The organism is Cryobacterium sp. TMT1-66-1 (genome assembly GCF_004403435.1).
Taxonomy (GTDB): domain Bacteria; phylum Actinomycetota; class Actinomycetes; order Actinomycetales; family Microbacteriaceae; genus Cryobacterium; species Cryobacterium flavum.
This window is the reverse complement of the sequence record NZ_SOGP01000006.1, coordinates 56,411-514,231: the sequence shown is the minus strand read 5'-3', so window position 1 is coordinate 514,231 and position 457,821 is coordinate 56,411. Positions and strand designations below refer to the sequence as shown.

At 64.9% G+C, this 457,821-nt stretch carries 434 protein-coding genes, 10 tRNA genes, 8 pseudogenes and 1 riboswitch (2 of these 453 only partly in view); of the genes and pseudogenes, 289 read left to right on the top strand and 163 right to left on the bottom strand.

The window, feature by feature from the left end; translation table 11 throughout:
• Together E3T29_RS04940 and E3T29_RS04935 are read right to left on the bottom strand one after the other, a co-directional pair.
• On the bottom strand, positions 1-456 hold the 5' portion of the coding sequence (locus E3T29_RS04940) for a phosphoadenylyl-sulfate reductase (protein WP_134344359.1). 330 nt of this gene lie to the left of the window's left edge; 456 of the gene's 786 nt are visible here — the first part of the coding sequence; its start codon is at positions 454-456; its stop codon lies off the left edge, out of view.
• Positions 453-2,186, bottom strand: coding sequence for a nitrite/sulfite reductase (locus tag E3T29_RS04935; protein WP_134344461.1), 1,734 nt, complete (start codon positions 2,184-2,186; stop codon positions 453-455). Before E3T29_RS04935 ends, E3T29_RS04940 begins: the two co-directional genes overlap by 4 nt.
• 236 nt (positions 2,187-2,422) lie before the next feature.
• On the opposite strand from E3T29_RS04935, the gene ftsY reads away from it, so the two are divergent.
• Together ftsY and E3T29_RS04925 are read left to right on the top strand one after the other, a co-directional pair.
• On the top strand, positions 2,423-3,298 hold the full coding sequence (gene ftsY / locus E3T29_RS04930) for a signal recognition particle-docking protein FtsY (RefSeq protein WP_092341210.1): 876 nt from the start codon (positions 2,423-2,425) through the stop codon (positions 3,296-3,298).
• A gap of 22 nt (positions 3,299-3,320) precedes the next feature.
• Complete coding sequence (locus E3T29_RS04925; RefSeq protein WP_134344357.1) at positions 3,321-3,824, top strand: DUF2004 domain-containing protein; 504 nt, start codon at positions 3,321-3,323, stop codon at positions 3,822-3,824.
• Between the two features lie 192 nt (positions 3,825-4,016).
• Here the strand turns inward: E3T29_RS04925 and E3T29_RS04920 are convergent, their stop codons facing one another.
• Positions 4,017-5,471 carry an MFS transporter gene (locus tag E3T29_RS04920; protein WP_134344355.1) on the bottom strand — a complete coding sequence of 485 codons (1,455 nt, stop codon included), beginning with the start codon at positions 5,469-5,471 and terminating at the stop codon, positions 4,017-4,019.
• Between E3T29_RS04920 and E3T29_RS04915 the strand changes: the two genes are divergently transcribed.
• From E3T29_RS04915 to E3T29_RS04900, 4 genes are all read left to right on the top strand, one after another.
• On the top strand, positions 5,455-5,724 hold the full coding sequence (locus E3T29_RS04915; protein ID WP_134344353.1) for a hypothetical protein: 270 nt from the start codon (positions 5,455-5,457) through the stop codon (positions 5,722-5,724). The genes E3T29_RS04920 and E3T29_RS04915 overlap by 17 nt on opposite strands.
• Positions 5,725-5,731: 7 nt before the next feature.
• Positions 5,732-7,321 carry a signal recognition particle protein gene (ffh, locus tag E3T29_RS04910; protein ID WP_134344351.1) on the top strand — a complete coding sequence of 530 codons (1,590 nt, stop codon included), beginning with the start codon at positions 5,732-5,734 and terminating at the stop codon, positions 7,319-7,321.
• A gap of 158 nt (positions 7,322-7,479) precedes the next feature.
• Positions 7,480-8,277: an LLM class F420-dependent oxidoreductase gene (locus tag E3T29_RS04905; protein WP_134344349.1), complete on the top strand. Its 798-nt coding sequence runs from the start codon at positions 7,480-7,482 to the stop codon at positions 8,275-8,277.
• 157 nt (positions 8,278-8,434) lie between these two features.
• Entirely contained in the window at positions 8,435-8,650 is a 216-nt protein-coding gene (locus tag E3T29_RS04900) for a hypothetical protein (RefSeq protein ID WP_198417712.1), read from the top strand.
• A gap of 145 nt (positions 8,651-8,795) precedes the next feature.
• Here the strand turns inward: E3T29_RS04900 and E3T29_RS04895 are convergent, their stop codons facing one another.
• The 4 genes and pseudogenes from E3T29_RS04895 to E3T29_RS04885 form a co-directional block, all read right to left on the bottom strand.
• Positions 8,796-9,383: an NmrA family NAD(P)-binding protein gene (locus tag E3T29_RS04895; RefSeq protein WP_134344347.1), complete on the bottom strand. Its 588-nt coding sequence runs from the start codon at positions 9,381-9,383 to the stop codon at positions 8,796-8,798.
• A gap of 51 nt (positions 9,384-9,434) precedes the next feature.
• A complete protein-coding gene (locus E3T29_RS20110; RefSeq protein ID WP_241987650.1) occupies positions 9,435-9,665 on the bottom strand; it encodes a DUF3253 domain-containing protein in 231 nt (76 codons plus the stop codon).
• Between the two features lie 39 nt (positions 9,666-9,704).
• Positions 9,705-9,839: pseudogene (locus E3T29_RS20105) on the bottom strand (DUF2256 domain-containing protein); the annotation flags it as partial.
• Position 9,840: 1 nt separating this feature from the next.
• Complete coding sequence (locus tag E3T29_RS04885) at positions 9,841-10,977, bottom strand: glutamate--cysteine ligase (RefSeq protein WP_134344343.1); 1,137 nt, start codon at positions 10,975-10,977, stop codon at positions 9,841-9,843.
• Between the two features lie 201 nt (positions 10,978-11,178).
• Between E3T29_RS04885 and rpsP the strand changes: the two genes are divergently transcribed.
• Genes rpsP through rimM form a run of 3 tightly spaced genes read left to right on the top strand, consistent with a single transcriptional unit; the run spans position 11,179 to position 12,472 of the window.
• Positions 11,179-11,583 carry a 30S ribosomal protein S16 gene (gene rpsP / locus E3T29_RS04880; protein ID WP_092341199.1) on the top strand — a complete coding sequence of 135 codons (405 nt, stop codon included), beginning with the start codon at positions 11,179-11,181 and terminating at the stop codon, positions 11,581-11,583.
• A 3-nt stretch (positions 11,584-11,586) separates the two neighbouring features.
• Positions 11,587-11,823 carry an RNA-binding protein gene (locus E3T29_RS04875; RefSeq protein ID WP_092108900.1) on the top strand — a complete coding sequence of 79 codons (237 nt, stop codon included), beginning with the start codon at positions 11,587-11,589 and terminating at the stop codon, positions 11,821-11,823.
• A gap of 4 nt (positions 11,824-11,827) precedes the next feature.
• The gene (gene rimM, locus E3T29_RS04870) at positions 11,828-12,472 is read left to right on the top strand and encodes a ribosome maturation factor RimM (RefSeq protein WP_241987638.1); all 645 of its coding nucleotides are present in this window, start codon (positions 11,828-11,830) and stop codon (positions 12,470-12,472) included.
• Positions 12,473-12,547: 75 nt separating this feature from the next.
• Here the strand turns inward: rimM and E3T29_RS04865 are convergent, their stop codons facing one another.
• From E3T29_RS04865 to nirB, 3 genes are read right to left on the bottom strand one after another with little or no spacing between them, the layout of a single operon-like run.
• On the bottom strand, positions 12,548-13,744 hold the full coding sequence (locus E3T29_RS04865; RefSeq protein WP_134344339.1) for a uroporphyrinogen-III synthase: 1,197 nt from the start codon (positions 13,742-13,744) through the stop codon (positions 12,548-12,550).
• Positions 13,744-14,583, bottom strand: coding sequence for a uroporphyrinogen-III C-methyltransferase (gene cobA / locus E3T29_RS04860; protein WP_134344337.1), 840 nt, complete (start codon positions 14,581-14,583; stop codon positions 13,744-13,746). Before cobA ends, E3T29_RS04865 begins: the two co-directional genes overlap by 1 nt.
• A 4-nt stretch (positions 14,584-14,587) precedes the next feature.
• Positions 14,588-17,227: a nitrite reductase large subunit NirB gene (gene nirB / locus E3T29_RS04855; protein WP_134344335.1), complete on the bottom strand. Its 2,640-nt coding sequence runs from the start codon at positions 17,225-17,227 to the stop codon at positions 14,588-14,590.
• 290 nt (positions 17,228-17,517) lie between these two features.
• On the opposite strand from nirB, the gene nirD reads away from it, so the two are divergent.
• The 9 genes from nirD to E3T29_RS04810 all read left to right on the top strand — a co-directional run bounded on the left by nirD (position 17,518) and on the right by E3T29_RS04810 (position 23,930).
• Positions 17,518-17,904 carry a nitrite reductase small subunit NirD gene (nirD, locus tag E3T29_RS04850; RefSeq protein ID WP_092341194.1) on the top strand — a complete coding sequence of 129 codons (387 nt, stop codon included), beginning with the start codon at positions 17,518-17,520 and terminating at the stop codon, positions 17,902-17,904.
• Complete coding sequence (locus tag E3T29_RS04845) at positions 17,901-18,698, top strand: sirohydrochlorin chelatase (RefSeq protein WP_134344333.1); 798 nt, start codon at positions 17,901-17,903, stop codon at positions 18,696-18,698. The genes nirD and E3T29_RS04845 overlap by 4 nt, the downstream gene beginning before the upstream one ends.
• Before the next feature lie 9 nt (positions 18,699-18,707).
• Positions 18,708-19,433 (top strand): tRNA (guanosine(37)-N1)-methyltransferase TrmD, encoded by a 726-nt coding sequence (gene trmD / locus E3T29_RS04840; RefSeq protein ID WP_092341192.1) that lies wholly within the window; start codon positions 18,708-18,710, stop codon positions 19,431-19,433.
• 66 nt (positions 19,434-19,499) lie between these two features.
• Positions 19,500-20,036 carry a hypothetical protein gene (locus E3T29_RS04835; RefSeq protein WP_134344331.1) on the top strand — a complete coding sequence of 179 codons (537 nt, stop codon included), beginning with the start codon at positions 19,500-19,502 and terminating at the stop codon, positions 20,034-20,036.
• 174 nt (positions 20,037-20,210) lie between these two features.
• Positions 20,211-20,552, top strand: coding sequence for a 50S ribosomal protein L19 (gene rplS, locus E3T29_RS04830; RefSeq protein ID WP_092341190.1), 342 nt, complete (start codon positions 20,211-20,213; stop codon positions 20,550-20,552).
• Positions 20,553-20,632: 80 nt separating this feature from the next.
• Entirely contained in the window at positions 20,633-21,415 is a 783-nt protein-coding gene (gene lepB / locus E3T29_RS04825) for a signal peptidase I (RefSeq protein ID WP_134344329.1), read from the top strand.
• Positions 21,415-22,059: a ribonuclease HII gene (locus tag E3T29_RS04820; RefSeq protein WP_134344327.1), complete on the top strand. Its 645-nt coding sequence runs from the start codon at positions 21,415-21,417 to the stop codon at positions 22,057-22,059. The genes lepB and E3T29_RS04820 overlap by 1 nt, the downstream gene beginning before the upstream one ends.
• A 12-nt stretch (positions 22,060-22,071) precedes the next feature.
• Positions 22,072-22,395 carry a DUF2469 family protein gene (locus E3T29_RS04815; RefSeq protein WP_022886464.1) on the top strand — a complete coding sequence of 108 codons (324 nt, stop codon included), beginning with the start codon at positions 22,072-22,074 and terminating at the stop codon, positions 22,393-22,395.
• Between the two features lie 62 nt (positions 22,396-22,457).
• Positions 22,458-23,930, top strand: coding sequence for a glyceraldehyde-3-phosphate dehydrogenase (locus E3T29_RS04810; protein WP_134344326.1), 1,473 nt, complete (start codon positions 22,458-22,460; stop codon positions 23,928-23,930).
• Between the two features lie 38 nt (positions 23,931-23,968).
• On the opposite strand, the gene E3T29_RS04805 is transcribed toward E3T29_RS04810, so the two are convergent.
• Positions 23,969-24,412 carry a nitroreductase family deazaflavin-dependent oxidoreductase gene (locus E3T29_RS04805; RefSeq protein ID WP_134344324.1) on the bottom strand — a complete coding sequence of 148 codons (444 nt, stop codon included), beginning with the start codon at positions 24,410-24,412 and terminating at the stop codon, positions 23,969-23,971.
• Positions 24,413-24,451: 39 nt separating this feature from the next.
• On the opposite strand from E3T29_RS04805, the gene E3T29_RS04800 reads away from it, so the two are divergent.
• The 4 genes from E3T29_RS04800 to dprA all read left to right on the top strand — a co-directional run bounded on the left by E3T29_RS04800 (position 24,452) and on the right by dprA (position 28,916).
• Positions 24,452-25,591 carry an alcohol dehydrogenase catalytic domain-containing protein gene (locus tag E3T29_RS04800; RefSeq protein ID WP_134344322.1) on the top strand — a complete coding sequence of 380 codons (1,140 nt, stop codon included), beginning with the start codon at positions 24,452-24,454 and terminating at the stop codon, positions 25,589-25,591.
• A gap of 102 nt (positions 25,592-25,693) precedes the next feature.
• Positions 25,694-26,050, top strand: a complete 357-nt coding sequence (locus tag E3T29_RS04795; protein ID WP_134344320.1) for a YraN family protein — start codon at positions 25,694-25,696, stop codon at positions 26,048-26,050.
• Positions 26,050-27,585, top strand: coding sequence for a YifB family Mg chelatase-like AAA ATPase (locus E3T29_RS04790; RefSeq protein ID WP_134344318.1), 1,536 nt, complete (start codon positions 26,050-26,052; stop codon positions 27,583-27,585). The genes E3T29_RS04795 and E3T29_RS04790 overlap by 1 nt, the downstream gene beginning before the upstream one ends.
• The gene (dprA, locus tag E3T29_RS04785; RefSeq protein WP_134344316.1) at positions 27,582-28,916 is read left to right on the top strand and encodes a DNA-processing protein DprA; all 1,335 of its coding nucleotides are present in this window, start codon (positions 27,582-27,584) and stop codon (positions 28,914-28,916) included. Before E3T29_RS04790 ends, dprA begins: the two co-directional genes overlap by 4 nt.
• Before the next feature lie 3 nt (positions 28,917-28,919).
• On the opposite strand, the gene E3T29_RS04780 is transcribed toward dprA, so the two are convergent.
• A complete protein-coding gene (locus E3T29_RS04780; protein WP_134344314.1) occupies positions 28,920-30,407 on the bottom strand; it encodes a pyridoxal-dependent decarboxylase in 1,488 nt (495 codons plus the stop codon).
• A 121-nt stretch (positions 30,408-30,528) separates the two neighbouring features.
• Here E3T29_RS04780 and E3T29_RS04775 point away from each other — a divergent pair, with 121 nt between their 5' ends.
• The 3 genes from E3T29_RS04775 to E3T29_RS04765 are packed head-to-tail and all read left to right on the top strand — an operon-like array spanning position 30,529 to position 33,774.
• Positions 30,529-31,851 carry a beta-propeller fold lactonase family protein gene (locus E3T29_RS04775; protein ID WP_134344312.1) on the top strand — a complete coding sequence of 441 codons (1,323 nt, stop codon included), beginning with the start codon at positions 30,529-30,531 and terminating at the stop codon, positions 31,849-31,851.
• Between the two features lie 50 nt (positions 31,852-31,901).
• Positions 31,902-32,825, top strand: coding sequence for a phosphodiesterase (locus tag E3T29_RS04770; protein WP_134344310.1), 924 nt, complete (start codon positions 31,902-31,904; stop codon positions 32,823-32,825).
• A gap of 13 nt (positions 32,826-32,838) precedes the next feature.
• Positions 32,839-33,774: a tyrosine recombinase XerC gene (locus E3T29_RS04765; RefSeq protein ID WP_241987637.1), complete on the top strand. Its 936-nt coding sequence runs from the start codon at positions 32,839-32,841 to the stop codon at positions 33,772-33,774.
• A 19-nt stretch (positions 33,775-33,793) separates the two neighbouring features.
• Here the strand turns inward: E3T29_RS04765 and E3T29_RS04760 are convergent, their stop codons facing one another.
• On the bottom strand, positions 33,794-34,327 hold the full coding sequence (locus tag E3T29_RS04760) for a M23 family metallopeptidase (protein WP_134344306.1): 534 nt from the start codon (positions 34,325-34,327) through the stop codon (positions 33,794-33,796).
• Positions 34,328-34,652: 325 nt separating this feature from the next.
• Between E3T29_RS04760 and rpsB the strand changes: the two genes are divergently transcribed.
• From rpsB to E3T29_RS04715, 9 genes are all read left to right on the top strand, one after another.
• Positions 34,653-35,597, top strand: a complete 945-nt coding sequence (gene rpsB / locus E3T29_RS04755; protein WP_092341176.1) for a 30S ribosomal protein S2 — start codon at positions 34,653-34,655, stop codon at positions 35,595-35,597.
• A 10-nt stretch (positions 35,598-35,607) separates the two neighbouring features.
• Positions 35,608-36,435 carry a translation elongation factor Ts gene (gene tsf, locus E3T29_RS04750; protein WP_092341175.1) on the top strand — a complete coding sequence of 276 codons (828 nt, stop codon included), beginning with the start codon at positions 35,608-35,610 and terminating at the stop codon, positions 36,433-36,435.
• A 124-nt stretch (positions 36,436-36,559) separates the two neighbouring features.
• Entirely contained in the window at positions 36,560-37,315 is a 756-nt protein-coding gene (gene pyrH, locus E3T29_RS04745; RefSeq protein WP_092341174.1) for a UMP kinase, read from the top strand.
• A gap of 30 nt (positions 37,316-37,345) precedes the next feature.
• Positions 37,346-37,900, top strand: a complete 555-nt coding sequence (gene frr, locus E3T29_RS04740; protein WP_092108831.1) for a ribosome recycling factor — start codon at positions 37,346-37,348, stop codon at positions 37,898-37,900.
• 9 nt (positions 37,901-37,909) lie between these two features.
• Positions 37,910-38,923: a phosphatidate cytidylyltransferase gene (locus E3T29_RS04735; protein ID WP_104088228.1), complete on the top strand. Its 1,014-nt coding sequence runs from the start codon at positions 37,910-37,912 to the stop codon at positions 38,921-38,923.
• Positions 38,924-38,970: 47 nt separating this feature from the next.
• Positions 38,971-39,714 carry a DivIVA domain-containing protein gene (locus E3T29_RS04730; protein WP_134344304.1) on the top strand — a complete coding sequence of 248 codons (744 nt, stop codon included), beginning with the start codon at positions 38,971-38,973 and terminating at the stop codon, positions 39,712-39,714.
• 129 nt (positions 39,715-39,843) lie between these two features.
• Complete coding sequence (locus E3T29_RS20100; protein ID WP_241987636.1) at positions 39,844-40,431, top strand: lytic transglycosylase domain-containing protein; 588 nt, start codon at positions 39,844-39,846, stop codon at positions 40,429-40,431.
• A 50-nt stretch (positions 40,432-40,481) separates the two neighbouring features.
• Positions 40,482-40,787 (top strand): hypothetical protein, encoded by a 306-nt coding sequence (locus E3T29_RS04720; protein ID WP_092341171.1) that lies wholly within the window; start codon positions 40,482-40,484, stop codon positions 40,785-40,787.
• Entirely contained in the window at positions 40,784-41,545 is a 762-nt protein-coding gene (locus E3T29_RS04715; RefSeq protein WP_134344302.1) for an alpha/beta hydrolase, read from the top strand. The genes E3T29_RS04720 and E3T29_RS04715 overlap by 4 nt, the downstream gene beginning before the upstream one ends.
• 16 nt (positions 41,546-41,561) lie before the next feature.
• On the opposite strand, the gene E3T29_RS04710 is transcribed toward E3T29_RS04715, so the two are convergent.
• Both E3T29_RS04710 and E3T29_RS04705 read right to left on the bottom strand, forming a co-directional pair.
• Positions 41,562-42,611, bottom strand: a complete 1,050-nt coding sequence (locus E3T29_RS04710) for an AI-2E family transporter (RefSeq protein ID WP_092341169.1) — start codon at positions 42,609-42,611, stop codon at positions 41,562-41,564.
• Between the two features lie 23 nt (positions 42,612-42,634).
• Positions 42,635-44,242 carry a hypothetical protein gene (locus tag E3T29_RS04705; RefSeq protein WP_134344300.1) on the bottom strand — a complete coding sequence of 536 codons (1,608 nt, stop codon included), beginning with the start codon at positions 44,240-44,242 and terminating at the stop codon, positions 42,635-42,637.
• A 258-nt stretch (positions 44,243-44,500) separates the two neighbouring features.
• On the opposite strand from E3T29_RS04705, the gene E3T29_RS04700 reads away from it, so the two are divergent.
• Together E3T29_RS04700 and E3T29_RS04695 are read left to right on the top strand one after the other, a co-directional pair.
• Positions 44,501-46,342 carry a hypothetical protein gene (locus E3T29_RS04700; RefSeq protein ID WP_134344298.1) on the top strand — a complete coding sequence of 614 codons (1,842 nt, stop codon included), beginning with the start codon at positions 44,501-44,503 and terminating at the stop codon, positions 46,340-46,342.
• Positions 46,339-47,331: a tetratricopeptide repeat protein gene (locus tag E3T29_RS04695; protein ID WP_134344296.1), complete on the top strand. Its 993-nt coding sequence runs from the start codon at positions 46,339-46,341 to the stop codon at positions 47,329-47,331. The genes E3T29_RS04700 and E3T29_RS04695 overlap by 4 nt, the downstream gene beginning before the upstream one ends.
• A gap of 77 nt (positions 47,332-47,408) precedes the next feature.
• Here the strand turns inward: E3T29_RS04695 and glgB are convergent, their stop codons facing one another.
• On the bottom strand, positions 47,409-49,781 hold the full coding sequence (gene glgB, locus E3T29_RS04690) for a 1,4-alpha-glucan branching protein GlgB (RefSeq protein ID WP_194088704.1): 2,373 nt from the start codon (positions 49,779-49,781) through the stop codon (positions 47,409-47,411).
• Positions 49,778-51,883, bottom strand: coding sequence for an alpha-1,4-glucan--maltose-1-phosphate maltosyltransferase (locus E3T29_RS04685; RefSeq protein WP_370449111.1), 2,106 nt, complete (start codon positions 51,881-51,883; stop codon positions 49,778-49,780). Before E3T29_RS04685 ends, glgB begins: the two co-directional genes overlap by 4 nt.
• 115 nt (positions 51,884-51,998) lie before the next feature.
• On the opposite strand from E3T29_RS04685, the gene glgP reads away from it, so the two are divergent.
• Positions 51,999-54,566 carry an alpha-glucan family phosphorylase gene (gene glgP, locus E3T29_RS04680; RefSeq protein WP_134344292.1) on the top strand — a complete coding sequence of 856 codons (2,568 nt, stop codon included), beginning with the start codon at positions 51,999-52,001 and terminating at the stop codon, positions 54,564-54,566.
• A gap of 4 nt (positions 54,567-54,570) precedes the next feature.
• Here glgP and glgX (E3T29_RS04675) read toward each other — a convergent pair whose 3' ends face one another.
• Positions 54,571-56,649, bottom strand: coding sequence for a glycogen debranching protein GlgX (gene glgX / locus E3T29_RS04675; protein WP_134344291.1), 2,079 nt, complete (start codon positions 56,647-56,649; stop codon positions 54,571-54,573).
• A 100-nt stretch (positions 56,650-56,749) separates the two neighbouring features.
• Between glgX (E3T29_RS04675) and E3T29_RS04670 the strand changes: the two genes are divergently transcribed.
• The 8 genes from E3T29_RS04670 to E3T29_RS04635 all read left to right on the top strand — a co-directional run bounded on the left by E3T29_RS04670 (position 56,750) and on the right by E3T29_RS04635 (position 66,224).
• Positions 56,750-57,943 carry a cysteine desulfurase family protein gene (locus E3T29_RS04670; RefSeq protein ID WP_134344289.1) on the top strand — a complete coding sequence of 398 codons (1,194 nt, stop codon included), beginning with the start codon at positions 56,750-56,752 and terminating at the stop codon, positions 57,941-57,943.
• Between the two features lie 37 nt (positions 57,944-57,980).
• Positions 57,981-59,171: a tRNA 2-thiouridine(34) synthase MnmA gene (gene mnmA, locus E3T29_RS04665; protein ID WP_194088703.1), complete on the top strand. Its 1,191-nt coding sequence runs from the start codon at positions 57,981-57,983 to the stop codon at positions 59,169-59,171.
• The gene (gene ligA / locus E3T29_RS04660; RefSeq protein WP_134344287.1) at positions 59,164-61,431 is read left to right on the top strand and encodes an NAD-dependent DNA ligase LigA; all 2,268 of its coding nucleotides are present in this window, start codon (positions 59,164-59,166) and stop codon (positions 61,429-61,431) included. Before mnmA ends, ligA begins: the two co-directional genes overlap by 8 nt.
• A gap of 68 nt (positions 61,432-61,499) precedes the next feature.
• Positions 61,500-61,796, top strand: a complete 297-nt coding sequence (gatC, locus tag E3T29_RS04655) for an Asp-tRNA(Asn)/Glu-tRNA(Gln) amidotransferase subunit GatC (protein WP_092341157.1) — start codon at positions 61,500-61,502, stop codon at positions 61,794-61,796.
• 2 nt (positions 61,797-61,798) lie between these two features.
• Positions 61,799-63,346, top strand: coding sequence for an Asp-tRNA(Asn)/Glu-tRNA(Gln) amidotransferase subunit GatA (gene gatA / locus E3T29_RS04650; RefSeq protein WP_134344286.1), 1,548 nt, complete (start codon positions 61,799-61,801; stop codon positions 63,344-63,346).
• Positions 63,343-64,848, top strand: a complete 1,506-nt coding sequence (gene gatB, locus E3T29_RS04645) for an Asp-tRNA(Asn)/Glu-tRNA(Gln) amidotransferase subunit GatB (RefSeq protein WP_134344284.1) — start codon at positions 63,343-63,345, stop codon at positions 64,846-64,848. Before gatA ends, gatB begins: the two co-directional genes overlap by 4 nt.
• Before the next feature lie 3 nt (positions 64,849-64,851).
• Positions 64,852-65,118 (top strand): hypothetical protein, encoded by a 267-nt coding sequence (locus E3T29_RS04640; RefSeq protein WP_134344282.1) that lies wholly within the window; start codon positions 64,852-64,854, stop codon positions 65,116-65,118.
• Positions 65,115-66,224, top strand: a complete 1,110-nt coding sequence (locus E3T29_RS04635) for a VIT1/CCC1 transporter family protein (RefSeq protein WP_241987635.1) — start codon at positions 65,115-65,117, stop codon at positions 66,222-66,224. The genes E3T29_RS04640 and E3T29_RS04635 overlap by 4 nt, the downstream gene beginning before the upstream one ends.
• Here the strand turns inward: E3T29_RS04635 and E3T29_RS04630 are convergent.
• Both E3T29_RS04630 and E3T29_RS04625 read right to left on the bottom strand, forming a co-directional pair.
• A complete protein-coding gene (locus E3T29_RS04630) occupies positions 66,221-67,015 on the bottom strand; it encodes a cache domain-containing protein (RefSeq protein WP_134344280.1) in 795 nt (264 codons plus the stop codon). The two genes, E3T29_RS04635 and E3T29_RS04630, sit on opposite strands and share 4 nt — an antisense overlap.
• Positions 67,012-67,833, bottom strand: a complete 822-nt coding sequence (locus E3T29_RS04625) for a FadR/GntR family transcriptional regulator (RefSeq protein WP_134344279.1) — start codon at positions 67,831-67,833, stop codon at positions 67,012-67,014. The genes E3T29_RS04630 and E3T29_RS04625 overlap by 4 nt, the downstream gene beginning before the upstream one ends.
• A gap of 119 nt (positions 67,834-67,952) precedes the next feature.
• On the opposite strand from E3T29_RS04625, the gene E3T29_RS04620 reads away from it, so the two are divergent.
• Genes E3T29_RS04620 through E3T29_RS04595 form a run of 6 tightly spaced genes read left to right on the top strand, consistent with a single transcriptional unit; the run spans position 67,953 to position 73,609 of the window.
• Positions 67,953-68,999 (top strand): ABC transporter ATP-binding protein, encoded by a 1,047-nt coding sequence (locus tag E3T29_RS04620; RefSeq protein WP_134344277.1) that lies wholly within the window; start codon positions 67,953-67,955, stop codon positions 68,997-68,999.
• 39 nt (positions 69,000-69,038) lie between these two features.
• On the top strand, positions 69,039-70,238 hold the full coding sequence (locus tag E3T29_RS04615; protein WP_134344275.1) for an ABC transporter substrate-binding protein: 1,200 nt from the start codon (positions 69,039-69,041) through the stop codon (positions 70,236-70,238).
• A 33-nt stretch (positions 70,239-70,271) separates the two neighbouring features.
• Positions 70,272-71,198 carry an ABC transporter permease gene (locus E3T29_RS04610; protein ID WP_134344273.1) on the top strand — a complete coding sequence of 309 codons (927 nt, stop codon included), beginning with the start codon at positions 70,272-70,274 and terminating at the stop codon, positions 71,196-71,198.
• 10 nt (positions 71,199-71,208) lie between these two features.
• A complete protein-coding gene (locus E3T29_RS04605; RefSeq protein ID WP_134344271.1) occupies positions 71,209-72,009 on the top strand; it encodes an ABC transporter permease in 801 nt (266 codons plus the stop codon).
• A 33-nt stretch (positions 72,010-72,042) separates the two neighbouring features.
• On the top strand, positions 72,043-73,257 hold the full coding sequence (dinB, locus tag E3T29_RS04600; protein WP_134344270.1) for a DNA polymerase IV: 1,215 nt from the start codon (positions 72,043-72,045) through the stop codon (positions 73,255-73,257).
• 25 nt (positions 73,258-73,282) lie between these two features.
• Positions 73,283-73,609 carry a hypothetical protein gene (locus tag E3T29_RS04595; protein ID WP_105036459.1) on the top strand — a complete coding sequence of 109 codons (327 nt, stop codon included), beginning with the start codon at positions 73,283-73,285 and terminating at the stop codon, positions 73,607-73,609.
• 57 nt (positions 73,610-73,666) lie between these two features.
• Here the strand turns inward: E3T29_RS04595 and E3T29_RS04590 are convergent, their stop codons facing one another.
• The gene (locus E3T29_RS04590; RefSeq protein WP_134344268.1) at positions 73,667-73,954 is read right to left on the bottom strand and encodes a hypothetical protein; all 288 of its coding nucleotides are present in this window, start codon (positions 73,952-73,954) and stop codon (positions 73,667-73,669) included.
• A 43-nt stretch (positions 73,955-73,997) separates the two neighbouring features.
• Positions 73,998-74,107, top strand: a riboswitch (TPP riboswitch).
• Between the two features lie 32 nt (positions 74,108-74,139).
• On the opposite strand from E3T29_RS04590, the gene E3T29_RS04585 reads away from it, so the two are divergent.
• The 5 genes from E3T29_RS04585 to E3T29_RS04565 are packed head-to-tail and all read left to right on the top strand — an operon-like array spanning position 74,140 to position 77,945.
• A complete protein-coding gene (locus E3T29_RS04585) occupies positions 74,140-74,793 on the top strand; it encodes an ECF transporter S component (RefSeq protein WP_134344266.1) in 654 nt (217 codons plus the stop codon).
• 4 nt (positions 74,794-74,797) lie between these two features.
• Complete coding sequence (locus tag E3T29_RS04580) at positions 74,798-76,321, top strand: ABC transporter ATP-binding protein (protein ID WP_134344265.1); 1,524 nt, start codon at positions 74,798-74,800, stop codon at positions 76,319-76,321.
• A gap of 5 nt (positions 76,322-76,326) precedes the next feature.
• Positions 76,327-77,112, top strand: a complete 786-nt coding sequence (locus E3T29_RS04575; RefSeq protein WP_174776400.1) for an energy-coupling factor transporter transmembrane component T — start codon at positions 76,327-76,329, stop codon at positions 77,110-77,112.
• Entirely contained in the window at positions 77,105-77,674 is a 570-nt protein-coding gene (locus E3T29_RS04570) for an AAA family ATPase (protein ID WP_241987634.1), read from the top strand. Before E3T29_RS04575 ends, E3T29_RS04570 begins: the two co-directional genes overlap by 8 nt.
• 10 nt (positions 77,675-77,684) lie before the next feature.
• Positions 77,685-77,945, top strand: a complete 261-nt coding sequence (locus E3T29_RS04565; protein WP_092341140.1) for a hypothetical protein — start codon at positions 77,685-77,687, stop codon at positions 77,943-77,945.
• Positions 77,946-77,947: 2 nt separating this feature from the next.
• Here the strand turns inward: E3T29_RS04565 and E3T29_RS04560 are convergent, their stop codons facing one another.
• The 4 genes from E3T29_RS04560 to orn form a co-directional block, all read right to left on the bottom strand.
• Positions 77,948-79,237: a hypothetical protein gene (locus E3T29_RS04560; RefSeq protein WP_134344259.1), complete on the bottom strand. Its 1,290-nt coding sequence runs from the start codon at positions 79,235-79,237 to the stop codon at positions 77,948-77,950.
• Positions 79,238-79,261: 24 nt separating this feature from the next.
• Complete coding sequence (locus E3T29_RS04555) at positions 79,262-79,612, bottom strand: metallopeptidase family protein (protein WP_134344258.1); 351 nt, start codon at positions 79,610-79,612, stop codon at positions 79,262-79,264.
• Positions 79,613-79,651: 39 nt separating this feature from the next.
• Positions 79,652-79,727 (bottom strand) — tRNA-His (locus tag E3T29_RS04550).
• A 43-nt stretch (positions 79,728-79,770) separates the two neighbouring features.
• Positions 79,771-80,445 (bottom strand): oligoribonuclease, encoded by a 675-nt coding sequence (gene orn / locus E3T29_RS04545; protein WP_092341137.1) that lies wholly within the window; start codon positions 80,443-80,445, stop codon positions 79,771-79,773.
• A 124-nt stretch (positions 80,446-80,569) separates the two neighbouring features.
• Between orn and E3T29_RS04540 the strand changes: the two genes are divergently transcribed.
• Positions 80,570-80,788, top strand: a complete 219-nt coding sequence (locus E3T29_RS04540) for a thioredoxin (RefSeq protein WP_240607393.1) — start codon at positions 80,570-80,572, stop codon at positions 80,786-80,788.
• Positions 80,789-80,804: 16 nt separating this feature from the next.
• On the opposite strand, the gene E3T29_RS04535 is transcribed toward E3T29_RS04540, so the two are convergent.
• Positions 80,805-81,563, bottom strand: coding sequence for a FadR/GntR family transcriptional regulator (locus tag E3T29_RS04535; RefSeq protein ID WP_134344256.1), 759 nt, complete (start codon positions 81,561-81,563; stop codon positions 80,805-80,807).
• A 221-nt stretch (positions 81,564-81,784) separates the two neighbouring features.
• On the opposite strand from E3T29_RS04535, the gene E3T29_RS04530 reads away from it, so the two are divergent.
• From E3T29_RS04530 to E3T29_RS04510, 5 genes are read left to right on the top strand one after another with little or no spacing between them, the layout of a single operon-like run.
• A complete protein-coding gene (locus E3T29_RS04530) occupies positions 81,785-83,296 on the top strand; it encodes an ABC transporter substrate-binding protein (protein WP_134344254.1) in 1,512 nt (503 codons plus the stop codon).
• Between the two features lie 57 nt (positions 83,297-83,353).
• Positions 83,354-84,301: an ABC transporter permease gene (locus tag E3T29_RS04525; protein ID WP_134344252.1), complete on the top strand. Its 948-nt coding sequence runs from the start codon at positions 83,354-83,356 to the stop codon at positions 84,299-84,301.
• A complete protein-coding gene (locus E3T29_RS04520; RefSeq protein WP_134344250.1) occupies positions 84,298-85,158 on the top strand; it encodes an ABC transporter permease in 861 nt (286 codons plus the stop codon). Before E3T29_RS04525 ends, E3T29_RS04520 begins: the two co-directional genes overlap by 4 nt.
• Positions 85,155-86,924, top strand: coding sequence for an ABC transporter ATP-binding protein (locus tag E3T29_RS04515; protein ID WP_134344249.1), 1,770 nt, complete (start codon positions 85,155-85,157; stop codon positions 86,922-86,924). The genes E3T29_RS04520 and E3T29_RS04515 overlap by 4 nt, the downstream gene beginning before the upstream one ends.
• Before the next feature lie 27 nt (positions 86,925-86,951).
• Positions 86,952-88,385: an amidase gene (locus E3T29_RS04510; protein ID WP_134344247.1), complete on the top strand. Its 1,434-nt coding sequence runs from the start codon at positions 86,952-86,954 to the stop codon at positions 88,383-88,385.
• A 38-nt stretch (positions 88,386-88,423) separates the two neighbouring features.
• Here the strand turns inward: E3T29_RS04510 and E3T29_RS04505 are convergent, their stop codons facing one another.
• From E3T29_RS04505 to E3T29_RS04470, 8 genes are all read right to left on the bottom strand, one after another.
• Entirely contained in the window at positions 88,424-89,212 is a 789-nt protein-coding gene (locus E3T29_RS04505; RefSeq protein WP_134344245.1) for an IclR family transcriptional regulator, read from the bottom strand.
• A 122-nt stretch (positions 89,213-89,334) separates the two neighbouring features.
• Positions 89,335-89,796: an RbsD/FucU family protein gene (locus tag E3T29_RS04500; protein ID WP_134344244.1), complete on the bottom strand. Its 462-nt coding sequence runs from the start codon at positions 89,794-89,796 to the stop codon at positions 89,335-89,337.
• Between the two features lie 11 nt (positions 89,797-89,807).
• Positions 89,808-90,566: an SDR family NAD(P)-dependent oxidoreductase gene (locus E3T29_RS04495; protein WP_134344242.1), complete on the bottom strand. Its 759-nt coding sequence runs from the start codon at positions 90,564-90,566 to the stop codon at positions 89,808-89,810.
• Between the two features lie 38 nt (positions 90,567-90,604).
• Positions 90,605-91,537, bottom strand: coding sequence for a carbohydrate ABC transporter permease (locus tag E3T29_RS04490; RefSeq protein WP_134344240.1), 933 nt, complete (start codon positions 91,535-91,537; stop codon positions 90,605-90,607).
• Complete coding sequence (locus tag E3T29_RS04485) at positions 91,534-92,370, bottom strand: carbohydrate ABC transporter permease (RefSeq protein WP_166792321.1); 837 nt, start codon at positions 92,368-92,370, stop codon at positions 91,534-91,536. The genes E3T29_RS04490 and E3T29_RS04485 overlap by 4 nt, the downstream gene beginning before the upstream one ends.
• Positions 92,371-92,495: 125 nt before the next feature.
• Positions 92,496-93,785: an ABC transporter substrate-binding protein gene (locus E3T29_RS04480; protein WP_134344237.1), complete on the bottom strand. Its 1,290-nt coding sequence runs from the start codon at positions 93,783-93,785 to the stop codon at positions 92,496-92,498.
• Positions 93,786-94,030: 245 nt separating this feature from the next.
• Positions 94,031-94,804, bottom strand: coding sequence for an SDR family NAD(P)-dependent oxidoreductase (locus E3T29_RS04475; protein WP_134344235.1), 774 nt, complete (start codon positions 94,802-94,804; stop codon positions 94,031-94,033).
• Between the two features lie 20 nt (positions 94,805-94,824).
• A complete protein-coding gene (locus E3T29_RS04470) occupies positions 94,825-96,273 on the bottom strand; it encodes an aldehyde dehydrogenase family protein (protein ID WP_241987633.1) in 1,449 nt (482 codons plus the stop codon).
• A 135-nt stretch (positions 96,274-96,408) separates the two neighbouring features.
• Between E3T29_RS04470 and E3T29_RS04465 the strand changes: the two genes are divergently transcribed.
• From E3T29_RS04465 to E3T29_RS04445, 5 genes are all read left to right on the top strand, one after another.
• The gene (locus E3T29_RS04465) at positions 96,409-97,539 is read left to right on the top strand and encodes a 3-isopropylmalate dehydrogenase (RefSeq protein WP_134344234.1); all 1,131 of its coding nucleotides are present in this window, start codon (positions 96,409-96,411) and stop codon (positions 97,537-97,539) included.
• Positions 97,540-97,608: 69 nt separating this feature from the next.
• A tRNA-Arg gene (locus E3T29_RS04460) sits at positions 97,609-97,681 on the top strand.
• Positions 97,682-97,882: 201 nt separating this feature from the next.
• Complete coding sequence (locus tag E3T29_RS04455) at positions 97,883-98,578, top strand: tyrosine-type recombinase/integrase (protein WP_241987632.1); 696 nt, start codon at positions 97,883-97,885, stop codon at positions 98,576-98,578.
• Between the two features lie 267 nt (positions 98,579-98,845).
• A complete protein-coding gene (locus E3T29_RS04450) occupies positions 98,846-99,124 on the top strand; it encodes a putative quinol monooxygenase (protein ID WP_134344230.1) in 279 nt (92 codons plus the stop codon).
• 233 nt (positions 99,125-99,357) lie between these two features.
• Positions 99,358-100,161 (top strand): LysM domain-containing protein, encoded by an 804-nt coding sequence (locus E3T29_RS04445; RefSeq protein ID WP_134344229.1) that lies wholly within the window; start codon positions 99,358-99,360, stop codon positions 100,159-100,161.
• 420 nt (positions 100,162-100,581) lie between these two features.
• Here the strand turns inward: E3T29_RS04445 and katG are convergent, their stop codons facing one another.
• The 4 genes from katG to E3T29_RS04425 form a co-directional block, all read right to left on the bottom strand.
• A complete protein-coding gene (katG, locus tag E3T29_RS04440) occupies positions 100,582-102,894 on the bottom strand; it encodes a catalase/peroxidase HPI (protein ID WP_134344227.1) in 2,313 nt (770 codons plus the stop codon).
• 526 nt (positions 102,895-103,420) lie between these two features.
• Positions 103,421-104,260, bottom strand: coding sequence for an aminoglycoside phosphotransferase family protein (locus E3T29_RS04435; protein ID WP_134344226.1), 840 nt, complete (start codon positions 104,258-104,260; stop codon positions 103,421-103,423).
• A 752-nt stretch (positions 104,261-105,012) separates the two neighbouring features.
• Entirely contained in the window at positions 105,013-105,237 is a 225-nt protein-coding gene (locus tag E3T29_RS04430) for a hypothetical protein (RefSeq protein ID WP_134344225.1), read from the bottom strand.
• Positions 105,238-106,006: 769 nt separating this feature from the next.
• Positions 106,007-106,414: an SRPBCC family protein gene (locus tag E3T29_RS04425; protein ID WP_134344223.1), complete on the bottom strand. Its 408-nt coding sequence runs from the start codon at positions 106,412-106,414 to the stop codon at positions 106,007-106,009.
• Between the two features lie 297 nt (positions 106,415-106,711).
• On the opposite strand from E3T29_RS04425, the gene E3T29_RS04420 reads away from it, so the two are divergent.
• Entirely contained in the window at positions 106,712-107,212 is a 501-nt protein-coding gene (locus tag E3T29_RS04420) for an RES family NAD+ phosphorylase (RefSeq protein ID WP_370449109.1), read from the top strand.
• 312 nt (positions 107,213-107,524) lie between these two features.
• Here E3T29_RS04420 and E3T29_RS04415 read toward each other — a convergent pair whose 3' ends face one another.
• Positions 107,525-107,917, bottom strand: a complete 393-nt coding sequence (locus E3T29_RS04415; protein ID WP_134344221.1) for a VOC family protein — start codon at positions 107,915-107,917, stop codon at positions 107,525-107,527.
• A gap of 126 nt (positions 107,918-108,043) precedes the next feature.
• Between E3T29_RS04415 and E3T29_RS19565 the strand changes: the two genes are divergently transcribed.
• Together E3T29_RS19565 and E3T29_RS04410 are read left to right on the top strand one after the other, a co-directional pair.
• The gene (locus tag E3T29_RS19565; RefSeq protein WP_166789886.1) at positions 108,044-108,202 is read left to right on the top strand and encodes a hypothetical protein; all 159 of its coding nucleotides are present in this window, start codon (positions 108,044-108,046) and stop codon (positions 108,200-108,202) included.
• A 243-nt stretch (positions 108,203-108,445) separates the two neighbouring features.
• Positions 108,446-108,925 (top strand): GNAT family N-acetyltransferase, encoded by a 480-nt coding sequence (locus E3T29_RS04410; RefSeq protein ID WP_166792320.1) that lies wholly within the window; start codon positions 108,446-108,448, stop codon positions 108,923-108,925.
• Positions 108,926-109,045: 120 nt separating this feature from the next.
• On the opposite strand, the gene E3T29_RS04405 is transcribed toward E3T29_RS04410, so the two are convergent.
• The gene (locus tag E3T29_RS04405) at positions 109,046-109,510 is read right to left on the bottom strand and encodes a 2'-5' RNA ligase family protein (protein ID WP_134344217.1); all 465 of its coding nucleotides are present in this window, start codon (positions 109,508-109,510) and stop codon (positions 109,046-109,048) included.
• 432 nt (positions 109,511-109,942) lie between these two features.
• Between E3T29_RS04405 and E3T29_RS04400 the strand changes: the two genes are divergently transcribed.
• The gene (locus tag E3T29_RS04400; RefSeq protein ID WP_134344216.1) at positions 109,943-110,365 is read left to right on the top strand and encodes a hypothetical protein; all 423 of its coding nucleotides are present in this window, start codon (positions 109,943-109,945) and stop codon (positions 110,363-110,365) included.
• A 161-nt stretch (positions 110,366-110,526) separates the two neighbouring features.
• Positions 110,527-110,781 carry a hypothetical protein gene (locus E3T29_RS19560; protein ID WP_166792319.1) on the top strand — a complete coding sequence of 85 codons (255 nt, stop codon included), beginning with the start codon at positions 110,527-110,529 and terminating at the stop codon, positions 110,779-110,781.
• Here E3T29_RS19560 and E3T29_RS04390 read toward each other — a convergent pair.
• The 5 genes and pseudogenes from E3T29_RS04390 to E3T29_RS04365 form a co-directional block, all read right to left on the bottom strand.
• Positions 110,741-111,220: a hypothetical protein gene (locus E3T29_RS04390; protein ID WP_134344212.1), complete on the bottom strand. Its 480-nt coding sequence runs from the start codon at positions 111,218-111,220 to the stop codon at positions 110,741-110,743. The two genes, E3T29_RS19560 and E3T29_RS04390, sit on opposite strands and share 41 nt — an antisense overlap.
• 825 nt (positions 111,221-112,045) lie before the next feature.
• Positions 112,046-113,443, bottom strand: coding sequence for a S8 family peptidase (locus E3T29_RS04380; RefSeq protein WP_198417711.1), 1,398 nt, complete (start codon positions 113,441-113,443; stop codon positions 112,046-112,048).
• Between the two features lie 199 nt (positions 113,444-113,642).
• Complete coding sequence (locus E3T29_RS04375) at positions 113,643-114,026, bottom strand: hypothetical protein (protein WP_134344209.1); 384 nt, start codon at positions 114,024-114,026, stop codon at positions 113,643-113,645.
• Positions 114,027-114,337: 311 nt separating this feature from the next.
• Positions 114,338-114,982 carry a phosphotransferase gene (locus E3T29_RS04370; RefSeq protein ID WP_241987631.1) on the bottom strand — a complete coding sequence of 215 codons (645 nt, stop codon included), beginning with the start codon at positions 114,980-114,982 and terminating at the stop codon, positions 114,338-114,340.
• 250 nt (positions 114,983-115,232) lie between these two features.
• Positions 115,233-115,649, bottom strand: a pseudogene (locus E3T29_RS04365) (bifunctional 5,10-methylene-tetrahydrofolate dehydrogenase/5,10-methylene-tetrahydrofolate cyclohydrolase); the annotation flags it as partial.
• Positions 115,650-115,893: 244 nt separating this feature from the next.
• On the opposite strand from E3T29_RS04365, the gene E3T29_RS04360 reads away from it, so the two are divergent.
• Positions 115,894-116,307, top strand: a complete 414-nt coding sequence (locus E3T29_RS04360) for a hypothetical protein (protein WP_134344204.1) — start codon at positions 115,894-115,896, stop codon at positions 116,305-116,307.
• A 306-nt stretch (positions 116,308-116,613) separates the two neighbouring features.
• Positions 116,614-116,850 carry a DUF4440 domain-containing protein gene (locus tag E3T29_RS20645; protein WP_370449108.1) on the top strand — a complete coding sequence of 79 codons (237 nt, stop codon included), beginning with the start codon at positions 116,614-116,616 and terminating at the stop codon, positions 116,848-116,850.
• Positions 116,851-117,323: 473 nt separating this feature from the next.
• On the opposite strand, the gene E3T29_RS04355 is transcribed toward E3T29_RS20645, so the two are convergent.
• Entirely contained in the window at positions 117,324-117,560 is a 237-nt protein-coding gene (locus E3T29_RS04355; protein ID WP_134344202.1) for a hypothetical protein, read from the bottom strand.
• 79 nt (positions 117,561-117,639) lie between these two features.
• Positions 117,640-118,422: an aminoglycoside adenylyltransferase domain-containing protein gene (locus E3T29_RS04350; protein ID WP_241987630.1), complete on the bottom strand. Its 783-nt coding sequence runs from the start codon at positions 118,420-118,422 to the stop codon at positions 117,640-117,642.
• A 320-nt stretch (positions 118,423-118,742) separates the two neighbouring features.
• On the opposite strand from E3T29_RS04350, the gene E3T29_RS04345 reads away from it, so the two are divergent.
• Positions 118,743-119,111 carry a cupin domain-containing protein gene (locus E3T29_RS04345; protein WP_166792318.1) on the top strand — a complete coding sequence of 123 codons (369 nt, stop codon included), beginning with the start codon at positions 118,743-118,745 and terminating at the stop codon, positions 119,109-119,111.
• 669 nt (positions 119,112-119,780) lie between these two features.
• Here the strand turns inward: E3T29_RS04345 and E3T29_RS04340 are convergent.
• Complete coding sequence (locus E3T29_RS04340) at positions 119,781-121,067, bottom strand: IS256 family transposase (RefSeq protein ID WP_134344199.1); 1,287 nt, start codon at positions 121,065-121,067, stop codon at positions 119,781-119,783.
• A 300-nt stretch (positions 121,068-121,367) separates the two neighbouring features.
• Between E3T29_RS04340 and E3T29_RS04335 the strand changes: the two genes are divergently transcribed.
• From E3T29_RS04335 to E3T29_RS04320, 4 genes are all read left to right on the top strand, one after another.
• The gene (locus E3T29_RS04335) at positions 121,368-122,285 is read left to right on the top strand and encodes a hypothetical protein (RefSeq protein WP_241987629.1); all 918 of its coding nucleotides are present in this window, start codon (positions 121,368-121,370) and stop codon (positions 122,283-122,285) included.
• Positions 122,286-122,383: 98 nt separating this feature from the next.
• The gene (locus E3T29_RS04330) at positions 122,384-122,968 is read left to right on the top strand and encodes a recombinase family protein (RefSeq protein ID WP_134344195.1); all 585 of its coding nucleotides are present in this window, start codon (positions 122,384-122,386) and stop codon (positions 122,966-122,968) included.
• Positions 122,969-123,107: 139 nt separating this feature from the next.
• Complete coding sequence (locus tag E3T29_RS20640; protein WP_166792317.1) at positions 123,108-123,665, top strand: HXXEE domain-containing protein; 558 nt, start codon at positions 123,108-123,110, stop codon at positions 123,663-123,665.
• 329 nt (positions 123,666-123,994) lie between these two features.
• Positions 123,995-124,720: a tyrosine-protein phosphatase gene (locus tag E3T29_RS04320; RefSeq protein ID WP_134344194.1), complete on the top strand. Its 726-nt coding sequence runs from the start codon at positions 123,995-123,997 to the stop codon at positions 124,718-124,720.
• 25 nt (positions 124,721-124,745) lie between these two features.
• On the opposite strand, the gene E3T29_RS20635 is transcribed toward E3T29_RS04320, so the two are convergent.
• Positions 124,746-125,318: a GNAT family N-acetyltransferase gene (locus E3T29_RS20635; protein WP_166792316.1), complete on the bottom strand. Its 573-nt coding sequence runs from the start codon at positions 125,316-125,318 to the stop codon at positions 124,746-124,748.
• A gap of 431 nt (positions 125,319-125,749) precedes the next feature.
• Between E3T29_RS20635 and E3T29_RS04310 the strand changes: the two genes are divergently transcribed.
• Entirely contained in the window at positions 125,750-125,986 is a 237-nt protein-coding gene (locus E3T29_RS04310; protein ID WP_134344190.1) for a hypothetical protein, read from the top strand.
• A 452-nt stretch (positions 125,987-126,438) separates the two neighbouring features.
• Here E3T29_RS04310 and E3T29_RS04305 read toward each other — a convergent pair whose 3' ends face one another.
• Positions 126,439-127,650, bottom strand: coding sequence for an FAD-binding domain-containing protein (locus tag E3T29_RS04305; RefSeq protein WP_134344188.1), 1,212 nt, complete (start codon positions 127,648-127,650; stop codon positions 126,439-126,441).
• A gap of 130 nt (positions 127,651-127,780) precedes the next feature.
• On the opposite strand from E3T29_RS04305, the gene E3T29_RS04300 reads away from it, so the two are divergent.
• A complete protein-coding gene (locus E3T29_RS04300; protein WP_134344186.1) occupies positions 127,781-128,161 on the top strand; it encodes a nuclear transport factor 2 family protein in 381 nt (126 codons plus the stop codon).
• 112 nt (positions 128,162-128,273) lie between these two features.
• On the opposite strand, the gene E3T29_RS20630 is transcribed toward E3T29_RS04300, so the two are convergent.
• Positions 128,274-128,876: a hypothetical protein gene (locus E3T29_RS20630; protein WP_370449116.1), complete on the bottom strand. Its 603-nt coding sequence runs from the start codon at positions 128,874-128,876 to the stop codon at positions 128,274-128,276.
• Positions 128,877-128,982: 106 nt separating this feature from the next.
• Entirely contained in the window at positions 128,983-129,348 is a 366-nt protein-coding gene (locus tag E3T29_RS20625) for an LD-carboxypeptidase (RefSeq protein WP_370449107.1), read from the bottom strand.
• 89 nt (positions 129,349-129,437) lie between these two features.
• On the opposite strand from E3T29_RS20625, the gene E3T29_RS04290 reads away from it, so the two are divergent.
• Positions 129,438-129,944 (top strand): GNAT family N-acetyltransferase, encoded by a 507-nt coding sequence (locus tag E3T29_RS04290; protein ID WP_134344184.1) that lies wholly within the window; start codon positions 129,438-129,440, stop codon positions 129,942-129,944.
• A 124-nt stretch (positions 129,945-130,068) separates the two neighbouring features.
• Here E3T29_RS04290 and E3T29_RS20095 read toward each other — a convergent pair whose 3' ends face one another.
• The 3 genes from E3T29_RS20095 to E3T29_RS04275 form a co-directional block, all read right to left on the bottom strand.
• Positions 130,069-130,845 carry a GNAT family N-acetyltransferase gene (locus E3T29_RS20095; protein WP_241987628.1) on the bottom strand — a complete coding sequence of 259 codons (777 nt, stop codon included), beginning with the start codon at positions 130,843-130,845 and terminating at the stop codon, positions 130,069-130,071.
• 204 nt (positions 130,846-131,049) lie between these two features.
• The gene (locus tag E3T29_RS04280; protein ID WP_134344183.1) at positions 131,050-131,499 is read right to left on the bottom strand and encodes a cytotoxic translational repressor of toxin-antitoxin stability system; all 450 of its coding nucleotides are present in this window, start codon (positions 131,497-131,499) and stop codon (positions 131,050-131,052) included.
• Positions 131,492-131,911 (bottom strand): hypothetical protein, encoded by a 420-nt coding sequence (locus tag E3T29_RS04275; RefSeq protein WP_092342633.1) that lies wholly within the window; start codon positions 131,909-131,911, stop codon positions 131,492-131,494. The genes E3T29_RS04280 and E3T29_RS04275 overlap by 8 nt, the downstream gene beginning before the upstream one ends.
• A gap of 257 nt (positions 131,912-132,168) precedes the next feature.
• Between E3T29_RS04275 and E3T29_RS04270 the strand changes: the two genes are divergently transcribed.
• Both E3T29_RS04270 and E3T29_RS04265 read left to right on the top strand, forming a co-directional pair.
• Positions 132,169-132,507: a PadR family transcriptional regulator gene (locus tag E3T29_RS04270; RefSeq protein ID WP_134344181.1), complete on the top strand. Its 339-nt coding sequence runs from the start codon at positions 132,169-132,171 to the stop codon at positions 132,505-132,507.
• Positions 132,504-133,121 (top strand): hypothetical protein, encoded by a 618-nt coding sequence (locus tag E3T29_RS04265; protein WP_134344179.1) that lies wholly within the window; start codon positions 132,504-132,506, stop codon positions 133,119-133,121. The genes E3T29_RS04270 and E3T29_RS04265 overlap by 4 nt, the downstream gene beginning before the upstream one ends.
• A gap of 195 nt (positions 133,122-133,316) precedes the next feature.
• Here the strand turns inward: E3T29_RS04265 and E3T29_RS04260 are convergent, their stop codons facing one another.
• Positions 133,317-133,583 (bottom strand): type II toxin-antitoxin system RelE/ParE family toxin, encoded by a 267-nt coding sequence (locus E3T29_RS04260; RefSeq protein ID WP_134344178.1) that lies wholly within the window; start codon positions 133,581-133,583, stop codon positions 133,317-133,319.
• Positions 133,580-133,798 (bottom strand): TraY domain-containing protein, encoded by a 219-nt coding sequence (locus E3T29_RS04255; protein ID WP_092448772.1) that lies wholly within the window; start codon positions 133,796-133,798, stop codon positions 133,580-133,582. Before E3T29_RS04255 ends, E3T29_RS04260 begins: the two co-directional genes overlap by 4 nt.
• 114 nt (positions 133,799-133,912) lie before the next feature.
• On the opposite strand from E3T29_RS04255, the gene E3T29_RS04250 reads away from it, so the two are divergent.
• Together E3T29_RS04250 and E3T29_RS04245 are read left to right on the top strand one after the other, a co-directional pair.
• Complete coding sequence (locus E3T29_RS04250; RefSeq protein WP_134344177.1) at positions 133,913-134,383, top strand: GNAT family N-acetyltransferase; 471 nt, start codon at positions 133,913-133,915, stop codon at positions 134,381-134,383.
• A gap of 254 nt (positions 134,384-134,637) precedes the next feature.
• Positions 134,638-135,123 carry a hypothetical protein gene (locus tag E3T29_RS04245; RefSeq protein ID WP_241987627.1) on the top strand — a complete coding sequence of 162 codons (486 nt, stop codon included), beginning with the start codon at positions 134,638-134,640 and terminating at the stop codon, positions 135,121-135,123.
• A 386-nt stretch (positions 135,124-135,509) separates the two neighbouring features.
• On the opposite strand, the gene E3T29_RS04240 is transcribed toward E3T29_RS04245, so the two are convergent.
• A complete protein-coding gene (locus tag E3T29_RS04240) occupies positions 135,510-136,304 on the bottom strand; it encodes a class I SAM-dependent methyltransferase (RefSeq protein WP_134344176.1) in 795 nt (264 codons plus the stop codon).
• Positions 136,305-136,428: 124 nt separating this feature from the next.
• Between E3T29_RS04240 and E3T29_RS20620 the strand changes: the two are divergent.
• Both E3T29_RS20620 and E3T29_RS20090 read left to right on the top strand, forming a co-directional pair.
• A pseudogene (locus E3T29_RS20620) lies at positions 136,429-136,671 on the top strand (helix-turn-helix domain-containing protein); the annotation flags it as partial.
• 84 nt (positions 136,672-136,755) lie between these two features.
• Positions 136,756-137,223 (top strand): hypothetical protein, encoded by a 468-nt coding sequence (locus E3T29_RS20090; RefSeq protein ID WP_241987626.1) that lies wholly within the window; start codon positions 136,756-136,758, stop codon positions 137,221-137,223.
• Positions 137,224-137,420: 197 nt separating this feature from the next.
• Here the strand turns inward: E3T29_RS20090 and E3T29_RS04230 are convergent, their stop codons facing one another.
• The 4 genes from E3T29_RS04230 to E3T29_RS04215 form a co-directional block, all read right to left on the bottom strand.
• Positions 137,421-138,053 carry a hypothetical protein gene (locus E3T29_RS04230; protein ID WP_134344174.1) on the bottom strand — a complete coding sequence of 211 codons (633 nt, stop codon included), beginning with the start codon at positions 138,051-138,053 and terminating at the stop codon, positions 137,421-137,423.
• Positions 138,054-138,081: 28 nt separating this feature from the next.
• Positions 138,082-138,576, bottom strand: a complete 495-nt coding sequence (locus tag E3T29_RS04225) for a helix-turn-helix domain-containing protein (protein ID WP_134344173.1) — start codon at positions 138,574-138,576, stop codon at positions 138,082-138,084.
• A gap of 285 nt (positions 138,577-138,861) precedes the next feature.
• Positions 138,862-139,428, bottom strand: a complete 567-nt coding sequence (locus E3T29_RS04220) for a DUF4913 domain-containing protein (protein WP_241987625.1) — start codon at positions 139,426-139,428, stop codon at positions 138,862-138,864.
• Positions 139,429-139,435: 7 nt separating this feature from the next.
• Positions 139,436-139,861 carry a single-stranded DNA-binding protein gene (locus tag E3T29_RS04215; RefSeq protein ID WP_134344172.1) on the bottom strand — a complete coding sequence of 142 codons (426 nt, stop codon included), beginning with the start codon at positions 139,859-139,861 and terminating at the stop codon, positions 139,436-139,438.
• Positions 139,862-140,037: 176 nt separating this feature from the next.
• On the opposite strand from E3T29_RS04215, the gene E3T29_RS04210 reads away from it, so the two are divergent.
• The 6 genes from E3T29_RS04210 (at position 140,038) to E3T29_RS04185 (ending at position 144,625) form a co-directional block, all read left to right on the top strand.
• Positions 140,038-140,751 carry a VOC family protein gene (locus E3T29_RS04210; protein WP_370449106.1) on the top strand — a complete coding sequence of 238 codons (714 nt, stop codon included), beginning with the start codon at positions 140,038-140,040 and terminating at the stop codon, positions 140,749-140,751.
• Between the two features lie 194 nt (positions 140,752-140,945).
• A complete protein-coding gene (locus E3T29_RS04205; RefSeq protein WP_241987624.1) occupies positions 140,946-141,479 on the top strand; it encodes a hypothetical protein in 534 nt (177 codons plus the stop codon).
• A gap of 7 nt (positions 141,480-141,486) precedes the next feature.
• A complete protein-coding gene (locus E3T29_RS04200; protein ID WP_134344170.1) occupies positions 141,487-141,951 on the top strand; it encodes an ImmA/IrrE family metallo-endopeptidase in 465 nt (154 codons plus the stop codon).
• Positions 141,948-142,952 carry a DUF6545 domain-containing protein gene (locus E3T29_RS04195; RefSeq protein ID WP_134344169.1) on the top strand — a complete coding sequence of 335 codons (1,005 nt, stop codon included), beginning with the start codon at positions 141,948-141,950 and terminating at the stop codon, positions 142,950-142,952. The genes E3T29_RS04200 and E3T29_RS04195 overlap by 4 nt, the downstream gene beginning before the upstream one ends.
• Complete coding sequence (locus E3T29_RS04190) at positions 142,949-144,100, top strand: S9 family peptidase (protein WP_134344168.1); 1,152 nt, start codon at positions 142,949-142,951, stop codon at positions 144,098-144,100. The genes E3T29_RS04195 and E3T29_RS04190 overlap by 4 nt, the downstream gene beginning before the upstream one ends.
• Positions 144,101-144,175: 75 nt before the next feature.
• Positions 144,176-144,625, top strand: coding sequence for a hypothetical protein (locus E3T29_RS04185; protein WP_134344167.1), 450 nt, complete (start codon positions 144,176-144,178; stop codon positions 144,623-144,625).
• A gap of 133 nt (positions 144,626-144,758) precedes the next feature.
• Here E3T29_RS04185 and E3T29_RS04180 read toward each other — a convergent pair.
• Positions 144,759-146,150, bottom strand: a pseudogene (locus E3T29_RS04180) (IS3 family transposase).
• A 350-nt stretch (positions 146,151-146,500) separates the two neighbouring features.
• Here E3T29_RS04180 and E3T29_RS04175 point away from each other — a divergent pair.
• Together E3T29_RS04175 and E3T29_RS04170 are read left to right on the top strand one after the other, a co-directional pair.
• Positions 146,501-148,057, top strand: coding sequence for a DNA/RNA helicase domain-containing protein (locus tag E3T29_RS04175; protein WP_134344166.1), 1,557 nt, complete (start codon positions 146,501-146,503; stop codon positions 148,055-148,057).
• Positions 148,058-148,227: 170 nt separating this feature from the next.
• On the top strand, positions 148,228-149,529 hold the full coding sequence (locus tag E3T29_RS04170; protein WP_241987623.1) for a DUF1524 domain-containing protein: 1,302 nt from the start codon (positions 148,228-148,230) through the stop codon (positions 149,527-149,529).
• A gap of 4 nt (positions 149,530-149,533) precedes the next feature.
• Here the strand turns inward: E3T29_RS04170 and E3T29_RS04165 are convergent, their stop codons facing one another.
• On the bottom strand, positions 149,534-149,734 hold the full coding sequence (locus tag E3T29_RS04165) for a hypothetical protein (RefSeq protein WP_134344165.1): 201 nt from the start codon (positions 149,732-149,734) through the stop codon (positions 149,534-149,536).
• Positions 149,735-150,138: 404 nt separating this feature from the next.
• On the opposite strand from E3T29_RS04165, the gene E3T29_RS19550 reads away from it, so the two are divergent.
• Both E3T29_RS19550 and E3T29_RS04160 read left to right on the top strand, forming a co-directional pair.
• A complete protein-coding gene (locus E3T29_RS19550; protein ID WP_166792314.1) occupies positions 150,139-150,279 on the top strand; it encodes a hypothetical protein in 141 nt (46 codons plus the stop codon).
• A 179-nt stretch (positions 150,280-150,458) separates the two neighbouring features.
• The gene (locus tag E3T29_RS04160; RefSeq protein ID WP_166792313.1) at positions 150,459-151,148 is read left to right on the top strand and encodes a thermonuclease family protein; all 690 of its coding nucleotides are present in this window, start codon (positions 150,459-150,461) and stop codon (positions 151,146-151,148) included.
• A gap of 1,054 nt (positions 151,149-152,202) precedes the next feature.
• Here the strand turns inward: E3T29_RS04160 and E3T29_RS04155 are convergent.
• A complete protein-coding gene (locus E3T29_RS04155) occupies positions 152,203-152,610 on the bottom strand; it encodes a nuclear transport factor 2 family protein (protein WP_241987622.1) in 408 nt (135 codons plus the stop codon).
• Positions 152,607-154,181 carry a cytosine permease gene (locus tag E3T29_RS04150; RefSeq protein WP_134344163.1) on the bottom strand — a complete coding sequence of 525 codons (1,575 nt, stop codon included), beginning with the start codon at positions 154,179-154,181 and terminating at the stop codon, positions 152,607-152,609. The genes E3T29_RS04155 and E3T29_RS04150 overlap by 4 nt, the downstream gene beginning before the upstream one ends.
• A 94-nt stretch (positions 154,182-154,275) precedes the next feature.
• Between E3T29_RS04150 and E3T29_RS04145 the strand changes: the two genes are divergently transcribed.
• The 4 genes from E3T29_RS04145 to E3T29_RS19545 all read left to right on the top strand — a co-directional run bounded on the left by E3T29_RS04145 (position 154,276) and on the right by E3T29_RS19545 (position 157,006).
• Positions 154,276-154,944: a cyclase family protein gene (locus E3T29_RS04145; RefSeq protein ID WP_134344162.1), complete on the top strand. Its 669-nt coding sequence runs from the start codon at positions 154,276-154,278 to the stop codon at positions 154,942-154,944.
• 67 nt (positions 154,945-155,011) lie between these two features.
• Positions 155,012-155,950 (top strand): agmatinase, encoded by a 939-nt coding sequence (gene speB, locus E3T29_RS04140; protein ID WP_134344161.1) that lies wholly within the window; start codon positions 155,012-155,014, stop codon positions 155,948-155,950.
• Between the two features lie 106 nt (positions 155,951-156,056).
• Complete coding sequence (locus E3T29_RS04135; protein WP_104088339.1) at positions 156,057-156,641, top strand: cupin domain-containing protein; 585 nt, start codon at positions 156,057-156,059, stop codon at positions 156,639-156,641.
• Positions 156,642-156,856: 215 nt separating this feature from the next.
• On the top strand, positions 156,857-157,006 hold the full coding sequence (locus tag E3T29_RS19545) for a hypothetical protein (protein WP_166792312.1): 150 nt from the start codon (positions 156,857-156,859) through the stop codon (positions 157,004-157,006).
• A gap of 43 nt (positions 157,007-157,049) precedes the next feature.
• On the opposite strand, the gene E3T29_RS04130 is transcribed toward E3T29_RS19545, so the two are convergent.
• Positions 157,050-158,144: an SDR family oxidoreductase gene (locus tag E3T29_RS04130; RefSeq protein WP_134344160.1), complete on the bottom strand. Its 1,095-nt coding sequence runs from the start codon at positions 158,142-158,144 to the stop codon at positions 157,050-157,052.
• Positions 158,145-158,362: 218 nt separating this feature from the next.
• Between E3T29_RS04130 and E3T29_RS04125 the strand changes: the two genes are divergently transcribed.
• The 6 genes from E3T29_RS04125 to E3T29_RS04100 all read left to right on the top strand — a co-directional run bounded on the left by E3T29_RS04125 (position 158,363) and on the right by E3T29_RS04100 (position 163,943).
• Positions 158,363-158,992 (top strand): bifunctional 2-polyprenyl-6-hydroxyphenol methylase/3-demethylubiquinol 3-O-methyltransferase UbiG, encoded by a 630-nt coding sequence (locus E3T29_RS04125; protein ID WP_241987621.1) that lies wholly within the window; start codon positions 158,363-158,365, stop codon positions 158,990-158,992.
• Between the two features lie 196 nt (positions 158,993-159,188).
• Entirely contained in the window at positions 159,189-159,575 is a 387-nt protein-coding gene (locus tag E3T29_RS04120; protein ID WP_174776395.1) for a sulfate permease, read from the top strand.
• Positions 159,576-159,986: 411 nt separating this feature from the next.
• Positions 159,987-160,697: an Ltp family lipoprotein gene (locus E3T29_RS04115; RefSeq protein ID WP_134344159.1), complete on the top strand. Its 711-nt coding sequence runs from the start codon at positions 159,987-159,989 to the stop codon at positions 160,695-160,697.
• A 109-nt stretch (positions 160,698-160,806) separates the two neighbouring features.
• Complete coding sequence (locus E3T29_RS20615) at positions 160,807-161,463, top strand: DUF2510 domain-containing protein (protein ID WP_134344158.1); 657 nt, start codon at positions 160,807-160,809, stop codon at positions 161,461-161,463.
• A 975-nt stretch (positions 161,464-162,438) separates the two neighbouring features.
• The gene (locus tag E3T29_RS04105) at positions 162,439-162,705 is read left to right on the top strand and encodes a hypothetical protein (RefSeq protein ID WP_134344157.1); all 267 of its coding nucleotides are present in this window, start codon (positions 162,439-162,441) and stop codon (positions 162,703-162,705) included.
• An 8-nt stretch (positions 162,706-162,713) separates the two neighbouring features.
• On the top strand, positions 162,714-163,943 hold the full coding sequence (locus tag E3T29_RS04100; RefSeq protein WP_134344156.1) for a hypothetical protein: 1,230 nt from the start codon (positions 162,714-162,716) through the stop codon (positions 163,941-163,943).
• A 494-nt stretch (positions 163,944-164,437) separates the two neighbouring features.
• Here the strand turns inward: E3T29_RS04100 and E3T29_RS04095 are convergent, their stop codons facing one another.
• Together E3T29_RS04095 and E3T29_RS04090 are read right to left on the bottom strand one after the other, a co-directional pair.
• A complete protein-coding gene (locus E3T29_RS04095) occupies positions 164,438-166,003 on the bottom strand; it encodes an HNH endonuclease signature motif containing protein (RefSeq protein WP_134344155.1) in 1,566 nt (521 codons plus the stop codon).
• Between the two features lie 548 nt (positions 166,004-166,551).
• On the bottom strand, positions 166,552-166,971 hold the full coding sequence (locus E3T29_RS04090; RefSeq protein ID WP_134344154.1) for a hypothetical protein: 420 nt from the start codon (positions 166,969-166,971) through the stop codon (positions 166,552-166,554).
• Positions 166,972-167,183: 212 nt separating this feature from the next.
• Here E3T29_RS04090 and nadE point away from each other — a divergent pair, with 212 nt between their 5' ends.
• On the top strand, positions 167,184-168,005 hold the full coding sequence (gene nadE / locus E3T29_RS04085; protein WP_134344153.1) for an ammonia-dependent NAD(+) synthetase: 822 nt from the start codon (positions 167,184-167,186) through the stop codon (positions 168,003-168,005).
• A gap of 66 nt (positions 168,006-168,071) precedes the next feature.
• On the opposite strand, the gene E3T29_RS04080 is transcribed toward nadE, so the two are convergent.
• A complete protein-coding gene (locus E3T29_RS04080; protein WP_134344152.1) occupies positions 168,072-168,821 on the bottom strand; it encodes a hypothetical protein in 750 nt (249 codons plus the stop codon).
• 83 nt (positions 168,822-168,904) lie between these two features.
• Positions 168,905-169,183 carry a DNA mismatch repair protein gene (locus E3T29_RS04075; protein ID WP_134344151.1) on the bottom strand — a complete coding sequence of 93 codons (279 nt, stop codon included), beginning with the start codon at positions 169,181-169,183 and terminating at the stop codon, positions 168,905-168,907.
• 155 nt (positions 169,184-169,338) lie between these two features.
• Here E3T29_RS04075 and msrA point away from each other — a divergent pair, with 155 nt between their 5' ends.
• From msrA to E3T29_RS04040, 7 genes are all read left to right on the top strand, one after another.
• Entirely contained in the window at positions 169,339-169,863 is a 525-nt protein-coding gene (gene msrA / locus E3T29_RS04070; protein ID WP_134344150.1) for a peptide-methionine (S)-S-oxide reductase MsrA, read from the top strand.
• Between the two features lie 207 nt (positions 169,864-170,070).
• On the top strand, positions 170,071-170,601 hold the full coding sequence (gene ssb / locus E3T29_RS04065; protein WP_134344149.1) for a single-stranded DNA-binding protein: 531 nt from the start codon (positions 170,071-170,073) through the stop codon (positions 170,599-170,601).
• 71 nt (positions 170,602-170,672) lie between these two features.
• On the top strand, positions 170,673-171,185 hold the full coding sequence (locus E3T29_RS04060; RefSeq protein WP_241987620.1) for a hypothetical protein: 513 nt from the start codon (positions 170,673-170,675) through the stop codon (positions 171,183-171,185).
• A 5-nt stretch (positions 171,186-171,190) separates the two neighbouring features.
• The gene (gene ettA / locus E3T29_RS04055; protein ID WP_092339894.1) at positions 171,191-172,873 is read left to right on the top strand and encodes an energy-dependent translational throttle protein EttA; all 1,683 of its coding nucleotides are present in this window, start codon (positions 171,191-171,193) and stop codon (positions 172,871-172,873) included.
• 20 nt (positions 172,874-172,893) lie between these two features.
• Positions 172,894-173,364, top strand: coding sequence for a thioesterase family protein (locus tag E3T29_RS04050; protein ID WP_134344147.1), 471 nt, complete (start codon positions 172,894-172,896; stop codon positions 173,362-173,364).
• Positions 173,365-173,456: 92 nt separating this feature from the next.
• The gene (locus tag E3T29_RS04045; protein ID WP_092339896.1) at positions 173,457-173,966 is read left to right on the top strand and encodes a sigma-70 family RNA polymerase sigma factor; all 510 of its coding nucleotides are present in this window, start codon (positions 173,457-173,459) and stop codon (positions 173,964-173,966) included.
• Positions 173,963-174,667 carry a zf-HC2 domain-containing protein gene (locus tag E3T29_RS04040; protein ID WP_134344146.1) on the top strand — a complete coding sequence of 235 codons (705 nt, stop codon included), beginning with the start codon at positions 173,963-173,965 and terminating at the stop codon, positions 174,665-174,667. The genes E3T29_RS04045 and E3T29_RS04040 overlap by 4 nt, the downstream gene beginning before the upstream one ends.
• 5 nt (positions 174,668-174,672) lie before the next feature.
• On the opposite strand, the gene E3T29_RS04035 is transcribed toward E3T29_RS04040, so the two are convergent.
• Complete coding sequence (locus tag E3T29_RS04035; RefSeq protein ID WP_134344145.1) at positions 174,673-175,548, bottom strand: acyl-CoA thioesterase II; 876 nt, start codon at positions 175,546-175,548, stop codon at positions 174,673-174,675.
• A gap of 68 nt (positions 175,549-175,616) precedes the next feature.
• Between E3T29_RS04035 and E3T29_RS04030 the strand changes: the two genes are divergently transcribed.
• Positions 175,617-176,294 carry a hypothetical protein gene (locus tag E3T29_RS04030; protein WP_134344144.1) on the top strand — a complete coding sequence of 226 codons (678 nt, stop codon included), beginning with the start codon at positions 175,617-175,619 and terminating at the stop codon, positions 176,292-176,294.
• Here the strand turns inward: E3T29_RS04030 and E3T29_RS04025 are convergent.
• Positions 176,284-177,867 carry a PucR family transcriptional regulator gene (locus E3T29_RS04025; protein WP_134344143.1) on the bottom strand — a complete coding sequence of 528 codons (1,584 nt, stop codon included), beginning with the start codon at positions 177,865-177,867 and terminating at the stop codon, positions 176,284-176,286. The two genes, E3T29_RS04030 and E3T29_RS04025, sit on opposite strands and share 11 nt — an antisense overlap.
• A gap of 138 nt (positions 177,868-178,005) precedes the next feature.
• Between E3T29_RS04025 and gabT the strand changes: the two genes are divergently transcribed.
• From gabT to E3T29_RS03985, 8 genes are all read left to right on the top strand, one after another.
• On the top strand, positions 178,006-179,385 hold the full coding sequence (gabT, locus tag E3T29_RS04020; protein WP_134344142.1) for a 4-aminobutyrate--2-oxoglutarate transaminase: 1,380 nt from the start codon (positions 178,006-178,008) through the stop codon (positions 179,383-179,385).
• Positions 179,382-180,869 (top strand): NAD-dependent succinate-semialdehyde dehydrogenase, encoded by a 1,488-nt coding sequence (locus tag E3T29_RS04015; RefSeq protein WP_134344141.1) that lies wholly within the window; start codon positions 179,382-179,384, stop codon positions 180,867-180,869. The genes gabT and E3T29_RS04015 overlap by 4 nt, the downstream gene beginning before the upstream one ends.
• 23 nt (positions 180,870-180,892) lie before the next feature.
• Positions 180,893-182,260, top strand: a complete 1,368-nt coding sequence (locus E3T29_RS04010; protein WP_134344140.1) for an NAD(P)/FAD-dependent oxidoreductase — start codon at positions 180,893-180,895, stop codon at positions 182,258-182,260.
• On the top strand, positions 182,257-183,129 hold the full coding sequence (locus tag E3T29_RS04005) for a universal stress protein (RefSeq protein WP_134344139.1): 873 nt from the start codon (positions 182,257-182,259) through the stop codon (positions 183,127-183,129). The genes E3T29_RS04010 and E3T29_RS04005 overlap by 4 nt, the downstream gene beginning before the upstream one ends.
• A gap of 7 nt (positions 183,130-183,136) precedes the next feature.
• Positions 183,137-184,687, top strand: coding sequence for an APC family permease (locus E3T29_RS04000; protein WP_134344138.1), 1,551 nt, complete (start codon positions 183,137-183,139; stop codon positions 184,685-184,687).
• Positions 184,688-184,850: 163 nt separating this feature from the next.
• The gene (locus tag E3T29_RS03995) at positions 184,851-185,498 is read left to right on the top strand and encodes an FMN-dependent NADH-azoreductase (RefSeq protein WP_134344137.1); all 648 of its coding nucleotides are present in this window, start codon (positions 184,851-184,853) and stop codon (positions 185,496-185,498) included.
• Between the two features lie 220 nt (positions 185,499-185,718).
• Positions 185,719-187,530, top strand: coding sequence for an HNH endonuclease signature motif containing protein (locus E3T29_RS03990; protein ID WP_134344136.1), 1,812 nt, complete (start codon positions 185,719-185,721; stop codon positions 187,528-187,530).
• 135 nt (positions 187,531-187,665) lie between these two features.
• Positions 187,666-188,655, top strand: a complete 990-nt coding sequence (locus tag E3T29_RS03985; protein WP_134344135.1) for an NAD-dependent epimerase/dehydratase family protein — start codon at positions 187,666-187,668, stop codon at positions 188,653-188,655.
• A gap of 499 nt (positions 188,656-189,154) precedes the next feature.
• Here the strand turns inward: E3T29_RS03985 and E3T29_RS03975 are convergent, their stop codons facing one another.
• Positions 189,155-189,340: a hypothetical protein gene (locus tag E3T29_RS03975; RefSeq protein ID WP_134344134.1), complete on the bottom strand. Its 186-nt coding sequence runs from the start codon at positions 189,338-189,340 to the stop codon at positions 189,155-189,157.
• Positions 189,341-189,454: 114 nt separating this feature from the next.
• Positions 189,455-189,928: a hypothetical protein gene (locus E3T29_RS03970; RefSeq protein ID WP_134344133.1), complete on the bottom strand. Its 474-nt coding sequence runs from the start codon at positions 189,926-189,928 to the stop codon at positions 189,455-189,457.
• A 195-nt stretch (positions 189,929-190,123) separates the two neighbouring features.
• On the opposite strand from E3T29_RS03970, the gene E3T29_RS03965 reads away from it, so the two are divergent.
• Positions 190,124-190,765, top strand: a complete 642-nt coding sequence (locus tag E3T29_RS03965) for a DNA-3-methyladenine glycosylase (RefSeq protein WP_134344132.1) — start codon at positions 190,124-190,126, stop codon at positions 190,763-190,765.
• Between the two features lie 12 nt (positions 190,766-190,777).
• Here E3T29_RS03965 and E3T29_RS03960 read toward each other — a convergent pair whose 3' ends face one another.
• From E3T29_RS03960 to E3T29_RS03940, 5 genes are all read right to left on the bottom strand, one after another.
• Positions 190,778-191,356, bottom strand: coding sequence for a DUF488 family protein (locus E3T29_RS03960; protein ID WP_241987619.1), 579 nt, complete (start codon positions 191,354-191,356; stop codon positions 190,778-190,780).
• 48 nt (positions 191,357-191,404) lie between these two features.
• The gene (locus E3T29_RS03955) at positions 191,405-191,875 is read right to left on the bottom strand and encodes a DUF1772 domain-containing protein (protein ID WP_134344131.1); all 471 of its coding nucleotides are present in this window, start codon (positions 191,873-191,875) and stop codon (positions 191,405-191,407) included.
• Positions 191,876-191,956: 81 nt separating this feature from the next.
• Positions 191,957-192,148: a hypothetical protein gene (locus E3T29_RS03950; protein ID WP_134344130.1), complete on the bottom strand. Its 192-nt coding sequence runs from the start codon at positions 192,146-192,148 to the stop codon at positions 191,957-191,959.
• Positions 192,149-192,221: 73 nt separating this feature from the next.
• Complete coding sequence (locus tag E3T29_RS03945; RefSeq protein ID WP_134344129.1) at positions 192,222-193,265, bottom strand: LLM class flavin-dependent oxidoreductase; 1,044 nt, start codon at positions 193,263-193,265, stop codon at positions 192,222-192,224.
• A 17-nt stretch (positions 193,266-193,282) separates the two neighbouring features.
• Positions 193,283-193,945, bottom strand: a complete 663-nt coding sequence (locus E3T29_RS03940; RefSeq protein ID WP_241987618.1) for an NADPH-dependent F420 reductase — start codon at positions 193,943-193,945, stop codon at positions 193,283-193,285.
• Between the two features lie 109 nt (positions 193,946-194,054).
• Between E3T29_RS03940 and E3T29_RS03935 the strand changes: the two genes are divergently transcribed.
• On the top strand, positions 194,055-194,585 hold the full coding sequence (locus tag E3T29_RS03935; RefSeq protein WP_134344127.1) for a MarR family winged helix-turn-helix transcriptional regulator: 531 nt from the start codon (positions 194,055-194,057) through the stop codon (positions 194,583-194,585).
• Here E3T29_RS03935 and E3T29_RS03930 read toward each other — a convergent pair.
• From E3T29_RS03930 to pepN, 5 genes are all read right to left on the bottom strand, one after another.
• Entirely contained in the window at positions 194,563-195,540 is a 978-nt protein-coding gene (locus tag E3T29_RS03930) for an epimerase (protein ID WP_134344126.1), read from the bottom strand. The two genes, E3T29_RS03935 and E3T29_RS03930, sit on opposite strands and share 23 nt — an antisense overlap.
• 3 nt (positions 195,541-195,543) lie before the next feature.
• Complete coding sequence (locus E3T29_RS03925) at positions 195,544-196,011, bottom strand: GNAT family N-acetyltransferase (protein WP_241987617.1); 468 nt, start codon at positions 196,009-196,011, stop codon at positions 195,544-195,546.
• Between the two features lie 164 nt (positions 196,012-196,175).
• Complete coding sequence (locus E3T29_RS03920) at positions 196,176-196,583, bottom strand: globin (protein WP_370449115.1); 408 nt, start codon at positions 196,581-196,583, stop codon at positions 196,176-196,178.
• Positions 196,584-196,676: 93 nt separating this feature from the next.
• Positions 196,677-197,813 (bottom strand): mechanosensitive ion channel family protein, encoded by a 1,137-nt coding sequence (locus E3T29_RS03915; RefSeq protein ID WP_134344125.1) that lies wholly within the window; start codon positions 197,811-197,813, stop codon positions 196,677-196,679.
• Between the two features lie 226 nt (positions 197,814-198,039).
• The gene (gene pepN, locus E3T29_RS03910; RefSeq protein ID WP_134344124.1) at positions 198,040-200,583 is read right to left on the bottom strand and encodes an aminopeptidase N; all 2,544 of its coding nucleotides are present in this window, start codon (positions 200,581-200,583) and stop codon (positions 198,040-198,042) included.
• Between the two features lie 90 nt (positions 200,584-200,673).
• Here pepN and E3T29_RS03905 point away from each other — a divergent pair, with 90 nt between their 5' ends.
• The 4 genes from E3T29_RS03905 to E3T29_RS03890 all read left to right on the top strand — a co-directional run bounded on the left by E3T29_RS03905 (position 200,674) and on the right by E3T29_RS03890 (position 205,462).
• Positions 200,674-201,732 carry a DUF2332 domain-containing protein gene (locus E3T29_RS03905; protein WP_134344123.1) on the top strand — a complete coding sequence of 353 codons (1,059 nt, stop codon included), beginning with the start codon at positions 200,674-200,676 and terminating at the stop codon, positions 201,730-201,732.
• Positions 201,733-201,736: 4 nt separating this feature from the next.
• Complete coding sequence (locus E3T29_RS03900) at positions 201,737-202,414, top strand: metalloregulator ArsR/SmtB family transcription factor (RefSeq protein ID WP_134344122.1); 678 nt, start codon at positions 201,737-201,739, stop codon at positions 202,412-202,414.
• A gap of 71 nt (positions 202,415-202,485) precedes the next feature.
• The gene (locus E3T29_RS03895) at positions 202,486-202,848 is read left to right on the top strand and encodes a DUF2249 domain-containing protein (protein WP_134344121.1); all 363 of its coding nucleotides are present in this window, start codon (positions 202,486-202,488) and stop codon (positions 202,846-202,848) included.
• Between the two features lie 469 nt (positions 202,849-203,317).
• Complete coding sequence (locus E3T29_RS03890) at positions 203,318-205,462, top strand: multicopper oxidase domain-containing protein (protein ID WP_370449114.1); 2,145 nt, start codon at positions 203,318-203,320, stop codon at positions 205,460-205,462.
• A gap of 89 nt (positions 205,463-205,551) precedes the next feature.
• On the opposite strand, the gene E3T29_RS03885 is transcribed toward E3T29_RS03890, so the two are convergent.
• Complete coding sequence (locus E3T29_RS03885; RefSeq protein WP_134344119.1) at positions 205,552-207,108, bottom strand: ATP-binding protein; 1,557 nt, start codon at positions 207,106-207,108, stop codon at positions 205,552-205,554.
• A gap of 33 nt (positions 207,109-207,141) precedes the next feature.
• On the bottom strand, positions 207,142-207,789 hold the full coding sequence (locus tag E3T29_RS03880) for a hypothetical protein (RefSeq protein ID WP_134344118.1): 648 nt from the start codon (positions 207,787-207,789) through the stop codon (positions 207,142-207,144).
• A gap of 131 nt (positions 207,790-207,920) precedes the next feature.
• Here E3T29_RS03880 and E3T29_RS03875 point away from each other — a divergent pair, with 131 nt between their 5' ends.
• Together E3T29_RS03875 and E3T29_RS03870 are read left to right on the top strand one after the other, a co-directional pair.
• Positions 207,921-208,157 (top strand): YlcI/YnfO family protein, encoded by a 237-nt coding sequence (locus E3T29_RS03875; RefSeq protein WP_092339929.1) that lies wholly within the window; start codon positions 207,921-207,923, stop codon positions 208,155-208,157.
• 2 nt (positions 208,158-208,159) lie between these two features.
• Positions 208,160-208,459 (top strand): type II toxin-antitoxin system PemK/MazF family toxin, encoded by a 300-nt coding sequence (locus E3T29_RS03870; protein ID WP_134344430.1) that lies wholly within the window; start codon positions 208,160-208,162, stop codon positions 208,457-208,459.
• On the opposite strand, the gene E3T29_RS03865 is transcribed toward E3T29_RS03870, so the two are convergent.
• On the bottom strand, positions 208,460-210,007 hold the full coding sequence (locus tag E3T29_RS03865) for an SDR family NAD(P)-dependent oxidoreductase (RefSeq protein WP_134344117.1): 1,548 nt from the start codon (positions 210,005-210,007) through the stop codon (positions 208,460-208,462). It lies immediately after the preceding gene.
• Positions 210,008-210,097: 90 nt separating this feature from the next.
• On the bottom strand, positions 210,098-211,672 hold the full coding sequence (locus E3T29_RS03860; protein WP_134344116.1) for an MFS transporter: 1,575 nt from the start codon (positions 211,670-211,672) through the stop codon (positions 210,098-210,100).
• Positions 211,673-211,833: 161 nt separating this feature from the next.
• Here E3T29_RS03860 and E3T29_RS03855 point away from each other — a divergent pair, with 161 nt between their 5' ends.
• From E3T29_RS03855 to E3T29_RS03800, 12 genes are all read left to right on the top strand, one after another.
• On the top strand, positions 211,834-212,454 hold the full coding sequence (locus E3T29_RS03855; RefSeq protein WP_134344115.1) for a DsbA family protein: 621 nt from the start codon (positions 211,834-211,836) through the stop codon (positions 212,452-212,454).
• A gap of 9 nt (positions 212,455-212,463) precedes the next feature.
• The gene (locus tag E3T29_RS03850) at positions 212,464-212,955 is read left to right on the top strand and encodes a ribose-5-phosphate isomerase (protein ID WP_134344114.1); all 492 of its coding nucleotides are present in this window, start codon (positions 212,464-212,466) and stop codon (positions 212,953-212,955) included.
• 6 nt (positions 212,956-212,961) lie between these two features.
• Positions 212,962-213,945, top strand: coding sequence for an Fpg/Nei family DNA glycosylase (locus E3T29_RS03845; RefSeq protein WP_134344113.1), 984 nt, complete (start codon positions 212,962-212,964; stop codon positions 213,943-213,945).
• 47 nt (positions 213,946-213,992) lie between these two features.
• A complete protein-coding gene (locus E3T29_RS03840) occupies positions 213,993-215,585 on the top strand; it encodes a multicopper oxidase family protein (RefSeq protein WP_134344112.1) in 1,593 nt (530 codons plus the stop codon).
• Between the two features lie 153 nt (positions 215,586-215,738).
• Positions 215,739-215,930: a Flp family type IVb pilin gene (locus E3T29_RS03835; protein ID WP_092339937.1), complete on the top strand. Its 192-nt coding sequence runs from the start codon at positions 215,739-215,741 to the stop codon at positions 215,928-215,930.
• 112 nt (positions 215,931-216,042) lie between these two features.
• The gene (locus E3T29_RS03830; RefSeq protein ID WP_241983125.1) at positions 216,043-216,444 is read left to right on the top strand and encodes a TadE/TadG family type IV pilus assembly protein; all 402 of its coding nucleotides are present in this window, start codon (positions 216,043-216,045) and stop codon (positions 216,442-216,444) included.
• A 38-nt stretch (positions 216,445-216,482) separates the two neighbouring features.
• Entirely contained in the window at positions 216,483-217,451 is a 969-nt protein-coding gene (locus E3T29_RS03825) for a pilus assembly protein TadG-related protein (RefSeq protein ID WP_134344111.1), read from the top strand.
• Between the two features lie 8 nt (positions 217,452-217,459).
• Complete coding sequence (locus E3T29_RS03820; RefSeq protein WP_134344110.1) at positions 217,460-218,185, top strand: Flp pilus assembly protein CpaB; 726 nt, start codon at positions 217,460-217,462, stop codon at positions 218,183-218,185.
• A complete protein-coding gene (locus E3T29_RS03815; RefSeq protein ID WP_134344109.1) occupies positions 218,182-219,117 on the top strand; it encodes an AAA family ATPase in 936 nt (311 codons plus the stop codon). Before E3T29_RS03820 ends, E3T29_RS03815 begins: the two co-directional genes overlap by 4 nt.
• Positions 219,114-220,568 carry a CpaF family protein gene (locus tag E3T29_RS03810; protein WP_198417710.1) on the top strand — a complete coding sequence of 485 codons (1,455 nt, stop codon included), beginning with the start codon at positions 219,114-219,116 and terminating at the stop codon, positions 220,566-220,568. Before E3T29_RS03815 ends, E3T29_RS03810 begins: the two co-directional genes overlap by 4 nt.
• Positions 220,565-221,521, top strand: a complete 957-nt coding sequence (locus E3T29_RS03805; RefSeq protein ID WP_134344108.1) for a type II secretion system F family protein — start codon at positions 220,565-220,567, stop codon at positions 221,519-221,521. Before E3T29_RS03810 ends, E3T29_RS03805 begins: the two co-directional genes overlap by 4 nt.
• A 10-nt stretch (positions 221,522-221,531) precedes the next feature.
• Positions 221,532-222,410 (top strand): type II secretion system F family protein, encoded by an 879-nt coding sequence (locus E3T29_RS03800; RefSeq protein ID WP_134344107.1) that lies wholly within the window; start codon positions 221,532-221,534, stop codon positions 222,408-222,410.
• Positions 222,411-222,614: 204 nt separating this feature from the next.
• On the opposite strand, the gene E3T29_RS03795 is transcribed toward E3T29_RS03800, so the two are convergent.
• Positions 222,615-222,685 (bottom strand) — tRNA-Gly (locus tag E3T29_RS03795).
• A 183-nt stretch (positions 222,686-222,868) separates the two neighbouring features.
• On the opposite strand from E3T29_RS03795, the gene E3T29_RS03790 reads away from it, so the two are divergent.
• The 5 genes from E3T29_RS03790 (at position 222,869) to clpX (ending at position 227,282) form a co-directional block, all read left to right on the top strand.
• Positions 222,869-222,942, top strand: a tRNA-Pro gene (locus tag E3T29_RS03790).
• Between the two features lie 43 nt (positions 222,943-222,985).
• On the top strand, positions 222,986-224,392 hold the full coding sequence (gene tig / locus E3T29_RS03785) for a trigger factor (protein WP_166792310.1): 1,407 nt from the start codon (positions 222,986-222,988) through the stop codon (positions 224,390-224,392).
• A 165-nt stretch (positions 224,393-224,557) separates the two neighbouring features.
• Positions 224,558-225,160 carry an ATP-dependent Clp protease proteolytic subunit gene (locus tag E3T29_RS03780; RefSeq protein WP_092339946.1) on the top strand — a complete coding sequence of 201 codons (603 nt, stop codon included), beginning with the start codon at positions 224,558-224,560 and terminating at the stop codon, positions 225,158-225,160.
• A 27-nt stretch (positions 225,161-225,187) separates the two neighbouring features.
• Positions 225,188-225,871, top strand: coding sequence for an ATP-dependent Clp protease proteolytic subunit (locus tag E3T29_RS03775; RefSeq protein ID WP_092339947.1), 684 nt, complete (start codon positions 225,188-225,190; stop codon positions 225,869-225,871).
• Between the two features lie 133 nt (positions 225,872-226,004).
• The gene (clpX, locus tag E3T29_RS03770; RefSeq protein WP_134344106.1) at positions 226,005-227,282 is read left to right on the top strand and encodes an ATP-dependent Clp protease ATP-binding subunit ClpX; all 1,278 of its coding nucleotides are present in this window, start codon (positions 226,005-226,007) and stop codon (positions 227,280-227,282) included.
• 115 nt (positions 227,283-227,397) lie between these two features.
• Here the strand turns inward: clpX and E3T29_RS03765 are convergent, their stop codons facing one another.
• Together E3T29_RS03765 and E3T29_RS03760 are read right to left on the bottom strand one after the other, a co-directional pair.
• On the bottom strand, positions 227,398-228,162 hold the full coding sequence (locus E3T29_RS03765; RefSeq protein WP_134344105.1) for a hypothetical protein: 765 nt from the start codon (positions 228,160-228,162) through the stop codon (positions 227,398-227,400).
• A 143-nt stretch (positions 228,163-228,305) separates the two neighbouring features.
• Positions 228,306-230,369 (bottom strand): M3 family metallopeptidase, encoded by a 2,064-nt coding sequence (locus E3T29_RS03760; protein WP_134344104.1) that lies wholly within the window; start codon positions 230,367-230,369, stop codon positions 228,306-228,308.
• A gap of 62 nt (positions 230,370-230,431) precedes the next feature.
• On the opposite strand from E3T29_RS03760, the gene E3T29_RS03755 reads away from it, so the two are divergent.
• The gene (locus tag E3T29_RS03755) at positions 230,432-231,265 is read left to right on the top strand and encodes a methyltransferase domain-containing protein (protein ID WP_134344103.1); all 834 of its coding nucleotides are present in this window, start codon (positions 230,432-230,434) and stop codon (positions 231,263-231,265) included.
• 14 nt (positions 231,266-231,279) lie between these two features.
• Here the strand turns inward: E3T29_RS03755 and E3T29_RS03750 are convergent, their stop codons facing one another.
• From E3T29_RS03750 to E3T29_RS03710, 9 genes are all read right to left on the bottom strand, one after another.
• The gene (locus E3T29_RS03750) at positions 231,280-231,636 is read right to left on the bottom strand and encodes a GntR family transcriptional regulator (protein WP_134344102.1); all 357 of its coding nucleotides are present in this window, start codon (positions 231,634-231,636) and stop codon (positions 231,280-231,282) included.
• 10 nt (positions 231,637-231,646) lie between these two features.
• Positions 231,647-232,303: a hypothetical protein gene (locus tag E3T29_RS03745; protein WP_134344101.1), complete on the bottom strand. Its 657-nt coding sequence runs from the start codon at positions 232,301-232,303 to the stop codon at positions 231,647-231,649.
• A 78-nt stretch (positions 232,304-232,381) separates the two neighbouring features.
• The gene (locus E3T29_RS03740; RefSeq protein ID WP_092339953.1) at positions 232,382-232,651 is read right to left on the bottom strand and encodes a hypothetical protein; all 270 of its coding nucleotides are present in this window, start codon (positions 232,649-232,651) and stop codon (positions 232,382-232,384) included.
• 3 nt (positions 232,652-232,654) lie between these two features.
• Positions 232,655-233,101 carry a GNAT family N-acetyltransferase gene (locus E3T29_RS03735; protein ID WP_134344100.1) on the bottom strand — a complete coding sequence of 149 codons (447 nt, stop codon included), beginning with the start codon at positions 233,099-233,101 and terminating at the stop codon, positions 232,655-232,657.
• Positions 233,102-233,109: 8 nt separating this feature from the next.
• Positions 233,110-235,719 (bottom strand): valine--tRNA ligase, encoded by a 2,610-nt coding sequence (gene valS / locus E3T29_RS03730; protein ID WP_134344099.1) that lies wholly within the window; start codon positions 235,717-235,719, stop codon positions 233,110-233,112.
• 122 nt (positions 235,720-235,841) lie between these two features.
• A complete protein-coding gene (locus E3T29_RS03725) occupies positions 235,842-237,530 on the bottom strand; it encodes an ABC transporter ATP-binding protein (RefSeq protein ID WP_198417709.1) in 1,689 nt (562 codons plus the stop codon).
• Complete coding sequence (locus E3T29_RS19970) at positions 237,527-238,405, bottom strand: ABC transporter permease (RefSeq protein ID WP_092339957.1); 879 nt, start codon at positions 238,403-238,405, stop codon at positions 237,527-237,529. Before E3T29_RS19970 ends, E3T29_RS03725 begins: the two co-directional genes overlap by 4 nt.
• A complete protein-coding gene (locus E3T29_RS03715) occupies positions 238,402-239,343 on the bottom strand; it encodes an ABC transporter permease (RefSeq protein ID WP_134344424.1) in 942 nt (313 codons plus the stop codon). The genes E3T29_RS19970 and E3T29_RS03715 overlap by 4 nt, the downstream gene beginning before the upstream one ends.
• Before the next feature lie 80 nt (positions 239,344-239,423).
• Positions 239,424-241,082 carry an ABC transporter substrate-binding protein gene (locus E3T29_RS03710; protein ID WP_134344097.1) on the bottom strand — a complete coding sequence of 553 codons (1,659 nt, stop codon included), beginning with the start codon at positions 241,080-241,082 and terminating at the stop codon, positions 239,424-239,426.
• Between the two features lie 392 nt (positions 241,083-241,474).
• Here E3T29_RS03710 and ileS point away from each other — a divergent pair, with 392 nt between their 5' ends.
• The 4 genes from ileS (at position 241,475) to ndk (ending at position 247,185) form a co-directional block, all read left to right on the top strand.
• The gene (ileS, locus tag E3T29_RS03705) at positions 241,475-244,882 is read left to right on the top strand and encodes an isoleucine--tRNA ligase (protein ID WP_134344422.1); all 3,408 of its coding nucleotides are present in this window, start codon (positions 241,475-241,477) and stop codon (positions 244,880-244,882) included.
• A gap of 70 nt (positions 244,883-244,952) precedes the next feature.
• Positions 244,953-246,323, top strand: coding sequence for a folylpolyglutamate synthase/dihydrofolate synthase family protein (locus tag E3T29_RS03700; protein ID WP_134344420.1), 1,371 nt, complete (start codon positions 244,953-244,955; stop codon positions 246,321-246,323).
• Positions 246,320-246,766, top strand: coding sequence for a DUF4233 domain-containing protein (locus tag E3T29_RS03695; RefSeq protein WP_241987615.1), 447 nt, complete (start codon positions 246,320-246,322; stop codon positions 246,764-246,766). Before E3T29_RS03700 ends, E3T29_RS03695 begins: the two co-directional genes overlap by 4 nt.
• Complete coding sequence (gene ndk, locus E3T29_RS03690) at positions 246,763-247,185, top strand: nucleoside-diphosphate kinase (protein ID WP_134344095.1); 423 nt, start codon at positions 246,763-246,765, stop codon at positions 247,183-247,185. Before E3T29_RS03695 ends, ndk begins: the two co-directional genes overlap by 4 nt.
• Before the next feature lie 59 nt (positions 247,186-247,244).
• On the opposite strand, the gene E3T29_RS03685 is transcribed toward ndk, so the two are convergent.
• A complete protein-coding gene (locus tag E3T29_RS03685; protein WP_241987614.1) occupies positions 247,245-247,844 on the bottom strand; it encodes a vitamin K epoxide reductase family protein in 600 nt (199 codons plus the stop codon).
• Between the two features lie 339 nt (positions 247,845-248,183).
• Between E3T29_RS03685 and E3T29_RS03680 the strand changes: the two genes are divergently transcribed.
• The 4 genes from E3T29_RS03680 (at position 248,184) to E3T29_RS03665 (ending at position 254,399) form a co-directional block, all read left to right on the top strand.
• The gene (locus E3T29_RS03680; protein ID WP_134344418.1) at positions 248,184-251,093 is read left to right on the top strand and encodes an Rne/Rng family ribonuclease; all 2,910 of its coding nucleotides are present in this window, start codon (positions 248,184-248,186) and stop codon (positions 251,091-251,093) included.
• A gap of 88 nt (positions 251,094-251,181) precedes the next feature.
• Positions 251,182-252,159 carry a permease gene (locus E3T29_RS03675; RefSeq protein WP_241983127.1) on the top strand — a complete coding sequence of 326 codons (978 nt, stop codon included), beginning with the start codon at positions 251,182-251,184 and terminating at the stop codon, positions 252,157-252,159.
• Entirely contained in the window at positions 252,149-252,922 is a 774-nt protein-coding gene (locus E3T29_RS03670; protein WP_134344093.1) for a TIGR03943 family protein, read from the top strand. Before E3T29_RS03675 ends, E3T29_RS03670 begins: the two co-directional genes overlap by 11 nt.
• Positions 252,912-254,399, top strand: a complete 1,488-nt coding sequence (locus E3T29_RS03665; protein ID WP_134344092.1) for a hypothetical protein — start codon at positions 252,912-252,914, stop codon at positions 254,397-254,399. The genes E3T29_RS03670 and E3T29_RS03665 overlap by 11 nt, the downstream gene beginning before the upstream one ends.
• Before the next feature lie 6 nt (positions 254,400-254,405).
• On the opposite strand, the gene E3T29_RS03660 is transcribed toward E3T29_RS03665, so the two are convergent.
• Complete coding sequence (locus E3T29_RS03660; RefSeq protein ID WP_134344091.1) at positions 254,406-254,678, bottom strand: DUF4031 domain-containing protein; 273 nt, start codon at positions 254,676-254,678, stop codon at positions 254,406-254,408.
• Between the two features lie 249 nt (positions 254,679-254,927).
• On the opposite strand from E3T29_RS03660, the gene rplU reads away from it, so the two are divergent.
• The 14 genes from rplU to E3T29_RS03590 all read left to right on the top strand — a co-directional run bounded on the left by rplU (position 254,928) and on the right by E3T29_RS03590 (position 264,519).
• Entirely contained in the window at positions 254,928-255,236 is a 309-nt protein-coding gene (gene rplU / locus E3T29_RS03655) for a 50S ribosomal protein L21 (RefSeq protein WP_092339967.1), read from the top strand.
• 18 nt (positions 255,237-255,254) lie between these two features.
• Positions 255,255-255,512 (top strand): 50S ribosomal protein L27, encoded by a 258-nt coding sequence (gene rpmA, locus E3T29_RS03650; protein ID WP_035836705.1) that lies wholly within the window; start codon positions 255,255-255,257, stop codon positions 255,510-255,512.
• 158 nt (positions 255,513-255,670) lie between these two features.
• The gene (gene obgE / locus E3T29_RS03645) at positions 255,671-257,332 is read left to right on the top strand and encodes a GTPase ObgE (protein ID WP_134344090.1); all 1,662 of its coding nucleotides are present in this window, start codon (positions 255,671-255,673) and stop codon (positions 257,330-257,332) included.
• Positions 257,329-258,135 (top strand): glutamate 5-kinase, encoded by an 807-nt coding sequence (proB, locus tag E3T29_RS03640; protein WP_134344089.1) that lies wholly within the window; start codon positions 257,329-257,331, stop codon positions 258,133-258,135. The genes obgE and proB (E3T29_RS03640) overlap by 4 nt, the downstream gene beginning before the upstream one ends.
• Before the next feature lie 154 nt (positions 258,136-258,289).
• Complete coding sequence (gene proB / locus E3T29_RS03635) at positions 258,290-259,096, top strand: glutamate 5-kinase (RefSeq protein WP_092339970.1); 807 nt, start codon at positions 258,290-258,292, stop codon at positions 259,094-259,096.
• Between the two features lie 44 nt (positions 259,097-259,140).
• A complete protein-coding gene (locus E3T29_RS03630) occupies positions 259,141-260,409 on the top strand; it encodes a glutamate-5-semialdehyde dehydrogenase (protein WP_134344088.1) in 1,269 nt (422 codons plus the stop codon).
• A gap of 131 nt (positions 260,410-260,540) precedes the next feature.
• Positions 260,541-260,756: a hypothetical protein gene (locus tag E3T29_RS03625; RefSeq protein ID WP_134344087.1), complete on the top strand. Its 216-nt coding sequence runs from the start codon at positions 260,541-260,543 to the stop codon at positions 260,754-260,756.
• Positions 260,757-260,771: 15 nt separating this feature from the next.
• Positions 260,772-261,365 (top strand): nicotinate-nucleotide adenylyltransferase, encoded by a 594-nt coding sequence (nadD, locus tag E3T29_RS03620; protein ID WP_255409998.1) that lies wholly within the window; start codon positions 260,772-260,774, stop codon positions 261,363-261,365.
• Complete coding sequence (locus tag E3T29_RS03615; RefSeq protein ID WP_134344086.1) at positions 261,362-262,450, top strand: hypothetical protein; 1,089 nt, start codon at positions 261,362-261,364, stop codon at positions 262,448-262,450. Before nadD ends, E3T29_RS03615 begins: the two co-directional genes overlap by 4 nt.
• 118 nt (positions 262,451-262,568) lie before the next feature.
• Complete coding sequence (rsfS, locus tag E3T29_RS03610; protein WP_092339974.1) at positions 262,569-262,982, top strand: ribosome silencing factor; 414 nt, start codon at positions 262,569-262,571, stop codon at positions 262,980-262,982.
• Positions 262,983-263,055: 73 nt separating this feature from the next.
• Positions 263,056-263,131: transfer RNA gene (locus tag E3T29_RS03605), tRNA-Ala, on the top strand.
• Between the two features lie 192 nt (positions 263,132-263,323).
• Positions 263,324-263,665 (top strand): Lsr2 family protein, encoded by a 342-nt coding sequence (locus tag E3T29_RS03600; protein WP_092339975.1) that lies wholly within the window; start codon positions 263,324-263,326, stop codon positions 263,663-263,665.
• Between the two features lie 98 nt (positions 263,666-263,763).
• Entirely contained in the window at positions 263,764-264,084 is a 321-nt protein-coding gene (locus tag E3T29_RS03595) for a YchJ family protein (RefSeq protein ID WP_370449103.1), read from the top strand.
• 99 nt (positions 264,085-264,183) lie between these two features.
• The gene (locus tag E3T29_RS03590; protein WP_134344085.1) at positions 264,184-264,519 is read left to right on the top strand and encodes a TIGR02611 family protein; all 336 of its coding nucleotides are present in this window, start codon (positions 264,184-264,186) and stop codon (positions 264,517-264,519) included.
• A gap of 17 nt (positions 264,520-264,536) precedes the next feature.
• On the opposite strand, the gene E3T29_RS03585 is transcribed toward E3T29_RS03590, so the two are convergent.
• A complete protein-coding gene (locus E3T29_RS03585; RefSeq protein WP_104090451.1) occupies positions 264,537-264,917 on the bottom strand; it encodes a hypothetical protein in 381 nt (126 codons plus the stop codon).
• A gap of 179 nt (positions 264,918-265,096) precedes the next feature.
• Between E3T29_RS03585 and E3T29_RS03580 the strand changes: the two genes are divergently transcribed.
• The 7 genes from E3T29_RS03580 to E3T29_RS03550 all read left to right on the top strand — a co-directional run bounded on the left by E3T29_RS03580 (position 265,097) and on the right by E3T29_RS03550 (position 275,130).
• Positions 265,097-266,131, top strand: a complete 1,035-nt coding sequence (locus E3T29_RS03580; protein ID WP_134344084.1) for an LLM class flavin-dependent oxidoreductase — start codon at positions 265,097-265,099, stop codon at positions 266,129-266,131.
• Between the two features lie 143 nt (positions 266,132-266,274).
• The gene (gene glgX, locus E3T29_RS03575; protein WP_134344083.1) at positions 266,275-268,461 is read left to right on the top strand and encodes a glycogen debranching protein GlgX; all 2,187 of its coding nucleotides are present in this window, start codon (positions 266,275-266,277) and stop codon (positions 268,459-268,461) included.
• A 10-nt stretch (positions 268,462-268,471) separates the two neighbouring features.
• Entirely contained in the window at positions 268,472-270,859 is a 2,388-nt protein-coding gene (gene treY / locus E3T29_RS03570) for a malto-oligosyltrehalose synthase (protein ID WP_241987613.1), read from the top strand.
• On the top strand, positions 270,856-272,610 hold the full coding sequence (gene treZ, locus E3T29_RS03565; protein ID WP_134344082.1) for a malto-oligosyltrehalose trehalohydrolase: 1,755 nt from the start codon (positions 270,856-270,858) through the stop codon (positions 272,608-272,610). The genes treY and treZ overlap by 4 nt, the downstream gene beginning before the upstream one ends.
• Before the next feature lie 58 nt (positions 272,611-272,668).
• The gene (locus E3T29_RS03560) at positions 272,669-273,190 is read left to right on the top strand and encodes a hypothetical protein (RefSeq protein WP_134344081.1); all 522 of its coding nucleotides are present in this window, start codon (positions 272,669-272,671) and stop codon (positions 273,188-273,190) included.
• The gene (locus tag E3T29_RS03555) at positions 273,187-273,933 is read left to right on the top strand and encodes an enoyl-CoA hydratase/isomerase family protein (protein WP_134344080.1); all 747 of its coding nucleotides are present in this window, start codon (positions 273,187-273,189) and stop codon (positions 273,931-273,933) included. Before E3T29_RS03560 ends, E3T29_RS03555 begins: the two co-directional genes overlap by 4 nt.
• Positions 273,934-274,134: 201 nt before the next feature.
• The gene (locus E3T29_RS03550; RefSeq protein ID WP_134344079.1) at positions 274,135-275,130 is read left to right on the top strand and encodes a hypothetical protein; all 996 of its coding nucleotides are present in this window, start codon (positions 274,135-274,137) and stop codon (positions 275,128-275,130) included.
• Between the two features lie 121 nt (positions 275,131-275,251).
• Here E3T29_RS03550 and E3T29_RS03545 read toward each other — a convergent pair whose 3' ends face one another.
• The 6 genes from E3T29_RS03545 to E3T29_RS03520 all read right to left on the bottom strand — a co-directional run bounded on the left by E3T29_RS03545 (position 275,252) and on the right by E3T29_RS03520 (position 282,007).
• Complete coding sequence (locus E3T29_RS03545; protein WP_134344078.1) at positions 275,252-276,646, bottom strand: DUF2079 domain-containing protein; 1,395 nt, start codon at positions 276,644-276,646, stop codon at positions 275,252-275,254.
• A gap of 400 nt (positions 276,647-277,046) precedes the next feature.
• Positions 277,047-278,471: a dihydrolipoamide acetyltransferase family protein gene (locus tag E3T29_RS03540; protein WP_134344077.1), complete on the bottom strand. Its 1,425-nt coding sequence runs from the start codon at positions 278,469-278,471 to the stop codon at positions 277,047-277,049.
• Positions 278,471-279,490, bottom strand: a complete 1,020-nt coding sequence (locus E3T29_RS03535; protein WP_134344076.1) for an alpha-ketoacid dehydrogenase subunit beta — start codon at positions 279,488-279,490, stop codon at positions 278,471-278,473. The genes E3T29_RS03540 and E3T29_RS03535 overlap by 1 nt, the downstream gene beginning before the upstream one ends.
• Positions 279,487-280,629 (bottom strand): pyruvate dehydrogenase (acetyl-transferring) E1 component subunit alpha, encoded by a 1,143-nt coding sequence (gene pdhA, locus E3T29_RS03530; RefSeq protein ID WP_134344075.1) that lies wholly within the window; start codon positions 280,627-280,629, stop codon positions 279,487-279,489. Before pdhA ends, E3T29_RS03535 begins: the two co-directional genes overlap by 4 nt.
• Before the next feature lie 109 nt (positions 280,630-280,738).
• On the bottom strand, positions 280,739-281,227 hold the full coding sequence (locus E3T29_RS03525) for an Lrp/AsnC family transcriptional regulator (RefSeq protein ID WP_134344074.1): 489 nt from the start codon (positions 281,225-281,227) through the stop codon (positions 280,739-280,741).
• 6 nt (positions 281,228-281,233) lie between these two features.
• On the bottom strand, positions 281,234-282,007 hold the full coding sequence (locus E3T29_RS03520) for an oxygenase MpaB family protein (protein WP_134344073.1): 774 nt from the start codon (positions 282,005-282,007) through the stop codon (positions 281,234-281,236).
• 218 nt (positions 282,008-282,225) lie between these two features.
• Between E3T29_RS03520 and E3T29_RS03515 the strand changes: the two genes are divergently transcribed.
• Entirely contained in the window at positions 282,226-282,786 is a 561-nt protein-coding gene (locus E3T29_RS03515; protein WP_092339990.1) for a YceI family protein, read from the top strand.
• Between the two features lie 50 nt (positions 282,787-282,836).
• Here E3T29_RS03515 and E3T29_RS03510 read toward each other — a convergent pair whose 3' ends face one another.
• A complete protein-coding gene (locus tag E3T29_RS03510; protein WP_134344072.1) occupies positions 282,837-283,691 on the bottom strand; it encodes a phosphotransferase family protein in 855 nt (284 codons plus the stop codon).
• Between the two features lie 208 nt (positions 283,692-283,899).
• Positions 283,900-284,190 (bottom strand): DUF4287 domain-containing protein, encoded by a 291-nt coding sequence (locus E3T29_RS03505; protein ID WP_134344071.1) that lies wholly within the window; start codon positions 284,188-284,190, stop codon positions 283,900-283,902.
• A gap of 127 nt (positions 284,191-284,317) precedes the next feature.
• Between E3T29_RS03505 and E3T29_RS03500 the strand changes: the two genes are divergently transcribed.
• The 4 genes from E3T29_RS03500 (at position 284,318) to E3T29_RS03485 (ending at position 288,480) form a co-directional block, all read left to right on the top strand.
• On the top strand, positions 284,318-284,905 hold the full coding sequence (locus E3T29_RS03500) for a DinB family protein (protein WP_134344070.1): 588 nt from the start codon (positions 284,318-284,320) through the stop codon (positions 284,903-284,905).
• Between the two features lie 149 nt (positions 284,906-285,054).
• On the top strand, positions 285,055-286,089 hold the full coding sequence (locus E3T29_RS03495) for a nitronate monooxygenase family protein (RefSeq protein ID WP_241987612.1): 1,035 nt from the start codon (positions 285,055-285,057) through the stop codon (positions 286,087-286,089).
• A 175-nt stretch (positions 286,090-286,264) separates the two neighbouring features.
• Positions 286,265-287,740: an amino acid ABC transporter substrate-binding protein/permease gene (locus E3T29_RS03490; RefSeq protein ID WP_241987611.1), complete on the top strand. Its 1,476-nt coding sequence runs from the start codon at positions 286,265-286,267 to the stop codon at positions 287,738-287,740.
• Positions 287,737-288,480, top strand: coding sequence for an amino acid ABC transporter ATP-binding protein (locus E3T29_RS03485; RefSeq protein WP_134344068.1), 744 nt, complete (start codon positions 287,737-287,739; stop codon positions 288,478-288,480). The genes E3T29_RS03490 and E3T29_RS03485 overlap by 4 nt, the downstream gene beginning before the upstream one ends.
• Before the next feature lie 131 nt (positions 288,481-288,611).
• Here the strand turns inward: E3T29_RS03485 and E3T29_RS03480 are convergent, their stop codons facing one another.
• The 5 genes from E3T29_RS03480 to E3T29_RS03460 all read right to left on the bottom strand — a co-directional run bounded on the left by E3T29_RS03480 (position 288,612) and on the right by E3T29_RS03460 (position 293,284).
• Positions 288,612-289,655 (bottom strand): aromatic acid exporter family protein, encoded by a 1,044-nt coding sequence (locus tag E3T29_RS03480; RefSeq protein WP_134344067.1) that lies wholly within the window; start codon positions 289,653-289,655, stop codon positions 288,612-288,614.
• A 47-nt stretch (positions 289,656-289,702) separates the two neighbouring features.
• Positions 289,703-289,975, bottom strand: coding sequence for a DNA glycosylase AlkZ-like family protein (locus E3T29_RS03475; RefSeq protein ID WP_134344066.1), 273 nt, complete (start codon positions 289,973-289,975; stop codon positions 289,703-289,705).
• Between the two features lie 163 nt (positions 289,976-290,138).
• On the bottom strand, positions 290,139-291,743 hold the full coding sequence (locus E3T29_RS03470) for a tripartite tricarboxylate transporter permease (protein ID WP_134344065.1): 1,605 nt from the start codon (positions 291,741-291,743) through the stop codon (positions 290,139-290,141).
• Positions 291,744-292,283 (bottom strand): tripartite tricarboxylate transporter TctB family protein, encoded by a 540-nt coding sequence (locus E3T29_RS03465; protein WP_134344064.1) that lies wholly within the window; start codon positions 292,281-292,283, stop codon positions 291,744-291,746.
• Positions 292,284-292,285: 2 nt separating this feature from the next.
• A complete protein-coding gene (locus E3T29_RS03460) occupies positions 292,286-293,284 on the bottom strand; it encodes a tripartite tricarboxylate transporter substrate binding protein (protein ID WP_134344411.1) in 999 nt (332 codons plus the stop codon).
• 180 nt (positions 293,285-293,464) lie between these two features.
• On the opposite strand from E3T29_RS03460, the gene E3T29_RS03455 reads away from it, so the two are divergent.
• Entirely contained in the window at positions 293,465-295,141 is a 1,677-nt protein-coding gene (locus E3T29_RS03455; RefSeq protein WP_134344063.1) for an ATP-binding protein, read from the top strand.
• Positions 295,134-295,820: a response regulator gene (locus E3T29_RS03450; protein ID WP_166789792.1), complete on the top strand. Its 687-nt coding sequence runs from the start codon at positions 295,134-295,136 to the stop codon at positions 295,818-295,820. Before E3T29_RS03455 ends, E3T29_RS03450 begins: the two co-directional genes overlap by 8 nt.
• A gap of 14 nt (positions 295,821-295,834) precedes the next feature.
• Here the strand turns inward: E3T29_RS03450 and sepH are convergent, their stop codons facing one another.
• The gene (gene sepH, locus E3T29_RS03445; protein WP_134344061.1) at positions 295,835-296,968 is read right to left on the bottom strand and encodes a septation protein SepH; all 1,134 of its coding nucleotides are present in this window, start codon (positions 296,966-296,968) and stop codon (positions 295,835-295,837) included.
• A 200-nt stretch (positions 296,969-297,168) separates the two neighbouring features.
• Between sepH and E3T29_RS03440 the strand changes: the two genes are divergently transcribed.
• Positions 297,169-297,462 carry a DUF4193 domain-containing protein gene (locus E3T29_RS03440; RefSeq protein ID WP_092112645.1) on the top strand — a complete coding sequence of 98 codons (294 nt, stop codon included), beginning with the start codon at positions 297,169-297,171 and terminating at the stop codon, positions 297,460-297,462.
• A 9-nt stretch (positions 297,463-297,471) separates the two neighbouring features.
• Here E3T29_RS03440 and E3T29_RS03435 read toward each other — a convergent pair whose 3' ends face one another.
• The gene (locus E3T29_RS03435; protein ID WP_092340004.1) at positions 297,472-297,924 is read right to left on the bottom strand and encodes a DUF3093 domain-containing protein; all 453 of its coding nucleotides are present in this window, start codon (positions 297,922-297,924) and stop codon (positions 297,472-297,474) included.
• 38 nt (positions 297,925-297,962) lie between these two features.
• Between E3T29_RS03435 and dut the strand changes: the two genes are divergently transcribed.
• From dut to dxs, 5 genes are all read left to right on the top strand, one after another.
• Positions 297,963-298,460 (top strand): dUTP diphosphatase, encoded by a 498-nt coding sequence (gene dut / locus E3T29_RS03430; RefSeq protein ID WP_134344060.1) that lies wholly within the window; start codon positions 297,963-297,965, stop codon positions 298,458-298,460.
• 35 nt (positions 298,461-298,495) lie between these two features.
• Positions 298,496-299,086 carry a DUF3710 domain-containing protein gene (locus E3T29_RS03425; RefSeq protein ID WP_134344409.1) on the top strand — a complete coding sequence of 197 codons (591 nt, stop codon included), beginning with the start codon at positions 298,496-298,498 and terminating at the stop codon, positions 299,084-299,086.
• A gap of 18 nt (positions 299,087-299,104) precedes the next feature.
• On the top strand, positions 299,105-299,923 hold the full coding sequence (locus E3T29_RS03420) for a DUF3159 domain-containing protein (protein WP_134344059.1): 819 nt from the start codon (positions 299,105-299,107) through the stop codon (positions 299,921-299,923).
• A 209-nt stretch (positions 299,924-300,132) separates the two neighbouring features.
• Positions 300,133-302,979 (top strand): aconitate hydratase, encoded by a 2,847-nt coding sequence (locus E3T29_RS03415; protein WP_134344058.1) that lies wholly within the window; start codon positions 300,133-300,135, stop codon positions 302,977-302,979.
• Positions 302,980-303,109: 130 nt separating this feature from the next.
• On the top strand, positions 303,110-305,059 hold the full coding sequence (gene dxs / locus E3T29_RS03410) for a 1-deoxy-D-xylulose-5-phosphate synthase (protein ID WP_134344057.1): 1,950 nt from the start codon (positions 303,110-303,112) through the stop codon (positions 305,057-305,059).
• Between the two features lie 138 nt (positions 305,060-305,197).
• On the opposite strand, the gene E3T29_RS03405 is transcribed toward dxs, so the two are convergent.
• The 4 genes from E3T29_RS03405 to E3T29_RS03390 all read right to left on the bottom strand — a co-directional run bounded on the left by E3T29_RS03405 (position 305,198) and on the right by E3T29_RS03390 (position 310,482).
• Complete coding sequence (locus tag E3T29_RS03405) at positions 305,198-307,363, bottom strand: 3-hydroxyacyl-CoA dehydrogenase NAD-binding domain-containing protein (protein ID WP_134344056.1); 2,166 nt, start codon at positions 307,361-307,363, stop codon at positions 305,198-305,200.
• Positions 307,360-308,565, bottom strand: a complete 1,206-nt coding sequence (locus tag E3T29_RS03400; protein ID WP_104090423.1) for a thiolase family protein — start codon at positions 308,563-308,565, stop codon at positions 307,360-307,362. Before E3T29_RS03400 ends, E3T29_RS03405 begins: the two co-directional genes overlap by 4 nt.
• Positions 308,566-308,675: 110 nt before the next feature.
• Entirely contained in the window at positions 308,676-309,899 is a 1,224-nt protein-coding gene (locus E3T29_RS03395) for an HRDC domain-containing protein (RefSeq protein WP_134344055.1), read from the bottom strand.
• Positions 309,892-310,482 (bottom strand): DUF3000 domain-containing protein, encoded by a 591-nt coding sequence (locus tag E3T29_RS03390; RefSeq protein WP_092340012.1) that lies wholly within the window; start codon positions 310,480-310,482, stop codon positions 309,892-309,894. Before E3T29_RS03390 ends, E3T29_RS03395 begins: the two co-directional genes overlap by 8 nt.
• A gap of 64 nt (positions 310,483-310,546) precedes the next feature.
• Here E3T29_RS03390 and E3T29_RS03385 point away from each other — a divergent pair, with 64 nt between their 5' ends.
• The gene (locus E3T29_RS03385; protein ID WP_134344054.1) at positions 310,547-311,758 is read left to right on the top strand and encodes a S9 family peptidase; all 1,212 of its coding nucleotides are present in this window, start codon (positions 310,547-310,549) and stop codon (positions 311,756-311,758) included.
• A 3-nt stretch (positions 311,759-311,761) separates the two neighbouring features.
• Here the strand turns inward: E3T29_RS03385 and E3T29_RS03380 are convergent, their stop codons facing one another.
• Together E3T29_RS03380 and E3T29_RS03375 are read right to left on the bottom strand one after the other, a co-directional pair.
• Entirely contained in the window at positions 311,762-312,190 is a 429-nt protein-coding gene (locus tag E3T29_RS03380) for a SufE family protein (RefSeq protein ID WP_241987609.1), read from the bottom strand.
• The gene (locus tag E3T29_RS03375; RefSeq protein ID WP_134344052.1) at positions 312,187-313,092 is read right to left on the bottom strand and encodes a sulfurtransferase; all 906 of its coding nucleotides are present in this window, start codon (positions 313,090-313,092) and stop codon (positions 312,187-312,189) included. Before E3T29_RS03375 ends, E3T29_RS03380 begins: the two co-directional genes overlap by 4 nt.
• A gap of 134 nt (positions 313,093-313,226) precedes the next feature.
• On the opposite strand from E3T29_RS03375, the gene zapE reads away from it, so the two are divergent.
• Positions 313,227-314,279 (top strand): cell division protein ZapE, encoded by a 1,053-nt coding sequence (gene zapE, locus E3T29_RS03370; protein WP_134344051.1) that lies wholly within the window; start codon positions 313,227-313,229, stop codon positions 314,277-314,279.
• Between the two features lie 156 nt (positions 314,280-314,435).
• A complete protein-coding gene (locus tag E3T29_RS03365; protein WP_134344050.1) occupies positions 314,436-315,662 on the top strand; it encodes an ammonium transporter in 1,227 nt (408 codons plus the stop codon).
• 125 nt (positions 315,663-315,787) lie between these two features.
• Here E3T29_RS03365 and E3T29_RS03360 read toward each other — a convergent pair whose 3' ends face one another.
• Positions 315,788-316,969 carry a MarP family serine protease gene (locus E3T29_RS03360; protein ID WP_134344049.1) on the bottom strand — a complete coding sequence of 394 codons (1,182 nt, stop codon included), beginning with the start codon at positions 316,967-316,969 and terminating at the stop codon, positions 315,788-315,790.
• A 166-nt stretch (positions 316,970-317,135) separates the two neighbouring features.
• On the opposite strand from E3T29_RS03360, the gene E3T29_RS03355 reads away from it, so the two are divergent.
• Positions 317,136-317,867: a YqjF family protein gene (locus tag E3T29_RS03355; RefSeq protein ID WP_092340019.1), complete on the top strand. Its 732-nt coding sequence runs from the start codon at positions 317,136-317,138 to the stop codon at positions 317,865-317,867.
• Positions 317,868-317,887: 20 nt separating this feature from the next.
• Here E3T29_RS03355 and E3T29_RS03350 read toward each other — a convergent pair whose 3' ends face one another.
• From E3T29_RS03350 to E3T29_RS03340, 3 genes are all read right to left on the bottom strand, one after another.
• The gene (locus E3T29_RS03350) at positions 317,888-318,532 is read right to left on the bottom strand and encodes an SDR family oxidoreductase (RefSeq protein ID WP_134344048.1); all 645 of its coding nucleotides are present in this window, start codon (positions 318,530-318,532) and stop codon (positions 317,888-317,890) included.
• Positions 318,533-318,568: 36 nt separating this feature from the next.
• Positions 318,569-319,282, bottom strand: coding sequence for a M50 family metallopeptidase (locus E3T29_RS03345; protein WP_134344047.1), 714 nt, complete (start codon positions 319,280-319,282; stop codon positions 318,569-318,571).
• Between the two features lie 96 nt (positions 319,283-319,378).
• A tRNA-Val gene (locus E3T29_RS03340) sits at positions 319,379-319,454 on the bottom strand.
• A gap of 442 nt (positions 319,455-319,896) precedes the next feature.
• On the opposite strand from E3T29_RS03340, the gene E3T29_RS03335 reads away from it, so the two are divergent.
• The 16 genes from E3T29_RS03335 to E3T29_RS03260 all read left to right on the top strand — a co-directional run bounded on the left by E3T29_RS03335 (position 319,897) and on the right by E3T29_RS03260 (position 334,348).
• Positions 319,897-319,968: transfer RNA gene (locus E3T29_RS03335), tRNA-Gly, on the top strand.
• 73 nt (positions 319,969-320,041) lie between these two features.
• Positions 320,042-320,115 (top strand) — tRNA-Cys (locus E3T29_RS03330).
• Positions 320,116-320,175: 60 nt separating this feature from the next.
• A tRNA-Val gene (locus tag E3T29_RS03325) sits at positions 320,176-320,247 on the top strand.
• 202 nt (positions 320,248-320,449) lie between these two features.
• Complete coding sequence (thrS, locus tag E3T29_RS03320; RefSeq protein WP_241987646.1) at positions 320,450-322,435, top strand: threonine--tRNA ligase; 1,986 nt, start codon at positions 320,450-320,452, stop codon at positions 322,433-322,435.
• A 1-nt stretch (position 322,436) separates the two neighbouring features.
• On the top strand, positions 322,437-323,054 hold the full coding sequence (locus E3T29_RS03315) for an HIT domain-containing protein (RefSeq protein WP_370449101.1): 618 nt from the start codon (positions 322,437-322,439) through the stop codon (positions 323,052-323,054).
• A gap of 102 nt (positions 323,055-323,156) precedes the next feature.
• Complete coding sequence (gene pdxS, locus E3T29_RS03310; RefSeq protein WP_134344045.1) at positions 323,157-324,059, top strand: pyridoxal 5'-phosphate synthase lyase subunit PdxS; 903 nt, start codon at positions 323,157-323,159, stop codon at positions 324,057-324,059.
• A gap of 26 nt (positions 324,060-324,085) precedes the next feature.
• Positions 324,086-324,712, top strand: coding sequence for a pyridoxal 5'-phosphate synthase glutaminase subunit PdxT (gene pdxT, locus E3T29_RS03305; RefSeq protein WP_134344405.1), 627 nt, complete (start codon positions 324,086-324,088; stop codon positions 324,710-324,712).
• A 74-nt stretch (positions 324,713-324,786) separates the two neighbouring features.
• Positions 324,787-325,341: a DUF1697 domain-containing protein gene (locus tag E3T29_RS03300; RefSeq protein WP_092340025.1), complete on the top strand. Its 555-nt coding sequence runs from the start codon at positions 324,787-324,789 to the stop codon at positions 325,339-325,341.
• 75 nt (positions 325,342-325,416) lie between these two features.
• A complete protein-coding gene (locus E3T29_RS03295; RefSeq protein WP_092340026.1) occupies positions 325,417-326,181 on the top strand; it encodes a YebC/PmpR family DNA-binding transcriptional regulator in 765 nt (254 codons plus the stop codon).
• A gap of 4 nt (positions 326,182-326,185) precedes the next feature.
• Positions 326,186-326,812, top strand: coding sequence for a crossover junction endodeoxyribonuclease RuvC (ruvC, locus tag E3T29_RS03290; RefSeq protein ID WP_092340027.1), 627 nt, complete (start codon positions 326,186-326,188; stop codon positions 326,810-326,812).
• Complete coding sequence (ruvA, locus tag E3T29_RS03285) at positions 326,809-327,474, top strand: Holliday junction branch migration protein RuvA (protein WP_134344044.1); 666 nt, start codon at positions 326,809-326,811, stop codon at positions 327,472-327,474. The genes ruvC and ruvA overlap by 4 nt, the downstream gene beginning before the upstream one ends.
• On the top strand, positions 327,471-328,535 hold the full coding sequence (gene ruvB, locus E3T29_RS03280) for a Holliday junction branch migration DNA helicase RuvB (protein WP_092340029.1): 1,065 nt from the start codon (positions 327,471-327,473) through the stop codon (positions 328,533-328,535). Before ruvA ends, ruvB begins: the two co-directional genes overlap by 4 nt.
• 105 nt (positions 328,536-328,640) lie before the next feature.
• Complete coding sequence (gene yajC / locus E3T29_RS03275) at positions 328,641-329,027, top strand: preprotein translocase subunit YajC (protein WP_092340030.1); 387 nt, start codon at positions 328,641-328,643, stop codon at positions 329,025-329,027.
• A 149-nt stretch (positions 329,028-329,176) separates the two neighbouring features.
• Entirely contained in the window at positions 329,177-330,898 is a 1,722-nt protein-coding gene (gene secD, locus E3T29_RS03270) for a protein translocase subunit SecD (protein ID WP_134344043.1), read from the top strand.
• On the top strand, positions 330,898-331,911 hold the full coding sequence (gene secF / locus E3T29_RS03265) for a protein translocase subunit SecF (protein ID WP_134344042.1): 1,014 nt from the start codon (positions 330,898-330,900) through the stop codon (positions 331,909-331,911). Before secD ends, secF begins: the two co-directional genes overlap by 1 nt.
• 181 nt (positions 331,912-332,092) lie before the next feature.
• Positions 332,093-334,348 carry a bifunctional (p)ppGpp synthetase/guanosine-3',5'-bis(diphosphate) 3'-pyrophosphohydrolase gene (locus tag E3T29_RS03260; RefSeq protein WP_134344041.1) on the top strand — a complete coding sequence of 752 codons (2,256 nt, stop codon included), beginning with the start codon at positions 332,093-332,095 and terminating at the stop codon, positions 334,346-334,348.
• Here E3T29_RS03260 and E3T29_RS03255 read toward each other — a convergent pair.
• The 3 genes from E3T29_RS03255 to E3T29_RS03245 all read right to left on the bottom strand — a co-directional run bounded on the left by E3T29_RS03255 (position 334,345) and on the right by E3T29_RS03245 (position 337,220).
• Positions 334,345-334,959 (bottom strand): type IV toxin-antitoxin system AbiEi family antitoxin, encoded by a 615-nt coding sequence (locus E3T29_RS03255; protein WP_134344040.1) that lies wholly within the window; start codon positions 334,957-334,959, stop codon positions 334,345-334,347. The two genes, E3T29_RS03260 and E3T29_RS03255, sit on opposite strands and share 4 nt — an antisense overlap.
• A 116-nt stretch (positions 334,960-335,075) precedes the next feature.
• Positions 335,076-336,308, bottom strand: coding sequence for a DUF349 domain-containing protein (locus E3T29_RS03250; RefSeq protein WP_134344039.1), 1,233 nt, complete (start codon positions 336,306-336,308; stop codon positions 335,076-335,078).
• Positions 336,309-336,419: 111 nt separating this feature from the next.
• Positions 336,420-337,220: a peptidylprolyl isomerase gene (locus E3T29_RS03245; RefSeq protein WP_134344038.1), complete on the bottom strand. Its 801-nt coding sequence runs from the start codon at positions 337,218-337,220 to the stop codon at positions 336,420-336,422.
• Positions 337,221-337,326: 106 nt separating this feature from the next.
• Here E3T29_RS03245 and E3T29_RS03240 point away from each other — a divergent pair, with 106 nt between their 5' ends.
• The 11 genes from E3T29_RS03240 to aroB all read left to right on the top strand — a co-directional run bounded on the left by E3T29_RS03240 (position 337,327) and on the right by aroB (position 348,751).
• On the top strand, positions 337,327-338,667 hold the full coding sequence (locus tag E3T29_RS03240) for a replication-associated recombination protein A (protein WP_134344037.1): 1,341 nt from the start codon (positions 337,327-337,329) through the stop codon (positions 338,665-338,667).
• A 343-nt stretch (positions 338,668-339,010) separates the two neighbouring features.
• Complete coding sequence (gene rpsD, locus E3T29_RS03235; protein WP_092107727.1) at positions 339,011-339,640, top strand: 30S ribosomal protein S4; 630 nt, start codon at positions 339,011-339,013, stop codon at positions 339,638-339,640.
• A 98-nt stretch (positions 339,641-339,738) separates the two neighbouring features.
• A complete protein-coding gene (locus E3T29_RS03230) occupies positions 339,739-340,110 on the top strand; it encodes a DUF948 domain-containing protein (RefSeq protein WP_104090539.1) in 372 nt (123 codons plus the stop codon).
• An 83-nt stretch (positions 340,111-340,193) separates the two neighbouring features.
• Positions 340,194-340,427 carry a hypothetical protein gene (locus E3T29_RS03225; RefSeq protein WP_092340039.1) on the top strand — a complete coding sequence of 78 codons (234 nt, stop codon included), beginning with the start codon at positions 340,194-340,196 and terminating at the stop codon, positions 340,425-340,427.
• 71 nt (positions 340,428-340,498) lie between these two features.
• Positions 340,499-343,153: an alanine--tRNA ligase gene (gene alaS / locus E3T29_RS03220; protein WP_134344036.1), complete on the top strand. Its 2,655-nt coding sequence runs from the start codon at positions 340,499-340,501 to the stop codon at positions 343,151-343,153.
• 2 nt (positions 343,154-343,155) lie between these two features.
• Positions 343,156-343,626, top strand: coding sequence for a Holliday junction resolvase RuvX (gene ruvX, locus E3T29_RS03215; protein WP_092340041.1), 471 nt, complete (start codon positions 343,156-343,158; stop codon positions 343,624-343,626).
• A gap of 2 nt (positions 343,627-343,628) precedes the next feature.
• On the top strand, positions 343,629-345,011 hold the full coding sequence (gene mltG / locus E3T29_RS03210; RefSeq protein WP_241987608.1) for an endolytic transglycosylase MltG: 1,383 nt from the start codon (positions 343,629-343,631) through the stop codon (positions 345,009-345,011).
• Complete coding sequence (locus E3T29_RS03205; protein ID WP_134344035.1) at positions 345,004-345,897, top strand: shikimate dehydrogenase; 894 nt, start codon at positions 345,004-345,006, stop codon at positions 345,895-345,897. The genes mltG and E3T29_RS03205 overlap by 8 nt, the downstream gene beginning before the upstream one ends.
• A gap of 5 nt (positions 345,898-345,902) precedes the next feature.
• Positions 345,903-347,111, top strand: coding sequence for a chorismate synthase (gene aroC / locus E3T29_RS03200; protein WP_104090399.1), 1,209 nt, complete (start codon positions 345,903-345,905; stop codon positions 347,109-347,111).
• A gap of 19 nt (positions 347,112-347,130) precedes the next feature.
• Complete coding sequence (locus E3T29_RS03195) at positions 347,131-347,652, top strand: shikimate kinase (protein ID WP_174776393.1); 522 nt, start codon at positions 347,131-347,133, stop codon at positions 347,650-347,652.
• A complete protein-coding gene (gene aroB, locus E3T29_RS03190) occupies positions 347,645-348,751 on the top strand; it encodes a 3-dehydroquinate synthase (protein ID WP_370449100.1) in 1,107 nt (368 codons plus the stop codon). The genes E3T29_RS03195 and aroB overlap by 8 nt, the downstream gene beginning before the upstream one ends.
• A gap of 104 nt (positions 348,752-348,855) precedes the next feature.
• On the opposite strand, the pseudogene E3T29_RS03185 reads toward aroB, so the two are convergent.
• The 6 genes and pseudogenes from E3T29_RS03185 to E3T29_RS03155 form a co-directional block, all read right to left on the bottom strand.
• A pseudogene (locus E3T29_RS03185) lies at positions 348,856-349,251 on the bottom strand (DUF779 domain-containing protein); the annotation flags it as partial.
• A gap of 115 nt (positions 349,252-349,366) precedes the next feature.
• Positions 349,367-350,890, bottom strand: coding sequence for an aldehyde dehydrogenase family protein (locus E3T29_RS03180; protein WP_092340045.1), 1,524 nt, complete (start codon positions 350,888-350,890; stop codon positions 349,367-349,369).
• Positions 350,891-351,039: 149 nt separating this feature from the next.
• A pseudogene (locus tag E3T29_RS03175) lies at positions 351,040-351,207 on the bottom strand (aldehyde dehydrogenase family protein); the annotation flags it as partial.
• Between the two features lie 267 nt (positions 351,208-351,474).
• A complete protein-coding gene (locus tag E3T29_RS03170) occupies positions 351,475-352,869 on the bottom strand; it encodes a GAF domain-containing protein (RefSeq protein ID WP_134344033.1) in 1,395 nt (464 codons plus the stop codon).
• Positions 352,870-353,461: 592 nt separating this feature from the next.
• Positions 353,462-354,039 (bottom strand): annotated as a pseudogene (locus tag E3T29_RS20080) (Tn3 family transposase); the annotation flags it as partial.
• A gap of 189 nt (positions 354,040-354,228) precedes the next feature.
• Complete coding sequence (locus E3T29_RS03155; RefSeq protein ID WP_134344032.1) at positions 354,229-354,819, bottom strand: TetR/AcrR family transcriptional regulator; 591 nt, start codon at positions 354,817-354,819, stop codon at positions 354,229-354,231.
• Between the two features lie 71 nt (positions 354,820-354,890).
• Here E3T29_RS03155 and E3T29_RS03150 point away from each other — a divergent pair, with 71 nt between their 5' ends.
• Both E3T29_RS03150 and E3T29_RS03145 read left to right on the top strand, forming a co-directional pair.
• Positions 354,891-355,247 carry a DsrE family protein gene (locus E3T29_RS03150; protein ID WP_092340050.1) on the top strand — a complete coding sequence of 119 codons (357 nt, stop codon included), beginning with the start codon at positions 354,891-354,893 and terminating at the stop codon, positions 355,245-355,247.
• A 43-nt stretch (positions 355,248-355,290) separates the two neighbouring features.
• Positions 355,291-355,584 (top strand): putative quinol monooxygenase, encoded by a 294-nt coding sequence (locus E3T29_RS03145; RefSeq protein WP_134344031.1) that lies wholly within the window; start codon positions 355,291-355,293, stop codon positions 355,582-355,584.
• A 315-nt stretch (positions 355,585-355,899) separates the two neighbouring features.
• Here the strand turns inward: E3T29_RS03145 and E3T29_RS03140 are convergent, their stop codons facing one another.
• From E3T29_RS03140 to E3T29_RS03120, 5 genes are all read right to left on the bottom strand, one after another.
• The gene (locus tag E3T29_RS03140) at positions 355,900-356,862 is read right to left on the bottom strand and encodes a RimK family alpha-L-glutamate ligase (protein ID WP_134344030.1); all 963 of its coding nucleotides are present in this window, start codon (positions 356,860-356,862) and stop codon (positions 355,900-355,902) included.
• 76 nt (positions 356,863-356,938) lie between these two features.
• The gene (locus E3T29_RS03135) at positions 356,939-358,519 is read right to left on the bottom strand and encodes an AbgT family transporter (protein WP_134344029.1); all 1,581 of its coding nucleotides are present in this window, start codon (positions 358,517-358,519) and stop codon (positions 356,939-356,941) included.
• Positions 358,520-358,558: 39 nt separating this feature from the next.
• Positions 358,559-359,887, bottom strand: a complete 1,329-nt coding sequence (locus E3T29_RS03130) for a M20 family metallopeptidase (RefSeq protein WP_134344028.1) — start codon at positions 359,885-359,887, stop codon at positions 358,559-358,561.
• Positions 359,888-360,020: 133 nt separating this feature from the next.
• Entirely contained in the window at positions 360,021-360,524 is a 504-nt protein-coding gene (locus E3T29_RS03125; protein WP_134344027.1) for an SRPBCC family protein, read from the bottom strand.
• A 22-nt stretch (positions 360,525-360,546) separates the two neighbouring features.
• Complete coding sequence (locus tag E3T29_RS03120) at positions 360,547-361,284, bottom strand: hypothetical protein (protein WP_134344026.1); 738 nt, start codon at positions 361,282-361,284, stop codon at positions 360,547-360,549.
• A 569-nt stretch (positions 361,285-361,853) separates the two neighbouring features.
• Here E3T29_RS03120 and E3T29_RS03115 point away from each other — a divergent pair.
• From E3T29_RS03115 to pyk, 34 genes are all read left to right on the top strand, one after another.
• Positions 361,854-362,258, top strand: a complete 405-nt coding sequence (locus E3T29_RS03115) for a hypothetical protein (RefSeq protein ID WP_092340057.1) — start codon at positions 361,854-361,856, stop codon at positions 362,256-362,258.
• A 42-nt stretch (positions 362,259-362,300) separates the two neighbouring features.
• The gene (locus tag E3T29_RS03110; protein ID WP_092340058.1) at positions 362,301-362,735 is read left to right on the top strand and encodes a type II 3-dehydroquinate dehydratase; all 435 of its coding nucleotides are present in this window, start codon (positions 362,301-362,303) and stop codon (positions 362,733-362,735) included.
• A gap of 106 nt (positions 362,736-362,841) precedes the next feature.
• Entirely contained in the window at positions 362,842-363,405 is a 564-nt protein-coding gene (gene efp / locus E3T29_RS03105) for an elongation factor P (protein WP_092107753.1), read from the top strand.
• Positions 363,402-363,821 (top strand): transcription antitermination factor NusB, encoded by a 420-nt coding sequence (gene nusB, locus E3T29_RS03100; RefSeq protein ID WP_092107754.1) that lies wholly within the window; start codon positions 363,402-363,404, stop codon positions 363,819-363,821. The genes efp and nusB overlap by 4 nt, the downstream gene beginning before the upstream one ends.
• 58 nt (positions 363,822-363,879) lie before the next feature.
• Positions 363,880-364,878 carry a thioredoxin domain-containing protein gene (locus tag E3T29_RS03095; RefSeq protein ID WP_134344025.1) on the top strand — a complete coding sequence of 333 codons (999 nt, stop codon included), beginning with the start codon at positions 363,880-363,882 and terminating at the stop codon, positions 364,876-364,878.
• Between the two features lie 114 nt (positions 364,879-364,992).
• Positions 364,993-365,535 carry a bifunctional pyr operon transcriptional regulator/uracil phosphoribosyltransferase PyrR gene (pyrR, locus tag E3T29_RS03090; protein ID WP_134344024.1) on the top strand — a complete coding sequence of 181 codons (543 nt, stop codon included), beginning with the start codon at positions 364,993-364,995 and terminating at the stop codon, positions 365,533-365,535.
• Positions 365,532-366,494 (top strand): aspartate carbamoyltransferase catalytic subunit, encoded by a 963-nt coding sequence (locus E3T29_RS03085; RefSeq protein WP_092340062.1) that lies wholly within the window; start codon positions 365,532-365,534, stop codon positions 366,492-366,494. The genes pyrR and E3T29_RS03085 overlap by 4 nt, the downstream gene beginning before the upstream one ends.
• Entirely contained in the window at positions 366,484-367,836 is a 1,353-nt protein-coding gene (locus E3T29_RS03080) for a dihydroorotase (protein ID WP_092340063.1), read from the top strand. The genes E3T29_RS03085 and E3T29_RS03080 overlap by 11 nt, the downstream gene beginning before the upstream one ends.
• Positions 367,829-368,374 carry a hypothetical protein gene (locus E3T29_RS03075; protein WP_134344023.1) on the top strand — a complete coding sequence of 182 codons (546 nt, stop codon included), beginning with the start codon at positions 367,829-367,831 and terminating at the stop codon, positions 368,372-368,374. Before E3T29_RS03080 ends, E3T29_RS03075 begins: the two co-directional genes overlap by 8 nt.
• 136 nt (positions 368,375-368,510) lie before the next feature.
• Positions 368,511-369,668: a glutamine-hydrolyzing carbamoyl-phosphate synthase small subunit gene (gene carA / locus E3T29_RS03070; protein ID WP_134344393.1), complete on the top strand. Its 1,158-nt coding sequence runs from the start codon at positions 368,511-368,513 to the stop codon at positions 369,666-369,668.
• Positions 369,668-372,955, top strand: a complete 3,288-nt coding sequence (gene carB, locus E3T29_RS03065) for a carbamoyl-phosphate synthase large subunit (protein ID WP_134344022.1) — start codon at positions 369,668-369,670, stop codon at positions 372,953-372,955. The genes carA and carB overlap by 1 nt, the downstream gene beginning before the upstream one ends.
• 14 nt (positions 372,956-372,969) lie before the next feature.
• On the top strand, positions 372,970-373,860 hold the full coding sequence (pyrF, locus tag E3T29_RS03060) for an orotidine-5'-phosphate decarboxylase (RefSeq protein ID WP_255575032.1): 891 nt from the start codon (positions 372,970-372,972) through the stop codon (positions 373,858-373,860).
• Complete coding sequence (gmk, locus tag E3T29_RS03055; RefSeq protein ID WP_134344020.1) at positions 373,853-374,773, top strand: guanylate kinase; 921 nt, start codon at positions 373,853-373,855, stop codon at positions 374,771-374,773. Before pyrF ends, gmk begins: the two co-directional genes overlap by 8 nt.
• Positions 374,774-374,887: 114 nt before the next feature.
• The gene (gene rpoZ, locus E3T29_RS03050; RefSeq protein WP_092107764.1) at positions 374,888-375,148 is read left to right on the top strand and encodes a DNA-directed RNA polymerase subunit omega; all 261 of its coding nucleotides are present in this window, start codon (positions 374,888-374,890) and stop codon (positions 375,146-375,148) included.
• A gap of 24 nt (positions 375,149-375,172) precedes the next feature.
• The gene (coaBC, locus tag E3T29_RS03045; protein WP_134344019.1) at positions 375,173-376,399 is read left to right on the top strand and encodes a bifunctional phosphopantothenoylcysteine decarboxylase/phosphopantothenate--cysteine ligase CoaBC; all 1,227 of its coding nucleotides are present in this window, start codon (positions 375,173-375,175) and stop codon (positions 376,397-376,399) included.
• A gap of 43 nt (positions 376,400-376,442) precedes the next feature.
• A complete protein-coding gene (gene metK / locus E3T29_RS03040; RefSeq protein ID WP_134344018.1) occupies positions 376,443-377,636 on the top strand; it encodes a methionine adenosyltransferase in 1,194 nt (397 codons plus the stop codon).
• A gap of 13 nt (positions 377,637-377,649) precedes the next feature.
• Positions 377,650-379,677 carry a primosomal protein N' gene (locus E3T29_RS03035; protein ID WP_134344017.1) on the top strand — a complete coding sequence of 676 codons (2,028 nt, stop codon included), beginning with the start codon at positions 377,650-377,652 and terminating at the stop codon, positions 379,675-379,677.
• On the top strand, positions 379,678-380,595 hold the full coding sequence (gene fmt, locus E3T29_RS03030; protein WP_134344016.1) for a methionyl-tRNA formyltransferase: 918 nt from the start codon (positions 379,678-379,680) through the stop codon (positions 380,593-380,595).
• Positions 380,592-382,031 carry an RsmB/NOP family class I SAM-dependent RNA methyltransferase gene (locus E3T29_RS03025; protein ID WP_134344015.1) on the top strand — a complete coding sequence of 480 codons (1,440 nt, stop codon included), beginning with the start codon at positions 380,592-380,594 and terminating at the stop codon, positions 382,029-382,031. Before fmt ends, E3T29_RS03025 begins: the two co-directional genes overlap by 4 nt.
• Before the next feature lie 184 nt (positions 382,032-382,215).
• Positions 382,216-382,899, top strand: coding sequence for a ribulose-phosphate 3-epimerase (gene rpe / locus E3T29_RS03020; RefSeq protein WP_092340072.1), 684 nt, complete (start codon positions 382,216-382,218; stop codon positions 382,897-382,899).
• Entirely contained in the window at positions 382,896-383,159 is a 264-nt protein-coding gene (locus E3T29_RS03015) for a phosphoribosyl-ATP diphosphatase (protein ID WP_092340073.1), read from the top strand. The genes rpe and E3T29_RS03015 overlap by 4 nt, the downstream gene beginning before the upstream one ends.
• A 71-nt stretch (positions 383,160-383,230) precedes the next feature.
• Positions 383,231-384,070 carry an ATP phosphoribosyltransferase gene (hisG, locus tag E3T29_RS03010; protein ID WP_134344014.1) on the top strand — a complete coding sequence of 280 codons (840 nt, stop codon included), beginning with the start codon at positions 383,231-383,233 and terminating at the stop codon, positions 384,068-384,070.
• Positions 384,071-384,094: 24 nt separating this feature from the next.
• Complete coding sequence (hisF, locus tag E3T29_RS03005) at positions 384,095-384,856, top strand: imidazole glycerol phosphate synthase subunit HisF (RefSeq protein ID WP_104090381.1); 762 nt, start codon at positions 384,095-384,097, stop codon at positions 384,854-384,856.
• Positions 384,856-385,221, top strand: a complete 366-nt coding sequence (gene hisI, locus E3T29_RS03000) for a phosphoribosyl-AMP cyclohydrolase (protein ID WP_104090379.1) — start codon at positions 384,856-384,858, stop codon at positions 385,219-385,221. Before hisF ends, hisI begins: the two co-directional genes overlap by 1 nt.
• On the top strand, positions 385,218-386,774 hold the full coding sequence (locus E3T29_RS02995; protein WP_134344013.1) for an anthranilate synthase component I: 1,557 nt from the start codon (positions 385,218-385,220) through the stop codon (positions 386,772-386,774). Before hisI ends, E3T29_RS02995 begins: the two co-directional genes overlap by 4 nt.
• Entirely contained in the window at positions 386,774-387,460 is a 687-nt protein-coding gene (locus E3T29_RS02990) for a Trp biosynthesis-associated membrane protein (protein ID WP_092340078.1), read from the top strand. Before E3T29_RS02995 ends, E3T29_RS02990 begins: the two co-directional genes overlap by 1 nt.
• Before the next feature lie 75 nt (positions 387,461-387,535).
• Complete coding sequence (locus E3T29_RS02985; RefSeq protein ID WP_092340079.1) at positions 387,536-387,757, top strand: DUF6704 family protein; 222 nt, start codon at positions 387,536-387,538, stop codon at positions 387,755-387,757.
• Positions 387,758-387,776: 19 nt separating this feature from the next.
• Positions 387,777-388,547, top strand: a complete 771-nt coding sequence (gene trpC / locus E3T29_RS02980) for an indole-3-glycerol phosphate synthase TrpC (protein ID WP_134344012.1) — start codon at positions 387,777-387,779, stop codon at positions 388,545-388,547.
• On the top strand, positions 388,548-389,774 hold the full coding sequence (trpB, locus tag E3T29_RS02975) for a tryptophan synthase subunit beta (protein ID WP_134344011.1): 1,227 nt from the start codon (positions 388,548-388,550) through the stop codon (positions 389,772-389,774).
• Entirely contained in the window at positions 389,771-390,619 is an 849-nt protein-coding gene (gene trpA, locus E3T29_RS02970; RefSeq protein WP_134344010.1) for a tryptophan synthase subunit alpha, read from the top strand. Before trpB ends, trpA begins: the two co-directional genes overlap by 4 nt.
• 105 nt (positions 390,620-390,724) lie before the next feature.
• Positions 390,725-391,714, top strand: coding sequence for a prolipoprotein diacylglyceryl transferase (gene lgt, locus E3T29_RS02965; RefSeq protein WP_241987643.1), 990 nt, complete (start codon positions 390,725-390,727; stop codon positions 391,712-391,714).
• A gap of 150 nt (positions 391,715-391,864) precedes the next feature.
• On the top strand, positions 391,865-396,442 hold the full coding sequence (gene gltB / locus E3T29_RS02960) for a glutamate synthase large subunit (protein ID WP_134344008.1): 4,578 nt from the start codon (positions 391,865-391,867) through the stop codon (positions 396,440-396,442).
• Complete coding sequence (locus E3T29_RS02955; RefSeq protein WP_134344007.1) at positions 396,435-397,892, top strand: glutamate synthase subunit beta; 1,458 nt, start codon at positions 396,435-396,437, stop codon at positions 397,890-397,892. The genes gltB and E3T29_RS02955 overlap by 8 nt, the downstream gene beginning before the upstream one ends.
• 66 nt (positions 397,893-397,958) lie before the next feature.
• Positions 397,959-399,404 (top strand): pyruvate kinase, encoded by a 1,446-nt coding sequence (gene pyk / locus E3T29_RS02950; protein WP_134344006.1) that lies wholly within the window; start codon positions 397,959-397,961, stop codon positions 399,402-399,404.
• A 168-nt stretch (positions 399,405-399,572) separates the two neighbouring features.
• Here pyk and E3T29_RS02945 read toward each other — a convergent pair.
• A tRNA-Leu gene (locus E3T29_RS02945) sits at positions 399,573-399,658 on the bottom strand.
• 38 nt (positions 399,659-399,696) lie between these two features.
• On the opposite strand from E3T29_RS02945, the gene E3T29_RS02940 reads away from it, so the two are divergent.
• On the top strand, positions 399,697-400,302 hold the full coding sequence (locus E3T29_RS02940) for an ANTAR domain-containing response regulator (RefSeq protein WP_035879545.1): 606 nt from the start codon (positions 399,697-399,699) through the stop codon (positions 400,300-400,302).
• A 116-nt stretch (positions 400,303-400,418) separates the two neighbouring features.
• Entirely contained in the window at positions 400,419-403,925 is a 3,507-nt protein-coding gene (locus E3T29_RS02935) for a bifunctional RecB family nuclease/DEAD/DEAH box helicase (protein WP_134344005.1), read from the top strand.
• On the opposite strand, the gene E3T29_RS02930 is transcribed toward E3T29_RS02935, so the two are convergent.
• On the bottom strand, positions 403,922-404,347 hold the full coding sequence (locus E3T29_RS02930) for a hotdog fold thioesterase (RefSeq protein ID WP_134344004.1): 426 nt from the start codon (positions 404,345-404,347) through the stop codon (positions 403,922-403,924). The two genes, E3T29_RS02935 and E3T29_RS02930, sit on opposite strands and share 4 nt — an antisense overlap.
• 53 nt (positions 404,348-404,400) lie before the next feature.
• On the opposite strand from E3T29_RS02930, the gene polA reads away from it, so the two are divergent.
• From polA to uvrB, 6 genes are all read left to right on the top strand, one after another.
• Positions 404,401-407,073, top strand: coding sequence for a DNA polymerase I (polA, locus tag E3T29_RS02925; protein WP_134344003.1), 2,673 nt, complete (start codon positions 404,401-404,403; stop codon positions 407,071-407,073).
• A gap of 74 nt (positions 407,074-407,147) precedes the next feature.
• A complete protein-coding gene (locus E3T29_RS02920; protein ID WP_134344002.1) occupies positions 407,148-408,824 on the top strand; it encodes a DUF885 domain-containing protein in 1,677 nt (558 codons plus the stop codon).
• 207 nt (positions 408,825-409,031) lie between these two features.
• Positions 409,032-410,486 (top strand): 30S ribosomal protein S1, encoded by a 1,455-nt coding sequence (gene rpsA / locus E3T29_RS02915; protein ID WP_092107815.1) that lies wholly within the window; start codon positions 409,032-409,034, stop codon positions 410,484-410,486.
• Positions 410,487-410,792: 306 nt separating this feature from the next.
• Positions 410,793-413,090 carry a response regulator gene (locus E3T29_RS02910; protein WP_134344001.1) on the top strand — a complete coding sequence of 766 codons (2,298 nt, stop codon included), beginning with the start codon at positions 410,793-410,795 and terminating at the stop codon, positions 413,088-413,090.
• A 48-nt stretch (positions 413,091-413,138) separates the two neighbouring features.
• Positions 413,139-413,804, top strand: a complete 666-nt coding sequence (gene coaE / locus E3T29_RS02905; RefSeq protein ID WP_134344000.1) for a dephospho-CoA kinase — start codon at positions 413,139-413,141, stop codon at positions 413,802-413,804.
• A gap of 29 nt (positions 413,805-413,833) precedes the next feature.
• The gene (uvrB, locus tag E3T29_RS02900; RefSeq protein ID WP_134343999.1) at positions 413,834-415,897 is read left to right on the top strand and encodes an excinuclease ABC subunit UvrB; all 2,064 of its coding nucleotides are present in this window, start codon (positions 413,834-413,836) and stop codon (positions 415,895-415,897) included.
• Positions 415,898-416,004: 107 nt separating this feature from the next.
• Here the strand turns inward: uvrB and E3T29_RS02895 are convergent, their stop codons facing one another.
• Genes E3T29_RS02895 through E3T29_RS02885 form a run of 3 tightly spaced genes read right to left on the bottom strand, consistent with a single transcriptional unit; the run spans position 416,005 to position 420,178 of the window.
• Positions 416,005-418,848: an FtsX-like permease family protein gene (locus tag E3T29_RS02895; RefSeq protein WP_134343998.1), complete on the bottom strand. Its 2,844-nt coding sequence runs from the start codon at positions 418,846-418,848 to the stop codon at positions 416,005-416,007.
• Positions 418,845-419,573 carry an ABC transporter ATP-binding protein gene (locus tag E3T29_RS02890; RefSeq protein ID WP_134343997.1) on the bottom strand — a complete coding sequence of 243 codons (729 nt, stop codon included), beginning with the start codon at positions 419,571-419,573 and terminating at the stop codon, positions 418,845-418,847. Before E3T29_RS02890 ends, E3T29_RS02895 begins: the two co-directional genes overlap by 4 nt.
• A complete protein-coding gene (locus E3T29_RS02885) occupies positions 419,570-420,178 on the bottom strand; it encodes a PadR family transcriptional regulator (RefSeq protein ID WP_134343996.1) in 609 nt (202 codons plus the stop codon). Before E3T29_RS02885 ends, E3T29_RS02890 begins: the two co-directional genes overlap by 4 nt.
• A gap of 205 nt (positions 420,179-420,383) precedes the next feature.
• Here E3T29_RS02885 and uvrA point away from each other — a divergent pair, with 205 nt between their 5' ends.
• From uvrA to E3T29_RS02835, 10 genes are all read left to right on the top strand, one after another.
• Entirely contained in the window at positions 420,384-423,251 is a 2,868-nt protein-coding gene (uvrA, locus tag E3T29_RS02880; protein WP_134343995.1) for an excinuclease ABC subunit UvrA, read from the top strand.
• A 14-nt stretch (positions 423,252-423,265) separates the two neighbouring features.
• Positions 423,266-425,158 carry an excinuclease ABC subunit UvrC gene (uvrC, locus tag E3T29_RS02875; protein ID WP_134343994.1) on the top strand — a complete coding sequence of 631 codons (1,893 nt, stop codon included), beginning with the start codon at positions 423,266-423,268 and terminating at the stop codon, positions 425,156-425,158.
• Between the two features lie 88 nt (positions 425,159-425,246).
• Positions 425,247-426,122: an RNase adapter RapZ gene (rapZ, locus tag E3T29_RS02870; protein ID WP_092340098.1), complete on the top strand. Its 876-nt coding sequence runs from the start codon at positions 425,247-425,249 to the stop codon at positions 426,120-426,122.
• Positions 426,123-426,203: 81 nt separating this feature from the next.
• The gene (whiA, locus tag E3T29_RS02865; protein ID WP_104090362.1) at positions 426,204-427,193 is read left to right on the top strand and encodes a DNA-binding protein WhiA; all 990 of its coding nucleotides are present in this window, start codon (positions 426,204-426,206) and stop codon (positions 427,191-427,193) included.
• A 124-nt stretch (positions 427,194-427,317) separates the two neighbouring features.
• Complete coding sequence (locus E3T29_RS02860; RefSeq protein ID WP_104090360.1) at positions 427,318-427,944, top strand: superoxide dismutase; 627 nt, start codon at positions 427,318-427,320, stop codon at positions 427,942-427,944.
• Between the two features lie 111 nt (positions 427,945-428,055).
• Positions 428,056-429,063: a type I glyceraldehyde-3-phosphate dehydrogenase gene (gene gap, locus E3T29_RS02855; protein ID WP_134343993.1), complete on the top strand. Its 1,008-nt coding sequence runs from the start codon at positions 428,056-428,058 to the stop codon at positions 429,061-429,063.
• A gap of 10 nt (positions 429,064-429,073) precedes the next feature.
• Positions 429,074-430,288: a phosphoglycerate kinase gene (gene pgk, locus E3T29_RS02850; protein ID WP_134343992.1), complete on the top strand. Its 1,215-nt coding sequence runs from the start codon at positions 429,074-429,076 to the stop codon at positions 430,286-430,288.
• Positions 430,279-431,079, top strand: a complete 801-nt coding sequence (gene tpiA / locus E3T29_RS02845; RefSeq protein WP_174774984.1) for a triose-phosphate isomerase — start codon at positions 430,279-430,281, stop codon at positions 431,077-431,079. The genes pgk and tpiA overlap by 10 nt, the downstream gene beginning before the upstream one ends.
• 127 nt (positions 431,080-431,206) lie before the next feature.
• The gene (secG, locus tag E3T29_RS02840) at positions 431,207-431,458 is read left to right on the top strand and encodes a preprotein translocase subunit SecG (RefSeq protein WP_092340102.1); all 252 of its coding nucleotides are present in this window, start codon (positions 431,207-431,209) and stop codon (positions 431,456-431,458) included.
• A 142-nt stretch (positions 431,459-431,600) separates the two neighbouring features.
• The gene (locus E3T29_RS02835; RefSeq protein ID WP_092107849.1) at positions 431,601-431,969 is read left to right on the top strand and encodes an RNA polymerase-binding protein RbpA; all 369 of its coding nucleotides are present in this window, start codon (positions 431,601-431,603) and stop codon (positions 431,967-431,969) included.
• Between the two features lie 63 nt (positions 431,970-432,032).
• On the opposite strand, the gene pgl is transcribed toward E3T29_RS02835, so the two are convergent.
• From pgl to tkt, 6 genes are all read right to left on the bottom strand, one after another.
• Positions 432,033-432,824, bottom strand: a complete 792-nt coding sequence (pgl, locus tag E3T29_RS02830; protein ID WP_134344391.1) for a 6-phosphogluconolactonase — start codon at positions 432,822-432,824, stop codon at positions 432,033-432,035.
• Between the two features lie 2 nt (positions 432,825-432,826).
• Positions 432,827-433,789 (bottom strand): glucose-6-phosphate dehydrogenase assembly protein OpcA, encoded by a 963-nt coding sequence (locus E3T29_RS02825; protein ID WP_134343991.1) that lies wholly within the window; start codon positions 433,787-433,789, stop codon positions 432,827-432,829.
• Positions 433,786-435,327: a glucose-6-phosphate dehydrogenase gene (gene zwf, locus E3T29_RS02820; protein ID WP_134343990.1), complete on the bottom strand. Its 1,542-nt coding sequence runs from the start codon at positions 435,325-435,327 to the stop codon at positions 433,786-433,788. Before zwf ends, E3T29_RS02825 begins: the two co-directional genes overlap by 4 nt.
• A gap of 109 nt (positions 435,328-435,436) precedes the next feature.
• Positions 435,437-437,038: a glucose-6-phosphate isomerase gene (locus E3T29_RS02815; RefSeq protein ID WP_134343989.1), complete on the bottom strand. Its 1,602-nt coding sequence runs from the start codon at positions 437,036-437,038 to the stop codon at positions 435,437-435,439.
• The gene (tal, locus tag E3T29_RS02810; protein WP_134343988.1) at positions 437,038-438,180 is read right to left on the bottom strand and encodes a transaldolase; all 1,143 of its coding nucleotides are present in this window, start codon (positions 438,178-438,180) and stop codon (positions 437,038-437,040) included. The genes E3T29_RS02815 and tal overlap by 1 nt, the downstream gene beginning before the upstream one ends.
• Before the next feature lie 74 nt (positions 438,181-438,254).
• Positions 438,255-440,348, bottom strand: a complete 2,094-nt coding sequence (gene tkt, locus E3T29_RS02805; protein ID WP_134343987.1) for a transketolase — start codon at positions 440,346-440,348, stop codon at positions 438,255-438,257.
• 340 nt (positions 440,349-440,688) lie between these two features.
• On the opposite strand from tkt, the gene E3T29_RS02800 reads away from it, so the two are divergent.
• Positions 440,689-441,609, top strand: coding sequence for a heme o synthase (locus E3T29_RS02800; RefSeq protein WP_104090348.1), 921 nt, complete (start codon positions 440,689-440,691; stop codon positions 441,607-441,609).
• Positions 441,610-441,615: 6 nt separating this feature from the next.
• On the opposite strand, the gene E3T29_RS02795 is transcribed toward E3T29_RS02800, so the two are convergent.
• On the bottom strand, positions 441,616-442,203 hold the full coding sequence (locus E3T29_RS02795; protein ID WP_134343986.1) for a hypothetical protein: 588 nt from the start codon (positions 442,201-442,203) through the stop codon (positions 441,616-441,618).
• Positions 442,204-442,420: 217 nt separating this feature from the next.
• Complete coding sequence (locus E3T29_RS02790) at positions 442,421-443,359, bottom strand: heme A synthase (protein ID WP_241987607.1); 939 nt, start codon at positions 443,357-443,359, stop codon at positions 442,421-442,423.
• A 291-nt stretch (positions 443,360-443,650) separates the two neighbouring features.
• On the opposite strand from E3T29_RS02790, the gene sufB reads away from it, so the two are divergent.
• Genes sufB through E3T29_RS02765 form a run of 5 tightly spaced genes read left to right on the top strand, consistent with a single transcriptional unit; the run spans position 443,651 to position 447,805 of the window.
• Positions 443,651-445,069, top strand: a complete 1,419-nt coding sequence (gene sufB / locus E3T29_RS02785; protein WP_092340111.1) for a Fe-S cluster assembly protein SufB — start codon at positions 443,651-443,653, stop codon at positions 445,067-445,069.
• Positions 445,070-446,317, top strand: coding sequence for a Fe-S cluster assembly protein SufD (gene sufD / locus E3T29_RS02780; protein WP_134343984.1), 1,248 nt, complete (start codon positions 445,070-445,072; stop codon positions 446,315-446,317).
• Positions 446,318-446,319: 2 nt separating this feature from the next.
• Entirely contained in the window at positions 446,320-446,646 is a 327-nt protein-coding gene (locus tag E3T29_RS02775) for a non-heme iron oxygenase ferredoxin subunit (protein WP_092340113.1), read from the top strand.
• Positions 446,647-446,706: 60 nt separating this feature from the next.
• Positions 446,707-447,471, top strand: coding sequence for a Fe-S cluster assembly ATPase SufC (sufC, locus tag E3T29_RS02770; RefSeq protein WP_134343983.1), 765 nt, complete (start codon positions 446,707-446,709; stop codon positions 447,469-447,471).
• A 4-nt stretch (positions 447,472-447,475) separates the two neighbouring features.
• Positions 447,476-447,805, top strand: a complete 330-nt coding sequence (locus E3T29_RS02765) for a metal-sulfur cluster assembly factor (protein WP_092107875.1) — start codon at positions 447,476-447,478, stop codon at positions 447,803-447,805.
• 56 nt (positions 447,806-447,861) lie between these two features.
• Here the strand turns inward: E3T29_RS02765 and E3T29_RS20610 are convergent, their stop codons facing one another.
• The 3 genes and pseudogenes from E3T29_RS20610 to E3T29_RS02755 all read right to left on the bottom strand — a co-directional run.
• Positions 447,862-448,629, bottom strand: coding sequence for a hypothetical protein (locus E3T29_RS20610; RefSeq protein WP_370449098.1), 768 nt, complete (start codon positions 448,627-448,629; stop codon positions 447,862-447,864).
• A 9-nt stretch (positions 448,630-448,638) separates the two neighbouring features.
• Positions 448,639-449,514 (bottom strand): AAA family ATPase, encoded by an 876-nt coding sequence (locus E3T29_RS20605; RefSeq protein ID WP_241987605.1) that lies wholly within the window; start codon positions 449,512-449,514, stop codon positions 448,639-448,641.
• Positions 449,511-450,938 (bottom strand): annotated as a pseudogene (locus tag E3T29_RS02755) (3' terminal RNA ribose 2'-O-methyltransferase Hen1); the annotation flags it as partial. The pseudogene E3T29_RS02755 and the gene E3T29_RS20605, both read right to left, overlap by 4 nt.
• A 62-nt stretch (positions 450,939-451,000) precedes the next feature.
• On the opposite strand from E3T29_RS02755, the gene E3T29_RS19540 reads away from it, so the two are divergent.
• From E3T29_RS19540 to E3T29_RS02740, 4 genes are all read left to right on the top strand, one after another.
• Positions 451,001-451,150: a hypothetical protein gene (locus tag E3T29_RS19540; protein WP_166789797.1), complete on the top strand. Its 150-nt coding sequence runs from the start codon at positions 451,001-451,003 to the stop codon at positions 451,148-451,150.
• 218 nt (positions 451,151-451,368) lie between these two features.
• Complete coding sequence (locus E3T29_RS02750) at positions 451,369-451,998, top strand: TetR/AcrR family transcriptional regulator (RefSeq protein WP_134343981.1); 630 nt, start codon at positions 451,369-451,371, stop codon at positions 451,996-451,998.
• A gap of 107 nt (positions 451,999-452,105) precedes the next feature.
• Positions 452,106-453,704 carry an ABC-F family ATP-binding cassette domain-containing protein gene (locus E3T29_RS02745; protein ID WP_092340119.1) on the top strand — a complete coding sequence of 533 codons (1,599 nt, stop codon included), beginning with the start codon at positions 452,106-452,108 and terminating at the stop codon, positions 453,702-453,704.
• Positions 453,705-453,762: 58 nt separating this feature from the next.
• Positions 453,763-455,004, top strand: a complete 1,242-nt coding sequence (locus E3T29_RS02740) for a glycosyltransferase (protein ID WP_241987604.1) — start codon at positions 453,763-453,765, stop codon at positions 455,002-455,004.
• 6 nt (positions 455,005-455,010) lie between these two features.
• On the opposite strand, the gene E3T29_RS02735 is transcribed toward E3T29_RS02740, so the two are convergent.
• Genes E3T29_RS02735 through E3T29_RS02725 form a run of 3 tightly spaced genes read right to left on the bottom strand, consistent with a single transcriptional unit; the run spans position 455,011 to position 456,418 of the window.
• The gene (locus tag E3T29_RS02735) at positions 455,011-455,859 is read right to left on the bottom strand and encodes an SURF1 family protein (RefSeq protein WP_134343979.1); all 849 of its coding nucleotides are present in this window, start codon (positions 455,857-455,859) and stop codon (positions 455,011-455,013) included.
• Entirely contained in the window at positions 455,856-456,095 is a 240-nt protein-coding gene (locus E3T29_RS02730; RefSeq protein WP_092340122.1) for a hypothetical protein, read from the bottom strand. The genes E3T29_RS02735 and E3T29_RS02730 overlap by 4 nt, the downstream gene beginning before the upstream one ends.
• Positions 456,096-456,124: 29 nt before the next feature.
• Positions 456,125-456,418, bottom strand: a complete 294-nt coding sequence (locus tag E3T29_RS02725; protein ID WP_092340123.1) for a DUF3099 domain-containing protein — start codon at positions 456,416-456,418, stop codon at positions 456,125-456,127.
• Between the two features lie 169 nt (positions 456,419-456,587).
• Here E3T29_RS02725 and fabG point away from each other — a divergent pair, with 169 nt between their 5' ends.
• Positions 456,588-457,298: a 3-oxoacyl-ACP reductase FabG gene (gene fabG, locus E3T29_RS02720; RefSeq protein WP_092340124.1), complete on the top strand. Its 711-nt coding sequence runs from the start codon at positions 456,588-456,590 to the stop codon at positions 457,296-457,298.
• Positions 457,299-457,326: 28 nt separating this feature from the next.
• Here fabG and serB read toward each other — a convergent pair whose 3' ends face one another.
• A protein-coding gene (serB, locus tag E3T29_RS02715; protein ID WP_241987603.1) for a phosphoserine phosphatase SerB crosses the window boundary here: on the bottom strand, positions 457,327-457,821 show its 3' portion. Its footprint extends 159 nt past the window's final position; the window shows 495 of its 654 coding nt (coding positions 160-654); its start codon lies off the right edge, out of view; the stop codon is at positions 457,327-457,329.

The following is a 457,821-nucleotide window of genomic DNA, read 5'->3' as shown; positions in this document are numbered from 1 at the left end:
GCGCATCGCGCAGCAGGCGTTGGGGTCGCGGGCGAACAATTCGGCGCCGTGCAGGGCATCCTGCTCCGGCACGGTCGTGAGCGGCAGTACGTCAACGACGGTGACCGGCAGGGCGGCGGCGACCGCGTCGCGGGTTTCATAGGTTTCAGCGAAGTGGTAGCCGGTGTCGAGAAAGAGCACGTCGACGCCCGGCAGCTGCTTCGACACGATCTCGGGCAGCACGGCGTCGGCCATGGAGCAGGCGACAGCCACGGAGTCGGCGCCGAAATTGCGGGCGACCCAGGCGACGACCTCGGCGGCGGTGGCCTCGCGGCCGTTGGCTGTTGCGGCGGCAGCGAGTTCGGCCGAGCCGGCTTCGGCCAAGGCCTCCAGCTCGACGGCCGGGCGGCGCGCGGGAAGTTCGCGTGCCGGCGCAGCGGATGCCGCGGCGCGCGCGTTCAGGTTGATGGCGCTCATTTGAGCTCCTCCTCGTCGGCGCGGTGCGCCCACTGGGCAAAAGTTTCGTCCGTGCTGCGGGCATCCAGAAAACGACGCACGAGGCGTTCGACGTAGTCGGCCAGGTCCTCCGCGGTGACCTTGAGGCCGCGTACAGTGCGACCGAGGCCGGCTTCGTCCCGATCCACCGAGGCGAGTCCGCCGCCGAGGTGCACCTGGAAGCCGGGGGTGGAGCCGCCGTTGCCATCCGGCAGCAGCTGTCCCTTGAGCCCGATGTCCGCGATCTGGATGCGGGCGCAGGAGTTGGGGCATCCGTTCACGTGCAGGGTGATCGGGTGCGGGGCGTCGATTCCGGCGAGCCGCTTTTCCAGCTCGAGAATGGCATCCGTTGCGGACTGCTTGGTCTCGACGATGGCGAGCTTGCAAAATTCAATGCCGGTGCAGGCGACGGTAGAGCGGCGGAACAGGCTCGGGCGGGCCGAGAGGCCGATCTCGTCGAGCGCCGCGATCAGCGGTTCGACGTGCTGTTCAGCGACGTCGAGCACCACGATTTTCTGGTGCGGCGTGGTGCGCAGCCGGGTCGAGCCATGGGCTTCGAGCAGGTCGGCGAGCTTCGTGAGGGTCTGGCCGGAGACACGGCCGACAAACGGCGCGACGCCGATGTAAAAGCGGCCGTCCTTCTGCTTGTGCACGCCGATGTGGTCGCCCTGAGTCTTGGGGCGGGGCGCGGCGGGGCCGTCAGGCAGGGTGTAGCCGAGATATTCGTCTTCGAGAATGCGACGGAATTTCTCGGTTCCCCACTCGGCCAGCAGAAACTTGAGGCGTGCCTTGCCGCGCAGGCGGCGGTAGCCGTAGTCCCGAAAAATGGAGGCGACGCCCCGCCAAACCTCGGACACCTTGTCTTCGGCGACGAACGCGCCGAGGCGTTCGGCCAGGCGCGGGGTGGTGCTGAGCGCGCCGCCGACCCAGAGGTCGTAGCCGATACCGAGTTCGGGGTGTTCGACGGCGACCAGGCCGATGTCGTTGATCTCGTGTACGACGTCCTGGCTGGGGTGGCCGGTGATGGCCGTCTTGAACTTGCGCGGCAGGTTGGCGAATTCGTCGGTGCCGAGGTACTTGCGGGCGAGCTCGTTGATCGACTCGGTGGGGTCGATCAGCTCGTCGGCGGCGATGCCGGCCACGGGGGAGCCGAGGAACACGCGCGGCACGTCGCCGCAGGCCTGGGTGGTTTCGAGGCCGACGGCTTCGAGGCGGCGCCAGATTTCGGGCATGTCCTCGATCTGGATCCAGTGCAGCTGAATGTTCTGGCGGTCGGTGATGTCGGCGGTATCGCGTCCGAAGTCGCGCGAGACCTCGCCGATGACCCGAGTCTGCTCGGTGGTGAGTTGGCCGCCGTCGATGCGCACGCGGAGCATGAAGTAGCGGTCTTCGAGTTCCTCCGGTTCGAGAGTGGCAGTCTTACCGCCGTCAATGCCGGGCTTCCGCTGGGTGTACAGGCCCCACCAGCGAAAACGGCCGTGCAGGTCGGTGCCGTCGATGGAGTCGAAACCCTGCTTGGAGTAAATCTGTTCGATGCGTCCTCGCACGGCGAGGCCATTGTCGACTTGCTTCCAGACCTCGTTGCCGTTGAGCGGTTCGGTGCCGTCGATCTTCCACTGGCCGTTCGGGCGCGTTGAGGGCCGTGGCGGGCGGGCTGCGGGCAGCTTGGTCGCTGTTGGTGCATTGCCGGCCCCGGCTGCAACGGTGGGCACCGTCTCGGTTTCGTTCGGCACGTCGACTCCCTCGGTTTGCGGTGCCGCCTCGGTATTTTGGGATCCGAAGCAACGACGTCAACGCTACTGCGCCGCACGAATACGGGGCAGGGAGCCGGTCACGTGCTGTCACACACTGTCACGCGGCGTCACACAGGTTGCGCGGAACGTTTCGCGCGCTAGCCGGGCAGCCGATCGCCGCGCGCAAGCCGTCGCCGTCCCCGTAGGCTAGGGACATGGCTGAACGCACCCCCTGGTCCCTCTCCGGCGCACTGCGCGGAATGTTCGCGAAGAAGACCATCGACGCCGACACCTGGGAAGACCTCGAGGATGCCCTGCTGCAGGCCGACTTCGGCCCGAATGTCACCGAAGCTGTCATCGCAGACTTGCGCGCCAAGGTCGCCAAGTACCACACGACAGACCCGACAGATCTCCAGCGGATGCTTCGCGAAGGCATCGAAGAGCGGCTCTCGGTTCTCGACTCCACCCTGACGCTCTCCGAGCGCCCCGCCATCGTGCTGGTCGTCGGGGTGAACGGCGTGGGCAAAACCACCACGATCGGCAAGTTCGCCAAGTTTCTGGGCACCTACGGTCGCAGCGTCGTGATCGGGGCCGCCGACACGTTCCGCGCCGGCGCGGTCGAGCAGCTGTCGACCTGGGCCGAACGCGCCGGTGCGCAAATCGTCAAGCCGCAGATGACCGGGCAGGATCCGGCATCCGTCGCCTTTCAAACCGTCGAGAAGGCGAAGAATGAGGGCATCGAAATCGTGCTCATCGACACCGCCGGGCGGTTGCAGACCAAGGGCGGCCTGATGGACGAGCTCACCAAGATTCGCCGCGTCGTCGAGAAGCAGGGCTCGATCGCCGAGGTGCTGCTCGTGCTCGACGCCACGACCGGTCAGAACGGACTCGCCCAGGCCGAGGCGTTCATCGAACATGCCGGAGTGACCGGGCTCGTGCTGACCAAGCTTGACGGCTCAGCCCGCGGCGGCTTCGTGCTGGCCGTGCAGGAGAAAACGGGCATCCCGATCAAACTCGTCGGGCAGGGTGAGGGCATCAACGACCTCACCGGGTTCACCCCGCACGTCTTCGCGCAGAAACTCGTCGGCTGATGGACAATATTAAGGGAGCGATATGAGCATCGAACACGATTTCTTCGGAATTCTCGGCGACGAAGACGAGGGCGAGGTCTACTGGTCGGAGTCGGCCGAACTCGGTGACCAGAGCGTCGAAATCGATCTCAATTCGCCCGATGAAGAATCGGTGACCGCCGAGGCTCTTGATATTGCCGCAGCCATGATCGGCGCCATGGAGGACCTCGACTCGCAGGTGCGCGAGTCCCTGGTAGCCGACCTGTCGGCTGAGGTGTCGGTGACCAGCCAATACATCGCCGAGCAGCTCGACGAGATGGACCAGGAGGCGATTGAGAACGCCATCATCTGGGATTCCGGCGACCAGCAGATCGACTTTCTGCGCTCACTGCGCCTGCAGCGCATCGGCTTTCATCCGCACCACAACGGCAGCGAGGCGCACTTCGCGGTGCTCGAGTACGCCATCAGCCCCGACGACACCGACGGCCTGCTGGTCGTGACGATCGACGTGCACGGCGACACGGTTCTGGTAGCCCTCGACAGCTGACCCTGCACGAGGTGCTTTATAGCCGGGTGCTTTATAGCCGGGTGCTTTATAGCCGGGTGCTTTATGGCCGGGTGCTTTATGGCCGGGTCCTTCAGGGACGGGGCCCGGGCCCGGTCCCTGGGCCCAGCTTATAAACTGGGCCCGTGGCTGGAAGGTGGGCCCGGAGCCCCGGAGCCCCGGAGCCCCGGACGGCTACCCCAGGTGCACCGCAGACCCCGCGCCGAGCAGGTCCTCCTTGCGCGGGCGCACCAGGAAGAACGCAATCGGCGCCGCCGCGAAGATGATGATGGCCGCCCACAGGAAGGCGGACTGGTATCCGCTCACGAAGGCGCCGAGTTGCACGGCCTGTGACGGTTCCTTATCGACCAGATACGAGCTGACGGCTGCGGTGTACAGCGCGGTGAACAGGGCCGTTCCGAGCGATCCGCCGATCTGCTGCATGGCCGTCACGGCCGCGCTGGCAGCCCCGGCGTCGTGGTCGGCGATTCCCGACAGTGCCACGTTCTGCAGTGGCACGAAGATCATCGCGAGGCCGGTACCGAGCAGAATAAGCCCGGGCAGCACCTCGAACGCATAGTTGCCGCCCACCGTGATCTGCGTCATCCAGACCAGCCCGGCGGCGCCGACGACCGGTCCGACCGTCATCGGAATGCGCACTCCGGTGCTGGCCAGAAACTTCGACAGCACGCCGGCACCGATCATGATCGTGACGGTCATCGGCAGCGAAGCCAGACCGGACTGAATGGGTGTGTACCCCAGCACGATCTGAAAGTAGAGCGTGAGAAAGAGCAGCCCGCCGAGCAGCGCCGCGCCCGAGAGCAGCGCGGTGAGAAAGGCGCCGCCGCGCACCTTGTTCGCCATAATGCGAAGCGGCAGCAGCGGATGATTGCTCCGACTTTCCACCAGCACGAACAGTCCCAGCAGCACCAGTCCCAGCGGGAGGCAGACGAGCACGGGCCACGTGCCCCAACCGTTCTCAGCCTGTGCGAAGCCGAAAACCAGGGATCCCAGGCCGAGTGCCACGAGAACAGCCCCCGGCAGGTCGTACCGCGTGTTGCCGTGCGCTTTGCTCTCGCCAATGACCGGGATCGCGGCCGCGATGGCCACGATGGCGATCGGTACGTTCACGTAGAGGCACCAGCGCCAGCTCGCATACTCGGTCAGCACGCCGCCGAGAATGAGGCCGACGGCCGCGCCGCCGCCGGCGATTGCGCCATAGACGGCGAATGCCTTGATGCGGTCCTTGCCGCCGGGAAAGTTCACCGTGAGCAGGGCGAGCGACGCCGGTGCGAGCAGCGCGGCGAATAGTCCCTGCAGACCGCGGGCGGCGAGTAGCTCCCAGGTGCTCTGGGCGGCACCGCCGAGGGCGGAGGCGATGGCGAACCCGGCCATGCCCACGATGAAGGAGCGCTTGCGCCCCCAGAAGTCGGCGATGCGCCCGCCGAGCAGCAGAAGGGCGCCGAACACGAGCGAGTACAGGGTGACGACCCAGGTGCGGTCGCCGTCGCTCGTGCCGAGCGCTTCCTGCGCTTGGGGGAGCGCGATATTCACGATCGTGCCATCGAGCACCACGGTGAGCTGGGCGAGCGCCACGATGGCGAGCAGCAGCCACTTTCGGGGGTGGGGCGCGGTGGCCCTCGAAGTCATGCTCGGCTATCGCGACGAGCAGGTGCGCCGCATCCGCTTGGCGCAGGAGGCGGGACGGGTCGACGCTGCGTGGGACCCGGTTGAGCTCATGACGCTCATCTTCGGTATCGCCTCGGCCTGGGTGCACGAGCCTGGCGCTTCCCCGGCCCCCGGCGGCATTCCCGACCCGGCAGCCATGGCGGGCCGCCGCACCAACGTCATCCGCGCGGTCGAGCGCCTGATCGCACCGAGTGCAATTCGGCCGATAAACTGACACCATCATGGCAACTTTTGGAAACCTCTCAGATCGTCTTGCCGAGACGTTCAAAAACCTCCGCACCAAGGGCAAGCTCAGCGCAGCGGATGTCGATGGCACAGTCCGCGAGATCCGTCGCGCCCTGCTCGACGCCGACGTGGCCCTCGAGGTCGTCAAGGACTTCACCGGCAAGGTGCGCGAACGCGCCCTCGGCGACGAGGTCAGCAAGGCCCTGAACCCGGCCCAGCAGGTCGTGCAGATCGTCAACGACGAGCTCATCACGATTCTCGGTGGCCAGCAGCGTCGGCTCGAATTCGCCAAGAAGCCGCCGACCATCATCATGCTCGCGGGCCTGCAGGGTGCCGGTAAGACTACCCTCGCCGGCAAGCTCGCCAAGTGGCTCGCCAAAGACGGCCACACCCCGCTGCTCGTCGCCGCCGACCTGCAACGCCCCAACGCCGTCACGCAGCTGGAAGTCGTCGCGAAGCAGGCCGGCGTCGCCGTGTACGCGCCTGAGCCCGGCAACGGCGTCGGTGACCCGGTCAAGGTGGCCCGCGACGGCGTGAAGTACGCCCTGCAGAAGGTGCACGACGTGGTCATCGTGGACACCGCGGGACGCCTCGGCGTCGACGCCGAGCTCATGAAGCAGGCCGCAAATATCCGCAAGGCGATCGATCCCGACGAGGTGCTCTTCGTCATCGACGCCATGATCGGCCAGGACGCCGTCGCCACGGCGAAGGCCTTCCAGGACGGTGTCGACTTCACCGGTGTCGTGCTGACCAAGCTCGACGGTGACGCCCGCGGTGGCGCGGCCCTCTCGGTCGCGTCGCTCACCGGCCGCCCGATCATGTTCGCCTCGACCGGTGAGGGACTCGACGACTTCGAGCCGTTCCACCCCGACCGCATGGCCGGTCGTATCCTCGACCTCGGTGACATCCTCACCCTGATCGAGCAGGCACAGGGCGCGTTCGACGAGGACGAGGCCCGCAAGGTCGCCGAGAAATTCGCGACCGACACCTTCACCCTCGACGACTTCCTTGGCCAGATGCAGCAGCTGCGCAACATGGGTTCGATCAAGAAGATGATGAGCATGCTCCCCGGCGCCGGCGCCATGAAGGCGCAGCTCGAAAACTTCGACGAGCGCGAGATCGTGCGCACCGAGGCCATCATCCAGTCGATGACCAAGCTCGAGCGCACCACGCCGAAGCTGCTCAACGGCTCCCGCCGCCTGCGCATCGCGCGCGGATCGGGCTCGAGCGTCACCGAGGTCAACCAGCTCGTGCAGCGCTTCGAGCAGGCCGCCAAGATGATGAAAACCGTCGCCAAGGGCGGCATGCCCAACATTCCCGGAATGGGCCCGATCCCCGGCGCCGGCTACGGCGGCAAGCCCAAGCAGGTGGCCAAGAAGAAGGGCTCCAAGTCGGGCAACCCGGCCAAACGGGCCGCCGAGAACGCCGCGATCGCCTCGGGCGTCAAGCCGACCGGAGAATCCGTCAAAGCGGATGCCGTCGGTTCCGGCTTCGGCCTCGGCTCCGGCGCCCAGCCCGGCAAGGGTAAAGCAGGCGGACCGACCGAAGAGGAAATGGCCGCGCTTCAGAAAATGCTCGGCCGGTAGTAGCATCCGCTCGTGGACGGGGCCCAGGCCCCGTCCACGAGCCCAGCTTATAAACTGGGCCCGTGGCCATAGGGTGGGCCCGCGAAAGGCTGGGAACCCGCGCTGAATTCGGCGCCGGGCGTCGCGACCAGCACTGGGCCCGGTCCTAGGCTTGAACCATGACTTCGACGACGAACCAGACGAACCGCAGCATGCGCTTGGGCGTACAGATCGCCCCGCAGCACGCCCAGTACTCCAAAATTCGTGACACGCTCACTGAAGTGGAGGCGCTCGGCGCCGACATCGCCTTCAACTGGGACCACTTCTTTCCGCTCACCGGCGAACCCGACGGCCTGCACTTCGAATCATGGACCATCCTTGCCGCCTGGGCCGAGCAGACCACGACCCTCGAATTCGGTGCCCTGGTCAACTGCAACAGCTATCGCAACGCCGACCTGCAGGCGGACATGGCCCGCACGATCGACCACATCAGCGGCGGACGCTTCATCTTCGGTACCGGCGCCGGCTGGTTCGAACGCGACTACCAGGAGTACGGCTACGAGTTCGGCACCCCAGGCACCCGCCTGAACGCGCTCGACGACAGCCTGAACCGCATCGAGGCTCGCTGGGCCAAGCTCAACCCATTGCCCACCCGTGATATCCCGGTGCTCATCGGCGGTGGCGGCGAGAAGAAAACCCTCCGCATCGTCGCCCAGCACGCCGACATCTGGCACTCGTTCTCGAACCCCGAAGTGCTCGAGCACAAGCTCGGCGTGCTCGGCGCCTGGTGCGACGAGGTCGGCCGCGATATCAGCGAAATCGAGATCTCCACGGAACTGCGGGGGCGCACGGTGGAAGACGCCAACACGCTCTATGACCTCGGCACCCGCCTGTTCACGGTCGGCATCACCGGCCCCGACTACGATCTCGGCCCGGCGACCGACTGGCTGGCCTGGCGCGACAGCAAGAACGCCTGATTCGACTCGGCCCAGAAGCTGGACCAACGTCGGGCGTTGTAGGTTCGCCACCAGTAAAGCGGTCGGAGCGCGTGAGCGACAGCGGACGCCCCGTGCCGGCGGGAAGTCTTTGCCCTCGTCGAACGTTATCCGTGTAGGTCAGCCAATTGAATCCGCCGTGCGACAGGCGGCGGCGCGTCGTCCCTCTGCAAACGATCCCGGTGACCCGGAGGCTACCAGGGGCGCGATTCTCAAGGTCGTCGATGCACAGAAGCCGCCACTGCGCATCTTCTTCGGCAAGGCGCCCCTGGGCATCGCGACGAAGGACTACGAGTCACGACTGGCCACGTGGAACGAATGGCAGCCGGTGTCGATTGAGGCACACGGTGCCTGAGTCTCCAGGACCACCGCGCACTCAACGGTGAGCTGGCGGAACCTTCAAGCGCAGGAAATTTTCCCAGCCGCAGCGGGTGAATCAGCAAACTCCGCGTGCGGTTCCAGGACATTCCGCGACGAAACGAGGGCCAGAGTCGGGATTGTCAGGTGGTGGGCAGGGCGGCTGTCGTCTGTGCGGGATTCCAGACCGCGCGCTCGCGGTGGGCGATTTCGGCGAAGCGAATGGGCTCCCGGCCAAGGACCCCGCGCACCGTGTCGGTCAGCTCGCCCGCCATGCCGAGGCGGGCGGTGGTGTAGATCGCGGCAGTGAATAAAACCATTCCCCACGGCATGCCGAGGGTGCGGCGTGCGTGTTGGAGGTATCGCATGATGCCGGTCTGTGCATAGCGAATGGGGCGGCCGAGTTCGTCCGTCAAGATCTGGGCAACCTGCTGGTAGGTGAGGGCTTCACTCCCCGTCACCGTGTCGGCGGTGTCGGTGTCGGCGTGGGACGATGGGGCGAGCAGGGCGGCCGCGGCGATCGCGCCGATGTCTTCCAGATCGACGAATGCGGTCGCGCCCCGCCCGGCCGGAACCATGATCTCGTCGCGATCACGGATGTCGGTCAGGTGGGTGGTGGAGAGGTTCTGGTGGAAGAACGAGGCGCGAACGAACGTCCACGCGACCCTCGATGTGCGAAGCCAGGTTTCGATGGCGGCATGCGGTACGACCAGGATTGGATCGTTCGCCATTCGAAAACGTCTCGTCGTGCTTCCCTACCCAAATGTTATCCGTCGTGATCGCTAGCGCACCCGCCGTAGCCGAATCGGGCCTTTCGCTGTCGACGGGTCGACCACGGCGCCGCCTTGGGTGATCTGCAGTTCACCGCGGGAGACCATGCGGCGGGCGGCTCGCCTGGCCGGTTCCATGAGATCGCGCCATTCCTCATTGCCGACAGCCTTCGCCGCGTCGGACGGACAGATCGTGGCGGCCTGTGCCCGGGCAGTGAGCAGGGTCGTAATCGATTCTTCCAACCGCAGATCGGTCGCGGTGACCCCGCGGTTACGGCATGAGTCCGAACAGTATTTCACCGAATCCCAGTCGCGCGCCCACTTCACGCGCCACTCGATCCGGCGGCCACACGACGCGCAGGTCTTCTCCGGGACGCGATCCGCAGGGGTCGAATCGGCCCGTTGATGGTGCACCATTCTAGCGGCCCAGCCCCTCGGCCAGCTCGTGGCTGAGCGCCGCAACGACCGCGGGCAGGCTGCCGCCGTGGGTGGCAGCCACGGCGAGCTGCCGCTGGTAGCTGCCGCCGTCGTCGACGATGCGGTGGAGGCCGAGCAGCTCCGGCAGGCAGCCGAGGCGCTCCGCGGTGGGGGAGAGCGTCTCGATGAGGCGACGCACGTCATCCGTTACCAGGCATTCGGCGCCCATTGCATCGAGGATGATCTCGGCGCCCAGCCCATAGCGGGCCGCCCGCCACTTGTTCTCACGCACGAACCACGGCTGCATGCGCGGTACGTCTTCGCCTTGGTCGAGGCGGGTGGACATCCACTCGACCAGGCACTGGATGAACGCGGCGATCGCGGCGAGTTCCACGGCGGTGGAGACTCCATCGCAGACGCGCACCTCGATCGTGCCCCAGCGCGGTGACGGGCGAATATCCCAGCGCACCTCGGTGACGTCCTCGATGATGCCGGTCACCGCCATGTCGTCGACGTAACGCTCCCAGGCGTCCCAGTCGGGCAGGTCCCACGGCAGGCCGGCGGTTGGAAGCTGCTGGAACATGAGCGAGCGATTGCTCGCGTAGCCGGTGTCGACGCCGGCCCAGAACGGGCTCGATGCGCTGAGCGCCTGCAGGTGCGGCACGTAGGTGAGCAGGCCGTGCATGATCGGAATCACTTTGGCCTTGTCCTCGATGCCGACGTGCACGTGAATGCCCCAGATCATCATGTTGCGCCCCCACCACTGCGTGCGGTCGATGAGCTTGTGATAGCGAGCCTTGTCGGTGATGGTCTGGTCAAACCACTGCGCAAACGGATGCGAGCCGCTACAGATCACGTCCACCTCGCGACCTTCCAGAACGCGACGTACCTCACCGAGCTGGCCGGCGACATCCGCTACCGCGTGGCCGACGGTGTCGTGCACGCCGGACACCAGCTCGACCGTGTTGAGCAGCAGCTCACCGGTGATCGTGGGGTGGGCCGAACCGTCGGGACCGCGCAGGGCATCGAGCACCTGGTCGGCGATATTTGCCAGATCGCCGGTCTCGCGGTCGACGAGGGCGACCTCCCACTCGATGCCCACGGTCGAGCGGGCGGATCGGGCGAAGTCGAGTGGCACGGGTGCTCCTTGGGTGGACCGGTGACGGCCGTTGAGGTTCGATTATCACAATGACAGCAATCTCTGACACAATGATTAGTCGCGATCCGTTGTGCCCGACCCTCTATCTCGGTGCAACGTGATCCTATAGAGCTTATGCCGAGTGTGCCCCCACGCTCACGGCCCAAGGTTCGCCAAACAACGAATTAACACTGGAGAATTGTGGCTGTCAAAATCCGTCTGAAGCGCATGGGCAAGATCCGTGCACCGTACTACCGCATTGTCGTTGCCGACGCGCGCACCAAGCGCGACGGTCGTGTCATCGAAGAAATCGGCATCTACCACCCCACGGAGGAGCCCTCTGTCATCGAGGTCAAGTCCGAGCGTGCGCAGTACTGGCTCAGCGTCGGCGCTCAGCCGACCGAGCAGGTTGCTGCACTCCTCAAGCTCACGGGCGACTGGGGCATCTTCAAGGGCGACAAGAACGCCAAGAGCACCGTCAAGGTGAAGGAACCGAAGGCTGCTTTCGTCGCTGACGAGAAGAAGAAGCCGGTTCTCAAGCCCAAGGCTGAGAAGCCGGTCGCCAAGGCCCCCGAGGTCGCTGCAGAAGCAACCGAAGAGGCGTAACTGTTGCTTGCTCCCGCGCTCGAACACCTTGTCAAGGGGATCGTTGATCACCCGGACGATGTGCACGTTGCAGAAAAGAATTCTGCAAGAGGCGAGGTGCTCGAGGTTCGTGTGAACCCCGAGGATCTCGGCCGGGTCATTGGTCGTGCGGGTCGCACCGCCAAGGCCCTGCGCACCCTCGTTGCAGCTCTGGCCGATGGTCGACGCGTTCGCGTCGACGTCGTCGACACCGATTTCTAGTTCAGTGAACGACGCAACTGTGGACGACAGCGAGAAGGACCGCACCCAGCAGTTACGGGTGGGGCGCCTGACCAAGGCTCACGGCCTCAAGGGAGCAATCAAGCTCGAACTGTTCACGGATGACCCGGGACGACGTTTCGTCCCGGGCGCCGTGTTCACCCTGCAGGTTCCGACCGGCTCGGCCTGGCACGGCAAGACGATCGAACTCGTCGAGCTCCGCTGGTATAACCAGCACGCGGTCGGTTTTTTCAAGGATGTCGTCGATCGCAGCGCGGCGGAAACGCTCGCGAAGGCGATCCTCTGGATCGACGCGGACGTCGCCGAGCAGTCGGATGAAGAAGACGCCTGGTACGACCACCAGCTGGTCGGCCTCGCCGTCATGCGTGACGGTGTGCGCATCGGCACCATCGGTCGCCTCGAGCACATGCCCGCGCAAGACTTGTTGATCGTGAAAACGCCCACCGGCGACGTCATGGTCCCTTTCGTGAAGGCCATCGTGCCGAGCGTCGACGTGAAAAACGGCGTAGTCACGATCACGCCGCCGCCCGGGCTGCTCGAAGAGCTGCCCGAGGACCCGACTGACGCTGAGCCTACTCTTGAAACTGACTCTGACACGGATGCCGCGGCATCCGCTCTTAAGACAGACTAAGACTCAGACCGCACCCCTGCCGGACTGTACCGATGTGTTTCACACGGGAACAGCCCGGCATCTGTGCGTCCTGGGCTAGACGTTGAGGCGGTAGCCGCGCTTGACCACCGTCGCGACCAGCCCGGGAATGCCGAGCGTCTGCCGCAGCCGGCTGAGCGAGACCTCCATGGCATGGTCGTCGGAGTCGCCGGCCAGGGCCAGCGTGAGGTCCTCACGGGAGACGACCGCCCCGCGTGCCCGCACGAGCGCCCGCAGAATGGCGAGGGCCGTCGGCGGCAGCTGCACACGTTCCTCGCCGACCTGCACGAGCGAACCGCGCAGCTGCACGAGCCCGTTCTGGGTCTCGACCCGCTCGATCATGTTCTGCTCGAGGTGTTCGCAGACCAGCCGAATTAGCGCGCCCATGCGAAAACGGGTCGGCTGAATGGGTGCGATCCCCGCGGCGATCAGCGGGGCACTGGTCACCGGGCCGACCGCTGCCGCGCAGACCTGGGTCTGCAGCGCCTTGAGTAGCTCGGGGTAGACCTCCATGCCTTCCGCCGCGGTGAACAGCGCGTGCACGGCCGGCGCACTCGTAAACGTGACGCAGTCCAGCTGGCGGGCACAGATTGCCTCGACCAGTTTGTACACCCGCTCGTCGGTGTCGTCGACGGCGATCCACCGGTACGGCGCGACGACGAGCACGCGCTCGTGCACCGCGCGCAGCCGGTCGAGCTGCTGTTCGTCGGTGGCTCCGTGCACCTGGATTCCGATCGTGAGCCCGGGCGGGTACTCGGCCAGAACCTTGTCAACGAGCGAGGCCGTCGTCTCCGAATCGCTCATCCCGGAGTCACCCAGCCCGGTCGCCCGAATGCCGCCACGCGCTTTCGGCCCGCGCACCAGGATGGTCGTCTCGGCCAGGGCGTCGGTCAGGTCGGAGCCGAGACCATCGGCCTCGGCCACCTCGAACCAGCGGCGCACTCCGTAACCGGTGGTCGCGAGCAGAATATCGGGCCGCGCGGCGATCATGGTGCGGGTGTCATCGAGCAGCGGGCCGTCCTGCTGCGAGTGCGCGATGCGCAGGGTCGGCGCGTGCACAACGCGCGCACCGCGCCGCTCAAAGGCGTCGATCAGGTCGCTGGAGCGCCGATCACTCGTCACGCCGATACGAAAGCCCTCAAGTTGGTTCGGCTGCAGAAACGGTGCCGCGACCTCGATCGGCTCGACGGCACCCGGCAGGCGCGCGTGGTGCGCGTACAGATCGGGTGCGGGCACATCGTTCGTTTCCGTCATCAGTCGGTGCCCGCAAACTCGGCCGCTCGGGCCACGAGGTCCTCGGCGGCGGCGTCGCCGCTGTAGGCGAGGCGTACGACCTCGCCGACGACCAGCACGGCGGGGCTGCGCACGCCGGCGGCAGCGGCATCGGCCAGCACCGCCGACAGTGTGCTCACGGTGGTGCGCTGGGTGGCGCTGAACCCGCGTTCAATAATGGCCACGGGCATCTCGGCCGACATGCCGTGCCGGAGCAGCCCCTGACTGAGGGTCGGCAGGGTGCCGACGCCCATGAGTACCACGATGGTGCTGCCGAGCAGGGTGAGTCCTTCGAGTTCGTTGTCGGTGAGTGGTGCGTGGCCGCTGATCACGGTGAAGGCGTGGCTGATGCCGCGGTGGGTCAGCGGGATTCCGGCCGCGGCCGGCACCGCAAGCGCACTCGTGACGCCGGAGATGACGGTGACGGCGATGCCATTGCGGTGGCAGGCGAGCACTTCTTCACTCCCGCGACCGAAGACATAGGGGTCGCCGCCCTTGAGCCGCACGACGCGTTTGCCGGCGAGGGCATGCTCGACCATGAGTTCTTCGATTCCGGTCTGCGAGACCGGGTGGCTGCCGGCGCGTTTGCCGACGTCGATGAGCGTCGCCTGGGGTGCGAGGGAGGCGAGGTCGTCGCTCGGCGCGAGGCGGTCGAACAACACGACATCCGCTTGCGCGAGGGCGGTCACCGCGGCCACGGTCAGCAGTTCAGCGGCACCGGGGCCGCCACCCACCAGGGTGACGGGACCGGTGGTCACTGGGCCGGCGGCTACTGAACTGGAGCTGACTGACCCAGCCGTACGGGAACTCTGGGCTGTCATTTGCCTACTCTTTTCGAACGGGAATGCGGCTTCCACTTAGGAGAACAGTACTCGACGAGGCCCGTTCGGCCGGAGTCGCCGGCCTTATTTGGTCACGCTCCGTAACGAGCGCGATGCTCGGGTCGGGTTCGGCCGGAGCGTTCACGAAGGAACGAAACCGGCGCAGTCGTTCCGGGTCGGCGAGCGTCGCCGCCCACTCGTCTTCGTAGTTGTCGACGTGGGCGAGCATGGCCTGCTCGAGCTCCTCGGCCAGTCCAAGCGAGTCGTTGATGACGACGTCGCGCACGTGCTCGAGGCCGCCCTCGAGGTCCTCCATCCAGCGGGCGGTGCGCTGCATCCGATCGGCCGTGCGAATGTAGTACATCATGTAGCGGTCGATGTACTTGATCAGGGTTTCTTCGTCGAGGTCGGTCGCGAGCAGCTGCCCGTGCGCCGGCTGAAAACCGCCGTTGCCGCCGACGTACATGTTCCAGCCGTTGTCGCTCGCGATAATGCCGACGTCCTTGGCCCGGGCTTCGGCGCACTCGCGGGCGCAGCCCGACACCCCGAACTTGAACTTGTGCGGCGCGCGCAGGCCGCGATAGCGCAATTCGAGCCGAATCGCGAGGCCGACGGCATCCTGCACGCCGAACCGGCACCAGGTGGAGCCGACGCAGGACTTCACGTTGCGCAGCGCTTTGCCGTAGGCCTGCCCCGACTCGAAGCCAGCGTCCACCAAAATGCGCCAGATGTCGGGCAGCTGTTCCAGCCGGGCGCCGAACAGGTCGATGCGCTGTCCGCCCGTGATCTTGGTATAGAGGTCGAAGTCGAGCGCGACCTGGGCGATCACGGCCAGTTTGGTCGGGGTGATCTCGCCACCCGGAATGCGGGGGACCACCGAGTAGGTGCCGTCCTTCTGCATGTTGGCCATGGCGCGGTCGTTGGTGTCCTGCAGGGTGCCGCGGCCGGCATCAAGAATGTAGGAGGTGTTCTGGCTGGCCAGGATGGAGCCGACGGCTGGCTTGCAGACATCACAGCCACGACCAGTGCCGAAGCGGGAGAAGATCTCGTCGCTCGACGTGAGCCCCAGCACCCGCACCGATTCGAACAGCTCTTGGCGGCTCAGCTCGAAGTGCTCGCACAGGGCGTGCGAGACCGTTTGACCGGATGCCGTCAGCTCGGCCTCAAGGATCTTCTTGACCAGCGGCACGCACGAACCGCACTGGGTGCCGGCCCGCGTGCAGACCTTGAGCGCGCCGAGCTCGGTACAGGCATCGGTGTGGTCGTCGCCGCGAACGGCATTTCGCACCGCGCCGGCCGAGACCATGTTGCAGGAGCAGACCAGGGCGTCGTCGGGCAGTTCGTCGCCAGCCGGGGCCTCGGCGCCGGCGGCTGAGAGGTAGGCGGCGGGCTCGCTGCTGAGCTGTCGGCCCACCATCGGGCGGAGTGCCGAGTAGGGCGTGGCGTCACCGACGAAGATGCCGCCGAGCAGGATTTGGGCGTCGTCGGTCATGACAAGCTTTTGGTACAGCCCACGGGCCGGGTCGGCGTAGACGATTTCCAGCGAGCCGGGCGTCGTCGCGAGGGCGTCGCCGAAGCTCGCGACGTCGACGCCGGACAGCTTGAGCTTGGTGGCATCGTCGACGGTCGTGAACTCGGCGATGCCGCCGAGCAGACGGTCGGCGACGACCTCGGCCATGGCGTTGGCCGGGGCGACGAGGCCCACGCAGCGATCGTTCCAGCTGGCGACCTCGCCGATCGCCCAGATGCCCGGGTCGCTGGTGCGGCAGTCGTTGCCGATCGTGACGCCGCCGCGGGTGCCCACGGTGAGCCCGGCATCGCGGGCCAGTTCGTCGCGAGGCGAGATGCCGATCGCGTAGACGACCATGTCGGCGGCGATGTCGCGGCCGTCGCCGAGCTGCAGGCCGGTCACGGCGGTGTTGTCGTCGTTGGTGAGGATGGTGCGGGCGCGGGTGCCGAGGTGCAGTTCGATGCCCTGGGCAACGATGAGCCGGCCGAGCGACTGTCCGCCGCCCTCGTCGAGCTGGGCGGACATGAGCCAGCCGCCGGAGTGCACGATGGCCGATTCGGCGCCGAGCTTGTGCAGTCCGCCGGCCGCTTCGAGGCCGAGCAGACCGCCGCCGGCCACGACGACCTTGGGGGTGCGGCCGAGTGAGGCGGTCAGAGCGGCGAGTTCGTCGACGAGGGCGTCGACGTCGTCGAGGGTGCGGTACACCCGAATATGTTCGCGGCCGGGCAGCTCCGGTACGGGGGCACTGGAACCGGTGGCGAGCACGAGGTCGTCGTACTGCAGCACCGCGCCGGTCGACGTCGTGACTGTGCGGGCGAGCCGGTCGATGCTTGTGGCCCGTTCGTTGATGCGCAGCGCGATGCGTTCGCTGTTCCACGGGGCCGTGGGCTCGAGGGTGAGGTCGATCAGGCCGGCCAGGCGCTGGCTCAGCGCGACCCGGTCGTAGGGTCGGTGGTTTTCTTCGGCCAGCACGGTGATCGAGAGGGCGTGCTCGGTGTCGCGGGAGTGCAGCGCGTCGGTGAGGCGGTGCGCGGCCGGGCCGCCGCCGATAACGATGACGCGGCGCGGGGCGTCTGGATCGGCGCTGGCGGCATCCGCTGGGGTCGTCGATGTGACGGCGTGCGTCGAATCCATAGCGGGAGCCGCAGGGTCTGGGGCAGAATACGCGGAGGCGGTTTCACGAGAAGCTGGCATCAGCATCCTTTCAAAGCGGGGCGATCATGAGCGTAGTTCGGGGCAGTTTCACCCTCGTGTCGCACGTGTGTCCCGTACTGGTCGAAAGCCCCACAGTGCGGCGTTCCCGCTGTGAGGCGGGTTTCACTCGGGGGAAACATAGGGGGCGACTAGCCGAAATATGGCTCGCCTACCGTGGTACCAACGCACAAACGCGACAACCCCCGATAGAAACTCCCTGGGAGCGCACCATGACGATGACCGACATGACAACGACCATGACCCGCCCCACAGTGGTCTGGGAGCGCGCCTGCGCCGTGACCGATCTGGAACCCAGCTGGGGCGAAGCCGCACTGATCCGCATGAAGCAGATCGCCTTATTTCTGCTCTCGCCCACCGAGATCTACGCCGTCGACCACCGCGACCCGCACACCGAGGCCAACGTCATGGCCCGCGGCATCGTCGGGTCCAAGGGAGACCGCCCCACCATCGCTTCACCGCTGCACAAAGAGGTCTACGACCTCGGTACCGGCGAATGCTTCACCAACCCGACCCTCGTGCTGAACACCTACGAGACCCGCATTGTCGGCGGCTATATCGAGGTCGCGGTCGAGACTGAACTACTCGCTGCGGCATGACCCTGCTTGGGGAACGGCGCGACACTGAACGGCGCAGCACCTTCGGGCGCCGCGCTGCGATCAGCACGCCGCTGCCCGCCGCGCTCGTCGCCATCTCGCACGGCACCAACTCGCCTGACGGCCAGGCGGCCATCGCCGCTCTCGTCTCGGCCGTCTCCCTCGCCCGCCCCGATCTAGCTGTGACCGGGGGTTTCGTTGATGTGCAGCAACCGGATGTCGCGGCGAGCCTTGGCGCGGTACGCCCGGACTGCGCCGCTGTCGTAGTGCCCCTGCTGCTCTCGGCCGGGTACCACGTCCACGTCGACCTGCAACGTGAAACCAGTGCGCACGACCGCGTGACGACGGTGTCGCGCGCGCTCGGCCCGGACGACCGACTCATCGACGTGCTGGTGCAGCGCCTTCTGGCCGACGGGTTCGACAGGCGGGTACGCGGCCAGGAGATCGTGCTCGCCGCCGCCGGCTCGAGCGATTCCCGCGCAGTGCACGACTGCCGCACGGTCGGCGGCCTGCTGGAACAGCGCCTCGGCGTGCGCGTCACCGTGGGCTTTCTCTCGGCCGCAACGCCGCGACTGGCCTGCGCCGTCACCGGGGCCCGGCTCCGGAGCGCCAACGTCACCGTCAGCACCTATCTCGTGGCTCCCGGATTCTTCTTCGACCTGACCCGCGCCCAGAGCGTCGGCGCCGACCTGGTCACCGCTCCGCTGCTCCTGCCGGGGGAATCCGCCCCCGCTCCGTTGGTTGATCTGGTTCTCGACCGATACCTCGAGGCGAAAGAGAGCGCCGGACTCTTCTAGAATTTGACCATGCGCATCGATATTGTCACCATTTTTCCCGAATTCTTCGATGTGCTCGATCTGTCTCTGCTCGGCAAGGCCCGGCAGAGCGGACTGATTGATCTGGGCGTGCACAATCTGCGCGACTCCACCATTGACCGGCACCACTCGGTCGATGACACCCCCTACGGCGGCGGTGCCGGAATGGTCATGAAGGCGGAGCCGTGGGGCGCGGCCCTGGACGCCATTCTCGGTTCCGATGCGCCCGCTGCTGCGCCCGCTGCACAGGCCGAGGGCGGCCCCATCCTCATCTTTCCCTCACCGGCGGGCGACCAGTTCACCCAGGCGATGGCCCGCGAGCTGTCCCTCGAGCAGCACCTCGTCTTCGGCTGCGGCCGCTACGAGGGCATCGACCAGCGTGTGGTCGACCACTACTCACAGCGCGGCCGGGTGCGCCTGGTCAGCCTCGGCGACTACGTGCTCAACGGGGGAGAGGTCGCCGTCATGGCCATGATCGAAGCGATCGGCAGGCTCATTCCCGGTGTCGTCGGCAATCCCGCGAGCCTCGTCGAGGAATCCCACGAAGACGGCCTGCTCGAATACCCGAGTTACACCAAGCCGGCCAGCTGGCGCGGCCTCGAAGTGCCGCCGGTGTTGCTCAGCGGCAACCACGGCGCCATCAGCACCTGGCGGCGCCAGCAGCAGATCGAACGCACCGAACGGGTGCGCCCCGATCTATTGCCGCGCACAATCTAGAGCACAACCTTCTGCCTCCAGCGAACGCCAAGGTTAGTGTCAGTCCCCGTCGATAAACTTGGGGTCGTGATCATCCGCCGTGCCTTCTACCACTGGCAATTTCTTGCCGCCGGAGCCCTGCCGCTCTGGCTTCTCGTCGGTTCCGCCATATTTGGCTCCGGTGCCTGGGCGGTCCTGGGCATCTTCTTCGGAGCCGTTCTGATCGGCCTCGGGCTACTGCTGGTGGCACTCGTCATCTACGCGCGCAAAGAGGTCCGCGAAACCCGGGCGGTCTCCTACGCCGATGTCGGCGTGCTTGCACTCTGGCACCTGCTCATCATCGCAATTCCCTTTTCAACGGATGCCGCCGGCTGGCTCAGTGTGCTCGTCATCATCGGCGGGCTGGCCGTGTTCTGGTTCGCCGTCTGGGAGCTGTTCGCCGCTGCCCGGCGTCGCATGCGCGCCATGGTCGACCTGGTGGAACAGCAGGCGCGCGGGCAGTCTGCGCAGGGCCGGTCTGCGCCGGCCGGGCCGCAGCATCCACTGCCCGGCCGCGGCGCGCCCTTCGGACGACCCGGCACCCCCGAGACCATCATCATCGAAGAAAAGCGCGACCGGCCCTAACCTGCCCGCCCCGCTTTGCAGTGCGCGTCAGTTCATGGCAGAATAGGCGATTGTGCCGCTGCAGGACTCTGCCACAGGGGAACCTGCTTTGTGCGGCGCACATCCTTATACTGATTGCTTCGAATGAAGCACCTAGCGTAGTCGACCTGTGGCGGGTACAGAGAGCGAAACAACATGCATATTCTCGACGCGGTAGACGCCCCATCGCTGAAGACAGATCTTCCTGACTTCCGTGCCGGCGACACCGTCAAGGTTCACGTCAACATTATTGAGGGAACCCGCTCTCGTATCCAGGTCTTCCAGGGAGTCGTCATCGGCCGCTCCGGCGAAGGCGTGCGCGAAACGTTCTGCGTTCGCAAGGTCAGCTTTCAGATCGGCGTCGAGCGTACCTTCCCGGTGCACTCCCCGGTCATCGACCACATCGAGATCGTGACCCGCGGCGATGTTCGTCGCGCGAAGCTGTACTACCTGCGCGACCTGCGTGGCAAGAAGGCCAAGATCAAGGAAAAGCGCTAACTTTCGCGCCTACTAAGATCCAACCGGATTCTTCACTGAGCTCCCCATCACCTAAACTGATGGGGAGCTCAGGCGGTTAAATGACAGATGAAGTGCTCGCCTCCAGGTCCGATCATCGGGTGACAGGGTCGAAGAAGTCTCGCAGTAAGAAGGCGTCCAGCAAGAAGCGCAGCGTCTTACTGTTCATCCGCGACCTCCTGATCATTTTCGTGGTCGCACTGCTCATCTCCTTCCTGATCAAGACCTTCCTGATCCGGTCGTTCTATATCCCCTCCGGGTCGATGGAGAACACCTTGCAGATCAACGACCGCATCATCGTGAACCAGCTCGAACCGGAGCTGATTCCGATCACTCGCGGCGACGTCATCGTGTTCAAGGATCCGGGCGGATGGTTGCTGCCCCAGGCGGACGTGGTGCAAAACCCGATCGTGGCCGGCGCCGACTGGCTGCTCTCGGTCGTTGGACTCTCAGCTCCCGACAGCAATGATCACCTCATCAAACGCGTCATCGGGCTGCCCGGCGACCACGTCGTGTGCTGTAACGCCCTCGGCCAGATGAGCGTCAACGATGTTCCCCTCGACGAGTCGGCCTACGTGCTGCTGCCGGCCGGCGAGACCACGGTGTCCAAGGACGACTTCGACGTCACCATCCCGGCGGACTCGCTCTGGATGATGGGCGACAACCGCTACAACTCCAAGGACTCCCGCTACAACGGTGACACCGCCGGCAAGGGCTACGTCCCCATCGAAAACGTGGTCGGTCGTGCCCTCGTCGTGAGCTGGCCGCTGGCCCGCTGGGCCTGGCTGGATGACTACCCCGATGTGTTCCGCGAGGTGGAACAAGCCGACAAAGGCTCCGAGTAGTGGCCGTGTCCGACCCCACCCTCGAGGTGGAGTTCGACCTGCTGCGCACCGGCGCCAGCTTCGTGATCGGCTGTGACGAGGTGGGCCGCGGCGCTCTCGCCGGGCCAGTGGCCGTAGGATTTGCCGCGGTGAACGCATCCGTTCTGGCCATGCCGGTGGGACTACGCGATTCCAAGATGCTCAGCGAACCGCGCCGGGAACTTCTCGCCCCCCTCGCCTCGCAGTGGGCGACGCACTCGGCCGTCGGGCTCGCCTCGGCCGCCGAGGTCGATGAACTCGGCATCATCGCCTGCCTCGGGCTGGCCGGTAAGCGTGCCCTGTCCGATCTATACCTGCAGGGTGTCGATGTGGCCGGCAGCATCGTGCTGCTCGATGGCAGCGACGACTGGCTGAACAAGGCCCTGGCCACCCCGTTGAGCGTCGTGACCCGCATCAAAGCCGACCGGGATTGCGGGTCGGTGGCGGCGGCATCCGTTATTGCTAAGGTGCACCGCGACCGTCTGATGATCGCCGCACACGATGGCGCTCCCGGCTACGGCTGGGCGTCGAACAAGGGCTACGGCAGCGCGGCACACATGAGCGCGATCGACCTGCTCGGGCCGAGCCCTCTACACCGAAAATCGTGGCTCAAAATCTCAGCGTAAGATGAGATCACCATGGAAGAAGACGAATTCGAGGACTACGACCGCGAGGTCGAGTTGGCCCTGTACCGGGAATATCGAGACGTCGTTGGTCAGTTCCAGTACGTCGTCGAAACCGAACGACGCTTCTACCTCGCGAACGAGGTCGAACTGGTGCGCCGTGACACGGAACACGATTTCTACTTCGAACTGACCATGAAGGACGTCTGGGTCTGGGACGTCTACCGCTCGGATCGATTCGTGAAATCGGTGCGTGTGCTGACCTTCAAGGACGTCAACGTGGAAGAGCTCGCGTCGAAAGACTTCGAACTTCCCAAGGAACTTGCGCTCGACGAGTGAGGAATGACTCCGGGGCCTCGGGTGGCCGGACAGGACCGACGAAGGTTTAGGAAGGCAACCCTGTGATCCAGGACGCTGATCGTGCCCGTGCTCTGTGGAGCAACCGCGAGGCTCTCGCCGAGGCGATGATTCCTCTGATCGGGCGCCTCTACCGGGACAACACCGTGGTGACGAGCGTCTACGGACGCGGTCTGGTCAACAAATCGGTCGTTGGTCTGCTCAAAGCACATCGCTTCGCCCGTCACATAGCGGATGTCGAGCTTCCGCTCGAAGAGACCCTCCCCATTTTGCAGGCCATCGACGGCCTCAATCTGGGGGCTGCGTCGATCGACCTCGCGCGCCTCGCGCTCGGTTTTCGCGAGCAAAACAGCCGAGTCACCCTGGAAGAATACCTCCGCGCTGAACTCGCCGACGTCGTCGGCCAGCACGGACTCGACGGTCGCACCAGCACCGACGTTGTGCTCTACGGTTTCGGCCGTATCGGGCGCCTGCTCGCGCGCATCCTGATCGAACACGCCGGCGGCGGGCAGGGCCTGCGCCTGCGCGCGATCGTCGTGCGCCGCGGTTCGGCCAACGACCTGGTCAAGCGGGCCAGCCTGCTGCGCCGCGACTCGGTGCACGGCCCGTTCGAGGGCACGATCACCATCGACGAAGAGAACAACACCATCCTCGCCAACGGCACACTCATCCAGGTGATCTACTCCGGCGACCCGGCCAGCGTCGACTACACCCAGTACGGCATCCACGATGCCATCGTCGTTGACAACACCGGCAAGTGGCGCGACGAAGAGGGCCTCTCCCAGCACCTGAAATGCCCCGGCGTTGCCCGGGTGCTGCTCACCGCGCCGGGCAAAGGCGCGCTCAAGAACATCGTGCACGGCATCAACCACGGGGACATTCTGCCGACCGACCGCATCATCACCGCGGCGTCCTGCACCACGAACGCGATCACCCCGGTCCTGAAGGCCGTCAACGATCGCTACGGAATCATCGACGGCCACGTCGAAACCGTGCACTCGTTCACGAATGACCAGAACCTCATCGACAACTTCCACTCCGGTGACCGTCGGGGCCGTTCAGCCGCGCTCAACATGGTGATCACCGAGACCGGTGCCGCCAAGGCCGTGGCCAAGGCCCTGCCGGAGCTGGCCGGTAAGCTCACCGGCAACGCGATCCGCGTTCCCACGCCCGACGTGTCGATGGCTATCCTCAACCTGAACCTGGCCAGCGCGACCGATAAGGAGGAGCTCAACACCTACCTGCGCACGATGTCGCTGCACTCCTCGCTGCACCGCCAGATCGACTTCATCGACTCGCCCGAGGTGGTCTCGAGCGACTTCCTCGGCTCGCGTCGCGCTGGCATCGTCGATGGCTTGGCCACGATCGTCACCGACCAGAAGGCCGTACTCTACGTCTGGTACGACAACGAATACGGCTACAGCTGCCAGGTGATTCGGGTGCTCGAGGAGATGTCCGGCGTGCACGCGCCGATCTTCCCGCCCATCCTGGTCGAGGCGCTCGAGCCGGTCGCCTAATGCTCTGAGTCGGACGGGGCCCAGGCCCCGTCCGTATTTTAGGGGCGGGGGTCGCAGATGACCACGGGGATGTCGCGGTCGGTTTTCGTCTGGTACTTCCGATAACCGGCGTAGGCGGCGACGATGCGCGGCCACAGCTCGGCTTTCTCGGTGGATGTCGCGGTGCGCGCCCGAAACGGCCGCGTCACTCCGCGAATGGTGAGCTCTACATCGGGCTGGGCCACGAGATTGCTGTACCAGAACGGATGCCGGTCGTCGCCGCCCTTGGACGCCACGAGCACATACCTTCCGCCCTCGTGCACCGGTGCTGTCAGCATCGTCGATCGACGCTGCCCGCTCGTGCGGCCGATCGTGTGCAGCTCGACGGCGGCCATGGTACCGATAGTCCAGCCGAGGCGTCCGCCGGAGACGAAAAGCAGCATCCGGTGTACGCCGTTCATCGCGCGCATGCCCAGATCGGTCAGCCGGTTGCCCACAGTCATAAGCCCAGCGTACGTCGCGTCGGGCGTTAGGTTGGAACAATGACTCCAGCAACGATGCTCAGTACGATTCTTCGCGAAGCCGGCACCTCGCGCCCCTATGCACAGAGCCGACCGCTGACGCTCGAACGGATTCCGGTGCCGACGCCGCGGACCGGCGAGGTGCTTGTGCGCATCGAACGCGCCAGCCTGTGCCACTCCGACCTTTCGGTCATCGATGGGTCGCGCCTACGCCCGCTGCCGATGGCGCTCGGCCACGAGGCCGCCGGCACAGTGACGGCACTCGGCGACGGCGTCGACGATCTGGCCATCGGCGACCGGGTCGTGCTGGTCTTCGTGCCGAGCTGCGGTGCCTGTCGGGCCTGCCTGGCTGGGCGCCCGGCGCTGTGCCACCGCGGCGCCGAGGCCAACGGATCCGGCGACCTGTTGCACGGACCGGCCGTGCTGATCGGCGGCGAGGGCGAACGCGTCAACCACCACCTGGGGGTCTCGGCGTTCTCGCAGTACGCGGTCGTCGCCCGCGAATCGGTCGTGCCGATCGACCAGGATGTTCCGTTCGACATCGCCGCCATGTTCGGCTGCGCGGCCCTCACCGGCATCGGCGCCGTGCTCAATACCGGCGCCCTCACGTCCGGCCAGTCTGTGATCGTGTTCGGACTCGGCGCGGTCGGTCTGATGGCTGTCATGGCCGCCGCCCAGGTGGCCGGCAGCACCGTCATCGCGATCGATCCGCTGCCCGAAAAGCAGGCGCTGGCCATCCGCTGCGGCGCCGACCATGCCGGCTCGCCCGACCAGGCGGGCGAACTGGTGCGTGAATACGCGGGCGATGGCGTCGACCTCGCCATCGAGGCCGTCGGCAGTGCCCGGGTGATGGAGGCGAGCCTCGCCCTGCTCACCCGGGGCGGCGCGCTCGTCTCGGTGGGCCTGCCGCACCCCGAGCAGACCATCACCACCCCGGCGTTGCAGTTCGCCGGGCTGGGCCGCCGGCTGCTCGGCTCGTACATGGGCGACTCCGTGCCCAGCCGCGACGTCCCGGCCTACCTGCAGCTGTGGCGGGACGGCAAACTGCCGGTCGAACTGCTGCACACCGACACCCGACCGCTCACTGACCTCAACGAGAGCCTCGACGCGCTCGTTGCCGGCGACGTCGTGCGCCGCCTGTTCGTCATGCACGACGAATAGCCTCTCCTCCACAGGGGCCCGGGCCGCGCGACTGTCCACGAATGTGGCGGCGGCCCACCCTCGGCCACACGTGAGCGCGCACTCTGGTGTTCGGAGGCACTCGTGGCGCGCAAGGACGAACTCGGCAAACTCGGCGAAGAGCAGGCCGCGCTTTTTCTTCAGGGTGCCGGCTACACCATCCTCACCCGCAACTGGCGGTGTGCGGAGGGAGAGATCGACCTCGTCGTACAGCGCGGCGCGGCCGTGGTCTTCGTCGAGGTGAAGACGCGCAGTAGCGTGCGCTTCGGGCATCCGTTTGAGGCGATCACCGTGAAAAAGCTGGCCCGGATGCGCCGACTCGCAGCCGTCTGGTGCGTGGCGGCCGAGCGCTGGCCGCGCCAGATTCGGCTCGACGTCATCGCTGTGATCGCGCCGAGGGGCCGTGAACCGGTCATCGAACACCTCGAGGGTGTGTTCTGATGGGAATCGCCCGCACCCACGCCGTCGCGATGCTCGGCCTGACCGGAGCACTCGTCGAGGTCGAGGCCGACATCTCCGCGCAACTACCGGGCATGATTCTGATCGGTCTGCCCGATGCCGCCCTGGCGCAGGCGACTCAGCGGGTGCGCGCCGCGGCGGCCAACAGCGGATGCCCCCTCACCGTTCACCGTCTCACCATCAATCTGTCGCCGGCCGCGTTGCCCAAACACGGCGCCGGCTTCGACCTCGCGATCGCGTTGGCCTGCCTGGCGGCTGACAGCACCGTTTCGGGCGAATCGGTCGGTAAGGTCGTGCATTTCGGCGAACTCGCCCTCGATGGTCGGCTGCGGCCGACGCCGGGCATTCTTCCCGGGGTGATGACGGCCGCCCGCCTCGGTCACACCACTGTGATGGTGCCGATCGGCAACGAGGCCGAGGCCCGACTCGTGCCCGATGTTCGGGTGATCGGTGTCACGTCGCTGCGCGATGCGGCGATCTTTCACGGCGCCCAACTGCCCCCGATACCGGTTGAGCCGATTCTGGCCGCAACAGTGCCGACCGATCTGGTTGCCGAGCCCGACCTGGCCGACGTGATCGGCAACGACGACGCCATTTTGGCCCTGCAGATTGCCGCCGCCGGCGGGCATCACGTGTTTCTGCTCGGCCCGCCCGGAGCCGGAAAGACAATGCTTGCGGCCCGCCTGCCCGGGCTGTTGCCTGACCTCGACCCGGCGAGCTCGCTCGAGGTCAGCTCGCTGCGCTCGCTCAGCGGCCTGGGACTGGGCGACACCCTGATTACTCGGCCGCCGTGGGAAGCACCCCATCACACCGCGACAGCCGCCGCCATGGTGGGCGGTGGCAACGGGCAGATTCGGCCGGGGGCCGCGTCGCAGGCCTCGCACGGCGTTCTGTTCCTCGACGAGGCTCCCGAATTCGCCTCACCGGTGCTTGACGCCCTGCGTCAGCCGCTGGAATCCGGCTGGATCAGCATTCACCGGGCCAATGCCGTCGCGCACTTTCCCGCCCGGTTTCAACTGGTCATGGCGGCCAACCCGTGCCCGTGCGGGCAGTATGGCGCTGGCGATCTGAGCTGCACCTGCCCGCCGAACGCCCGCCGCCGCTACCTCGCCCGCATCTCCGGGCCGTTGCTTGACCGCATCGACATTCAACTCAACGTCAAACGAATCACCGCCGCCCAGCTGCGCCTCGCCGCGGGCACCCAGCGGATGACGAGTGCCACCGCCCGAGAGCGGGTGGTCACCGCGCGGGCTGCCGCGGCCGAGCGGCTTCGCAGCACCGCCTGGAGGCTGAACTCCCAAGTTCCGGGCCCCTGGCTGCGCGGCGCGGCAGTGCGCCTGGCCCCGAGCACCACCGCCGGCCTCGACCGCGCGCTTGAACGTGGCGGAATCACCATGCGCGGCTACGACCGGGTGCTGCGCATCGCGTGGACCCTGGCCGACTACGACGGTCTCACCATTCCCGGCCCTGACCAGGTCGGCCAAGCCCTCTACCTACGCAAAGGAATTTCATCATGACGCTGTTCGGGCTCGACGAAACCCGGGTGAGTCAGCTCACTGCGGGCGTACGCCGTGGAATGCCGGTTGACGCTGGCGACAACGCTGACTCCGCCGCGGCCGGCGAGGTCTTCGCCCGCGCGGCCTGGTCGGGCATTGCCGAACCCGGTGACGGTACGGCGGGCTTGCTCGTGGCGAGCCTTGGCGCGAGCGTGGCCCTGACCGCCATTCTCGAGTCGTGGAGCCCGGTGCGCATCGGCGCGCTCGTGCGAGACGCGCTCGGCGAAGACCCGGACGGGCCCGATCTCGTCTTTGCGGCCGGTCCCAGCGCCGATCCCACCGAAGCGGATGCTCACACCAGCGCCGAGCTGGAGCTGGCCCTCGACGCGGGGCTGCAGCGCTGGCGGCCGCGGCTCAACTCGGGTGACGTCATCCGCTCGCTGCAGCAAGCGGCCCGTGTCGATGCCCGGTTGCTGCTGGCCACGGATGCCCTGTGGCCGTCTTCGCTCGGCGACCTCGAACAGCATGCGCCGCTCGCGTTGTGGTGGCGCGGCGTACCCGGCGCCCTGGCCGCGCTGCCTAACTCGATCGCGCTGGTCGGGGCGCGGGCGGCCACCGGCTATGGCGAGCACATCGCCATGGAAGCCTCGGCCGGGTTGGTCGACCGCGGTTTCGCGGTCGTCTCCGGTGCCGCCTATGGCATCGACGGCATGGCCCACCGGGCCGCACTGGCCAGCGACGGCGTGACCGTGGCCTTTCTGGCCGGGGGAGTCGACCGGTTCTACCCGAGTGGCCACGACTCCCTGCTCACCCGAATCGTCGCCTCCGGGGCGGTTGTCTCCGAGCTGCCCTGCGGCGCCGCACCCACGAAGTGGCGCTTTCTGCAGAGAAACCGGTTGATTGCTGCGGCGAGCGCGGCGACGGTCGTACTGGAGGCGGGCTGGCGGTCGGGCTCCCTCAACACGGCCGGTCATGCCTCCGCGCTGGGTCGGCCGCTCGGCGCCGTACCGGGTCCCATCACGAGCCCCACCTCGGCCGGCTGCCACCGTCTCATTCGCGAGTTCGCCGCGGTCTGCGTGACCAGCCCGACGGAGATGGCCGAGCTCGTCGGGGAGCGGTCGATCCAGGTGCCCCTCGACTTTGCTGTCACCGATGCCGGGCCGGGCCCGATACCGCGCACGAGCGACCAGATCCGCGTGTTCGATGCCCTGAGCGGGCGCTCGCCGCGCACGGTCGCCGACCTGTCCCGTCGGGCCGGGCTGTCAAGCGCGGCAGTGCGCGGTGCCCTCGGCGGGCTCGATCTCGACGGGGCTGCCCAGGAGCGGGAGGCCGGCTGGGTGCGGCGGGCCTAGGGCTCAGTCTTGATCGTCGGTCGCGTGGGGAGTGCTCGCTGCTGTCGGCCGGGGCGGGATCGCCTTCGCGTCGGCTGATCGTGCAGGGTCAACATCCACTGCCGCGCAGGCCCGCGCCACTGCGGCGAGGGACAGCGCGACGTCCGCGGCATCCGTCGACCAGTTGCTCACCGAGATGCGCAGGATGTCCCGGTCGTGCCAGCGCGACCCCGACATCCAGGCCGAACCGTCGGCAATGAGTTGCTGGGTCACCCGTCGGGTGCGATCGTCGCTGCCGAAGCTCACGCACACCTGCGTGAACACGACCTCGTTGAGCACCTCAACGCCCGGAATGACCCGAAGGCCGTCGGCCAGGGCCCTTGCGTTCGCGGCGAGACCGTCGACCAGAGCAATCGTGCCGGCGCGGCCGAGGGATCGAAGCGCCGCCCAGACCGGAACGCCCCGTGCCCGACGGGATAATTCGGGCACCTTCTCGAACGGGTCGCCGGGGCTGCGGTGTTCGCCTGCAGCGTCCGCGGCGATGAGGTAGCTGGTGTGCACGCCGAAGACCCGGCGCACCACCTCGGGCCGCGACACGATCGCCACCCCGCAGTCGTAGGGAACGTTGAGGGTTTTGTGGGCGTCGGTGGCCCAGGAATCAGCCCGTTCCAGACCGGTCAGCTGGTCGCGAGACCGCGGACTGGCCGCCGCCCACAGGCCGAACGCGCCGTCGACGTGCACCCAGGCTCCGTGCCGGCGGGCCACGTCGATCGCCGCACCCATCGGGTCAGACGCTCCGGAATGCACGTTGCCGGCCTGAAGGCAGACGATCGCCGGGCCGGAGCTGGCATTCAGTAGCTCGGCGAGGGCGTCGGGCCGTAACCGCCCCTCAGCGTCGACATCCACCACGATCGGCGCCCCGAGACCGAGGTAGCGCAGCGTGAGATCGATGACCTCGTGACGCTCGACGCCCACAAAGACCCGCACCCGGGGAGCGCCCGTCAGGCCGTCCCGGTCGATTTCCCACCCGGCCTGCTCGAGTACCCACTGTCGACCGGCGGCGAGACCGACGAAATTGGCCATGGTCGCGCCCGTTGTGAATCCGACATCCGCTCCCGGCGGTAGCCCCAGCAGGTCGAGGAGCCAGCCGCCGGCGGTCTCCTCGAGCACGGCGGTCGCGGGCGTGGCGAAGCGCATTCCGGCATTCTGATCCCATGCGGTGACCAGCCAATCGGCGGCGAGGGCCGCCGGCAGGGTTCCGCCAATGACCCAGCCGAAGAACCGGCCGGACGGCATCGCCATCAGGCCGGGTTCGGCAAACGAAGCGAGTTCATCGATGACGTCAGCCGCAGGGGTCGGGGCCGGGGGCAGCGGGCCAGCCGACAGCGCGGCCAGGGTATCGGCGTCGACGCGGGGGCCGACCGGGCGGGAAGGAAGCGACGCAAGCCAGGCCTGGGCGTGCAGCAGCGCACGATCCAGAGCCTCGAAATAGGCGTCCGGCTGGGCAGACATGGTGCCATGATAGCGCGCCCATGCGCCCTTGTCGCCGGTCGGTGACGGGGCTACTGTAACCCGCAACATCGCCAATTGCCCCACCCTGTCGACTGTCAGAATTTTCAGAGAAGTGGATGTCATGAGCGCACCAGTAGCCGTCCAACGTCGAGGCCTCGGCTTCGCACTCACCGTTCTCACCGTTGGAGCGGCCGTCTTGGCCTCCACTCCGGCGGCGCTCGCAAACCCCGCGGCCAGCGCGCCCCGCACGATGAGCCAGCCGACCGCGATTCAGCCCGCAGCCAGCCAGTTGACCGCAACGCCGATTCCCACCATCAGCGGAATACCGCAGGCTGGTCGGCGGCTGACCGCCTCCCCGGGCACCTGGAAACCGGCACCGGTAACGCTGTCCTACCGCTGGAAGGTGAATGGTGTGGCGGTTCCGGGCGCCACGGCATCCACTTTCACGCCCTCCAACACCCAGGTGGGCAAGCGCGTCACCGTGACCGTCACCGGCACCAAGATCGGGTATCAGACGGTCTCGAAGACGAGCGCGTCGACCAAGACCGTCGCTCCGGCCACGATCGCCGTCGGTGCCAATCCGCGCGAGCTCGTCGTGACGAAAAACGGCCGCTGGGCGTACGTCGCCAACGCCGGCGCGCGTACGGTCTCGGTGATCGACACGGCCACCGGCACAGTCGTCGCCACCATTCCGCTGGGCGGCACCCCCCGAGCTCTCGCAGTGTCGACCAACCAGAAACAGGTGTTCGTGAGCACCTGCAGCGACGAAAAGATCTACGCCCTGAACATTGCCACAAACACGGTCGCCTACTCCTTCCAGGCCGGCGCCTGCGGTGACCTCGTGGCCACCCCCGACGGCAAATCGCTCTACGTCGGCGGTTCGGACTCACTGTTCGATATCACTGTGGCGACCATCGCCACCCGCTCGCTCGCCGAGCCGATCTTCACCGGTGCCCCGGTAGGTGAACTCACTCCGAGCGCTGATCGAAAGAAGGTCTACCTGAGCAACGGCGACGACTACGGCGTGCTGATCATCGACACGGCCGCGCCCCAGGGACCGCTCGGGGAGTTCAACACCTCGCACCCGCCGATCGCGTCGGCACCGTCACCCGACGGTAAGACGGTCTACGCCAGCCTCGGACGCGACCTGCTCACCGGGCCGTCCAATGCCGTGGAAGTCATAGACACCGCCACGAATCGGGTGCGGGCCAGCATCGCCATCACCGCCCCCGGCGCCCTGACGGTGAGTCCGGACGGAACGAAACTCTACGTGCTGTCGACCGAGAACAACACCATCGTCACGATCAGTACCGCCACCAACCGGGTGCTCAGTCGCATCCCGGTCGGGCATACCCCGACGAGCCTCGTGGTCACCCCCGACGGCAGCAAGGTGGGCATCACCAATTACGACGACAACACGGTGTCGGTGCTGCCGGTGTTCTGACTCGGCTGTCGGTGGCTGCCCGTAGTCTGAAGACCGACGAAAGGTGATTCATGGCAGCCGTGCAGCTGGGTCAGTACGCGCCCGCCGAGAAAATTCTGGTGCATGTCAGTGACACCCATTTTCTGGGCGACGGCGCGGCGCTCTACGGAGCCGTCGACACCGACCAGACCGTGCATCGTGCCTTCGAGCAGCTGCACCGCTCGGGCATTCGCCCCGACGCGTTCATCCTCACCGGTGACGTGGCCGATCGCGGCGAAGCGGATGCCTACCGCCGCATTCGCGGCATCGTTGAGGCTGCAGCCGCGCAATGGGGGGCGGCGATCGTCTGGGTGATGGGAAACCACGATCAGCGCGAACCGTTTCGTACCGAGCTTCTCGGCGAGACGCAGTTGGGCGGCGTTGGGGAGCCCGTCGATCAGGCCCCCGTCGATCAAGTGCACGACCTCGATGGCCTGCGCATCATCGTCCTCGACACGAGCGTTCCGGGCTATCACCACGGTGAGATCACCGATGCCCAGCTCGAATGGCTGCGCGCGGTTCTGTCAACGCCGTCCCCGCGCGGGTCGATTCTGGCCCTGCACCACCCGCCGATACCCACCCCGTTGCCATTGATGAGCGTGCTCGAACTGCAGGACCAGCCGCGACTGGCCGCCGTACTGGTGGGCAGTGATGTGCGGGCCATCCTCGGCGGGCACCTGCACTATTCCACCCAGGGTCTGTTCGCCGGTATCCCGGTATCGGTCGCGGCTGCGACCTGCTACACGATGGACCTCGGCGCCCCCGACCGTGAACTCACCGGGGTGAACGGCGCTCAGACGCTCAACCTCGTGCACGTCTACACCGACCAGATCACGCACTCCCAGCTGCCGATCGGAGAGTTCGTCGCCGTCACGCACTTTCCTGCTGCCTATGTCGATCAGCTGGCTGTGCTCACCCCCGAAGGCCGCCGGGAGGCCTTTTCTCGCCAGCAGTGAAGGGAACCACACGGTGCAGCTGAACAACGACATCGACGAGTTTCTGCGCTACCTCAGCGCTGAGCGCGGCTACTCGGTGCACACGCTGCGGGCCTACCGCACCGACCTGAACCAACTGGCCGGGTTTGCCGGCGACCGGGGCGTCGAGGCATCCGCTGACCTCAGTCTCGAACTGCTGCGGGAATGGCTCTGGGCTGCCACCCAGGCCGGCCTGGCCCGGGCCACCCTGGCTCGCCGGTCGGCGTCGGCGCGCAGCTTCACCGCGTGGCTGGCGCGCAGCCATGACGACAGCGCCGACCCGGCGGCCCGCCTGCGCTCGCCGAAGCCGGGGCGCACCCTGCCGCGGGTCATCACCCACACCCAGATGACCGATCTGCTCGATCTCTTGGCGGCGCGCGCCAGTGGTGGAGAGGCGCTCGCACTGCGCGATCTCGCGATTGTCGAGCTGCTCTACGCCTCGGCGCTGCGCGTCTCCGAGCTCGTGGGTCTCGATCTGCCCGACGTTGACCTGGATCGGCTGACCGTGCGGGTCACCGGCAAGGGCGCCAAGGAACGCGTGGTTCCGTTCGGGGTGCCGGCAAAACGCGCCCTCGTTGAGTACCTGCGCCAAGCCCGGCCGGCGCTGCTCGCACAAGCTGGAGCGCCGCCCAACAGCGCGACGGCACCCAATGCCGTCGCGTTGCTCCTGGGCCGCACAGGCCGGCGACTCGGCGTGCGCGGGGTCTATCGCCTCGTTGCTGCCCTCCTCGACGCAATCGGCGGCACCGGCCCGGCCGGACCGCACGCCCTGCGCCACACCGCTGCCACCCACCTGCTCGACGGCGGAGCCGACCTGCGCGCCGTACAGGAACTGCTCGGTCACGTCAGCCTCGGTACCACCCAGATCTACACCCACGTCTCGGCTGAACGCCTCAAAGCCAGCTACGGACTCGCCCACCCCCGCGCCTGACCGCATGACCCAGTCGCGGTCATGGCACGGCGGGCAACAACACCGCGCGCGGCACATTTCCCAGGAAGAGTAGTGGCGACACGTACCAGCCGTGCTGACGAACACCGAAGTGCAGACACCCGGGCGGGCAATGACCGCCGCTCGCGACGATGCCGATCAGCTGCCCGGCCCGAACATGATCGCCCACAGCGACTACGGCGTCCACCGGCTCGACCGTCGTGATCACATCGTTCGGCTGCATGATCGACAGCACCGACCGATCGACGACTCGGCCCGCGAAGGACACCACGCCGTCGTGGGCAGCAAACACCTTCTCGTTCGCCGCGGCCGCCAGATCGATCCCGCGATGGCCGCCCGCATACTGTGATTCCGGCGCCACAAACCCACGGATCAACCGGTGGGGTTCCGCGAGCGGCCAACGCCAGTCATCCGTTGTGGTCGCTGCGGCTGACGACGAAGTCCCGGCTGACACGGCGTCCGACGCCGGCCCAGCACCAAACACGACGATCACAGTAACGAGAGCGGATGCCGCCAGCGCGCGCAGATTCTGCATGCCCCCACCCTGCCGCCGGGCTCGGGCAACCGCCGGGCCTCGGCTGCATCGGTGTACATCTCCAGAGGTCAGGTCCGGTGGAGGAGCCGGTCACACGGCACGGTCGCCCGAGCGCTCCCGTCGGTGATACGCTATCCCCAGCAGCGCTTTGTGCGCTGACTACGCGTGCCTATTTGGCCGCCATGTCCAATCGGTCCCGTCTCACGAGTAACCAGCGTGAACAGGGCGGACATGTGCCGGGCACCAGGAGTGATGATCGACCGATCATCGCACAAACCGATTGGTGGGGCCTCTCGAGGCCTGCATCAGAACAGGAGTACGGCACATGGCCGTCGTAACAATCCGCCAGCTGCTCGACAGCGGCGTGCACTTCGGGCACCAGACCCGCCGTTGGAACCCGAAGATGAAGCGCTTCATCTTCACCGAGCGTTCCGGCATCTACATCATCGACCTGCAGCAGTCGCTCGGTTTCGTTGACAAGGCCTATGACTTCGTCAAGGAGACGGTTGCCCACGGCGGCACCATTCTCTTCGTCGGCACCAAGAAGCAGGCCCAGGAATCCATCTCGGAGCAGGCGCAGCGCGTGGGCCAGCCCTACGTCAACCAGCGTTGGCTCGGTGGACTTCTCACCAACTTCCAGACCGTTTCCAAGCGTCTGGCCCGTATGAAAGAACTCGAAGAGCTCGACTTCGAAGACACCGCCAAGAGCGGTTTCACGAAGAAGGAAATGCTCATCAAGAAGCGCGAGCTCGTCAAGCTGCACAAGAGCCTCGGCGGAATCCGCAACCTCACGAAGACCCCGTCTGCCCTGTGGGTTGTCGACACCAACAAGGAGCACCTCGCCATTGACGAGGCGCGCAAGCTTGGCATCCCGGTTATCGCCATCCTCGACACCAACTGCGACCCCGACGACGTGCAGTACCCGATCCCGGGCAACGACGACGCCATTCGCTCCGTTGGGCTGCTGACCCGCATCATCGCGGACGCCGCAGCCGAGGGCCTGATCCAGCGCCACGCCAAGCCGGAGGCCGAAGTTGAGCCCCTCGCCGCGTGGGAAGCTGAACTGCTCCAGGCGTCCGACGTCGAGACCACCCCCGCGCAGTCCTCTGCGGAGACCGAGAAGGTTGCCGACGCTACCGTCGTGGCCGACGAGGCCGTCGTTGCAGAGCCCACCATCGCCGATGCAGTCGCCGACGCCGACGTTGCCGCCGTTCTGGCTGCCGTCGCTCCGGTTGCCGACGAGACCGTCCCAACCGACGAGACCAAGTAAGGAACCCGGTATGGCAAACTTCACACTCGAAAACGTCAAGGCTCTTCGCGAGAACCTCGGCACCGGAATGGTCGACACCAAGAATGCCCTCGTTGAAGCTGACGGCGACATGGACAAGGCCATCGAGATCCTGCGTCTCAAGGGGGCCAAGGGCAACGCCAAGCGCGCTGACCGTTCCACCTCTGAGGGACTCGTCGCCGCCAAGGAAATCGGCACGACCGCGTACATGATCGAACTCGCCTGCGAGACCGACTTCGTCGCTAAGGGCGACAAGTTCGTCGTTCTGGCCGACAAGGTTCTCGACGCGATCGCCGCCGCTGGCGCGACCACGGTCGAGGCCGGACTGGCAGCATCCGCTGGAACCCAGACCGTTGCCGAGCTCATCGACGGCGAAGCCGCAATCATCGGCGAGAAGTTCGAACTTCGCCGTGTTGCGGCCGTCACCGGCGAGTCGTTCTCGATCTACCTGCACAAGACCAGCAAGGACCTGCCCCCGCAGGTCGGCGTTGTTCTGGGCTTCTCCGGCACCGATGTGGAGACCGCGCGCAGCGTGGCCCAGCACATATCGTTCGCCAACCCCGAGTACCTCGCAGCGAGCGACGTTCCGGCCGATCTGGTGGAGACTGAGCGCAAGATCGTCACCGAGATCTCGAAGAACGAGGGCAAGCCGGAAGCGGCACTGCCCAAGATCGTTGAGGGACGCGTCAAGGCGTACCTCAAGCAGGTCGCCCTGCTCGAACAGGACTACGCCAAGGACAACAAGGTGTCCGTTGCGAAGGTTCTGGACGATGCAAAACTGACCGTGTCGGGCTTCGCCCGGTTCAAGGTCGGCGCCTAACAATAAATGTCGGAGGTCGGATTGCGAAAGCAATCCGGCCTCCGTTTGTGTGTGTGCCCCCGCTGGGGGACGCGCGTGCACTTGGTAGTTTGGTAACACCCCCTCTCGGAAGGCCCCGCACGACATGACTGACACGGCCAGCTCGCCCACGACCCACACCAGCCCGACCGCGGTCGTCAAGAAACGACGGGTGCTCCTCAAACTCTCCGGTGAGGCCTTCGGCGGTGGCGCCGTCGGCGTCAATCCGGATGTCGTCAGCTCGTTGGCCCGTGAAATCGCCGAGGGCGCCAAGCAGGTCGAGGTGGCCATCGTGGTCGGCGGCGGAAACTTCTTTCGCGGTGCCGAGCTCTCCCAGCGCGGCATGGACCGCGGCCGCGCCGACTACATGGGTATGCTCGGCACTGTCATGAACGCCCTGGCCCTGCAGGACTTTCTCGAACAGGCCGGCGCCGAAACGCGCGTACAGTCTGCCATCTCGATGACCCAGGTGGCCGAGCAGTACATTCCGCGGCGCGCCGAACGCCACCTGGAGAAGGGCCGCGTCGTCATCTTCGGTGCCGGCGCCGGACTGCCCTACTTCTCCACCGACACCGTCGCCGCGCAGCGCGCCCTCGAAATCGACGCCGACGTCGTGCTGGTGGCCAAGAACGGCGTTGACGGCGTTTATTCCGACGACCCCCGCACCAACCCCGACGCCCAAAAGATTCACCACATCACCTATCTGGAAGCCCTGCAGCGCGGCCTCAAAGTGGTCGACTCCACCGCCTTCAGCCTGTGCATGGACAACCACATGCCCATGCAGGTCTTCGGCATGGCGCCGGAGGGCAACGTGACCGCAGCCATCCTCGGCACCGATCTGGGCACTCGCGTCTCCAACTAGAATTGTTCCACCACCAATAAAGGAGTCACCGTGATCGCGGATGTTCTTTCCGACGCCACTGCGCGCATGAACCGGGCCCTCGAGGCCGCCAAAGACGACTTTGGTACCGTGCGCACCGGGCGAGCCAACCCGCAAATGTTCGCGAAAATTCTGGTGAGCTACTACGGCACCCTGACGCCGCTCGAACAGCTCGCGTCGCTGCAGAACCAGGAAGCACGCACCATGCTGATCGGCCCGTATGACAAGGCAGCGCTGCGCGACATCGAAATCGCCATTCGCGACACCCCGAACCTGGGTGCCAACGTCGGCAACGACGGCACCACCATCCGGGCCACCCTCCCCGAACTCACCACGGAACGCCGCAAGGAGTTCGTGAAGATCGTCAAGGCCAAAGCAGAGGATGCCCGCATCTCGGTGCGCAACATTCGCCGCAAGGCCAAGGATGAACTCGACGCCCTCAAGAGCGAGGTCGGCGACGACGAGGTCGGTCGTGCCGAGAAGGAACTCGAGCTGATCACCAAGAGCCACGTGGACGGCATCGACGACGCCTTCAAGCGCAAGGAAGCCGAACTCCTCGAGATCTAGGAGCTTCAGATGACCGAGAAACCGGAGAATGACCAGCCGCACAAACGCGGTCGCGGCGTCAGTCGCGCCGAGTTCCGGGCGCAAGTGAAAACCACGCGCGCTGATTTCGAACGCCAGGTGCAAACCACCAAGGCCGATTTTGAACGCCAGGTGCAGGCCACACGGGCTCAACTCGACCAGGCCAACGAACGCATCGAAGCGCGTACTGGGCGCAACCTCATTCTGGCCATCCTGATCGGACTGGTGCTCGGCGGCTCCATGCTGGTGAGCCTCATCATCATCAAACAGCTCTTCATGATCTTCGCCGTCGTGATCGTCGGTTTCTGTGCGTTCGAGCTGGCCCAGGCCCTGCGGCATGCCGGACGCAACGTTCCGCGCATCCCCGTGATCATCTCGGCCATCGCGATCGTTCCGGCCGCGTTCTATGGCGGGGCAACCGGCCAATGGCTGGTCATGCTCGGCGGCATCGTGCTGATCGGCCTGTGGCGTCTGGCACTGCTGGTCATTCCGTCACATCGCGCCTCGGCCCGATCCATCGTTGGCGACGTGGGCGGCGGCATCCTGATTCAGGTCTACGTGGTCTTTCTCGCGAGTTTCGCCGTGCTGCTCGTGGCCCAGGACCACGGACAGTGGTGGACGCTCGCCTTTCTGATCTTGGTTATCTCTGCCGACACGGGAGCCTACGTCAGCGGCCTCAACTTCGGCAAGCACCCGATGGCACCGTCGATCAGCCCCAAGAAGACCTGGGAAGGCTTCATCGGGGCCGGCCTGATCTGCATGATCGCCGGTGTGCTGCTGTCGATCTTCATGCTCCAGCAGCCGTGGTGGTTCGGACTGGTGTTCGGCGCTGTCATTCTGCTCACCGCCACCTTCGGCGACCTGGCCGAATCACTGATCAAGCGCGACCTCGGTATCAAAGACATGAGCTCGTGGCTGCCAGGGCACGGCGGCTTTCTGGACCGGCTCGACTCGATCCTGCCGTCGGCCGCTGCCGCCTACGCGCTTTACCTGGTCTTTGCATGAGCCGGGGCGATTCTTTTCCCACGAACTTCGTACGAGACAATGAGGCTATGAGCACCATATTTCCCCGAGTGGGCAAGAAGTCTCTCGGCTACAACGTCTCCCAGGTCGACGCGTTCCTGGCCGCAGCCCGACGCGCGTACGACCAGCCTGACCACCCGGGCGACGACCTCGATGCCGATACTGGTGTCGTGGAGTCCGTCGACGAGATCGCCACCGGCACCGAGACTGCCGACACCGAGACCGTCACCACGCCGCCGCCGACCACGGACGACGAAGCCGGCGCCGCCGACGGGACCGAGGCCATCCACGCGATTGTCGCGGAGAAGGCCGAGGCGGAAGCTGCCCGCACCGTTGCAGCATTGACGGCCGAGGGGATCCGTCACACCGCCTTCGCCATGCACAAGGGCGGATACTCACCCGAACACGTCGACGCGGCGCTGGAGCGGCTCGAAGACGCCTTCGCGGCTCGGGAACGCGATCAGGCGACGCACGACCGGGGCGAGCAGGCCTGGATGGCTGACGCCGAGGGCACCGCCGACGTGATCGTGGCCCGACTCAGCCGCACCCCCGGGCACCGTTTCACCCGCACCAGCGTGCTCGCGGTCGGCTATAAACGAGTGGATGTCGACCGCCTCGCGAACAAATTGGTGAAGTATTTTCAAGACGGTCGCGAGCTCACCGTTGACGAGGTTCGCACCGCCGTTTTTCGCCCTGAACGGGGCGGATACCGGGAAGCGCAGGTGGACCTCGTGCTCGACAGCGTCGTCGACGTCATGCTCGCGGTCCGCTGATTTGACCGCCGTTACTTGGTCGTTACCTAATTTGTCAGCTAAGGTCGTGTACTAATGGGTAGGCATCTGCAAGTTATCGACACTGTCCCGGCCGCGGCCCGGCCGAAAGTTCGTCGAACCCGACGCCGGGTGAAGCCCGCGCACTTCATGTTCGGCTTCACCGCCGCCTGTGCCTTCGTTCTCGTCACCGTGGTCGACCCCTACTCCGGCGCTACGGCGTCACCGTATTTTCAGATAGCCGGCAGCACGACCGATACTGGGCCGGCCCAGGCCGTTCTCGTCGCCGGCAGCTACGCGAACACCATCACCCGCGACGGCTATGCCGTTACCGAGAAGCCCAAACCGGTGCCCGTCGTCGTCGCGGTCGAAAAGAAAACGCAGAGCTTCACCGCCCCATCTGCCGCCGTGCCCGATCCCGGCTCGGCCCAGGCCTACGCCTACGACGCCGTTGCCGCTCGCGGCTGGGGCGAAGACCAGTACAACTGCCTCGTCTCGCTCTGGCAGAAGGAATCTGGCTGGCGCGTCAACGCCCAGAACGGTTCGAGCGGAGCCTATGGGATTCCGCAGGCGCTCCCCGGCTCCAAAATGGCCACGGCGGGCGAGGACTGGGCCACCAATGCCGGAACGCAGATCGAATGGGGCCTGGGTTACATCACCGGGCGCTACGGCACCCCCTGCGGCGCGTGGGCGAAGTCGCAGGCCTCGGGCTGGTACTAGCCGCACTTCGGCTGTCGAGCGGCGCCAGGTGCGCACTTTAGACTGGAATCATGGCGCGCAGCAATCGACCCCGAGGCCGCAAAGCCCAGCAGCCGGTCGACGACGACGAAGCCGTTGACCTGAATCATCTGCTCGCGGGGTGGCGGCGCAGTGAGGTGCGGCGGGACGGCCTTTGGCACGTGCAGCCGGTTCCCGCCAAGCAGGCGGTCAAAACGTATCTGTGCCCGGGATGCACCCAGGGAATCCTTCCCGGCACCGCTCATATCGTCACCTGGCGCGGGGATGGAGTGCTCGGCGACAACGCCGACCTCTCCAACCGGCGGCACTGGCACACCCACTGTTGGAAGATCAAATGACCCGCGAAAGTTCAGGAGAACCCGTGCCGGTTGATATTCGTGGTGGCATCGAACTGCCCGCCACCATCGAACACATCGAGCTGCGCACCAGCGACGGCCTCACCCTGGTGGGCGAGCTGGCGACCCCGGTGGATCGTGCGCCGGTAGCGACACTCGTGACGCTGCATCCGCTGCCCACCGCCGGCGGCTTCATGGACTCGCACATTCTGCGAAAGGCCGCCAACCGGCTGCCAGCCCTGGCCGATCTGGCCGTGCTGCGCTTCAACACCCGCGGCACGTCATCGCCGCGCGGCACCAGCGAAGGTGATTTCGGTCATGGCCTCACCGAACGGGCCGATGTCGCCGCGGCAATGACTTTCGTCGCCGAACGCCACCTTCCCAATCCCTGGCTGGTCGGCTGGTCCTTCGGCACCGAACTGGCCCTCAAGTACGGCCTGGAGCACCCCATCCGCGGGGCCATCCTGCTGTCACCGCCGCTGCACCGCACGACCAACGAAGAGCTGGCAGCGTGGGCCGGCAACGAACGCGAACTGGTCGCGCTGATCCCCGAGTTCGACGACTACCTGCGACCGGATGCCGCCCGCCTGCGGTTCGCCAGCGTGCCCGGTATGCGTCTGGTCGCCGTCGAGGGTGGCAAGCACCTCTGGGTGGGCGAGAATCTGACCCGTCGGGTGCTCACCGAGATCGTCGCCACCATCACCCCCGGCGCACTGCCGTTGCCGACCGAGTGGCCCGCGCCGCCGCCCGCTGCCTCCTGAGGCAGGTCGTCGGGCGTCAGAGCTCGTTCTGGCGGGGGATGACGACCTGTTTGACGATCATGATGACCGAAGCGGCCACCGGGATCGCGATCAGGGCACCGAGAATGCCGAGCAGGCTGCCGCCGGCCAGAGCCGCGATCACGACGACCGCGCCCGGCACAGAGACGGCCCGGTTCATGATGTTGGGGCTGAGTACGTATGCCTCGACCTGCATATAGATGAGGTAGTAGATCGCCGCGGCCAGCGCGGTCTGCGGAGAACTGCCGATCTCGGGAATCAGGCAGGTCAGCACGATGATGACCGAACCGGAGATCGTACCGACCAGCGGAATCAGCGACAGCAGGAAGGCGATGAACGCCAGCAGCGCCGGGAACGGCGCGCCGATGATCGACAGAAAGATGAAGCTCAGCACGCCATTGACCGAGGCCAACGCCGCCTGGCCGACGATGTAGCGGCCGACGGCCGTGGTGATCTGTTCGCTGATGTCGGTGAACCGTTCCCGCTTGGACGCGGGAACCAGCTGGTAGGTGGCGCGTTTCATGTTGTTCAGCGAGGCCGTGAAGTAGAGCGTGAGAATCAGGATGATGAGCCCGCCGAACAGGCCGTTCACGAAGGCCAACCCCGACTGCACGACCGTCGCCGTGATGTTGGTGAGGTTTCCGCCGAGAAAATTAGTGATCGTCTTGGTGATCTCGGTGATGTCGAGACCGGGGAACTGCTTCTGCAGATCGCTCAGGAAAGTTGAGCTGTTCACGGCCGTGACGAGCTCCGGAATAAGCTTGGACAGCTTGGAGACCTGGTCGACGATGATTGGCACGATCGCAAAGATCACGCCGGTGAGTACGCCGAGGACGCCCGCGACGACGATGAGAATGGCCGCCCAGCGCGGGAACTTCTTCTTCTCCAGCCAGGAGACCGCCGGGTCGAGGCCGAGCGCAATGAACAGCGCGGCCCCGACATAGATGATGATCGTCTGCAGGGTGATCACCGAGGTGATGATCAGCAGGCCCAGGCCTACGCCCAGGGTTCCGACGAGTCCGAATCGAAAGGCGTTCTGAATTTTCACGTGTCGTCTCCAGGAGTAGGGAATTACTCGGCTGCGACCCGTTCTGCCTGGGTCAAAACGCTGCGTAGGCTTTCAAAATAACCGGCAACGGCGTCGCGCTCAATCCTAATCTGGGACAACCGGTCTTCGGCGTCGGCAACGAGGGTACGTGAGCGTGTCGTGGCGTCGGTGACGAGCGCGGTTGCCGTGGTGTGGGCGTCGCTGAGAATGCGCGCGGCGCTCTCTTCGGCCAGTTCCTTGTTGGCCTTGGCCTCTTCGCGAGCGCCAGCATCGAGCTGGTCGTTGAGCGTGCGCAGTTCCGCGGTACGCTCGGTCGTCTCGGTGAGCTGTTTGGCGGCATCGAGCTGGAACTTCTGCGCCTGCGCCACGGCTTCCTGGTGCCGGGCGAGGTGCTCCTGCTCGGCCTCGTCACGGCGGGCCTTCAGCTCCACGTCGAAGTCGGCTCGCGCCTGGTCGATCTCCCGGGCCAGACGGCTAGCTTCGTGCTCGCCCTTCTTGCGCGTGGCGGTGAGCTGGTTCTCCAGATCGATGCGGGCCTGCTCGGCCTCGGCCTCGGCGTCGATGCGGGCCTGCTGGTTCTCGCGGGCCAGGTCGGCGGCGGCCTGCTCCACCTCGGCGGCGAGGGCCGCGCGGCCCTGTTCGATCTCGCGGGACAGACCGGCACGCTTGCGATCAAGTTCGCGGGCCAGATCGGTCTGAGCCTGCTCGCGTTCGACCTCGGTCACTGCGTGTGCCTGTTCGATCTCGCGGGCCAGGTCGATGCGCCCCTGTTCGATCTCGGCGGCGAGCAGGGTGCGCGCCTGGTCGGCGTCGTGGGCGCCAGCCAGTCGGGCGAGCTCGGACTCCCGAGCCAGATCGACCCTGGCCTGGTCGGTCTCGGCGGCCAGATCGACGCGGGCCTGCTCGGTTTCGCGCTGCAGGTCAGCCCGCTGCTGGTCGAGTTCCAGGGCTACTTCGGCGCGGGTGAGTTCGGTCTCGTTTGTCAGACCGGCCGCGATCTCGCGGGCTTCGGTGGCTTCACGCTGAGCGACCACGCGTACTTCTGCCGCTTCACGATCGGCTTCAGAGCGGATGGCCGCAACCTCACGCTTGACCGTGGCACGGGCTTCCGCAGCCTCGGTGGCGACAGCGCCCCGAATCAGGGAGGCATCGCGAACCGCATCCTGAACGATCTGGGCCTGGTCGTCCTGGGCACGGGCGCGCACATCATCCGCTTCGACCCTGACGTCATCGAGCACCCGACGCGCCTTGACGGCGGCATCGGACAGGGTGCGTTCGGCCTGCTCGAGGGCATTGTGACGGAGCAGCTGCACCTCGTCAGTGGTAGCGGCCCGAAGCTTTTCGGCGTCGATATCGGCCTGGGCAATGACGCGAGTGGACTGCTCTTCGGCGACGCGAAGGGTGTTCTCCAACTTGGTTCCAAGTCCGGAGAAGGTGGGGCTTCCAACCTCTTCGATCTCGGCGTTGAGATCGTCGATGCGCGCCGCCAGGCGTTTGACCTCGCGGCCGGCCTCGGCGTTCTGGGTGTTGGCTTGAATCAGTTCGCGACGCAGCGACTGGATAGCCTTGGCCACCTCGTCCTTGTCGTAGCCGCGAAATACCTGGGTGAAATCAGCTTCGTCGTCAGACACTTTTACTCCTTACAGATGGGCCCCGGCCCTCGATGGATCATGCATGACGGGGAACGCCCCCAATTTTAGTGTCTCGCCGCCGTCGCGAATACCCGATCATCGGCTGGCCGGGCCTCGGCTGCTATTAGGCACCTTTCAGGTGAACGCAGTAACGTAGAAAGTCCGTGTCTGAGGACTTTCAGTCACGTGAGTCAGCCAGAGTGACTGAACAGTACCAACCAGACTGTACCGACCAGCTCAAATGCTGAAGGGTGATACGTGCGTTTTGTTCTTGCCATTGCGGCCTTCGTTCTTGCTGCCGTGATGATCGTTCTCGGCATCGCACAGCGCACGATCCTGCTCGAGCCCGCTTTCACGTCCCTGAGCTCGACCGTCACCGGAACGGCGAAGTACACCGTGATCGACCCGAGCGCCCTCGCAGCCTCTTCGGGCAGCCAGACCATCAACGTGCGCGGAGACGGGCCCATCTTCGTGGCCTACGGGCGGTCGGAAGACGTCGCTGCCTGGATCGGTGACGACTCATTTGCCACCGTCGGCCTGAGCGAGAAAACCGGTGAGCTCACCTCCACCATCACTGCGGCGGTCACGCCCGACGATTCTGAGGGGGCCACGGGCGGTAGCGCAGGGACGGACGCCGCCACAACGGATGCCGCCGCCGCGATCATGAATCCGGCCGGTTCCGACCTCTGGCTCGACGAATACTCCGGCACGAACTCCGTGACCACCACGCTGACCTTGCCTGAAGGTATTTCGGTGATCGTCGCATCGGACGGAATCGAACCGGCACCCGCCAGCGTCCGTTTGTCCTGGGCGTCCGACAATTCCACGCCGTGGGCGGGCCCGCTGCTGGCCGGTGGTGCCTTGCTGCTGTTGGCCGGCCTGGTGTTGTACCTACTGGCCCTGCTGCATCTGCGTCGATCCCGTCGTCCGCGCCGCAATGTTCCGCGCGGTCCGCGTATGCCCAAGTTGCCGCGCGCGCCGCGTCCGAAGGCGATCAAGGCCAGTCAGATCACGTCACGGCGAGGAATCGCTCGCCGTGTCGCCATCCTTCCCATGATCGTGGTTTCCGGTCTGGCGTTGAGTGGCTGTTCGGCAGATCTGTGGCCCGATTTCAGCACGGCCAACACCGCCACAGCGACCCCAACGCCGACGCCCCAGTCCACCGATTCCGTCGAAGCTGCCGCCGAGCTGCCACCGCCCGCCGTGACCGTCTCCCAGCTTGAGACGATCATGAGCGAAATTTCGCTGCTCACTGCGGATGCCGATGCGAACCTGAATACCGAGACCCTCGCCACGCGATTCACCGGTCCGGCGCTGGAACAACGACTGGCCAACTACAAGATTCGCGCCGTGGATCCGGCCGTGGCGCCGCTCGTCGCTCTGGCGGGTGCTCCGCTCACCTTCACCTTGCCGCAGCAGACGAATTCCTGGCCGCGGGTGGTCATGACCGTCATCCAGGATGAAAACGACCCCAGCATTCCGACGATGGCGGTCATCCTCAAGCAGGAATCGCCGCGCACGAACTATCAAGTGGACTACCTGTTCGCGCTGGAACAGTCGGCGCACGTTCCCAAGGTGGCTCCGGCCATCGTCGGTGCTCCGGCCATCGCTCCCGACAACAAGTTGCTGTTGCTGCCGCCGAATGAATTGGCCGCCGCGTACGCCGACATCCTGGTGCAGGGCGAAGCCAGCCCCTCCTTCGGGCTGTTCGAGAGCGAGGGCGATAATTTCCGGGTGCAGGTCGCCGACCTGAATGCGGCCAAGATCGCCGCCCTGCCGTCGACCGCGTCGATCGAGTTCGCGGCTGCCGCGGGCAGCGATGAAGCCGTCGCCCTCGCGACCAACGACTCGGGCAGCATCGTGGCGGTCAGCATGACCGAGACCGAAACGGTCAAGCCGGTGGATGCCGGTGCCACCGTGGGTCCGGCGGCCGATGCCCTCGCCACGAAGGCGCTCTCCGGCATCACCACCACGGCCAAGGGCTTCTCGAACACCTATCGCGACCAGCTGTTGTTCTATGTGCCCACGGCCGGTTCGAGCGACAAAATCGTGCTTCTGGGCTTTGCCCAGGGCCTCATCACATCGGCGGAGCTTCCATGACGAATATGCCCCCTTCCGGATCGAACCTGCGCGGAGCGGTCGACCTCTCCTCGCTCGTGAACCGTGCCCCGACGGGCGCGCCCCCGGTGTCCACGAACGGGGCGCCCGTGACCGGTGCACCCGTGGGGGGAGCGCCGGCGCCGTCCGGCCCCGTCATGGTTCCTAGTCTCGTCATCGACGGCACGGACGCCAATTTCGGTGAGCTGCTCGAGCTCTCGTCCCGCGTTCCCGTGATCGTCGGGCTGTGGGCATCCCGCAGCGAGCCTTCGACCCAGCTCCTGGCGGTGCTCGAGAAGCTCATCACCGGCCTCGACGGCCGGTTCGTGCTGGCCCGCGTTGACATTGACGCGAATCCGCAACTCGCTCAGGCTTTCCAGGCCCAGACGGTGCCCACGGTCGCCGCCGTCATCACCGGTCAGCCGGTACAGCTCTTCAACGGCCCGCTCGGCGAGGAGCAGATCGCGGAGCTGCTCGTTCGGGTGCTCGAGCTCGCCGCCCAGCAGGGCGTGACCGGCACGGCCGAGGCCGCCGACGCGAACGCCGGCACCGAGCCGGCCGTTGCCGTCGATGAGCCGCTGCCACCGCACCACCTGGAGGCGTACACCGCCATCGAGGCCGGCGACTACGCCACCGCCCAGAGCGAATACCGCACTGCACTGGCGCAGAACCCGAACGACACGATGGCCGTTGCCGGGCTGGCCCAGGTTAGCCTGCTGGCGCGGCTGCAGGGCAAGACCATCGACCAGATTCGCAATGGGGCGGCCTCCGCTCCCGACGATCTCGACGCTCAACTTCTGGTCGCCGACCTCGATCTGTCCGGCGGCCACATCGAGGACGCTTTCGATCGGTTGCTCGGCCTCTTTCCGGCCCAGCCAGCCCCCGGGCGCAACGCCATCCGCGAGCGCATCCTCGAGCTGTTCGAGGTCGTCGGCCAGGACGATCCCCGCGTCCCCCCGACACGCTCGCGCCTCACCGCCCTCCTCTACTAACTTTCCATTTCGCGAGAGCGCAAAAAGTGCCCATTTGACTAGGTCAAATGGGCACTTTTTGCGCTCTCGCGGGATAGTTAGCGGCGGAGGCGCAACCAGAGACCGGCCAGAGGCGGCAGGGTCACGGTCGCCGAGGCCGGACGACCGGCCCAGGGGTCGTTATACGCCTCCACACTGCCCTGATTTCCCACACCGGAGCCGCCGAAGTCGCCGGCATCCGTGTTGAGGATTTCCTCCCACTGCCCGGCGAACGGAAGGCCGACCCGGTAGTCGGTGTGCGGCTGGCCGGCGAAGTTGAAGAAGCAGGCGACCGGAACGCCGTGGTTGTCCCAGCGCAGAAACGACACGACGTTCTGGCTGGCAGCGCCGCCGTCGAGCAGTTCGAAGCCGCCCGGGTCGTTGTCCCGGCTCCACAGGCTCGCGTTGTCGCGGTAGACCCGGTTGAGCTGGCCGACGAGATTGAACAGGCCGCGGTGTGCCGGCTGGTCGAGCATCCACCAGTCCAATCCGCGCTCTTCGCTCCACTCCGAACGCTGACCGAACTCGCTGCCCATGAACAATAGCTGCTTGCCGGGGTGCGCCCACATGAACGCGAGGTAGGCGCGCACATTGGCGAGTTGCTGCCAGGAATCACCGGGCATCTTGGAGACCAGGGCGCCCTTGCCGTGCACGACCTCGTCGTGGCTGATCGGCAGCAGGAAGTTCTCGCTAAAGGCGTAGATGAACGAGAACGTGATGTCGTTGTGATGGTAGGAGCGGTACATCGGGTCGACCTGCATATACTCGAGCGAGTCGTGCATCCAGCCCATGTTCCACTTGAACCCGAAACCGAGGCCGCCACCGCTGGTCGGCGCCGTCACTCCGCCCCAGTTGGTGGATTCCTCGGCGATCATGATCGTGCCCGGATTGCGCTTGTACGCCGTCGCGGTGATCTCCTGCAGCAGGCTGATCGCCTCAAGGTTCTCGTTGCCGCCGTACTGGTTCGGCTCCCACTGGCCGTCTTCGCGCGAATAGTCGAGGTAGAGCATGGAGGCGACGGCGTCGACGCGCAAGGCGTCGATGTGGAATTCTTCGAGCCAGTACAGCGCGTTGGCGACGAGGAAGTTGCGCACCTGCATCTGCCCGAAGTCAAAAATGTAGGTGCCCCAGTCCAGCTGCTCACCGCGACGCGGGTCGGGGTGCTCGTACAGGGCCTGGCCGTCGAACCGGGCCAGGGCGAAGTCGTCCTTGGGAAAGTGACCGGGCACCCAGTCCATGATCACGCCGATGCCGGCCTGGTGCAGCCGGTCGATCAGGTAGCGCAGGTCGTCGGGGGAGCCGAACCGGCTGGTCGGTGCGTAATAGCCGCTGACCTGGTAGCCCCAGGAACCGCCAAACGGATGCTCCGCCAGGGGCATGAATTCCACGTGCGTGAAGCTCAGTTCCTGCAGGTAACCGACGAGCTCATCGGCCAGGTCTCGGTAGCCGAGGCCGGGGCGCCAAGAGCCGACGTGCATCTCGTAGACACTCATGGCCTGGTTGTGCGGATCGTTGGCCTTGCGATTGAAGAGCCAGGCGTCATCCGCCCACTCGTAGTGGGACTCTGTGACGACCGACGCGGTCTGCGGTGGTACCTCGGCGAGACGGGCCATCGGATCGGCCTTTTCCACCCAGGCGCCGGACTGCGCAAGCAGCTGAAACTTGTAGTTGGTGCCGAGTTCGAGGCCCGGAATGAACAGCTCCCAGACGCCGGTGCTTCCCATGTTGCGCATGGCGTGGGTCACGCCGCTCCACCCGTTGAAGTCGCCGATCACCCGTGCGGCGCGGGCGTGCGGCGCCCACACCGCGAACGACGTGCCGGTCGATGACGCCGTGATGCCCTGGTGCTGACGGTGGTGGGCGCCCAAAACGTCCCAGAGGCGCTCGTGGCGGCCTTCACCGATGAGGTGCAGGTCCAGCTCGCCGAGGGTCGGGATGAATCGGTACGGGTCATCGCAGATCCAGGTGGGGGCGTCCTCGTAGCGGGCCTCGATCGTGTAGTCGCTGAGTCCGAGGGTGCTTTCGCCCTGCCAGATGCCGTGCGCGAGGTGCGCCAGCTCCACGTGGGAGCCGTTGGCGAGAATGGCGAAGACCTCGGTTGCAAGCGGGCGTAGGGCGCGAATGATCACGAGCGGGTCGGAGACGCCAGTCTGGTGGGCGAGGTGCTGGCCGAGAATTTCGTGGGGGTTGTAGTAGCTACCGGCGGCGACGGCCTCCAAGATGTGATCGTCGATCGCAGCCGGCTCGGGCGGGGCGACGTGCTTTTTCACAGACGGTGTCTTCGGGGACTGAGCCTTCTTAGCGTCGATTTTCTTTCCCTGACCCTTCTTGTCCGTGGACTTGTTCTTCTTCTTCTTCTTCTTCTTCTTCTTCTTCTTCTTCTTCTTCTTCTTCTTCTTCTTCTTCTTGTGTTTCTTCTTGCTGTCGCTCATGCGCGGCCCTGGCCAGGATCGTGGGGAGTGACGTGCAGAATGTGCACCGGTTCGGTGAAAGCATCGAGCCGCACGAAGTTATCGGCCGACCAGGTCCAGGTGGCACCCGAGACGAGGTCGTGCACGTCGAAGGTGTCGCCGCGCGCAATGCCGAACCGAGTCACGTCGAGGTGCACCACGGTCTGGCGCACCGAGTGCGGGTCGACGTTGGCGACGATGAGGAGGGCATCCGCTTGGCCGGTGCCGGTGAACGCCGCGTCGAGGTACTTGCTGTAGACGAGGATCGAATCGTCGTCGCTCGAGTGGATGTCGAGGTTGCGCAGCTGGCCGAGCGCCGGATGCTCGGAGCGGATGCGGTTCAGCAGCGTGAGGTACGGCGCAAGGGACTTACCGAGCTCCTCGGCCTTGCTCCAGTCACGCGGCCGGTACTCGTACTTCTCGTTGTCGATGCTCTCTTCGGCGCCCGGCCGTGCGACGTTCTCGAACAGATCGAAACCGGCGTAGACCCCCCAGCTCGGCGCCGCCGTCGCGGCCAGTGCCGCTCGAATCTTGAAGGCGGCCGGCCCGCCGAATTGCAGGTATTCGGTGAGAATATCGGGGGTGTTCACGAACAGGTTCGGGCGCAGAAAGTCGGGGGTGTCGGTGGCGAGGCCGTCGAAGAACTCCTCGAGCTCGATCTTCGTGTTGCGCCAGGTGAAGTAGGTGTACGACTGCTGGAAGCCGACCTTGCCGAGCGCCTGCATGAGGGCCGGGCGAGTGAACGCTTCGGCCAGAAACACCACGTCGGGGTCGGCCTGGTTGACTTCGGCGAGCAGCCATTCCCAGAAGTCGAGCGGCTTGGTGTGCGGGTTGTCCACCCGAAAGATACGCACGCCCAGGCTGATCCAGTAGCGCAGCAGGCGCAGCGCCTCGGCGCGGATGCCGTCCGGATCATTGTCGAAATTGATCGGGTAGATATCCTGATATTTTTTCGGCGGGTTTTCGGCGTAGGCGATGCTGCCGTCGGGCAGCGTCGTGAACCACTCCGGGTGCTCCGTGACCCAGGGATGGTCGGGGGAAGCCTGCAGCGCAAAGTCGAGGGCGACCTCGATGCCGAGGGAGGCGGCCTTCTGCAGAAAGAACGTGAAGTCGGCCACCGTGCCGAGGTCTGGGTGGATGGCGTCGTGGCCGCCGTCTTTCGAGCCGATCGCCCAGGGCGAGCCCGGATCGCCGGGGGCGACCTCGAGCGAATTATTCGGTCCCTTGCGAAAGGCCTGCCCGATCGGGTGAATCGGCGGAAGGTAGAGCACGTCGAAGCCCATGGCGGCCACGGCGGGCAGTCGCTTGGCTGCGGTGCGGAACGTTCCGCTTTTCCAGCTGCCGTCGGCGCGCCGCACGGCGCCCTCCGAGCGTGGAAAGAATTCGTACCAGGAGCCGACCCCGGCTCTGGCCCGTTCGACGATAATCGTGCGCTCGGCCGAGAGTGAGGCCAGTCCGGCGAGGGGGTGGGCACTGATGGCCTGCAGGAGGGCGGCATCTGCCACGGCGAGAAAACGCTCGGTGGCCGGCTTACCGGTGTCGGCGAGGGTCTTCGCGGCCGCTTGAAACAGACGGCGGGCGGCGAGCGGGCGGGCTTTGTCGACGCCGGCCTGGGTGAGGAGTTCGCCGCCGATGGTGAACATGAGTTCTACGTCAATGCCGGCCGGTATCTTGATCGCGGCATTGTGTTCCCAGGTGGCGAAGTCGTCGGCGTAGGCGCGCACCCGATAGGTCCAGTGGCCGGCAGCGCCGAGTTGGGCCTCGGTGCCGTAGCGGTCGGTGCCGTCGGCCTGCAACGCCATCGGATGCCGCGTGGTGCTGCCGTCGGGCGCCGTCAGCTGCAGATCGACGCCGATGAGGTCGTGTCCCTCACGAAAAGCGGTCGCGCCAAACGGCACCACTTCGCCCACGAAGGCGCGGGCCGGCCAGAGGTTGTCCTTCAGCTGGGGAGACAGGTCGAGAACGGGGATTCGACCAACGGATGCGGCGGCGCGGCTTCCCGCAGCCGCGCCCGCAGACACGCTCGCGGGGGCGCTGCTCGATGCTGTCGGCAGGATCGTTTCTTTTGCTGCTGTCTTGGCCACACCACGACCGTAGCGTGAAAGCGTGGCAATGGCTTCCGCGTTCTGCCCTCCTGGCGTGCGCGCGGTGAATTTGGCTGTTACGTGTTGGACACGTGGCACCCCTAAGGTTGACCTCGTGAAGGCCATCCGCAAATTTACCGTCCGTGCCGTTCTCCCCGAGCCGCTCGCTGCCCTGGAGGAGCTCGCCGGCAATCTCCGCTGGTCGTGGCATGAGCCCACGCGGCAACTATTCGAGCACATTGCCCCCGAGCTCTGGCGCGAGATCGGCACCGACCCGGTCGCGCTGCTCGGTGCCGTCGACCCGCGTCGCCTCGACGATCTCGCGCAGGATCACGACTACGTCGCCGAGGTCAACGCCACCCGCGACGGGCTGCGCGACTATCTCGAGCAGCCACGCTGGTACCAGGGGCTCGAGGGCGAGAAGCCGGCTGCCATCGCCTACTTCTCACCGGAGTTCGGCATCGCCGCTGCCCTGCCGCAGTATTCGGGGGGCCTCGGCATTCTCGCCGGTGACCACCTGAAGAGCGCTTCGGACCTTGGCCTGCCTTTGGTTGGCGTCGGCCTGTTCTATCGTGCCGGCTACTTCAGCCAGGCCATCTCTCCTGACGGCTGGCAGATGGAAAGCTATCCGCTGCTCGACCCCGACGGGCTTCCGCTCGCCGTGCTGCGCCGGGCCGACGGCTCTGCCGTACAGGTGTCGCTCGCGCTGCCCGACGACCGCACCCTGCATGCCCGGATCTGGCAGGCCAAGGTGGGCCGAGTGCGTTTGCTGTTGCTCGACGCCGACATTCCGGAGAACGCCGACGACCTGCGCCTGGTCACCGACCGCCTGTATGGCGGCGGCGGCGAACACCGCCTGCTGCAGGAACTGCTGCTGGGCATCGGCGGTGCTCGCGCGGTGAAACTGTGGAGCTCGCTGCACGGACTGCCGGAGCCCGAAGTGTTCCACACCAACGAGGGTCACGCCGGTTTCCTCGGCCTCGAGCGCATCTCCAGCCTGATCGGCGAGGGCCTCAGCTTTCAGGAAGCTCTGCAGGTGGCCCGCGCCGGCACCGTTTTCACCACCCACACTCCGGTCGCCGCCGGCATCGACCGCTTCGAGCGGTCGCTCGTGCGACGCTACTTCGGCACCGACCTGCTGCCCGGCGTCGATGTGGAAGATCTGCTCGCGCTCGGCGCTGAGAGCTACGCCGGCGGTTCCAACGACGTGTTCAACATGGCCATCATGGGCCTGCGGCTCGGCCAGCACGCCAACGGTGTCTCGACCCTGCACGGCGAGGTCAGCCGACGCATGTTCAACGGCCTGTGGCCTGGCTTTGATTCAGCGGATGTTCCGATCACGTCGATCACGAATGGCGTGCACGCGCAGAGCTGGACCGACCCGGCGCTGAAGAGCCTCGCCCACACTAAGCTCGGCACGAGCGACACCACGACGGCCAACTGGGCCTCGGCAGATGTCTCCAACCAGGACCTGTGGTCGGTGCGCGGTCAGATGCGCCTGCAATTCGTGGAGGATGCCCGCCGCCGACTGCTGAACGCCTGGCGCGACCAGAACCCAGGCGGCATCCCCCCGACCTGGATCAATCGTGTCTTCGACCCGAATGTGCTGACCATCGGGTTCGCCCGCCGTGTTCCCACCTACAAGCGGCTCACCCTGATGTTGCACGACCCTGAACGTTTGCGCGCCCTGCTGCTGCACCCGGAGCATCCGATTCAGATCGTCATCGCCGGCAAGTCACACCCCGCCGACGAAGAGGGCAAACGCCTGATCCAGAAGATCGTGCAGTTCGCGGCCGACCCGGCCCTGCGCACGCGCATCGCTTTTCTGCCCGACTACAACATCGCCATGGCCCAGCTGATGTACCCGGGAACGGATGTTTGGCTCAACAATCCGCTCCGTCCGCTCGAGGCCTGCGGAACGAGCGGCATGAAGGCTGCCCTCAACGGTGCCCTCAATCTGTCGATCCTCGACGGCTGGTGGCCCGAATACTATGACGGCAAGAACGGCTGGGCGATTCCGTCGGCCGATTCGGCCGGCGACTCCGCTGAACGCGACCGGCTCGAAGCCGAAGCGCTCTACGACCTGATCGAGCATCAGGTCGCCCCGACGTTCTACGAACGGAACGCCGATGACGTGCCCGAACGGTGGGTCTCGAATATTCGGCACACCCTCGCCACCCTCTCGCCGGCACTGTCCGCCGACCGTATGGTCAGCGAGTACGTGCAGCGGCTGTATCGCCCGGCCGGACACTACGAAGGGCTGATGTCGGCCAACAACTACCGCGCGGCCCGCGAACTGGCCGCGTGGAAGGGCCGGATCGTGTCGGCCTGGCCGCAGGTCGCGGTAACCCACGTGGAATCGGGCGGTGTCTCGTCGGTGCCCGAAGTGGGCGACGACCTGCACCTGCGCGCACACGTGCAGCTCGGCGGACTGGCGGCAGAGGACGTGACCGTCGAGGTCGTCTACGGCAAGAGCCTGGGCACCGACGAGCTGCGCGACGTGGCCATTCAGGCGCTCGAACCGGCACCGCTGAAAGAAGCATCGACCGGCGGCGCCACCCTGTTCACCGGAACGGTCGAACTCGACCGGGCCGGAGCCTTCGGGTATACCGTGCGTGTCGTTCCCCGCAATGACCTGCTGATCAGCCCGGCCGAAATGGGTCTGGTCGCCGTCGCGAACTAGCCGGTCAGACGCGCGGCGTGCGGCGCGGAACGAACGCCCCGTGCGCCCGCATCAGCTGCATCGACGCACCGGACACGAACAGGGCAGTGCCGGGCGCGTGCTCGATCACCGAGTCGCGCAGGTCGTCGTGACCGGAATCCCAGAGCAGTGTGTAGGCATCCACTCCCTCGTGCGCTGGCAGGGTGACCGTCTCGTCCTGCTCGCGGGCGTTCACCACGAGCAAAATGCGGTTGAAGGCTTCGTGTTCGGGGGTGGACGCTGCCATGTACTGCAGGGTGCGCTCGGTCGGCGAGTTCCAGGCCTCCCCGGTGAGCGCTTCGCCGGCGATGTTGTACCAGTCCAGCTGGCTGGCGCTCGGCGTCGTCTCGCCGAACCGACCGAAGTGCACGGGGCGCAGGGCCGGGTTTTCTCGGCGCAACTGCAGAAGGCGGCGGGTGACCCGGTGCAGGTCCTGCTGCCAGTCGTCGAAGTCCCAGTTGAGCCAGGTCAGCTCGCTGTCCTGGCAGTAGGCGTTGTTGTTGCCGCGTTGGCTGCGGCCGAACTCGTCGCCGGCGGTCAGCATGGGAATGCCGGCCGAGAGCAGTAGTGTGCCGAGCAGGTTGCGCATGGCCTTCCGCCTGGTGGCCAGAATGGCCACGTCGCGGGTCGGACCCTCGACGCCGTGGTTATAGGAGCTGTTGTTGTCGGTGCCGTCACGGTTCGATTCGCCGTTGCCGAGGTTGTGCTTCGTATCGTAGGCGGTGAGATCGGCGAGGGTGAACCCGTCGTGCGCGGTGATGAAGTTGAGCGAGGCGAGCGGGCTGCGAGCCTCAGAGAAGGTGTTCGACGACCCGGCGACGCGGGTCGCAAAGCGTCCGATTCCGCTGCCGGCCGAGCCGGTCAGACGCAGACTCTTCATGTCGGAGAGCCAGAAGTCGCGCATCCGGTCGCGGTAGCGGTCGTTCCACTCTGTCCACCCGGGCGGAAAATTGCCGGTCTGCCAGCCGCCCTGCCCGACATCCCACGGTTCGGCGATGAGTTTGACACCCGCCAGCTCCGGGTCGTCGCGAATCTCGGTGAGCAGCGGATGCTGCGGGTCGTAGACCACGCCGGCGTCCCGGCCGAGCGTAGCGGCCAGGTCGAAGCGGAACCCGTCGACCTGCACCTCGTTGGCCCAGTAGCGCAGCGAATCGAGCACGAGGCGCTTCGGCACGTCGTGGCTGAAATTGACCGTGTTGCCGCACCCGGTCACGTCGATGTACGCGCCGGATTCGTCCTGGCGGTAGTAGGCCGCGTTGTCGATGCCGCGCAGGCTCGTGACCGGGCCGTTGCGACCCTCCTCGGCGGTGTGGTTGTAGACCACGTCCAAGATGACTTCGAGCCCGGCCTCGTGCAGCAGCTTGACCATGCCCTTGAACTCGCGCAGCACAGCGGCCGGACCGGCCGACTGCGCTGCCTGGGTGGCGTAGTCGGCGTGCGGCGAAAAAAAGTTGAGGGTGTTGTAACCCCAGTAGTTGATTAGGCCCTGTTTGATGAGACGCTGCTCCGACACGAACGCCTGCACCGGCAACAGCTCGACCGCGGTCACGCCGAGGTCTTTTAGGTAGGCGATGGTCGATTCGTGGGCGAGCCCGGCATAGGTGCCGCGCAGGACGGCCGGCACCAGCGGGTTGAGCCGGCTGACGCCGCGCACGTGCGCCTCATAGACCACCGTGTGGTCGAGGGCGACTTTCGGTTTTGTGGAGCCGTTCCAGTCGAAATAGTCATCGACCACCGAGGACTGCCAAAGTCCGGCCCCGACCCGCACCAGACCACGAGAATACGGTTCGATCAGGGTTTTCTCCGGGTGAAACGAGTTCTTCGAGCTGGCCGGGCCGGAGACGCGGATACCGTAGCGGCGCCCAGGGGACAGCGTGCGCGATTTGCCGGACCACACGCCGTGCACGTCCTTGGTCATCGGCACGCTCTTGACGATCCAGTTCGGGTCGGTGTCGTCGAACAGACACAGGTCCATGGCGTCGGCGTGTTCGGCCCACACCCGTAGTTCGCCGCCGGCGCTGGTTAGTCGCACACCGAGGTTGCGCAGGGGATCGGTGGAACTCATGGGTTCAAGAATAATCAGTGTGCGGGAAGCTGACGACCACCGGCATCCGCTCGACGGTAAATTTGGGGTGCGTAAAATTTGGGGGCGTAAAATAGGCGGCATGGTTGTCTATTTGGACCATGCGGCGACCACGCCCATGCTCCCCGCCGCTATTGCCGCCTATGCCGAAGCGATGGGTGTCGTCGGTAACCCCGCTTCGGTGCACAGCCAGGGGCAGAATGCCAAGCGGATGCTCGAAGAGTCGCGCGAAATCGTGGCCGCCAGCCTCGGCTGCGACCCGATCGAGGTTGTTTTCACCGGCAGCGGCACCGAGGCCATCAACCTCGGAATCAAGGGGCTGTACTGGGCGCGCGCCCCGCGCCGGCGCATTCTGGTGCCCGGCGGCGAACACCACGCCACCCTCGACACCGTCGAGTGGCTCGCCGAGCATGACGGGGCCGTGATCGAGTGGATTCCGCTCGACGACCAGGGCCGCGTCGACCTCGCCGCGCTCAAGGCGGCTATTGCCCGGGACCCGCTTGATATTGCGCTGGTCAGCGTGATCATGGCCAACAATGAGGTCGGCACCATCGAACCCGTCGCCGAGGTGGCGGCGCTCGCCGCGGTGCACGGCATTCCGGTGCACGTCGACGCCGTTGCGGCGTACGGCTATATCCCGGTGGATTTTCGCGCTTTGGCTGCCGTCGGCGTTTCGGCGTTGAGCGTTTCGGCGCACAAGGTCGGCGGACCGGTCGGTATCGGCGCTCTCGTGCTCGGTCGCGCCACCACCGTCGAACCGCTCATCCACGGTGGCGGACAGCAGCGCAAGGTGCGCAGCGGCACGCAGGATGTCGCGGCAGCGGTGTCGTTCGCGGTGGCGGCATCCGCTCTGTCGGCTGAGCTGTCTGCGGCTGCCGGCGGCGAAACCGCGCGCCTGGCAGCCCTGCGCGACAGGGTGATCGCAGGCGTGGCGCGGGTCGCACCCGATGCTGTGCTCAACGGCGACCCGATCATTCGGCTGCCGGGTAACGCGCACTTCAGTTTTGCCGGCTGCGAGGGCGACTCGCTGCTGTTTCTGCTCGACGCCGCCGGGGTGTCGGTGTCGACCGGGTCGGCCTGCCAGGCCGGGGTGCCCGAACCCTCGCACGTGCTGCGGGCGATGGGGCGCAACGAGATCGAATCCCGCGGTGCCCTGCGGATCACCCTCGGCCACACGTCGACCGATGCCGACGTCGACGCGCTGCTCGCGGCGTTGCCGACCGCGCACGCCCAGGCGCTCCGGGCCGGAATGGCCGATCGGGTGCCCGGGCGCTGATCTTGGCCGTGTCAGATACTCCGCGTACACTCGTTGGGTGAAGGTTTTAGCAGCAATGAGTGGCGGTGTTGATTCCGCCGTCGCAGCCGCGCGCGCGGTCGAAGCGGGGCACGAGGTGGTCGGCGTGCATCTCGCACTGAGCCGAATGCCGGGCACGTTGCGCACCGGCAGTCGCGGCTGTTGTACCGTCGAAGACTCGATGGATGCCCAGCGCGCCGCCAACATCATGGGCATCCCCTACTACGTCTGGGACTTCTCCGAACGGTTCAAGCTCGACGTCGTCGACGACTTTATCGCCGAATACGCCGCCGGCCGTACCCCGAACCCGTGCATGCGCTGCAACGAAAAGATCAAATTTGCCGCCCTGCTCGAAAAGGCCATGGCCCTCGGCTTCGACGCCGTCTGCACCGGCCACTACGCGAGCATTCTGACGGATGCCGATGGCAACAAGGAGCTGCACCGCGCGGCCGCCTGGGCTAAAGACCAGTCCTACGTGCTCGGCGTGCTCACCGCTGACCAGATTAACCACTCCATGTTTCCGCTCGGCGCCACGCCGACCAAGGCCGAGGTGCGCAAAGAAGCGGCCGAACGCGGCTTCTCGGTGGCGAACAAGCCCGACTCCTACGACATCTGCTTTATTCCAGACGGCGACACCAAGGGCTGGCTCGGCGAACGCGTCGCCCCGGTAACCGGCGACATCCTCGACCGGGAGGGCAACACCCTCGGGCAGCACGACGGCGCCGTCGCGTTTACGGTCGGCCAGCGCAAGGGCCTCTCCATTGGCACTCCGGCCGCCGACGGCAAGCCGCGCTTCGTGCTCGAGGTGCGCCCGATCACCAACACGGTCGTCGTCGGTCCGAAGGAGGCGCTCGCCATCAAGGAGATCGCCGGCAACAAGTACACCTGGGCCGGGCTCGCCCCCGAGCATCCAGAGGTGGAATTCGCCTGTCATGTGCAGATTCGCGCCCACGCCGACCCGGAACCTGCCGTAGCCCAGGTCGTTTCAACCGCCGCCGTCACCGGCGTCGACGGCACGGTCGAATTGCGCATCATTCCGAACCAGCCGCTCGCCGGCGTCGCCCCCGGGCAGACCGCCGTCGTCTACGTCGGCACCCGGGTACTCGGCCAATGCACCATCGATCGCACGGTCAGCGCCGTACCGATTTCATCAGGCAGTTCCGTCTCAGCACCTACCGCTTCGGCCAGCCCCGTCCCGGTCAATGTCTGAGTCCGTCGTCGACACCACCCCTGACGACCTCGTCGCCGCAGCCGCCGAGGCTGCCGACATCACCACCCGCGTACTCGCCGCCCGGGACGCCTACTACGGGCAGGACACGGTCGTCATCTCCGACGCCGACTACGACCTGCTCGTGCGGCGCCTCGGCGAGCTGGAGCGGCTGCACCCCGAGCTGCAGAGCCAAGACAGCCCCACTCAGACCGTCGGAGGCCGCGCCGAGGTCACACTGTTCGACCCGGTCACCCACGCCGAACGGATGCTCAGCCTCGACAACGTCTTCTCCCTCGACGAGTTCGACGCCTGGGCGCGCAAGGCCGCTGAGAATTCGGGCCGCGCGGTGCACTATCTGTGCGAGCTCAAGATCGACGGCCTCGCGATCAATCTGCGCTACGCCGATGGAGTGCTCGTCTCCGCGGCCACCCGCGGTGACGGGGTCGTCGGCGAAGACGTCACCGAGAACATAGACCTTGTGCCCGGCATCCCGTCTCGCCTGGCCGGCACCGGGCATCCGTCGTTGATGGAGGTGCGTGGCGAGGTGTTCTTTCCCACTGCCGCCTTCGACGAGCTGAATGCCGCACAGTCCGCAGCGGGCGAGCGAGTGTTCGCGAATGCCCGCAACGCGGCGGCCGGGTCGCTGCGCCAGAAGGCGGCCGGCAAGAACACCGACCAACTGCGCCTCATGAAGGCCCGCCTGGGGCGGCTGCGCATGCTCGTGCACGGCATCGGTGCCTGGGAGAACCCGCCCGTCAGCACGCAATCCGAGGTCTACGGCCTGCTCGACCGGTGGGGACTGCCGACCAGCAGCTACTTCAAGGTGGTCGAGTCGGTTGCCGAGGCTGCCGAGTTCATCGAGTACTACGGAGCCCACCGCGGCAGCGTGGTGCACGAACTCGACGGCATCGTCATCAAGATCGACGAACTGGCCCTGCACGCCGAACTCGGCGCCACCAATCGGGCCCCACGCTGGGCGATCGCCTACAAGTACCCGCCAGAGCAGGTCAACACGAAACTGCTCGACATTATCGTCAGTGTCGGCCGCACCGGCCGGGCGACCCCTTTCGCCGTGATGGAAAAGGTGCTCGTGGCCGGCAGTGAGGTGCGCCAGGCCACCCTGCACAACCAGGACGTCGTGAAGGCCAAGGGCGTGCTGATCGGCGACACGATCGTGCTGCGCAAGGCTGGCGACGTCATTCCCGAGGTGCTCGGCCCGGTCGTCGAGCTGCGCGACGGCACCGAACGCGAATTCGTCATGCCCCTGAACTGCCCGGAATGCGGCACTCCGCTGGCCCCGGCGAAGGAGGGCGATATCGATTTGCGCTGCCCGAACGCGCGCAGCTGCCCGGCCCAGGTACGCGGCCGGGTCGAGCACATCGGCAGTCGCGGTGGTCTCGACATCGAGGTTCTCGGCGAGGTTGCCGCCTCCGCGCTGACCCAGCCGATTGTGCCGGCCGACCCGCCGCTGCCCACCGAGGCGGGCCTGTTCGACCTCAAGCTGGCGGACCTGCTGCCGATCCAGATGATCGTGCGCGACGCCGAAACCGGGCTGCCCAAGGAAGACGACGACGGGGCGGCGAAAATTCGCATGCCGTTCTCGCGTAACCCGACCCCGGCCGAGAAAAAGACCGGCCTGACCGGCCTGCAGCCATCGTCGAGCGCGCTCAAGCTGGTCGCCGAGATCGAGAAGGCCAAGACCAAGCCGCTGTGGCGAATCCTGGTGAGCCTGAACATCCGTCACGTCGGGCCGGTTGCCGCCCGCGCACTGGCCAACCATTTCGGCAGTCTTGATGCCATTCGCGCCGCCAGCCGCGAGGAACTCGCCGAGGTCGACGGTGTCGGCGGCATCATCGCCGATGCGGTGCTGGCCTGGTTTCTGGTGGACTGGCACGTTGATATCGTGACGCAGTGGGCTGCGGCCGGCGTGCAGTTTGCCACGCCGGGGCATCCAGGGCCGGGCGCGGCCGAGGCCGCCGGGGGAGTGCTGGCCGGGCTCACCGTCGTAGCTACCGGCTCCCTCGAGGGTTTCACCCGGGAGGGCGCCCAGGAGGCGATCATCGCGGCCGGCGGCAAGAGCGCCTCGAGCGTGTCGAAGAACACCGACTTCGTTGCAGCCGGTCCCGGCGCCGGCTCGAAGCTCGGCAAGGCCGAGGCACTGGGCCTGCGCATTCTGGGCGCCGAGGAGTTTCGCATTCTCGTGACCGAGGGCCCGGCCGGGCTGCCGGCTGCGCCCGTGCCAGACGCGCCGCTCGCCTGAGGCGCGCAAAGGGGGATCAGTGGGGTTCGAATAGAATTGACTCATCGATCACAAGTGTTTGGAGTTCCATGTCTGAAATCACGGCCGAGCAGGTTGCCCATTTGGCATACCTTGCTCGGATCGACCTCAGCCCCCTCGAGATCACCAATCTCACCCACGACCTCGGCCAGATCGTCGACTCGATCGCCAAGGTCTCTGAGGTAGCCACCGCTGACACCCCGGCCACGAGCCACCCGATGCCGCTGACCAACGTCTACCGTGAAGACGTCGTCGTGCCATCACTGACCGTCGAGCAGGCCCTGTCCGGCGCCCCCGACCGCGCCGGTGACAAATTCCGCGTGCCCGCCATTCTGGACGAGGAGTAACCATGACCTATCTCACCAAGCTCTCCGCCGCAGCGCTCAGCGAGCTGCTGGTCAGCAAGCAGGTCAGCGCCGTCGAAGCGACCAGCGCGCACCTCGACCACATCACGGCCGTCGACACCGACCTGCACGCCTTTCTGCACGTGGCGGGCGAGGCCGCCCTGGCGACCGCTGCCCAGATTGACGCCCGCCGCGCTGCCGGCGAGGTGCTGAACCCGCTCGCCGGGGTTCCGATCGCGATCAAAGACGTGCTGGCCACCCAAGACATGCCCACCACCGCCGGGTCGAAAATTCTTGAAGGCTGGGTTCCGCCCTACGACGCGACCGTCGTTGCCCGCCTGCGTGCGGCCGGCCTCGTGCCGCTCGGCAAGACCAACATGGACGAATTTGCCATGGGGTCCTCCACCGAACACTCCGCCTACGGAATTACTCGCAACCCCTGGGACCGCGACCGTATCCCCGGTGGCTCCGGTGGCGGCTCGGCCGCGGCCGTCGCTTCTTTCCAGGCGCCGCTCGCCCTCGGCAGCGACACCGGCGGATCCATCCGCCAGCCCGCCGCCGTCACCGGCTCGGTCGGCGTCAAGCCCACCTACGGCGGAGTCTCCCGCTACGGGGCGATCGCCCTGGCCTCCAGCCTCGACCAGGTCGGCCCGGTCTCCCGCACGGTCTATGACGCTGCCCTGCTGCACGACGTCATCGGCGGCCACGACCCCCTCGACTCCACCTCGCTGACCGACAGCTGGCCGTCGATGGCCGCCGCCGCGCGCGACGGTCTCAAGGACGGCGCCCTCACGGGCGTGCGCATCGGCGTCATCAAGGAACTCTCCGGCGACGGATTCCAGGCTGGCGTCACCCAGCGCTTCAACGAAACCCTCGCGCTGCTCGTCGCCGCTGGCGCCGAGATCATCGAGGTCTCCGCACCGAACTTCGAGTATGCCGTCGCGGCGTATTACCTGATTCTGCCCGCCGAAGCGTCGAGTAACCTGGCCCGCTTCGACTCGGTGCGATTCGGCATCCGCGTCAACCCGGAAAGCGGTTCGCTCACGAGCGAGCACGTGATGAGCGCCACCCGAGAAGCCGGTTTCGGTCCCGAAGTCAAGCGCCGTATCATCCTCGGCACCTACGCCCTGAGCGCCGGTTACTACGACGCGTACTATGGCAGCGCGCAGAAGGTGCGCACGCTCATTCAGCGTGACTTTGCCGCCGCGTTCAGCCAGGTCGACGTTCTGATGTCGCCGAGCGCCCCAACCACGGCGTTCAAGTTTGGTGAGAAGCTCGCCGACCCGATGGCCATGTACATCAACGACGTGACCACCATCCCGGCGAACCTGGCTGGTGTGCCCGGAATGAGCATCCCGATCGGGCTCGCGCCCGAAGACGGCCTGCCCGTCGGCCTGCAGATCATGGCCCCCGCCAAAGCGGATGCCCGCCTCTACACCGTCGGCGCCGCGATCGAGCAGCTGCTCGAAGCGAGCTGGGGGCACACCATGCTCAGCCAGGCTCCAGCCCTGACCCCGACCGAAATGTTTGCCAGCGAAGAGGGAGCCGTCTGATGAAGGCTGAATTGATGGACTTCGATAAGGCACTCGAACTGTTCGAGCCGGTACTCGGCTTCGAGGTGCACGTCGAACTCAACACCAAGACCAAGATGTTCTGCGGCTGCGCCAACGAGTTCGGCTCCGGCGCCAACACGAACACCTGCCCGACCTGCCTCGGCCTGCCCGGCGGACTGCCGCAGGTGAACAAGAAGGCGCTGGAATCCAGCATCCGTTTGGGGCTGGCTTTGGGGTGTGAGATCGCCGAACACTCGCGGTTCGCCCGCAAGAACTACTTCTACCCCGACACGGCGAAGAACTTTCAGACCAGCCAGTACGACGACCCGATCTGCCACGACGGATCGATCACGATCGAACTCGAGAGCGGCCGCCTGGTCACCGTCGAGATCGAACGTGCGCACATGGAAGACGACGCCGGCAAGCTCACCCACATGGGTGGCGCGACCGGACGCATCCAGGGCGCCGACTACTCGCTCGTCGACTATAACCGTGGCGGTGTGCCGCTGGTCGAGATTGTCACCCAGATGATCGAGGGCGCCGAACACGACGCCCCCGAGATCGGCAAGACCTACGTCGCCGCCATCCGCGAGATCGCCAAGGCGCTCGGCGTCTCCAACGCTCGCATGGAAGAGGGCAACGTGCGTTGCGACGCCAACGTCTCCCTGCGCCCGCGCGGGTCGAACGTGCTCGGCACCCGCACCGAGACCAAGAACGTCAACTCCCTGAGAAGCGTCGAGCGCGCGGTGCGCTACGAAATCCAGCGTCAGGCGGCCGTGCTTTCCGGCGGAGGCACCATTACGCAGGAGACCCGGCACTGGCACGAGGACACCGGAATCACGAGCGCCGGTCGGCCTAAGAGCGACGCCGACGACTACCGGTACTTTCCGGAGCCCGACCTGCTGCCGATGGCACCGTCGCGCGAATGGGTCGAAGAGCTGCGACTGACCCTGCCCGAACCGCCCGCGGCCCGTCGCAAGCGCTTGCAGGCGGCCTGGGGTTTTGTGAACCTCGAGTTCCAGGACGTCGTGAACTCCGACCTGCTCGACGCGGTCGAGGCGACCGTCGCCGCCGGGGCATCCGCACAGGCAGCGCGCAAGTGGTGGACCGGCGAAATCGCCCGGCTCGCCAACGTGGCCGGCGTCGCCGCCGACTCGCTCGTAACGCCGGTGCAGCTCGCCGCGCTCATCGCACTGGTCGAAGCCGGAAGCCTCACCGACCGCCTGGCCCGCCAGGTGCTCGAGGGCGTCATCGCCGGCGAAGGAACCCCGGCCGAGGTCGTCGAAAGCCGGGGACTGGCCGTGGTCTCCGACGACGGCGCGCTCATCGTGGCGATCGACGCCGCACTGCTCGGCCAGCCCGACGTGCTCGCCAAGATTCGTGACGGCAAGGTGCAGGCCGCCGGCGCCGTCATCGGCGCCGTTATGAAGGCCATGCGCGGGCAAGCGGATGCCGCGCGCGTGCGCGAACTCGTGCTCGAACGCGCCGCCGCAATCGAGTAGCCGGTGACAACTCAGGCTTTCGGAGTGGGCGTGCAGGTCGTGGTGCACCTCGACCGCACCCGCTTTCCCGACTCCCTCATCGACGACCCGATCGGCGTGATCGTCGCGCCGGGGGAGTCGGAGGGCTCCGGGCTCTACGCACCGACCGTGCAGCGCGAGAAGTTCTGGGTCGTGGCCTTCGAGGAGCCGTTCGTCGGCCTCGACGGATCGGGTCCGCACGACTCCGCGCGCATTCCGCAGAGCTTCCTGGAAGCGGCGCCGGAGGCGTGAACGTGATTGCTCCGGAGCAGGACGGACGCGCGCCGTCGACCCGCGACATCCGTCGGTGGCGGCAATACCTCGCCGACGAACAGGCCGAGGCCGCGGTCTACCGCGACCTCGCCAATCGTCGCGCCGGCGAAGAGCGGCAAATTCTGCTCGCCCTCGCCGACGCCGAAGGCCGGCACGAAGAACACTGGCGGAACCTGCTCGGCAGCGACGTCGGTTCACCGCGGCGCGGTGCTTTGCGCACCCGATTTCTCGGTCTGCTGGCCCGCCGGTTCGGTTCGGTGTTCGTGCTGGCCCTCGCCCAGCGGGCCGAGGGACGCTCGCCCTATCAAGCGGATGCCGACGCGACCAGCGCCATGGCCGCCGACGAAACCGTGCACGAAGAGGTCGTGCGCGGTCTCGCCGCCCGCGGCCGCAAACGCCTCTCCGGCACCTTTCGGGCCGCCGTGTTCGGCGTCAACGACGGGCTGGTGAGTAACCTCGCCCTCGTGCTCGGCATCGGCGCCACCGGTGTGCCGGCCGCGACCATTCTGTTCACCGGCATTGCCGGGCTGCTGGCCGGGGCGCTGTCGATGGGGGCCGGCGAATACGTCTCGGTGCGGTCCCAGCGAGAACTGCTCGAGGCATCCAGCCCCGCGGCTCCCGCCAAGAGCGTGCTCTCCCACCTCGACCTCGCCGCCAACGAGCTGACCCTGGTCTATCGCGCCCGTGGCATGTCCGAGGAGGAAGCTGAAACCTACGCCCGCGGCGTGCTGGCCACCGCGTACGCGGCAACCGGACCGATTGCCGCGGTCACCAAAGCGGCGCCGGAGCCCGACGAGCACGAGGCCATCGGAACGGGCACCGGCGCCGCCCTGTCGAGCTTCTGCTTCTTCGCCTCCGGCGCACTGCTGCCGGTGCTGCCCTACCTGTTCGGCCTGAGCGGCTACGCGGCCATCATCGTCGCGACTGTACTGGTGGGCGTGGCCCTGCTGGCCACCGGGGCTGTCGTGGGGCTGCTCTCCGGTGGTCCGCCGCTGAAACGAGCGTTGCGGCAGCTCGTCATCGGCCTCGGCGCGGCCGCCGTCACGTACCTGCTCGGGCTGGTGTTCGGCACCTCGATCGGCTAGCTCGGCGCCGGCCCGGCCACGATGGCCAGTCCGGTCTGTCCGCACCACTGGAACGTATGACCGGCCGGCAGGCCTGGTGCCCCGCCGGACTGGTCGTTGAGGTGTTCCGATAGACCGGGCAGGCGCAGCAGCGCGCCGGTCGCGAGGTGAGTGTCGGTCGAGACCACCACCCGGCCACTGGAGTTGATGACCGTGACCGAGACGCCGTCTGCGCCGAGGCGCGGTATGAGGCCGCGTTCGATCTCGTCGACCGAGAGGTCGATGCCGACGACCCCGATCAGCTCGGCGGCTCGATACACCGGAAGCGTCAGAGTGAGTGTGTACTCATCCGTGCACAGGTAGTCGACGTAGGGGCCGGTAATGTGTCGGCGTCCCGTCTGTTCCGCAACCCGCCACCATTCCAGCGCGGTGTAGTCCCGAAAACTCTCATCGAGAGGGTCTTCGACCGTTTCCAGATGGCGGATGCCGGTGGCGGGCAGCCCCGACACGGCCGGGTTCTGGCCGCCCAGCCACCAGGCCAGGTGCCAGCCCAGAAAGTTCGGCGCGGACACAAAACCGGCTCCGATGACGCACCCCTCGGAGTTAGTGAACTCGCGGCGCACCAGAGATTCCATCAGGGGATCCAGGTCGGCCCGGTCGGCGATACGATCCGGCCGCGCGGCATAGCGTTCCACCAGATCTGCCCAGTGTTCCAGCCGAGCGAAGACCGGGTCGAAGACGGCGGCAACGGATGGAAAACCGGCCGCGGTCTGCGGCCCATCGTGCTCGGGAGTGAGCGTTTCGGGCGTCATGCGGGTGCGCCCGTGGGAAGTACCGCGGTGGTGCTCACTGTCGCTGTGCTGTCGGTCATCGTTGACCTGCCCTTCAGTTCCAGGAGTGATTTCGCCTCGATCAGCCACTCGATGGACTCGATGATCTGCGTCACGGTCAGCTGTCGGGCGCGAGCGCCGTCCTCGGCGATGAGCGCCGCGACCGTCGCGCGCTGCACGGCGCGGCAGCGTTCGCGGCGGCTCGCGTCCCGCAGGCTGAGCCAGAGCAGGGAACCGAACTCGGCCTGCAGACGCAATTCTTCGCGCACGAGCCGGGCGGATTGGCTGAGCGCGGCCACCTCGAGACGGAAGGTACCCTGACCGCGGCGCGCGGCATCCGCTGTGCCGGCATCGGCGCGGTCGAGGATACGCTCGAGGTTCTCGATATCGGCCGCGCTGGCCCGGTCGGCGGCGAGCTCGGCAGCGAGACCTGCGATCGCGGAGTAATGCACGCCCAGGTCGCGAACCTGCACCCGGGACCAAGCCACCAGGCGTTCATCCTGCAGGTCGGTCGCACCCCGGCCGGCGAACGTGACGAAACTGCCGCCATCGCGGCCGCGCTTGGTGTGCACGAGCTTGTTCCGGCGCAGAATTTCCAGGGCTTCGCGGGCGGTGACCGTGGCGACGCCCAGCTGGCGGGCCAGCTCGGCCTCACTCGGCAGGCGTTCGCCGTCGTGCAGCACCCCGAGCACAATCGCATCGGTCAGCCGCTGCAACACCAGCTCGGCCCGGCCAGCGCCGTCAAGCGGGGCGAAAATGGCCGCGCGCGTTCCCGATCCGGCTCGGATGGACTGCGGCATCGGCGGCTCATTTCAGGTTGTGACACGACCGTAACATCCCGGCGCACATTTATGACATCTAACTCCATATGATTAGCCTGTGAGTGAGCAGGGAGTCGTTGAATGAGTGAGGAGATCTCGTGACCGGTGCGCAGCCCGCCATCCGCTTGACCGGCCTGACCAAGTGTTTCGGCAGTGTCAACGCCGTCGACGGGGTCGAACTGGACATTGTCGAGGGTGAATTCTTCTCCATGCTGGGCCCGTCGGGGTCGGGGAAGACCACCGTTCTGCGCCTGATCGCCGGTTTCGAGCAGCCGACCAGCGGAACGATTTCGCTGCTCGGGCAGGACGTCACCGACCGGGCGCCGTTCGACCGCGACGTGAACACGGTGTTTCAGGACTACGCGTTGTTTCCGCACATGAGCGTGCTCGACAACGTGGCCTACGGGTTGCGGGTGCGCGGCGTCGCCAAGCGCGCCAGGCACGAACAGGCCCGGCAAGCCCTCGATACCGTGCGTTTGGGCAGTTTCGCCGATCGAAAGCCCAGCCAGCTCTCCGGCGGGCAGCGCCAGCGGGTGGCCCTGGCCCGGGCTACCGTCGTGCAGCCCAAGGTGCTGCTGCTCGACGAACCACTCGGCGCGCTCGACCTCAAACTGCGCGAGCAGATGCAGGTCGAGCTCAAGGAATTGCAGCGCAACCTCGGCATCACGTTCATCTTCGTCACCCACGACCAGCAGGAAGCCCTGACGCTCAGCGACCGCATCGCCGTGTTCAACGAGGGCAAAATCGAACAGCTCGGCACCCCGGCCGAGATCTACGAGCGCCCAGCTTCACCGTTCGTCGCGGCGTTCGTGGGCACCTCCAACATTTTCGATGACACCGTGTCGCAGACGATTCTCGGTCGCGCTGGCACGCACTCGGTGCGCCCGGAGAAGATCAGCGTGACCACCGAGAACCGGCCGCTTTCAGCCGATCGAACGGCCGCCGGCGTTCTCGCCGAGGTGATCTATGTCGGCAGCAGCACCCAGCTCATCGTCGACCTCGACGCCGGCACGCGGGTCGTCGTGCTCGAACAGAACGATGCGCACCGCGTGGCGACCAACGGGCGCGGCGCACGCGTCACCGTCGGCTGGAACGACTCCGACATCGTCACCCTCGCCCCACCAGTACTCACTTCCCACCCCTGACCGCACATCCCTGACCGCACCTCACGAATGGAGAAAGTCATGAAACGCAGTTCTACCCGTACCCGCTTCACCGCTGGCGCCCTCAGCGGCGTCGCGATCGTGTCGGTTGCCCTTCTTCTCACCGCCTGCGGTACCAGCCAGGGCGGCGGCACCGCTGCGCCGACCGAGGCTCAGGCCGAGCTCGGCGAGATGGAAGGCAGCGTCTCGCTGCTGGCCTGGCCCGGCTACGTCGAAGACGGCAGCAACGATCCAACGGTCGACTGGGTCAGCGCCTTCGAAGAGAAGACCGGCTGCACGGTCACCAGCAAGACCTACGGCACCTCCGACGAAGCCTTCAGCCTCATGAAGACCGGTGACTACGACGTCGTCGCGGCCTCCGGTGATGCCTCCCTGCGGCTTGTCGCCGCGGGGGACGTGGCCCCGGTCAACACCGACCTCATTCCCAACTACGCGGGCATCTTCGACTTTCTGAAGATGCAGTCCTGGAACAGCGTCGACGGTGTCTCCTACGGCATTCCGCACGGCTATGGTGCCAACCTGCTCATGTACAACACGGAGGTCGTGACCCCGGCACCCACGTCGTGGAATGTCGTCTTCGACAAGTCGTCCGACTACAAGGGTGCGGTGACCGCCTACGATTCGCCGATTTCGATAGCGGATGCCGCGGTCTACCTCATGGCTCACCAGCCGGAACTGGGAATTAAGAACCCGTACGCGCTCGACGAAACGCAGCTGGCGGCATCCGTTGAGCTGTTCAAGAACCAGCGCATTAACGTGGGCGAATACTGGTCGGACTACCTCAAGGAGGTGCAGGCCTTCGAAACCGGCGACACCGTGGTCGGTACCACCTGGCAGGTCATTCGTAACTCGCTCGCTGAGGGTACCCCGGCCGAAGTCGTGCTGCCCGAGGAAGGCGCGACCGGCTGGTCGGACACCTGGATGATCGCCGCAGGCGCGAAGAGCCCCAACTGCGCCTACGCCTGGCTGGACTACATCGCGAGCCCCGAAGCCAACGCGCAAGCCACCGAGTACTTCGGTGAGGCACCGTCCAACGCCGGAGCCTGCGACTTCACGGTCAACCCCAACCACTGTGCCAGCTACCACGCCGGCGACGCCGACTACGCGGCGCAGATCTGGTACTGGTCGACACCGATCGCGGAGTGCCTCGACGGGCGCACCGACGTGCAGTGCACCGATTACTCCGACTGGACCACCGCCTGGCAAGAAATCAAGGGCTAATCCGCCTGCTCGAGTCAGACAGAAGGAAGAATCATGACGGTTGACGCTCCCGCGCCACCCACCCGCCGGGCGGTGGTGCCCCAGCACCGTCGCACCATCGCCCGGCGGGGCTCGGTCTTTCTCAGCCGGCACCCACGACTGCGGCTGTCACTGCTGCTGAGTGCCCCCCTATTCTGGCTCGGCCTGGTCTACGTCGCGGCCCTCGCCGCACTGCTGATCACCGCCCTGTGGACGGTGGACTCGTTCACCGGGCAGATTTCGCAAACCTGGACCCTCGACAACATCGTGGCGGTGCTCACCGGTTCGCTTTACCAAACCGTCACGCTGCGCACGGTCGGCGTGGCGCTGCTGGTCACGATCATCGACATTGTGGTCGCGCTTCCAATCGCGTTCTACATGGCCAAGGTGGCGAGCCCTAGCGCCCAGCGGATTCTTGTGATCGCCATTCTGATGCCGCTCTGGGCGAGCTACCTGGTGAAGGCGTACGCCTGGCGATCGGTGCTCTCCCAGGGTGGAATTTTCGAATGGCTGGTGTCGCCGTTTGGCGGGCACAGTCCCGGTTACGGTCTGCCGGCAACGATCATCACCCTGTCCTACCTGTGGTTGCCGTACGTCATTCTGCCGATCTATGCGGGACTGGAGCGGGTGCCGGATTCACTGCTGGAGGCATCCGGTGATCTTGGCGGGGGTACCTGGGCGACGCTGCGCCTGGTAGTACTGCCCATGATCTGGCCGGCGATCATTGCCGGGTCGATCTTCAGTTTCTCGCTGTCGCTCGGTGACTACATCACCGTAAATATCGTCGGCGGGGCCAACCAGATGCTCGGCAACCTCGTCTACACCAACGTGGGGGCCGCGAACAACCTGCCGCTCGCGGCCGCGATCGCGCTCATTCCCATTTTGATCATCTTCGCCTACCTCGCCGCCGTGCGGCGCACGGGCGCACTCAACAACCTGTAGGAGCCCTGCCATGCGTCTGAGTCGCCCCGCCCGTGGTCTGCTCGCGGCCATCACGGCCGTGGTGCTGGCCCTTATCTATCTGCCCTTGCTCGTGGTCTTCGTGAACTCCTTCAGCACCAGCCAGAACCTCACCTGGCCGCCGCCGGGCTTCACCTTGGAATGGTGGGCCAAGGCGTTTCAGAGCGACGGTGCCCTTGACGCGGTGCTGACCAGCCTGCAAGTGGCCCTGGCCTCGACGGCGGTGGCGCTCGTGCTCGGCACGCTCATCTCGCTCGGGCTGCAACGCTTCGAATTCTTCGGCCGGGATGCCATCAGCCTGCTGGTCATCCTGCCTATCGCGCTGCCCGGCATCGTCACCGGCATCGCCCTGAACAATGCCTTCCGTACCGGACTCGGCGTGCAACTGTCGATTCTGACGCTCATCATCGCCCACGCCACGTTTTGTATCGTGACCGTGTTCAACAACGTGATCGCCCGGCTGCGGCGCCTCGGCACGAGCCTCGAAGATGCCTCGTCGGATCTCGGCGCCGGAATCTGGACCACGTTTCGCCTGGTAACCTTTCCCCAGTTGCGGTCAGCCCTGTTCGCCGGCGGCCTGCTCGCCTTCGCCCTGAGCTTTGACGAGATCATCGTGACGACGTTCACCGCCGGATCGAGTGTGAAGACCCTGCCGTTGTGGATTCTGGACAACCTGTTCCGGCCCAACCAGGCGCCGGTCGTCAATGTCATCGCCGTGGTGCTCGTGCTGGTTTCGATCATTCCCATCTACTTCGCGCAGCGCATTGCCGGCGCCGAAAAGGTTGTGCGCTAGCCGTTCGTGACCGGAACGGGTTAGGGTTTTTCGGTGGGCAGACAGGACGGCAGTGGGCGGCAGATTTCGGCGGACGACGTCGATGACCGTTCAGCGACGGTGCTGCACGTTGACCTCGATGCGTTCTTCGTGTCGGTCGAGCTGCTGTCGCACCCCGAATACGTACGCCTGCCGGTGATCGTGGGCCACCGCGGGGGTCGGTCGGTCGTCACGGCGGCCAACTATATTGCGCGGCGCTACGGCGTGAACTCAGCGATGCCGATGGCACTCGCCCTGCGGCAGTGCCCGAACGCGATCGTGCTCGAGCCGCACATGGGCCTCTACCGGGACTATTCCACCCGGGTGATGAGCATTTTCGACGACGTCACCCCGCTCGTGGAACGGCTTGGTATCGACGAAGCCTTCCTCGACGTGGCCGGCGCAACCAATCTGTTCGGCTCCCCGGCCGTGATCGGCGAACTCATCCGCGCGCGGGTGCTCGCCGAGACCGGGCTGGTCTGCTCCGTCGGCGCGGCATCGACCAAGTTCGTCGCGAAGCTTGCCTCCGGCCTGTCCAAACCCAACGGGCTGCTCGTCGTTCCGGCCGACGAAACGATCGAGTTCCTGCATCCGCTGCCCGTGACGGCCCTGTGGGGCGTGGGGGCGGCCACCGAGCAGACCCTGACCCGCCTCGGTCTGAAACTCATCGGCGACATCGCGCACGCGCCGCTGGACGTGCTGAAAAGGACGCTGGGGGAGGCATCCGGTCACAAGTTGTTCGAGCTGTCCTGGGGGCGTGACCCGCGTTCGGTGACGCTCGAGCGGGAGGAGAAGAGCGTTGGCCACGAGGTCACGTTTGAGCACGACGTGACCGACATTGACCGACTGCGCAGCGAGTTGCTGCGGCAGTGTGACCTCGTTGCGGCACGGCTGCGGAGGGGCGATCTGGTGGCCAGGCGCGTGTCACTCAAGCTGCGCTACACCGATTTCAGCACGGTTACCCGTTCGCGCACCCTCGCCGAGCCCAGCAATGTCGGGCGGCGCATCTACGAGGAGGCCGTGGCCGCGTTCGACCTACTGGCCGCGTCGGGCATCCGCGTGCGCCTGATCGGGGTGCGGGCCGAGCAGCTGGGTACGGCGTCGGGATCGGTGGGGCTGTGGGATCCCGACGAGGATTGGCGGGGCGCCGAGCTGGCGGTCGACTCCGTGACCGAGCGATTCGGGGCGGGAATCGTGCGTCCGGCCTCGTTCTTCAAGCCTCGCCCATAAGGCACGAGTCGGCTACCCTGTTGGAATGACCAGCCTTCCGGAAAAACTCGCAGAAACGTTCCGTTCCGCCGGTGTGAAATCGGCCTACGGTGACCCCGTGCAAATCGACGGCGTCACCCTCGTACCCGTTGCGCTCACCTATTACGGCTTCGGCGGCGGCGACGCCGGTGAGGGCGGTGCCGGATCGGGCGGAGGTGGGGGCGGAGTGTCGCTGCCGATCGGCGCCTACGTGAAGTCGGGCGGTACCGCCCGATTCGAGCCGAATGTCATCGCGCTGCTCGCCGTCGGCGTGCCGTTCCTGCTCGTGGCCGGCCGCGCCCTGGCCCGGGTGATCCGGGCCCTGAAGAAGTAGCCGCCCCCGGCTGATGTTGCCCGTGGACGGGGCCCAGACCCCGTCCACGGGCCCAGTTTATAGACTGGGCCCGTGGTTATAAGGTGGGCCCGGGCGACTGCCGCGCGGCTTGCGCGCAGAGCGGGAGCGGCGCGGCCAGCGCGGCCGACGCGCGAACCGACCCGCGAACCCGCCCTGCGTGAACCGACGGCGCAGCCAGCGTGGCAGCCGACGCCGCAGCCAAGCCGGAAAGTGCCACGGGCCGCTCACCGGCAGGCCCGCAGCGATACGACGGCGGCGCAGAATGAAGCGGCGCATCAATACGAGGTATAGCGCTGCCAGCACGAGCAGAATGCCGATGCTCATCTCGTGGTCCCCATGCCACAAGTCTAAGCGGGGCACTAGAATTGAACACGATCACGGGAGTCCGGTACACCGGGCTGAGAGGAAGCTGACCAAGCTTCGACCGTCGAACCTGATCTGGATCATGCCAGCGCAGGGAGGCTTCTCGATCCCGTGCCCTGTATTCACCTACGGAAAGGGCACGAACAGTGCACGCTACAACGACATCATTCAATCAGTCCAGCCGCGACGCATCGACGGCGAAAAAGCCGCGCAACTTTCGCTGGCGCGTCGTCGACATCGTCGTCGCGAGCGTCATTGGCGTTGCGAGCGGCGTCATCTTCTGGGCCTGGGGCCTCGCCTGGTCGCCGCTCAGCGCGATCCTCACGTTCACGCCCGGCCTCGAAGGCCTGTTGGCCGGCGGCTGGTTGTTTGCCGGAGTGCTCGGCGGCCTCATCATTCGCAAGCCCGGTGCGGCCCTCTACACCGAGGTCATCGCGGCCGTCGTATCGATGCTGATCGGCACCCAGTGGGGCTTCTCCACGCTCATCTGGGGCATCGTCGAGGGCCTCGGCGCGGAGATCGTGCTGGCCCTGTTCTTGTACGCCAACTGGCGTCTCGGCGTCGCCCTCCTCGCCGGCGCCGGCGCCGGCGTGGCCGTTGGGCTGCTCGACACGACCGTCAGCTATGCGGCACTGGATATCGGTTTCAAGGCCGTCTACTTCGTATCCGCTGTCGTATCGGGCACTGTGCTCGCCGGGCTGTTGTCCTGGCTTGCCGTGCGCGGCCTGGCCCGCACCGGCGCGCTCAGCCGATTCGCCGCCGGCCGGGAAGGTTCGCGCGCACCCGCCGCGATCAGTTAAGCGGATGCCAGCCCCTCGGTCGCACGCGTCCGCTCCCGGCCCGCAGATTCGGCCCGTGCAGATCGAAGCCCGAGGCTGGGGCTGGCGCCATGCCGGACGTCACAACCAAGCGGTGTCGAGGCTCGACCTGCGGATCGAGCCCGGCGAACGGGTCTTGCTGCTCGGGGCCAGCGGCGCTGGCAAGAGCACCCTGGTGCACGCGTTGGCCGGAGTGCTCGGCGCCGCCGAGGACGGCGACGAGACGGGCAGCCTGCTCATTGACGGCAGGCGCGCGGCCGCGGCCCGGGGTCGGGTCGGACTCGTGCTGCAGGACCCGGACTCCCAGGTGGTACTCGCCCGGGTCGGCGACGACGTGGCGTTCGGCTGCGAGAACCTGGCTGTTCCGCGGGCAGAGATCTGGCCGCGCGTGCGGCGTGCCCTTGCCGAGGTCGGTCTGAACCTGCCGCTCGACCATCCCACGTCGAGCCTGAGTGGCGGCCAGAAACAGCGCCTGGCCCTGGCCGGTGTGCTCGCCATGCAGCCCGGACTGCTGCTGCTTGACGAACCGACCGCGAACCTCGACCCGGTCGGGGTCATCGAGGTGCGTGACGCCGTCGTGCGCTCCCTCGACCATTCCGGGGCCACCTTCGTCGTCATCGAACACCGCGTTGAGGTCTGGCAGGACGTCGTCGACCGCGTCATCGTGCTCGACCCGGCCGGCGGTGCGCTGGCCGACGGGCCGACGCGCGAGATTCTCGCCATCCAGGGCGAGCGACTGGCTCAAGCCGGCGTCTGGGTGCCAGCCCTGCCACCCCGGTTTCCGGTGCGGCACCCGATCAGCAATCCTCAGAGCCTGTTGCGGGCCGAGGGACTCGCGGTCGGGCGTGTTCCGTTTGGCCGACGCGCGGCATCCGTCGTCGCTGACGGAATCACCCTCTCCGTCGACGCCGGCACGGCCACCGTCGTGACCGGGCCGAACGGCGCCGGCAAGTCCACCCTCGCCCTGACCCTGGCCGGTCTGTTGAAACCGGCCGGCGGAACGGTGCGCGCGAGCGACAGCCTGGCGGCTGGCATCCCGGCTGAGCCGCACCGGTGGCGCTCCCGGCAGCTGCTCACCCGCATCGGTGCCGTCTTCCAAGACCCCGAGCACCAGTTTCTGGCCGCCACGGTGCGCGGCGACCTGACTATCGGCCCGCACGCCCTCGGACTGAGCCCGGCTGAGCAGACCAGCCGCGTCGACGAGCTCATGCACCGGCTGCGGCTCGACCACCTCGCCGACGCCAACCCGTTCACCCTGTCCGGCGGCGAAAAGAGACGGATGTCCGTCGCCACCGTTCTCGCCACCCGCCCTCGCCTGCTCGTGCTCGATGAGCCGACGTTCGGGCAGGATTCCCGTACCTGGCAGGAACTTGTGGGCCTGCTCGCCGAGCTGCTCGACGAAGGCACCGCAATCGTTGCGGTCACCCACGACGCCCAGTTCGTCAGCGCTCTCGCAGATGAGGAGTATCGACTCGGCACGCCGATCACTCTGGGGGTGGCCAAGCCGTGAGCCTGATGACCCCCAGCATCCGCCCCAGCGTGGTTGCCCGCCTCAACCCGGTGGCCAAGCTCGCCGTTGCCCTCATCGTGAGCTGTGCACTGCTGCTGTCGATCGACTGGGTGTCGGCGGGCGTGGCCCTGCTGCTCGAGGCCGTGCTACTCGCCTGGTGCGGCCTGAGCGCCCGCCAATTCTGGCTGCGCACGGCGCCGGTCTGGATCGCAGCGCCCATGGCATCGATCACGACGATTCTTTACGGTGAAGACTCCGGCGCGCTGCTCTGGCAGTTCGGCTTCATCTCGGTGACCGAGGGCTCCGCCCAGCTGGGTCTGGCCATCGGGCTGAGAGTACTCGCGATCGGCCTGCCCGGCATCGTTCTGCTCGCCACGACCGACCCGACCGATCTCGCCGACGGCCTGGCCCAGGTACTGCGCCTGCCAGCTCGGTTCGTACTCGGCGGACTGGCTGGGCTGCGACTCGTGGGCATGTTCATCGACGACTGGCATTCGCTCGGACTTGCGCGGCGAGCCCGCGGGGTCGGCGATGGCGGCGGTCTGCGCGGCGCCGCCCGCCGGTTCTTCGGCCCGGCCTTCTCCCTGCTCGTCATCTCGGTGCGACGCGGCAGCAAACTGGCCACGGCCATGGAAGCCCGCGGCTTCGGCAGCGACGAGCCCCGTACCTGGGCCAGGCCATCGCGCGTTCGGGCAGCGGATGCCGCTCTCGTCGCCACTGGATTCGCCATCGCCGGCATCGCCATCGGCGTCGCGGTGTGGGCAGAGACCTGGAGCTTTATTCTTGCCTGAAGCCAGCCCCAATATCAACTCGTTGCTGGCACCGCTGCTGCGAGCCCTGGCCGCGGCCGGACCGAACCCGGTCGTGCTCATCGACGGACCGAGCGGCGCCGGCAAGAGTACCCTCGCTGACGCTCTCGTGGCCCACTGGCCGGGCGCGAACACGCCGCAGCTGGTGCGGATGGACGACATCTACCCAGGCTGGGACGGCCTCGACGCGGCGGTCGAGCACCTGCACCGGTGCATTCTCCATCCCCGATACAGTGGTAGCCCCGCGGCCTGGCAGCGTTACGACTGGGCCGTGAACGAGCCGGCGGAGTGGCATCCGCTTGACGCCGCCCGACCGCTGATCGTGGAGGGCTGCGGAACCCTCGCCGCCCGGCACGAAGCGCTCAGCGACGTGCGTGTCTGGTTTGCGGCGGACGACGAGTTGCGCAAACGGCGCGCGCTGGGTCGCGACGGCGAAGCCTTTCGAAGCCACTGGGACCAGTGGCAGCAGGAATGGGTCAGCTACCTCGCGCGGGAAACGCCCGAGATTCGGGCAACGGTTCGCCTCCAGGCCACACGGGACTAGATTGGGTTCCATGAGCCCAGACAGTGACACCCCGACCCTGTACATCGCCGAGTTCATCGACGGGCCGCTTGAGGGTCAGATCGATTCCCGCGCGCTCGTGCGTGGAAAACACGCGCCCCGCATCAGCATGGTTGCCGCCGTCGGCGGCCTCGAGTCGGTGTTCTGGTACGACGAGGTCGACGAACGTGACGTGAGCGGGCAACTCCGCGTACGGTACGCCTTCGACCAGGGCGACAGCGACCCCATCGACACCGAGGTTGAGCCGCTGTAGAACTACTGGTCGAGCAGGGCCGTGATCATCACGATCGGATGCAGCAGCCGCCAGCCCGGCCCCGGGTCGGCGATGCCCTGGTCCAGTTTCAGCGCCGCCGAGAGTTTCTCCCCGGCAACGGTGAGCCGCACCTGGCCCACGTTCGCGCCGGTGCGGGCCGTGGCGAAGTCCTTGAGCTCGACCGTTGCGGCCTCGGGAGTCGCGGCCTGCCAGGCGTAGCGGGTGCGCGACACCCCGACCACGGCCGAGGCCTCATCGCCCCACGCCGATTCGAACGTGGCATAGGCATCGCCGGCGGCCAGAACCGGCAGCGGCCCCACGCCAGCCCGCGCGCTCGCCATGAGGGCGGTCAGGTCTGCCGTGAGCGCATCATAGGTCGGCTCACCGATAAACGCACCGGAGAACGTGAAACTTGAGGCGCCGTCACTGACCGTGGCGGTGAACAGAAAACAGACCCCGGCGGCATCCGTATAGCTGCGCGAAACGCCCGTGATGCCCTCCTCGGGCAAGTACGACGTCGTATTCTGCACTCCGCGACGGTTCGCCAAAGCGGTTGCAGGACTGGCCAGCATCGAAGACACGATCGGGTCGGTCGCGGCCAGGCCGGCGAGGTGGGCCAGATCAGTGGCGGTTCCGGCGCTCGCATCGTGCAGCCCGGTGGCGTCGACGACGGCGGTGCCGGTCAGCCCGTTGTCGGACAGCCAGGCGTTGGCAGCCACCACGTAGGCGTCGACCGAACCGAACGCCCAGCGGGCCACGGTATCGGCGTGATTGTTGCTCGATCCGAGCAGCAGCGCCTGCAGTAGCTCGAGTTCGGTCCACTGCTCGTCGGCGAAGACAGCGACCGAGCGCGCTCCGGCCTTGTCGTAGTCGAGGTAGCTCTGAAAATCGGCGGCCGTGAGCGTCACGATCGGGCCAGACTCGCCCGCCACAATCGGTTTCGCGTCGAGAACGACGAGGGCGGTCACCACTTTGGCAATGGAGGCCATGGGAAGCGCCTCGGCCGTGCCCGCGACCGCGATCGGTGCCGAAGGTTGCGAACCCTCCGCGCTGGTTGACGTCGTGCCGGATGCGTCGCTGGTCGTGGCGGCGAGCACGGTGATTGCGCTCGCGCCGTTGGCGGGAAGCACCGGGGGAGTGGGTGCCGTGGCCGTGACGGCGGGCGTGACCATGGTGGCGGTGACCGGTGGCAGGGGCCCCAGCAGCGTCGCGGGGCCGTAGACGCCGATGCCGAGGATCACCACGGTTCCGACCAGAATGCCAACGAGACGGCCGGGACGGAAGGAGCTCATTCTTCAAGGCTAGACCGCTCGGAGTCAGCCCCAGCCGAGTTCGTGCAGCCTGTCGTCATCAATGCCATAGAAATGGGCGATTTCATGCACCAGGGTGATGTGAATTTCATCGTGCAGGTCGTCCAGGGTTTCGCAGATCGCCAACAGCGGCTCACGATACAGCACAATACGATCGGGCATCTCACCAAAGCCGTACTGGCCGCGCTCGGTGAGGGCGACCCCGTCATACAGGCCCAGGATGTCGAGGCTGCCGTCTTCGGGACGGTCTTCGACCACGAAGATCACGTTGTCGAGCCCGTCGACCATGTCGTCGGGCAGAAGATCGAGTTCGTCAACGACGAGGCGCTCGAATTCGGACGCGTCAAGTTGTAACATCGCGGCCTGCCTTCGACGCCCGACAAGCCAGTGTTTCATTGGGGTGAGTAACGGGGATTGAACCCGCGACCTCCTGGACCACAACCAGGCGCTCTGCCAACTGAGCTATACCCACCATGCGTCCCCACGATTTCACGCGGGGCAACTCAGCAATCCTATTACACCTCGGAGGCGAATAAGTGCACAACTTCGGCCGCGTGCGACTTGGCCTCGTCACTGGTCGGGCCAGGGTCGGCCACGAACACCGTCTGACGGTAGTACGCGAGCTCGCGAATTGATTCAAGAATGTCGGCGAGGGCGCGGTGGCCCCCGTCTTTCGCCGGGGCGTTGAAGTACACCCGCGGGTACCAGCGTCGGGCGAGCTCCTTGATTGAGGACACGTCGACGTTGCGGTAGTGCAGCTGGTTGTCAAGGCGCGGCATGTAGCGGGTGAGGAAGGCCCGGTCGGTGCCAATGGAGTTGCCGGCCAGCGGGGCCTTTTGCTCGGACGGGATGAACTTCAAGACATATTCGAGAACCTGGAACTCGGCCTCGGCGGCGCTGACGCCGCCCGGAATCTCGGTGATCAGACCAGAGGAGGTGTGCATATTGCGCACGAAGTCGCCCATGTTTTCGAGGGCGGAGTCATTGGGCTTGATTATGATGTCAAGGCCGGGGTCAAGCACATTGAGGTCGTAGTCGGTGATGACGACGGCAATCTCGACGAGTTCGTCGCGGTCCAGGTCGAGCCCGGTCATCTCGCAATCGATCCAAACCAGTCGGTCGGGGCTTTTCGACGTCGGGGAGGTCGCGGGGGATGTTGTCGGTGCTGTACCAGTCGTGCTGTTCGTCATGCGTCGAGTCTACCGGTGGCCTGCGACAGGGCCTGTAAACTTGAGGGCTACCGATGTTCAACGCACCACCTGCGAGGCCCTGATGGAATTCACACTGTATTCGTCGTCATTTTGCGAACCGTGCATGCAAACGCGCGCGGTTCTCGCCGAGGCGAAACGGCTGGTTCCCGGCGCGACGGTGCGCGAGATCGACGTGGCCGGTGAACCCGAGCAGGCCGAGGCGCTGCTCATTCGCAACACTCCCACGGTCATCATCACCAACGGTGCCGGTGCCGAGGTTTTTCGTGCGGCGGGTGTTCCCACCCTCGCGCAGGTGCTCGTCGCGGCCGCCAAAGCGCTCTGACGTTTACGGCTCTGGGTCACGCTCCCGCTACGCCGCCCTGCACTGCCCGGCCCAACGGAGAGATGACATCGCCGTAGTACTCGATCACGAATGACCGCGCCAGCCGTCCGGCCGTGGGCCCGTCGCCCGCGGAGATCGCGGCCAGAATTTCCCGGTCGTGGGCCAGCGACAATTCCATCTTGGCCGCCGAGTCGGGTGAACGATCGAGTCCGCCGGTGACCATGTCGATGAGCGCTCCGCGGGTTGCCTCCCCGCAGATCTGCATGAGCTGGTTGTCACTGGCGGCCCACACGCTGGCGTGGAACGCGACATCCGCTCGGCTGAAGGCGACCGGACCGTGCGCGATCTCTGCCTGCATGGCGTCTACGGCGGCGCGCATCGCCTCCAGCTGCTCCTCGGTGCGGTGCTGCGCGGCCAGGGTGCAGGCGGCGTCCTCCAGCATGATGCGAAACTCCACGAGCTCCGACAGTGCGATGGTTTCCAGGCGCACCAGACGGTTCACGGTCTTGGTGAGAATGGCCGGAGACGCTTGCAGAACCTCGGGTCCGCGCGGGTCGCCGGGCCGCGAGCGCACCAGCCCTGTGCTCTCGAGTACGCGCAGCGCCTCCCGGATGGTCGACCGGCTGACTTCGAAGGTGAGCATCAGCTCGCGCTCGCTTGGCAGGCGATCGCCGGGGCGGAGGTCGCGTGTGCTGATGGCTGACTCGATCTGCTCGACGACGCGTTCGTAGGCTTTGACAGTTTTCACGGCGGTAAATGCGGCTTTGTGAGTCATTGGCACTCCCTCGAGGTTGCGACCGGCGTCATAGAACTGGCGCCAATTGAAGCGGTGTCAATATCGGGGTCGATCTTGACGATCTGAGATCTACATGTAAAGCTGACTTTGGTACAGAGTGTACTGGTCTGACCATGTATTTCTCCGGTATGGACAGCACATTTCCACAGTATTTCTGGCCGCTCATTTTCGGGCCAGCCGAACCAGAGGGGCACGTTCGAATGAGGGCACACACCCGGCGAAGCCTGTTCGCCAGCATTGCCACGGTCATGGTTGCGTCGATGGCCCTGGTCGGTTGTTCCACCGGTTCGACGACCGCCGAGGGGGAGCCGGACACATCGTTGACCGTTGGTCTGCTGGCCACGCCCGGCAACCTCGACTACACCACGACCGCCGGTGCCGCCATTCCACAAGCACTGCTCTACAACGTCTACGAGGGACTGGTGAAACTCGACAACGACGGCACCATCATCCCCTTGCTCGCCACATCCTGGACCGTCAGCGACGACGGCCTGGTCTATGACTTTCTGCTGCACGAGGGCGTGACCTTTTCCGACGGGTCGCCGTTCACGGCCGAGAGCGTCAAGTTCAGCCTGGAACGGGTCAAGGACAACTGGACCGCCAACGGGCCGGCCTACCTTGATCCGATCGCCAGCATCGAGGCCGTCAGCGACACCGAGGCGCGCATCACCCTGTCAAAGCCGAGCAACAGCTGGCTCTTCAATATGAGTGGTCCGGTCGGCACGATGTTCACCGAATCCGGAATCGCTGACCTGGCCACCGCCCCGGTGGGCACCGGGCCGTACACGGTCAGCTCGTTCAAAACCGGGGACAGCCTCGTGCTTGCCGCCAACACCGACTACTGGGGCGAGGCCCCCTATATGACCGACGTCACCCTGCGTTACTTCACCGACGCAACAGCGCAGACCAATGCCCTGCTGAGCGGAGACATCAACCTCATCTCGGGCATCTCGCAGTTTCAGCTGGTCGACCAGTTCAAGGCCAACGCCGACTTCCAGGTGCTCGAGGGCGCCAGCACGGGCGAGGTTACCCTGTCGATGAACAACGCGAGCGACGCATTCAGTGACGTTCGGGTGCGGCAGGCGGTCATGTATGCGATCGACCGTCAGGCCGTCATGGACACGGCGAACAGCGGTTACGGCCTGCTGATCGGCTCCATGGTGCCGCCGACCGACCCCTGGTACGACAAGAGCCTGGCCGATCTGTACCCCTACGACCCCGAGAAAGCCACCGAACTGCTCGACGAAGCCGGAGTCAGCGACCTGACTGTGGCCTTCAAGATTCCCAACCTTCCGTACGCCGTGGCCGGGGCGCAGGTCGTCAAGGACCAACTCGCCAAGGTGGGCATCACCGCCAACGTGACGGCCCTCGAATTTCCCGCCGTGTGGCTCGATGACGTCTTCTCGGGCCACGACTACGACATGTCGCTCATCATGCACAGTGAACCTCGTGACGTGACCGTCTTCGCCGCGCCCACCTACTACGCGGGGTACAACTCGCCCGAGGTGATGACCAAATTTGCCGAAGCGGATGCCGCCGACCCGGCCACCTACATCGAACTGATGAAGGAGGCCACGACCAGCATGGCTGAGGAAGCCGCCGCTGATTGGCTCTATCTGCAGCCGGCCATCTCCCTCGCCGACGCTGACCTGCTCGGGGTGCCCAAGAACACGCCGAGCCTCGCGCTGGACCTGTCGACCATCGCACGATAGGGCGAGGTTGCCGGAACGCGTACGGTTGGTGTTCCAAGAAACAGTCAGAGGAAAGTTATGGTTCTTGTGGTTCTGCGCCGCATCAGCGTGTTCGCCACCACGGTCGTCGTGGCCTCAATCGTGACGTTCCTGATGCTGTCAATTCTGCCCGGCAACGCCGCACGCATCGCCCTGGGCGTGCAGGCGAGTGAAGCGGATGTTGCAGCGCAAGCCACACTCATGGGTCTCGACCGCCCCGCGATCGTGCGCTACCTGGACTGGTTCGGCCACGTGCTCATCGGCGACTTCGGCACCTCCACTGTGTCGCGTCAGCCGATCGGGCCCGAAATAACGGATGCCCTCGGCATCACCGTGATCCTGGTGCTGACCAGCGTCGTGCTCGCCCTGCTGTTTGCGATCCCGTTCGGAATCCTGACCGCAGTCAGGCAGCGAAAGCCCGACGGAGCGATTCTCTCCGGCATCAGCCAGATCGGCGTCGCCGTGCCGGGGTTTCTGGCCGGGATGCTGCTCGTCACCGTCTTCGCCGTGACGCTCCGCTGGCTACCGGCGGGCGGCTGGGTCGACCCCGGCGAGGACGTCGGCGGATTCCTCGAGCACCTGATCCTCCCCGCGATCGCCCTCGGCAGTGTGCAGGGCGCCGTGCTCAGCCGCTACGTGCGCTCATCCGTTTTGGAGGTCATGCGGGAAGACTTCATCCGCACCGCCAGGGCCAAAGGCCTCGGCGCGGGGCGGGCACTGTTTCGGCACGGGCTGCGGAACGCTGCCGTTCCGGTGATGACCGTGCTCGGCCTGCAGATCGCCACCCTTTTGGTCGGCGCCGTCGTGATCGAGCGGGTGTTCAGCATTCCCGGCCTCGGCAGCCTGCTGCTCGACAAGGTCGCCCTGCGCGACCTGCCCGCAGTGCAGGGCATCGTGCTCGTACTGGTCGTGTTCGTGCTGGCGCTGAACTTTCTGGTCGACCTCGCCTTCACGCTGATCGATCCCCGACTCCGGAGCGCCACATGACCGTCATCAAGCCAAGGACGCCGACGCGACGTGCTGCCGGTCACAGCGGCCGAGCCACGCTCTGGGTCGGACTCGTACTCATCGGCCTCGTCGTGCTGGCCGCCGTCGTCTCGGCTTTCTGGACCCCGTTCGACCCGGAAGGGGTCTTCTCCGATTCCATCCTGCGCCCGCCCGGCGCCGAACATCTGCTGGGCACCGACAGTTTCGGGCGAGACGTCTTCAGCTCCATTCTGCGCGGCGCACAGATCTCACTGCTCGTGGGCACCGTCGCGGTCGGGATCGCGGCCGTGCTCGGCGTGCCGTTCGGCATCGTGGCCGGCATGAATCCCGGCCGACTCGACCAGTTCATGATGCGCGGCAACGACATCTCGCTCGCCTTCCCGGCCCTGCTGCTCGCAATCATCTTCGGTGCCATCTTCGGCGCTGGTACCGTCACGGCCATGGTGGCCCTCGGCATCGGCACGGCACCGGCGTTCGCCCTGATCGCCCGCAGCGGCACCATGCAGATCATGAGCCGCGAATACGTGCAGGCCGCCCGCGCCTCGGGCAAGAGCGGCCTCTTCATCGGCATGCGGCACATTCTGCCCAATATCAGCGGCATGCTCATCGTGCAGGCGTCGGTCTCCTTCGGCATCGCCGTTCTCGCCGAAGCCGCCCTCTCCTATTTGGGGCTCGGCACGCCGCCGCCGACCCCGTCGTGGGGCCGCATGCTGCAGGATGCCCAGGGTTATCTGTTCATTGAACCGCTGCTCATCGTCTGGCCGGGAATCGCCATCGCCATCGCGGTGCTCGGCTTCAACCTGCTCGGGGATGGCCTCCGCGATCGCTTCGACCCCAGAATGCAGGTGAATCGATGACCGTGCCTACCCTCAGCGTGAACGACCTCCGGGTTGCTTCGCCATTCGCCGAGCTGCTGCACGGCGTCAGCTTCGATATCTCCGCCGGCGAACGGGTCGGCCTGATCGGGGAATCTGGGTCGGGAAAGTCGCTCACCGCGACCTCCGTTATGGGGCTGCTGCCGGAAACCCTCACGGCCACCGGCACGATCCGGCTGAACGGGGTCGACGCCGACCTGCTCACCGCGCCCGAACGCCGCCTGAACCAATTGCGCGGCACCACCATGGCCATGGTTTTTCAGGAACCGATGACCGCCCTGAACCCGCTCATGCGGGTCGGCACCCAGGTTGCCGAGATTATGACGGTGCACCATACCGAAACCGGGCGGCGCCAGGCTCGGCAGCGGGCCGTTGAGCTTCTGGCCCTGGTCAAACTACCCAACCCTGCCGAGGCGGCACTCGCCTTTCCGCACCAGCTCTCCGGCGGGCAACGCCAACGGGTGATGCTGGCGATGGCCATGGCCAACGACCCGCTTTTGTTGCTCTGCGACGAACCGACCACGGCCCTCGACGTCACGGTGCAGGCCGAGGTTCTGAAGCTCATCGGCAACCTCGTCACCGAGCGCGGCACCGCGCTGCTGCTGATCACCCACGACATCGCCGTGGTCGCCGACGTCTGCCAGCGGGTGCTCGTGATGTACCGGGGCGAGATCGTCGAAGACGGGCCGGTGGGGCGTGTGTTGACCGCGCCGCAGCATCCGTACACACAGAAACTGATCGCGGCCTCCGACCTCTCCTCGGTCGACGATCGCGGCCGCCTGCACACCATGTCGATGCCGGTCGTCGGCAGGCCACCCGCGGCAGTATCCGCGCCCCGCCAGATTCACACGGATGCCGCCGCCGCGGTAATCCGGCCGCCGCACCGCGCCGCCCACCAGCGCCTCGAGCCGGGCGGCCCGCCGGTGATCTTCAACGAGGTGACCGGTGCGTCCGCCATCTCGGTGCGCAACCTCAGCCGGCAGTACCGACGACGCGGCGGCGGACTGTTCGCACCGGCACCCATCGTGCATGGTCTGCGCGACGTGTCCTTCGACGTGGCCGAGGGTCAGCGGTTCGGCATCGTGGGGGAGTCCGGCTCCGGCAAATCCACCCTCATGCGCATCCTCTGCGCCCTCGACCAACCGACGACCGGCACGGTCGACGTGCTCGGGCAACCCATCGCGGGCGCCTCCGAACGGCACCTGCGCGACTTTCGCAGCCAGGTGCAGATCGTGTTCCAGGACCCGATGGGGTCCCTCGATCCGCGCATGAAGGTGCGTGACATCGTCGCCGAACCCCTGCGCAATGTCAATCGGGCCGAGGCCCTCGCCCGGGTCGAAGCCCAGCTCAATGCGGTCGGGCTCGACGCCGACGTGATGCACCGGCATCCGCACCAGTTCTCCGGCGGCCAGCGGCAACGCATCTCCATTGCACGGGCCCTCATCACCAGGCCCCGGGTTTTGGTGGCCGACGAGGCGGTCAGCGCCCTCGACGTATCGGTGCGCGCCCAGGTACTGAACCTGCTCGCCGACCTGGTCGATGAATATCAGCTCACTCTCGTGTTCGTCTCGCACGACCTCGGCGTCATCCGCCACCTCTGCGACACCGTAGCTGTCATCTCCGACGGACGCATCGTCGAATGCGGGCCCACCGCCGATGTCTACGACGGTCCGCTGCACCCGTACACGCGCCAACTGGTCAGCGCTACGCCGTCCATGGACGAGCTGGCCCGCCGCGTCGCCCCCTGAAGCCGCACCTGACCCATTGGAGATGCCATGATCGAGACCGCGCCCATCGAATGCCTGCCGGCGACCGAGCTCGTAGCGCGCTACCGCAGCGGCGGCCTCTCCCCGGTGGAGGTGACGCTTGCGGTACTCGACAAAGCCGAGCGACTGCAGCCCGAGTTGAACTGCTTTTGGGGCCTCGATCGGATCGGAGCGCTCGATGCGGCCGCGGCCAGCGAACGGCGGTGGGCGGCTGGGCATCCGCTCGGCACCATCGACGGCGTACCCACCAGTATCAAGGAAAATGTGGCCGTGCGCGGTTTCAGCCAGCCGTCCGGCACCGCCGCCAAGTTCGACGCCGTCGTCGCGACCGAAGACGGGCCGAGCGCCGCACGCATCCGCGAGGCCGGCGGGGTCATCTTCGGCGTCACGGTCATGCCCGACTACGGCATGCTCTCCTCCGGCGTGTCGAGCCTGCACGGAATCACCCGCAGCCCCTGGAACCCGGCCTGGACCGTCGGCGGATCGAGCGCTGGCGCGGGCGCTGCTGCCGCCGCCGGAATCGGTCCGCTACACACCGGCTCCGACATCGGCGGCTCCCTGCGACTGCCGGCCACCTGGCTGGGGCTCGTGACCCTGAAACCGAGTTTCGGCCGTATCGCTGTTGACCCGCCGTACATGGGCCGGGTGGCCGGGCCGCTGACCAGAACAGTGGATGACGCCGCCCTGCTCATGGGCGTGCTCACCAAGCCAGACCCGCGCGACTACACCAGTCTCGGCGAGCAGAACCTGGACTGGACCGACGTGCACTGCGGCGGCGACGGGGTCGCGGGACTGCGGGTCGGGTACCACCTGGCCGGCGGAGCGGGTATGGCGACCGACCCGGAAGTGGCGGCATCCGTTTTGCAGGCGGTGGAACGCTTCGCAGCGGCCGGCGCGATCGTGGAGGAGATCGCCCCGCCGATGACCGAGAAGTACCTCGCCGACCTCGACCTGTTTCTGCGGGTGCGTTCCCTCGCCGACTATGAGGTGCTCCAACCGGCCCGGCAGGCGATGGTTCTCGACTTCATTCGGGACTGGGTGCTGGGTGGCGCTGGCGTGTCGGGCACCGAGGTGGTGCGGTGTTACCAGAGCATTCAGGACCTGCGCGCGGCGACCGTCGCGGCCACGGCGCCGTATGACGTCGTGCTGTCGCCGGTGTCACCGGTCGCCGCGTTTCCGGCGGAGTGGCCAATGCCGACCAATGATGCGGCCACCTCGCTCGACCACATCGCGTTTACCGCGCCGTACAACTTCTCGGAGCAGCCGGCCAGCTCGGTGAACTGCGGGTTCACGGCCGACGGTCGTCCGATCGGGCTGCACATTGCCGGGCGCCGGTTCGAAGATCTGGCGGTTCTGCGGGCCACCCACTGGTACGAGCAGGCGCGTCCGGCGGCGGCCAAACCGGTCTGGCCGTTTCATACCGTGGGTCAGCTGGCGCGCTAAGCGTTCGGCGGGCCTCGAGCAGCCCCCGCCCACGTGGACTACTCGTCGGTCAGGGGCTCGTCGCTGGCCTCGTGGTTCCCACCGGGCGGGCGCCACCCGAGTTCCATGGAGATTGTTGTTGTTGTCGCCAGTAGTTCTGGCAGCAGCTCTCTGAGCTGAGTCAGATCCGCCTTGTTCTTGAACGCCGTGACGGAAATGCCTCCAACGACGGCGTTCGCGTGGTCCCAGACCGGCGCTGCGATGCAATTGGTGAAGGATTCAAACTCGCCGTCGTCCGTTGCCCAACCCTGCTCCCGCACGGTTGCCAATAGAGCCAGGAAATCCTTCTTGGCGGTGATGGTGGTCGGGGTGAACTTCTCAAAGGTCGCTTGAGCGATGATGGCGTCACGCCGTTCGGGCGGGAGGTTGGCCAGTGTTGCCTTACTCACGCCTGCGGTGTGAATGACGACGAAATCGCCAATCCGCGTGTTGAGACTGATGGCCTGCGCCGGTTCGATCTTGTCGACGTAGATGATGTGGTCGCCTTGCGGGACGGCGAATTGGATGGTGTGACCGAGCCGATCGCCCAGTGCAACAATGTGCGGATGAACGACGCTGCGCAGATCGAATTGGTCGAGGGCACGTTGTGCGAGTCCTGCCAATCGAAAGCCCACGCCGTACCGCCCGAGTTCATCACGGCGCACGAAACCGCCCGCGGTCAGGGTTTGCACTAAACGCAGCGCCGTGGTGCGATGAACACCCATTTCCGCAGCGACCTCTTTGAGTTCACGTGGGCGCACGCTGCAGAATTCGAGAATTTCGATAGCGCGCCTGACTGTTTGGCTCATCCGTCCATCTCCCGATTCAACTCCGCCGACAGCCCGGAACACTGATGGCTATTGCCTTCACCGGGCGTGCCCGGTGCGGGTACGACGATCGTGTCGCTCCATCTCATGTTACCGATTCACCGTCACCGCGTCGGTGCCCCTGTTTCGGGCCGCCACCGGGGAGTCGATCCCAGTACGCCCACCGTCAGGAGCACGTTCGCGAACCGTCGGACGTCGCCGGTGACGATGCACAGGGCCAGGTCGGGTGATCGCGCAACAGTGTAGAACGCGAAGCGATCCACGAAATCGGCGGTGACCATCCCCGCGATGGTTTCGACGACCTCGTCCTGCACCTGGCTCGGAATGGCGTCGGGCGCCGGACGAATCATGGTGATTTTCTCCACCGGGATCGACTCTAGAATCAGGCATAGGACATCGGGAACGGTGGGCACTCCCGCCTCCAGATTGAGGTGGACCGTCTTGGCGTTGGGACCGACGGCCGTGCGCGCCGGATAATGCCCGTCCGTGATCAGCACGGTTGATCCGTGGCCTGCTCCAGCCAGCGCGCCAAGAATCTGTGGATGAATAAGTCGCGACGTGATCATCAGGCCGTCGCCTAGGCGAAGTATGCTCCGCCGTTGATGTTCACGGTCGTGCCAGTCACGAACGCCGACAGCTCAGACGCGAGCCAAAGAGCTGGACCAGCCACATCCGCTGGAATGCCGGCGCGCTGCAGCGGAATTGTGCTGAGGGTGACCCGTTTCGATTCCGCGGTCGTGAACGTGTCGTGGAAGGGGGTCGCCTCGATGAAGCCGGGGGCCAGTGCGTTGACAGTGATGTTCCGTGGCGCCACTTCCTTGGCTAATCCGCGGGTGAATCCGAACATGGCTGCCTTGGACGCTGCATAAGCCGTTGCGCCGCTGTGTGCACCGTTGATTCCGGCGAGAGAGGCGACGTTGATGATGCGTCCGCCATCTCGGATGAACGGCATCGCGTAGTGGGTGGCCAGAAATGTGCTGTCGAGGTTGGTTGCCATGACCGTTCGCCACAGTTCGAAGCTCATCTCGCCAATGCTGGAACGCTGGACGAGACCGCCGACATTATTCACGAGAATATCGAGGCCACCCAGATCGCGATTAATTAAACCGAGTGCTGCCTGCACCGCGCTTTCATCGGTTGCCTCGAGGCCGACGGCCACGAGCGGCGAGCCGGTCGCTGCCTCGATCCGGTTGACGAAATCATCGTCTGGCGCGTGCGTACGGTATGTTACGGCGATTCGGGCACCGGAATCGGCAAACTGTAGGGCGATCTCTCGACCGATTCCGACACCCCCACCGGTGATCAGGGCGGTCTTGTTTTCGAGAAGCTGCGTCATAGTGTTCCTTTTGTCTGTTGGTTGGAAAATGTGGGTGGCTATTTCATGCCGCTCATCGCGACGCCCTTGACGAGGTACCGCTGCAGGGTGATGAACAGAATGATCGTCGGAATCATGCTGATCATGGTCGCGGCGTTGATCAGGTTCCACTGGTTGAACTCGCCCCCGGCAAAGTTGACGAGTCCAACAGTGACGGTATACATCGACTCGTTCTGGGCCACGAGCATCGGCCAGAGAAAGGTGTTCCAGGTGAACATGAACTTGATGATGATGAACACCACGATTGCTGGCGCCACCATCGGTGTGATGATCCGGATCAGAATTCGTAGGTCGCTCGCACCGTCAACCCGGGCCGCCTCGACATAGCTGTAGGGAATACCCTCCATGAATTGGCGCAGAAGGTAGAGTCCGAGAACAGTGAACAGATCGGGAAAGGCCAACCCGACATAGGTGTTGGTCAGGCCTGCGCCGGAGATCATCAGGTACATCGGAATCACGAGTGCTTCCTGCGGAACCATGAACAGCGCGAGCACCACGAGAAACAGCGGTTCTTTGAATGGAAAGGTGAAGTAGGCGAAGGCATATGCTCCGAGGAGCGCGATAACCAAGCTCGTGACGATTCCGATCCCGGTGACCACGAACGAGTTGACGATGTATCGACCGAAGTCGTATTGCGCGAAGAGCTGCACGTAATTGCTGAAATTGAAGAAGTTGTCCGGCAGCCACTTCACCGGGAGCTGAAGGATCTCCTCGGGAGCCTTGAGCGATGACAGGGCCACCCAGGCCAGAGGCAGGAGCATGATGAGGCTGCCGAGGAGCAGGGCCACAAAGAGCCCGACTTGTTTGATGGATCCGGTGGTGCGGCGCCGAGGCCGACGGCGAGCCGTGACGGCGCGCTGGTCTGTGCCGGCACCAGTGCTGCGCCGTTCTGTGGTCGGAGAAGCGGATGCGGGATCGATCTGGGTGGTCACTCTGAGATGTCCTTCGTGAAGACCTTGCGGATGATGCCGGTGACGAGCACGAGGAAGACGAACAGCACGACAACGTAGACGGCCGACTCACCCCAACGATCGAGACGAAAGGCGAGCTCGTAAATTTCCATCACCATGGACCGGCTGGAGCCGACCGGCCCACCGCTCGTCGCTACGAAAGGAAGTTCGAACAGCTTTAACGCATTCATCACCTCAACGCTCGCGACCAGGACCAGCTGCCGGTTGAGCAGTGGCAGGGTCACGGACCACAGCAATCTGATGGGTCCCGCGCCATCCAGGCGGGCTGCTTCGTAGTACGAACGATCAATCGCGTTCAACCCGGCAAGCAGAATGATGACGTTGAATCCAAGCCGTGCCCACACATACATGACGGCGAGGGAGGGGATAGATTGGGCTTCTGACGTGAGCCATTCCTGCCCGGAAATACCCAGACCGCCCAGGATGTCGTTTGCCAGGCCGTAGGCGGGATTGAAGATCCACAGCCAGACGAAGGCGACGGCGGTGAGGGAGGCGACGACCGGAGCAAAGTAGAGCGCGCGCACCAGGCTTGCTCCCCTCGTGATCGTCAGGGCGTTGAAACCCAACGCGACGACGAGCGAGAGGACTATTCCGATCGGTACCGTCAGAAATGTGAAGTAGACGGTGTTCCCGGCTGCGTTGAGAAAACGATCACTCGTGAGGACGGACGTGTAATTGTCCAGCCAGATGAAATCGCGCCGGCCGATAACCGACCAGTCGTAGAAGCTGATCAAAATGTTGTAACCGAGCGGGATGATGAACAACAAGACGACGAAGAAGAGAGTCGGCGCCAAGAAAGCATAGGCACGGATAGTACTTCGACGTGACTTGGCTGATCTTGACTTCACCGCTGGACGGGTCGAAGGCGGTGCCACGGAGGGTTCTGTCGTGGGGGAGATCGTCGTGACCACGACGCACCCTACCGCTCGCCGCGTTCCAGAAGTGAATCCACCTCGGCTACGGCACCGTCGAGGCTCTCTCGCACGTCGGCCCCCTGCAGAGCGGCTTCGATGGCGGCTCCGATCGTCACGGCGATCTGGTTTGTGTACGGGGCATCGTAGGTCGGGCCGGCGCCCTCACTGATCTGTCTTTCGACCGCATTGAAATCACTGCGCTCCGTCACCCACGGGTCGGAGAAATTTTCAGTCCACACCGGCATGTAGCCCTCGAGTTGGGCGAGCTCCAGGTCGAGCTCCGGATCGGAGACTGTGCGCATCCAGTCCCAGGCGATGTCTTTGTTGGGGCTGTTGTCGTTGACCATCCAGGCCCAGTTGAAGAGCAGGCTCACCTGCGGGTAGCCTGCTTCACCATCCGGATAGGGAACGACGGCAAAGTTCACCTGCGGCGCATTTTGTTCCAGCCAGCCCTCGTACCACCCTTCGCGAAAGGTCATGGACGAGAGCCCCTGGGCGAAGGTGTCGTCCGGCACGCCGAGTTCAAGGCTGGACACCTGATCCTTCTCAACGAGGTCTTGCATGTACTGAATTCCGGCGACGGTCTCATCGCTGTTGAGGAAGCCTTCTGCGGTTGACTGGTCCTCGGCATAGAGGCGGCCTCCAAAAGCGTGAATGTACGGGAGGGCTTTGTCAACGATTCCGGTCGGGTTGCCCGAATAACGCAGCGCCATGCCGTTGCGTGTGACCTTGTCGCCGTCCCGGATGGCCAGCGCCTGCGCATACTCGCGCAGTTCCTCAAAAGTCTGGGGCGGATCGGCCGGGTCCAGCCCTACCTCGACGAACTGGTTCTGGTTGTAGTAGAGCTGCATGCCCAAGTCGGTGCTGACTGGGTAGCCGTGCCAGGCTCCGTCGATCTGAAAGTTCTTGCTCGTGACGGGAGTGAGCTTGTCGTCCCACAGCGTTTGAAGGTCGTCGGGGGCTTCGGCGGCGATGCCCAGGGCGCCGCCGTAGTACGACACTTGCCCCATGAAAATATCGGGTGCGTCCCGTCCGCTGGCAAAGCCAGCGTTATACCGGGCCTCGTACTGTCCGTAGGGGATATCGACGTACTCGACGGTCACGTTCGGGTACTTCTTCTCAAAGTCGGCGACGTTGTCCTGGTAAAAGGACGTCGTCTTGCGCCACTGGTCCTGAGGGTTCCATACCCGAATCGTGGCCTCCCGCTCTGCATCGGCCGGCGCGGGAGTGCACGCCGTCATCGACACCGCGATAAGCGCCGTGGCCACTGCTGTCGCTATCCGCTTGTTCCGCATAAGTCCTCCTTGACTTATTCAGGAGTGAGCGTTCGTCGCACACCCTGTGCAACATTCGCACATGTAAGAAAAATAGTGGATGTGCTGGCGCCTGTCAATAGAGGGACGCGAAGTCACGAATGCCTCAACGCCGCTGTGGCGAGGCTTTCGGCGCGAACAATCCCCCTGTGCCGGCCGCAGTGCGGCACAGCCCGCCTCCACGGGCGCACTGATTCGGGTGGCCGTGCGTCAGCCGCCCCGAGCGGCTAGCTGTTCGGCGGGTCGAAGCGGCCGTCGACCGCGGTCCAGCCGCCGTCGACGGTGAGCACCGACCCGGTGACAAACCGCGACGCGTCCGAGGCGAGGTAGACCACGGCACCGGCGAGCTCGCTCGGGGTCGACCAGCGGCCGAGAGCGCTCTTGGCGGCGTAGGCGTTGTACCAGCCGGGATTGTTCTTGATCTGCGCCGTCAGCGGGGTTTCCACGACGCCGGGGGAGATTGCGTTGACTCGAACACCGGCCGGCCCGTATTCGGCGGCCGCCGTGCGCAACAGCTGCACCAGCCCGGCCTTGGTCGCGGCGTAGACGCCCTGGCCGGGCTCAACCGTGACCGCCCGAATGGAGGCGAAGCCAATGATGCTGCCGCCGTTGTTAGCGGCCATGGCCGGCGCAAAGGCCTGAATGAGCACGAAAGCGGCCCGCAGGTTGAGATTCACCACGCGGTCGAATTCGTCGAGGGTGTAGTCCGCGATGCGTTTGCGCACGTTGGTCGCGGCCGTGAAGACGAGTGCGGCGAGATCCGGCAGGTCGCCGGCAACGGCCCGCACGGCCGCCTGGTCGAGCACGTCAACCTGCAGCGAGGTCGCTCCGGCACCGAGCCCGGAAGCGGTGGCCGCCGCGCTGGCCGTATCGCGGTCGGCACAGATGACCGTGGCTCCGTGGGCGTGCAGGGCGCGGGCGCTCTCCCGGCCGATGCCGCTGCCGGCCCCGATCACGAGAACGCGGCGACCGGAAAACTGGAACAGTTGGGTGTAGTCCACGGTATTTCTTTCTGAATGGGTTACGGGCGGATCATGGCCATGCGGGTCACGGTGAACTCCTCGATGGCAAACCGGGGACCTTCCCGGCCCGTGCCGGAATCCTTCACGCCGCCGTAGGGCATGATGTCGGAGCGAAATCCGGGGATCTCGTTGACTACGACGCCGCCGACATCGAGCTCATTGATGGCGCGAAACGCTCGCTGCAGTGAACTCGTGTAGATCGCGGCCTGCAGGCCGTAACGCGAGCGGTTGACCAGCTCGATCGCCGACCCGAGGTCGGAGACGCGCTGCAGAATGACGACCGGTCCAAAGATTTCCTCGCACCAGGCCTGGGCCTCCGGCGGAACGTCGGCCAGCACGGTCGGCGCAATGCTGCGCTCGACCAGATGGCCGCCGGCCAGAACCCGGGCCCCACCGGCCCGGGCGGCGGCGATCCAGGCCAGAATGCGCCGGGTGGCGGCCTCGTTGATGACCGGCGCCACCCGCGTGCTGTCATCGCGCGGGTCGCCGACGCTCACCTCGGGGAGGCGGGCCAGCAGCATCCGCTCGAATTCGTCGGCGATCGCATCGTGCACGAGAATGCGCTGCACCGAGATGCAGGCCTGGCCGTTGGCGTAGAAGCCGCCGCGAATCACCGCGTCGACGGCTTTCTCGACGTCGGCGTCGCTCGCGACGATCAGGGCGGTATTGGCGCCCAGCTCCAACACGACCTTTCGTGGTGCAGCCGAGCGCGCTATCTGGTGCCCGACGGCGGCGGAACCGGTGAAGGAGACCACCGCCACCCGGGGGTCACGCACGAGCGCGTCACCGACGTCGATGCCCCCGGTGACGAGCTGAACGGCAGCGGGCGACACCCCGTGTTCGCGCAGCACGCCGCGAATCAGATCGACCGCCCACAGCGTAGACAGCGGAGTGTTCGGCGCCGGCTTGATGATGATCGGGCAGCCGGCCGCGATCGCGGGGGCCAGCTTGTGGCTGGCCAGCAGTAGTGGATAGTTGAAACCGGTGATGCCCACGACGATGCCAGCGGGCCGGCGCGTCCAGTATCCGATCATGCCCACACCGCTCGGCTGCAGGTCAAGGGGCACGGTTTCACCGTGCTGGTGGGCGACTTCCTCGGCACTGGCCGACCAAGTGGTGAGGGCGCGGGCCACCTCCGTGCGGCAGTCCACGAGCGGTTTCCCGGTCTCCAGCACGAGCAGCTGCTCGAACTGTGCCGTCTGCTCGGCGAGGGCGTCGTGAATGCCGACCAGCAGGGTACGACGGATGCCGGTGCTCAGCCCGGCCAGTTCCGCGCGTACCGAGGCGGCGGCATCCACTGCAAGCGAGGCTTGCGCCACGGTACCGACCGGCGACTGCGCCACCGGGGAACCGTCGAACGGGAACACGATTTCCGCCTGCTCGGGGCAGTCCAGCCAGCGCTCGCCGATGGGGAGCCCGGCCGGGTAGGGAATCGAGAACAAAGTCACGGGACCGCTTTCTGTCATTCACAGGGGGACGTGCTGGTCTTTCTACTGGTCTGACCAGTAACCTAACTAGAGTATCGAGCGCCGATCCTCAGGTCAATGACCTGCCGCGGCACTCATTTATCCAGGAGGAGAAGGATGACCAGCACAGCGAGAGTCCACCGGCTGGCCGTGATTCGCGGTGACGGCATCGGGCCCGAAGTCATCGACGCCTCCCTCGATGTGCTCGCGGCAGCGGAGTCGATGTTCGGTTTCAGCACGGAAGTCACCGAGATCTCAGCTGGCGCCCGGCATTACCTGGCGACCGGCGAACTCTGGACTCCGGCCTTGCAGGCGCAGCTGCGCAGCCACGACGCCATTCTGTTCGGCGCGATGGGCGACCCCGCCGTCGCGCCCGGCATTCTGGAACGCGGTTTCATCCTCGAGATGCGCCGCACCTTTCAGCAGGCCGTGAATCTGCGCCCGATCAAGCTCTATCCCGGTGTGGCCACGCCCATCGCCGGCCTCACCCCGGAGCGCTGCGACCTCGTGATCGTGCGCGAGAACACCGAGGGCTCCTACGTGGGGCGCGGGTCGACGGTGCACGCGGGAACTCCGAACGCCGTCGCCGTGCAGGAATCCGTCAATACCCGCATGGGCGTTGAACGTGTGGTCGAGTTCGCGTTTCGTCTGGCCGAGCGGCGGGGTGGCACACTGACCCTGTGCCACAAGAAGAACATTCTGGTCGAGGCCGGCACCCTCTGGCAGTCGACAGTCGACGAGCTGAGTGCGCGTTTTCCCACCGTTCCCGTGGACTACGTGCACGTCGACGCCTTCTGCTTCTACCTGCCGACGGCCCCGGAACGCTTCAACGTGGTCGTGACCGACAATTTATTTGGGGACATTATCACCGACCTGGGCGCGGCCATCCAGGGCGGCTTGGGAGTCGCCGCGAGCGCGAATCTAAACCTCGATGGCTCTGGCCCGAGCATGTTCGAGGCGATTCACGGCTCCGCGCCCGACATCGCCGGCCGAGGCTGGGCGAACCCGGTGGGGGCGATACTCTCGACCGCGATGTGCCTTGCCCACCTCGGCGAGGGCGACGCTGCGCGGGCCATCGAGGCCGCCGCCGTGCACGTTCTGGCCCAGCTGCCGGCGACCGCCGGGCCGGGTATGGGCTTTTCGACCGCCGAACTGGGCCGGGAGATCGCGTCACTCCTGCAGAGCGGCGCGCCCGTTTCCGCCGTTCCGGGCTATTCCGTCATGGACGACCTGGCCGCCCTGCGCTGAGCTGAGCGGATGCGTTGAGCGTTGCGTTGACCTGACCACGTCCGGTGGCCTGTAACCTTGTACAGTCCCGCCCCCGTAGCTCAGTGGATAGAGCACCGGCCTTCTAATCCGATTGTCGTAGGTTCGATTCCTACCGGGGGCACCGAAAACATCGTCTGACCAAGGTTTCTTGTCCTCACTGAAGGGGCAAGACTTGATTCACTCAACGTTTATTCAACGTTTATTCCGCGGCGCCCGACCCCTGTGGGTGCTCGGAAAGAAGGTACGCGACCCAGTTCGATTCACCTGGTGTGACCTTGGGCACCTACGGGTTATGGATGCTACAAATCTCTCGGGGCTCGGTTTGGAGCCCGTACTCACGACGAGCGAGCTCGCCAAGTATCTCGGTCTGCACGTGCAGGCGATTTACGACCTGCGTACCGATGGCCGCGGCCCATCCGGCATTCGCGTCGGACGGGAGATTCGCTACCGCGTCTCCGATGTTCTTCGGTGGCTGGACGGTCTTCACGAGCCCGTACCGTCCATGGGCGGCCGCGGGGGGCGAGCGCTGATCGAGGTGATGCTCGGCACGGCGACGCGCATCGGGGAGACGCTGGCGCTTCGAAAGTGCGACACAGATATGACCGCCGACCCGCCTTGGGTGCACATCCGCGGAACGCTCGTCGTGCAAAGTGGCGCCGGCGTGATTCGTCCGGCGCATCCCAAAACGCATGAGTCGAACCGGGTCGTCGCCGTGCCGCAATTCGCGGCAGAGGTAATACGACGACGTATAAGACTGATCGAGGCGGAGGACGGGGAACATCTGCTGTTCTTCACGCGGAACGGCAAGCCACTCGCGCCGCACAACGTCCGGCGCACATTCCGCGAGATTCTCCGGAACGCTGGCCTCGAAGGCATGGGGATCACCCCCCACGCCTTCCGCCGAACGGGGCGACGCTGCTCGCCAACGAACTGGGTTTGCAGGCGGCGGCCGATGTACTCGGACACACCTCGACGTCGACGACAAAGGCGCACTACGCGGAGCCTGACCGCGCCGTAAAATCCGAGCCGGCGACGGTGCTGCAGCGGCTCGCTCCGCCTTCGTAAAGAATCCCTTGATCCTCTATAGGCCAGCGTCGAACGTTTCGTCCTCCGGGAGATTGAAACGACTCTCCTGTGGTGGGAGCCTGGCTGCGATCACACGAAATAGGCGTGAACTCCTGGGCGGTCACAAGAGAACGCTCTACGGGCCAGCGGAGGTGGCCGGAGATCCGATCCGATACCCGTCGCGGCATTGGTTGGCCTTTGGCGCTGCGAGAATGGCGCTATGGAAAGTGTGCGATTGACTGGTCAACTCCTGTGCGACGACCTCGGCGAAGCTGCGATCGTTGTGCAGTACCTTCCCGTCCACTTGGGGCTGACCCGCGCCGAAAACGGATGCATTTCGTTCAACGTGACGCCCACCCACGATCCGGTCGTCTGGCAGGTCGATGAGCGCTTTCGGGATACCGCGTCGTTCCACACTCACCAACAACGAGTCTCATCCAGTGAATGGGGTCGGGCGACCTCCGGTATTGAGCGTCGCTACACCATCACGGGGATTTAGCTAAAGACAGTTGGGGCACGGACCGGCGCCTCTGCGGGATGTGCTTGTGTTTTTTTTGTTGAAGAGAGGCGGCGTTCTTTCACCGCAGATGGCCTTACCGCCATCCCGCAAGGGGAACCGCTTACGGGACGGTTCATAGCGATCGGTGCGTCGAGCTACTTCGTTGGTCGAGACCGCGGCGGGACCGGCGATGGGGCCGACTGCCATACTGGGTTCGGTGGGGAGGGGACCTGATGCCACGACTGACGACATCCGTTCTGGGGAGCATCACTTTGGTGCTCGGGCTGGTGGCATGCTCGCCCCCGACGACCGAGACTCCACCGGTTGACACCGCTGTCCATAGTGTTGCGCCGGCCCTGTCCGACGACACAGCCGACGTCGTCATCCCCGACGGTGTCATCGGCACGGCCGAGCTCACGTCGGCCTCGGGGGATAACACCATCTCCGGAACCGTCGTGGTCACTGCGGGAGGCGGCGGGTTCGACGTTGCGCTGAAGGACTTCAACTCGGACGTTCCCGGAGGCGTGCAACTGTTCTTCAGTCCCTGGTCGGACACCACGACCTGCCTGGCCGACATGTACAACTTCTCGTTCGGCAACCTCTCCACGGACGCCGATCAGCCCGGGCTGAGCCTGGGCGACAGGGACTTCTCCCGGGGCGACCCCAGCTACTACCTGACCGCCGTCATCACCGCGAGCACCCCGGCCACGACCGATCCTGACGGCTGCGTGCTCACTCCCCGGGCGGTTGGCACGATCACCTGGGACGTACCGGACACCCGCCCCGGGCTACTCGCCGTCGATACAGGCGCTCGGTTCGGCGCTGGCGGCGCCACCGCAACAGCCGGTGGTTCTCCCATCTCCTATCGCGCGGTCGCCGGCGACACGCTCAACGACATCGCCGACCGCTTCGGTATCACGCTCGACGACCTCGGCTTCCTCAACCCCCTCACCAGCCGCCAGCTCCAGGCCGGCGACGAGCTGAACCTCCGGGAGGCGCTGCGCGGCGGCGCCTCGGTCCCGCCGCCCTCGGGCTAAACGCCGATCCAAGGCATACACCGCGGTCGTCCCTTATGACGAACCCCTACCGGTCACGCGCATTCCTCAGCGGGACATGACCCCGGAAGGCTCAGGCCTTACGAGCCGCCACAGAGAACATCAGCGGCACCCTCTCGTGACCCGAGGCCAAAGCAAATCCGGCCGGCGTCTCTACGAGTGGGGGCAACGGCTTCCAGGGCATAGCGGCCCGCCCACCCTCGCAGGCCGTCGAGGTGCGAGTGTGGTCGACCACGTGCTGCCCGCGGAGGTTCCTTGGCCGTCCCCAGCCTGATCAATCCGTGCAACGTTCGGCTCGCGGCCTCAAGCGTCGTTCGGTCAAGGCCTCGACGGCGTGGAGGCTCAGCGCGTGACCGCGCCGTGCCTCCACGCCGTCAGCTCGCCAGGACGCGACCTCCGGGGTCAGGCGGCCATCGCCCCGTAACGCTTGTGGCCATTGACGTCGTAGCGGTCAAGCATCATGACCTTCGACCAGACGCGGATGAATTCGCGGACGAACCGCTCTTGCCCGTCGCTGCCCGCGTAGGCGTCGGCGATCGACCGCAGTTGCGCGTTCGAGCCGAATACCAGGTCATTCCGGGAGGCCCTCCAGCGAGCCTCGCCGGTCGCCTGAACCCGACCAGTGAAGGTCATCGCGGTCTCGTCGTCCTTCGTCCAGATGAGGTCGGTGTCGGTCAGATTCACGAGGAAGTCGGTCGTCAGTGCTCCGACGTGATCCGTGAGCACACCCACGTCGGACCCGTCCCAGTTGCTGCCGAGCACGCGGAGCCCGGCGTGCAGCACGGTCCACTCCGGTGCGGTGAGAGTGAACAGGTTCGCCTTGTCGAGGAATGCCGCCTCGGGCGCGACGCCCGGAGCAAACTCTTCGAAGCGCTCGGACACGAAGTTGCGGAACCCGTCCGCAATGGGTCGCAGCCACTCGAACATCTCGATGTCGGTCAACTCCTGCGTCGTGTCGACACGGCCTGGCGTAAACGGCACGCTGGCGTCAGATCCTGCCGCCCGTGCCGCCTGCTCCACGGCGGCGCTGCCGGCGAGGACGATGAGGTCGGCGAGAGATACCTTCCGTCCGCCCGACGTCGCCGTGAAAGCCGCCTGCACGTTCCGCAGCGCGTCGATGACTGGGACGGTGCGTCGGTTGACCGCCCAGTCTTTCTGCGGCGACAAGGCCAGGCGGGCACCGTTCGCCCCTCCGCGCTTGTCGCTGTCGCGGTAGGTCGAGGCGGCGGAGAACGCCGTGTAGACGAGGTCGGACACGGACAGCCCGGTCGCGAGGACGGCTTCCTTGAGCGCTGCCACGTCGGCCTCGTCGAGTGAGTATCCTGCTGCGTCCGGGAGCGGGTCCTGCCAGAGCAGGTCGTCGGCGATGGTGACCTCCGGGCCGAGGTACCGGTGCTTCGGCCCCATGTCGCGGTGCGTGAGCTTGTACCAGGCCTTCGAGAACGCGAGGGTGAACAGATCGAAGTCGGCCAGGAAACGCTCGCATATGGCCCGATACTCCGGGTCGACCTTGAGTGCGATGTCCGAGGTCATCATCATGAGCGGGTTCATCTGACCGGGTACGTGGGCGTCCGGAGTCTTCGGCGCCTCCGAGTCAGTCGGTGTCCACTGCAGCGCGCCGGCCGGGCTTTTCGTCTGCTCGTAGTCGTACGCGAACAGGTTCTCGAGGTAGGTGTTGTCCCACTGTGTCGGGTTCGGAGTCCAGCTGCCCTCGATGCCGTTGGTCGAAGTGTGCTCGGCACTGCCGGTACCCACCGGGTTGTGCCAACCGAGCCCCATCGACTCGATCGGGGCTTTCTCGGGTGATGGTCCGATGTCGGATGCGGGTACCTGGCCGTGGCTCTTACCGAACGCGTGGCCACCGGCGATCAATGCCACCGTTTCCTCGTCGTTCATCGCCATCCGCGTGAACGTGATGCGAATGTCGCGTGCTGAGCCCAGCGGGTCGCCGTTCGAATAGGGCCCCTCAGGGTTGACGTAGATGAGCGCCTGGTGCGACGCGGCCAGGGGGCTCTGCAAGTCGTAGCCCGCGTCGCCGTTCTGACCATGCCAGCGTTCGTCGCGGCTCACCATCTCGTCAGGGCTCGCGACCGCGTGCGGGTTCCAGACCTCCGGGCCCCACCAGGTGCCGTCGTCCGGTTCCCACGCATCGAGGCGTCCACCACCGAAGCCGTACGTCGGCAGGCCCATCAACTCGAGGGAGCAGTTGCCGGTCAAGACCATCAGGTCGGCCCACGACAGAGCGTTGCCGTACTGGTGCTTGATCGGCTGTAGGAGTCGTCGTGATTTGTCGGTGTTGCCGTTGTCCCACCAGCTTCCGATTGGTGCGAACCGCTGCATCGCGGTGCCCGCTCCGCCACGGCCGTCGGCAATTCGGTACGTGCCGGCGGCATGCCACGCCATTCGGATCATCTGTGGACCGTAGTTGCCGTAGTCCGCCGGCCACCAGTCGACCGATGTGGTGAGCAGTCGCTTGATGTCCGACTTGAGCGTCGTGAGGTCGATCGTGGCGAAAGCCGCCGCGTAGTCGAAGTCCGCGCCGAGCGGGTCGGCGTCTACGCCGTTCCGGTGGAGAAGCTCAACCCGGAGACGCTGCGGGTACCAACTGTCCAGGGTCGGCGACTGACCGAAGGTGCCACCGAGGTGGTCGCCACCTGCTGGCAGCGCACCGCTCATGTGGAAACTGCATGTGTTGGTCTGGTCGTCAGTGCTCATTGATGCTCCCTGTGTGCTTTAGCTGGATGAGAAACGGTGTCGTCGGGGTCACAATTTAACGATTAGCCGCCGCATCGCAGCGGCGTCAATCTGTGGTGCAGCGATGCTTCGACGCTGCTGTGAGGCGGTGCGTCGCGGGCTGCCGACGTGACGGGAAGCCCGATAGAGAGATCGTATTCCCGCAAGGTGTGCGTGGCATGCCAAGAAAGTGACTGACTTCTAGACGGCGGTGGTGCGGTGGCCGAGCGCACGACGGCCAAACCAAATAAAGCCCTGCGCCGATTGCTGCGGTGCGGGCGGTGCGAAGCCCGGTGAAACCGACGCCGGAGGATGGGGCTGTCGAGAGCTTGATTTCCGCGAATCGTGTTCCCCTCGCGGTGACCTGGGAGCACCCCCGCCAGAGGCTCCTAGTGGGGAACGCTGAGCGGGCGGCAGCATCCCTCTCGCTACTGGGCTGGTGGTGCGCAAAGATCGCCACCAATCGTCGACAGCGCTCGGGGTCGGTAGTGAGGCCATTGTCCAGGACTCACAGCCAATAGTCCACGCTGCGGTACAACACCCATTTCCCTGCCCGTTCGCGGTCGAGTTGTGCCTCACGGGCGACGGTTTCGAAGTGGAACAGGATTTCATCATCATCGTTCATCTCGTCCAGCCGAGTCCACAGGATCCGGGCGAGGTCGTATTCGATGTCGCCCCGAAGAAGTACGGGGTCCACGGCCAGCCACGGCTCTCGTCTTCCGGCGAGGATCTGGTCGAAGTGGAGGTCCCCGTTCACAGCGTCATTGCGAGGGGTGGCTCTCAGATCCTGGGCGATTTTGAGCGTCTGGGCAAGGATCGTTCGGTCGAAGGGTTTGACGAGCCGTTCCCAGTCAGCCTCGAGCATCCCGGCGCGAGCTTCAACCACATCTGCGGTGGATGGCACGTCGGAATCGTTGGCGGGAACGGCCAGTCTCCGCATGAGACGTGCGATCACGGGCACCGCGTCTATCAAGGGGGCGCTTGCGAGAGTTTCCGTGGTCTCAAGTCGTTCCAGAAGCATTGCGCCAGCATCGGAATCGTGCTCGAACAGCAGGACTGTTCCGCGTCCGTCCCCGAAGCGGAGCGCGTCGATCTCGAGCTGGAAACTGGAATGAGGCGGAGTCAGTCGCAAGGGGAGCAGGACCCCGTCACGAGTCACCGTCAGAGCGATCGCATTCGAGCCATGGAGCGCGCTGCCATCCGGTCGCAGACGCCAATCAGCGCACTTGTCTGCAATGCGGCCAGGGAGCGAATCAAGCCATTCCGTCCCGTCGCTCCACCAACGTGGCATCTCTCGAAAGGACTGAGGGATTTCGATCTCGTGTTCAGGCCGGGCCGAATCTCTCATCCCCCGAGCGTAATCAACCACACCTCGCCTCGGGCCGCACGTCCAGCGGGTCCCTAGAGTGAGGAAACACGGTCCCTTTCCGGAGCGCGACACGTGTTGGACCATCTGTGTGCAGCGCCCGCAAGCCGAACCCCCTGCGGGACGGCGCACTCGCTTCCCGTTATTGCTATCGTGATGACCCCGCCGCCTGGGTCGGATACACGCCCAGCGACACCAGGTTCGTGGTGCCGTTGGACATGCTCAGCTCCATCCAGGGGTAGTGCACTTCTGGGATGATACCCATTCGGACGGCGGCGCCGTCCCCGGGCGCGCTTCGCATCCATCGCCTCGGGGCTGCGCCCGCGGAGCTTGCCGGTGCTCGGCGGTATCGGATCGTATGGTTCTGATACCACTGATTCAATCTCGAGAAACGAATCGGTGCCCCACTAATTGGTAGCCAAGCGATCCGGGCTCCGACATGTCCCACGCGGCTTCCTGAAGTAACACAGAGAAGAGCGAGAAGGCTCTCCTTCGAAGAGAACCTGGACTAGGATCGTCAGCCGCCGATTCAAGTAGCACTTCGTAGTACGACTGAAACTCGCGTTGAGTGATCAGAACATTCGCAGCAGGGCCGGGTTTTGCTGCCTCCACCATGACAGTCTCTGCAGCCCCGTCAGTGCTGAAGATGGGCGGGTCGAACCCCTCGAGATACGCGAAGAGTTCATCGAGTAAGGCCGATGCTTCGTCGACTCGCTTAGACATAGTCCTCTACCTTAGGTGCGGCTGATGTAGGACGTCACGATCACCCAATCGCTCGTTCGCACAGATAAACGATTCTGGTAGGTCTTTTGCAGGGCGCCGTTGTTCCAGATCTGAATGGAGGCCGTGTAGAGATAGGTCTTGTTGGAGGATTGCTTGGTTGCGCTCGACGGGGATCCGAAGCCACCCCGTCGGCCGTTCGTGAGGTGGCGGATGTCCTCGGACTGTTCCGCCGGCACCGTGAAGAAGTACTACGCCCGGTCCGGGTACACCTGCAGCTCGGCGGTGAAGGTCAGGCCGGATTCCGGCCGGGGCGTCGTCCCCATCGGGGTCTCCATTCTGTGCGGGGCCGGGTCTACACCGGCAGCTCGGTGGTGGGCGCATGGGGCGCCGACGGAATGATGCCGAGCGGGATGACGAACCATCATCGAAGGTCGCGTAAACCGCAGCCGCGAACGACTGCAAATGGAATCGCTGCGGCAAAAGAGACCACTCCGACCAAGCGGAAGACCGGATCTCCTGCGAACAAACCGAGAGCCAATCCCGAAAGTCACAGGGCGGCCGCGATCGCGGGAAAGAGTCCGGATTGCTGGCGTCTGCTCACACGGTCGACAGTGGCGCTTCACGACGTCTTGTCCAGAGACTGCCCCGCAAGAGGGACCTCCAACGCGACGAATTCGCGGCCTCTCCACTCGATCGCCAAGGGCGCCGATGCTGTGTCACATGGGAACCGTCACCGGGACGCTGGGTGCCGGATCGGCGGGTGCGCGACTAGATGCGGTCGTGAAGTGGCTATTTGCCTGAGTCAGAGATCGCCGCAAAACTCCCTTGTCGCCTCAATAGGGTGCAGCTCGGAACTGGCGGCGAGCAAATCACCAACCGTGAGTTGGCTAAGAGCGTTGGCTCCGCCCACCAATCACCAACGAGCCCGATAAGCATTCGGCCCCACCGTTACGGCGATCGGCCCTCGAATTCGGTTTCGCGTGATCGAATCCTGAGGGTGGTGCGCTACTCTCCGTATTCTGAGCGGCGCTGCAGTCGATCAAGTCTCAATCCTGGGACACTTTGAAAAGCGCCGGCAAGAACGCGAGAGACGGCTCCACGGTGAGTGATGATATGGGTGACCTCAGTCATTTGCTCAGTGACCGGCACGAGTTTCCACGTTCCCGTTTCATGGGCTTGAAATCCGTCGAGACGCCAGATGATTTGGCCGCGGGAGACCTCGTCGTAGGTAATCGTGGGGGAACCAGGCAGTTTGGCTCGTATCGAGTATTCCTTCTCAGCGACCGCAGTTGGATCGTCTGTTGTGACAGAGAGGATCGCGGGATTCCACTCCGGTAGTCGCCGAATATCGGCGAGAATGTTCGCAATCGTTGTGCTTGTTGCTTTGATCATGCGAATACCTGTGTATTCCATGGTCGCTCCGTATTCTTGCCTGAAAAGCAGGTGCTGTAAGAAAGGATGCGCGCGCTCCCCAGCCACAGCCTATGTGCCCAGCACACCGGGTCGCTCACGCCCGTCTTGGCCCATTCACTTGCAGAGAGCACCGCCCGCAAGCCGGACGACCAGCGCGACAGAGACGAGGCCAAACCACTCGGCGGCGGACCGCGCCGATGCCGTGTCACTGGGGAACGGTCAACGGGACGGTCCATGGCGATCTGTGCGTCGGGTAGCGTCGGAAGGGACCGGTCGGGACGTTCTGGGGAGTGATTAGTGTCGGGTGAACCCTTGGTGGAACAGGTGGGTGATGTCTGGTCCTGCGTATCCGGATCGTTCTATCGCGCCGTACCCCCTGCGTATCAAGACGCAGCGCTTCTTGGTTCGCGTCTGGCCGGCAGGTACTCGGAACCGAATCAACGGACTCTGTACCTGAGCTCATCTCCTGAGGGAGTCGACGCGGCAATGATCGCCCATGCTCAGGGTCGTGTCGACGAGCTCGTCTTGCTCAAATTTCACGTGGAGGCCCATAACATTGTCGATCTCCGAGACCCGGCCATACTCCTGGTGGCCGGTGTCAAACTTGCAGACGCAGTCGCGCCTTGGCAGGACATTGTGAAAAACGGCGGCGAGCCCGCGTCGTGGAAGGTTCGCCGACGGCTAGAGGGTCTCGGAGCGAATGGCCTCATCGATCCTTCTCGCAAGCGCCCTGGCCGTTGGCATCTCACGCTATTCAGGTGGAATTCTGCGGATGCCCCACGCGTGGCTCTCGACTGACCTCCCGAGTTCCACCTCGACGCCGAGCGTTAGGGGAACGTCCACCAAGACACCCGAGCCTGCGATCACTGACGCTGGTCCTGTTCCCAAAACATATCCGCTAGAGGAAAATGACTCTGTCAAGCTGATGCAGCAACCGTGTGACACGATCGGTCAAAGGGACTCTATGCCATGATCTGCGCGGCCGATAGCGTTGTCCGGTCCGGCTGATCGGCCGTCCAGCGACAGAGTCGCTGGTTTCACTCGTGCGTGCCCTTGGTTGAGCGTCCGGTCCTATCCCCGCACGCTCAACCAAGGCGGTGCTGCTCCTTCTCAGGCCGGCGGCGCAAAGAACTCTAGCGGCAGCCCGTCGGGATCGCGGAAGGACAGGCCTGACCCGTATCCGGCGTCCTTGATCGTGTCGTGGCTGACGCCGAGCTGGTCCAGGCGTTTCTCCCAAAGCTCCAGCTCGGACCGGTCCGCGACGCCGAATGCGACGTGATCCAAGCCCGCACGGCGCTCGCTGAACGGCGTCGTCACGTCCGAGTCGGGGAACTGGTGCAGACCGACGAGGGTGCCGCTCACCATCCAGACGACGTGGCGGAAGGGCCCGGTGTCCTCATCGAGCACTGGCTGGTCCGCGAACAACTCCGTGTACCAGGGGACGCTCACCTCAAGGTCTCGTACCGTGAGCGCCACATGGGCGATGGGTGGGAAAATCGTCATCGATGGTTCCTCCTGGATTCCAATAAGCACGATCGTTCGTGCGTACATCAACCCTACGATCGTTCGTCTCGCAACCGTCGAGGGGATCGGCGGGCTCTCGATCGCGAGACTGGCCGACGCCGTGGGATGAGCAAGAGCGTCCTGTTCGGCCACTTCGGCTCAAAGGAGGAGCTGCAGCTCGCGACCGTCGAGGAGGCGGACGCACTTTTCGCCACCCAGGTGATCGAGCCAGCGACGACCGCGTCCACGGCCCACGAGCGGCTGCACCTGCTGGTAGATCCGTAAGCGCGCCAAGCTCCCCGCATCGAAGCGCTTGGTTGATTCGTGCCCCCTGTCTTCTCGGACTCTTCACGCCAGCGGCCTGCCCCCGTTGATGTGGATCCTCATGGAAGCGCTTCTTCGGAGGGAAAACCAATGGCGTGCAGGGTCCTGATCGTATTACAACGGCCCCACGCCCGTTCCGCAAGACGAACCCCCTGCGGGCGTGGATAGGCTGGTGCGATGCTATTCCGGACCGAACACCTTTCGGTGCGTCAGTTTCGCCGCGACGACCTCAACGACTTCTCAGACCTCTGCGCGGACCCGAACGTGATGCGATTTGTCGGGGACAGGACCGTCCTCAGCCGCCCCGAAGTATCGCAGTGGATCGAAATCTGCGAGCGAAAGTACGTCGATCGCGGTTACGGCACCTCGGCCGTCTTCGACGCGCGATCTGGCGAGTTTGTAGGCTACTGTGGCGTGATTCGAGCGCCGGATCGAGACTTCGATGAACTCACGTATGTCTTGCATCAGAAGGCTTGGGGCAACGGTTATGCAACGGAAATCGGGATCGGCATGCTCGACCACGTGTTTCGCATCTCATCACTGGGCTCCATCTCGGCGACGATCGAGCTGGAGAACGAGGTCTCCAAGCGCGTCGCGGCGAAGTTGGGGATGATTGAGCTGCCATTCGATACCGAAGACGTGAGTCATTGGAAGATTACACGCGAGCAGAACTGCGCTCGATAGCTCTATTGAGTCCCCTGGCGGGCGACCCTGTTCACTGTGTCGGTCGACCAAGCCCTATCGGAGCAGTTCTCGCGTCAAGCAAAGTCCGAGCTCGGAAGCGAGAAAGTTATCCATCGACCCTTATCCGAGAAGCCTAAAGTTGGCACGGATAATCGGTTGGGTCAGCATCTCAACGATTGCTAACTCCTGCAAGATGAACACCTCACCGGACCGGACAGCTCTTTCATTGTTGCCGGTGATGTGTGGCCGATAGCCTTCGCCACTGTATTGCGGCTCCTTCGCTACCCAGCCGAGCGGCATCAAGGCCTCGGTCAGCCGCGAGTGTGCCTCCAAGAGTGATGCGATTGGACGAATCAGGCCAACAGCTATTTCCCCGTTTGCGCCGAATCCTCCCTGCCCCGTGACCTCGGCGAGTAAGGGCTCCGTTGACTCCGACACCGCTGCCACAACCTGCCAGAGCGCCGCCAGGTCAATATTCACGAGGAACGGCGGTAGGACAGTCAAGTGAAGCGGAAATCGCGACACCGGGAAGCTATCGCCCACAGTGAGTGCTTCCAAGGGCGCAACGATCACTAGATGTGTCATGTCATCCACCGTAATGACTTATCGCCATCGCCCTGGACGCACGCAAGGGGGACGTCGACCACGACAGATCGGGGGCCAAACCATCTGGCGCCCGAGTGCGCCGACGTTGTGTCACAGGGGAACCTTGAGCGGACGTCAGAGTCCGGACGGGATGTTGGTTCCCTGGTGGAATACGAGTCGCGGCTTGCCGTCGACGATCTTCCAAACCGAGCAACGTCGCGTCCAATTGGGCCCCACCTAGAGGCAGTAGGTCAAGAGGAACACTGCGTCGGCAAGTTCCACAACGTCCTGCTCAGTCATCTGAAACGACTCGAGATGGAACGACGCCTCTGGTTTGGCGAACCCCTCTCTGTCAACCTTGTATAGGGCACCGGGATCGTCCCGAATAGTGTCGTAGAGGTCGGGGAAGAGTTTTCCTTGACGAATGCAAATATGGCAGATCTCAGCTCGACCGGGCAGGCTGTAGGGATGGAAGATGTCCCCGATCCCCAGGTTCCCGAGCGTGCTCGGCGGCGGACCTATAAGGCCAAGTACAAACGCGACTTTCTGACCGAGTACGACAGCCTCGATCGGCAGGGCCGCGGCGCGCGGCTCCGCCGAGAAAAGCTGTATACCTCCTTGGTTGGCAAGTGGCGTGATCAGCGCGACAAGGGAGTTCTGGTGGCGTTGGCACGGCCGGCGGGCGCGCCACCCGCCAGCATCGCGGAGAAGGACGCGGCCCGGCTGCGGAAAGAGAATCTGCGACTGTCGGGCGAGTTGGATACGGCGAGGCAGGTGATCGCGATCCAGGGAAAACTCTCGGCTCTGTTGGATCAACTCTCAACCAACAGCAGCGCGACGAGCACCGAGAAATAATCGACGCCACCGTCACCGAGCTCGTCCCCCTCGTCGGCATGCGAAACGCGTGCCTGGCCGTGGGACGGTCGCGGGCGACGCACTACCGTCACCACCCCCGCTCGCCGCGGCCCCGGTCTTCGCCGCGGCCCCGGTCTTCGCCGCGGCCCCGGCCGGAGCCGATGAAGCAACCGCGCGCGCTGACCGAGCCTGAGCGTGCCGCTGTTCTGGAGGTGCTGCGGTCGGACCGGTTCGTGGACAAGGCTCCGGCAGAGATCCAGGCGATTCTCCTCGACGAGGGCACCTACCTGTGCTCGGTAGCGACGATGTATCGCCTGTTGCGGGCCTACGGTGAGACCGGGGAGCGGCGTGCTCAGGCCGAGCACCCGGCACGCGTCACGCCCGAAACCTGGCATCGGAGACCAACATCGGCATAGTCACAATGTCGGCATAACACGACCAGACTTTCGAGGGCCCGGTGGCCAGGAGTTCGGGTTTGACCTTCGCCGGAGGCGTCGCCAGACGTCTGCGTTCGCGGGTCTGCCCGGCAGCCCACGCGATCCGATACATGGTCGACATTGACCCGTGATACCGGTCCTCGTCGAGCTCACGAGCCCAGGTCTGACAGATCGACAAATCCGCATACTGCGCCGAGTTGATCACCGCCAACACGCCTGCCCGTTCGTCCTCAGACAGCGTCGACGGCGGTTTGGCCCGCTCGGCCTGGGCCACCGGGTTCGTCTTTGGTGCCGGCGGATTCGCCCGCCGGTAATGGGTGGCCCGGGACCGGCCGGTCAACGCGCACGCCATCACCGCGGTGACCGACGGGGCGATCAACGCGGTGAACGCCCCATCCAGAATCGTCGCGCCGCTCACCGCCGGTTCCTCGTCTGCGGGTGGCTCTCGTCGTCGCTCAACGAGAGCAGCTCCAAGAGCCTGTGCGCTTTTCCGATCACGTCCAGCGGTGCTTGGGTCTGTTCCAACTGCCGGGCCAGGCGCTTGTTCTCGGCCTCGGACTTCACCAACTTGGCCGACGCTGACGAGTCCTTCGACCGGGGTTACGGTTCGCCGGCCGCCGCCGCATCCCGGGCCCTGGCCCACTCGGCAACCTGGGTCTGATGGATCCCCTCACGCCGCAGCACTGCGGACTTCCCCCATGAGGAGCCGCCTCGCACTAGACCAAAACACCTTCCCGGTACTCCGCGGTGAAGGACTGCCGAGTCAGCTTCGGTGCCGGATCAACACCATCGACCAGCGATGGTTCTGGGGCTTGTGGATTCAACATGATTATGTCCGATCCCCGCCCTCTCAAAAGGTCACCCCTCAACGAACGGGGTGTCTCATCTCAGCCTGACAGAGAGGGAGAACATGCGATTGGGTCCAATCACTTGACGTGGTCGCCAGGTAGGAGTCCCAGGCAGAGGTCACATTGTCGCCGAGTTTCAACGTGAACGGGTTACTGGTTCGAGCCCAGTGATAGCCGCCCCATGAGTGATTGGCACTCGCCGCTGTGGCGCCGAACACCAAACTGAGAAGAGCCGCAATGACGGCTAGTTGAGTCCGCGGACGTGGTGTACGACGAGCCCGTTGTTGAGCGTGGCGTCGTGAACTGTCAGTCAATTCTGGAGACGGCGCTCGGCAACGAGAAGCGGGTGTGGTCCGGGCTCTCGCCCCGACCACACCCGCTGACCGTCTTCTAGGTCAGAAGCCGCTGATGTTGAGCCGTCCGCCGGTGACCGTTTTGCCGCTGAGGGAGGCCGTCGGGACGACCGAGCTCAGGATCGCGCTCTTGATCTGCGCCGCTGTCGCACCGGGGTGCGTGGAGGCGTAGAGGGCGGCCGCGCCCGTGACGTGTGGCGTGGCCATTGAGGTGCCGTTGTAGGACGAGTAGGTGTTGAAGGCGGTCGTCGACCAGACACCGACTCCGGGGGCGCCGAGGTCGACGGTCGTGGCGCCGTACTGGCTGAAGGACGCCAGCGCCCCATTGCGGTCGATGGCGGCGACTGCGATGACGTTGGCGACGTCGTAGTTGGACGGGTAGGACGCCGTCGTGTCGTTGTTCGTGCCGCTGTTGCCGGCGGCCGCGACGAACAGGATGTTCGCGGTGTTGGCGCGCGTGATGGCGGCGAGCAGGGTCTGGGAGAAGGCGCCGCCGCCCCAGCTGTTGTTGGTCGCCACGATGTTCAGGCCGTGGCGGGTCTTGAGGTCGGTGAAGTAATCGACCGACTTGACCGCGTCGGCCAGGGATCCGCCCTGGCGGCCGAGGAACTTGCCGCTGATCAGGGTCACGTCCCAGTTCATGCCGGCTACGCCTTGCCCGTTGTTGGCCTTGGCACCGATGGTCCCGGACACGTGCGTGCCGTGGTCGTCGAGCGAGCCGCTGGAGCCACCGTCATAGATGGTGTTGTCGCTGTTGGCGAAGTCCCAGCCGTTGACGTCGTCGACATAGCCGTTGCCGTCGTTGTCCACGCCGTCCGCCGCGGTCTCGTAGGGGTTGGTCCAGACCTGCCCGGAGAGCTCGGGGTGGGTGTACTGGATGCCCTCGTCGATGATCCCGACGTAGACGCTCTTCGACCCCGTGTGGCCGGCGGTCCAGGCCTCGGCGGCCTGGCTGCCGTAGGCGTTGGCGGGGGTCGATGCGTCGCCGTACATGCCCCAGAGGTCCTGGGAGGTATTAGTGCTGGTGAAGATGGGGTCGGTGGCGGTGGCCTGGTGGGTCATGACGTAGTTCGGCTCGGCGTAGGCGACGGCGGGGTCACTCTTCAGCTGCGCGATCGCCTGGTTCAGGTTCTTGCCCTGCGGCAGACGGACGAGCTCGACCTCGGTGCGGTCGGCGGCCGCGGCGACGATCCGCTCGGCGAAGTGGGCCGAGGCTTGCCCGCGGGCACGCTCGCGCTGGTCGGCGGAGGCGCCGGCCACGTAGCCGACGACGAGCTCGCCGGGGACTGCGGCAGCAGCGGTACCGTTGGCTTGTGGGGCGGGAGCGGCCGAAGCGGGCGTGCTATGGGCCAGTCCGGTCATGCCGATCAGGATCGCCGACGAGGCAGCCGCTGCGGTGAAGAGCTTGAGACGCATCTGTTCCGAAAATCTTTTAAGCATGAAAAATCCTTTTCCTTGTGGGTAGTGGATTGCCAAGTAGTCACCAATGACTTTGCCCATATTGAGCGTTCAACACAGGCGCAATTGAAAGGTATGACTTGCCGCAGATGATCACACGTCGGCTCATGAGGGGACTGCGCTTCGCGGGCTGCTGTGATACAGCCCAATGTTCAGCCTTGGGGGTCAGTGGCACCGCCCTCTACTTCCTGCCGCGCCTCCACGCGATGCCCGAGCCCAGCCTCGCCGTCCTATCCGCCCTGGGCAGCGCGCCACCCAGATACGACTTCCCCGACCCGGTGAACCCTTGGAAGACGACGTTCTGCTGCCGGCCCACGAAGGGCAGGTGCCGAGCAGGGCCAGGAGCTGCCGGTTCAGGGTCGCACTCGTCGAGCAAGTCGATGCGGCGCAGGTCAGCGTTCGGGTAACGCAGCCCCGCCCGCCGGATCAGACCCGCGACCGTGGAGTCCGTGAACGACGAGTAGACGTCATCCACCGCCAACCGGACGCGGTCCTCGAACGGCAACCCGATGCTGAGCGTCTCGTCGTGGGCGTCGATCGCCTCCAGTAGCTCGCCGGCGTTCATCTCGCGGAGGTTCCGTTGGTCTCCCCGTCCAGCCGGCTCATCACTTCCCGCCCGGGTAGTAGGCGCTGCCCGTTTCTACCGCCAGCGGACAGAGCTGTTTCGCCGAACACGGCGCCGCAGCCTGGGGTGAGGAATCTACCTCTGAGCCGCGTCGGCGCACCGAAGGAAGTAGCAGCCGGTGTTCGGCGCCCGTGATCAGAGTCACAACGGATTGATCAACCATGGCCCAAGATTAGACGGCATCGTAGACGCGGAGGCAGCCCGCGAACTGGTCCGCGGAGAAACGGCTAAAGGGTCTGAAAAACCCGTAGCTACAGGCTCGCGCTCATTTCGAGAAGTCGGGCGCGATCGCGTCGGTAGAGTGCGGCGTGTTCGATGAAGTCATTGCGACCTGTGTCGGCGGCACGTTGATCCGTGAAAATGGCCAGATCCTCCATTTGATCCGCTGCCGTAAGGAGGACGGCGGCCTGGTCGAAGTCATATCCGTAGGAACGAATGAGTGCATCGAGCCGACCGGGGCGAGCATCCTCTCCTGGAACGTCATGGTCTGTGTACTCGCCGAGCGGTACGAGCCGATATGCGAGGTAAGCGAGATCCCAAATCCGAGGCCCCGGAGAAGCCATGTCGACGTCGATAAGTCCCGTGATGTGCCCGTCTTGGAAGACCATGTTGTAGGGAGCGACGTCGTTCAGGCACACCACCTCGATTGGCTCGTGCGCCGGCAGCTGCCACGTGGCGGCCCGGTGTGCGAGTGGCGCGTCGGCGTCATGTACCCGTCGGAGCAAAGACCCAGTCTCGTGCAGCATCGTCGGCGACCAGATCCAGCTTGGCATTGGGTAGTTGCCGACGATTCCAGGGAGGTAGGAGAGCACTTCGCGGCCCTGCTCGTCCAGGCCGAAGGGCTCGGGTACTTCCGTCACTCCCGCCGCGCGGAGTGTGGTCAGAAGTTGATGCACCGCGGGAGTCCGTAGTCCTGCTGGGCGGTGAACCGTGTCGCCTACCCGCACGACCGTGCTTGAGTTTCCCCCGGCTAACACCTCTTCATCCATCCTTCCAACCTAAAGGCTGTAAGCGGAACCCTCAGCGGGGCTCTCCTGGGAATCAGGATGCTGCATGCTGGCAACGCAGGACTCGGCGGTTCACTCGCCCGTTTGAGGACCCGTTCATGGCTCCCAGAAGGAGTCTTGTGAAAGCTGGCTCAACAGCTCAGCCGGTGCTTCGGGCGGCATCGAGAGTCTGATCGAGTAGAACCGCGATTGTCATTGGGCCCACGCCGCCCGGTACGGGCGTGATGTGTCTGGCTCGCGACGCTGCGCCCGCGAACTCGACGTCTCCAACGTTGCCGGGGTTGTACCCAGCATCGATAACGACTGCGTCTGGCTTCATCCAGGCTCCACGGATGAGTTCCGGTCGTCCCACTGCGGCGATCACAATATCCGCGTCGCGAACTGCATCTGCGAGCTCTCTTGTCTTCGAGTGGCAGAACGTCACCGTCGCATCGCGGGCAAGGAGGAGCATCCCAACCGGCCGGCCAAGGATGAGGCTTCGCCCAACCACGACCGTCTTGACGCCGGCAAGGGCGACGTCATACCGGTCAAGGAGCCTAAGAATTCCGCCGGGGGTGGCCGAGTGGAATCCGCCTTATCCGACCCCTCTACGGGACGCCGAGTTTTCTAGCGATGTTGAGCCGCCGCACCACGACCGCTCCGCTCGTGGCGCTGGAGGTTCCGGAGCTTGGCGCTCGTCCGCCTTGGTTAAAAGCGTCTTTGGACCCGTGGAGTTGGCCACCCGGCCTGAGCGGTAACGAGTTGTCATCATACGGCTCTGTAGTGCTTCATTCTGCGCGCCGAAATGCCACACTCGTGACATGACTTCCCATATTCGGTTGAAAAGTCGCCTCGGATTACTGTTTCCCGCGGTGGCCATTGTGGTCGTTACTTGGCTCGTATTCTGGATGGCGCAAGGATTCCCCACGGCGTGCAACCTCATGGGTCCCTGCTCTGGCCGCGATGTGCGGGTGGCGCCGGCTCTGCTTTTCGGCGGGATGATGCTTGCACCGTTGGCGGCGGTGATTCTCATGTCCGTCGTTCGCTCACCGGTGGGTTGGCTCGTTCGACTGTCCTACATCGCCCTCGTGCTGCTCGCGGTTGTCGGGTACGTCGTCATCAGCTTCAGTGGAGGGTTCGGCGTTGATGCGGCATTCCTCGCTGGTCTCCTCGGAACGTTCGGGACGGCACTGCTCGCCTATGTGGGAATCACTGCCCTTCGACGCGAGACTTGAGTAGTTAAGCTTCCAAGCCGGGACCAGGCTGGTAAGCCCTGTATTTGCAACGGCATCGTGCGGGGCCCCTGCGGATTCCCGGCGCTACGCGGCGCGCCATCCGTGATGGCGGATTAGTGCCGAACTGCGACGTTGAACAGCTCGGACCATGCTTCGCCGAATGGATTGCAGCCCAAACGAAGCGAGATTCGAAGACCGCCCATAGGGAAACGCTAAACGACGCCGAGTATGTCTTCTAGCACCTGCGGGTTGGTCCCCTCGGTACAGGCCGGCGGCGGCCGCCGCTGCTGCTGTTAGACAGGGCACATGAACATAGATCCTGCGACGGTGGTGAATATCGAACGAGCGAGACTTCGCGCGCTCGTCGAACGCGACATGGTCGTTGCGGAGCGCCTCCATGCACCCGATTACCAACTTGTGACGCCCAACGGGTCCACACGGAAAAAAAATCGGCTTATCTCAGCGACGTGGAATCGAAGCGACTCGAGTACCTCGTATTCGAGCCCGAGTCAGAAATCTCCGTCAGATCGTCTGGAAAGCTGACGATTCTGAAGTACATCGCACGAATAGTTCTCAGCGTCGGCACCGCCGATGAGCTTGAATTCCGCGCTTGGCACACGGATGTTTACGAGTATCAAGATGGCCATTGGATGGCCATTGGATGGTCGTCTGGTCGCAGGCCACCACAATCGTTCCATAGGGAAGCAGGCTGCGTTCCGATGCCCGTAGAGGAACCCTGTACGGCACTCAGCCGAGGAGTCGCTGCCTGACGACGCGGGGCCACTTTTCCAAGCCATTCTTCTCTTCCGTCGCGACTTTGTCTCGCAACGCCGGTCCCCATCGCCCTTCGGCCATCACAATGAAACCGAGACGCGCGTAATACGGTGCGTTCCAAGGGACGTCACGAAAAGTGGTCAGAGTTACCGCGTCATATTTCTCTGCACAGCACACTCACTTGCAACATCGAGGAGCCCCGCCCCAACACCTTGACGCGCACTCGGAGGATGCACTGTGATCTATTCGACATGCATGGCAACGTCAAGTGATTCGATCAGTAAATAGGCAATCACCGAATCGTCGTCAGCTACCGTCACCCACGCTCCTTCTCGAGCGAGAAAGTCCTCGAACGTTGAGGCGCTGACCGGATCATCGTCAGTGACGCTGTCCATGCCAACTGTTCGAAACGCTTGTCCCGCTTCGCGCTCAATCTCCCGGATCGCGGCGAAATCGTTGACAGTTTCAAGTCGGTGCATGACCTCATCCTGACACCCAGCGAAGCGACTGTGCGACGGGGCAGCACCCAGAGGCGGAACGACTTGCGAACACTCCGAGCTAAGGCTTGCGTGAGCGGCTGTCGGCTTCGGCCACTGCCACGCATTTGTCCAGCAGGTTGAGGGCTGCGCGTTCATCCGCCGCGGTGAACGATTCGTTTATCCCAGTTCGTGACGCGACTGCTCGCGAAAGCAACTCGACGTACTCTGGCCAGCGTTGCGCCGCGAATGTTCCACTCGCCGACTTCGAAATGATATTTCCGGTTTCGAGCGTCGCGACGAGGCGTGCCGGACCAAGCGCGATCCAGCGCAGAGTCACAGCGTCAACGGGATCTCCATCAGGACGTGGCGAGAGTTGAGCCCGCGCCCCAGCTCCGAGGGGTCGCCAGTAGTCACGGAGGTTCTGCCGCGAAAACGCTCGCACGCCTTCCTCGACGCGGGGGAAGCGCCGGGTCGAGGGTGACCAGGCGATGGCACCGGCGGTGCCGACGAAACCCTCGATGCCCGATTCGACTTCTCGCCACGTGACCCAACTGAGCCGCGCTCCGGGTGCCTGCTCGTCGAGTTCGCCGTCGATAACCTGCGGGGCGACCCCGATCCGTTCCGGCCCCGCATCCAACTGCTGTTCGGTCAGGTGAACACCGTCGATCGGTCCTTCCGAAATCGTAGATCGATGCAGGTCACCAAGCACGACGAGTTCGTCGTGCCTGAGCGAACGTCGCGTGACCAGCACGAGGTCGATGTCGCTGATTCCTTCCCACCAGTCGCCGACGACGGCAGACCCGATGACGATGACACGGTCGAGCAGACCCGGCGCAATCCGCACGTGTTCTCTGACGAACACGGTCACACGGTTTCGCAGCGCCCCTGGGAGAAGAGCATCATCAGCCATGCCTGCCATAGTGCCAGCCCGGACGTGTCTTTGCTACACGACCGGGTACCTGCTCGTAACTCGGCGCCCGTAGGCCGAAGGCTCACCGGTTATCGACCGCGACTTCAAAGTCGATGCGCGGCGACCTTGACTCCGAAAGCGAAGTCCGCGATGCTCGGTGACACGTCCAAGTGGTCTCATGCTCCTGTCAACGACGTGGTCCCATATCGCTGGCAACCGACATCTGGGCAGAGATCCTGAACTTCATAACCTCCAAAGCGGCTGGGGAAATCATGAAAACAATTGTGAAGAAGAGTTTTTCGTCCCCGGATGAGACGAAGAAGCCTTTCGCCAAGGGAACCATTGAGTCGGTAACCATCGGCGGTCTCGACCTGGCCCGGGAGACGCTCGAGCCGGGGTGGAAATGGTCGGAACACGTCAAGCCAGTCGTGAACACTGAGACCTGCCAGAAATACCATGTGAAGTACTTTCTCTCCGGGCGGCAAATGGTGCTCATGGACGATGGTACAGAACTGGAGTCTGGTCCAGGCGACCTCGCAATCATCCAGCCGGGCCACGATGCATGGGTTGTGGGAGATGAACCGAATGTACTCCTCGAGCTTTCCGGAGCAACAAAGCCCTCCGAACTTTCCGGTGGATGAACCGGCCCGAGTTCTGCGGAATAACCACCCATCGCGGTCCCTGCAAATCTCCATCGAGTCGGCTTTGATGCGCTCATGCCCAAGTCCCCCCGCCGACGACTTCGTCCGTCATCGCCGCGAGCCGCGCGGTGCGTTCCAATTCGGCCGCTTACACGGCCATCACATAGCGACGCGCGGTCTTCCGATCCACACTCGCTCGCTCCGCGACGACGCGCAGTTCGACCGCGTCGAGCCAGCCTCGCAACACTTCCCTGGTCTCTTTCACACTGACCCCCCTGAATCCCAACGTCAATGACCTCCCCGTCGAAATATCTGACGCGAAGATCAAACAAGCGGACCGAGGACCCGCCGGCAAGGCTTCCCGGGTGGTCCCATAACTGGCCATTCAGGTGATCCCATGAACCTGGCAGAAAGCCGCCTACAGCGGTCCCAATTCATGGCAAACGACAGTGGACCGCCGCGCCTGGGAAGATCAGAAAACGCCGTTTCCGAACTCAATCGGAACAGAGGTTGAGAGCGCCCGCAAGCGGCACCGTGTACGGGACGTCCTCACGGTCCCACGGCTACGCCACACCAGCCTGGCCATGATCCGTTGCAGTCTTCTGCTGACTCAGGCTGCGGGTTGCGACGCGGGGAGTGTCTCGTTAACGGTGTTTCCGGCGTTTTTCATTAGTAGGATTCTGCGTTCGGCCAGCGGTCGTGGAAGGTGATGGCGAACGCGTTGAGAGCTGGTTTCCAGCGCATCGTCCAACGAGCTCGGCCCTCACCGGTGGGGTCGAGACTTCGAGTGACTAGATACAAGCATTTTAGAGCGGCTTGCTCGGTGGGGAAATGTCCTCGAGCACGCACCGCCCGCCGATACCGTGCATTGAGCGACTCGATCGCATTGGTGGAGCAGATCACCTGACGAATCTCGGGATCGTAGGACAAGAACGGGGTGAACTCTTCCCATGCCGACTCCCATAACCGGATGATCGCACCGTATTTCTTCCCCCAGATCTCGGTCAGATCATCCAACGCCGCCCGTGCCGCGTCAACAGTCGGAGCGGTATAAATCGGTTTCACCGCTCGTTTCAGCGCATCCCAATCCTTCTTCGACGCGAGCTTAAACGTGTTCCGAATGAGGTGAATGATGCACGTCTGCACCGTCGTCAACGGCCACACGTTCCCGACAACGTCCGGCAATCCTTTCAACCCGTCACAGACCAGGAAGAACGTGTCGGTGACACCACGGTTCTTGATGTCGGTCAGGACAGACATCCAGAACTTGGCGCCCTCACCGCCGGTGCCGGCCCACAATCCGAGAATGTCCTTGTCCCCGTCCAAGGTCACGCCGATGGCCGCGTAGATGGGCCGGTTGGCGACCTGCCCATCACGGATCTTCACCACGATCGCATCAATGAAGATCGCCGCGTAGACGCCGTTCAACGGGCGGGACTGCCACGTCTGCATCTCCTCGATCACCTTGTCCGTGATGCGGGAGATGGTCTCTTTGGAGACCTGCGCGCCGTAGATCTGGTTGAAGTGTGCGCTGATCTCGCCAGTCGTGAGGCCACGGGCATACAACGACAGCACGATCTCATCGACGCCAGTCAAACGTCGCTGTCGTTTCGGCACGATCACCGGAGTGAACGAGCCGTCCCGGTCACGAGGCACCTGAATGGTCACCGGCCCCGTCGACGGGCTGATCACCGTTTTGGGCCGCGTCCCGTTGCGCACGTTGCTGTCATCACGCTCGTCCGGCGCACGGTTCTTTTCATGGCCGAGATGATCGGTCATTTCCTCATTCAGCGCCGCCTCAAGAAATGTTTTCGTGAACTGGCCCAACAGCCCATCAGGACCGTCCAGAGCCAGGCCCTGCTCCTTCGCCAGGCGCACCCATTCCCTCGCCGCCACCGCCTCACGGGTCGGCTCAGATTTCGTTTTCTTCGTCACAGCATCAAGTGTCGTCATCACGGCACCTTTCCCGCCAGACCCACGTCCAGCGCGTCAGGCCGGAAACACCGTTTAAGAGACAGTCCCGACGCGACAGGTAAGGGACTGGCGTGCACAGGCCTAATCGGTGAAGCCTTGCAATACCCGGTACGGTGCGAGCGAGTAAGCCGGGCAGTTGCGTCTAGGGGGAATGGGTGTATGCCGGAAGAATTCGAGTGGGTGCCCGACATTGGGCGGGGTGAGTGGCTTCGCCCTCTGGAAGCTGAGCCGTTTGGCAGCATCCTGTCAATTGTTCCTCGTGGTTTCGAGGCGTACGCGCGCGTGTTTCATCCTGTCGATCGCGATGGCCCGCGTGATACGAAGACGTGGCAGGGTGTCGATGCCGCGACGTACTTCGAGGGTGTCGATGACGTCGAGGCGTCGCTTGAGAGGGAGCGCAGCACGTGGGCACAATCTGCGGCTTCGTTCCGCACGACCATGCACGCCGAGGCACAGTACGCGCGGCTGTTGCGGCGAGATTATGGCACTGCCGACGGCGCGATCGGGGCAGATGGTTGGCGCTATGGAGACACGTTTGAGGGTTGTCGTGATGCAGCCTCGTTGACGACGGCATCCACTGTTCTTGCCCGTCACACCACGACTCCGGATGCGGGTATCGCCGCGATCTGGGAGGGGTGGGGCGGTCTGGTGAGCTCGGCAGGGATTGCACACTTCGGGCCCGAATCGAGCGACGACGCGTCCGCCCGCAATGCCGAAGAGGATGCAGCGCATATCGCTGATCCGACGCTTCGGGAGCGACTTTTCACGGCCGCCCGGCAGGGGATCGCCGGGGCGCGTTCCGTCATCGACGCTCTTCCTGGCCGTGCCCGCCCAGAGCCGGAACCAGGCTCAGGCGTGCTCACTCTTGAAGCCGCAGCCGGGCCACGTTTCGACCTACACGGAGGCACTGGACGGCACTACGTTCTGTTCGAGGCCGGCGCTAACACCTTCGCGGATGCTGCGTGGCCCGGGCGTGCGCCTTGGGTCGACGGCGTGATGTGGGCGCAATCGCGAAGCATCCTGTGGCCTGACGATCATTCCTGGGTGCTCGCCACCGAAATCGACTTTGACTCGACGCTCGTTGCCGGGACGACGGCGCTCATCCGTGAGCTCGTGCGGACTCCGGGTCTCGAGGTCCTCCCGGTCCGAACCGACGCCGACCTGACGGGGGATGGCGACGTACTCAATCGCCCCGAGTAACGTCGCAGCCCGGAGTGCTGCGCCGAACGCCGCCGGCAAGCCGGACCCCGACTGCGACGATTATTGACCCGCTCACCGCAAAGCGGAACAGTTTCGCCATGAATGGATTCCTAATTGGATACGCATGCGTTTCCACAGATGAACAAGATCTCACCGCCCAACAAAATGCCCTAGAACGATTGGGCGTTAGATCGTCACTGATCTATACCGATCATGGTCTGACCGGAACGAACCGAGCTCGGCCCGGGCTCCGCGAAGCTTTGGCCGCCTGCCGTGCTGGAGACACCCTCGTCGTCGCCAAACTCGACAGACTCGCACGGTCGCTCAGGGATGCGAAAGACATCATTGACGAGCTGACAGCCAAAGACGTCAAGCTGAGTATCGGCGGATCGGTGCATGATCCGAACGATCCGGTCGGGCGCCTCCTCTTCAACGTCCTGGCGATGGTCGCCGAATTCGAGTCGAATCTGATCCGCGCCAGAACGCGCGAAGGAATGCAGGTGGCCAAAGCGAAAGGGCATCTTCGCGGTAGGCAGCCCAAACTGTCGGTGCCACAGCGGAAACACTTGATCGAAGTCCACAACGCCGGCCTTCACTCCAGCGCGGAACTTGCGGAACTCTTCAACGTCGCGCGGTCGACCGTTTACCGCACTATCCAACGTCAGTTCGAATCTAGCCTTTGAGAAGGGCATCGATTGAAATCTCGTTGCCGGACTATCTAGTCCGGCAACGGGAACCCCTTGCGGGGCTCCGAACGGGCACGAAATTTGCGCCGGCACTGCAAGCAAAAGTTCGGGTGGCGGGGGCCGCTATGATTTCGTTGTGTCGATCGAGCCAACTGGAACCCGGATCGCTGCGGTGGCACTCTTCGCCGCTTGGCTTGTGCACGATGTCGAGGAAGTGTTTACCTTCCCGGCCACGTCTAGGCTGCTCGCCGCACGTCTGGGCAGCGACCGGGTGGTCGTTTCTCCGGCGCAATCTGTACTCGCCATCGCGGTCATGGGAGTGCTGGTTGGCGCGGCCTGTGTTCGCGGCGCACGCTCCCAAGGAAAATCACGTCTCTACCGAGCGGTGTTAGGCGGATTGGAAGCTCATGTGGTCACGCACGTCGCGACTTCGGTCTCCTTCAAGAGCTACACAGCGGGTCTCATCACGGCGCCGTTGGTGATGTTGCCCGGGGCACGAGTAGCGCGGGCTCAACTCCGTCGAAGCGGCTCACCGCTGTCGTTGTCTGACACCGTGCGTGGCGGGGTGCTTCTGTTCGCCGCGGCACTAGGTTCACATGTCATTTCGCACCTCGTCCTCGGAGCAGGCTACCCGCGGGTAAGAAACCCGCATACGTTGCACAGCTACCTTCGGCGTATGCCAAACCTCCGCTGACGACTTTTCGACGCACTTGCTCGAGACTGTAGGAGCCAACGGGGCAGGGACGAGCGCGCGTCAGCGGGCATTCGGAGCGAGAGCGTCGTGCGGGCGTCAGAGTCACGCGCACGACGGAGGATGCGCGCGCAAACTTCCCGATGATGGGAAGGGACAACGAGCACATGCAAACGCCGCAATCATGGCTATTTCGCCTAACGGCCGGCAAGAGAATTGCAAGCCCGCAAGAGGAACCCCCCCCTGCGGGACGACTCCCACTGCCCCTGAATGACTGAATACCTCGGGATTCGACTGCCGGCCGAATGCTCTTCGGCAACTAGATTGGCACGATGCGAAACCTCAACTGGAACGGCTACTTCAACGCCCGCGATCTCGGTGGCCTACCCACACCGCTGTCGACCACGGGATCGACAGTCTTCAAGCGCGTAGCTCGGGGCCCGCGTCGGGAAATGCTCACTGATTCGGGTTGGGCTGAAGCACGCCAGTGGGGGCTATCGACAGTGGTGGATCTGCGCTGCATGCATGAGGTTGGAGGTCGAGAGGGTGACCCCGTGATCGACAACTTCACACACTCCAGCCTGGTGATAGTGAGCGCACCGACTGAGGATCAGGATAACCCCGCGTTCCGTGAAGTTTGCTTTCCGATTCTTGATTCGCCCGAATACTGGCGACACAACTGGCGAATACTCCCAAATCTGGTCCGTGAAACGATGCAAGCTATCGCGAACGCTGAAACGGGGGTGCTCATCCATTGCAGTGCAGGCCGTGATCGCACCGGGATGATTAGCGCTCTGCTCCTGGGCAACGCGGGCGTCTCGCCCGATGATGTGGCAGGCGACTATGCGGAATCGGTGCGAGCAATGGCCGGCGCGAAAACCCACGCACCAACCCATGATCGGCAGGCATCGTGGTCGGTCACGGAAGCCGACCAATGGATTGCCGAGACTGCTTCGATCGTTCGGGAGGCGGCAGCTAACACCGACGCTGTTTTCGACACCATTGGCCTTTCGCAGGACGAACGAAGCCGTCTGCGCGAGCTACTGACGGAGGCGTGAAAATACAACCCGATAGCCGAACGCTCTACCGGGCGTCGTTTCGTGTGTGAATCAGAACCAGCCCAGGTTTCCCATTTGGCGCGTCCGGTCCATGTCCCAAGCTGCGGTATCTCATTCGCAGGTAGAGCCGCAGCGCTGGCGTTTCAAAGTCTGTCGTCTGAAGCCAGTGCGTCTGGGCATTGGATCCATTCATGAGCGATTCAAGGAGCACGGCCCCCAGGCCACGACGCCCGGCCGCCGGATGTACGGCAAGCAGCAATACAGCAAACGATTCGTCGATCAGAGCCGCGGAATCAGGGCCAAGTCTATGGCGGAGTTGCTGCGACCAAACGTCCGTTTCGGATTCCCACGACCACGGATGGCCATAGGCGAATCCAACAAGATTCCCACTGACCAGGACACCCACTCCAACGACGTCATTCCGTTGACGCGCATACCCATAAAGCCGAGCAAATGAATGTGCGACCTCCGGGGCCTCGCTCAGTGGTGGCAGGCGAGAAGCCGATGCATACAACTCCTCGATTACTTCGACTCTCGGCAGGTTTGCCAAATCTGGGTATGTCCGGATTTCGATGTCTGAACGTTCAGAGGAAATCATTCTTCTATCCCACCACAGCCATGGCCGTTGCCCGTAAGCCGAACGTTTAACGGGTCTCGAGTAGATCGACCGCGGGTACAGAACGACGCGCGCTGGTGGGGCACTCGTCATTGCAATGGTGGCAACTGATGCCCCGGCCATGGCGTCTACCCACTCGGTTTCCTCCGCATCCTCGACCGTAGTCACGACTCATGCGACTTCAGCTGTGGCCTCGGCTGCGACGGCCATTCGGTCTGCGCGGGATCTTGGGCCGTTCTGGGCTCAGGCCGAAAGACTGATTGGCGGCTTCTCTGGGTCTCTAATCGCTTCCGCGACTAGCCCGTGGGCGGCGGCGGCCGCATGGCGGCCTACCTCGGTAGTGTGAGCCAAGAGAAGCGCGACAAGGCAGGGAATTTCGCCTACTGATGAATACAAAACTGAAGGAGAACACCGTGACCGAAAGACGGGAAGGTCAGGCCAAGCGGCCAAGCGGCCGTCAGATCGTGGGCTGGGTCGCGATCGTGTTCTGCGGGTTGCTGGCCTTCGTTAATGCCGCCACGATCGCGTCCAGTGATGGGATGCGCGCGTTTCTGATCGTCGCCGACGTCGTGCTTATTGGAATCTTGGTTACCCTTCTGGGCCGCTGGTTCTTCAAACGCGAGAACCCTGCGGGTCCGAAGGGGCGCTGACGACCCTTCCTATTTTTGAAGAGGGGCAGCACACATGGGCTGCCCCTCTATTGGGTCTATCCACAGGTAGGTGTCGCGCTCCGCTCCGCGGCACTCGATTTGCGCAGTGGGCCCATTCTTGCCTCGGACGCTGACCGCCACTAACCCAATGAAGGTCAGTCTTGCTGCCCATCCCGCAAGCGTAACCCTTGAGGGGTCTGCTGCACGGTTAAGTGACAGTAGCCGAAATCCCCCTGAAAACATTGGTGACAGGGCATTTCGTCGACGATGTGAGGTAATCACGAGACTCTCCGCGTGCTCCTCCAATGTGGGTACGGCGTTGTGAAATACATCGCAGTATTGACTGAACCGACTAGTAAGCAGTTACCGACGCTCTGGGCATTGTGCCGCGTGATGTGTCCGGCGGATGCTCGACTCTGCTGATCGTGTCGCCCTGTGTCAGGGTCCCGGGTCTACAAGCCCTGCTGGCGCAGCAGTTCAGGAATCCGCTCGCGGAAAGGGAAGAACCCGCGCGCGGCGTAGGGCCAAGCGAGCGCGTCCCAGCGCCGCCTGACGATCGTGACCGTTACTCCCTCCGAGGCGAGAGCGGCGCCGAGCGTCAGCATCCGTTTCTGCACCGGGCCTACCGGTGCGTTCGGCATAACCACCGTATCGAGGCGTTCGGACTCCGCCCACTTCAGAACCGTGGAGGGGAGCGCGTCGGGTAGCACTCTCGCCGGTCGCCCGAGGGCGTCTAAGGCCCGCTTGGCAGCGTCATCGAGGGCTGATGCCGTGAATCGACGCACTGCATCCGAGGCGCCGGAGGGCGAGCGCTCGTCGGGATCGGTGGATCCGGCGATAGCCACGAGTCGGCTGTTCGAATCCAACCAGGAAAGCTCGGCGCGCAGGCTTGCCGCGTCCAGATCCTCTTCGTGCAGCAACAGCCCCACTCGGGCGCCCAATGGGGTGGACTCGGCGGGAGCAATCGGTGCCCGCGTTGGCAGTGGCTCTTCGATGATCGCTCGTGCCGACGTGGCGAGTCCCGATGGCGAGAACCGGCCCTCGGTGTAGCGAGAAATGTTCGATGCCGTCGCGAGGTAGGTCTTTCCGGCGGTCTGAAGCCCGGCAACCCACCGCCAGGAGAGCGTGTTGGAGGCGGCATCGCCATCAAGAAGGTGTCGGTAGAAGAAGTCCGCACCGAGTTGCCACGGCAGGCCGAGCGTGAAGATCCAGATGCTCGCAAACCACATGCGGGTGTGGTTGTGCAGGTATCCGGTGTCCACAAGCTCACGCACCCACGCATCCATCGCATCAATGCCGGTGTGCCCAGCGATAGCTTCGCGGTAACCTCCGGAGCGTGTGTCACTCGCGAGCCCGAGCTCGGCCACATCGCGGCGATACCGTCGCCACACCTCGGGATTCTGCTCGAGCCATCCCTTCCAGTACGTCCGCCAGAAGACTTCCTGCACAAATTTCTCGCATGCACCGAACCGATGCCGTTCAAGCACAGCCGAAACCACTTCGCGCTCGGTCAGGAGTCTGTGGCGGAGGTACGGAGAGAGACCGGAGACGTTTTCACGGGAGGGTCCAGTGTCGTGATTGCGGTCTCGCGTGTAATCCAACCCTGCATGAGGGACGAACAGGCCGAGGGTTTCGAGGCCGGCAGCTCGGGTAGGAGTGAACATCCCTCTCATCATGCACCATGTGAATTTGAGAAGGTCCCGGTCGGCCCCCTGGGGCAACGTTAAACGGCGCCGAGTATGTCAATCACCCGCGGCACAGGCTGGCGGTCGCCGTTGCTGTTAGACAGGACTTATGAACATCGATCCTGCGACCGTGGTGAATATCGAGCGAGAGAGACTTCGCGCGCTCGTCGAACGCGACATGGCCGTTGCGGAGCGCCTCCATGCGCCCGATTACCAACTTGTGACGCCCAACGGATCCACACGGACAAAATCGACCTATCTCGGCGACGTGGAATCGAAGCGACTCGAGTACCTCGTGTTCGAGGCCGAATCAGAAATCTCCGTTAAATCGTCGGGGAACCTTATGATTCTGAGATACATCGCACGAATAGTCCTCAGCGTCGGCATAGCCGATGAGCTTGAATTCCGCGCCTGGCACACTGATGTTTACGAGCATCAAGATGGCCATTGGATGGTCTGCTGGTCGCAGGCCACCACAATCGCCCCATAGTGCAGCAGCCTGCGGGCCAGTGCCCGAAAGGCGAACCCTGTGCCGGACGACAACAAGGTTGGAGTCGCCACCATCAGTTGCGGCCGACGGCTAGAAACGTAGTGCGTTGACTTCAGCTGTAGTCGGCGCTGACTTTGCGGGCTATGCCGTCGAGCCGGATCGTGTTGCCGTGCGGGACGATCCACTGCGGTCTGGTGTGTCCGAATGGCACTCCAACGCAGATCACGGATCCGGAGTTATATCGCGCGACTTGCTCGATGATGGTGTCGCGCTGAACTGCGCGCAGTCGAGCGCGCTCGTTCGCTAACGGGACGGCTGAATTCAGTTCGCTGACGGGTGGCCGGGCGACGAGAACACCGGCGACGGCATCGAGAACTCCTCGCTCGCCCAGGGCCCGCACCCAACGCTTCACGGTGTCGGTATTTGGGAGTTCCTCGCTCGTTTCGAGCAAGAGAATCGCTCCGTCCAGGTCGGTGACGTCGGGCATCCGGTTGGCGAGAGCGATTTGATCTATGACTTCGATGCATCCACCCCACGTCGGACCTTCGGCCACAGTGTTTGCGCCCGCCCATGCCCACGGTTCGGTCGGTTCACGAATACCGAATTCCCTCAGGGCGCGGCGATCCGTCCACGAGACGCCGAAGTCTTCGGACTCGCCCGGATCGGTGAGGTCGATAATGCCTCCGTCAAGAAGCGCCGCACGAAGTGAAGCCACATGCACGTCATCGACATGCGGGCCTGGTCCGAGGTGAACTTGTGTTGAGCCACCGTAGTAGCTGGGCACCCCGAGGTTCCAGAGAAGGTTGTGCAGGTTCGTGTTGTCACTGTATCCGAGGAACGGTTTGGGGTTTGAGGTTTGAGGTTTGAGGTTTGAGGTTTGAGGCAAGGATGTCGGTGTCGATATGTGGGATGACGGTTATCTGATCATCCCCTCCGATCGTTGCCAGAACCGCCCGAATACTCGGATCAGCGAACGCCGCCTCAATATCGGCAGCTCGCGCCTCGGCGCTCGCACCGAGCTGCCGTGTCGTTGGATACTCAACCGGCACAAGCCCAGTGACTTCTGTGAGGCGTCGCATCGCCTGCTCGTGAACGTCCTCCGACACCGCCGGAGCCGCGAACGCCGGGGATAGGATCGCGACTCGATCGCCGACAGTGGCTTTGGGGACGTTCGTGAATGTGCGCATCCAGTCATTGAATCAGAGGAGCGGGTCGCCGCGCACGTTCATAACGCCCGCTAAAAAGAACGACCTGCGGGCGTGGATAGGCTGGTCCGATGTTATTCCAGACCGAACATCTATCGGTGCGTCAGTTTCGCCGCGACGACCTCAACGACTTCTCAGACCTCTGCGCGGACCCGAACGTGATGCGATTTGTCGGGGACGGGACCGTCCTCAGCCGCCCCGAAGTATCGCAGTGGATCGAAATCTGCGAGCGAAAGTACGTCGATCGCGGTTACGGTACCTCGGCCGTCTTCGACGCGCGATCTGGCGAGTTTGTAGGCTACTGTGGCGTGATTCGAGCGCCGGATCGAGACTTCGATGAACTCACGTATGTCTTGCATCAGAAGGCTTGGGGCAACGGTTATGCAACGGAAGTCGGGATCGGCATGCTCGACCACGTGTTTCGCATCTCATCACTGGGCTCGATCTCGGCGACGATCGAGACGGAGAACGAGGTCTCCAAACGCGTCGCGGCGAAGTTGGGGGTGATTGAACTGCCATTCGATTCCGATGACGTGAGTTATTGGAGGATTACACGCGAGCAGAACTGCGCTCGATAGCTCTATTGAGTCCCCTGACGTGCAACCCTGTTCACGGTGTCGGTCGACCAACCCTCTACGCGGGATCGCTTCCCTGGACAAGCCCAGCTCTCATCGCAGGTTCAGGTGCTGAGACGGCGTGGGGCTACCGTCCGGTCACGGAGTAGCGGCGTTCGATTTCTGAAGACGCGTGGCCCCACGCACTGCCGGCGCCCCGTTCCCGGTGAGCCTCGAAGGCGGCTGCATCCTCGAAGCGCTCCTCGACCTGCCATATCAGCGGATTGTTCGTCGTCGTGACGATAAAGGATCGGCATCCCGGTTCATCGCGGGTCAGGGAAAGATACAGTGGCAGGTGATCCCGCACAGTGGCCATCTGGTCCTCGGTGTGGCAAACAAGCTGCCCGGTCAGGCGCACCTCAGAGCCGAGTAGGTTCTTTTTCATCTTGTAGTTGGTCAGCTGCACGCCGGCCTTCACTGGGTGCTGTTCTGCCTCGACGGTGAATCCGTAGCGTTCGAAGAACGGGCGGGCTGTAACGCTGACGTCGGCCGTTAGCGCTGCCATGTGCGCCTTACGCGCGTGAGCCTCCACGTAGCCGATCAGCTGTCGCGCTACCCCTTGTCTCTGATGTCGCGGGGCGACGAACAGCATGTCGATGTACCCCGCAGGGTTCACGTCAGAGAAACCGGCCGGTGCGCCATCGATGGTCGCCACGTAACTGTTCCGCGCCTGCATAGCCGCATGCCAGGTGGACAGGTCGCGATCTTCTGGCCGAGCCCAGGCTTGAATCTGCTCCGGCGAATAGTCGGCGGCAGCGGTCTCTGTCACCGCGGCAAGAAATATTGCCAATGTGCCTGCGGCATCCGCATGACCGTACGGACGAATGGCAACGGCCTGCGTATCCCTGCTTTTGTCCAATTCCACAGAACTAGCATCTCACCGCGACCGGTCACAACTTTGCAGCTCCTGCGGTGCCCGTAAGACGGACCTCTTACGGGACGCTCAACACGGTGAACCAGTCGGCGTCCGGCGTCTCTGCAGATCAGCAAAATCAGGCCATAGAGAGTCGCTGCCACCAGCACGGTGACCCTTCCCGAAGCCTCATCCGTCCAGTAGCTGTCGAATCACTCACGAACTGCGTTGATGCCCGTAGCGCTCCGCCATCTTCTCGGAGAGCAGCTGCGCTGCTTCCGCCGCGGTGAGTGCCAGGCTCTCACTTTCCTCAACGCCGAGTTCGTTGAGCGCCCGAACAAGATACAGCGGTAATGGCTCCCTCTGGGTCACGGTTTCGGGTGCCCCGCGGGTCGGCAACTTCTTCTCACGAACATAGGCCCAGAACGCCTCAGCGTCAACGGCGAGCTGGGTTCGCAGAATGTGGTTCCACATCCCGGCAGAGTACGTCGACCTGTCGACGGGTCTGGAGATTCGAGTGCGGAGGATCTGCCCGTCCCAGAGCGCCAACTCATAGGTGCGGTGATGCCTGACAGGCTGTCCTGACGCGCCGCGTACGAGCTGCCACTTCTCCGCCACGCAGAAATCGTCGTGGTCCTCGCGGGTCGCGGCCGGGTACTTACTCACCGCCGCGCTCAAGCCATTCGAGGAGCTGCTCGTCGGTTGAAAGTTTGATGAGCTGCACGAGTGCCCAGTTGCCGGCGTGATTCGGAGCACGGTCCAGTCGGTCGTCCCAGTCTTCGGCGTACTCACGAAGCGACAGAGCGAGGTCAGCGAGTGCGCCGTCAACATCCGTACCCTCAGACACGAAGGGGCGACCATCCATCAACGCAATCGTGCGGTCATCTTCCCGAGTGACGCGAACGCGCGGCGATACAGTTCGAGAGAAGTATGCCCGGAGTCGATCCACCGGCATGACCGCAGAGAGCTGACCATCGCGCTGCACGGTGACGGTTCGCCCGCGCGCGGTCGCATCGAACACCTCCTTGAGATGCGAGCGCGCGTCTGTAAAGGACCTGTAATCGGCGACGAGTGGCATTTCAACCTTCCTGCGCAGGTGAACCCGCGCGTGCAAACGTACACTGAGTACGTCATGTACATGATATCTCGGTGTCACCTCGAATGGCTACCTCGGCCACGAACTCACCGCAACTGCACCCGTCCATATCGACCCAATGGATGCACACGTACCCGTAAGCCGAACCCCCTACGGGCGCAATCCCCTATTGCGGCCACGACTGCTGTCCGCAGCGGTCCAGTTGATCTAACCTTGCATTACCCGGTATGGTGCTATGCATGGGTATACCCGAAGATAAAGTCCTAACGAACCTGCGGAAGGGCGTCCTGGAATTCTGCCTGCTCGCGCTGCTGCGTGAAGGGGAGTGGTACGGGCTGGACATCGCTCGCCGCCTCAGCGAGCGAGGACTCCTGGCCGGCGAAGGTACGGTCTACCCGCTTCTGTCCCGCCTTCGCCGGTCGGGCTTGGTCACCACTGAGTGGAGTGAATCCGACGCTGGTCGCCCCCGACGGTATTACACCCTGACCGATCTCGGCCGCGACAATCTGCGGGCGTTCTCGGAGGTTTGGGGTCCGTTCCGAAGCACGGTCGACAACATCTTGGAGACGAAGTCATGAACCTGAAGACCAGCTCACGCGCAACGCAGGACAGGCGGTACTTAGCTCAACTGGCAAAAGAGCTGGCGAGCGTTCCCAAGAAGTACCGTACGGAAGTCCTCGACGGCATTCGAACCCACATCAGCGACGCTCTGGAGCGCGGCGATGTGGGCGTAGCCGCTATCCTCGACCAACTCGGCACACCATCCGTCGTGGCCGCCCAGGCCATGCATGACCTCGATGAGGAATCGGGTCGATTCGCGCATCCGACCTCCTCGACCCGAGGTCGCAAACTGCAGGTGTGGTCGTTCGCCGTCGCACTGCTCGTGGTCCTCTTGGGAGGCTTCTTCTCAGCTCAGCCGAGTCTGACGGTCCCCATTTTGCTGTCCGCCCTTCCCCCGCTGGCGCTGACACTTGTTCCCCTGCTCACTCGCGGGCCACGCTGGCTGCTCGTATCGGCCATTTGCGCCACTGCCCTGACGGCGTTTCTCGTGACCGCAGGAGTCCTGAGTATCGCGATGAACAGCTTCGCCTTCCCCCTCACGCTCTTCCTCATCCCGACACAGACCATGGCAGTGTTCTATCTTCCGATGCTCGTATTGGCGATCATCCCGCTGTTCCTGCGCCGTCCATAGAGTTTGCGACCCGATCTGAGAGCCGAACAGCAGTGGCCCGACCACTCACAAACGACATACGAGCGCACCGGCCCTGAACCCAACGGACGTGAGAGGAATCCTTGCTCCCCGCCCACGAGCCGAACGCTCTGCGGGACACGTCTCGTTTCGCTGGCCATATCGCACTTGGTGCGTCGAGCGGCGCTGCTGATGTGTTTAGAGCCTGTTGTAGACCTCGCGACGATGTGCAACCTCGACAATGAGGATGAGGATTTGATCGTCGTCAATATTTGTGAGGATTCGGTAATCGCCGACCCGGTAACGCCAGAATTCTTCGTTGACGAGCTTTTTACCGAGCTGGCGCGGATTGTCTAGTACGGAAAGCTTCTGCTCAAGAAAATCACGAATCCGTTTCGCGGCGGCCGAGTCGAGTTTCCTGACCTGTTTTGCAGCTCTCGGGGTGAATCTGATCGTGTAGCTCACACAGGCCAGACCACATCGGCGAGGTCAATGGCGTCGTCGTTGGACTGAGTGAATTCCTCGAGCGCATCCTTGGCCAAGAGATAGTCTTCGTTCTCGTCCAGATACTGGGTCAATGCTTCGGTCGCATAAAACGTTTTCGACCGCCCAGTGCGCTCCGACAGATATTGCAGGCGATGATCCGTTTCATCGTCAACGCGGAGATTGATTTGCGGCATATGGAATCCCTCCTCAGAGTGCTATACAAATATAGCATCAGATGGGTCGCATACATCGGAACTGCTGCGACCAGGAATCGCTGGCCGGCGACACTTGTCTGGAAGAATTGACGGATGACTGTGACCCTTCAGCGAATCCTCACCAGCGAGTTCCCAGCGTGGTTGGACCGCAGCTGTACCGAATACGTCGGTGATTTGGTTACCCAGGGTGGATCGTACGAGGAAGCTCAACGCATCGCGGTCGAGAGCATGGCTCGTTCGTTCCCGGATGGTTCTCCGTGCCCCGGCAATGACGTCTTTCACGTCCTGAACGAGGCGGGTGAGGCAGTGGGATACCTGTGGATCGGACAGGATATCAGCGCCGATCCAGGGGCGTGGTGGGTCTGGGACGTCGTCATCAACGCTGACCAGCGCGGTCAGGGTTTCGGACGAGCTGCAATGCTCCTTGGCGAGGAATACGCACGCTCACAAGGTGCGCATTCTCTCGGCCTCAGTGTCTTCGGATTCAACAGCGGCGCCCGGGGGCTCTACAACTCCCTTGGATACGAAACAACCTCGGTGAAGATGCTCAAGAAGCTCATCTGAGCCTTCCGAAAGAGACAGCGAGCCGCATGACTCCAACTGCCACTTTTGTACTGGTCACCCTCGGCGTGATGGCCATGCGCTTCGCCATTGCCGGTGGGCTTCGCCGCAGAGCAAGGGCCCGAGACAAGCGCCCGTTAACGGAACGGTTATCGGGACGCCTCACCATTCCGATAGGGATTGGTTACCTTCGACTCCGACTGGTGAAGGAGTACCCTTGCTTCGTGTGCCGACGTGAGGGAGATGAGACGAGAGTCTTGCATCTTAACGTCGGAGGTTCGACCCGCGCCGAACTGCGGACGAAACTGGGCTCACACGGCGTCTTGCTCAACGCGTACGCCGACATGCTGCTCGATCACACGGTCTTCGATCCGCGCGCCCAGGAGGAGATCAAGATCATCGAGCGCAATGTAGGTGAGCTCGGTCTGCGCACCGGGGCGACGCTACTGGAGGTCTTCGCTGTGGCCCGTGAACGAGGATTTGCGCTCTGCCCCCCAGACACCGGCCCGTATCTCCGGCTCGCAATGGCCTCGCAGGCAAACGCGCCTGATTCGGTTCTGTCCGCGGGCAGGTCACCGGTGGGCGCGCTCAAGGTCGCCTCGGCACCATTCAGCGACGACGTGGCGTATCCGAAAGGTTTCTATCTACGCGTCGTCGACGGCCAGCAGTGGCTGCGTGGGTTCCGCTGCGACCATGAGTACCTATTTTCGCCGGAGGACAGGTTCGCACTCCAGCCGTTGTAGATGGGAGCAGCGGGTGCGAAGGGACTGCGTCGTCCAGGTTCGTATCGCGAGCTAGTGAGCCGTTCGCAAGCCGAACGACGTGCGCGACAGGTCTCGGGCCAAACAGTCCTGCGGTCGAGTACCCCGGCTCTGTGTCGCAGGGGAACCCCCTACGGGAAAGAAGAACAGAGCATGCGGCCACCGCTCACCGTCGTCCCGAAGGATCCCTCACCACACATCGCGTCGGTGAGGACCGACGTCCCTGAACGTGCGATTCCGCAGTAACGCTCAAACCGTTCCTGGCATTCGACGTTGGGTCAGTCGACTCAGCTTCCCCGGCCCTGAGGATCGGCATCCGCTGGGGGCGGTGCGCCCAAGAAATAGGCCTCGCCGACGACGATTGCGGTTCACTTCACCCGGCAGATGATCTCGCCGTGGAGAATTGAGAACCAGCCGTCATCGTCTGTTGCCCATTTCGTCCATGCCTTGCTGATTTCTTGCAGCTCCATCTGGGTGGCAAGGCCGGAACCGGTGATTTGACGGGCGATCGCTGAATTCACGATGCGGTCAGCCCACACTCCTCCCCACCAGGCACGCTCGGCCGGGGTGGAATAGCACCAGGTGCTTGAAGTGGCCGTGACGTCTGCGAGCCCGGCAGCGTGAGCCCATCTCAATAGCTGGCGACCGGAATCGGGTTCGCCGCCGTTGGCACGGGCGGCGGTTCGGTATAGATCGAGCCAGGTATCAAGTTCGGGGATCCGCGGCCACCAGCAGAATCCGCTGTAGTCGCTGTCGCGCACTGCCACGATGCCACCGGGCCGAGTGACGCGAGCCATCTCGCGCAGAGCCAGCACGGGGTCGGCGATGTGCTGCAATACCTGATGTGCGTGAGTGACATCGAAGCTCCCGTCGTCGAACTCGAGGGCATGAATGTCCGCGACCCGGAAGTCGATGTTGGACGTGCCGCGCTCCGCCGCAGTTGCCCGGGTGAGCTGTACCTCGTTGGGCCCGATCTCAGTTGCAGTGACCTCCGCGACGAGCCCCGCAAGATCCGCGGTAATCGTGCCCGGACCCGCGCCAACATCGAGCAGGCGATCGGTGGGCCGCAGCAGCGGAAGCAAATACGCCGCGGAATTCTCGGCAGTGCGCGAACGATGTGACCGCAATACGGATTCGTGATAGCCGTGTGTGTAAACCGTCACCGGAGCTCCTTCAGATCGTGGATTCTTTCGTTTTCAAGCCTCCACGGTACGGTGGCGGGTGGGAAGACCGTAATCTTCCTAGGAGCCCTGCACCCACCTGCTGGCGGGGCGGATTCTGAGGAGGATGCCTGTGCCCAACGCGCTTGGTGATTTCCTTCGGGCCCGACGCGCTGACGCCAGTCTGGAGTCCCCGACCGTCTGCGGCGGGAGCCGACGACGTGTCACCGGCCTGCGGCGAGAAGAGGTCTCCACCGCTGCGGGGATCAGCGTTGATTACTACACGCGTCTCGAGCAAGGCCGCGAAAACCACCCCAGCGACGCCGTCTTGGACGCCCTAGCCCGAGCACTCCTCCTAGCGCCCGACGCCACAGAACACCTCTACCGTCTTCGCGGAGCGAACCCTGCACCAGCACGAAACCCGCATGGGGATGAAGGATTGCTCGCCGAGCGCATGGCAACCTTGGTTGAGGCAGTCCGACCCAACCCCGCGTATGTCCTAGACCGGCTGAGCAACATGCTCGCGGCGAACCCAGAAGGACTGGCCCTCTATGACGGCTTCGCAGACGTCTCACCCCAACAGCGGAACACCTGCCGGTATCTGATGACCAACCCTCTCGCGCGCGAGATTTTCCTCGAGTGGGAAGAGATCGCACGTGGGGCCGTCGCCCACCTGCGGGCTGCCAACGCCGATAACCTGCACGACCCTCGGCTTCAGGCTCTCGTTGCGGAGTTGCGTGAGGAAAGTGCGCTGTTCGAGGAATGGTGGAGCGAGCACATCGTCGAGCGACGGCGCACCTCAATCAAGCACATTCGCGCGACGGACGGCTACACCATCGCTCGACGATACGAAGTGCTCCATCTCCCCGAAGATAGGCTCCGCATGACCCTCTGGCTACCGGGGACCTCAGAGGTGCCCTAGCAAAACGCCCAGGCTCGTTGTCCGCGAGAGGGACCCCTCCGGGGCGCGGGTGCTAGCGGGTTTAGGCCTGTGTGTCGAGCCGGACATTGACGCGGCCTCCAAGCGTCCATCAGTTTTGGCTACATGGATCGCTTTGAGTCCGGGCGGTCGCAGGCGGGCGGGGCACCTAGATGAATGTCGATCTCGATCGCTCATTCCTAGGCGAGTGTGAACCAGGCGATCGCGCCGATGTACCCCACGAGAGTAATGAGCGCTAACCGGGTTGGCGTGCTGAACGGGTTGTGTCTGCTGAAGCCGAAAAACGAGTTCGCGTTCAGGAGGTGCAGGAACAGCCCCCCGCAGAGCACACCCACATACACCGTCGGTCGAGCGGTGAGGAGGACGACGACGGCGAAGAAGATGTACTCGATGACGAAGGCCGCTCTCGGGTGCTGCCATAGTCCGAATCCGAGCTTGCGGTCTTTGCCACCGAAGCCAAGTACAGGAAGGTCGTGCATGTGCACCACGAGATCGAGGACCCAGTGCGAGATGGCGGCGACCCAAAACAGCACCCCAACTAGGACGCTGTTGTAGAGAAGAGCGACGATCGCGGCGGGCACGAGCGTGAACAGGTTGCCGAGCACCAACGAGTGGGAGAACGGGTAGGAGTCGAATCGAATGGAACGTTGCAGTGGGTCGTTCCGGCCAACCGTGACGCGTTCGCGGCCTATGAGGACGAGGACGGGCCACACTAGGTCCGGCCAGGCCACGCCGACAGCGATCGGGATCACCGGCGAGTCCGGCACGAGCGTAACCAACACTGCAGCAGCTGCGTAGTGACCGATGTACATGGAATTCCGTCGCGGGCGCGAAAACGGGTCAGTCGTTTGCAGCGGCCCGCGAAGGGAGCGAAAGGGGATATTTCGCATCCAACCGTGGGTCGATGACGATTCGGAAGAGAAAGCCGAAGAGTAACCGGACTCCAGCCCAGTAGGCAGGAATAATGAACCATCCGAGCCACGAGATCGTCCCGGTGAGGGCCAGAACGATTGTCGCGAAGGTAACCAGGATTCCCACGCCTTGGAATAGATAGGTGAACGCGTGCGTGATGGAATCACGGCGGGCTTGCTGCGCGCTCTTGCGAGCATCTAACTGTTCCACCGCCTCGCCGAAGCCGATGCTTTCAACGCTCACAAATAGGGCTCTGACAGGTACCTCGAGCGCATTCGCAATCAGAGCGACCGTATCCAAACTGGCATCGCTACCTGCTTCCACGCGTTGGATCGTTCGCCCCGCGACCCCGCTCTCCATCGCCAACCGCTCCTGAGTCCATCCGCGGGCCCGACGGAGTTCACCGATGTGTGTCTTGTTCATGCTCTCAACCTAGGAGACAACCCGGCCGCCTTGCCACGACACCAGCACGACAATCCGACGACAGCGTCAGACATAGTGGAACACCCTCAAGTTCGAGGCCCCTATATTCGTGCCCGGAAGCCGGACGCTGAGCGGGCACGTCCGCACGGATACTGGAATCTGCGGGTCACGAGCCCGAGGGTGTCGCGTTTGCCCCGCCCTTTGAATAGTCGCGCTCAGGTGCGTCAACTGCGACAACGAAGCAGGTCCTTTTGCGCCCTTCGCAAGAGCCAAGGCTTGGCGATATCAACTAGATTCAGCGCGAGAGTAGAACGATGCCTCGCCATTGCGGCGACGCGCGACATCGTCGACGACGAACTGCACGAAGTCCTCGTCGCGATCGACAATGACAACGTCCTCGACGGCGTCGGCGGGCGCTTCGCCTGGCCATGACGTCTGCCGAGTCGAACGATCCCGCTCCAGCCGCGTCCCCGAGATCGCGACCCATTCGCGAAGTCGCTGGCGGGCATCCGCGAAGTCTCGGTGCCAGCCGAGCGGGGCTGAGCCGTGCTGGTCGGGGTCGTAGGCGCCGAGCCAGTGCAGGTGCAGTACGGAGAGTTCCCAGACGAGTTCGGGGTGTCGATGCCAGAACGGCGGCACGACGGATGCGGGCAGCCCGTAGGTGCGTCGCAGCCAGTTCACCCAGCGGTTAAGTTCGATCCATTCAGTTTCGGCGTCGTCGGCGCTGAGGAGGTTCCAATTGATCGGATGCGGCGGCTCCGCAGTGAGCGGCCCGTCGAGATCTTCCAACGAGCTTGCTCCGAACGCGTCGTCGTGTTCACCGGATGCCCACTCGACCAAGGACTCTGCCATCGCTGCTTCAGCACCCCGAGCTGGCGTGAGCAGCTTCCGTCTCGCTGACGATTGCCGTCTGCGTTGCCGCAGCGTCCTGTTCGCTGCCCTGAGCCGAGCGATTGGTTCTAGTGACATGGCCGATCTTCTTGGCGACGAACTCTTCGCGTTGGATGGTTTCGCCGTCGCGTTCGACCTGGAAGGTGCGCACGTACCCTTCGGCGACGAAGCTGTCGCCTTTGGCGAATCGGGTGAGAGCCCGTTCGGCGGTGGCGCGGTAGGCGACGAGGTCGTGGAACGTCGGCTCGAGCGCGGTGAAGCTGCCGCTGTATTCGTGACGGAAGTGCGGCTGGCCGATGCGCACGTAGAAGCGGGTGTCGCCGTTCTCTGTGACCGACTGCTGAGTGTCGGAAGCGATGAAACCGGACAGCGATTGCTGGGTGTGAAATGCCATGGGACTTGACCTCCTGTGATGTGGGCGGATCATCGTGAGCCGCATTCACCAGGAGGTGCGTAGCGCGCTCCATGCCGGATTGCGCCGAGGCGGTTGGTTGAGAGATATTCATGCCGTCTGGTGTTGAGTATTTCCCGCGCATAGGCTTGGGCCCCATGGCGCTCCGACTGGTTCAGGTGAATTTCAAAGCTTGGGATGACGTGGCGCTCGGCCAGTTCTGGGCAGAGGCGCTCGGTTGGGGCGTGTCGAGCGAAGGACCGGGCGTGACCAACGTCGAACCCCACGGACTTGTCGTGCCGGACCCGGCCGCGGTCTGCATCGATGTCGTCTCCGTCCCAGATCCCGAGACGGTGAGCTACCGTGCACACCTCGATTTCGCCAGCACCTCACTCACTCACCAGGCCCAAATGGTGACGCGCCTGAAAGAGTTGGGCGCAACATCCGCTGATATTGGTCAAGGTGACGTGCCATGGACAGTTCTGGCAGACCCGGAGGGCAACGTATTCTGCGTCCTGGAGCCTCGGGCGATGTATGCCGACAACGGGCCGATTGCCGCTGTGGTTGTCAGCTGTGCGGATCCGCGGGCGATGGCACGATTCTGGAACGAGGCGCTGGACTGGACCCTGCATGAGGTGACCGACGATGTAGCTCGGCTGCGGTCGACTGCGGGTGTCGGTCCGTATCTGGAGTTCGTTCGCGTACCGGACATCACCGTCTGGACCCGCGTCCATCTCGACCTGCGACCGTACCTCCGTGACGACCAGGCAGCCGAGGTGGCCCGGTTGCGGACTCTGGGCGCGGCCGATGCTGACATTGGGCAGGGTGAGGTGCCGTGGGTGGTTCTCACCGACCCCGAGGGCAACGAGTTCTGCGTTCTCACGCCAGGCTGACGCAGGTAGCGGATGTCCGTAGCCCGGTCGCGAGACCCGCTGCACGTTCGGGAGGGTGGGCGCCACCTCGAACGTTGGGGCACGTCGTCGTTCAGTCGATTTATGCCTTTCGCGAGTCACGAGTCGGCGTAAGCATCCGCTCGTCGCCTTAGTCCGTCTCGTCAAGTGCGTTGAGAGCGAGGCGTGGCTCGGGATTGTTGTCCCTCAAGTACTTCAGCGCACGAGTCCAAGGAAGCCACCTGTTCGACGAGAGCACGACAGCCGCGGAGGATCTCGCGAAGCGCCTGCGCCTGCTGCTAGACGTTGCTGGGGCCGAGACGGGCGGCGAGCCAACGTTCGCCCAGATCGCCGCGTTCCTCGAATCGCGCGGCACGAACCTGTCACGTTCACGCTGGACCGACATCATCAACGGCCACCGGTACGTTCAAGACCGCGCGTTGTTCGAAGGCCTCGCTGCCTACTTCGACGTTGACCCCGCCTTCCTCGCTGCCTACTTCGACGTTGACCCCGCCTTCCTCGCCGGCTCGGAGGGCGCCGAAACCCCGGCGAAGGTCAGCGCCCAGCTCGATCTCGTGCGGGCCATGCGTGCAGCCCGAGTCAAGTCCTACGCGGCACGTACACTGGGAGACATCTGTCCCAACGCTTTACGGGCGATCAGCAAATTTTTGGATGCGGGAGTCGCGCAGAGGCCGCCAGATAAAACTCCACCCGCGTCCGGAGGGAATTGAGACGGCAGTGAACAACACAGTGAGTGTGGCTACAGCCGTCGACGAACTCGCATTGGGCGAGACCTTCACCTTTGACGAGCTCGTTGTGGCAGTGGAGCGCAACCGGGGACGACGACTGCGAATAGTCGAACTTGCCGAACTCGGGGTTGACGATGGTCTGTGCGCAGTCTGGCTCGGAGCGGATCATCAAGACCTGATTCTCCACGCACACAGCGACTCAGTTCTGCATCGGCAGCAGTTTGTGCTGCACGAGCTGGCCCACATCATTCTCGGTCACAATTTCGACGAAGAAGGCCAAGCCGTCGACTTCTTGCTGCCCGACATCCCTAAAGAAACACGACTGCGATTGCTCAGGCGTCAAAACCTAGATACGGCCGAAGAAGTTGACGCCGAAACCCTAGCCGACATCTTCGCCGCAGCAATCAGACGGTCAACGAGAAACTCCTCTCGATTCGCGGAGATTTTCGGATGATTCCCCTCCTCGTCTCCGCCCTCATGTGGCTGCTCGTCGCCAGCCTGCTGATCCTGCGCCGCGGTCACGCCGAGCGCAACATCAGCTACGCGGCAGTCACGATCGCCATCGCCATGACTCTCAATACCGACCAGGTCTATCGCCCGCTCGACCGGCTCGCTGGCGGCACCAATATCGCAACCCTCCCGGCCGACCTCGCACTCATGATTGGCGTGTTCTTTCTCGGCCGCGGCGTGTTGAAAGCCTCCGAACAGCAGTCGTGGGCAGAGCGGTTCGCGCTCGGCCGAATCGTACTCACGGCTGCAATCATCGGCGCCGTAGGCTCGTTCCTCTTCATCGATGGCGGCACCACCACGACCAACTTCATGCTCGACCTGGGCGACCAGCCCAGTGCCGGCACGTACTCCATGATCCAATTCACGTACTACGCCATCGTTTTATCTGCGATGGCCGGGCTCGCAGCCCGACAAGTTCGCAAAAGCGCAGGCGTGCAGCGGATGCCGCCGACGTCCCTCCTCGCCGGGAGCACCCTCGGCGTTCTGTTGAGCCTCGTCGTCATCACCATGGACATCGCGCACCTGGCCGGTGACCTCACTCTGATGAGAACCGTTGCCGTGGCCTATGGACCCCTGCACTTGATGACCTTCGTGTTGTTGTGCTTGGGCTTCGCCGGCCAGCCCGCCGCCCGCGCTCTGCAGGCGCGATCACGCGATCGGACAACGCGGATGCTTGTCTCAGAGCTCCAGCCGCTCTGGGCAGCGGCCACCGCGGCACGACCGGGCATCAGCCAAAACACGCGCGGTGCAACTGGCGCTGACCCCGAGACACTGCTGCACCGCCAGATCGTTGAAATTCGCGACGCCATCATCGATGCACGAGTGTCGTTTCAGGTCGATGATCGAGACCGGCACCTCATCGAGCGCGCCGAACGTCACCTACTGGGCGGCGGATCGATTACGACGGCGCCGGTTGCATCACGGCCAGTGCCGCAGAAACGATGAAAGTTATTTGGGCGTTGGCCGGCGCGGCGATCGCGGCAGGCGTGGGGCTCGGCGGACTCGGCCTGGTGATCGCGAGGCGGCTGACTGCACCTGTCAGCGGGCGAAAGTTCGATCTCACCATTCGAGGCGTGGACAGCTCGGGGGAGCGACCCATCGTCATTCTTGATCGCACGCCGCGCACCGCCGCGCCCGGCGACTACTGCCTCATCCTCGAGAACGCCGGCTGGGTCAAACTCGCGCCCGGAGTCGAGGACCGCGGGCCGAGTCTCGTCGGCCGCGAGGTCGTGGGGGAATCGTGGCCAGCCGTAGCTGTCGGCCAGCGAGCATCCTGGAGCGGCATCTATTTCCAGAGCCCCGCCGATGCCGGCCTCAAGTCATTGGACATCGAAATCCAAACGGATGTCGGCCCTGCGCCCGCCTGGCTCGTCACGCCCCAAGGTCCCCCTTCGACTACTTGGGCCATCCACATCCACGGGCTTGGCAGCACTCGCGCCGGAACACTGCGTGGCGTGCAAGTCGCCTCGGAAGCCGGGCTGACGTCGCTGGTCGTGACGTATCGGAACGACGGGGAAGGTCCCCGAGTCGGGTCCGGCAGATCCGAACTTGGCGCCGCCGAGGTCGACGACGCGCGTGCGGCCGTTGAGTACGCCCGCGAGAACGGCGCCCGCAGCGTCGTCCTCTTCGGTTGGTCGATGGGCGCGGCCATCGCGCTGCAGCTCGCCGCAGACCCCAGGCTTCGCGGCAGCGTTACGGGGCTTGTGCTCGATTCGCCCATCCTTGACTGGGTCGCCACACTGAAGGCGAACTGCGCGCGTGCGCACCTGCCCGCGTGGACCGGCGCGTTGGCCGTGGCGTGGCTCGACTTGCGACCGCTCACGCGACTGGCTGGACTCACCGACCCTGTCAGGATGAACACTTTCGACTGGATCGCTCGCGCCGACGAGCTCACAGTGCCGACCCTCATCCTGCACGGAACCCGAGACTCGTCGTCGCCGTTCTGCCTCTCCACCAACTTCACGGCGCTGCGCCCAAACCTTATTGACCTCGAGCGATTCGATGCAGATCATACGATGACTTGGAACTCGGATTCTGCGCATTGGCGGGCAGTTGTTTCTTCGTGGCTCGCGTTGGACATAGCTTCTCTGTAGAGATGCAGAAATGAAAGTGGGCGCGCGACGAATTGAAGCGGCTTACCCGATGGCGTGCTGTTTGAGAGGATTGGCGTGGAGACTTCAGCTGGTTTCGATACCCTGACGCTGTTGGTGTCTGTCGTGGTGGGGCTGGTGAGCGGCGTTATCGGAGCCGTCATTGGTGCGGTCACGCAGCGCCACCTAGCACTTCAGCATCGCCGGAACAACGCGCAGGATGCTCTGTGGAATTATCAGCGCACCATGAATGATCGGGCAGCGAGCTTGTTTGAAGACGCAGACGCCGACGAGTCAACAGTCGTGTTTGTAAGTGCGCATCCATCCGATCTGGCAAAGGCTCGTGAGGACGCATACAAGTACCGCGAATTTCTGCCCAAGGACGGACAATCGCTGATTGGCGAGAACAGAGTCGTCCGGGACGATCGAGACGGGCCTTCTGCGACTGGCGAGGCGACAGACTGGGCGCGACGCGCGAAACAACTTGAGAAAATACTGAAGGAAGTGTTCGGCCGTGACAAGAGATGACTGACGATTGTGCGACTAAGTTCGACGCAACGAAGGATCCGATTTCATCAGCCAAATCTGGAGTGGGTTCGAGCCCGACAGAATCCACCTTGCCCCAGCGTAATTTGTCAAGGTGAATGAGGCCAGTGGGAGTTTAGGCGGCTAGTTCGAGCCCGTCATTCTCGGTGGGTTTGTCGGCTGGTTTGTTGATCCATGCCGTCGCGGGAATGGTCAGAATCTTTGGTGCGTGGCTGGTGCTGAATCGCTCGGGGAAGCGTGCTCGGACAGCGTCCAGCGTCGCTGCTCGTTCGATGGCCTTCGACTCGGCGAGGCCGTAGTGCACGTCGGCGGGCGTATTGAGGCCGATCCCGGAATGGCGATGCACGTGGTTGTAGCCATCGACGAACGAGGCCATGAACGTCTTCGCGTCGGCGAGGGAGCCGGGGAAACGTCGGAGCGAATTTGAGGGTCTTGAACCACGCCTCGCTGTAGGGATTATCGTTACTCACCCGCGGCCTCGAATGCGACTTGGTGACCTCCAGATCCGACAACAACGCCGCGACCGTCTTGGACGTCATCGACGTGCCGCGGTCGGCGTGAACGACCTGCGGGACCCCATGAATACCGAAGATTTCCTTCATCATCTCCACCGCCAGCTCGCCCGATTCCGACGCGTGAACATACGCGCCGACGATGTAGCGGGAGTAAATATCGATCATCGCGTAAGCATCGAAGTACTTCCCCTTGACCGGGCCAGCGAGTTTCGTAATATCCCAGCTGAGTACCTGGCCTGGTCCGGTGGCGATCAATTCGGGGATCGCCCGTGCCAGATGGCGTGCCAGTCGGCGACGGTCCTTGACCTGCAGATTCTCGTTCAACACCCGATACATCGTTGAAATGGAGCACAAGTAGGTGCCCGCGTCGAGCAGCTGGGCGTAGATCTGAATCGGCGGCAGATCCACAAACGAGTCCGAATTGACGACGGCGAGAATCTGCCGGCGGTCGGCATCATCGATCCGGTTCGCCGGGATCGGCGCCGGCCCGGCCACCGGGATGCGCGGTTTCCTGGTGGCGGTCGCTCGGGGTATCCCGACCAGGTCGGCCGCGACGCGAGTCGAGATCCCTCGGCTGGCCAGTTCGCGGTAGGCGGTCATTACGGCAACGCGCACGGTGTTTCGTCCCGCGAGCTCTTCGAAAGACTTTCGAGTAGCTCGTGCATTTTTGACATGATCTCCAACGCCACCCCCGTCGTCTCCAGACGCTGCTCGGTCTTGCTCAACTGGCGACGCAACCGGGCGATTTCCGCTTGCTCCGGCGTTAACCGGCCAATCTTCTCACCGGGTTTCTTCCCCGCAAGAACACCGGCGTCACGCAGCTTTCGCCACTCCGTGATCTGCGAGGAGTACAACCCTTCAGTGCGCAGATACGCGCCACCCTCATGGTCCTTGATCGCCGCGTCATACGCAGCCAAATAGGCTAGCTTCTGCGCCGAGTTGAACGACCTTCTCTAGGTCGGGCCACCAGCTCGCGGTCCGGAACTACTCATATAACTATCGTCGCGCACGGCGATCAAAGACGGACTGGACATGGAGATGATTCCTGATTCTCGCCCTACGTCAAACGGCGGACTTGCTCTGAGCTACTGGCCCCAACTCACCCTGACGGTAATGATGGGAAGAGGCTTGAGGCTGTGTGACCCTAACCCTGACTGACGTCCTTCCGAGGACTGTCTTTTACGTGATCTGTCCGCGGTCTCAAGGCTGCTCAAGGTGCGCTGGCCAGGCGGACATGACTTTATAGGAGCCTGCAGCGAATTCCCATTACCGTCTTGTCTGCCCACCTGGCCAACGTGCCCATCATTTACCCAGATGGACGCGAAGGAAAGGCAATTTCATCATGGCAACAGAGATACCGAATGTCATCGTCGGCGTCGACGCGACATTCAACAAATCGGTGTGCCTCGATCTGGAGTCCTACCTGATTCGGATGCTCGCCGGCGACGGCTTCTACCGCGTGCTGAACCGCAACGATGGAATCACCGAGGCAGACTACTACGATCGCGGCCGGTACCGCGAGACCTTCCGCGAGGTGTTCGACGAGCTCCGGCGTGACGGAGTCTTCACCCGCAGCATCCCCGAGATCGAGAACAGCGACCTTTTCAAGCTGTCACCGTTCAAGGCACTCTCCCAGGACCAGGCCGTCGCTGTCGACGGTATCCTCGAGGGACTCTTCCAAGATCTCGAGGCAGGCACCGACAGCACGATCGTCGTGCAGGGTGACCCGGGAACCGGGAAGACCGTGGTCGCCATCTACCTGCTCAAGCTACTCGTCGACATTGCGGCCTCGACTCCCGGTGAACACGTGGACAGCGACTCCCTGTTCTCCGAGTTCTTCGTGCCGGGGTATCGGGAACTGCTCACGGACATCCGGATTGGTCTGGTGGTGCCGCAGCAGTCCCTGCGTGAGTCGATCAAGAAGGTGTTCCGCAAGACGCCGGGGCTGCGGCCGGAGATGGTCATGACCGCGTTCGAGGTCGGGTTCGCCGAGGAAGACTTCGACCTGCTCATCGTCGATGAATCGCACCGGCTAAACCAACGAGCCAATCAGCCCTCGGGCGTTCAGAACAAGAACTTCAGTGTGATCACCCAGAAGCTCTTCGGGAGTGACGACAAGACGAAGACCCAGCTCGATTGGATCACCGCGAAGAGCAAGCATCAGATCTTCCTGCTGGACGCGGCGCAGAGCGTGCGCCCGGCCGATGTGCCTCCCGAGTTGTTGACCGGTCTCGTGCGCCAGGCGAAACTCTCGAGGCGTCACCATCCGTTGATGTCGCAGATGCGGGTTCAGGCCGGTTCGGATTATGTCGCTTGCGTCAGGCGCATTCTCGATACGACGACGACCAGTACGTTGCCGCCTGCGGAGTTGTTCGAGGGCTATGACTTTCGGATGTTTGACAGCGTCTCGGAAATGCGGGCGGAGATCCGTCGAAAGGATGCCGCGGTCGGGCTCTCGCGCCTGCTCGCCGGGTACGCGTGGGCATGGAAGACCAAGACCGACAAGACCCTTTACGACATTGAGATCGACGGCTGTCAGCTGCGGTGGAACAGCACGCAGACCGACTGGATCGCGTCGCCGAAGTCGGTGGACGAAGTCGGCTCGATCCACACCGTGCAGGGGTACGACCTCAACTATGCGGGTGTGATCATCGGCCCGGACCTTCGCTTCGATCCCGTCGCAGGGAAGCTGGTCATCGATCGAGGGTCGTACTTCGACAAGAAGGGCAAGGAGAACAATCCGGTCCTGGGCAAGACGTACACCGACGACGACCTCCTGCGGTTCATCACCAACATCTACGCTGTACTGCTCACCCGCGGCATCCGGGGGACCTACGTGTTCGTCTGCGACCCCGCGCTTCGCGCCTATCTGCGGGGATTCATACCGATCGCTGTGTAGCTGGTCCCGATTCCGCGCGGTTGACAGGAGTCGGTACGGGAAACGTCGCTGGAGCGGTCTAGTTCCCCGTTCTGGGGTGTTCGCCCGGTCTCCGACCAATCCCTGCCTCCAGTAGATTTGAGGCATTCGCGTCTGCACTCCAAGCTGAGTGCGGTGAAATGGGGGATCAGATGATGAAATTTAGCAAGAAGAAACCGGAGCCGGCGAAGCCTCTCATCGACAGGCCGTCGACCGCCGAGAAGAAGGCGTCCAAGCCGACTTTCAGCACTTGGATCCTCCGCGGGTTGGTCGCTTTCTTCGCTCTGATGTACGCCATCCTCGGTGGATTCCCCGCAATTCTCATCATTCTGGGAATGGCGGCTCTGGTGACGGGCGTGTACGCGCTCTCTGGTCGCCGCCCGTGGGCATCCGTATCAGCACACAAGACAACTGCGATCGCGGTGGCGGCCAGCCTTGTCTTCTTCATCTCCGGTGGGGTCGCTGCTGCGGCGCCAGGTGCAGGGGAAACTGCCTTGGCTGGGCAGCCGACCGCTAGCGCGACGCCGAGCGCAACCCCCACCGCAAGCCCAACCCCAACACCCGGCCCGGAATTCTCCGAGGAAGCGCCGGTCGACCCCGCGACGGTCACTGCGGCAACTGAGGGCACATCGGTCGTGGTCGTCGATACCACCTCCACCGACACCACGGCACTAACGCTCCTCGCAACCATCCCCGTCAAGGGAAAGGCCGCGAAGACCGGCTACGAGCGCACCGGCATGTTCGGCTCCGCCTGGATCGACGTGGACCGAAACGGATGCGACACCCGAAACGATATCCTTACTCGGGACTTGAACCCCACCACCAAGTCGGGCACCTGCCGGGTGATGACCGGTTACCTCGTCTCGCCATACACGGACATGTCAATCGCCTTCGTTCGCGGTCAGGACACGTCAGCTCTCGTGCAGATCGACCACGTCGTGGCTCTGTCAAATGCATGGCAGACGGGCGCTCAGCAGCTCACTCAGGCTCAGCGCGTTTCTCTGGCCAACGATCCCCTCAATCTGCTCGCGGTCGACGGCCGCTCCAACGCCCAGAAGGGCGACGGCGACACCGCAACCTGGTTGCCCTCGAACAAGGCAATCCGCTGCAGCTATGTTGCCCGTCAGGTGTCCGTCAAGGCAACATATGGTCTGTGGGTGACTCAGGCTGAGCACGACGCTATGACCCGCGTCCTCGGCTCTTGCACTGGTGAAATGGCACTGACCTCCTCGTTCACGCCTGCGCCAGCTCCGGTTGTTGTCGCCCCTCCTGCGCCGGCTCCTGTCGTCGTGGCCCCTGAACCGGCCCCGGCCCCTGCGCCGGCACCAGTCGACGTCTACTACGAGAACTGCGATGCTGTGCGCGCTGCGGGAGCGGCCCCGATCTCCGAGGGATCGCCGGGTTTCCAGCGCAAGTTTGACCGCGACAAGGACGGCATCGGCTGCGACGCCTAACGAATTAGCGGCTGACCAGGTGAGTGTGTGGCAGGTCCCGGAGCCCGACGTTCTGTGCGATGTTGGCGGGCACCTGCAGATCGTCGAGCTCGAAGCGGATGCCCGCCATCTGCACGGCCGTCGGTGCCGTGGGCTCGCCGATGACCGTCGGCAGATTTAGAGACGCCGGCGTCCAGGCGAGCCCCGGGACGGGCTCGGGCTGCACAGGAATTGCTGGTGGGGTGGAGACCAATGGTCAGACAACCAAAGAGTGGAACCACAAGGCCCTGCAGCCATAGCCTCAGTTGCACCCACGAAGGAAATCGACGCGGGCTCTCGGAGCGGCACCAACGACCAGTTAGTGAGACCTGGGCGCCCTTCGCGACGCTAGCGTAGTGACCGACGAGGAGTTTGCGGCGAAGAAGGCCGAGATATTAGGAGGGCCTGCGGTCGTCCCACCGAATCGCCGAACTGGCGGCGATGCCCCGCCCCGCAGGAAGAAGCCGCTCATGCCGCGTAGGAGAAATGCGATCTTTCAAACGAGTTGGTACATTCAACGGCATACTCGGGGTTGATGACCAACGTGGTGTCGATACGACCGCTGTTGTGCCACACAAACTTGGGGGACAAATGAAGACAGCACCATCCTTATCGCCAGACCACCTTCCCCGTTCGGCGCGACTCGTTGTTGCCGGCTTCGTCGCTGCAGCTCTCGTCGTGGAGGCCGGCGTCGTTTCGAGCGCGCCCGCGCTGGCTGCCGAAGTCGATTAGGCTGTCGTGGTGCGGGTTGTCGACGGGGACACTCTGGTCGTGAAGTTGAAGGGAAAGCAGACACGCGTTCGGCTTCTCAACGTGGACACTCCCGAAACGAAAGACCCGAATGAGCCGGTGGATGCCTCGGCCCGGAGGCATCCGCGTACCTGACCAGACTGCTGCCCAAAGGCGCGCAGGTGACTCTGAAATATGACAAAGCTCGTTACGACCGTTACGACCGTTACGACCGTTACGACCGTTACGACCGTTACGACCGTTACGACCGTTACGACCGTTACGACCGTTACGACCGTTACGACCGATACGACCGATACGGTCGCACGCTCGCCGCCGTCTTCACCGATGACAAGAAGTTCGCTAGTGAAGAGATCGCCCGGAGAGGTCTGGGCATGGCGGTCAAGTTCGGTGACAACGTCGCCTATTTCAAGACCGTTAAGGCGGCACAGGCACAGGCACAGGCACAGGCGAAGGCGAAGAAGAAGGTCCGTGGGCTGTATTCGGAAACGATCGAGTGCGCCGTTCCAGCCCAGGTTGCAGCGCTGAAAGGGCAGACGGCTGCTGTCAAGGGCGCAGACAGTGCGACTGCCGCTTCCGCTGACGTGTCGGCGCTGGTGGCTCGTTCCGCCGAGATAATCGCGGGCATCACGGCGCCTGAGCGGTTGATTGATCTCGACGAACCACCCATTTCCATAGCCATCCTGCTCAAGACTCCAAATCTGAATCACTCAAAGTCCCTCCGTAGCTTCAACAAGAGCGCCGTCTCGCTCAAAAAGAAACTGACTTCTGTCGAGACGGCCGCGCTGGCCCGCGAAGCTGCGGTCGTCAAGAAAGCGGCTGACGATGATGCGCGCGCTGCGGCAGAGTAGCGAGCTGCTTCGGCCCCCGCTCCGGGAGCCCTCCGCCGTCCTCGGGGAGCGTCGATAAGTACACGGGGTGTCGGGCCTATGCTCCTAACGGCACGTCAATCGACGACAAGGGACGCCCGTACACCAAGATTCCGTGCTAGCTGGGTCAGGGAATCTTCAAGACCGTCTGCCGTCGGGTGACGCCCTGCAGGCGCCCCCTTCTCAGAAAAGCGACGCTGGTTGCCATCGCTTAGGAGCACTGGGGAATGAAGTGCTTGCGGAGCTTTTTGCGGCGGTAGTCCCTGTGGCATTGCAGCAGACGGTGTCAGAGATGATGATCTTGTGAGCAACGGCGGAGATGCAGCCTTCGAGTTCGTGATGATCTCGGATTCCCCCGACGCGCGGTTGTTCGTGGAGCTTTCCAGCTATGGGGTAGACCTCAGTGAGGCCGGAACTTGGGGGATGGGTGCCACCAAAACAGGCAGCCCGGCTCGCTTCATTTGTCCTCGGTTCGAGTCCAGGTACGCCAGCACTAAAAGGCGCAGGATTTCGCGGCGAAATCAACTATCGCCCACCCTGTGGAGTAGGCCCCAAACGGGCTACTCACGGCTGCTCTGGTGCACCTGTTGCGTATGGACGCGATGATGCTCAATTAGGACAACCGCACTCGGCATGAGGCGGTCCCGGGCGCAGACGCGCTTCCGTGGTGGGGGCGGCCGAACTCGGCAGGTCACTTCGGTCGGTTCCAGCCGCAACGCGGCGCAGGCAATGTCGGCCTGCCCGCGGGCGCCGTCGGCGACTCGCTGACAGCGAATTCGCCGCTCACGGCGCTTGCGCAAGCGTGGCTCGAGGACGTGGTGGCGGTCATGCTAGGACTTATCCCCGCAGATCTCTACGGAGGGATTTCCCAACTTCGCCGAATGGTCAGGAGCTGTAGCTGTGACGTCGACGATCAGGCTCAGAGCGGTGGTCGATGGGCGAGGGTCCAGCCCGGCCACCGCCCACGCTGGCGAGCATGCTCCAGATGGCGAAACCAGGCCCGCTGGCGGCGCGTGTGACGATCGCGGTGGGCCGTTTAGGCGGCATTGTTGGTGTGCACGGACAGGTGCTCGTGGATACCGAGCCAGATTCCGCCTGTGAGTGAAAGCACGATCGTCTCCGACTCCTGACTTGTCGATCGTTCGCCCGCGACCTCGGAGACTGTCTCGACATCGTGGGTGAACACGGCGACGGAGCCAACCAGCTGAATGCGGCGGTTCGTAGACGTGCATGAGATGACCGTGAATCCGTCTGATTCCCATTCCAGCCAGAGCTGCTCATACTCTTTCCGCGACTCCAGGCGCTGCCCGACGTTGTAGAACAGGAAGGTTGCCTGCGGGCTGAACCGGGCGAAATAGGCGTCACGGCGGTGATGGCCGAAGTCCTCGATGATATGGTCTGCTGCGGCCAGAGCATCCGCTGTCAGTCCTTCGTCTGTGGTCACGTTGCGGATCCGACTCGGCGTGCTGCGACCCTGGCGGCGGTGGACGAGTGGTCGGTTTCGATGGCAGGGATGGTCGAGTCTCTGGTTGGTACGCCGCGTGCGCCTTGTTCTCCGAAAACGTATCGGGGTTCGGGGAAGATCCACAGTGCGCCGAGGTATAGAGCAGCCGCCGAGATCACGGCGATAGCGAGGCTGAGATCGACTCCGCCGCCCAGATTGATGAAGGGTCCGACGATGATGGGCGGGTAGTTCGCGAAGAGGAGTCCGAGGGCAGCGGCTCCGATCCAGGCGACCATTCCGCGCCAGTTGACCCCGCTGTTGAACCAGTAGGCTCCGCCGATTTCACCGCGGTTGAAAACCTGGAGATCGCGCGGGCGAAAGCTGCCTCGGCGCACGATGTAGCCGATGGCCATGATGACCATCCACGGGGTGGTCGTGACGATGATGGCCCCGACGAAAGCGTTCACGGCGCCGAGCAGGTCGAAGAAGATGCGGCCGGTCAGGATGAAGAGGAAGGCGACGATCCCGATACCGATGGTGGCCTGGGCGCGGGTGAACCTGGGAAAGACGGAGGAGAAGTCGAGACCTGTGCCGTAGAGCGAGGTCGTTCCCGTCGACAGTCCGCCGATGAAGGCCACTCCCATGAGGAGCACCGCGTACCAGATGGGTGATGCCTGGATGAGGGCGACGACGTAGTCGCTCTCTCCGGCGACGATCGTTGCGGTCGCCACGCCGAAGAGGAAGGGAATGAGAGTGAGGGACTGGCCGATCAGTGTTGCGCCGAGGATCTTGCGCGGCGGGGTGGTGCGGGGGATGTAGCGGGACCAATCTCCGAGGAATGCCCCGAATGAGATGGGGTTGGAAGCCACGATGAGGGCGGCTGCGACAAAGGTCGGCCAGAACGAGCCGAGCGCAAAGGCCGAGGGTCCGGGATCGTAGGAGCTGTCAAACAGACCGTTGAAGGCGACGATAGCCAGAAGGATAAGGATGGTGTTGGCGATGACCGCGGTCTTGTTCACGAGCAGCATGAACTGATATCCGAACACCACAACGACGATGACGATCACGCCGATCACTCCGTAGACCAGAGTGCGAAGTCCGATTGAGTCCGGTAGACCTCCAAGCCGGGTGAGTGCACCCACGAGTGCGTCGCCACTGACCCACACTGAGATGGAGTAGAAGGCGATGGCGGTGAGAAGGGAGAGGAACGATCCGACCACTCGCCCACGCACGCCGAAGAATGCAGCGGATGACACCGCATTGTTGGTCCCAGTTTTCGGGCCGAACAGGCCCATGGGCATCAGGAACAACGTGCCGACCAACACACCGCAGATCGTTGCGAGTACGGCTTGCCAGAAGGAAAGGCCGAGGACGATCGGGAAGGTGCCGAGCAGCACGGTGGCGAACGTGTTCGCGCCGCCAAACTGGATGCGGAGGAGGTCGAGCCAGGTCGAGGTGCGGTCGGCGTCGGGTATGGTGTCGACGCCGAGGGTTTCCACTTCGGTGATTTTTGGCCGAGCGTTTAGCTCGATAGCTGGCGAGGGGTGATGAACGCCATTGTTGTCACTCATGGGTTTGCCTTTGACTCGTGGTGGGGGCCGGCGAGGACCGCAGGATTTGATTGACACTAGCGGGATGTTGCCTCCTGTGCAATAGTTTTTGACTATGAAGACAAACAGGGTCGTTGATCTCTCACTCGTGGTGAACGCAGACACCCAGGTCTATCCGGGAGATCCTGTGCCACGGTTTGACCCGCACAGCACGATCGATCGCGACGGCTTCAACCTGCTCTCGGTGTCCATGGGGTCACAAACGGGCACGCACGTTGACGCTCCGTACCACTTTGATGATGCGGCCAAGAAACTCGATGAGTTGCCGCTGGACCGGTTCGTCGGCACAGGTGTACTCGTGGACGCCCGTGCCGCGGGCGCTCGCGGTCGCATCACGTGGTCGTACTTCAAGCCCGTCGAGGCGCAACTTCTGCCGGGAGTTATCGTGCTTCTCCACACGGGATGGAGCGAGCACTACGGGTCACCGACGTACTTCGACAATCCATTCCTCGACGCCGATGCCTGCGCCAAACTCATTGCCCTGGGTATCCGCACCTTCGGGATCGACGCGATAAACATCGATGAGACACCGGACTCTACCCATCACGGTGAGGGCTTTCCCGTGCATCACCTCATTGCAGACGTTGACGGCGTGATCTGCGAGAACCTTACGAATCTTGCGTCGGTCGACTTCGATGCGCCCTTCATCTCCCTGCTGCCCATCGCCTTCGAGGCGGCGGATGGGGCGCCCGTGCGTGCTGTCGCGCTGCAACTTACGTCCTAGCCGGGCACTCCCTGCCACCACCGGGTCGCAAATCACTCTTCCACCGATTCCCTCCAAGAAAGCTCCCATGAACACTCCGATCGGCCCATCCGACGCCAGTATTTCACCCCGTTATGCCGGCATCGCCACCTTCGCCCGACTTCCCCGCATCGAAGACGTGCCCAACGCAGATATAGCGGTGGTCGGTGTGCCGTTTGACAGCGGGGTCAGTTACCGCCCGGGAGCCCGCTTTGGCCCAGCCCACGTCCGCGAGGCCTCCCGGCTTCTCCGGCCTTACAACCCCGTGCAGGATGTCGAGCCGTTCTCCACCCAGCAGGTCGTCGACGCAGGAGACATTGCGGCGAACCCCTTCAATATCGACGAAGCAGTCGCGCAGATTGAGGCAGCGGCAACCCGTCTCGGCGCCGGCGGAACACGACTGCTAACGATTGGAGGGGATCACACCATCGCCCTTCCCCTGCTGCGGGCGGTCACCAAGGTGACGGGTCCGGTCGCGGTGCTGCACTTCGACGCTCACCTCGACACGTGGGACACCTACTTCGGCGCACCGGTGACCCACGGCACGCCCTTTCGCCGCGCATCTGAGGAAGGCTTGATCGACCTCGAAGCCAGCCTCCACATCGGCATTCGTGGCCCGCTCTACAGCCGCAAGGACCTCACCGATGATGCCAGACTGGGCTTCGCCGTTATTGCCGCCCACGAAGTAGAGACCGAAGGTGTTGCCGGAGTAGTCAAGCGGATGCTGGCCCGCCTCGGCAACCGCCCGGTATACGTGTCCGTGGATATCGACGTTCTCGACCCCGCTCACGCTCCCGGAACTGGCACCCCGGAAGCGGGCGGGCTGACAAGCAGAGAATTGCTGGCCATCATCCGCGCACTGAGCGCCGTGCGGATCGTCGGAGCCGACGTCGTCGAAGTCGCCCCCGCCTACGACCATGCGCAGATCACGGCCGTTGCCGCCTCGCATGTCGCCTACGAAATCCTTTCGGCCATGACACCGCGCTAAGACCGGCACTCGGCGACACCGGCCGTGCGCATGGCGGGGAGCGGCGAGAGATCGCGAGATACTGGGAAACACTCCCACCTCAGGGCGTCAAGAAAGGCAAGGAACTGTGCGAGCACTCAACCCGGCACCATCGGGCGCACCGCTTGCGATCGGAGCGAAACTCCGGGCAACGCGGCTAGCTCAGGCCTTGACGATCGCGGACGTAGCCGCGGCAAGTAACCTGAGCACCGGCTTTATCAGCAGAGTCGAACGAGACGAGACCTCGCCCAGCGTGTCCTCGCTCGTGGCACTGTGCCAGGTGCTTTCCCTGCAACTCGGCTCGCTGTTCGAGGTGCCCGATAACGAGGTCATAGCCCTCGCCGATGCGGCACTCATCAACATGGGTGGGCAAGGCGCGATCGAAAAGCTGCTCACCCCACGGGGAGAGTCTCGGGTGCAAGTACTCCGCTCGACCCTCGCACCCGGCGCCTCAGGCGGAGATGAGCTTTACACGATCAACTGCGATGTCGAGGTGTTGCACGTGTTATCAGGGAGCCTCGTCCTTCGGCTGGTCGGCGGCGATGTTGAGCTATCGGCGGGGGACACGATGACCGTCGCGGGGCGCCAACCCCACTCCTGGGACAACCGCAGTGGGGGACAAACCGAGCTTCTCTGGACCATCGTTCCGGCCGCATGGAGCGGCTCGTCCTGATTGATCAGGTCTCCGTGCGGTACGAAATGTCGACGGACCTAGTTGTGCGCGGGCTGGTGCCAGAGAGCGGGGGAGCGATGCAGCACAGTGTGCTGAGTCTGCGCCAGTCGCGCGCCCGCTACGGAACGGTCGTCGGCTGGATCGTTCGCGTTCGGACGTAGCGGGTTCAGGGCATGATCCGGGTGATCTGCCAGGTATGTGCCTATAGTGGCGTCATGAATCCAGACGCCAGCGAGAAGCCAAACGGTTCCACCAAAGTCGATGACGAGAAGAAGGCACAGGCCGAGTCGCTCCCGGACGGCTCGCAGAGTGACGGTACGGCCGGGAGCGATAACGACACTGCTTCGGGCGGACCAGCGGACTGAGCCGCACGTGCTGTCCCCGCACCCGGACAGCACGAAACCTTTCTCAGATGGAAGCGTCTGGGATGAGTTTCTCGGCCCGGTAGCGGTCGAACAGCGACGCGAACGAGTCGACCGTGCGGTGGTGCGGTGTGAAGCCGGCGAGGCGGCTTTTGGTGATGTCGGTGAAGACTTCGATGTTGCGGCCGAGGTCGGCATCGGTGTGCCACCACGACGCGATGCGCCCCAGGTCGGGCTCGACCAGGCCGTGCTCCCTTGCTATATCTGCCCAGACCGGTTCCATGCCGGCCATCTGTACGTCGAGTGTGCGCGGCTCGTCAACGAATCCTTCTGGTTCGACGCCGAAGTAGGCGGCAATCTTCGGCCACATCGCACGCCAGCGGAAGACGTCGCCGTTGACCACGTTGAACGCTTCGTTGGCGCCGGCATCTGTTGTTGCGGCCCAGACCATCTGTTCGGCGAGGATCGTGGCATCCGTCATGTCGGTGACGCTGTTCCACTGCGTCTCGCTGCCGGGAAACACGAACGGGATCCCTAGGTGCTTGCACAGGGAAGCCTGGGCGGCGAGGGTGAGACCCATGTTCATGAGGTTGCCGACCGCGTGGCCGATCACGGTGTGGGAGCGGTGCACTGGCCAGGTGAATCCTTGGCGAGCGGATGCCGCGAAGAGCTCGTCCTCCTGCGCGTAGTAGAAGTTGGCCACGTCGAGGCGTGGTTCGTCCTCGCTGAACGGGGTATCGGGCATGGTGCCCTGCCCGTACGCCTCGAACGGGCCGAGGTAGTGCTTGAGCCCGGTGACGAGGGCGACATGGCGAACGGGAGCATGCGCGAGCGCGGAGAGGAGGTCGCGCACCATGCCGGCGTTCACCTCGATGTTGAGCTCCTCTGTGGCCTGGAGAGACCACGCCGTGAAGAACACCTGCTCGGGAATCTCGTCGGCCAGCGCTCGCTTCAGGTCGGCGGGGGAGCGCAGGTCGGCTTGGATCCACCGCACGCCGGGCAGGTCACGGCCGACGCGGCGTGCCAAGGCGAGCACCGTCCAGCCCTCGGCGGAGAGCTGGTCGACGACGGCGGATCCGGTGATGCCGGACGCTCCCACGACGAGGGCGGTGCGGGAGTGGGGCTGGGTTGAGGTAGTCATTACTGGGTGCAACCACCGGGGGTGGAGGGTATTCCGCTCCTGTGAGTTACCGAAACACGGAAACCAGCGCGGTACCACTCCTGGCGTGGTGGATTGCGGATCGGGCGGCGAATCCTGTAGTTGACCAGGCGTGAGCCCTTGGGTCTGGCCGATCCACTCGATGATTGTCATTTGCCGTGGCGGGCCAGTGCGGGCCGCTTGTATGGAAAGCTCGGAGGGTGAAGCCCAACCTTCAGTTCGCGACGTATGCCGCCAAGATGCGACAGCACATCATCGATGGGACTGATCTGGAGGTCGACGCACGGTTCGTAGACATGCTCGCTCGCCGCGGCTCGACGATCCTCGACATCGGCTGTGGGCATGGATCGGCCGTGAACGGACTGCGTGCTCGAGGACACGCCGCCTTCGGGATCGACCCCACGCGCGAGGTATTGGGCGTGGCGTTCGATAACTTCGACTCAGACTGGTTCCGAGAACTCGGGGTGGAGGGGCTGTCGCCGGAACGACTTGCTCGGGTGGGAATTCCAGACACCTATGACGTGGTCCTGATGGCGGGAAACGTTGCGGCGTTTCTCTCAGGCGACGCACTGCGTCATGCTTTCGCCCAGGTGAGCGCAGTACTCAAACCCGGCGGGATTTTCGTTGTGGGAACGTCGAGCCATAGTCGCGGCGGTCCGCACGACCAAGACGATGCTCGTGGCGGAACTGGCCTTCGGCTCATGCATCGGTTCTCGGATTGGCACCTTGGCCAGTATTCACCCGATTCCGCATGGTCCGTCAGCGTGTACACGGCACCCGGCGAATCGACCCGGTCAGAGATTCCCGATGGGATCTTCGTTTTGAAATAGGAGGGGTGTCTCCCGTTTAGCCGGTCGGGGACGCGCGGGGGAGCATCCGCTCTGAAATGTGCGCGTCACTTTCACCTACGGGCAGCCGGTTCTACAGTGTTTCTAGGCAACCTCTTTTACGCGCGGTCGCTCGTTGCGATGGCATGACTTTCAGTCCTTTCAGGTTCTTGTTGCCGAACATCTGAAAGGCCGCGCCATGTGCGAATTCATCCTGGCCGCCACCGCCCGCAGCTACCTCTTCCTGCGCCGGTTCATGCCGACCGCTCTTGTGATCGACGCGATCAACACGCGGCGCGGGCTGAAGTGGGGCGTGCCGGCGATGCTGCTCGCCTTTCCGTATGCGGTTGGTGCCATCTACTGCCGAGCACAGGTCGAAGCCGGCGGCCCCGGATGGCTTAACCTGATCGTGCTGTTGTGTCTCTGGAATACCCTGAAGCTTCTTCTGATCGGGCCGATCAGCCTGCTGAAGTTGATAGCGGTACGCGTTCGTGAAGCTCTGGCGCGGCGTCACCTGACGCGGGCGCTGACCGCTGACAGCATTGATCGCTTTGATAAACCGCTGCTCGCGTCGAGGCGTGGCTGACAACACGTCTGGACCGGGATGCAACCTATTGGCACGGTGTGGGGCCGCCACTCGCTTCGATCGGGTTCGACGTGCTCGCTTGTCGAGCCAACCTGCCCTTGAGAGACTTCTCCGCGACGGGGCGCTCCTAGGAAGGCTCCGGTTTCGGATTTCGGGCCAACTACTTCATCGACGCCGACGGCACTCACCTGAATCTGATTGAGAATCCAAGCCGACGTGAATGCTCTGCCTCACGGACAACGGGCACTCAGCTCCCGCCGGAATGTCGGTGCATGTGTGAGGAAGAGATGATTCGGCTGCCGGCCGCCACGCCGGGTAGGCGGCCTCAGAATCGGAGTATATGCGTCTTCACGAGCTTCCAGCCCGAACTGGGGCATAACGGCCGACCGCTCGCAGCGGTCAAGATGAGTCATGACTGATTCACAGCTTCCGTCGAACGGCCCCGATAATACGACGGACCCACTTCCATCCACCCCGGCGTCGGCTCAGTCAACGCAGAGCGCGACGAAACCGAAAAGGTCCTGGTATAAGAAGAAGCGTTTTCTGATCCCAATTGCGGCCTTTCTCATCATCGGCTGGCTCGGGTCATTGGGAGGTGACAACCCCGACCTGGTCGGATCAGCGAAGCCAACCGCGACCGCGACCGAAGCACCGTTGACGGCGGCGGAGATTGCTGAAGAAGAAGCTGCCGTCGCGGCACAAGCGGAAAAGGACGCTGCCGATGCCGCCGAGAAAGTCGCCCAGGAGGCTGCCGCCGCCGAAGCTGCTGCTGCAGAAGCTGCAGCTGTTGCAGAAGCTGCCGCTGCCGCTGCAGCCGAAGAAGCCGCCCGTGGCACCGTTTCGCAGCAGAATGCCCTCCGGTCCGGCGCAAGTTACCTCGACTACAGTGCGTTCTCTCGCTCGGGATTAGTCGGGCAGCTTGAATTCGAAGGCTTCTCCACGGAAGACGCGACCTGGGCTGTCGACCGCGTGATCGTGGATTGGAACGTACAGGCGGCGGCATCAGCTAAGAGCTACCTCGAATACACGTCCTTCTCCCGTTCCGGCCTCGTGGACCAGCTTGTCTTCGAAGGATTCACAGCAGAACAAGCTGAGTACGGCGTGAGCCAGACGGGACTGTAGCCAGAGCTGCCGTTTGTGTGTCCAGTATGTGGCGGACAATCGCAACGGGGTCCTAGAGGAATAACCGGACGTCCATTCAAATGCAGGCGAATCATCCGCGTGCCACACTATGGCAAGAACTAGCGGGGGAGGCATGGCCAAACAGATTTCTGACCAACCATCAGCAGGATGGTATGTGACACCAGACGACGACACTGTCCTCCGGTATTGGAACGGGCACACGTGGACGTCTGAGGAACGCTCCATTGACCAACGATCAAAACGAACTATTCGACAAGCCGACAAAGCAGCGGCGAAAACGTTGGCGGCGGAAGCGGCTGCCCGAGCACGTGAACTTGCAGCGGCCATAGCTGTGGAGGCACAGAAGTCGGCTGCGGCTGCGTCCATTCTTGCTGCCGAAGTTGCGGCAGAAACGCAAGCACAACCCGACCGAATGATGATCGTACCCGTCACCGTCACCGTCCCCGCTATGCCCGCACCGTCAGTCGCCGCTGAGCCCGCACAGCCAGATGTCGTTGTCACATCGAATGAAGTAGCCTTAGCCCCAGCAGGGCATGACAGAACGTCTGGCGAGTTGGATGCTGGTTGGCATCCGGACCCGATGGGTGCGCTGCAGCTGCGTTGGTGGGACGGCGCCAGGTGGACTAACGAAACGATGGCTCTGCCTGCCCCAGGTGTTCCCGTCACCGCTGCTGCGCCGATGACACACGGGAGAGCGATAGCGCGTGACAACGGTCCCAATGAGCCCGACCAGGTTGCCAGATAGTACGTTTCACAATTTGATCTGAGCCCTAAAGCTGTTGCGAAACGCGGCGGACACGGCTCGGGTACTAAACTTCATGGTCCAACTTGATGCGGCTGAGATTTTGGCATTTCACCTTCTGGGGTTCTCTCGTACTGGCCTTTCTGCTCGCGCTTATTGCTGCACCGCTCGCGTACTCCTTCTTCGTATTCCTACCGCTTCTTGGGTGGTTTTGGTTGCATGGGCAGATGGCATGCCGCGCATGCGGGAAAATCTTGGCGTTCACACGATTGAACGGCGGAATGGATGTGTGCACAAAATGCCATCATCCGACGGACAAAGCACTCCATGAGGGCGCCGCGTAACGGTTTCACGGCAGCTTTAGCTACCCACCCCGCCGCATCACTAACATAGGTCTACGACTGGACACTCAAATAACTAACCAAGAGTCGCGCGTCACAAACGTTGCACCGCCGACGACACAGGCGTACATCGGCAAGTTCCCGAGTCCTGCGGGAAACTGGGCGTTAGGTTTTGGCATCGCCGGATTCGTTCTGTCGCTCATTCCGCTAGGGGTATTAGTCACCATCCCCGCGATCGTTCTCGGGATACGCGCGCTCCGAAAGAAGGGTGTGCGCAAAACCTGGGCGATCGTCGCCCTTTCACTGAGCGCAGCCGGATGGTTTGTCTCAATCGCCTTGTTTATGTCGTTTTTTCCGGGCTAGGGAGCTAGTCCAGTCGGCCAGTTGGTTTATCAACGGTGCTCAGGCCCGTCTGAAACTAGATCCGTCCGTTCGTCCCGTCCGTGTGCAACCACGGCGCCATAGTTCTTCCCTTGGATGCACCTACTCCTGAAGCAGGCACCGCTCGCCATCACTGGCAGGCACATCGACGGGGCGGTGATCGTCTCGAGTCGCGGCTGACAGCAGGTCTCGACCGGCGCACCTCCTGGTAGCGGCATGAGTGGTTCACACACGTCCGCGCACAGGAGGCTTCATTATGACGATTCCGCAGGAGCAGTTCGACGATCTGCTCAGCCGCGCCGCCTTGGCTGCGCTGTTCTACTATCCGGAGGTCGCTGTCGACGGCGACGGCCCCAACCTGCAGAACGACATCGCTTACTGCCTGGAGCCCGTCGCCGGGATCGCGGATGATGACGCCGAGCGGCTCCGCGTCGCGGTCGGGCGTGTGATCACCAACCCGACGGCGCATCGCTCTGAACTGCTTGCGTTGGTCATCGAGCTGGCTCCGCTGCCTGCCGAGTAGTCGCGATCATGAACGACCCATCTGAGGAAGCCGCCGGCGCGCAAAAATCGCTGGCGGAGCATCCGTTTGCTGATGACGAGGCGGAGAGGCGGCGCCAGTATGTGGCGGCCAATCGCGACCGGATCCGCGAGCTGAATCGGCTCTGGCGGTCGGAACATCTCGACCGGGCCCGGGAGCTGAATCGGGATTCGATGCGTCGGGCCGCGGCTCGCCGGCATCGGGAGGCGGAGGTACGGGCGCGGGGGAGGGAGCGTGCGAAGCGCTGGCGGCTGGAGCACCCGGAGCGCCGGCGTGAGTATCAGCAGCGCTGGGTGGCGGAGAATCGCGAGAAGGTGCGCGAGTACTACAGCCGCTATTACGAGGCTCATCGCGACGAGGTCAAGGCGCGGGCTGCGGCCCGGCGGGATGCGGCCCCGGAGCGCACGAAGCAGATAACCCGGCAGTGGGCCGAGCGCAACACGGCGCGCCGGGCCGAGCTGCAGCGCAACCGGCGCAGCGATCCGGAGATCTACCAGTCCGAGCTGGAGGCCAACGCCGCAGCGAGACGCCTGAAGCGCAGCCTGAGTCGAGCCCGCCTCCCGCCAAAGCTTCTGCACGCGACTACTGCGGCCGAGCGCCGGGCCAACGAGCGCGAGGCCGACGCCTATTTCAGTGACTCGTCACGGCCCGAACATCTCCGGCAGTTCACGGTGTTCGCGGAGTCGCTCACCGAGCACATGCTCAAGAACGGTGCCGGCATGCGCGATTTCGCCGAAGCCTACGTGGAAACTAGAGCACGCATGGGGCTCCCGCCGGTTCCGGTGGAGACCATCGTCTACGCCCGCGCGGTCGAATTCGTCACAGAGCGGATGCGCCGGGTCGACCTCCTGACCGGCCGCGACGTCGCAGCGGCCGTTCGCGCCACGAAGGCCATGGTTCGGCGCGAAGAGCGGCAGCAGCAGTTCGAGCGACTCATAAGAACAGTCGTGACCCATGCGAACCGCAACAGTGCAAGGTTTCGCGTCGACGCGGAGATGGATAACCAGGCTAGGACTCATCGGGGAAAGCCTCGTGTGCCCGTCGAGTCACTGGTCGTGCAGCTCGCGATGCAGGAGGTTATTGGGCGCGTGCCCACGAACAGGCTGACAATCGAGGATGCTCGGAGTGTTGCCCGCGTCGCGCAGCAGCGCGTTGCGATGTCATTTCAAGCTCGTGCGGACGCGGTAGACGAACGGATTCACCGACCGTCCGTCGGGTAACTGGCCTTTGGCTTGCCACCCCTGGAGATGTGCATATTTCGCGATCTCTCTGGTCGCCTGCCCAGATCGGTCAAGCGCGGTCGCGACCGTTGTGCCGAAGCACGACCAGGAGTTCGGCTCGCGTTCGGTATCGTATGTCGAATGGTTGGGTCTGGGACCAAACATGGGGACTTGATGCGCGCACGTTTATTCAACGTTTATTGCGTCGAGACCAGCCGAGATGGGCCTAGGTAATGCGATAGAATTGCAATAGGTATCACAGGGAACTCCTGATCAGATCGAGATCGGACGAGTTCAGTCTAGGTTTTGCAATGAGAGTCGCTCGGCCAAAAAGGGTCTGCCGCAATCCGATTGTCGTAGGTTCGATTCCTACCGGGGGCACCACGCCTGCGTGACTGCAGTGAGTAATGCAGAAGGCCACGACTCGCTGTTTTGCTCAAGGCGAGCCCGGTCGGAGTCAAAGATGAACAGAATTCCGGCCGCGCTTGATGGTCTTACGTGCGCCAGGGTGGTTCGGGGCTGGTGGTGTTGGCGCGGTGGCTGTGGGCGGGGCGCCAGGTTTGGGTGGGGTCCCAGAGCAGGGGCCCGCGTACTTGGGGCCTGCCGGTGATCATGCGGATTTTCCATCCGCTGGTGTCGATGGTGTGGTGGTGGAACCAGCAGAGGAGGACGCCGTTGTCGATGTCGGTGCGGCCGTGTTGTTGCCAGGGGATGACGTGGTGGGTTTCGGTCCAGCGGGCGGGGATGGTGCAGCCGGGGATGATGCAGCCTCCGTCGCGGGCGGTGATGGCGGCGCGTTGTTTGGGGGTGAAGCAGCGGACTGTGTCGCCGAGGTAGAGCACGTCGCCGGTGTCGCCGACGATGACTTTCTGGGCGCCGCCGGAGCAGATGGTCTCTTTTACCCGGCGCAGGCTGATGGGCGCTTCGACGCCGTCGATCCAGCCGACGCCGCGGCCTGCGTTGAGGTCGGTGGCGTTGACGTGGATCATGACGGTGGGGGCGGCGCCGCCCATGGTGGGGGTTTTGGGGTCGCGCGCGGCGGCTTGGAAGACGTCGCGGAGGATGTCGGCGCGTTTCTCGCCCGCGGTGCGGCGGTCCCCGTCGAAGCGGGTGTCGCCGTTGAACGGGTCGGAACTGAACGGGTCGGCGCTGAACCGCTCGCTCTCCGTGTCGCTGTCATCGAGGCCGTCCAGCTCGGCGTTGCTGGCGCCGTCTGTACTGCCGTCAAGGGTCTCGGTGGGCACGAACATGGGGGTGCGTGAGCGGGCGGATAGGTAGGTGTCGAAGAGGGTGTCCATGATGCCGCGCAGTTCCGGGGTGACCTCGGCCCGCAGCGGGTAGAGCCCGTTGCGCAGCAGCCCGAACGTCAGCGTGCTCTTGGCCTCGGTCACGTCCCAACTGGGGGCGGTGCCGTCGGGGTCGAGGCGGGCCTGCCATTCCATCGCCTGCGCCCGGAGCACGTCGGGCGCGAAGCGGATGCCCGCCCCGGGGAGCCCGGCGGTTTCCGGGGTGATGGCTCCGGTGGCGGTGGCGACGAGGGCGCGCTCAACCCGGTCGAGGTCATCCGGTAGGACCTTTCCCTGTAACGCGGTGAGGGTGCTGGCGATGATCTCGGCCGATTCCACCCCGAGTTCCCCGCTGGTCAGGCCGTCGGCGATGACCGGGTACCGCGCCGGGACGGGCAGACCCAGCGGGGTACGTTCCACCGCGGCCTCACCGAGTTTCAGGCGACGTTTGGCTTCGCGGCCCGAGATGCCGGCGAGTTGGGTGATGAACTCGACCCGGTTGCGGCATCCGTTTCGGTACGCCAGCGACCCGTTGCCCAGGTCGGTTTCGGCGCGCACACCGATGTCGGTGGTGGCGCGTAGCCTGGTCCCATCGACCTTGCGGCCGAGCCCCTCCAACGCCGCGAGAACCGCAACAGCTTCAGCATCGTCGAGGTGACCGAACCGCACATCGTCAAACGCTGCCGCCAGAATGGCACCGGCCTGAGCCACCGCTTCAACGCGAGAACCCTGCGGCATCGAGCCGGCTGTGGCGGGCGGAGCGGTGAGGGTCATGGCGTCGGTGCCTCCTTCACCCACAATTATAGACCAAATCGCCCCTAAAGGCGAGAGAATCTCAATAATATATAGATGAGACTTCAAAAGTTTCTTCTCATCCGCGAGAGCGAGTGAACGGATACTTCAGCAGTCCTGAAACAACCGTTCACCCGCTTTCGAGAACAGTCCGGGCGGCGCAGACGGTTCTGCCACGCGGTCTCCGCATGGCCTCCATCGAGGCGCTCAGAGATACCCGCCCCGTCAAAGAGTTCGGGGTTGGAGGCTCGCAGAGCATCTGCGCTATGGACGGGCTCGGCCGCGAGCACCAGCGCGACAATCTGGACATCCGTCGCAACGAACGTGCTCGTGGAGCTGAATCTGAAGATGAGATTCGGCTCGCCTCCGTCTGGCTCTTCGGCGTACACCCGATCCAGACGTACGACGGTGCTCGACGCGCGGGCGCCTCCGTCGCGCGCAAGCGGGGCTGGCAGAATGTCGGTGACGACGAAGGCTGCCGTGCCGAGCACGGCACCGTCGTTATCGATCGCCTTCTGAAACTTGGGTTGTCAATCGGTGGTGATGTAATCGGAATTCGCCGCAAACCACTCGGCCGGGGCAATGCTGTAGTTGTCGAGCCGACTGCTGTCCAGAACCTCTTCGGTGAGAATGCGCAGGGCGGCCGGCAAGGCTTCCCTGGCGTCGTCCTCGGTGAAGCCGAATTCGGCCAGGGTCTCGAAGTCGGTCTTGGTGGAGTCGTAGACGGCTGCCTCAGCGGTGGGGCTGATCGTGGTGTGGCAGTAGGTGCCGAACTCGTCGGTCACGTCTTCCAGGCCGACCACGTCGCCGTAGTCCAGGGCGAGTTCGGAACTGCAGCCTGCGCGTGCGGCGGCAGTCGGCTGCGCGGTCTGCTCAGCAGGTGTGGCATCCGTTTCGTCGTTCGTGACGGCGGCGCACCCCCCGAGTCCGGCCAAGAGAATACCGGACACAGCGATTGCCAGTGCAGACCGGCTGATTCCGCGAACCGTTCTGCCCGATCGTGCTTCGCTGAACTCCTCGTGCATGCTGTACTTATTATTGCGTCCCCCCGAGCGGTCTTTGTCCTACCGTACGAGAAGATTTCGCCACGATTCGCCGGTACCCCGGTGCTGATCTCGAGGCAGGCCGCAGCGCAAATTCTCGAGGATTGCTAGATTCAAGTATGCGAGAACTTCAGGCGCGAATCATCGCGGAACTCAACGTCTCACCCACCATCGACCCGGCCGCCGAAGTACGCCGCCGGGTGAAATTCCTCAAGGAATATCTCAAGCACACGGGTGCCCAGGGGCTCGTGCTCGGCATCAGCGGCGGCCAAGACTCTACCTTGGCCGGTCGGCTGTCTGCACTGGCCGTCGACGAACTCACCGCAGAGGGGCATCCGGCCACTTTTGTCGCCGTGCGCCTGCCCTACGCGGTGCAGCGTGACGAAGCGGATGCCCAACTCGCGTTGGAATTCATCCGCCCGCCCTCGCAGGCCACCTTCAATATTGAGCTCGCCGTTGACGGGTTCGAGAGCGAATTTTTGGCGAGCCTCGACGTGGCCATGACCGACTTCACCAAGGGCAACGTCAAGGCCCGCTCCCGCATGATCGCCCAGTATGCGGTGGCCGGCCAGCTCAGCCTGCTCGTGGTCGGAACCGACCATGCGGCAGAGGCCGTCACCGGCTTCTTCACCAAGTACGGCGATGGCGGCACCGACATTCTGCCGCTCACCGGACTCACCAAGCGCCAGGGCCGCGCCCTGCTGATGGAGCTGGGTGCGCCCGAACAGCTCTATCTGAAGGACCCCACCGCTGACCTGCTCGACCACACTCCCGGCCAGACCGACGAGGCCAATCTCGGTCTGCAGTACGAGCACATCGACGATTTCCTGGAGGGTCAGCCCGTCGACGACGAGGTGGCCGAAGCCATCGAGGCGCGCTACCTCAGCACCGAGCACAAGCGGCGGGTGCCGGCCTCACTGTTTGATGAGTGGTGGCAATAGGCCGAACTTAAGAAACGAGCCGGTCAGCGCTGGGAAGCGCCGACCGGCACGTTTTTTGTGTCGCGACTACAGGGTCGGGGCCGCCGAGGTACGCGTGAGCGGGTCGGTGCCGCGAACCTCGAGCTTGTTGACGTCGTCGAGCAGACGCTGGGTTTCCGCCCCGGCGTCCGACGCGGATGCCGGCGTGCGATTGACAGCTGCCGGGGTGAGCGGCGCGACCCGCACGGGCGCCGGTGCCGAATCGGCGGCGTTGTACTGGTCGTGGTGCTGCTGCGCCACCCACGCTTCCTGTTCGGCGAGCAGGCTCTTCTCGGTGGAGGAATTCTGCGACTTCCAGCGATCGAGATCCCCCTGGAAGATCTTGCGGGCGCGAGCCGGCCTGTTCTGCCACTCGACCAGGCGGTCACGGAACTCGACCAGGGCCGGTTCCAACTGGTAGCCGAAGGTAGCTGAGGTGCGCTTGAGCTCGTAGAGCTCGTGAGCAGCCCAGTTGGCGGCAATTCCCGATCCGCGAATCGGCAGCAACCGCACCTGAATGTCGGCTTGGCCGACCGCCCGGTCGCTCATGACCTGCTCCTGCGGTGTCAGCGAATTCCAGACGGATGCCTCGGTCGCGGCATCGACGAGGGTCGCGATCGCGGCTACTTTGATCTCGCGATCTCGCTGGGTGATGAGCCGTTTGACGGCCCCGCGCGAGATCAACGCGGCCAGCACGCTGGCAATGACGATTGCGCCGATGAACACGACCGCGGTAAAAACCATCGGTTGGGTGCTCACGTCGGTAAACCAGGCTACGAAGTTATTCCACCATTCCATGTGCTGGATTTTATCCGCGCCGACCCCTGTTTTCGGGGATCAGACGCGGCGTGCCCCCAACCCACTCTCTGGAACACGTAGCCTCAGCACCGGAAGCAGTCCACAGCATCGTCGATGCGACAGAACACACCGAGTTCGCGCGTGCGGGTCGCGAAGACGACGCGCCTGGCGCTGTACCGGTCGCCGTCAGCGCCGCTGGCATCAGCACCGCCTTTATCGGCACTGGCCTCGCGTTCGATATAGCCGACGACAGCGCCGACCGGGTCGACGATGCGCCACAGCCCGTCGCGCACGAGGACGAACCGGAGGCCACGTACTGCTGGAAATGCTGAGTGAGTAACGGGTGCGATGAGAGTGGTCATGAGTGCTCCTTACGTACTGGTTCAGCGGTAACCCGGCCGGCCGCGGGTGTTTCTCTTACCGTATGGGCGACCACCGACATGCGCTTTCGGCGAACAGACGGCCAGAGTGCCGGATCAACCTGTGGCTGCGGCGGGGGACGAGATAGGGTGGACAGGTGCAAACTTTTGTGGTCGCAGGTGGATGTTTCTGGTGTCTCGATGCTGTTTATCGGGTGCTACGTGGAGTGAGCGACGTGGTGTCGGGGTATACCGGCGGCTCGACCGCCAACCCCAGCTACGAAGCGGTCTGCACCGGGCGCACCGGGCATGCCGAAGCCGTTGCCGTGACCTTCGACCCCGACGTCATTCCGGCCAGCGTCATTCTTGACGTGTTCTTCACGTTGCATGACCCCACCCAGCTCAACCGTCAGGGCAACGATGTCGGAACCCAGTACCGGTCGGCCATGTTCTACACCGACGACGCGCAGAAGCAACTGTTTGAAACGGCCCGCGACCGGGCGACCGAATGGTGGGGCTCCGGCATCACGACCACGATCGAGCCGCTCGGCGACTACCACGAGGCCGAGGACTACCACCAGGACTTCTTCAACAAGAACCCCGGGCAGGGCTACTGCATGGCCGTCGCCGTGCCGAAGGTCAACAAGATCCGCAAGTCGTACTCCCAATACCTGGTCAGCTAGCCTCTCCTCCCCAATCGGTGAATAGCTGAATTCTCCACGGATTTCCGCGGTTTCAGTCGGGTCGTCGTTCCGGGCGGCACACTCACTGTGTGCGACCCGGGTTCAACGAAGACTGGCACGAGTTGTTGTTCCCGGGTCGTGTGCGCCGGCGGTTCGCTTGGCGCCGCGAGTGTGCGTGTTCACGCGATCACCGTGCCGGAAGAAACCATGAGCGACAGCATCACAATATCCGGCGTTATTGGCACCGTTCCCCACCTGACCTTCGGCAAGAACGGGACCCCGATCACCTCCTTTCGGCTGGCCTCCCGCCAGAGCCACCGTGACAAGGCCAAAGACGAATGGATCGTCGACGAAAGCTGCTGGTATTCCGTCACGACCTTTCGACAGCTGGCCACGAATGCGGGAAAATCGCTCAGCAAGGGCGAGCACGTCGTCGTCACCGGACGGCTGGTCATTCGCCAATGGAACAACGCCGAAAAATCTGGGACGTCCGTTGAGATCATTGCTGATTCTGTCGGCCACGACCTCGCCTGGTACACCACGACGCCGGTGCGCAGCGGGGTACCGGCCCGTGACGCCGCGGACCAGACCGAGCCGGAACCGGTCGAATCCTTCGCATCGGCCGAATCGGCCACGGCATATGAGACCGATCCTGGCCCCATCGACCGGTCCGGAGACGGGTTTGTCCCCGTCGACACCGATGCCGATCAGGACGCGTATGCCCGTTTAGACTCGTAGCATCGTCCACGCGCGTGGACCGGGGGAGGCAGTTCGTGAGCGTGGCACAATCAGCACGGCAGAATATGACCGTGAGCACAGCACGGTGGTCTGCACGCCGCCCGCGGTACACACTGGCAGTGGTTGGGGCCGTGCTGCTGGTCGGAGTCAGCCTGACCGCGTGCACCGGTGCCCCGGCCGAACCCCCGACCAGCGGCACGGCGCCGGCCAGCTCCTCAGCGCCGGAGCCGTCGGCAACTCCGGTGCCCGACCCGGTCCTGCTGCCCGACGGCACCGCGTCCGAGAACCTCGTCTACTTCAACTTTCTCGCTGCCGCTGTCACCAAGGTCAACCCCAGCGCTGACGGGCGCGCCTACATCGACGCGCTCGTGGCCGGTGGGTTCGACCGAGCGGCCATGGAAGTGTCCTTCGATCGAACCCAGGCCGACCTGGCCGCCGACTCGATCCAGTTCTCGGTGCGATTCAATGGCGAATGCCTGATTGGGCAGATCGGGCCGGCCAGTGACGGTTTCCACAGCGTGGTCGCACCGATTCTGTCTACTGGTTTGTGTCTCGTCGGGTCCACCCGGCAAATAGACTGGTAAATATTATGGCCGAATTTATTTACTCAATGGTCCGCGCTCGCAAGGCGATCGGCGAAAAGCTGATTCTTGACGACGTCACCATGTCCTTTTTTCCCGGTGCCAAGATCGGTGTGGTCGGCCCGAACGGTGCCGGAAAGTCCACGATCCTCAAGATCATGGCGGGCCTGGACACCCCCAGCAACGGTGAGGCGAGACTCTCGCCGGGCTACACCGTCGGCATCCTCATGCAGGAACCGCAGCTCGACGAGAGCAAGACCGTGCTGGAGAACGTTCAGGAAGGCGTCGGCCCGATCAAGGCCAAGGTCGATCGCTTCAATGAGATCAGCCTCGCCCTCGGCGAACCCGACGCCGACTTCGATACCCTCCTCGCCGAAATGGGCGTGCTGCAGGAAGCTATCGATGCAGCCGATGCCTGGGACCTCGACTCCCAGCTCGAACAGGCCATGGATGCCCTGCGCACCCCGCCGGGCGACTCCGAGGTCTCCAACCTCTCCGGTGGTGAGAAGCGCCGGGTGGCGCTGACCAAGCTGCTGCTGCAGAAGCCCGACCTGCTCCTTCTCGACGAGCCCACTAACCACCTCGACGCCGAGAGCGTGCTTTGGCTCGAGCAGCACCTCGCCAAGTACCCGGGCGCCGTGCTCGCCGTCACTCACGACCGGTACTTCCTCGACCACGTTGCTGAGTGGATCGCCGAGATCGACCGCGGACACCTGTACCCGTACGAGGGCAACTACTCGACCTACCTCGAGAAGAAGCAGGAGCGTCTGCTCGTGCAGGGCAAGAAAGACGCGAAGCTGTCACGTCGTCTCGCCGACGAGCTTGAGTGGGTGCGTTCCAACGCCAAGGGCCGTCAGGTGAAGTCGAAGGCCCGCCTGGCCCGCTACGAAGAGATGGTCACCGCCGCCGAAAGCACCCGCAAGCTCGACTTCGAAGAAATCGTGATTCCGGTCGGCCCGCGCCTCGGCGCGCAGGTCATCGATGCGAGCAAGTTGGAGAAGGGCTTCGACGGGCGCATGCTCATCGAGAATCTCAGCTTCACGCTGCCGCGCAACGGTATCGTCGGCATCATCGGCCCGAACGGCGTAGGAAAGACCACCCTGTTCAAGACCATCGTCGGCAAGGAACCGCTCGACGGCGGCGAACTGCGAATCGGTGAGACGGTGGATATCTCCTACGTCGACCAGGACCGCGGCGGCATCGACCCGAACAAAACCCTGTGGGAGGTCGTCTCTGACGGCCAGGACTACATCCAGGTCGGCAAGACCGAGATACCCTCGCGCGCCTACGTATCGACCTTCGGTTTCAAGGGCCCCGACCAGCAGAAGAAGGCCGGTGTGCTCTCCGGTGGTGAGCGCAACCGCCTGAACCTGGCGCTCACCCTCAAGCAGGGCGGCAACCTGCTGCTCCTCGACGAGCCCACTAACGACCTCGACGTCGAAACGCTCGGTTCGCTCGAGAACGCGCTGCTCGAATTTCCCGGTTGCGCCGTGGTGATCACTCACGACCGGTGGTTCCTCGACCGGGTGGCCACGCACATCCTCTCGTACGAAGGCACCGACGACAACCCGGCCAACTGGTACTGGTTCGAGGGCAACTTCGAGTCGTATGAACAGAACAAGATCGAGCGGCTCGGACCGGATGCGGCCAAGCCGCATCGTTCCGCCTACCGCAAGCTCACCCGCGACTAACAAAAAAATAGGGAGACCGTGTGAAGCTGCACGTACCGATTCGCCTGCGGTGGTCCGACCTCGACGCGTACGGTCACGTCAACAATTCTGAGATGCTGCGCCTGCTCGAGGAGGCGCGCATCCTGGCTTTCTGGGTGACCGAAGACGACGGTGCGATCGGCGCGAGCACGGCCGTGCTCGATGGACGCCCGGGTGCGGCAACGCTCACGCTGATCGCACGGCAGGAGATCGAGTATCTGGCGCCCGTGCCGTACCTGCGTCAGCCGCTGGACGTGCGACTCTGGCTGGGCAAACTCGGCGGCGCCAGCCTCGACGTCTGCTACGAGGTGTGCAGCCCCGACGGCGTGACAACCGAGATTCTGTACGCGCGGGCGAACACCACGATTGTGCTCGTTGATGCGGCGAGCGAACGCCCCCGCCGCATCAACGACACCGAACGCGCCGCGTGGACTCCGTACCTCGACGCGCCGATCGAGTTCGCCCGACGCTGACAATTCCCCGACTGAGCGGCCCGAGTTGCCGCGAAACCGGGTAGTACTGAACCGAACACGCGTCCGTCGCGTGTTAAGCCGGGGAGGTAGTCATGGCTGATGAGCGTGCCGAACTTCTGCAAGCCCTGCACGACGAACACGCGCCGCTCCTGTGGCGCTATGTTGTGCGGTTGACGCACGATCCGGCCTTTGCCGACGACGTCGTGCAGGAGACGCTCCTGCGTGCCTGGCGACGCCCCCGCCTGCTCGACCAGACCGAGGTGTCAGCTCGGGCCTGGCTGTTCACGGTGGCCCGCAACCTGGTGATCGACGATCGCCGCTCGGCCAGGGCCCGCCACGAGATCCCCACCGATCAGCTGCCCGAGGTACCCACCGACGACCAGACCGATGCCCTGCTCGACGCTTGGCTGGTCGCGGATGCCCTGCACGATCTCTCACCCGACCACCGGGCGGTCATTGTCTGCGCGTACTATCGAGGCCAGTCCGTGGCTGAGACCGCGCGGGACCTGGTCATTCCCGAAGGCACCGTGAAGTCCAGGCTGCACTACGGCCTGCGAGCCCTGCGGCTCGCACTGCAAGAGCGGGGAGTGACGGAGCGATGAACACTCCAGCAGATCTGTACGCCGACTGGGACGGCGCCTACGTGCTCGGCGCCCTGTCACCGGCCGACCGCCGGGACTACGAACGTCACCTCAACGACTGTGTCGCCTGCAGCCAGGCGGTCGCTCATCTCGTGGGTCTTCCGGGGCTGCTGGCCCAGGTGCCGCTCGTTCAGGCCCTGCAACTGGACCAGCCCGTTGATTCCCGAGCGGATGCTGCCCCCTCCGCCACCCTGCTGCCTCGCCTGGTTCAGGCGGCCAGGGCGCACACCCGGCGCGCCCGCCTGCTCGCCGCTGGCGCGGTCGTGGCGGCCGCCGCGATCGCGGCATCCGCTGCCCTCGTCCTGCCGGGCTGGCTCGATCAGCCCGGCCAGAGCATCACCGAACCCGCCGTCGCCATGACCTCCGTGGTTCCCAGCCCGCTCACGGCCTCGTTTCGCCTGACCGGCGAGGAGTGGGGCACGCGCATCGACGCGAACTGCAGCTACGCGCGCGGCGGCGACGATTTCGGCGCTCAGCCCTACGCCCTGTTCGTGACCGACCGGGACGGCCAGGAGACCATCGTGGCCAGCTGGATCTCCGGACCCGGCAGCACCATCAGCGCGGCCGGTACCACGAGCGTGTCCGAAAACGACATCGCCAGCGTGGATATTCGGTGGATGCCCGACGAGAAGGTGCTGCTCGAATCCAAACCCAGCTGGTAGCGCTGCTACTCGAGAACGATGGGCACGCGCAGCATGCCCTCCTGCGCTACGGTAGCCAGGAGCACGCCGTCGCGGCTGAAGATGCTGCCCGTGGCCAGGCCGCGGCCACCCTGCGCGCTCGGTGAATCCTGCACGTAGAGCAGCCACTCGTCGACCCGACCGAACCGGTGCCACCACATGGCGTGATCCAGGCTGGCAACTTTGAGACCGGGAGTCGCCCAGGCCACTCCGTGCCGGCGCATGATCGGTTCCATGATCGAGTAATCGCTCGCGTAGGCCAGGGCTGCGCGGTGCAGGTCGGGGTCGTCGGGCAGCGGCAGGAACGTCTTCATCCACACGGCCTGGCGCGAGGTGTGCTCACCGTTGACCTTGAGAAAGATTGGCGAGGGAACGTGCCGCATGTCGAAGGGCCGCTCGTTGGCCCAATAACGCGCTACCGAGTGGTCGATGTGGGCTAGCGCTTCGGATGCCGTCGTCAGGCTTTCCGGATCGGGGATATCTTTCGGCATCTCCAGGTGATGCTCCAAGCCCTCATCGGCGTCCTGGAAGGAGGCGATCATCGACAGGATCGGCACGCCGTCTTGATAGCACTGCGTGCGGCGGGTGGAGAAGGAGCGGCCGTCGTGAATGCGTTCGACCGAAAAAGTAATCGGCTCGTTGACATCACCGGGGCGCAGAAAGTAGCCGTGCATCGAGTGCACGTGGCGTTCGTCGGGCACGGTGCGCATCGCAGCGACGAGGGACTGGGCCAGCACCTGCCCGCCGAACACGCGGCCGAGCGGCATCCACTGGGACGGCCCGGTGAAGATGTCCTCGCTGGTGCGTGCACCGGTGTCGGTGAGATCGAGGACGGCCAGAAGGCTTTCCGTGGGCTTGTGCATGCTGTCTCCTCGGGCAAGTTCGCGTTCGCGGCATGCGGTCGTGGCGCATCTTGGTAGTTTAGAAGATGATGAGCCAGTCATTCACTCTTACCGATTCCCAGTCCCTCAGCGATCTGATCGTGTTTCTCTCACGCTCCGGCCGCGTTCTCGACGGTTCCGTGCGCCTCATGGCGTCCGACGGCGTTCTGGCGGTGTACACCGCCATTTTCTATCCGCGCGGTCTGCTCGACGCGAGCCCGACCGTGCTCGGCCTGCGCACCTTCGCCCTGACCGAGCCGGTCGACCTCGACAAGGTCGTGCCGGTGCGGTCGCTGCTGGAACGCCTCAAACGCCTGGAGTCCACCGCGCGCGACCTGAGCCTCCCGGTTATCGTGTCCGTCCCGCTCGAGGTGAACACCGTGACCTGGGCCGGCATCTCCCCGCCGAAGGGCGGCTGGGAACCACACGGCCAGACTCCGGCGTCGCACCTCGAAGCCGCCGCTCGGGAGGGCATCGACGAGGTTGCCGCCGCCGTGCCGGAAGGCACCGGCGAGCTGATCGTGGAACGCGTGCGCTCCGAAGTGTGGGGCCGTCAGGTTGACGGGCTCGAATTCGTACCGACCGGGGCCGGTTTCGCGGCGTTCAGCCTGGGCTTTCTCTCCGATGACGAACCCGTGCAGCTGTTCGAGTCGGGCCTGTGGACCCGCCTCAGCACGAGTCGCGGCCATGTTCTGGTGCGGCGCAAGCCGTGGACGCTCACGGCCTGACCGGCTCCACAACGGCAGCGTCGGTGGCGAGCAGGGCCGCCCAGACATCCGCTCGAGCCGGAAACGACCCCAGGTCGCGGGCGAGCAGCTGCTCAGCCTGTTGAACGCGGGTGCGCACCGTGTGGCGGTGTACCCCGAGCTGCGCGGCGGCCTCACCGAAGTGTCCGTTGCACACGAGCCACGCCCGCACGGTAGCCAGCAGCTCGCTGCCGTGTGCCCGATCGTGCGCCATCACCGGCGCGAGGGTGGCGAGGCCGACCTCGCGGGCATCCGTTCTGGCCAGCAGGGCCAGCACGCCCTGCCGGGCGACGATACTGAAATCGGTCACGCCCGGTGCGCTCTCCCGTGCCCGGGCCAGCGCCTGATGGGCCTGATCGAGGGCGCGAGGTAGCTGGCGGTAGCCCGTCGGCTCCGACAGGCCTGCGTGCAGTTCGAACAGTGCGCACAGATTTAAGAGGATGCCGTTGGCCGCGCGGTCGAGACACAGCACCACGGTGTCGTCTTGGCGGGCGAAGAAGAGCTGCCCGGGGGAATCGTCGACGCGTAGTTCCAGGTACTCGGTGATCGCATCCCGGCGAACGGCCGGCACATCCACGACGGCGACGAGCACCGGTGGGTCAGGGAGCGCGCCCCACATTTGTCTGGAGATCTGGTCGACCAGGGTCTGGTCCCCGGCGAGCAGGGTGTTCAGCAGGCCGGAGCGCAGCAGCCCCTGGGCACGATCCAGGGCATTGTTCTGCTCGAGGGCGAGACCGGCCAGGGCAATCACGCTCGTCACCACCTCAGTGCTGGCCTGGTCCAGGGCGAGTGCGCCGCCGAGGGCGAGTACACCGCGCAGGTGGTCGTGGCCGCCGAGGGTCTGCAGGGTAAGGGTTTCACCGCCAGCGTCAACAGTGCTGCTGGACCGCTGACCGCGGGCGAGCAGTCGCCGGGCTTCCTGCTGCACAGTGGCGAGGGCTGTGGGGGCCGCGGCGAACGTGGCGCGGGGAAACACCCGATCCAGGGTTCCGCTCGCATCGAACAGGGCCACCCAATGGCCGAGCTGGGCGGACAGCTCAGCGAGCGTCGCACTCAGGCCGTCCGGACGCAGGGCGGCGAGCGCGATCGCGCGCTGGGCCTTGAGCGCCCAGGTGGCGCGGGCATACCGGTCCTCGGCCACGAGGTCGCCGGCCGCCCGGGCGACGGCGATGAACGGGGTGCGATAGGGAACCTCGAACAACGGCAGCCCGAGCGTTCGGCACGCGGCGATGAGTCCGTCGGGCGTGCCGTCCCGAACGACGTCGGTGCCGAAGCCGAGCGCCGTGATACCCCGCTCGTGCAGGCGCTGCACGTAGGGGCGGTAGTCGGCATCCGCTGCCGGATCACTGCCGAACTGGGTGCCGGTCGTGAGCAGCACGTGGTCGGCGGAGAGGAACGGGGTCGGGTCGATCAGATCGGAGCTGTGTACCCATTCAACCGTGCGGTCGAGCCGTGCCGCCCGCGTGATCGGGTCGGCCGCGCTCGCATCAGCGTGCTCGAGCAGGGTGAGTCCCAGGTTCGGATCAGCGAGGAGCAGGCGCAGGGTGGGGAGCATGGGCTGACTATACAGCGTGGCGGGAAATTGCGCCGGAACTATACAGCCAAGAGATAGTGCTGTCGCCGGGTTGTGCCTAGCATTGCCGCATTGGCACCGTGGCCGCGGTACCGCCCGTCGCATCGATCGGAAACACTCATGACACTCGTAGACACTCCTCGCCTCACCAGCACGCCGCTCGGTGGCCCCACGCTGGCCCAGGAACGCAGACTGGTCACGAGCATCCCCGGGCCGAAATCGCGCCGCTTGAGCGAACGCAAGGCCCAGGCGGTCTCTGCCGGAGTGGGTATCTCGCTCCCCGTGTATGTTGTGGCCGCTGGCGGAGGCGTTCTGGTCGACGTGGATGGCAACTCTCTGATCGACCTCGGGTCGGGCATCGCCGTCACCGGTGTCGGCAACAGCGCCCCGCGGGTGGTCGAGGCCGTCGCCGCCCAGCTGGCCCAGTTCACCCACACCTGTTTCACCGTTGCTCCCTATGACTCCTACATCGAGGTGGCCGAGGCCCTGAACCGTCTCACCCCCGGTGACCACGTCAAGCGCAGCGTGCTGTTCAACTCCGGCGCCGAAGCGGTGGAGAACGCCGTGAAGATTGCGCGGCACTTCACCGGCAAACAGGCCATCGTGGCCTTCGACCACGCCTACCACGGCCGCACCAACCTCACCATGGGCCTGACCGCCAAGAACCAGCCCTACAAGAACGGCTTCGGTCCCTTCGCACCCGAGGTGTACCGGGCACCCATGTCGTACCCGCTGCGTGACGGCGGTCTCGGTGGCGTCGTGGCGGCGAACCGTGCCATATCGCAGATCGAGAAGCAGGTCGGCGCGAGCAACCTCGCCGCGATCATCATCGAACCCATTCAGGGCGAGGGCGGCTTCATCGTTCCCGCACCCGGCTTTTTGGCGACGCTGCTGGCCTGGTGCCGCGCCAACGAGGTCGTCTTCATCGCCGACGAGATCCAGACCGGCTTCGCCCGCACCGGCGCTATGTTCGCCTGCGAGTACGAGGGCATTGTGCCCGACATGATCTGCACCGCCAAGGGCATCGCCGGCGGCCTGCCGCTGTCGGCCGTCACCGGGCGCGCCGACATCATGGATTCACCCCAGGCCGGCGGCCTCGGCGGAACCTATGGGGGTAACCCGCTCGCCTGTGCTGCCGCGCTCGCCACCATCGACACCTACGAGGCCGAGCACCTGGTCGAACGCGCCGCCGCCATCGGCGCGATCATGGGCGACCGCCTCGGCGCGCTCGCCGCAGCCGATCCGCGCATCGCCGAGGTGCGCGGACGCGGCGCCATGATGGCCATCGAGCTGGTCGATCCCGCCACCGGGGAGCCGGATGCAGCCCTGACCGGCCGCGTCATCGCCGCCTCCCACGAGCAGGGCGTCATCCTGCTCGGCTGCGGAACGTACGGCAACGTCATCCGCTTTCTGCCGCCGCTCAGCATTCCCGACTCCCTGCTACTCGAGGGCCTGCAGGTTTTGGCCGAGGCCCTCGCTGCCGATTCGGCCGCAGTATGAGCACCGTGATCGAAGGCGCCGTGCGCTCCAGCGGTCAGGTCGCACTCCTGGCCCGCGTACCCGACCAGCTCTACATCAACGGTCAGTGGGTGAACGGCACCGGGGAGCCGATCGTGGTGACCGACCCCGCCACCGGTCTGGTGCTGAAAACCATCCAGAACGCATCCGTCGCTGATGGCGCCCGCGCCCTCGACGCGGCCGTCGCGGCCGCGGACTCCTGGGCAGCAACTCCGGCCCGAGTACGCGCCGAGATTCTGCGCCGCGCCTTCGATCTACTCCAGGAGCGTCGGGGCGATTTCGCCACGCTCATGACACTCGAGATGGGCAAACCCATCGCCGAAGCCAACGGCGAAGTGACCTACGGCGGCGAGTTTCTGCGCTGGTTCAGCGAAGAGGCCGTGCGCATCAACGGTCGGTACAGTGCCAACCCGGAGGGCACCGGAACGATGGTCGTCACTCACCGGCCGGTGGGCCCGTGCTACCTGATCACACCGTGGAACTTTCCGCTCGCCATGGCCACCCGCAAGACTGCCCCGGCGCTCGCCGCTGGCTGCACCGTTGTGGTCAAGCCGGCCGAACTGACCCCCCTGACCACCCTGCTGTTCGTGCAGCTGCTGACGGATGCCGGCGTGCCGGCCGGTGTCGTGAACGTCATAACGACCACCGAGTCGCAGGCCGTCTCGGCCCCGATCATCGCCGACCCCCGGCTGCGCAAGCTGAGCTTCACCGGGTCGACCGCGGTGGGTCGAGCCTTGATCGCTCAGGCGGCCCAGAACGTGCTGCGTACCTCGATGGAACTCGGCGGCAACGCCCCCTTTATCGTATTCGCCGACGCAGACCTCGAGAAGGCCGTCAGCGGCGCGATGCTCGCGAAGTTTCGCAACACCGGCCAGGCCTGCACGGCGGCCAACCGGTTCATCGTGCACGCGTCGATCGCCGAAGAATTCGGCCGCCGACTCACCGAGCGGGTGAACGCCCTCGTGCAGGGCCCCGGGATCGACCCCGCGGTGAACTTTGGACCGCTCGTGACGGAGACGGCCGTCGAAAACGTTGACGCCCTCGTGCAGGATGCCCTCGCGCGCGGCGCCACGCTGCTCACCGGAGGCACCCGCCCCGACGGAACCGGCTCGTTCTATGCCCCCACAGTGTTGACCGGTGTTCCCGCTGACAGCCGCATGGTGCGGGAAGAGATCTTCGGCCCAGTGGCCGGCATTACAACCTTCGAAACAGACGAAGAGGCCATTAAACTGGCGAATGACACCGAATATGGTCTGATAGGATACGTTTTCACCACCGATATCGCACGTTCACACCGTATGATCGACAGTATCGACACCGGAATGATGGGCCTGAATACCGGCCTGGTTTCCAACGCCGCGGCACCGTTCGGCGGCGTCAAGCAGTCCGGGCTCGGTCGTGAGGGTGGCCTGGAAGGCATCAACGAATACCTCTCGACCAAGTACACCCTCATTCCCGCGTCTTAACCCCACTCAACACAGGAGCAACCATGACCACGATTGATCGTGACGTCGTTATTATCGGCGCCGGGGCATCCGGTCTCACCGCCGCCACCGCACTGCAGAAAGCCGGCCTCAGCGTGGCCGTGCTGGAAGCCCGCGACCGCGTCGGCGGGCGCCTGTGGACCGACCAGATCGAGGGCGCCATGCTCGAGATCGGCGGCCAGTGGGTCTCGCCCGACCAGCATGCCCTCAAAGAGACCCTGGCCGAGCTGGGTCTCGCGACCTACCCGCGTTACCGGGCCGGCCGCAACGTCTACATCAATGCTGCCGGCGTGGTGAGCCGGTTCGACGGCGATATCTTTCCGGTCCCGGCCGGCACCGAAGCCCAGATCGTCGGTTTGATTGAGAAGCTCGACGCCCTCGTGGCCGAGATCAACCCGGACAGCCCGTGGGAGCATCCGCTCGCCAAAGAACTCGACGAGGTGTCTTTCAGTCGCTGGCTCGAGACCCAGACCGACGACCAGGAAGCCCGCGACAACATCGGCATGTTCATTGCCGGAGCCATGCTCACCAAGCCCGCGCACGCCTTCTCGGCATTGCAGGCCCTGCTCATGGCGGCCAGCGCTGGTTCCTTCAGCAACCTCGTCGACGCCGATTTCATTCTCGACGAGCGCGTCGTCGGCGGACTGCAGCAGGTGCCGCTACTTCTCGCCGAGAAACTCGGCGCTGACGTGTTCCTTGATTCACCGGTGCGCAGCCTGGCCTGGAACGACAGCGGCGTCACCGTCATAGCCGACGGCATGACGGTGACCGCTCGGCATGCCATCGTGGCCGTTCCGCCGCCCCTGATCAGCCGCATCAGCTTCGAACCACCCTTGCCGCGCCGCCAGCAGCAGCTGCACCAGCACCTCTCCATGGGCTTCGTGATCAAGGTGCACGCCGTCTACGAGACTCCGTTCTGGCGCGCCGACGACCTCTCCGGCACCGCGTTCAGCCCGTACGAGCTCGTGCACGAGGCCTACGACAACACCAACTTCGAGGACCCGCGCGGTACCCTGGTGGGCTTCGTCTCCGATGAAGAAGCGGATGCCGTCTTCGCGCTCACCGCAGACGAGCGCAAGACGCGCATCCTGGAATCCCTGTCGCACTACTACGGTGAGCAGGCCCTGCACCCGGTCGTCTATTACGAGAGCGACTGGGGTTCCGAGGAATGGACCCGTGGCGCCTACGCTGCGAGCTTCGACATGGGTGGACTGGCCAGGTATGGCGCCGAACTGCGCAGCCCCGTCGGCCCGATCTCGTTCTCCTGCAGCGATATGGCCGGCAAGGGCTACCAGCACGTCGACGGTGCCATTCGGGTCGGCCAGGAATCCGCTGCGGCGATTATCGCCCAGCGTGTCTTGGCCACCGTGTGAGGTTTCTGGTCGGCTATACCGCCACCCCGGCGGGAGCGGATGCCCTCGCCCTCGGCGTGCGCCTCGCCCGCGCGCCGGGCGCCGAACTCGACATCGTGCTCGTGCTCAATGCGGGAGAGCGTGCGACGCTCACCCCCACCGATCCCGGCTACGACCGGCTGCTGCTCGAAACGGCCGAGGTCTGGCTGGCCGAAGCGCTGACTCTCGTGCCCGAGGGTATTTCCGTGCACACCCACCTCGAACACGCCGACTCCTTCACGCGGGGGCTGCTCAAAGCGGCCGAACGGCTGCAGGCCAACCTGATCGTGGTCGGCGCGGCCACCCACGGCCTGCTGGGGCGCTTCGCCATCGGCAGTGTCGCGGGCGGTCTGCTGCACTCCTCCCACGTTCCCGTTGCGCTGGCTCCGGAAGGCAGCCGCGTGATGGGCACCGACGAACCGATCGGCCGAGTCACCTGCGCGGTCGGGACCAAACCCGGCGCCGACGGACTGCTGACGGCCGGCATCCGTTTGGCCCGTACAGTGGATGCTCCGCTACGGCTGGTCTCCCTCGTCGCGATCGACCGCCCCGGCGCCGACGCCCAGACCATCCAGCTCGCCGCCGACCACGCCCAGGCCGTGCTCGACTACGCCACCGAACACCTGATGGACGGGCTCGAGGTCACCGCCAGCGTCGCTTCCGGCGGCAGCATCGAGCATGCCGTGCGCGGCCTGCACTGGGACCCGGCCGAGGTCTGCATCGTCGGCTCCAGCCGGCTGGCGCAACCGCATCGACTCTTTCTGGGTTCGATCGCGGCCAAAATGTTGCGCGAATTGCCGGTGCCGCTCATCGTGGTGCCGCGAGATTTCACCGAGACGGTGGGGAAGTAACCGAAACATGACACTAGAAATCAACGCCAGCGAAGCCGTTGAGAAAACGACCGGGGGAATCTCCAAGAAGGGGCTGAGCGCCGGCTCGGTCGGGCTGGTCGGGGCTGTCGTCATCGGCATCTCGTGCATCGCCCCGGCCTACACGCTCACGGGAGCCCTCGGCCCCACGGTCGCGGAGGTGGGATTACAGCTGCCGGCGATCTTCGTGGCCGGGTTCATCCCCATGCTCCTGGTCGCCCTCGGCTACCGGGAACTGAACAAGGCGATGCCGGACAGCGGTACGAGCTTCACCTGGGCGACCAGGGCCTTCGGCCCGTGGATCGGCTGGATGTCCGGCTGGGGGCTCATCGCCGCCACAGTCGTGGTGCTGAGTAACCTCGCCGGCATCGCGGTCGACTTCTTCTACCTGATGCTCTCGCAGATCTTCGGCAACAGCGCCGAGATCGCGGGCCTCGCCGGCAACCCGTGGATCAACGTGGGCACCTGTCTGGTTTTCATTTTCGCCGCCACCTGGATCAGCTATCGGGACATGCAGACCACCCAGAAGGTGCAGTACTGGCTGGTCGGGTTCCAGCTGATCGTGCTGGTCGGCTTCGGCATCATGGCCTTCGTGCACATTGTCAGCGGAACGGCCTTCGACCCCACACCGGTGTCGCTGTCGTGGTTCAACCCCTTCGCCGTCACCTCGTTCTCCGCCTTCGCGGCCGGACTGAGCCTGTCGATCTTCATCTTCTGGGGCTGGGATGTCACCCTGACCATGTCGGAAGAGACCAAGGGCTCCCGCTCGACCCCCGGCCGGGCCGCGACCCTCACCGTGATCATCGTCATGGTGCTCTACCTGTTCGTCGCCATCGCAGCCATCTCTTTCGCCGGTGTTGGCGGGGTGGGCGTTGGCCTCGGCAACCCGGCGATCCAAGGCAACGTGTTCTTCGCCCTAGCCGGCCCAGCGCTCGGCCCGTTCGCTATTCTCATGTCGATCGCTGTGCTCTCGAGCTCTGCTGCCTCGCTGCAGTCCACGTTCGTTTCGCCGGCCCGCACCCTGCTCGCGATGGGTCACTACGGCGCGTTGCCGCCGGCCTACGCCAAGGTCAGCCCACGATTCTTCACCCCCGGGTATGCCACCATCGCGTCAGCGATCGTCGCTGCCGGGTTCTACACGATCATGCGTTTCGTCAGCGAAGATGTGCTCTGGGACACCATCACCACACTCGGCATGATGATCTGCTTCTACTACGGCCTGACCGCGTTCGCCTGCGTCTGGTACTTTCGCCGCCAGTGGTTCGCCACCGTGCGCAACGCCTTCTTTACCCTCGTGTTTCCCCTGATCGGCGGCATTATTCTGGCGGTGCTGTTCTGCACGACCCTGGTCGACAGCATGGACCCGAACTACGGCAGCGGCTCCGAAATCTTTGGGCTCGGTCTCGTCTTCGTGCTCGGTATGGCCATCCTGTTGATCGGCGTGGTGATTATGATCGCGCAGTCGCGGGTGCGGCCGGCCTTCTTCCGCGGCGAGACGCTCAGCCTGGCCGCGCCGCGGTACGGCGAGCACGACGAGTAGTCGGGCTGCGGCATCCGCCCGCACCCGCCCGCCACCGTCGCCGAGGTGTGAGTTTCGGGTCCTTGTAACGTTCCAATCGCGCTGAAACTCACACCTCGGCGAACGTGAGAGAACCTAAAGGCACGACACGAGTGGTTGTGCTCGCTGCACCTAGGCTGTGGGAATGCCCACACTGTTGCACCTCGACTCGTCCGCAGACCTCGTGACCTCGCGTTCGCGAGCGATCACCGCGACTTTCGCGGACACCTGGCGCAGTCTCGGCGGCGACCACACCGTCGTTCACCGCGACCTGCACCGTGAGCCGCTGCCGCACCTGACGGACGCCGCGCTGCACTTTCCGCCCCACCTCCGCCCCGAGGGTGCGAACCCCAGCGCCGAGCAGGAAGCGCTGCAGCGGCTGCTCATCGCGGAACTTCTCGCGGCCGACGTGCTGCTGATCGGTGTTCCGCTCTACAACTACTCGATGCCGTCGACGTTGAAGGCGTGGATCGACTACATCCACCTGCCGGCGGTGACGGCCCCGTTCGACGATCCCGCCCGTCAGCAACCGCTGGCCGGTCGCCCTGCCGTGCTCGTGTCGACCCGCGGTGGCGTCTACGACGCCGGAACGTCCACGGAGTTCGACGACCACGCGCTTCCTGCGCTGACGCTCATTCTGGCCAAGGCCCTGGGCATGACGGTCGAGACGATTGTCGCCACGCGCACACTCAGCGAACGATTCGGTGCCCCCGCCGACGAGGTCGCCAAGCAGCACCGGGAACTGGCCGCCGCGCACGAGTCTGCAGCCCGAGCTGCCCGCCGCCTCGGCTGACGCGCATTCATGACGAAAAATCGCTCATTGCTTCGAGGTCGCAGGTTTCGCGCCGAAACGCTGCGGTAGTGAGAGTGATAGTCCCTGTCTTGTGGAAGTGGCGGTGACATAGACGAAATTGGATGAGTCGGTCAATTTCATTCCCGAAAATACTGCTGAGTATCTCTCGCTTTTGTGTTCGATTCGAGGTAGAATCGGTGTGAAGGAGGCAAGGGCGCCCATGTTCATGGAAAACCCCAGCGAGGCCAGTTCGAACACCGTCATTGTGGCGGTCGAGCAGGCGCGGGATGCGTTGTTGGCGGCGTTGGGCGGGGTGTCGTTCGGGTCGCTGGGCGATGAAGAATCGCTGAGCATGTTGCTCGCCCTGGAGAGTGTGGGCCGGGTTGTTGATGGTGCCCGGGTGCTCTCGACGACGGATGTGCTGCGCCGCTCCGAATATCTTGATACGTCCGTTGCCGCGACTGCGGCGGAGGTGACGGCCGATCAGACCGAGCTGGGGGCCGCGGGAGCGGTGTCGCTGGCTCGTCGTCTCGGCTGCCGAAGCGGCCTCGTGCTGGTCTCTACCTTGGCGCGGTTGTCGCGCGGTGAGGTGCGGCAGCGTGCGTCGCTGGGTAAGAATGCCGGTGAGCGGATGCTGCTCGGTCGCCCTCTCGCGCCGACCTACCCCGTGGTCGGGGAGGCATTGCAGGGTGGGAAACTCGGTGTGGAGCAGGCCCGGGTGATCGTGAAGGTTCTCGACGAACTGCGCCCCTCCGTGTTGGTGGATGACCTTGACCGAGTGGAGCGTTCCCTGGTGGCGAGCGGGTCCGGTGCGATCACCCCCGAGACCGAGGGCCTGCCGGGCGCCGGCATCGCGTTTGCGCCGGAGTCGCTGCGACTGCAGGGTATTGCGTGGCAGGCGCGCCTGGCGCCCGACGGGTCGGCGCCGGGCGAGGCCGCGACGGAACGGCGCAGCTGGTTGGCCTTTGGTGGGCTGGCGAACGGCGGCTACAGCCTGAGCGGCTGGCTGACCACTCTCGACCGCGCCATTATCAGCACAGTTTTCGACGCCTACCTCTCCAGCGCGGCGGCGAACCCGGTTCCCGGGGCTGCGCCCCGTGCGAAAGTCGCGTTCCGTGAGACGGACCCCTGCGCCGACGACACCGCGAGTGACGTCGCCACTAGTGGCAGCGCGTCAAGCGACAGCGACACAAATGACAGCAACACCATCGACCTTGACAGCGACGCAGGCCTCACCGAAAGTGGAGCCTTCGCCGAGCAGGGCGAGCAGGGCGAGCAGGGCGAGCAGGCTGAGCAGGCTGAGCAGGGCAGCGCGACCGTGCAGAACGGCCGGAACGACGACTACGACGAGTCGGCGCGGGGCGAGAACGGCGACCTTCACGGCTCCGACCGGCCCGCCACGCTCAGCCCGTGCCCGCAGGAACCGGCCGACGCCCGCTCCATCAGTGAGAAGCAGGCCGGAATCCTCCGCGCGGTGTTCGAAGCCGCCGCCCGGCAGCCGAGCACCCCAACCATGGGCGGGGCGGCACCGACGGTGCTCGTTCACATCAACATCAACGACCTCCTCGCCGGCCGGGGTGCTGGCTGGATCGACGGCATCGACGGCCCCCTCACTGTGAAATTAGTCGATGAGCTCATCTGTGCCGGCGGCTATCAGCCCGTATTGTTCGGCCACAAAGGTCAGGTCTTGCACCTCGGCAACAGTAACCGGTTCTTTACCGCCCAGCAGCGCCGAGCGTTGGCGGCCCGCGATGGCGGCTGTGTCATCCCCGGCTGCACCGTGCCCCCACACCTGGCACAGGTTCACCACGTCGTCCCCTGGCGTGCCGGTGGCCTTACCGACATCGACAACGCCGTTCTCCTCTGCAACCCGGCGCACGCGAGCATCGAAACATCCGGCTGGGACATCGACATGAGAGACGGCCGCCCCTGGCTACGCGGACCCCTCCTGTTCGACCCCACTCAAACCTGGCGGCCCGGCGGCCAAAACCGCGCTGCCAGTCCCGCCGAGAAACCCGCCTGGGAAAAGTAGCGCCTCCGTCGCGATCCTCGCCAGATAGGAGCGGACAGATCAATTCGTCATCACTTGCCGGGCAGTCGTGGATACCCTCTGCGCTCAGGGCGAAACCACCGTCTTTTGAGTGGATGTTGCGCTTGACTGGGTGCCATGACTCGCACACTTATTCTTGGCGGGACGGGCTGGCTCGGTCGCGAGATCGCCGAACAGTTGGTGGCGAACGGCGACGACGTGACGTGCCTTGCACGAGGCGAGTCAGGAGCTGTCCCCAGTGGCGTGACGTTTATTCGATCCGACCGGCGAACACCGGATGCTTACGTCCTGGTCGCAGGCATCGCCTGGGACGAAATTATCGAGCTCGCCTACGAGGCTGACCTAGTCACGGGGGCTCTCGAGGCTCTGGCCGATTGCGCGCAGCACTGGACGCTGGTCTCCTCCGTCTCCGTGTACGCCAGTAACGCTGAAGCGGGAGCCGATGAAGAAGCCGTTGTCGTCGAGGCAGTCGACTTTGATGACTACGCGCAGGCCAAAGTCGCCGCTGAGCGCGTCACCACTGAAGCAGTTGGCGACCACCTGCTCATCGTGAGGCCGGGACTTATCGTTGGGCCGGGCGACACGAGCGACCGGTTCAGTTACTGGGTCGCGCGACTGGCCCTGGCGTCGCACGAAGCCGTTCTCCTGCCGGAGGTTCGAGATCGTTCCGTGCAATTCATCGATGTTCGTGACCTGGCCGCGTGGCTGATCGGTGCTGGACATCGAGGCCTCACCGGAATTTACAACGCTGTTGGCAGCGAACGCGATCTCTCCACGGTTCTGCTGGCGGCCGCCCAAGTGGCTGGCCATACGGGCAATCTCATTTCGGTCGATGATGAATGGCTGATCGAACACAACGTCAACTATTGGGCCGGACGTCGTTCGCTGCCGTTGTGGCTTCCCCGAAGTGACTTTGCATTTGCACAACGCAGCCGAGACCGATTCGTTGCCGCTGGAGGAACCGAGCGAAACCTGCACGAGATCCTCGAGGACGTTCTAGCTGACGAACGAAAACGCGGACTCGACCGGGAGCGCAGATCAGGCCTCACTCGAGAGGAAGAGAACCTTCTTCTGGATGAAATCGCCCGGCAGCTGGCGAGTGTCTAGGGTTGCGCTGGTGATCGGCCGTCACGCCGTCAACGCGAAACTGGGCGCCGCACCAGTCGATAGACGAGGTAGGACAGAGCGGCGAGACTGATGATCCCGATTGCCCACGCCCCGGGGACTCCCAGGAATGGTTCGCTCCTACAGGCGCTCACCGCCCCCGACTCGGCGGTGTAGTCCGTGCACTGGCCCGTGCGAGATCCAAGAAGCCCGACGTTGACGGCAATGATCAGGAGGCCCGCGACCACCCATCGAATCATCGGTTCGGTCGTGCGCGACGTTGTGGACATGCCGAAACTTGGATTCAATTCACCAGGCCAAATAAGTAGAGTCAGTCTTATTTATCAGACGGCCCCATAAAAGGCCTTGCTGCGGTCGACGTCCGTCGATGGTAATGGAACCAGTTCAAGTCGCATGTCCATGGTGCACTCCTTCGTGCCGCAGACAGGGCGCCTGCACGAGAGTCAAGCTTGCCACGAACCGACGCCGGTCAGGCATCCGTTTAGAGCGCGCCCACGGTCAGCGCGCCCACGGTCAGCGCGCCCACGGTCAGCGAGCCCTGGCCTGCGAGTGGTACGAGACCTTCGGCCAACGCTACGGCCTCGATATCTGACTCGGCGTCGTGGTCGGCACCGGCGAAATCGCCGGAACTGGCTAAGGGGCTCGAATTCGACCTGATCGTGCTCATCGACCCGGAAAGGTTTGGAACCGGAGTCGAGGGAGCTGTCGACCGCTACGTCGCGATGACCAGGGCGACGCCGCAACTGGTCATGCTCACAACTCCGTGATGCGTGGGAATGAACTAGGCCTGCGAGAAAAGAAAACGTGGCGCGACGATTTTGCTGATCGTGCCTGATCCCTGATCGGATCGGCCAATGACGCCGTAGGCCATATCGATCCCGGGATCGGCGACGATGCCGGGGAATGACGTGGGCAGGTCGAGCGCCACCGAGCGTACGTCGAACCCGCCCCACGACGTCCCCTCCATCTCGGGGTAATGATTCGAGCCGTCCTGATGATGCGTGGCCTGTGGCTCGCCGAGAATGTCGATGGCGGAAGCGACGGCTCCATCGCCGTTCTCGGAATAGCGGAGTGAGAGCAGCACGTTTCCGCCGTCGTCCACGATGTCGGCGGTCTCAGCTCCGATGAGGATGCGGGCTGGCTCTGGTGCTGGGGCCGCTGTTTCGGACGCTACCGATTCGACGGTCGGTGGTGCTTGGGGTGGTGCGGCGGTGCAGGCCGACAAGGCGCCGGCCACAACGATCATGGCGATCACAGCACGTGGTTTACGGATATGAGCCCCCAAAAACAGTCGAGGTGACCAAGCCCGCTTCACCAGACTCCACGCTATCGTGCCCAGAACAGCCCTGGCCAGCTGCGACAAACGGTGAATCACGAGGTCGATGTCCGTCGCGAATGCTCCGAACGTCGCGATCGAGCTCGGCTCGCGGGGAGTCGATAGACTGTGTGCGTGAACGTGCTGGAAGGGTTTCATCTCGCCGACCGGGCATTTTTTGCCCGTGAGGTGCTTGATCTCGCACCTGACGTTCTCGGCTGCATCCTTCAACGCACGGATGACGATGGCACTGTGACCATTCGAGTAACCGAGGTCGAGGCGTATGCGGGTGAACGCGACCCTGGCGCGCACTCCTATCGGGGTATGACGAATCGGAATAAGACCATGTTCGGCCCCGCCGGGCGCCTCTACTGTTACTTCACCTACGGAATGCACCACGCGATCAACCTCGTCGCCGGACAACCAGGCCAGCCCTACGGTTGCCTCATCAGAGCAGGAGACGTGCTGGAAGGAGCCGACATCGCCCGCAGCCGGCGAGAAAGTAAGCCACGAAAGGTTCCCCTTCTCGATCGGAGTTTGGCGCGAGGCCCTGGCTGCGTCGCCCAGAGCTTTGGGGCAACCCTGACCAACGATGGTGATGATCTTTTCGGCGGACAGTGGACGTTCTTCGTGCCGGACGGTGGATTGGCGCTGCCGCATCTGACCGGACCACGCGTAGGCGTCAGCGGGCCCGGCGGCAGTGCGACGAACTTCCCCTGGCGATACTGGCTAGCGGATGCCTCGTCGGTCTCGGCCTACAAACCGGGCCGCCCGTAACCTGGCCCAGCATCATTCTTCGGGCGGGTACCAGACGCGGTTGCCGTCGACCTTCGCGAAACTGGTCAGAGTATGCGGCGTGGTGGAGGTCCGGCTCATCACATTGGCAACCTGCAGTCCTCGAGCGAGCAGCGCGTCTCCGATCAGCGATCGGTGACAACGCCAGGGCACGGCCTCTGCGCACATGATCGCCACCGTCTGCGTGCTCGCCAGCGCAATCAACTCGTCGACGCCGTGAACGAATTCGGGGGTTTGCATGTAATCGGCGTAGTCACGAAAGCTCTTGTTGCGCCACGCTCCGTTGATCGTTGCGTCTGCCACTGGGGTGTGCCGTAAGCCGCCGAGCGCACTCAGCCGCTGGTAGTCGATACCGGCGGCAGGCATGCTGGTGAGAAGCTCGCTTTCCCCGAATTGCGGGTTGTGACGAGACCCCGGCACGGTACGCACGTCAATGAGCCGTTCGATACCATTTGCTCTCAACATTCCGACGAACTCATCAAGCGGATGAGTCGAATGCCCGATCGTGTACACACAGGTTCCTGCCATGGTTCCATTAAACGGCATCACGAATTCATGTCGAATCTGTTCCATGACCAAGGTCGTGTCGAAGCGGTGTCGACGGGTGGCGACCACGGCGGGTCAGGTGAGCGAAAAGATCAGAGCGACAGCGGCACCGACGGACACGGCCGCACGCGCATAGTTGGCCCGAGACCAGCTCCGGTCGAAGGACTGCCAGGCAACCGTCAGGCCGGATGAACTGGCGTCGGCGCGCACGAGGGCGTTGTTCAATGGCACGTTGCGCACCACGGTGATCACGACGGCGGCCAGGGCGAGAACTGCTCCAAGAATACGGGTGGGTTCGGCAGGAGCCTCTGACGTGAGTTGCAGCACGATCACAACAACGGATGCTGCGGCGCCGCCAAAAAAGACCGTCATGAACGGCGCCCGAACCGCGCTCACGTTGATGCGCTGCATGGCGGCCACTGCGGCGGTATCGGGAAGGGTGCGAAAGGCGGGCAGGACCAAAAAGGAGAAGGCCAGATAGACGCCCGCCGTCAGGCCGGCCCCGAGTGCTGCCGTGATAGTCAGGGCGACTACGACCGCGCTCATCGGATGATCGCTCGGTGGTCGATAGCCTTATGGCACCGAGTGTCCTTCACCGGGCGGGGAAGCGTCACGCAGTACCCATTCCTAATGGGATCTGCGCGACCGCACGGCCAAGCCCCCGATTGGCACGAGAACCAGTCCCACAGCACAGAGGATGGCGATCCACTCGCCGGTCACCAGGCTCACCCACAGACCGATTCCGAGAATCACGACGCTGTACACGATTCCGAAAAACCAGATCCAGTGTTGTGATGGGTTGATCTGTGCCGTTGACATGACTTCAGGCTATCCGGCCGAGACCACGTGCCGACAGCCCCTCCCCGGAAAGGGGTGTCGGTGCTTCCGGCGGCTACTTGGCGGCGAGCAGGCGCGCGACGCGCGGCTTGACCTCGCTGGCCAGCAGCGTGAGAGATTCGAGCAGGTGCTCCTGGGGGAGCCCGCCGAAGTCGCCCTGCAGAAAGTGGCGCATGTGGCCGAGGTGCCCGTGCAGGTCGACGATGCGCTGGGCGATTTCGTCTGGGGCGCCGACGAAATAGGCGCTGGGCGCGTCGACCTGGGCGAGAAAGTCGCGTCGCTGTGGCGCGGGCCAGCCGCGCAGCCGGCCCATCTCAATATTCAAGTTGACCCATCCCGGGTACATCCGGTCGATCGCTTCCTGTTTCGTGGGCGCGACCAGCCCCAGGGTCGCCACCGACACCTTGATGTTGTCGCCGGTGTGCCCGGCCTGCGCCGCCGACTGCCGGTAGAGGTTGGCGAGCGGCGCGAACCGGTGTGGCTGCCCGCCGATGATGCCGTAGGAGAGGGGCAGGCCGAGGCGGCCGGCGCGAGCCGACGACGGCGCGCTGCCGCCGGTGGCGATCCAGATCGGAAGCGATCCGGTGACCGGGCGCGGCACCACGGCCAGTTCGCGAATCGCCGGGCGGGTGCGTCCCGACCAGGTCACCTGCTCGGTCGTGCTGTTGTTCAGCGTTAGGAGCAGGTCGAGCTTCTGGGCGTACAGCTCGTCGTAGTCGTTCAGGTCGTGCCCGAACAGCGGAAACGTCTCGACCGAGGAGCCGCGGCCGGCCGTGATCTCGATGCGACCGCCGCCGGAAATGGCGTCGGCGGTGGCGAACTGTTGGAACACTCGCACCGGGTCATCCGTTGAGATGATGCTGGCCGCGCTGCCGAGCGTGATCTGCGTTGTCGCGGCGGCTGCGGCCGCGATCAGGGCTCCCGGAGAGGACGCCGGCATCGACACGGTGTGGTGTTCACCGACGCCGAAATAGTCGAGGCCCACTCGGTCGGCGTGCACGATGGCGTCGAACAGGTTCTTGATCGCCTCCGCGGTGGCACGCGTCGTGCCGTCGGGGTTGAGTTGCGTGTCGCCAAAGCTGTAGGCGCCAATTTGCATGGAGTTCTCCATTGTGTTTAGGCCGCGTCCGCGAGCGGACGGTTCTTCTGGATGAGGGCGCGAAGCTGGTTCGCAGTGTGGCTGCCGGTGAAAATCTCGGTGGCGGGCTGGAAGGCGCGGCCGGCGGAGAGCGGTCCGGCATCGACCGCGTCGTAGCCGAGGCGGTCGATGAAGCTAGAGACGAATGCCTTGGCGTCGGCGTCGTCACCGGCCAGCGCGAGCGCGCGCCGCGTCGGCACGCCGGCGGCCTCGTCGTCTTCTTCGAGCTCGTGATAACCGATGTGGTTGAGCGACTTCACGACCCGGGCGTGCCGCAGAAACTCTTCGACGACCTCGCTGGAGGTGCGCGGATCGCTCTCGAAGTCGTCGAATACGCCGTCGACCGGCGCCCAATAGTTCATCGCGTCGATGACTATTCGGCCGGCGAGTTCGCTCGGGTGGAGCGTGCGGTACTTGTGCAGCGGAATCGCCAAAACCACCAGATCGGATGCGGCGGCCTGGCTTGATTCCACCGCTACCGCCCCTGGGGTCACAATATCGACCAGCAGGGCGTTCTCCGCCGCGGGTTTAGCAGTCGCGATCAGCACCCGGTATCCGGCTTTAACCGCCTGCCGGGCCAGGGCCGTTCCAACCCGCCCGGCTCCCAGAATGCCGATGGTGGTGTCGTGGTGACTGCTCAAGACATGTTGACCGCTCAAAGCGCTGCTCCCGTCGAAATATGATGCTCTACAGATCATATGTTGAAAAGAATATCTCTGCCACATCACGCTCTCAGGTAAGCTGACCTGCATGACTGCCGAATTACGCCCGACCTCACCGGTGCCCGGTGACCTCGGGTGGAACCTCGCGATGGTTCTGCGCGGTTATCAGCGCCAGCTGGAGACCGCCGTCGACGGGCTGCCCGGGGGAGTGCGCTGCTATCAGGTGCTCTCCACCGTCATTCACCGCGACCTGCCATCCCAGCAGGCCATCGGGGCGCACCTAGCCATCGATCGCACGGTGTTGACCTACCTGCTCGACGGCATGGTCGACGCCAAGCTGGTCGAACGCATTCCCGACCCGACCGATCGCCGGGCCCGAAAGATTCGGGCCACGGCGGAGGGAACCAGCGTTCTCACTCGATACGAGGCGCGCGTTGCTGCCGTGGAAGCCAGCATCCTCTCGGGCATACCAGCGGATGCCGCCGACCAGCTCGCGGGGCTCCTCGGCACGCTGGCCACGAGTGTGCACCGAGCCGACCCCACGGCCAGCCCCTGCGAGGCCGTCGAGTTGCTCGGGCGCCCTGACGCGCGCCCGCTTAGCGCTTCACAACATCGTTGATCGCCGGCTCGAGATCGGGCCAGGCAAATGTATATCCAGCTTGAAGCAGTCGCTCCGGTGTCACCCAGCGGCTTTTTAGAACCAATTCGGGTTCGGTGCGCAGTATCCACATGGCTGGTTCCATCATCCACCTGAATGCCGGCAATCCCACGACAGCCCCAACGCGTCGTCGTAACGTCGACATGAGCGTGCGGTTGTCACTGATCTGCGGTGCCGACAGGTTGACCGGCCCGTCAAGAGCAGCGTTGTCGACGATGAACTTCACGGCGTTGACAACATCGTCGATGTGAATCCAGCTGAATTTCTGGCGTCCGTGGGAGTGGTGGGTTTGAGCCCCAGTGCTGGTCGGTTTCGTGCCGATCCCGCGATACCGCCGATGCGGGAACCACCAGCCGTCGAGCTGAGGACCTCCGAGCCCAAACCGTGCCAGCCGCACCAAGGCAGCCGTTGCGGGACCGTCTCCCAGCACGATCGCCATCCGCAGCGCCACCCGGCGGGTAGCGGGCAGCTCTCCAGCGAAGAACTCCGCTTCCCACGCCTGCGCGATGTCAGCGGAGAATCCTGTGCCCACGTCGCCGTTGGTTTCGGTCATCGGCCGGTCTAGGGAATAGCGGTAAATGGTCGCGGTACTCGCGTTGAGCCAGACCCGTGGGGGATTCGCGCTCGTTGCGATGGCCTGGCGGAACGCACGGGTGGTGTCGATGCGTGAGCGCAGGATTTCGTCGCGGTTCCGGTCGGTGTAGCGACAGTTGACGCTTTTCCCCGCCAAGTTCACCACGAGCTTGGAACCATCAATCAACGTCCTTATAGCGGATGCATCGTCCCACCGGGCATCCGGCCCGTTCCGACCGATGCGGGCAATGTCGTAACCCTGGTCGCGAAGCTCGCGAACAAGTCGCTGCCCGATGAATCCCGTTGCCCCGGCTATTACTGCGCGTCCTCGAGTGTTCCCCACTGGTCAAGCATACGAGGCAACGGTCACGGGATGCTCGCGGCCGGGGTTTTCTATGACGTTGGCTGGGCGAGCCATTTGGAGCGCACCTGCACGTTGGCGTCCTCGTAGCCGAGGTGCTCGTAAAATCCCAGAACGGAGTCGTTGCCCGCACGTACCATGAGCTGAACCTTCACAACCGTGCGTGCGCAGCCAGTTTTCTGCGGCAGCCATCATGCGCTTGCCCAACCCGGTTCCGCGCTGGCCCTCGTCAACTGCAAGGTAGTGTGCCCACCCGCGATGGCCATCGTGGCCGACCATGATCGTGCCGACCAGCCGCTCGTCGTCGAATGCGCCCAGAACCGTGGAGGTGTCGCCGTCGAGGGCGCGCTGCGCGTCAAGCTCGGGTGAATTCCACGGCCGGGTCAGCCCGGCCCGGTGCCAGAGCGCAGCCGCCGCGTCGATGTTGCCCGGGGTCAGGTCGCGGATTGTCATGTCTTTAGTATCGGCGGTTCTGACACACGCCGTGAGATTGCGGTTCCGCGGCGATGGGGCCGAAGATGGCATCTCGCGGTGTGGGTGTCATCGGCGACACGACATCTTCAGCCCGATGGGTCTGTGCGACCAGCCACCAGACGATTTCAAGGGCTGCAGTAGAGCTACTCGTCGAAGCTGTTCACCATGGCGAAGGCGGCGCGTTCCAGATAATCCCAGAGGATGCCCCGCTGCAGCGGCGGCAGATTAGCCGCGTCCACGCCGACTTTCATGTGGCCGAGCCACCGGTCGCGGGCATCCGGATTGACCTTGAACGGCACGTGCCGCTGGCGCAGACGGGGGTGACCGCGCTGCTCGCTGTAGGTGCCGGGGCCGCCCCAGAACTGCTCGAGGAACATGACCAGTCGGTGTTCGGCCGGGCCCAGGTCGTCTTCGGGATACATGGGCTTCAGCACCGGGTCGGTGGCCACCCCCACGTAGAAGTCGTGCACGAGCTTCTCGAAGAACGGGGTTCCGCCGACCTCGTCGAAGAACGTCGGCACCACGGCTGGGCCGTTTTCGGCCTCGCGCAGGTGGACGCCGGCGGGGACGGTCGGCTGGTCGGTCGGGTGTCGTTCAGAGGTCACGTGGTGCGGCTTTCTACTGTGTGCTGGAGTTATTTCAGGCTAGTCAATGCCGTCGCTGCGGGTTTCAGGGTCTGGCGTCTTCATCGGAGCCGGAACATCCGTGGGCTTTGCCTTGGCCTTGCGCGGCCCGCGGGGCTTGCGAACCGATACCGGGCCGGTGCGCACACCGGCAACGACGTCGGGCACGGCGGCCGCGGCCCCTTCGGCTGCGTCAACGGCTCCCTCGATTGGTTCAACGGCCGAGCCATCAATGGTGCCGTCGCCGGTGGTCATGACCACGCTGTTGAGCGGGGTGAGCGGCACGCCCATGCCGTCGAGGGCCTTCTTCATGTGCAGGCGCAGATCGCGGGCGAAGTCCCACTTGGCCGAGACCCGGGTCTTGACCACGAGCCGGGTGACGAGAGCTTCGGCGCTGATCGACTCCAAGCCCCAGATCTCCGGCTTCTCGAGAATGAATGCGCGCCACTTGCGGCTCGAGGCGAGGGCGCTGGCCACGCGCAGCAGCTCGTCTTGTACGGCCTCCACGTCTGAACTGTACGGAATGGCGAGGTCGATAATGACCCGTGCCCAGCCCTGCGACATATTGCCAACGCGCAAAATCTCACCGTTGCGCACGAACCAGAGCGTGCCGTCGACATCGCGCACCTGCGTGATGCGAATTCCGACCGTTTCTACGACACCGGATGCGAATCCCACGTCGACGATATCGCCCACACCGATCTGGTCTTCCACCACCATGAAGAGGCCGTTCAGAATGTCCTTGACGATGTTCTGCGCGCCGAAACCGAGGCCGGCACCGATCGCCGCCGTGAGCAGGGCGAAGGAACCAAGGATGTCTTTGTTCAGGGTAGTGATGATGAGCAGCAGGGCCGTGATCAGGATGAAGACGTTGACGATGTTCGCCAACACGGCGCCGAGGGTGCGGGAGCGCTGCACGACGCGAACGGCGGCCATCGGCGACACGTTCAGCGCCTGGGTGTCATCGACCTTCTGGGTTTTCTTCACGCCGGAGACGATCTGCTGCACGACCCGTCGAATCACGTATTGCAGGGCCCAGCGCACGGCGAAGGCTACGACGATGATCATCGCGACGGAGAAGATCTTTTCGAGGTAGATGGTCCAGGTAATTTGAGCGAAGTAGGCGCCGAGGTCGGCCCAGAAAGTATCCCAATTCATATCCAAGCCAGTCTACCGAGGGGTCTCGGCGGCACCCGGGAACGGCCGCGGTCGCTGGCATTGTGCCCAGGCTGCCGGGGCACTCAGCCGGGCCCGGGCAGGCAGGCAGGCAGTGGCATTCCGGCGTTTTGTGTGGAGTTTGCTGTGAACGTGCGGGGTGCTCGGGCGGGCAGACGCGAAAACCCCGCGCCCAGGGCTGGGCGCGGGGTTTGCTGTCGCTGACTACTTAAGCGTCGCGCGCCTGCACCTTCAGGGAACGCTCAACCCCGGCCAGGTTCTCGACCACTAGGCGGCGCAGGGCGGCCGGCTCGGGGTTGGCATCGAGCCAGGCCTGCGTCGCGTCGGCGAGGGCCTGGTTGTTCAGCGGCGCCGGGTAGAGGCCGATGACGAGCTTTTCGCCGATCGAGAAGCTGCGAGCCGCCCACACCGACTGCAGCATGTCGAAGTAGTTCGCGACGAACGGCTCGAGGAGTTTCGAGTCGTTCACGCGCAGGAACCCGGCGGCGGTCGTGCGCACGATTGTCGTCGCGGCCGTGTCCACGTCGATCAGTGACGACCAGGCGGCGAGCTTGCCCTCGGCCGTGGGCAGGGCAGCCCGGGCGAGGGCGGCGGACTGGGCGCCGGTGGCGGTGTTGTCGGCTTCGAGCGCCGCATCGATCTCGGTCGCGGTGGCACGGCCCCCGGCCACGAGGGCGGTGAGCAGTTCCCAGGCCAGGTCGGTGTCGACCTCGAGGCCCTCGAGTACCGTCGCGCCGGAACGCAAAGCAGCCACGTTGTCGAGCTGCGCGGCGGTGGCTGCGACGGAGGCGAAGAACTTTACGAATTGGAATTGGGCGTCGCTGCCGGCCGCCGCGCCCTGTGCGAGCTTCCAGAGTGCGTCGGCGACCTCGGTCGTGACCGCCTCGCGGTGCGGCTCGGCCACGTAGGAGCTGGCGGTGAGCACGACCTGGCCGAGCACCGTGCGCAGCGTGGTCGACTCGGTTTCGGTGGCGACATTGTTCAAGACCAGGCGCACGAAGTCGCGTGCCGTGGTTTCGGCGTCGCGGGTGGCGTCCCAGACCGAACCCCAGACCAGGGCGCGGGCGAGCGGGCTCTCGATCGCGGCGAGGTGCTGGAGCGCGACGGCCTCCGAGGCCGGGTCGAGGCGCACCTTGGCGTAGCTCAGATCGTCATCGTTGAGCAGAATCAGGTCAGCGCGTTCGCGGCCGACGAGAGCGGGGACATCCGTTCTGGGGCCGTCAACGTCGAGCTCGACCCGGTGGGTGCGCACCAGCTTGCGGGCGTCGTTGAAGGTGTAGAAGCCGATCGCGAGGCGGTGCGGGCGAATGGTGGGCCAGGAGGGCGCCGCGCTCTGCAGCACGGTGAAGGCGGTGATGACGCCGTGGTCATCAACGGTGATCTCGGGGCGGAGGGTGTTGACGCCGGCCGTTTCGAGCCAGAGCGCTGCCCATTCGCCGAGGTCGCGGCCGCTCGCGAGTTCGAGTTCGACCAGCAGGTCGCGCAACTCGGTGTTACCCCATTGGTGCTTCTGAAAGTAGGAGCCGACGCCGGTGAAGAAGGCGTCGATGCCGACCCAGGCGGCGAGCTGCTTGAGCACCGAACCGCCTTTGGCGTAGGTGATGCCGTCGAAGTTCACGAGAACGTCGTCGAGGTCGCGGATAGTCGCGACGACCGGGTGGGTCGAGGGCAGCTGGTCCTGCTTGTAGGCCCAGCTCTTCTCCATCACGGCGAAGGTAGTCCACGCTTCGTGCCACTCGGTGGCCTCGGCCGTGGCAATGGTCGACGCCCACTCGGCGAAGCTCTCGTTGAGCCAGAGGTCGTTCCACCAGGTCATGGTGACCAGGTCGCCGAACCACATGTGGGCCAGCTCGTGCAGAATCGTCACGACGCGGCGTTCCTTGATGGCGTCGGTCACCTTGGAGCGAAAGATGTACGTTTCGGTGAAGGTGACCGCGCCGGCGTTCTCCATGGCGCCGGCGTTGAACTCCGGCACGAACAGCTGGTCGTACTTGTCGAAGGGGTAGGCGTAACCGAACTTCTCCTCGTAGTAGGCGAAGCCCTGGCGGGTCTTCTCCAGGATGTAGTCGGCGTCGAGGTACTCGCTGAGGCTCTTGCGGCTGAATACCCCGAGTGGAATGGTACGTCCGTCGCTCGACGTGAGCTCGCTGCGCACGACGGCGTACGGGCCGGCGATGAGCGCAGTGATATAGCTCGAGATGGTGTGGGTCGGTTCGAACGCCCAGGTGCTGGCACCATTGCCGGCATCGATCGGGGTGGGCGTGGTGGAGTTGGAGACGACCTGCCACTGGCTGGGGGCAGTGACGGTGAAGGAGAATTTTGCCTTCAGGTCGGGCTGCTCGAACACGGCAAACACGCGGCGGGAGTCGGGTACCTCGAACTGGCTGTACAGGTAGACCTCGTTGTCGACCGGGTCGACGAAACGGTGTAGTCCCTCACCGGTGTTGGTGTACAGCGCGTCGGCGACGACGACGAGCTCATTGTCGGCCTGCAGGCCGTCAAGCGCAATGCGGATGCCGTCACTCACGACGGCCGGGTCGAGCAGGGCGCCGTTGAGGGTGACCGAGTACACCCGCGCCGTGATGGCGTCGATGAAGGTCGAGGCTCCGGGGGTGGCGGTGAAGTGCACGGTGGTGGTGCTGCCGAACGTGCTGGGACCGCTGGTGAGGTCGAGCACAACGTTGTAGCTCGCTACGGTGACCAGCGCAGCGCGCTCGGTCGCTTCAATGCGGGTGAGATTTTCTCCAGGCAACAGATTCTCCAATTCGATTCACGATTGTGAAGCTTTGGCACTCGTGGCGCCATCGCACCCCGCAAGCCTAACCATGATTACGATGTGGGCATGAGAGCAAGCACCGACCCACTGGTCCCCACCGCCGAACGCTACCGAGCCTTCGCCGAAGTGGAAGCTCGCGGAATGAGCGCCTGCTACGAGGCCTGGGCGGCCGGTGTCGCGGCCGATCCCGCTACCGTTGCCCTGATCGACCAACTGCCCGCGGTCAAGCGCCAACCGAACCTGGTGTTCAGCGCGGCACGGCTGCACGGTGCGTCGGTGGGGGAGTACCCCGAGTTCGCGGCCTGGCTGCGTGAGCACTGGACCGACGTGGCCGCGACCTGCCTGACCCACGCCACCCAGACCAACGAGCCCGGTCGGTGCGCCGTGCTGTTGCCGGCCCTGGCGGCGCTCGCCGGGCCGCTCGCGCTGATCGAGGTGGGGGCATCCGCTGGTCTGTGCCTGCACCCAGACCGGTACAGCTACCGGTATCGGTTGGCTGATGGCAGTGAGCGGATGCTGCACCCATTCGACGGTCCGAGCCCGGTCGTTCTGGACTGTGACGTCACCGGCCCGGTTCCGTTGCCCGAGCGGATGCCCGAGATCGTCTGGCGCGCCGGCATCGACCTGCACCCGCTTGACGTGTCGAGCGAGACGGATGTGGCCTGGCTCGACGCGCTCATCTGGCCGGAGCACGATGACCGGCGGGCCCGACTGGGCGCCGCGGTTGCCGTGGCCCGCCGGGAGCCGGCCCCGATCGTGTCGGGTGATCTGGGCGAACAGATCGAAGCACTCGTTGCCCGGGCTCCAGCCGGGGCGACCGCCGTGGTGTTCCACACCGCGGTGCTCGCCTACCTCAACGAGGCTGATCGTAACCGGTTCGCCGAGCAGATGACCCGGCTGCCGGTGCGCTGGCTGTCGAACGAAGGACAGAGCGTGGTGCCCGGGGTGCTGGAGCGACTTGCGGAGGTGCCGGCGCTGTTAGATCACATGCCGGCATCCGCCTTCATTCTTGCGCTGGACGGCGAGCCGATCGCCCTGACCCAGCCGCACGGCCGGTCACTGCACTGGCTCGCGCCGTGGGACGAGTGCCACAACCGCAGGTTTAACCGCACGCTGCTACTCTAAAATCATGGTTCCGCCCACGCAGAATGAAGCCAGGCACGCTGCCCTGGCCAGTGAGCCGCGCCGTCGTGCCCTGGCGCTGCTCACCGAATCCGCCGTGCCGCTGGGCGTTGCCGCCGTGGCCGACGCCCTCGGACTTCACATCACGACGGCACGGTTTCACCTTGAGCACCTCGAGGCGGCCGGGCTCATCGAGCGCCAGGTCGCCCGGGCCGGGCAGCGCGGCCGCCCACACGTGTTGTTCAGCGCGGTCGCGGCGCCGCTGGCAGCCGAGAACGCCCAGCAGCAGCTGATCGAGACTCTCGCCGGGGTCATTGGCGAGGATGCCGACGGCGGCCGCGCCCGTGCGATACGGGCCGGCGAGCGCTGGTCGGCGCAGTACGCGGCCGCGGCCGCTGGGGTGGCGACCGATGGGCCCGCTGCCGACGTGGTTCCTCCGCTGTTGAGTGTGCTCACCGAGATCGGTTTCGAGCCCGAACTTCGAGCTGATGAGGCCGTAATCGCGCTGAAGGCCTGCCCGTTCCGGGCCGAGGCACGATCGAATCCCGATGTGGTCTGTTCGGTGCACCTGGGCCTGATGAAAGGCCTCGCCCGCTCACTTGGCCACGACGCCGAGGACATCAGCCTGGAGCCCTTCGTGCAGCCGACGCTCTGCCTCGTGCACCTGTCACCACAGCACTCGTGAGCTGATTGAAAGGAATAAAATCCTCTAAACTAGTCACGAGGGTCATTCGACCCGGTGAAAGGGGATTTTCTATGACTGCCGAACCGATCAACCTGTCTGCCAGCCGGCCCGGTGCCGCAGATGTCGACGCTCCCGCCGCTCACGCGTGCGCCTGCGGTCACGACGACACCGAGACCATCGTTCTCGACACTCGCCCCATCCCACACGCCATTCGCCACGCCACGATCTTTGGCGCACTCGGTGTTATTCAGCCCGGCTTCGCCCTCGACCTGGTGGCCTCGCACAACCCGCTGCCGCTGCTCGGACAGCTCGAAGCCAGCCGCCCCGGCGACTTTGCCGTCTCCTACCTCGAGAGCGGACCCGAAACCTGGACCGTGCGCCTCACCCGCACTCACTCGTCCGACAGCCAGGTTGATCTGACCCAACGCCGCTGATGACCACCCTATGAAAGACAAGCTCTGGCACATCGTCTCCGGCAGTTTGGTGCCTGCCTGGCTGGCCGCCGCGGTGATTCTCACTCTGCTGCACCGCCAGGTGCCGTCGTCGAGCTGGCTGCTCGTGCACCTGCTGCTGCTCGGCGCGGTGAGCACGGCAATTCTGATCTGGAGTCAGCACTTCGCCGACACCCTGCTTCGCCACAAGGCCCTCGGGGACCGCCGCTCACTCGGCCTGCGCCTGAGCGTGCACACCGGGGGCGCGATAGCGGTGATGACCGGCATGGTCGCCGAGTGGTACCCGCTCGTGCTGGTCGGAGGCAGCCTGGTCGGACTGAACGCGCTGGTCCACGCCGCGGTGATCGTGAGTCAGACCCGCGGAGCGATGCCGGGTCGGTTCGCCCCGCTGGTGCGCTACTACATTGTCAGCGCAGTGATGCTCTCCGGCGGCGTTACCCTCGGCATTCTGATGGCCAGGCTCGACGGCGGAGGCGAGGGCTACGAACGCCTGTTCATCGGCCATCTCGGCCTCAACCTGCTCGGGTGGGTGGGCCTCACCGTCATCGGTACCGTTGCGTTGCTCTGGCCCACGGTGCTGCATACCCGTGTCGAGGGCGCCACAGTGGCGGCCGGAAGCACCCTTCCGGTATTGGCGGGCGGCCTCGGGCTGCTCCTCGTCGGTTGCCTGGCCGACCAGCGGATGCTCGTGGCGCTCGGCGTTCTGATCTACCTCGTTGCCCTGGGTCGAGTGCTCTGGGAGGGCATCGGGCACCTGCGCCGGGCGCCCGCCGTGACCTTCGCCGCCTGGAGCCTCGGTGCCGCCCAGATCTGGTTTGCCCTCTGTACCGCCGGTTTCGGGTTGCTGGTGGCTCTCGCCCCCAGCTGGGCGGCCGCGGCCGCCGGCGTCGAAACCCTCGTGCCGTACTTCGCGATCGGCTTTGCGGCCCAGATTCTACTCGGGGCCCTCAGCTATCTGGTGCCCGTCGTGCTCGGTGGAGGCCCGGCCGCCCTCAAGGCAACCGCGGCCGAGCTCGACCGTGGCAGCCTCTTTCGGGTCGTGGTCGTCAATGGCGCCCTCGCCCTGTCGTTGCTTCCCGTCTCCAGCACTCTCACGGTGGCATTGTCGGTGCTGATCGTGGCCACCCTGGCCGGTTTTCTGGTGCTGTTCACCAGGGCCCTGCGGGTCAACCGGAGGGTGCGTGCCCTGCCGTTCGTGCGCGTGGTGCCGGGAGAACGAACGGCCGTCGAGCGACCGCGTGCCGCCGGGCGGATGCTCGCGGCGGCTAGTGTGCTGCTGCTCACGGTTACCGTCGGCACCGTGCTCGACCCGGCCTCGGCGGGCCTCTGGACGGTGTCGACCCAGGCCGCCGGCTCCTCCGCGGCCGGCGCCGCCGCGACCGGACACACCACCACGGTGGCGGTCGACATGGTGGACACCCGCTTCGTGCCTGACCGCATCGAGGTGCCGGTCGGTGATGAACTAATGATCACTCTGACCAACAGTGACGAGATGGCGCACAACCTCGTCCTGGACACCGGCCTGGTGTCGGGGGCACTCGAACCGGGCGCTACCGAGACCGTGAGCGTCGGTGTGATCGGCGCGAGCGTGTCCGGTTGGTGCTCGATAGCCGGACATCGGTTGCTCGGCATGGAGATCAGCATCGTCGCCGTGGGCGCCGCGAGCGGAACCCACTCTGACCACGGTGCGGCCGCAGCCGGGGCATCCGCTGCTGAGGATCTCGACCCGATGGCTGAACCCGACGCCGGTTTCGAGGCGAGGGACGCCGTGCTGCCGCCCGCCTCGTCCGCCAAAGTCCACCGGCAGACCTTGACCGTGCAGAACATCGAGACCGAGGTGGCGCCCGGCGTCACCCAGATGCTCTGGACTTTCAACGGCACCGCGCCAGGGCCCACCCTGCGCGGCACCGTGGGCGACGTATTCGAGATCACGCTGGTGAACGAGGGCACGGTCGGGCACTCGATCGACTTCCACGCCGGCGATATCGCGCCAGACGCCGTGATGCGCACCATCGCACCCGGAGAATCCCTGATCTACACCTTCACCGCCACACGGTCGGGCATCTGGCTCTATCACTGCTCCACCATGCCCATGTCCGTGCACATCGCCAACGGCATGTTCGGCGCGGTGATCATCGACCCGCCGGGCCTGGCGGAGGTGGACCGCGAGTACCTCCTCGTACAGTCCGAACTGTACCTCGGCGCTCAGGGCGGTGAAGTGGACGCCGTGAAGGTGGCGACGCAGGTCCCCGACATCATGGTCTTCAACGGCTACGCGAACCAATACGCTGCCCGGCCGCTAGAGGCGACGGCGGGCGAGACCGTGCGCGTCTGGGTGCTGGCGGCCGGGCCCAATGTGGGCAGCGCCTTCCATGTCGTGGGCGGTCAGTTCTCCACCGTGTACAAGGAGGGCGACTACCTGTTGAAGGACGGCGGCAGCACCGGTAGCGGCGGCTCCCAGGTGATCGATCTCGCCGTTGCGCAGGGCGGGTTCGTCGAGCTCAGCTTCACCCAGCCGGGCCACTACCCCTTCGTCAGCCACATCATGTCGGATGCCGAGAAGGGCGCCCGCGGTATCTTCGAGGTGCTGCCGTAACCGCCACCGGGCATCCGCTTCAATCCGGCGCTGGACGGTAGGGCGCTGCCCGGGCGGCCATCGTCGTGACGTCTACGAGCGCTGACCGGTCATTGGGGCTCCTCGGTCTCCTCGGGCTCGCCCTCAGCGTCGGCCACTGGTGTGACCGGCCCTGTCGGGCCGCTCCACCCGAAGGAGGCTTCGCGTGTCATCACGGCGGCCTCCTGCATCGAAACGTAGCTGCCGCCATTCGGCCCGTCGCTCGGCTCTTCGTCGGGCTGCCAGCGCAGGGTATCGCCACTGTTCGTGCCGAGGAGCCGCCGGGTCAAGGATTCGCCCGCCGACAACAGATCGTCGAGGGACACCTGCAGGTCGCTGTCGTCGACGGTGCTGGCGCGGAGGGCAGCGCGAAGCACGGCACGACGAATGAGCTCCTTGGCGAAGGATCCGGTCACGCCCTCCGCTCGGCCGGCAGCGGCATCGAGGGCGGCCGGGCTGAACGGCAGCCCGCCCGCATAACGCCGGAACAACCGCTCGCGTTCAGCTAGCGCGGGCAGCGGCACTTCCACGGCGAGATCGACCCGGCCTGGCCGTTCGGCGAGGGCACGTTCGAGTACCTCGACCCGGTTGGTGGTCATGACGAAGGCTACATCGGCGTCGCCGTCGAGCCCATCGAGGGCGTCGAGCACCTCGAATAAGAGTGGCTGCGGAGTCGTGTTGCGTTGCATCGCGACCAGGTCGATGTCTTCGAGCACGACGATGGACGGCGCGAAGGTGCGCGCAATTTCGGCGGCGGCAGCGATGTGCACGATGCTGGTGCCGGTCAGGAGCACGGCGGTGATGCCCGGGGTAACGCTCAGCAGGTGTCGTACGGTGAGGGTTTTGCCGGTACCGGGAGGACCGTAGAGCAATACGCCGCGCTTCAAGTGTTGACCGGCGGCGAGCAGTGCCTGGCGCTGCTCGCCGATTCCGATGACGTGGTCGGTGATCGTGCTAAGGATGCCGTCCGGCAGCACGATGGCGGCCGCCGGAACGACGGGTCGTTCCAGAAAACTGATTCCGGCACCGGCCCCGTATTCGGTCTGTACGAACGAGAGCACCTGCCCGCGCAGCACGCTGTGCTCGATCATGAGCGCGCGCAGGTGCTCGAGAAAGCCGGTGACCGCCTGCGGTGTTGTGGCCATGATCTCGAGTTCGGCCGTGTTGCGCCCGAATTGCGGGTTCGCGGCGCGTTGCAGCACCGCAATCGGCTCACCCTCAAAGCGGATGAGCCGCAGGCCGAATGAGACCACCTGACGGGTCGATGTCGGTCCGGTCGCCCGGGCCGAGTAGTCCACCGGCCCGGGAGCGAAACCCTGGAACGGGCTGGCCACCAGTTCGGACAGGCTTGAGTGAAAGCGCTGCTGCCCGCCGGAGACGCCGAGAAGCGCGGCCGGATCGATTCCGGCCAGGGCAGTCAGGGCAATGTCCGCGTCGACCAGGCGATGATCGGCGAGAGTCTCGGATACGACCGGCAGGGTCGATGCGTTCGCGCCGAGAAACTCGGTGATCGCGTCGCCGAGCGGCGACTGGCCCGACGGGTTTTGGGCATCCGCCGTTGCCACGACGCGTTCCATGAATTTCTTGAACGAGCGCATGACGTCGCGGTCGAAAGTATCCTCGGTCATCTCGTGCTCCTGTCGTTGTAGCGCAGTAGGAGGTTAGCGGGCCTGGGCGATGATCGCCTCGGCGACAGCCACAGCCTGGGAGACAGATTCGACCGAGTAGGCCGATTCGCCGAGCGAGAAAATCACGGTGCAGTAACCGGAGGGGTCGGCGCAGACCTGCACGGCGACCCAGGCGTCACCGACGGGTGCCGAGATGAAACACCCGGGGTCGCCGCATCCGGTGGCCGCTTCGATGCCGCCGATGCTGGTGAGCGGGTCGGCCGGACCGGCGCCGGAATCGTTTGGCGCCCAGGAGTCGGCCGCGCCGGGCAGTACCTTGACGCTCATGTAGGCCCAGTCGGAGTCGGATTGGTGATCCATCGGATTGCCCGCCGCCGCGCCGACTCGCCAGGAGCAGGCCAGCCCGCCGAGGGCTGGAACGGCGTACTCGACCAGGAATGTCGACGGCTGCATCGCGGCAACCGGGGTCGGCACGGTGCCGGCGGGATCCGCGAAGACGTTGGCAATGTCGCCCGGGGCCGCGATATCGTCGCAGCTGAGCGGGCTGGTGGCTGCGGCAGGCGTTGCGGTTGGCGAAGTCGTTGACGTGGCCGACGGTTCCGGCACAGGTTCGGCTGCACATCCGCTGAGAGCGACGAGCGCGAGAAAAACGGTCGGCAGGATCAGGATGCGGCGCAGCATTCGGTCAGCCTAGCAGGGGAGATTTTTGGCCCGTGACCTGTGCTTTCCTCGCTATCGCGCTGCTGCTGCTCGACGTCGCACAGCCTGAGAATCGCATACCAAATCGGGTTCTAGAACGGTATGCTGCAGGTATGAGCCGACAAATTGCGGTGCGCCTCCCCGACGACATCGTTGATTATCTTGACCTCGCCGTAACGGAGGGCCGCGACAGCAGCCGCGCCGCAGTGATCACGCGGGCCCTCGAACGAGAACGTCGTCGCGAGGTTGCACTGCGTGACGTTCGTATTCTCTCCGAGAAGTCGACAGACGTCGATGACCTGGACGAACTCGCACGCTACGGCGCGACCCTCCCGACTGACGTCCCGTGACGATGCGCGCGATTCATATTGCGCACCTCGACAAGGCACGGCCGGTTCTTGTGCTCACCCGCGAGCTCGTGCGCCCGTACCTCACGCGGGTCACGGTCGCACCGATCACCAGTTCGGTGCGGGGGCTGTCCACCGAAGTGCCGGTCGGCCCGGCGAACGGCCTCGACCAGGACTGCGTCGTGAGTTGCGACAACATCGTGACCATCCCGGTCGAAAGCCTCGGCCGCCACATTGGTTTTCTGCTGCCCAGCCAGGAGCCACAACTCAGCGCCGCCATTCACACGGCGTTCGACCTCGACTGATTACCAGGCGCCGGGCTGGTAGTCCTTGAGGAAGACGCCGTAGAGGTCTTCGCCTGCCTCGCCGCGCACGATCGGGTCGTAGACCCGGGCAGCGCCGTCGACCAGGTCGAGCGGGGCATGAAAACCCTCCTCGGCCAGGCGAACCTTCGTGGGGTGCGGGCGTTCGTCGGTGATCCAGCCGGTGTCGACGCTCGTCATGAGAATTCCGTCTTCGAGCATCTCCTTCGCGCTGGTGCGGGTGAGCATGTTCAGTGCGGCCTTGGCCATGTTGGTGTGCGGGTGGCCCGGCCCTTTGTAGCCGCGACCGAATACACCCTCCATCGCCGACACGTTCACGATGTAGGTGCGCCGGGCAGCGGATGCCGTGAGCGACGCCCGCAGACGGCTCACCAATAAGAATGGTGCGGTCGTATTGCACAGCTGTACTTCGAGCATCTCGAGCGGATCGACGTCCTCGACATTGGCCGTCCAGCTATTCACGTCGTGCAGGTCGGGAACGAGGCCGCCGGCGTCGATCGCGGTGCCGGCGGCGAGCTTTTCGAGCGAAGAAGACCCGGCTGCGAGGGCCAGCCGGGTGAGGTCATCCGCTGTGAGCGCACCCGCGCCGGAGGCGGCCGCAAGTAGCGGATGCCCCGACACCGACGCCGCCAGGGCCAGCGGATGCGCGTCGTTGGTGTGCCCGAACGACACGATCTCCGGCAGCGGGCCGTCGGGCAGCGGCGAATCCTCGGCCTCGACCAGGGGGGAGTACGAGCCGCGTGATCGACGCACGGTCTGCGCGGCGTTGTTGATGAGAATGTCGAGCGGGCCCTGGGCGGCGACGGAATCGGCCAGGGCGATCACCTGGGCCGGGTCACGCAGGTCGATGCCGACGATGCGCAGGCGGTGCAGCCAGTCCGTGGAGTCGGGCATGGCGGCGAAGCGGCGTACGGCATCGCGCGGAAAGCGGGTGGTGACGGTGGTGTGGGCTCCGTCGCGCAGCAGACGCAACGCGATATACATGCCGATCTTGGCCCGGCCGCCGGTGAGCAGGGCACGCTTGCCGGTCAGGTCGGTGCGGGCGTCGCGCTTGGCGTGGCTCGACAGTGCGCAGCTCGGGCAGAGCTGGTGGTAGAACGCGTCGACCACGGTGTACTTCTGTTTGCAGATGTAGCAGGCGCGGGGAACGAGCAGTTCTCCGGCGGTGGCCGCGCTGGTGCCGAGTGACAGCTGGGCGCCGCGGGTCTCGTCGTCGATGCGGGTGGGCGCGCCGGTGGCGGTGGCGGCGATGACGCTGCGATCGGCGTCGGCGATGACCGCACGCTTCTCCAGGCGGCGTGCCATCTTGACCGACTTGAACATCTTGGCAGTGGCCTGGCGCACGGTCACGAAGTCGGCGCTGTCCGGGTCGACGTTGCTGAGGGAGGCGAGCACCCGCAGGGTTACCGCGAGGTCGTGTGGGTCGATGTCGATGAATTCCGGATCGGATGATTCGAAGTCAGCGGTCGACACGCCCGATTCTTCTGGTGCCGAGCCGGTGGGCGCAGTGGTGGAGGGCGCGGTGGTCATTCCAGGATTCTACGCGGGGTGACTGTGAGCATCCGTTTGTGGGTGCGTGACCGAAAGCCGGCCACGCACGAACAAACGCACGCGCGAACGTTAGATCTTCGCCGGCTCCTGAATGGGGATGGCGTAGGTCGGCGGCTCGAAGGTATGGTCGAACGGCATTTCGTCGGTGTCGAGCAGGGGGTTGTCGTCCTGGGTCTTGACCAGTTCGTGCGCCTCTTCGTGGGTGTTCACACTCGGCATGGAGCCGGGCAGTGGACGGTTGGCCGATTCGCGCAGGAAGAAGATGGCGATCGCCCCGATGAACGAGGTACCCATGAGGTAGAACGCCGGCATCATGTCGTTGCCGGTGCCCACGATGAGCGCCGCGATGATAAACGGCGTGGTACCGCCGAAGATGGCCACCGCGAAGTTGTACGAGATGCCCATGGCGCCATACCGGCTCGCCGTCGGGAACAGGGCCGGCAGGGCCGAGGCGAGGTTCGAGACGTAGAACGTGACCGGGAATGCGATGAGCGCCAGGCCGAGCAGGGTCGACCAGATGTCGCCGATACCGATCAGCAGGAACGCCGGGTACGACAGCACGACCGTGCTGACGGCTCCGATCCAGAGCACCGGGCGACGCCCGATGCGGTCGGAGAGCCGGCCGGCCAGCGGGATGCACAACGCCATGACCACAAGAATCGGAATGGTCAGCGCCGTACCGTGCAATTCGTCGTACCCCTTATTCTCCGTGAGGTAGGTGGGCATATACGAGGTCAGCGCGTAGCCGACGGTGTTCGCGGCGGCGACCAGAATCATCGCGATGATGATGTTGCGCCAGTACGCCTTGAAGATGGCGATCGGACCCTTGGGAGTGTCGGCCGTGGCACCGATGGAGTTCTTCTGGGCTTCCTCCTGCGCGTCGAGCGTGGCCTGGAAGGCGGGGGACTCGTCGATCTTCATGCGGAAGTAGATGGCGATCAGGCCGAGCGGCCCGGCGATGAGGAACGGCAGACGCCAGCCCCACGCCTCCATCACGTCCTGGCCGAGGGTGAGCTGCAACACAGAGACGAGTGACGCGCCGACGGCGAAACCGAGGTAGCTGCCCATGTCGAGAAAGCTCGCGAAGTAGCCGCGCTGCTTGTCGGGCGCGTGCTCGCTGACGAAGGTCGTCGCCCCGGCGTACTCGCCACCGGTCGAGAAACCCTGCACGAGCTTGACGAACACCAGCAGCACCGCCGCCCAGACCCCGATCTGCGCGTAGCCGGGCAGCAGCCCGACGGCGAAGGTCGACGTGGCCATCAGAATCAGCGTGGTCGCGAGCACCTTCTGCCGACCGATGCGGTCACCGAGCCAGCCAAAGAACACGCCGCCGAGCGGGCGGGCGAAGAAGGTGGCCGCGAAGGTGCCGAGCAAAAACAGGGTTTGAACGGATGCGTCCGCCTCCGGCAAAAAGACCGGACCCATGGTGGTGATGAGGTAGCCGAAGATTCCCACGTCATACCACTCCATGGTGTTTCCCACGATCGTGCCGCCGAGGGCGCGCTTCATGATGGGCTTGTCGACGACGTTGACGTCGGACACGGCGATACGGCGGCGGCGAAGAGCCTTCAGGGGCTTTGCCCGGGCTGCCGAGGCGCTCCGGGCGCTGGAATTCGGGTTGGATGTGCTTCGGTCAGTGGGCATAAGAATTTCTCCCGTGGAGATATTGTGCTGCGAAGACAGAGCTGTACTGCGTGATCCAGATTTTTTTCAACCCACCCACAATACCCCCTCACGGGGGGCATCGCCCAAATGTTGGGTCTAACTTTCGGGGATGACTCAGGAGTGCTGCTTAGGCTGGGGGCATGACTGATTCTGTAGATTTCTGGTTTGACCCCTCGTGCCCCTGGGCCTGGATGACGTCGCGCTGGGTTGACGAAGTGGCACACCTGCGCGAATTTGACGTGACCTGGCACGTGATGAGCCTCGCCGTTCTCAACGAAGACCAGGACGTCAGCGAGGAATACGCCGCCTTCTTCCCGCGGGCACTCAAGTACACCCGACTCGTGGCCGCGGCCAACGAATTGCACGGCCAGAAGATGGTCAAGGCGCTCTACGACGCGCTCGGCACCCAGATTCACCCTGGCGGCAACCGCAATCCCGACGAGGTCATCCCCGCCGCGCTCGCCGAGGTGGGCCTTCCCGCGAGCTTCGCCGCCTTTGCGGACAGCGACGAGTACGACGCCCAGATGCGCGCCAGCCACTTCGACGGCATCAACCGGGTCGGCCAGGATGTCGGCACCCCGGTCATCGCGGTCAACGGCGTGGCCTTCTTCGGACCCGTCATCTCCCCGGCACCCATGGGCGACGACGCTCTCACACTCTGGGACGGCGTGGTCGCGCTCGCGAGCTACGACGGGTTCTTCGAGCTCAAGCGCAGCCGTACCCGCGACCCAATTTTCGCCGAGGTCGTCGGCACTAAATAGGATGGTGACATGCGCATCCACATCGCCACGGACCATGCCGGTCTCGACCTCAGCCACCACCTGATCACGCACCTGCGTGCGGCGGGCCACGAGGTCATCGACCACGGGCCCCAGGCCTACGACGCCCTCGACGACTACCCCGCGTTCTGCATCAATGCCGCGCAGGCCACCGTCGACGACCTTGAGGGAGGCATTGAAGCGCTCGGTGTCGTGTTCGGCGGCTCCGGCAACGGCGAGCAGATGGCCGCCAACAAGGTGACCGGCGCCCGCGCCGCCCTGGTCTGGAACCTCTCTACGGCAAGGCTCGCCCGAGAACACAACGACGCCAACGTCATCTCGATCGGTGCCCGCGAGCACACGATCGAGGAGGCCACCGGCTTTATCGACGCGTTCATCGCCGAACCGTTCAGCGACGAGGAGCGCCACGTGCGTCGCATCCGTCAGCTGGGTGAATACGAGATCACCGGAACCATTGCCGGCAAGAACGTCGACGGCAAGTGAGCTGAGGTGCCCGAAGGTCATTCCGTTCATCGCATCACCCGACAATTCCAGCGCAACTTCGTCGGGCACCGCGTCACCGTCTCGTCGCCGCAGGGCCGTTTTGTGGTCGGCGCCGCCCAGCTCAGTGGCCACACCATAACGGATGCCCGCGCCGTCGGTAAGCAGATGTTTCTGGAGTTCGACCACGGACTGTGGTTGCGCATCCACTTAGGAATGTACGGCGCCTGGGACTTCAGCGGCGAGATTCTGATGGATGCCACGATGGCCTCGGCCAACGGGAGGATGGGCCAGACCAACCAGCACGGCACCGACCTCGCTACGTATGACTCGGCCGGGGAAAACTCGATCTTCAGCATCGGAGCGCCCCGCCGTACCCGGGTGCGGATGTCCGAGCAGGAGAAGGAGATCGACCTGGCCGATGCCTTTCCGCCTGAGCCGGTCGGACAGGTGCGGGTGCGCCTCTTGAGCGACACGGTGTGCGCCGACCTGCGCGGCCCGACCGCTTGTGAGGTTCTCGACCCGGCCCAGGTCGACGCCGTGATCGGCAAGCTCGGCCCCGATCCGGAACAGGGCAACACGCCCGAGGCCGAGGAACGTTTCGTGAGCGTCGTGCGCAAGAAGCCCACGCCGATCGGCCGGCTGCTAATGGACCAGAGCGTGGTCAGCGGCATCGGCAACGTCTACCGCGCCGAGATGCTCTTTCGTGCCGGCCTCAACCCGCACGCCCCCGGCAAGTCGCTCAGCGATGACACCGTGCGCGCGGTCTGGCAGGACTGGGCGCACCTGTTGCACATCGGCGTCGCGACCGGTCAGATGATGACCATGGACAAGCTCGAGGGGGGCGAGTATCGCCTCGCCATGAAGAATCGCGCCGACCGGCACTGGGTCTACAAGCGCGAAGGCCTGCCCTGCCGGGTCTGCGGCACCCACATCGTGCTCGAAGAGATGGCGGCTCGCAAACTGTACTGGTGCCCGCGCTGTCAGGCCTGAGCACCGCCGTGGTGTGACGGCGCCCGGCACACTGCGAAAATAGGGTAATGATCCAGAGTCGACTTGCCCGGCCGCGCCGTCGTGTGGCAACCATCATCAGCGGCACGATCGTGGGCGCTGTGGTACTCGCCGTGGGCCTGACCGCCTGCACCAGCGACACCGGCGCCGGCGTGATCGACACCGTCGGTACCATCGATTTTGTGAACCCGCTCGCTATCCCGCCATTGGCGGAAGCGACCGTGAATGCTGCCGGTGAGCGAGTCTTCGACCTCACGGCCAAGGAGGGCACGACCGAGTTCACTCCCGGCGTCGCCACTGACACCTGGGGTTACAACGGCAGCTATCTCGGCCCGACCCTCGTCGCGAAACGCGGCGACGACGTGCGCATCAATGTTGGCAATGACCTCAATGAGGCCACGACCGTGCACTGGCACGGCATGAACCTGCCCGCCAAAATGGATGGCGGCCCGCACCAGATGGTCGAACCCGGCGCCAGCTGGAGCCCGAACTTCACGATCGACCAGCCCGCAGCGACCCTCTGGTATCACCCGCACCCCACCGAAAAGACCGAACACCAGGTTGAGATGGGGTTGGCCGGCCTGTTCCTGCTGCAGGACGACGAGGAGTCGGCGCTCAACCTGCCGCGCAGCTACGGGGTCGATGACATTCCCGTCGTCGTGCAGGACCGCCGCTTCGACGACAACGGCCAGTTTGTCACCGACGTGCGTGGCTACATCGGGCCGATCGGCGACCAGCTGCTGGTCAACGGCACCCTCGCGCCCTATCTCGACGTGACCAGCGATGTCGTGCGGCTGCGCCTGGTCAACGGGTCCACCGCGCGCCTGTACGACTTCGGGTTCAGCGACGGGCGCTCGTTCGACCTGATCGCAACCGACGGGGGACTCCTCGGCGAGGCGGCACCGATGCACGGCATCCGCTTGTCACCGGGGGAACGTGCTGAAATTCTCGTGAAAATGACCCCGGGCGAGACCGTGAAACTGCAATCCACCCCGCCCGATCTCGGCACGTCGGCCAGCGCAGCGACGCGCAACGCCGGCGACGACACCCTCGACGTCATGGAACTGCGCGCGGCCGACGCGCTCAGCAGCATCGGCGCCACGCCGACCACCCTGGCCAACATCGTGCCACTGGACAAAGCGGATGCCACCACCGACCGTTCCTTCACCCTCAACGGCTACACGATCAACAACCGGCTGATGGACATGACCCGCATCGACGAGACCGTCGAGGCCGGCGCCACCGAGGTGTGGACCGTCGACAACGCCATGCCGCTGCCGCACAACTTTCACGTGCACGCCGTGCAGTTTCAGGTGCTGCGGGTGGGGACCGAGTCGCCGCCAGCCGAACTCTCCGGGTGGAAGGACACCATCTATCTCGAACCCGGCGTTCGCTACGAATTGATCATGCAGTTTGCGGAATATACCGATCCGAACTTTCCGTATATGTTCCACTGCCACATGCTCGCGCACGAAGATGCCGGAATGATGGGCCAGTTCGTGGTCGTCGGGCCGGGCGAGCAGGCCGGAACGCCACCGACCGCTCACGACGCGATCATTTCGCGGGAGAACCTGGCCGTCGGAAATGGCCCGCGCGTGCTGACGCCAGACCACGGGCATTGACGTAACGCAGTCTCTTTCGGACCAATAAGTATGGTCTACGGCCCAGCGCCTGACCAGCCCCAGTTTTGGTATTTGTGAGCAAAACTCGTGTCGAATATATTTCAGCTACCGATCGGCACTCAGGCTGATTTCTCACAGAACGGACTACCCGACATGAAGTTCTTCACCCAGATTTCCGCATTCGTCAACAGCCTGCGTTCAGAAGAAAAGGGTGCTACCGCGGTGGAGTACGGCCTCATGGTCGCGCTGATCGCCGTCGCCATCATCGTCAGCGTCACCCTGCTCGGGACCAACCTTGGCACGCTCTTCACCAGCGTCGCCGGCAAACTGCCCGTCATTAAGTAGCCAGCGATAGAACTCGGTCGGCCGGTCGGTCGACCGAACGGCACAGTGACAGCGGTAAAAGGTGGCGGCTTCCGCAGGGAAGCCGCTGCCGCTCAAGCTGAAGGGACCTCCGATGTTGGGGTTACGTCGACGACTGATGCGCCTGCACTCTGGTGAACGTGGCGCGGCAGCGGTGGAGTTCGCGCTGGTACTGCCAATTCTCATCATTCTTATCTTCTTCATCATCGAGTTCGGTCGGCTGTACAACATCCAGATCTCCATCACCGGAGCCGCCCGCGAGGGTGCCCGGTCGATGGCGATTCACAACGTCGTGGACGACGCGAAGACGGCCACCCTTAATGCCGCCCCGTCAGTTCCACTGACAGCCGGGGAAGTCACAGTCAGCCCGACCACCTGTGCGACCGATTCGACCATTACGGTGACGGTCAAACACACGGTCGATCTCATCTCGGGCTACCTTCCATACACATCAATGGTGCTCACCGGAAAGGGAGTCATGCTGTGCGGTGGCTAAATCATCTGCTCCGCGCCGAGCGCGGCGCCAGCGCCGTCATGGTCGGCATCCTCATGATTCCCCTGCTGGGATTCCTGGCGATCGCGATCGACGTCGGCGCCCTCTACGCCGAAAAAGCGCAACTGCAGAACGGGGCGGATGCAGCAGCCATTGCCATCGCCCGCAACTGCGCCGTCGACGGCCTGTGCAACTCCCCGACCACGGTCGCGAACCAGGCTCAAGACTTTGCGAATGTCAATTCAAACGACGCAAAATCCAATGCCTCAGCGGTCGTGCCCGCGCCGTCACCCGCGCCTCCCAACAGCGTTCAGGTTGTAGCGACTACTTTGGAGGCATCTGGAGCGTCCGCGATTAGGCCGTTCTTCGCCATCGGAGCTGCTCCAACGACAATGAGCGTGGTAGCGCAGGCGGAGTGGGGTTCGCCCGAAGCGGCCAACGTGTTGCCACTCGCTATTTCTTACTGCGAATTTCGGCCGGCTCTCGACGGCAAACTACAGCTCATTCGCTACGATCGGAATCTGGAGTGCGCTGGCCGCGACGGGCATCCTATTCCGGGAGGTTTCGGCTGGATTGACCCGATCGCCGACACCTGCGAAGCTGCCGTTAACCTTACCAGCGAGACCGTACCCAGCGACCCGGGAAACGACCCGCCGACGAGTGACTGCGACACGTACTTCAACGCCATGCTGAACACCACGATCTTGGTGCCCATCTTCGATCGCGCCTACGCCAGCAACGGCAACGACGCCGTGACGGGAGCCGTGGGCAGCTACCACATCTATGCCTTTGCCGCCTTTCGCATCACCGGGTGGAAGTTCAGCGGAAACAATAATCTTCCGATGACCAGCCTCGATCCAGTTGCGCAAGCCTCGCCGGCGACGAAATGCACCGGAAATTGCAGGGGCATTCAGGGATATTTCGACCACTGGGTGTCGGTTGACTCGGCAGAAGTACAAGAGCTCGGCGGACCGAATCTCGGCGCAGAGTTTGTCAGACTGATCAAATAGGAGATCCCATGAAAACCCGACTTATCGGTGCGATCGTCGCGATTATTTTGGCCCTCGTGGGCACCTTCGCGCTCACCGGCTACGTGCGCGGTGCCGATGCCCGAGCGGCAGACGGCGCAGCCTTGGTCTCCGTGTTCGTCGTGACGACTCAGATTCCGCAGGGCACCAAGGCTGAAGACATCACCACGTTCATTGAACAGAAGCAGATTCCTGCGGTGGCCGCCGTTCCGGGTCGGGTGACCAAACTGAGCGCGCTTGCTGGCACGGTAGCGGATGCCGCGCTCGTACCCGGCGAGCAGCTGATCAGTTCTCGTTGGGTCGAAGCGGCCGACCTTGCCGCCCGCGGTGACGTCAAGGTTCCCGACGGCATGCAGGTGCTCACCCTCGCGTTACCGCTGGAACGAGTCGTGGGCGGCGTGCTCAAAGCCGGCGACACCGTGGGAGTGGTGATCACCGCGACCAAAACCGTCGACGGAACGGAAATGCTGCTGAGCAAGCAGGTCTTCCACAAGGTGCTGGTCACGGCCGTGCAGGCCGGCACCACCACGACGCCCGACGCTGGCGCCGATGCCACCCCGGTGAGCGTCATTATGGTCACTCTGGCCCGCACCACCCCCGACATCGAGTCCCTGGTCTGGGGCCAGCAGTTCGGAACGGTCTGGCTCACGATCGAACCCGACAACGCCTCCGAGACGGGCTCCCGAGTCGTTGACGGGTCGGAGATGTTCCGATGAGGCAGATGCAGAGTTTCGGGCCCCTGCCGCAGGCTCGCCCCGGCGGGGCAAACCCCGAACCCGGCCAGGTGATCATCGAAATGCGTGATGAACCGGTCGATCTTGCAGCGACGCGTACCGAGGCAGTGGAACAGAATCTTCTTCCGGCTAGAAACGCACCGCGGCGTCGCATCGTAGCGGTCGTCGCCCCCAAAGGCGGTCTCGGAAAGACCACGGTCGCCACCAACCTGGCCGTCGGCCTGGCGCGGCTCGCCCCGCACTCGGTCGTGCTCATCGATGCCGATGTGCAGTTCGGGGACGTCGCCATGGCGCTTTCCCTGGAGCCGGCGCTGACCCTGCCCGACCTCGTCTTGGGGAGCGCCGTCGACGACCTCATGGTGCTCAAATCGTCGCTGACCGCACATTCGAGCGGCTTCTACACGGTGTGCGGTTCCGACCAGCCGGATGCCGGCGATCGCGTCACCGGCGATCAGCTCGGTCATCTCATCAATCAACTCGCCGACGTCTTTCAGTACATCATCATTGACACCGCGCCGGGGCTCGGCGATCATGCCCTGGCCGCCCTCGAACTGGCCACGGACGCCGTGTTTCTCTGCGATATGACGGTACCCAGCGCTCGCGGGCTGCGCAAGGAACTCGCCGTGCTCGATCGCATTGGCATCATGCCGCCGAAACGCCACGTCGTGCTCAACCTGGCCGATCACCGCAGCGGGCTCAGCGTTCGAGATGTCGAGGCGACCATCGGTGTGCCGGTCGACGTAGCAGTGCCCCGTTCCACCCTGGTCTCGGTGTCGACAAACCGGGGCGTACCGGTGCTGCAGGAGGGCGGACGAAGTCCCGTCGCCCGCGCCCTCGACAGGCTGGTCGCCCGGTTTGACGCCGGTGCCCCCAAGAAAACCTTTCAGCTGCACAAGAGGGTGGATATCTCATGAGACTCAATGAACGAATGGACGCCGCACTGCGCGACGGTCCGCTGGCCCGCGTTGACCGCACCGCACCGCTGCATCCGCTGCCAAGCGTGCCTGACGACGGCGTCGTACCGGCAGCCCGTACCGCCCCGCCAGCTGAGGCGCCGCCGATCGTCGTCGATCCGCTTGCCGACATTAAGGAGCGGGCGGCCCAGGAACTGTTCGAGCGCATCGGGTTTCGCCTGAACGACTCAAGCCTGACCGAGGAACAGCTGCACAGCTACGCCAGAACCGAGCTGGGCAACATCGTCACCGACGAGCAGGTGCCACTCAATTCCGACGAACGGGCGCGCCTGATCAATGAGATCGGCGACGACGTGCTCGGCTATGGTCCGCTGGAATCGCTGCTCGACGACGACACCGTGACCGAGATCATGGTGAACGGCCACGAGCAGATTTGGGTGGAACGCTTCGGCCAGCTGTCCCGCAGCGATACCCACTTCACGAGCGAGGCCCAGCTTCGCCGGGTGATCGAGCGAATCGTGTCCAAGGTCGGTCGCCGCATCGACGAATCGTCTCCGCTCGTCGATGCCCGCCTGGCCGACGGTTCCCGGGTGAACGCCATCATCCCGCCGCTCGCTGTGGACGGCTCCTCCCTGACCATCCGCAAATTCGCCCGGGAACCGTTTACGGTGACCGACCTCATCCGCTTGGGAACGATGAGCATCGAAATGGCACAGGTGCTCGACGCCTGCGTCAAGGCACAACTGAACATCATCGTGTCGGGTGGAACGGGGACTGGTAAAACGACCCTGCTCAACGTACTCTCCGGGTTCATTCCCGAGCGAGAGCGCATCGTGACCATCGAGGATGCCGTCGAGCTGCAACTGCAGCAGGAACACGTCATCCGCCTCGAATCCCGCCCAGCCAACATCGAGGGCAAGGGCGAGGTCACCATTCGTGACCTTGTGCGCAACTCCCTGCGCATGCGGCCGGACCGCATCGTCATCGGTGAGTGCCGCGGTGGCGAGACCCTTGACATGCTTCAGGCCATGAACACCGGGCATGAGGGGTCGATTTCCACGGTGCACTCCAATTCGCCGCGCGATGCGATCGCCCGCATGGAGACACTCGTGCTGATGGCGGGCATGGACCTGCCGGTGCGGGCGATCCGAGAGCAGATCTCTTCCGCCATCGACGTGATCGTGCAGATCAGCCGCATGAAAGACGGCTCTCGGCGCATTACCCATGTCACCGAGGTGCAGACCATGGAGGGGGAGATCGTCACCCTCCAGGAGGTGTTCGTGTTCGATCACCACGCCGGGGTCGATCCTGCGGGAAACCTGCTCGGTCGCGCGATAGCCACTGGCGTTCGGCCACGTTTCGCCGATCGCTTCGCCGACCTCGGTATCGTTTTGGACCCGAGTGTGTTCCAGGCCGACCTGCTGACCCGCAGCGCGAAGGCACCGCGATGAGTACCGCGATCTTTGCGCTCGGTGTGCTGTGCGTTGTTGCCGCACTGCTCGTGGTCGTGCTTCTTGTCATTGCGCCGCCGATGCTTCGCGTGCCGCTGGATCGTCGCCGCGCTCCCGGCGCGGTAGAGGTGTCCGGGCTGACCCGGCTCACCGACCGCACCGTCGGAGCGATCGACCGAGTGATCCGGCGACGCAACGTGGTGCCGTTAACCGCAGCCGAGCTGGAACAGGCTGGGATCCGAATGCAGCCATCCGCTTTTGTGCTCATGGTGATTTCCGCAGCGACGGTGGCAGCCCTGCTCGGCCTGCTCCTCGGTGACGGCACCGTTTGGATGGTGCCCCTCATGATTTTGTTCGCGGCATTCGCTGTCGTCGGCGCCAAGGTCTGGCTCCGGTTGCGCACAGGGCACCGCCGCGCCAAATTCGCCGATCAGCTTGACGAATCACTCGGGCTGCTGGCCGGCGGACTGCGCGCCGGGCACAGCCTGATGCGGGCAGTGGATGCCGTCAGCCACGAAACCGAACAACCCACGTCCGATGAATTTGCGCGCATCGTGAACGAAACACGTATCGGCCGTGACCTGAGCGACTCGCTCGAGACTACGGCAGTGCGCATGCGCAGTGAAGATTTTCGGTGGGTCGCCCAAGCCATCTCGATTAACCGCGAGGTTGGTGGCAACCTCTCAGAGGTGCTCGACCAGGTGGGTCACACCATTCGGGAACGCAATCAGGTTCGGCGTCAGGTCAAATCCCTCGCCGCTGAGGGAAAGCTCTCGGCGTGGGTGCTCGTGCTTCTGCCGATCGGGGTGTTCGCGTTCCTGCTTATCAGCCAGCCCAATTATTTCAACGGGTTCCTCGGCAACATTATCGGAATCATCGCGCTCATCGTGGCCGCCGTTCTGCTGATTGTCGGTTCGCTCTGGATGATGGCCGTCGTCAAAGTGAGATTCTAAGGAGAAGCGGATGCCCCCGATACTCATCTTTTTCGCCGCCCTTGCTGTGGCCAGCGGCCTCGCCGCCATCGTAGCCATTCTGGTCGGAGCCCGCCGAACCGACCCGGTCGCCGACGCGGTCCTTGTGCTGCCCGGATTGGGTCGGCCGGGCCGGCTGCCTCGTCGCTCGGGACTGCTCGCGGCCAGTCGTGAGTTGGCACCAAAGGGGTACGTGGGCTTTCTTGACCACCGCCTCGCCCTGGCCGGCCGCCCCGCCGCCTGGACCACCGATAAGATCTTCATCGCCAAACCAGCCCTGGCCGGAGCCGGCCTGCTGCTCGCGGTGCTGTGGATCACCAACGACCCCGTTCCGCTGCGCATCCTGGTCGGAAGCCTGCTCGTGGTGATCTGCTTCTTCGTGCCCGACCTGCTGCTGTACAGCCGTGGTCAGGAACGCCAGGCAGCCATGCAGAACGCGCTCGCCGACACGCTTGACCAGATGACCATTTCGGTCGAGGCCGGCCTCGGCTTTGAAGCGGCGATGAGCAAGGCCGGAACCAATGGGTCCGGGCCGCTGGCTGAGGAGCTCATCCGCACTCTGCAGGACATGAGCATCGGCCGCAGCCGCAAGGATGCCTACCTCGCGCTCGCCGATCGCACCGATTCCGCCGATCTGCGCCGCTTCACACGGTCGGTCATCCAGGCCGACACCTACGGCATCGCAATCGCCGACGTCCTACGGGTGCAGGCGGGGGAGATGCGTCTGCGCCGCCGTCAGCGTGCGGAGGAGCAGGCGATGAAGGTGCCGGTCAAGGTCATCTTCCCGCTCGTGTTCTGCATCCTGCCGGTGCTGTTCATCGTGCTGCTGACGCCCGCGGTGATCAACATCATGAAGGTCTTCTCGCTCTGAGCCCGGGGAGATCGTGACCAGGCTTGGACAGAACCGCCTCCGCTGCAGCAGCGGAGGCGGTTCTGTGTGGGGTGAATCGTGGCTGGTCAGGCACGTACCGGGGACTTCTTGGGTAGAAAACTACGGTGCTAGTCACGGGTTGCACCTCACCTTGCGGGAGACACGCAGAACCGAAGCCATCTGGCTTCGGTCCCTTCAATTGGGAGGGGTCGACGGGAATCGAACCCGCGTCATAAGTTTGGAAAACTCAGGCTCTACCATTGAGCTACGACCCCACGCCCAACATTCGGGCACTGGGATAGCGTAGTACAAGAAACCGGGCACCGGATGCCAGTGCGGGCGCATCCGCTCGAATGCCGTGCATTAGACTGGCTGAGGTCAATCCGGCTGTCGCAAGCTTCCGCCTGCGCCGACAGATTGATTCCCCAACAAAAGTAGTACCGACGGATCGAACGATCCGGGGCGTAGCTCAGCTTGGTAGAGCGCTCGTTTTGGGGGCGAGAAGTCGCAGGTTCAACTCCTGTCGCCCCGACATTACCCGCAGCACACCGTTTCAATACACAGGAGAGTCTCGAGTGAAGTCCACGGTCGAAAAACTGAGCCCCACGCGCGCCAAGCTCACCATCACGGTGAGCCCCGACGAGCTGAAGCCAGCCATCACCCACGCCTACGGCCACATTGCCGAAGACATCAACATCCCCGGTTTTCGTAAGGGAAAGATCCCGCCCGCGATCATCGACCAGCGCGTCGGCAAGGCTGCCGTTCTGGAACACGCCGTTAACGAGGGCCTCGACGGTTTCTACCGCGCCGCCGTCGAAGAGAACAAGCTGCGCCCGCTGGGTCGCCCCGAAGCCGACATCGTCGAATGGCCGAGCAACACCGACTTCTCCGGTGACCTGCTTCTCGCCATCGAGGTTGACGTGCGCCCCGAGATCGACCTGCCCGACTACGCCGGCCTCAAGCTCACCGTCGATGCTGTCTCGGTCTCCGACGAAGAAGTCGCCGAAGAACTCGACAAGCTGCGCAGCCGTTTCGGCACGCTCATCACCGTTGACCGCCCCGCCAAGACCGGCGACTTCGCCCAGATCGACCTGAACGCCGCGATCGACGGCGACGAGGTTGACACCGCCAGCGGAATTTCCTACGAGGTCGGCTCCGGCGACCTCATCGACGGCATCGACGAGGCGCTCGATTCGCTCAGCGCCGGCGAGACCACCACCTTCAACTCCGACCTCATGGGCGGAGACCACGAGGGTGAGACGGCCGAGATCACGATTACGGTCATCGCTGTCAAGGAGCGCGAACTGCCAGAGGCCAACGACGACTTCGCTCAGATCTCGAGCGAGTTCGACACGATCGCCGAGTTGACCGAGAGCCTCAAGGTTCAGGTCGAGAAGTCCAAGGCCTTCGGTCAGGGCAGCCAGGCCCGCGAGCGTCTCATTGAGACGCTGCTTGGTTCGGTCGACGTTCCGATCCCCGCCGCGATCATCCTCGACGAGGTGAACCGTCACCTCGAGGGCGAAAGCCGTCTCGAAGACGACACCCACCGCGCCGAGGTCACCGAGGCTAGCGAGAAGACGTTCCGTCAGCAGATTCTGCTCGACACGATCGCCGAAGCGGAGCAGGTCAAGGTCAGCCAGGACGAGCTCACCCAGTACCTCATCCAGGGCGCCAGCCAGTACGGCATGGACCCGAGCGAGTTCGTACAGACGCTCAACACCAACGGTCAGATTCCGTCGATGGTCGCCGAGGTTGCCCGTAACAAGGCCCTCGCCATCGCCCTGGGCAAGGCCGAGGTCGTTGACTCCAACGGCAAGCCGGTCGACCTGAGCGAATTCACCGGCCCGGTCGCTGATGATTCCGCCGACGACGCCGCTGTCGAAGCGGATGCCGCCACCAGCGACGACGACGCCCCCGTCGTCGAAGCCGACGCCGAGGTTGAAGAGAAGCCCAAGAAGAAGAAGGCCGCTGCCAAGAAGTAGCGGTTGTTTGCGTGAACGGGCCGGCTGGAATCTTTCCAGTCGGCTTTTTGCATGCTGAGGGAGCCGTGTGCGCGGCCCGGTAATCTGCCGAGGGCGAACAGAGCCGTTTTCGCTCGCGCGCTCCGATAGATTCATTGAGAAGCGACAACTGAAACGGAGCACGACATGGCCGACCCGACACCCACCAACGGTGTATTTGACCGACTGCTGAAGGACCGCATCATCTGGCTCGGCTCAGAGGTCCGTGACGAAAATGCCAACGAGATCTGCGCCAAGATCCTGTTGCTGGCAGCCGAAGACTCGAAGCGAGACATCTACCTCTACATCAACTCACCCGGTGGTTCGATCACCGCCGGAATGGCAATCTACGACACGATGCAGTTCGTACCCAACGACATTGTCACCGTCGGTATCGGCATGGCCGCCTCGATGGGGCAGTTCCTGCTGACCAGTGGAACCAAGGGCAAGCGGTACATCACCCCGAACGCCCGGGTGCTGCTGCACCAGCCGTCCGGCGGATTCGGTGGCACGGCCGCCGACATCCAGACCCAAGCGCGCCTCATTCTCGACATGAAGCAGCGACTGTCGGAGATCACGGCCGCGCAGACCGGCAAGACGCCAGAGCAGATCAACGCCGACGGTGACCGCGACAACTGGTTCAGCGCTCAGGAAGCCCTCGAATATGGTTTCGTCGATCACCTCCGCGCATCCGCTTCGGATGTCATCGGCGGCGGCGGCACTGACCCCGACGCGGCAGTCACCAAGTAGTCCACCGAAACTGAACAGGAAGAAATCATGACTATCCCCACATTCGGTGGAACGGCCTACAGCTCGATGGGCGGCTCGACCAAGAACGCTCCTGAATCTCGCTACATTCTCCCCACCTTTGAAGAGCGCACCGCCTACGGCTACAAGCGCCAGGACCCCTACGCCAAGCTGTTCGAAGACCGCATCATCTTTCTCGGTGTGCAGGTCGACGACGCCTCGGCCGATGACGTCATGGCCCAGCTCCTCGTGCTCGAGAGTCAGGACCCCGACCGCGACATCACCATGTACATCAACTCGCCCGGCGGTTCGTTCACCGCTATGACGGCGATCTACGACACCATGCAGTACATTCGCCCGCACGTGATGACCGTGTGCCTCGGCCAGGCGGCATCCGCTGCCGCCGTGCTGCTTGCCGGTGGTACAGCGGGCAAGCGTCTCGCCCTGCCGAACGCGCGCATCCTCATTCACCAGCCCTCGGTTGGTGGCCAGGGCGGCGGCCAGGCCTCGGACATCGAGATTCAGGCAGCCGAGATTCTGCGCATGCGCGTCTGGCTTGAAGAGACCCTCGCTCACCACTCCAACCGGAGCGTGGAGCAAGTCAACAAGGACATTGACCGCGACAAGATCATGAGCGCGGCCGAGGCCCTCGAATACGGCCTGATCGACCAGGTTCTGACCAGCCGCAAAAACCTTCCGATGCTGGTCAAATAGCCTGTGCCCTGAACCGGTACGACCGGCGCGTCGCCTGCGGGCGGCGCGCCGTTTCGGTTTATGGCGTGCTGCACGTAACTGTCACACGTACAGGCTAGGCTCAATTGCAGCGAGACCAATGGAGGAGGCTGACATGGCCCGAATCGGTGAAAGTGCCGACCTGCTCAAATGTTCCTTCTGCGGAAAGAGCCAGAAGCAGGTACAACAGCTCATCGCCGGCCCCGGCGTGTACATCTGCGACGAATGCGTCGAGCTGTGCAACGAAATCATCGAAGAGCGACTGGCTGAAGCCGGCTCTGAAGCCATCGCCGGCGAGTTCGACCTCCCCAAGCCCAAAGAAATCTTCGGCTTCCTCGAGGAATATGTTATCGGGCAAGAACCCGCCAAGCGTGCCCTCGCCGTCGCCGTGTATAACCACTACAAGCGCGTGCGGTCACGAGCCACGCTCACCGCCGCTGAGGCCATTCACGACGACGTTGAGATCGCCAAGTCCAACATCCTGCTGATCGGCCCCACCGGCTGCGGCAAAACGTACCTCGCCCAGACTCTGGCCAAGCGCCTCAACGTTCCCTTCGCCGTAGCGGATGCGACGGCCCTCACCGAAGCCGGCTACGTCGGTGAAGACGTCGAGAACATTCTGCTGAAGCTCATTCAGGCCGCCGACTACGACGTCAAGCGGGCCGAGACCGGCATCATCTACATCGACGAGATCGACAAGATCGCGCGCAAAGCCGAGAACCCGTCGATCACCCGCGACGTGTCGGGCGAGGGCGTGCAGCAGGCGCTGCTGAAGATTCTCGAGGGCACCATCGCGTCGGTCCCCCCGCAGGGCGGGCGCAAGCATCCGCATCAAGAGTTCATTCAGATCGACACCACGAACGTGCTGTTCATCGTGGCCGGTGCGTTCGCCGGGCTCGAAGACATCATCTCGTCCCGCGCCGGCAAGAAGGGCATCGGCTTTGGGGCACCCCTGCACATCAAGGGGGACGACATCAACCTGTTCAGCGAAGTGCTGCCCGAAGACCTGCACAAATTCGGGCTGATCCCCGAGTTCATCGGCCGACTTCCCGTCGTCACGACCGTCACCCAGCTCGACCAGGTGGCCCTCATGCAAATTCTCACTGTTCCCAAGAACGCCCTGGTGCGTCAGTACCAGCGCATGTTCGAACTCGACGGGGTGGAGCTCGAGTTCGAGCAGCCGGCCCTCGAGGCCATCGCCGACCTCGCCGTGCTGCGCAAGACCGGTGCCCGTGGGCTGCGAGCCATCCTCGAAGAGGTACTCGGTCCGGTCATGTTCGAGGTGCCGTCCAGCACCGACGTGGAGCGGGTCATCATCAACCGCGACACCGTGCTGAACAACGCTCCGGCCGAGATGGTGTTGCACAAGACCCGCCAGGTAAAGTCCGCCTAGCAGCGTACGCGTTCAGGTGCGTCAACCTCCGGGTTGAGCGAGGCCGTCACTCTTCTGCCGCCGTGGTGGGGAGGCGGAGTGCAATCGGTGTGTGGGTCGTAGTCTGCGGGGGTGCTCAGTCGACATATGAGGTGTTGCGGCGTATCTGGCGGACTTCGAATCGGGTACTCACGACGATGCCGGCCGTGGTGCGTTCGATACTGAGCGCGGCAAGAGTTGCGGCGAGGGCCAGCAGCGCTCCGGCTGCCTCAAGACTCTCCTCCACGCCCAGCAGTACGTGGTATTCGAGGCTCGCACGAGCGAGGTCATCTTGGCGCCCGCCAACGATGTACCCGGTGAGTGCTTCGATTCCGACCGCGCCGAGCAGGTAGATCGTGCCCGCGACGATGAGCCGCCGCCGAAGACGGCGGTCAATTCGTCGAGCGATCCACAACACCACCAGGCCAGCGGCGATGGCGAGCGGCACCCCGAGGGCGAGCCACGCGAACGTGAACGACGAACCGAGATTGAACCGGGCCAGCTTCTCATGCAGCTGGGCGATCTCATCGGCAGACATCTCAAGTGCGACAGCGCCGAGGAAGAAGTACGGCAGCGCGGCCCTGCCCTCGTGTCGTGCGGTGAATCCGACGACGCCGAGGGCGACGCCGACGCCCGCCAGGAGAAGGCCGGAAATCCAGGCCCACAGGTTGGCTTCACCATCGGCGTAGAGCAGACTCGCCGTTCCGCTCAGAAGAGCCCAGCCCGGTACGGAGCTGTCGATGTTCTCGCGGATGAAATGCAGCACCAGTCCGGCCAGCAGCATCCCGGCCAAAACGATGGCAGCGATCCACAAGAAGCGCCGCCGGCCCTCGCCCTGGCGTGACAGTTCCGGAGTGTCCATAGTCATGGAGCTTACGGCCAGACCGAGCCGGTCGCATCCTCAATCCTGAGGGTGCAGGGTCCACCTGCCGCTCAGTAGACAACTTCGTGGGGTGTGGTGCCACCTGCACCCCGCGAAGTTGTCCAGTGAGCGGATGCCGCGGTCTAGTTGAGGCCGCGGCGGTCGAGCAGCGGCTGCAGCTCGGCATCCCGACCGCGCCAGTGCCGGTAGGCCTCCAGCGGGTCCGTGGTGCCGCCGACTCCGAGCAGTCGGTCCCGAAAACGATCACCATTGGCACGAGTGAGGCCGCCGTTCTCCTTGAACCATTCGACGGTGTCGGCGTCGAGTACTTCACTCCAGATGTAGGAGTAGTACCCGGCGTCGTACCCGCCCGAGAAGGTGTGGGCGAAGTACGTGCTGGCGTAGCGGGTGGGAACTGCGGGGTTGTCGAGACCGACGGAAGCGAGGGCATCCGCTTCGAACCTGGCAACGTCGGTGACGGTCGTGTCGGCATCGATCCGGTGCCAGGCCTGGTCGAGCAGCGCTGCGGCCAGGTATTCACTGGTGAGGAAGCCCTCATTGAAAGCCGACGACGCCTGGATGCGGTCAACGAGCTGCTGCGGCATCGCCTCACCGGTCTGGTAGTGGCGAGCGTAGTTGGCCAGCACCTCGGGCCAGAGCATCCACATTTCGTTGACCTGGCTGGGAAACTCGACGAAGTCGCGGTAGACATTGGTGCCGGAGAACTTGGGGTAGGTGGCCCGGGCGAGCAGGCCGTGCAGGGCATGGCCGAATTCGTGGAATAGGGTCGTGACCTGGTCGTAGGTGAGCAGGGTCGGCTGTCCGGCGGCAGGCTTGGAGACATTGAGGTTGTTACAGACCACGGTCGTCTCGGTGCCGAGCAGGGTGGACTGCGCGACCAGGGCGTTCATCCAGGCCCCGCCACGCTTGGAATCGCGGGTGTAGAAATCGCCGATGTACAGCCCGAGGGCCGAGCCATCTTCGGTCGTGACCTCGAACACCCGCGATTCGGGGTGCCAGCCGACCAGATCGGGCCGAGCGGTGAAGGTGAGGCCATAGAGCTGGTGGGCCGCGTAGAAGACCCCGTTGGCCAGCACGCTCCCGAGCTCGAAATAGGGACGCATGGCGGCGGTGTCCACGTCGTACTTGGCCCGGCGTACCTTCTCGGTGTAGAACGCCCAGTCCCAGGCGGCCAGCTCGAAACCGCCGCCCTCGGCGTCGATCACGGCCTGCAGGTCGGCCTGCTCCACGCTAGCGTTCCGCGCAGCGGCCGGCGCGAGACGCCCGAGCAGATCCCAGACCGCGCCGGGAGTCTTGGCGGTCTCATCGGCGGTCACGTAGGCGGCGTGGCTGTCGAACCCGAGCAGGCGGGCGCGCTGGGCCCGCAGGTGGGTGATCTCGATCACGAGCGGCCGGTTGTCGCTCGCAGCTCCCGCATCATCTGAGCGGATGCCGCGGGCCCGGCTTGCTGCCAGCAGCCGTTCGCGCACCCCGCGGTTGGTGAGGCTCGCCAGGTAGGGGTGCGAGGTGGGCAGCACGAGGCTGATCAGGTACTTACCGTCGAGCTGGCGTTCCCGCGCAGCCTCCGCGGCGGCCGAGATCTCACCGTCGGTGAGCCCGTCGAGCTCGGCCACGTCGTCAATGACCAGGGCGAGCTCGTTGGTGTCGGCCAGCAGGTTCTTTTCAAACCGGGTGGTGAGGGTCGACAGCCGCGAGTTGAAATCACGCAGAGACTGCTTATCGTCGTCGCTCAGGCCGGCCCCGGCCAGTGTGAACTCGGTGAAGTACCGGTCGAGCAGGTAGAGCGACTCGGCATTGAGTTCGAGATCGGAGCGCTGGGCATGCAGAGCGGCGATGCGGGCATACAGGGCGGGGTCGAGCCTCATGGCATCGGCGTGGGCGGCCAGCAGCGGCGCAAGTTCTTCTTCGAGGTCGTTGGTGAAGTAGCTGGAGTCGGAGGAGCTCTTGTTGAAGAAGACCTCGGCCACCCGCGACAGCGTCTGCCCGCTGCGCTCGAGCGCGACAAGCGTGTTTTCGAAGGTGGGGGCATCCGCTGTGTGGGTGATTGCCCCGACCTCGGCGAGCTGCTCGGTCATGCCCTGCAGAAAAGCCGGGCGGTAGTGCTCGTCACTGATCGACGCGAACGGCGGCAGCTGGTAGGGCAGAGTACTGCGGGCGAAAAAGGGATTGTTCACGGTGGAAGCCATGCCTCCACCCTAGCCAAACCCGCCGGCCCGGCCCGGTCACCGGCTGCGCGTAGGATCTCACCATGACCCACCTGACCGGCAGTTCAGAGTCCGCTCCACGTGACGAATACACCCACGGGCACCATGAGAGCGTGCTGCGCTCGCATACCTGGCGCACGGTCGCGAACTCGGCGGCCTACCTCATTCCAGAATTGCAGGCCGGGAGCGTGCTGCTCGATGTGGGCTGCGGTCCCGGCACGATCACGGTCGATCTGGCCCATCGGCTCGCTCCGGGCCGCGTGGTCGGCATCGACGCGTCGAGCGATATCGTCGCGCGCGCGACCGGCCTGGCCGCCGATGAGGGGGTACACAACGCGAGTTTCCAGGTCGGGGACGTCTACGCACTCGCCTGGCCCGATGCGACGTTCGATATCGTGCACGCCCACCAAGTGCTGCAGCACCTGGCCGACCCGGTCGCGGCGATGGCCGAGATTCGCCGGGTGCTCAAGCCTGGCGGCGTGTTCGCCGCCCGCGACGTCGACTACGGCGGAGTCATGATCGCACCGAACATCGACGGCCTGGTCGACTGGATGCGGGTCTACCGCGAGGTGCACGCCTGGAACGGAGGTGACCCCGATGCCGGTAGGTCGCTGAAGGCCTGGGCCCGGCGGGCCGGATTCACCGCGGTGACCAGCAGCGCATCCATCTGGTGCTTCGCGTCGGATGCCGAGCGCGAGTGGTGGGGCGAATCGTGGGCGGTACGAGTGACCGAATCAAGTTTTGCAGCGCACGCTATCGAGTCGGGGCTGGCCGACCTCGCCGATCTCGAACGGATGGCCGTGGGCTGGCGCGAGTGGGTACGCGACCCCAACGGCTGGTTCGGCATGCCGCACGGCGAGATTCTGGCCCGAGCCTGACGCGAGGCCGCGAATCAGGGCAGGCGGGGCCACTCGGCGCGCACCGCACTCAGCGCGTCGTCGAGACTGACCCCGCGCTGCTGCAGGGCGTGCACGAAGCGTCGAGCGCTGGCCCGGGATTCGTCGTCGAGGCACTGATCGGCGCGAACCCGGGTGCCGCTGCCACGGCTGGTTGAGATAAGCCCGGCCGCTTCCAGCGCCGCGTAAGCGCGCGCGATGGTGCCGGTCGCCACGCATAAATCGGCCGCGAGCTGGCGCACCGACGGCAGGCGATGGTCGGCCGCAAGCGTTCCGGCGCGGATCTGATCCGCCAGCTGCCCGCGGATCTGTTCGAACGGAGGTGTGGGGTGCTCGTCGTCGAGGGTGATCATGCGCGGGTGGTCATGACTCGCGAGCGGATGCCGCATCCACTGCCGGGGTGCCGACGGCGGCAACCCGGCCGAGTGGCTGCCTGGTCGCATCAAGAATAGCCAGGATGACCAGAACCCCGCCGAGCAGAGCGACCACCAGCCCGGCGATGACCTCGGTGAGGCCGATGGCGGCGGCCGGCTGCACGGAGGAGAGAGCAACCCCGCCCGGGGCGAAGACGGTCGCGGCGTTGCTGGTGGTCCAGCCGGCGAACAGCAGAACGCCCCCGAAGTACAGAAACAGCGCTCCGGAACTAAGCTGCATGACCACCCGCGTGGCCAGAATGCGCACGGCACGATCGAGGTCGCTGAATTGTTCGGAGCGTGCGGCCGAGGCGATGCGGCCGAGCGCGAACAGAGTCGCTGCGGCGAGCAGCACAGTCAGGCCGATCAGCGGCAGGCCGTACCAGCCGGGCTGGGCCTGGTTGACCAGGTCGAGCGCCCAGAGCACCACGCCGCCGGCCGCGAGGGCGCTGATGTTGCGCACCATGATCGAGCGGGCGAACCGGCGCGCTCTGACCGTGCCAATGTCGTCAACCGTCAGGACCAGGCTGGCCAGGCGCTTGCGGCTGCCCACCCGAACAACCCCGACAACGATGAAGACGAGGACGAAGTAAAGGAGAAAGAGCACGCTGGCCACCTTTCGTGTATCACTAGGATAATACACAGACGGTAGCATGTGTATCACCGAGAGGCTACACGGGCGAAGCTAGATCCATTCCTCGTCGTCGTCATCGACAGTGGTCGACGGCTGCGTGATGGTGGCGCTGTCGTCCACCGGGTTGTAGCGGATGATGGTGCCATCGTCGAGCTCGATCACCGGCTTGGACTCCAGCCAGGTCAGCGTCCAACGCCAGGTGCTGGTGTCGACGGCGAGAGCTGTGGAGTCTTCCTCGACGGCGCGCACGGCGATTTCGACAACGTGCGGAAGACCGGTCGGCAGGGTGCCGCCGAGGGTCCACCGGGTACCCAGTTGCATGGTCTAGACGTCGATTTCGTAGGTGACCCAGTCGGTACGCGTGCCAAGCTGGTCATAGAGCACCTGCGCGGTCGCGTTGTCGGCCGCGGTCAGCAGCTGAACCTGGGCGAGTTTGTGCTGTCGGGCGTAGTCCTTGGTGAACTCCATCAACTGGGTGCCGACGCCTTGGCCGCGAGCGTCCTCGGCGACGTAGAGGTCGTCCAGGAACAGTGCGAGGTCACCGCTGAGCGTGCGCGGCACGCTGCGGTAGTGCGCGAAGCCCACGAAGTCACCGTCGTCGTTGACCGCGACGGCGCCGTCGAGGTCGTTGTTCGCGTCGATGATCCAGCTCCAGACCTGCAGGGCTTTCTGATCGGTTAGTTCGCTCTCGTAGAACGCGCTGTAGCCCTCGAACAGGCCCAGCCAGGCGAAAAAGTCTTTATCGCCCAGCGGGCGCACGGTTACGGACATCTGGTCTCCTAGCTTTCCAACACGGTGGCGAACACGATATCGGTCACAGCGAGTTCGCTGCCGTCGACAAAGGTTAGTTCTTGAATCCGACCGACCGCTTTGAGATCAGCGGCGGCCAGGGTGAGCAGTGCGATCTCGGCGGGTGCACCGCATATTACTGCGGAATCCACCTCGGACTTCTGCGACGCTTTCGCATCAGTCTTGGCACGACGGATGCCGGTCAGCGCCCGGCTGGCCAAATCAAGCAGGGCGATGTTGCCGGTGGCGACCTCGTCGCTGCCGAGCAGGTCGGCCGCGATCGGCCACGGAGCGGTGTGCACCGAGCCCGCGTTCGACCACGACCACGCCTCTTCGGTCGCGAACGGAACAAACGGTGCGAACAGGCGCAGCAGGGTGGCCAGCGCGGTGCGCAGCGCGGCAACAGCGGATGCCTGCGCCGGGCCGGGCTCGCCGTAGGCGCGTTCCTTCACCAGCTCGAGGTAGTCGTCGCAGAAGGTCCAGAAGAAACTTTCCGTGGTTTCCAGGGCGCGCGCGTGGTCGTAGTTCTCGAACGCGGTCGTGGCCTGGGCGACTACGGCGGTGAGGCCGGCGAGCATGCTCTGGTCGACCGGCTCGGTGATCGGGGCGTCGATGCTGCCGGCAGACATGGAGACGAACTTGCTCGCGTTGAGAATCTTGATGGCCAGGCGTCGGCCGATCTTGATCTGCGTCGGGTTCTGCGGGTCGAAGGCCGCGTCGGTGCCTAGGCGAGAGGATGCCGCCCAATAGCGCACCGCGTCGGAGCCGTGCGTTTCGAGCATGTCGGCCGGGGTGACCACGTTGCCCTTCGACTTCGACATCTTCTTGCGGTCGGGGTCCACGATGAAGCCGCTGAGCGCGGCGTGCTGCCATGGGGACGTGCCGTGCTGCTGCTCGGCGCGCAGCAGGGTGGAGAACAACCAAGTGCGAATGATGTCCTGGCCCTGCGGGCGAAGCGAGTACGGGAAGACCAGCTCGAACAGCTCCGGGTCGCGTTCCCAGCCGCCGGCGAGCTGCGGGGTGAGCGAGGAGGTGGCCCAGGTGTCCATGACGTCGACCTCACCGACGAAGCCGCCGGCCTGGCCGCGCTGGCTTTCGGTGTAACCGGGTGCGGCATCCGATGACGGGTCCACCGGCAGCAGGTCGCGGGTGGCGACGATCGGCTGCTCGAAGACGGGGTTGGCGCCCTCGTCGAGCGGGTACCAGACCGGCAGCGGCACGCCGAAGAAACGCTGGCGGGAGACGAGCCAGTCGCCGGTGAGACCGTTGACCCAGTTCTCGTAGCGCACCTTCATGAATTCGGGGTGCCAGGCCAGCTCGGTGCCGTGCTCGAGCAGGCGCGAACGCAGCTTCTCGTCGCGAGCACCGTTGCGGATATACCACTGCCGGGTGGAAACGATTTCGAGCGGCTTGTCGCCCTTTTCGAAGAACTTCACGGCGTGCACGATCGGTTTCGGGTCACCGATCAGGTCGCCGCTGGCTTTCAACAGCTCGACCACGGCGGCCTTGGCGCCGAACACGGTCTTGCCAGCGAGTTGCGCATACGCTGCACGCCCGGCTTCGGAGGTGATCGCCTCTGGCACGTCGGCAATGATTCGGCCGTCGAAGCCCATGATCGCGCGATTGGGCAGGTCGAGCTCGCGCCACCAGACCACGTCGGTTACATCGCCGAAGGTGCAGATCATGGCGATGCCTGACCCCTTGTCCTTCTGGGCGAGGTGGTGGGCGAGCACCGGAACTTCGACACCGAACACGGGGGTCGTCACCGTGGTGCCGAACAGGTGCTTGTAGCGTTCGTCATCCGGATGCGCCACCAGGGCCACGCAGGCCGGCATCAGTTCGGGACGGGTCGTCTCGATCTCGATCGTCGTTCCGTCGGGCTTTGCGAACGACACCCGGTGGTATGCGGCCGGCATGTCTTTGTCTTCGAGTTCGGCCTGGGCCACCGCGGTGCGAAAGGTGACGTCCCAGAGCGTTGGCGCCATGGCCTGGTAGGCCTCGCCTCGTTCGACGTTGCCGAGAAAGGCGAGCTGTGAGGTGAACAGGGCTTCCGGGCCGATGGTGCGGTAGGTCTGGGTCCAGTCGACACTCAGACCGAGGGTGCGCCAGAGGGCTTCGAACTGCTTCTCATCTTCTTTGGTGAGGGTTTCGCACAGCTCGATGAAGTTGCGGCGGCTGATGGGCAGCTGATCGGCAGCCTTGGTGCTCTTGCCGTCGCCACCCTCGAACGGCGGCACGAAGTTCTCGGTGTAGCCAAGCGATGGGTCGCAGCGCACGCCGTAGTAGTTCTGCACGCGCCTCTCGGTGGGCAGGCCGTTGTCGTCCCAGCCCATCGGGTAGAAGACGTTCTTGCCGCGCATCCGCTGGAACCGGGCGACGACGTCGGTGTGGGTGTAGGAGAACACGTGCCCGATGTGCAGCGAACCGGAAGCGGTCGGCGGGGGAGTGTCGATCGAGTAGATCGTTTCGCGGGTGGCGTTCTCCCGGGCGAAGCGGTAGGTTCCATCGGTGCCCCAGCGGGATTCCCACTTGGCTTCGAGCCCTTCGAGGGCGGGCTTTTCGGGAACGTTGGATGCGGGGGCGCGATCGGTGTTGGTCATACTTCTCCGGTTCGGTATTCGGCACCGTGTCGATGGTGAGGTGCCTCGTGTGCCCATCTAATCTACCTGATCGGTTCTTTTTCCCCGAACGGGGGCTTCCGGTACGGCTTGTCGGCGTGGGATCAGGCCGACAAGCGGGGCACGGCGGCGAGCAGCTGTGCTGAATACGGATGCTGCGGCTCGGCAAACACGCGCAGCGCTGGACCGAGCTCCACGATGCGGCCCGCACGCATGACCGCGATCTGATCGCTGACGTGCGCCACGACACCGAGGTCGTGTGAGATGAAGACGAGGCTGAGCCCGCGTTCCCGCTGGACGTCGTCGAGCAGGTCGAGCACCTGGGCCTGCACGGTCACGTCGAGCGAGGAGACCGGTTCGTCGCAGATGAGAATCTGGGGTTTCCCGGCCAGGGCACGGGCGATACCGACCCGCTGCCGCTGCCCGCCGGAGAGCTCGAGCGGACGTCGGAGCAGCACCGTGGCGGCGAGGCCGACCTCGTCGAGCAGGGTCGCGAGCCGCGCCGTCGTCTGCGGCGTGCGGCGCTGTCGGCCAAGGCTCAGGGCGTCACTGAGGATCTCGGCGACGCTCCAGCGCGGATCGAACGAGCCGAGGGCATCCTGATAGATCGCCCCAACGCCGGGGCGCAGAGCACGCCGCGTCTTCTCGCGGGCCGTGCTCCAGGGCTGGCCGAACACCCGAACCTCGCCGTGCTCCGGCGTGAGGAGCGCGAGCAGAAGTCGCGCCGTCGTGGTCTTGCCGGAGCCGGATTCGCCCACAATTCCGAGGGTGCTGCCGCGGGGCAGGGCGAACGAGACCGTATCCACGGCGAGCTGCCGGGTACCGTCGGGGTGTCGAAAACTCTTGGACAGGCCGATGGCTTCGAGCACGACGGTGTTGTCGGCGGGAGTCTTTTGAACAGAGTCGATCGCGGTATCGGGAATGTTCGGGGTGTCGGCCTCGCTCAGCCTCGTGCCGCGCGGCTTGTCGGCGGGGATCGCGGCGACCATGCGCCGGGTCTGTTCCTGCTCGGGCCACCCCAAAACCCGCTCGGTACGGCCGGTCTCCACCAGCACGCCATCGTGCAGGACTGCCACCCGGTGCGCGATGCGGCTGACCACGGCGAGGTCATGACTGATCAGCAGCACGGCGGTGCCGGCACCGGTGATCTGCTCGAGCAGCGCCAGGATCTGGGCCTGAACGGTCACATCGAGGGCCGTCGTCGGTTCGTCGGCAATGAGCAGCGGCGGGCTCAGCGCTATCGCCGCGGCAATCAGGGCGCGTTGGCGTTCCCCGCCGGAAAGCTGCCCGGAGAGCTTCTGCACCTGCAACTCGGGGTCTGGCAGACCGACGGCGTCGAGCAACTCGAGCACCCGCTCTGCCCGCGCGGAGGCGCCGAGACCGGTGTGCAGACGGAGGGAGTCGGCGATCTCCCGGCCGATCGGTCGCAGCGGGTCGAGCGAGACCAGGGCATCCTGCAGCACCAGTCCGACGTCCTTGCCGCGACGGGCCTGCCAGGCAGGCTCGGTCAGGCCGAGCACGCTGTGGCCGCCGAGCTCGAGCCGGTCGGCGCTGACCCGGGCGTTCGCACCGGCCAGACCGAGCAGGCTGCGGGCGGTCACGCTCTTTCCCGAGCCGGATTCGCCGACGATGGCGAGGCACTCGCCCGGCGCGATATCGAAGGATACGCCCCGGACAACCGGTGCGGCTGCGCCGAATCCCACCCGCAGATTACGTACGGACAACGCGGCGGCGCGCTCACTCCGAGGTGTGTCGCCGTTCCGGCGTGCCGCGCTCGTGTCTGCCTCGCTCATGCGTGCCTCATTCGACGGTCGATGCTGCGGCCGAGCACAGTGGCGGTGACGGCGGTCAGCACGATGAAGAGACCGGGAAAGAAGCTCATCCACCAGGCCGACGTGATGTAGGTGCGTCCGGCCGAGAGCATGGCGCCCCATTCCGCGGTCGGCGGTTCGGCTCCGAGCCCGAGGTAGCTGAGAGTGGCAGCCCAGACGATGGCCTGGCCGATGCCGAGGGTCGCGAGCACGAACAGGGGAGCAAGGGTGTTCGGCAGGATGTGGCGCAGCAGAATCTGCCAGCGGGTGCGTCCGAGCACGGTCGCGGCCTCGACGAAGGCAGCGGAGCGCACCGAGATCAGCTGGGCCCGAATAATGCGGGCATACCCGGGCGCGGTCGACAGCCCGACGGCGATCGTGGCGGTCGCCACGCCGGGGCCGAAGATCAGGATGAACAGCAGGGCCAGGAGCAGTCCGGGAAAAGCGAACAGCACCTCGAGAACTCGGTTCACGGTGAAGTCAACGACGCGGCCGAGCATTCCGGCCAGGGTGCCCAGCACGATGCCGAGCCCCAATCCGATCGCGGTGGCGGCGGCGCCGATCAGGAGCGAGTACTGGGTGCCGTGAACGACCCGGGTGTAGATGTCTCGACCCGATTCATCGGTGCCGAAGCCGTGCGCGCCGGAAGGCGGCTGAAAGGCCGAAAGTGGGTCGATGCCGAGCGGGTCGCCCGGGGCGAGCAGCTGCGGCACCACGGCCGATGCCAGCAGGAACAGGGCGAGCACTGCGGCCGCTGTCTCGGCGACGCCGAAGCGTCGTCGTCGACCAGACTGTGCCGCCCGGTCGGGCTGGCCGGCCTGCGCGGCCAGCCCGACCTGCACCTCCAGGTCGCTCATGAGAGGCGCAATCGGGGATCGACCAGGCGACTGACGGCATCCGTCAGCAGGGTCATGAGAATGTAGGCGACCGCGACGATCATCACGACGCCGATCACCACGGGAACGTCACGCAGGGTGACCGCGTTCAGCAGGGTGCGGCCGAGGCCGGGGCGAGCGAAAATGGTTTCGACCACGACCGCGCCGCTGATCAACGAGCCGAAGGCCCAGCCGGACAGGCTGATCGCGGGCAGGGAGGCGTGGCGTAGCGCGTGGATCCAGCGCACGCCGCTCTCGCTTTCGCCGCGGGCGCGGGCCGAGAGCACGAACGGGCTCTCCAGGGCGCGGAGCAGGGATTCGCGCATGATCTGGCCGAGAAATCCGGCCAGCGGTATGGCCAGGGTGAGTACCGGCAGCACCAGGCCGAGGGCGCCGCCGGTGCTGATCGGCGGCAGCACGCCGAGCCAGATGCTGAACACGACGATGAGCGAGGTGGCCAGCCAGAAATGCGGCAGCGCTGCCGCGACGATTTCGAGCGCCGACCCCACCCGGGAGGCGATCCGGCCGCTTAGGGTAGACCAGGTCGCCAGGGCGAGGGCGAGCAGCCAGGCCAGGGCCAGAGCGAGCACGGCCAGCAGCAGGGTGCCGCCGAGCTGGCTCAGCATGAGCGACCCGACGTCCTGGTTGAGGGCGTAGGACCGGCCCAGGTCGCCGGTTGCGAGCCGGCCGAGCTGGGCGAAATACTGCACGATCACGGGCTGGTCAAAGCCGTACTCGGCGTTGACCGCGGCGAGGGCTTCCGGGGAAGCCTGCGATCCGGGGCCGCCGAGCACGGCCTGGGCCGGGTCGCCCGGAATGAGGCGCACCGCGAAGAAGGTGACGGATGCCACCGCCCACAGCACGAAGACCGCTCCGCCCAGGCGGGCGAGCACGCGCCTCAGCAGGCGCAGCACAGGCATCCGCAGCACGGCCCGGCGTCGACCGGGAGCGCTGCCAGAGGCCGGTCGAACCGACCCCGCCCCGGGCCGATCGGGCGGCGCTACCGGTTCAGCCACGTGTCGTAGAGCGTGGGCACGGCCACGGTCGGCAGGGTGCGCAAGCCTATGACATCGCTGCGCAGCAGGTAGTGGTTCTGCTGGTCGTAGAGCGGCAAGATGTAGAAACCCTCCAGAATGCGGTTCTGGGCGTCGGCGTAGAGCGAGGCGCGCTCGGCGGCATCCGTGGTGCGCGCCGCGGTCGTCAGCAGCTCGTCGATGGCGGGGTCATTGACCTGGGCCAGGTTGGCGAAGTACCCGCTCGGCGCCGGCACGATACTGGCGGAGTGGTACAGAATGCGCAGCACGTCGGGGCCGACCTTGGTGTACGGCGCGCTCACCGCGTCATAGTCGTTACTGGCAAGGGCGGCGTACCAGCTCGAGAGGTCCATCGGGGCCAGCTTGACCTCGAAGCCGGTCTCCTTCGCCGTGGCCTGAATCTGTTCGAACACGCTCTGCTCGGCCGGGATCGACTGGTTCGTGCTCACCGGAAACTGCACGCTCAGCCGCACGCCGTCTTTGATGCGGTAGCCGTCGGCATCCGTTTCGCCCCAGCCGGCCGCCTGGAGCAGCGTAACGGCGGCGGCCGGGTCGTAGTCGAACAGTGCGGGGTTCGACACGGCGGTGCTCTCTGCGCTCGACAGGGCCGAATACGACCGGGTGGCGGTGCCCTGGAAGAGGCTCGAGACGGCGTCGTCGACGTTGGCTGAGCGGATGAACGCCTCACGAACGCGCACATCGTTGAAGGGGGCCTGACCCGAGTTCAGTTCAATGCGGTTGGAGGCACCGGGTCGCGGAGAGTCGAGCTGCTCGATCGAATCGCTCTGCTTCGCCTGCACGATGGTGTCGGGCTGGGCGTTGTCGATCACGTCGACCTCACCGGACTGCAGGGCGGCGTAGCGGGAGGCGGAGTCGGGGATGAACCGCCAGATGACCTTGTCGAGGTAGGCGGGGCCGGCGTGGGCGGCATCCGCTGGTGGGGAGACGTAGTCGTCATTGCGCACGAGGGTGATCGCGTTCTGCTTCACCCAGCTGTCCACGAGGAACGGGCCGGTGCCGACCGGGCTCGCGCAGTTCTCGTCCTGGCTGCGCTCGAGTGCGGTCGGCGATTCCATGGCGAGCCAGGTCTGGGAGAGCGATTCCAGCAGGGCGCTGTCCGGTTCGCTGAGGGTGAAGCGCACCACGGTGGGGGAGACCGCTTCGGTGCCGGTGACCTTACCGAGCCCGAGATAGCCGGTCGACGACAAGGTTGTCGGGTCTTGCAGGTGGGCGATATTGGCCTGCACGGCCGCCGCGTCGAACACGGTTCCGTCGGTGAAGGTCACGTCAGAGCGCAGGGTGAAGTCCCAGGTCAGGCCGTCCTTGCTCGGGATCCAGGACTCGGCCAGCCAGGGGATGATCGTGCCGGCGGTGTCCCGGGAAACGAGGGATTCCAGGTATTGGGCGCTGACCAGCGCCTGAGGAAAGTTGCCGCCGACGTGCGGGTCGAGGCAGGTCGGTTCGGCGTCGCCCGAGGCATAGGTGAGCGTGCCGCCGGTTTTCGGTTCCCCGACCGGTTCGTTCGAGCCGGCCGGGGTGCAGCCGGCGACGAGCAAGCCCAGGGCAATGATGCCGGTGGTGGCGGCGAGCAGACGACGGATGCGCCAGGGGTGCCGAAGGGGCATGAAGAATCTCTTTTCCCGGCGGATGCGCGCCGAGTTTGCGTTCACAGGTATGCCTTGCGGGGCACCCCTCAACGTTAGGCTACGTCGGGCCAACGGGGGAGAGTCATTATGCGCATCCGTTCTTCTGCCGACATATCAGTCACGAGCATTCATCCGGTACGATTAAAACGAATGACAGTGACCCGGCCATCACCGGGAAGTCTTCGGAAGAACAGCTGGAAGCCCTCGGGCAGCCAGCTCAGTAGAACCGAACGAGTCGGGCCCGTTACAGCCTGTGAACAAGCGGTCATCCGGCAGTTTCGGGTGGCAAGCGAGGTGGTACCGCGGCGATTTCTCCAGAATCGTTCGTCCTCGTGGAGCAGGGCCCAGTGACCCGTCCCGGTAGGAGAAGCATTTTGTACCCCAAGAGCCGCAATACCCAAAACGGTGCCACACCCGGCGAAGCCATCGTTCCGTCGCCGAATTTTCCGGCCCTCGAGACCGAGGTGCTGGAATTCTGGAAGAACGACGACACCTTTCAGGCCTCCATCGACCAACGCGCCGGCGCCGAGGAATGGACCTTCTACGACGGCCCGCCGTTCGCCAACGGTCTGCCGCACTACGGCCACCTGCTCACCGGCTACGCCAAGGACCTGTTCCCCCGTTTTCAGACCATGCGCGGCAAGCAGGTGCACCGCCGGTTCGGCTGGGACACCCACGGTCTTCCCGCTGAGTTGGAGGCGGAGCGCAAACTCGGCATCACGGACAAAAGCCAGATCGAAGAGATGGGCCTCGCCGCGTTCAACGCGGTCGCCCGCGAGTCGGTGCTGGAATACACCAAAGACTGGGAAGAGTACGTCACCCGCCAGGCCCGCTGGGTTGACTTCAAGAACGACTACAAGACCCTCGACATCACCTTCATGGAATCGGTAATCTGGGCGTTCAAACAGCTGCACACCAAGGGCCTCGCCTACGAGGGCTACCGAGTGCTGCCGTACTGCTGGCGCGACCAGACCCCGCTGTCCAACCACGAACTGCGCATGGACGACGACGTCTACAAGATGCGCCAGGACCAGACCGTCACCGTGACCTTCCCGCTGATCGGCGCCAAGGCGGAGACGCTCGGCCTCACCGCCGTGCGCGCCCTGGCCTGGACCACGACCCCGTGGACCCTGCCGACGAACTTCGCGCTCGCCGTTGGCCCCGAGATTGTCTACGCCGTCGTTCCGGCCGGCCCGAACGGCACGCCCGACGCCGAGGTGCTGCGCGAAGGCACCGATACCGCAGCGACTGTGCTCGGTGCCGAATACCTCATCGCCATCGATCTGGTCGGCAACTACGCGAAGGACCTGGGCTACGAGAGTGCCGCCGAGGCATCCGCTGCCGTGTCGCGCACAATTATCGGCAGCGAGCTCGAGGGCGTCAGCTACGACCGCCTGTTCGATTACTACGCCGACGAGTCGGTCTGGGGCACGCAGAATGCGTGGCGCATCCTCGTGGCCGACTACGTCACCACGAGCGACGGTACCGGCATCGTGCACCAGGCTCCCGCTTACGGCGAGGAGGACCAGAAGATCGGTGAGGCCGCCGGCATCCCGGTGATCCTCTCGCTCGACGACGGCGGCAAGTTCCTCAGCGACGTTCCCGACGTCGCCGGAGCGCTCTGGAGCGACGCCAACAAGCCGCTCACCGCGCTGCTCAAGGCCAACGGCCGGCTGCTGCGCCAGGCCAGCTACGAGCACTCCTACCCGCACTGCTGGCGCTGCCGCAACCCGCTCATCTATAAGGCCGTCTCGAGCTGGTTCGTGCGCGTCACCGACTTTCGCCCGCGCATGGTCGAGCTCAACCAACAGGTGAACTGGGTACCCGAGAACGTGAAGGACGGCCAGTTCGGCAAGTGGATCGGCAACGCCCGCGACTGGTCGATCAGCCGCAACCGTTACTGGGGCTCACCGATCCCGGTCTGGAAGAGCGACAACCCCGATTACCCCCGAACGGATGTCTACGGCTCGCTCGACGAGTTGGCCGCCGATTTCGGGGTGCGCCCCACCGACCTGCACCGCCCTTACATCGACGAACTGACCCGTCCGAACCCAGACGACCCCACCGGCCAGTCGACGATGCGCCGCATCACGGACGTGCTCGACGTCTGGTTCGACTCCGGATCGATGCCGTTCGCCCAGGTGCACTACCCGTTCGAGAATCGGGAATGGTTCGAAGCGCACAACCCGGCCGACTTCATCGTGGAGTACATCGGACAGACTCGCGGCTGGTTCTACCTGCTGCACGTGCTCTCCACCGCCCTGTTCGACCGGCCGGCCTTCAAGAACGTGGTCAGCCACGGCATCGTGCTCGGCAACGACGGCCAGAAGATGTCGAAGTCGCTGCGCAACTATCCCGACGTCAATGAGGTCTTCGACCGCGACGGCGCCGACGCCATGCGCTGGTTCCTGATGAGCTCGCCGGTACTGCGCGGTGGCAACCTGGTCGTCACCGAGGAAGGCATTCGAGAGGGTGCTCGCCAGGTCATGCTGCCGCTCTGGAGCACGTACTACTTCTTCACCCTGTACGCGAACGCCTCGGGTACTGACGGTGCCACCGGCTATGAGGCCACCTGGCGCACCGATTCGACCGACGTGCTCGACCGCTACCTTCTGGCCAAGACCCGGGACCTGATCGTGGGCGTCACGGCCGACCTCGAAGCCCTCGACAGCACGGTCGCCGCGGCGCGCCTGCGCGACTTCGCCGACGTGCTCACCAACTGGTACGTGCGCCGGTCGCGCGACCGGTTCTGGGGTGGCGCGGCTTTCGGTGCCACCGAGCACGAAGCCTTCGACACCCTGTACACCGTGCTCGAAACCGTCTGCCGGGTGACCGCGCCGCTGCTGCCCCTCGTCACCGAGCGCATCTGGCAGGGCCTCACCGGCGGTCGCAGCGTGCACCTCGAAGACTGGCCGGACGCCACCCTGTTTCCCGCCGACGAGACCCTCGTCACGGCGATGGACCAGGTGCGCCTGATCAGCAGCACCGTGCTCTCGCTGCGCAAGCAGGCCGGCCTGCGCGTGCGCCTGCCGTTGACCAACCTCACCGTCGTCACCGGCAACACCGCGGCGCTCGGAGCCTTCAGCGGCATCCTGCGCGACGAACTCAACGTGAAGACGGTCACCCTGATCGAGCTCGAAGACGACAGTGCCGCCGCATACGGAGTCACGAGCAAGCTCGTCGTGAATGCCCGCGCCGCCGGTCCGCGCCTCGGCAAGCAGGTGCAGCAGGTCATCAAGGCCGCCCGCGCCGGCGACTGGAGGGAGACCGACGGCCGTGTCACGGCCGGCGGCATCGCCCTGGAACCGAGCGAGTACGACCTGACCCTCGAGGCGAACAGTGACGCCGACGACGGCGGAGCCGCACTCGCCCTGCTGCCCGGCGGCGAATTCACGCTGCTCGCCACGAATACCACGCCTGAACTCGAGGCTGAGGGGTTCGCCCGCGACCTGATTCGCGCCGTGCAGGACACCCGCAAGTCGGCCGGTTTTCAGGTGAGCGACCGCATCCGTCTCGATCTGGTCTTTCAGAGCGAAGCGGATGCCGACAGCTTCGACCTCGCCCTCGGCGTCGACGTCGCGGCGGAAACTCTCGCCACGAGTTTCACAACGCACCGCCCGTCAACCGGCGAATTCTCGGCCGAGCTCCCGTCGGAGTGGCTGGAAGCCCGGGTCGGTGCGCCCGTCGAGCACTACGTTCGCTTTGAAGCCGACCACTATGTCAATCTGGGCGCCGTCATCGTGGCCGTCGCACGCGTGAATGGAGCAATCCTTGTCTGACAACGACAATCCCACTGACGACACCGCTGACTGGAAGAACATCACCGGTCGCGGCGACGACGAGGAGCCGATGAATCAGCCGGCCCCGCTCGACGCCTTCCGCGAAGCCGGAGACGCCGTCTTCGCCGAGCTTCTGCAGCGGGTGGGGGAGGCCCAGCCGCAGCCGCGCCTGGCGCCCACCCGGCGTGCCCTCGACTTTCTCGGCGACCCGCAGGGCTCGTATCCGATCATTCACGTGGCCGGCACCAACGGTAAAACCAGCACGAGCCGCCTGGTCGAGAGCATCGTGCGGGCGTACGGGCTGCGCACCGGCCTGCTGACCAGCCCGCACCTGGTGCGTCTGAACGAGCGCATCGTCATTGACGGCGAACCGATCAGCGACCAGATCCTGGCCGCGAACTGGGCCGATATCAAGCCCTACCTGCAACTCGTCGACACAGAACTCGAAGCTGCCGGGGATGTCCCGCTGACCTTCTTCGAAGCGCTGACCGTGCTGGCCTTCGCCTGCTTCGCCGACGCGCCGGTCGACGTGGCCGTGATCGAGGTCGGCATGGGCGGCGAGTGGGATTCCACCAACGTCGCCGACGGCCAGGTCGCGGTGTTCACCCCGATCGCGCTCGACCACACGCTGCGCCTTGGCAACACCGTCGCCGAGATCGCCCGCACCAAGAGCGGCATCATCAAGCCGGCAGCATCCGTTGTCTCCGCGGCGCAAAGCGCCGACGTGCAGGCCGAGCTGGATCGTGCGGCAAAGCTGAGCGAGTCGACCCTGGCCCACGAGAATGAAGGCTTTGAACTGCTTTCGAGCACCGTGGCCGTTGGCGGCCAGGTCATCTCGGTGCGCGGTCTGGCCGGCACATACACCGAATTGTTCCTGCCGCTCTACGGTACCCATCAGGCGCAAAACGCCGCGGTGGCCATCGCCGCCGTCGAATCGTTCCTCGGCGCTGGCAGCCAGGCCCTGGTCGGTGACCTGCTCGCCGAGGGCCTCGCCACGGCGACCTCGCCCGGCCGCCTGCAACTCGTCGGCATCGAACCGACGGTGCTCGTGGATGCCGCGCACAACCCGCACGGAGCGATGGCCCTCGCCGCCGCGCTCGAGGCCTACTTCGACTTCGACGAGATCGCCGTGGTCGTTGGAGTCCTCGCCGACAAGGACGCCGAGGGCATCGTCGCGGCGCTCGCCCCTCAGGTCGACCGCTTCTACGTCACGGAGCCGCACTCCGAGCGGGCCGTGCGCATGGACGACCTGGCCGACAACATCGCCAAGTGGACCAGCGACGAGGTCACCTTCCGCTTCGACGATCTGGCCGCTGCGCTCGAGAGCGCCCGCGAGTGGGCGGCCGAGGCGCCCAAACGCGCTGTGCTGGTCACCGGCTCGATCGTACTCGTCGGCGAAGCGGTCACGCTCGCCGCCGCCGGGGAATGGATGGAGAAGTGAGCCTCGTGGCCGACGGCGCTGACGAGTCTGGCGCAGGCAGGTCCGGCGCAGGCCGGTCTCGCCGGTCGTCGGGGCCGCGCTCGGTGAAACGGTCGCTCGCCACGATTTTGCTCGGCTTCGAGACGATCGTTGTCTTTCTCGGTGCCGTCGTCACCCTGGGTCTCGTGTCGGTGGCGACCGAACCCACACCGGTCTCGCCGCTGGCCGTCATCATCGGAGGCGTGTTGCTCGTGCTGGCCATGGTCGGCCTGATCGGACTGCTCCGCTACAGATGGTCCTACCCGATCGGCTGGGCGCTGCAGGCGATCATCATCGCCACCGGGTTCGTCACCCCGGCCATGTTTTTTGTCGGCGCCCTCTTTGCCGCCATGTGGGCCTACTGCATGATCACCGGCTCTCGAATAGATCACACGAATCCAGATCAACCCAAGGAGATTGCATGAACACCCCGATCGAAGAAACCCTCGTCTTGGTCAAGCCCGACGGCGTTGCCCGCAACCTGACCGGCGAGATTTTGCGCCGCATCGAGGCCAAGGGCTATTCCCTGGTTGACCTGAAGCTGGTTGAACCCGACCGCTCGCTGCTGGCCGCGCACTACGCCGAGCACGAGGGCAAGCCGTTCTTCGAATCCCTCGTCGAATTCATGGAAAGCGGCCCCATCGTCGCCTTCCGCATTGCCGGCAACCGCGTCATCGAGGGTTTCCGAGCCCTGGCCGGTACCACCGACCCGACAACTGCAGCTCCCGGCACCATTCGCGGTGACCTCGGTCGTGACTGGGGTTCGAAGGTTCAGCAGAACCTCGTGCATGGCTCCGATTCGCCCGAATCCGCCGCTCGCGAGCTCGCGCTCTGGTTCGACTAACCAGAGCGTCACGAAAGGCCCCGTCTCGTTTTCGAGGCGGGGCCATTCTGGTTGTGCAACTAAAGACGGTTGAGCACGTCCATGTTGACCTGCGCCACGATGAAGAACACGATGTAGCAGACGATCGTGATGACGAAGATCCAGGAATACGCGGCTCCGGCGAACCGGCGAACGGATGCCCCGCCCGGCAGGTTCCCGACCTTGAAGTTGTAGAGGGTCACGGCCAGAAAAGCCGGAATGGTCACCGCCCAAGTCACCATGCACCATGGGCACAGCACATCGAGGACGAAAATGCTCTGGCCGATCAACCAGATCACGAATATGATCGCGGCGAGCATACCGATGTTGAAGCCCACCCAGAACCAGCGGGCGAATCGGGCCCCGGCCAGAATGGCCACGCCGATCGTGATGACCACGCTCCAGGCGGCGAGTCCGATCAGCGGGTTCGGAAAGCCGAGGATGGCGCCCTGTGGGGAGGCGAGATTGGTCGCGCAGCCGATGAGAACGCTGAAGCTGCAGCTCAGTTGAGCGTTCTTGTCTTCCAGCAGGTGGAGCTTGTCGAGCGTGAGCGCGAATGCCGCTGAAAACGCGATGATCCCGGCGATGATCAGGAAAATAGCCAGGCCGGTTGGACGCTGAGAATGCTCTGTCGTTGGCACTCTTGTGATTATGCCACTCGCGCTGCACGGCTTTGTGCGATTACATGCGATAATCGTGAGTAGTCGTTGAGCCGCGCTCAAGCAGACGCCACTGAGCTTAATGAGTCTTAATGAGTACAGAGCTTGCCTGGGCAACAGTCGCCCGGAATTAGGGTCCCACGATCCGAAGTATTTGCAGCCAGAGCACAGTCCCCGAGCACAGTTTCGACCAAGACCGGGGGGCAAAGCCGGTTGCCGCAGTAAAAAATTCGCGGGGTTTTCACGAAGGTGACAACCTCGCACGAGAGAGTAACCGGTGGGTGGCGCGGTCATCCACAGCGGTCAAGGAGCGCACCAGTGATGGTGGAAGACAACGAAAACAAGAAACGCAAGAGCCTGTTCGGCACTCGCAAATCAACCCGGAAGGCGCCGGTCACCCGGTCGACCGCCGCCCCAGCAGCCGAGGCACCCGCAACGCCGGTCGTCGCCGAGCCAGAGCCCGCCAGGGTCACCATCGCGGAGTACAACAACGTCACCGGAGCGCAGCAGATGACCGACGTCACGCCCGATCTCGCCGCCGACGACAAGGCGACAGCACCCGTGCGCCGGTCGTTCTCCCTGCTGTTCCAGGCGCCGGAGATCCTGCCGATGCCGGCGCGCACCGGCATCCGCCAGTCGCACCAGGACGACGACGACGACGACGAAGAAGAAACCACGACGGTTCGTCGTCGTGCCCGTCGTCGCACCGGCGACGAGAGCCGCTCAGGCACCGACGACCCGGCCAACACCGTCGTCAAGGTGCGCGCCCCGCGCGAACCCGAGCTCATCACCGAACCCCAGCGCATCAAGGGATCCACACGGCTTGAAGCCAAGAAGCAGCGTCGCCGCGACGGCCGTGATGCCGGGCGCCGTCGCCCGGTCATTACCGAGGCCGAGTTCCTCGCCCGCCGCGAGTCCGTCGACCGTCTCATGGTTGTGCGCGCCAAGCACAACAAGATCCAGATCGGCGTCCTCGAAGACGGCGTGCTGGTCGAGCACTACGTGGCCAAGAATCAGGACGCCTCGCTCATCGGCAACGTCTACCTGGGCCGGGTGCAGAACGTGCTCCCGAGCATGGAAGCCGCGTTCGTCGACATCGGACGCGGCCGCAACGCCGTGCTCTACTCCGGTGAGGTCGACTGGGACGCTGCCGCCGAGAACTCCGGCAGCAGCAACCAGGCCCGCCGCATCGAGCTGGCCCTCAAGCCCGGCGACAAGGTCCTTGTGCAGGTCACCAAAGACCCGATCGGTCACAAGGGCGCCCGCCTCACCAGCCAGGTGTCCCTGCCTGGCCGCTACCTCGTTTACGTGCCCAACGGTTCGATGAACGGCATCAGCCGTAAGCTCCCCGACACCGAGCGTGCGCGCCTGAAGAAGATCCTCAAGGAGGTTCTGCCCGACAATGTCGGAGTCATCGTGCGCACCGCCGCCGAGGGCGCCACCGACGAGCAGCTCACCGTCGACGTCAACCGACTGCGCGAACAGTGGGCGCACATCGCGGAGCAGGTCGAATCGGCCCAGGCCCCCGCCGAGCTGCACAGCGAGCCCGACCTGCTGGTCAAGATCGTGCGCGATGTTTTCAACGAAGATTTCCAGCGGATGGTCGTGGCCGGCCCTGACGTGCGCGCCACTATTGAGACCTACCTCAGCCAGGTAGCTCCCGACCTGCTCGAGCGCGTTGAAACCTACGAGGGCGAGGTCGACGCGTTCGACGAGTTCCGCATCTCGGAGCAGATCGAGAAGGCTCTCGACCGCAAGGTCTGGCTGCCGTCCGGCGGATCCCTCGTGATCGACCGCACCGAGGCCATGACCGTCGTCGACGTCAACACCGGCAAGTTCGTCGGCAGCGGCGGCAACCTCGAAGAGACCGTCACCAAAAACAACCTCGAAGCGGCCGAGGAGATCGTGCGCCAGCTGCGCCTGCGCGACATTGGCGGCATCATCGTGGTCGACTTCATCGACATGGTGCTCGAATCGAACCGCGACCTCGTGTCGCGTCGCTTGATCGAGTGCCTCAGCCGCGACCGCACCAAACACCAGGTGGCCGAGGTCACCTCGCTCGGACTCGTGCAGATGACCCGTAAGAAGCTCGGCCTCGGCCTGCTGGAGTCGTTCAGTGAAAACTGCGAGGCCTGCGCAGGTCGCGGCATCATCGTGCACCACGACCCGGTGATCAAGCACCGCCAGACCGCGCAGCCGCCGCAGGAGCGCCGACCGCGCGCCAAGGCCGGCAGCTCCGCCCCCAATAACAGTGGCGGCAGCAACGCCTCCAGCACTGGCGGCTCCGGCAGTAACCGGGACAACGGGCACAACTCGGGTCAGCGCGACAGCGCTTTTGACGCGCCGAAGAGCGGCCAGGGCACCCACGGCATCACCGAGGACGCCAAACAGGCTCTCGCACTGATCGCCGCGCGCACCATCACCCGCACCGGCTCGATCTCGATCATTCCGCCCGAAAGCAGGGAAGCGGATGCTGACGCAGCGACCATAGCGCCGGTCACGACCGAATCTGCCCACACCGATTCGGCCGGCACCGTGCAGGTCGGTACCGAGCAGGTCGGCACCGCACCGGTCGACGCCGAGCACGCCGACACGGCGAACGCCGAGCAGGCCGGACCGGCAGGCGCCGAACCGGCGAGCACCGAGCGTTCACGCGGTCGGCAGTCGCGGTCGCGCGGCCAGAACGGGCGCACCCAGCAGTCGCGGTCCGAGCAGGCCCGCGCCCGCCAGGCCAGCACGGAACTGGCCAACGCGCAGCAGGCCGGCACGGAACTGTCTAGCACGCAGCAGGCCGGCACGGAACTGTCTAGCACGCAGCAGGCCAAGCCCGAGGCATCCGCTGCCCCCGTCACTGAGCAGTTCGTCGCGACGAAAGCAACGGATACCGCACCCCGCACCCGCGGTGGGCGCAGCACCCTCGCAGCCGGAGCGCCGACCGTTTCAACACCGATCGTGCCGACCCCCGCCCCCGACACATCGGAGTCTGTTGACATCCTCGACATTCCGGTGAAGAAGTCCACACGCACCACCCGGCGCCCCAGCAAGCAGGTCACCGACCAGCTGCTGGATTCGGTGCTCGACTCGCTGCCGGAACCGAAACTTCCCGGTCAGGGACGCGCGCGCAGCCGTCGCGTCACGACCGCCGGCGGTTCCGCCGGGCAGGCCATTTTGACCGCAACCGGTTCGGCGACCTCCGCGTCGACGTCCAGCCAGCCGCCGCACGGCGACTAGGCCCAGACAGAAGTTAGACGGTAACGCAATCGGCGGGCAGCTCCCTCTCCTGCGGCGATGGCCTCTCGGCCTCACCGCGGGGGTGTTGGTGGTGCTCGCCGTTTTCGTCGTGCGGGCGCTTTCGCCCGCCTTCGTCGACGAGCAGCTGAGCGATTTCCAACTGCCCGACCGGGTGCAGGACACCCTGACCCTGGCGATCAGCGTCATCATCGAGTCGGTGCCGTTCGTGTTTCTGGGCATCCTACTCTCGGCGGTCGTGCAGGTCTGGCTGCCGCACGGCGTTCTGGCCCGGCATCTGCCACGCAACCCCATTCTGCGGCGCGCCACGATCTCGCTGCTCGGCATGTTCTTTCCGGTCTGCGAGTGCGGCAACGTGCCGCTCGCCCGCGGATTCATGGTCGGTGGGTTCACCGTCTCCGAATCGATCACCTTTCTGCTCGCCGCGCCCATTCTCAACCCGATCACCATAATCACCACGCACCAGGCCTTCGGCTGGGACGGCCACATTCTGGTCGCGCGGCTGGTCGGCGGATTCCTCATCGCCAACGTCGTAGGCTGGCTGTTCAGCAAGCACCCCGACCCGCAGAGCCTGCTGACGACCAGGTTCGCGGCCGCCTGCGCGGTCGGGTCCACGAGCGGGCACGATCATGCACACCACCGGGAGAGCCGGTTCAGCCAGACCACCGAGATCTTCATTCGCGAAACATCGGTCATCATGCCGGCCCTCTTCATCGGCTCCGCCGTAGCCGCCCTCACCCAGGTGTTCGTGCCGCGGTCGGTGCTGCTCGCGCTCGGCAGCAACCCGGTCTGGTCGGTGCTCGCCATGATGGCGCTGGCTTTCATCGTGGCGGTCTGCTCCAACGTTGACGCGTTCTTCGTGCTGTCGTTCGGCAGTACCTTTCTGCCCGGCGGAATCGTGGCGTTCCTCGTGTTCGGTGCCCTGATCGACGTCAAGATGCTCGCCCTCATGCGCACGACCTTCACCAGTCGCACCCTGGTGCAGATCACGGTCGTGGTGGGCCTCATGAGCGCCGCGCTCGGATTGCTGGTGAACTATGTTGCCTGACCGAAAGCTGTCCGGCGCCCTCCGCTATTGGGCTGAGCGCTGGCAGGGTGTGCTGCTCAGCCTCGTGGTCGTTGTCGCGACCCTGTGGCTGGCCCTGAGCGGCCAGCTCGGCCTCTACATCCACCCTCGCTATTTCGTTTTCACGATCGCCATGGCCGTGGTCGGGCTTGTGCTCGTCGCCGCCGGGTTCGCCCGTCGACGCGGTTTTGAGGTCGAACGCAGCGGTCGGGTCCAAACGACTCTGACCGGGGTCGGAGTCGGGCTGCTGCTGATCATTGGCGTCGCCATGGTCGTGGTCCCGCCGACCACCCTGACCAGCGCCACGGCAACCCAGCGCGAGGTCAATTCCGGCGGGCTCGGCACCGACGACGACGCCGACCAGGCCGCGGCGCTCATCGGCACCGGCGACTTTGAGCAGCTCAGCGTGCGCGAGTGGGTCTCCCTGCTCGCGCAATCCTCCGATCCGGCCTTCTACGCCGACAAAACCGCTCAGGTCACCGGGTTCGTCACGCCTGACGCCAAAGACCCCGATAACGTGTTCTATGTGGCCCGGTTCGTCGTCACCTGTTGCGCGGTCGACGCCCAGCCGATCGGCGTTCCGGTCTACCTGCCGGGCTGGCAGGCCGAGTACAAGGTCGATGACTGGGTGCAGGTCACCGGCCGGTTCGAGCTGAGCGTGAGCGCATCAGCGAGCGATCCACTCGCGATCACCCCGGTCGAGATCCTTCCCGTAGACCAGCCGAATGACCCCTATGTCTACTGACCCCTCTGCTGACCTGTTGACCGGGCAACCGCTCCCGGCACGGTCGACCCGCCCATTCCGCCGTACCCTCTGGATACTCGTCGGCGGCCTGGTCGCGGCCTGCGTTGCCCTGGTCGCCGTCAACCTGCTGACCGGCCCCCGGCTCACCGACGTCGACGTCGACACCACCGCCGTGGTCTCTTCCGCAAACGCGCGCCTCGTGCTCGCGACGAACCGTCAGTTGACCGACATCACCCCGGAGCAGGTGAGTATCGAGCCGTCCGCAGCCTTTCAGGTCACCACGAGCGCGAATTCCGTCGTGATCTCCTTCTCGCAGCCACTCGCCTACAACACCGACTACGCGGTCTCCGTGCAAGGCATTACCGGCACGGCCGTCGACCGAGAATCGACCGTCAGGGCAGCCTTCAGTACGAGCGAACCCTCGCTGTACTACCTCAGTCGCGCGGCGTCGGCCGCCGAAGCCGGCACGCGCGGCACGGACCGCATCCTGCGTACCACGACCGGCAGGGCTGACACCGAGGTGGCCTTCGAGTCGGCGAACATCCAGCAGTTCGTGCCGATGGGCAGCGAACTCGCCGTGGTCACGGTGAACCCCGATCTGGCCAACGCGCTCTATCGCGTTGATGCCGACGGTACCGCCGAAGCTCTCAACCTGCCCGGTGTCGGCCTCGTGCAGGATCTGCAAGCCGCGCCCGGCCAGTCCCTGCTCGGTTTTCGTTTCACCAGCGCAGCGGATGCCGCAGGCCCGCACTACGACAACGTGCTGTTCGTGCTCGACCTGCGCACCAACAATGCCACTGCGGTCCCCGCCCTCGAGGGTGGCCCGCTGAGTGTTACGACCTGGGGATTCATGGCCAATCGCGCCGACATCGTTGCACAGCAATACGATTCGACCTTGCTGCTGATCAATCCGCTAAACCAGTCCGGCGGCAACCCGCTCGAGAATGAACCCGAATTCGACCCATCGGTACCGCTCGGGCAATTCGCGAACCTCACCGCGTTCGCGCCCGACGGCGTGCGCATCGCCGTGTCGGACCGCGACGGCCAGTACGTGCTTGATCTGTCGCAGGGCACAGAGTCCGCCATCGTGCCGCAGAGCGTGGAAGGCACCACCCAGTACACCGCCGAGCTGCGCTTCCTTGCCGGGGGAGCCGGCACGGACTCCGACAGCTACGTGCAGCGCGTCGCCGAGTTCGACGCCGCTACCGGTTCGGTCAGGCAATATCTCTCGCTGGTGCAGGGTGGTGAGGCGCGCACCGTCTATGCGCCGGCATCCGCTGACGAAACCATTGTTGGATTCGAGCTCTCGCCGAACGACCAGTTCCTGGCCGTGCAGATCGTGCCGAACCGTGAGACCGAGCGCTCTGACGGATACCCGGTCAATGCTCAGGCAACGGATGCAACGACCCTGTTCGTGAACGTGGCTACCGGCGCGGTGCGCCGCAGCGTGCTCGGCTTCGATGCCACCTGGCAGTAGCCGAGGCTACAGTCCGCGCCGCTCCCGGGCGGTCACACGCAGCCCGCTGGAGCGCAGCCGCACGATCATCTCCCGAAAGCTCACCGGCATGGCCCCGGCGGCCACCAGGTCCGCGTAGCGGCCTTCAGGCACGTCGTAGTGGTCGAGGTCGAAGCCACGCCGGGGAATACCGGCCTGAGCGGCGAAAGCGTGCAATTCGTGCAGATTCGAGTCGCTCACGAGGTGTGCCCACACCGTTCCGTGCGCCGGCCAGCGAGGCTGGTCGATAAGTATTGCCATGATCGAAGTCTACGAGCCGCCCTGTGTTTCAGAAGTGGTTCAGACACGCCGTGCCGTTGGTTTGACCACGGGTAGCGGATCAGGTAAAGTCAACCCTTGGTGTGCGTTAGATAAATAAACGCGAATACCAAGGTTTTCTGAGTGCGCTGGGCCAACCGGTCCGTGTACTGCAGTGAATGCAGCAGTCAAGTTTGAGCAGTGAGTTTCCGCAAATTGGAGCCTCAGGCTCCCCAGAGATTGGTACGTAAAGTGGTTTACGCAGTTGTGCGCGCCGGAGGGCGGCAGGAGAAGGTAGAGGTCGGTACCATCGTGACGATGGACCGAATCAAGGCTGACAAGGACGGCAACGTCGAGCTGGCCGCTGTGCTCCTCGTCGACGGCGACAAGATCACCTCTGACGGGGCGTCACTGGCCAAGGTCAAGGTCACTGCTGAGGTTTTGAACAACCTTCGCGGTCCGAAGATCGTCATCCAGAAGTTCAAGAACAAGACCGGGTACAAGAAGCGTCAGGGGCACCGTCAGGAGCTCACTCGCGTTCAGGTTACCGGCATCGCCTAGGCCAGAGGAGATAGACAGATGGCACATAAAAAAGGTGCGAGTTCCACTCGCAACGGTCGTGACTCGAACGCTCAGCGCCTCGGCGTGAAGCGCTTCGGTGGTCAGGTTGTCGGCGCGGGCGAGATCATCGTTCGGCAGCGCGGCACGCACTTCCACCCCGGCGTCAACGTCGGCCGTGGCGGCGACGATACTCTCTTCGCTCTCGAAGCCGGCTCCGTGCAGTTCGGCGCCAAGGGTGGCCGCAAGGTCATCAACATCGTGGTTGCAGCCGAGTAGGTTTTTACAGCACAGTATTTTTCGTACACAACGTCAGGGCGGGCTTCGGTCCGCCCTGACGTGTTTGTTCAGCACTTTTTGTAGCACATCGTTCCACGCACGGGTTTCATAGCACCTCGTTTTGAAGCATTTCTTGCGCCACCTGAAAGGGGCACTTCATGGCCACATTCGTTGACCACGTGACGCTGCATTTACGAGCGGGCAATGGAGGAAACGGATGCGTTTCGGTCAAGCGCGAGAAGTTCAAACCTCTTGCCGGTCCCGACGGCGGTAACGGCGGCAGCGGCGGAGACCTCGTGCTCGTGGCCGATCCCAGCACGACCACCCTGCTCGGCTTCCACCGGTCACCGCACCGCAGCTCGGACAACGGCGGCCCCGGCATGGGCGACCACCGCAATGGCCACAACGGCGAGATGCGCGAGCTCATGGTTCCCATCGGCACCGTGGTCAAGGACATCGAGGGCAACCAGCTCCTTGACATGGACGAACCCGGCCTGCGCCTCATCGTCGCGCCCGGCGGCCAGGGCGGGCTCGGCAACGCCGCCCTCGCCTCGACCAAGCGCAAGGCCCCCGGCTTTGCCCTGCTCGGCACGCTCGGCTGGGAAGGCGACGTCTACCTCGAGCTCAAGACCGTAGCGGATGTCGCGCTCGTCGGGTACCCTTCGGCTGGCAAGTCCAGCCTGATCGCCGCCATGAGTGCGGCTCGGCCCAAAATCGCCGACTACCCCTTCACCACGCTGCACCCCAACCTCGGCGTCGTCGAATCGGGTGAGTCGCGCTACACCATTGCCGACGTGCCCGGCCTGATCGAGGGCGCGAGCGAGGGCAAGGGGCTCGGCCTCGAGTTCCTTCGCCACGTTGAACGCTGCACCGCCCTGCTGCATGTGCTGGACTGTGCCACGCTCGAGCCCGGTCGCGACCCGATCAGTGACCTCGACGTCATTCTCGGCGAACTCGACGCCTACCCGGTGCCCGACGGCCAAAAGCCGCTGCTGCAGCGCTCCCAGCTCATCGCCCTGAACAAGATCGACGTGCCGGAAGGCCGCGAACTGGCCGCCTTCGTCAAGGCCGACCTCGAAACCCGTGGCTACCGCGTATTCGAAATTTCCAGCGTCACCCACGAGGGCCTCAAACAGCTCAACTACGCCCTCGCCGAGGTCGTCGAACAGGGCCGCGCCGAGGCTGCCGCAGCCGAAGCGAAGAAGCCGCGCATCATCATCCGTCCCAAGGCCGTCGATGAGGGCGGCTTCGTCATCAAGGTCGAGGGTGGCACCTTCGGCAACATTTACCGCATTCTCGGTACCAAGCCGGAACGCTGGATTCAGCAGACCGACTTCACGAACGATGAGGCCGTCGGCTTCCTCGCCGACCGACTCGCCAAGCTCGGCATCGAGAATGAGCTGTACAAGTCGGGCGCCATCGCCGGCTCGACCGTCATCATCGGCCCCGGCCACGGTGTCGTCTTCGATTGGGAGCCCACGCTCACCTCCACCGCCGAACTCATCACGGCTCCCCGCGGCACCGACGCCCGCCTTGACGAGCCTAAACGTCGCACCAGCAACGAACGCCGCGAGGAGTACTTCGGTCGGATGGACGCCAAGTCCTCGGCCCGCGCCGAACTCATTCGTGAGCGCGAAGCCGGCATGTGGCAGACCGGCGAGGAGGAACACAACGAAGACGTTCGCCTCGCCGACGTGGAATTGAACTTCTCCACGCCGACCGACGCCGCCGAGCCCGAAACCGCGCCAGACACCGGCATCGAAACGGATGCCAATGCTGACGAGACTGAGACAGACCCAACGGAAGAAGTACAGAAGTGAGTGGCTTAGCCAGGGACAACGTAGCGGGCGCGAAACGCGTCGTGGTGAAGGTCGGGTCTTCGTCGATCAGCGGCGAGAACTCCGACCAGATCACCCCACTCGTTGACGCCCTGGCCGAGGCCTACGGTCGCGGCACCGAGGTGGTACTCATCTCCTCGGGTGCGGTCGCCACCGGCATGCCCTTCCTGAACCTTGATGAACGCCCCAGTGACGTCGCCACCCAGCAGGCCGCCGCCGCTGTCGGGCAGAATGTGCTCATCTTTCGGTACCAGGAAAGCCTCGACAGGTACGGCATCGCTGCCGGTACCGTGCTGCTGACCGAGGGCGACGCCCTAAAAGAACCGCACCGGAGCAACACCCGGCGCGCACTGGAACGACTGCTCGACCTGCGTATTCTGCCGGTCGTCAACGAGAACGACACCGTGGCCGTCTATGGCTTGCGGTTCGGCAGCAATGATCGCCTCGCCGCCCTGGTCGCAACCCTCATCCAAGCCGACCTGCTGATCATGCTCAGCGACGTCGACGCGCTCTACACCAAGCCGCCGCACCTGCCGGGCGCTGAGAAGCTCGACTTCATCGCCGCGGACGACCCGCTCGACAGGTTCGAGTTCAGTTCGAGCGGAGCAACCGGAGTGGGCACCGGGGGAGCGAGCACGAAGGTGGTCGCCGCCCGCCTCGCCACCAATGCTGGCACCGCCGTTCTGGTCACCTCGACCGAACTGGCCGCTGCAGCCCTGCGTGGCGAGCACGTCGGAACCTGGTTCGAGGCGACGGCAAGCGAAGAGCGTCGCGCGCTGCTCTGACCGAGCCGGCGCACCAGCTGCGCTAAACTGCCGGTGGTCGCACGGCGCGTCCATTATTCTTGCCGGAGGGCCAGATTCATGTGGGGTTGCACGTCCTTATTGGGGTCAGCGTGAATGGCTTCAGCGTTAATGTAGCCAACCGAAATATCACCCGATGAGGGCGCACTCGCAGCAGGTTGTTCGATCCGCCGCGCGTATCGTGGTCAAGGTGGGCTCCTCGTCGATCAGTGGCGAGAATTCCGGGCAGATCGCGCCCTTGGTCGACGCCCTGGCTGAAGCGCATGCCCGGGGCACCGAGGTGGTTCTGGTGTCGTCCGGTGCCATTGCCATCGGCATGCCGTACCTCCAGCTGCAGGAGCGGCCGACCGACCTGGCTACCCAGCAGGCGGCGGCATCCGTTGGTCAGAATCTGTTGATCTTTCGGTACCAGGACAGCCTCGACCGATACGACATCGTGGCCGGTCAGGTGCTGCTGACGGCGAGCGACCTCGACAACGCCACCCACCGCGGCAACGCCCAGCGCGCCATGGAGCGCCTGATGGCGCTGCGTATTCTTCCGATCGTCAACGAGAATGACACCGTAGCCACCCACGAGATTCGATTCGGCGACAACGACCGACTGGCCGCCCTCGTCGCCACCCTGATCGGTGCCGACCTGCTCGTGCTCCTCAGCGATGTGGATTCCCTCTACACGTGCCCGCCGGACCTGCCCGGTGCTGAGCGCATCAGCCACGTGGCATCCGGTGACCCGTTGGTGGGGATGGAATTCGGCGCGACTGCCGTCAACGGGGTTGGCACCGGGGGAGCGAGCACCAAGGTGACGGCGGCGCGCATCGCGGCCCAGGCCGGAACCGCCGTGCTGGTCACGGCGACCGGGTTGGTGGCCGAGGCGCTGCGCGGGGATCCGGTGGGAACCTGGTTCGAACCGTCGCCAGCACCGTCAGCACTGCGTATTTCCTGAGAGCCGAGAATAGTCTCATGGTTCGCCTCCCGTAAACTAGGTTCATGTTGCAGTCTCTGAACGATGTAGCCCAGCTCACGCCCACCCTCGAGGCCGCTCGCGCCGCCTCCCTGCCGCTCGCTTCAGCGCCGACAGAGCTAAAGAATAAAGCGCTGAAATTGATTGCGCAATCGCTGCGCGACCACGCCGCGCAGATCGTGACGGCCAACCAGGTCGACCTCGCTGCCGGCGCCACCAACGGCCTCAGTGCCGGACTGCTCGACCGGCTCAAGCTCGACCCGCCGCGCATTATGGCCCTCGCCGACTCCGTCGACCAGATCGCGCTGCTGACCGACCCGGTCGGCCAGGTCGTGCGCGGCAGCAGCCTGCCCAACGGCATCAAAATCAGCCAGGTGCGTGTTCCCTTCGGCGTCATCGGAGTCATCTACGAAGCTCGCCCGAACGTCACCGTCGATCTGGCCGCCCTCGCCTTGAAAAGCGGCAACGCCGTCGTGCTCCGCGGTGGTTCCGCTGCCGAGAACAGCAACCGAGTACTCATCGACCTGGTGCAGGCGGCGATCACCGACGCCGGGTTCAACCCTGATTCGGTGCAGACCATCGATCCCTTTGGTCGGGCCGGCGCGACCGAGCTCATGAAGGCTCGCGGCTACGTCGACGTGCTCATTCCCCGTGGCAGCGCCAAGCTGATCCAGACCGTGGTTCGTGAGTCCCAGGTGCCGGTCATCGAGACCGGTGCCGGCGTCGTGCACGTCTTCCTCGATGAGACGGCTACCAAGCAGTGGGCGATCGATATCGTGCACAACTCCAAGACGCACCGTCCGAGCGTCTGCAATGCCCTGGAAACCCTGCTCGTACACCGCAGCGCAGCTGAACGCTTGCTTCCCGATGTGTTGGACAAGCTCACGGCGTCCGGTGTCACCATCCATGCGGATGCCCGCACCCGCGCGCTCTATCCGGCCGCTGTCCCGGCGACCGACGATGACTGGGGCGCCGAATACATGAGCCTCGACATTTCGGTGGCGATTGTCGACTCCCTCGATGAGGCCATGGACCACATTCGTCGCTATTCAACCGGGCACACCGAGTCGATCATCACCAACGATCTGCAGAACGCTGAGCGCTTTCTGAACGAGGTCGATTCGGCCTCGGTCATGGTCAACGCCTCCACTCGCTTCACCGACGGCGGAGAATTCGGCTTCGGTGCCGAGGTGGGTATCTCCACCCAGAAGCTGCACGCTCGTGGGCCGATGGGTTTGCCAGAGCTGACCAGCACAAAGTGGATCGTGCGCGGCACCGGCCAGGTACGCGCGTAGTTTCACACGCGGGTGCCGGTCAAGTGCGCCGGTCAAGCTAGAATGAGGCGACGGCGTGAGCCGTCAGGCGCGCGACCCGTCGCGGCCAACTGGGGCCGCGCCCGACTGCGCGGCGCGTGAATGGAGAACCGATGTCTTTTGTGAGTGCCGTGCTAACCGAGGTCGAGCACATCGCCTTGCCGTTGCCGCTCATCGTCTACCCGGTGGTGGCCGCCGTGTTGTTCCTGGCCCTCGGCGTCGTGCTGTGGAGCTTTCGTGATGTGTCCAACCGCCACAGCGGCAAGGCTGACGCCTACGCCGCCGCGCATGGCGGACACGGTGGTACCACCGGCATCGGTGGCCACTAGAAGCCTGATCTTAACGTGACAGTTCGTCGCCTTCGCATCGGCGTGATGGGTGGAACGTTCGACCCCATTCACCATGGGCACCTCGTCGCCGCCAGCGAGGTGGCACAGAGCTTCGACCTCGACGAGGTGATCTTCGTGCCCACCGGGCAGCCGTGGCAGAAAAGCGGCGTCACCCGCGGCGAACATCGCTACCTGATGACGGTGATTGCGACCGCGTCCAATCCGCGGTTCACGGTGAGTCGGGTGGATATTGACCGGGTCGGCCCGACTTACACCATTGATACGCTGCGTGATCTGCACGAAGAACGTCCGGATGCCGAATTGTTCTTCATTACCGGAGCGGATGCGATCACCCAGATTCTCGGCTGGAAAGACGTGCGTGAACTGTGGCAGCTGGCACATTTCGTGGCTGTGAGTCGCCCGGGCCATGAGCTGAGCGTTTCGGGATTACCGAACCAAGACGTAAGCTTGTTGGAGGTTCCGGCACTGGCTATTTCGTCCACTGACTGCCGGGCACGGGTCAATCGGGGATTCCCGGTCTGGTATCTGGTCCCCGACGGGGTCGTCCAGTACATCTCAAAGCATCATCTGTATCGGAGTGTGGCATGACGTCGGGAGACCCTCAGCCGCTCAGCCGACGTCAGGCGCGCGAACTTGCCCGCGAACAGGGTGACGAAGCTGCCGCGGTGTACGACGCAATCCCGACCCTCGACGTTCCGGTGCTGGTCCCCGCCGCGCTTCGCCCGGCATCGTTTGCTCCATCGGCACAGACCTCGACATCACGGCGAACGAGCCGGAACCACACGGCTCCCGATCCGAAAGAGCCTCAGGACACCGTCGATAAAGTTCCAACCCCGGGTGCAGCCGAGCCCGACCCGTCGGTTCCGGCATCGCACACCCTGAGTCGCCGGGAATTGCGCGCACTGCACGCACGTGAAGACGAGGAACGGGCTCTCAATACTGGGGACCTCACGACCCCCGCCGATCAGCCCGCCGACGCTGAAACTACTGCTGCTGGGCCGGTTGACCCCGAGCTGGTCGAGGCCGAGCTGATCGAGGCCGAGCTGATCGAGCCCGAGCCCACCACGCCGGTCGCCGTCGACCCGGTCGAATCCGAGCAGATGTACGCCGAGCCGGTCGTGGCCGAGCCGATCGAGGCGCCGGATCCGACCATCAGTGACAAGACCGGATGGATGCCGCCGATCGGACACTGGTCGGTCGATGCGGATGCTCCGCGCGTCGACGTATCGCAGCCTGACCAGTCGCTCGACGAACTGATCAACCGTGGTATCGGGGCCGGGGGCATTCCCACCACCACGAACGCGCTCATCCTGCCGTCGATTCCCCACCAGCCGAGCAGCGTGAGTCCCATCTCCAATACGGGCGAGATCATGATCACGGGGTCATTCGACCTGCCGCGCAGTCTTGGCTCGACCGGCGCCCACCCGAATCTGTTCGATTCGTCCGAGATGGACCACCTGATGGACCAGCTCGACGCCGATCAGCTAGGCGGGGACTCGGCCCCGGTCAGTGCGAGTCGCGCCGTGAGCACGCACGCGTCTACCCGCGGGATGTTAACCCCGCCCAAGAATCAGCGTGCCTCACTTCCCACCGTTTTGGTCATCGCCACGGCCGCACTGGCCGTGAGTGTTCTGGCGCTCTTCGTGACCGGCTACCTGCTGGGTCTCTTCTAGTGCCCCGCGCCATGCATCCGTGTCTTTCCTTCCTCGCGGGCCTCTTCGGCTCGCTCGTTTCCCCTATCATCGCCACAAGCGCATTCGCGCCTCGCGGCACAATCTCAAGGATTCATTCATGACCACGTCACCCCACGCCCTCGAGCTGCTTGCCATCGCCGTCGCCGCCGCCGACTCCAAGGGAGGCGAAGACCTCGTTGCCCTCGACGTCTCCAACCCGCTTCCCCTCGCCGACATCTTCTTCATCGTCACTGGTCGGTCGGAGCGCAACGTTGTAGCCATTGCCGGCGAGATTGAAGACAAGCTGATCGAGGCCGGCCACAAGCCGCTGCGGCGCGAGGGACGCGCTGCCGGCCGCTGGGTGCTCGTTGACTTCGGTGACCTGGTCGTGCACGTTTTTCACGAAGAAGAGCGCCAGTACTACTCCCTGGAGCGACTGTGGAAGGACTGCCCGGTGATTCCGACCGGGATTCCCGCCAAAGTGACGTCAAACGAGGCCGCCGATGAGGCTGCCGACGAGGTCGCGGAGTAGCCTCGGTTTCGCAGATCCCAATCTGTGTTGTAAGCTAACAAAGTTGTTTCGGAGCAATTCGAAACAACAATCTGGGTCCGTGGCGCAGCTGGTAGCGCACCTGCATGGCATGCAGGGGGTCAGGGGTTCGAATCCCCTCGGATCCACCAAATATGAAGTAGCCCCGACATTGTCGGGGCTACTTTTTTGTGATGCGTCGTTTAAAAGTTGTGAATGCAAAAGAAATACCGCGTGGCGGGTATCGGAAAAAGAGTTCGGCAGCCATAATTCGTTAGTGGTTATCGCCACACGCGAATGTATCCATCCCGAATGTATTCGACACCTCATTGGAGAATCTCAGAATGAAGAAGACCACGGTTCAGCTGCTGGATGACCTTGACGGCACCGTTATTGAAAATGGCTCCGGAGCAACCGTTTCCTATGCTTTCGAAGGGGAATCGTACGAGATCGATCTGTCCGCCGAAAACCTCGCTGAATTTCGCGCCGCGATCAAGCCATACACAAATGTTTCCCGACGCGTTGGCTATGTGCCCGCTAAGTCACGCGGTACCAGTTCGGCCGGTTCGGACCGGGCCGAGCTCCAGGCCATTCGTGCCTGGGCTGCCGCCAACGGCGTTGCCGTATCCGACCGTGGGCGCATTGCCGGCACCGTGCGCGAGGCCTATGCCAGGGCGCAGGCCTAGCAGAGCCCGAACAGACCATTACTCTGGATCAGCGGTGTCCCTGCCTGAGCGAGGGCACCTATGCCGTCTGTTGCGGCCGCTTTCACAGCGGTGCTGCGGTGCCGCCGACGGCCGAATGGCTCATGCGATCTCGGTATAGCGCCTTCTGCCGGGGTGAGGCGCAGTATCTGCTTCAGACGTGGCATCCGTTGACCCGACCGGAATCACTCGAACTGGACCCGGCGATAACTTGGCGACGGCTCGATATCGTGCGTACAGAGCGCGGTGGTTTACTCGATAGTGAGGGCGTCGTGGAATTCGCAGCGCACTATCGTGAAAACGGCATAGCGGGTCAGCAGAAAGAAGTGAGCTGCTTTCTCAAGGTTGACCGCCAATGGTATTACCTCGATGCCGTTCCAGACAGCCTGAACTCCAGATAGCCACTTCCAGCCGCATGGCCGGGATGGAATCTCAGAGGGCGCGTCACCGCGGTCGATATCGGGCGGCCACCTCCCAGAAATCTGGCTTAGATTGGGTAGATGTCTGAGCATCTCTCCCGCGATATCGCCAGTGGCAGTGATCCGCGGCATCCGGTGCGGCGGGCCCTGCGACGAACTCGCGCGTGGGTTGACGGGCACCCCTATCTACTCTTCGCCTATCGCCTCGGGGTCGGGCTGCTCGGCACAGTGATTGTTGTTATCGGCATTATTCTGATTCCCCTGCCTGGGCCGGGGTGGCTGATCGTCTTCCTGGGACTCGCCGTGCTCGGAACGGAATTCGCTTCAGCGCGTCGGCTCGGCGGGTTCCTCAATCGGATTGTCACGCGGGTCTGGGCCTGGTGGCGTTCGCGTCGCGACCGTCCGGTGGCCGGCTGATCTGACCGCGGGCGCGCTCAGCGAGCGGTCAGAAACAGCGCGGCCAGCAGCGCGATGTAGACGATGACGAAAATTGCCGGCGTGACGAATCGCACGACATTGACCCAGGGCGCCATGGCCACGATGCTCCGGGTGAGCGCGCTGGGCGTCTCCAGGCCACGCAGGTCGGTGATGACGGCGAGGCCTTCATTGGCCGCGGCGATCTGGGCCAAAGCTCCGAAAATGCCCGAGGCTAGCAGGATGCCCGCCGCGGCGATGCGCACGGAGAGCTCTGTCGTGCCGAGGCCCAGGGCGAGAAAGCCCACGATGGCCGTGAGCAGGAAGGTCGGCGCGGCCTGGGACGCGATGATGTGTCCGCGGGCTTTCACCCAGGCAGTGATGAGCTCGGATTCGGTCATGGCTGGCTCCATTCTTCGGGTGCCGCACGGCACCTGGCTCTATTCTGGCCGCTCCGGCAGATCGTACGGTTCTTTCAACCGTGCGAGTCTGGGTGAAACGGAATAACAGCGGCCGGGCCAAGGTTCCACCGGTGTATGCATGTGCATAGAAAAGACTCGTTCTGAGAGGCTGTACCCGCGTGACGCACAAACTTGAACTGGGACTCGATACCTTCGGCGACGTCACCTTCGACGCCGATGGGCGGCCGCTGGCTCAGCCACAGGTGCTGCGCAACGTCGTGGCCGAAGCCGTGCTGGCCGACCAGGTCGGCCTGGATTTCTTCGGCATCGGCGAGCACCACCGCGCCGATTTCGCGGTGTCAGCACCCGAAGTGGTGCTCGCCGCGATCGCCGGCCAGACCAGCCGGATTGGACTGGGCTCAGCCGTGACCGTACTCAGCTCCGACGACCCGGTGCGGGTCTACCAGCGCTTCGCCACGCTCGACGCCCTGTCGTCTGGACGCGCGGAGGTCATTCTCGGGCGCGGTTCGTTCACCGAATCCTTTCCGCTGTTCGGCCTGGATCTCGGTGACTATGAGCAATTGTTCGAGGAGAAGCTCGAATTGTTCATCGAACTGCTCAAAGAACAGCCGGTGACCTGGTCCGGTCAGACCCGGGCAGCCCTGAACGACCAGACCGTGTTTCCGCCGACCGAGTCCGGAGCGATCAAGACCTGGATCGGTGTGGGCGGCAGCCCTGAGTCGGTCATTCGCGCCGCGCACTACGGTCTGCCGCTCATGCTCGCCATCATCGGCGGTGCGCCGCTCGCCTTCGCGCCTCTCGTCGACCTCTACCACCGCGCCCTGGCGCAGTTCGAGAAGCCCACGCTGCCGATCGGTGAGCACTCGCCCGGCTATATCGCCGAGACGGATGCTCAGGCTCGTGACGAAATGTGGCCGCACTACGAGGCGATGCAGAACCGCATCGGTCGGGAGCGCGGCTGGGGCCCGGCTACTCGGGAACGTTTCGAGCAGGATGCCGGCCCCGACGGCGCCGTGTTCGTGGGTTCACCCGAGACCGTGGCCACGAAGATCGCCACGGTGGTGCAGGGACTCGGGCTCAGCCGGTTCGACCTGAAGTACAGCATCGGCACCCTCCCGCACGAGAAATTGATGAACAGCATCGAGCTCTTTGGTACCCGGGTCGCACCGCTCGTGCGCGAACAACTCGGCTAAGCCTGCCCGGAGCGGCTCGGATGACCGGATATGTCGGCGGATGCCTGTAGCGTATTCTCCAAGCGCGATTCGGTCATCCGTCGGCGCTGTCTTGTCGCCTCTGTCGCACCTGACCGTGTCCCATCTTCATCCCGAGGAGTCTCATGGAAACCTGGCCCGGAACCGCCTACCCCCTTGGCGCTACGTTCGATGGGAGCGGTACCAACTTCGCCCTGTTCAGCGAAGCCGCCCAACGTGTCGAGCTGTGTCTTATCGACGAAGACGGCGGTGAGACGCGGGTCGACGTGCGGGAATCATCCGCTTTTATCTGGCATTGCTACCTGCCGCTGGTGCAGCCGGGGCAGCGCTACGGGTATCGGGTGTACGGCGACTACAACCCGGCGGCCGGTAGCCGAGCCAACCCGAACAAGCTGCTGCTCGACCCATACGCCAAGGCCACCACGGGGGCCATCGACTGGGACCCGTCGCTGTTCTCCTACGATTTCGACGACCCGGATTCGGCGAACGACGAGGACTCCGCCTCGCACATGATGCTCGGCGTCGTCGTCAACCCGTTCTTCGACTGGACCGGTGATCGATCCCTCCGCACCCCCTACAGCGAGTCCTTCATCTACGAGGCACACGTGAAGGGCCTGACCAAGCTGCAGGAGTCCGTGCCCGAAACCCAGCGCGGCACCTACGCGGGCCTGGCGCATCCGTCGGTGATCGACCACCTGCAAAAGCTCGGTGTGACTGCCATCGAGCTGATGCCGGTGCACCAGTTCGTCAATGACGGCACCCTCGTGGAGCAGGGGCTCGGCAACTATTGGGGCTACAACACGATCGGATTCTTCGCGCCGCACAACGCGTATTCCTCGACCGGTGACCTCGGCCAGCAGGTGCAGGAATTCAAGGGAATGGTGCGCAGCCTGCACGCCGCGGGCATCGAGGTCATTCTCGACGTGGTGTACAACCACACCGCCGAGGGCAACCACATGGGTCCGACCCTGTCGTTCAAGGGCATCGACAACGAGGCCTATTACCGCCTGATGGACGACGACAAGCGCTACTACATGGACTACACCGGGACCGGCAACACCCTCAACGTGCGGCACCCGCACGTGCTGCAGCTCATCATGGACTCGCTGCGCTACTGGGTGCTCGAGATGCACGTCGACGGCTTTCGGTTTGACCTGGCCAGCGCCCTGGCCCGCGACCTCTACGAGGTCGACAAGCTCTCCACCTTCTTCGAGCTCGTGCAGCAAGACCCGATCGTGTCGCAGGTCAAGCTCATCGCCGAGCCGTGGGACGTCGGCCCCGGCGGCTATCAGGTCGGCAATTTTCCCTCCCAGTGGTCGGAATGGAACGGCAAGTACCGCGATACTGTGCGTGATTTCTGGCGGGGGGAGCCATCCACTCTCGGCGAATTCGCCTCCCGCGTCGCCGGATCGGCCGACCTCTACGAGCACTCCGGGCGCCGTCCGATGGCGTCGATCAACTTCGTCACCGCGCATGACGGCTTCACCATCGCCGATCTCGTGTCGTACAACGAGAAGCACAATGACGCCAACGGCGAAGACAACAAAGACGGCGAGTCGCACAACCGCTCCTGGAACTCGGGCGTCGAAGGTCCCAGCGATGATCCGGAGATTCGTGGGTTGCGCGCGCGGCAGGCACGCAACTTCATTGCGACGCTGCTTTTGTCGCAGGGGGTTCCGATGCTGCTGCACGGCGATGAGCTGGGCCGAACCCAGCAGGGTAACAACAACACCTACGCGCAGGATTCCGAGCTGACCTGGGTGCACTGGGACGAAGCGGATGTGCCGCTGATCGAATTCACGGCGGCCGTTTCCCGCCTCCGCCGCGAGCACCCGACGTTTCGGCGCAGTCGCTTCTTCGACGGTCGCCCCGGTAACCGCGTCGCGGGCGAGTCGCTGCCCGATATCGTGTGGCTGGGCACCGATGGTGAACCGATGGCGTCGGAAGACTGGGACGAAAACCTCGCTCGCACGGTCGCCAAATTCCTCAACGGCAACGGAATCCGTGAGCGAGACGTGCGCGGTCAGGACGTCACCGACGACAACTTTCTGCTGTTGTTCAACGCCGACGCCGAAGACGTCGAATTCACGCTGCCACCCGACGAATATGCCCCGGCCTGGGAAATTGTGGTCGATACCGCCGGTGAGGGGGCCGATTCCATCGCTCGTCCGGCCGGAGCCATCCAGACCGTGGCCGGTCGTTCCCTCGTGGTCCTGCGCGCCTATCACGAACCCGAAGTTGCACCGGATCACTCCGTCGCCGCGTCACTGGCCGGTGCCACCGGTCTGATCACGCTGCCGGGCCACAGCTGAGGGCCGTTCGGTGACCCTTGACGCAGATCTTTTCGTGACGGTGCCCGTCGTCGCCCCGTTGTCGACCTACCGCCTGCAGATCACTGCGGGTTTCGACCTTGACGCGGCCGCGGGGATCGTCGATTACCTTCGCGATCTCGGTGCCGACTGGGTCTACCTGTCGCCGCTGTTGAAGGCCGAAGACGGATCGGAGCACGGCTACGACGTCGTCGACCACTCCCTGGTCGACCCAGCACGCGGCGGGGCGGATGCCTTGGGTCGCCTGGCCACTGCCGCGCATCGGGCCGGGCAGGGCGTGCTCGTGGACATCGTGCCCAACCACGTGGGCGTGGCCACGCCGCGGCAGAATCCTTGGTGGTGGGACCTGCTGCAGAACGGCGAACAGTCACGGTACGCCGAAGCCTTCGACGTGGACTGGGAGTTCGGTAGCGGCAGAATCCGCATTCCGGTGCTCGGTGATGATCAGGGCGGCGATAGCCGCGGCGAGCTCGACCGGCTTGAGCTGGTCGACGGCGAGCTGCGCTACTTCGACAACCGGTATCCGCTGGCGGCCGGAACCGCCGACGACGGTGCCAGCCCGGCCGAGGTGCATGACCGCCAACACTATGAGCTCGTGAACTGGCGCCGCGCTGACGCGGAGCTCAACTATCGGCGCTTCTTCGCCGTGAACAGTTTGGCCGGCATTCGGGTCGAGGTGCCGTGGGTGTTCGAAGAGTCGCACCGCGAGATCGTGCGCTGGGTCAAGGACGGCCTGGTTCAGGGCCTCCGGGTGGACCACCCCGACGGCCTCGCCGACCCGGCCGGCTACCTCGAAGCCGTGCGCCGCGCCACCGACGGGGCGTACGTGCTGGTCGAGAAGATTCTCGAGGGTCCGGAACAACTTCCGTCGAGCTGGGCGACGGCCGGGACGACCGGGTATGACGCCCTCGCCGACGTGGACCGGGTGCTCGTCGATCCGGCCGGTCAGCCTGCCCTTGACGCCCTGGAATCACGGCTGCAGGGCGACTCCGTCGCTTGGAACGATCTGGTCTTTCGCAACAAGCGTGCGGTGGCCGACGGCATCCTTCGCTCGGAAGTGCTGCGCATCGCCCGTCTGGTACCGAACGACGAGGAGACCGACACCACCGCCGACGCCGTGGCCGAACTGCTGGCCTGGTTTCCGGTCTACCGCTCCTACCTGCCCCTCGGCCAGGGCCACCTGCAGGAGGCGGCGGAGCGGTCGATCACGCACCGCCCGCACCTGGAGGCCGAGATCGACCGGCTGCTGCCGCTGCTGGGAGACCCGGGGCATCCGGCGGCCGTACGTTTTCAACAGACTTCGGGCATGGTGATGGCCAAGGGTGTCGAGGATCGGGCCTACTACCGGTTCGGTCGGCTGACCTCGCTCAACGAGGTGGGAGCCGACCCCGACGAGTTTGCGGTGACGGTGGCCGAGTTTCACGACCGGCAGCGCGCGCGCCAGGCCAGCTTTCCGCGGTCGATGACGACGCTGTCCACCCACGACACCAAACGTGGCGAAGACGTGCGCGCCCGTATCTCGGTGCTCGCCGAGATTCCCGCCGAGTGGGAGGCTGCCCTGGACCAGCTGCGGGAGGCGCATCCGCTCGGGGACGCACCGTTTGAGAACCTGCTCTGGCAGGCAATCGTCGGCTCCTGGCCGGCCAGCCGGGAGCGCCTCACCGCCTACGCGCTCAAGGCGGCGCGCGAGGCCGGAACCATCACCACGTGGACAGAGCAGAACGCCGAATTCGAAGCGAAACTGGGGGACCTCGTCGCTTTCGCTACCAGCCCGGGGTCTACCCACGATCTGATTGCTGCGCTGGTCGAGCGGATGCAGCAGGCCGGCTGGAGCAACTCGCTCGCGCTCAAACTGCTGCAGCTGACAATGCCGGGCGTTCCCGACGTGTACCAGGGCAGTGAACTGTGGGAGACCTCACTCGTCGACCCCGACAACCGTCGCACGGTCGACTACACGCTGCGCCGCGAGTTGCTGACCCGCATCGACAGCGGATGGCTTCCCGAGGTAGACGAGACAGGTGCCGCCAAGCTGCTGGTCACCGCCCGGGCCCTGCGGCTGCGCCGCGACCGGCCGGACCTGTTCACCCGCTACGCCCCGGTTCCGGTTTTCGGGTCGGGCGCGAGCCACCTCGTGGCGTTTGATCGCGGGGGAGGGATCACGCTGGCCACCCGATTGCCGATCGGGCTGCAGGAGGCGGGCGGTTGGGGAGACACGACGATTGCTGTGGCGGGGCGCGCCTATATCGATCTGCTCACGCAGGAGCGCTTCGAGGGCCCGAACCTCGACGTCGCCCAGGTGCTCGCGCACTACCCGGTGGCGCTCCTGGCGGCCGTCGATGACCGAAATCCCGTCACTACCCACACAGGACGACACGCATGAACGATCAGAAATTTGCCGTCTGGGCTCCTGACGCGCACGCCGTGCAGGTGCAACTCGGCCTCCGCCAGCTCGAGCTCACGGCGCGCGACGACGGGTGGTGGGAGCTGCCGGCATCCGCTCAACCACCGGTCACCGGACCGATCGACTACGGATTCATCGTGGACGGGCGCGGACCGTTCGCCGACCCCCGGTCGCGGCACCAGCCGGCCGGGGTGCACGCCCTCTCGCGCACCTTCGACGCCTCGGCCCACGTCTGGCAAGACGCCGACTGGACCGGTCGCCAGCTCGCCGGCGCCATCATCTACGAGCTGCACGTGGGAACCTTCACGCCCGAGGGCACCTTTGACGCGGCCGCGAGCCGGCTCGATCACCTGCATTCGATCGGCGTCGATTTCATCGAGCTGCTGCCGGTGAACGCGTTCAACGGCACGCACAACTGGGGGTATGACGGTGTGCTCTGGTACGCCGTGCACGAGGGCTACGGCGGCCCGGCCGGGTACCAGAACTTCGTCGACGCCTGCCACCAGCGCGGCATCGGCGTCATCCAGGACGTCGTCTACAATCACCTGGGGCCGAGCGGCAACTACCTGCCCCAGTTCGGCCCGTACCTCAGTGAGGCGGCCGGTAACACCTGGGGCTCGTCCCTCAATCTCGACGGTCCGCACTCCGACCCGGTGCGCCGCTACATTCTCGACAATGCACTGATGTGGCTCGGCGAATACCACGTCGATGGGCTGCGCCTCGACGCGGTGCACGCCCTGCGCGATACCAGCGCCACCCACCTGCTCGAGCAGCTCGCCGTCGAGGTCGCAGTGCTCAGCGCCGAAACCGGCCGGCCGCGCACCCTGATCGCCGAATCCGACCTCAACGACCCCCGGCTCGTGACGCCGCGCGAGGCCAACGGCTACGGTCTCGACGCACAATGGAGCGACGACTTTCACCACGCCGTGCACGTCGCCCTGACCGGCGAAACGACCGGCTACTACGCCGATTTCGAACCTCTCAACGCCCTCGCCAAGGTGCTCACCCACGGGTTCTTCCACGACGGCACCTACTCGAGCTTTCGCGAGCGCACGCACGGCCGCCGCATCGACCTCGAGCGCATGCCCACCTGGCGGCTGGTCGTCGCCTCCCAGAACCATGACCAGATCGGCAACCGTGCCGTCGGCGACCGGTTGAGCGAGCAGCTCGATACCGGCCAGCTGGCCATTGCCGCCGCGTTGACCCTGCTCGGGCCGTACACACCGATGTTGTTCATGGGCGAAGAATGGGGAGCCACGACACCGTGGCAGTTCTTCACCTCGCATCCCGAACCGGAGCTCGGCGCCGCCACGGCCCGTGGTCGCATCAACGAATTCGCCCGCATGGGCTGGGATCCGGCGCTGGTTCCCGATCCCCAGGACGCGCAGACCTTCGAGCGCTCAAAGCTCAACTGGAACGAAGCCGCCGAACCACAGCATGCTCGCCTGCTTGGGTTCTACCGCGACCTGGCCGCTGTGCGCCGCACCCGCCCGGACTTCACCGATCCCCGCTTCGACCAGATCGCCGTGGAATTCGATGCGGCAGCCGGCTGGCTGCGGCTGCACCGTGGCAGCACCCAGATCCTGTTCAATCTCGGCACCCAGCCGGTGCACGTTCCGGCGGGGGGCGGTGACATCGTGCTGTCCTTTGCGGCCGCGGGCGACGCCGTGCAGGGTCGGCTGCCCAACGCCCTGCAGCTGGCACCGCACTCCGTGGTCGTTCTGGCCTGATCGCGTCTGGCAAGATGGGGCTGACTGCTGCACGACCAGGCAGCAGAGAGGACCAAGCATGGGATCGTTTCTGTCGCCGACAACAGCCACCGCGCTCGTGCACCTGCTCAACCTGCAACCGGATGCCGCGCCCCTGGAACGGCTGCGCGCCATCCGCGCTCTGCAAGCAGCGCTCGAACACGACCCCGCCACGCTCGCCGCCGTGCGTGACGCTGTCGCGGCAGATACGTCGTGGGACGAGATCGCCGACGCGACCGGTCTCAAGGCACCAGCGGCCAAATGGCGCTGGGGCGGCACCGACGACGAGATCAGTGCCCGCCTGGAAGCGGGCCGCAAACGATCCGTGCGGCCCAGCAGCGTGCCCACCGACCTTCCCGGGCTGTCCGTCGCTGAGGCGGCGGCCGCGCGCGGAGTGAGCGCCCAAGCCATCTATCTGCAGGTGCGCCGCGGAACCCTGGTCAGTCGCACCGTGACCCTGCCCGACGGTCGCAGCTACAAGCGTGTGTTCCCGGCCGGCACGCCCGACCTCGAATCCAGTCCCGATTCCCGCCCCGACATCAATGGAGACGTCCCACTATGACGAGTACCCCGACCACCCTCACGATTGAACGCCGCGCCGACCGGGTGCACGTCGAACTCAACCGACCCGACGTGCGCAACGCCATCGACCAGACCATGATCGACGAGCTGCACGCGGTCTGCGCCGAGCTCGAGCAGCAGCCTCGCATCCTGATCATCAGTGGCGCGAACGGTGTCTTCGCCTCGGGCGCCGACATCGCCCAGCTGCGCGAACGGCGTCGCGATGACGCGCTGCTCGGCATCAACTCCGGGCTGTTCTCCCGCATCGCGAAGCTGCCGATGCCGGTCATCGCCGCCATCGACGGCTGGGCGCTCGGCGGCGGCGCCGAACTCGCCTACGCGGCCGACTTTCGGATCGCATCGACGAGCGCCAGGCTCGGCAACCCCGAGACGGCGCTTGGCATCCTGCCCGCCGCCGGCGCGCTGTGGCGCCTGGCCGAGCTGGTCGGGGAGCCGGTGGCCAAGGAGATCATCCTGGCCGGGCGCATCCTCGGCGCCGCGGAGTGCCTTGCTGTGCACCTGGTCACCGAGGTTCACGACCCCGACGACCTGCTGGCCGCCGCGCACGCGCTGGCCGACCGTATTGCGGCGCAGGATCCCCTCGCGACCCGGCTGGCCAAAGAGGTGTTCCACGCTCCCCGCGCGGCGCATCCGCTCGTCGATAACACGGCCCAGTCCATTCTGTTCGAATCGGAGGCCAAATTCACCCGAATGGATGCCTTCCTCGCCCGTCGCAAGCGCTGACCGCCCAGCCCGCCTGGGCCGCCGGAGTTCTCACGACGAATCTCGGTGGCGAATTCAGGAAATCCGGAGGCGCGGCGCTGGTACGGGCGATTCTGGTCTGTGCCGGTTCGTTTTTGCGGAATTCGCCACGGGAAAGGCCTGTGCTTGGATGGAAGGAGTGCGAGGGCGGACTGGTCTGCCCGCACTCGATCGGGGGACCTCATGACACTGGTGAACAGTTCGGCGCCGACCCGCCCGCGGGATATCGCTGCAGCGCTGACTCTGTGGCTGCCTTTCATGGCGGTCGTCGTCACCTGGCTGCTGTGGATCGATCGCCTGCCGGGCGTGCTGCCACGGCAGTGGGGGCGCGACGGCGCGGTGAGCTCGACGATGCCCACCTGGGGAATGGCCGTGATTGCGCTCGTGGTGAGCCTGGGTGCTGCCAGTCTGGCCACCTACTGGCTCCGCGAGCGGGGTGCGCCCAATCGCCGCCAGGCCTACCTCGGGCTCGGCCTCGCTGCGGGGCTGTCGTCGAGCCTGTGGCTGACCACGGCCGGCATCACCGTTGCTGCCGGAGCCGCGGAACCGAAAATGGGCGCCTGGGTGCTGCTCACCTTCGCCGCCTGCGGGTATGGTCTGCTGTCGTTTCTGATTGCCCAGAAATGGGTGACGCCGGCGACCGTAACGGAACTCCCGGAGACGACCGCCGCGACAGCGACCGCCGATCCCGCCGCCACCTGGACCAAGGTCGTGACGAGCCCGGTCATGGCTACGATCGGTGGGCTCATCGTGCTCGGTGGGGCCATCGGAATCGCGGCCCAACTGCGCGACGAGGGGCTGACCGGTACGGCCGCGGCCAGCGCCATGGCGGTGGCGATTGTCGTTCTCATCCTCACGGTCACGCTGCTCTTCGTGCAGGTTCGGGTGAGCGTGGACCACCGCGGGCTGCGCGTGGTGTCGCGGTTGCTGGGCATCCGTTTGAAGCAGGTGCCGCTCGACCAGGTGGAGTCCGCGTTCGCCGAGACCGTGAGCCCGTTTTACTCCGGTGGCTGGGGATACCGACTGACCGGCGGACGCTCGGCCGTGGTCATGCGTGGCGGGCCAGCCCTCGTGGTGAATCTGCGGCGTGGTAACCAGTTTGCCGTGACCGTCGACGACCCGCAGGCCGCCGCGGCTCTGTTGACCGGCCTGAGGGCCGCGAACCCGACGGCGCACTAGCGCCCAGGCCCACCTTATGGCCCGGGGCTCAGTTTTTAAACTGGGCCCGTGGACGGGGCCCGGGCCCCGTCCACGGTGCCGGGGGTCGCGAAGTACAGCGTGGGGAATGGACGCAAGGGGATCAGGGCGCATTGGCGTCGCGGCGCGCCACCTCGTACCCGCCGGCGGCATAGATCGTGGTGAATTCCACTCCGGGGTGCAGCGCCTCGCCCACCACCTGCGCCGACGTCCACTCGGCGGGCAGACCGCCGGCGGCAAGATCGATCACGAGGTAATCCGGCAGCGGATTCTTATTGCCGAGCCAATAGACATCCGTTCGTTCGACGAGATAGTTCATCAGCCCGATGTCTGATTCGACCAGCGCCCCGTCGGGCACAACCTGCAGTGCGGCGGTCGCATCGGCGGCGCGATGCGTCGAAAAATGGGCCGGGACATCCGCCAGTTTGAACAGCGGCAGCGTCGTGGCGAGCACGAGCGCTGCGACAATCGAAACGGATGCCGCCAGCCGCCCGTATCCGCGCAGCCAGCCCCGCAGGCTGCCGCGAGCGAGCGCGATTCCATCGAGCACGGCAGCAAACAGGATGGGCATCAGCACGGCGCTGTACTGCCAGGTCGGACCCCAGTAGCCCGAATTCTCCGACAGGAACCGCCAGGCCAGAGTGGGCAGCAGCACGAGCGCCAGCGGCGACCGCACCGCGATGAGCCCGCCCGCTACGACCAGCAGAAGCAGAGTCACGCTCTTCTGCGGCTGAAATAATGCGGCCGGGTTCTGCAGAATGCCGAGCAGGTCGATGCTGCTCGAATAGGCCCAGGCGCCGTTCGGGTTGAGCAGCGGCAGAATGACCAGGCTGGCCAGGGCGAACCAGCCCACGCCCCAGACGGCCAGCCACACGCCGAGCGGATGCCGGCTGCGCACGGCCAGCACGATGCCCAGGGCGGCCACGGTGAGTCCGAGGTCTTCCTTCACGAACACGAGCGGCATCGCCCAGAGCAGGCAGGCCACCCACTGGCGCCCCAGAAAGGCGCACAGCGACAGCGCCAGCAGCGGAACGGCGAAGGCAATCTCATGGAACTGCGCCTCGACCGCCCCCTGCAGTCCCCAGCTGAACGCGAAGGCCAGCCCGAACAGCGTGCCGGTGAGTCGGCCGAGCAGCCGAACGGCCGCGTAGGTGAGGGCGGCGGCGGCAAGGCCGAACAGCGCGTTCTGCACCACCAGCAGGGTGAACGCGTGCGGGAAGACTACGAAAATGGGGCCGAGCAACACCAGGAGCGGATGAAAATGATCACCGAGCAGGTTGAAGCCCTCGCCCTTGATCGTGACAATGGGCGCCTCGAGCGCCGCGTACTGGCGAGCCAGCTGGGTGAAGATTCCCAGGTCCCAGGACTGTGCGGCGAAACTGCGCCACTGCAGGGCCGAGAACACGGTGAACAGCGCGGTTGTCACCAGCCCGACAGCGGCCGGAAGCACGAACGGAGCCAGCGCGGGTGTGAACTGGCCGCGGCGGATTCCCCTCATCCGACCACGCTAACGCACCCCGTGGCTGATCCTGTAGCAGTACGGGACCTTTGGCCCTAGGGGACCGATCCGGCAGGCGACACACTGAGAACGTGCCCCAAACAACGGCACATTCGGAGATCGCATGACACTCACTTGCCCCTTCTGCCGTTCGAAAGCCCGACTGAGCCCGAATCCCGCCCACGCCGAGCGCAATTCACTTCCCGTCTACATTCTCAAGTGTTCCGGATGCGACCACACCAGTGTGCGCGTCACCCCGGTTCGCGGCCAGCGGGCCACAAACGCCGTCGGCGTCTGATTCACCGCATCACCCCGCTCATCCTCCCGGCGTCCCCCGCGCCGTCGAGGACAACAGGAACACCTTCGCATGCCCCATGCGAAGGTGTTCCTTTCTGTGCCCCTACAGATCGGCGAGCAGGCTCACCGGGTTTTCGATGCAACGGGCCACGTAGGTGAGAAACCCCGCAGCGGTTCCGCCGTCGCAGACGCGGTGATCGAACACCATCGACAGCTCAACGACGGTACGCACCGCGAGTGCGTGGTCGATGACCCAGGGGCGTTCGATCATGCGCCCGATGCCGAGGATCGCCGCCTCCGGATGGTTGATGATCGCCGCCGAACCGTCGACGCCGAGCGACCCGAAGTTGTTCAGCGTGAACGTTCCGCCGGTCAGCGCACTCGGCGCGAAGGTGCCGCCCTGGGATTGGGCCACGAGGGCGGCGATGGCGTCGCGCAACTGCCGGGTGCTCATCGCGTGTGCACCGTGGATGACCGGAACCATCAGCCCGCGCGAGGTTTGCGCGGCAATGCCGAGGTTCACGGCGCCGTGCTGCAGGATCTCCTGGCTCGCGGTGTCGACCGAGGAATTGAGCACCGGAAACTGCCGCAGGCCGGCCACGACGAAACGCGCGATGAGCGCCGTCACGCTGAATCGTTCGCCGGTGGCTGTGAGCAGCTGATCTCGCGCTGCGAACAGGGCGGTCGCGTCGACATCGAGCCAGATGGTGGCCTCGGGGATCTCCCGCCGGGACGTGGTCAGCCGCTGTGCGACGACCTTGCGCAGACCGGAAATAGGAATCCGGATGTCGGCGCTCACGTCGTCGCGACCGGCCGGCGTTGCGCTGGCCGCCGCACCCGTCGCCGCAACCACGAGAACGGGCGGCGCGGACGTAGGCGGCTCCGACGTGGTCAACGCGGACGTCGTCAACGCTCGAATGTAGTCCTCAACATCGCTGCGCAGCACCAGATCGTTCTGGCCGCTGCCGGCGAGCATGCTCGCGTCGAACCCATTCTCTCGTGCGAGTCGGCGCACGATCGGCGACACGACGGGGGAGCGGCGGGCCGCATCGATACGGACCGGTTCGACCGCCGCGGGAATCGGCGTGGGCGTTGGTGCTTTCAGCCGGGCCACGGCATCCGCTGTGGAGACCGTGCCGAATCGACCGGCGGCCACCGTGCGCGGCGGCCGGGTGCTCTCGGTGGTGCCGTAACCCACGAGAACCGCGCCGGAACCTTCGGACAAGGTACTGTTCGGCGCCGCGGCGACGGGAACTCCCACAGTGGCGCCAGCCGCGGACACATCGGTGGCGGCATCGGCAACCGTCAACAGCACCTGCCCGGCGTGGATGACCTGCCCGGGCTCACCGAACAAGCTCGCCACGACTCCGCCGTAGGGCGACGGCAGCTCCACGATGGACTTGGCCGATTCGACCTCGACCACGGCCTGGTCGATGACGATCGTGTCACCGGGAGCGACCAACCAGGCCACGATCTCGGCTTCGGTGAGACCCTCGCCGAGGTCGGGCAGCAGAAACTCGCGGCTCATCAGGACCACTCCCAGGTGGAGAGTGCGGCCAGAATACGGTCGGGGGTGGGCAAGAAGTACTCCTCGAGCTTGGGCGACGGGTACGGAATGTCGAAGCCGGTGATGCGCAGAATGGGCGCGGCCAGGTAGAAGAAGTTGCGCTCGGTCAGGCGCGCGGCGACTTCGGCGCCGTAGCCGCCGAACTGCGCGGCCTCGTGCACGATGGCGGCGCGACCGGTTTTACGAACGGATGCCCCCACCGTCTCGTCGTCGAACGGCGACAACGAGCGCAGGTCGATGACCTCGATCGAGAGTCCCTCGGCCACGGCCTGCTCGGCGGTGGCGAGAGCCGTTTTCACGGTCGGACCGTACGCGATGAGCGTGACGTCGGTGCCCTCCCGCAGCACGACGGCCTGGTTCAAGGGCTCGGTCTGCACCGGCAGCGCGAGGGAAGCCTTGCTCCAGTAGCGACTCTTCGGCTCCATGAAAATGACCGGGTCGTCGCTGCGAATGGCGTCGCGCAGCATGGAATAGGCGTCGGCCGGGTTCGACGGGCTCACCACGGTGAGTCCTGGCGTTGCCGTCCAGTAGGCCTCGGAGGAGTCGGAGTGGTGCTCGACGCCGCCGATGTCGCCGGCGTAGGGAATACGGATGACGATTGGCAGCGGGATCTTGCCGCGCGTGCGGTTGCGCATCTTCGCCACGTGCGACACGATCTGCTGGAACGCCGGGTAGCTGAACGCGTCGAACTGCATCTCCACTACCGGGCGCAGGCCGTACATGGCCATGCCGATCGCGGTGCCGACGATGCCGGCCTCGGCCAGCGGTGAGTCGCTCACCCGGGTCTCGCCGAATTCAGCGTAGAGCCCGTCGGTGACCCGGAACACGCCGCCGAGCGGTCCGACGTCTTCGCCGAACAGAACGACCGTCGGGTCGTCGACCATCGCGTCGCGAATGGCCGCATTGAGCGCCGCGGCCATGGTGAGGCTTTCGGGCGCGCGCACGGCGGTGCCCGTCTCCAGGGTCTGCTGCGGGCTCATCGGATGCTCTCTTCGTTAGCAATAGCGGATGCTGCGGCATCGCCGTCGAGTTCGGCCGCCAGAAAGGTGCGCTGCTCGGCCAGGGCGGCCCGCGGGGTGGAATAGACGTGCTCGAACAGTTCGAGCGGGTCGATGACCGCCTGCTCGGTCATGCACTCGCGAGTGGTCGTAGCGAGATCCTCGGCGGCGGCCAGAATCAACGCCCGCACCTCCTCGGTGAGTGCGCCCTGGGCGACGAGATACTTTTCCAGGCGTTCGATTGGATCGCGGCTGCGCCACAGGTCGACGTCGGCGGTCTTGCGGTAGCGGGTGGGGTCATCCGAGTTGGTGTGGGCTTCGATGCGGTAGGTGAGGCCTTCAATGAGCGTGGGGCCGCCGCCGCTGCGGGCACGGTCCATGGCCGCCGACACGACGGCGTACATGGCCGCGACGTCGTTGCCGTCCACGTAGTAGCCGGGCATGCCGTAGCCGATCGCCTTGTCGGCGATGGTGCGGCAGGCCATCTGCTTGTCGAGCGGCACGCTGATGGCGAACTGGTTGTTCTGCACGACGAAGACCACCGGGGCCTGCCAGACGGCGGCGAAGTTGAATGCCTCGTGGGCGTCGCCCTCGCTCGTGGCACCGTCACCGAGCAGGGTGAGGGCCACGGTGTCGTCGCGCTTGAGCTTCGCGGCGGTGGCGAGGCCAACAGCGTGTAGTGCCTGGGTGGCGAGCGGCGTGGCCTGCGGGGCGATACGGTGCTGCTGGTAGTCGTAACCGCTGTGCCAGTCGCCGCGGAACGAGGCGAGAATATCCTTCGGCTCGACGCCGCGCGTGAGCAGCGCGATGCTGTCGCGGTAGGTGGGAAACAACCAGTCCTGCGGGGCGAGCGACGCGACGGCGGCGATCTCGCAGGCCTCCTGCCCGAGCGCGGACGGGTAGGTGGCCAGGCGGCCCTGCCGGGTGAGGGCGGTCACCTGCACGTCGAATCGGCGGGCCACGACCATCTGGCGGTACAGATCGAGAAGGGTCTCCACGGGTGGGAGGGCGAAGCCGCCGCTCTCGTTCTGGGGGGCCGCACGGCCCTGATCGTCGATCAGACGCAGGGGTGGGGGTGCCAACTCGGCGGTCAGGCTCGGGTTCTCGACATTGAGGCTCATCAGGCAATGGTGCGCCCTTTTTACCGGCGCGGCTGCGCTTTTTCGCAGTTGTGAACGATTGGCCGATCCGCTGCCAGACGGCGGCCAAACGGCGTTCTGGAATCGTGAATTAGTGCCAGGCGTCCGGGGTGGCTCCGGGAGCGTGCCCGGTGATTTCGTCGAGAATCAGGTGTGACCGGGTCGAGATCACTCCCGGCATGGTGTGGATATCGCGGAGGATGGCCTGGCTGAGCTGCTCGTGATCGGGCGCGCTGACGGTGAGAATAATGTCGATGTCGCCGCTCACGGCCTGTGCCTTCTCGACGAAGGGCAGTTGCGCAAGCTGCGCGGCAATTTCACCCCAGGCCACGTCGCCGATCTTCACGACGACCAGCGCTGACACGTTGAGACCGAGCGCCTTGCGGTCAGTCTGGGCGCCGAACCCGGTGATCACGCCGTGGTTGATCAGCTTCTGTACCCGGGTGTGGGCTGCGGTGCGCGAGATGTGCACCTGCAGGGCCAGCTGGCGCATGGAAAGGCGGGCGTCACGGCTGAGCTCGGCGATGATCTGGCGATCGGTGCTGTCGAGTCCGGGGTGGGGAGTCTGCGGTTGCGTCATGAGTTTTCACACTACCGGCGCCAGCGCGGAAGCGTGGAGGGCGCGCAGGTAGTGATTCTTCGGCCAGTGTCGCAGCGCTTGAGGCAGCCGCGGATAGATCAAGCGGATGCCGCCCAGCACCCGCTCAAATCGTCGCTGCCGCCGGGTCGACCACGGCAGTTGGAAGAGTGTGCGAACGTGCGGGGGGAGTAACCCGGCGGTCATCAGACGGGCCAGGGGGAGGGCGGCGCGATACCAGAGCGGCGCCCTGCGGGAGTGCAACAGGTCGTGTGCGACGGTGCGGGTGGCGGCATCCGTGGTGAGGAGCGTCAACTGCTCAGTCCAATAGCGGCCGAATGCTGCCCGGTCGCTCGGCCAGAGCTCCGGCGGCACCTGCAGCGACGTACCCAGGCGTGAATACTCCCGGTAAACCGCATCGGCGGTGTCGTCATCGAGGGGCCCGTAGACCAGGCCGTGCAGGTGGGTGGCCGATTCGTACAGCGTTGCGGCGACCCAGAGCTGCAGTTCGGGGGTGAATGCGTTGTACTCAGGGGTCGTGCCGCGCGAATGCACCGGACCGTGCGCGTGGTTGACCCGTGCGGTCATCGCTTCGGCCTGGTCGGCATCGCCGAACACGATCGCGTAGACGTAGCTGAGGGTGCCGTTCAGTCGGTCGAGCGGCCGGGCAGCGAAGTTGCTGTGGTCGGCCACACCGTGTCCGATCGCCGGATTGGCCAGCTGCAGCAGGATGGCGCGGCCTCCGGCAGCGATCAGGATGCCCTCGCCAGCGACCCCCTGCATGTTCGGTGCGCCTCGTTGTCTCACAGCTACCTCCCAATAAACACGCAGAACCCCGTGACAGGGTGAGCCTATTCGGTCGGGCTGAGTTTAGGTCTCGTCTGAACGCCCGAATAGGGGGACATGAATATTTGTCTTTTGGGGAATACCACCGTCTTCTATGCGCTTGCATGTACCCGAGGGCGACAAATCCTGGGCCCACACACTTGAGGAGAACTTTTATGAGCGACACCAACGTACTGAGCATCCCGGGCTACAAGGCCGGAACCTGGACCATCGACAAGACCCACAGCTCCGTCAGTTTCAGCATTCGCCACATCGTCATCAGCAAGGTCAAGGGCACCTTCGACGACTTCGACGCCACTTTCGTCACCGGCGAGAACCCGCTCCAGACGAGCGTCACCGCGTCCGCCCAGGTTGTCTCGATCAACACCAACGAGCCGGGCCGCGACGGTCACTTGCGCACTGGCGACTTCTTCGACGCCGAGACCTACCCGACCATCGGCTTCGTGTCGACCGGCGTGCGCGTGGTCAAGGACGAGTACCTTGTCGACGGCAACATCACCATCAAGGGCGTCACCAAGCCGGCCACCTTCGAGTTCGAGTTCGGCGGCTTCGGCGGAGACCCCTACGGCAACTACAAGTTCGGCGCCACGGCCAAGACCGAGGTCAACCGCGAAGACTTCGGCCTCACCTACAACGCTGCCCTCGAAACCGGCGGCATGCTGCTCGGCGACAAGGTCACGATCACCCTCGAACTGCAGGCCGCGCTCAACGCGTAACGCGTAGTTTTCTCGTGAGCAGGGCCCCACTTCGGTGGGGCCCTGCTTCGTTAACGAGCCAGCAGGAGTATCCATTCGGTCAGGCGTCGACGCAACCCGGCACCATCCAGGTCGATGCGACCGAGGTCCTGATAGTTGGGCGCCCAGGTTTCCACCCGGGGGTAGGCCTTCAGGGCGGCGAACTGGTCCCAGCGGGCAACTTCGGGGGTGGGGGAGCCGAAGGCATCGTCGTAGGCGCGGGTGAATTCCTCGGCCACGGTCACGTCGTAGAGAAACACGAGGTCCTGGCGGCACCAGGCCAGGTCGTAGCCGCGCGGCGCGCGGCCGGCTCCCGACCAATCCACGATCCCGGTGAGGTGGCCCTCATGCCAGACAGTATTGCCCGACCAGAAGTCGTTGTGGGTGAGCACTCGCGGTTCGTCGTGGAGCTCTGTCCAGACCGGGTGCATCGGTGACGTGGCCGCTGGCTCGGTGAACAGCTCGGGGAGCGACGAGTCAACGGCCATAGAGTGGATGCGCGCAAGCGCCTGCCCGAGTTGCCGGGCGAAGTCCTGCGGGTCCTGCGGGGTAATCGAAGCCCGACCCGGAAGCAGCGTCGTGACGATGAGCGGGCATCCGTTCGGTATCCCGTCAACTTTCGCCGTGCCGTCTGGGTCGGCGGCGAGCAGTTGCGGTGCCAGCTCACCAAGATCGCCCAGCCCTGCAAGCACCTGAATCTCGCGGCGCACAGCGTTGTCACCGGGCGGGAACTCGCGCAGCACGAACTCGGCGCCATCGACTGTTCCGACGACGTTCGTTGTGGCGTGGGTGCCGCCGGGAAGCGTGCGCACCCAGTGCAGCTCGCTGACGGCGAGCTGCCGGGCGACCCACTCGAGCACGCCGGGGGAGACGGAGACGGTATTCATGTTTTAAAAGCTACGGGTCTCGAGCTGCCTGACCTGCCGTCGAGTTGAGGCACCGCGAGATGACAACTTCGGTCCCGTGCTGTCCCTGGCCACGGGGCCGAAGTTGTCGTCTCGACGTTGACGTCCAACGTCCATGGGGCCGAACGTGTCGTCTCGCCCCGCGAACGTTCCCCGCGTCGGTGAGCCCGACCGCGCCCCCTCGTAGGAGTCACGCCGGGTGGGAGGACTTGCCGTCGAGCCACAGTTCGACGGACTCGTCGCGGTGCACGCCGTCGGTTCCGACGTGCTTCTCGCTGATCGTTGTGCCGTTCTTGATCACGTTGACGAGCGCCATCGCGTGGCCGCGCCCCAGACCGTAATCGGACTTGAGCCAGTCGATGATGGTGCCGGCCTTCGTCGCTGGGTCATCGAAACCCCGTTGGTGGGCGATGCCGACCAGGGTGCGCGGCGTCAGCCCGGTCTTCTCCTCGATCGCGTCGAGGTAAGCCTGAAACGACATGGGAGCCTCCTGAGTGAACAGCCTGTTGTCAGATAGTACGCAGATTTCGCGCCCGACCGGGTGATGGCGACGGCAGGCGTCCGCTTCCGGCCTATGCGGGACCGAGGCATGCTGCAAAGCTAAGGACATGGACGATTCTGCGGAGAAGACGACGCTGCTGCACTACCTGGCTTCTGGTCGTGAGGCCCTCATCTGGAAGCTCGACGGGCTCAGCGAGTACGACGTGCGGCGCCCGCTCGTGCCGACCGGCACCAACCTCCTGGGCCTGATCAAACACGTCGCGAGCGTCGAGGCCGGCTACTTGGGCGACACCTTCGGGCGACCGTTCCGGGAGGCGCTGCCCTGGCTCGACGATGAGGCCGAGATCAATGCGGATATGTGGGCAACGCCCGAGCAATCCAGGGGCTGGGTGATCGACCTGTTCCGTAGGGTCGGCGAGCACTCCGCCGCCACCATCGAGGCGCTGCCGCTCAACGCGCCGGGACGCGTGGCCTGGTGGCCGCCGGAGCGCAGCAACGTGACGCTGCACCAGATTGTCGTGCACATCATCGCCGAGACGCACCGGCACGCTGGGCACGCCGACATCGTGCGCGAACTCATCGACGGCGCTATCGGCCTGCGCGCCGACAATAGCAACCTCCCGCCCGGTGATGGTGCCTGGTGGCAGGCTTATCGGGAACGGCTGGAAGCGGCGGCCCGGTCGGTACGACTCTAGAGAGGATGCCCCAGCGGTCGTGGCACCGCCCCGATCTGTGCCAAGGTGCAAGAGGGGAACGGCTGATTCGGGCCCGCCGCCGCAGTCCGACGCCAAATAGATCATCATTCCAGCTGCTGGAACAGCGGTCTAATCTATTGAGGAGCCCCGTGTTCACCCTGACAGCCCTTGAGATTCCTATCATTGCAGCCCCGATGGCCGGCGGAGCCTCGACTCCGAACCTCGCCCGTGCCGTCAGTGAGGCCGGCGGTCTGGGCTTTCTGGCCGGCGGCTACAAGACGCCAGAGGCTCTCGCAGAGCAGATCGTCGACGTGCAGCAGCGCACCGACCACGCGTTCGGCGTCAACCTGTTCATTCCGCAGCCACCGTTGACCGACCGCGCCGCCGTCGAGACCTACCGCGACGCGCTGGCTCGCGAGTACCCCGCCGCCACGTTCGGCGAGATCGCCGACGCCGACGACGATTGGTTCGCTGAGAAGGTGGCCGTGGTCATCGAGCACCGGGTCCCCGTGGTCTCCTTCACCTTCGGCCTGCCGCCGCGCGATGCAGCAGAGCGGATGCACGCGGCCGGTTCGTTCCTGATCGCCACCGTGACATCGGTGGCCGAAGCCCTGCAGGCCGTGGACCGTGGCGTCGACGCGCTCTGCGTGCAGGGGCCGGAATCCGGTGGGCACCGGGCAACATTCACGACGAGCGACGAACCGGGCACCCTGGCACTGGGGGAGCTGTTGATCGCGATTCGCGAGGTCGTGACGCTGCCGCTGATCGCGGCGGGCGGCATCCACTCTGGCGGGCAGATCGCGTCGCTGCTGGCCAACGGCGCCGCGGCCGTGCAACTCGGCACGGCGTTCCTTCGTACCGACGAGTCGGGCGCGAACCCGGCGCACCAGAGCGCCCTCCTCGAGCCGCGCTTCACCGAGACCGTTATCACCCGGGCCTTTTCCGGCCGGCCGGCGCGAGGCCTGAGCAACGCGTTCATCACCGCCCACGATGCCAGCGCGCCGCACGAGTATCCGCAGGTGCATCACCTCACCAAGGGCCTCCGAGCGGATGCCGCCCGTCGCGGCGACCCCCACGGCCTCGCTCTCTGGGCCGGCACCGGCTTTCGTGAGGCGAGCACCGGCCCCGCGGCAGCGGTGCTCTTGGGCCTCTGGATCGATGCGCAGGCTGCCGTCAGCTCGTAGACACATGCCTGACCGGCCGGAGGTCCGCTGAAAACCTGAGCGGCGCGCACCCCAAGGTAGGCTCGTTCGACAGGGTGTGCAGCATCCGCTACCCGGTTGATCAGCGTCGATCGGCGCGAAATACCCCTCTGGCCGCTAGGTGCGATCAGATCGTACGACAAGAAATGGCTCTCCTTTGCGCAAAATAACTAAATTCCGGGCGGCAAAGCTCACGGTCGCCGTCACGGCGCTGCTGGCTCTCGCCGGCGGATTCGTCGGCATCAGCGCCGCAGCCGCCAGCCAGCCCCAGGCCCAACCGAACACCGAGGTCACCGGCGAAACCTACGTCATCGGAACCGATACGACCTTTGCGCCGTTCGAGTACCGCAAAGACGGTGAACTGACCGGCATCGACATGGATCTCATTCGCGACATCGCGAAGAACCAGGGTTTCACCGTCGAGATCAAGTCGCTCGGCTTCGACGCCGCTCTGCAAGCGTTGCAGTCCAACCAGGTCGACGGCGTCATCGCCGGTATGTCGATCACCGATGAACGGCGGCTCATCTTCGACTTCTCCGACCCGTACTTCGACTCCGGCGTGCAGATGGCCGTCGCCGAAGACAACACGAAGATCACCGGGTACGCCGACCTGGCCGGCGAGAACGTCGTCGCCAAGCGGGGCAGTGAGGGCGAGACCTTCGCCAATTCGATCAAGGACGAGTACGGCTTCACGGTCAAGGCTCTGGCCGACTCGGCAACGATGTACGACGACGTCAAGGCCGGCAACTCCGTTGCGGTCTTCGACGACTATCCGGTGCTCGCCTACGGCATCAATCAGAACAACGGCCTGAAGTCGGTCACCGAGAAGGAGCAGGGCAGCTCCTACGGCTTCGCCGTCAACAAGGACCAGAACCCCGAACTCCTCGCCGCATTCAACACCGGCCTCGCCGAACTGAAGACCAGCGGCGAGTACCAGGACATTCTCGACACCTACCTGGAGCAGCCAGCACCGGCCGCGTCATCAGGCTTCTTCGGCCTGCTCAGCGACAGCCTGCCGGCCCTGATGAAGGGTCTCGGGCTCACCCTGCTCGCGACCGCCCTCTCCATCGTGATCGCCCTCGTGCTGGGCGTGCTGTTCGGATTCTTCAAGGTCTCGGAGAGCCGCGTGCTGCGCGGCATCGCGAGCGTCTACGTCAGCATCTTCCGTGGCACGCCGCTGCTGGTGCAGGCGTTCTTCTTCTACTTCGGCCTGCCGCAGCTCACCGGGCAGTCCATCGACGTGCTCACCGCCGGTGTGCTCACCCTGAGCCTCAACGCCGGTGCCTACATGACCGAAATCGTGCGCGGCGGCATCCAGTCAGTCGACCCCGGCCAGACCGAAGCCGGCCGCAGCCTCGGTCTCGGCTACGTGACCACCATGCGCCGCGTCGTACTGCCGCAGGCCGTGAAAATCATGACGCCGTCCTTCATCAACCAGTTCGTGATGACCCTGAAAGACACCTCGCTCCTGGCCGTGATCGGATTCGCCGAACTCACCTACCAGGGCCAGCAGATCTACGCCGCGAACTTCCGCACCGGTGAGACCCTGCTGATCGTGGCCGCGCTGTACTTCATCGTCATCAACCTGCTCACCATGCTCTCCAACAAGCTCGACAAGAGGTTCAACAAATGAGCAAGATCAGCGTCAGCAAGATTTCAGTACGTGGTCTCCGCAAGTCGTTCGGCTCCAACGAGGTGCTCAAGGGCCTCGACGTCGAGATTATCGAGGGCGAGGTCGTCTGCGTGATCGGCCCGTCGGGTTCCGGCAAGTCCACTTTTCTGCGCTGCCTGAACAAGCTCGATGAGCTGAGCGCCGGCACGGTCATCGTCGACGGCTTCAACCTGAGCGACAAGACGGTCGATCTCAATGAGGTGCGTCAGCACATCGGCATGGTCTTCCAGCACTTCAACCTGTTTCCGCACATGACCGTGCTGCAGAACATCATGCTGGCCCCGGTCGAGCTGAAGAAGGAATCCACAGCGGATGCCCGCGCCACCGCCCTGAAACTGCTCGACCGGGTAGGCCTCGCCGACAAAGCGACGGCTCGCCCCGCGCAGCTGTCCGGCGGCCAGAAGCAGCGCGTTGCGATCGCCCGGTCGCTCGCCGTGAACCCCGACATCATGCTGTTCGACGAGGCGACGAGCGCGCTCGACCCCGAAATGGTCGGCGAAGTACTGCAGGTTATCCGGGACCTCGCCGCCGAGGGCATGACCATGGTCGTCGTCACCCACGAGATGGGATTCGCCCGCGAGGTCGCCGACCGGGTCATCTTCATGGCCGACGGCGTCATCGTCGAGGAGGGCACCCCGGCCGAGCTATTCGGCAACCCGCAACAACCGCGCACCCAGGACTTCCTCTCCAAGGTGCTCTAGCGGGTCCGACCGCGCCCGCTTCGGCGTCGCTCATTCGCGGCCGCGCCCGATACTGGGTGGCCGCTACGGAACCGCCGTAGCGGTCACCCGTTTCGGGCACGCTCATGGCCGCGCGGCCAGTGCGACCGCGTTCAGGCGCGGTCGCCGACGATCTCCTCGCGCACCCGGCGTAGGTCTTCCATGAGCGAACCGATCAGAATCCAGTGGTCGGGGTGCGGCGTCACGATGCGCAGCGGCGCGGTCAGGGCGAGAACTTCGGGCGCCGGCGGTTCCGGCACGACCGAGAGGTCGCCCTCGGCTCGGGCGAGCAGCGCGAGGTCGTGCGCCGCCCGCGCCAGCTCCCGGGAGAAGGCCTGAACGCTCGGCTCGTACTGCAGCGACTCGTCGTAATGATCGTGCAGGGCCCGGGTCATGCCGATCGCGCGCGTCACAAGCGTCGGCAACCGCTCGATCATGTCGTGATCGGCGTCGAGTGCTACCCGCAGCTTGGCCTTGCGCGGGTTGAGCATGAGGCTCTCCTCGGCCTGGGCGATGGCCTTCTCCGCCGACACCAGCATCGGCCGCAGCAGCCGGGCCTTGATCATCAGTTCCATCAGGTCGATCGGGGTCTGCGGGGTGCGCAGGGCCTCGGCGATGCGATCGAAAGTGTCTGCCAGCTCGCGTGCCAGCAGGCCGACGGCGTCGCGCGCGGGCGCGACCAGCACCGGGGGAACGATGAGCGCATTGATGATCAGGGCGATTCCGGCGCCGATGAAGGTCTCAATGATGCGGTCGAGGGCGTAGCCGGGCGTCGTGGCACCGAGGGCGAGCACGAGCATGGCGCTGATCGGAATTTGGCTTGCCGACACCGGGGAGAGTCGCAGCGCCCAGGCTACGAGGATGCTCACCACGATCGTGCCGAGCACGACCCAGCTGGACTGGCCCAGGAAGAACCCGATCGAGGAGGCGATGATGACGCCACCGACGACCCCGGCGGTGCGTTCGATCGCGCGGCCGAGGGTCTGGTTGACGCTCGGCTGCACCACGAGCAGGGCTGCGATCGCAGCGAAAATGGGCAGGTCGCTCGGCAGGAGCAACTGGGAGGCGAGCCAGGCCAGTCCGACGGCGACGGCCATCTTGACGACCTGCAGCATCGGGAGTCGTTTGGAGATGCGCAGGGCCGAGGTTAGTTTCACTGGTCAAGGCTAACCCGTAGACCGCAGAGTGAGACGGATGCCGGCTTTTACCGGTTCGGAGTCGGTTCCGGCCGAACCGGCAGCTCGAGAAACCGGGCGTAGTCGGCGACGGCCCGTTCGAAGTCGCGCTGGGTCTTCTCCGCCCGCGTCCGTGCCGCGGCAGTGTTCGGCTCCTCGAACAGCGAGGCCTCGCAGGTGACCCCCGACGCCGCAATCTTCTTGCGCCAGGTGCCCACGATCTGCCCGTTCGTGACCACGAGCGGCACAAAGATGCCGTTCAGCCCCGGCACGACCCGCAGGAGGTTCTCCGCGGAGATCACGGGCCTGCACCGCGAGCATCCGCTCGGTGACCGCGATCGCATCGGCCAGCGGTTGCCCGGCCAGCCCCTGGGCTCCGAGGCGAAGGCGAACGACGTCGGCGCGGGAGAGGGCAGCTGGCATGATACCAGTATGCCGACTCCCGCGCCGTCGTAGCCGGTTGTGCTAGTTTCCGCGCCGACTCGGGCGCACCGCCCGAATCACCCGGGCACTGCCATCGGAGGTCTGGGTGCCGAAGGCATCGAATTGGTCCTCCGGAGGCCCGTCGGTCGGTCCGGCCCCTCGACCGAACCGCTGGCGCAGCGCCTTGATCACGGGCGGAACCACGAGGAACAGCACGATCGCGGTGTACATGACAACCGCAAGCGGTTCGCTCAGCAGAGCGGCCGGGTCTCCGGCGCTGATCTGCAGTGCGCGGCGCAGCTGGCGTTCCATCTCCGGGCCGAGGATGGCGCCGACGATGATCGGCAGCACCGGAAACCCGAAGCGGCGGGCCATGTAGCCGAGCGCACCGAGCAGCAGCAGGATCAGAATGTTGAAGGTCTGCATGCCGGCCGCGTAGGCGCCGAGGGTCGCGAAGAACAGGATGCCAGCATAGAGATACGGCCGCGGGATGCGCAGGAGCTTGGCCCAGAGCGGTGCGAGCGGCAGGTTGAGCGCCAGCAGCAGTGTGTTGCCGATGAACAGGCTCGCGATCAGGGTCCACACCAGAACGGGTTCGGTCTGGAACAGCAGCGGACCGGGGTGGATGCCGTACTGGTTGAACGCCGCGATCATCACGGCGGCGGTCGCCGTGGTGGGCAGACCGAGGGTGAGCAGTGGCACGAGCGTTCCGGCGGCAGAGGCGTTGTTGGCTGCTTCCGGCCCGGCCACACCCTCGATGGCGCCGTGGCCAAACTGCTCCGGATGCTTGGACAGCTTCTTTTCCGTCACATAGGACAAGAAGGTGGGGATCTCGGCGCCGCCGGCCGGAATGGCCCCGAATGGAAAGCCGATAACCGTCCCGCGCAACCACGGCTTCCAGGAGCGCTTCCAGTCGTCCTTGCGCATCCACGGTACCCCGACCGGGATGGTCGCGGGGGTGCCGTGCCGCAGGTGCGCGGCAATCCAGAGCGCTTCACCGACCGCGAACAGGGCGACGGCAATAACGACGACGTCGATGCCTTCGGAGAGCAGCGGCTGTCCGAAGGTCAGTCGCGCCTGACCGGACGTTTTGTCGAGGCCGACCAGGCCGATGGTCAAGCCAATGAACAGCGAGGCCAGGCCACGAATTCGACTCGAACCGAGCACGGTACTCACCGCGACAAAAGCGAAGACCATCATTGCGAAGTACGAAGGAGCTCCAAGCCCGATCGCGACCGCCACGACGAAGGGGGCGACGAAGACGAGGGCGCCGGTGGCGAGCGTGCCAGCCACGAATGAGCCGATGGCGGCCGTCGCCAACGCCTGTGCACCGCGGCCGGCCTTGGCCATCTTGTTGCCTTCGAGCGCAGTAACGACCGAGGAGGATTCGCCCGGGGTGTTGAGCAGAATCGAGGTCGTCGACCCGCCGTACATGCCGCCGTAGTAGATGCCGGCGAACATGATGAGCGACCCGGTCACGTCGAGCGCGTAGGTGAGCGGCAGCAGCAGGGCAACGGTCATGGCCGGGCCGATGCCCGGCAGCACGCCGACGGCGGTGCCGAGCAGCACGCCGATGAGGGCGAACAGCAGGTTCTGCAGGGTCAGCGCGTTGCCGAACCCCTCCATCAGAAGGGTGAGGTTGTCCATTTAGAGAATTCCCGTCAACAGGCCGGCCGGCAGATTGATGCCGAGGCCCAGTACGAAGCCGTAGAACGTGCCAACAGCCAGAAGGATGCCGATCACGAGCGCCCAAATGAAGCGCCTTGAGCCGAGCAGCAGGGCGGAGCCGCAGAACAGCAGCGCGCTGCCGATCACGAAACCGAGAAAGTCCATCGTGAGGGCAAAGACGAGAATGAGGCCACCGAGGCCGAACACGGTCGGCCAGTGGGCCTTCTGCGTGAGGTCGATGTCCTCACCGTCTTCGGCCTGGGCGTGGCCGCCCCGCAGTACAGAGATGGCGAGGGCGATCGCACACAGGCCCAGGCCGATCGCGATGATCGTGGGAACGACCTGCGGTCCCATCACGCCGGCGTTGATGGCAGTGTGACGGATGTTCGCGGTATCGACCGCGATCACGATCGCGATTACGGCGAGCAGGGCGGCGACTCCGAGCTCGGAGCGACCGTGCAGGCGAGCCTGCAGGCGTCCTCGTAGCCCGGATTCTGCGTCTGTAGTGGGGGCGGTCATTCTTAGACTAGGCCCAGGGTCTTCAGCACGTCGGCGACGCGGGTGTCCTGCTCGGTCAGGAAGGTGCTGAAGTCGTCGCCGGTGATGAATGCGTCGGTCCAGCTGTTGTCGACCAGAACCTGCTTCCACTCGGGGCTGTCGTGCATGGCGGTGACGGCGTCGACGAGGCGCGCGATTTCATCGTCGGTCAGTCCGGGTGCGGCCAAAAGTCCGCGCCAGTTCGTGAAGACCAGGTCGATGCCCTCTTCGGTGAGGGTGGGGGCGTCGATGACGGGAACGCGCTCCTCGCTCGTGACGGCGAGTACCCGCAGGTCGCCCGACTTCACCTGTTCCAGAAATTCACCGTAACCCGAGGCGCCGAACTGCAGCTTGCCGCCGAGGATGGCCGGCAGCAGTTCGCCACCGCCGTCGTAGGCCACGTAGTTGACCGTTGTCGGGTCGATGCCAATGGCATCCGCGAGCTGCATCGGCAGGAGGTGGTCCGGGCCGCCCGGGGAGGAACCGCCGCCGACGGCGAAGGTGGCCGGGTCCGCTTTCCACGCGGTGACGAGGTCGTCGATGGTTTGGTAGGGGGAGTCCGCGGCGACGAAGATGGCGCCGGCTTCTTCGATGAGTCCGGCGATCGGGGTCGCGTCGGCGACCTTGGCATCGCCCTCGTTGGTGTACGCGGCGCCGACCACGCCGAGCCCCATCATGAGCAGAAAGTTGGCGTTACCGGTTTCGGTCAGGGTGCGGGCGAGGCCCACGGTTCCGCCGGCACCGGCCAAGTTGGTGACCTCTGTACCGGTGGCCAGGCCCAGGTCGTCCATCACCTTGACCGCGGCGCGGCCGGTGACGTCATAGCCGCTGCCCGCGGCATTGGGGATCATGACCTGCAGGTTTTCGATCGGGCCGCTGTCGGCGGCCTCGGTGTTCTTCGCGCTCGTGACTCCGCAGGCGCTGAGGGCGAGTGCCACGACCCCGGCGAGAACAACGGTGCTGGCCGTGCGGCGTGAACGCATGGTGCGTGCTGTGATTGGCATGCTTGAATCCTCTTCGATTTCTGGCGAGCCTCTTTGCTGGCCGAGTTCAGCCTGCGTGGTGGGCCGGTCGGACACAACTTGTGGCCTTAGTGAACGTTGTGTAGCTTGCGGTTGCAAACAGTGATTTCGGTTTGCCCCTTGCATGGGGCACTATTTCATATGGCCAAAGACGATCGAGAGCAGCTGACCCGGCGCGGGTCGGGCATCCGTTCGAGCCGTCTCAGCCTCACCCGCCAGCTCTTGCTGTTTCAACTCAGCCTGATCGGGCTCGTTCTGGTCGCTGTCACGGCCATCTCACTCGAACAGACCCGCAGCAGCTTCGAGAGCGGTGCTCAACGTCGCATGCTCACGGTTGCCGAATACGCGGCGGCCAATCCGCTCGTACGCAGCCTGCTCTCCAGTAAGGCGGTGCCCCAGCAGTTTTCGGTGCCGGTCGAGTCCCTCCGTACCACCACGGGGGTAGACCAGCTGCTCGTAACGGATGTTGACGGCCGCGTGATCGCCTCACCCGCCGATCCGCGGCTGCTCACCACCGACCTGGCTATCGACCCGACGCCCGACGAGTCGGACGCCGCGTGGGCCGGCATCGCGCCGATCGGCACCAATGATTACGTGGTCGCGCAGGTGCCGGTGCTGTCCAAAACCGGGGCGGTCGTGGGGTCCGTGGTCGCCGCCCGCCAGTTCCCAGCCCTAGCCGATCTGCTCGCGAGCGCGGTGCCGAACCTGCTGACCTATGTCGGGGTGGCGGGGGTGCTCGGCGTGACGGGGTCGCTGCTGCTGGCCGCGCGGGTGAAACGGCAGACGCTCGGGCTCGAGCCGGAGCAGATCGGCCGGCTGGTGGAGCACCGGGATGCCATGATCCACGGCATCCGGGAGGGAATGATCGCCGTCGACACCGACGGGCTCATCACACTCGCCAACGACAGCGCCCGCACCCTGCTCGGTCTGCCGGCTGATGCAGAAGGCCGGGCGATCGACACGGTGGGCCTCGACGACGAGGCGGTGCGGGCGCTGCGCCCGCAGGAGGTCGGTGAGATCGATACGGTGTTCGTGAACCGCGGGGTGCTGCTCGTGCTCAACCAGACGCTTATCCACCCGCCTCGGTCGCGGCCGGAGGTTGTGACGACCCTGCGTGACCGCACCGAGCTGGTCACGCTGCAGCACGACCTGGGCAGCAGCCGACAGGCCACCGACACCCTGCGCGCGCAGACCCACGAGTTCGCCAACCGGCTGCACACCATTTCGATGCTCATGCAGCTCGGCGACACCGAAGCGGCGGTGGAATACGTTGACGCCGTCACCCGTGACCGCACCGAGCTCGACAATTCGGTGTTGACGCGCCTGCAGGAGCCGGCGGTAGCCGCGCTCGTAATCGCCAAGACGTCCCTGGCCCGTGAACGCGGCGCGACGCTTGTCTTATCGCCCGAATCGAACCTCGGCCGGGTCGACGCCGAGCTCTCCGCCGACCTCGTTACCGTGATCGGAAACCTGATCGACAACGCCCTGGATGCCGTCACTGGGGCCAGGGAACGTGGGGTCCGGCTCGATGTGCGGGCGAGCCCTGGTGCAGCGGCTGCCGTGCTGGTGACGGTGAGTGACTCAGGGCCGGGGATCGACGCCGCACTCGTCGACCGGGTGTTCGAGGTGGGAGTCACGAGCAAATCGGCACTCGCCGGGGGAGACGCCCATGGTTACGGACTCGCTATCGTGCGCCTCGTCGCGACGCGTCGCGGGGGCACGGTGGGCTATCGGGCCGATCAGGGCACCGTGTTCGAGGCCGTGCTGCCGTTCGGCACGGCCGAATTGGTCGAGAACGAGGAACAGACCCGTGTGTGATGTGCTCGTCGTCGACGACGATTTCATGGTGGCGCGCGCCCACGAACGCATTGTGGCCCAGCAGAGTGGTTTCACCGTGGTCGGTGTTGCGGCGACCGGGTCGGACGCGCTGGTCCAGATCGCCGCCAAAGCCCCGCACCTCGTGCTCCTCGACATGTACCTGCCCGATATGACCGGGCTCGACGTGATCCGCCGGGCCCGCGAAGCCGGGCACGGCGTGGACTTTCTCGTGCTCAGCGCCGCCCGGGAGGCCGAAATGGTCACCGCGGCGCTGCAGGGCGGCATCGTGAGCTACCTGCTCAAACCATTCAAGATCACCGAGCTGCAAGCTCGGCTGGCCGGATACGCCGAGCGGCGCCGACTGCTCGGTGGCACCGGTGATTTGAGCCAGAGCGATCTCGACCAGGCGCTCGGGCGCGCATCCGCTCTTTCGATCGACCAGGCGGTCTCCGCGCTGCCGAAAGGCCTGAGCAAGGAGACGGCAGCGCTGACCGCTGCCGCCCTGTCGGCCAGCGACCCCGACTTGGCCGCTTCGGAGTGCGCCGAACTGCTCGGCCTGTCGCGCGTAGTCGCTCGCAAATATCTGGAGTATTTCGTGGCGACAGGGCAGGCTGTGGTCAGCCTGCGTTACGGCCAGACCGGCCGGCCGCAGCGTCGCTACGCCTGGCTGGCCGGCTGAACGCCGGCTACAGCTCAGCTGAGGTCGTCGTCGGTGCGGGCACCGAACACGATCTCGTCCCAGCTCGGCATCGAGGCTCGGCCGCGCTTGGGCGTGGTGCGACCGTGGTTGGTGCGTTCCTGGGCCCTGGCGGCCTGGTTGGCCCAGGCGTTGCCGGTTGGCTCCGGTGTGGTGGCCGGAGCAGCACTGGACTCATCGGTGACCGCGGCATCCGTGAGTGCAGCGTCGACCGGCGTCGCCCGACGCGGGCGCAACGGCTGTGCTGGGGCGGGCACCGAAACGGATGCCGTCACCCCGCTCGACGCCGCCTCGCGTTCGCCGCGGCGGCGACGCAGAGACTCCAGCAGGTCGGCGGTTTCGCTCATGTTCGAGTCCGGCTCTGCAGCGCGCTTGATCGCAGCTTTCGACACCGCGTCGTCCCGGCTCAGTGAGCGGGAGTACGGCACTGCCTCCAGGTTGGGGCTGGTGTCGTTCAGAATCTCGTCGGCGAGGGATTCCTTGAAGTTGAAGGCGTTGCTGTCGAACCGGGACACGTCGGCGGCGCTCGTCTCGGAGCCGACGGCGCGCAGGCGCGGAATCAAGGAGCCCTTGAGTTCGCCCTGCTGCGACAGTGCGACGGCCTCGCTGCCGACCGGAGACAGGGAGTTCTTCTTCGGTTCGAAACCCCAGCGGGCGTCGTGGTCGATCTCGTCGGCGGTGAACGACAACTTGACGATCCACCCGCCGCCGGGCTCCTTCCAACTCGCCCAGCGCTCACCGGTGGCACCGAGGGAGGCGAGGCGTTCCCGAATAACCGAACCGAAGTTGACGTTCTCGTCGATCGGGTCCGGATCGATGGCGGTGTGCACCGGAACACTCAGCGCCGAGGAGACGATGTACTCCCGTTCGGCCACGACCGGGCCTTCGAAACGCCGCACGTACTCGAGCGATGCGCCAGTGACCGCGGCCACATCCTCGGCGGACATGCCGGAGCGAATGTGCGCCTGGACTTCCCGCGGTGACAGTTTTGGAGCGTTGACACGTTCCGTCTGGGTTTGGCGAAGCCGGGACTGGAGAACCTCGTCGATGGCGATGCGATACCGGTCGCCATCTTCGGACGCTGCGAGCAGCGCACCGTTCTCAACCCCAATAACCTTCAATTCCTGCATGAAGACAAGCCCTCTCGCGATTACCGTTGGCTGCAAGACTGCCACGGGTTGATGCCTTTTTGCGGGAATACGCCGGGCGTGCCGCAAGTTGTTTCTTCGTGTCCGAATAAAAACATTGGCGGACGGTTTGCTATTCCGTCTGGATTGTTGGAAACTGTGCCCGCCGATTTCGTTTATCGGCGTAACTGAAATGGATGGGCATGGCAACCGATTACGACGCACCCCGAAAGACTGAAGACGACTCTGAGTCGATCGAGGCCCTCAAGGAACGTGTGCCAGACAAAATGTCCGGCAGCGTTGATGTCGATGACTCCGACAACCCCGGTGGGTTCGACCTTCCGGGCGCCGACCTGTCCGACCTGGACCTTGATGTCGTCGTTCTGCCCGCGCAGGCCGACGAGTTCACCTGCGTGAATTGCTTCCTCGTGAAGCACCGCTCGCAGATGGGACACGAGACCAAGCTCGGCACCGTCTGTCTGGAGTGCGACTCCTAAAGCCCAGCTTTACCCCACGTTGGCCGTTCGCGATTCATTGATCGCGGCGGCCAACTCTATTGGGTGGCGGCTGGAGATGACCCAGTACGGGGCCGGATCGGTCGCATCCACGATGGGCACGCGTACGACCGGCTTGATCCAGCCGCGAATGAGCAGCCAGGCCCTGGCATCCAGCCGAGGACCCCGCTCCTGCGTGGCTTCGGCCCCGTCGAAGACCGTCGCTTGGCCGAGCAACGTGGTCGAAATTGTGGCGGGGCCGGCGATCAACTCGCCGTTCTGCACGCGAACGACCGGTGACGCCAGCACGAGCAGCAGCACGCAGCCGCCGTACAATACGGCGGCCGTAACAATTCCGGCGAACAGGGAGATCGGCACGAGCACGAGAATGCTCGCTGGTATCACCAGAGCGGTGACGATGAAGGCCCAGGCGTTGGGCCACAGTTTTTCACGGTAATCAGGCATGGCTCTATTCGATCAGATAACTGCACTACCCTCGACACGTGGCAGAAAGCGTCGAAGTCCTGATCCAGGCATCCATCCTCCCGAACTACGCACACCCCGGTGATGCCGGGGCAGACCTGCACGCGGCCGAGGCTCTCGAGCTCGCCCCGGGAAGCCGTGCACTTGTCGCTACCGGCGTGTCGATCGCCCTTCCCGATGGTTTTGCGGCGTTCGTCGTTCCCCGCAGCGGTCTGGCCGTCAAGCACGGCATCACCATCGTGAACGCTCCCGGAACAGTGGATGCCGGCTACCGCGGCGAAATCAAGGTGGCCCTGCTCAACACCGACCTGAACGAGTCGTTCACCATCGCGGTGGGCGATCGCATCGCGCAACTCATCGTCATGCCGGTCGCCCGAGCCACCTTCATCGCCGTCGACAAGCTTCCCGGCAGCCAGCGTGGTGAGGGCGGTTTCGGATCGACCGGCGTTCTGCCGCGCACTCAAGACAATGCACCAATGCCGGGCGCAGCCGCCCCGCAGACAGGAGATAACCGGTGAGTGACCTCACGAACTCGGGGGAGATCCCCGAATCCATGCCGAAATCGGCACCCGAAGACCGCGAGACCGAGGGCCCGCTCGACGAGTCGGAAGCCAACCCGGTACGTCCATACGTCGACCTCGGCGGTATCAAGATTCTTCCTCGCGAAGGACTGCACCTGCGCCTCGAAATTGAAGAGGGCAGCAAGCGGGTCGTGGCCATCGGACTCGACTTCGCCGGTTCCACCCTGCAGGTTCAGCCGTTCGCCGCGCCGCGCTCGAGCGGCCTATGGCACGAGATCCGCGACCAGATCGCCGACCAGATCGGCAAGCAGGGCGGCAGCACGACTCCGCGCGAAGGCCCGTTCGGCCCCGAACTCGTCGCCGAAATCCCGGTCGCGGCCGGCCAGGAAGCCGGTGGCGTCACCCGCCTCGCCCGCTTCATCGGCGTCGACGGCCCGCGCTGGTTTCTTCGCGGCGTGATCGCCGGTGAGGGCGCCATCGATCCCGATGCCGCGTTGCAGATCGAAGACCTGTTCCGCAGCATCGTCGTGGTGCGCGGTTCGATCCCGATGCCGCCGCGCGACCTGATTCCACTGCGCATGCCGGCCACCCCCGCTGGCACAACCGAAACCGCCGCAGTCTGACCGGCGTCTTGCCACGCCATGAGTGACACCGCCAAAGACCAGCCCGATCAGCCGGAGCTGCCAACCGTGCCGGGTGAAGCAGGCTCGCCAGACAGCGCCGTCCCGCCGTCCACCTCCGCGCTGTTCGCCGAGTCGATGGCTGGAGCGGCCCGCCGCGCCGGCTTCGGTGCGGCGACGGAGGGCGAGCCGATCAGCGGCCAGGCCCTGCTGAAGGCGATGGGCGGCATCCGCGGCTTGATCGAAGCAGTGCTGCCCGGCCTGGTTTTTCTGTTCACCTATTCGATCACCATCGACCCGTCGACCGATGTGACGAGCGATCCGATCGGCACGCTGTTGCCGTCGCTGATTGCACCCCTCGTGATCGGCGTCATCTTCGTCGCGCTGCGCGCGATCACCAAGCAGACCACGACCCCGGCTCTCGGCGGCCTGGTCGGAACCATTATCAGCGTTGCGCTCGCACTGTTCTCCGGCAAACCGTCCGACTTCTTTCTGGTCGGCCTGTGGACCAACGCCGGTTACGGCGCCGCCCTGCTCATCTCGGTGCTCGTGCGCTGGCCACTCATCGGCGTGGCCGTCGGGTTCTTGATGGGAGACGGCGTCGCCTGGCGCCTCGACGCGTCCAAGCGCCGGGTCCTGACCATCTTGACCCTGTGCTGGACCGGCCTTTTTCTCGGCCGCCTCGCCGTTCAGCTGCCGCTCTACCTGGCCGACAACGTCGAACTGCTCGCCTCGATGAAGCTGCTCATGGGTATCCCGCTCTACGCGCCGCTACTCGTCGTCTCCTGGCTCATGGTGCGATCGGTTTATCGCAAAGCGGATGCCGCTGACGCGGTCTGAATGACGACGGAGAGACCCCCGCGCCCTGCTAGAGTTATCTTGACGTCAAGATAGTTGTTCGGTGAGAAGTCGCCAGCGCAACTCGATGGAAAAAGGCAGCCCCTGGCATCCGCTGGTTAGGCTTGCCTTGCTGGCACGAGGCTGTGCCTGCCACAAGAATTGAGGACTGCCGCCGGTATCCCGTCGGCTCCCACAACGGAGAGGGCATTGTGTCGGAATCAACAAAGACCGCGGTTAATAGCTTCGGAGCCAAAGACACCCTGCGCGTCGGTTCGACGGACTATGAGGTCTTTCGTCTGGACGCGGTCGACGGCTACGAAAAGCTGCCATACAGCCTGAAGGTGCTGCTGGAGAACCTCCTCCGCACCGAAGACGGCGCCAACATCACCGCCGAGCACATTCGTGCCCTCGGCGCGTGGGTACCCACCGCGGAGCCCGACACTGAGATCCAGTACACGCCGGCTCGCGTCGTCATGCAGGACTTCACCGGCGTTCCCTGCATCGTCGACCTCGCCACCATGCGTGAGGCACTCGTCGAACTCGGCGGCGACGCCAAGAAGATCAACCCGCTCGCCCCGACCGAAATGGTCATCGACCACTCCGTCGTCGCCGATCTGTTCGGAACGTCGGACTCGTTCGAGCGCAACGTCGAGATCGAATACGAGCGCAACGGTGAGCGCTACCAGTTCCTCCGCTGGGGCCAGACCGCGTTCGACGACTTCAAGGTCGTTCCCCCGGGAACCGGCATCGTGCACCAGGTCAACATCGAATACCTCGCCCGCGTCACCATGACCCGCGAGGTGGGTGGCGTCCTGCAGGCCTACCCCGACACCTGCGTCGGCACCGACTCGCACACCACCATGGTCAACGGCCTCGGAGTGCTCGGCTGGGGCGTCGGCGGAATCGAAGCAGAAGCAGCAATGCTCGGCCAGTCGGTCTCCATGCTCATCCCCAAGGTTGTCGGCTTCAAGCTTTCGGGCATCATCCCGGCCGGCGTCACCGCAACGGATGTCGTGCTCACAATCACGCAGATGCTCCGGGGGCACGGAGTAGTCGGCAAGTTCGTAGAATTCTACGGATCGGGTGTGGCATCCGTTCCGCTCGCGAACCGCGCCACCATCGGCAACATGAGCCCCGAGTTCGGCTCGACGGCCGCCATGTTCCCGATCGACGATGTCACCCTCGGCTACCTGCGCCTCACCGGTCGCAGCGAGGAGCAGGTCGCGCTGGTCGAGGCCTACTCGAAGCTGCAGGGCCTCTGGCACAACCCCGACCAGGAGCCGATCTTCAGCGAGTACCTCGAGCTCGACCTCTCCACGGTCGTCCCCTCGATCGCCGGACCGAAGCGCCCGCAGGACCGCATCATCCTCTCCGAGGCCAAGACCCAGTTCGAACGCGACCTGGACAACTACGCCAACGCGCCCGTCTCCCTCGTGGACGCGGCAATAGAGGGTACTTTCCCGGCCTCCGACCCGATCGGCCTCACCCCCCAGGACGAACACACCGCGCACAACCACGCGTTCGAAAGCGGCCTGGCCCGTCACACCAGCCACCCGACGCAGTCGCACCCGCAGCCCACCGACGTCACCCTCGCCGACGGCCGTGAGTTCACGATCGACAACGGCTCGGTTGCCATCGCCGCCATCACCTCCTGCACCAACACGTCGAACCCGAGCGTCATGCTCGCGGCCGGCCTGCTGGCCCGCAACGCGAGCCTCAAGGGCCTCAAGAGCAAGCCGTGGGTCAAGACCACGCTCGCTCCCGGCTCCAAGGTCGTCACCGAGTACTACGCGAAGGCCGGCCTCAACGGCTACCTCGAAGACCTCGGCTTCTATCTGGTCGGCTACGGCTGCACCACCTGCATCGGCAACTCGGGCCCGCTCGAAGACGAAATCTCTTCTGCCGTGCAGGAGAATGACCTCGCCGTTACCGCCGTGCTCTCCGGTAACCGCAACTTCGAGGGACGCATCAACCCCGACGTGAAGATGAACTATCTGGCCAGCCCGCCGCTCGTGATCGCCTACGCCCTCGCCGGCACGATGAACTTCGACTTCGACGCCGACTCGCTCGGCACAGACCATGAGGGCAACGATGTGTTCCTCAAGGACATCTGGCCCGACGCCGACGAGGTGCAGAAGACCATCGACGAGTCCATCGACTCGAACATGTTCGAGACCCAGTACGCCGGCGTCTTCGACGGCGACGAGCGCTGGCAGTCGCTCGAGACTCCCGTCGGCGATACCTTCGCCTGGGACGCCGAGTCCACCTACGTCCGCAAGCCCCCGTACTTTGACGGCATGAGCCTGGAAACCAGCCCGGTTGTCGACATCTCTGGTGCCCGCGTGCTCGCCAAGCTCGGCGACTCCGTCACCACTGACCACATCAGCCCCGCTGGTTCGATCAAGGCAGACGGCCCCGCCGGTCGCTATCTGGCCGAGCACGGCATCGAGCGTGGCGACTACAACTCCTACGGCTCGCGTCGGGGCAACCACGAGGTCATGATTCGCGGAACGTTCGCGAACATCCGTCTGCGCAATCAGCTCCTCGACAACGTCGAGGGTGGTTTCACCCGTGACTTCAGCGTCGCCGGAGGCCCGAAGGCCGACATCTACGATGCCAGCCAGAACTACCAGGCCGCCGGTACCCCCCTCGTCATCTTCGGTGGCAAGGAGTACGGTTCGGGCTCCAGCCGTGACTGGGCAGCCAAGGGCACGAGCCTTCTCGGTGTCAAGGCCGTCATCGTGGAGAGCTTCGAGCGCATCCACCGCTCGAACCTCATCGGTATGGGCGTTGTGCCCCTGCAGTTCCCGGTGGGGCAGAGCGCCGACTCGCTCGGCCTCGATGGTACCGAGATCGTTTCTATCTCGGGCATCACCGAGCTGAACAACGGCACGACCCCGAAGACCGTCCACGTGACCTGCGCTCCGAGTGAATTCTCGGCCGCCGGCAAGGCAGCGGTCGAATTCGACGCCATCGTGCGCATCGATACCCCGGGCGAAGCCGAGTATTACCGCAACGGCGGCATCCTGCAGTACGTTCTGCGCTCGCTCGTCTAGACCGGCACGCGCACTGCTGGTGGGCGCTCCACCAGTACGACAGCGGCGCGTAGACTCGATTCATTCGAGTCTGCGCGCTGGTTTGGTTTGATGAGCAGTCGTGGGAACGTACGACGTGAAAGGACGACGGATGACTCTTCTGGAGACGATTCATGGTCCCCGGGACCTCGATGGTCTCTCGAAAGAGCAATTGCCGCAGCTGGCCGCGGAGATTCGCGCCTTTCTGGTGCGCGAGGTCTCCAAGACGGGTGGCCACCTCGGGCCGAACCTCGGCGTGGTGGAACTGACCATCGCCATCCACCGGGTCTTTCACTCGCCGACCGACGCGATCGTCTTCGACACGGGGCACCAGTCCTACGTGCACAAGCTGCTCACCGGGCGGCAGGACTTCAGCAAGCTGCGGCAGTTGGGCGGCCTGGCCGGCTACCCGCAGCGCTCCGAGTCCGAACACGACATCGTCGAGAGTTCCCACGCCTCCAGCTCGCTGTCCTGGGCAGACGGAATCTCCCGGGCCTTCGAGATAACCGGCCAGAACGACCGCCACGTCGTCGCCGTCGTCGGCGACGGAGCACTGACCGGGGGAATGACCTGGGAAGCGCTCAACAACATCAGCGATGACAACACCCGCAAGCTCATCATCGTGGTCAACGACAACGGGCGCTCCTACGCGCCGACCATCGGCGGCATGGCCCGCTTCCTCAACACCATCCGCACTCGCGCCAGTTACCGGGATGCGTACCTCACCAGCAAGGACGTATTCGATCGCCTCGGTGCGCCCGGGCGGGCCGTCTGGCGCGGCGTACGCGGCGGCATGCACGGGTTCCTCGCCCGCGTCACAAACAACGAGGCCCTGTACTCCAACCTTGACATCAAATACATCGGCCCCATCGATGGCCACGACGTGCACGCGATGGAAGAGGCTCTGGCCCAGGCCAGGGGCTACGGAGCGCCGGTCATCGTGCACGCCATCACCCAAAAGGGCAAGGGCTACGACCCAGCCGTGCAGGACGTGGCCGACCAGTTTCATGCCGTCGGACAGATCGACCCGGAGACCGGGGAATCGGTCGAAGAACCCGGCGCCCAGTCGTACACGTCGGTCTTTGCCGACGAACTGCTGAAGCTCGCTATCGAGAACGATCGAATCGTCGCGATCACCGCCGCCATGCTGCGGCCCACCGGGCTGCACAAGATGGCCGAGCGCTTCCCGTCCCGTGTGCACGACGTGGGAATCGCCGAGCAGCACGCGGTGACCAGTGCGGCCGGGCTTGCCTTCGGTGGCCTGCATCCCGTCGTGGCACTGTACGCAACGTTCATCAACCGGGCCTTCGACCAGGTGCTCATGGACGTGGCCCTGCACAAAGCCGGCGTCACCTTCGTGCTGGACCGCTCCGGCGTTACCGGGCCGGACGGTCCCAGCCACCACGGTATGTGGGACCTCGCCATTTTGCAGGTCGTACCCAATATCCGCCTGGCCGCGCCGCGCGATTCCGCGCGACTGCGTGAAGAACTGGCTGAGGCCGTCGCGGTCGACGACGGACCAACGGTAGTGCGCAACCCCAAGGGCACGGTCGGCCACGAATACGATGCCATTCGCCGTCTCGACGACGGCGTTGACGTGCTCCAGGAGGCGACCCAGCAGGATGTCCTCATCGTGACGGTCGGTCCGATGGCGGCTATGGGGCTCGACGTGGCCGACCGGCTGGCAGCGCAGGGGATCGGCGCAACGGTCGTCGACCCACGCTGGGTCGTTCCCGTGCCGCAGAGCATCATCACCCTCGCCGCCGCTCACCGCATCGTCGTCACGATCGAAGATGGCATTCGGGTCGGCGGGATCGGCACGCGAATTCGTCAGGATCTGCGCGAGGCCGGCGTCGACACAGCGGTGACCGAACTCGGCCTGCCCGACCAGTTCCTCGATCACGGTACCCGGGCCGAGATTCTCGAGCGGGTCGGCCTCACCCCGCAACGCATCGCTCGCGATGTCGTTGCCATGGTGCTCGGCAGCAAGATTCCAAACGCCCGACCGCTGCCGGCCGATCACACCGACACCGGTGCCATCCAGGTAACCCGGCGCGACTAACTCCCGCCCGGCACGCGCGTCCCGAATACGGACGGGGCCCAGGCCCCGTCCACGGGCCCAGCTTATAAACTGGGCCCGTGGCCATAGGGTGGGCCCGGTCGTGCAGACCGGGCCCTGTTCTCGTTAGTGCAGTGCTCGCTAGTTCTGAGCGGATGCCGCCCCGACCGCAGCACCGATCCCGCGGATCGGCGGGGTGTGGAACGTTCCGCCGAAGACCCGCTCGCTCGCGCCGACCCGGTCGAGGTACGGGGTGATCCCGCCCATCTGGAACGGCCAGCCGGCACCGAGGATCATGCACAGGTCGATGTCCTCGGCCGCGTGCACCACGTCGTCGTCCAGCATCCGCTTGATCTCGTCGCCCAGGCCATCTTCGACCCGCTGCAGAATCTGCTCGGCCGTCATCGGAGTGCTTCCGCCGGCGACGATCTTCAGCGCGCCCTTGTCGAAGCCCGTGCGGCGGCCCTTGCCATCGCGCTCGAGGATCTTGCCGTGTTCGGCGAGCTTGTGCAGGTTGTCACTCTCGAAGAACCGGTCGGGGAACGCCGCATGGTGCGTGTCGAGCACGTGAGCGCCCACGGTGAGGCCGACCAGCTCGAGCAGCTCGAACGGGGTCATCGGCAGCCCGAACGGCGCCACAGCGGCCTCAACGACCTCGAACGGGGTTCCGGTGTCGACGGCGTGCATCGCTTCACCGAGCAGCTTGGCCAGCACCCGGTTCACCACGAAGCCGGGGGTGTCCCTGGTGATCACCGCGTTCTTGCGCAGCTTGCTGGCGATCACCATCGCGGTCGCGAGGGTGACCTCGTCGGTCTGCGGGGTATTGACCACTTCGATGAGCGGCATGACCGCCACCGGGTTGAAGAAGTGGAACCCGACCAGGCGCTCCGGGTGGGCCAGCTTCGACCCGATCTGTTCGACCGAGAGCGACGAGGTGTTCGTGGCCAGAATGGCCTCGGGCGAGATGTACTTCTCGATCTCGGCGAACACCGACTGCTTCACGTCGAGCTCTTCGAAGACGGCCTCGATCACCCAGTCGGCGTCGGAGAACAACGACTTGTCGGTGGTACCCGTGACGAGCGCGCGAAGCCGGTTGGCTTCATCCGCTGAGATGCGGCTCTTGGTCTCGAGGGCCGCGATCTCGCCGTGGATGTACGCCACACCCTTGTCGACGCGTGCCTGGTCGAGGTCGGTGATGACCACTGGCACCCGGAGGCGACGCACGAAGAGCAGCGCGAACTGGCTGGCCATGAGGCCCGCGCCAATCACGCCGACCTTGGTGATCGGGCGGGCCAGTTTCTTGTCCGGCGCTCCGGCGGGGCGCTTGGCGCGCTTCTGCACGAGGTTGAAGGCGTAGATACTGGCCTGCAGCTGGTCTCCGGCGATGAGACCGGCCAGGGCCACGTCCTCACGCTCGAAGCCCTCGGCGCGCGTGCCGCTCTTGGCCGCCTGCAGCAGGTCGAGTGCCACGTACGGCGACTTCGCGACCTCGCCAATGCGGTTCACCAGCATCTTGCGGGCGATGCCGACGGCGACGTCCCACTTCACCAGGCGTTCGATCTTGCCGGGCACATTCGGGCGGGCCACCTTCGTCGTGCCAGCGATGACGCCGTCGGCCCAATCGATGGAGTCTTCGAGGAACCGCGCCGACGTGAACATGACATCAGCGATTCCGAGGGCGAGGGCATCCGCTCCGGTGAGGGTGCGGTTGTTCTTGAGCGGGTTCTCGATGATGACCTTGAGGGCGTTCTCGATGCCGATCAGGTTGGGCAGCAGGTAGGATCCGCCCCAGCCGGGGATCAGACCGAGAAACACCTCGGGCAGCGCGATCGCCGGCACGGCCGCGTCGACGGTGCGGTAGCCGGCATTCAGGCCGATTTCGAGGCCGCCGCCGAGCGCGAGCCCGTTGATGAACACGAACGAGGGTACGCCGAGAGTGTCGAGCTTGCCCAGGGCGTGGTGACCGAGCTGGCTGAGCAGCTTGCCAGCTTCGAGCGAGGGAATCTCGGCCACCTTGCTGAGGTCGGCGCCGGCGGCCAGGATGAACGGCTTGCCGGTGACGGCGACACCGTGGATCTCGCCGCGCCCGGCACGGGCTGTCAGCTCGTCCATGGTGGCGGCGAATTCGAGCAGGGTGACCGGGCCGAGCGTGTTTGGCCGGGTGTGGTCGCGCCCGTTGTCGAGGGTGACCAGGGCCAAGGTGCGGCCGCCACCGAGCGGCACGTCGCGCACGAAGGAATGCGTGACGACCTCGTCGGCCGAGATCGCGACGAGCGAGGAGAAATCGAGGGAACTGTAGTGGGTCATCGCTTGGCTGCCTTCTTGTTGAAGTGCGGGTTTTCCCAAATCACGGTGCCGCCCTGGCCGAGGCCGATGCACATGGCGGTCAGACCGTAGCGCACCTCGGGGTGCGACTCGAACTGGTGGGCGAGCTGGTTCATCAGGCGAACGCCCGAGGAGGCGAGCGGATGCCCCAGCGCGATCGCCCCGCCATACTCGTTCACGCGGGGATCTTCGTCGTCAATGCCGAAGTGGTCGAGAAAGGAGATGACCTGCACGGCAAAGGCTTCGTTGAGCTCGAACAGGCCGATGTCGGTGATCGACAGGCCCGCCTTGCGCAGCGCCTTCTCGGTGGAGGGCACCGGCCCGAGGCCCATGACCTCCGGTTCAACGCCGGCGAAGGCGAAGCTTTTCATGGTCATCTTCACGCCGAGGCCAAGTTCCTTGGCCGTGGCGCCGCTGGCCAGCAGGCAAGCGGATGCGCCGTCATTCAGGCCGGAGGCGTTGCCGGCCGTAACGCGGCCGTGCGAACGGAACGGCGTGCGCAGACCGGCGAGGCCCTCGAGTGTGGTCTCCGGGCGCGGTGCCTCGTCCCGGGTCGCGAGGCCCCAGCCGGATTCGCTGCGCGTGGCAACGGGAATCAGGTCCGGCTGAATGTTTCCGGCCTCGTAAGCCGCGGCGACCTTCTGCTGGCTGCGCAGTGCGAACCGGTCGGAGCGTTCCTTGGTGTACGACGGGAACCGGTCGTGAATGCGTTCGGCGGTCGCGCCCATGTTGAGGGCGTCCTCGCTGACCAGCCGCTCGGAGAGGAACCGCGGGTTCGGGTCGGCCCCGAACCCCATCGGGTGGCGGCCCATGTGCTCGACGCCGCCGGCGATGGCGAGGTCGTAGGCGCCGAAACCGATCGATGATCCCATCATGGTGACGGCGGTCATCGCCCCGGCGCACATCCGGTCGATGGCGAAACCGGGAACCGATTTCGGCAGTCCGGCCAGCAGCGCGGCCGTGCGCCCCAGGGTCAGTCCCTGGTCGCCGGTCTGGGTCGTGGCCGCGATCGCGACGTCGTCGATTCGTTCCGGCGGGACGCCGGGGTTACGTTCCATCAGCCCGATAATCGCCTTGACCACGAGGTCATCGGCTCGGGTGTTCCAATACATGCCCTTTTCGCCGGCGCGTCCGAACGGGGTTCGAACTCCGTCCACAAAAACGACTTCTGCTCTCTCGGCCACAATGCCTCCCGTAGATGATTCACGCAGACGCGGCCGCTTGGCATCGCATCTGCAAGGTCTGGTCCGATCCTAGGGTGGCAAAAATGGCCGCCCGAATCGTTTGCCGGTTTCTACGACTCCAGATCCGAGGCCGGGTCGGCCGTTTGTGGAACTTCTACAAAAGCATCCGCTATTAATTGTGCGGTCACGTCAACTTGCCAGTGCCGTGCTCCCAAAGTGGTCAAGGCTTCTCCAACGGATGCCGCATCCAGCGGCTCCGGCGGCGTCCAGGCCACCCGACGCAGGTAGTCGGGCGTGAGCAGATTCTCCAGGGGAATCTCGACCTCGTCTGAGAGGGCCTGCAGTGCGGCGCGTGCCGCTTTGTAGCGCACGTCGGCTTCCGGATTGCGGTCGCCCCACGCCCGAGGCGGTGGCAGGGTGTCGTTGCTCGCCTTGAGCGCGGGCAGGTCAGTGGTGGCGCGGCCGCGCTGGATCGCAGCCCACCAGCGGTCGAGCTCGTTGCGGCTCGCCCGACCATTGAACTCGCGCAGGTCGGAGAGCGCCTGCCGGGTCGCCGGAAGAACCCGGGCGGCAGCGAGCAGGGAGGCGTCGGGCACGAGACGGCCGGGGGAGACGTCCACGTCGCGCGCGAACTCGTCGCGGGCCAACCAGAGTTCCCGGGCGACAGCGAGGTTGCGCTGGCTGCGCAGCGAGTGCAGACCCGACAGTCGCCGCCACGGGTCGACTCGGGCGGCCTTGGCCTCCTTGGACAGGGTCGCGGCGAATTCCTGGGCGGCAATCTCGGTCTTGTCGGACTCGACCAGCAGGTCGACCATGCGATCGCGCAGGTCGGGCAGGAGCTCGACGTCGAGGGCGGCGTAGACCAGCCAGGATTCGGGCAGGGGCCGGGTCGACCAGTTCGCCGCTGAATGTTCCTTGGCGAGGTGAACTCCGAGCAGCTCTTCCACCACGGCGCCGAGGCCGACCCGCGGAATACCGAGCAGCCGCGCGGCAAGCTCGGTGTCGAAGATGTGTGCCGGGTCGAGGCCGACCTCACGCAGGCAGGCGAGGTCCTGACTCGCGGCGTGCAGGATCCATTCCTCATCGGCCAGCGCTTCGTTCAGCTCGTAGAAATCGCCGATCGGCGGCGGGTCGAACAGAAACGTGCCGGCGCCGCGGCGATAGATCTGAATCAGGTACGCGCGTTGCGAGTAGGTGAAACCGGATGCCCGCTCAGCGTCGACCCCGACCGGCCCGTTACCGGCGGCCAGGGCGGCGGTGGCGGCGAGGTAGGCCTCGCGGGTGTCAACGACCTGGTGTTGGACGGTGCTCTGCTTGGACTGCGATTCAGCCACGGGCTGCTCGGCGTGCTGACAACATACTGACTCCTTCCCCAGCGGGAGGGAGGCCGGCCAGCATGCAGAGCAGCTCGCCCCAGCCCTCGACGTGGGCGGTGAGATTGTGATCCAGGGGTGTCCACGACGCGCGCAGCTCAATCTGCGCGCCATCCCCCTGTTTGGCGAGTTCGCCAAAGCCTGACGAGATTATTTTAGTCGCCGTTCCGGAGGCCGCGGTGTACCGGGCCTTGCGGGAGTTGAGAGCGTCGACGAGCCAGGCCCAGGTGACCTCGGCCAGAAACGGGTCGAGGCCGATCTCCACTTCGAGCGGTGCCTGCGCGAAACAGACCACGCGAAAGGCTCCGTTCCAGCCTTCGGGCTCCTCCGGGTCATAGAGCAGAATGAAGCGACCGGTACCCAGGTCGGAATCGCTTCCGTGCCGCACCGGCTGGATATTCGCGGCCAGGGCGATCGAATACGGGGCGAGCTGGGCGGGCGCGGCAATTTCGGTGACGACTAATTCGGCCCGGCTCGTGGCGCGGCGAATCGCGGTCAATGCCGCGGCAAACTCCGCGGGGAGCGATTGATCTGTTTCGGGCACGTCTGCAGACTAGAGTTTTTTCTGGGTGTTGTCCGTGAGGCACGCCGACCAGTCGGAGGTGCACATGCACGACCCACAGCCCTCAAACGGGCGTCACCACCACGTTCTGCGTGCGATTCTCGGCCTGACCGGTCTCGTCGTCGCGGGCTCCGCCGTAGCTGTCGTGAGCGCCGTCGGTGTGCTCTCTGCGGTCATGGCAAAGACCATCGTCACCCCGCCGACAGCGCGGACCGACGACACCATGGTCGTCGCGGTCGACCTGCCGAACGCGACCATCACGCTGCAACGCCACCGCGATTCCGTGCTGCCTGGCGACTACAGCTTCTTCTTCAGCGCCGGCACCGGCCACGCCCGGGTCGGTGAGATCACCGCGCGCACGGCGACGACCGTCACCCGGCGCATCCTCGCTGTCGACTACGGTGACCTTCAGGTGGCCCGCCGTGGCCGGTTCAGCGGCTGGCTCTATCAGGGCCCTGCCGATCTGGGCTTCGAATGGACCGAGGTCGCCGTTCCCGCACCCCTCGGGCTCGCTCCCGCGTGGCTCTTTCCAGCGGATGCCGCGGCCCGGTCGACACGGTGGGTGATCCAGGTGCACGGTCGGGCAGTGCGCCGCGAGGAGGCCTTGCGGGCGGTGCCGGTCTTTCGCGCGGCCGGTTACACGTCGTTGCTCGTCTCCTATCGCAACGACGGCGACGCCCCCGCGAGCGCTGACGGTCGGTACGGCCTCGGCGACACCGAATGGCCCGACGTGGACGCCGCGATCGACTATGCCGCCGCGCACGGTGCGACGAGCATCGTGCTGATGGGCTGGTCGATGGGCGGCGCCGTGGTGCTGCAGACGCTCACCCGCAGCGCGCACCCGCACCGGATCAGCGGTGTCGTGCTGGAATCTCCCGTGATCGACTGGACCGACGTTGTCGCAGCGCAAGCGAGAGACCGGCGGCTGCCGGTTCTGATCGCCCGCGGCGCGGTCGCAGTTATGGGCGCAGGCTGGGCCAGGCGCCTCACCGGGCAGACCGAGCCGATCGATTTCAAGCGGCTCGACTTCGTGGCCAGGGCGCGCGACCTGCACCGGCCCATTCTGCTGCTGCACAGCGACGACGACGGCTTCGTGCCGGCCACCGGGTCGCGCCGGCTGGCCGGGCGCCGGCCCGACACAGTGACCTTCGTGGCGTTCAGCGAAGCCCGGCATACCAAACTGTGGAACTACGATCCCGCCCGGTGGAACGCCGAGATCGCGGCCTGGCTGACCGCGCTGCCGAGTTCCGCGGTCTGAGGATCAGGCGGCGAGGCGATCCCGGAGCTGACGTTTGGCCCGGCCGAGCATCGCGCTCATGCCGCGCAGGCGCAGCGGAGACACTGCCTCGCTCAGACCGATCGACTGCGAATAGTCGTCGGGAACGGCCAGCACCTCCTCGGCGCTAAGGCCGTCCAGGCCCTGGGCCAGGATCGACGCGAACCCGCGGGTGGTCGGCGACTCTCGCGGTGCTGTCGCGTGCAGGTGAAACGCGCCGTCGGCATCCACTTCGACGAAGATGAACACCGGGGACTGGCATTCAACGACTCGTTCGAGCAGATCGGGGTGGTCCTGAAATTTCTGCGGAAGTTCGGGCAACTCGTTGGCGAATTCCAGCAGCAGGAGCAAACGGTCCTTCTGCTCGAGCGCGAGAAAGTCCTCGCGAATCTCATTCAGCAGGTCCGTGCTCACGGGCGCGGCGCCGGTGCAGTTCCGGGCGCGCTGCCGACCGCGATCGGCACGGCCACGGCGTTGCCCCATTCGGTCCAGGAACCGTCGTAGTTGCGCACGTTGTCGAAGCCGAGCAGGTGGGTCAGCACGAACCAGGTGTGGCTCGACCGCTCGCCGATGCGGCAATAGGCGATCACGTCGTCGCCCGCGGCGAGTCCAGCTTCGCCCAGGTAGATGCCGTCGAGTTCGGAGCGGGTACGAAAAGTGGAGTCGGTGGCCGCGGCCCTGGCCCACGGGACGGAGGCGGCGGAAGGAATGTGGCCGCCGCGCAGGGCGCCCTCTTCGGGGTAGGCGGGCATCGTCGTGCGGGCGCCGCTGTATTCCTCGTCGGAGCGCACGTCGATGAGCGGGTTACCGAAGTGAGCGAGAACATCCGCTTTGAACGCACGAATCGGGGCATCATTACGCTCGATCACGGGGTAATCCGTGGGGGTGACCGGGGATGCCGTCGTGGTGATCTCGCGGTCTTCGGCGAGCCACTTGGTGCGTCCGCCGTCGAGCAGGCGAACATCGTCGTGGCCGAACAGGGTGAACACCCAGAGGGCATAGGCGGCCCACCAGTTGCTCTTGTCGCCATAGATGACGACCGTGCTGTCGCGGGTGATGCCCTTGCTGGTCATGAGCGCGGAGAAGGCAGCACCGTCGATGTAGTCACGGTTGACCTTGTCGTTGAGGTCGGTGTGCCAGTCGATCTTCACCGAGCCGGGGATGTGCCCCACCTCGTAGAGCAAAACGTCTTCGTCGGACTCAACAACGACCAGTCCGGCGTCACCGCGGTGTTCGGCCAGCCATTGGGTCGAAACCAGTTTGGATGGGTGGGCGTAGGCGGCAAACTTTTCGGTCGGGTCGAACGGGGCAGACATGTAACCTCCATGTGGACCGGATGCATACGGATTCGGGTTGACCGCGGATTAGGCTTATCTGGCCCACCACTTAAACTTACGCGGTGCCGGCATCCAGCGCATTCGCAGCAGCAGAACGAGAACGGGCGTTTCCAATGGCACCAGAGGCCCACCAGAAGGCACAGCACACGGTTCCGCAACTGGCCGAACGCACCCCCAGCATCACGGGCCGTGAAATCGTGGCCGAGTTGGTGCCGCCTCCCCAGTTTGAACACGCCTCGTTCGAGAATTACCGGCCCGATCATGACTACCCATCTCAGGTCGCGGCCGTCGAAAAGTTGCAGGAGTTCGTGAATCCGCGGCCGGCCGGGTTCTTCTCTCGTCGCCGCCAGGCCAAGGACGACCTGCCCGGCATCTACCTGGACGGTGGGTTCGGTGTCGGCAAGACGCACCTGCTCGCCGCGCTCTGGCATGCCGCGACCGGCCCAAAATATTTCGGAACTTTCATTGAGTACACGGCCCTGGTGGGGGCGCTGGGCTACCAGGAGACCATCAAGGAGCTGCGCAGCGCGAAGCTCATCTGCATCGACGAGTTCGAGCTCGATGATCCGGGCGACACCATGGTGATGACCCGGTTGCTCGGCGAACTGGTCGCCACCGGCACCCGCGTCGCCGCCACGTCGAACACCCCGCCCAACTCGCTCGGCGAGGGCCGGTTCGCCGCCCAGGACTTTCTGCGCGAGATCTCGGCCATGAGTGCCAACTTCGAGACCCTGCGCATCGACGGCCTCGACTACCGTCGCCGCAATGTCACCGGTCAGGCCGTGGCTGTGGAGCCTGAGGCACGTGAACACCTGGTCAACACGCTGCTCGGGCGCGGTTCCAAGGTCACCGAAGACGATTTCGGATCCCTGATTCGTCACCTCGGCACGGTGCATCCGTCGAAATACGTCAAGGTCATTCGCGACGTCGAGGTCATCGCCCTGCGCGGCGTTTTCCTGCTGACCGATCAGTCAGACGCCCTGCGGCTGGTGGCGTTCATCGACCGGGTCTACGACGCTGAGATTCCGATCGTCGCCAGTGGGCGCCCACTCAATGAGGTCTTCGACGACGAGATGATGGCAGGCGGGTACCGCAAGAAATACCAGCGCTCCCAGTCGCGCATGGTCGCCCTCACCACGGGAGAACTGCCGCCGCACACCGACTGACCACGAAACCTTGCGTTAACAATTAGCCGATGCTCGTAACCGATGCGAAACACTACGGGACGTTTGTTGTAACACCCACCCCAGATACTTGACTCGTATCCGAGGTAGGTCGCCTCGCGCTACACCCTGCACATTCGAGACGCGTAAGGACAATCTATGGATACCGGAAGCATTGCATGGGGGCTCACAGCCACCGCACTCGTGTTGTTTATGACACCAGGTGTCGCCTTCTTCTACGGCGGACTGGTCAAGGCCAAGAGCGTCATCAGCATGATGATGATGAGCTTCGGCGCGCTGGGCCTGATCAGCGTCCTGTGGATCCTGTACGGCTTCAACATGAGCGCCGTCAACGGCCCCACGGAATTCGCTGGTAACCCCTTCTCCGACTTCGGCCTCGGCAAGCTGGCGATGGGCGAGACCGGAAGTATCGACCTTCTCGGCGCCACTTACGGAGCCACCTTCGCCATCATCACGGTCGCCCTCATCAGCGGTGCCGTCGCTGACCGGGCCAAGTTCGGCTCGTGGATGATTTTCGCCGGCGTCTGGGCAACCCTCGTGTACTTCCCCGTCGCAGCCTGGGTCTGGGGCGGTGGCTGGATCATGAAACTCGGTGAGACTCTCGGCCTCGGTGATATCGCTGTGATCGATTACGCCGGTGGTACCGCCGTGCACATCAACGCCGGTGCTGCAGCACTCGCTCTCGCCCTGGTACTCGGCAAGCGCGTCGGCTTTCAGAAGGGCATCACCAAGCCGCACAACGTGCCGCTCGTGCTCATCGGCGCCTCCATCCTCTGGTTCGGCTGGTTCGGGTTCAATGCCGGAGCTGAATGGCTCAACGGCCTCGAGAATGTCGGCATCATCGTCGTCAACACCCTGGGTGCCACGGCGGCGGCCATCCTCGGCTGGATGCTCGTCGAGAAGTTCAAGGACGGCAAGGCCACGTCGGTCGGCGCCGCGTCCGGCGCGGTCGCGGGCCTGGTCGCCATCACCCCGGCCTGCGCCAACCTCGAGCCTGGCTGGGCACTGCTGCTCGGTGCCGTCGCCGGTGCCGTCTGCGCCCTTGCCGTCGAACTCAAGTTCAAGTTTGGCTTCGACGACTCGCTCGACGTCGTCGGCATCCACCTCGTCGGTGGCGTCATCGGAACCCTCTACCTCGGCTTCTTTGCCATTGGTACCGGGCTGTTCACCGGCGGTGACCTGAGCCAGCTCCTCGTGCAGGCCATCGCAGCCTTCGCCGTTCTCGCATACTCCTTCGTTGTTGCCTATGTTCTCGGTTTCGCAATCGAGAAGACCATCGGCTTCCGCATCAAGAACGAAGACGAACTGGCCGGAATCGACACGAGCGTGCACGGCGAAGAGGGCTACGCCCTCGAGCGTGTCTAGCTTCTGACTCCCGCCCGACTCTCGGGTAACGGGGCGGTACAGAGTTCGGGTTGATCCCGGCTCGGTACCGCCCCTTTTGGGTGCAGGCCCGCTCTACTGCTCCAGGGACGAGCGGATGCCGCGGCTCAGCCGCGAACGCAGGTTCCGGAGGAGACCGGGGCGTCGAGGCTGGGCGCGAGGCTGATGACCGGCTGAACCTCTTCGAGCGCGAGGGCATAGCCGACGTTCTCGGTGTTGCTGGCCTTGGCAAAGATGACGCCAACGACCTGACCGGATTCGCTGAGCAGCGGCCCGCCCGATTCGCCCTGCTGCACGTCGGACGCCACGGTGTAGACCTGGCGGGGCGTCGGATCCTGGCCATAAATGTCGGCGACACTGATGGTTCCGATCGAGATGACCTGCGCCGGGTCGGAGACATACGGTCCGCCAAAGGGATACCCGTCGGCGACGGCTCCTTTGCCCGCAGCGAGATTAGCACCGACGGTGAGTGGTGCAGCGCCGAGGCCCGGCACCGAAATGATGGCAAGGTCGTCGACCGGGTCAAAATACACGATCTCCCCGGCCATCGATTCGCCCGCCGGGGTTTCCACGACGGGCTGGCCTACTCCGGCGACCACGTGCGCGTTGGTGATGACGCGGCCGTCAGAGACCACGAAACCGCTGCCGGACTGGCTTTGTCCGCAGGCATAGGCCGTTCCGGTGATGCGCACGACCGACTGCGCGGCCACGGCCAGTGCCGGGCTGCTGGTATCGGCTTCGGCTGCATCCGGTGTCGGTCCGGTGAACGCGTCGACGATGCGCGGCAGCCCCTGCTCCACGGCTACCGAGCGCAGCTCGGCCATCAGTGACTTCACCGGGTCAGGGGTGAGCGAGTCAATACCGGAGACGACGGTGGATGAGGCGATCGCGGGGGAGAGGAAAGGAATACCGAGGGCGCCGATGCTGAAAGCCACCATCGACGCGACCAGGGCGGAGGCGACGGCAGCGAAGGCGGCGCCGAGCACCCGATTGATCGTGCCGAGGGGCGAACGCTTCTTTCGGCGTCCGACCATGCCGCCGGCCGATGCACCGAGAGAGTGGCCAATGAGCACGAGCAGAACGGCGACCGCGATGGTGCCGGGGGTGCGCCACTCCGGGGCGGGAATCCAGCCTCCGACGAGCGGAACCACGAAGAAAGCGGCGATGCCGCCGAGCACTGCTCCGACGATTCCGGTGAGGCTCTGCAGCAGGCCGCTCCGGTAGCCGTTAACGAGGGCAACGAATAAGACCAGAATCAGAAAGAGGTCGAGAACGGTCGAGCCCGGCATTCGTCTCCCTCATCTGGTCTATATCGACGATTCCGTCTTCTTCATGTTTACACAGACCGCCTCCGCGATTGCTGAGCGGGGCGGCCTCGGGGCCCGCATTCCCGGGCGATCAACAGGCGCAGTGGGTGCCCAGCGAGTACCGTGAGACCAGTGAGAGAGGAATTACGTGACGAACGCCGGGGCTTACCCCATTTCAGCGATTGCGCCGCCGCTGGCCGGACGGGCCGTGGCGAGTCAGCGCTGGTCGCACCTGGTATTTCTGCACTGGCGAGTAGATGCTGCGCTGGTCGCGCCGCTCCTGCCGGCCGGCCTGGTGCCCGATGAATACGACGGTTCGAGCTGGGTCGGCCTGATTCCGTTCGTGCTCGATCGCGCGACCATCCTCGGCAGCCCGCCTATCCCATACGTGGGTACCTTCGTCGAAGTGAATGTGCGGCTGTATGCCAAAGACTCCCGGGGCCGTCGCGGTGTCGTGTTCGTGTCGCTCGAGGCGAGCCGCCTCGCGGCCGTATTGGCCGCCCGGGCTCTGTTCTCGCTGCCCTACGTCTGGTCGCGCACCCGCCTCCGGGTGGATTCCGGCCAGTACCGGTACACGTCGACGCGCCACGGTGACGCCACCAGGCGCACCGAGGTCGTAGCTCGCCCTGGAGTTGTCGCCGTGGTCGATGACCCGCTGGCTGACTTTCTGACGGCGCGCTGGGCGCTGTTCACGAGCATCCGTGGTCGCACCGTGCATCTCCGCAACCACCACGAGCCGTGGCCGTTGTACCGTGCCGAGCTCGTGAGCCTCGATGACACCCTGCTGGCCGCGGCCAGTTTCGCTGGCTTAGCCGATCGCGCGCCGGATTCCGTGCTCTATTCGCCCGGCGTCACGACCTGGTTCGGTCGCGGCACCTGACTCTGGATCTGAGCCCCGGACTAACCGGCGATGGCGTCGATGATCGGCACGTCGCCGTCGGTGAATTCGATGAATTTGCCCACGGTGTTGTCGTTGGCCAGCACGGCGGCGGCTACGAGTGCCACGTTCTCGCGTGACGTCGTGCCGGAGGCGTCGGCACCAACCGTGATGGCGCCGGTCGCGGCGTCCAGGGTCAGCGCGCTCGGGCCGAGAATGGTCCAGTTTAGCGACGTAGCGCGCAGGTAGTCGTCTGCTGCGGCCTTGGCCTCGTAGTAGGCGAACATGCCGTCGTCGGGGGAGGCTCCATGGTCGGCGCGTGACCCTTTATAGGACACCATGATGTAACGGTAGATGCCGGTCTGCGCGGCCGCATTGATCGAGCGGATGGCCGCGTCCCGGTCGACCGCGTAGGTCCGGTCAGCGCTGCCTCCTCCCGCGCCCGCCGACCAGACCACAGCGTCGTGCCCGGCCAGTGCAGTAGCGAGCTGGTCTGTGGTCAGATTCTCGACATCCGCTACGACCGGCGTAGCACCGGTCGCGCTCACGTCGGCGGCGTGCTCGGGGTTGCGAATAAGCGAGCTGACGTCGTGGCCGTCAGCCGTCAGCAAACGGGCAAGGTGGAGGGCAACTTTTCCGTGCCCGCCGATGATGGCAATTTTTGTCATGTCATCAACCTTGCCACGGTTGGCTGCGTACGGTACTCAGATTTGGATGAAGCCGAGCAGGCGCGCGCTGAAAGCCAGACAGCCCACCTGCACGACGACGAAAACGACTACCCAGACGATCCCCGGAATATGGGTGAGCCTCGCAAGCTGGTCGGCATCCGATGAGGAACCAGCCCGGCGCGACCGGGATTGCTGCAGCTCCAGCGACGTTCGCAGGGAACCGAGGAGCAGAAACACCGTGACCAGCAATGCAAAAATCCCCTGCACCTGGGGGGAGCCAAACCAAGAGACACCGAAAACCACGGCGCCGGTCACGGCCACCGACCAGAGTCCGAACCAGTTGCGAATCTGCACGAGCAGCAGGGCCAACAGCACCAGGAGTACCCAGAGCAGGCCCACGTCGTAGCCGAGGCTGAGCAGCCAGGCGGCGCCCAAACCGAGCAGCGCAGCGGCCGGGTAGCCGGCCAGCAGGGTGAAGATCATGCCCGGTCCGCTCGGTCGCCCTCGACTCACCGTGAGCCCTGACATGTCCGAATGCAATCGGATGCCGCCCAGCCGCCGCCCGCAGAGCAGCGCGACGACGCCGTGGCCGCCCTCGTGCACGATGGTGACGGCGTGACGGGCGAGGCGCCACACCGGCGGAAACAGCACGATCACGGCGGCCGCTGCAACGGTCAGCCATGCGACTATCGGTTCCAATCCGGCATGCGGTGTCGTCATGCGGAGCCAGATGTCAAGAAGCACGTCCATGTCTCTCAGACTAGGTTGCCCCAGGCCGCTCTCCCCGCTCTCGTGCACGCAGGGCGTAGGGAACGCAAAAAACCCCCTCGTGAAAGGGGGTTTTCGTGGTGGGCGATGCGGGACTTGAACCCACGACCTCTTCCGTGTGAAGGAAGCGCGCTACCAGCTGCGCCAATCGCCCAATTGCAGTCGCACGGAAACCGAAGTTTGCCTTGCGACTTTTGATACTAGCCCAGACTGGAGTGTCGCCGCACATCGACCCCGAGCCGGGTGTGGCGCGTGCGCCCCTGGGCCGGTGAAGGCCGTGTTTCGGGCGCGGTCGACAACATTTTTCGGGCGCGCGGGAGCTACGTCGCTGCGCGCGAGGCGGAACTGGTGCGCAGCGGCGCAGCTCCAGCGCCTCGCATTACGCGGGTATTGCGGCCAGGACCGCACGCGCGCGTACTGGCCTAAGTCCCGCGTACTGACGCAACTCCAGTGCCGGTCCGGAGGCGATCTCAGGGGCAACCGGGCCACCCCGACCCCGCCCGCACCACACGGCGCAACACGCCGTAGACGGCTCGGTTTGGTTTCCGTCTTGCTATTCAGCTAGAGTCTCTGAGTACGCAGAAATGCGGACAGTTGCGGATGTGGCGCAGTGGTAGCGCATCACCTTGCCAAGGTGAGGGTCGCGAGTTCGAATCTCGTCATCCGCTCAAATGAACTGGAATCGGCCAATTGGCCGGTTCCAATTCGTTTGGTATGAACCCATATGGTGTGAACCCACATGGTGGATTGGCCGAGAGGCGAGGCAGCGGCCTGCAAAGCCGTTAACACGGGTTCGAATCCCGTATCCACCTCCATTCTTTGAGCACGTCCTAAAGATGAGCATGTACGAGAGAATGAGCACTTCCCAGAATCTTGGGCGATTGGCGCAGCGGTAGCGCGCTTCCCTGACACGGAAGAGGTCACTGGTTCGATCCCAGTATCGCCCACAGAGCAGTTCCCACAGAAACCCCGGTTCGCCGGGGTTTTTTTGTACCCAAACCGCACCGGTGCACGAACGCACGCCCCGTCTCGATGCCGACCGACGAACAACCCCGCGCGCGCCGCTAAAGTTGATGGGTAGGCAATCAATAGGGAGTTATACACGTGGCTGACGGCTTTGCGCTTTTCACCGATCGATCTGTTGTCGCGATGCGCGTCAACGGTGAGTTGAAAGATCTGGCGGCCACCGTGTTGCCGACGGATGCTGTCGAACCGGTCAGCATAAATTCTCCCGACGGCCTCAACATTTTGCGCCACTCCGCCACCCACGTGCTGGCCCAGGCCGTGCAGACCGTCAACCCGGCCGCCCGCCTCGGCATCGGCCCGTTCGTCACCGACGGTTTCTACTACGACTTCGACGTGGCCGACCCGTTCACGCCCGACGACATCAAATCACTCGAAAAGGCGATGGACCGCATCATCCGCCAGGGCCAGCGTTTCGTGCGCCGCGTGGTCACCCACGATGAGGCACGCGCCGAGTTGGCTGCCGAACCGTACAAGCTTGAGCTCATCGGCATCAAGGGCGGCCCCGGGGAGGGCGGCGAGGCTGCCGCCAACAACAGTCCGACGGCCGACGAAGAATCGGTCGAGGTCGGCGGTGCCGAACTCACCATCTACGACAACGTCGATCCGAAGACAGGGGAGACGGTCTGGAAGGACCTCTGCCGCGGTCCGCACCTGCCGAACACCCGCATGATCGGCAACGGCTACTCGCTCACCCGCCTGGCCGCAGCGTACTGGCGCGGCTCGGAGAAGAACCCTCAGCTGCAGCGCATCTACGGCACCGCCTGGCCCACCAAAGATGAGCTGCGCACGTATCAGACCCGTCAGGAAGAGGCTGCCAAGCGCGATCACCGCAAGCTTGGCGCCGAACTCGACCTGTTCAGCTTCCCAGAGGAGATCGGTTCGGGCCTCGCGGTGTTCCACCCCAAGGGCGGCATCATCCGCCAGGAGATGGAGAACTACTCCCGCAAGCGCCACACCGAGGCTGGTTACGACTTCGTCTACTCGCCGCACATCACCAAGTCGACGCTGTTCGAAACCTCGGGCCACCTCGATTGGTACCGCGAGGGCATGTTCCCCCCGATGCACCTCGACGAGGAACGCGACGACACCGGTCATGTCACCCGCCAGGGCGTCGACTACTACCTGAAGCCGATGAACTGCCCATTCCACAACCTCATCTTCAAGTCCAGCGGTCGCAGCTACCGCGAACTGCCGATGCGCTTGTTCGAATTCGGATCGGTTTACCGGTACGAGAAGTCCGGCGTGCTCAACGGCCTTACCCGCGTTCGCGGCATGACGCAGGACGACGCCCACATCTACACCACCAAGGAAGGCATGAAGGAGGAGCTCACCAGCACCCTCAACTTCGTGCTGCAGCTGCTCGCCGACTACGGTCTTCAGGACTACTACCTCGAGCTCTCCACCAAAGACCCAAAAAAGTTCGTCGGCACCGACGAGGCGTGGGAGGAAGCCACCGTAACGCTCCGCGAGGTTGCCGAGGCATCCGGTCTCGATCTGGTCGCCGACCCGGGCGGAGCCGCGTTCTACGGCCCCAAGATCTCGGTGCAGGCCAAGGATGCCATCGGGCGCACCTGGCAGATGTCGACCATCCAGCTCGACTTCAACCTGCCCGAACGGTTCGACCTCGAATACACCGCGAATGACGGCAGCCGCCAGCGCCCGGTCATGATTCACCGCGCCCTGTTCGGCTCGATCGAGCGTTTCTTTGCCGTGCTCACCGAGCACTACGCCGGAGCCTTCCCGGTGTGGCTGGCCCCGGTGCAGGTAGTCGGAATTCCAGTGTCGGAGCAGTACGGCCCCTTCCTCGACGATGTGATCGCCACCCTGAAGAAGGCCGGCGTGCGCGCCGAAGTTGACCATTCTGACGATCGCATGCAGAAGAAGATCCGCACGCACACCAAGGCCAAGGTGCCGTATCAGCTCATCGTGGGCGAAGATGACCAGGCCAACGGCGCGGTCAGCTTTCGCTTTCGCGATGGTACGCAGCAGAACGGGGTGCCGGTAGACGAGGCCGTGCAAATCATCGTGGAGTCGATCGAGAACCGCGCGCAGGTGACCACGACTCCGGTCGCCCCGGTCGCCCCTGCTGTGACCGAAGTGCAGGCGTAGCGTGCCGGCCATTCCCGCAGATCGACTGCGCGGTTCCGACGCCGTCGACGCCGGCGCGGGGGAGACCGCTGCCGAGTTCGCCGGTGTTCCGGATGCCTTTCAACGGCTGTGGACGCCGCATCGGATGGTTTACATCCAGGATGGGCAGCAGCCGCACCCCGACGACTGCCCGTTCTGCATCGCGCCGACCCTGGACGATGAGAAGGCGCTGATCGTGGCGCGGGGTACCCACGCCTACGTGCTCCTCAACCTTTTTCCGTACAACAGCGGCCACCTGCTGGTCTGTCCGTATCGGCACGTCGCCACCTACGACCAGGCCACGCCGGAGGAGATCGCCGAAATCGGCGAGTTCACCCAGATCGCCATGCGGGTGCTCACCCAGGTGTCGAACTGTGAAGGCTTCAACATCGGTATGAATCAGGGACGTATCGCCGGGGCCGGCATCGCCGAGCACCTGCACCAGCACATCGTGCCGCGCTGGGCCCTAGACTCGAATTTTTTTCCGATCATCGCCGGCACCAAGGCCATCCCGCGCCTGCTCGGCGACGTGCGTCGGGAAATCGCCGAGGGCTGGCCCGGCGCCGGGGCGTCTACGGCTGCCGCCACAAGCACTCTCTAGCTTTTTTTCACGGCCGGGCGCGTGCTGGTGCGCCCCGGTCCTCGGCTCACACCCACCAGGCTCCGACCAGACCACCACCATGCAAGGAATAGGATCGTAGTTATGACTGAATCAACCTCTGCCGAGCAGTTCGGATCGAGCCGCGTCAAGCGTGGACTCGCCGAAATGCTTAAGGGCGGCGTCATCATGGACGTCGTCACCGCTGCCCAGGCTCGTATTGCTGAAGACGCCGGCGCTGTCGCCGTCATGGCTCTCGAACGCGTTCCCGCCGACATCCGCTCGCAGGGTGGCGTGGCCCGTATGAGCGACCCCGACCTGATCGACAGCATCATCGCCGAGGTCAACATTCCGGTCATGGCGAAGGCTCGCATCGGCCACTTCGTCGAAGCACAGATTCTCGAGGTGCTCGGCGTCGACTACATCGACGAGTCCGAAGTGCTCAGCCCGGCCGACTACATGAACCACATCGACAAGTGGAACTTCACCATTCCCTTCGTCTGTGGCGCTACCAACCTCGGTGAGGCGCTTCGCCGCATCAACGAGGGCGCGGCCATGATTCGATCCAAGGGCGAGGCCGGCACCGGCGACGTCTCCGAAGCCACCAAGCACATCCGCACGATCAACGGCGAGATCAAGCGCCTCACCTCGATGAGCCGTGACGAACTCTATGTCGCCGCCAAGGAACTCCAGGCTCCCTACGAGCTCGTCGCCGAGATCGCCGCCACCGGCAAGCTGCCGGTGGTTCTGTTCACCGCCGGAGGCGTGGCTACCCCGGCCGACGCCGCCATGATGATGCAGCTCGGCGCTGACGGTGTGTTCGTTGGCTCCGGCGTCTTCAAGTCGGGCAACCCCGAACAGCGTGCCGCCGCCATCGTGAAGGCTGTCACCTTCTACGACGACGCCAAGGTCATCGCTGAGGTCTCCCGCGGCCTCGGTGAAGCCATGGTCGGCATCAACGTGTCGGACATCCCCGCCCCGCACCGCCTCGCTGAGCGCGGCTGGTAGCCAGACCGTTCGTGACGATTCTCTCGATGGACACCCGACCGGCAGAGGCTGCTGTACCGGCAGGACTGCGGGTTGGGGTGCTCGCCCTGCAGGGCGATTTTCGTGAGCACGCGCAGGTACTGCGCGAGCTCGGCGCGAACGTCGCCCTGGTGCGGCGTCCGGAAGAATTGCTCCAGGTCGACGGTCTGGTCATTCCGGGCGGCGAATCGAGCGTCATGGACAAGCTCGCCCGTACCTTCGGCCTAGCCGAACCGCTCCGCGCAGCCATCCGCGGCGGGCTGCCCGTCTATGGAACCTGCGCGGGGCTGATCATGCTCGCCGACACGATTCTCGATGGCATGAACGGCCAGCAGAGCCTCGGCGGACTCGACATCGCCGTGCGCCGCAACGCCTTCGGTTCGCAGACCGCTTCCTTCGAGACCGACCTTGACATTGCAGCGCTCGGTGACAAGCCGGTGCACGCGGTGTTCATTCGCGCCCCGGTGGTCGAAACCGTCGGCCCGCTGGCGACCGCCCTGGCCGCCCTCGACGACGGCCGGTGCGTCGCCGTGGAACAGGGAAATCTGCTCGGCACGTCCTTTCACCCTGAGATCACCGGTGAATACCGTTTTCATCAGTATTTCCTGCAGAAACTGGTCGCCGCCGCCCGCTGATGCCAGGCCCAATTGTGCCGGGCGCGCGAGTGTGGCTAGGGTTCAGACATGACTCAGACACCCGGTGGTCAACGATGACCCGATATGTAGCACTGCTCCGTGGCATCAACGTCAACGGCATCACCATCGCCATGGCCAATCTTGCCGACACCTTTCACGACCTCGGTTACACCGACGTCAAAACCGTGCTGGCGAGCGGCAACGTCATCTTCAGCATCGACAGTCCGCTCGTCGACAAAGCGGATGCCGCGGCCCTCAAGGCGCGCATCGAAGCGGCCCTGACCGCCCGGTTCGAGTACGAGGCCTGGATCGTGCTGGTCGACGCCGAATCGCTCGACCGGATCGTGCGTGCCTTTCCCTTCACCGCCGATCATGACGGCTGGCATTCCTATGTCATGTTCTCCTCCGACCCCGGTCATCTCAGTGAACTGGCCGGTCACGCCAAGGAGCTCGAGCCGTCCGACGAACGCATCGAACTCGGCCACGGCGTGCTGTACTGGGAGGTTCGCAAGGCCGTGGGCATCAAGAGCGCCTTTAGCAAGAAGAGCGCCAAGCTCAAGTACCGCGACACGACGACCACCCGCAACCTGCACACGCTGCACAAGCTGCTGGAAGTCACTCCGGGATAGACTGATCCGGCACTAAGCGTGCACCGACTTCGCAGCGCTCACTTAATTTTGACGTAGCACAACAACGGGAGATGTATGTCCGGGCATTCCAAATGGGCCACTACCAAGCACCAGAAGGCGGTCACCGATTCCAGGCGGGCCAAGGCGTTCGCCAAGCTCATCAAGAACATCGAGGTCGCGGCCCGACTGGGCGGCGCTGACCTCTCGGGTAACCCCACGCTGGTTGACGCTATCCAGAAGGCCAAGAAGACCTCGGTCCCCAACGACAACATCGACCGCGCAGTCAAGCGCGGTGCCGGGCTGTCGGGCGAGCAGGTGGACTACACGACGATTATGTACGAGGGCTACGCCACGCACGGTGTCGCGATCATGATCGAGTGCCTCACCGACAACAAGAACCGTGCCGCAGCCGAGGTGCGCACAGCAATGGCCCGCAATGGCGGCGCCATGGCCGATCCGGGCAGTGTCGCCTACAACTTTCACCGCAAGGGCGTCGTTGTGGTCAAGCACCTGCCGACCCTCACCGAAGACGACATCATGCTCGCCGTTCTCGATGCCGGCGCCGAAGAGGTCATCGACGAGGGGGACACCTTCGAGGTCCACTCCTCCGTTGGCGATCTCGTCGCCACCCGCACCGCGCTGCAGGCCGCCGGAATCGACTATGAGTCAGCTGACATCGCGTTCATTCCGTCGCTCAAGATTGAGGTCGACGCCGAAACCGCCCGCAAAGTGTTCCACCTGATCGACGCGATGGAAGACCTCGACGACGTGCAGAACGTGTACTCGAACTACGACCTATCGGCCGAGGTTCAGGCCGCACTCGCAGCCGAGTCCGAGTAGTTCGATGGCGGTCCGGGTTCTCGGCATCGACCCGGGCCTCACCCGCTGCGGTGTGGGCGTGGTCGATGTCGAGGGAAACCGCTCCGCCCGTCTGGTCGATGTGACCGTGCTGCGGAGCGCCGCCGACCTTCCGCTGGAGCGGCGGCTGCTGTTGTTGTCCCAGGGTCTGGAAGAGATGCTCGACCGCCACCGGCCGCAGTTCATCGCCATTGAGCGGGTCTTCGCCCAGCACAACGTGCGCACCGTCATGGGCACAGCGCAGATCAGCGGGGTCGCCCTGCTGCTCGCCGCGCAGCGCGGTCTGCCGGTAACCCTGCACACTCCGAGCGAGGTGAAGGCCGCCATCACCGGTTACGGTGCCGCCGATAAGAAGCAGGTCGGCACCATGGTCGCCCGCATCCTTGGGCTGACCGAGATTCCCAAACCAGCTGACGCAGCGGATGCCCTCGCCCTCGCGATCTGCCACGCCTGGCGCACCGGAGCATCCGGTGGCACCCTGCCGACCGTCGCCTCGGTGAAAGCTGCCACGGTCACGACGGGCGCGCTGACGCCAGCGCAGAGGGCCTGGCGTGCCGCCGAACGTGGGTCGGTGCCAGCAGCGTCAGCGGTGCCCCGTAGTCTTAAGCGGTGATCTCTTCCGTACGTGGCCTTGTCCTTTCAGCTGTCGGCTCAACCGTCGTGATCGAGGTTGGGGGAGTCGGCCTCGGCATCCAGGTGACGCCGGCCACCGCACTCGGCCTGCGTATCAATGACGAAGCCCGGCTGGTGACCACCCTCATCGTGCGTGAAGATTCGCTCACTCTCTATGGCTTTCCCACTGCCGATGAGCTTGTGGTCTTCGAACTCCTCGTCGGTGTGACCGGTGTGGGTCCCAAGTCCGCCCTGGGCGTGCTCGCGGTGCTCAGCCCCAACCAGATCGCGCAGGCCGTCGCCGGCGACGACGACGGCGCCTTCCGCAAGGTCAGCGGCATCGGACCGAAAACCGCCAAACTCATCGTTCTCTCCCTGGCCGGCAAGCTCGCCGTCACCGCGGCGACGTCTCCAACCCGCGCAGCCCCGGCGACCTCAGTTGCGGCCAGCGTGCAGGCCGCGCTGATCGGCCTCGGCTGGTCGGAGCGTGTGGCGGCCGAGGCCGTCGACGATACCCTCACCGAATTGGCGGATGTCGCCGGTGACGACGCTGCGCCGCCGGCGGTGGCGGCAGTGCTTCGGTTGGCCCTCGGCCGCCTGGGTCCGGCAGCGCACCACGCCACCGGGTCGGCGGCCGCGAGCAACGGAACGGGGCGCTCATGAGCACTGATCCCGCTGTCGAAAACTCCGCCATCAAACTGGTCAGTCCCTCGCTCGAAAGTGAGTCCGAGCTAGCCTTCGAGGGCGCTCTGCGCCCGGCGAGTCTGGCCGAATTCGTCGGCCAGAAAAAGGTACGTGGGCAGTTGCAGCTGCTGCTGACCGCCGCGACCATGCAGAATCGCACGCCAGACCACATCCTCCTGGCTGGCCCTCCCGGCCTCGGTAAAACCACCCTGGCCATGATCGTCGCTTACGAGGGCAACCGCCCGCTGCGCATGTCGAGTGGTCCGGCCATCCAGCACGCCGGCGATCTCGCGGCCGTGCTGTCGTCCCTGGTTCCCGGCGAGGTGCTGTTCATCGATGAAATCCATCGCATGGCACGCTCCGCCGAGGAGATGCTCTACCTCGCTATGGAAGACTTTCGCATCGACATCATGGTGGGAAAGGGTGCTGGCGCCACTTCCGTTCCACTCGACCTGGCCCCATTCACCCTGGTCGGTGCCACGACCCGGTCTGGCCTGCTGCCGAACCCTCTGCGGGACCGTTTCGGTTTCACCGCCCACCTCGAGTTCTACGCCGAGAGCGAGCTCGAACAGGTGTTGGCCCGGGCAGCGCAGCTCATCGAGCTGCCGATCAAGAAGGATGCCCTCGCCGAGATCGCCGGACGGTGCCGTGGCACACCGCGCATCGCGAACCGCCTGCTGCGCCGCGTGCGCGACTATGCGCTCGTGCACGGGGGAGCTGCCGACATCGCCGCGGTGCACGCAGCCCTCGAACTCTACGACGTCGACGCGATCGGCCTCGATCGGCTCGACCGGGAGGTCATGAAGATCATTTTGACTCGTTTTGGCGGCGGACCGGTGGGGCTCAATACCTTGGCCGTGTCGGTGGGGGAAGAGTCCGAAACTGTCGAAGCGGTCGTCGAGCCCTTCCTGGTGCGGATAGGCTTCCTCACGCGCACCCCGCGAGGGCGCGTTGCCACCAGCGCAGCGTGGCAACATTTTGGCCTCGTGCCGCCCCCGGGCTCGACTGCACAGGGCAGTACGACCCTTCTTGACCTATAATTCAATTTGGCCCGCCTGTCTAGAGGCATATTCTCTAGGCCCGCTGTCGGGTCTTCACGCACAGCTTCGGCCACCCGCGCCGCAATCGAAAGGTTTCACCGCTCTATGGATTCTTTGACTCTCGTCATGCTGGCCGTCCTGGCCGTACTCGTCTTCTTCATGTTCCGCAACGGCCGCAAGCGCAAGAGGGACCAGGAGGCCCTGCAGGCCACCATGGTTCCCGGCGCCGACGTCATGACCAACTTCGGCATGTACGGCACGATCATTGCCATCGATGAAGAAGCCAACAAGGTCGAGTTGCAGATCGCGCCCGGCGTCATCGTCGAGATCCACCGCCAGACCATCGCTCGCGTGGTTGAGCCGGTTGTCGCCGACGAACTCGACGACGAGAGCGTTCAGGCCATCGACTCGCTGAACGAGCCGGAATTCGGCCAGCGCGTTGCCGACCTTGACACCGACACGACCGACCAGCCCAAAAAGGGTGACGCGTAATCGTTTTTCGGCAGGCTTAGTTCGGTACGGCCTATTTCGTAGGGCATACTCGCTTGGCATGTTTATTTATTGCACGAAACGCACGTAATGCATCAAGCGGCGCGTCCACACACTTTGGTGTGGGCGCCAACAGAAAGCTGAGTTCATAGGTGGCTAAGTCGTCTCCGGTCAAGAAGGCCTGGCGTTCCCTGACCTGGCTTGGCGTGATTATCGTCGGCCTCATCGCCCTCAACGCGTTCGGTGTATTCACCCAGAACGGATCGTGGACGCCGAAACTGGCCCTCGACCTCGAGGGCGGAACCCAGATCATCCTCGCCCCGCAGGTGGAGAGTGGCGCGACAGTCACCTCGGAGCAGCTCGACGAGGCCGTTGGGATCATTCGACAGCGCATCAACTCGTCTGGAGTGTCGGAAACAGAAGTCAACACTCAGGGCGGTCGAAACATCGTCGTCTCGATTCCAGGCACCCCCGATGATGCCACCCTGGAGCGCATCAAGTCCTCGGCGAAACTCGAATTTCGGGCCGTACTCGTAGCCGGGCAGCCGTCCGGCCAGACCGTCGGGGCCGACGGCACGGCAACTCCGGCGCCGCAGGCGACGGTTGATCCGAGCCTGTCGACCACACCGGCCGTTGCACCGACCGACGCAAGTGACCTGAACTACGTCACCCCGGCTCTTCAGGCCGAGTACGACGCCTTCGATTGCAACAAGATCAACAGCACCAACGTGGCACCCGCCGACCAGCCCCTGATCACCTGTGAGACCGACGGCTCGGTCAAATACATCCTCGGCCCGGTCGAGGTCGACGGTTCCACGATCTCGGACGCGACCAACGGCCAGCGCACCACTCAAAACGGCGCGACCACCGGCGAGTGGGCCGTCAACATCGTCTTCAACAGCTCGGGAACCTCGAAGTTTGCAGACGTGACGACCCGCCTGTTCAGCCTGACCGGTGTGCAGAACCAGTTCGCCATCGTGCTCGACGGCCACGTGATTTCGGCCCCGGCCACCCAGGGCGCCATCCTCGACGGCAAGCCTCAGATCACCGGGTCTTTCGATCAGGAAAGTTCCAAGGCCCTGGCTGACCAGCTCAAGTTCGGTGCACTCCCGATCAGCTTCACCGTGCAGAGCCAGGACACCATCTCGGCAACGCTCGGTTCGACCCAGCTGCTCAACGGCCTCATCGCCGGCCTGATCGGTCTGATCCTCGTCGTCCTCTACTCACTCGCTCAGTACCGCCTGCTCGGTTTGGTCACCGTTGCGTCCCTCGGCGTGGCAGCGGTGATCACCTACCTACTGATCACCATCCTGTCCTGGCGTGAAGGCTACCGTTTGTCACTGGCCGGCGTCGCCGGTTTGATCGTGGCCATCGGTATCACCGCCGACTCGTTCATCGTCTACTTCGAACGCGTCCGTGACGAGTTGCGTGATGGACGCGGGCTGGAGTCCTCGGTCGAGGCCGGCTGGAAGCGAGCCCTCCGCACCATCGTCGCCTCCGACGTCGTCAACTTCCTCGCCGCCGCCGTGCTGTTCGTGCTCGCCGTCGGCAACGTACGCGGCTTCGCCCTCACCCTGGGCCTCACTACCATCGTCGACCTCCTCGTGGTCAGTCTGTTCACCCACCCGATGCTGCAACTGACCGCCCAGACCAAGTTCTTCAACGAGGGCCACAAACTCAGCGGCCTTGATCCGCGAGCCCTCGGTGCTGTCTATCGTGGTCGAGCGCGGTTTGAACCCTCGGCTTCCGTGTCGGCGACCAAGGTCTCCTCCTCGAGTAAAGAGGCGGCGAAACGACAAACCATCGCGGAGCGCAAGGCTTCCGAGCTCGTGGGTACCAGCACTGATCGATCAACGGACGGGAAGGATTCCTGATGGCCAGCTTCTCGAAATTTGGAAATGACCTCTACACGGGCGCTCGTTCGCTGAACATCGTCGGGCGTCGCAAGCTGTGGTACCTGATCGCCGGCGGCATGATCCTCATCGCGCTGGTCGGCCCGTTCCTGCTGCGCGGCGGCTTCGTTTTCGGCATCGAGTTCACCGGCGGCAGCGAGTTCGTCGTCTCGCAGACGAGCAGCCAGTCAGAGACCACCGCAACGGATGCCGTTTCCAGCGTCGTTCCGAATGCCGTACCAAAGGTCTCCACCGTCGGCACCGATGGCGTTCGAGTACAGACCGACCAGCTGTCCGAAGGCGAGACGACCGGAGTGCGCGACGCATTGGCCACCGCCTACAACGTGCCCGTCAAGGAAGTCGCCACCTCCTTCATTGGCGCCACCTGGGGGCAGGACATCACCGGGCAGGCACTGCGTGCCCTGGTCGTGTTCCTCGTGCTCGCCGGGATCATCATGGCCATCTATTTCCGCACCTGGAAAATGTCCGTGGCGGCCATGGTCGCCCTGCTGCACGACCTGGTCATCACCGCGGGGTTCTACGGAATCACCGGTTTTGAAATCACACCCGCGGCCGTGATCGGATTCCTCACCATTTTGGGATATTCGCTCTACGACACCGTTGTGGTCTTCGACAAGATTCGCGAGAACACCAACTTCGACGGGTCCGGCTCGAGCCGGACCTTCTCCGAGTCGGTCAACCTCGCCGTGAACCAGACCCTCGTGCGCTCGATCAACACCTCCGTGGTCGCGGCTCTGCCCGTGGCATCCATTTTGTTTATCGGTGCGTTCGTCTTGGGCGCCGGCACGCTGCGCGACATCTCGCTCGCGCTGCTCATCGGAATTCTGGTCGGAACCTACTCGACCATCTTCATCGCATCACCGCTGTACGCCCAGCTGCGCAACAACGAGGACGCTATTCGCAAGCACGACAAGAAGGCCCTCGCTGCTCGCGCCAAGGCCTCGGCCCCGGCCGCTGCCAGCGTCACCGCCTAGTCAGCTCAGTTGGCACGACCGGAACGGCCAGTCCCTGCGGACTGGCCGTTTCTGCAGATGACTGGGTAGGCCCCGCACAGAGCGTTATGCCGGAGGCGTACGGACTGCGCCCGCGGAACCGGCATAATTGATGGAACGCAACCCCGCGTCTTTCGGCGGGCGTGACGCACGAGGTGAGATTATGACGGACACGACGACCCCCACCCCGGCCTCGCTGCGCCGTCTGGTTCCTCGCATCTTCTCTCGGGCCCAGCCCGCCGGTGCTGTTGACCGCCTGATCAAGACGGTGCGGTTGAACCACCCGAAGGTCGACCTGTCGATCATCGAACGCGCGTATACCGCCGCCGAGCGAGCGCACGACGGACAGCTGCGTCGCAGCGGCGAGCCGTACATCACCCACCCAGTCGCCGTGGCGCAGATTCTGGCCGACCTGGGCATCGGTACCAAAACCATTGCGGCCGCCCTGCTGCACGACACCGTCGAAGACACCGATTACACCCTCGACGCCCTGCGGGCCGACTTCGGCGATGAAATCGCCATGCTCGTGGATGGTGTCACCAAGCTCGACAAGGTGAAGTACGGCGACTCGACCCAGGCCGAAACCGTGCGCAAGATGATCGTCGCGATGTCCAAGGACATTCGCGTCCTCATTATCAAACTTGCCGACCGGCTACACAACGCCCGCACCTGGGGCTTCGTTCCCAACGAATCCGCCGTGCGCAAGGCCACCGAGACCCTGGAGATCTACGCCCCTCTCGCGCACCGCCTGGGGATCCAGACGATCAAGTGGGAACTCGAGGACCTCTCCTTTGCGGTGCTGTACCCCAAGCTCTACGCCGAAATTGAAAGCCTGGTCAAGCAGCGTACTCCGCAGCGCGAAGAGTTCGTTCAACAGATCATCGACACCATCAACGACGATCTCAAATCGGCGCGCATTCGCGGCAAGGTTGCCGGTCGCCCCAAACAGTACTACTCGATCTACCAGAAAATGGTCGTGCGCGGCCGCGATTTCGACGAGATCTACGACCTCGTCGGTATCCGCGTGCTCGTGAACTCGGTGCGGGACTGCTACGCGGTGCTGGGATCCATCCATGCCCGCTGGACGCCGCTGCCCGGCCGGTTCAAGGACTATATTGCCACCCCGAAGTTCAACCTGTACCAGTCCCTGCACACCACCGTGCTCGGGCCGAGCGGTCGCGCGGTAGAAATTCAGATTCGCACGACCGAAATGCACCAGCGTGCCGAATTCGGTGTCGCCGCGCACTGGAAGTACAAGGAGCAGGTCAACGGCAAGAGCGCTGGCGGCCCCGGCCCGCAGAGCGATACCGATATGGCTTGGCTCGCCCATATTTCTGACTGGCAGGCCGAAACGGCCGACCCAGGCGAGTTCCTGGACTCCCTGCGGTACGAGATCGGTGCCAAAGAGGTTTACGTCTTCACGCCGAAGGGCCGGGTCATTGGCCTCCCGTCCGGCGCGACCCCGGTCGACTTTGCCTATGCGGTGCACACCGAGGTGGGACACCGCACCATGGGAGCCAAGGTCAACGGCCGGTTGGTGCCGTTGGAGAGCGAGCTGATCACCGGCGACGTGGTCGAGGTGTTCACCTCGAAAAACCCCGACTCCGGCCCGAGCAAAGACTGGCTGAACTTCGTCAAGAGCCCCAGGGCCCGCAACAAGATTCGGCAATGGTTCACCAAGGAACGCCGCGACGAGGCCATCGAGCAGGGCCGGGACGCGATCGCCCGCGCCATGCGCAAGCAGAACCTTCCGCTGCAGAAGCTGATGAACCAGGACTCGTTCGCGGAGGTCGCGGCTCAGCTTAAGTACGAAGATGTGTCGGCGCTTTATGCCGCCGTCGGTGAAGGTCACGTTTCAACCCAGTCAGTGCTCGAGAAGGTCGTCTCTTCGGTACAGAGCATCGAAGACAACGACAGCAACGACTTTCCGGTCGCCGCGCGCGGACGGCCGCAGACCACCCGCAACGGAGATTCCGGAGTGCTGGTGCGCGGTGCACCGGACATTCTGGTCAAACTGGCCCGCTGCTGCACCCCGGTGCCCGGCGACAAAATCGTCGGATTCGTCACGCGCGGCGCAGGCGTCTCTGTGCATCAGGCCGCCTGCCACAATGTGCAGTCGCTGCTCAAAGAACCCGAGCGCATGATCGAGGTCGAGTGGGCGCCAACCTCGAAGAGTCTGTTCCTCGTGCACATCCAAATCGAAGCCCTTGACCGCTCCGGTCTGCTGTCCGACGTCACCCGGGTCTTGTCGGAGCACCACGTGAACATTCTCTCTGCCACCGTCAACACGTCGAGCGATCGCCTCGCGCTCAGCCGCTTCGTCTTTGAGATGGGGGACACCACCCACCTCGACCGCGTACTCAATGCCGTGCGTCGTATCGATGCCGTGTACGACGTGTACCGGGTTAGCGACGGCTAACCTGCGGTACTGCGCGCGCAGCCCTGCTGGCGCAGCGCAAACAGTGGTGCGCTGACGGCCGTGAAGCGCGCGACAGCGATAGCGCTGTGAGCGGGGCTGCCTCGCTTGCAGAGGCGGATGGCGGCCGACACGTCGGGGTACTGGCCGTAGTGCAGGAGGCGGGCCAGGAGGGCACTCAGCTCTGACGTGGTCGATGGTGACACCGTCGGCGGTGAAACCGCATAGCGGGCGAGATCGACGGCGGTGCGCAGGGGAGTGGTGACCCGCACCCCCGAGATGGTGCGCACGTCATCGGGCGTTCGCACAATTTCACGCACCGATGCCCGAGCCGACCACAGAGTGGTGGTACGCGCGCCGATCAATACACAGAACTGGTGGCGCCGCGGCTCCGGCGTGACGCCGTAGATCCACGCGGCGGTGAGCTGTTCGGCGATGGCGCGGGGCGGGACCAGCTGGCCGGCGGCGATTGCGCGGGTATCGCATCCGTCTATTTCATCGATCACGCACCAGGAGTCCGCGATTTGAAAGACTTGGCCGTCGAGGCGGGCGGCGTAGAGCTCGGCCAGTGGCAGGTCGTTGAGGGTGAGCGGTCGCCCCGGTGGATTCGTCATGCCACCAGAGTGACGCTTAACCAGGTCCAGGCCCCCGAAGGAGCCTGGATCTGTGGAGAAGCTGGTTGCGTGCGCCGAGTGTGGATAACTAAGTGCCTGCGTGCAAGTACTGCCGCTTACTGGCCGATTGCCTTGAGCCAGGCCTTACGGGCCTCGAGCGCTTCGGTGGCGTCCTTGATGGCCCGGGCGTTCTGACCCTTCTGCGCGGTAGCCAGCTCGGCCTCGAGCTTGGCGATCGCGTCGTTCAGCTGCCCGGCCAGACCCTCGGTACGAGCCTTGGTCTCGGGGTTGTTGCGCTTCCAGTGATCGTCATCGAGCTTGCGCACGACGGCTTCCACCTTGCGCAGGCGATCCTCGATCGGCTTGACCTGATCCCGCGGGACCTTGCCGATGTCATCCCACTTGCGCTGGATCAAGGTGAGCGTGTCGCGAGCGGCGTTGCGGTCGGTGGTAGTGAGCAGGGTCTCGGCCTGCGTGAGCAATTCGAGTTTGAGTACCAGGTTCGCCGAGAACTCCTCGTGGTCCTGGGCTTCAACTTCACTCTTAACGGAGTAGAGCACGTCGCCGGCAGCTTTGAACTTGGCCCACATGGCGTCGTCCTGTTTCTTGCCGCTGCGGCCAGCTTTCTTCCACTCATCGAGCAGGTTGCGATACGACGAAACCCCATCGGCACCCTGGGGGGCGAGGGCCTCAGCCTGTTCGATCAGGTGCTGCTTCTTGGTGCGCACGTCTTTATGGGCGCTGTCGAGCTCGGCGAAGAACGCCTTACGGTTCTGCTCGATCGTGGTGCGTGCGGCCCGGAAGCGCTTCCACAGATCGTTGGCCTCGCCCTTGGGAATGCGCGGGGCGTCGTGCTGGTGTGCCTGCCACTTGGCGAACAGCGCGTCAAGAGCGGCGCTGGTCTGCTTCCACTGCGTCTTGGCCGGATCTTCGGCGGCGAGACGCTCGGCCTCGGTCACGATCTCGGCCCGCTCAGCGACGGCGGCAGCGGATGCGGCCTTGGTTTCGAGGCTCTGCTGCTCGGTGAGCTCACTGACAGCACCGCCGAGAGCGCCGAGGCGCTCGGCCAGGGCGGCAAGGTTTCCGACCGCGTTGGCATTGGCGACGGCAACTTTGAGGTTGGCGACCGACTTGGCGATGTCTGCGGCCGGAGCGCCACCCTTCGCACGTTGCTCGAGCAGGGTAACCTGCCCGTTGAGCTCAACGTACTTACGCTCGAAGTAGGCCAGGGCCTCTTCCGGAGTGGCATCCGGATACTGACCGACGGCGCGTTCGCCGTCTGCCTCGCGCACGTAAACCGTGCCGGTTTCGTCTACGCGACCCCATGGTTGCTGATCTGTCGTAGTCAAGAGCCTCACCTTTGCTGAGTTGTTGTGTGTGGATCCGCGGGAGTGAAGAGTGCGGAACCTAAGAAATACCCTGATAAGCCTATTGCAATAGCGCAGGGGTGACGATCGATCCTACTGAAGTGTTAAGCCCGTGATCGTCGTTGGCACCGTCGGGGCGCCGTCGCCGGAGCCGTCCGCGGTGCCGGCATCCGTGATCTGGGCCTTGAGCTCGTCCAGTCCGCTCGTGACGTGACCGAGCACGGTGTAGCCGCCGCCCGCGTCGGAGGGGATAGTCGTGTCGTCGTAGACCACGAAGAATTGGCTTCCCATGCTGTATCCGTTGCCGCCCTGGCGAGCCATGGCGAGGGTACCGGCCGGGTAGACGTTATCGGCCGGAGCGTTTTCGACCGGACCATAGCTGTAACCGGGACCGCCGGATCCGTCGCCGGCGGGATCGCCGCACTGCAGCACGAAGAAGCCGCCGTCGGTTAGGCGGTGGCAGCTCACGCCGGTATAGAACCCGCTCTGGGCGAGGCTGACCGTGGACGAGACGCCCTGGGGCGCGCGCGCACCGTCCAGCTCGATGCCGAGGTTGACATCGTTGAGGCTCAGGGTGCCGGTCCAGGTGCGCCCCTCGGCGATAGTGCTTGCGGGCACGTCGCCGGTGTTGGCACCGGCCGCTGCCGTGGGCGTTGGCGTTGGACTGGACGTTGCAGCTGCCGTCGGCGCCGGGGTACCCGGGCCGCCAGCGAAGTAGAACACCTGGGCGATCACGATCAAGGTCAGCACCACGAGGAGTCCGCCACCGGCGATCAGGTTGTCCCGCACGCGCCGCTTCGTCTGGTGCTCGTGCACCGCCCGTCGGGCCTGGTAGGAACGAACACGTCCGCGCTCTTCACGTGCCGCACGCTCGAGCTTGTAATTCGAAGCCACTTGGAACCCCTCCAGGGCCGTCGGGGTTGGCGACGACCGGACAAAACGTGACCGTACGCCAACGCGGCCGACCTCGTAGAACTCTCTCACAAACTACGCTGGAGGAATGTCGGATGCTCAACAGGGTCTGCGGAGTGGCCAGGCCCCCCTCGCCGTACGAATGCGCCCGAAAACCCTGGACGAGGTGGCCGGCCAGCGTCATCTGCTCACCCCGGGGTCGCCCCTGGTTAGTCTGGCCAGCGACAAGACCGGGGAGCGCGGCAGCGTATCGGTCATTCTCTGGGGACCGCCCGGAACCGGCAAGACCACGCTCGCGCAGGCGATCGCGCACAGTTCCGGACGTCGTTTCGTCGAACTCTCTGCCGTGACGGCCGGCGTGCGCGACGTGCGGCAGGTGATGGAAGACGCCCGAACCAACCGCGACCTCTACGGTCTTGCGACGGTGCTGTTTCTCGATGAGATCCACCGATTCTCCAAGGCCCAGCAAGACACGCTACTGCCAGGGGTCGAGAACGGAGTCGTCATCCTGGTCGCCGCGACGACCGAAAATCCGTCGTTCTCGATCATTTCGCCCTTGCTGTCTCGTTCTCTGCTGCTCACCCTCGAAGTTCTCAGCGACGACGACCTTGGCATCGTCGTCGATCGTGCCGTCACGGATGCGCGCGGGTTGGCCGACCGGTTCGAACTCGAGTCAGAGGCCCGCGGCGCGATCATTCGCCTGGCCTCCGGGGATGCGCGGCGGGCCCTGACGGCGCTGGAGGCGGCATCCGTTTCGGCGGAATCGACGCTGGAACCCGGCGCGACCGGCAAGCCCGTCATCACGACCGACATCGTCTCGCTCGCCGTTGATCGTGCGCTGCTGCGCTATGACCGCAATGGCGACGAGCACTACGACGTGATCAGCGCGTTCATCAAATCGGTGCGCGGCAGTGACGTCGACGCCGCGCTGCACTATCTGGCGCGCATGATCGAGGCCGGCGAAGACCCGCGCTACATCTGTCGCCGCATCATTGTCCTCGCCTCCGAAGACATCGGCATGGCCGACCCGCAATCGCTCCTCATCGCTGTCGCCGCCGCCGATGCCGTCGCGCTGATCGGCATGCCTGAGGGGCGGATCCCGCTCGCCCAGGCCGTTGTGCACCTCGCGACCGCCCCCAAGTCGAACGCGGCCTACATGGCGCTCGATGCTGCCATAGCGGATGTCCGCGCCGGCAAGATGGGCCGCGTACCCAAGGGCATGCGCGACGCGCACTACCCGGGCGCCAAACGACTCGGCCACGGCAAGGGCTACGTCTACCCGCACAATGACCCGCTCGGAGTGGTCACTCAGCAATACCCCCCAACGGAGCTGAAATCCACCCGCTATTACGAGCCGACCGAGCACGGCCACGAGCGCGATATCTCCGCCCGCCTCCTAAAAATCCGCCGCATAGTCCGCAACGAATAGATTCGTGACTCAGCTCTGAACTTGCGGCGGCGGGGGGATTCTCCGCGGGGTTGCGAGTTTCGCGGAATGTCCTGCGCACCCGCGATGTTTGAGCGAGGAGCGGATGATCCCTCGACGACGCCCGCCTCGGGAACGCGAGGCGAAGCATCCGCTCTGTGCTAACCTTGACTCTGCCTACAACTGGTTTCGGCATGCGGCTGCGTCCGTTTCCAGTTTGGAGGGGTTTCGTTCTGTAGCCGAACGTCCCATGGCACCCAATCCTCTGATCTCCCATGACGTTTGTGCTGTAGAAACACGCACTCGCCCTGGTATCCCTGTTATTGAGTCCGATTGAAAGGAAACCGTGTCTACCAAGTCACGTACCCGCAGTAAAACTCGCCTCTCGCGCGCCCTGGGCATTGCCCTCACGCCGAAGGCAGCCCGCTTCCTTGAGAAGCGCCCCTATGCACCCGGTGAGCACGGCCGCACCAAGCGCAAGACCGATTCGGACTATGCCGTTCGTCTGCGCGAAAAGCAGCGCTTACGCGCCCAGTACGGCATCCGCGAAGCCCAGCTCAAGATTGCCTTCGAACAGGCTCGTCGTCGTCAGGGACTGACCGGTGAGAACCTCGTAGAGATCCTCGAGACGCGTCTCGACGCGCTCCTCGTGCGTTCGGCCATCGCCCGCACCACCGCTCAGGCTCGCCAGATGATCGTGCACCGTCACATCCTCGTCGACGGAGAGCTCGTCGACCGGCCCTCCTTCCGCGTGAAGCCGGGCCAGCTCATGCACGTCAAGGCTCGCAGCGAGGGCATGGAGCCCTTCCAGGTTGCAGCAGCCGGCGGCCACGTCGACCTGCTTCCCAAGCTCCCGCCGTACCTCGAGGTAGAGCTCGACAAGCTCCAGGCCCGCCTCGTGCGCGCCCCGAAGCGCATCGAGATCCCCGTGACCTGTGAAGTTCAGCTCGTCGTGGAGTACTACGCAGCTCGCTAGTCCAACCGGTACGCTGAAGGGCGGATCACCTCAGGGTGATCCGCCCTTTTTTGTATACCCGGGCTCCGCAGGGGCCCCTCGAACTGAGTGGAGTCACCGTGTCAGGTGGAGATATTGCCGGCCTCATCGCCGCCGGCGTGTTCGCGATTCTGGTCGCTGTCATCGCTATTCCCTTGGTCAAACTGGGCCGCGTGTTCGATGAGACCACGGCCGCCATCCATGAACTCAGCGAGGGAATCACCCCGATGCTGACCGAGACGACCGAGACCATTCGTTCTACCAACCAGCAACTGGCCAGGGTCGACACCATCACGAGCAACGTAGCGGATGTCACCGGCAACGTCTCGGCGCTGGTCGCGTTGTTCGCGGCCACGGTCGGCGGGCCGCTGATCAAGCTCGCCGGTTTCTCAGCCGGCGTCCGGGCGGCCTTTCGCGCCGGGCGACCGCGGCCTCGGCGTAATCGGGGTTGACCGGCTACTCTGGAGACGGCGCTGATATTCTCGCGCCCGACTTATCGATAGCTACGGCTAGACCAGATTCAGGGAGAAGTGCCATGAAGAACGTCATCTGGTTGGTCATCGGCGTGGCCGCGGGCTTCGTGGTGGCCCACGAGGTCAACAAGACCCAGCAGGGCAAGCAGTTCTTCACGGAACTTGACACCAAGGCCCGCGAGTTCGGCGAGGCCATCTCGGAGGGCTACCGCCAGCGCGAGGCCGAGCTGCACGCCGCGCTCGGCGACGTCGCCGCTGATGCCGCGGGTGACGCACCGGCGGCCAGCGCGCCGTAGGCATCCGCTCGACTCAGGCATACCGTTTCACCGCACCACCACATTCATGCACGACAAAAGCTACGGACACCATGCAGACTGCTGACATTCGCGGGCGCTGGCTCGACTTCTTCGCCGATCGTGGACACACCGTTGTGCCGTCCGCGTCACTGGTGAGCGATGACCCCACCCTTCTCTTCACCGTGGCCGGCATGGTGCCGTTCGTGCCGTACCTCACCGGGCTCGTTCCGGCGCCGTACCCGCGCGCCACGAGTGTGCAAAAATGTATCCGTACCAACGACATCGAAGAGGTCGGAAAGACCCCGCGGCACGGCACTTTCTTTCAGATGAACGGCAACTTCAGCTTTGGCGATTACTTCAAGGAAGAAGCCATCGGCTTCGCCTGGGAGCTGCTGACCACGCCGGAGAACCAGGGCGGTTACGGCTTTCGCGAAAGCGACCTGTGGGTCACCATCTACCTCGACGACGACGAGGCCTACCGCTACTGGCGGGCCATTGGCGTGCCGGACAATCGCATCCAGCGCCTCGGTATGGAATCCAACTACTGGTCCACGGGCCAGCCAGGCCCGGCCGGCCCCTGTTCGGAGATCTTCTTCGATCGCGGCCCCGCCTACGGCGCCGACGGCGGCCCGGCCACTGACGACGACCGGTACGTCGAAATCTGGAACCTCGTCTTTATGCAGTACCTGCGCGGCGAAAGCACCGGCAAGAGCGATTTCAAGATTCTCGGCGACCTGCCGAAGAAGAACATCGACACCGGCATGGGCTTGGAACGCGTTGCGTTCCTCAAACAGGGCGTCGAGAACATGTATGAGATCGACCAGGTTCGCCCGGTGCTCGATCGTGCCGCGGCCCTGTCTGGCCGCCGTTACGGCGCCGACCACGACGACGACGTGCGCATGCGCATCGTCGCCGACCACGTACGCTCCTCCCTCATGTTGATGAGCGACGGCGTCATGCCGTCCAACGAGGGCCGCGGCTATATCCTCCGCCGCCTGCTGCGTCGCAGCGTACGCGCCATGCGCCTGCTCGGCGTCGACACGGTGAGCCTTCCCGAACTGCTGCCTGCCTCCCGCGACGCGATGAGCGCAGCCTACCCCGAGGTCAAGAGCGACTTCGGGCGCATCAGCCAGGCCGCGTTTGCCGAGGAAGAAACCTTCTTGCGCACCCTCGCGAGCGGTAGCGCCGTGCTCGACCTGGCCGTGGCGAAGACTAAGAAGGCCAACAAGACTGAGCTCGCCGGCCCGACTGCGTTCCTGCTGCACGACACCTACGGGTTCCCGATCGAGATCACCCTCGAGATCGCCGAAGAAGCCGGCCTCAACGTCAATCGGGACGCCTTCGACGTGCTCATGACCAAGCAGCGCACCATGGCCAAGGCCGACGCGAAGTCCAAGAAGACAACTCTGGCCGACCTCGGTGTTTACAGCGCCTTCCGCGCCCTCGGTGAGACGGTTTTCACCGGGTATGACGACCTGCAGAATGAGTCGAGCGTGCTCGGCCTCATCGTGGACGGTGAGTCCGTCACGAGCGCGGTTGCCGGTGAAACCGCCGAAGTCATCCTCGCCGAGACGGCCCTCTGGGCCGAATCCGGCGGGCAGGAAGCGGATGCCGGCCTCATCGTTGGTCCCGGCTACGAGCTCAAGGTGCTCGACGTGCAAAAGCCGGTCAAGGGTCTGATCAGCCACAAGGTGCTCGTGCAGTCCGGCGAGGTCGGTGTCGGCGACAGCGCCACAAGCGTGGTCGACGAGAGTTGGCGTCGCGGCGCCCGCCAGGCGCACTCCGGTACCCACGTTCTGCATGCCGCCCTGCGCCAGGTTCTCGGCCCGAACGCGCACCAGTCCGGCTCGTACAACAAAGCCGGGTTCTTTCGCCTCGACTTCTCCTGGAACCAGGCGTTGTCACTGGCGACCCGAACCGAGATCGAAGAAATCTCCAACAACGCCATCCGCGACAACCTGCCGGTGACCACGCGAGAATTGCCCCTCGCCGAGGCGAAGGAGCTCGGTGCCATGGCACTGTTCGGCGAAAAGTACGGCGATGTCGTGCGCGTCGTCGACATCGGCGGCCCCTGGTCGCGCGAACTCTGCGCCGGCACCCACGTCTCCAGCAGTGCCGAGATCGGCATGATCAACCTGATCAGCGAGGCCTCGGTCGGTTCGGCGAACCGCCGCGTCGAATCCCTCGTCGGACTCGAAGCGTTCCGTGATCTCGCCGCCGAACGCACCCTCGTGTCGCAGCTCACTTCGAGCCTGAAGACGCCGCGCGACCAGCTGCCCGAGCGCATCAGCGACCTCGTGACGAGCCTCAGGGCGGCCGAGAAGAAGATCGCCGCCTTCGAAGCCCGCGCGCTGACCGACCGAGTGCCCGCACTGTTGGCAACGGCTCGCCGGGTCGGCGCAGTGACCGTTGTTGCCGAAGACCTCGGTGTGCTCGGTTCTCCCGACGACGTTCGAATGCTGGCCCTAGCCACGCGGGAACGTCTCGGTACCGACGCGGTTGTCGTGGCGCTCTCGGCGATCGCCGCCGACAAGCCCGTCGTGATCGTCGCCACCAACCAGGCCGCTCGCGATGCCGGGCACAAGGCCGGTGCCCTCGCCAAGACTGTTGCCGGAATTCTCGGCGGCGGTGGTGGTGGCAAGGACGACCTGGCCCAGGGCGGTGGCCCCAACGGCGACGCCATCCCGGCTGCGCTGCAGGCCGTCGTCGCCGCGATCAGCCGCTAACGATGCGCTCCGGAGTTCGGGTCGGCGTCGACGTCGGGAAGGTGCGCATCGGGCTGGCCCGCAGTGATAACCACGGCATGCTCGCCACACCGGTCGAAACCGTCGCCCGCGACCAGGCCGGTCTGACCGATCTCGCGCGCATTCGCGCCGTAGTGCAGGAGTTTGACGCCGTCGAGGTCATCGTGGGCCTGCCGCTGGCCCTGTCGGGAAACGTGACCGCTTCAACCGACGACGCGATCGATTTCGCCGACCGGCTCGCCCGAACCTTCAAGGTGCCGGTGCGCCTGGTCGACGAGCGACTCTCTACCGTGTCAGCACAGTCGGCGCTGCGGGCATCCGGTCGCTCAGCCAAAACGCAAAGGCCAGTGATTGATCAGGTGGCCGCGACTATCATTCTGCAACACGCGCTCGACAGTGAGCGTGCCTCGGGGCGGCCGCCAGGGTCGCCCGTCGAACCGACCGAGAGGCCGTAACCGTGCCGAGTTCCACCCCGGAAGAGCCGCTACCGAGCCGCCGTCAGTTGCGCGCGCAACAGGCCGCGGCGGAGCAGGCAGCCGCGCAGCAGCCAGCAACCGAACAGGTGGCCGCTGGCGAGATTCAGGCCGTACCGCCCGGTGCCGCCGTCGCCCCGGAGGCACCGCTACTCTGGCGACTTTCCCGCGAAGCAGTCGTGCCCGCGGGCGCCGCCACCGACTTCCTGACGGCGAACGAGAGCAATGATTCCGGCCGCGATCGTGCTCAGCGTCGTTCGCTGCTCGCTGACGAACCGCCGCGAGAAAAGCGCAGTCATAAGGGTGCCTGGGGCTGCCTGATCGTCTTCGTTGTGCTGGCAGCCCTCGTGGCCGGAGCGTACCTCTTTCTCCAGGGACCCATCTCGCAAATCATCGCGGCCACGCAGGGGCCCGCCGATTTCAACGCCGAGGAAGCCGCCACCGGTAAGGACATTATCGTGATGATCCACGACGGTGACGGCGGCTCGGAGATTACCAATACCCTCGTCGACCAGGGCGTGGTGAAAAGCTTCGACGCGTTCTACGCGATTCTGCTGCAGACCAAACCCGAACCCGTCTTCCAGCCCGGCGCCTATCAGCTGAAAACGAAAATGGTGGCGAGCACGGCCCTCGACGCCCTGCTCGACGACGGCACGAGGCTGAGCGAGACCGTGGTGGTGCCCGAGGGCACCGCAACCGTCGACGTCTTGCAGTCGATCTCCGAGGGAACCGATATTCCGCTCGCCGATCTGCAAGCCGCAGCAGCGAACGTCGCCTCGTTCGGGCTCCCCCCCGAAGCAACCACCCTCGAAGGATTCCTCTTTCCCGCCACGTACACGTTCTCGCCGGGCGACACAGCACAGGTGGCCCTTCAGGTGATGGTGAACCGGCAGTTCGAGGCCCTCGACACGGCTGGGGTCGCGGTGGCAGACCGTTGGTCGACCATCGTGTTCGCCTCACTCATTCAGCGAGAGGCGGGCCTGCGCGACGACTACTACAAGGTGTCGCGGGTCTTCCTCAACCGGCTGGACCCGACCCAGTGGGAAAGCGGCCTGCTGCAGTCCGACGCGACCGTCGCCTACGGCACCGGAAACACCCATCTCGTCACCACGACCAACGCCGAACGCGCAGATGCCGGCAATCTCTACAACACGTACGTGCATCCCGGCATGGTCGTCGGCCCCATCTCGAACCCGGGCGACCTCGCCATTGACGCCGCCCTGCACCCGGTTGACGGTCCCTGGTTGTTCTTCGTGACCGTCAACCTCGATACCGGCGAGACGGTGTTCTCCACCACCGTGGCAGAACACGACGCCGCGGTCGTCGTTTGGCAGAACTGGATGAGGGAGCACCCCGAATATGGATAGCCTCAGCTCGAACCGCCTCGCGGTGCTTGGTTCGCCGATCAAGCATTCCCGTTCGCCGCTGCTGCACCGGGCCGCCTACCGTCAGTTGGGCCTCGATTGGTCTTACGATGCGGTCGAGGTGAAGACCGGCTCCCTGGCCATGTTCCTGAGCAAAGTCGGGCCGGAATGGCGCGGTCTGTCACTGACTATGCCGCTCAAGCAGGAGGTTCTGCCGTTCATCGACGACTGCGATCGGGTGGCCCAGCTGACCGGATCGGTCAACACCGTGCTGCTGCGCCGGGTCGAGGGACGCGGCACGCTGAGTGGCTACAACACGGACGTTGCGGGGCTGGTGCGTGCCCTTGCCGAGAGTGGAGTCACCCACGCGGCGCACGTGACCCTGCTCGGAGCCGGCGCGACAGCGGCATCCGCTCTGATGGCGGCAGCCGAACTCGGCGCTGAATTCGTCACGGTCCTCATGCGGGATGCGGTCAAGGCGCAGCCGCTGATCGAGCTCGGCCGGACACTTGGCGTGGTCGTTGACCTGCAGGATTTCGGCGGCGTCACCCGGGTCGACAGCGACGTCGTGATCAGCACTCTGCCCGGGGGGACCGTGCTCCCGACGCCGCTGCCGCTCGAACTGCGTGAACGGGCCGTCTTGTTCGACGTCGCCTATTCACCGTGGCCGAGCGGAGTCGCCTCGTCCTGGCAGGCCGCTGGGGGCACGGTGCTGAACGGGCTCGGGATGCTTCTGCACCAGGCCCTCATCCAGGTACGGGTGTTCGTCACCGCCGACCCGTTTGAACCGTTACCCGACGAGCCGGCAGTGCTGGCGGCCATGCGCGGCGCGCTGACCCGCGACCCTGGTCCCAGCGACGCCGACCCCCACCTTGTTGTGGAAAGATAGGAAGCATGCTTCGTTGGCTCACTGCCGGAGAATCTCACGGCCCCGAACTCATCGCCATTGTCGAGGGTTTGCCCGCTGGAATCCCGGTCACCCTTGATTCGATCCGTCTCGATCTGGCGCGCCGCAAGCTCGGCTACGGCCGCGGCGCCCGCATGAAATTTGAAGAGGACGAGCTCACCCTCTCGGGTGGAGTGCGCCACGGCGTCACCCTCGGCGGACCGGTCGCGCTGCGCATCGGCAACTCGGAATGGCCCAAATGGGTCGATGTGATGAGCGCCGCACCGGTAGATCCGGCCACGCTCGCCCGCGGCCGCGGCGCGCCCCTGACCCGGCCCCGGCCCGGACATGCTGACCTGGCCGGCATGCAGAAGTACGGCTTCGATGAAGCCCGCCCGGTGCTGGAGCGCGCGAGCGCCCGCGAGACCGCCGCTCGGGTGGCGCTCGGCGCCGTCGCGCGGTCGTTCTTGAACGAGCTGGGAATCCAGCTGGTCAGCCACACCATCGCCATCGGCCCGGTGCGGGTGCCCGACGGCACGCCGTTGCCGCAGCCGGGCGACGTCGATGCCCTCGACGCCGACCCGCTGCGCTGTTTCGACGCCGCGACATCCGCTTTGATGGTGGCTGAAGTGGATGCCGCGCATCAGGACGGCGACACCCTCGGCGGCGTGGTCGAGGTGCTCGCCTACAACCTTCCCCCCGGCCTCGGCTCCTTCGTGCACTGGGACCGACGCCTGGATTCCCAGCTCGCCGCTGCCCTCATGGGCATTCAGGCGATCAAGGGCGTCGAGGTCGGCGACGGCTTCGAAACCACCCGCCGCCGCGGCTCGGCCGCCCACGACGAACTCGTGCAGGCGGATGGCGCCATTCAGCGCGTCAGCGACAAGGCTGGCGGCACAGAGGGCGGCATGAGCACCGGCACGGTGTTGCGCGTTCGCGCCGGCATGAAGCCGATCGCCACGATTCCCCGGGCACTGCGCACGGTCGACGTCGCCACGGGCGAACCGGCACCGGCTCATCATCAACGCTCCGACGTCTGTGCGGTTCCGGCAGCCGGCGTTGTCGCCGAGGCCATGGTGGCGCTCGTGCTCGCGAACTCGGTTCTGGAGAAGTTCGGCGGTGACTCGATCGGCGAGACCCGGCGCAACCTCGAGTCCTACCTCGCCAACATTCCGGCCAACCTGCGCACGGGCGCGTCGAGCGACGCAACGCTGTGACGACTCTTCGGCTGTTTCGATGCTGACCCAGCGCAACTCGTTGCTGCCGATCGTTTTCATCGGGCCGATGGCCGCCGGAAAAACCAAGATCGGTCGCCGGGTGGCCCGCGGCCTGAACGTACCCTTCATCGACACCGATAAACGCATCGTGGAGAGCTACGGTCCGATTCCGGAGATTTTCGCTCGCGAGGGCGAAGAGTATTTTCGCATCATCGAGCGTGAAGCTGTGGACTGGGCGCTCGGCGAGCCGGCCATCGTGTCGCTCGGCGGTGGAGCAGTGCTGAACGTCGACACCCAGGCGGATCTCGACGACGCGACAGTCGTCTACCTGAGCGTTACCCGTGCTGCCGTGCAGGCACGCCTCGGCGGTAGCAAAAGGCCGCTCCTGACCGGTGGTATCGCCGACTGGGAACGCATCTACAACCTGCGCCGCCCCACCTATGAGGCCCTCGCGACGATTCACCTGGACACCTCCAACCGACCGATCAGCGGCATTGCCGACGCAATCGTGAATTGGGTACAAGAAAGAAATGATGAGTGAGATTTCAATGATGACCGAACAGAGCCGCACCACAGTGATCACCGTAACCGGCGTTGACAGCTATCCGGTCAGTGTGGGGCGTGGCCTCGTCACTACCGTCGCCGATCAGCTGGGCAGCGGCGTCAACAAGGTTCTCATCGTGCACACCTCCACCGTGGGGGCCCGGGCTGTCGCCCTGCGCGACAACCTGCTCGTGACCTATTCCGAAGTGCTGCTCGCTGAGATTCCCGACGCCGAGGCTGCCAAGCGGGTCGAGGTCGCCGCGTTCTGCTGGGGCGTCATGGGCCAATCCGACTTCAGCCGCACCGATGCCGTAATCGGCCTCGGCGGCGGCGCCGTCACTGACCTCGCCGGCTTTGTCGCGGCCACCTGGCTGCGCGGCGTGAAACTCATTCAAATTCCCACGAGCGTGCTCGGCATGGTCGACGCGGCCATCGGCGGCAAGAACGGCATCAACACCGCCGAGGGCAAGAACCTCGTCGGCACCTTCTATGCGCCCGCCGCCGTGCTCTGCGACCTCGACCTGCTCGATGCCCTGCCGAAGAATGAGATCCTCGCCGGCTTCGCCGAGATCGTGAAGGCCGGGTTCATTCAGGTTCCCGAGATTCTCGACATCATCGAAGCGGATGTCGACCGCGCCACCGACCCGACCACCCCCGAATTTCGCCGCCTGATCGAACTGTCGATCGCCATGAAGGCACGAATCGTGGGGGAGGACTTCAAGGAGGCCGGCCTGCGCGAGATCCTCAACTACGGGCACACTCTCGGGCACGCGGTCGAGCACGCCGAACGGTACGGCTGGCGCCACGGTGCTGCCGTCGCGGTCGGCATGATGTTCGCGGCCGAGCTCGCCGCTCTGAGCGGCCGTCTCTCGGTCGAGATCGTCGACCGGCACCGCAACATCCTCGAATCTCTGACCCTGCCGACCGGCTACCCGGTGGGCCGCTGGCCCACCCTGCTCGCCACGATGCAGCGCGACAAGAAGACCCGCAGCGGCATGCTGCGCTTTGTCGTGCTCGACGACGTGGGCAAGCCCACCATTCTCGAGGGCCCCGACGCGTCGCTGCTGTTCAGCGCGTACCAGGCCATAGGTCAGTAGATACCGCGTCAGGCGGGACTGCGGGCCGGGGCGAGCGGGACTGCGGCATCCGCTTCGACCGTCTCGGCGGAGTCAGCCGGAGCGGCGAATGGGGTCATCGTGGTCATCAGCTCGGAGCGGATGAGAAAGCGCACGCCGCGCGGAGCCTCGGCACTGAACCCGCTGCCACGGCCCGGCACGACGTCGACGGTGAGGAAGGTGTGGCTCCAATAGTTGAACTGCTCGGCCGACATCCAGAAGTCGAGCGGCTGAGCGGGCCCACCGGCCGGGGCCAGGTCGAACTGGCCGAGGCGTACGTCCTGGTCGCTGGTGATGAACTCCCCGGCCATGAACAGCATGGGCGAACTGCCGTCGCAGCATCCGCCGGACTGATGGAACATGAGCGGACCGTGCTCCTCCCACAGGCTGCGGAGCAGATCGACCGCGACCGGGGTGAGCTCGACGCGGGGGACGGTTTCACCGGCGATCGTGACCGACGCGGTTATCGTAGGTGTCGACATTGACGGACCTTTCTACAGAAGAAACGATGAAAAAGGGGCTGCCTACGACGTTACGTCGTTGGCAGCCCCCGGGCCAGACCTACAGTGAACTCATCCGCTGGTACCGAGGTGCGGTTTAGAAGAAGCCGAGCTTGTTCTCTGAGTAGGACACCAGCAGATTCTTGGTCTGCTGGTAGTGCCCGAGCGCGAGCTTGTTGTTCTCGCGGCCGATTCCCGAGCTCTTGTAACCGCCGAACGCGGCGCCAGCCGGGTAGGCGTGATAGTTGTTCACCCAGACACGGCCGGCCTGGATGTCGCGACCCGCCCGGTACGCGACGTTGCCGTTGCGTGACCAGACACCGGCGCCGAGACCATAGATGGTGTCGTTGGCGATCGAGATGGCGTCGTCGTAGTCGGTGAAGCTCGTCACGGCGAGCACCGGTCCGAAGATCTCCTCCTGGAACAGACGCATCTTGTTGTGGCCCTCGAAGATGGTCGGCTGCACGTAGTAGCCGTCGGTGAGGTCGCCGCCGAGGTCGGCACGTTCGCCGCCGAGGGCGAGCTTGGCACCCTCCTTGGTGCCGATGTCGATGTAGGAGAGGATCTTCTCGAGCTGGTCGTTGCTGGCCTGCGCGCCCATCTGGGTGTCGGTGTCGAGCGGGTTGCCCTGGATGATCTTCTTGGCCCGGGTGACGGCGTCGCCGAGGAAGCTGTCGTAGATCGGCTTCTGCAACAGCGCGCGGCTCGGGGCCGTGCAGACCTCGCCCTGATTGAAGGCGAAGAGCACGAAGCCTTCCTGCGCCTTGTCGTAGAAGGCGTCCTTCTCCTGGGCTACGTCGCTGAAGAAGATATTCGGGCTCTTGCCGCCCAACTCAACGGTCGAGGGGATGATGTTGGCCGACGCGTACTGCAAAATGAGACGGCCGGTCGTGGTCTCACCGGTGAAGGCGATCTTGCGGATGCGGTTGCTCGAGGCGAGCGGCTTGCCCGCTTCGAGGCCGAAGCCGTTGACAACGTTGACCACCCCAGGGGGGAGGATGTCGCCGATGAGCTCCATCAGCACCAGGATCGAGACCGGGGTCTGCTCGGCGGGCTTCAGCACGATCGCGTTGCCGGCGGCGAGAGCGGGGGCGAGCTTCCAGACGGCCATCAGAATGGGGAAGTTCCACGGGATGATCTGGCCGACGACGCCGAGCGGCTCGTGGAACTGGTACGAGACGGTGTCGCCGTCGAGCTGGGCGTGGTCGCCGTCCTGGGCGCGGATCGCCGAGGCGAAGTAGCGGAAGTGGTCGGCGGCGAGGGGAATATCGGCGTTGATCGTCTCGCGGACGGCCTTGCCGTTGTCCCAGGTCTCCGCGACGGCGAGCATTTCGGTGTTGGCGTCGATCAGGTCAGCGATCTTGTTGAGCACGGCAGCGCGCTCGGTGGGGCTGGTCTTGCCCCAGGCCGGTGCGGCCTTGTGGGCGGCGTCGAGGGCCAGTTCGATGTCTTCAGCGGTGCCGCGAGCGACTTCGGCGAACGGCTTGCCGGTGACGGGGGTGATGTCCTCGAAGTACTGGCCCTTGACCGGGGCGACCCATTCGCCGCCGATCCAGTTCTCGTACCGAGACTTGAAGGTAACTTTGGAGCCGGGTGTTCCTGGGACTGAATAGACGGTCATGTCACTCCTATTTCGACGACGATGTCGGTCCGCGTTCTGCGGTGTTCCCAGAGTAGGAGTGCCAACGTTGCAAAAGGTTGCGAGGCTCCGCCGGTCGCGGCCACACGCAAACGCGCGACGAAGCGACCAGCGGATGCCCGGCATCCGCTCTAGAAGAAGCCCAGCGCGTTCTCGGAGTACGACACGAGCAGGTTCTTGGTCTGCTGGTAGTGGCCGAGACCGGACTCGGAGTCGTTGGCGATGGAGATGGCATCGGCGTAGTCCTCGAAGCTGGTCACGGCGAGCACCGGGCCGAAGATCTCTTCCTGGAAGATGCGCGGACCGGCGACACGTCGTCGAAATATTCGCCCGCAACGGGCGGCGTCCACGCTCCGTCGCTCCAGTTCTCGTAGCGTGGCTTGAAGGTGACGTGGCTTCCGGGTGTTCCGGGCGCTGCGTAAATGGTCATGTGATTCCTTGGGCGATAGCTCTGGCTACTGCGTCGTCGACTGCTGTGCGACGACCGTGTCAGATGAGGCCGCGTGAACACGTCAGAGTGACGGGCCGCGACTCGTGCCTTCAACGCTAAAAGCGAGCGCGTTGCGTTACCGTTGCGAAGTAGTGCGCAGGGCGCCCAGCTCGTCGTCGATGCGCTTCAACCGAGCGACGACCGTGGCGCGTTTGGGGGAGCGGGCCGGCAGCAGCTCCAGGCAGGCACGCCAGACCTCGGAGTCGTAGGTGGCTTCCTCTGACCGGGCATATTCGAGGAGCAGGTCGACCGAGGCATCGGTCAGCATCGCCTCACGCAGGCGGGCGCTGACCTCGGTGCGAATGTCGATGATCCCGGGGGAGAACGAGTTGGGCAGAACCGGTCCGCGGTAGGCGGCGAGGGCCACCCGGTGGGCGCCGCGTTCCAGGAATGCCAGCACCCGTTGGGCGTCCAGCTCCACCGGGAACTGCAGCCGGTAGGGACGAGATCCGATGACGACCGGCGGGCTGACCTGCTCCAAGACCTTGCGTACCCGCACCATCTCGGCGCGCAGGGTATCGACGCTGTTATTCTGGTCGCTGCCGGTCTGGTCGCTGAGCAGAAAAGCCAGTCGGTCGGCGGAGAGTCCTTCGCGGTGCCAGGCGAGCAGGGTGAGAATTTCGGCGTGCCGCGGGCTGACATCGATGGCCATTCCGCCGCTCTCGAGGTGGCCGTAGTCGCTGCCGAGCACGCCGAACCCCACGGGCACCAGGTTGCGGCCCGGGGCCGGGAGCAGGGCGATGCTGGAGCGGCGGGGGGCGCGCGCATCCGTTCGGTCGGACGCAATCGTGCGGTGGCCGTCGAGGCGCTGGATGCGTAGTTCCGCCTCCATGGCGGCGACGGCGGCCTCGACGAGGGGGAGTGTCTGCGGCGCGACCGCCTGGTCGCCGCCCGTGATGTCGATCACGCCGAGGATCTTGCCGGTGTCCGGGTCGTGAATGGGCACGGCGGTGCAACTCCACGGGTGGGCGAGGGCGTTGAAGTGTTCGGCCCGCCGAATCTGAATGCCCCGGTCGAGGGCGAGGGCGGTGCCGGGGGCGCTGGTTCCGACCCGTTGCTCCGACCAGTCGGCCCCCTCGACGAACAGCATTTCCTCGACCTGGCGGCGCAGCACCCGGTCCCCGTCGATCCAGAGCAGTCGGCCGGACTCATCGCCGATCGCCACCAGCAACTCGGCGTCGAGGGCGTGGCGAATGAGCAGGTTGTGCACGACCGGCAACACCGCGGCAAGCGGATGCTGGTTGCGGAGGTCCCGTAGTTCGACGTCGGTCAGTGCCCGCTCGGGTGCCACGCTGCCGGGGTCGAGGCTGAGCGAGAGCGAACGTTGCCAGGAATCCTGCACGAGCTTGCGAACGCCGGTCTGGAAGACCCGGTCTGTGACGGCAGATTCGTGGGCCCGCTCCAGGGCGACCAGGCTTTCCCGCGCGGGGCCGGAAGGAACCGACGACGTACTCTTCAAGCCGTGTCCCATCAGCGTTCCTTCCGATCAGCATTGGTCGGGCGACGAGGCCGCGGCCACCGTAGGAATTTCATTCTAGGGGTACCGTCCGGGCGATCGGCCAGAGTGCGGGGCATCCTCTCATCATTCGTTGAGCTTCTGCTACCCGATGTAGTCATCAAAGTCTCCGTAAAACCGTACAGAAGCCGAACAGTTGCACGAGGAGGCAAAATATTAGCCGAACTTCCGCGGTTAAGCGTTCGGTGACCGACCGGAGCTACCGCGTCACTAAACTGGCCGCCGAGTTCGACCTGACAACATTCGATTGCGGCGAGCCGGCTTACAACCAGTGGTTGAGCGAGCATGCCCGCACGGCCGTCGAATCAGGTTGCGCGCTGGCATCGGTGAGCGCGTCGTCGGCTACTACGCGATCTGTCCCACCATGGTCGTGCGGTCTGACCTGCCCAGGCCGTTTCAGCGAGGTGTTCTGCGTTGGGCGCCCGCGTGGCTGCTCGCCAGGCAGGCCATGGACCAGTCCCTTCGCGGGGATGTAACCCATAAGTGGGGAGCCCAGCTTCTGCGCGAGGCGCTCCGGAGCATCATCGACCGCCCACGACGGTGGTGGTCAGATAATCGTGGTCGATGCCGACAACGCGGGTCTGGTCAGTTGGTACTCCCGCCAGTAACGGCCCAGCGGGGTTGGCCGGCCGCTTCCTTGCAAGACACGAAGAAGCTCTGATGCTTGCACTGCGCCTGCGGCGAGGCTTCCCGCGACACGCAGCAGATCATCCCAGTGGGTGGTGATCAGGTCGGTGTTGATCTGATTTCGGGCAGGGCCATTCGAAGGACCGTAGTTCGCAGTTCGGTCGGTGCGCCAGAAGCGGGCCGAACCGATGTCTGCGAGGCGGGGGTTGAATTGGTATCAGAGGAGACGGAATAGCCCGAACACGTGGTCGGAGTAGCCGGCAGTGTCGGTCATCAACTCGGTGGGTTGGAGCGTTGTTTGCTGCTCGAGGAGACCGTCGAGGATGTAGAGACTGTCGCGGAGCGTGCCGGGGACGACGATGGCGTGAAAGCCGGCAAATTGGTGGGAGACGAAGTTGAGGAGGTGATTCCTCTGCCGGTACCGAAATATCGACGGTTGGACCCGGCGTTCAGGGTTCGGACGGGGACGACAAACCGGAGCCCGTCGGCTGAGGCGAGATGTGGGTAAATTCGGTGAGGAAACTGGTCCAGCCGGCGACGTCGAGGAGTAGTTCGGGCAGATCTCTGCGAGGCAGACGTTCTTGGATGAGGGTGTGAAGTGTTGTCAGGCTGGGTGGTTCGTCGAGCTTTTCGAGCTTGTCGAGCGCAGTCAAAATGGGGCGGTCTCGCCGCCAGTAGACACCGTCTTTATCGGCTTTGTTGCGAGTCCTCCGGGTTGTGAGCGTCGACGAGTTCTTGTGCCATGGTGCTTGCTTCGCGCACGAGAGCAGCGTCGCGTCCGACTTTCGCTGCTGTGATGGCGGCGTCGTAGAGCAAGACCAGTCGGGATACTGCTGTGGACGTAGTGTCTGCACCGATGAGGATGGCCAGGTGTGCGCGAACGACGGCGCGGTAGCGTTTGGCGACTGTGCGTACTGCCGCGCATTCCGGTAGTTCAATCACGGCGTTGGTGAATGGGCAGCCGTAGAACGTGTTTACTTCAACTGAGCGGGCGAGGGCCTCAAATAGGGCTGAGATCCGATCCCGGCGTGGCGAAAGCGGATTGTCCAGAGCGTGAGCGTTTCCAATCCAGCCGTCTAGTTCCTGTTCCAGGTAGGCCACGACAAGAGCTTCTTTGTTGGCGAAGTTGTTATAGAGGCTGGCTTTGGCGACGCCCGCGTTACGCACAACGAGATCGATTCCCGTTGCATTGATGCCGTGTTCGTGGAATAGGTGGCCTGCCGACGCGAGTAGGCGCGCCTTGGCGCTCACTATCGGGGTGATGGTCGACGAATGCATGCCTTGATATTACCAGACTGATCGGTATACTCAGTAGTGGCCAGATCGGTCTAACTAGGAGGTAAATATTTATGTCTGATTCCAAGATCGCCGTCGTCATTTATGAGCCCATCGGCTCCGACAGTTCACGCGTCTATCGCGGTCTCAAGACTGCCCTAGAATTTAAGGACGCCGGTGATGACGTCGTCGTCGTTTTCGACGGGTCGGGCGTTGAATCCCTCGCCGCCATCTCAGACCCCAAGCACAAGATGAATCCCCTCGCCGTCGCCCTGCACGACAACATCCGGGGCGCGTGTGCATTCTGCGTCGCATCCCACGGGGTTACCGACGCTGTCGACGCTGGCGGGTGGCCGCTGTTGGCTGAGTACAAGGGCGAAGCAAGTATCCGTTCTCTCGTGGTCGAGGGCTACCAGATCCTCAACTTCTAAGCACCACGTCCAACCTTTCACTTTTATATGAATTGGAGTTTTCATGGCCCTGACAGTTCTTCTTGACCTTCGCCTGAAATCGGAAGCCGTTCTCGCTGCGCCGGCCATGCTGCGAGACATCCTTACTGGGACCCGAGCATTTAAGGGGTGTCTGGGTGTTGACGTGTTGCTTGATTGCGACGATCCCGCCCACATGATTTTGCTGGAGCGGTGGGCGTCGGCCGACGCTGACGCGGCCTATCGTCAGTGGCGCTCGGGCGCGGGTGCGACCGAACTGGGCTCATTGCTAGCCAGCGCCCCGCAGGTCTCAGTGTTTGAGACTGCCAGCGACATCTGACTGAGCACTACGGCGCACACCCGAGGTCATGTTCACGTCCTCGGGTGCGCGCTGTGGGTGTGTTCCCGGTTATGGAACCGCGCCGGGTAAGCCGCCTGCACTTGGTGCACCTGCGGGTCAGCCCCACACACAACATGCAGGGAGCAGGCCATGTATCAAGCAGTCTGAAATGAGGTCGCGCTGGCAGAGTTGGATGAGACCATCCTGGTTGACACCACCGTTATATCGGCGGTTCCAACTACCACGTGAACCGCCTTGGGCCAACGTACAGGTTTATCCGTTCGTGAGCTGGTCCCGGCGCCGGCGCCAGGTATTTTAGGCTACGAGCTTTTTGAGGTACCGTGCCAGGGCGCGTGGAGCCGAACGAGGGGCCTCGGCCTCGACGAGCGCGTTGTAGTTCGTGTTGGTATTCACGTCGTAAGTGAGCACTCGACCGTCTTCGGCCTCGATGAACTCGATACCGCAGACTTCCAACCCGTTCCGCCGTGCAAACTCGAGGTATTTGTCGATGATTGAGTGGTCGAAGTCATCGCGCACACTGAACAGTTGCTGACCGGCTACGGGTGCGATGGTGGCGCCGGGAGGCATGATCAACTCGCGCGTGATCGGGTCGATGGCGCAGGCATCCGCTGGGCAGAGTTGGAAGCCGCCCCGCGCGGTATCGGCCTTGACCGCGTAGATGAACTCTCCGCCGACGATCTCGACCCGGGTGATGAAGGGTTCCTTGGCCTGGATGTATTCCTGTATGAGTGTGATGCCGTCCTGCGGCTCCTCGAACTCGTCGGAGGCAACATACTCGGCGAGCTCGTCCTGGCTGTCGAACTTGCGCACCCCCAAGCCCTTACCGCCTTGATTGTGCTTGGTCATGAACGGGGCGGCAAAGCCCTGCGCTGCGGCGAGAATTTGCTCACGGCCCACCGCCGCTACGGTGCGCGGGGTGTCAATTCCGGCGGCCTTGAGCGCGACCAACTGCTCGACCTTACTCATCTCAAGCTCGAGTACGCGCCGGCCATTCACCGTGCGGCGGCCGTGGGCCTCGAGCCAGGCCAGTACGGCGCGCGCGTAGTCTTTCGACATTCCGTGGTCGCGGGTGTGAGCGGATGCGCTGATGCGCGACCAGAAGATTCCCTCCGGCGGCACCGAATCCAGGTCGAGAACCCCGTCGGTGAGCAGCCATTCCTTTACCTCCATACCCTCTGCGTCAAACGCCCGGGCGAACGGTGGAAACCACTCGGGGTTCTCGTGCAGGGCATAGATCGTGGACAGGCTGGAAGTCATGAAAATCCTTTCGGTTGCACTGAAGATAAGAGGGTGATGTCGCGCACTATTCCGCGCGGCCTAACGGCGACTTCCATTAGGGAATGAGGATCCCATTGCCGGGACCCATCGGCAGGTCGAAGAAGTAGAACACACTCAGCACCCCCACCCAGGCGAGCCAGAACGTAACCGCGAAGGGCAGCATGCGGGCGATCATAGTGCCGAGCCCCGCCCGCGGCTCGTACTTGCGCAGCATCGTGAGTAGCACGATCATGTACGGGTTGAGCGGTGTCAGCACCTGGGTGGCCGAATCTCCCACCCGGAAGGCGCCCTGGATAAACGCGGGTTCGTAGCCAAGGAGCACGAACAGCGGCACGAAAACGGCGGCCATCAGCGTCCACATCGCCGAGCCTGAAATGATGAAGAGGTTCAGTAGCGAGGCGAGCAGCACGAAGCTAACCACGGCCGGAAATCCGGTGAGACCGATGGACTCAAGGCCGCTGGCTCCCGCCACGGCAAGCCAACTCCCGATTCCGGAAAAATTGAACAGGGCAATGAACTGGCCGAGGATGAACGCGAGCACTAGGAATCCGCTCATGTCCTTGATAGCTTGCCCCATCACGCGGGGCACGTCACTGCCCCTAGCGATGGTACCGGTGATCTTGCCGTATACCAGACCCGGTATCACGAACATGGCGAAGACGATGAACACGATCGAACTCAGCAGGGGCGAGCGCGGCAGAAACTCGCCGTCTTCGTTGCGCCACGGAGATTCCGGCAGGAGCACGCCGACCAGAATCACCGCAGCGACCACGGCACCAGCCACGAACGACCAGAACAGGCCACGGTTCTCGGCGTCCGTGAGCCGGGCGTTCATCGCGGCGGGAACCAACACGGCGGCGTCGTCGTCGTCGACGACGATCTCCTGGCGCGCAATCCCCTGCCGACCCAGACGCGGTTCCAGGATCTTGTCGATAATGAAGCCGGCGACGGCGATGAGCACGAGCGAGGAAACCACATTGAAGAAATAGTTCGACACCGGGGTAACGGCGGAACCGGCGTTGGGCAGGTTCTGCGTGACAGACGTGGTGATTCCGGCGAACAGCGCGTCGAGGCTCGTCACGAACAGCGAGGTCGAATAGCCGGCGCCCACGGCGGCGAACCCGCCGAGCAGCCCAGCCACCGGGTGCCGCCCGGCTGCCTTGAATACCAGGGCGGCCAGCGGGGGGATGACCACGAAGGCCGCATCAGACATGATCGATCCAACGACCCCCACGAACGCCACGGCATAGGGCAGTGACCAGCGCGGCGCCGATCCGAAGGTCTTGCGGATCAGCGCCGCGAGCAGGCCCGACTTCTCGGCCACACCGACCGCGAGCAGGATGGGCAGCACCGTCGCGAGCGGCGGGAAGCCCAGGTAGTTGACCCCGATATTCTGGGTGAACCAGGTGAGCCCCTCCGCAGTGAAGAAGCCCTTGACCACCGTGACTTCGTCGGTTCCGGGCAGTTGCACCGTGACATTCGCCCACGCCATCGCGGTCGACGCGACCGCCGTGATGCCAAAGAGCAGGAGGAAGAGCATGAACGGGTCTGGCAGTTTGTTGCCGACGCGTTCGATTCCGCCGAGAAAACGATCGATCAGGGCGCTACGCCGGGTGAGGGACGGTTGTGAAGACATGGGGCCTACCTTGCTTCGGGTCGATCGGTGAATGAGGAATCAGTCGAAGAAGTGCGGCACGTCGATCGCGCCGCCCTGCTCCGCGAACTCCTCGGCCACGCTCTGGCGCAGCTCGGCGTCGCAGAGAAAATCGAGGGCGGTGAGCGCGAGCCCGCAGGCTCCGTCAAGGGCACCGACCTCGGCTGCATCCGTTGCTGAGGCCGCCGCGAATTCTCGGGTGTGCAGGGCAACGTCTGGTGCCGCGATCTTGATCAGTGGGTGGATACCGGGGATGCGATGGCTGACATTGCCGAAGTCGGTCGACGCTGCGATGGTTTCCGACACCACGCCGAGCGGCAGCGGCTGGCGGCCGCGGCGCTGTTGGGCGGCGACCCACCGTTCGGTGAGCGCGTCGTTTGTTCGCACCGGCAGGGTGGGGGCGTGTTCGTCCCAGTCGACCTCGACGCTGGTTCCGGTCATCAAGGCCGCACCTCGGGCGATGCCGTTCAACCGTTCGCTGAGGTCCTTGAGGGTCTCGGCGAATTTAGAGCGGGCGTAGAGCTCGAGCACCGCCCGCTCAGGAATTATGCTCGGCCGAGTTCCCCCCTCGCTGATCACGGCGTGCACGCGGTCCACCGGCGGCAGCTGCTGACGCAGCAGGCCAACGGCCTGATACGCCAGGGTTGCCGCGTCGAGGGCGTTGCGTCCCATAAAAGGTTGAGCGGATGCGTGCGCCGCGACGCCCGTAAACGTCACGGTGAGCACCCGCCGGCCGAGCCACACCTGGTCGGCGAGGTCGTAGCCGTAGGGGTGCACCATGATCGCGGCGTCGAGGCCGTCGAAGGCACCGTGCCTGGCCATGACCTCCTTGCCGGAGAAGCCTTCCTCAGCGGGGGTGCCGAGCAATACCACCCGGCCCGTGAATGCGTCGGGATTCTCAGTGAGTGTGTTCGACAGCGCGAGGAAAGCACCGACTCCGGCCGCGGCGATCACATTGTGGCCGCAGCCGTGCCCGACGTCAGGCAAAGCATCGTATTCGCTGAGAATCGCGATGGCCGGGCCGTCGCCCGACCCGATTTCGGCGCGAATTGCGGTATCAATCCCGTTCACGCCGAGCTGTGCGGCTATCCCGTGGCGACCGAGCAGCTCCACCAAATAGGCGGCGCTTCGATGCTCCTGAAAGGCGGTCTCCGGGTCGGCGTGCAGACTGTGAACGACGGCTCTCAGATCCTCGGCAAGCGCCTCGGCGTGGGCTTCGACGACCCGTACCAGTTCTTTCGGGGCCCCGGCGAACCGCGACGGCACCGCCACAGAGGTCTGCATCCTCCGCGCAGTGTCGGCCTGAAGCTTCTGAAGATACGTGGTCGTCGGCACTATCGAATGGCTCATACATCCACACTAGACAGGGTGATTATCTCGTGGCGCCGTCCTGACCAACGCCGTCATCTAGAACGGGTGCTGGGTCAGCATCGCACGTGGTGGAAGCACAGACAGCATGAAGGAATAAGCGCGAGCGGCCCAGTCATGACGGGGCCTGGTCTTCTGCATCGGCGGAGACCTCGACGATCCGCTTGATCGCGGCGAGGGTTTTGGGGATGCCATCGAGGGCCTGCTGGGTGCGGTCGGCGATCTGAGCGTTCGCCTCGTCGCCGAACTTCTCCTCGAACATGGCGATCCCGTCCGGCAGGAACTCCCAAGACTCGGTGAGTCTCGTCCCGGTCTCCGCAGCGGCGAAGCTGAAGCCCCAGCGCACGAAGCTGCCGCCCACCACCCAGGCGAACTCGCGACCGCGCTCTGCCGTCACCACCTCGGACCGGGTCTGCCAGGTCCGCTGCGGGAGCTCGTTGCGCCCGGTAAACCAGGCACCAACCCGACCAGCCTCGGCCTCGTCGTCCCACCAGCACGACTTACAGACCGGACTCCACTCGCCGGTGCGGGTGATGTCGGAGAGAAGGTCGTAGAGAAACGTAGCCGATGCGTCGACGAGGATGGATTCTTGGTGGCTGAGGGTGCTTGTCTCACTCATGCATTTACCCTAACGACGGGGGTCACTTCTTCTGCCGCCGGCTGCCGCCGTGCCAGTCTTCTTGTTCTCCGACTGCGTCTCTGTCGATTCCGAACGCGGCTAGCTGTGGCCGTTCGCGTAGGCTCCGTTTAAGTTCGGCAAAACCCGGGAAGCGGGCCAGAGCGACTACGTGGTCCCACAACTCGACCGCCGAGTCCTCGTGTGGCAGTCGGCTGATCACCGGCCCGAAGAAGGCCACACCGGCGGGCGGCTCGAAGTGGATGATGGGCGTGCCCACGTCTTTTCCCGTCAGCGAGAGTGCCTCGTCCGTCTCCTGCTGGATCTCCCCGTCCCATGATTCGTCGTCGAGAGCGTCCGCCAGCTCGAGTGGCAGGCCCGCCTCGGCGAGGATCGGTTCCGCGAACTCACGCGTCCCGCGGAGCTCACGCAGGTCGACCTCGGCCTGGTGGTTGGCCGGGCTGGGGGCGGTGTCGAAGATGTGGGTCCCGAAGGCGGCGTACAGCGGTGCCATCGCCTCGCGGCCGTGCTCCGCTCGCGCCCGGGCGGCTACCCGCAGGAGCCGGAGTCCGGCGGTGTGGCCAGCTTCGTACTCGGGAGGGAAGTGCGCGTCGTAGTCGACCTTGGCGTTGATCAGGCGCAACGAGATGAACCGCCAGTCCACGGTGTAGTCGCGCTGCGCCTGCACCTGGCGCACCCATTTGCTGGTCATCCAGGCGAAGGGGCAGACCGGGTCGAAGTAGAAGTTAATGTCGGCGTCCATGCGTCCACCCTAGGTCAGTGCCACAAACACGACCGAGATGGACCGGGCGAGGTGGGCTCGAGGAGCGCCCTCGCACTGACCAGAGCGTGCGCCGGATCAGGACGGTGGCGAGCTGTTCCGGCGTGCCCACGGCGCCCCGCACACCCTTCACAATCTTGAGCGGACGTTTTCGTTCCGTTACTACGCAGAACCCTAGTCCTGTGGCTCGCGCGAAAGACCGATCCTCGCCCGGTGCCTTTATCGCCCGATGCGGTCGAGCAGATTCAGTGATTGGCCAAGCTTGGCGATGAGGGGCTCCTCTCCGAAGCAGAATACGAAGCGAAACGCGCCGAACTTCTCGGCCGAATCTGACCGCCGGCACAGGTACGTCCATGTGCGGTGCCTGTCCCGGAGGTGAGAACCTCACGGTCACGGTGGTGTGGGCCGCTCACCGGCTCGAGGCGTACTGACCTGCGGCGGGAGTCGAGCCCCTGCTGGCACCGTCGCCGGAAGATATTCACAGCCGAGTGAGTTCAGCAATTTTCTGGGGATAACCTTTCGCCCCGGCAACTGTGATTCATTCTGGGCCCATGACACTGTCAATGAAAATTGAAGACTCCCCGCCCGTGTTCACCCTGGAGCAGGCCAGAGCCCGGGTTTTCGACCTGATCGGCCACGCGATCCAGCCGCAGATCTGGCTCATGGTGCTCGACGTCCACGGGCAGCAGCTCTCGCTGCTGATTCCGATCGACGGAATTCCGGTACGTCCGGAACCTGGTTCCGTTCGCCCATTCGCCGTGCGGATCAACGAGATCGTGGCACGGGACGCTCCGGGAGGCAGCCTGATCGTGACGCTGGAACGGCCGGGATCGGCGGCCCTCACCGCCCCCGACCAGGCCTGGGCGATGGAACTGACCGAGTCCTTCGGCAAGCTCATGCGCATCTCCGGCCTGTTCGTGGCACACGATGACGGCATCGCAATTCTTGCTCCCTGAGGGCGGCCCGCTGGCACGGGTACCACGGCCTAGGCTGAGTGGATGAGTACAGTGCTGGTTCTGAACGGTCCGAACCTCGGGCGCCTCGGCAGTCGCGAGCCCGATGTCTACGGGTCGGCGAACCTGGACGACCTGCGCGAGCTGCTCGTCGCATCCGCTCGCGAAGGCGTGAGCATCGATCTGCGGCAGACCGACGACGAGGCCGAACTCATTCACTGGCTGTACGAAGCCGTCGACGAGCGGATGCCGGTGATCCTGAATCCGGCAGCGTTCACGCACTACAGCTATGCGCTGCGGGATGCTGCGTCCCTGGTCACCAAGGCGGGCCTGCTGCTGATCGAGGTGCACATCTCCAACCCGCACGCTCGCGAGACGTTTCGCCACACGAGCGTCGTGAGCGCCATTGCGACCGGTGTCATCGCCGGTCTCGGCTTCGACTCCTACCGGCTGGCACTGGACTTCGTCACCGCACCGTGACGCTCCGGCACCGGATTGCCTTTGGAGCCTGAGGCTAGGGCACGTAGAATCGACAAGGTGCCATTTGCACCCGCGTACCTTATCAATTGAACGGAACACCCCTCCCATGGCTTCTACCGCTGATATCAGAAACGGCGTCGTACTCAACATGGATGGCCAGCTTTGGGCCGTCGTCGAGTTTCAGCACGTCAAGCCGGGCAAGGGTGGCGCCTTCGTTCGCACCAAGATGAAGAACGTCGTCTCCGGTAAAACCGTTGACCGTACCTTCAACGCCGGCGCCAAGATCGAGACCGAAAACGTCGATCGTCGCGACTTTCAGTACCTTTACAACGATGGCGACGCCTACGTCTTCATGGACGTCGCCGACTACGACCAGATCACCGTGTCCGCCGCTGTTGTCGGCGATGCGAGCAACTTCATGCTCGAAAACCAGGCGGTGACCGTGGCGCTGCACAACGGCAACCCGCTGTATGTCGAGCTGCCGGCATCCGTCACCCTGGAAATCACCTACACCGAGCCGGGCCTGCAGGGCGACCGCTCGACCGGCGGCACGAAGCCCGCCACCGTCGAGACCGGCTACCAGATTCAGGTTCCGCTGTTCCTCGAACAGGGCACCAAAGTCAAGGTCGATACCCGCACCGGCGACTACCTTGGTCGCGTCAACGAATGAGCGCACGTACCAAGGCTCGCAAGCGCGCCATTGACATTCTGTACGCGGCCGATGTGCGTCAGATCAGCATTCCGGAGTCGCTGGCAACGGAGGCTGAGCGTGCAGCGAGCGAGCCGGCTCGACTGGCCTCGTGGCTCTACGCCCGTGAGCTCGTCGACGGCGTCGTCGACCACCGGGAAGAGATCGACGAACTGATCGAGACCTACTCGCAAGGCTGGTCGCTTGCGCGCATGCCCAACATCGATCGCGCCATTCTGCGCATCGGAATCTGGGAGATTCTCTACAACGATGCCGTACCGCACGCCGTCGCCATCGATGAAGCCGTCGAAGCCGCCAAGATTCTCTCAACGGATGACTCGGCCGGCTTTGTGAACGGACTGCTCGGCAAGATCGCCCAAACCGCACCGTCGGCCTGACGACCCAACAGACTCGGCTCCTGCCGGGTTCGACTCGAAGCCAGCGAAGGACACGCACATGGATAACACCGGAACAGACGCTCCCCGCGATCAGCCGAATCCGACGAATCCGTATCAACCCGTGCCGCCGACGGGCGTGCCAGCCGGGCCGTTCGTGCCCCCGCCGTTCGTGAGTGCACCGAAGACCAACACCCTGGCCATCGTGTCGTTCGTGTCGTCGTTCTTCATCGGCCTTGTGGCCATCATCACGGGACACATTGCGCTCGGGCAGATTCGCGCACGGGGCGAGCTGGGCCGTGGCTTCGCCCTGGCCGGTCTCATCATCGGATACTTCATGGTCGCCGTGACAAGCGTTCTGCTGGTGTTGTTGATCGTCTTTGCCTCCGCTATCGGGGCGTTCCTGGTCGCCATTGACTCCAATTCCAGCTCCTTCGATGGGGGCTCGCCCACGTCGTCGGCGGCTCCCGAGTCGCCCGCGCCGCTGCCGACCGGTCAGCTCGGCGCCGCAAACTTCGACGCTGGTTATCTCGAATTCGGCACCGGCGCGGTCATCATCGACGAGTACGTCGACCCCATGTGCCCGTTCTGTGCCCAGTTCGAGCAGACCAACGGGGAACTTCTCGCTGCTGGAGTGGCGAGCGGCGACATCACGCTTCGAGTGCACTCACTCACCTTTCTCGACTCGCGGTCACAGGGCACGAACTACTCCAGCCGCGCCTCAGCGGCACTGACCTGCCAGGCCACCCTGAACCCCGACGAGACCCTCGCCTTTCTGTCGGCTCTGTTTGCCAACCAGCCCTCCGAACAGACCGCCGGGCGCAGCAATAGCCAACTCGCCGACCTCGCGCCAGGCTCGATCAGCATCGCTGACTGCCTCGAATCCGGGGATTACGAGGGCTGGTCCCAGCAGAACACCGAGGCCGCGCTGACCAAGATCGATGGAGCCGACATTCCGTCGGTTGCTGGCACGCCCACCGTGCTCGTCGACGGCGTGCACTACACCGGCAGCAACACCGACCTGGCCGAATTCCAGGCCTTCGTCGCCGCTGCCTTCTAGCGCGGTGCACCGGAAGTCGTTGGTGCGCCCACAAGGGCGTGCCAACGACTAAGCTGAACCTATTCAGACATCCTTTAATGATCCGTCCTGTGAGACGGGGAAGGAGGTCGGCATTTGGCGCACATTGTGCTCACTCAGGCTGACATCACCCGCGCGTTGACTCGAATTTCCCACGAGATTCTGGAGTCCAATCGGGGCCCGGAAAACCTCGTCATCCTCGGTATCCCGACACGCGGGGTTATTCTCGCTCGCCGCATTGCCGAGATCATCCAGAGCATCGAACCCGCGGCAACGGCCGTGCGAGTCGGATCGCTTGATGTCACGCTCTACCGCGACGACCTCGCCCACGGCCGCACCCGCACGCCGTCCCGAACCGAAGTGCCAGGCAGCATCAACGGTGCCACCGTCGTCCTCGTCGACGATGTGCTGTACTCGGGCCGCACCATCCGCAGCGCCCTCGACGCGCTCGGTGATCACGGCCGCCCCACCATCGTGCGTCTGGCGGTTCTCGTCGATCGTGGCCACCGCGAGCTGCCAATTCGGGCCGACTTCGTGGGTCGCAACCTGCCGACGGCCACCGACGAGCGCATCAACGTGCACCTCGAAGAGATCGACGGCGACGAATTCGTCTCGATCGACGGCGGGAGCAACCGATGAGGCACCTGCTGTCTACCAAGGACCTTTCCCGGGACGAAGCGATCAACCTGCTCGACATTGCCGAAGACATGGCGGATGTCGCCCAGCGGGAGGTCAAGAAACTCCCGACTTTGCGTGGCAAGACCGTCGTCAACCTGTTCTTCGAGGACTCCACCCGCACCCGCATCTCCTTTGAAGCCGCCGCAAAGCGCCTGAGCGCCGACGTGATCAACTTCAGCGCCAAGGGATCGAGCGTGTCGAAGGGTGAAAGCCTGAAGGACACCGCGCAAACCCTCGCCGCGATCGGTGCCGACGGAGTCGTCATCCGCCACCCGGCCTCCGGCGGCCCGGCGGTACTCGCCGCGAGCGGCTGGATCGACGCCGGCATCATCAACGCCGGCGACGGCACCCACGAGCATCCCACCCAGGCCCTGCTCGACGCGTTCACCATTCGCCGCCGCAATCATGGCCCGGCCTCGCGCGGCAAGGGCCTAGACGGGGTGACTGTCACCATCGTCGGCGACGTGCTGCACTCCCGGGTCGCCCGCTCCAACCTGTGGCTCCTCACCACCCTCGGCGCCGAGGTCACCTTCGTGGCCCCGCCCACCCTCCTGCCGAGCGACACCTCGCTCTGGCCTGCCCGGTTCAGCTTCGACCTCGACGACGCGATCGACGCCGGCCCCGACGTGGTCATGATGCTGCGCATCCAGACCGAACGGATGAGCGCGGCCTTCTTCCCAAGCAGCCGCGAGTACTCCCGGGTGTGGGGCCTCGACGACGCGCGATTCGGTCGGCTCGGTCCGGCTAGCATTGTTATGCACCCGGGCCCGATGAATCGTGGTTTGGAGATCTCTTCGGCGGCGGCCGACTCCGCTAATTCCACCGTGCTCGAACAGGTCACGAACGGTGTCTCCGTGCGGATGGCCGCACTCTACTTGCTCTTATCCGGTGACCGGAAGGAATCAAAGAATGTCGATTGACGGTTTGCAACAGCGCTGGCTGATTCGCGGGGCGACCCTGCCGGACGGCACGGGCACGGATATCCGTCTTGATGGTGCACGCATCGTCGAGCTGGGGTCCGGCCTCTCCCCGAGCGGCGCGAGCGTGATCGACGCCGACGGGCTCATCGCGCTGCCCGGTCTGGTCGACCTGCACGCCCACCTGCGCGAACCCGGCTACGAGCACAGCGAAACCGTGCTGAGCGGCAGCCGCGCTGCCGCCCGCGGCGGCTTCACGAGCGTGTTCGCCATGGCCAACACCCTGCCGGCACAGGACACCGCCGGGGTGGTCGAGCAGGTGCTCGCCCTCGGCGAAACCGCCGGCTACGTCGACGTGCAGCCGATCGGCGCCGTCACCGTGGGCCTGGCCGGCAAACAACTCGCCGAACTCGGCGCCATGGCCTCCAGTCGCGCCCGCGTGCGGGTGTTCTCCGACGACGGCTTCTGCGTCTCTGACCCGCTGCTCATGCGTCGCGCCCTCGAATACGTGAAGGCGTTCGACGGCGTCATCGCCCAGCACTCGCAGGAACCGCGCCTCACCGAAAAAGCCCAGATGAACGAGGGCGCCCTCTCCGGCGAACTCGGCCTGGTCGGCTGGCCGGCCGTCGCCGAAGAGTCGATCATCGCCCGCGACGTTCTGCTGGCCGAACACGTCGGGTCACGCCTGCACGTCTGCCACGTCTCCACGGCCGGCTCGGTCGACGTGATCCGCTGGGCCAAGGCCCGCGGCATCAACGTGAGCGCCGAGGTCACGCCGCACCACCTGCTGCTCACCGAAGATCTCGTGCGCGGCTACGACGCCCGGTTCAAGGTGAACCCTCCGCTGCGCAGCCGCGAAGACGTCGAAGCCCTGCGCGCCGGACTCGCCGACGGCACCATCGACATCGTCGCCACCGACCACGCCCCGCACCCCGCCGAAAGCAAGGACTGCGAGTGGGACGCCGCCGCCAACGGCATGATCGGGCTGGAATCAGCGCTGTCGGTCGTGCACGCCGCTGTCGTCGCGACCGGGCTGCTCGACTGGGTCGACATCGAACGTGTGCTTTCCCGTGCGCCCGCTCACATCGGGCGCGTCACTGGTCAGGGCAACCCGATCGCGGTCGGGTCGCCGGCCGAACTGACCCTGTACGACGCTGCGGCCACCCGAGTGTTCGGCCGCGCCGACCTCGCCGGCACGAGTACAAACTCCCCGTACCTGTCAATGACCCTGCCGGGCGAGGTGCGCGCAACGTTCCACCGCGGCTACGCCACGGTGCTCGATGGAGCAGTGCGCAGCAGCCTCGAGATAGCCGGTCACGCGAGCGGAGTACTCACTCATGGATAGGTCCATCCCCGCCATCATCACAGCGCTCGTCCTGCTCGGCGTCCTCGTGCTCATGTGGCGCAGCTGGCGAAAGCGCAGCCGGCGAGACGCCGGGCTCAGTGCCGGCTACCCGATGCCAGGCAGCGCCGCAGTCGAGCTGGCCAGGGCCGAGGCCTACTACGTGGCGACCACGCCCCGCGACGCACCGCTCGAACGCCTCGCCATCCGTGGCCTGGGCTTTCGCGCCCGCGCCGCCCTGACCGTGTCCGAGACCGGCGTGGTGCTGGATCTCGACGGCAACCAGCCGGTGTTCGTCTCGGCCGCAGCCATCGACGCGATCGGCGCCGCCCAGGTCGCCATCGACCGTGCCGTCGAAACTGACGGACTCGTTCGTCTGAGCTGGCGACTAAACTCGGCCGCCAGCACCGACGACCGCCGTGCCGTCGACAGCTTCTTTCGCATCATCGATCCGAATGATCGCGCTCGCCTCGTCGACTCGATCCGAACCATTACCGCCGCGCGCACAGATCCGGCCCATCAAGACGAAAGTGAGGCCTGACGTGCCCGACTCCACCGCACCAGACCAGGCAGATTCCACCGAATCAGCCGAACAGGCAACCCCCGAGCAGTCCGTCTCGGGCGTGGCCGGATCGGGCCAGCCCGCAGCATCCGTTGCGCTGAACGCCACCTTCTCCGTGACGGACAAGCCCGGCCCAGCCGTATTCGTGCTCGAAGACGGTCGCCGCTTCGTGGGCCGCAGCTACGGCAGTGAGGGGCAGACCCTCGGCGAGATCGTCTTCGCCACCGGCATGACCGGCTACCAGGAGACCCTGACCGACCCGTCCTACGCCGGGCAGATCGTGCTCATGACCGCCCCGCACATCGGCAACACCGGCATGAATGATGAGGACATGGAGTCCCGTCAGATCTGGGTGGCCGGCTTCATCGTGCGGGAACCCGCGCGTATCGCCTCTAATTTTCGCGCCACTCGCACCCTCGACGATGATCTCGAAGAGCAGGGCGTGGTCGGGATCAGCGGTATCGACACCCGGGCGATCACCCGTCACATCCGCTCCGCGGGTGCCATGAGGAGCGGTATCTTTTCCGGTGATCTGTTCGGCCTGTCCGAGAGCGAACAGCTCGAACGGGTGCGCTCGGGCGCGGCCATGCGCGGCCGCAACTTGTCGCTCGAGGTCTCGACCGTCGAACCCTTCTCCATCCCCGCCGTCGGAGAACGCATCGGCTCCGTCGCGGTGCTCGATCTCGGCGTGAAGACCAGCACGCTCACCTACCTGGCCGAGCGGGGCTTCGAAGTGCTCGTGCTGCCGCAGTCGGTGACCGCAGAGCACGTTTTGTCGCTGAAGCCCTCAGCCCTGTTCTTCTCGAACGGACCCGGCGACCCGGCCGCCTCCGACGCCCATGTCACCCTGCTGCAGGAGGTGCTGCGCGCGGGCATCCCATACTTCGGCATCTGCTTCGGCAACCAGCTGCTCGGCCGCGCGCTCGGCTTTCGCACCTACAAGTTGCCGTTCGGCCACCGGGGAATCAACCAGCCGGTGCTCGACAAGACCACCGGGCGGGTCGAGATCACCTCGCAGAACCACGGTTTCGCCGTCGACATGCCCATCGAGGGCATCCACGACTCCCGCGCCGGCTTCGGACGGGTTGAAGTGAGCCACTACAGCCTCAACGACCAGGTCGTCGAAGGCATCCGCTGCCTCGACATCAACGCCTTCTCGGTGCAGTACCACCCGGAGGCCGCCGCCGGCCCGCACGACGCCAACCACCTTTTCGATCGATTCAGAGACGTTGTGCTGGCTTCGCAGAGCGCCAATGCAGGAGAAACCAAATAATGCCCAAGCGCGACGATATCAACAGCGTTCTTGTCATCGGCAGCGGCCCGATCGTCATCGGCCAGGCCTGCGAGTTCGACTATTCCGGCACCCAGGCCTGCCGCGTTCTGCGCGAGGAAGGCGTACGCGTCATCCTGGTCAACTCGAACCCGGCCACCATCATGACCGACCCCGATTTTGCCGATGCCACCTACATCGAACCGATCACCGCCGAGATTCTTGAGACGATTATCGCGAAGGAACGACCGGATGCGATTTTGCCCACCCTGGGTGGGCAGACCGCCCTCAACGCGGCCATCCAGCTGCACGAGCGCGGAATCCTTCAGAAGTACAACGTGGAGCTGATCGGCGCGAGCTTCGACGCTATCAACAAGGGCGAAGACCGCATGATCTTCAAGCAGCTCGTGCTCGACGCTGGCGCCGACGTGGCCCGCTCGTACATTGCCCGCACCGTCGAGGAAGCGATCGGCTACGCCGATGACCTCGGCTACCCGCTCGTTGTACGCCCCTCCTTCACCATGGGCGGCCTCGGAAGCGGCTTCGCTTACACCGAGGTGGAACTGCGCCGCATCGTCACTGACGGCCTGCACCACAGCCCGACCACCGAGGTGCTGCTCGAAGAATCCATTTTGGGCTGGAAAGAGTACGAACTCGAGATGATGCGCGACACGGCCGACAACACGGTCGTCGTCTGTTCCATCGAAAACGTCGACCCGGTCGGCGTGCACACCGGCGACTCGATCACCGTCGCCCCGGCGCTCACCCTGACCGACCGTGAATTCCAGCACCTGCGCGACATCTCGATCGACATCATCCGCGCCGTCGGCGTCGACACCGGCGGCTGCAACATCCAGTTCGCGATCAACCCGGTCGATGGCCGCGTCATCGTGATCGAGATGAACCCGCGGGTGTCGCGTTCCTCCGCCCTGGCCAGCAAGGCGACCGGCTTCCCGATCGCCAAGATCGCCGCCAAACTCGCCATCGGCTACCGCCTGGATGAGATCCCCAACGACATCACCGGAGTCACCCCGGCGAGCTTCGAACCCACGCTCGACTACGTCGTGGTGAAGGTTCCGCGGTTTGCGTTCGAGAAGTTCCCGGCCGCTGACCAGCGGCTGACCACGACCATGAAGTCGGTCGGCGAGGCGATGGCCATCGGTCGCAGTTTCGCCTCCGCCCTGCAGAAGGCACTGCGCTCGCTCGAAAAGCGCGGCTCGAGCTTTCACTGGGGCGCGGAGGCCCGCTCTGTCGAGGAACTGCTCGCCGCCGCCGAGATTCCCACCGACGGCCGCATCGTCACCGTGCAGCAGGCCCTGCGCCGCGGCGCGACAATCGACGAGGTCTTTGCTGCGACCAAGATCGACCCGTGGTTCATCGACCAGATCGTGCTGATCAACGAGATCGCCGAGCAGGTCAAAGCCGCCGACCGACTCGACCGCGACGTCATGATCCTCGCCAAGGACCACGGCTTCTCCGACGCGCAGATCGGCGAACTGCGCGGCTTTGGCGAAGCGGATGTGCGCACGGTGCGGCACATTCTCGGTGTGCGCCCCGTGTTCAAGACCGTCGACACCTGCGCGGGGGAGTTCCCGGCCCTCACGCCGTACCACTACTCGAGCTATGACACCGAGACCGAGGTTGTCGCCAGCGACCGCCGCAAGGTCGTTATCCTCGGGTCCGGACCGAACCGCATCGGGCAAGGCGTCGAATTCGACTACTCCTGTGTACACGCCTCCTTCGCCCTGTCGGACGCCGGATATGAGACCATCATGATCAACTGCAACCCGGAGACGGTCTCCACCGACTACGACACCAGCGACCGACTGTACTTCGAACCGCTCACCCTTGAAGACGTGCTCGAGGTCATCTACGCCGAAAGCCAGAGCGGCGAACTCGTCGGCGTGGTCGTGCAGCTCGGCGGCCAGACCGCGCTGAGCCTGGCCCGCGGACTCGAGGCGGCCGGCATCCCCATTCTTGGCACCACGCCCGACGCCATCGACCTGGCTGAAGAGCGCGGCCTGTTCTCGAAGATCCTCGACGACGCCGGCTTGCTCGCCCCCCGCAACGGAACAGCGATCGACTTTGCCGGCGCCGTGGTGGTGGCCGAAGAAATCGGCTACCCGGTGCTCGTTCGCCCGAGCTACGTGCTCGGCGGACGCGGCATGGAGATCGTCTACGATTCCCCATCGCTGGCGGACTACTTTCAGCGCATGGCCGGACAGGGAATCATCGGGGCGGGGCATCCGCTTCTGGTCGACCGTTTTCTCGACGATGCCATCGAGATCGACGTCGACGCCATCTACGACGGCCACGAACTGTACATCGGCGGCGTCATGGAGCACATCGAAGAAGCCGGCATCCACTCCGGCGACTCGAGCTGCACCCTGCCGCCGGTCACCCTCGGGCGCGCCGAAATCGACCGTGTGCGCGAAGCGACCCTCGGCATCGCCCGCGGTATCGGCGTGAAAGGCCTGCTCAACGTGCAGTTCGCCATCGGCGCCGGAGTGCTCTACGTGCTGGAAGCCAACCCGCGCGCCTCGCGCACGGTGCCTTTCGTCGCGAAGGCACTGGGCATCACCCTCGCCAAGGCCGCCGCGCTCATCATGGTCGGCACGACCATCGCCGAGCTGAAGGCGGAGGGCAAGCTGCCGCTCATCGACGGCTCCCGCGTGCCGATCGAAGCGCCGGTCGCCGTGAAGGAAGCCGTGCTGCCGTTCAACCGGTTCCGCACCCCCGAGGGCCTCGTGGTCGACTCCATCCTCGGCCCGGAGATGCGTTCCACCGGCGAGGTCATGGGCATCGACCGCGACTTCCCGCGGGCGTTCGCCAAAAGCCAGCTCGCCGCCTACGGCGGAATCCCGCTCTCCGGCACCGTGTTCGTGTCGGTCTCCGACCGCGACAAGCGAGCGATCATCCTGCCGATGCTGCGCCTGCAGCAGCTTGGCTACGAGATCACCGCAACCATCGGCACCGCCGAGGTGTTGCAGCGAAACGGCATCCGCGCCCGTGTCGTGACCAAGTTCAGTGAGAAAACCGGCGAGGACGACGTCTCCATCGTCGAGCTCATTCGCCGCGAAGAGATCCAGATCGTCATCAACACCCCCGGTGGCAGCACGGCCCGCGCCGACGGCTACGAGATTCGTGCCGCTGCAGTGGCCGGCGACCTGCCGCTGTTCACCACGATCGCCGAACTCAGCGCCGCAGTAGCCTCGATCGACTCGATTCGCGACGGGTTCGAGGTGACCTCGCTTCAGGAATACGCCACGGCCCGAACCGCTCTGCTGTGAACAGCGGCCGTGCTGTGAGCCCGGTTTCCTTTGGTGACCGGCTTGAGCGGATGTTTGCCACTTACGGCCAGCTCTGCGTGGGCATCGACCCGCATTCCTGGTTGCTCGGTGAGTGGAACCTGCCCGACACCGCGGCCGGCGTCGAATCGTTCGGTCGTGCCGTCGTCGCGGCTGCGGCCGGCCGGGTGGGTATCGTCAAACCGCAGGTCGCCTTCTTCGAACGCTTTGGTTCGGCGGGCTTCCTGGCGCTCGAACGCGTGCTGGCCGACGCCCGGTCGGCCGGCCTGCTCGTGATCGGCGACGCCAAACGCGGCGACCTCGGCACGAGCGTCGAAGCCTACGCGCAGGCCTGGTTCACGCCCGGTTCCCCGCTCGAAGTGGATGCTCTCACCCTCGCCGCGTACATGGGTGTCGGTTCGCTCGACTCACCACTCACCCTCGCCGCATCGAACGGCAAGGGTGTGTTTCTGCTGGCCGCGACCTCCAACCCCGAGGCCGCGGACGTTCAGCGGGCCATCGTGGCCGACGGTCCGTTCCAGGGATCGAGCGTCGCCCGGGCCATTCTCGACGACGTGGGAGCGCGGAACGCACGGGCCGGCCCTAGTGCGGCATCCGCTGGTCTGGCGACCGGTCTCGGGTCGATCGGCGTCGTGCTCGGAGCCACTCTCGACCTGGCCGCCTTCGGCATCGACGTGCAGCGGGCGCCGACCGAATTTCGAACTCCCGTGCTCGCACCCGGTTTTGGTCACCAGGGAGGGAATATTATGGATCTGACCTTGATATATGGTGAATACGCCGGAGGGGTTATCGTGAGTGAATCGCGCAGTGTGCTCTCGGCCGGACCCCACCGGATCGAAGAAGCCATTGAGCGCCGAGTAACCGAAGTAGGTGCCGTTCGTGGCTGAAAACCGTCCCACCCCGCCCGAAGTCGACCGGGTGGCTGCGTCGCGCGCCGCCGTCGCTGCCAGGCGAGCCCGCGCCAAGGTCAAAGCCGAGGTTGCTTCGGGCGAACGAACCGCCCTCGAGGTGCTCGCCACCGCGATCAAGGACCCGATCGGGGTCGAGGGGCGGCTGCGAGTGACCGAGCTGCTCGTGAGCATTCCGGCCATCGGTGTGACCAAGATGCAGCGCATCATCCATCGGCTCGAAATCTCGCCGTCTAAGCGGCTCGGCGGCCTGGGCCGGCACCAGCGCGACCGGCTGCGGGACTTTCTCTCCGAACGGCCCACGCTCCGGCACGGCGTAGCCGACTCCAAACTCATCGTTCTCGCCGGCCCCACCGCGGTCGGCAAGGGCACCGTCGCCGGCTATATCCGGGAGAACTACCCCGACGTGCTGCTCTCCGTCTCGGCCACGACGCGCGCACCGCGCCCGGGGGAGACCGAGGGGGTCAGCTACTACTTCGTCTCCGACGACGAATTCGACCGCATGGTCGCGGGCGGCGAACTGCTCGAGTGGGCCAAGGTGCACAACGCCTACCGCTACGGCACACCCCGCGGCCCGGTTGATACGGCCATCGCAGCCGGCAACAGCGTGCTGCTCGAGATCGACCTGCAGGGGGCTCGCGCCGTGCGCCGTGCCATGCCCGAAGCCCGGCTGGTGTTCCTGCTGCCGCCGAGCTGGGACGAATTGGTGCGCCGCCTGATCGGCCGCGGCACCGAAGATGCCGCCGAACAGGCCCGTCGACTCGAGACCGCCAAGCTGGAATTGGCGGCCCAGGGCGAGTTCGATTACCGCGTGATCAACCACGATGTCGGCGACGCCGCCCGTGAGGTCGTAGACTTGATGGGGATCCGCGCTGCATCCAGCATGTCGTAGCGCCCGTTCCTGCTGAATTCTTGCGTGTCTCCGGGCACGTATACCGCTCATGTTTTCGTTTAACAACAGATTCGCACTGGCCTCAGGCCGTGCTCTATTAGGAGTGTGACACCAATGGCGAACAAGCCCACTGGCATCATTGACCCGCCCATCGACGACCTGCTCTCCAAGGTCGACTCGAAGTATGCCCTCGTGATTTTCGCGTCCAAGCGTGCGCGTCAGATCAACGACTACTACGCCGACCTGCACGAAGGCAGCCTGTTCGACAACGTCGGACCACTCGTCGACTCGACCGTCGAAGACAAGCCGCTCTCGGTGGCCCTGCGCGAGATCAACGACGACAAGCTCGTTTCCCGCCCGATCGTCGAGGCCTAGAGCACTCACCACTAAGCGCGCAGGATGAAGACACCTCGCACGATTGTCGTCGGTATCACCGGCGGCATCGCAGCGTACAAGGCCGTCAACATTGTGCGCGCTTTTGTGTTGAACGGCGACTCGGTGCACGTGGTCGCCACCCCGGCGGCACTGCGCTTCGTCGGCAAGCCCACCCTCGAGGCCATCTCGCGTAACCCGGTGCACACGGACCTCTATGAGGGCGTCGCCGAGGTACGCCACGTGGCCATCGGCCAGGGCGCCGCCCTCATCGTCGTCGCACCGGCAACGGCCAACAGCATCGCCAAACTCGCCGCCGGCCTCGCCGACGACCTGCTCGGTAACACCATCCTGGCCAGCACCGCGCCGCTCGTGATCGCACCGGCCATGCACACCGAGATGTGGAATAACCCCGCCACGGTCGCGAATGTGGCCGTGCTGCGCTCGCGCGGTATCACCATCGTTGGCCCCGGCGTCGGTCGGCTCACCGGCACCGACTCCGGCGCCGGCCGCATGGAAGAGCCGGACACCATCGTCGCGGTGGCGCTGGCCGTGCTCGACCGGGCGATGTCTGCTGGTGAGGCTGCGGCATCCGCTGTGCCGGATCTCGCCGGTCGCCGAGTACTGATCAGCGCCGGCGGCACGCGGGAACCGCTCGACCCGGTGCGGTTCCTCGGCAACCGCTCGAGCGGTAAGCAGGGCGTCGCGCTCGCCCAGGCGGCCCTGGCCCGCGGGGCCTTGGTCACACTGGTCGCCGCCAACCTCGAGGTGGCCGTTCCGACCAGCATCACGACCGTTCTCGTGGGCAGTGCCCTTGAGATGCACGAGGCCATGACGCGCGCCGCCGGAACGGCCGACGTCATCATCATGGCCGCCGCGGTCGCCGATTATCGGCCCCGGTCCGTGCAGGTCGGCAAGATCAAAAAGGAAGACGTGGGGGACACCCTCACGCTGGAACTGGTCAAGAACCCCGACATTCTGGCTGAGCTCTCTACTGCCAGCCGGCCGGGTCAACTGATCATCGGCTTTGCCGCCGAAACCGAAACGGATGCCGACCGGCTGCTGGCCCTCGGTCGCGACAAAATCACCCGCAAGGGCTGCGATTACCTGGTCGTGAACCGGGTGGGGCAGGACGCAGGTTTCGGCACGGAACGTAACACCGTGACGGTGCTCGATCGCCACGGAGTTATAGTGAGTGAGGTCTCCGGCAGCAAGATGTCGGTGGCCAATTGCATACTTGACCTGATCGGTTAGCCTCAGCTGCGACCGGCATTCAACTTCTACAGAGACGGGCCAGATGAGCGATCTTCGCCTCTTCACCTCGGAATCAGTCACCGAGGGTCACCCCGACAAGATCTGCGACCAGATCTCCGACAGTATCCTCGATGCCCTCCTCACGGACGACCCGCACAGCCGCGTCGCTGTTGAGACCCTCGTCACCACCGGCCTCGTGCACGTAGCCGGCGAGGTCAGCACTGAGGCGTACGTCGAGATTCCGTCGATCGTGCGCAAGTGCATCACCGATATCGGCTACGACTCGTCCGACGTCTGGTTTGACGGCCGATCCTGCGGCGTCGAAATCTCCATCGGCGGCCAGTCGCCCGACATCGCTCAGGGCGTCGACAACGCCTTCGAAACGCGTGAGCAGTCCAGCCTCGACGACTTCGACCGGCAGGGCGCGGGCGACCAGGGCATCATGTTCGGGTACGCCACCCGCGAGACGCCCGAACTCATGCCGATCCCGATCTGGATCGCGCACCGCCTGGCCGAGCGCCTCGCCTTCGTGCGCAAGAGCGGCGAACTCGACTACCTACGCCCCGACGGCAAGACCCAGGTCACCATCGGCTACGACGGCATCATTCCCCGCACCGTCGAAACCGTCGTGGTATCGACGCAGCACGCGCCGTCCGTGACCACACAGCGGCTGCGCGCCGAGGTTGAAGAACTTGTTATTCGCCCGGTGCTCGAGCGCATCGACCTTGACTCCTCCGCGCTGGCAACGCTCATCAACCCCACCGGCCGCTTTGAAATCGGGGGCCCGCAGGGTGACGCCGGCCTCACCGGGCGCAAGATCATCATTGACACCTACGGCGGATCGAGCCGCCACGGCGGCGGTGCGTTCAGCGGCAAGGACCCGTCCAAGGTCGACCGTTCGGCCGCGTACGCCATGCGCTGGGTTGCTAAGAACGCTGTTGCGGCGGGCCTGGCCGAACGCCTCGAGGTGCAGGTCGCGTACGCGATCGGCAAGGCGTCCCCGGTCGGTCTGTACGTGGAGACTTTCGGCACCGGGGTGCTGCCCGACCGGGAGACCACGGCGGCGATCCGGGACGTGTTCGACCTGCGTCCGGCAGCGATCATCCACTCACTCGACCTGCTGCGGCCCATCTACGCGCAGACCGCCACCTACGGTCACTTCGGCCGGGAGCTGCCCGACTTCACCTGGGAGCGGCTCGACAAGGTCGACGACCTGCGAAGCGCCGCCGGCCTCTGAAACCGGCACAGTCATGACGCACACCGGCCTCGTCGCACGGGTGCTGATCGATTCCCCCCTGCCGCAACTGGACCACCTGTTCGACTACGGCATACCCGCCGAACTGGTCGGGCAGGTGGCCGCTGGCGTGCGCGTGAAGGTGCCGTTTCGTTCCGGCGGTCGCGTCGTCGACGCCTACGTGATCGAGGTATTCGATCCGCGCGCCCCGCGAGGGGTTGTCGATTTTGAAGCGGATGGCGCCTACCGCGGCGCCCTCAGTGAGCTCGACTCGGTCGTGTCCACGGCCGTCGTGCTCACGCCTGACGTCTGGAAACTGGCCCGCCGCCTAGCGGATCGGGCGGCGGGGAACGCGAGCGACATCATCCGTCTCGCTGTTCCGCCCCGCCAGGTGCGAGTCGAAAAGGCCTGGTTGGCCGCGATGTCTGAGCCCGTCGAGACCGCCATTCCGGCACCGTCACCCGTCCTTATCGCCCTGGCCAACCCGGCTTTCGTCGGCTACCCGACCGGCCGCCTCGACACCGCCATCGTGGAGCGCCACCGGGTCGCCGTCGCTGCGATCCCCGAACTCACCCAGCTCGAGGACGGCACTTCCATCGGACGCTGGGCGAAAACTCTCGCCGAACTCGCCGTCGCCACCCTCGGCACCGGGCAGAGCGCCATTCTGTGCGTTCCCGACTTTCGCGACCAGGACCAGGTGCAGGCCGCCCTCGCCCAGCTTGCCCCCGACCTTCCGCTGAGCCGGGTCGACGCCCGCCAGCCCAACCCCGACCGGTACCGTGCCTTCCTGGCTTGCCTCGAATCCGCGCCGCGAATCATCCTCGGCAACCGGTCTGCCGTGTATGCCCCGGCGCACGACCTCGGCCTGATCGCTCTCTGGGACGACGGCGACCCGCTCTACACCGAGCCGCTCAGCCCCTACGTCAACACTCGCGACGCCGCCCTCGTGCGCCAGCAGGACGCCGACTGCGCCCTCGTGCTGCTCGGCCACTCCCGCAGTGTCGAGACCCAGCGCCTGGTCGAGCTCGGCTACGTCAGCGAGGTGAGTCCCGCCGCCGACCGGCACCCGCGCATCATTCCGACCGATTTTCAGTCCGAGCCCGATCAGCAGGCTCGTGCGGCCCGCATCCCCTCGGCCGCCTGGCAGGCCGCCCGCGAAGCGCTCCAACACGGCCCCGTGCTGGTGCAGGTCGCCAGCCCCGGATACGCGCCCATGCTCGCGTGCCAGAGCTGCAAGAAGGCCGCCCGTTGCACGCACTGCCAGGGACCGCTCGGCCTCAAATCGGCTTCCGCCGTGCCGTCCTGCCGGTGGTGCGGCGCCCTGGCCGCCGGCTGGACCTGCCTGCACTGCGAGGGCACCAAACTGCGCGTCGTCACGCTCGGTACCGGCCGCACCGCCGAAGAACTCGGCCGCGCCTTCCCGGGGGCGCGAGTGATCGTCGCCGACGGCGAGCACACCGTGCAGACCATCGGCCCGCAGCCGGCCCTCATCATCGCCACCCGCGGCGCCGAACCGGTGCCGACCGGCGGCTACCGGGCCATCCTCATTCTCGACGGCGAACGCATGCTGGCCCGCGAATCCCTTCGCGTCGGTGAGGACTGCCTTCGCTGGTGGGCCAACGCCGCCGCCCTCGCCGCACCCGGCGCGCCCGTACTGCTCACCGGAGTCGGCGGCGCCCTGGCCCGGGCACTCAACTCCTGGCGGCCCGACACGTTCGCCGTGAGCGAGCTGGCCGACCGTCGTCAGCTGCGCTTTCCGCCGGCGGTGCGGGTTGCGTCCGTGACGGGAACCGCCGCTGACGTCGACGCTGCCCTGGCCGATCTGGCTGCGGTCGCCGGCCTCGACGTGCTCGGTCCGGTGGACACCGAGCCGCCGCTGGTGCGGGCGGTCGTGCGGTTCGGCTACGCCCGAGGCGATGAGGTCGCCCACGCGCTCAAGGCGGCGGTCGTGCGCAACGCGGCCAGGCGTCGCAAGCCGAAGTCCGGCTCGTTCCCACCGGCACCTACACTTAGAGTTCGATTCGACGACCCGGAGCTGCTCTAAATGAAACTCGTCTTTGCTGGCACGCCGGAGGTCGCCGTCCCCAGCCTCACTGTCCTGGCCGGGACCGATCATGAGATCGTCTCCGTGATCACCCGAGCGGATGCCCCCCTCGGCCGCAAACGCACCCTTACCCCGTCGCCGGTCGCGCAGGCTGCGACCGAACGGGGCTACCCGATGCTGAAGACCAACCGGCTCGATGCGGAGGCGACCGATATCATCAGCGCCCTGCAGCCCGACCTCGGCGTCATCGTCGCCTACGGCGGAATCGTGCGCGAGCCGCTGCTCTCCGTTCCCCGCCTCGGCTGGATCAATCTGCACTTCTCAATCCTGCCGCGCTGGCGCGGTGCATCGCCGGTGCAGCGTGCCGTCCTGGCCGGCGATGAACTCACCGGTGCTGCCGTGTTCCAGCTCGTGCCCGAACTCGACGCCGGTGCCGTGTTCGGCAGCTTCTCCCGCCCCGTCGGAGCACATTCCACATCGGGAATACTTCTGGAGGAACTGAGCCATAGCGGAGCGGACCTGCTGCTGCGAGTCGTCGACGAGCTCGCCGCCGGCACCGCCGTTGCCGTCCCGCAGACCGGTGAGGTGACTCTCGCGCCCAAACTGGTGCGGGAGGACGCGCGTATCGATTTCGGCCGGCCGGCAGCGTCCGTCTACAGTCACATTCGTGGCGTGACACCCGAACCGGGCGCATTCACCACCGTGAACGGCGCCGTTCTGAAACTCCTCGAGGTCGCGCCGAGCGCCCTCGAACCCCATCTGCCTGCCGGAACCATTCTGCAGCTCGATAAAACAGTGCTCGTGGGCACGCAGACCGAACCGCTGGTTCTGCTGCGCGTGCAACCGGCCGGAAAGACAGCAATGACAGCAAACGACTGGTGGCGCGGAGTGGGAGCAGAATCGGTGACGGCTTCATGAGCGATGATCGCGCGCGTATGGATCGGGCCGGCACGACGCCGGCCCGCTCTCGCCAGGCCCCGGCCGACTACGTGCAGCCGGCCCGCCGCATCGCCTACGAGGTGATAGCCGCCGTTCGCGAGTCCGACGCCTACGCCAACCTGCTACTGCCGACCCGCATTCAGCGCGCTGCCCTGGGCACAGCGGATGCCGCCCTCGCGACCGAGCTCACCTACGGCACCCTGCGCATGCAGGGGTTCTACGATCGCGTCATTGCCCTCGCCGCGAACCGGCCGGTGAGCGCCATCGACCCCGCCATTCTCGACGTGCTGCGTCTCGGCGCCCACCAGCTGCTCGCCACCCGCGTCGCGACCCACGCCGCGGTCAACGAATCCGTCTCGCTCGCCAAACAGGTCGGCTCCCGCTCCGCGACCGGCTTCACCAACGGGGTGCTGCGCACCATCGCCCGGTCGAGTGCCGAGGAATGGCGCGAGCGCGTGCTCGAAGGGGCGGTCAACGTCGACGACCGGCTCGCCGCCGAATACTCGCACCCGGCCTGGATCGTGCGCGCCTTCCGCCAGGCGCTCAAAGCTGAAGGCCACGAAGACGAGCTCGCCGACCTGCTCGCTGCCGACAACATGGCCGCCAAGGTCAACATGGTCGCACTGCCCGGCCTCGCCACCGACGCCGACCGTGAACGACTGGGCCTCGCCGACGAATTCTCCCCGGTCGGTTTCGTGCTGGATTCCGGAGACCCGTACCACTTGGTGACCGCCACGGAGGGTCGCGTTCGGGTGCAAGACGAAGGATCGCAGATCGCTGCCTTGGCGCTCAGCCGGGCCAAGCCGATCGTTGCGGGGGAGCGTTGGCTCGACCTGTGCGCCGGCCCCGGGGGTAAGGCCGCCCTGCTCGCCTCCGAGGCGCGCGCCGGGGGAGCCGAACTCGTGGCGAACGAGCTCGTTCCTGCGCGGGCAACGCTCGTGCGCACTGCCCTGCAGGCTCTGCCGGAGACCGTTCCGGTCTGGGAGATCGACGGCACCACCATCGGTCAGACTCATGCCGACACCTTCGATCGCATCCTGCTCGATGCCCCCTGCACCGGCCTCGGTGCACTGCGCCGCCGACCGGAGGCCCGCTGGCGCAAGCAGCCCAAGGACGTCGCCGACTTGGCCGGCCTGCAGTCCGGGCTCCTCGACGCGGCTCTGCTCGCGCTCAAGCCCGGCGGTATCCTGGCCTATGTCACCTGCTCGCCGCACACCGCCGAGACCCGGGCGATCGTTGCCCTCGCCGTGCGCAAGGCCGGCGGCAGCGTGACCGCGCTCGATACCGCGGCCGTCGTGCAGTCCTTCAGCGCCGCCAACCTCGACCTGCCCGCCGACACCGGCAGCGTGCAGCTCTGGCCGCATCGCCATGGCACCGACGCGATGTTCATCACCCTGCTGCAGCGCGCCCCCTAGCCCCACGTCTTTTGGGCTCGTTGCGTCCAGCGGATGAGCACCCCCGAAACGGGTGCGCGCTAGGCCCGTTACCGTAGCGACCACCCAGATCGTGCGCGGTCACGCCCGTGGGTGCGCCCCCAGCCATCGGGCGCCGCGATTGCCGCACAGTCCTAGCCCGATCGCACAGCGATAAGCTGAGTGGATGGCTACCCGCATCAATCCGAGCATCCTCGCCGCCGACTTCGCCAATTTCGAGAGCGAGCTGGGTCGCATCCGCTCGGCCGATCTGGTGCACGTCGACATCATGGACAACCACTTCGTGCCGAACCTCACGTTCGGACTCGGTATGGTGCAACGCCTGCAGCAGGTCTCGCCGCTGCCGCTCGACATCCACCTGATGATCGACGACCCCGAGCGTTGGGCGCCCGGCTACGCCGAGGCCGGCGCCTACTCGGTCACCTTTCATGCCGAGGCCACGACAGAACCGGTCGCGCTGGCGAGAAAATTGCGCGAGATCGGCGCCCGCGCCGGTCTCGCGCTGAAGCCCGGCACCGATGTGACGCCCTACCTCGACCTGCTCCCCGAATTCGACCAGGTGCTCGTCATGACCGTCGAGCCCGGTTTCGGCGGCCAGAGGTTCATGCACGAAACCATGCCGAAGCTTGCCCAGCTGCGAACAACGGTGCAGAACAGCGGCCTCGACGTCTGGCTGCAGGTCGACGGCGGCATCACCGCGCAGACCATCGAGATCGCAGCCGCGGCCGGCGCCGACACCTTCGTGGCCGGTTCCAGCGTGTTCGGGGCCGAGAATCCGGCCGCCCAGATCGCCCTGCTGCGCCAGAGCGCGGCCAGCCACCGTCACGGTGCGGGTAACCTAGAGTCGTGAAAACATTTGATGACCTTTTCGTAGAACTGAGCGACAAGGCCGCCACCCGTCCAGAGGGCTCCGGTACCGTACGCGAACTCGACGCCGGCGTGCACGCCATTGGCAAGAAAATTGTTGAGGAAGCCGCTGAAGTCTGGATGGCCGCCGAGTTTCAGAGCGACGACGAAACCTCCGCTGAGATCTCCCAGTTGCTGTACCACCTGCAGGTCATGATGATCGCCAAAGGGCTCTCTCCGGCCGACATCTACCGACATCTGTGACCCGCGCCAGCGCACCAGCTGGCTCGAAATCAGTGAATAGTCGCGTGATCCAAAACCGAGAAAGTACCCCCATGCTGAGAATTGCCGTGCCCAACAAGGGCTCGTTGTCTGAAACCGCCGCGCAGATGCTCGCCGAAGCCGGCTACACCGGCCGTCGCGACCCGCGCGACCTCGTTACCGCCGACCCCCGCAACGGGGTCGAGTTCTTCTACCTGCGCCCCCGTGACATCGCCACCTACGTGGGATCCGGCGCCCTCGACGTCGGTATCACCGGCCGCGACCTGCTGCTCGACTCGCACTCCAAAGCCGTGGAGATCGCCAGTCTCGACTTCGGCGATTCCACCTTTCGTTTCGCCGGTCCGGCTGGCCGCTTCACCGAGCTGAAGCACCTCCACGGTCTGCGTGTCGCCACGAGCTACCCCGGCCTGGTTGAACGCTTCCTCGCCACCCACTCAGTGACCGTCGACCTCGTGGAACTCGATGGCGCCGTCGAATCGGCCGTTCAGCTCGGCGTAGCGGATGCCGTCGCCGACGTCGTCTCCACCGGCACGACCCTCCGCAAGGCGGGCCTCGAAATCTTCGGACCGGTCATTCTCGAGTCCACCGCTGTCTTGATCAGCTCCACCAACGACAAGGCCGGCATCGATACCCTGTTGCGCCGCCTGCAGGGCGTACTCGTGGCCCGCCAGTATGTGCTGCTGGACTACGACATTCCGGTCGCCCTGCTCGACGCTGCGGCAGCGCTTGCTCCGGGCATCGAATCGCCGACGGTGTCCTCGCTGCACGACCCGGAGTGGGCCGCCGTGCGCGTCATGATCGCCCGCCTCGACATGAACAACGTGATGGATGCCCTCTACGCCCTCGGCGCCCGGGCCATTCTGGTCACCACCATTCACAACGCCCGCCTCTAAGAACCCCGCGAGAGGATAACCAGCATGACCCTGAGTGTGCGCGTCATTCCCTGCCTCGACGTGGCCAACGGTCGTGTCGTCAAGGGTGTTAACTTTCAGAACCTGCGCGATGCCGGCGACCCGGTCGAACTCGCGCGCCGGTACTACGAGCAGGGCGCTGACGAGCTCACCTTTCTCGATGTCACGGCCACGGTCGACAACCGCGCGACCACCTACGACGTGGTGCGAGCCACGGCCGAGCAGGTGTTCATTCCGCTCACCGTCGGCGGCGGTATTCGCAGCGTCGAAGACGTCTCGCGCCTGCAGGCGAGCGGTGCAGATAAGGTCGGCGTCAACAGCGCCGCGATCGCCCGACCGGCCCTGATCAATGAGATCGCCGACCGGTTCGGCGCCCAGGTACTCGTGTTGAGCCTCGATGTGAAGCGCTCCCATCGCACCGAGAGCGGCTTCATCGTCACCACCCACGGCGGTCGCACCGAGACCGACCTGGATGCCGTGGCCTGGGCTCGGCAGGCGATCGAGCTGGGCGCGGGGGAGCTCCTGGTCAACTCGATCGACGCCGACGGCACCAAGGCCGGCTTCGACACCGAACTGATCGCGCTCATGCGGGCCAACAGTCGGGTTCCGGTGATCGCCTCCGGTGGCGCCGGCCGGGTCGAAGACTTTCCCCCCGCTATCCGCGCCGGCGCGGACGCCGTGCTGGCGGCATCCGTTTTTCACAATGCACAACTGACCGTAGGCGACGTGAAGCGCGAGCTGTCCGACGCCGGAATGCTGGTGCGCTGATGAGCGCCGAACTCACTACCCAGCTTGACGCCGCCGTCTTCAACGAATCCGGCCTGCTGCCCGCCGTCATTCAGCAGTGGGACACCCACGAGGTGCTCATGCTCGGCTGGATGAACCGCGAGGCGCTGCGCCGCACCCTCACCGAAGGGCGCGTCACCTTCTGGTCGCGCAGCCGGCAGGAATTCTGGCGAAAGGGCGACACGTCGGGCCACGCCCAGTACGTACACTCGGCCGCCTTCGATTGCGACAATGACACCCTGCTCGTGCAGGTCGACCAGGTTGGGGCGGCCTGCCACACCGGCTCGCGCACCTGTTTCGACGGGCGCGACCTCGGTGCCAGCTCCATGGAAAGGCCCACGGAATGACAGCCACCACCCCGGCCGCAACGGGCGCCCGCACCGCCGGCTCCACAACCCGGGGCCAGTTCGATGCCCTCCGTGACGCGCATCGGGTCATTCCGGTCATTCGGGAGCTCTTCGCCGACGGTGAGACCCCGGTCGGCATATACCGCAAGCTGGCCAACGGTCTGCCGGGCAGTTTTCTGCTCGAGTCCGCCGAACAGGGCGGCATCTGGTCGCGCTTCTCCTTCGTGGGGGTGTCGTCGTTCGGCGTGCTCACCCAGGAGGGCGACAACACCCGGTGGATCGACTACGGCCTCTCCGCCGACCGGGCCTTGGGCTCCGCCGCAGAGCTGGGCCCGCTGGCAGCCCTGGCCTATCTGTTCGACCGCTGGCAGACGCCGCGGTTGCCCGAACACCCGCCGCTGACCGGTGGCCTCGTCGGTTTCATCGGGTGGGAGGCGATCCGTCAGATTGAACGCCTGCCGCATCAGCCGCCGGCCGACTACGACGTACCCGGTCAGTCCTTCAGCTTCGTCGCCGACCTCGTCGTACTCGACCACAAGTACGGCACCGTGCAGCTCATCGCCAACGTCCTGAACGACGGCACCGACACGCCAGACACACTGTGGGCGGATGCGACGGCTCGCCTGGATTCCCTGCAAAAGCGCCTCGCCGCCCCCGGGGAAGCCTGGCTAGCCGAGGTCGACCTGCAGGCACCGAGCGCGCCGAGCAATCGCACCACGCGCGAAGACTTTCTCGCCGCCGTCAACATCGGCAAGCAGCACATCGTCGATGGCGATGTTTTTCAGGTCGTCATCTCCCAGCGCTTCGACCAGGTCTGCACCGCGCACCCAATCGACGTCTACCGGGTGCTGCGCAGCCTCAATCCGAGCCCGTACATGTACCTGCTGAGCCTGGAAACACCGAGCGGAGACCCGTACTGGATCGTTGGGTCCTCACCCGAAGCCCTCGTCAAGGTTCAAGACCAACGTGTCTTCACCCATCCGATCGCCGGCTCGAAGCCGCGCGGCACCACACCGGATGCCGACGCCGACTACGCGATCGAACTCGCCGGTGACCCCAAGGAACGTGCAGAGCACCTCATGCTCGTCGACCTGGCCCGCAACGACCTGCTCAAGGTCTGCACCGCCGGATCCGTTGAAGTGACCGAGTTCATGCGCATCGAACGCTTCAGTCACATCATGCACCTGGTCTCCTCGGTCGAGGGCAACCTGGTGCCCGGCAAAACCGCGATCGACGTCTTCCGCGCCACGTTCCCGGCTGGAACCTTGTCGGGCGCTCCGAAACCGCGGGCTCTGGAGATCATCGACGCCCTCGAACCGGCCCAGCGCGGCGTGTATGGGGGAGTGGTCGGCTACTTCGGCTTTGCCGGTGACGCCGACCTCGCCATCGCCATTCGCACCGCGACGATCAAGGACGGCATCGCCCGCGTGCAGGCGGGTGGCGGCGTCGTCACCGATTCCGACCCGGCCTCCGAGTACCAGGAATCCCAGAACAAGGCCGCCGCACCATTGCGTGCGGTCGCCGTGGCCAACGCGATGCGGAGGGTTTTCTAATGGTGCCCGATACCCCGACAGAAACAGCCAAACGGATGTCGCCCCGTCGGCTCAAACTCATTCTCATCCTCACCATTCTGGGTGCGAGCGCACTGGCATTGCTGGCCTGGACCCAGGTCTGGGTCCACGCGGAAGTGGGACTTCCCGACGCTGGCACCCAGGTGCTGCAGATCGACGGAGCCATCGCCGCGCCGGCGCTGACGGCACTCGCGCTCTGCGGTTTCGCCCTGGCCGGTGCCCTCACCATTGCCGGTCGGCTCATTCGCATCGTGCTCGGCGCCCTCGAGGTATTGCTCGGGGTGTCGGTGTTTCTCGCCGCGTTCCTCGCGGTCGACGACCCATCGCGAGCCAGTGCCGCTGCGGTCACCGCAGCGACGGGCATCGCCGGACATGAATCCATTCAGCTGAGCGTGCTCGGCACAGTTGTCACGCCGTGGCCATACGTCGCCATGGCGGCGGCGGTACTCATGGCCGCCACCGGGGTGATGGTGATCCTGACCAGCGCGCGCTGGCCTGGCCCGACCCGCAAGTACCAGGCCGTGCGTTTTGAATCGGTCGCCTCAGCCGACGGTTCCGTGCCGGCTGCGCCCTTCGTCGGCGACTCGCCGCCCGCACCGACCGCCGCGAGCGACTCGGTCGGCGACTGGGACGATCTCAGTCGCGGTGAAGACCCGACCGCTCGCTGAAGGCGGGCCGTCGCTCCGCTAGACTTGACCCGCTGGTCAACGCACGCAGTAGTTAACGTATTTACGAGGAGAACCATGAGCATCGATCTGTCAGATCCCGGACACGGCCACTCCCCGGCGGCCTGGACCGCGGTCATCATCATGCTGGCCGCTTTCACCATCGGCACCACAGCCTTCTTCTTCGAGCTGGTCTGGCTCGTCTGGGCGTCCTTCGGGCTGCTCATCGCCGGCGTCATCGTCGGCTACGTACTCAGCAAGGTCGGCTACGGCGTCAATGCCACGTCGCCCGGCCACTGACCGGCTGCAAAGAGACCTGGTGCTTCAAGAACTTCTCGCCGGCTCGGTATCCGATGCCGAACAACGCCTCCTGACTCGCCCGCTGGCGACCGTCGAGACGGCGGCGCGCGCCCACGCGCCCGCACTCGACGCGCTGGCGGCTTTGGCCCCGGCTGATCGCGTCAAGATTCTCGCGGAAATCAAGCGGGCCAGCCCCAGCCGCGGTTCCCTGGCGGCCATTACCGACCCGGCAGCACTTGCTGTCTCCTATGAGACCGGCGGGGCGAGCGCTATCAGCGTGCTAACCGAGGGTCGCCGCTTTCACGGCTCACTGACCGACCTCGTACAGGTGCGGGCTGCGGTGAGCATTCCTATCCTCCGCAAGGACTTCATCGGAACCCCATATCAGGTGTTCGAAGCGCGCGCAGCCGGCGCCGACCTTGTGCTGCTGATCGTGGCCGCGCTCGATCAGGCCACCCTCGTCTCCCTCCACGATCTCATTCGTGAGCTCGGCATGACCGCCCTGGTCGAAACGCACAGCGGCGACGAAGTGAGCCGCGCACTCGACATCGGTGCGAGCCTGGTCGGGGTCAACGCCCGCGACCTGTCCACTTTTGAACTCGACCAGAACCTCTTCGAAACTCTGGCCGACAAAATTCCGTCCGGCGTCATCCGAGTCGCCGAATCTGCCGTCAAGACTGCCGCCGACGTCGCGCACTACCGTGCAGCCGGCGCCGACGTCGTCTTGGTCGGCGAAGCGCTCGTCACGAGCGACCCCATCCGAACCCTCTCCGAGTTTTTGGCGGTTTAAATGTCTTTGCGAAAAGAATCCTTGCGTGCGCAGTCCGGCCCGTATTTCGGCGGCTTCGGCGGCCGGTTCGTGCCCGAATCCCTCGTGGCGGCGCTCGATGAACTCACGGCGGAATACGAACTCGCCAAGAACGATCCCGCCTTCGCCGCGGCCCTGATGGAGTTGCACGTCAACTACGCCGGTCGCCCCTCGATCATCACCGAGGTTCCGCGCTTCGCCGAGTACGCCGGCGGCGCCCGCATCATCCTCAAACGCGAAGATCTCAATCACACCGGCTCGCACAAGATCAACAACGCCCTGGGCCAGGCCCTGCTCACCAAGCGCATCGGCAAGACCCGCGTCATCGCGGAAACCGGGGCCGGCCAGCACGGCGTGGCCACGGCCACCGTCGCCGCCCTCTTCGGGCTGGAGTGCGTCGTCTACATGGGCGAGGTCGACACCGAACGCCAGGCCCTCAACGTGGCCCGGATGCGCCTGCTCGGTGCTGAGGTCGTTCCGGTCAAGACCGGCTCGCGCACCCTGAAGGATGCCATCAACGACGCCATGCGCGACTGGGTCACCAACGTTGAGACCACCAACTATATTTTCGGAACCGTGGCCGGCCCGCATCCGTTCCCCGCCATGGTGCGTGACTTTCAGAAGATCATCGGTGAAGAAGCCCGTCAGCAGGTGCTCGACCTGACCGGCAGCCTGCCGGATGCTGTCACAGCCTGTGTCGGCGGCGGCTCCAACGCCATGGGCATCTTTCATGCCTTCCTCGACGACCCGGATGTCGCCCTGTTCGGCTATGAGGCGGCCGGCGACGGCATTGACACGCCGCGGCACGCTGCCACCATCACCAAGGGGCGTCCCGGAGTACTGCACGGCGCCCGCAGCATGCTGCTGCAGGACGAAGACGGCCAAACCATCGATTCCCACTCTATCTCGGCCGGCCTCGACTATCCGGGGGTCGGACCGGAGCACGCCTGGCTCGCGAGCATCGGCCGGGCCACCTACCTGCCGATCAGCGACGACGAGGCGATGAGCGCCCTGCGCCTGCTCAGCCGCACCGAGGGCATCATCCCCGCGATCGAGTCGTCGCACGCCCTCGCCGGCACCCTCGAACTCGGCCGTGCGCTCGGCCCTGAAGCGACCATCCTGGTCAACCTCAGCGGTCGCGGCGACAAAGACATGGAAACAGCGGGCCGGTACTTCGATCTGCTCGACGAAGGCGCTGACCAGTCATGACCACCCCCGTTTTTCGACATGGAACGACGAGCGGCATCGTGAGCTCGGTCGAACAGACCATTTCCCGCCGCCGGACCGAGGGCGGGGGAGCCCTCATCGGCTACCTGCCGGTTGGTTTCCCCACCCTGAACGAGAGCATCGACGCGGCGGTGGCCCTCGTCGCCAACGGCGTCGACATCATCGAACTCGGCCTGCCCTACTCCGACCCCGTGATGGATGGCCCGGTCATTCAGGCGGCAACCCAGCAGGCACTGGCCAACGGGTTCAAACTCCGCCACGGTTTTGAAGCGATCAGGGCCATCACCGAGCAGGTCGACGCGCCCGTTCTGGTGATGACCTACTGGAACCCGGTCGTTCAGTACGGAGCTGAGCGTTTCGCCGATGACCTCCGGGCCGCCGGGGGCGCGGGTCTGATCACCCCCGACCTCATTCCCGATGAAGCCGCCGACTGGATGGCCGCGAGCGAGCGCACCGGACTCGACCGGGTGTTCCTGGCCGCGCCGTCCTCGTCCGATGCCCGCCTGGTGCAGGCGATCGAAGCCAGCCGCGGATTTGTCTATACCGTCTCAACGATGGGTACCACCGGTGCTCGCGCGGGCGTCGATGCCGCCGCTCGTATCCTGGTGGAACGCCTGCGCGCCGCCGGCTGCACGAGCGCCTGCGTCGGCCTCGGCATCTCCACCCCCGAGCAGGTCCGTGAGATTCTCGGCTACGCCGACGGCGCCATCGTCGGCTCTGCGCTCGTGAAAGCGCTCACCGACGGGGGAGTACCCGCCGTTGCCCGCCTGGCGCTCGAACTCGCCGCCGGCGCGAACGATATTCGCCCGCCGTCGCCGCCCCGGTAAATTGTCACTTCGGTAGATCCAGGCGCGTTCTACGCTAAATTGTTCGAGGCGATCGATTCGCCCCAGGTGGCGTGAGTCACGATGAAAGGTAGTACCCAGGTGTCTTTGAGTCTTCTGAGCACGAGCATCCCGAGCCCCGCGTGGAGCTTCTTTGACCTCGGTCCGTTCCGCATTCACGCCTACGCGCTGTGCATCCTCGCCGGAATCATCCTCGCGACGGTCATCACGTCGCGCCGCCTCACCAAGCGCGGCGCCGAGCCGGGAGTCGTACTCGACATCATCCTCTGGGCCGTGCCGCTCGGCATCGTCGGTGCGCGTATCTACCACGTGCTCACCCACCCGGGCGACTATTTCTTCGAGGGAGCCGATCTGCTCCGCACCCTGTATATCTGGGAGGGCGGCAACGCGATCTTCGGCTCCCTGATCGGTGGTGCCGTCGGTGCCTGGATCGGCTGCCTCCTGGCCGGTATCCGTTTTTGGACCTTCGCCGACGCCGTCGCACCCGCGCTGCTCGTCGCCCAGGCGACCGGCCGGCTCGGCAACTGGTTCAACCACGAACTTTTCGGGCTGCCGACGACCCTGCCGTGGGGCCTGGAAATTGACCCAAGCAACCCGGCATTCCCGGTGGGGCTGCCGGACGGCACGCTGTTCCACCCGACTTTTCTCTACGAAATCATTTGGAACCTGCTCGGTGTTGCCGTCATCCTCTATCTGGAACGCAAGTTTCGGCTGCGCTTCGGGCAAACCCTGGGTGCCTACCTGATCTGGTATGGACTGGGTCGCAGCTTTTTTGAATCGATTCGCATTGACCCGAGCGAGATTTACTTCGGAATCCGCACTAACGTCTGGGCGGCCATGGCGGCCATTGCCGTCGGTCTGATCATTATTCTGGTGCAGCGTCACCGTCACCCCGGCCTCGAGCCCAGCGCCTATGTGCCCGGTCGGGAATGGATTGGTCCGGACGCTGGGGTAGAATTTGAGGACAGCGATTCGGATGATCTTGATCAAAGCTCCGCGGATCAGAGCGATGATGCCGATGAACGCACCGAATCACCCGAGGCTCCAGCCACAAGCACGAGCGCTTCGCGTCTGTAGAGTTCGTTCGCTGACATCCAGCCAACACACACGTAGCGCCGCCCGAATGCGGGCCTGACCCGAACCGGGCAAGCGTTATGGTTTTCCGCACACATCTCCTTCGGGCCAGCGTCGTCCCTTATTGCCAGTCATTTCGTGAGGACGGTCTCAATGGCGCAGAAACCTCTCTACTCCCGCTTCAGCAGCATGCCCGAAGCATCCGGTTTGTACGATCCGGCGGCCGAACGCGACGCGTGCGGCCTGGCCATGGTGGCGACCCTGCGAGGAACCGCCGGGCACGACATCATCACGCAGGCCCTCGACGCCCTGCGTAACCTGGAACACCGCGGGGCCGTCGGCTCCGACGCCGGAACCGGTGACGGTGCCGGCATCATCACCCAGATACCGGATGCCTTCCTGCGTGCCGTCACGGATATCGCGCTTCCCCCGGTGGGGCAGTACGCCGTCGGCAACGTTTTTCTGCCAACCGATCCGACCGCTCGCACCGCCATCAAACGCGCCATCAGCCTGATCGCGGACGAGGAAAGCCTCAGCATCCTCGGCTGGCGTGAGGTTCCGGTACACCCGGAAGACCTCGGCAGCCAGGCCCGCGCGAACATGCCCGCCATCCAACAGCTGTTCGTGCAGAGCACTCGCACCACCGAAGCCGGCGCTCCGTTCTCCGACATCGCGCTGGATCGGCAGACCTTTCGGCTGCGCAAGCGCGCCGAACGCGAGCTCGAGATCTACTTCGTGTCGCTGTCCTGCCGCACCCTGGTCTACAAAGGCATGGTCACGACCCTGCAGCTCGAACCGTTCTACCCCGATCTGTCCGACGAACGTTTCGTCTCAACGCTCGCCCTCGTGCACTCGCGTTACTCCACGAACACGTTCCCGTCCTGGCCGCTCGCCCAGCCGTTCCGCATGATCGCCCACAACGGTGAGATCAACACGGTGCAGGGAAACCGCAACTGGATGCGCGCGCGTCAGTCCCAGCTCGAGTCTGAGCTGCTCGGCGACCTCGCCCCCCTGCTGCCGATTGTCACCCCTGGCGCCAGCGACTCTGCCTCGTTCGATGAGGTCGTCGAACTGCTCAGCCTGTCCGGGCGGTCGCTGCCCCACGCCATCATGATGATGGTGCCGGAGGCCTGGGAAAACCAGACCGACCTCGACGACGAACGTCGCGACTTCTACGAGTACCACTCTATGCTCATGGAACCGTGGGACGGCCCCGCCGCGATCGTCTTCACCGACGGATCCCTCGTCGGCGCCACCCTCGACCGCAACGGCCTGCGCCCCGGACGCTACCTGATCACCGACGACGGCCTCGTCGTGCTCGCGAGCGAAATCGGCGTACTCGGAATCGACCCGGCCCGGGTCGTGCGCAAGGGCCGCCTGCGCCCCGGCCAGATGTTTTTAGTCGACACCAAGGCCGGCCGCATCATCGACGACCGGGAGATCAAGGCCGAACTGTCGGCCAGTGAGCCGTGGGGCGAATGGCTCCAAAAAGGTCGCATCAACCTCAAGGATCTGCCGGAGCGGGAGCACATCGTGCACCCGCCGGCATCCGTTGTGCGTCGCCAGCGCACCTTCGGCTATACCGAAGAAGAGGTGCGCATTCTGCTCACCCCGATGGCGCGCACTGGAGCCGAACCGCTCGGCGCCATGGGCAGCGACACGCCCATCGCGGTGCTGAGCGACCGCCCGCGCCTCATGTTCGACTACTTCACTCAGCAGTTCGCGCAGGTCACCAACCCGCCGCTCGACTCGATTCGTGAAGAAGTCGTCACAAGCCTCAAGCTCGGTCTCGGCCCGGAACGCAACCTGCTCTCCGCCGGTCCGGAGCATGCCCGCCAGGTCGTTTTGGACTTCCCGGTCATCGACAACGACGAATTGGCGAAGATCCAGCACATCGACCCGGCCGTCGGCAGCCGTACCACCACGACCATTCGTGGCCTGTACCGCTTTGAAGAGGGCCCAGACGCCCTGGCCAAGCGACTCGCCGCGATCTGCGCCCTGGTCGATGAGGCCATCGAGGCCGGCGCCCTGTTCATCGTGCTGAGCGACCGCGACTCCAACAAGGACCTCGCCCCGATCCCGTCGCTGCTCATGATCGCCGCAGTGCACCACCACCTCATTCGCACCGAAAACCGCATGAAGGTCGGCATCGTGGTCGAGGCCGGCGACGTGCGCGAAGTGCACCACATTGCCCTGCTCATGGGCTACGGCGCATCAGCCGTGAACCCCTACCTCGCCATGGAAACCTGCGAAGACCTCGTGCGAAGCGGCATCATCACCAACGTCACGCCCGAAAAGGCCGTGCGCAACGTGATCAAGGCCCTCGGCAAGGGAGTGCTCAAAATCATGTCGAAGATGGGCATCTCCACCGTGTCCTCCTACGCCGGCGCCCAGACCTTCGAAGCCGTCGGCCTATCCCAGTCCTTCGTCGACCAGTACTTCACCGGTACCACGAGCAAGCTCGGCGGCGTCGGCATCGACGTGATCGGTGTCGAAAACCTGTCGCGTCACGCCTCCGCGTACCCAATGGATGCTGCGGTGACCGCGCACGAGCGCCTCGCGACCGGCGGCGAATACCAGTGGCGCCGCGATGGTGCCCCGCATCTGTTCAACCCGGAGACCATCTTCCGGCTGCAGCACGCCACTCGCACCAAGCGCTACGACATCTTTCGCGAGTACACGAAAATGGTCGACGACCAGGCCGAATCGCTCATGACCCTGCGCGGTATGTTCACGCTCAGCCCGGGCCAGCGCACTCCGGTGCCGCTCGACGAGGTCGAATCGGTGTCGCAGATCGTCAAACGGTTCTCGACCGGCGCGATGAGCTACGGTTCCATTTCGCAGGAGGCGCACGAGACTCTCGCGATCGCCATGAACCGTCTGGGCGGCAAGTCCAATACCGGTGAGGGCGGCGAAGACCTCGACCGTCTGCTCGACCCGGCCCGGCGCAGCGCCGTCAAGCAGGTCGCCTCGGGCCGGTTCGGTGTGACGAGCATGTACCTGACCCACGCCGACGACATCCAGATCAAACTCGCCCAGGGTGCCAAGCCCGGCGAGGGCGGTCAGCTGCCTCCCACCAAGGTGTACCCGTGGATCGCCCGCACCCGGCACGCCACGGCCGGCGTCGGCCTCATCTCGCCGCCGCCGCACCACGACATCTACTCGATCGAAGACTTGAAGCAGCTCATCTTCGACCTGAAACGCGCCAACCCCAAGGCACGCATCCACACCAAACTGGTCAGCCAGTCCGGTATCGGTGCCGTCGCGGCCGGTGTTGCCAAAGCCCTCTCCGACGTGATCTTGATCAGCGGCCACGACGGCGGGACGGGTGCCAGCCCGGTCAACTCGCTCAAGCACGCCGGAACCCCGTGGGAACTCGGCCTCGCCGAAACCCAGCAGACGCTCATGCTCAACGGCATGCGTGACCGCGTGGTGGTGCAGGTAGATGGCCAGCTGAAGACCGGCCGTGACGTACTCATCGGTGCCCTGCTCGGTGCTGAGGAATTCGGCTTCGCCTCCGCTCCGCTTGTTGTGTCGGGCTGCATCATGATGCGCGTCTGCCACCTCGACACCTGCCCGGTCGGCGTTGCCACTCAGAACCCGGAACTGCGCAAACGTTTCGCAGGCCAGGCCGACCACGTCGTGAATTTCTTCGAGTTCATCGCCCAGGAGGTGCGTGAGTACCTCGCTGAGCTCGGCTTCCGCAGCCTCGATGAGGCCATCGGCCACCGCGAGGTGCTGAACGTGAACCGTGCACTCACTCACTGGAAGGCGCAGGGGCTTGACCTCTCTCCCATCCTGAGCGGCCCGGACTTCTCGGAGGCAGAACCGCGCAAGTGGGCGCGCGCTCAGGAGCACGAACTCGACAAGCACTTCGACAACGAACTGATTCGGCGCAGCCAGAGCGTGCTCGAACACGGCGGGACAATCAGGATCGACCTGCCGATTCGCAACACCGAACGCGCCGTCGGTACCATGCTCGGCAACCAGGTCACCCTGCGCCACGGCGAGAACGGTCTGCCGGCCGGCTCGATCGAGGTCACTCTCACCGGCTCAGCCGGACAGTCCTTCGGGGCATTCCTGCCGAGCGGAATCACCCTGCGCCTCGAGGGCGAATCCAACGACTACGTCGGCAAGGGCCTGTCAGGCGGGCAGATCATCGTGCGCCCCGACCGGGCCAGCCAGTTCCCGGCCGAAGACAACGTCATCGCCGGAAACGTCATCGGCTACGGCGCCACGCAGGGCAGCATGTTCATTCGCGGCATTGTCGGGGAACGATTCCTCGTGCGCAACTCCGGCGCGATCGCCGTCGTCGAGGGCGTGGGCGACCACGCGCTCGAATACATGACCGGCGGCCTCGCCCTCATCCTCGGCGAGACCGGACGCAACCTTGGCGCCGGTATGAGTGGCGGTACGGCTTACGTCTACGGGCTGACCGCCGAACGGGTCAACCGTGACGCGCTGACCTCGGGGGAGCTCAGGTTGCTCGCTCTCGAGAGCGTCGACCGGGAGATCGTGCGCGACCTGCTCGAACAACACCGGGACCAGACCGATTCAGCACTCGCCAAGCGCATGCTGTCGAAGTTGGAAGAAACCATGAACACATTTGTCAAGGTACTGCCGCGCGACTACGCGGCCGTACTGGAGACCAGGCAGACGGCCGTCGACGAGGGACTCGATCCCGACGGACTCGTTGTCTGGAATCGAATTCTGGAGGTAACCAATGGCTGATCCGAAGGGATTCCTGAAGACCACCGACCGCGAGCTGCCTGCTCGCCGTCCGGTGGCCATCCGTTTGATGGACTGGAAAGAGGTCTACGAGCAGGGTGACGCCGCTGTCCTCAAACGTCAGGCCGGCCGCTGCATGGACTGCGGAGTGCCGTTCTGTCACCAGGGCTGCCCGCTCGGCAACCTCATTCCGGAGTGGAACGACCTGGTCTGGCGCGATGAGGGCCGTGCGGCCATCGAGCGCCTGCACGCCACGAACAACTTTCCGGAGTTCACTGGTCGTCTCTGCCCGGCCCCGTGTGAGTCGTCGTGCGTGCTCGGCATCAACCAGCCCGCCGTCACCATCAAGCAGGTCGAGGTGTCGATCATCGACCAGGCCTTTGCCAAGGGCTGGGTGCAACCGCAGCCGCCCGGACGCCTGACCGGTAAGACCGTCGCCGTCGTCGGATCCGGTCCTGCCGGACTGGCCGCAGCCCAGCAGCTGACCCGCGCCGGCCACACCGTTGCCGTGTTCGAACGCGACGACCGCATCGGCGGCCTGCTCCGCTACGGCATCCCCGACTTCAAGATGGAGAAGAAGCACCTCGAACTGCGTCTGGCGCAGATGACGGCGGAGGGAACCCGGTTCCGCGCCAACGTCAACATCGGCGCGGACATCACCTGGGACGACCTGCGCGCCCGCTACGACGCCGTCGTGGTGGCGACCGGTGCCATGGTTCCCCGCGACCTGCCCATTCCGGGGCGCGACCTGCCCGGCGTGCACTTCGCCATGGAATACCTGGTGCAGCAGAACAAGATCGGCGCCGGCGGAGCCATCGAAGCGCAGATCACCGCCGAGGGTAAGCACGTCGTCGTGCTCGGTGGTGGTGACACCGGGGCCGACTGCATCGGGACCGCACACCGTCAACTGGCAGCATCCGTCACCAACTTGGCGATAGGCAAGCAGCCGGGCACCACTCGGCCGGAAAACCAGCCGTGGCCGATGTCCCCGACCCTGTTCGAGGTCTCCAGCGCCCACGAAGAGGGTGGCACCCGCCAGTACCTCGCGTCGACGGTTGAATTTCTGGCCAACGATTTCGGTGAGGTACGTGCCATTCGCATCGCCGAGACCGAATACCTCGACGGACGCCGCGTTCCCAAGGCCGGCACCGAGATGGAGATTCCGGCCGATCTCGTGCTGCTCGCGATGGGCTTCACTGGCCCGGAGCCGGACGACCTCAGCCACCAGCTAAAGCTTCCGTTCGACGGTCGCGGCAACGTCGAACGCGACGGCAACTACCAGACCAGCCACGAGGGCGTCTTCGTCGCCGGCGATGCCGGTCGCGGCCAGTCACTCATCGTCTGGGCTATCGCCGAAGGACGCGCTGCGGCCGCTGCGGTCGACCAGTTCCTGGAAGGCCAGACCCAACTGCCATCTCCCGTTAAGCCCACGGACCGCTCCTTCGCCCTCTAAACCCTTACTCTTCCTGCACCACGTCGTAATGCGCTCACAAAGCGCGGAAATCGGAGATTCACCAGAATGAGACGCGCAAAAATCGTCGCCACCCTCGGGCCGGCGGCTGCCAGCTACGAGCAGATCAGAGCGCTCATCGACGCGGGCGTTGACGTCTGCCGAATGAACCTGAGCCACGGCAACTACCAGGTGCACGAGAGCGTCTACGCCAACGTGCGTAAGGCTGCCAACGACTCCGGGCGTGCCGTCGCCGTCATGGTCGACCTGCAGGGCCCCAAGATTCGCCTCGGCAAGTTCGAGGACGGCCCGTACGAGCTCGCCGTCGGTGACATTTTCAAGATCACCACCGAAGACGTGCTCGGCACCAAAGAGCTCTCCGGCACCACCTTCAAGGGTCTGCCGCACGACGTGCACCCCGGCGACTTTCTGCTCATCGACGATGGCAAGGTGAAGGTGCAGGTCGTCGAAACGGATGGCGTCGTCGTCACCACCCGCGTGATCGTCGCCGGCCCGGTCTCCAACAACAAGGGCATCAACCTGCCCGGCGTAGCAGTGAACGTGCCGGCCCTGTCGGAGAAGGACGAAGCCGACCTGCGCTGGGGCCTCCGTCTCGGAGCCGACCTCATCGCCCTCTCTTTTGTGCGCAGCGCCGATGACATCACCCGCGTGCACGAGATCATGGCCGAAGAGGGCCGCCGCGTTCCGGTGATCGCCAAGATCGAGAAGCCGCAGGCCGTCGACAACCTCGAAGAGATCGTCGACGCCTTCGACGCGATCATGGTCGCCCGCGGCGACCTCGGCGTCGAGCTTCCGCTCGAGGCCGTGCCGATCGTGCAGAAGCAGGCCGTGGAGATCGCTCGCCGCATGGCCAAGCCCGTCATCGTCGCCACGCAGATGCTCGAATCCATGATTCTGAGCCCGGTGCCCACCCGCGCCGAGACCAGCGACGTCGCCAACGCCGTGCTCGATGGTGCTGATGCCGTCATGCTCAGCGGTGAGACCAGCGTCGGAGAATACCCCGTTGTCACGGTACAGACCATGGCCCGCATCGTGGAATCCACCGAGGTGCACGGCCTCGAGCGCATCGGCAAGCTGACCAACCGTCCGCGCACCCAGGGCGGTGCGATCACCCTCGCCGCCATCGAGGTGGCCGAGTTCGTCGATGCCAAGTTCCTCTGCATCTTCACCGAGTCCGGCGACTCGGCCCGCCGCATGTCCCGCCTGCGGTCGAAGATCCCGATGCTGGCCTTCACGCCGGAGCCGGGCATCCGTCGTCGTCTGGCCCTCACCTGGGGCGTTCAGACGTACCTGGTGGAGCCGGTGACCCACACCGACGCGATGTTCGGTCAGGTCGATGATATTCTCATCGGTCAGGGTCTCGCCGAAATCGGTGACAAGGTCGTCGTCATCTCCGGTTCCCCTCCCGGAATCGTCGGGTCGACGAACGACATTCGCGTGCACCGCGTGGGCGACGCCCACAACGAGGTCGCACCGGCGTACGTCAAGAAGTAGCGGTCAACACGAGAAGCCCCGCCCGTACGTTTGGGGCGGGGCTTCTCGTGTCTAGACAAACTGGCCGGTGTCATCTGCCCGCGCATCGACCTAATTCTGCACGAACGTGCAGGGCGCGCTTGAACACAACAAAAAACCCCGCTGATCGGGTATTTTGCTGTGAGAATTTGGTACCGGTGGTGGGACTCGAACCCACACGTCCTTGCGAACAAAGCATTTTGAGTGCTCCGCGTCTGCCATTCCGCCACACCGGCTTACAACTACTCGTTCAGAATACCGTAGGCTTTTGCTCGTGACCGACCAAGACAGCACCCCCACCCCTCCGCGCCGCGTTGTCGTCGCTGAGGATGAATCCCTCATCCGCCTCGACATCGTCGAGATTCTGCGCGACAACGGCTTTGAAGTCGTCGGCGAAGCCGGTGACGGAGAAACAGCGGTCGCCTTGGCGCGGGAGCTTCGCCCCGACCTGGTCATCATGGACGTCAAGATGCCCCAGCTCGACGGCATCAGCGCTGCTGAACGCTTGTCCAAAGAGCACATCGCACCGGTCGTGCTGCTGACCGCGTTCAGCCAGAAGGAACTGGTCGAGCGTGCCACCGAAGCCGGCGCACTGGCCTACGTCGTCAAGCCGTTCACCCCGAACGACCTGCTGCCCGCGATCGAGATCGCCCTCTCGCGCTACAGCCAGATCATCACCCTCGAAGCCGAGGTCGCCGACCTGGTCGAACGGTTCGAGACCCGCAAGCTCGTCGACCGGGCCAAGGGCCTGCTCAACGAGAAGATGGGCCTGACCGAGCCTGAAGCCTTCCGTTGGATCCAGAAGGCCTCGATGGACCGTCGCCTCACCATGCACGACGTGTCGCAGGCGATTATCGAGCAGCTCAGCGCCAAGAAGTAGAAACGTCTCAGAGAACGGCGCGGCAGATCCTGCCGGGCCGTTTTTTGTACCCGGGCATCTGATCGGCTGGCGTGTCGGAGGTGTCCGATACGCTCGAACAGACGAAGGACGGGCGCATGTTCCTATTGGACGGCAGCGTGGTGACGAGCGCGAGTGACCTGAGCGCGGCATCCGTCTGCGAGTTTGCGTTTCTGCGCCGCATCGACGCGAAGCTCGGCCGCATCGACGCTGTGGTCGACCCGGTCGACGCGATGTTGGAGCGCACCTCGCGGCTGGGCGACGAGCATGAGCACCGGGTGCTCGAGCGGTACCGGCTGGGCCAGTCTGTGGTCGAAATTTCCCGTCCAGAGCGGATGGCTCGCCCCGCTCTGGAGATTGCCGCCGACCAAACGCGGCTGGCTTTCGGCACGACCGCCGAGGTCATCTTTCAGGCCACGTTCTTCGACCCACACTTCGGCTCACCGACCGCAGACATCGCCTTTCTCGGATTCGCTGACTTCATCGTGCGCCAGGATGACGGCACCTGGCTGCTACAAGACACCAAACTGGCCCGGCACGCCCGAGTGACCGCGCTGCTGCAGCTCGCCGCCTACGCCGACCAGCTCGACCGCATTGGCGTACCAACGGCCGACTCTGTCGAACTGTTGCTCGGTGACGGGTCCGTGAGCGGGCATCCGCTCGCTGATATTCGCCCGGTGTACCGTAAACGCAGGCAGCGCCTGCTGCAGATCATCACGGAACGACTCGCCGACACCCAGCCGGTAGCGTGGGGAGACCCGCGATACACGGTCTGCGGACGCTGTACTACCTGTGAGGCCGAGGTGCAGGCGCACCGCGATCCCTTGCTGGTCGCCGGGCTGCGCCTGTCGCAGCGGGCGCGGCTGGCGGCCGGCGGCATTGGCACAATCGACGATCTCGCGGCGTTAACCGAAGACATCGACGGCATGTCGGACTCGACGCTCACCGCCCTGCGTACGCAGGCGCGGCTACAGCTTCAGGCGGTCCCCGGTACAGCTCCGCCGGTCGATCTGTACAACCCAGGGGCGCTGTCAGTGCTGCCCGAATCGAACCCGGGCGACATCTTCTTCGACTTCGAGGGCGACCCGCTCTATTCAGAGGGAAACGCGACCGAAGGCGACGCCCCTGACGGCTCGACCACGCAGTGGGGCCTGGACTACCTGTTCGGCCTGGTGCAGACCGACGAATCCTTTCACCCTTTCTGGGCGCACACCTGGGCCGAGGAGAAGGCCGCGCTCACCGACTTTCTGGCCTACCTCGGGAGGCGTCGAGCCCAGTTTCCTGGCCTCCACGTGTACCACTACGCCGCCTACGAGCGCACCCACCTGCTCAGCCTCGCCGCCCGGCACGGCGTCGGCGAAGACCAGATCGACCGGCTGCTGCGCGAGAACGTGCTCGTCGATCTGTACCCGCTCGTGCGCAAAACCATGCGCGTCGGGTCGCGCTCGTACTCGATCAAAAAGCTCGAACCGCTCTACATGGGCGCGGAACTGCGCGGCGGCGAGGTCACCAACGCGGCGGACTCCATCACCGAATACGCCGCAGCCCGCGACCTGCACGCTCACGGCGACCAGGTCGAGGCGCAACGCATGCTCGCCTCCATCGCCGACTACAACCGCTACGACTGCGTCTCAACGCTGCGCCTGCGCGACTGGTTGCTCACGCTGGCGCGCGGAGCGGGCATCCGCTCGGCCGGTGGCACGGCCGAAGCGGATGCCGACCCGCTGGAGCCGTCACCGGTGCGCGACGCCCTGCTCGCCCGCGCTGCGCCAACGACACCGCACACCCCGCGCAGCATCGACCAGACCGCGGCCGCCTTTGCCGCCGCCGCAATGGACTACCACCGGCGAGAGCAGAAGAGCTTTTGGTGGGGGCACTATTTTCGGCTCGAGTACCCGATCGATGAATGGCAGGACACCCGCGACGTCCTCGTCGTCGAAGGCGTCGACGTAGAGCGCGACTGGTTCCGAGAAGGTATGCAGCGCGTCGACCGTCGCCACCTCTGGTTGCGCGGTCGCCTGGCACCGGGCAGCAGCATTAAACCGGGCGACCAGGCTGGCCCGTACCTGCTCTACGAATACCCCGGACCGTTTGTCAACCCCGACAGTGCGGACGGCGCACGCGCCCATCGCACCGTCAAAGTGCTGGACGTCAGCGATGACGGCATCCTGATTGAAGAGACACTGCTCAAGGACACGGCTCGCTATAGCGACCGGCCGAGTGCCCTGGCACCCGCCGCACCGCCACGGCCCCTGCAGCAGAAACCCGCTATCGACGAGTGGGCCAAAGCTATCGTCGACGCCCAGCCCGGCTGGCCGCGCGACTCGATGGTCGATATTCTGCGTCGCACACCGCCGCGCACCGAAAGCGGGCACCTGGCCGCCACTCGGGCCGGCGGCAGCACCATCGATGCCGTCATCGCGACCCTGCTCGATCTGGATCACTCCTACCTAGCGATCCAGGGGCCACCCGGCACCGGCAAGACCTACCTCGGCGCATACGTCATCACCGCACTTGTGCAGCGGCACGGCTGGAAGATCGGCGTTGTCGCCCAGTCCCACGCGGTGGTGGAGAACCTGCTCGACGCCGTCATCAGCGCCGGGCTCGAGCCGGCTCTCGTCGGCAAAGTCGCCAAGACCGGCGCCGATGCGGCGGAACCCGCCTACACCGTGCTGCCGAAAGACGGGCAACTTCTGTTCGCACTGGATCACACCGCGACGGGATTCGTCGTCGGCGGCACCGCGTGGGACTTCAGCAATCCGGCCCGCGTGCCACGACACAGCCTCGATCTACTCGTCGTCGATGAGGCCGGCCAATTCTCGCTCGCCTCCACCATCGCGGCCAGTGTCGGCGCCCGCAATCTGCTGCTGCTCGGTGACCCGCAGCAACTGCCGCAGGTCAGCCAGGGCCGGCATCCCGAGCCGATCGACCAGTCTGCCCTGGGCTGGGTCGCCGCCGGCCACGACGTGCTTCCCGCCGACCTGGGCTACTTTCTCGCCGAGAGCCGCCGCATGCACCCCGCGGTCACCGAGCCCGTCTCCCGACTGTCCTACGGCGGCCTGTTGCGTGCCGATCCGACTACGTCGACCCGCTTTCTTGTAGGAATTCGGCCCGGTGTGCACGCCGTGCCGGTCGTGCACACCGGCAATTCCATTTCATCAGCCGAAGAGGCGGATGCCGTCGTGGCACTCGTGCGCGGCGTACTCGGCCGGCTGTGGACAGACCCGACCATGGATCTTGTCGATGACCCCCTGACCGAAGCCGACGTGATCGTCGTGACTCCGTACAACGCCCAGTTGGCTCTCGTACGTGAGGCACTAGCGGCTGCCGGCTACTCCACGGTGAGGGTGGGAACGGTCGACAAGTTCCAGGGTCAGGAGGCCGCCATTGCGATTGTCACCCTCGCGGCCAGTTCGGCCGATGACGTACCGCGCGGCCTGGGATTTCTTATTTTGAAGAACCGGCTGAACGTTGCCGTTTCGCGCGCGAAATGGGCCGCCTACTTGGTCTATTCGCCGGCGCTCACCGACTACCTGCCCGTAACACCAACCGGCGTCGCCGAGCTCAGCGCGTTCATCAGTCTGGTCGAGCCCGACGCGGGCTAAGCCTGCGGCGGCAGGTCCTTGATGATGTTCGTGATGCGAATCGTCGAGCAGCGCCGGCCGGCCTCGTCGGTGACTACGATTTCGTGCGTGGTGAGGGTGCGGCCCAGGTGAATCGGGGTGCACACCCCGGTGACGTACCCTGACGTCGCTGAACGGTTGTGTGAGGCGTTGATCTCAATTCCCACGGCGAGCTTTCCCGGTCCAGCGTGCAGATTTGCTGCCATCGACCCGAGGGACTCGCCGAGCACGACGTAGGCGCCGCCGTGCATGAGCATGGCCGGCTGCGTGTTTCCGGCCACCGGCATCCGCGCCACGGCCCGGTCTATGGTGAACTCGGTGAACTCCAGCCCCATCTTGTCGGCCAGATCTCCGCCGCCGCGCTGCTGAACCCAGGCGAGTGCGTCGTCAGTTGTATTGAACATGATCACCTTTGGTCGGGGGAGCCCGCGCAGGAAGACGCTTGTAGGCTAGGGGAGTGTTGGACTCCGAAAAGCCTACCCTGATGATCATCGACGGCCATTCCCTGGCATTCCGGGCGTTCTTCGCCCTGCCAGTGGATAGCTTCCAGACCCACGCCGGTCAGCATACGAACGCCATCCACGGCTTTCTGTCGATGCTGCTCAGCCTGCTGCGCAACGAGAAGCCGACCCACCTCGCGGTCGCGTTCGACATCTCCCGCGCCTCCTTTCGTACCAGGGAATACCCCGAGTACAAGGGCACGCGCAATGCGACCCCGCCGGAATTCCTTGGGCAGATCCCGCTGTTGCAGGAAGCCCTCGCCGCGATGAACATCACCACCATCACCAAGGAAGACTTCGAGGCCGACGATATTCTCGCCACCCTCTCGGTCGAAGGCACCGCCGCCGGCTACAACGTGCTCGTCGTCTCCGGCGACCGGGATGCCATTCAGCTGGTCAACGAGACCGTCACCCTCCTCTACCCGGCCAGCCAGGGCGTGTCAGCCCTCACGCGCTACGACCCGGCTCGGGTGCGCGAACGCTATGGCATCGAACCCGAGCAATACCCCGATGTGGCCGCTCTCGTCGGCGAAACCAGCGACAATCTGATCGGCATCAGTAAGGTCGGCGAGAAAACCGCGGTGAAGTGGCTTGGCCTGTACGGCAGCCTCGACGGCATCCTGGAACACGCCGAGGAGATCAAGGGCGTCGTCGGCAACAACCTGCGCGAGCAGAAAGAGAACGCGATTCGCAACCGCCGACTCAACCGCCTGGTCACCGACCTGGACCTTCCGATGGCCGTCTCCGCGCTGGAACGCGGCGCCATGGACACCGACGCGGTGCGGGACATCTTCACCCGCCTCGAATTCAAGTCCCTCCTCGACCGGGTACTCAAGCTCGCCGGGGAAGACCCGGCCGTTGAAGCAACCGTTGCTGTCGTCGACGAGGTGCCCGCCATTCAGGCCCCCATCGCGCAGGACCTCCTCGACGAAGAGCTGCAGTCCTGGCTCGACCGTGCCACCGTGGCCCACCCGGCGGGCCTCGGTCTCACCGTTGAGGTGCAAGACGGCAAAGCCATCGGCTTCGGCCTGGCCAGCCCGACCGAGACCGTCAACCTGCCGTGGCAGCCGGGCCGCAAGGATTATGCCCCGCTCGAAGCGTGGCTTGCCAGTGCGGCTCCGAAGGTCATGAACGACGCCAAACACCAGATGAAGGCGCTGCGCCGCAGCGGTCTGCCCTTCAACGGTCTGGCCTTCGACACCCTGGTCGGCGCCTGGCTCATTCGCCCAGGCGGCCCCGATAAGACCCTGGCCGACCTCGTGTCGCGCTACCTCGATGAAACGTTGCCCGTCGCCGACCCCAATCAGCTCGTTCCCGACGAGGCCCAACAGGCCGGTGCCCCTGCCCAGGCGTGGTTTACCCTCCGTGTCTTCGCCGCCGTCGAGAAGGCCCTCGACCCCGGTTCGCTGAAACTGCTGATCGATATCGAACTGCCCACTCTGCTCGCCCTCGCCGACATGGAGCTCGCCGGCGTCAGCGTCTCGCATGAGCAACTCGCCGAGCTGTCCGCCGAGCTGGGTGCCAGCACGGCGAGCCTCGCCGCCGCCGCCTACGCCGAGATCGGCCGGGAGGTCAACCTCGGGTCGCCCAAGCAGCTGCAAGACGTGCTGTTCGAGCAGCTGGAGATGCCCAAGACACGCGCGAACAAGACCGGGTATTCAACGGATGCCGGCGCCCTCGCCGATCTGCAGGCCAGCAACCCGCATCCGTTCCTCGATCTGCTGCTCAAGCACCGCGACGCCACCAAACTGCGCCAGATCGTGGAAACCCTCGACAAAGCCATCGATACGACCGGCCGCATCCACACGACCTACGTGCAGATCGGCACCACCACCGGCCGGATCTCGTCGAACGACCCGAACCTGCAGAACATTCCGGTGCGCACCGAAGAGGGTCGACGCATCCGTGCCGCCTTCCAGGCCGGCCAAGGCAGCGAGAGCCTGCTGACCGCCGACTACTCGCAAATCGAAATGCGCATCATGGCACACCTCTCCGAAGATGCCGGGCTGATCGAAGCCTTCAACGCTGGCGAAGACCTGCACCGGTTCGTGGGTTCCCGAATCTTCGGCGTGGACCCCGCCGACGTGTCCGCCGAAATGCGCAGCAAGGTCAAGGCCATGAGCTACGGGCTCGCCTACGGGCTCAGCGCCTTTGGCCTGTCCAAGCAGCTTCGCATCGACACCAAAGAGGCCAAGCAGCTCATGACCGACTACTTCGAGCGGTTCGGCGCGGTGCGCGACTACCTTCGCAACGTGGTCGAGCAGGCCAAGGTCGACGGTTACACCGAGACCATCTTCGGGCGTCGCCGCCCGTTCCCCGACCTGGCCAGCCCCAAACGGGTACTGCGCGACAACGCTGAACGAGCGGCGCTCAACGCTCCGATCCAGGGTTCCGCGGCCGACATCATGAAGATCGCCATGAACGGTATCGCCGCTGACCTGACGGATGCGTCAATGGGCTCCCGCATGCTGTTGCAGGTTCACGACGAGTTGATCTTCGACGTCGCCCCGGGCGAATGGGATTCCCTGAGCCAGGTGGTCACCCACAACATGGAATCTGCCGCAGATCTGCTCGTTCCGCTGACGGTTCAGGTCGGCCGTGGACCCAACTGGGACGCCGCCGCCCACTAAATCACTGCGGTGTGACCGGCCAGTTTCCCCAATTGGGGGGTTCACGCCGAGCAGTCGTGTTCTAGGCTCGACGCATGACACATGACACTCTGCGCACTCCCACGGCCATCGACCAGATCGCTGAAGAGTGGGTGGACACCCTCGTCGACCTTGACCCAACGGTGGGTACCTACATCGGCCGCACCGAGGGTGATGGCCGCTACGGCGATTACTCCCCGGCGGGCCATGAACGCTTCGTCGCCGAGGCAAAGAAGACAATCGCCCAACTGGATGCCGCCCGCCCGGTTGACAGCATCGACGAGGTCACCAAGACCGACCTGCGGAGCGAGTTGTCGCTGGGCGTCGAGAGTTCAGACGCGCAGCTGCAACTGCGCGATCTCAACGTGATCGCCTCGCCGGCCCAGGAGATTCGCGACATCTTCGACCTCATGCCCACCAAGACCGTCGACGACTGGGCCAACATCTCAAGCAGGTTGGGCAACCTTCCGGCCGCCATCGACGGGTACATCGAGACGCTCCGGCTCGGCATCGAGCGTGGGGTGACCCCGGCACGCCGCCAGGTACGCGAGGTGCTCGCCCAAGCCCAGCGCCATTCCGCCAATGACGGTTTCTTCGCCGAATTCTCAGCGAACGCGTCGCTCGATAGCGGCACCCTGCCCGCTTCCCTCGCCAAAGACCTCGGCCTCGGCGCTCGCCGCTCGGCCACCGCCTACGACAAACTGGCAACCTTCTTCCGCGACGAACTCGACGGCAAGGCCACCGACGACGACGCGATCGGCCGCGAGCTATACACCCTCGCCTCCCGCCGTTTTCTCGGTGCCACGATCGACCTCGACGAAACCTACGAGTGGGGCATCGAAGAACTCGCCCGCATGGTCGACGAGCAAGAGAAGGTCGCCGGTCAGATCAAACCCGGCGCGAGCGTACTCGAAGCCATCGCCTACCTCGACACCGACCCGAGCCGCAAACTGCACGGCACCCAGGCCCTGCAGGAGTGGATGCAGCGCACCAGCGACAAGGCCGTCGCGGACCTCGCCGAGACCCAGTTCGACATCCCCGACGAAATCAAGACCATCGAGTGCATGATCGCCCCCACCCAGGAAGGCGGCATCTACTACACCGGACCCACCGACGACTTCTCCCGGCCCGGACGAATGTGGTGGTCGGTGCCCGTCGGTGTGACGGAATTCGACACCTGGCGCGAGCTCACCACGGTGTACCACGAGGGTGTCCCCGGTCACCACCTGCAGATCGGCCAGGCCGTCTATAACCGGGCCAAGCTCAACACCTGGCGTCGGCAGCTCGCCGGCACCAGCGGCCACGCCGAGGGCTGGGCCCTCTACGCGGAACGCCTCATGGAACAGCTCGGTTACCTCGACGACCCGGCCGACCGTCTCGGCATGCTCGACGGCCAGCGGATGCGCGCCGCTCGCGTCGTGCTCGACATCGGCGTGCACCTGGGCAAGACCCGGCCCGACGGTTCCGGCCCGTGGACCGCGGACTACGCCTTCGAATTTCTCGGTCAGAACGTCAATATGAACGAGAGCTTCGTCAAATTCGAGGTCAACCGCTACCTCGGCTGGCCGGGCCAGGCGCCGTCCTACAAAGTCGGACAGCGCATCTGGGAGCAACTCCGCGATGCCGCGAAAGCGCGCCAGGGTGATGCCTTCTCGATCAAGGAATTCCACCGCACTGCCCTTGATTTGGGCGGCGTGGGTCTCGATACCCTGCGGTCGGCCCTGCTGAAGTAGGGCATCCGCTGGAGTAGTCAGGCGAGAAGTCTGGTCAAGTTGCCTGCGGGGGAGTCTGGTAGCTAGGATAGAGTGTCACATTTGTGGCGCCCTATCCGCTGCCATGCGCGGAGCGTTCCCCGGGGTTTTTGTACCGCGGAACAACTAAAATACCTGAACGAATTTTTGCGTGTGGCCCGATTATGTCCATCCTGGAGCAACTACTACATGACAATCGCAACGACCGAACGGGCACCCAAGCAGGTCGCCATCAACGACATTGGATCTGCTGAAGACTTTCTTGCCGCGGTCGAAAAGACTCTGAAATTCTTCAACGACGGAGACCTCATCGAGGGCACCGTCGTGAAGATCGACCGCGACGAGGTTCTCCTCGACGTTGGGTACAAGACCGAGGGTGTCATTCCCTCCCGCGAACTTTCCATCAAGCACGACGTTGACCCCTCCGAGGTCGTCAAGGTCGGCGACCTGGTCGAGGCCCTCGTTCTTCAGAAGGAAGACAAAGAAGGCCGCCTCATCCTGTCCAAGAAGCGCGCTCAGTACGAGCGTGCATGGGGCGACGTTGAGAAGATCAAGGAGTCCGACGGTGTTGTCACCGGTTCGGTCATCGAGGTCGTCAAGGGTGGACTCATCGTCGACATCGGCCTGCGCGGCTTCCTTCCGGCATCGCTCATCGAACTTCGTCGCGTTCGCGACCTGACCCCGTACCTGGGCCAGGAAATCGAAGCGAAGATCCTCGAGCTCGACAAGAACCGCAACAACGTTGTGCTGTCGCGTCGCGCCCTGCTCGAGCAGACGCAAAGCGAAAGCCGCACCACGTTCCTCAACAACCTCCAGAAGGGACAGGTCCGCAAGGGCGTTGTCTCCTCGATCGTCAACTTCGGTGCGTTCGTCGACCTCGGCGGCGTTGATGGTCTGGTCCACGTTTCCGAGCTCAGCTGGAAGCACATTGAGCACGCCAGCGAGGTCGTCGAAGTTGGCCAGGAAGTCACCGTCGAGATCCTCGAAGTTGACCTCGACCGCGAGCGTGTCTCCCTGTCGCTCAAGGCAACGCAGGAAGACCCGTGGCAGGTATTCGCCCGCACCCACGCCATCGGCCAGGTTGCACCGGGTAAGGTCACCAAGCTCGTTCCGTTCGGCGCGTTCGTTCGCGTTGCCGAGGGCATCGAGGGACTCGTGCACATCAGCGAGCTGTCCGGCAAGCACGTTGAGCTCGCCGAGCAGGTTGTCTCGGTCGGCGACGAGGTCTTCGTCAAGGTCATCGACATCGACCTCGAGCGTCGCCGCATCTCGCTCAGCCTCAAGCAGGCCAACGATGGCGTCGACCCCGACGGCACCGAGTTCGACCCGGCGCTCTACGGAATGCTCACCGAGTACGACGACAAGGGCCAGTACAAGTACCCCGAAGGCTTCGACTCCGAGACCAACGAGTGGCGCGAAGGCTTTGACGAGCAGCGCGAAAAGTGGGAGCAGGACTACGCTGCAGCCCAGGCTCGCTGGGAAGCCCACAAGAAGCAGGTTTCGACCGCGAACGACGAAATCGCTGCCCCCAGCGACGTCGCACCGGCCGGCTCTGCCTTCTCGAGCGAGTCGGCTGGCGCCGGCACGCTCGCCGACGACGAAGCACTCGCGGCCCTCCGCGAGAAGCTCTCCGGCGGCAACTAGCAGCACAGCTTCACAGTTGCGCAGTAAACGGCGCAGGGCGGGCCGCATCCTTCGGGGTGCGGCCCGTTTTTTCGTACGACGTTCGCAAGCGGATGGCGGTCTCGCGACCGCGCGCAATATCCGTTGGTAATTGGTCAGGATCACGACCCACGGAACTCTTCGTGCTATACCTGATAGTGAGGAAACGTCCTCTTTTTGTCAGCATCACGACGAACAAAATTGTCGAACGGATGTGGATTTCCCTAGTTACAACCTGTTTCTGGTGGGAACGTGCACGACAGCTTCACAGCCCCATCGGAGAGCCCCATGAACACCTTTCACCCCGCAGACAGCGCTGGCAACAGGGTCGAAGACGATTCTCAAACCCCTGTGGCACCGTCGGGAAGTCAGAGCTTCACCGACGGTTCTGGTGCATCGTTGTCGGTTGAGGTGCTCAATGAAAGATTGCGCGACCAGCAGTTTTACACTCGATCGCTGATCGAATCAAACATTGATGCGCTCATGACCACCGATACCAAAGGCGTCATCACCGACGTCAATCACCAGATGGTGGCCCTGACCGGGCGCACCCGGGACGAACTCATCGGCGCTCCGTGCCGCAACTTCTTCACCAATCCGACGCGCGCCGACACCGCCATCGCTCGAGTGTTGAAGGAGGACCGGATCACTGATTACGAGCTGACGGTGCGATCCTTTGACGGCACGGAAACCGTCGTCTCGTACAACGCGGCCACTCTGCGGGATCGTGAGCGCAGAGTTCAGGGCGTTTTCGCGGCAGCCAGAGACGTGACCGATCGCAAAAAGTTCGAGCGCGCCCTCCTCGAGAAGAATTTAGCCATGGAGCAGGCGAATGTTGCCCGGGCCGAGTATCTGACTCGCGCGAAGGTCGAGGTGCTGACACCGCTGCAGGCGATCGTTTCTTCGGCCAAGGCGCTGAGCAGCGGGGTTGACGGTTTGTTGAACGAGGTGCAGCAACGCAGAGTCGACGGCATCTGCGCTGACACCGCCCACCTGCTGTCCTTGCTCAAAGAACTCATCAGCATGTCCACGGTTGAAACCGGCAACGTCGACTTCTACTATGAACTTGTCGCCGTGCACGGCCTGCTGGTCGCCAGCGCCGCGTTGGTCGATCAGAGCGGAGACCCCGCAGTTTCGGTCGCTGTCAACGGTACTGAGCAGGTGGGTGACTTTCCGCTCGACACCCACACCACCGGACAGATTCTGGCGGTCCTGCTGGGCAATGCCGTTATTGCCAGCAAGGGCGAGGACGTATCCGTGCAGGCGCGGATCGTGCCGCGCAGTTCCGTCGGCTTCCTCGACGGACATCGCCCACACTGGTCATCACCTTTGCCAGAGTCCGGTTTTGCGGAGTTTCTGGAAATTCGAGTGACGGACTCCGGGGTCGGAATCTCCGAGGCGGATCTGCCTGCCTTGTTCCTTCCCCTGCGACACGGGGAATTCGACGCCGCGTGGAAGTCAAGCGGCAACGGCGTAGGCCTGGCCATGGTGAAGTTGCTGGCCGAGCTGCAAGAGGGCACGGTCGGTGTGGAGGGATCTCTGAGCGAAGGCGCAACCTTCGGTGTCTGGTTGCCGCGCCATGACCTGTCCGCAGCGACGGCCCAACCGTCGCCGACCGCGGAAAGCAATACTGAGCGAGCAGAGATCCGCCCGGGGAACTCCGATGCATCATTCGAACCAGAACGGGCAGAGTCCGACGCCGGCCGCGAGCCCGAGAACGACAATGGCGACGCGCTGCTTCAACACGCCACGCAGGATCTGATCGCGGCGGCCAATGCTGACTCGAATGTCGACCGTCAGGGTCTCTCGCAGACAGTCGCGGGTTTGACCGTCCCGAGCGGAAGCCCGACGGCGTTGGTGGTTGAGGACGACGCCAAATCCGCCAAGCTCGTTCGGTTGCTCCTGGAAGCAGAAGGCTTCCAGGTGATTGCAGCGGCAAGCGGCGAGGAGGCGCTCGATCTCGCACAGGGAGTGCCGCTAAGCCTGATCACCCTCGACGTGCAGCTGCCGGGAATGGACGGCTGGAAGTTTCTACTGAAGCTCCACGATTCTCCGGAACTGGCCTCCATCCCCGTCGTGGTCATTGCCGGATTGGCCGACATGAGTATGGCATTAAGTCGCGGTGCCGCGGCTGTGCTCGAAAAGCCGCTTCAGCGGGTCGAATTGCAGAACTCGCTCACCCTGCTTGGGTTACGCCCTGACCGGGCACATACACGGTGCATCCTCATTGTCGATGAAGACCGCCAAACCGTCGACCAGGTCACTTCGTATTTGGAAGAGCCGGCTTACCGCGTCGAATCCTCGTCGTCGGGCGAGGCCGCCATCTCTGATGCGCTCAAGTTGACGCCCGACCTGATTCTGATCAATCTCATGATGGAGCACCTCGGCGGGTTCAAGATTGTGCGGGCGCTGCAGGACTATGCCAGTACTCAGTACATTCCGGTGCTGGTCCTGTCGGCGGGAAAGATCACCGACGATGAACAGGACACGATCGACAGCGACCCGGCCCAGCCCGTCGTGACAATGAACAAACCCGACTTCAATCGGGACGCGCTCCTGGCAGAGATCAAACGGGCTCTCGACTGAGCGGATGCTCCCTGAGCCGTCCGCGGGCGAACCAGATAGTCTGACGGGATGTATCTGATTGGGCTGACCGGCGGAATCGCCTCGGGCAAGAGCACCGTAGCACAGCGGCTCAGTGAGCTGGGCGCCGTCGGGATCGACGCCGACCGTCTCGCCCGCGAAGTTGTTGAACGCGGCACCCCGGCACTGGCGGCGATTGCTGAAGAGTTCGGCTCCGACCTGTTGCTGCCCGACGGCAGCCTGAACCGGCGGGCGCTTGGCGCCATCATCTTTACCGACCCGGTGCGGCGAGAACGGCTGAATGCCATCACGCATCCGGCGGTGCGACAGCTCACCCGCGATCGGGTGGCCGAAGCCGCTCTGGCTGACCCGCACGCCATCGTCGTCTACGACGTTCCGCTGCTGGCCGAAGCCAAGGCCGGCGGCCTGGTCACGTTTGACGTGATCGTCGTCGTGCACGCGGATGCTGCCACCAGAATCCAGCGTATGGTGGACCTGCGCGGCCTGACCCGCGAGGACGCGATCCATCGCATCTCGGCGCAGGCCAGTGACGCAGAACGTCTGGCCCTGGCCGACGTCGTGATCGACAACACGGGTCGCCTCGACGCGACACTGATTCAGGTTGACGCGCTCTGGGAGGGCGTGCTCACTGCCGAGGCCGACAAGAGTGCGGCGAGCGCCGGCATCCGCTCGCAGGGGTCGAGCGCGCAAAGCTGAGTGTCAGACCCCCTTTGTAGAATGGAAGCATGGAACCCACGCGCTCTGTGAATCCGTTTGAAGTGGTCAGTGAGTACACGCCGAGCGGCGACCAGCCGGCGGCGATCGCCGACCTGGCTGCCCGAATCAATGCCGGCGAAACCGACATCGTGCTGCTTGGTGCTACCGGTACCGGTAAGTCCGCCACGACGGCCTGGCTGATCGAGCAGGTGCAACGCCCGACGCTCGTTCTGGCCCACAACAAGACCCTCGCGGCGCAGCTGGTCAATGAGTTCCGCGACCTCATGCCCAACAACGCGGTCGAGTACTTCGTCTCGTATTACGACTACTATCAGCCCGAGGCCTACGTTCCGCAGACCGACACTTTTATCGAGAAGGACTCTTCGATCAACGAGGAAGTCGAACGATTGCGGCATTCCACCACCAACTCGTTGCTGAGCCGCCGGGACGTGATCGTGGTGTCGACGGTGTCGTGCATCTACGGTCTCGGTACGCCGCAGGGCTATCTCGATGCCATGATCGCCCTGCAGGTCGGTCAGAAGGTCAGCCGCGACTGGTTGGTGCGCAAATTTGTGGCCATGCAGTACAAGCGCAACGATGTCGATTTCTCGCGGGGCAATTTCCGGGTGCGCGGCGACACCATCGAGATCATCCCGATGTACGAAGAGCTCGCCATTCGCATCGAGATGTTCGGCGACGAGATCGAAGGCCTGTACAGCCTGCATCCGCTCACCGGCGATATCGTCAAGAAGCTCGACTCGGTCTCGGTGTTTCCTGGCTCGCACTACGTTGCGAGCGATGACGTTATGCGTCGGGCGATCGGGACCATCGAGATCGAACTGGCCGAACGCCTCGAAGTGCTCGAACGTGAAGGCAAGCTGCTCGAAGCCCAGCGACTGCGTATGCGCACCACCTTCGACCTCGAGATGATGGAGCAGATCGGATTCTGCTCCGGCATTGAGAACTACTCCCGCCACATCGATGCGCGCGAACCGGGGGAGGCCCCGCACTGCCTGCTGGACTATTTTCCCGACGACTTTCTCATGGTCATCGACGAGTCGCACGTGACCGTGCCGCAGATCGGTGCCATGTATGAGGGCGACTCCTCGCGCAAACGCACCCTGGTCGACCACGGCTTTCGACTGCCGAGCGCGCTCGATAACCGTCCGCTCAAGTTCAATGAGTTCAAGAATCGGGTCGGCCAGACGGTGTACCTGTCGGCGACGCCCGGCAAGTACGAGATGGGCATTGCGGACGGTATTGTCGAGCAGATCATCCGCCCGACCGGCCTGATCGACCCGCAGATCATCGTGAAGCCGAGCAAGGGCCAGATCGACGACCTGCTCGAAGAGATCAAGAAGCGCACCGAACGCAACGAGCGCGTGCTGGTCACAACGCTCACCAAGAAGATGGCCGAGAACCTTACCGACTTTCTCACTGAGGCCGGCGTGCGGGTACGTTACCTGCACTCCGATGTCGACACCCTGCGCCGGGTCGAGTTGCTCACCGAACTGCGCGCCGGCATTTACGACGTACTCGTCGGCATCAACCTGCTGCGTGAGGGCCTCGACCTGCCCGAAGTGTCGCTCGTCGCCATTCTCGATGCCGACAAGGAGGGTTTCCTGCGCTCGGCGACGTCCCTTATTCAGACGATCGGGCGTGCCGCCCGTAACGTGTCCGGCGAGGTGCACATGTACGCCGACCGGCTCACCGTCTCGATGGAGAAGGCGATCGACGAGACCGACCGTCGGCGAGAGAAGCAGGTTGCGTACAACACCCTGCACGGCATCGACCCGACCCCGCTGCGCAAACGCATTGGCGACATCACTGAAGCGCTCGCTCGCGAGGAGGCCGACACCGCCGAGCTCCTGGCCGGCCGCGATGCCCGGCGCAAGACGTCGACGCCCAACCGTCGGGTCGGCCTAGCCGCCAACGGTGCCAACGATCTGGAGTCGATCATCGCCGACCTTAACGGACAGATGCTCGAGGCCGCCGGAGAGCTCAAGTTCGAGCTCGCCGCCCGTCTGCGCGATGAGCTCTCTGAACTCAAGCGCGAACTCCGCCAGATGGAGAAGGCCGGCCACCTGCAGTAGCCGCCGGTCGCACACCCCTCGTGGCACGTGTTTGGGAAGCTGGCACTGGTTCAAACACGTGCCAACTTCTCAAACGAGTGCCACGAGAGCGTATGCCGCCGGCCGGGTCAGTCGAACGCGGCCCGGTTGCTGAAGCGGGTGCGGTTACTGCCGGCCGTGAGTGCACCGCCGACCGCCACGAGCGCCGGGAGCGCCACCACGATCAGGGCAATTTGCAGCCACGGGGGAGTGAACGGCAGCAGCGAGAGCCCCGCCGTGTCCCGGGTCAGCGACAGCGCGAGTGAGGGCACCAAACCGAGCAGCACCCCAATGACGCTGCCGAGGCCCACGATCACCACCGCCTGCCAGAACCCGAAGGCCCGGCGCACCCGCGGTGATGCCCCAAGCGAGGTGAGCACGGCATTGTCTCGGTGCCCATCGGCGCGGGCGAGTCCGATGGTGATCGACGCCGTGACCAGGGCGATGATTGCCGTCAAGGCGAGCAGGGTCCAGGTCCAGGTCGCGCCATACGCCTCCGGGCCCGTCTCCGTTTGCAGGTTGAACCCCGGCGAAATGGCGGCGAGCGCACCTTGGGCATGATCATATTCTGCCTGGGTCGGGCTCGCGCCGATGCTGCTGACGACCATTGACGGCCGGTAGTTCAGGTTTGACGCGTCAGCCGTGGACGTCAGCATGAAAACGGCGTAGGGCAGCGGATGCTCGGGCTGCTGCACGCTCCCGGCCAGTGACACGCTGCGACCTGGCTCCAGAACAGAGTTGAGCTCCGTGACCCAGTCGATACGGATTTCTCCGTCAACGACGTACTGCTCATAGGTAGCGACACCTCCACCAGCGGTGAGCGTTGCTCGGGACTCCGCCGACACGGGTTCGCCGAGAATCGCGGCGAAGTCCGCCAGATCGCCCACCCAGATGTGGTCGTTCATACTCGAGTTCATCATCGTGTCGAGAAAGTACGGAGTAGGGCAGCGGATGTCGGTAGGCGTGTCCTCATGGCTGGCATCCATTCGAGTTGCATCACTCGGACACACCGTGTCGGCGTCGATCCGTGGGTAGGCGAAGGTGGGCGCATCCGAGGTTGTCCCGTCGGCAGCCGCGTCGCCGAAGCCCATCGGCGGGTCCTCTGCACTTCTTAGCAGTCTGGCCTGAGCGCTCGGAAAACTGCTCTCAACGGCGTCAACGACGTCGGGCCCCGTGGTTTGCAACACTCGGTCGTAGGGCGGCTCATTCTGGGTAATCATGAGACTCACCGATGCTGTGTCTTGCGGGGCGCTGTAGGTGTAGCCACTGGTCGAATTCACCTGCATCGTTGAAATGAGACTCATCGCAAAGGTCGCCACGAAGACGCAGCTCATGATGGCCGCGAGTGCCGGTACGCTCCGCCCGGGGTTTCGCGCCACATCGCGGGTCGCAAGCCGTGCGCCTGGTCCGAACCGGGATGCCACGCGGGCAGCCCACCGCAGAATCAGGGGAGCGATGAAGACCGCCCCGATCTGCATGATCACAGGGCCGGCGACAATGAGGGCGATCCCGAAGTTGGCCAGTGCTATCTGGTAAACGGGTGCGTAGGCGGCGAGCTCGACCACTCCGCCGGTGACGGCGATGACCGCACCGAGGGCCAGTAGAACAAGTCCAGCAACCGGGCGGCGGCGCGTGACCCGCGGCGGGCGCTGGGCACCACGCAGGGCGGCCAAAACGTCGATCCGGCCGGCGGCCCGGGCCGGAACCGCGGCAGCGCACCAGCCGGCGAGCACAGCGAAGACCGCGATGACGAGCAGCGACACCAGATCGAGGTGAAACCCCGGATACCGGGCCGCGCTGCCATTCGCCGAAATCTGCATGAAGATCCAGGCGCCGGCGAGGCCGAGTACGGTTCCCAGTGCCGCTCCGAGGGCGCCGAGGATGACGCCGCCGAAGGACATGACGCGAAACAGCATCCGCTTGTCGCCGCCGACGCTCGCGAGGGTCGCGAGAGTGCGCTGCTGGGTGCGGGCGCCGACGGTAAAGGAGGCGCCCGCGAGCAGGGCCACCTCGAACAGGGCGAATCCGCCGAGCAGGGCGATGAACAAGTTCATGGAGGTGTTCGAGGTATCGCCATAGCTATAGATGTAGCTGCCCACCGGCGGCGGGTCGAGCAGAACGGTGCGCGACAGCACGGTGGCGCCGCGCGGGTTGAGCTCGCCGATCTGGCTCCAGGTGAGCGGGGTGTCGGGCAAGTACCACTCAGTTAGCAGGTCGTCATCGTCGGGCATTACGCCGTCGAAGACTGCGGGCATGCCGTAGAACGACACCGCAGCGTCGTCGAGACTCGCGGTGTGAATCGTGCCAACAATGGTGAATGATTCGGCGATAGGTGCCGTGATCACGGCCTTCGACCCGATCTTTGCTCCGAGCCGTTCGAGGGCGGCAGCGGTCACCATGATCTCGTCGTCAGCGGTCGGTCGTGTTCCCGCCGTCACCTCCCATTTTCCGACGAAGGACGGGTCCCACGGCTGTCCCTGCACGGCCGGAAACGACCCGAGCCCGTCTTTCGTCTCCACCACGACGGCGGTCGACCGAATGGAGAGCAAACGGGTGTCGGCGGTAAACAGCGAAGCGGCCGTGACGGGCTGCGGCTCGATGGACTGCGCGGCATCGGCACGCGCCGCCTCGTCGCGGTAGCCCCAGTGCCCGTCGTTCAGCGGGTCTTGGGTGAATTTCGCGTCCGGCGCTGCGACGATGCTGACCCGCGCCTCGGTCGACCCGAGCTCGAGCTTGACACGTTCGGCGGGGGTCGCGACATTGCTCGCGGTTACCGTGGTGATTCCGACCATCCCGAGCACCGGAATCGCCACGAGCAGAGCGATCAACGCGCTGCGACCGCGTGATTGCCCGGCCATGCGGCGAGCAATCCGAAACGCAATGAGCGTTCCGCCCGAGCGTTTGCCCGCAAGCGACCCCCCGTCACGACTCATGCCTGTAGTCCGGTCAACAGGCTCGATACAGCGGATGCCCGCGACTCGTCCACGATGCGCCCGTCGCGTAGAAAGACGATCCGGTCCGCCCACGCTGCGTGGCGGGCATCGTGGGTGACCAGAATGCCGCCGGTACCGGCGTCGACTCGGGAGCGCAGCATCCGCAAGACGAGTTCACCGGTCGTGCTGTCGAGGGCGCCGGTGGGCTCATCGGCGAGAATCAACGACCGGCCGCCGACGACCGCGCGGGCAATGGCGACGCGCTGCTGCTGGCCACCGGACAGGTCAGAGGGAAAATGCCCGGCCCGGTCACCGAGCTCGACGATAGTGAGGGCGTCGAGGGCCGGGCGGTGCGCCTTCTTCGAGGTCCAGCCGTCGAGTTCGAGCGGCAGGCTCACGTTTTCGAGCGCGGTCAGCGAGGGAATCAGGTTGAAGTCCTGAAAGACGAAGCCGAGGCTGCGGCGACGCAGCGTCGCGAGCTCGCGGGCCGAGAGCTGGCTGAGCCAGTGCCCTTCCACGACGACCTCGCCCGACGTCGGTGGGGTGAGTCCGCCGGCCACGGTGAGCAGCGTCGACTTTCCCGAACCGGATGCCCCCATCACCGCCACAAGCTCGCCGCGGCTCACCGACAGGTCGACGCCGGCCAGGGCCGTGATCGCGGTCTCGCCACGGCCGTACTGCATCGAGACACCGTCGAGGTGTAAAAGAATATCTGACTCGGTCATGCGTTGGCCTGCACTGTCTTGGCCGGTCGTCCGCGCTTGGGAACGTCTGTGTTGAGCGGCAGGGGATCGGCGAGACCGGCGGCTCGCGCCCGGGTGAGCCGGCTTTCGGAGTGATCGAGCCAGCGCGCCTCGGCCTCGGCCGCGAAGATGAGAGAATCGATCACGAGCAGCCAGGCCAGCTGCTCCGACGATTCCGGGTCTGCGGTCGCGTTCTTGGTGCGCGTCAGTTCCTGCAGGGTGCGCATTGTCGCGGTGCGCTGCACCTGAATCACCTGGGCAATATCCACGCCGGGCAGCGTGACCGCAATCGCAAGCTTGATCGCGAGCTCGTCGCGGGTCGCCATGGTGCGCACCACGGGGGAGCCGAGCCACTCGGCGACCTCCGCGCGGCCGGCATCCGTTATCTCAACGTAGTTCTGACCATCGGCGTCAATGTCGGCCTTCTGCACCAGGCCGTCCCGCTCGAGCCGGTCCAGGGTGTTGTAGATCTGGCCGACGTTCAGCGGCCAGGTCGACCCGGTCCGACGGTCGAACTCGGCCCGCAACTGGTAGCCGTAGCACGGCCCCTGGTTCAGGATGGCGAGAAGACTCTGGCGAACGGACATAAGACCTCCGATAATTCGACGTTGCTAATAATTACCGAGTATATACATACCCGGCCAGCCGAGGTAAGAAATCGTTGCAGGTGTCGCCGAAGTCACGACTCTGTGCAACGGCCTCGCGGCGGCACAACACATGCCATGAGCGCAATCCGCAAGTGAGAGGCGTCGCCGGTACAAGACTGTCAGCGGCGTTGCATAGACTCGATGGGTGTCGATTACCAAGGTAGAAACAGGTCCGAAACTCAGTGTGCGCGGAGCCCGCGTGCACAATCTCCACAACGTGGATCTGGAGATTCCACGCGACTCGCTCGTGGTCTTCACCGGACTGTCGGGGTCGGGAAAGTCGTCGCTCGCCTTCGACACCATCTTCGCCGAGGGCCAGCGCCGCTACGTCGAGTCACTCTCGGCCTACGCCCGGCAGTTCCTCGGCCAGGTCGACCGGCCCGACGTCGACTTCATCGAGGGCCTGAGCCCGGCCGTGTCGATCGACCAGAAATCCACCAACCGTAACCCGCGGTCCACGGTCGGTACCATCACCGAAATCTATGACTACATGCGCCTGCTCTGGGCCCGCATTGGCGTGCCGCACTGCGCCATCTGCGGCGAGATCATCCAGTCTCAGACCGTGCAGCAGATCGCCGACCAGCTCATGGAACTGAAGGCTGGCATTCGCTACCAGGTGGTCAGCCCGGTCGTCTCGCAGAAGAAGGGCGAGTTCGTCGACCTGTTCCAGGAACTGGCTGGCGGCGGCTACTCCCGCGCGATTGTCGATGGCACCCAGATTCAGCTGAGCGAACCGCCGATTCTCAAGAAGCAGCAGAAGCACGATATCGCGGTCATCGTCGACCGGCTCGTCGCCGGCCCTGAGCTGCTTTCCCGCCTCACCGACTCGCTTGAAACAGCCCTCAAACTCACCGACGGGCTCGTGCAGATCAATTTTCTCGACGAAGAGGGCGACAAGGCCTGGCAGAACTACTCCGAGAAGCTGTCCTGCCCGAATAACCACCCGGTTCAGCTCACCGAAATTGAACCGCGCACCTTCTCCTTCAACGCGCCGTTCGGCGCCTGCCCGGAGTGTTCAGGGCTCGGAACCCGCATGTCCGTCGATGAAGACCTGTTGCTCGGCGACCCCGATCTGAGCATCGCCGAGGGTGTCGTGCTGCCCTGGACCACCCAGGGCAAGGGCCTGTTCCAGTACTACGAGAAACTACTCGACGGCCTCGCCCGCGACCTCGACTTCTCGCTTGACACGCCCTGGGGTGAGCTCACCACCGAGGTACAGAACGCCGTCATGCGCGGTGACAACTTCGAGGTGCGGGTCAAGTGGAAAAACCGCTACGGCCGGGAGATGAGCTACACCTCCGGGTTCGAGGGTGTTGTGCCCTACATTGAACGCCAGTACCTGCAGGCCGACAGCGACACCCAGCGTCAGCGCTGGTCCGAATACCTGCGTGAGGTCGACTGCCACGTCTGCAACGGCACCAGGCTCAAGCCCGAGGTGCTCGCCGTGCTCGTTCACGAAGCGAGTATCGCGGATGTCTGTGCGCTCAGTTTGACCGACGCTCGCGCGTTCATGGACAAGCTCACCCTCACCGACCGGGAGGCCGCCATCGCCGCCCAGGTGCTGCGCGAGATTCGGGCACGCCTCGACTTTCTGATTCGGGTGGGCCTGAACTACCTCAACCTGTCCCGGGCCGCGGCGACCCTCTCGGGCGGTGAGGCGCAGCGCATCCGCTTGGCGACGCAGATCGGCTCAGGGCTCACCGGCGTGCTCTACGTGCTCGATGAACCCAGCATCGGCCTGCACCAGCGCGACAACCGGCGCCTGATCGAGACCCTCGTGACCCTGCGCGACCTCGGCAACACGCTCATCGTGGTCGAGCACGACGAAGACACCATTAAAACCGCCGACTGGATCGTTGACATCGGCCCTGGCGCCGGCGTTAATGGCGGGCACGTCGTGCACTCCGGCTCCTACGAAGGCCTGCTGGCCAACACCAAGTCCCTTACCGGCGACTACCTGGCCGGGCGCAAGTCCATCGCCATCCCGACCACCCGACGCCCGATCGACCCGGAACGCCTGATCGGCGTTACCGGCGCCGAGGCCAACAATCTGCAGAAAGTGTCGGTGACCTTCCCGCTCGGCACCTTCACTGCCGTTACCGGGGTCAGCGGCTCGGGCAAATCTTCGCTCGTCAATGACATCCTCTACCGGGTGCTCGCCAACCGGCTCAACGGCGCCCGCAAGCTGCCGGGCAAGCACACCAGGGTCACCGGCCTCGAGCAGCTCGACAAGGTCATCCACGTCGACCAGGCGCCCATCGGCCGCACGCCACGCTCCAACCCGGCCACCTACACCGGTGTGTTCGACAAGATCCGCACCCTGTTCTCGGAAACCATCGAATCGAAGACCCGCGGTTACCTCCCCGGCCGGTTCAGCTTCAACGTCAAGGGCGGGCGCTGCGAAGCCTGCTCGGGGGACGGCACCATCAAGATCGAGATGAACTTTCTGCCCGACGTTTACGTCGCGTGCGAGGTGTGCGGGGGAGACCGTTACAACCGCGACACCCTCACCGTGCACTACAAGGGCAAGAATATCGCGGAGGTACTCGATATGCCGATCAGCGAGGCGGCCGACTTCTTCGAACCGATCTCGTCGATCCATCGCTTCCTCAAGACCCTGGTCGAGGTCGGACTCGGCTACGTACGCCTCGGTCAGAGCGCCACCACCCTGTCCGGCGGCGAAGCCCAGCGGGTGAAGCTCGCGACCGAGCTGCAGCGGCGTTCCAACGGCCGCAGCGTCTACGTGCTCGATGAGCCCACCACCGGGCTGCACTTCGAAGACGTGCGCAAACTGCTGCTCGTGCTCAACAGCCTCGTCGACAAGGGCAACACCGTCATCGTCATCGAACACAACCTCGACGTCATCAAGTCTGCCGACTGGGTCATTGACCTCGGCCCGGAGGGCGGTTCCGGCGGCGGTAAGGTACTCGCCACCGGTACGCCGGAGCACCTCGCCACGGTCAAGAAGAGCTTCACCGGTTCCTTCCTGAAGGAGGTCCTGGCTGCCGGCTAGGCGGCCTCACGGCCATGTCTGATGCCCTGAGCTATCGCCCGAAAACGGGCGAGATTCCCACGACCCCCGGGGTCTACCGTTTTCGCGACGCGACCGGGCGTATCCTTTATGTCGGTAAGGCCAAGAACCTGCGGGCTCGGCTGAGCAACTATTTCGCCCCGCTCCACAGCCTGCACGAACGCACCCGCCGTATGGTCACCACGGCCACCGGCGTCGAGTGGACTGTCGTCGGCACCGAGGTCGAGGCCCTGCAGCTCGAATGGATGTGGATCAACGAGTTCGATCCGCCGTTTAACGTGCAGTTCAAGGACGACAAGTCCTACCCGTACCTCGCGGTCACCCTCGCCGACGAGGCGCCGCGGGCCTTGGTCACCCGCACCGAGGGCATCAAGGGTGCCCGCTATTTCGGGCCGTACCCCAAGGTCTGGGCCGTTCACGAGACCATCGAGCTCATGCTCAAGGCCTTCCCCATCCGTACCTGCAACAACGCCAATTACAAGCGGGCCATGCAGAGCGGCAAGCCGTGCTTCGCCGGCCAGATCGGGCGGTGCTTCGGCCCCTGCTCCGGACTGGTATCGATCGAGGACCACCGCACGATCGTCAACGAGTTCGTCAGCTTCATGGGCAGCCACGACAAGAAGCTCATCAACGAACTCACCCAGCAGATGAAGGACGCCGCCTTGGCGCAGCAGTATGAGATCGCTGCGAAACGACGCGACCAGGTGCGAGCGCTCAACGCCGTGCTCGAGAAGAGCGCCGTCGTGCTGCGCGACAACGTCGACATCGACCTGTTCGCGGTCGAGCAGGACGAACTCGCGGCCGCCGTGCAGCTGTTCATCGTGCGCGGCGGGCGCATCCGTGGTGTGCGTGGCTGGATGGTCGACAAAGAACTCGACGTCACCAGGAGCGAACTCATCGATTCCATGATGCAGACCGCTTACAACCACGACGCCCTGCCGCCGCGCGAAATCGTACTCCCCGAACTGCCCGACGATGCCGAAGCCCTCGAAACCTGGCTGGCCGACCTCGCCGGTCGCAAGGTACGCCTCGTGGCAGCGCAGCGCGGGGAAAAGGCTGCCCTGCTGGTCACAGCCGGCAACAACGCCAAGCAGGCGCTCATGCTCTACAAAACCCGTCGCAGCTCGGACTTCGTGGCACGCTCCAAAGCGCTCGAAGACATCCAGGACGCTCTCGAAATGCCAGCCGCCCCGCTGCGAATGGAATGCTACGACGTATCGCACCTCAGCGGCACCAACATCGTCGCGTCCATGGTCGTCTTCGAAGACGGGCTTCCGCGCAAGGACGAATACCGCCGCTTCAACATTCCCGAATCAACCGACGACACCGACTCGATCTACCAGATCCTCACCAGAAGACTGGCCTACCTGAAGCCCGAAACGTTGGCAGCGGATGCCGTGGTCGTTGACGCCGCTACGACCGACATTATTCAGGTCGAACAGAAGCGTGCCAAATTCAAATACCAGCCAAACCTGCTCATCGTCGACGGAGGCCAGCCGCAGGTTGCCGCCGCCAAACGGGCCCTCGCCGAATCGGGCGTCACCGGAATTCAACTGTGCGGAATCGCCAAACGGCTTGAAGAAATCTGGCTCCCCGATTCCGACTACCCGGTAATCCTGCCGCGCAACAGCGACGCGCTGTTTCTGATCCAGCGCATTCGTGATGAAGCCCACCGGTTCGCAATCACCCACCAGCGCATTCGGCGCAAGAAAGACATCAGCTCGATTCTCGGCGAAATCGCGGGGCTCGGGCCGGCCCGGGTGAAAGTTCTGTTGCAACATTTCGGCTCGGTGGCGCGCCTCAAGGTCGCTTCGGCGGCCGAAATAGCGGATGTCCGCGGCATCGGCCCCGTGCTGGCCGAGTCCATCCACGCGCACCTGCGCTCCTAAACACTTGAACGCCTGAACGCAACCGAAACCGTCCGGCGCTCGGTAGGCTTGACTATCCACCAATTTCTCATTAAGGCGATTTCCACGAATGACTACGGACCCCGACAAGCAGGAAGTGCTGATCGTCACGGGAATGTCCGGGGCGGGACGCTCCACCGTAGCCAACGCGTTGGAAGACCTGGACTGGTACGTCGTCGACAATCTTCCGCCGCAAATGCTGCGGCCCCTGGTTGATCTGGTCGAACGGGCTGGTACGAATCTGCCCAAAATCGCCGCAGTCGTCGACATTCGCGGCCGCGATTTGTTCGGCGATTTCCTCGAAACCGTGCAACAACTCCGCAGCAACACCCAGGTCCAGGTCATCTTTCTGGAAGCCAGGGACGACGCGCTGGTGCGCCGGTTTGAATCCGTGCGCCGCCCGCATCCGCTGCAGGGCGATGGCACCCTGCTCGACGGCATTGCGGCCGAGCGCTCCCGGCTGCTCGCCGTTCGGGAGTCGAGTGACCTCGTCATTGACACCTCCGATCTCAACGTGCACCAGCTCGCGACGACGATCACCGAACGGTTTGCGGCCGAGGGGCGAGCGGGTGTGCAGCTGACCATTTTGAGCTTCGGCTTCAAGTACGGGCTGCCGACCGACGTCGATCTGGTGGCGGATGCCCGATTCCTGCCGAACCCCTTCTGGATCCCCGAGTTGCGCGCGCACACCGGCATTGACCCGGAGGTGAGAGACTTTGTACTTGCCCAAATTGGTGCCCTCGATTTCATCGACCACTACGCCGCCGCCATGGCGCCGGTGCTGGCGGGATACCAGCGGGAAAATAAACGTCACGCCACTATCGGCATCGGCTGCACCGGGGGCAAGCACCGCTCCGTTGCGATGGCTAGAGAACTGGCTTCTCGACTCGAACAACTTCCCGGAGTCGCGGTCAATATCAAGCACCGCGACCTCGGACGCGAATAAGCGAGCCCGGGCGCAGCATCCGGCTCCCCGGGCTTTTATCACTCAGACGTAACGCAACTGATCAACAGAATGGAAAAGCGATTGGCACTCACCGCCGACGTTAAAGAAGAACTTTCGCGCGTGGAGGTCTCCAAGACCACCGTGCGCGCGGCCGAATTGGCCACGATTCTCCGATTCTCCGGCGGATTGCACATGATCAGCAGCCGCATCGCGATCGAGTCCGAACTCGATACCGCCATTCTGGCTCGCCGGGTTCGCAAAGATCTCGCCGAGTTGTACGGGGTGCGCAGCGCCCTGCAGGTCATTGCCGCCACCGGCATCCGTCAGTCCAGCCACTACCTCGTGCAGGTGATCGAGGGCGGGGAGACGCTCGCACGCCAGACCGGCCTGCTGGATGCCCGTCGCCGACCGATTCGTGGTCTGCCGAACCGGCTGACCACGGGCTCGCGAGAAGAGATCGCAGCCGTCTGGCGCGGTGCCTTTCTCGCCCACGGCACCTTGACCGATCCGGGGCGCTCTGCGGCCCTCGAGGTGATCTGCCCTGGCAACGAGGCGGCCATGGCACTGGTTGGAGCGGCCGGCCGGCTGGGCGTCGCGGCCAAGGCACGCGAAGTGCGCGGAGTGCACCGCGTCGTGATCCGCGACGGTGACGCCATTGGCGCCATGCTCGTGCACATGGGCGCGACCAACACGGTACTCAACTGGGAAACCCTGCGTCAGCGTCGCGAAGTGCGCGCCACCGCCAACCGCCTGGTCAACTTCGACGACGCCAACCTGCGTCGTTCCGCCGAGGCGGCCGTCGCCGCCTGCGCTCGGGTGCAGCGTGCCATGGACATTCTCGGCGAAGATATTCCCAAGCACCTGCGCTACGCCGGAGACCTGCGCCTCAACTTTCGCGACTCCAGCCTCGACGAGCTCGGCCATCACGCCGACCCGCCCATGACCAAAGATGCCGTCGCCGGTCGAATTCGTCGCCTGCTGGCCATGGCCGACAAGAAAGCGGTCGAGCTCGGCGTCGAAGGAACCGACGTTGACTACCCGGTTCACCCCGATGACGTTTCACCCCGGTAAATCGCGCGATCGCGACGCGCGAAGTCACGAATTCTGTGCCGCGCAGGCCTCGCGGGTAGACTAAATAGTCACTTACAACGCTGCCGCACCCGGTGCGGTGGCACAACTCACAAGGAGATAAGTAATGGCCGAATACACCCTGCCCACCCTTGACTATGACTATGCCGCTCTCGAGCCCAGCATCAGCGGCACCATCATGGAACTTCACCACGGCAAGCACCACCAGGCGTATGTCACCGGCGCAAACACCGCGCTGACCCAGCTCGCCGAGGCCCGCGACAGCGGCAGCCTCGCCAACGTGAACAAGCTGGAGAAGGACCTCGCCTTCAACCTCGGCGGCCACGTCAACCACTCCATCTTCTGGACCAACCTCTCCCCGAACGGCGGAGACAAGCCGGTTGGCGAGCTCGCCGCAGCGATCGATGACAACTTCGGTTCCTTCGACAAGTTCCAGGCGCACTTCACCGCTGCCGCCCTGGGCGTGCAGGGTTCCGGCTGGGCAGTTCTGGCCTGGGACTCCATCGGCCAGCGCCTCATCATCCAGCAGTTCTTCGACCAGCAGTCCAACTTCGCTGCTGGTACCGTTCCGGTACTCATGCTCGATGTCTGGGAGCACGCCTACTACCTCGACTACCGCAATGTGCGGGCGGACTACGTCAAGGCATTCTGGAACATCGCCAACTGGGCGAACGTTCAGGAGCGTTTCACCGTGGCACGCGAGAAGACCAACGGCCTGCTGCTACTCTCATAGCCTGCCGGTGCCCCACCCCCGCATTTCGGTGCGCGGGCGGGGCACTGCTGTTTTCCTCCAGTACTATTTTTCATCGCGCCACTCGGCGCCCTTTTCTAACAGGAGTTATTTGTGTCCGTAAAGATCGGCATCAACGGATTCGGCCGTATTGGCCGTAATTACTTCCGCGCAGCCCTCGCCAAGGGCAGCGACATCGAAATCGTCGCCGTCAACGACCTCAGCGACCCCGCGTCGCTCGCTCACCTGCTTAAGTACGACTCCGTCGCCGGCCGTTTGAACGCGACTGTCGAGGTCGACGGTGACAACATCGTCGTCAACGGCAAGCCCATCAAGGTTCTCGCCGAGCGCGACCCGGCCAACCTGCCTTGGGCCGCCCTGGGCGTAGAGATCGTCATCGAGTCCACCGGACGCTTCACCAAGGCCGTCGATGCCCAGAAGCACATCGAGGCCGGCGCCAAGAAGGTCATCGTGTCCGCCCCGGCGACCGGTGCCGATGTTGCAACGCTCGTGCTCGGTGTGAATGAAAGCACCTACGACGCCGCGATCCACAACATCATCTCGAACGCGTCCTGCACGACGAACTGCCTCGCGCCGCTCGTCAAGGTCTTCCTCGACAACTTTGGCATCGAGCGTGGCCTCATGACCACAATCCACGCCTATACCGCGGACCAGAACCTTCAGGATGGCCCGCACAGCGACCTCCGCCGTGCCCGTGCCGCTGCGCTGAACATCATCCCGACCTCGACCGGTGCCGCCAAGGCCCTCGGCCTGGTCATCCCGGAGAGTATCGGCAAGCTTGACGGTTACGCGCTGCGCGTTCCGGTTCCGACCGGCTCGATCACCGACCTCACGCTCACCGCATCACGCCCGGTCACGGTCGAAGAAGTGAACGCTGCCTACAAGGCTGCAGCTGAGGGCTCCCTCAAGGGCATCCTCAGCTACACCGAGGACCCGATCGTGTCGAGCGACATCGTCGGCGACCCACACTCCTCGATCTTCGACGCCGGCCTCACCAAGGTGATCGGCGACCAGGTCAAGGTCGCTTCCTGGTACGACAACGAGTGGGGTTACTCCAACCGCCTCGTTGACCTCACCGAGTTCGTCGCCGAGCGACTCTAACGGCCGCGCGGTGACGTTACGCACGATTGACTCGCTAGGTTCGCTTACCGGCAAGCGGGTTATTGTCCGCTTCGACCTGAATGTCCCGCTAAAAAGCGGGCAGATCACCGACGACGGACGAGTGCGGGCGTCACTGCCCACCCTCAACGCCCTCGTCGCTCAGGGCGCCCGCGTGGTGATTGTCTCTCACCTCGGGCGCCCCGACGGGGCCGTTGATCCTCAGTACAGCCTCGAGCCGGTGGCCTCCCGGCTGAGCGAACTGGTCAACCTCCCGGTTGCCTTCGCCACCGACACCGTTGGCGCCTCGGCCACCGCGGCTGTCGCAGCACTGGAAAACGGCGAAATCGTCGTGCTGGAAAACCTGCGCTTCAACGCCGGTGAAACCAGCAAAGTGGATGCCGACCGCGTCGCGTTCGCCCAGCAGCTCGCGCTGCTCGGTGACGCCCTTGTTTCGGATGGCTTCGGCGTAGTCCACCGCAAGCAGGCCAGCGTCTTCGATCTGGCCTCGCTGCTGCCGAGCGCGGCTGGCCTCCTCATTGCGACCGAGCTCGACGTGCTTGATCGTCTCACCGAGAAGCCGGAAGCGCCGTACACCGTCATCCTCGGCGGTTCCAAGGTCAGCGACAAGCTCGGCGTCATCGGACACCTGCTTCCGCGCGTGAATTCTCTGCTGATCGGCGGCGGCATGCTCTTCACCTTCCTCGCCGCCCAGGGCCATAAGGTTGGCGCAAGCCTGCTGGAAAGCGATCAGATCGAGACGGTGCGCGGATATCTGGCCGAGGCCGATCGCCTCGGCGTCAAGATCGTGCTCCCCACGGACGTCGTCGTGGCCTCGAAGTTCGGTGCAGATGCCGAACACGTGATCACCCCGGCCGACGGCATCGAGAACACCCCGTTCGGTGCTTCCGGTCTCGGCCTGGATATCGGGCCAGACACGGCGGCGGCTTTTGCTGAAATCATTCGTGCGTCCCACACCGTGTTCTGGAACGGCCCGATGGGCGTATTTGAACTCGCACCGTTCGCGGAGGGCACCCGCACGGTAGCCGCCGCTCTCACCGAGGTCACCGGCCTCAGCGTGGTTGGTGGCGGCGACTCGGCTGCTGCCGTGCGTATCCTCGGTTTCAACGACGACCAATTCGGTCATATTTCTACCGGCGGTGGCGCGAGCCTCGAGTTCCTCGAGGGCAAGCGTCTACCAGGACTGGAGGTCCTCGGATGGCAGTGAACATTAACCCTCGGCGTACTCCGCTGATTGCGGGCAACTGGAAGATGAATCTGGACCACCTTCAGGCCATCGCTTTCGTGCAGAAACTCGCCTGGAACCTCAAAGACGCCAACCACGACTTTGCCGCGGTCGAGGTGGCAGTTTTTCCCCCGTTCACCGATCTGCGCAGCGTGCAGACTCTGGTATCGGCCGACAAACTTCCGCTGGCCTTTGGCGCGCAGGACGTGTCGGCCCAGGATTCCGGTGCGTATACCGGCGAGATCTCGGGTGCTTTCCTGGCCCAGCTGGAATGCCAGTACGTCATCATCGGGCATTCCGAACGCCGTACCCTGCACAATGAGACCGATGAGCAGGTCGCCGCAAAGGTGACCGCCGCGCTCAAGCACAACCTTGTGCCGCTGATCTGCGTTGGCGAGAGTGCCGAAGACCTCGCGACGCACGGTCCGAGCGCCGTTCCGGTCGCCCAACTGCGGGCCGCCCTCGCGGGTGTCACCAACGCGGCGGACATCGTCGTCGCGTATGAGCCGGTGTGGGCCATCGGGTCCGGGCAGGCCGCCACGCCGGAGCAGGCCGAACAGGTCGCCGCGGCGCTGCGTGGCGTTCTCACCGAGACTCTCGGCCAGGACGTAGCCGACAAGACCCGCATCCTCTATGGCGGTTCGGTCAAGAGCGGTAACATTGCCGCGTTCATGCGGGAACCCAACGTGGACGGTGCCCTGGTTGGCGGTGCCAGTTTGGATATTCCGGAGTTCTCCAGCATCATTCGGTATCACAAGCACGTCGGCGTCTAAACCGACGCGTTCCTGACATCGCCGGAGCGAGGCGGTTGCCGCTGGCAACCGCCTCGCTCCGGCGTGAAGGTATAATTACGTTGTCTAGGCGCCAGAGTTGCGCCCACCGTGTTTTGAAAGGTTTCGTGTGGAGATTCTCCAGGTCGTCATGCAGGTGCTCGTCGGTATAACGAGCCTCCTGCTCACCATGCTCATTTTGCTGCACAAGGGGCGGGGCGGTGGGTTGTCGGACATGTTCGGTGGCGGCGTAACCTCCAACCTCGGCGCATCGGGAGTTGCCGAGCGCAACCTCAACCGCATTACTGTCATTCTGGGACTGCTGTGGATCTCCTGCATCGTCGTTCTTGGATTGATCACCAAGTTTGATACAGGGGCTTAACTTTTCGCCCTGTGCGGAGTTACCCTGAAGCGAAGTCACCCAGAATTCTGGGCACAGTTATTCACCAGCACATCTCAGCACCAGCAGCAGCAATAAGAGCTCGACTGCAGCACACAACTGCACGGATATACGGAGGAACAAGATGGCATCAGGCGGAAGCGCAATTCGTGGCTCGCGTGTCGGCGCAGGCCCCATGGGCGAGCAGGACCGCGGTTTTCACGCGGATCGCATCAAGGTTTCCTACTGGGACGCACTCGGCAATGAGACCGTACGGTACTTTGCCGCGAGCCTTCCCGACGAGGAAATCCCGGTCACCATCGATTGCCCATCGTCCGGGCTTCCCGCCGGCCGCGATAAAGAGAATCCTCCGTCCGTGGTGAAGCTTGAGCCCTACAAGACGCATCTGGCCTATGTCAAGGAACGTCGAACCGAGGAGGAAGCAGAGTCGCTCCTCGAGGAGGCCCTCAACCAGCTGCGCGTTCGTCGTGGCAAGTTGTCACCCACGAACTGACGTGTAACACAGCAAAGACCGGCCCTCGAGAGATCGAGGGCCGGTCCTTTTTCGTCGGGTCGCCTAGTACGTGGGCGCGATGAGGTTTTCAGGAACCTGGGCGGCAGCGTCACTGTCGACGAAGAACATCGTTCGGTACCGACCCTTGATGCCGGCAGCGGGGACCTCGTCACGGCTCGCGCCCGCCAGCGCCAGCCCGAGCGCTGAGGCTTTGTCTGAGCCGGCCAGAACAAGCCAAACCCGGTCAGAGGAGTTGAGTACCGGTCTCGTGAGCGACAAGCGGTCAGCGGGCGGCTTGGGGGAGTCGTGCACGGTGATGACACTCGCCTCACGCTCCCGAATACCTGATCGGTGGGGGAACAGCGACGCAATGTGGCCATCCGGGCCAACCCCGAGAAACGTCACGTCGAAGCGCGGGTACCGGGCACCCTCCGGTGCGTGGGAGAGTAATTCTGCCGTGTACCGGGCCGCCGCTGCTTCCAGGGCGTCGTTACCGGCACCGACATCGATCGGGTCGTCCGAAGCACCGAACGCGTGGATGTTTTCCTTCGGAACGTCGATATGGTCAAGGAGAGCATCCCGGGCCTGCAATTCGTTACGCTCGGGATCGGTGCGGGGCACCCAACGTTCATCTCCCCACCAAAAATTAACCCGGGACCAGTCAATGGTGTCGCGTGCGGCCGACTCATTGATGGCGGCCAACACGGCAATACCAACGGAACCACCGGTCAGAACAACATTGGCCGCGTCCTGCTCCTGCAGAACATCGACCATGTTCGTCAGGAAACGTGCAGCGACCGACCCGGCCAGCGCCTGCTTGTTCTGGTGCACCAGCACGCGTCGATCATTTGTCACGGTCACACTCCGGTTCCTTGGGACACCACGTCATCGAGTTGCGGCAGTCCGCGCGTGATGACCTCACCATACAGGTCGTCGGGATCCAGCCGCCGCAGTTCGTCGGCCAGACAGTCGCGCAGGCTGCGACGCTTGAGCGTCAGATCCTGCACCGGTTGCCCCGGCTGGCTGAGCGTGGCGATGTCGGGCACTTCACGCTCGAGCGAGATCGTTCCCGATGCGCGGGTGAGATGAACCCCGTGCACACCATTGGCGAGAGGGCCGGTGGTCAGCTCGCAGTCCACGGGCACCTGGAGCTGCATCTGCAGCCAGGCAGCCAACAGCGTGGTCGACGGCGAAGCGGCAGCACCGGCGACCCGAATACCGACGATCGGTTCATAGGGGGGCTGGTCCAGCACGGCCGCCAGCTGGGCGCGCCAAAGGGTCAGACGGGTCCAGGCGAAGTCGGTGTCGCCGGGGCGGTAGCTTCCGCACAGGTGATGCAGGGCTGCCTGCGGATCCGGCTGCGCCGACGCATCCGTTATTCTGCGGTAGGCGATGCGTCCGAGCGGTGAGTCGCCGGGAACGGCCGGAGCGGTACCCGGCCACCAGGCGACGACGGGAGCATCGGAGAGCAGCAGACCGGTGACCAGGCTCTCCGGGTCGTTGGCGGCATCGCCGTACACACGCAGAACGATGACCTCGCTCGCGCCAGCATCACCGCCCACTCGAATTTCTGCGTCCACGCGTGCGTCGGGTGTGGCCGCGGTGGAGCCGGGCTCCTGGGTCGACACGACGATGACGCGCATCGGATGCTCGCGGGAGGCATCGTTGGCGGCCTCGATGGCCTCCTCCTCGTGCCCGAGAGTCGAGGCAATGATCAGGGTGAGCACACGGCCGAGGGCGACAGCGCCACCCTCTTCCCGAATACGCACGAGCGCCTTCGAGATCTTCGCGGTCGTGGTGTTGGGCAGATCGACGATCATGGACGCCTCCAGGTGCGGCCATCGCGGGCCAGTAGATCATCAGCGGATGTGGGGCCCCACGTTCCAGGGCGGTATTGCTCCGGCTGCCCCTGCGTGGCCCAGTACTCCTCGATCGGGTCGAGAATCTTCCAGGACAGTTCGACCTCTTCGTGACGGGGGAACAGCGGCGGGTCGCCGAGCAGCACGTCGAGGATGAGCCGCTCATATGCCTCAGGGCTGGCCTCGGTGAATGCGTGGCCGTAACCGAAGTCCATGGTCACATCCCGTACCTGCATAACCACGCCGGGCACTTTCGATCCGAACCGGATCGTAACACCCTCGTCGGGCTGCACCCGAATCACCAGGGCATTGTGGCCTAGTTCGGCCGTCTGGCCGGGGGCAAAGAGGTACTGCGGGGCGCGTTTGAACACCACGGCGATTTCGGTGACGCGACGGCCGAGACGCTTGCCGGCGCGCAGGTAGAACGGCACTCCCGCCCAGCGGCGCGTGTCGATGGTCAGGCGCATCGCGGCGTAGGTCTCGGTGACCGATTCCGGGTTCATACCGTCTTCTTCGAGAAAACCGGCAACCTTTTCACCGCCCTGCCAACCGCCGGCGTACTGGCCGCGCGCGGTTCCCAGACCGAGGTCGGCGGGCAGCCGAACCGAAGCGAGCACCTTTTCCTTCTCGGCGCGCAGGTCGGCGGCGTCGAACGAGATCGGTTCTTCCATTGCCGTCAGGGCAAGAAGCTGCAGAAGGTGGTTCTGAATAACGTCGCGCGCGGCACCGATGCCGTCGTAGTAGCCGGCGCGGCCGCCAACACCGATGTCCTCGGCCATGGTGATCTGCACGTGCTCGACGTGGTTGGCGTTCCACAGCGGTTCAAACATTTCGTTGGCGAAGCGCAGCGCCAGAATATTCTGCACCGTCTCTTTGCCGAGGTAGTGGTCGATCCGAAAGACGGAGTCGGGCGGAAAGACCGACTCGACGACGTCGTTGAGCTGCCGCGCTGTCTTCAGATCGCTGCCGAACGGCTTCTCGATGACCACGCGACGCCATTGACCGTTTTTTTGCTCGGCCAAACCGGATCGGCGCAGCTGCTCGGTGACCTGGGGGAATGCCTTCGGCGGAATGGCCAGGTAGAACGCATGGTTGCCCATCGTTCCGCGTTCCCGGTCAAGCTCGTCGATCGTCTGGGTGAGGCGGGTGAACGCCTCATCGTCGTCAAAGGTGCCGGACACGAAGCGGATGCCCTCAGCCAGCTGCCCCCAAACGTCCTCGTTGAACTCGGTGCGGGCGTGTTCCTTGACGGCGTCATGCACAACCTGCATGAAGTCCTCGTTGTCCCAGTCTCGGCGAGCGAAGCCGACGAGGGCAAAGCCGGGGGGCAGCAGCCCTCGGTTAGCGAGGTCGTAAACCGCGGGCATGAGTTTCTTGCGCGCCAGGTCACCGGTGACGCCGAAGATCACGAGGCTGGACGGCCCGGCGATTCGATTCAGACGATAGTCGGACGGCGACCTGAGCGGATTAAACTCCGGGGTGATTTCCACCGGGGACATGCAGCTCCTTTGACGGGACAGTGCAGAAAATTGAGGACACGAAAAACGCAGGTGGTGCAGAAGCGGGTGGGGTTCCTCGCGGCCGGTGGCGGAGAGGAACCCCGGTTGGTTAGCCTAGGGCGTCGAACAGCGTGCTGATGTTCTGCTTGGGCTGGGTCAGGGTCAACGTCAGCACCGGACGCCCGTGCTCGGCGAGCACGCTCGCGTCGCCACTGGCCTGCGCCTGGATGAGTTCGCCGAAAGTGAACGGACGCTCGGGAATGTCGAGATCCTCGGCCGGCGTGGCCAGAATTTGCAGGTAGACGGCCGTTGCCGGTCCGCCCTTATGGAACTGCCCGGTGGAGTGCAGAAAGCGCGGTCCCCAACCGAAGGTAACCGGACGCTTCGACAGGGTGGCGAGCCTGGTGCGAATCTCGGCCAGTTCCGGCAGCGCGAGACGGTCGACGTAGGCCTGGACGGCGACGTAGCCGTCGGGGCCGAGCTCTTCGAGCAGGGCGTCGATCGCCGAGGCGAGATCGCTTGCCGCTCCGATGACGTGCGGCGTGCCGCGCACTTCGATGCCGTCCGCGATGAACGCGGCCGGCTCCGGTGCGGGGCGGGCGTCGAGCAGACCACGCGTGGCGATCTTCGCCGACTCCACGTCGGGCTGGTCGAACGGGTTGATCCCCAGCAGACGGCCGGCAACGACCGTGGCGTATTCCCAGACCATAAACTGCGCGCCGAGGGTTCCGCTGACGCGAATCTCGTCGCCCGTTTCGCTAAACAGCTCGGTGCCGGCGTCAGCCACAACGCGCACGAGCTGCAGGTCGGGCAGCGTTTCGGTCAGTTCCGGAGCATCCAGTTCCAGCACGACCGGCAGGATGCCGGTGCCGAGCTTGCCGGTGGATTCCGCGATCAGCTGTTCGACCCAGTCAGCGAAGCCCACAATGTGCGTGCCGTCCGAGACGATCGCGAGCTTGTCGCGGCGCGGGCTGGTGGCGGCGATCGCCGCCCCCAGAACGAGTCCCGGGTTCTCCGGCGAGTCAACGGCCAGAGCCAGCGCGACGGACTCGGCCTCGTCGAGAAGCGCACCGACGTCAACACCGGTCAGGCCCGATGGCACCAGGCCGAAGGCGGTCAGCGCGGAGTAACGTCCGCCGACGGTGGGGTCGGCGTTGAAGACGCGGTAGCCGGCTTCACGAGCGGATGCCTCGAGCGGCGACCCCGGATCGGTCACCACGATGATGCGTTCAGCCGGGTCGATGCCGATGGCGCGGAACGCACGCTCGAACACGCGACGCTGGCTGTCGGTCTCGACGGTCGAACCGCTCTTGGACGAGACGACCAGGGCCGTTTCGGCCAGGTTATCCTTCAGCGCGGACAACACCTGACCGGGGTCAGTCGCGTCGAGCACGGTGAGGTTCACGCCGGCCGTGCGGGTGATGACCTCGGGCGCGAGCGACGAGCCCCCCATGCCGGCGAGGGCAATCTGGGTGACGCCGCGAGCCTGCAGAGTTGCCCGCAGCTCCACGATCTCGGCCACGAGGGGGCGGGACACCGCGACGGACTCCGTCCAGCCGAGACGCAACGCGGCCTCAGCTTCGGCTTCCGGTCCCCAGAGGGAGGGGTCGAGGGCGGTGATGCCGGAGGCGACCAGGTCTGTGACCAGGGTGGGCACGGTGACGCGAACGGCGTCAGCTGCAGCGCCACTCACCGAGATGCGAAAGCTCATTAGACTGCCGAGCTGGTCGGGACCACGGTGGTCGACGCGGCGGTGAGAGCGGTCTGCACGGTGTCCAGCAGTTCGTTCCAGGACACCTCGAACTTGGACAGGCCTTCTTCTTCGAGCAGACGGGTGACGTCGTCGTAGGAGACGCCCTGGGCCGCCAGCGCGTCGAGGACGGCGTTCGCGGCGGCGTAGGAGCCGGTGACCGAGTCGGCCGGGATGACGCCGTGGTCGGCGGCGGCCTGCATGGTCTTCTCCGGCATGGTGTTGACGACCTCGGGGGCGACCAGCTCGGTCACGTAGAGGGTGTCGGGCAGGCTGGCATCCTTGACGCCGGTCGACGCCCAGAGCGGGCGCTGCTTGGTGGCGCCGGCCTTGATCAGGCCCAGCGCACGCTCGCTGCTGAATGCCTGCTCGTAGACCTGGTAGGCGAGCTGGGCGTTGGCGACGCCGGCCTTGCTCTTCAGGGCGAGGGCTTCGGGGGTGCCGATCGCCTCGAGGCGGGCGTTGATCTCGGAGTCGACGCGCGACACGAAGAACGACGCAACCGAGTGAATCGTGGAGAGGTCGATGCCAGCCGCCTTGGCCTGCTCGAGTCCGGCCAGATAGGCGTTGATGACCTGGCGGTGACGCTCCAGGCTGAAGATCAGGGTGACGTTGACACTGATGCCGAGAGCGATGGTCGCCGTGATGGCTTCCAGTCCTTCAACCGTCGCGGGGATCTTGATCATCGCGTTGGGGCGGTTGACCTTCTTCCAAAGCTGCTGGGCTTCAGCAACCGTGCCAGTTGCATCGCGGGCGAGGCTCGGCTCGACCTCGATCGAGACGCGGCCATCCTGGCCGTTGGTCGAGTCGTAGACCGGGCGGAAGATGTCGCATGCGGCGGCAACGTCGTCCGTGGTGATGGCGAAGACCGCGTCGGTCACGTTCGTACCGGCAGCGGCCAGGGTCGCAACCTGCTCGGTGTACGCCTCACCCTTGGCGAGGGCGCCGGCAAAGATAGTCGGGTTCGTGGTGACACCGACGACGTTGCTGTTCTTGATCAGGTCCTGCAGCCCGCCGGAGTTGATGCGCTCACGGGAGAGGTCGTCTAGCCAGATGCTGACGCCGGCGGCGGACAACTGGGCGAGAGGGGAGGGGGTAGTCATTGTCAAATTCTCCTAATACTGCTGCCTTCAGGCAGCGATGCTGTAGCGGTTTAGTGGAGACGTAAGGGGCAACATCAGGCCGCGCTGATTGATTCCTTGGCGGCGGCGACGACGGCTTCGGTTGTGATGCCGAATTCGCGGAACAGCGTCTGGTAGTCAGCGGATGCCCCAAAGTGATCAATCGAGATGCTGCGGCCGGCGTCGCCGACGTAGCCACGCCAGGTCAGCGCGAGGCCGGCCTCGACCGAGACGCGGGCGGTGATCGCGGCGGGCAGTACCGATTCGCGGTACTCGCTGCTCTGCTCTTCGAACCATTCCAGGCAGGGAGCGCTGACGACGCGGGCGTTGATGCCCTCGGCGGCGAGCTGGGCGCGGGCGTCGACGGCGAGCTGAACTTCGGAGCCGGTCCCGATCAGGATCACGTCGGGGGTGCCGCCGGCTGCTTCGGCCAGCACGTATGCGCCCCGGGCGACGTTCTTCGCGGAGGCGAAGATTTCAGCGGATGCTGCGCCCTCGCCACGCTCGTAGACGGGAATGTTCTGGCGGGTCAGGGCGATGCCGGCCGGGCCGCCCCGGCGTTCCAGGATGGTCTTCCAGGCCCAGGCGGTCTCGTTGGCGTCGCCGGGGCGCACCACGTCGAGTCCCGGAATAGCACGCAGGGTCGCGAGCTGTTCGATCGGCTGGTGGGTGGGGCCGTCCTCGCCGAGCGCGACGGAGTCGTGGGTCCAGACGAAGATCGACGGCGCCTTCATGAGAGCGGCCAGACGAACGGCCGGGCGCATGTAGTCACTGAAGATGAGGAACGTGCCGCCGAACGGGCGGGTGTTGCCGTGCAGCACGATGCCGTTGAGAATGGCGGCCATGGCGTGCTCCCGAATGCCGAAGTGCAACACCCGACCGTAGGAGTTTCCGGTCCATTCACCGGTGGAGTGCTCGCTCGGAATGAACGAGGCTGCGCCGCCGATGGTGGTGTTGTTCGATTCGGCGAGGTCGGCCGAGCCGCCCCACAGCTCGGGGATGACACCGCCGAGCGCGGTGAGCACCTTGCCCGACGCCGCGCGGGTGGAGACTGCGGTGCCGCCAGGGAAGACCGGGAGGGCGTCGTCGACGCCGTCCGGCAGGTCGCCGGAGAATACCCGGTCGAGCAGAACCTTGCGCTCCGGGTTGGCGGCGGCCCAGGCGTCGAACTGCACGGTCCATGCGGCGTGTGCGGTCGCGCCGCGCTCCAGGGCCAGGCGGGTGTGGGCGATGACCTCGGGGGCGACATCGAAGGTCTTTTCCGGGTCGAATCCCAGAACGGCCTTGACGCCGGCGAGTTCTTCGGCGCCGAGGGCTGAACCGTGGATCTTGCCGGTGTTCTGCTTCTTCGGGCTCGGCCAGCCGATGATGGTCTTGAGGATAATCAGGCTGGGCTTACCCGTTTCGTTCTGGGCGGCCGTGATGGCCGCGTTCAACTCGGCGACGTCTTCGACGTAGGAGCCGGTTTTCTTCCAGTCCACCGTCTGCACGTGCCAGTCGTAGGCAGCGTAGCGTGCGGCGACATCCTCGGTGAAAGCGATGTTCGTGTCGTCCTCGATCGAGATCTGATTGCTGTCGTAGATGGCAATCAGGTTGCCGAGCTGCTGGTGGCCGGCGAGAGAGGATGCCTCGCTCGTGATGCCTTCCTGGAGGTCGCCGTCGCCAGCGATGACGTAGACGAAGTGGTCGAACGGGCTGGCGCCGGTGGCGGCATCCGGGTCGAACAGACCGCGCTCGAAGCGCGACGCGTAGGCGAAACCGACAGCGGATGCCAGCCCCTGGCCGAGCGGGCCGGTGGTGATTTCAACGCCGTCGGTGTGGCCGTATTCCGGGTGGCCGGGGGTTTTTGAACCCCAGGTGCGCAGGGCTTTGAGGTCCTCCAACTCGAGGCCGTAGCCGCCGAGGTATAACTGCACGTACTGCGTCAGCGAGCTGTGGCCGACCGAGAGAATGAACCGGTCACGACCGATCCACTCGTTGTCGGCCGGGTCGCGGCGCATGATCTTCTGAAACAAAAGGTAGGCAGCGGGAGCGAGACTCATCGCGGTGCCCGGATGCCCATTCCCAACCTTCTCCACGGCGTCGGCCGCCAGAATGCGTGCGGTGTTAACCGCCTGATCGTCAACGGAATCCCATTGGAAAGCTGCCACGTCACGTAACCCTTCATTGAAGCGAAGGCGGGTTGAGCTCAACCCATCCTTTGATAGTTGTGCAAGTGTCGGCAGTCGTGTCACCGGCCGGTCGCGCCATCTGAAGCGGACTGCAGGCGAAACATCACCCCCAGCGAGTTGGCCTACTGGTGCAGCCATCTCCCACCCGGGGGCTCGCCGAACTACTGATTCACTGTGGGGAGCACTACAAGTATACGGACGAATGTCAGGGGACGCTCGAAATGACGTGACATGACGACACATTCCGGATTGGTCCTCGGTGGAGCGTTGCTCAGGGCGTGTCCTAGAATGAGAGGACTTGCCTAGCGTTAGAGGATTAATGGACGTCGCCCTGAAGACCCCGGTCCGGAGCGGACCGCGCACACTGAACCGCACCCTCAAGGCCTACATCTCTCTCACTAAACCGCGAGTGGTCGAGTTGCTTCTGGTGGTGACGGCGCCCACGATGCTGCTCGCCGAGCGCGGTATCCCCAGTCTCTGGCTGATTCTCGCGACGCTCGTCGGTGGGTCGCTCAGCGCTGGGTCCGCTGGTGCCTTCAACTGTTACCTCGATCGCGATATCGACCGTCTCATGAAGCGCACCAAGAATCGCCCCCTGGTTACTGGAGAACTCAGCGACCGCGAGGCGTTGATCTTTGCGTGGGCGTTGGGCGCGGCATCCATTTTGTGGCTGGGTCTGCTGACCAACTGGCTGGCCGCTGCGCTGTCGTTCGGCGCGATTCTGCTCTATGTCGTGTTCTATACGATCATTCTCAAGCGTCGTACCCCGCAGAACATCGTCTGGGGCGGTGTGGCCGGTTGTATGCCCGTGCTCATCGGCTGGGCGGCGGTGACCGGTGAACTGTCCTGGCCCCCGGTCATTCTGTTCATGATCATCTTCCTGTGGACACCGCCGCACTACTGGCCGCTATCTATGAAATACCGAGCCGACTACCAGGCCGCTGGCGTTCCGATGCTCTCCGTCGTGCGTGGTCGGGCGCAGGTGGGCCTGCAGGTCATCCTGTACGCGTGGGCCACGGTCGCCTGCTCGCTTCTGCTGATTCCGATCGGCGACATGGGCCTGCTCTACAGCTTTACGGCCCTGGTCACGGGTGGCTGGTTCATCTACGAGACGCATCGCCTGTACAGCCTCGCGATTCGGCACGAGCATGTGTCACCGATGCGTGTCTTCCACGGATCCATCGCCTACCTGACGCTGCTGTTCGTGGCCGTCGGAGTGGATCCGCTGCTTCCGTTCTAGGTGGCGCTAGACCCTGCGGGTGAGTCGGGTATCGATCTTGCCGACGTCGGCCGAATGGATCACGACAGTGACCACCCGTCCGGCCAGGGCCATCGCCGTTGCCGTGAAGTCGAAGGCCGTCACGGTGATAGCTGCCAGCGCCGTGTCGTCGATGACCAGGTTCGACCGGTGTGCCAGGGCGAGTTCAATCTCCGACTGCTGATGCGTGTGCCGTTCGGCCCACAACTGCGACCCGAAGTCGTACGGGTTCTTGGCGTAGTTCATCACGATGTACTGCAGGTGCTGGTTGAGTGCATCTCGGATGGGGTCGCCGCCGCGATTGGTGGAGCCCGGCACATCGGTGAAGACGAAGCCGCGCAGTTCGGCGATGCCAACCGGACCGGACGGGGAATCCTCGAACCAGAAATTGCCGGAGGGGTCAGCGAGCCAGTAGTGTGCCTGCGCTTCGAGGGTGCGGCCGTGGTTGCCGTACCAGCTCCAGCCGCGTTCCTGCAGGCGCGGCTGACGCACAAAACCGAATACCGGAGGGCCGTACAGGGCAAGGTGCGCCGCGTCGTCTGGCGGCTTTGATTTGGCTCCCGGTGCGACATGCATGTCTGGAGAGTACACCGGCGGCTCTCGTCCGGGGAGTGCCGCGCGGCAATTGCTAATTGGAGGTCTAGGCCCTACGAGTTGCCACCTTCGGCCCCATCAGCCGCGCGAGACGACACGCTCGGCCCCATCAAAGCAGTTGAGGGGGCTAAAGCTGTCTTCTCACCCCTGCAGAGTCATATTCATGGCGCGGAAGTTGTCGTTTCGGGGTCGTGATCTGTTAGCTACGAACCTGCTCGTGTGCCGTTTCCGGAACCTCGGCCGTGACTTCTCTGGGAGCCTTGAGGTTCAGCACAACCAGGGTCATGGCGGCCGCGAGCACGCAGGCCAGAACCATGTGCAGGCCGACCAACAGCGGCGGTAGTCCCAGGTTGGCCTGCAGGAGCCCGACCACAATCTGCACGAGCTCGATCATCAGGAGCGTGACGACGAATGAGCGCACCGGCAGCTTGCCGCGAACGGACGCCACGAGCAGCACGACCGTCAAAACCAGCGTCGCGTAGCCCGGCCAGGCGTGCAGGTGTTCGAGCAACTCGGCGTTGAAGCCGGTACGTCCGGCGTCCGCATCGCCGGAATGCGGTCCGGAGGCTGTGGTCAGTACCCCCATCAGCACGGTGAGTGCGACGACGAAACTCGTAGCGTGGGCGAGCCTGGCAAAACCAGCGGGAACAACACGGGCACGCGGCCCCGGAGCAAGGTAGACCCGGTGCACGAGAACGGTGGCAATACATACCATGATCAGCGACACCGTGAAGTGGAAACCGACAATGAACGGGTTCAGCCCGGTCAGCACGGTGACCCCGCCGACGAGTGCCTGGGCGAGAACGCCGGCGGCGAGAATCACTGCGAGAGTGAACAGATCCTTGCGCTGGGTGCGCAAGCGCCAGAGCAGAACAATGGCCGCGATGGCGATAATGCCGATCAGACCGGTCATCAAGCGGTTAGCGAACTCGATGACCCCGTGTATCCCCATTTCCTCTGTCGGCACGATCGAGCCGGCTACGCAGGTCGGCCAGGTGGGGCAGCCGAGCCCGGAGCCGGTGAGACGAACGGCCCCGCCGGTTCCCACAATCAAAATTTCCGTCACGAGCGACAGCCAGGCGACCACCCGAATCCGTCCGTCGATAACACTGGGTAGCCGTAGGTACTTCGGATTCACCGGTTCTGCTCTCTCTGTCAAACTTATGAACGCGCGCCCTCTGATCGTGCCCTGTACAAATGTGAATCGACCGCAAGAACGCGTATGTTGCTGATCAACCTGTAGAATTGGGAACTCCATGGAGATCAATCTTTAGTTCCATGAATATTCTAGGTACGCAACGTAGCTGTCCACACAACCCGTTCCTCGTGGTCTCCACTGAATTCAGCTCCATCGAGTTGATCAGTACGGCGGCCGTGCGGGAATGACCGGACTAATATCCGGGTTGTGATGGGTAGAGAAGAGGTAATAATGTCGGATGTCCTGCTAGACCGTCCCGACCTTGAGGGGATTGGCACCTACGAATTCGGGTGGGCCGATTCAGACAAGGCCGGAGCATCCGCTCGCCGTGGTATTTCCCCCGAGGTTGTCACTGACATCTCGAACCTGAAATCCGAGCCGGACTGGATGCTGCAGCGACGGCTCAAGGCTCTGCAGCTGTTCGAACGCAAGCCCATGCCCACCTGGGGCGCCGATCTTTCCGAGATCGATTTCGACAACATCAAGTACTTCGTGCGCTCAACGGAGAAGCAGGCCCAGACCTGGGAAGACCTGCCCGACGACATCAAGAACACCTACGAGAAGCTCGGAATTCCAGAAGCTGAGCGTCAGCGCCTCGTCTCCGGCGTTGCAGCGCAGTACGAGTCTGAAGTGGTCTACCACCAGATCAACGAGGAGCTCGAAGCCCAGGGCGTCATCTTCATGGACACCGACACGGCGCTCAAGGAGCACCCGGAGTTCTTCGAAGAGTACTTCGGCACCATCATCCCCTCCGGCGACAACAAGTTCGCCGCGCTCAACACGGCCGTCTGGTCGGGGGGATCGTTCGTCTACGTGCCGCCCGGCGTGCACGTCGAGATTCCGCTGCAGGCCTACTTCCGCATCAACACGGAGAACATGGGCCAGTTCGAGCGCACGCTCATCATTGCCGACGAGGGCAGTTACGTGCACTACATCGAGGGCTGCACCGCCCCGATCTACAAGTCTGACTCGCTGCACTCCGCCGTGGTCGAGATCGTCGTGAAGAAGAACGCTCGCGTTCGCTACACGACCATCCAGAACTGGTCGAACAACGTCTACAACCTCGTCACCAAGCGGGCCACGGCCGGCGAAGGCGCCACGATGGAATGGATCGACGGCAACATCGGTTCCAAGGTCACCATGAAGTACCCGTCCATCTACCTGATGGGCGAGCACGCCAAGGGCGAGACGCTCTCGGTGGCCTTCGCCGGCCCCGGCCAGCACCAGGATGCCGGCGCGAAGATGATCCACATGGCTCCGTACACGCAGTCGTCGATCGTCTCCAAGTCCATCGCCCGTGGCGGCGGGCGCAGCGGGTACCGCGGTGAGGTTCGAGTGGATGCCTCCGCGCACCACTCCGCCAACACCGTGCGCTGCGACGCTCTCTTGGTCGACACCCAGTCGCGTTCCGACACCTACCCGTCCATCGACATCCGTGTAGATGACGTGCAGCTCGGCCACGAGGCCACCGTCTCCCGCGTCAGCGAAGAGCAGCTGTTCTACCTGATGAGCCGTGGTATGCCCGAAGACGAGGCCATGGCCATGATCGTTCGCGGATTTATCGAACCGATCGCCCGGGAGCTCCCGATGGAGTACGCCCTCGAACTCAACAAGCTCATTGAAATGGGCATGGAAGGATCCGTCGGCTAAATGTCCGCCGCTTCAGCGCTTTCGAAGAGCGCTTCAAAAACTGTGCCCGAACCATCCACACCTGCTGCCAGCGCGTCGACTCTTCCGGTCGGCCAGCACGGAATCAAAGAACACTCCGACGGACGTTTCGGCTACGTGCCGGTGCAAACCCGTTCTGACCGTTTCAAAAGCGTCAACGTTGCCGACTTCCAGGCCGTCACCGGCCGCGAAGCCGTCTGGAAGCACTCGCCCGTCGCTAAATTCACCGACCTCACCGCCGGCGATCTCGACGGCTCGCGTTACCTCATCGAGTCAACCCCGTCGGCCGATATCTCGGTTGAGTGGGTGCCCAGAACGGATGCCCGCATCGGGACTGCCGGTCTGCCGGAAGAACGCGCCGCAGCCAACGCCTGGGGCGTCTTCGATGACGCCCTCGCCATCACGGTCAGCGGCGAGGAAGCCAAGGAGATCACGGTCACCCGATCGGCCCTCGGTAACACTGCCCGCGGCGCCCACACGATCATCGAGGCCAAGCCGTTCAGCCAGGCCACGGTCATCCTGGCGAACACGGGTGACGCCCGGCTCAGCGAAAACGTTGAGATCATCCTCGGCGAGTCCGCGAACCTCACGGTCGTTTCCCTGCAGGAATGGGACGACTCGGCGGTGCACCTGGCTAACCATTTCGCATCCATCGGTCGTGACGCGCGGCTCAAGCACGTCGTCGTCTCGCTCGGCGGCAGTATCGTGCGGGTCAACCCGTCGGTACGTCTCGCCGGACCCGGCTCGGACACGTTGCTCCTCGGCCTGTACTTCGCGGATGCCGGCCAGCACCTGGAACAGCAGGTGTACGTCTTCCACGACGCTCCGAAGAGCCGCAGCCGGGTCAACTACAAGGGCGCGTTGCAGGGCCAGGACGCCCGCACGGTCTGGATCGGTGATGTGCTGATCGGCAACAAGGCTGCTGGCACCGACAGCTACGAGCAGAACCGCAACCTCGTACTCAGCGAGGGCACCCGCGCCGATTCCATCCCCAACCTAGAGATTGAAACCGGCGACATCGTCGGAGCCGGTCACGCCAGTGCCACCGGACGTTTCGACGACGAGCAGTTGTTCTACCTTCAGTCTCGCGGCATCACCGAGGAAGAAGCGCGGCGCCTGGTCGTGCGCGGATTCCTCACCGAGGTCGTGCAGCAGATTGGTTCCCCCGAACTTGAAGCTCGGTTGCAGCTCGCAATCGAAGCCGAACTTATTGGAACGGACGACAAGTAAGCATGGCCGCAACGAAGATCTGCGCTCTCGATGAGCTCGAAGTAAACCAGGCCGTCAAGGTCGAAATCGACGGGGTGGCTATCGCCCTCGTGCGTGACGCCGCCGGCGACGTGTTCGCCATCGGTGATACCTGCACGCACGGTGACATCTCCCTGTCCGAGGGATTCGTGGAAGGCCAGACGCTCGAATGCTGGGCCCACGGCTCGATGTTCTCCCTCACCACGGGCAAGCCGCTGTCCCTGCCGGCGTATGATCCGGTCCCGGTTTACAACGTTGAACTCATCGACGGGTTCGTCTTCGTCGATCCGTCCGTCACCGTCGCGGTATAGGCCTGCTCAGGCAGTACCGCCCCCACCAACTTAAAGAATTTAGAAAGGGATTAGACATTCATGTCTGTTCTTGAAATCAAAGACCTGCACGTCAGCGTCGAGACCGACCAGGGCACCAAGCAGATTCTGCGCGGCGTCAACCTCACCATCAACGAGGGCGAAATCCACGCCATCATGGGCCCGAACGGCTCCGGCAAGTCCACCCTCGCCTACACGATCGCCGGCCACCCGAAGTATCACGTCGAGAGCGGCTCCATCCTGCTCGACGGCGCCGAAGTACTCAAAATGACAGTGGATGCCCGCGCCCGCGCCGGTCTCTTCCTCGCCATGCAGTACCCGGTTGAGATTCCCGGAGTGACCGTCACGAACTTCCTGCGTACGGCCAAGACGGCCATTGAGGGTGAAGCCCCACCGATCCGCACCTGGATCAAGGATGTTCGCCAGTCGATGACCAACCTGCGCATGGACAAGACCTTCGCCGAGCGCAACGTCAACGAGGGCTTCTCCGGTGGCGAGAAGAAGCGCAACGAGATCCTGCAGCTCGAACTCCTCAAGCCCAAGTTCGCCGTGCTCGACGAGACCGACTCCGGACTCGACGTCGACGCACTCAAGATCGTCTCCGAGGGCGTCAACCGCGCCAAGGCCAACACCGGCCTCGGACTTCTGCTCATCACGCACTACACGCGCATCCTGCGCTACATCCACCCCGACTTCGTGCACGTGTTCGTCAACGGACGCATCGCCGAACAGGGCGGCCCCGAGCTCGCCGACCGCCTCGAGGACGAGGGCTACGATCGCTTTCTTGTCCCGTCGAACGTAGGCTAGTCCTATGGCCTCAACACTCAGTCCGGCTCGCTTCGACGAAATCGAAGAGGCCCTCAAAGACGTCATGGACCCGGAACTCGGCATCAACGTCGTCGACCTCGGGCTCATTTACGACCTCGGCTGGGACGACGAGAACAACGCGCTCATCATCCACATGACCCTCACCTCGGCCGGCTGCCCGCTGACCGATGTGCTCGAGGAGCAGACGGCTGAGGCCCTCGATGGTGTCGTCGACCAGTTTCGCATCAACTGGGTCTGGATGCCGCCGTGGGGTCCGGAGAAGATCACCGACGACGGTCGCGACATGATGCGAGCCCTCGGCTTCGCCATGTAGCACGTGTTCGTCCTGAAGGCCCCCCAGCACACGCTGGTGGGGCCTTTGGTTTTGGTTTAGAGCCGGGGGTCGACCGGTTCTGATTCCATAGCAAGCACGCCAAAGACGGCCTGGTGCACGCGCCAGAGCGGCTCATCGGCGACAAACCGTTCGACCGCTTCGACGCCGAGTGCGTACTCGCGGAGCGCCATTGAGCGTTTGTGCCCGACATCCCGGTCGCGCAGGCGCACCAGGTTGGTTGGATCGAGGTAATCAGGTCCGTAGATGATCCGCAGGTATTCGTCCCCGTGCACCTTGATGCCCGGCTGCGCGAGCGATCGCGTTCCGCGAACGAGGCCGGCGACCGGCTTCACCACCATGCCTTCACCACCGGCATTGGTCAGATCTTCCCACCAGGTCGTGGCCGCGGCCTCCGATTCATCCGAGGTCAGGTCGACGTCGATGTGCCGGGTGCGACGGATGAGCTCCTCGTCTGCGGCGGCGAGACGGTCGGCGATAGCGAGGTGCCAGGAGTGATCCTGCCCCAGTTGGCTTGCTCCTTCTGAGGCGAGCAGCTGGAACGGGGCAAGCTGCACGCCGTCCAGCCCAGACACCGGCTGGCTGTAACGCCGGTAGGAGTCTCGGTAGGCCTCGGCGTTAGACGCGCGGTGCTGCGTGCGGGCGAGCAGGTCGGTCACGTCGACACCCCGGTCGACGGCGGCCTGGAGAACCCGCGACGCGGCCGGCAGAGCGCTCGTTGCCGCGGCTGCGACGCTCGCGTACTGCTCTCGGATCATTGGCCCCGCTTTGAGCGACCAAGGAAGCAGCTCGGCATCGAAGAGCAACCAGGATGTCTAGAATTCCGACCACAGCGCGGCCGTCTCGGCGAGGCCGTGGCTCGTCTGCACCTTCTTTCCGTCTAGCGCGCGCACGAGCTTCGCCTCGTGGTTGCCCGGCACGGCCAGGGCGTGGCCGGCCGCGACCATGCCCATGGCGAGTCGCAGTACTCCGGGGGTATCGGGGCCGCGGTCGATGAGGTCGCCCAGGAAGATCGCGCGGCGCCCTTGAGGGTGCACGGCGTCAATGGGGCGATCCTCGTCATCGCGCATGAGCTCGTAGCCGAGCTTGCCCAGTAGCGCCTCGAGCTCACTGCAGCAGCCGTGCACGTCGCCAATGGCTTCGAACGGGCCGCTTTCGTCGGAACGGTCGTTGAGAAGGGGTTCCCGAACGAACTCCGCGGCCGCGATTTCGTCCAGCCCGGATAGCATGTGGACCCGCTGGAAGCCCTCCTTGCCGAGCTGTTTAAGGGAACGTCGAAGCTGATCGCGCTGACGCTTGATGACGGATGCCCCGAACGTGCGGTCGGCGCGCGCGGCGTTGCGCCCGACGCAGACGCTCTGCGGCATGTCGAGCACGACGGCGACCGGTAGGACGTCGTGTGCTCGCGCGAGCGCTACGAGTGAGCGGCGAGCATCCGCTTGCACGTTGGTGGCGTCGATAACGGTCAGGAGCCCAGCGTCGAGGCGTTTTCCCGCGACGAACCGGAGCGCCTCGCACGCTGCGGACGTCGCAGCCTGGTCGTTTTCGTCGTTGGAGACGAGCCCGCGGAAGAAGTCGCTCGACAGTGTCTCGAACTGTCCGAAGTGCGTGGCGGCGAAGGTCGACTTTCCTGAGCCGGAGGCACCGACGAGCACCACGAGCGACAGGTTGGGAAGAGGTAGGCGTGTCATAGGTTGGTGGTCTTGCGGAACAGGGCGAGCTGGGTCGGGGAGCCGAGTTCGACGTCGACGTCGACGTCGCCGACCGTGCGGTACTCGACCGAGTAGCCGCGGCGAGCCGCGACTTCAGCCGCCCAGGCAGCGAATTCGGCCCTGGACCACTCGAATCGGTGATCGCGGTGCCGGAACGAGCCGGCGGGCAAGGACTCATACCGGGCATTGAAGTCGGCGTTCGGCGTTGTCACGATAACCGCGCCGGGAGCGGCTGCTCCGAACACGGCCGACTCGAGCGCCGGGAGCCGCTCCAGGTCGAGGTGTTCGATCACCTCCATCAGCACGATCGCGTCGAGGCCGGCGATGCGGTCGTCCTGGTACGTCACCGACGACTGCGCGAGGTGCACCCTCTCGTGCTGTCTATCACTGGCCTCACGCAGGTTGAGCGTTCGCGCAGCCTTGACCAGAACGCTCGCCGAGACATCGCAACCGACGATCGTCGTGAAGGCAGCATCCGCTGTGAGCCGCCGCAGTAGGGCGCCTTCGCCGCATCCGACATCGGCCACCGTGTGCGCTCCGACGTCGTGCAGGGCCGTGGGCACGGCCTCGGCGCGCTGCTGGGCCAGCGGTGCCGAGCCGGACTGCTCGCTCGGCTCTGCCAGGTCGGGCGCAGGCAAGTCGTCGAGGTCGTTCAACCGGGTGTCCGCGGAAAGCCGTGCTGTGGCCTCGTTGACCATCGACGGCTGATGCGCCAGGTAGCGGCGCGTAATGAGTTCGCGCTCGGGGTGGTGAGGCAGCCAGCCAACGCCAGCGCGCAGGAGCTTGCCGATTTCATCGTCCGACACCCAATAGTGCTTGGCGTCGTCGAGCACGGGCAGCAGCACATAAAAGTGCCGGAGCGCGTCGCTGAGCCGGACCTCACCGCGCAGCACGAGGTCGACGTAGACGGAATCGCCCCACTCCGGGAACGCCGGGTCCAACGGGATCGGCGTCTCAGTGACGGACCAGCCGAGCGGTTCGAACAGTCGCGTGACGAGGCCGGCGGTGTCGCGGCCCCTGGCCGGCACGGCCGCCACGGTGATCTCGAGGGGCAAAGCGGATGCTGCGAGCTCGGGAAACGACTCGCTCGTCCCGTTCATGGCCGTACGGAAGACCTGGCCCAGCGCGACGGCGACCATGGAGGAGGACGCATATGGACGGTCGTTCACGTAACGGGCGAGTGTGGCCGCGTCGCTTCCCCGGAAGCGCTTGTCGCGCACCAGACCGATGGGGTCGACTTCGAGGATCAGCGCCACCGTGCAACGTTCATCGGACACCTCAGGGTAGAAAACGTGCGCTGTTCCGACACTCAGCGGAAATGCCTGCGCTCGATCCGGGTGCTTGCGAAGCAGGTGGCTCAGATTGGATGCGGCGGGCGCGGTCGAGGTGACGGTGACGAGGACGGGGTCCTTCCTTCAGGCAACGGTAGCCGCCAGTCTCTTGATGCCTGTTGCGGCTGCGTCTCATGCACCCGTGGCTTGGCGCTGATCACAGCGAGGTCGTCGAGGACCGCGGGCTGGCCCTCGGTCTCAGCATTTCGGCACACGTGCTCGCCGCCATCGGTGCCGAACTTGGCGCGTTCGCGGCCTTCGGTCGCAAGATCACGCGCCCCTGAGCATGACCACCCGACTGCCTGCCCGATGGACGATGCTGGCTGCGGGCGGGCCGCGGCACGGAACCGAGCTGGTCGAGCAGCCGGCGGGCATGGCGGAGGGAGATGTCCCCGGTGCGGAGCGCGGTAAGAGTATCGGGCCGCTCGACCATACGACGAATTCCCAAAACAGCATCCTCACTGGCAGCTAGATCTAGTGACTAGAACGGTATGCTAGTTGGATGAATACAGGGGAAAACGGAGCGATACGGCGGCGCGCGGCCCAGGCGGCCAGTACGCGGGCGGAGATCGTCATGGCGGCCGGGCGCCTCATGCTCGAGCGCGGCTATGTCGGTACGTCTGTGGCGGCTATTGCGGGGGAGGCGGGCGTGGTCGTACAGACGATCTACAACTCGGTGGGGTCGAAGGCCGAACTGCTGGCCGCGGTTCTCGACCGGGTTGCCGCTGAGCCGGGGGCCCCGGCGCTGTTGTCGGGCACGACCCGGGAACGCATTGCCGAAGCGCGTACCGCGACCGAGGTCATCCGTATTCTGGCGCGGTCGAGCGCACTCGTGAATGAGCGCACCTCGGGCATTCTGCGCATCGTCAGCGAAGCTGCCGTGGTCGATCCGGATGTGGGGGAATTCGAGCAGAAGCGCGATGCTGCACGGCTGCACGGCTTCGGCGAGGTGGCGGCAGCACTGCGTGAGAAGCGCGGCCTGCGAGGAGGGCTGAGCGATCACGAAGCCGCGGCGACGATGTGGGCGCTGGCCCATCCGCACACTTATCGCTCGCTCGTTCTGTCGCTCGGCTGGTCGACCGAGGCCTACCTGAACTGGCTGGAAAAATCGCTCCTGGCTGCCCTGCTGTAGGCACCTGTGTGCCGAGCACAGCCTGAAGGCAAATATACTAGTGAGTTGGACCGCTTCGGCCAACTCACACTTCACACCTGTACAAACACTTCGAATGGACTATTGCTGTGCTCAACGTGCAAGATCTCGAAATCCGCGTTGGAGCCCGCGTGCTCATGGAGGGCGTCAACTTCCGCGTCGCGAGCGGCGACAAGATCGGCCTCGTCGGCCGTAACGGCGCCGGAAAGACGACCCTGACGAAGACGCTCGCGGGGGAGACAAACCCGACCAAGGGTTCGATCAGTCACTCGGGGGAGATCGGCTACCTGCCCCAGGACCCGCGCGCCGGCGACCCGTCCATGCTCGCCCGCACCCGAATTCTGGATGCCCGTGGCCTCGGTACCATCGCCCTCGGCATGCACGAGTCCAGCATGGCCATGGCCGACCCCGATCCCAAGATCGCCGCAGCCGCCATGAAGAAGTATGGTCGGCTGACCGACGAGTTCAACGGACTGGGCGGCTACTCCGCTGAGGCCGAAGCCGCCTCGATCGCCAGCAACTTGAAACTGCCGGACCACATTCTCGACCAGGCCCTCAGCACTCTCTCTGGTGGTCAGCGTCGTCGTATTGAGCTCGCCCGCATTCTGTTCTCGGCCGCCGAGATGATGATCCTCGACGAACCGACCAACCACCTCGACGCCGACTCGGTGGCCTGGCTGCGCGAATTCGTCAAGAACTACAAGGGCGGCTGCATCATCATCAGCCACGACATCGAGCTCGTCGGCGAAACGGTTAACCGAGTGTTCTACCTCGATGCCAACCGCATGATGATCGACATCTACAACATGAACTGGAAGAACTACCTGCTCCAGCGCACGGCGGATGCCGACCGTCGCAAGAAGGAACGCTCCAACGCGGAGAAGAAGGCCTCGACCCTGCAACTTCAGGCCGCTAAGTTCGGCGCAAAGGCCAGCAAGGCCGCCGCCGCCCACCAGATGGTGGCGCGCGCCGAGAAGCTCCTTTCCGGGCTGGACGCCGTGCGTGCCGTCGAACGCGTCGCCAAGCTGCGCTTTCCAGAGCCGGCACCCTGTGGTCGTACACCGCTCATGGCCAAGGACCTGTCGAAAAGCTATGGTTCGCTCGAGATCTTCACGGCCGTCGACCTCGCGATCGACCGTGGCTCCAAGGTGGTCATCCTCGGCCTCAACGGTGCAGGCAAGACCACGCTGCTGCGCATGCTCGCCGGTGTCGACGAGTCCGATACTGGCTCGATCGAACCCGGCCACGGCCTGCGCATCGGCTACTACGCGCAGGAACACGAGACCATCGACGTCAAGCGCAGCGTGCTGGAGAACATGGTCTCGTCCTCGCCCAGCATCACCGAGATGGAAGCCCGCCGGGTACTCGGTTCGTTCCTGTTCACCGGTGACGACTCCAACAAGCCCGCCGGTGTGCTGTCCGGTGGCGAGAAGACCCGACTGGCCCTGGCCATGATCGTGGTCTCCGGCGCCAACGTGCTGCTGCTCGACGAGCCCACTAACAACCTCGACCCGGCCAGCCGCGAAGAGATCCTCGACGCCCTCGCGCACTATGCCGGCGCCGTCGTTCTGGTCAGCCACGATGAGGGTGCCGTACAGGCTCTCAACCCCGAGCGCGTGCTGATCATGCCCGAGGGCACGGAGGACCACTGGAACAAGGACTACCTCGACCTGATCGAGCTGTCCTAACCACCCACACTGATTCGGCATGGGTGGTGCCGGTTCGCCTGAAGAAAAGGACCCGTGCGTGTTCCCGCTCGAAAAACCATTGCGCATCGCGCTGGTCTGCCTGCACACCTCGCCGGGTACCGATCCGGGCGCGGGCGACGCCGGCGGAATGAACGTGGTGGTGCGTCACCAGGCCGAGGCTCTCGGAGCGCTCGGTCACACGGTGACTGTCCTCACCCGACGGTCGTCCGCCGCGCAGCCCCACCGGCAGCGGCTTGCGCCGCGCGTGACCCTGCAGTTTCTCGATGCTGGCCCGGCCGTTCCGGTGAGCAAGGGCGAGCACGAAGCGTTCATCGGTGATTTCTCGGCCGAACTGGCCGCCCTCGAACCGTACGACATCATCCACTCGCATCACTGGTTCTCCGGCATGGCCGCGCTGCCGGTCGCGCGAACCTGGGGCATTCCGCACGTGCAAAGCTTTCACAGCATCGCCGCCGAGGACGGTAGCCCGCTGTCGGCCGGCGAACGAGCCGAATCGCCGGGACGGATGCTCGGCGAGGCCTGGCTCGCTCGCGAATCGGATTCCCTGGTCGCGATCAGTGCGGCCGAGGCCGCTACGATTTCCGGGCGGCTCGGGGGCCGGGCTAACCGAACCAGCATCGTGCTCCCGGGAGTGGACAGCCGGCTGTTTTCACCAGCGCGTCTTCGCCAGCCGCCGGCCAGTGCGACCACCGATGGCTACGTCGTCGTCGCGGCACGGCTACAACCGCTGAAAGGCCTTGATCTGGCCATTCACGCCATCGCAGCGCTTCCACAGGACCGCCGACCCGAGCTGGTAATTGCCGGCGATGCCTCGGTCGACTATGCCGGTTACGTTGAGGAGCTCCGCCAGCTCGCTGAAGGGGCCGGCCTGTCCGACATTCGATTTGTCGGTGCACAGTCCCACGCGAACCTGGCAGAACTGTTTCGCGGTGCCCGGCTGGTGCTCGTACCGTCGCACTCGGAGACCTACGGTCTGGTGGCACTGGAAGCGGCCGCGAGCGGCGTACCGGTCGTTGCTTCGGCGGCCGGGGGATTGCGCGAGGCGGTCGTCGACGGAATCACCGGACTCGTTCTGGACTCCCGCGATCCGCAGGTTTGGGCCGATGCGATGGCGCAGATCCTAACCGACCCGACGCGGGCGGGCGAACTGGCCCAGGCCGCTCGCGAGCATGCGCTTCGGCTGGACTGGACTCGCTCGGCAGCGTCTCTGATCCGGGTCTACCGTGCACTTCTCGATGAGCCGATCGAGACCCGGCAGCACGACCGTGCAGTCGCCTGAAGTGCTCTAGGTCAGCTGCCGGTCGAGCAGCTCATCCTCGATCTCGGCGTCATTGCGCGGTTTCGCCGCCCGTTTGCGGGAACGCTCATCGGCGCGTTCGCGTTCGTCGGGATCTTCGGCGTTCACACTGCGATATTCCTCGCGCAGCGCCCAACCGAGGCCGATGAAGGCGAGGAGGCCGAAAACGAACCACTGGAACGCATACGAGAGGTGCGGGCCTTCGTCGCGGATCGGCTTCACGACGGCGGCCGGGCGCTTCTCGGTAGCGGCCGGGCTCTCGGTGTCCATCAGGCCATAAGCGCCGGTATAGGTGGGCTGGTCGAGCCGCGCGGCAATGGTGGTGAGATTGATCGTCGCGACCTGGTCGCCGTTGGCGGTACGGCCTGGGAGGTCGGGTTCGCTGGCCTTGAGCCGGGCGACAACGGTCACCGTTCCGCTCGGCGGAGCCGGCACCGTGTCGGGTGCGTCCTGTTCCTGCCCGGTGGGCAGCCAGCCGCGGTCGACGATGAAGATGGTGCCGTCGGTGAGCAGCAGCGGGGTCAGCACCTCAAAGCCCGGATTGACGTTGAGCGGGCGGTTCCGCGCGAGCATCTCGTCGGCGGTGACGTAGGTGCCTTTCAGTTCAACCGGCATCCACTTTTGGGATTCGTCAAAGGCGGTCAGGTCGGGCAGCGCCTCGGTGACCGGGACCGGGTTTGAGTCGAAGTTGGAGTCGATCTTGAACAGTTCGGTGAGGGCCTCGTCGCGCCGGGCAAGCTGCCACGCGCCGAGGCCGGAACACACCGCCGCAAAGAGTATGGTGAGCGCGAGATACCCGGCCCAGCGGCGGCTGAAGGCGAACTTCCAGCCCGTCATCGCGCATCTCCGGCGGGCTCTGGTGAGGTGTCAAGCGGGCTCACAGTGAGGGGAAAATCGCGCGCGGCCAGAAATTCCCGCAGGTAGTCGACGTGCTCATCGCAGGCCAGCCAGGTTTTGACCCGATCGCTCGAGTGGATGCGCGGGTTGCGCCAGTCCAGCCGCCACGTTCCCGTATTGCGGCAGTCGGCCCGCGAGCAGGTTGAGGATTGCAGGGGCGCGCCCAGCCCGATCATGGGGCCGGGTGAAGCAGCCGCGCGAGCACTCACTTGACCTCGTCGTCGGAGGAACGGGTGTCGGTGCCGGTATAGATCTCGACGCCACCAGGCCGCAATACTTCGGCTCCGCGGGGCGCAATCTTCACGTTCGCGACCACGACGGCGAAGTACGGAAGAAGAATGGCACCGAGCGCGCAGATCACCAGCCACCAGCCCTGCACAAAAAGCATCAGCACAATGCAAATGACACGCACGCCCATTGCAATGGAATATTTGATCATCCGGTTGCGTCGTTCGACCTCCGGGGAGGCGGGGAGCGAGGTGATCGACTGCTGCTTCATAGGTCCATCGGGTTCGTCGTCGGTTTCTTCACTGGGGGAAAATCCACCTCAATAAGCCTACGTCTGTACGGCCGGATTGTCGCACGCCTTAAACTTGAATCTGCCGGGTATTTCGTAGCGTTGCACCCTGCAACCCCCACATCACAGCAATCAACAGACTTGGAACTTCATGACAACGGCTCGAACAGTGCTCGTCACCGGCGGCAACCGCGGCATCGGATTTGCCATCGCGGAAGAATTCCTCGCCCAGGGACACCGCGTGGCCGTCACTTCGCGGTCCGGGCACGGACCGGCCGGCAGCCTCACCGTACGTGCCGACGTAACGGATGCCGCGTCGATCGATGCCGCGTTCACCCAGATCGAAGCGACCTACGGCCCGGTCGAGGTCGTCGTGGCCAACGCCGGGATCACCCGCGACACCCTGCTCATGCGCATGTCGGAGGATGACTTCACCTCGGTCATCGACACCAACCTCAGCGGCGCATTCCGCGTCGTCAAGCGTGCCAGCAAGGGGATGCTGAAGGCTCGCTTCGGACGCATCGTTCTCATCTCGAGCGTTGTCGGTCTCTATGGCTCTGCCGGGCAGGTGAACTACTCGGCGTCGAAGAGCGGCCTGGTTGGCCTGGCCCGCTCGGTTACCCGTGAGCTCGGTGCCCGTGGGATCACGGCCAACGTCGTCGCTCCCGGTTTCATCGAGACCGACATGACCGCCGCCCTGCCCGAAGCACAGCAGGCTGACTACAAGCGCAATATCCCGGCCGGCCGTTTTGCCACTCCGTTAGAAGTCGCTCGTGTCGTCACCTGGCTGGCCGGCGATGACGCCGCGTACATTTCGGGTGCCGTCATTCCTGTGGATGGCGGCCTGGGCATGGGCCACTAGGCCCAGCCCATGCATGGCGACGGTCGTGTCAGCCGCGCAGACCGAGCAGCGGCAGTACCTGGCTGAGATTGCAGTTCTCGATTACGAGGTCGGCCTCACGCTTCACCCGCGGCTTGGCATTGAACGCGACGGCGAGTCCGGCCGCGTCCATCATTCGCAGGTCGTTCGCGCCGTCGCCGACGGCGATCGTCTGCGACAGAATGACGCGGCGCTGGGCGGCCCATTCACGCAGGGCGACGGCTTTTGCCTCGGCGTCGATGATCGGGCCGAGCACCCGCCCGGTCAGGTAGCCGCCTTCCACTTCGAGTCGGTTGGCCCGCCAGTGGTCCAGGCCCAGGTCGGCCGCGAGCGGGTCGAGCAGCTCATGAAAACCGCCGGAGACCACCCCCACGACGCCCCCGACAGCGTGAATGCCGGCGATCAGTTCGTGCACTCCCTCGGTCGGGCGGATGCGCCGCCCCACCTCGGCGAAAACGGTGTCCCGAAGCCCCGCCAGGGTCAAAACCCGTTCGCGCAGGCTGTC

Excerpts from the sequence above, each read along its gene's own strand:
- E3T29_RS02835 (WP_092107849.1), top strand. The coding sequence starts at position 431,601 with ATGGCATCAGGCGGAAGCGCAATTCGTGGCTCGCGTGTCGGCGCAGGC.
- orn (WP_092341137.1), bottom strand. The coding sequence starts at position 80,445 with ATGACGAACAGCACGACTGGTACAGCACCGACAACATCCCCCGCGACC.
- E3T29_RS03085 (WP_092340062.1), top strand. The coding sequence starts at position 365,532 with ATGAGGCACCTGCTGTCTACCAAGGACCTTTCCCGGGACGAAGCGATC.
- E3T29_RS02860 (WP_104090360.1), top strand. The coding sequence starts at position 427,318 with ATGGCCGAATACACCCTGCCCACCCTTGACTATGACTATGCCGCTCTC.
- E3T29_RS04590 (WP_134344268.1), bottom strand. The coding sequence starts at position 73,954 with ATGAGCATCGGCATTCTGCTCGTGCTGGCAGCGCTATACCTCGTATTG.
- E3T29_RS02995 (WP_134344013.1), top strand. The coding sequence starts at position 385,218 with ATGACAGCCACCACCCCGGCCGCAACGGGCGCCCGCACCGCCGGCTCC.
- E3T29_RS20615 (WP_134344158.1), top strand. The coding sequence starts at position 160,807 with ATGGCAAGAACTAGCGGGGGAGGCATGGCCAAACAGATTTCTGACCAA.
- E3T29_RS03555 (WP_134344080.1), top strand. The coding sequence starts at position 273,187 with ATGACGAGTACCCCGACCACCCTCACGATTGAACGCCGCGCCGACCGG.
- E3T29_RS03890 (WP_370449114.1), top strand. The coding sequence starts at position 203,318 with ATGGCCAGGCTCGACGGCGGAGGCGAGGGCTACGAACGCCTGTTCATC.
- E3T29_RS03945 (WP_134344129.1), bottom strand. The coding sequence starts at position 193,265 with ATGCAAATTGGCGCCTACAGCTTTGGCGACACGCAACTCAACCCCGAC.
- E3T29_RS03420 (WP_134344059.1), top strand. The coding sequence starts at position 299,105 with ATGAGTGACACCGCCAAAGACCAGCCCGATCAGCCGGAGCTGCCAACC.
- E3T29_RS03915 (WP_134344125.1), bottom strand. The coding sequence starts at position 197,813 with ATGAATTGGGATACTTTCTGGGCCGACCTCGGCGCCTACTTCGCTCAA.
- E3T29_RS04565 (WP_092341140.1), top strand. The coding sequence starts at position 77,685 with ATGAGCCCAGACAGTGACACCCCGACCCTGTACATCGCCGAGTTCATC.
- E3T29_RS03855 (WP_134344115.1), top strand. The coding sequence starts at position 211,834 with ATGACTGATTCTGTAGATTTCTGGTTTGACCCCTCGTGCCCCTGGGCC.
- E3T29_RS04520 (WP_134344250.1), top strand. The coding sequence starts at position 84,298 with ATGACCGTCATCAAGCCAAGGACGCCGACGCGACGTGCTGCCGGTCAC.
- glgX (WP_134344291.1), bottom strand. The coding sequence starts at position 56,649 with ATGAGTTCCACCGATCCCCTGCGCAACCTCGGTGTGCGACTAACCAGC.
- ruvB (WP_092340029.1), top strand. The coding sequence starts at position 327,471 with ATGAGCACTGATCCCGCTGTCGAAAACTCCGCCATCAAACTGGTCAGT.
- E3T29_RS04220 (WP_241987625.1), bottom strand. The coding sequence starts at position 139,428 with ATGGCAGAGTCCTTGGTCGAGTGGGCATCCGGTGAACACGACGACGCG.
- E3T29_RS04265 (WP_134344179.1), top strand. The coding sequence starts at position 132,504 with ATGAACCTGAAGACCAGCTCACGCGCAACGCAGGACAGGCGGTACTTA.
- E3T29_RS03240 (WP_134344037.1), top strand. The coding sequence starts at position 337,327 with ATGTCGGATGCTCAACAGGGTCTGCGGAGTGGCCAGGCCCCCCTCGCC.
- secF (WP_134344042.1), top strand. The coding sequence starts at position 330,898 with ATGGCCAGCTTCTCGAAATTTGGAAATGACCTCTACACGGGCGCTCGT.
- E3T29_RS20090 (WP_241987626.1), top strand. The coding sequence starts at position 136,756 with ATGGCAACCTTGGTTGAGGCAGTCCGACCCAACCCCGCGTATGTCCTA.
- E3T29_RS04290 (WP_134344184.1), top strand. The coding sequence starts at position 129,438 with ATGTTATTCCAGACCGAACATCTATCGGTGCGTCAGTTTCGCCGCGAC.
- rsfS (WP_092339974.1), top strand. The coding sequence starts at position 262,569 with ATGACCACGTCACCCCACGCCCTCGAGCTGCTTGCCATCGCCGTCGCC.
- E3T29_RS03875 (WP_092339929.1), top strand. The coding sequence starts at position 207,921 with ATGAGCCGACAAATTGCGGTGCGCCTCCCCGACGACATCGTTGATTAT.
- E3T29_RS19560 (WP_166792319.1), top strand. The coding sequence starts at position 110,527 with ATGAAGCAACCGCGCGCGCTGACCGAGCCTGAGCGTGCCGCTGTTCTG.
- E3T29_RS02825 (WP_134343991.1), bottom strand. The coding sequence starts at position 433,789 with ATGATCGTCGATCTGCCCAACACCACGACCGCGAAGATCTCGAAGGCG.
- E3T29_RS02795 (WP_134343986.1), bottom strand. The coding sequence starts at position 442,203 with ATGCATGTCGCACCGGGAGCCAAATCAAAGCCGCCAGACGACGCGGCG.
- E3T29_RS03435 (WP_092340004.1), bottom strand. The coding sequence starts at position 297,924 with ATGCCTGATTACCGTGAAAAACTGTGGCCCAACGCCTGGGCCTTCATC.
- E3T29_RS03535 (WP_134344076.1), bottom strand. The coding sequence starts at position 279,490 with ATGAGCCCGCAGCAGACCCTGGAGACGGGCACCGCCGTGCGCGCGCCC.
- trmD (WP_092341192.1), top strand. The coding sequence starts at position 18,708 with ATGCGCATCGATATTGTCACCATTTTTCCCGAATTCTTCGATGTGCTC.
- E3T29_RS04605 (WP_134344271.1), top strand. The coding sequence starts at position 71,209 with ATGCGTCTGAGTCGCCCCGCCCGTGGTCTGCTCGCGGCCATCACGGCC.
- E3T29_RS04030 (WP_134344144.1), top strand. The coding sequence starts at position 175,617 with ATGAGCCAGTCATTCACTCTTACCGATTCCCAGTCCCTCAGCGATCTG.
- tpiA (WP_174774984.1), top strand. The coding sequence starts at position 430,279 with ATGGCAGTGAACATTAACCCTCGGCGTACTCCGCTGATTGCGGGCAAC.
- E3T29_RS03155 (WP_134344032.1), bottom strand. The coding sequence starts at position 354,819 with ATGCATTCGTCGACCATCACCCCGATAGTGAGCGCCAAGGCGCGCCTA.
- clpX (WP_134344106.1), top strand. The coding sequence starts at position 226,005 with ATGGCCCGAATCGGTGAAAGTGCCGACCTGCTCAAATGTTCCTTCTGC.
- E3T29_RS04345 (WP_166792318.1), top strand. The coding sequence starts at position 118,743 with ATGAAAACAATTGTGAAGAAGAGTTTTTCGTCCCCGGATGAGACGAAG.
- E3T29_RS04595 (WP_105036459.1), top strand. The coding sequence starts at position 73,283 with ATGACCAGCCTTCCGGAAAAACTCGCAGAAACGTTCCGTTCCGCCGGT.
- E3T29_RS03950 (WP_134344130.1), bottom strand. The coding sequence starts at position 192,148 with ATGTCAACGGCACAGATCAACCCATCACAACACTGGATCTGGTTTTTC.
- ligA (WP_134344287.1), top strand. The coding sequence starts at position 59,164 with ATGTCTGAGTCCGTCGTCGACACCACCCCTGACGACCTCGTCGCCGCA.
- E3T29_RS03670 (WP_134344093.1), top strand. The coding sequence starts at position 252,149 with ATGTTGCCTGACCGAAAGCTGTCCGGCGCCCTCCGCTATTGGGCTGAG.
- glgX (WP_134344083.1), top strand. The coding sequence starts at position 266,275 with ATGGAAACCTGGCCCGGAACCGCCTACCCCCTTGGCGCTACGTTCGAT.
- E3T29_RS02955 (WP_134344007.1), top strand. The coding sequence starts at position 396,435 with ATGGCTGATCCGAAGGGATTCCTGAAGACCACCGACCGCGAGCTGCCT.
- E3T29_RS20625 (WP_370449107.1), bottom strand. The coding sequence starts at position 129,348 with ATGCGCACATTCACGAACGTCCCCAAAGCCACTGTCGGCGATCGAGTC.
- E3T29_RS03120 (WP_134344026.1), bottom strand. The coding sequence starts at position 361,284 with ATGGACGCCGACATTAACTTCTACTTCGACCCGGTCTGCCCCTTCGCC.
- obgE (WP_134344090.1), top strand. The coding sequence starts at position 255,671 with ATGGCCACATTCGTTGACCACGTGACGCTGCATTTACGAGCGGGCAAT.
- E3T29_RS03255 (WP_134344040.1), bottom strand. The coding sequence starts at position 334,959 with ATGACGAATCCACCGGGGCGACCGCTCACCCTCAACGACCTGCCACTG.
- E3T29_RS04480 (WP_134344237.1), bottom strand. The coding sequence starts at position 93,785 with ATGCGGAACAAGCGGATAGCGACAGCAGTGGCCACGGCGCTTATCGCG.
- metK (WP_134344018.1), top strand. The coding sequence starts at position 376,443 with ATGAGCGATCTTCGCCTCTTCACCTCGGAATCAGTCACCGAGGGTCAC.
- E3T29_RS04770 (WP_134344310.1), top strand. The coding sequence starts at position 31,902 with ATGGCAGCCGTGCAGCTGGGTCAGTACGCGCCCGCCGAGAAAATTCTG.
- E3T29_RS04540 (WP_240607393.1), top strand. The coding sequence starts at position 80,570 with ATGCAAACGCGCGCGGTTCTCGCCGAGGCGAAACGGCTGGTTCCCGGC.
- proB (WP_092339970.1), top strand. The coding sequence starts at position 258,290 with ATGAGGGCGCACTCGCAGCAGGTTGTTCGATCCGCCGCGCGTATCGTG.
- E3T29_RS03660 (WP_134344091.1), bottom strand. The coding sequence starts at position 254,678 with ATGGCAATACTTATCGACCAGCCTCGCTGGCCGGCGCACGGAACGGTG.
- E3T29_RS04300 (WP_134344186.1), top strand. The coding sequence starts at position 127,781 with ATGAACATCGATCCTGCGACCGTGGTGAATATCGAGCGAGAGAGACTT.
- trpA (WP_134344010.1), top strand. The coding sequence starts at position 389,771 with ATGACCACCCCCGTTTTTCGACATGGAACGACGAGCGGCATCGTGAGC.
- E3T29_RS04095 (WP_134344155.1), bottom strand. The coding sequence starts at position 166,003 with ATGACCCTCACCGCTCCGCCCGCCACAGCCGGCTCGATGCCGCAGGGT.
- rpoZ (WP_092107764.1), top strand. The coding sequence starts at position 374,888 with ATGGCGAACAAGCCCACTGGCATCATTGACCCGCCCATCGACGACCTG.
- E3T29_RS04555 (WP_134344258.1), bottom strand. The coding sequence starts at position 79,612 with ATGTTACAACTTGACGCGTCCGAATTCGAGCGCCTCGTCGTTGACGAA.
- E3T29_RS04760 (WP_134344306.1), bottom strand. The coding sequence starts at position 34,327 with ATGCAGAATCTGCGCGCGCTGGCGGCATCCGCTCTCGTTACTGTGATC.
- E3T29_RS03180 (WP_092340045.1), bottom strand. The coding sequence starts at position 350,890 with ATGACCGTCTATTCAGTCCCAGGAACACCCGGCTCCAAAGTTACCTTC.
- E3T29_RS03360 (WP_134344049.1), bottom strand. The coding sequence starts at position 316,969 with ATGCCGGGCTCGACCGTTCTCGACCTCTTTCTGATTCTGGTCTTATTC.
- E3T29_RS03850 (WP_134344114.1), top strand. The coding sequence starts at position 212,464 with ATGCGCATCCACATCGCCACGGACCATGCCGGTCTCGACCTCAGCCAC.
- E3T29_RS04865 (WP_134344339.1), bottom strand. The coding sequence starts at position 13,744 with ATGACGGAAACGAACGATGTGCCCGCACCCGATCTGTACGCGCACCAC.
- trpB (WP_134344011.1), top strand. The coding sequence starts at position 388,548 with ATGTCTTTGCGAAAAGAATCCTTGCGTGCGCAGTCCGGCCCGTATTTC.
- E3T29_RS20605 (WP_241987605.1), bottom strand. The coding sequence starts at position 449,514 with ATGACACGCCTACCTCTTCCCAACCTGTCGCTCGTGGTGCTCGTCGGT.
- aroC (WP_104090399.1), top strand. The coding sequence starts at position 345,903 with ATGCTTCGTTGGCTCACTGCCGGAGAATCTCACGGCCCCGAACTCATC.
- E3T29_RS03885 (WP_134344119.1), bottom strand. The coding sequence starts at position 207,108 with ATGACCGAGGATACTTTCGACCGCGACGTCATGCGCTCGTTCAAGAAA.
- E3T29_RS03975 (WP_134344134.1), bottom strand. The coding sequence starts at position 189,340 with ATGAGCACGATCAGGTCGAATTCGAGCCCCTTAGCCAGTTCCGGCGAT.
- E3T29_RS04230 (WP_134344174.1), bottom strand. The coding sequence starts at position 138,053 with ATGTACATCGGTCACTACGCAGCTGCTGCAGTGTTGGTTACGCTCGTG.
- nadE (WP_134344153.1), top strand. The coding sequence starts at position 167,184 with ATGCGAGAACTTCAGGCGCGAATCATCGCGGAACTCAACGTCTCACCC.
- E3T29_RS04145 (WP_134344162.1), top strand. The coding sequence starts at position 154,276 with ATGAAGACAAACAGGGTCGTTGATCTCTCACTCGTGGTGAACGCAGAC.
- E3T29_RS04330 (WP_134344195.1), top strand. The coding sequence starts at position 122,384 with ATGAATGGATTCCTAATTGGATACGCATGCGTTTCCACAGATGAACAA.
- E3T29_RS04790 (WP_134344318.1), top strand. The coding sequence starts at position 26,050 with ATGGGAATCGCCCGCACCCACGCCGTCGCGATGCTCGGCCTGACCGGA.
- sufD (WP_134343984.1), top strand. The coding sequence starts at position 445,070 with ATGTCCGCCGCTTCAGCGCTTTCGAAGAGCGCTTCAAAAACTGTGCCC.
- E3T29_RS04845 (WP_134344333.1), top strand. The coding sequence starts at position 17,901 with ATGACCCTGCTTGGGGAACGGCGCGACACTGAACGGCGCAGCACCTTC.
- E3T29_RS03150 (WP_092340050.1), top strand. The coding sequence starts at position 354,891 with ATGTCTGATTCCAAGATCGCCGTCGTCATTTATGAGCCCATCGGCTCC.
- E3T29_RS04000 (WP_134344138.1), top strand. The coding sequence starts at position 183,137 with ATGACACTAGAAATCAACGCCAGCGAAGCCGTTGAGAAAACGACCGGG.
- E3T29_RS04800 (WP_134344322.1), top strand. The coding sequence starts at position 24,452 with ATGACTCCAGCAACGATGCTCAGTACGATTCTTCGCGAAGCCGGCACC.
- E3T29_RS04735 (WP_104088228.1), top strand. The coding sequence starts at position 37,910 with ATGACCGAGAAACCGGAGAATGACCAGCCGCACAAACGCGGTCGCGGC.
- E3T29_RS02890 (WP_134343997.1), bottom strand. The coding sequence starts at position 419,573 with ATGACCGAGTCAGATATTCTTTTACACCTCGACGGTGTCTCGATGCAG.
- E3T29_RS02730 (WP_092340122.1), bottom strand. The coding sequence starts at position 456,095 with ATGATCGGGCTGGGCGCGCCCCTGCAATCCTCAACCTGCTCGCGGGCC.
- hisI (WP_104090379.1), top strand. The coding sequence starts at position 384,856 with ATGAGCGCCGAACTCACTACCCAGCTTGACGCCGCCGTCTTCAACGAA.
- E3T29_RS03470 (WP_134344065.1), bottom strand. The coding sequence starts at position 291,743 with ATGGACAACCTCACCCTTCTGATGGAGGGGTTCGGCAACGCGCTGACC.
- ruvC (WP_092340027.1), top strand. The coding sequence starts at position 326,186 with ATGGCGGTCCGGGTTCTCGGCATCGACCCGGGCCTCACCCGCTGCGGT.
- E3T29_RS04670 (WP_134344289.1), top strand. The coding sequence starts at position 56,750 with ATGGTTGTCTATTTGGACCATGCGGCGACCACGCCCATGCTCCCCGCC.
- E3T29_RS04425 (WP_134344223.1), bottom strand. The coding sequence starts at position 106,414 with ATGGAATACACAGGTATTCGCATGATCAAAGCAACAAGCACAACGATT.
- E3T29_RS03460 (WP_134344411.1), bottom strand. The coding sequence starts at position 293,284 with ATGCGTTCACGCCGCACGGCCAGCACCGTTGTTCTCGCCGGGGTCGTG.
- gatA (WP_134344286.1), top strand. The coding sequence starts at position 61,799 with ATGACCTATCTCACCAAGCTCTCCGCCGCAGCGCTCAGCGAGCTGCTG.
- E3T29_RS03520 (WP_134344073.1), bottom strand. The coding sequence starts at position 282,007 with ATGCAGGGGGTCGCTGGCGAGGGCATCCTGATCGCTGCCGGAGGCCGC.
- ffh (WP_134344351.1), top strand. The coding sequence starts at position 5,732 with ATGGCAACTTTTGGAAACCTCTCAGATCGTCTTGCCGAGACGTTCAAA.
- E3T29_RS02800 (WP_104090348.1), top strand. The coding sequence starts at position 440,689 with ATGGACGTCGCCCTGAAGACCCCGGTCCGGAGCGGACCGCGCACACTG.
- E3T29_RS03375 (WP_134344052.1), bottom strand. The coding sequence starts at position 313,092 with ATGTCTGCCCCGTTCGACCCGACCGAAAAGTTTGCCGCCTACGCCCAC.
- E3T29_RS04465 (WP_134344234.1), top strand. The coding sequence starts at position 96,409 with ATGACCAGCACAGCGAGAGTCCACCGGCTGGCCGTGATTCGCGGTGAC.
- E3T29_RS03350 (WP_134344048.1), bottom strand. The coding sequence starts at position 318,532 with ATGACAAAAATTGCCATCATCGGCGGGCACGGAAAAGTTGCCCTCCAC.
- E3T29_RS04500 (WP_134344244.1), bottom strand. The coding sequence starts at position 89,796 with ATGATCACGTCGCGACTTATTCATCCACAGATTCTTGGCGCGCTGGCT.
- E3T29_RS03590 (WP_134344085.1), top strand. The coding sequence starts at position 264,184 with ATGTCTGAGCATCTCTCCCGCGATATCGCCAGTGGCAGTGATCCGCGG.
- E3T29_RS03260 (WP_134344041.1), top strand. The coding sequence starts at position 332,093 with ATGACGGACACGACGACCCCCACCCCGGCCTCGCTGCGCCGTCTGGTT.
- E3T29_RS04630 (WP_134344280.1), bottom strand. The coding sequence starts at position 67,015 with ATGACGCCCGAAACGCTCACTCCCGAGCACGATGGGCCGCAGACCGCG.
- E3T29_RS04515 (WP_134344249.1), top strand. The coding sequence starts at position 85,155 with ATGACCGTGCCTACCCTCAGCGTGAACGACCTCCGGGTTGCTTCGCCA.
- E3T29_RS03810 (WP_198417710.1), top strand. The coding sequence starts at position 219,114 with ATGAGACTCAATGAACGAATGGACGCCGCACTGCGCGACGGTCCGCTG.
- E3T29_RS03505 (WP_134344071.1), bottom strand. The coding sequence starts at position 284,190 with ATGTCGTTTCAGGCTTACCTCGACGCGATCGAGGAGAAGACCGGGCTG.
- E3T29_RS04305 (WP_134344188.1), bottom strand. The coding sequence starts at position 127,650 with ATGTTCACTCCTACCCGAGCTGCCGGCCTCGAAACCCTCGGCCTGTTC.
- E3T29_RS04195 (WP_134344169.1), top strand. The coding sequence starts at position 141,948 with ATGATTCCCCTCCTCGTCTCCGCCCTCATGTGGCTGCTCGTCGCCAGC.
- E3T29_RS03860 (WP_134344116.1), bottom strand. The coding sequence starts at position 211,672 with ATGCCCACTGACCGAAGCACATCCAACCCGAATTCCAGCGCCCGGAGC.
- E3T29_RS03140 (WP_134344030.1), bottom strand. The coding sequence starts at position 356,862 with ATGACTTCCAGCCTGTCCACGATCTATGCCCTGCACGAGAACCCCGAG.
- lepB (WP_134344329.1), top strand. The coding sequence starts at position 20,633 with ATGACAGATGAAGTGCTCGCCTCCAGGTCCGATCATCGGGTGACAGGG.
- E3T29_RS03385 (WP_134344054.1), top strand. The coding sequence starts at position 310,547 with ATGCACGACCCACAGCCCTCAAACGGGCGTCACCACCACGTTCTGCGT.
- aroB (WP_370449100.1), top strand. The coding sequence starts at position 347,645 with ATGAGTGAGATTTCAATGATGACCGAACAGAGCCGCACCACAGTGATC.
- E3T29_RS02725 (WP_092340123.1), bottom strand. The coding sequence starts at position 456,418 with ATGAAGCAGCAGTCGATCACCTCGCTCCCCGCCTCCCCGGAGGTCGAA.
- E3T29_RS04150 (WP_134344163.1), bottom strand. The coding sequence starts at position 154,181 with ATGAGTGACAACAATGGCGTTCATCACCCCTCGCCAGCTATCGAGCTA.
- ndk (WP_134344095.1), top strand. The coding sequence starts at position 246,763 with ATGAACACCCCGATCGAAGAAACCCTCGTCTTGGTCAAGCCCGACGGC.
- E3T29_RS04905 (WP_134344349.1), top strand. The coding sequence starts at position 7,480 with ATGACTTCGACGACGAACCAGACGAACCGCAGCATGCGCTTGGGCGTA.
- E3T29_RS04450 (WP_134344230.1), top strand. The coding sequence starts at position 98,846 with ATGGAAAGTGTGCGATTGACTGGTCAACTCCTGTGCGACGACCTCGGC.
- E3T29_RS03300 (WP_092340025.1), top strand. The coding sequence starts at position 324,787 with ATGACCCGATATGTAGCACTGCTCCGTGGCATCAACGTCAACGGCATC.
- E3T29_RS04215 (WP_134344172.1), bottom strand. The coding sequence starts at position 139,861 with ATGGCATTTCACACCCAGCAATCGCTGTCCGGTTTCATCGCTTCCGAC.
- E3T29_RS04435 (WP_134344226.1), bottom strand. The coding sequence starts at position 104,260 with ATGAGAGATTCGGCCCGGCCTGAACACGAGATCGAAATCCCTCAGTCC.
- E3T29_RS03500 (WP_134344070.1), top strand. The coding sequence starts at position 284,318 with ATGGACGATTCTGCGGAGAAGACGACGCTGCTGCACTACCTGGCTTCT.
- zwf (WP_134343990.1), bottom strand. The coding sequence starts at position 435,327 with ATGTCCCCGGTGGAAATCACCCCGGAGTTTAATCCGCTCAGGTCGCCG.
- E3T29_RS03525 (WP_134344074.1), bottom strand. The coding sequence starts at position 281,227 with ATGACGCAACCGCAGACTCCCCACCCCGGACTCGACAGCACCGATCGC.
- E3T29_RS04775 (WP_134344312.1), top strand. The coding sequence starts at position 30,529 with ATGAGCGCACCAGTAGCCGTCCAACGTCGAGGCCTCGGCTTCGCACTC.
- E3T29_RS03115 (WP_092340057.1), top strand. The coding sequence starts at position 361,854 with ATGACACTGTCAATGAAAATTGAAGACTCCCCGCCCGTGTTCACCCTG.
- E3T29_RS02935 (WP_134344005.1), top strand. The coding sequence starts at position 400,419 with ATGTTCCTATTGGACGGCAGCGTGGTGACGAGCGCGAGTGACCTGAGC.
- pdxS (WP_134344045.1), top strand. The coding sequence starts at position 323,157 with ATGACTGAATCAACCTCTGCCGAGCAGTTCGGATCGAGCCGCGTCAAG.
- E3T29_RS20645 (WP_370449108.1), top strand. The coding sequence starts at position 116,614 with ATGAACATAGATCCTGCGACGGTGGTGAATATCGAACGAGCGAGACTT.
- E3T29_RS04530 (WP_134344254.1), top strand. The coding sequence starts at position 81,785 with ATGAGGGCACACACCCGGCGAAGCCTGTTCGCCAGCATTGCCACGGTC.
- E3T29_RS03540 (WP_134344077.1), bottom strand. The coding sequence starts at position 278,471 with ATGAGCCGCGAGTTTCTGCTGCCCGACCTCGGCGAGGGTCTCACCGAA.
- E3T29_RS04415 (WP_134344221.1), bottom strand. The coding sequence starts at position 107,917 with ATGACGATTTTCCCACCCATCGCCCATGTGGCGCTCACGGTACGAGAC.
- E3T29_RS03725 (WP_198417709.1), bottom strand. The coding sequence starts at position 237,530 with ATGAGCGAGGCAGACACGAGCGCGGCACGCCGGAACGGCGACACACCT.
- sufB (WP_092340111.1), top strand. The coding sequence starts at position 443,651 with ATGTCGGATGTCCTGCTAGACCGTCCCGACCTTGAGGGGATTGGCACC.
- E3T29_RS03405 (WP_134344056.1), bottom strand. The coding sequence starts at position 307,363 with ATGACCCACTACAGTTCCCTCGATTTCTCCTCGCTCGTCGCGATCTCG.
- E3T29_RS03815 (WP_134344109.1), top strand. The coding sequence starts at position 218,182 with ATGAGGCAGATGCAGAGTTTCGGGCCCCTGCCGCAGGCTCGCCCCGGC.
- coaBC (WP_134344019.1), top strand. The coding sequence starts at position 375,173 with ATGAAGACACCTCGCACGATTGTCGTCGGTATCACCGGCGGCATCGCA.
- E3T29_RS03345 (WP_134344047.1), bottom strand. The coding sequence starts at position 319,282 with ATGGACGTGCTTCTTGACATCTGGCTCCGCATGACGACACCGCATGCC.
- E3T29_RS03895 (WP_134344121.1), top strand. The coding sequence starts at position 202,486 with ATGACTGCCGAACCGATCAACCTGTCTGCCAGCCGGCCCGGTGCCGCA.
- E3T29_RS04025 (WP_134344143.1), bottom strand. The coding sequence starts at position 177,867 with ATGCTCCCCACCCTGCGCCTGCTCCTCGCTGATCCGAACCTGGGACTC.
- efp (WP_092107753.1), top strand. The coding sequence starts at position 362,842 with ATGGCTTCTACCGCTGATATCAGAAACGGCGTCGTACTCAACATGGAT.
- rpsA (WP_092107815.1), top strand. The coding sequence starts at position 409,032 with ATGACAATCGCAACGACCGAACGGGCACCCAAGCAGGTCGCCATCAAC.
- E3T29_RS03170 (WP_134344033.1), bottom strand. The coding sequence starts at position 352,869 with ATGGGACACGGCTTGAAGAGTACGTCGTCGGTTCCTTCCGGCCCCGCG.
- E3T29_RS03870 (WP_134344430.1), top strand. The coding sequence starts at position 208,160 with ATGCGCGCGATTCATATTGCGCACCTCGACAAGGCACGGCCGGTTCTT.
- E3T29_RS03700 (WP_134344420.1), top strand. The coding sequence starts at position 244,953 with ATGAATCAGCCGGCCCCGCTCGACGCCTTCCGCGAAGCCGGAGACGCC.
- E3T29_RS04250 (WP_134344177.1), top strand. The coding sequence starts at position 133,913 with ATGACTGTGACCCTTCAGCGAATCCTCACCAGCGAGTTCCCAGCGTGG.
- E3T29_RS03840 (WP_134344112.1), top strand. The coding sequence starts at position 213,993 with ATGATCCAGAGTCGACTTGCCCGGCCGCGCCGTCGTGTGGCAACCATC.
- E3T29_RS02735 (WP_134343979.1), bottom strand. The coding sequence starts at position 455,859 with ATGACGGGCTGGAAGTTCGCCTTCAGCCGCCGCTGGGCCGGGTATCTC.
- E3T29_RS04380 (WP_198417711.1), bottom strand. The coding sequence starts at position 113,443 with ATGCTTAAAAGATTTTCGGAACAGATGCGTCTCAAGCTCTTCACCGCA.
- E3T29_RS02885 (WP_134343996.1), bottom strand. The coding sequence starts at position 420,178 with ATGTCCGTTCGCCAGAGTCTTCTCGCCATCCTGAACCAGGGGCCGTGC.
- E3T29_RS03990 (WP_134344136.1), top strand. The coding sequence starts at position 185,719 with ATGTTCATGGAAAACCCCAGCGAGGCCAGTTCGAACACCGTCATTGTG.
- E3T29_RS03585 (WP_104090451.1), bottom strand. The coding sequence starts at position 264,917 with ATGACCGAATCCGAGCTCATCACTGCCTGGGTGAAAGCCCGCGGACAC.
- E3T29_RS03095 (WP_134344025.1), top strand. The coding sequence starts at position 363,880 with ATGGATAACACCGGAACAGACGCTCCCCGCGATCAGCCGAATCCGACG.
- E3T29_RS03760 (WP_134344104.1), bottom strand. The coding sequence starts at position 230,369 with ATGGCTTCCACCGTGAACAATCCCTTTTTCGCCCGCAGTACTCTGCCC.
- E3T29_RS03935 (WP_134344127.1), top strand. The coding sequence starts at position 194,055 with ATGACTGCCGAATTACGCCCGACCTCACCGGTGCCCGGTGACCTCGGG.
- E3T29_RS02990 (WP_092340078.1), top strand. The coding sequence starts at position 386,774 with ATGGTGCCCGATACCCCGACAGAAACAGCCAAACGGATGTCGCCCCGT.
- E3T29_RS03075 (WP_134344023.1), top strand. The coding sequence starts at position 367,829 with ATGGATAGGTCCATCCCCGCCATCATCACAGCGCTCGTCCTGCTCGGC.
- E3T29_RS03740 (WP_092339953.1), bottom strand. The coding sequence starts at position 232,651 with ATGCAACTGGGTACCCGGTGGACCCTCGGCGGCACCCTGCCGACCGGT.
- E3T29_RS19540 (WP_166789797.1), top strand. The coding sequence starts at position 451,001 with ATGCACCCGTGGCTTGGCGCTGATCACAGCGAGGTCGTCGAGGACCGC.
- E3T29_RS03225 (WP_092340039.1), top strand. The coding sequence starts at position 340,194 with ATGAAGAACGTCATCTGGTTGGTCATCGGCGTGGCCGCGGGCTTCGTG.
- dprA (WP_134344316.1), top strand. The coding sequence starts at position 27,582 with ATGACGCTGTTCGGGCTCGACGAAACCCGGGTGAGTCAGCTCACTGCG.
- E3T29_RS03755 (WP_134344103.1), top strand. The coding sequence starts at position 230,432 with ATGACCCACCTGACCGGCAGTTCAGAGTCCGCTCCACGTGACGAATAC.
- E3T29_RS04270 (WP_134344181.1), top strand. The coding sequence starts at position 132,169 with ATGGGTATACCCGAAGATAAAGTCCTAACGAACCTGCGGAAGGGCGTC.
- pyk (WP_134344006.1), top strand. The coding sequence starts at position 397,959 with ATGAGACGCGCAAAAATCGTCGCCACCCTCGGGCCGGCGGCTGCCAGC.
- E3T29_RS19565 (WP_166789886.1), top strand. The coding sequence starts at position 108,044 with ATGAGCAAGAGCGTCCTGTTCGGCCACTTCGGCTCAAAGGAGGAGCTG.
- E3T29_RS04105 (WP_134344157.1), top strand. The coding sequence starts at position 162,439 with ATGACGATTCCGCAGGAGCAGTTCGACGATCTGCTCAGCCGCGCCGCC.
- E3T29_RS04275 (WP_092342633.1), bottom strand. The coding sequence starts at position 131,911 with ATGCCACTCGTCGCCGATTACAGGTCCTTTACAGACGCGCGCTCGCAT.
- E3T29_RS02750 (WP_134343981.1), top strand. The coding sequence starts at position 451,369 with ATGAATACAGGGGAAAACGGAGCGATACGGCGGCGCGCGGCCCAGGCG.
- coaE (WP_134344000.1), top strand. The coding sequence starts at position 413,139 with ATGTATCTGATTGGGCTGACCGGCGGAATCGCCTCGGGCAAGAGCACC.
- E3T29_RS04780 (WP_134344314.1), bottom strand. The coding sequence starts at position 30,407 with ATGTCTGCCCAGCCGGACGCCTATTTCGAGGCTCTGGATCGTGCGCTG.
- rplS (WP_092341190.1), top strand. The coding sequence starts at position 20,211 with ATGCATATTCTCGACGCGGTAGACGCCCCATCGCTGAAGACAGATCTT.
- E3T29_RS03750 (WP_134344102.1), bottom strand. The coding sequence starts at position 231,636 with ATGATCACCCTCGACGACGAGCACCCCACACCTCCGTTCGAACAGATC.
- E3T29_RS03825 (WP_134344111.1), top strand. The coding sequence starts at position 216,483 with ATGGTCGGCATCCTCATGATTCCCCTGCTGGGATTCCTGGCGATCGCG.
- E3T29_RS04695 (WP_134344296.1), top strand. The coding sequence starts at position 46,339 with ATGACGAATATGCCCCCTTCCGGATCGAACCTGCGCGGAGCGGTCGAC.
- E3T29_RS03130 (WP_134344028.1), bottom strand. The coding sequence starts at position 359,887 with ATGAGCCATTCGATAGTGCCGACGACCACGTATCTTCAGAAGCTTCAG.
- speB (WP_134344161.1), top strand. The coding sequence starts at position 155,012 with ATGAACACTCCGATCGGCCCATCCGACGCCAGTATTTCACCCCGTTAT.
- E3T29_RS03820 (WP_134344110.1), top strand. The coding sequence starts at position 217,460 with ATGAAAACCCGACTTATCGGTGCGATCGTCGCGATTATTTTGGCCCTC.
- E3T29_RS04175 (WP_134344166.1), top strand. The coding sequence starts at position 146,501 with ATGGCAACAGAGATACCGAATGTCATCGTCGGCGTCGACGCGACATTC.
- E3T29_RS04495 (WP_134344242.1), bottom strand. The coding sequence starts at position 90,566 with ATGACGCAGCTTCTCGAAAACAAGACCGCCCTGATCACCGGTGGGGGT.
- dxs (WP_134344057.1), top strand. The coding sequence starts at position 303,110 with ATGACTCTTCTGGAGACGATTCATGGTCCCCGGGACCTCGATGGTCTC.
- E3T29_RS03025 (WP_134344015.1), top strand. The coding sequence starts at position 380,592 with ATGAGCGATGATCGCGCGCGTATGGATCGGGCCGGCACGACGCCGGCC.
- E3T29_RS03710 (WP_134344097.1), bottom strand. The coding sequence starts at position 241,082 with ATGCCCCTTCGGCACCCCTGGCGCATCCGTCGTCTGCTCGCCGCCACC.
- nirB (WP_134344335.1), bottom strand. The coding sequence starts at position 17,227 with ATGGATTCGACGCACGCCGTCACATCGACGACCCCAGCGGATGCCGCC.
- E3T29_RS03125 (WP_134344027.1), bottom strand. The coding sequence starts at position 360,524 with ATGAGTGAGACAAGCACCCTCAGCCACCAAGAATCCATCCTCGTCGAC.
- E3T29_RS03735 (WP_134344100.1), bottom strand. The coding sequence starts at position 233,101 with ATGTCCGTAACCGTGCGCCCGCTGGGCGATAAAGACTTTTTCGCCTGG.
- alaS (WP_134344036.1), top strand. The coding sequence starts at position 340,499 with ATGCAGACTGCTGACATTCGCGGGCGCTGGCTCGACTTCTTCGCCGAT.
- E3T29_RS03545 (WP_134344078.1), bottom strand. The coding sequence starts at position 276,646 with ATGAGGGGAATCCGCCGCGGCCAGTTCACACCCGCGCTGGCTCCGTTC.
- E3T29_RS03800 (WP_134344107.1), top strand. The coding sequence starts at position 221,532 with ATGCCCCCGATACTCATCTTTTTCGCCGCCCTTGCTGTGGCCAGCGGC.
- E3T29_RS02920 (WP_134344002.1), top strand. The coding sequence starts at position 407,148 with ATGACACATGACACTCTGCGCACTCCCACGGCCATCGACCAGATCGCT.
- tal (WP_134343988.1), bottom strand. The coding sequence starts at position 438,180 with ATGACTACCCCCTCCCCTCTCGCCCAGTTGTCCGCCGCCGGCGTCAGC.
- E3T29_RS03805 (WP_134344108.1), top strand. The coding sequence starts at position 220,565 with ATGAGTACCGCGATCTTTGCGCTCGGTGTGCTGTGCGTTGTTGCCGCA.
- E3T29_RS04445 (WP_134344229.1), top strand. The coding sequence starts at position 99,358 with ATGCCACGACTGACGACATCCGTTCTGGGGAGCATCACTTTGGTGCTC.
- E3T29_RS04405 (WP_134344217.1), bottom strand. The coding sequence starts at position 109,510 with ATGACACATCTAGTGATCGTTGCGCCCTTGGAAGCACTCACTGTGGGC.
- E3T29_RS04080 (WP_134344152.1), bottom strand. The coding sequence starts at position 168,821 with ATGGAATGGTGGAATAACTTCGTAGCCTGGTTTACCGACGTGAGCACC.
- E3T29_RS19545 (WP_166792312.1), top strand. The coding sequence starts at position 156,857 with ATGAATCCAGACGCCAGCGAGAAGCCAAACGGTTCCACCAAAGTCGAT.
- E3T29_RS04035 (WP_134344145.1), bottom strand. The coding sequence starts at position 175,548 with ATGCACAAGCCCACGGAAAGCCTTCTGGCCGTCCTCGATCTCACCGAC.
- fmt (WP_134344016.1), top strand. The coding sequence starts at position 379,678 with ATGAAACTCGTCTTTGCTGGCACGCCGGAGGTCGCCGTCCCCAGCCTC.
- E3T29_RS04375 (WP_134344209.1), bottom strand. The coding sequence starts at position 114,026 with ATGAACGCCGGCGAGCTACTGGAGGCGATCGACGCCCACGACGAGACG.
- E3T29_RS04100 (WP_134344156.1), top strand. The coding sequence starts at position 162,714 with ATGAACGACCCATCTGAGGAAGCCGCCGGCGCGCAAAAATCGCTGGCG.
- E3T29_RS04360 (WP_134344204.1), top strand. The coding sequence starts at position 115,894 with ATGACTTCCCATATTCGGTTGAAAAGTCGCCTCGGATTACTGTTTCCC.
- E3T29_RS04575 (WP_174776400.1), top strand. The coding sequence starts at position 76,327 with ATGACCCCCAGCATCCGCCCCAGCGTGGTTGCCCGCCTCAACCCGGTG.
- E3T29_RS02930 (WP_134344004.1), bottom strand. The coding sequence starts at position 404,347 with ATGTTCAATACAACTGACGACGCACTCGCCTGGGTTCAGCAGCGCGGC.
- tsf (WP_092341175.1), top strand. The coding sequence starts at position 35,608 with ATGGCAAACTTCACACTCGAAAACGTCAAGGCTCTTCGCGAGAACCTC.
- pyrH (WP_092341174.1), top strand. The coding sequence starts at position 36,560 with ATGACTGACACGGCCAGCTCGCCCACGACCCACACCAGCCCGACCGCG.
- E3T29_RS03780 (WP_092339946.1), top strand. The coding sequence starts at position 224,558 with ATGGCCGACCCGACACCCACCAACGGTGTATTTGACCGACTGCTGAAG.
- E3T29_RS02910 (WP_134344001.1), top strand. The coding sequence starts at position 410,793 with ATGAACACCTTTCACCCCGCAGACAGCGCTGGCAACAGGGTCGAAGAC.
- E3T29_RS04015 (WP_134344141.1), top strand. The coding sequence starts at position 179,382 with ATGAGCACCGTGATCGAAGGCGCCGTGCGCTCCAGCGGTCAGGTCGCA.
- E3T29_RS04815 (WP_022886464.1), top strand. The coding sequence starts at position 22,072 with ATGGAAGAAGACGAATTCGAGGACTACGACCGCGAGGTCGAGTTGGCC.
- E3T29_RS03715 (WP_134344424.1), bottom strand. The coding sequence starts at position 239,343 with ATGCCTGTGCTGCGCCTGCTGAGGCGCGTGCTCGCCCGCCTGGGCGGA.
- hisF (WP_104090381.1), top strand. The coding sequence starts at position 384,095 with ATGACCCTGAGTGTGCGCGTCATTCCCTGCCTCGACGTGGCCAACGGT.
- thrS (WP_241987646.1), top strand. The coding sequence starts at position 320,450 with ATGCGCGTCAACGGTGAGTTGAAAGATCTGGCGGCCACCGTGTTGCCG.
- E3T29_RS04355 (WP_134344202.1), bottom strand. The coding sequence starts at position 117,560 with ATGCACCGACTTGAAACTGTCAACGATTTCGCCGCGATCCGGGAGATT.
- E3T29_RS04010 (WP_134344140.1), top strand. The coding sequence starts at position 180,893 with ATGACCACGATTGATCGTGACGTCGTTATTATCGGCGCCGGGGCATCC.
- E3T29_RS03995 (WP_134344137.1), top strand. The coding sequence starts at position 184,851 with ATGCCCACACTGTTGCACCTCGACTCGTCCGCAGACCTCGTGACCTCG.
- E3T29_RS02765 (WP_092107875.1), top strand. The coding sequence starts at position 447,476 with ATGGCCTCAACACTCAGTCCGGCTCGCTTCGACGAAATCGAAGAGGCC.
- E3T29_RS19970 (WP_092339957.1), bottom strand. The coding sequence starts at position 238,405 with ATGAGCGACCTGGAGGTGCAGGTCGGGCTGGCCGCGCAGGCCGGCCAG.
- cobA (WP_134344337.1), bottom strand. The coding sequence starts at position 14,583 with ATGACAGCCCAGAGTTCCCGTACGGCTGGGTCAGTCAGCTCCAGTTCA.
- E3T29_RS03465 (WP_134344064.1), bottom strand. The coding sequence starts at position 292,283 with ATGACCGCCCCCACTACAGACGCAGAATCCGGGCTACGAGGACGCCTG.
- treZ (WP_134344082.1), top strand. The coding sequence starts at position 270,856 with ATGAACGATCAGAAATTTGCCGTCTGGGCTCCTGACGCGCACGCCGTG.
- E3T29_RS04805 (WP_134344324.1), bottom strand. The coding sequence starts at position 24,412 with ATGACTGTGGGCAACCGGCTGACCGATCTGGGCATGCGCGCGATGAAC.
- E3T29_RS03510 (WP_134344072.1), bottom strand. The coding sequence starts at position 283,691 with ATGAATACCGTCTCCGTCTCCCCCGGCGTGCTCGAGTGGGTCGCCCGG.
- E3T29_RS03765 (WP_134344105.1), bottom strand. The coding sequence starts at position 228,162 with ATGGACACTCCGGAACTGTCACGCCAGGGCGAGGGCCGGCGGCGCTTC.
- E3T29_RS03080 (WP_092340063.1), top strand. The coding sequence starts at position 366,484 with ATGTCGATTGACGGTTTGCAACAGCGCTGGCTGATTCGCGGGGCGACC.
- fabG (WP_092340124.1), top strand. The coding sequence starts at position 456,588 with ATGACAACGGCTCGAACAGTGCTCGTCACCGGCGGCAACCGCGGCATC.
- E3T29_RS04075 (WP_134344151.1), bottom strand. The coding sequence starts at position 169,183 with ATGACCACTCTCATCGCACCCGTTACTCACTCAGCATTTCCAGCAGTA.
- E3T29_RS04610 (WP_134344273.1), top strand. The coding sequence starts at position 70,272 with ATGACGGTTGACGCTCCCGCGCCACCCACCCGCCGGGCGGTGGTGCCC.
- E3T29_RS02895 (WP_134343998.1), bottom strand. The coding sequence starts at position 418,848 with ATGAGTCGTGACGGGGGGTCGCTTGCGGGCAAACGCTCGGGCGGAACG.
- E3T29_RS03560 (WP_134344081.1), top strand. The coding sequence starts at position 272,669 with ATGGGATCGTTTCTGTCGCCGACAACAGCCACCGCGCTCGTGCACCTG.
- katG (WP_134344227.1), bottom strand. The coding sequence starts at position 102,894 with ATGAGCACTGACGACCAGACCAACACATGCAGTTTCCACATGAGCGGT.
- E3T29_RS03615 (WP_134344086.1), top strand. The coding sequence starts at position 261,362 with ATGACGTCGGGAGACCCTCAGCCGCTCAGCCGACGTCAGGCGCGCGAA.
- E3T29_RS03440 (WP_092112645.1), top strand. The coding sequence starts at position 297,169 with ATGGCAACCGATTACGACGCACCCCGAAAGACTGAAGACGACTCTGAG.
- E3T29_RS04720 (WP_092341171.1), top strand. The coding sequence starts at position 40,482 with ATGGCGCGCAGCAATCGACCCCGAGGCCGCAAAGCCCAGCAGCCGGTC.
- E3T29_RS03485 (WP_134344068.1), top strand. The coding sequence starts at position 287,737 with ATGAGCAAGATCAGCGTCAGCAAGATTTCAGTACGTGGTCTCCGCAAG.
- gltB (WP_134344008.1), top strand. The coding sequence starts at position 391,865 with ATGGCGCAGAAACCTCTCTACTCCCGCTTCAGCAGCATGCCCGAAGCA.
- E3T29_RS03550 (WP_134344079.1), top strand. The coding sequence starts at position 274,135 with ATGACACTGGTGAACAGTTCGGCGCCGACCCGCCCGCGGGATATCGCT.
- E3T29_RS03145 (WP_134344031.1), top strand. The coding sequence starts at position 355,291 with ATGGCCCTGACAGTTCTTCTTGACCTTCGCCTGAAATCGGAAGCCGTT.
- nirD (WP_092341194.1), top strand. The coding sequence starts at position 17,518 with ATGACGATGACCGACATGACAACGACCATGACCCGCCCCACAGTGGTC.
- E3T29_RS02775 (WP_092340113.1), top strand. The coding sequence starts at position 446,320 with ATGGCCGCAACGAAGATCTGCGCTCTCGATGAGCTCGAAGTAAACCAG.
- sufC (WP_134343983.1), top strand. The coding sequence starts at position 446,707 with ATGTCTGTTCTTGAAATCAAAGACCTGCACGTCAGCGTCGAGACCGAC.
- E3T29_RS04190 (WP_134344168.1), top strand. The coding sequence starts at position 142,949 with ATGAAAGTTATTTGGGCGTTGGCCGGCGCGGCGATCGCGGCAGGCGTG.
- E3T29_RS03455 (WP_134344063.1), top strand. The coding sequence starts at position 293,465 with ATGGCCAAAGACGATCGAGAGCAGCTGACCCGGCGCGGGTCGGGCATC.
- E3T29_RS04255 (WP_092448772.1), bottom strand. The coding sequence starts at position 133,798 with ATGCCGCAAATCAATCTCCGCGTTGACGATGAAACGGATCATCGCCTG.
- E3T29_RS04920 (WP_134344355.1), bottom strand. The coding sequence starts at position 5,471 with ATGACTTCGAGGGCCACCGCGCCCCACCCCCGAAAGTGGCTGCTGCTC.
- E3T29_RS03925 (WP_241987617.1), bottom strand. The coding sequence starts at position 196,011 with ATGACAATCCGCGACCTGACCCCGGGCAACATCGACGCGGCGGCTGCG.
- E3T29_RS04895 (WP_134344347.1), bottom strand. The coding sequence starts at position 9,383 with ATGGCGAACGATCCAATCCTGGTCGTACCGCATGCCGCCATCGAAACC.
- rpmA (WP_035836705.1), top strand. The coding sequence starts at position 255,255 with ATGGCACATAAAAAAGGTGCGAGTTCCACTCGCAACGGTCGTGACTCG.
- E3T29_RS04560 (WP_134344259.1), bottom strand. The coding sequence starts at position 79,237 with ATGAGCTCCTTCCGTCCCGGCCGTCTCGTTGGCATTCTGGTCGGAACC.
- nusB (WP_092107754.1), top strand. The coding sequence starts at position 363,402 with ATGAGCGCACGTACCAAGGCTCGCAAGCGCGCCATTGACATTCTGTAC.
- E3T29_RS04120 (WP_174776395.1), top strand. The coding sequence starts at position 159,189 with ATGTGCGAATTCATCCTGGCCGCCACCGCCCGCAGCTACCTCTTCCTG.
- zapE (WP_134344051.1), top strand. The coding sequence starts at position 313,227 with ATGGCACCAGAGGCCCACCAGAAGGCACAGCACACGGTTCCGCAACTG.
- E3T29_RS03865 (WP_134344117.1), bottom strand. The coding sequence starts at position 210,007 with ATGACCACCGCGCCCTCCACCACTGCGCCCACCGGCTCGGCACCAGAA.
- E3T29_RS03835 (WP_092339937.1), top strand. The coding sequence starts at position 215,739 with ATGAAGTTCTTCACCCAGATTTCCGCATTCGTCAACAGCCTGCGTTCA.
- carB (WP_134344022.1), top strand. The coding sequence starts at position 369,668 with ATGCCCAAGCGCGACGATATCAACAGCGTTCTTGTCATCGGCAGCGGC.
- E3T29_RS03775 (WP_092339947.1), top strand. The coding sequence starts at position 225,188 with ATGACTATCCCCACATTCGGTGGAACGGCCTACAGCTCGATGGGCGGC.
- E3T29_RS04510 (WP_134344247.1), top strand. The coding sequence starts at position 86,952 with ATGATCGAGACCGCGCCCATCGAATGCCTGCCGGCGACCGAGCTCGTA.
- E3T29_RS04615 (WP_134344275.1), top strand. The coding sequence starts at position 69,039 with ATGAAACGCAGTTCTACCCGTACCCGCTTCACCGCTGGCGCCCTCAGC.
- uvrB (WP_134343999.1), top strand. The coding sequence starts at position 413,834 with ATGGAACCCACGCGCTCTGTGAATCCGTTTGAAGTGGTCAGTGAGTAC.
- E3T29_RS02985 (WP_092340079.1), top strand. The coding sequence starts at position 387,536 with ATGAGCATCGATCTGTCAGATCCCGGACACGGCCACTCCCCGGCGGCC.
- E3T29_RS03110 (WP_092340058.1), top strand. The coding sequence starts at position 362,301 with ATGAGTACAGTGCTGGTTCTGAACGGTCCGAACCTCGGGCGCCTCGGC.
- E3T29_RS03985 (WP_134344135.1), top strand. The coding sequence starts at position 187,666 with ATGACTCGCACACTTATTCTTGGCGGGACGGGCTGGCTCGGTCGCGAG.
- valS (WP_134344099.1), bottom strand. The coding sequence starts at position 235,719 with ATGACCAACACCGATCGCGCCCCCGCATCCAACGTTCCCGAAAAGCCC.
- rapZ (WP_092340098.1), top strand. The coding sequence starts at position 425,247 with ATGACTACGGACCCCGACAAGCAGGAAGTGCTGATCGTCACGGGAATG.
- gatC (WP_092341157.1), top strand. The coding sequence starts at position 61,500 with ATGTCTGAAATCACGGCCGAGCAGGTTGCCCATTTGGCATACCTTGCT.
- rpsB (WP_092341176.1), top strand. The coding sequence starts at position 34,653 with ATGGCCGTCGTAACAATCCGCCAGCTGCTCGACAGCGGCGTGCACTTC.
- E3T29_RS03195 (WP_174776393.1), top strand. The coding sequence starts at position 347,131 with ATGCTGACCCAGCGCAACTCGTTGCTGCCGATCGTTTTCATCGGGCCG.
- E3T29_RS03035 (WP_134344017.1), top strand. The coding sequence starts at position 377,650 with ATGACGCACACCGGCCTCGTCGCACGGGTGCTGATCGATTCCCCCCTG.
- E3T29_RS04535 (WP_134344256.1), bottom strand. The coding sequence starts at position 81,563 with ATGACTCACAAAGCCGCATTTACCGCCGTGAAAACTGTCAAAGCCTAC.
- yajC (WP_092340030.1), top strand. The coding sequence starts at position 328,641 with ATGGATTCTTTGACTCTCGTCATGCTGGCCGTCCTGGCCGTACTCGTC.
- E3T29_RS03365 (WP_134344050.1), top strand. The coding sequence starts at position 314,436 with ATGGATACCGGAAGCATTGCATGGGGGCTCACAGCCACCGCACTCGTG.
- E3T29_RS04225 (WP_134344173.1), bottom strand. The coding sequence starts at position 138,576 with ATGAACAAGACACACATCGGTGAACTCCGTCGGGCCCGCGGATGGACT.
- E3T29_RS03960 (WP_241987619.1), bottom strand. The coding sequence starts at position 191,356 with ATGGAACAGATTCGACATGAATTCGTGATGCCGTTTAATGGAACCATG.
- E3T29_RS04625 (WP_134344279.1), bottom strand. The coding sequence starts at position 67,833 with ATGCCGCAGTCCATCCGAGCCGGATCGGGAACGCGCGCGGCCATTTTC.
- E3T29_RS04525 (WP_134344252.1), top strand. The coding sequence starts at position 83,354 with ATGGTTCTTGTGGTTCTGCGCCGCATCAGCGTGTTCGCCACCACGGTC.
- E3T29_RS04045 (WP_092339896.1), top strand. The coding sequence starts at position 173,457 with ATGGCTGATGAGCGTGCCGAACTTCTGCAAGCCCTGCACGACGAACAC.
- glgB (WP_194088704.1), bottom strand. The coding sequence starts at position 49,781 with ATGAGCGACAGCAAGAAGAAACACAAGAAGAAGAAGAAGAAGAAGAAG.
- E3T29_RS03830 (WP_241983125.1), top strand. The coding sequence starts at position 216,043 with ATGTTGGGGTTACGTCGACGACTGATGCGCCTGCACTCTGGTGAACGT.
- E3T29_RS03905 (WP_134344123.1), top strand. The coding sequence starts at position 200,674 with ATGAGAGCAAGCACCGACCCACTGGTCCCCACCGCCGAACGCTACCGA.
- E3T29_RS03880 (WP_134344118.1), bottom strand. The coding sequence starts at position 207,789 with ATGCTGCGCCGCATCCTGATCCTGCCGACCGTTTTTCTCGCGCTCGTC.
- E3T29_RS04040 (WP_134344146.1), top strand. The coding sequence starts at position 173,963 with ATGAACACTCCAGCAGATCTGTACGCCGACTGGGACGGCGCCTACGTG.
- E3T29_RS04580 (WP_134344265.1), top strand. The coding sequence starts at position 74,798 with ATGCCAGCCCCTCGGTCGCACGCGTCCGCTCCCGGCCCGCAGATTCGG.
- E3T29_RS03205 (WP_134344035.1), top strand. The coding sequence starts at position 345,004 with ATGGATAGCCTCAGCTCGAACCGCCTCGCGGTGCTTGGTTCGCCGATC.
- ssb (WP_134344149.1), top strand. The coding sequence starts at position 170,071 with ATGAGCGACAGCATCACAATATCCGGCGTTATTGGCACCGTTCCCCAC.
- E3T29_RS04130 (WP_134344160.1), bottom strand. The coding sequence starts at position 158,144 with ATGACTACCTCAACCCAGCCCCACTCCCGCACCGCCCTCGTCGTGGGA.
- E3T29_RS03515 (WP_092339990.1), top strand. The coding sequence starts at position 282,226 with ATGAGCGACACCAACGTACTGAGCATCCCGGGCTACAAGGCCGGAACC.
- E3T29_RS03955 (WP_134344131.1), bottom strand. The coding sequence starts at position 191,875 with ATGAGCGCGGTCGTAGTCGCCCTGACTATCACGGCAGCACTCGGGGCC.
- E3T29_RS04505 (WP_134344245.1), bottom strand. The coding sequence starts at position 89,212 with ATGAGCCAAACAGTCAGGCGCGCTATCGAAATTCTCGAATTCTGCAGC.
- E3T29_RS03135 (WP_134344029.1), bottom strand. The coding sequence starts at position 358,519 with ATGTCTTCACAACCGTCCCTCACCCGGCGTAGCGCCCTGATCGATCGT.
- E3T29_RS04925 (WP_134344357.1), top strand. The coding sequence starts at position 3,321 with ATGAGCATCGAACACGATTTCTTCGGAATTCTCGGCGACGAAGACGAG.
- rpe (WP_092340072.1), top strand. The coding sequence starts at position 382,216 with ATGGCTACCCGCATCAATCCGAGCATCCTCGCCGCCGACTTCGCCAAT.
- ftsY (WP_092341210.1), top strand. The coding sequence starts at position 2,423 with ATGGCTGAACGCACCCCCTGGTCCCTCTCCGGCGCACTGCGCGGAATG.
- E3T29_RS04320 (WP_134344194.1), top strand. The coding sequence starts at position 123,995 with ATGCGAAACCTCAACTGGAACGGCTACTTCAACGCCCGCGATCTCGGT.
- uvrC (WP_134343994.1), top strand. The coding sequence starts at position 423,266 with ATGTCTGATGCCCTGAGCTATCGCCCGAAAACGGGCGAGATTCCCACG.
- E3T29_RS20635 (WP_166792316.1), bottom strand. The coding sequence starts at position 125,318 with ATGATTTCCTCTGAACGTTCAGACATCGAAATCCGGACATACCCAGAT.
- E3T29_RS03665 (WP_134344092.1), top strand. The coding sequence starts at position 252,912 with ATGTCTACTGACCCCTCTGCTGACCTGTTGACCGGGCAACCGCTCCCG.
- ettA (WP_092339894.1), top strand. The coding sequence starts at position 171,191 with ATGGCCGAATTTATTTACTCAATGGTCCGCGCTCGCAAGGCGATCGGC.
- pdxT (WP_134344405.1), top strand. The coding sequence starts at position 324,086 with ATGGACACCCGACCGGCAGAGGCTGCTGTACCGGCAGGACTGCGGGTT.
- E3T29_RS04115 (WP_134344159.1), top strand. The coding sequence starts at position 159,987 with ATGACTGATTCACAGCTTCCGTCGAACGGCCCCGATAATACGACGGAC.
- E3T29_RS03625 (WP_134344087.1), top strand. The coding sequence starts at position 260,541 with ATGTCTTTTGTGAGTGCCGTGCTAACCGAGGTCGAGCACATCGCCTTG.
- E3T29_RS03630 (WP_134344088.1), top strand. The coding sequence starts at position 259,141 with ATGTTGCAGTCTCTGAACGATGTAGCCCAGCTCACGCCCACCCTCGAG.
- E3T29_RS03680 (WP_134344418.1), top strand. The coding sequence starts at position 248,184 with ATGGTGGAAGACAACGAAAACAAGAAACGCAAGAGCCTGTTCGGCACT.
- ruvX (WP_092340041.1), top strand. The coding sequence starts at position 343,156 with ATGCGCTCCGGAGTTCGGGTCGGCGTCGACGTCGGGAAGGTGCGCATC.
- sepH (WP_134344061.1), bottom strand. The coding sequence starts at position 296,968 with ATGCAGGAATTGAAGGTTATTGGGGTTGAGAACGGTGCGCTGCTCGCA.
- E3T29_RS04400 (WP_134344216.1), top strand. The coding sequence starts at position 109,943 with ATGGCAGATCTCAGCTCGACCGGGCAGGCTGTAGGGATGGAAGATGTC.
- pdhA (WP_134344075.1), bottom strand. The coding sequence starts at position 280,629 with ATGAGCCTCAATGTCGAGAACCCGAGCCTGACCGCCGAGTTGGCACCC.
- E3T29_RS04730 (WP_134344304.1), top strand. The coding sequence starts at position 38,971 with ATGAGCACCATATTTCCCCGAGTGGGCAAGAAGTCTCTCGGCTACAAC.
- E3T29_RS03295 (WP_092340026.1), top strand. The coding sequence starts at position 325,417 with ATGTCCGGGCATTCCAAATGGGCCACTACCAAGCACCAGAAGGCGGTC.
- E3T29_RS03900 (WP_134344122.1), top strand. The coding sequence starts at position 201,737 with ATGGTTCCGCCCACGCAGAATGAAGCCAGGCACGCTGCCCTGGCCAGT.
- E3T29_RS02815 (WP_134343989.1), bottom strand. The coding sequence starts at position 437,038 with ATGAGCTTTCGCATCTCGGTGAGTGGCGCTGCAGCTGACGCCGTTCGC.
- E3T29_RS19550 (WP_166792314.1), top strand. The coding sequence starts at position 150,139 with ATGAAGACAGCACCATCCTTATCGCCAGACCACCTTCCCCGTTCGGCG.
- hisG (WP_134344014.1), top strand. The coding sequence starts at position 383,231 with ATGCTGAGAATTGCCGTGCCCAACAAGGGCTCGTTGTCTGAAACCGCC.
- E3T29_RS04715 (WP_134344302.1), top strand. The coding sequence starts at position 40,784 with ATGACCCGCGAAAGTTCAGGAGAACCCGTGCCGGTTGATATTCGTGGT.
- E3T29_RS04170 (WP_241987623.1), top strand. The coding sequence starts at position 148,228 with ATGATGAAATTTAGCAAGAAGAAACCGGAGCCGGCGAAGCCTCTCATC.
- E3T29_RS03425 (WP_134344409.1), top strand. The coding sequence starts at position 298,496 with ATGCCGAAATCGGCACCCGAAGACCGCGAGACCGAGGGCCCGCTCGAC.
- E3T29_RS03600 (WP_092339975.1), top strand. The coding sequence starts at position 263,324 with ATGAAGAAGACCACGGTTCAGCTGCTGGATGACCTTGACGGCACCGTT.
- gabT (WP_134344142.1), top strand. The coding sequence starts at position 178,006 with ATGACACTCGTAGACACTCCTCGCCTCACCAGCACGCCGCTCGGTGGC.